Origin of the sequence: Novosphingopyxis iocasae (assembly GCF_014334095.1) — a bacterium.
GTDB classification, from domain to species: Bacteria; Pseudomonadota; Alphaproteobacteria; order Sphingomonadales; family Sphingomonadaceae; genus Novosphingopyxis; species Novosphingopyxis iocasae.
In genome coordinates this window covers 1,957,895-2,408,218 of the sequence record NZ_CP060495.1, presented here as the reverse complement: position 1 = coordinate 2,408,218, position 450,324 = coordinate 1,957,895, and the positions used below count along the sequence as shown (strand labels likewise).

The window sequence follows — 450,324 nt, the reverse complement described above, 5'->3', positions numbered from 1 at the left end:
TTGCTATGCCAGAATAACCCTTGGGCCAGCGCGAAGTTTCCACCGACTTTGCCGCTCAGAGCGATCCAGCGCTTCGATCAACGCTGGGACCTATGCCTGTGGGTTCAGATCAAGCCCAAAGCGGCGAGGGACAGGATGACGCCGAGAACAGTGAACAGGCCGCCGCCCACGCGGCGTACCCAGACCAGCGGCACGGCGCGCGCCAGCTGATTGCGAAAGATCACTGCAGGAATGCAGGCAATGGCCAGTCCCAGGAAGCCGCCGATACCGGCCCAAAGCGGCATATCGGTTCGCGCCGCTGTTGCGCCGATCAGAAACTGGCTCTTGTCCCCCAGCATTGAGAGAAACAGGGCGACGAATGTACCGAAGAACGCGCCAAGGCCTTGCTCCGGTTCCTCCACGCGGCGGTGAGGTGCGAGCATCATCAGGCCCGCGAACATGCAGGCCAGCGCGTAGAAAAACATCAGCGCATCCTCGCTGATGGCCGCATGGATGAACGAGCCGAGCCAGGCGGAAATCGCGACATTCAGGAGGATCGCGCAGAGCAGCCCCGCGATCACGCGCCCTTCCCGATCGAACCGGATGGCGCACAGGGCAGCAAGCAATTGCGTGCGTCCGCCGGTTTCGGCGAGTAGCACGGCAAGCATTCCGGTCAGCAGTGCATCCACGTCTCAGCCGGTCATGCGATAGGCGACCGAAGCGAGCAGCGCCTCCGACTGCGCGGGCGTCGCCTCCCCGCATTCCACCGCTTCGCGCATCAACAGCGCATAATCGCGTTCGAAATGGCGGACATTGTCGGCTTGCATGGCGCGTGTGAGCGCGAGCTCGCATTTCTCGGTAACGAAGACGAGCGCCGAAAGCCGGCAGCGGCGCGCTTCGACGCGCAGCTGTTCGAGCTTGAAAAGAAAGTAGGCCGGATCGCGGTCAACTCGGATGGCTTCGAGTTCATCGATAAGCGCGCGGAATTCGGTATAAACCGCCCAGTTGCGCTGGTTGCCAAGCTGAAAACCCTTAGCGTCGTGATACATGCCCCTGCCCTTTTCGTGTGAACGCGTTCCCTGCGAATATTAGCCTTCACGAACATCCTGCACCGAACATGGTTAAAGCCCGGTAAATGGCTGAATTGCCGGGAAAAAGGCCCTTATGACCCCAAGGGGTAATTTCGCATTGCCACGCGTCCGGCCATAAGTGCGTTGTCGCCGGGACGTCACCCGGACCGGCACTGAGGTTGGGAGACCTGTTATGATCCGTTTGAAAACCATCCTGTTCGCAGCTGCCACGCTGGGCACCCTGACATTTTCCGTTCCGGCTGCCGCTGCATCGGCTCCCGCCTCGACCGCATCGTCGGCTCCGACATCCGAAATTGTGAGCGAGCTTATCACCCGCACGCAGAGCGCATGCGCCCGCAATGTACGCGGCGAGGAATGCGGCGCCTATCAGCGCACATTGCTCGCCGCGGTTGCCGCCCTGAACGGCGATGACGGCAAGCATGATCGGGGCCGCGACGTCACCCGGTTGCAGATGGATGCGCTGTTTTCCGCTGTCGACACATCCGCCGCCTCCCCCCTGAAATCCGCCATCGCACGCAGATAATCCGCGAGGCAAACCACTGTCCGACAGAAGCAGTCTCAACTGCTTCTTAACCATCTTCCGCTAGCGCTTGCCCTTCCTCCCCCACATCCGGTGGGCGCTAGCGGGAGCACGGCCATGGCCAGAAGGGCCATCATCGTAGACGATCATCCAATGTGTCGCCGGGCCACGGCGATGGCATTTCAAGCGGTGGATCCCGCCGTGACGCTCGTCGAGTCCGACACATTGGAAGATGCGCGGCGCCTTGCCGCCACTGCCGACATGGTGGCGATGGATATCGCCATGCCCGGCAGCCGCGGCATGATCGGCCTTGCCGAATTTCGCGAAGAATTTCCCGATGTTCCGCTGCTCATCATCAGCGGCAACAGCAATCCCGATATCGAGCGGGAGGTTTCCGGTATCGGTGCCAACGGCTTCCTGTCCAAGGAAGCATCGATGCCCGATATGGTGGAGGCGATCCGAACGGTGCTGGACAACGGCACCTGGTTTTCCGGCGCGCAGGATGGCGGCGACGAGCCGACCGAGCTGGAGCGCATCCAAACGCTCACCCCGGCGCAGATGCGCGTGCTCGTGGCGATGCAGGACGGCGCGCTGAACAAACAGATCGCCTATGATCTGGGCCTGTCCGAAGTTACGGTGAAGGCGCATGTGAAGGCGATTCTCAAAAAGCTCTCGGTGCCCAACCGCACGCAGGCGATCCTCATGCTGGCGCGGATCGAACAATGAGCTTTCTGGACAAGGGCGAGCCGGCATTGGCCGTCCCGCTGCTCGACGCAGAGCAGACCGAGCAACTGCTGCAAACCACCGGCTTCGAGGCTTTCTCCGGTTTCATGGCGGGTTTTGTCGGTGAACTGGAGAACCGTCCGGCAATCATCGCGGAGCAATGGAAGCTCGGAGACCATTCCGCAGCCCGTGCGAGCGCGCATTATCTGAAAGGGCCTGCCCTGACGATCGGCGCGGCGCGAATCGCGGCGTTGTGCGAATCGATCGAGCGCGGCGACGAAGCCCGATCCAAGCGGCTGATCGGGCTGTTGCAGGAGGCTGCGGAAGAGACCGGCCGCGCCGTGCGCGCGCTGATCGCGCTCTGAAACCCGGCCGACGATCGCCAAATCCGGCTTCAACCCCCGCGCACCCTTGACTTTACAGGCACAAACCGTCATCGCCGCCGCCTTATTGCAGACGGCAACCGAATCGATGCCGCCCGCCTTCATTCTCTAAGCTTAGGAAAAGTGCCATGGCGAAGCCCGCCACCGTGAAGATCAAGCTCGTCAGCACCGCCGACACGGGCTTTTTCTACGTCACCAAGAAAAATCCGCGCAACATCACCGAGAAGATGACCTTCCGGAAATATGATCCGGTTGCGCGCAAGCATGTCGAATTCAAGGAAGCCAAGATCAAGTGATCTGGCGGGAGGCGCTCCCGCGCTTCCCCTTCCTCGATAAATCGACGTCATCGTAGGTCGATATCAAAGCAATCCAGGGCCCTTGCACTTTTGCAGAGGCCCTGGATTGCTTTGTCGTATCATAATTTCTGACGGTGATGACCGAGGGCTGATTCAGGCTGGTGTCAGCGCATCGCTTCCTGCACCGCCTCGACGAACTTCATGACCGACACGGGCTTGGACACATAGCCCTCCGCACCTGCTTCACGGATACGCTCTTCATCACCCTTGCCCGCATAAGCGGTGACGGCGAGGATCGGGATCGGCTTCAAGCTTGCGTCCCTCTTCATCTGTCCGATCAGATCCAGGCCGCTGACATGCGGCATCTGGATATCCATGATGACGAGATCGGGCTTGAACTCACGTGCCTTTTCCAGCGCCTCCCGCCCATCGGTCAGCGGCTCGACGACGAAGCCGTGGGCGCGCAGAAGATCGGTGAAAAGCTTCAGATTGAGCTCATTGTCCTCCACGATGAGGATGCGTTTGGCCATTTCGCTACTCCAACCCCGCTTGGCGCTCGGCCCCCTATGCCCTAGAGCCGCGGCATGCGCCAGCCCGCCGCCCCCGCCGATCCCGAAGCCCTCGCGCTCGACGCGCTCACTTGGATCATGGAGGATGACAAGCGGGCGGTGCGCTTTCTCGATCTGACCGGCCTCACCCCGGACGGGCTGCGCGCCGGGTTGGCGGACCGGGCCACCCACCGTGCCGTGCTCGGTTTCCTGGAAAGCTACGAACCCGACCTTGTAAGCTATGCCGAGGAACGCCAGATCGACCCCTCGCTGATCCCTGAAGCCGCCCGAAAGCTGGACGCTTGACTCAAGACACCGCCCGCCGCCCGTTAATCATTACCGATTGCGACGAGGTGCTCCTCCACATGGTCGTGCCCTTCGCCGAATGGCTGGACGAGGCGCACGGCATCCATTTCGATCTGGACCGCGGCGGTTTTGCCGAAGCGCTTCGCCACAAGCATGACGGAACCGTGGTGGCGCAGGAAGATGTCTGGCCGCTCCTGAACGAATTTTTCGACGGCCAGATGAGCCGCCAACAACCGATCGACGGCGCAGTCACGGCGATCCGCACGCTGGCCGAAAAGGCCGATGTGGTGGTGCTCACCAATCTGCTCGATCACCGACAGGAAGCACGGGCCGAGCAGCTAAGGACTGTCGGGATCGATCACGAAGTGCGTTGCAACCAGGGTGGCAAGGGCGCTCCGCTGGCCGAGATCGTGGAGCGGTTCGACCCCACGGTGACCATATTTATCGACGACCTCGCGGTTCATCACGAATCAGTGGAGAAGCATCGTCCGGATGTGTGGCGCCTTCACATGGTGGGCGAGCCGCGCCTGGCGGGCAGCATCGAACCGGCGGCGCACGCCCATGCCCGGATCGATCACTGGGGCGAGGCATTGGAATGGATCGAGGCGCGCCTGGCCGATGGCAATCCGGCCCACGCAATCAAAAAGGAAGAAGGACAAACCGCATGAGCATCGACCAGAAGCTGAAAGACCTCGGCATCACCCTGCCCGAACCGGCCGCGCCGGTGGCGTCCTATCGCCCGGCGGTGGAAGCCAACGGCATGCTCTATGTTTCCGGCCAGCTTCCTTTTATCGACGGCGAAATCGTGACCGGCAAGCTGGGCGCGGACGTCTCGCTGGAGCGCGGTGTCGAAGCCGCGCGCGCCTGCGGAATCATGCTGATCGCACAGATCAAGGCCGCGCTGGGCGGTGATCTGGACCGCGTGGGGCAGATCGTGAAGCTGGGCGGGTTCGTCGCCTCGGTGTCCGATTTCACCGATCAGCCCAAGGTGGTGAACGGCGCGTCGGACCTGATGGAGCAGGTGTTCGGAGAGGCTGGCCGCCACGCCCGCAGCGCCGTTGCCACGCCGGTGCTGCCGCTCGATGCGGCGGTCGAAGTCGACGCGATCGTCGCGCTGAAGGCATAAGGGAGCCGCTCTTCTTTTGACGCTTCGCTACGCAGCCCGTGCCTGACGCCGATATCATCGCCAAGATCGGTCGCGGCGTTGCCGCTCTTCCGGCGGAAGAGTGGGACGCCTGCAACGGCGCGGGCAATCCCTTCCTAAGCCATGCCTTTCTCTCCGCCATGGAGGATTCGGGCAGCGTTGGGCGCGGCAGCGGGTGGACGCCCGCGCCGATCGTCATCGAAGATGATGCGGACGCGATCGCCGCCGCGCTGCCCGCTTATCTGAAATCGCACAGCCAGGGCGAATATGTGTTCGACCAGAGTTGGGCTCACGCCTTCGAAAGCGCGGGCGGGCGCTATTATCCCAAACTTCAGATCGCCGCGCCTTTCTCGCCTGTCCCCGGCCCGCGCCTGCTGCTGCGCGATAAGGCGCTGGCCCAGCCGCTGCTGAACGCAGCCGAAGCGCTGGTGCTGCAGAACGGGCTGTCTTCCGCGCATGCGAGCTTCGTCGCACCGGACCAGATCGCGCATTTCGAGGAAGCGGGCTGGCTGATTCGCACCGACAGCCAGTTCCACTGGAAGAACCGGGATTATCGCAGCTTCGACGACTTTCTGGGCGCGCTATCGAGCCGCAAGCGCAAGAATATCCGCAAGGAACGCGCCGCGGCGCAAGGCGCGGTGCATATCGAACGGCTGACCGGCGAAGCCATCCGGCCTGAACATTGGGACGCCTTCTGGCTATTCTACCAAGACACCGGCGCGCGCAAATGGGGCCACCCCTATCTAACGCGCGAAGCGTTCGACCTGTTGGGACAGCGCATGGGCGACAGGATCGTGCTCGTCCTCGCCTATGACGGCGACATGCCTATTGCGGGTGCGCTGAACCTGCTGGGTCCGGACACGATCTACGGCCGCTATTGGGGTGCATTGGCCGAGGTGCCGTTCCTGCATTTCGAGCTATGCTATTATCAGGCGATCGACATCGCCATCGAACGCGGCCTCGCCACGGTAGAGGCCGGCGCGCAGGGGCAGCACAAGCTGGCCCGCGGTTATGAACCGACGCCGACCTATTCGGCGCACTTCATCGCCGATGAGGGGTTCCGCGATGCGGTGGACGATTTCCTGACGCGCGAGCGCGAGGCAGTGGCGCAGGAGATCGAGTTTTTGAACGAGATGGGCCCGTTCAAAAAGAGTGATTGATTAGGCGGCGCGCACTTCGGTGGCGCGCAGCCAGGCACGGGCTTCGCGCTGTGCCTCGGCGATTTCGCGCGCCGTCATGTCGTAGGAAATTTCGGCGCGGCACATCATGCCTTCTTCGCTGCCGTTGAGCGCTGCGAGGTTGAACCATTTATGCGCCTCGATCAGATCGAGCTCAACGCCATTGGTGCCTGTCGAATAAGCGATTCCGAGATCGTAAAGCGCGTCCGCATTGCCTGCGGCCGCATCAGCCATCCGGCTCTCGATTAAAAAGCGGGCGGTTTTCTCACTGTAACCCATATCCCCTGTCCCATTTGCCTCCAATGGGCACAGAACAACAGAAGATGGTCAACGAATGGTTAACGCACGCGTCGCTATTTTCCGTCGACCGGATGATTATCGATCAAACGTGTGTTTTCTATCCGCGCTGCCACGAACAGCCGCGCGCCCGACTTGAAGCTTTTCAGCGGTTGCAAATTATCGCCGTCGCGCATTTCAAGATAATCGATCGAGACGAAGCCGGCATCCAGCATCCGGCGCCGTGCCGCGTCCAGCGCATGCCCCGGATCCTCGCCATCGCGAATCGCTTCGGCCGCGCTCTTCAGCGCATCGGGCAGAGCCACCGCCGCCGCCCGCGCCTCCACCGAAAGATAGGCATTGCGCGAAGAGAGCGCGAGGCCGTCCGCATCGCGCACCGTCGGCACGCCGACAATCTCCACTGGAAAATCGAGATCGCGCACCATGCGGCGGATGACGGCCAGCTGCTGATAATCCTTCTGCCCGAACAGCGCGATGTCCGGCTGCACCTGGTTGAACAGTTTTGCAACGACCAGAGCGACGCCGTCGAAATGCCCCGGCCGCGCCGCGCCGCACAACCCCTCGCTGGGGCCAGCGACGCTCACCGTCGTCGCAAAGCCATCGGCATAGATTTCATCTACCGTCGGCACCCATAGCAGGTCCGCGCCTGCCGCCTCCAGCTTGGCGCGATCGGCCTCCAATGTGCGCGGATAGGCATCCAGATCCTCGCCCTCCCCGAACTGCTTCGGATTGACGAAGATGGACACGGCCACATGATCGACCCGCGCCCGCGCTTCCTCCACCAGCTTCAGATGACCCGCGTGCAGCGCGCCCATGGTGGGAACCAGCGCAAGCTTTCCACGGCCTTTCATATTGGAAACCGCCATGCGGAGATCGTCCAGCCGATTGATCAATTGCACGCCATCCATCCCTTCGATACACCTTGGCCAACGCCCCGCGCGACGCGATGCGTGGGGCCGTAATCACATGTCAGCCGGGCACATTCGTCACAAGCCATATGGCCGGTCCAAGGGGGATTTCCATGGCCGCAACGGCCCCGCATCATATCGTTTTCGCCAATGAAAAGGGCGGCACCGGCAAATCGACCACCGCAGTCCATGTCGCCGTGGGCCTTGCCATGCAGGGCGCGCAAGTGGCCTGTATCGATCTCGACAGCCGCCAGCGCACGCTGTTCCGTTATCTGGAAAACCGCCGCGATACCGCGCAGCGCCGCGGCGTCGATCTGCCCACGCCAACGTTCGAGGCGCTGGAAAACCCGGATCAGGCCGAGCTCAACAAACAGATCGAGCGGATGGGCGAAGGCATGGACTTCCTGCTGTTCGACACGCCTGGCCGCGACGATCCGTTCGCGCGCTTCGTCGCCACCCGGTCCGACACGCTGGTAACGCCGATCAATGACAGCTTTGTCGATTTCGATCTGATCGGAAAGGTGGACGCGGAGAGCTTCAAGGTGACCAAGATCAGCTTTTACGCCGAGCTGATCTGGGAAGCGCGCACCACGCGCGCGCGCAAGGAAGGTAAATCGATCGACTGGGTCGTACTACGCAATCGTCTGCACAATATGGAAGCGCGCAACCAGCAGCGCGTCGGCAGCGCGCTCGATGCGCTGGCCAAGCGCGTGGGCTTTCGCGTGACGCCGGGCCTCAGCGAGCGCGTGGTCTACCGCGAACTGTTCCCGAGCGGTCTCACCCTCCTCGACAAGGGGCATCTGGGGCAGCTTGGCACCAGCCATATCGCCGCGCGGCAGGAGCTGCGCCAACTGATCGGCGCGCTCAACCTCAAGGTGCCGGTGGCCGCCTGATGGGCAAGCTGCTGCTCTTCGCCGTCGTCGCCGCGATCATTTGGTTCTGGTGGCGGGGCAAGAGCGAACGGGTGAAGCACGCGCAGTCCGAAAGACTGGACCACGATGATCGCGCCGTGGAGGACGCAGCGCGCCTGCTTGGCGTCGATCCTCATGCCGATGCCGCCACCATCCGCGCCGCCTGGCGCCGCGAAGTCGCCGCCGCCCGTCCCGATCAGACCAACGACGCCGCCAGCCTCGCCGCCTTGACGGAAGCGCGCGACCTCCTTGTGGCTCGTGCAACCGGGCGGTCAGGACGTTAGTTTACCTATTCATGTAAAGCTGCCCACCAACCCCGTGAGTGCTGAGCCTGTCGAAGCACGGTTCTCGAATGAGAGACGCCCTTCGACAAGTTCAGGGCTTCCGGTAAAGTGGGCCGGAATTTCGCCAGTTTTCGAAGGACCAATCCATGCCCCATCGTTTCGACCCCAGTTCCTTGCGCGAATATGACATCCGCGGAATCCTCGGCAAGACGCTGGGCGAAGCGGATGCGGACGCAATCGGCCGCGGCTTTGGCACGCTGATCAAGCGCGCGGGCGGCAGCACCGTTGCGGTTGGCTATGACGGGCGCGAAAGCTCGCCGATGCTGGAAGCGGCGCTGGTCGCGGGCCTCAACGGCGCAGGCGTCGATGTCGTGCGCGTCGGCCTTGGTCCCACGCCGATGCTCTATTATGCCGAAGCAAGCATGGACGATGTCGACGGCGGCATCATGATCACCGGCAGCCACAATCCACCCGATTATAATGGCTTCAAAATGGTGTTTCAGGGCCGCCCCTTCTTCGGGGAGGACATCCAGACGCTCGGCAAGATGGCCGAAGCCGGCGATTGGGACAGTCCCGAAGGCGGCGAAGGTTCTTCGCGCGAGCAGCCGATGCTCGATGCCTATATCGATCGTATCACGCGCGGCGCGGATGCGTTCACGGGCTTCCGCGTGGGCTGGGATGCGGGCAATGGCGCTGCCGGCCCCGCGCTGGAAAAGCTGATCACCAAGCTGCCGGGCGAACATCACTGCCTTTATACCAAAGTGGACGGCACCTTTCCCAACCACCATCCCGATCCGACCGAACCGGAAAATCTCGAAGACCTGCAGAAGCTGGTCGCCGACAACGATCTCGATTTCGGAATTGCCTTCGACGGCGACGGAGACCGGATCGGCGCCATCGACGGCGAGGGCCGCATCATTTGGGGCGATCAGCTGATGCAGATCTTTGCCGCAGACGTGCTGAAAGAAGAGCCGGGCAGCACCATCATCGCCGACGTGAAGGCCAGCCAGGCGCTCTACGACCGAATCGCCGAGCTTGGCGGGCAGCCGCTGATGTGGAAGACCGGCCACAGCCTCATCAAGTCCAAGATGAAGGAGACCGGCAGCCCGCTGGCCGGCGAAATGAGCGGGCATATCTTCTTCAAACATGATTATTACGGGTTCGACGACGCGCTCTACGCCGCCGTGAGGCTGATTAAGGCGGCCAGTTCCCTCGGCAAATCGGTGACCGAGCTGCGGTCCGAAATGCCGGACATGATCAACACGCCCGAAATGCGCTTCCAAGTCGATGAAAGTCGCAAATTCGCCGCGGTGGACGAGATCGTCGAGCGAATGCGCGCGAGCGGCGCGGACATGAGCGATATCGACGGCGCGCGCGTCAACACCGAAGACGGCTGGTGGCTGCTGCGGGCCTCCAACACGCAGGACGTGCTCGTGGCCCGCGCGGAAGCGCATAGCGAAGCCGGACTGGAACGTCTGATGGCGCAGGTGGACGAGCAGCTGAAGCTATCGGGCATCGAACGCGGCGAGACGGTAGGCCACTGATGCGCCGTCCGGCCCCATGACATAGCGGCAGGGAAAGTTTGCGCCGCCCATCCGTTACGCATCCGACGAATTGATAAAGGAGCATGACTATGGGCTGGGGAATCCTCACGATATTGGGGCCGATCGTTCTGGTGGGCGCGATCGCCTGGGCGATTTTGCGCAACAAGAAGGAAGTCACTCCGCGCGACGAGGCCCGCACTGAACGCGCCACGCATGAACTTTATGACAAGGCGGACCAGCAGGACGCCAAGGATGCCCGCCGCGACCCGCTTTCGGATGAAGGCGATCGCTAAGGCGGCATCCGCGTGACGCACGCCGCATGACGCACGCCGCATGACCACGCCCGCCACGGGTGCTCCCCTCCCCGCCGCCATTGCCGACTGGTTCGCCGGGCGTGGCTGGCGGGTGCGCGACCATCAAGCGGCAATGTTTACGGCGGACCGGGCGGGTGACCACGCATTGCTGGTCGCCTCGACCGGCGCGGGCAAGACGCTCGCGGGCTTTTTGCCGACGCTGGCCGATGCCGCCGAAGGGCCAATCGAGGGGCTCCATACCCTTTATATCTCGCCGCTGAAGGCGCTCGCCGTCGATATCCAGCGCAATTTGAAGGCCCCGATCGACGAGATCGGTTTGTCGCTCACGGTGGAAACGCGGACAGGCGATACGCCGTCCGACCGCAAGGCCCGCCAGCGGGTGCGCCCGCCCAACATCCTGCTGACCACACCTGAATCGCTCAGCCTGATGCTCTCGCACGAAGACAGCTTCACGCTGTTTGCGGGACTGAAACGCGTGGTGATCGACGAAGTGCATGCCTTCGCCACCCAAAAACGCGGCGATCTTCTGGCGCTGTCGCTGGCGCGGTTGCAGCGGATCGCGCCCGATATGCGCCGCGCCGCCCTGTCCGCCACCGTGGCCGATGCCGACGGTTACCGCGCCTGGATTGCCCCCTATGGCGATATCGACAGCGTGGCGCTGGTGCTTGGCGAGAAGGGCGCGGATCCGGACATCGACATCTTGCTGCCGCTCGGCCGGGTCCCTTGGGGCGGGCATTCGGGCCGCTACGCCGCGCCGCAGGTGATGGAGCTTATCGCGGACAACCGCACCACACTCGTCTTCTGCAACACTCGCAGCCTGGCCGAACTGATCTTTCAGGATTTGTGGAAGGCAAACGATCAGGGCCTGCCCATCGGAATCCACCATGGCAGTCTGGCCGTCGAGGCGCGGCGCAAGGTGGAGGCGGCAATGGCCCGCGGAGAGCTGCGCGCGCTGGTGGCCACCGCCAGCCTCGATCTCGGCGTTGATTGGGGCGATATCGACTGCGTGGTGCAAATGGGCGCGCCCAAGGGCTCCTCGCGCCTGCTGCAGCGCATCGGCCGCGCCAACCACCGGCTGGACGAGCCGAGCAAGGCGATCCTCGTACCCGGCAACCGCTTCGAATATCTGGAGGCGCAGGCCGCCCTCGACGCGGTAGAAGCGGACGAGCGCGATCCGGACATCTTCCGCCCGGGCGGGCTCGACGTGCTCGCCCAGCATATCATGGCCATGGCCTGCGCCGCGCCGTTTAGCGAGGCCGATTTGCTGGAGGAAGTGCAGGCCGCGCTTCCCTACAGCGCGCTGACCCCGGCAGCTTTCGGGCGCATCGTCGATTTTATTCGCGACGGCGGCTATGCGCTGAAAAGCTATGATCGGTTTAAGCGCCTGACGCAGGAAGGCACGGACGAAGACGGCAGCCGCCGCTGGCGCGTCAGCCATCCGCGCTTCGTGACGCAGCACCGCATGAATGCCGGTATCATCGTCGATGCCGCAACGCTGGACGTGCGCTTCAAGAACGGCCGGAAGCTTGGCACGGTCGAGGAGTATTTCGCCGCCTCGCTTTCTCCGGGCGACACCTTCTTCTTCTCCGGGCTCAGTCTGGAGGTCGAGCGGATCAAGGATACAGATCTGATCGTCCGCGCCACCAGCCGCCCCGCGCGCATTCCCACCTATGTCGGTGCGCGCATGCCGCTCAGCACCAATCTTGCCGCCCGGGTGCGCGAATTCCTGTTCGATCGCAGCCAGTGGCGGCGGTTTCCGGGTGACGTGCAGGAATGGCTCTCCGTCCAGTCCGACCGCTCCGTCCTGCCCGAACCCGGCCAGCTTCTGGTCGAGACCTTCCCGCGGGAGGGGCGGCATTATATGGTCGCCTACAGCTTCGAGGGCTGGAATGCGCACCAGTCGCTCGGCATGTTGATCACCAAGCGGATGGAAAAGCGCGGGCTGAAACCTCTCGGCTTCGTCTCCAACGATTATGCCCTCGCCTGCTACGGCTTGGAACCCGTGACCGATCCCGCCGCGCTGTTTTCCAAGGACATCCTGCGTGACGAGTTTACGGACTGGGTGCAGCAGTCCGCGCTGCTGAAGCGCGCCTTCCGCGAGGTGTCCGTGATCGGCGGTCTGGTCGAGCGCCAGCATCCCGGACGCCGCAAAACCGGCAAGCAGGTGACCTTCTCCACCGACCTGATCTACGACGTGCTGCGCAAATATGAGCCCGACCATGTGCTGCTCGAAGCCGCCTGGGCCGATGCGCGCGCGCGGCTGACCGATGTGGGCCGTCTGGGCGATCTGCTCGACCGCGCCGCCGCCACCATGCTGCATATCGATCTGGACCGTGTAAGTCCGCTCGCGGTGCCGGTTCTCGTCTTGATCGGGCGCGAGACGGTGGCGACGGGCACTGCCGACGACGCGCTGATCGCTGAGGCCGAGGCACTGGTGGCCGAAGCAATGGGCGACTGAGGCCCAGCCGCCGGAGCGTTCGGATCGGCCAGACGTGTCAAAGCCCTTGGCTATCCTACTGACCCTGCTTCTGTTACGGTCGGGACCATGTCCCGCGTGACCGCCCTTGCTGCGATCCGGGCGCGTATCGCCTCGCGCCTTCGGGAAAATTCGGGTCCGGGGAAGAATGCCTCCCCCGTATCGCGACCAATGCGACTTTCCGTAGCCATGTCCCTTGCCGTTCTGGCCGCTGGACAAGGCGCGCGGGCTCAAAATGCTGCGCCCTTGCCGCTGCCCGCGCCGGTCACCGACATGCCGCTTCCCCCGATCTTCCAGCCTTTCAAGGTCGATCGATCGAATCGCGTCGCTGTCGAGGTGCGTATCAATGGCAGCGGGCCTTATCATTTTATCGTCGATACCGGAGCCGAACGGTCGGTGATCTCGAACGAGCTGGCACAGGGTCTGTCTCTGGAAGCTGGTCCTGCCCTCGGCCTTGCCACCATCGCGGGCAGACATGTCGCGCCGAGTTTTCACGTGGAACATCTGGCCACCGACAGCTTTGCCATTCAAAATCTGCAAGCACCCGCGCTGAAACGCGGCGATCTTGGTGCAAACGGCCTGATCGGGCTGGACGGGCTGGACGGCCACCGCGTTGTCATGGATTTCGGTAACGATCGCATGAGCGTGGAGAAAACGGGCCGGCGGCTGCGGCCCGGCGTGGCGGCGGACGGCACCATCGTGGTGCAGGCAGAGCGCATGCGCGGGCGGATGGTGATCCATCAGGCCAGGATCAACGGGATCATAGTCGATCTGATTATTGATACCGGCGCGTCCACCAGCATCGGCAACATACCGCTGCGTGCCGCGCTGCAGGCACGCAAATCGACCAAGCAGGCGGAGACTTATCTGCTGAGCGTAACGGGCGAGCGGATACGCGCCACCGTGGCGATCGCCGACAGGATTAAAATCGGCGGCGCCACGATCGAGAACCTGCCGATAAGCTTTGCCGATGCCTATGCGTTCAAGGTGTTGAACCTGGATGAGCGGCCTGCGCTGCTGCTGGGCATGGACGTGATCGGCCTGTTCGAAAAGGTTACGATCGATTTCGACAAGCGCCAGGTGCAGTTCGGCATTCGCGAAGGCGCTGCGTCCGGTCCGCGCGGACTGTTCATGGCGGCGGCCGATCCATCCGGCCTCACCACCCCCTTGCCTGCCCGGCGCAGCGCGGCCATAGAACGATGATGGTTCCTCTTTCGTTCGCCGGTCACCGCCTGTTCGTGGCGGGGGACGCCGCCTTGTGGTGGCCCGAACGGCGCGCCCTACTGGTGGCCGATCTGCATCTGGAAAAGGGCAGCTTCTACGCAGCGACCGGCCAGATGCTGCCCCCCTATGACAGCCGCGCAACGATGGAGGCAATCGATGCGCTGGTGGAGCGCATCCGGCCCGAGACTATCTACTGCCTCGGTGACAATTTTCATGACGATGAGGGCGAGGAGCGATTGTCCCCCTGTGCCGCCGCCATCCTGCAACGCCTCACCGGGGCGCTCGACTGGATATGGATCCGCGGCAATCATGACCGCGAAGTGAGCGGGCGCTGGGGCGGCCGCGCGCTGGCAGAGTTGGAAGTGAGCGGGCTGCTGCTGCGCCATGAGGCAGAGCCGGGCGAACCGCGGCCGGAGCTTTCGGGCCACTTCCACCCGAAACTGCGTATGAGCGTGCGCGGCCGCCGTATAGCGCGGCGCTGCTTTGTGCGTACCGAAACCAAGCTGATCCTGCCCGCCTTCGGATCGCTCACCGGCGGGCTTGATGCCACCCATTCTGAGATCGCACGTGCCTGTGGAGCCCCTGCCGAAGCGCTGGTGGCGTTGGCGGACCGGCTGGCCCGTTTTCCGCTGAGCCACCGCACGAAAGCCGAACGGCAGCGGGCCTAGTGTATTGAGCACACGCCTTTTCTCTAGCTTATTTCAGCAATTTTAGCCTAGGCCCGGGTTCATGGTTCTACTCGACTCCCTGATGGTAAAAATAGCGATGATCGGTGTCCTCGGCATCGGCGCGCAATGGGTGGCCTGGCGCACCAATCTTCCGGCGATCGCACTGATGCTGGTCGCTGGCCTGGTTGCCGGCCCTGCCCTCGGCCTCATCGAACCGGAACGCGATTTCGGCACCTTGCTGGAGCCGATCGTGAAGCTCGCCGTGGCGGTGATCCTGTTCGAGGGCGGCCTCAGCCTCAATTTCCGGGAGCTGCGCTATGCCGGATGGGGCGTGGCGCGGCTGGTCATCATCGGCGTGCCGATCGGCTGGGCGCTCGGAACGGCCGCGGTGCATTATGTCGCCGGTCTGCCGATCTCGGTCTCTGCGCTATTCGGCGGTATCCTCGTTGTTACCGGCCCCACCGTTATCGGCCCGATGCTGCGCACGCTGCGCGTTCCCAACCGGGTGCGCGACATCCTGAAATGGGAAGGCATCGTCAACGATCCAATCGGCGCCCTGCTTGCCGTGGCGATCTACGCCTTCATCAGCTATCGGGGCGACAGCGTCGATTATGCGGGCATCGGTTTCGAGGTTCTGGGCGCTACCTTCCTTGCTGGCCTGATCGGCGCGGCGCTCGGCTATGCGCTCACCTGGGCCTTTCCGCGCGGTCTGGTGCCCGAATATCTGAAGGCCCCGCTACTCCTCATCACCGTGATATTCGGCTTCGTCGTCGCCGACATCATCATGCACGAAACCGGCCTCGTTACCGTCACCGTGATGGGCGTGGTGATGGCCAACAAGCCGATCCATTCCAGCCGGGCACTGCATCGCTTCAAGGAAGACCTTGCCGTCCTTCTGATCAGCGGCGTGTTCATCATCCTGTCGGCCACGCTGGACTGGGAAACGATCCAGAACTTCCAGGCGCGCTTCGTCCTGTTCCTCGTGGTGCTATTGTTCCTGGTGCGGCCGATTACCGTGCTGGCCAGCCTGTTGTTTTCTGGCATCCCCTATCGCGAGCAATTGTTCATCGCCTGGATTGCGCCGCGCGGGATCGTCGCCATCGCGGTGACCGGTCTGTTCGCGCTGCGGCTTGTCGATCTGGGCTATGACGGTGCGGACGCACTGGTGCCGCTCGTCTTCGGCGTGGTCATCGCCACCATTGTTGCGCACGGATTCTCTGCCGGATGGGTGGCCCGGCGCTTGGGCATCGACATGGGCAAGGGTGAGGGAATCCTGTTCGTAGGGGCCAATCGCTGGACGATCGATCTCGGCAAATTCCTGAAAGGCCTCGGCTACCGCGTGGTCGTATCGGACACGAGCAAGTTCGCGCTACGCTCCGCCCGGCGGCAGGAGCTTGAGATCCATCAGGGCGAAATTCTGGACGAAGCGCATGGCCATGCCATGGACATGAACCAATTCCAGCATCTCATCATCGCGACCGAGAATGACAGCTACAACCAGCTTGTCGGCACCGATCTCGGCCCTGAAGTGGGCTATGACCAGATCACGCTTGTAAGCGCAGATGAGGCGAGCCAGCGAACCAGCGCGCGCGGCCGGGTGCTGATGGAAAGCAGCCCGACCTTCGAGACGCTGCAGGACAAGCAGCGTGACGGCTGGATTTTCTCGAAAACGCAGATCACCGAGAAATTCAATTACGAGAAGTATCTCGCCAATCTGGATGCAGGCGAGGAGCCGGTGGCGGTGATGAAGCCGGACAAGCGCCTCCTGTTCTTCTCATCGACCGCACGTCCGACTATCGACGAGGACGATGTCATCATCAGTTTCGTGGCGCCCGAATCGCCCGAAGAATTGAAGGCGCAGAAGATGGAAGAGCGCGCGCGCAAGGAAGAAGCGCGCGAAAAATCGGCGGAGCGCGAAGCGGCAAAGGGACGTGAGAGCGGCGGCCCCCTGCCCGACCCGGCCTGACCGTTCAGTCGCGCGGGCCGAATAAGGCGGTGCCCACGCGCACTTCGGTCGCGCCGAGCATGACCGCGGTCTCATAATCGGCGGACATGCCCATGCTGAGCCGTTTCAGCCCATGCTCCCCTGCTATCTTGGCCAACAGAGCGAAATAGGGCGCAGGTTCCACGTCCTGCGGCGGAATGCACATCAACCCCAAAATATCGAGGCTAGCGGAGCGCGCGCGTTCCAGAAGATCGCCGATATCGGCAATCGCGCAGCCACCCTTCTGCTCTTCCTCGCCGATATTCACCTGCAGGAAACAGGGCGGCACGGCCTTTCCATCGGCCACCAGCTTGCCCAGCGCCTTGATGAGCGAAGGCCGGTCCACGGTATGGATTACATCGAAAAGACCGGCAGCGTCCTCGGCCTTGTTCGATTGCAGCTGACCGATCATGTGCAGCGTCACGTCCGGATAATCCGCGCGCAAGGCCGGCCATTTGTCGGCAGCTTCGCCAACACGATTCTCACCGAAATGGCGATGCCCTTCCTCCAGCAGCGGCCGGATTTCATCGGCCGCACGCGTCTTGGAGACTGCGATCAGATTGACGGCATCATCGCTGCGGCCCGTGCGCGTTGCGGTGGCGGCGATATCCTGCTCGATGGCGGCGAGGGGGGTCGTATCGTTCATGGGCCGGGCCTATAGCCGCCGCCATGGCGAAGGGCAAAGCATCGCGCGCGCCGCGCGTCTGGCTGATGACCGATCCGCGGATCGATGCGGTGCTGCTTGCCAGCGCCCGCGCGTTGCCGTTCGGCAGCGCCATCATCCTGAGACATTATGATTTGCCGCAAGTGGCGCGGCGCGCGTTGTTCGCCCGGCTTCGCCGGATTGCGCGACAGCGGGGCCATTCGCTCTTTCTCGCAGGCGATGAGCGGATTGCACGCCGCTGGGGTGCTGATGGATTTCACGGCAGAACAAAAGGTCGCACGAATTTGCGGCATAGTACTGCCGTCCACGATCGCCGCGAATTGGCGCTGGCGCACCGCTTGGGTGCTGACACCGTCCTGATCTCTCCAGTTTACCGCACCGCCTCTCACTCCGCCGCACGGCCACTGGGGCCGATGGCGTTTCGCGATCTCGCGATGCTGGCAACGCAGGGTGCTGACGTCGTGGCGCTGGGGGGCATGAACCGCGCCCGCGTCCAGATGATGCGCGCGCTTCCGGTGATGGGCTGGGCCGCGATCGGGGCTTTGGCAAAAAGCTGAAGTCAGCCGAAGCCGATCAGGATCAGAAGCGGATCAGCGTTCCGAGATAAACGGCCTGGCTGTCGCGCTGCTCGCTCACGATGGGCGCTTCCTGCTCGCTCTCGACGCGCAGGCCCGCCGTCACGTCCACACCTTTGCTGATGGAATAGCTGCCACCGACATCGAGCGCATATTCGTTCGCCCCGCCCACGCGGCGTTGCAGGCCCTTGGCATTGGGCGATTCGAGCGTAACGCGCGTGTTGAACTTGCTGCGCTTGCCCTGCGGTTCATCGTCCAGCGTAAATCCGGCGCCCGAGCTGATCTGGCCGATGGCCGGGGCATCGCTCTTACGGCTTTCGGTCGGCACGGCAAAGCTGGTCCAGCCAGTCGCGGACCCAAGCTCATATTTCGTCGGCTTGACCGATTCGAGCGACTTGATGCTCGACGCGGTACGCGTGCCCGCTTCGCTCGCGGCGATAACGTTGCGAACCGAAACGGCACGCGGTGCCTCATCATTGCCGGCGCGAACCGCGACGGTCACCGTGCGGTTGCGGGCCTGGCTGACACCGGCCGGCGTAAACAGATATTTGCCGCGACTCGCCACAGCAGCCTGCTTGAAGCGCTCAGCGGATTTGGCATCGAGCCCGGCAGGCGTGAAAACACCCACCGACGGATCGAGCAGAATTTCGGAGAACTTGTCCGCAGAACCGCTGGAAACCGCGGGATAGGCAGATACCATCCCGGTTCCACACAGCGCAGCGGCGGCTGCCAAGGCACCCCCCATCATCCATAGCTGTTTGCGTCCCGAGGACATTTTCCGTGACCCACCTGTTGGTGTTGATGGGAATGGACTTAAGCCGGAATTGTTTCAGCTTAAAGCGCGATAGGGGAAATACAGGCCGTTTTAGAGCGGGCTGTGGCCTTTATCTCACAGAATCGGTTTAGCAATCTGAGGTTAACCATGGCTGACGCAGCATCCTTGCCCTTGAGGCGATTGCATCTATAGATGCAGGCCCCGATCCCGTTCTCTCTAGGCCTGAGGTTTCCCATGCGCATCACGCGCCTTTCCGCTTCCGCCCTTATCATCGCCTCCACGCTGGCGCTCGGCGCCTGCGGCGGCAAGGAGCGGCCGCGCGCCGATCTGGCCGCCAGCCAGGTGACTACGATCGGCGTAAACAGCTATCTGTGGCGCGCCTCCCTCGAGACGCTGAGCTTCATGCCGCTGTTGCAGACCGATAGCGCGGGCGGCGTGATCGTGACCGACTGGTACACCAATCCGCAATCCCCGAATGAGCGGATAAAGCTGACCGTCACCATCCTCGATCAAGATCTGCGCGCCGATGCGCTGCGCGTCGCCGCATCGCGCCAGGTGAACCAGAACGGCAACTGGGTCGATGCCCCGGTGCGCGCCGCCACGGTGCAAAAGATGGAGCAGATCATCCTCGGCAAGGCGCGCGACCTGAGGCGCTCCTCGATCGTCGGTTGATCGTTTAGAGATGGCAGACCGCTTCAACCCGCACATCGCCGATGCGCGGTGGCAAAAGGAATGGGAAGCGCAGCAAAGCTTCCGCGCCGATCGCCATCCGGATCGGCCGAAGTCCTATGTGCTGGAGATGTTCCCTTATCCGTCCGGGCGCATCCACATCGGCCATGTGCGCAACTATACGATGGGCGATGTGCTGGCGCGCTACAAGGCGATGACCGGCCATGCTGTTCTGCACCCGATGGGCTGGGACGCGTTCGGCATGCCGGCCGAAAATGCCGCGATGGAGAAGAAGGTCCATCCCGGAACATGGACCCGCGCCAATATCGAGCACATGAAGGCGCAGTTGAAGCGCATCGGTTTCGCGTTCGACTGGAGCCGGGAACTCGCCACCTGCGAGCCTGATTATTACGGGCACGAACAGGCGCTGTTCCTCGATCTCTACGACGCGGGCCTGGTCTATCGTAAGGAAAGCGCGGTCAATTGGGACCCGGTCGACATGACCGTGCTTGCCAATGAACAGGTGATCGACGGCAAGGGATGGCGCAGCGGCGCGCCCGTCGAACGGCGCAAGCTGTCCCAATGGTTCCTCAAGATCACTGACTTCGCCGAGGAACTGCTGGACGGCCTGGGCGACCTCAAGGACTGGCCGGACAAGGTGCGGCTGATGCAGTCCAACTGGATCGGCAAGAGCCAGGGCCTGCGTTTCAGCTTCGAACTGGCAAGCGGTGCGGATGCGCCCGCCTCCTCGATCGAAGTCTTCTCCACCCGCCCGGACACGATTTTCGGCGCGAGCTTCGTCGCCGTGGCGGCGGACCATCCGATCGCGCTGGCGCTGGCCGAAAAGGACGCCGATCTCGCCGCCTTCGCCGACGACTGCCGCCGCTCCGGCACCAGCGCGGCCGAGCTCGAGACTGCCGAGAAGAAGGGTTACGACACCGGCTTGAAAGCGGTGCACCCTCTCGATCCCGAGTGGGAGCTGCCGGTCTACGTCGCCAATTTCGTGTTGATGGACTATGGCACCGGCGCCGTTTTCGGCGTGCCCGCGCATGACCAGCGCGATTTCGAATTCGCCAGCAAATACGGCCTGCCGATCAACCGCGTGGTTTCCGCAACCGGCCATGCGGACGAGCCCGTGGGCGACGAAGCCTTCACCGGCGAAGGCACGATCGTCAATTCGCGCTTCCTCGACGGGATGGAGATCGAGGCCGCCAAAACCGCGGTGATCGAACGCGCCGAGGCCGAGGGCTGGGGCGAGGCGACGACGACCTGGCGCCTGCGCGACTGGGGCGTCAGCCGCCAGCGTTACTGGGGCACGCCCATCCCGATCATCCATTGCGACGATTGCAGTGTGGTGCCGGTGCCCAAGGACCAGTTGCCCGTGGTGCTGCCCGAGGACGTCGATTTCGAGACGCCGGGCAATCCGCTCGATCGCCATGCGACCTGGAGCAAGGTAGTCTGCCCGAAATGCGGGAAATTGGCGCGGCGCGAGACCGACACGCTCGACACCTTCGTCGATTCCAGCTGGTATTTCATCCGCTTCGCCAGCCAGCCCGGCGATCAGCCTTTCGACAAGGCGGAAGCCGAAAGCTGGCTGCCCGTCGGCCAGTATATCGGCGGGGTCGAGCATGCGATCCTGCATCTGCTCTATGCCCGCTTCTGGACACGCGCGCTGAAATCGATCGGCAAGATCGACGTAGCCGAGCCGTTCGAGAGCCTCTTCACGCAGGGCATGGTGACGCACCAGACCTGGTCTGCCGGTGACGGAAGCTGGCTTTCGCCCGATGAAGTGAAGAAGGACGGCGCGGACTGGGTGCGCATTTCCGACGGCAGCCCCGCGATCGCGGGCCGCGTCGAAAAGATGTCCAAGTCCAAGAAAAACGTAGTCGATCCCGATGCGATCGTCGATCAATATGGCGCGGACGCCGTGCGCTGGTTCATGCTGTCCGACAGCCCGCCGGAGCGCGATTTGCTGTGGAGCGATGCCGGCATCGAGGGCGCTTGGCGCTTCGCCCAGCGTGTCTGGCGTCTGGTTGGCTCTTCCGATGACAGCCAGGGTGAGGACAAGGCCCTGCTGCGTAAGCTGCACCAGACCATCGCTGGCGTGGGAGAAGATATCGAGGCGCTAAGCTTCAACAAGGCGGTCGCCAAAATCTACGAACTGACCAATGCAGTCGAAAAGGCGGACGCTTCCGCCACGCGCGCTGAAGCGATTCGCACGCTGGTGCTGCTGGTGTCGCCAATGGCGCCGCATTTGGCCGAAACCTGTTGGGAACGCCTGGGCGGCGAAGGCCTGATTGCCGATGCGCCATGGCCTGAGCATGACGCCGCGCTGCTGGTGGAGGACGAAGTCACCGTCGCCATCCAGGTGAAGGGCAAGCTGCGCGATACGCTGACCGTGCCGAAGGGCATGGACAAGGCTGCGCTGGAGGAAGCCGCGCTCGCATCCGACAAGATCCGGCGCACGATCGGTGACGCGGACATCCGCAAGGTGATCGTGGTGCCCGACAGGCTGGTTAACATCGTGATATGATACGCCTCCTGCTCCTAGCTGCTGCGGTGCTGATGCTGCCAAGCTGCGGGCTCCGGCCGCTTTATGCCGGCGGGAGCAACGGCCCCGTCGCCAATGCGCTGGGAAGTGTCGCGGTGGATCCCATTCCGGGCCGGGACGGCTGGCTGGTGCGCAATGCGTTGCAAGAGCGGCTCCAACCGCTCGGCAGCGGCGCACCGCGCTACAAGCTGACGGTGAAGCTGGATGACGACATCACCGGCTTCGGCGTGCGAAGCGATGATGCCGTAACGCGCGAACGGCGCACGCTGCGCGCCCGCTTCCAGCTCACTGAGCTGTCGAGCGGCAACATTATTCTCGACGCGACCGAGGGTACCGATGCGGGCATCGATGTCGTCTCCTCCGAATATGCGGTGATCGCGGCGGAGAACACCGCGCTGGAAAACCTTGCCGACCGGCTGGCGAGCCAGATCGTGACGCGCCTGTCCGTGCAGGCGCGCCCGGCGTCTTGAGCCGGCGATGGCGCGCGCCCCGAGAATTTCCGAACGCGATCTGATCGGAGCGATAGGACGGCGCGACGATATCCGCCTGTTCCTGCTGTTCGGCACCGATCCGTCGACCATCGAGGATATTGCGCGCAAGCTTTCGGCCGAAATGAAGGATGCCGAGCGGATCGATATCGACGGGGCGCAGCTACGGTCGGACAGCGCTCTGCTGGCGGACGAGGCCGCGTCGATCTCGCTATTCGGTGACAAGCGTTATATCCGCCTGCGCCTGCAACGCGACGAGGGGCTGGCGGCGATCGAGAACCTGCTGGAAGCGGAGCAGGCCGGCACCCCGGTAATCGCCACCACCGGCAACCTCACCCCCACCAATAAGCTGCGCAAGCTGGCGCAGGGCCACCCAGCGGTGATGGCGATGGCCTGCTACCCGCCGAGCGAGGCCGATGCGGTGGCGCATGTCCAGCGCTTGGCCGGAGCCGCGGGCCTCCGGATGGAGCGCGTTCTTGCGCAGCGGCTCGCCGAAAGCACAGGGCATGATCGCACGCTGGCTGCCAATGAGATCGACAAGCTGGCCCTCTATTGCGATGCCGCGCCCGACCGGCCTGCGACGGTGGAGCCGGATATGCTCGCCAAACTGGGCGCCGAAACGCTGGAGGAGGACATCTCGGCACTGCTCGGCGCGGTGATGGCCGGCCAGATCGCCGTTGCCAGCCAAGAAATTGCCAGCGCGCGCGAACTGGGCGTGAATGAGGTGCGGATTGTGAAAGCCCTGCAGCGCCGCGTGGTACAACTCGCCGCGCTGCGCGCCGAAGTCGATCAAGGTGCGCAGATCGGTCCGCTGGTGGACCGCACGCGCAGCATCTTTTTCAAGGAACAAGGCGCTTACAAGAGTGCGCTTGCCGCATGGTCCTCGGCCAAGCTCGCGCGGTTGAACGCCCGCCTGTTCGAGCTAGAGCGGCGGCTGATGACCGGCGGATCGGATCTGGCCGGCCCGGTGCTTTCGAACGAATTGCTGCTGATCGCCCGCGCCGCGCAGCCACGCAGAGGCTGAGGGAACGGCGCGCCGCTCTCGCGCGTTCCCGCAGCATTCCAAATTCCCAAGGTCAAACCCCTCCAGCGATCGAGGACGCGTTATGAGTGAAGTGAAAACCATGAGCGAAGCCGAATGGCGCGAAAAACTGGGGGCCGAGCGCTACCAAATTCTTCGCGAAGGCGGCACCGAGCGCGCATTCACGGGCAAGCTCAACTCCGAAAAACGGGACGGCACCTATTTCTGCGCCGCCTGCGGCAATGAACTGTTCGATAGCGCCGACAAATATGACAGCGGCTCGGGCTGGCCTAGCTTCACCCAGCCTGCAACCGAAAATGCCGTGGAGGAAGTGCGCGACACCAGCCACGGCATGATCCGTACCGAAGCGCGCTGCGCCAATTGCGAGAGCCATCTGGGCCACATCTTTCCGGACGGGCCGCCGCCCACGGGCCTGCGCTATTGCATGAACAGCGCATCGCTGGATTTCGAACCCGAAGAAGAGGACGCCTGACAGGCCGATAATCGGCATCATTCAGCGCCGGTAAACCCCCACCCCGCTTGTGAGAGCGCGAGCTAGGGAGTATCGGTTCGCTGAATGGCGAGGGGTAAATCAACGCAGAAAAGACGCGGTCCCGTCATGCGCACCTTTGTGCGCTTGGCGCAGATCGGCATTGCTCTTGGACTGATCGGCCTGATCGCGCTTGTCGTCATGGTGGCGGTCGCGCGCTCGGAACTGCCCAGCTACACCGACCTTAAGAATATCGAGCAGGGCCAGATGATCCGCGTGCGCGCGGTGGACGGCACGATCATCCAGGAAATCGGCCCCAGCTACGGGCGCTGGCTGCCCAGCAGCGAAATTCCGCAAGTGATGAAGGACGCGATGATCTCCATCGAGGATCGCCGCTACCGCTCGCATCTTGGTATCGATCCCAAGGGCTTGGCCCGCGCGATCTACTTTGCATGGCAGAACCGCAACACCGACCGCCGCCTTCAGGGCGCGTCCACCATCACGCAGCAGCTGGCGCGGACGATCTTCCTCAACAACAGCTATTCCACGGGCCGTAAGATTCGCGAGGCGATCCTGGCGATGGCGATGGAGAGCAAATTCTCCAAGGACCAGATCCTCGAGCTCTACCTGAACAAGGTCTATTTCGGCGGCGGCGCCTACGGCATCGACGCCGCCAGCCGCAAATTCTTCGATCATGGCGCAACCCAGCTCAGCTTGGGCGAAGCGGCGATTATCGCAGGCCTCGTGAAGGCGCCGTCCAACTATTCGCCCACCGCCGATGCGCAGGCCGCGATCGGTCGCGCCTCGGTGGTGCTGAAGGCGATGGAACAGACCGGCGTGATCACGCCCGGCCAGTCGGCCTCGATCGAACCCGCTGACGTCGCGCTAGCGCCCGAGCCGCCGCAGAACAGTGTGCGCTATTTTACCGACTGGGCGCTGCCCCAGCTAGATACGCTGATCGACGAAACGGTGAAGCCGATCGACGTCTGGACCACGGTGGATCTTTCGATGCAGCGCCTCGCCACGGCCGCGATCCAAGCGAATGTGCCTTCAGGAGCGCAGGGCGCGCTGGTCTCGATGGAAAATGACGGCGCGGTCCGCGCGATGGTTGGCGGATCGGACTATGTCAGCTCGAACTACAACCGCGCGGTGACCGCGGTGCGACAGCCGGGATCGAGCTGGAAGCTGTTCGTCTATCTCGCGGCGCTCGAATCGGGCTACAGCCCCGACGATGTTGTGACCGACGAGCCGGTACAGATCGACGGCTGGACACCGCGTAACAGCGGCGGCAGCTATGCCGGCGCGATGTCCGTGCGCAACGCCTTTGCCTATTCCAAGAACACGGTGGCCGCACAGATCGGCAATGAAGTGGGTTTCAACACCGTCGCCGGTATGGCCCGGCGCTTCGGCATCAGCACACCCATCAACACGCACCCGGCCATGGTGCTCGGCACGTCCGAGGTCCGCCTGATCGACATGACCCGCGCCTTTGCTGAGATTTCCGACGGTGGCCGCGCGATCAATCCTTATGGCATCATCAAAGTGACGACGATCGACAATGAAGTGCTTTATGAGCGCCGCGACCGGCCCGGCGCGGCGCTGGTCGACGATTATGTCGCTGCAACGATGACCGATCTTCTGCAGACCGCGGTGCAGGCAGGCACCGGCCGCGCGGCACAGATCGGACGCCCGGCGGCGGGCAAGACCGGCACCACGACGAGCAACAAGGACGGCACCTTTTTCGGCTTTTCCAGCGGGCTCACCACCGGCGTCTGGATGGGACGGGATGACGCCAAGGCGGTACGCGGCCTGCAGGGCGGCACCGCGCCCGCCCGCGCCTGGGCCGCCTTCATGAAGGGGGCAACCGCCGATCGCCCGGTGCAGAAATTCGATACCGAGGTGACGCTGCCGGACTGGCAGCTGGAGGACGACGAGGGCGCGTTCTATGGCGCCCCGGAGGACGGTGCGTTCAGCGATGAATATGGCATGCCGATCGAGGGCAATCCGCCCACCGGCGACGGTCGTTTACCGGCGCAGGATGAGCCGGTGCTCAACCAGAGCTGGATCGATCGCGCTCTGGGCCGTGGGCAGCAGCGGCAGGATCAACAGCCCGCGCGGCGCCCGGACCAGGGGCAGATACCCGCCCCCGGCACCCCGCGCCGTCCAGATGCCACGCAGGTTCCGCCGCAGCCCAGAAACGATGAACGCCCTAGCGAACAGGGCGAGGATGAACTGATCTACTGATCGTCCGGCGATCGGCCCGCCGCGGCACCGATCATGTGAAGGCCGGTGCCATGGGCTTTCAACCATGCGTCACAGGCTTTCCGATCGCCTTCGAAGATCTCGTCCAGGAGCGCGTAAAAGCGCGCACTGTGATCCATATGGACGAGGTGCGCGACTTCATGCGCAACCACGGATCGGCGCACAATCGCCGGTGCCATCACGAGGCGCCAACCGAGCCGGATGTGCCCGCGGCTGGAGCAGCTGCCCCAGCGCGACCGTGCATCCCCGATCGACAGCTTCGGCTCTTCCTGGCCCGCGCGCGTGCAGTAGAAAGCAAGGTCTGCCGCCATGAGGGTGCGCGCCTGCCCGCGCAGCCAGCGCTCGACGCGCGCTGCCGCATGGTCCGCCGGGCCGCCGACCAGCAGCCGGTCATTCTCCATGCGCACGCCGCGCGCCAAGCCGGCGTCATGAACGATCTCGACAGGCTCGCCGCAAAAGCCAATGCTCTGGCCCGGCATCAGCCGAACCGGCTCGGCCGCCGCGGCGAAACGCTCCGCCAGCCAGCGTTGGCGCGATCGGGCAAAGGCCAGCGCTTCGGCGGTGCGTAGGCGCGTGGGGCCCGTCACCTTCACCTCGCCGCGCACCGGATCGGCCCGCAAGCTCATGCGCCGTGCCTGGGGAAGCCGCTTGATCCTGAGGGGGTAGATGCGCCCGGCCACCTCGACCTGCGGATCGCGCGGTTCAGTCTTCCAGAACATGGTTTTCCAGCGGGCCTGCTTCAATTTCCGAAATCGCGCGGCCACGCACTGAAATACCCGCCTCGTGCACGCTCTCCCGATCGCCGCTGATCAGATAGTGCCAGTCTTGAAGGGGCTTGCCCTCTGCTCGCAGGCGGTAGGCGCAGGTTTTCGGCAGCCAGGGGAACTGATCGATCTTGGCCCGCGAGAGGCGGATGCAGTCCGGCACCAGAAAGCGGCGGCGGCGATAATCGGAACATTGCGCGGTCTGCGTGTCGAGCAGGCGGCAGGACACATTCGTATCATAGATGCGCCCGGTATCCTCATCCTCGATCTTGTGCATGCAGCATTTGCCGCAGCCGTCGCACAAAGCCTCCCATTCGCCGCGGTCCAGCGCCTCGATCGGCTTCTCCCAGAAGGGCGTGCTCATTGGACCCAGCGTTCCAGCTCGGCGGCGATCGCCTGTGCGCTGCCCTCGTCCGTGTCTGGGGTGGAGGGCTCGTCCACCGGCAAGATCGCAAGCGGCTGCCCTTCCCGCCCTAGCAGATAGGGCGTTTGGGAATGAGACATCAGATAATCGTCCGGGCCGGAGCCCTCTTCCCTGGCGTAATAGACCGCAAACTGATCCGCCACTTTCTTGATCTCGTCCGGCGTACCCGTGAGGCCGACCCAGCGGTTGCCAAAGTTGTTCACATAATCGCCCACCACTTTAGGCGTATCCCGCTCCGGATCGACGCTGATGAAGATCGGCTGGATGTCCTTACCAAGCTGCGGGTGCGCCTTCGTGAAGCGCTGCAATCCCGCGCTGATCTTCTGCATGTCGATGGGGCAGACGTCGGGGCAATAGGTGTAGCCGAAATACACGATCCGATATTTGCCGTCGAAATCCGAGAAAGAGACAGGCTTTCCGTCGCTTCCGGTCAATGTGAACGGCCCGCCGATGCTGGCACCTTCCAGCGGCGGGCGTTCGGGCACGGTCGGCTCGCTATTACCGCCACCACAGGACGCGAGCAGCAGCGCGGCGAAAATAGGGAGGAATCCGGCTTTGTTCATGACAGGCTTTCTTTTGGTCTGCTAAATAGGCGCGATCAACCATCAACCGGGCCTTTAATCATCATGCGCCTTATCATCCCTGCCGCCCTGGTCGCAGCCGCTTTCGCGCCGCTACCCACGCCGTTCGCATCGGCGGAAGCCCAACAGGTCTCCCCTGCCTATACCTTTTTGAAGGCAGTTGAGGACCGGGACGGCACCAAGGCGACGTCGATGTTGCAGACGCCGTCCAACAAGGTGGTGAACGCGCAGCGCTCAAGCGATGGCAAGACCGCCATGCATATGGTGGTCGAACGGCGCGATTCCACCTGGATCACCTTCCTGCTCGCCAACAAGGCGGATCCCAATATCGGCGATCGCAATGGTGATACGCCGCTGATGCTGGCGACGCAGCTGGGTTATCTCGACGGGATGGAGCTGCTGCTGAAATATGGCGGCAAGGTGGACGAAGCGAATCGCGCCGGGGAAACTCCGCTTATCCGTGCCGTCCAGCTGCGCGACAGCGAGGCAATCCGTCTGCTGATGAAGAACGGTGCCAATCCGAACATTACGGATCATGCCAGCGGTCGCTCGGCACTCGATTACGCCAAGCTGGACCGGCGTTCGAGCGATCTGGTCGATCTTTTGCAGAACAAGCCCGCCGCCAAGGCGGAAAGCGAAGGCGAACTGGACTTCTCCGGCATTAAATAACTCTACGGCAGTCTTGGTTATACTGGCTGGACAGCTGTCTCAATCGGATGGCTCCGGCCCCCAGCCCACTTCCGGATCGCACAACATGGTGTGCCGCCGCATCGCTATACGCGCCAACCGCTGGCATTCGGTCTTGCGCCGCGCCGCCGCCAGCGGCGTGCTAACCGCCGGACGCACAATCGCCGCATCATAGGCATCGGCGACGATCAGGCCGGTGCGCTCTGGCTCCAGAACCTCACGCTCCAGCAACTTGTCGTCCATCTCCGGCGGCACCGCCCAGTAGAACCGGTCACAAAATTCCAGATAGTCGCGCCACTTCTGATCTCCGAGCAGATCGGCGCGCGAGCATTTGATCTCCACGATGATCAGCTGCCCCTTGGCATCGATGCCCATCAGGTCCGCACGTCGGCCGTTGCGCAAGGAAACCTCGGGAAGCAGAAAAATCTGATGCCTCGCGAACATGCGGCGAAGGCCACGGGTGACGGCGGCGGCACCGCAGAGATCGGGTTGGGTAGCGATATCGAGCATGGTCGGAGACTAGAACAGGACGGGAACATAATAAAGGCCCCAAAAGCGGGGCCCTTATCATCCGTCTGTCATGCGCTCGTTCAGCGGTAGAAGATGTGCCGGTCCACCGCTCCGATGCGCGTCAGGCGCCAACCGGGCTTCACATAATTGGCGTGAAAGAACAGGGCATCGTCCACATCGGTCTGCCAGCTATCGTCTAGCGCGATCCTGGCGATGGCCTTTGCGCGCTTCCAGGCCCGGCTGGATTTTGCGATACGGGGCATCTTACCGCCGCGCACGAAGCTGAACTGGCTTTTCTGATAAACAACACCGCAGATCGAATTCGGCCAGCGCGAAGAAGCAGTGCGATTGAGCACCACCTTGGCAACGGCCAGCTGGCCTTCCAGCGATTCGCCCTTCGATTCGAAATAGATGGTTCCGGCCAGGCAGCGCTGCTCGGCATCGAGATCGGCGCTGCTGTCCTGCATATCGACAAGCTGGGCGAGCGAGGTTGCTTCGCTGAAATCGGGAGCCTTCGGAGCAGAGCGCTCGGGCAACGGCATGATCACCGGATTGCTCACGAAGACGATGTTTTCATCATTGGGCTGGGCGGTATTGTCTTCCGCCGCAACGGCGGCATCGACAGCCGCTTCATTGGCCTTCAGTTCGGCCAGTACCGCCGGATCGATCCGGATTTCACCGGCGTCCAGAATGTTTTGTTGCTGCTCTTCAGCAGCGAAAGCAGAGCTGACATCGGTCAGCGTGATGGCAGTGAGAGCCAAAACAAAAAGAGCCGCGGCAGCCGCAGCTTTCAGATAATGGAACATTGCATTCGCTTGTTAAGCGGCAGATGCCCGCTGAGCAGAAACCTAAAAAACGCTAACCCAATCTGCTCGGGACGATCTTCCGTCTCGCGTGTTTGCCGATTCTCGTCCCCCCAGACGGAACCATTGGCCACTTGCGCTCGTTATGGGGGGCGCATTTAGCGTGGTTGTTTCCGGAGTCAAACGAAGTCGTGCAGAAGCGCGATGAACCGTTCCGAGTCCGGGATATCCAGATCTATTAACCAAAGATCCCGATCAACTGCTCGCTTCTGGTCGAGAAATACCGTCAATTTCTCTTCATTTTCAAACAGTTGCGTTTCGGTGTCCCGCCAGCTTGGCGGTCCGTCCCATCGCAGCGCGCGCCGGATGAGCGCAGGCGATCCGCCTCGTATACGAGAGATGATGAGGATGTCTCCGGCGACAGGATCGCCGCGCGATAGCACCATCGCGAATCCGCCCTCGCGCTCGCAAAGCCGTCGAATCGCGTCGACCTGAACCTTGGCGGCGACGCGCGGTTCGCTCATGCGCTCTTGTAACCGGGCAATCCCGCGAGCGGAATGTGCGATCGCATGAAGGTGCCGGTGCCACGCCCCGCTTCTTCGCCGTCGCCATCGATCAGCGTCGCTTCGGCAACATAGACGCGCTTGCGACCGCTCAGCCAGCGACCGCTCGCGCGCAGGCGCCCCGGTTTGATCGGCTTCGTAAAGAGCAGGTTGAAGGCGGTGGTGAGCACGAAACGATCGGTCACCAGGCTGTTCACCGCATAAAAGGCGGCATCGTCGAGCATCTTGAAATAGGACGATCCATGCACCGCGCCCGCGGCATGGAAATAGCGTTCGTCGACGTCGAAAACGATATCGCACTGGCCGGGGCCGGTAATCGCAATATCCGATTCGAACAGGCGGTTGATCGGTGCCGCCCGATAGAGCGACTCAAGCGCGCGGAAATGCGCTTCCTCTCCACTTCCGGTGGGGGTCGGCTCAGGCGGCGTCAAACTCATAAAGCCCCGATAGCAGCGAAAAGATCGCTGCGGCATCGGCCGCGCCGCGCAACCGTTGCTGATTGGACTCGCTCCGCATGGTGCGAGATACTTCGGCGAGCACGCGCAGATGCCGCGCTCCGTCCCCCGCCGGCGAGACGAGGCAGAAAATCAGATCGACCGGCCGATCGTCGATGCTGGCATAATCCAGCGCCTTATCCAGCCGCACGAAAAGACCCAGTGGCTCGTCCAGTCCCGCGAGGCGCGCATGCGGGATGGCAACGCCCGATCCAAATCCGGTCGACCCGAGGCTCTCGCGCTGTTCGAGCGCGGCGCGCAACTGTTCCGCATCCAGCCCGTAGGCCGCCTCTGCTTGCTGCGACAGCAAATCGAACAACGCGTGCTTGCTAGCGATCGAGGCTCGAGACATCACCGCGTCTTCGCGCAAGCCGCAACTGAGTTGAATATTCATGGATCAGGCTCCGCACCCCAACGCGGTGCGTCGAATTGTTCTGGTCGTTCCCGCCCACGGACGCGTTGTCGGCCGTGGGCGGTGACGGAAATTCAGGATGCGGCCTGAGGCTCTACCCATCCGATCGTGCCGTCGTTGCGGCGATAGACCATATTATGACGCCCTGTTCCAGAATTTTTGAACAATAGAGCAGGCGTATCGCGCATGTTGAGCACCATGACCGCGTCGGATACCGAAACTTCGGGAATATTGGCACGCAACTCTGCAATAATCGGCGGTGCGTCGGCCACTTCGTCCGCCTCAGCTTCGGAATCGAACACCGTATAGCCGGCCTCTTCTTCCTTCAGCGCCTGTGCGGCCTGGCTATGACGATCATTCAGGCGGCGCTTGTAGCGGCGCAGCTGCTTTTCGATCTTGTTGAGCGAGGCGTCGAACGCCTGGTGCGCGTCCTGCGCATTGGCCGATGCATTGAGCCAGAGGCCCTGCATCACATGGGTCACGATATCGCAGCTGAAGCCGTCATGCGGGCCGCGGCCGAAGGTGGCCTGACCCGAAATGGTTTCGGGAAAATATTTTTCGGAAAGCGCCGTCATCTTGGTCTCGACATGCTCGCGCAGAGCCTCACCCGTATCGACCTGATGGCCCGAAACCTGAATCTTCATGGGATTTTTCTCCTTCTGGTTGTCGCTCAACGGCCCGGAAGCCGAAGGGTTCAGACGCGCGCGCGGCCACTGCTCCAAAGCGAGCCTTCGATGCCCGCGACGAAAGCCTGATGGCGCGCAAGCTCGGCCTCCGTCGGCGCATGGTGGCGCGGCGGGCGCATCGGCCCGGTGGGCAGCAGGCTGGGCGCAGTGCGCGATGTGGCAGCCGCATCGTCCGCATCCGCCGCCAGGCCCAGACCGATCTGCCGCCCGCCGGTCAGCTCTATATAAAGCTGTGCCAGCAGTTCGGCATCCAGCAGCGCCCCATGCTTGACGCGGTGGGACCGATCGATCCCGTAGCGGCTGCAAAGGGCATCGAGCGAAGCCTTCGCCCCGGGATGCTTTTTGCGCGCAATCGCCAGCGTATCGACCATCCGCGCATAATCGACGGTGGGCTGACCACACCGATCGAGTTCCATATTGAGGAAGCCGAAATCGAACATGGCGTTGTGCGCGACAAGCTTGTCGTCACCGATGAAATCCAAAAGCTCCCGCACCTTTTCGTTGAAGCGCGGCTTGTCTTTCAGAAACGCATCGCCAAGACCGTGAACACGTTCGGCGCCCGGATCCATCGCCCGTTCGGGATTGAAATAGCAGTGATAGGTGCGGCCGGTCATCACCCGGTCGATCATCTCGATACAGCCGATCTCGACCATCCGGTCCCCATTTTCATGGTCGGTGCCGGTGGTTTCGGTATCGAAGACGATTTCGCGCATGCTTATCATATCGGCCTTTTCGCCGGGTCAGGCAAGGGAGGCGCGCATGGTCGCGACCAGCTCGCTGACCTGCGCGCGTGTTTCCTCCAGCGTCGTTCCGGTGTCGATCACATGGTCCGCACGGGCGCGCTTGGCAGCATCGTCCAGTTGGACGCCGAGAATATGTTCGAACTTCTCTTTCGTCATGCCCGGCCGCGCCATAACGCGTTCTCGCTGCACCTTGGCGGGCGCGCTGACCACAACAACAACATCGACGCCTTCGGTCCCGCCCTTTTCGAACAGGAGCGGAATATCGAACAGGATCAACGGTGCATCGCGATGCTCCTCCGAAAAGGCGAGCCGGCGGTTCGCGACGACAGGGTGAACGATCGATTCTAGCCGCGCCAGTTCATCGGGCTTGCCGAAAACCATTGCGCCAAGATCATCCCGCTTTACGCCGCCTTCGCCAGTGCTGCCGGGGAAGGCCGCCTCGATGAGCGGAACGAGCGCGCCGCCCGGTCCCTGCAATTCGCGCACGACGGCGTCAGCATCGAACACGGGAACACCGGCTTCGGTAAACATCGCGGCAACGGTGGATTTGCCCATGCCGATCGACCCGGTGAGGCCGATCACCAGCGGCTGTACCTTTTGCGCTGCGCTCACGCGCCCAGCTTTTCGAACAGGGCGTCTTGACCCTCCTCCGGCGCAGGCTGCCCGAAGAACAGTTCAAAGGCAAAGGCGGCCTGCGCCACCAGCATGGACAGGCCGTCCACCGTTTCCAGATCGCGGTCCGCGGCCTGGCGCAGCAGCGCGGTTTCAACAGGCTTGTAGACCAGATCATAGACCAATGCGCCGCGCTTCAGCGGATCGAGATCCAGCTCCAACGCTTCCTGCCCGGCCATGCCGAGCGGACTGGCGTTCACCAGCAAATGTGCGGGCGGCAGCTTGGCGTCGAAATCCTGCACGCCGCCTTTCAGGCCGAAATGCGCGAGCAGGCCCATGGCCTTCAGGCCGCTGCGGGCGACCATGGTCACCTCGCCGATGCCACCCTTGGCGAGCGCGAACAGCACCGCGCGCGCCGCGCCGCCCGATCCGACGACGACGGCATGGCGCCCGCTCCAATTCCGCTCGGAAATCGGTGCCCAGAAGCCTGCCGCGTCGGTGTTGGTGCCGGTGAGTTCACTTTCCTCGCCGCGAAACACGGTGTTGATCGCGCCGATGCTCTCCCGCACGTCGCCCGGATCGGCGACATGATCGAGCGCGGCGATCTTGTGCGGGATCGTGACGTTGCAGCCCATCCAGTCCGGATCGGCGGCGCGATCGGCGAAATAATCCGCCAGTTCGTCCGGCGTCACATGTGCTGTGCGATAGTCCCCATCGATGCCGAGCTTCTTCTGCCAGAAGCGGTGAATCATTGGCGATTTGCTGTGGGCCACCGGATCGCCGATCACCTCGGCATAAGGCTGGCCGGTAATGGCTTTCATGACGGCATGACTTTCCGATCGCGAAGAAACTGGAGGAGCGGGAGGAACGGCAGGCCAAGGATCGCGAAATGGCTGCCCTCGACGCGGGAGAAGAGCTGTGCGCCCTTCCCTTCATATTCGAAGCAGCCACTGGTGTGGCGGATCGATTCCCATTCGGCGTCGACATAGGAGTGGATGAAGTCGGGCGAGAGCGCACGCACATGCAGCTTCGCGGTTTCAACGTGCCGCCAAACGGACGCGCCGCCCTCCACCATCACCGCGGCGCTGTGCAGACGGTGCGTCCCTCCGGACATAGCGGCAAGCTGCTCGCGCGCAGCCTGCGGGCTCTCCGGCTTGTCCAGCCGGACGCCGCTTGCCAGCTCCAGCATCGAATCCGCGCCCAGCACCAGTTGATCCGGTGAAGCTTGCGATCCGCGGAGCGCCTTGGCTTCGGCCAGCGCATCAGCCTGGTCGCGCGGCTTCAAATCGGCGAGCGCCTCTTTCAAAAAGTCTTCATCGACTCGCGCAGGCTTCACCTCGAACGGAACGCCCGCCGCCTCCAGCATCTGCCGCCGGATTGCGCTGCCCGAGGCCAGGACGATGCCGCTCATATGATAGTCCACGTCATATGATGTTTCCTTGGCGCTTGCGGCCGGACAGCTCGCGGTCGTTCGCGAGATTGATGATGGCTGCGGCGGTTTCCTCAATCGAGCGGCGCGTCACGTCGATCACCGGCCAGCCGCGATCGGCGAAGATGCGCCGCGCAAACTTCACCTCGGCCTGCACCTTGTCCCCTTCCACATAATCGGTTTCTGGCGCCTGATTGAGCGACAACAGCCGGTTGCGACGGATCTGCACCAGGCGGTCCGCGCTGGTGGTGAGTCCCACGATCAATGGATTGCGCAGTTGATAGAGTGTTTCGGGCGGCGGCGATTCCACCACGATCGGGATGTTCGCCGTCTTGAACCCGCGATTGGCGAGATAGATGCTGGTCGGCGTTTTCGAGGTCCGCGACACGCCGGCAAGGATGATGTCCGCTTCCTCCCAGCCTTCCTGCAGCAGCCCGTCATCATGCGCGATGGTGAACTGGATGGCCTCGACCCGCGCGAAATAGGCGGCATCCAGGCTGTGCTGGCGGCCGGGCCGTGCCTTGGCCTCCTGCCCGAACATATCAGACAATGCATCGGTGACCGCATCGAGCGCGGGCACCGCCGGAAGGCCCAGCGCACGGCAGCGGTTTTCCAGCTTGCGCCGCGTTTCGGAATTGACGAGCGTGAACAGCACCATGCCGGGATTTTCGGCAACATCGTCCAGAATGCGTTCCAGATGCACATCGGACCGCACCATCGGCCAGAAATGCTTCACGACGTCGACTTCATCGAACTGGGCCAGAGCGGCCTTCACGATATTGTCGAGCGTCTCGCCGGTGGAGTCGGAAAGCAGATGCAGGTGGAAGCGGTCCATGCGGCACAGCTTTGTTGGGAGCCAGTGGATAAATCAAGGGATAGCGCCGGGGAGTATCTGGCCTGCGGACAAAGCCGCACGCCTCAATCGATTCGCCCAGCAATCATCCACAGCTCGGCTTTTGTTTCCGCAGCCTGTTGATAAGGCGCACAGGGCTTCGCGAATCCATTGCAGTGTCGCGCGGCGGTGGGAGTCAATCTGTTGGCAAAGGCGGTGGATAGACCTAGTACGGCGCTTGTCCACGGCCCAACTCCCATCAACAATCTCTCTTTTAAATATATAAGGATTTAGGAAGCGCATGACCGGTGGACCTTCAGAGCCGAAAACCGACAAGCCTCTGCTCGCCGTGCTGCGCGGGGAACGCCGCGATCCACCGCCCGTCTGGCTCATGCGTCAGGCCGGGCGCTATCTCTCGGAATATCGCGCGCTGCGGGCCGAAAAGGGCGGATTTCTCGATCTGGTCTACGATAGCGAAGCGGCCGCCGAGGTAACCTTGCAGCCGATCCGCCGCTTCGGGTTCAACGGGGCGATCCTGTTTTCCGATATTCTGATCATTCCCCACGCGCTGGGGCAGGACCTGCAGTTCGTGAAGGGAGAGGGCCCGCGTCTTTCGCCTATCCTGGCGGAGCATGAGCTCGCCGAACTGACGCCCGATTTCACGCGCTTCGATCCGATCTATGAGACCGTGCGCCGGGTGAAGGCGGAACTGCCCGCTGACGTCACCATGCTGGGCTTCGCAGGCAGCCCCTGGACGGTCGCGACCTATATGGTGGCAGGCGAGGGGAGCCGCGATCAAGCGACCGCGCGACGCATGGCCTATGGCGAGCCGGAGCGCTTCGGTGCGCTGATCGATCGGCTGGTCGAAGTCAGCATCGAATATCTGAGCGGCCAGATCGAGGCGGGCGCGGATGCGGTGCAGCTGTTCGATAGCTGGGCCGGATCGCTCAGCCCCGCGCAGTTCGATCGCTGGGTGATCGCGCCGAACCGTGCGATCGTCGAAGGGGTGCGCGCACGCCATCCCGATACGCCGATCATCGGTTTTCCCAAGGGCGCCGGTGGAAAGCTTACCGCTTATGCGGAAGGGACGGGCGTCGATGCGCTGGGCCTGGACGAAACTGTCGATCCGGTCTGGGCAAATGATGTCCTGCCCAAGGGCCTGCCAGTGCAGGGCAATCTCGATCCGCTGGCGCTGATCGCCGGTGGAACGGAGCTGGAGCAGGCGGTGTCCGCGATCCGCGATGCTTTCCCCGATCGCCCGCATATCTTCAATCTGGGCCACGGCATCCTGCCCGATACGCCGGTCGATCATGTCCGGAAATTGCTTGGGATGCTTGGCCGAAACGCCTAAACGGACGAAATGGAAACGCTCTCGGTGCTCTATCTCTGGCTGAAGGCAGCCCACATCATTTTCGTGATTTTCTGGATGGCCGGGCTGTTCATGCTGCCGCGGCTGTACGTTTATCATCAGGAGGCCGCACCGGGCTCTGAAGAGGCCGAGAAATTCGCCGATCGCGAACGCAAGCTGATCAAGATCATCCTCAACCCGTCAATGATCCTGGTCTGGATTCTGGGGATCACCCTGGCGGTCACGATCCAGGCCTGGTCGATGGGCTGGTTCGGTGCGAAAGTTCTGCTCGTGCTCGGCCTGTCTGGCTATCACGGCTATCTCATCGCTTACGGTAAGAAGCTGGCGCGGGGCGAACGCCCGTTGACCGGCAAGGCGCTGCGCCTTCTGAACGAAGTGCCTGCGATTGCCATTGCAATCATCGTTGTTCTGGTGGTGGTGAAACCTTTCTAGCAGCGTGGCGGGCAGTCGGCTGCCTTGCAGGCTATTCACCACAGCTGCGATTGACAGCTCTCGCGGCGCGCCGTAAATCGGTCGCGAACGGCCCGTCCGGGCCTCCTCATTCGTGCGCACGGCCTTCCTGCCGATCCCAGCGCCCGCAATTTTCCAGCATCAACAACGCCCCGCATCGTGCCGGGAATGGATTTTTATATGCATCTTCAGGAACTCAAGGACACTGCGCCCGCCGAACTGGTTTCGATGGCCGAGGAAATGGGCGTCGAAGGCGCCAGCACGCTGCGCAAGCAGGACCTGATGTTCGCCATCCTCAAGGAATGCGCGGACGATGGTGAGGAAATCTTGGGGCTAGGCACGATCGAAGTTCTTCCCGACGGGTTCGGCTTCCTGCGCAGTCCGGAGGCGAACTATCTTGCCGGACCGGACGACATCTACGTCTCGCCCAATATGGTGCGCCAGTTCGGTCTGCGCACCGGCGACACCGTGGAGGGTGAAATCCGCGCGCCCCGCGATGGGGAACGCTATTTCGCGCTTACCAAGGTGATGAAGGTCAATTTTGACGACCCCGATGCGGTGCGTCACCGGGTGAACTTCGACAACCTCACGCCGCTCTATCCCGACAGCAAGCTTACGCTCGACAATGTCGATCCGACGGTGAAGGACAAGAGCGCGCGGGTGATCGACATCATCTCGCCGCAGGGCAAGGGCCAGCGCGCGCTGATCGTGGCGCCGCCGCGCACCGGTAAAACCGTTTTGCTGCAGAACATCGCAAAGGCGATCACGGACAACCATCCTGAAGTTTACCTGCTCGTGCTGCTCATCGACGAACGGCCCGAGGAAGTCACCGACATGCAGCGTTCGGTGAACGGCGAGGTCATCTCTTCCACCTTCGACGAGCCGGCCAACCGCCACGTACAGGTCGCCGAGATGGTGATCGAGAAGGCCAAGCGCCTGGTCGAGCACAAGAAGGATGTGGTGATCCTGCTAGACTCCATCACCCGCCTCGGCCGCGCGTACAATACGGTGGTGCCGAGCTCGGGCAAGGTGCTGACGGGCGGTGTCGATGCGAACGCCCTGCAGCGGCCGAAGCGCTTCTTCGGCGCGGCGCGCAATATCGAGGAGGGCGGCTCGCTCTCCATCATCGCCACCGCGCTGATCGACACCGGCAGCCGCATGGACGAGGTGATCTTCGAAGAGTTCAAGGGCACCGGCAATAGCGAAATCGTTCTCGACCGCAAGGTTGCCGACAAGCGCATCTTCCCGGCGCTGGACGTGGGCAAGTCCGGCACCCGGAAGGAAGAGCTGCTGGTGGAGAAGGACGTCCTGTCCAAGATGTGGGTGCTGCGCCGCATCCTCATGCAGATGGGCACGATCGATGCGATGGAGTTCCTGCTCGACAAGATGAAGGATTCCAAGTCGAACGAGGATTTCTTCGACTCGATGAATCAGTAGGGCGGTCCGGGCAACCCGCCCGGATCGGCCCCGGAAAAGCACATTCATCGGCGGATTCGGTCTTCACCGGGTCCGCCGAAACTCTATGGTGAGCATATGATCGACTTGCTTCTCTTCGCCCAGGCTGCCGCATCCGCAGGGATGGGTTCGCCGTCCGAAATCTGGCAACATATCGTCAGCGATTTTTCGAACATTACCGAGCCCTCGCAGCTCGCTGCGTTCGGGCAGGTACTGGCGATCGATCTGTTGCTTGCCGGCGACAACGCCATCGTGGTTGGTGCACTGGCCGCCGGCCTACCCGCCGCGGATCGCAAGAAGGTGATCCTGATCGGTATCGGCGCAGCGCTGGTCCTGCGCATAATTTTCGCGCTAATCGTCACCTGGCTGCTCGGTATTGTGGGCCTCGTCTTCGCGGGCGGCCTGCTGCTCCTCTGGGTGGCGTGGAAATTCTATCGTGAACTTCGCGAAGGCGGCAGTGCTGCCGGCGAAGAAGTGGGCGTCAAACCCGTCAAGAGCTTCGCCGCGGCTGCATGGGCGGTGGCCGTTGCCGACGTGTCCATGAGCCTCGATAATGTGCTTGCGGTGGCAGGTGCCGCGCGCGAGCATCCGGGCATTCTGGTAGTCGGCCTGATCCTTTCCGTGATCCTGATGGGCCTGGCGGCCAACATCATTGCCAAATATATCGAGCGACACCGCTGGCTGGGCTATCTGGGCCTTCTCGTGATCGTCTACGTGGCCGGCAAGATGATTTACGAAGGCCTGGTGGGCGGCGGCGAAACGATTGGATTGCTCTCTCTCTTCACCTGAGATTGCCGTTTAAAGCTATTTGCAGGACAAAAAATATGGCCGACAGCGCACTGCACTGTCGGCCATTTATTTTTGCCCATTGCGGGTTAAACTGGGACTGACTGGTCAGCCAAGATGTTCGGCGAAAAAGTCCATCGTGCGCTTGTCGGCCAGATCTGCGTTTTCCTCATCGCGGCGTTTGCCGAATTCGGTCGCAAAACCGTGGTCCATGCCCGGATAGTCGTACAGCGTGACCTTCGGATGATCGTCCAGGCCCTCATGCATTTTGGCCTGCGTCTCCTTGTCGACGAAGCCGTCTTCCTCCGGGATATGCAGGATCAGCGGGTTGGAGATAGCCTCCTTCTCCCTCAGAAGTTCATCGACTCCGACGGCATAATAGCCAACGGTGGCGTCGCTATCCGTGCGTGCCGCGGTCATGTAGGCAAGGCGTCCCCCCAGGCAGTATCCCACCGCGCCGACCTTGTTGGCACCAAATTCGCTGCGAGCGAACTTGATCGCTGCTTCGATATCGCGAACGCCTTCATCCTGATCGAACTTGCCCATCAGATCGAGCGCTTCCTGCATCTCACCTTCGATATCCGGATCGAGCTCGATCCCGCGTTCTAATTGCCAGAACAGATCCGGTGCGAGCGCGAGGTAGCCTGCTTCCGCGAGCTTGTCCGCTTTGCGACGAATCCCGGCGTTTACGCCGAAAATCTCCTGGATGACCACGATCGCTGCCTTCACCTCGCCCTCCGGCTCGGCGACATAGCAATTGAAGCTGTTTTCACCGTCGAGCGTATCGATGCTGCGCAGTGCGGTCATAAGGGATTCTCCTGAACATTGCGGACGGCCCACCCGTCGCTATCTTGACTCCATCAGCAACGAGCGGCGTCCAGCGCCGTTCCGATCAAAGCCGAAGGAGGCCGAGCGCCATGAAGATGAACATCGAGATCGATTGCACGCCCGAAGAGGCTCGGCGATTCATGGGACTGCCTGATGTGACCAAGGCCAATGAAATCTACGTCGATAACGTCGCTCAGGCGATGAAGGGCGCGACGAATCTGGAACAGCTGGAAACATTCGCGAAACAGATGGCCCCGATGGGTCAAATGGGTCTGAAACTGTTTCAGAACTTTATGGAAGGCGCGGCCACGTCTGCGGCGACTGGTGGCAAGAGTTCAAGCAAGCCTAAGGAAAGCTGACGCCCGCTCAGCCAGTGATGGATACAATCTTTGCACTATCTAGCGGAGCGCCGCCGGCTGGCATTGCCGTCATTCGGATAAGCGGACCGCAGGCATCGCACGCGCTCAGCCTGCTGGCGGGGGATGAGATCAAGGCGAGGCAGCTGACCTACCGGCAGTTGGCGGGGCCGGATGGCGCTATTCTGGATCAGGCGCTGGTCACGATTTTTCCCGGCCCAAGGTCAGCGACGGGCGAGGACCTGGCGGAGTTGCATCTGCACGGGGGCCGCGCTGTGGTGAATGCGGTGCTAGAGGCGTTGGGCTCGATCGAGGGATTGCGACCTGCGGAGGCTGGTGAGTTCACACGGCGCGCTTTTGCGAACGGGCGAATCGATCTCGGCCAGGCAGAAGCCTTGTCCGATCTCCTGTCGGCGGAAACCGAATGGCAGCGCCGGGCGGCTATCGACATGGCCAGCAGTCGCTTCGGGCGGCTTGTCGATGCCTGGCGAGAACGCTTGCTATTGCTATCGGCTATGGTCGAAGCGGATCTGGATTTTTCGGACGAAGATGATGTGAGCGGCTCATCGGCCGAGTTGGTAGATGCCGGTCGGCTGGCAGCCGAAATAAGGGATACGTTAGACGCTCCGCCTGCGGAACGCCTGCGTGACGGTATCCGCGTCGTCCTCGCCGGTCCGCCCAATAGCGGGAAATCCAGTTTGCTCAACGCGCTCGTATCGCGCGAGGCGGCGATCGTGTCGGAGGAGGCGGGAACGACTCGCGATGTCATCGAAGTGCCGGTGGCGTTTGGTGGCCTCGCGTTTTTGCTGAGTGATACCGCAGGTCTTCGTGAGTCGACGTCCGATCGTGTCGAGTTGATAGGAATTGATCGCGCCCGGACGGCGTTTGATCGGGCCGATATTCTGCTGTGGTTGGGCGAGGAAGGGGAGGGACCCGTTCACGCAGCGCTGATCGAAATTGCCGCGAAGTCCGATATCGAGGTGGTGAAGTCGATCGATGTCTTACGCGTGTCTGCGCACACGCGACAGGGTGTTGATCAACTCATCACGCTATTGGTTCATCGCGGGCGCTTACTGGTGCCGCGTGAAGATCAGTTTGCCTTGAATGCACGGCAGCGTGCGGCGTTGCAGGACGCCGCTATTGCCTTCGAAACGGCTACGCAGCTCGCTGATCCTCTGATGCAAGCCGAAGAGCTGCGGCGCGCGCGTCTGGCATTTGACCGGCTTACGGGCCGAACGAACACTGAAGACATGCTGGATCGTATTTTCAGCGGCTTCTGCATCGGAAAGTAATGTTCCACGTGGAACAACCGCTTTTTGACCGAGCCAGCAGGTTTGTTTAAGCAGGTTCCATGACCAAGAAATTCGACGTGATTGTGGTTGGCGGCGGCCATGCCGGTTGTGAAGCCGCTGCGGTTGCTGCGCGGATGGGCTGTACCGTCGGCTTGGTAACGCTGGACGCTACGAAAATAGGGGCAATGTCCTGCAACCCGGCCATCGGCGGTTTAGGAAAAGGTCATCTGGTGCGGGAGGTCGACGCGCTGGACGGGCTGATCGCAAGAGCTGCCGACACCGCTGCGATCCATTATCGGATGTTGAACCGGAGCAAAGGAGCAGCTGTGCGCGGTCCGCGGGTGCAGGCCGACCGTCGATTGTTTGGAAAGGCAATCCGCTCTGCATTGGCGAGTTTACCGCGTCTGTCTATTATAGGGAGCGAGGCGGCTGCCCTGCGGCTTGATGCCGGATCGGTTCGAGGTCTCGCACTAGCAGACGGTACCGAGCTTCATAGCGGCGCGGTTGTGCTGGCCACCGGCACCTTTCTTGGCGGAAGGTTGTTTCGTGGCGAAGAGCGATTTGAGGGCGGCCGGATTGGGGAGGGGGCAGCGCACCGCCTCGCCGAGCAAATGCGCGACGCCGCGCTTCCGCTTGCCCGTCTAAAGACAGGCACGCCTCCACGGCTCGATGGGCGAACCATTAACTGGGCAGCGTTGGAGCGTCAGGAGAGCGACGACGAGCTATGGATGATGTCGCCATTGAGCCCGAAGCAACGCCTGCCTCAGTCGTTTTGCGCGATAACAAGAACAAACCCGCTCACGCACGATATCATCCGGACTGGGCTTGATCGCTCTCCCCTATTTGGTGGCGATATCGCCGGCGCCGGTCCGCGATACTGTCCATCGATCGAAGACAAAATTCATCGCTTCGGAGACCGCGACGGCCATCAGATCTTCCTGGAGCCGGAAGGGCTGAATGATCACATGATTTATCCGAACGGCATCAGCACGTCGCTGCCGGTCGATATCCAGTCGCGGATGATCCGAAGCATAGAGGGATTGGAACAGGCCGAGATCGCCGTGCCCGGCTACGCGGTTGAGTACGATCACATCGATCCGCGCGCGCTAAACCATGGCCTGCAGGTTCGGACGATCCCCGGTTTATATTGCGCGGGTCAGATCAACGGGACCACTGGATATGAGGAGGCAGCGGCGCAGGGTCTGGTAGCTGGTATTGCGGCTGCAAGCCGCGCGGGAGGGAAGGACGCTCCAGAGTTCACGCGATCAGATAGCTATATCGGGGTGATGGTCGATGATCTCATCCTGCAGGGTGTGACGGAACCTTATCGGATGCTGACAGCGCGCGCAGAGTATCGTCTTCGGCTGCGTGCTGATAATGCATGGGAACGGCTGACCGAACTTGGTCTTTCTGTCGGCTGTATCAGTGCCAACCGCAGGCTCTGGGTGGAACAGGCCTGTGCACGAAAAGCACAATTGAATGTCGCGCTGGATTTGCTTCCGAACCCCAACTCGGAGCTTGGAAATCGGGTTTCCGTCCGAGAGCTATTGAGACGGCCGGGAATGCACGCGAGGGACTTCCTGCCAAATGAGGATGAATCGCTGCTCGACTCAATTACTGAAGATATCCGGTATGAACCATATCTTGCACGACAAGAGGCGGAGCTTCGGGATTTGCGCGCCAGCCAAGATATGGCCATTCCCGGTACGCTCACCTTCAGCGAGATAGCTGGTCTCTCCAATGAGATGGTCGAGCGTTTAGAGGCATCGCGGCCAGCAACGTTGGCAGCGGCATCGCGTATACGGGGCGTAACGCCGGCTGCGCTGTCCGCCATCTTGGTCGCCAGTCGCCGTGCCGAGCTTGCGTCGTGACGCAGGAGACGAGTGATGCTGCGATTGAGGTTCCACGTGAAACACATGCGAAACTTGGGGATTATGTCGAGCTGCTATTGCAGGAAAATGAGCGGCAGAATCTCATTTCGCGTTCATCGGTCGATGACGTCTGGAACCGCCATATTGAAGACAGTCTTCAACTAATCTCCCATCTGCCCCGAGATGAAAGTGCTGACATTGTGGACCTTGGCTCAGGACCGGGGTTGCCCGGCTTGGTTCTCGCCATCGCGCGGCCGGGATGGACGCTTCACTTGGTGGAGTCGCGACGCAAACGGTGTGACTTTCTTCTCCAAACCAGTGCGGCCTTGAACTTGGAAAACGTGCGCGTTCATTGCTCTAATGTTCGCTCGCTATCCGCTTTCACGGTCGATGCTATTACAGCCCGCGCGTTTGCGCCGCTTCCATCTTTAATCGCAATGGCCACGCCATTCGCCGCGCGTAGCACGCGTTGGGTACTGCCCCGTGGCGCCAAAGGTGCTATCGAACTATCAGAGCTTCCGAAACGCCATCGTTCGATGTTCCACGTGGAACCCAGCGTGACCGATGAAAGGGCTGTCATTTTGGTAGGGAAAGGCACCCCATGATTACGATCGCGATCGCGAATCAGAAAGGCGGCGTGGGCAAAACCACTACCGCGATCAACCTTGCCACCGCGCTTGCCGCAACAGGCTCGCGCGTGCTGCTGGTCGATCTGGATCCACAGGGAAATGCGTCCACTGGATTGGGCTTGCAGAGTTCTCAGCGAGACTGGACCAGCTATGATCTGCTACTAGGTGAGGGGACTCTGCATGACTGTATCGTCGACAGCGATGTGCCCGGTCTCTCCCTCATTCCGGCAACTGTCGACCTGTCAGGAGCTGAGGTAGAACTCGTCGGCCGTGACGACCGCTCGCATGCGCTGAGAAATGCTCTGGCCGGTTCGGCTCAGTATGATGTTTGCCTGATCGATTGCCCACCATCGCTAGGCCTGCTGACAGTCAATGCGCTCGTCGCAGCCGACTCCGTGCTGGTGCCCTTGCAGTGCGAATTTTTTGCGCTGGAAGGACTAAGCCAGCTGCTCCAGACCGTGGAGCGAGTTCGCACGCGTTTCAACGATGCGCTCTCGGTCATCGGTGTCGCGCTTACCATGTATGACCGTCGCAATCGTCTGACCGAGCAGGTGTCGGATGACGTTCGTTCGGTGCTCGGGCCCATCGTTTTCGACACCGTGATTCCCCGAAATGTCCGACTCTCCGAGGCACCTAGCCATGGTGTGCCTGCACTGATTTACGACCATCGCTGCGCTGGATCAGCCGCCTATATCGACCTGGCCCGCGAGTTGATCGACCGCCTGCCGAAAGAGGAAATTGCCGCATGAGTGCCACGCGTGACCGGAAACGTGGTTTGGGCCGCGGGCTTGACAGTCTTCTGGGCGATGCGGTGCGCGGGCGCCCAAGTGAGGAGAGCGAGGACGCGAGCCCGGGCGCGATTCGTACCTTGCCGACGGCCTCTCTCACGCCACATCCGGATCAGCCCCGCCGCCACTTCGCGCAGGCCGCGCTGGACGAGCTCGCAGCGAGCATAAGACAGCGCGGGATCATTCAACCGATTGTCGTGCGGCCGGCTCCGCGCGGAAGCGGCTACCAGATTATCGCTGGCGAGCGGCGTTGGCGCGCGGCGCAGCGTGCCGCTCTTCACGAGGTCCCGGTCATCGTCCGCGATTTCGAGGACAGCGAAGCGCTAGAGATTGCGCTGATCGAAAATGTTCAGCGCGAGGATTTGAACCCGGTGGAAGAGGCGGAAGCCTATCAACGGCTGACGGAAGAGTTCGGTCACAGCCAGAAAGCCGTCGCTGCGCTCGTCGATAAATCACGCAGCCATGTCGCTAACCTGATGCGTCTCCTCGATCTGCCGCAGTCCGTACGGGAGATGATTCTGGAGGAGCGGCTGCAGATGGGCCACGCGCGCGCCCTGATCGGGCACGATGCGGCCGAGGAGCTGGCATTGCGGACGGAGAAGGAAGGCCTGACTGTTCGTGATGTCGAGCGCTTGGTCCGCAACAGCCGCGACGGCGGATCGACTCAACCCCGCCGTAAATCAGGTCAGGCCAAACGCTCGAACGATCCGGATATCTTGGCCTTGGAAACGCAATTAAGCGACCTGCTCGGTCTGGATATTGCTATTCACAGCGAGGGCGAGACCGGCCGGATGACAATTCCCTATGCCAGCCTCGATCAGCTAGACATGCTCTGCCAGCGTCTGAGCGGCGGCGATCTCTGACACTGTGGAATAGGTAAAACCGGTCCAGGCCGTTTCCGGAAACGACCAGTTTTCTGCTTGGATTTTTAAAAATGGTGCGGTCGAGAAGACTCGAACTTCCACGGCCTTTCGGCCACAACGACCTCAACGTTGCGCGTCTACCAATTCCGCCACGACCGCACGCCGTTTGCAGGTAGGCCGGTGCCATTAGCAAAGGGGTATGGCCGGCGCAACGCAATAACTCGCATTTGTAGCGCAATAATCTGATTGGCGCCGACGATCCGTCGCTGCGCTCAGCTCGCTTCGCTGGCCCAGCCGATTTCCAGTTCGGTCGCCGCGCGCGGTACATCGAGTTTTGCCTCGTTGAACTCTGCCTTCCCGCCCGGTGCCAAGGACCGGACCGGCGGCTTCATCGTCCAGCTATAGACCGCGCGCCCCTGCGAATCCTTCAGCACCACCAGCAGGGGCGGGACCCTCTGTTCGATCGCGCTGCTGTTCACGATGGTGCCGCTGGCTGCGAAATACTCGGTCCCGTCGGTCAGCGTCTGCCGATCCTGCTGCTGGTCCAGCACGATCTCCAGCGCAGGCTGCTCTGCGGCGAAAGACACCCCGCCTTCCAAGATCCCCGATTGCCATATCCCAAGAGCCCCGATCACGAGCATCAGGGCAAAGAGGGCTGCGGCAATGGTCCACATCGTCGCCGGATTACGCCGCGGGCGAAACGGGGGCTCGTGCGCGAAGCTGCTGCGACGGGGCGCGTCCTGCCGCTCATAGCGCGGCGGCGTGATCGGCGGCGGTGATGGCTCCTCGATTGGAGCGCGCGAAGACGGCGCGCTGGGTGCTTCGACCGGGGCAGGGTTGCCTTCGGAAGCCATATTCTTTTCGGTTGGCTCCGGCTCCGGTGCCTGCTGGAACCAGCTATGCTTGCAGGAGGCGCAGCGAACCTGCCGCCCCGTCGGACCGACAGCGGCATCAGGCACAACGTAACGCGTGCGGCAATTGGGACAGGTCAGGAGCATCGAAAGCCCATAAACATCAGCGGCGAATCAAGCGCAAGCGGCGAAGCACTGCACCTTCCTCCATGACGCCGTCCTAACGTCCTGCTTTACGTTCGCGCAAGCATTTGCCATCGCGGAAGCTGCGATGGAGCATGTGGTGGAATTTCAGAATGTCGGCCTGCGCTACGGCACCGGTGCCGAGACGCTGTCCGATATCAGCTTCACGCTTTTCCCCGGTAGCTTCTATTTTCTCACCGGAGCATCGGGTGCCGGCAAGACGTCACTTTTGAAGTTGCTATACTTGTCGCAGCGGCCGAGCCGGGGGATCATCAGATTGTTCGGCGAGGACGCGGTGACGATGCCGCGTGCCCGACTGCCAGGATTTCGCCGCCGCATCGGCGTGGTATTCCAGGATTTTCGGCTGGTGCCGCACCTTTCCGCATTCGACAATATCGCGTTGCCGCTGCGCGTCGCGGGCGTGCCGGAACGGGAGCTGGCGGGGCCGGTCAAGGAAATGTTGGACTGGATCGGCCTGACCGATCGATCAAGCGCGCGGCCTGCCACGCTCTCGGGCGGCGAACAGCAACGGGTTGCCATCGCGCGCGCGGTGATCGGTCGTCCGGAAATTCTGGTCGCGGACGAGCCGACGGGCAATGTCGATCCCGACCTTGCCGTGCGCCTGCTGAAATTGTTCAGCGCGCTCAACAAGCTCGGCACGACGGTGGTGGTGGCAACGCACGATCTTCACCTGATCGGAAAGGTGAGCGGCGCGCAGATGATGAAGCTTGATCGTGGGCGGCTTTCCGATCCGACGGGCAGTCTGCGCCATCCCCCCCAGCCGCTCGTCCTGGGCGCCTGACCGGGTACCATGGCCATCCGCTCCGCCTTGCCCGCGCAGGATCGCAATCTGATGCCCGAAGGGCGTCTCAGCGGCCCGATGCCGTGGGTGATCGCAATCATGGTATTCCTGACCGTTCTTGCCGCCGCTGCCGGCCTGCTTCTCGCATCGGCGAGCGCGGATATGGGCCAGGAGATAGCGCGTCAGGCCACGGTGCAGGTTCTCGCCGCGGAGCCGCGAGAGCGCGACGCGGAGCAGGCCCGTGCGCTTTCCGCGTTGCGCGCGCTTCCCCAGGTCACCGATGCAGCCTCCGTTCCGCCGGCCAAGGTTGAGCAGCTTCTGGCACCATGGTTCGGCGGGGCATCGATTGCGTCCGATTTGCCGATTCCGGCCCTAATCGATGTGACCCTCACCGGCCCTGCTGATGCTGGGGCGCTGCAGCGGCTAAGAGTCGCACTCGAACGGGCTGCGCCTAGTGCAAGGGTGGATGCGGACGGTGCCTGGCTCGCCCCGGTCCGCGGCGCACTGCAATCGCTGCAATGGCTGGCCGCGGCACTGATCGTTCTGCTGGGCATCGCCACCGCGGCGACGGTCGTGCTAGCGGCGCGCAGTTCCCTCGGCAATCATCGTGAGACCATCGCGATCGTGCATCTGCTCGGCGGAACCGATCACCAGATTTCAAGGCTCTTCCAACGCCGCATGGCGCTGGATGCTGCTTTCGGTGCCATTCTGGGCTTCGTTGCCAGCGCCGCCTTGCTGTACGCCCTTTCCCGCCAGTTTCTGGAACTCGACACTCCGCTAGTTCCGGTAGCCGGAGCTTCTCCGCTACTTTTTGCCGTTCTCCTCGTGATCCCCGTCGTCACCGTGCTATTGGCCGTGTTGATGGCGCGCCTGACCATTTTGGGCGCGCTGAGGAAGATGCTGTGATCCTGCGTATTCTATCGGTGCCGCTGCTTGCTTGGATCCTGGGCTTCGCCTGGTTCGCGCTCTTGCTGCCTGAGCCGGCGGGCGACCAGCAGACCGACGCCGTCGTGATCCTGACGGGCGGTGCCAACCGGATCGACCGCGCGCTCGATGTCCTGCGCAACGGCGAGGCGAAATATATGCTCATCAGCGGCGTCGATCCCGATGTGCGCATTGCCGATCTGGAAGCCGAATATGATTGGCCCAAGAAGCTGGAAAAGTGCTGCATCGATCTGGGTTTCCGTTCGGTCGATACACGTTCCAACGCTACCGAGACGGCGCGCTGGGCGGAGCGCCGCGACGTGCATTCGATCCGGCTGGTGACGAGCGACTGGCACATGCGCCGGGCCGAGCTGGAGCTTGCCAAAACGCTGCCGACGGACATCACGCTGATCCCCGATGCGGTGCCGACCCACCCCAGCTTCGGCCAGCTGTTCCGCGAGTATAACAAATACTGGCTACGCGTGGCCGCTTCCTGGCTGGGGATCTGATCATGACGATCCGGCGCATTCTTTATGCCTTAGTGTTTTACGGCGGCAGCATCGTTTATGTGCTGTTCGGTACGCTGATGGCATTCGTGAACCGCGAACTGCTGGGCCGGATCACCGAGAATTGGAGCCAATTCCAGTATCGCTGCATGGCGGTGATCGGCGGCGTGCAGGTGCGGATCGAAGGCGATCTCCCGCGCGGGCCGTTTCTCTATGCGATCAAACATGAGAGCTATTTCGAGACGATCGATATGCCGCGGCTGTTCGATCGGCCAGCGGTGATCGCTAAGGCAGAGCTGCTGCGTATACCGCTATGGGGTTTGGTGGCGCATCGTTATGGCGTGATCGGTATAGACCGAGCGGGCGGGGCGAAAGAGCTGCGCATTATGCTGAAGCGGGCACGGCAAATGGTGGACGCCGGGCGGCCGATCGTGATTTTTCCGGAAGGAACGCGGGTGCCGCCGGGCGAAGCCCCGCCACTGCGATCGGGTTTTGCCGGGCTCTACAAACTGCTCTCGCTACCAGTCGTGCCGATTGCGGCGGACAGCTCGGTTCGGGTCGACCGGAACGGCCTGCCGACCCGCAAGGGGGCGATCGTCTATAAGGTGGGAGAGACCATTCCCCCGGGGCTGCCACGCGAAGAGGCCGAGGCGCGGGTGCACGCGGCAATCAACGCGCTGAACTTACCGGGTGCCTAAGCGCTGAGATAGGCTCGCATCGCGCGCACGACGGCGCGGTTATCCTCCTCGGTACCGATCGTGATCCGCAGCGCGTGGGGCAGGCCCTGCCCGGGCAGGTGCCGCACGGCATAGCCAGAATCGGCAAGCGCCTGCTGCGCACCCGCGGCATCGCGTTCGCCCTCGAACAATACGAGCACGAAATTGGCGTGACTCGGTACGACACGCAGGCCGTGATTGGAAAGCGCGGCCAGTTCTTCGGAAAGCCAAGCCCGCCATTTGCGGTTGTGCGCGCGCGCTTCTTCGACAAATTGCGCGTCGCGCATGGCTGCGGCGGCCATTGCCTGCGCAGCGCTGGTGGTGTTGAACGGGCCCCGGATGCGGTTGAGCGCGGATATGATGTCCGGATGCCCTGTCGCCCAGCCGACGCGCTCCCCGGCTAGGCCGAAGATCTTCGAGAAGGTGCGCGTCACCAGCACATTAGTTGCGCGGCGCGACAGTTCGAGGCCGCCATCTTCCTCGTCCCCGCCCAGATATTCGGCATAGGCGTGGTCGAGCACGAGCAGCACCGATGGCGGCAACGCTTCATGCAGCCGGGAGACCTCCGCCTTCGTCGAAAGCGTGCCGGTGGGATTGTTGGGATTGGCGAGGAAGACAACCCGCGTGCGCTCCGTCACCGCAGCCAGGAGCGCATCGATATCGGTTGCGTAATCACGGTCGGGCGCTTCGACCGGCTCCGCTCCGCAGCGCCTAGCCACGATTTCGTAGAGCGAGAAGCCGTAGCGCACATAGAGCACCTCATCCCCCGGCCCGGCATAGGCCTGCGCGGCGAGGCCCAGCAGCTCGCCCGAACCAGTGCCGCAGACGATGCGATCGACATCGAGGGTTTCCACCGCAGCAATCGCTTCCCGCAACGCGCGCGAATCCGGATCGGGGTAAAGATTGCGCGCCGCGCCAAGATGCTCGAGCGCATCGATTGCAGCTTGGGACGTGCCCAGCGGGTTTTCGTTGGCCGATAGTTTGATGAGCGGCTTGCCGCCCTCGGCCTTGCTCTTGCCGGGAACATAAGCGTGGATCGCGTCGATCCAGGGTTTGGGCGTGGGAGCGTGCGTGCGTTGGGACATGGGCCCCCGTGTAGTGCTGCCGCGCGGCGCCGCCAAGCGCCCGCTTGTGTGACGGCGCGCGCTTGCTAAGGCGGCGACATGGATGAACGGTTCGGACCCGATCGCAAAGTGCGCCTGCTCGGCCCTGTCGCGCTCGACAGCGGCAGGACCTTCGCGCCGGTCGAAATCGCCTATGAGACTTATGGCGCGCTGAACGCGGATGCGAGCAACGCCGTCCTGGTCTGCCATGCGCTGACCGGCGACCAATATTGCGCCTCCGACCATCCGCTGACCGGAAAGCCGGGATGGTGGGCGCGTATGGTGGGGCCGGGCAAGCCCATCGATACGGACCGTTTTTGCGTGATCTGCGCCAATGTGCTGGGCAGCTGCATGGGAAGTTCCGGCCCGTCGAGCGAGGATCCGGCGACTGGCCAGCCCTATGGCATGGAATTTCCGGTCATTACTATCGGCGACATGGTGCGCGCGCAGGAGCTGCTCGTCACCCATCTGGGCATCGACCGGCTCCATGCCGTCGTCGGCGGGTCGATGGGCGGAATGCAGACGCTAGCCTGGGCCGCGCTGTTCCCCCAGCGGGTGGCGCGTGCCGTGGTGATTGCCAGCGCGGCGCGGCATTCCGCGCAGAACATCGCGTTTCACGAAGTCGGCCGGCAGGCGATTATGGCTGACCCCAAATGGCGTGGCGGCGCTTATTATGCAGAGAACGATCCCCCGACCGCGGGTCTTTCGGTGGCGCGCATGGCCGCGCACATCACCTATCTTTCGGAAGCGGGCCTTACCGAAAAGTTCGGACGACGGCTGCAAGACCGCGCCGACAAAAGCTTCGGCTTCGACGCGGATTTCCAGGTGGAAAGCTATCTGCGCTATCAGGGCCTCAGTTTCACCGGCCGCTTCGATGCCAACAGCTATCTCTACATCACGCGCGCGATGGATTATTTCGACCTCGCCGATCCGCACGAGGGGCGTCTTGCACGCGCCTTTGCGGACACGGCCACGCGGTTCTGCCTGGTCAGCTTCGATAGCGACTGGCTTTATCCCACTGCCGAATCACGGCGCATCGTTCATGCGCTGAACGGCGCGGGCGCGGATGTGAGCTTTGTCGAGCTGAGCAGCCCCTTCGGCCATGACGCCTTCCTGCTCGACAATCCGGAGCTTGACCGGGTGGTAAGCGGCTTTCTGGGCGCTGGCGCATGAGCGCGCTTCGGCCCGACCTGGCGATTATCGCCCGGCATATCGAGCCGGGCGCAAGGGTGCTCGATATCGGCTGCGGCAGCGGTGATCTGATGGCGACGTTGCGCGCCGAGAAGCAGGTGGATGCGCGCGGGCTAGAGATCGATGCCGCCATGGTATCGGCTGCCGTCGGGCGCGGGCTACCGGTGGTGCAGGGGGATGCCGGGCACGATCTGGCGAATTACCCATCGGGAAGTTTTGGCTATGCGGTGCTCAGTCAGGCGCTTCAGACGATGGACCGGCCTGCCGACGTGCTGGAGCAGCTGCTGCGGATCGGCGGCAAGGCGTTTGTGTCGTTCCCCAATTTTGCCCATTGGCGTGTGCGGGCCAATCTGGCGCTCCGCGGCCGCATGCCGGTCAATCGTGCCTTACCGGAAAGCTGGCATGAAACGCCCAACATCCACCATCTGACCATCGCGGATTTCCGATCCCTGGCGGGTGAGCGCAAGATGCGCATCGAACGATCATGGTATCTGACAGGTGGCGAGCAACGCGCGGATTGGCTGGCCAATCTGCTGGCCGAGCAGGCGGTATTCCTACTGTCGCGCTAATCTTTGGCGGCAATGCCGCGCGCAATCATGCGATTGGCCTCCGCAGCCAGCGACGCGGCATCGCCTTCATCCCCCCAGACCACATAGCGAAGGCCCAGAAACACGTTCATCCCCATGATCGCCCAAGCCTGTAGTTCGCCGACATCATGGCGCAGTTCGCCCGACTCGGCACCGGCGCGCAGACGGCCCTCGATGCGGCTCGCGATAGTTTCGTAATGGCGGCGATAGCTTTCCGGATCGACGAACTCGGCTTCGTCGATGATGCGATAGATTTCCTTATGTTCGCGCGCAAAGGCAAGAAAGCTCTGTAGCGCCAGCCGCTCGATGGCGAGCGCGCCCGTCTCCTCTCCGATCGCAGCGACCGCGTGGCGGCCGACCTGACGCGACATGTCGCGCACCAGCGCGCGGAAGATTGCATCCTTCGATTCGAAATAAGTGTAGAAGCTGCCGAGCGCCGTACCGGCGGCGCGCGTGATCGAGGCGATCGATGCCTCGTGAAATCCCTTTTCGGCAAATTCCTCCGCCGCCGCATCGAGAAGCTTGCGCTGCGTGCGCCGTCCGCGTTCCGTGCGTGGTTGCTTGGCGTCATCCGCATCACTTTGCCGCGTCGTATCGGTTGGCTCCGTCATTCTTATCCCCTCACCTCGCGCATGGCAGAATTGGTCGCAGCATGACCGTATGCCAGTACGCGCCTGTTGGCCGTTCTGTCGCGGCGCGTATATCGCATGCATATCTCTAGTTGAAAGGTGGTTCAACTTTCATTATTGCGAACGGTAGAGAGACGGCTCCGTCCGTCCGATCGACATCTGTGAGGGGATTTCCGATGGCACTTTCGACAGCTTCCATGCGCGCAGCGTTGTTTTCCGGTGTGGCTCTTGCGGGCTTTGTCGCCACTCCGGTGACGGCGCAGACCGCCGATTCGGCGCCAGACCAGAACGTTCTGGACGCTGAAAGCGCCTCGTCATCTCCCGAAGCCGAGCAGGCCGGAAACAATAATGAGATCGTCGTGACCGCCCGCCGCCGCGAGGAGCGGTTGCAGGACGTGCCGATCGCCATCACGGCCTATTCCGGCGAGCAGCTGCAGCAATCGGGCGCGATCGATATTATCGATATTGCGCAGACCACGCCCAGCGTGACGCTGGAGGCCTCGCGCGGCACCAATTCCACGCTCACCGCCTTCATCCGCGGCGTCGGCCAGCAGGATCCGGTCGCCGGGTTTGAAGCGGGCGTCGGCATCTATCTGGACGATGTCTATCTCAACCGCCCGCAGGCGGCGGTGCTGGAAATCTACGATGTCGAGCGGATCGAGATTCTGCGAGGTCCTCAAGGGACGCTCTACGGCCGCAACACCATCGGCGGTGCGATCAAATATGTGACGCGCCGTCTGGGCGATACGCCCCGGCTCAACCTGCGGGCCACCTATGGCACCTATAATCAGGCGGATCTGGTGGGGAGCTTCGCGATGCCGCTGGGCGATAGCGGGTTTGCCATTGGCGGCGGGGGCGCGGTGCTCTCGCGCTCCGGCTTCGGCACCAACCTCACCACGGGGCAGGAGAATTACAACAAGCAGATCCGCGCCGTTCGTGGCACCATAGAATATGATCGCGGCCCGCTGTTCGTGCGCCTCTCTGGCGACTACACGGACGACAACAGCAATGCGCGCGGTGGGCACCGTCTGATCCCAGGCCTGGTCAGCGGAATCCAGCCGATCGATAATGTCTATGACACGCGCGGCGCCCTGAACGATCCGAAGCAGGATGTGGAGGCCTATGGCGGCTCGCTATTTGCCGAGCTCGAGGCGACGGATTGGCTGACGCTGCGCTCCATCACCGGCTGGCGAAAGGACGACAGCGGCACCCCGATCGATTTCGACGCGCTGCCTGCGGTCGATGTCGATGTGCCCGCTTTCTACAACAACAAGCAGTTCAGTGAGGAAGCGCAGGCGCTGTTCGACTTCGGCCGCCTCAATGCCCTGCTCGGCTTCTATTATCTCGATGCCAGCGCGCGCACGGTGTTCGACGTTCGCCTGCCGGGCGGCGTCACCGCGCTCACCTTTGGCGATGTGAACACGGAAACCTACGCCGTCTTTGCCGACGCGACCTATGACATTACCGATCAGCTCAGCATCTCTGTAGGTGGTCGCTACACCTGGGATGAGCGTGATTCGACGATCAACCGCGCCGTCTATCTAGGCGGGGGATCCCCCTTCTTCGGGGGAACCGGGACGCGGTTCCTACAGCAGACCGATTTCGAAGGCGTGCGGGATTTCAAGCGCTTCACCCCGCGCGCCTCGATCAGCTTCCAGCCGAACCGCGACAATCTGTTCTACGCCAGCTACTCGAACGGCTTCAAAGGCGGCGGCTTCGATCCGCGCGGCGTGGGCACCGCGGCGCCCGATACGAACGGCGACGGCGTGCGCAGCTATGAGGAAATCTACAACTTCTTCACCTTCGAGCCGGAAACCGTCGATGCCTATGAAATCGGCTACAAGGGATCGCTGTTCGATCAGCGCCTGAACGTGGCCGTTGCCGCATTCCGCTCCGACTATAATGATGTGCAGATCCCGGGCTCCGTCGGCGCGACCGTAAACGGACAGCAGACCTTCATCGGCATCACTACCAATGCGGGCCGTGCGCGCATCCAGGGCGTGGAGTTCGAAGGCAACGCCGTGATCGCACGCAATTTCGCAGGCCCCACCAGCCGGTTCAGCCTGGCCGCTACGGCGGGCTATCTCGATGCGAAATATCTGCAGTTCATCGATGCGCGCGGCATCGACGTGGCGGATAATCGCGCCTTCCAGAACACGCCGGAATGGACCGCGAGCGGCACTGCCAGCCTCTCGCTGCCGATCGGCGCGGGCTATGTCGATGCCAGCGCTACCGCGTCCTATCGCAGCAAGACGCAGCAGTTCGAGCTGCGCAATCCGTTGCTCGATCAGCCGGGCTTCACGCTGTTCGATGCGAACATCGTCTGGCACGCACCGGGGGACCAGTTCACCCTCGGCCTTCACGGCCGCAACCTGTTCGACAAGCGCTACATCGTGTCGGGCTACAATTTCTTGCGGCAGAATCCGGACACGGGCCAGTTCATCCTCGCTAACGGTCAGCCCGGCTACAGCTCCACGCTGGGCAATGAAGGCATCGCGACCGCCTATTACGGCAATCCGCGTCAGGTCTTTCTGACCGCCGGCATCAAATTCTGATCGTCACGCGGCGCGCTGCAGGGGGCAGCGCGCCGCAACCCATTCTACCGGAAACATATGATGACCAGCCAAGCTCTTCCTTCGCCCGGCCGGCGCGCGGGCGTGCTCGCCATGCTGCTGCTGGTCTACACCTTCAATTTTCTGGATCGGCAAATCCTCTCGATCCTGGCCGTACCGATCAAGGCAGACCTCGATCTTTCCGATACGCAGCTCGGCGCGCTCGGCGGTATCGCCTTCGCGCTGCTCTATTCCACGCTGGCCATTCCGCTCTCGCTGCTGGCCGACCGGACCAGCCGTAGCTGGGTCATCACCATCTCGCTCGCCGTCTGGAGTGGCTTTACCGCCTTATGCGGGATCGCTGCGAATTTCTGGCAGATGTTCCTGTTCCGCCTCGGCGTTGGCGTGGGGGAGGCCGGCGGTGTCGCGCCGAGTTACGCCGTGATCGCGGACTATTTCCCGCAGGAACAGCGCGCGCGGGCGCTGTCGATCTACTCGCTCGGCATTCCGCTGGGTTCGGCGGCGGGCGTGTTGTTCGGCGGCTATATCGCCAGCGCGATCGAGTGGCGCACCGCCTTCATTGCGGTTGGCCTTGCCGGCGTCGTCATCGCCGTGCCGTTTAAGCTGTTCGTGAAGGAGCCGCCGCGCGGCGGGTTCGACGATCATGCCGGCGATGCCCAGCGCCCCGCCTTCGGAACGGTGTTCGGTATCGTCTCGAAAAAGCCCAGCTTCTGGCTTCTCGCCTTTGGTGCGAGCTGCAGCTCGATGTGCGGCTATGGCCTGGCCTTCTGGTTGCCCAGCCTGATGCAGCGCAGTTTCGGGCTCGATCTGATCGAAACCTCGCAGTTCATCGGCGCGGTGCTGCTGATCGGCGGAAGCGCAGGGGTGCTGGGCGGCGGCTGGCTGGGGGACCGGCTGGGCGCGCGGGACAAGGGCGCTTATGCGCGCGTGCCGGCCATCGCCTTCGTGATCGCCGTGCCATTGTTCGCCGCGGGCATGCTGACGGGATCGGTGCCCTTGGCCTTTGCGCTGTTCTTGGTGCCGCAGGCGCTGGCTTATGTCTGGCTCGGCCCGGTCATCTCCGCCGTGCAGCATCTCGTGCCCGCGAATATGCGCGCCACCGCCTCGGCGAGCTTCCTGTTTATCAACAATCTGATCGGCCTGGGGCTGGGATCGCTGGTGCTGGGCGCCGCCTCCGACGCGATCACCGCGCAATATGGCGCCGAGGCTTTGCGCTACGCCATGGTCGGCGCGCTGGGCTTCTACCTGATCGCCGCGCTGCTGATGGCGCTCGCGGCGAAGCATCTGGAGAAGGATTGGGTGAGGTAAAGGCCGGGACCCGCTAGCGGGGATCGGAAAATCAGCGCTCCTTGGTCGCGCTGAATTTCAGCTCCGGGTTCTTCTCTTCCTGATAGCCTACATCCCAAGCCGATTTCGCCAGGAACACGGCATTGCCGTCGCGGTCGCTCGCCAGGCTCGACTGGTTGATGCGCTTGAACGCTTCGATCGCCTCTTCCGGACCGATCAGCCAGCGCGCGGTGTCGAACGGGGCGGGCTCCAGCGCAGCCTCCACCTTATATTCGGCCTCCAGCCGCGCGATAAGCACCTCGAGCTGCAGTTGGCCGACTACGCCAATGATGTGGTTCGCGCCGATCTCCGGATAGAACACCTGGATCACGCCCTCTTCCGACAGATCGTCGAGCGCCTTGCGCAGCTGCTTGGTCTTGGTGGGATCCTTCAGCTGCACGCGGCGCAGGATCTCGGGCGCGAAATTGGGCAGGCCGGTGAAGCGGATGTCGTTCTTTTCGGATAGCGTGTCGCCCACACGGAGCGTGCCGTGGTTGGGGATACCGATGATATCGCCGGGCTCCGCCGTATCCGCGATCTCGCGGTCCTGCGCGAGAAACATGATCGGCGAATGCACCGCGATGGGTTTGCCCAGCCCCGAGGGCGTCAGCTTCATGCCGCGCTTGAACGTGCCCGAACACAGCCGCATGAACGCGATCCGATCCCGGTGCTGTGGGTCCATATTGGCCTGCACCTTGAAGATGAAGCCGCTGACTTCCTTTTCGTCCGGACCGACGGTGCCTTCTTCAGTGGGTTGTGGGCGCGGCGACGGAGCATAGCGGGAGATGGCCTCGATCAGCTCAGTCACGCCAAAATTCTTCAGCGCGCTACCGAAATAGACGGGCGTCAGATCGCCGTTGCGATAGGCCTCCAAGTCGAACGGCGCATAACCGGCGGCGGCCAGTTCGGCGCCCTCGCGCAGTTCGTCGGCGCGCTGGATGGTGCCGTCCAGCTTTGCATCGTCCAGGCCGGAAAACTCCGCGGCCTTCCCCTCATATTCCTTCGATCCGCCGCTGGGCATCGCCAAGCGATCGCGCTCCAGATCGTAGACGCCTTCGAACAGCCCGCCCATGCCCGCCGGCCAGCTCATCGGACAAACGTCCAGCGCCAGCATGTCCGCCACTTCGTCGAGCAGCTCGAACGCGTCCCGGCCCTCGCGGTCCACCTTGTTCACGAAGGTGATGATCGGCACGGAGCGCAGTCGGCAAACCTCGAACAGCTTGCGCGTCTGCGGTTCGATACCCTTGGCCGCGTCGATCACCATGATGGCGGAATCGACGGCTGTCAGCGTGCGGTACGTATCTTCCGAAAAGTCTTCATGGCCCGGCGTATCGAGCAGGTTGAAGGTAATGATATTGCCGTCCGCGTCCGGCCGCTCGAACGTCATGACCGAGCTGGTGACCGAGATGCCACGTTGCTGCTCGATCTTCATCCAGTCGGATCGGGCCCGCCGCGCCTGCCCGCGGGCCTTCACCTCGCCCGCCAGATGGATTGCGCCGCCCTGCAGCAGCAGCTTTTCGGTCAGCGTCGTTTTACCGGCATCGGGATGCGAGATGATCGCAAAGGTGCGGCGGGAGGAGGTCATGCTTTTTCCAACTGTTCAACAATCGTTCGCGCACAGCAAACGAGCTAAGGTTTGATGCCCCATAACCGTAAGTCCTGAGCCTGTCGAAGGACGGCCTTCGAGCGAAGGACGCCGTTTGAAAAGCTCAGGGCTAAGGGCAGTCGCGGCTATCCGCGCAATTCACCGCCCTGCTTGGCCGCAGCCTTGACGATGCGGTCCGAGATCGCGCTCAGTTCTTCCTCGGTAAAGCTCTGCTCACCCGGTTGCAGCGTCACCTCGATGGCAAGGCTCACCTTGCCGTCCGGCACGCCCTGGCCGGCGAAGCGATCGAACAGCCGCGCGGCGGCGACGTGCTTTTTCTCGGCACCGCGGATCGCGCGGACCAAATCGGCGGCCGGCTTGTCCGCGTCGATCAGGAAGGCGAAATCGCGGGTCACCGCCTGTTGTGCGGGCGGGGCATAAGCATCGCGCCGATGGCCGGTCTTGGCCTTCACCGGAATGGCATCGAGGAAGATTTCCGCACCAACGACCACGCCTTTCAGCCCGAAAGCGCGCGCGACCGATGGGTGAAGCGTGCCGAACGCGGCAAGCACGTTTTTAGGCCCCAGCCGCAGCGTACCGGACTGGCCGGGATGATAATGATCGCCCGCTTCGCCCATCGGCATCAGCCGCTCGACATCGACACCCGCCGCAGCGAGCAGCGCCTCGACTTCGGCCTTGGCGTCGAACGGGCCGAAGCTTTGCGCCTTGCCGTCCTGCCAGTCGCGGGGTGAGCGTTCGCCGGCGAGTAGTAGCGCCAACGTCTGGCACTCATCGGTGGCACCATCCTCCTTACGGAAGTAGCGCCGCCCAACTTCGAACAGGCGCACGCTGGTGGCGGACCGGTCCAGATTGCGCTTCGCCGCGGACAGTAGCCCAGGCAGAAGCGACGGCCGCATGATCTTCAGATCTTCGCTGATCGGGTTCGCCACCGTCCAGGCGCCGCCGCCGAAGGGCGCGGCTTCCTTTTCGCTGATGAAGGACCAGTTCACCGCCTCGTTCAGCCCACGCGCGGCGGCGAGGCGCTTGAGGCGGCGCTCCAGGATCTGTTCGGGCGATGCGGTCGGTGCGGCAACACCGGGCACGCGCGGCAGCGGCGTGGAAGGCACCGCGTCCAGCCCCACGATCCGCACGACTTCCTCAACAATATCTGCAGAGCCTTCGACGTCACGACGCCAGGACGGGGTCGTGATTGTCCAGCTTTCGCCAGTCTCGACGGTGAAGCCGAGGCTTTCGAGGATGGCTTTCTGCCGTTCGCCCTCGACCGCGACGCCGCCGAGCGTTTCCGCCCGCGACGGATCGTAAGCAATCTTCCGCTTGCCCTCGGGCGGCGATCCGGCGCGGGTGGCCGCGCTTGGACTGCCGCCGCAATGTTCGGTCACCAGCCAGGTGGCGATGTCGATCCCTTCGTCCAGAAAAGCAGGGTCCACGCCGCGTTCGAAACGCTGGCGCGCGTCGCTGGTCAGCGTCAGCTTCTGCCCGGTGCGCGCGATCCGTTCGGGCGTGAAATAGGCGCATTCGATCAGCACGTCGGTGGTGTTCGCCTCGGCGCCCGAATCCTCGCCGCCCATGATGCCGCCGATATCGTGAACGCCTTGGTCGTCCGCGATCACCGTCATGCTGTCATCGAGCGTGTAGGTCTTGCCATTGAGCGCTAGGAGCTGCTCGCCGTCCTTCGCCTTGCGCGCGACGAGCGGGCCGGTCAGCTTGGCGCGATCATAGACGTGCAGCGGACGGCCAAGGTCCAGCATCACGTAATTGGTGATATCGACCAGCGCGGAAATCGGCTTCTGTCCGACCGCGGTCAGCCGCTGTGTCATCCAGCCGGGCGCCGCACCGTTGGTCACGCCGCTGACGCTGCGCGCATAGAAAGCGGGGCAGCCCTCGGCATCGTCGGTGCGCACGTCGGGGCCTTCGCCCGCGCCCGCGATGCCGCCTTCGGGCAGCGGATAGACGTCGCCCAGCGGCTTCAGCGTGCCGAGACCGGACGCGGCGAGATCGCGTGCGATGCCGCGCACGCCCATGCAGTCCTGCCGGTTCGGTGTGATCGCCACGTCGATCACCGGATCGTCTAGCCCGGCGTAATCGGGATAGGCGGTGCCGGTGGCCGCATCGGCGGGCAGCTCGATAATGCCGTCATGCGCGTCGGAGATTTCCAGCTCGGCTTCCGAACACATCATGCCGAAGCTTTCGACGCCGCGGATGGTGGCCGCCTTCAGCTCGAAGCCCGCGCCGGGCACATAGGCGCCGGGGGGTGCGAACACGCCCTTCATGCCCGCACGTGCATTGGGCGCGCCGCAGACGACCTGCCAGTTCTCGCCCGTGCCCGCATCGACGGTGAGCACCTGCAACTTGTCGGCATTGGGATGGGGGTTGGCCTCCACCACCTCGGCCACGCGGAAGTCGCGCAGCGCCTCGGCGGGGTTTTCGACGCCCTCCAGCTCATGGCCGATGGCGGTCAGCTTCTCGGTGATCTCGGCAAGGCTCGCATCGGTATCGAGATGCGCCTTCAGCCAGCTCAGTGTGAACTTCATGCGCCCACTCCCATGCTCAATGTGGGGACGTCGAGCGAGGCGAACCCGTAATGCTTCAGCCAGCGCAGATCGCCGTCGAAGAAGGCACGCAGATCGTCCATGCCATATTTCAGCATCGCCAGCCGATCGATGCCGCAGCCGAAGGCGAAGCCGGAATATTCCTCCGGATCGAGCCCGCAGGCCGTGATCACCTTGGGGTGCACCATGCCGGAGCCGAGAATTTCCAGCCAGCCGCCATTGGGGCCGTTCGGATCGCCGCCGATGACGCGCTTGCCCTTTTCCCAGGAGAAGCCGACATCGACTTCGGCCGAGGGTTCGGTGAATGGGAAGTAGCTGGGGCGCAGGCGCAGGACGACGTCGTCCCGCTCGAAGAACGCTTTCACGAACGTTTCCAGTGTCCATTTGAGGTGCCCCATATGCACCCCCTTGTCGATCATTAGCCCTTCGACCTGGTGGAACATCGGCGTGTGCGTTGCATCGCTGTCCGATCGATAGGTGCGGCCGGGCGCGATGATGCGGATCGGCGGTTTCTGCCCCATCATCGTGCGGATCTGTACCGGGCTGGTGTGCGTGCGCAGTACCATCGGCGCGCCGTCCGGCCCGTTTTCGGCGGTGTAGAAGGTATCGTGCTCGGCCCGTGCGGGATGTGTTTCGGGAATGTTGAGCGCGGTGAAATTATACCAGTCGGTCTCGATCTCCGGCCCGGTGGCGACGGCGAAACCCAAGTCCGCGAAAATTTCCGCCAGCTCGTCCATCACCTGGCTGACCGGATGGACGCTGCCCGCGGCCTGCACCGGGGCGGGCAGGCTCATGTCGATCCGCTCACCGGCGAGCTGCGCGTCGAGCGCGGCGCGCTCTAGCGCTTCCTTGCGAGCGCGCACCGCGTCGTCCACCGCCGCGCGAGCGCCCTGGATGATGGGCGCCTGCTCCTGCCGCTCCTCCGGGCTCATCTTGCCCAAAGTCTTCATCCGCTCGCTGATGGCGCCCTTCTTGCCGAGCGCGGCCACGCGCACCGCGTCGAGCGCCTCCAGATCGGTGGCGGCAGCCACATCGGTGAGGAAGCGTTGCTTGAGATCGTCGATATCGCTCATGGGCGTCTCGCTAGAGGAAATGGGGACGTAAAAAAAGCGCCGAACCCGGTGGGCTGGCGCTTCTTTTATAAAGGTCGATCCGGGATCGATCAGTCGGCGGGCAGCGCCTGCTTCGCCTGGCTGACGATCACGCCGAATGCTTCGCTCTCGTTCATCGCGAGATCGGCCAGCACCTTGCGGTCCAGATCCAGGCCGGACAGCTTCAGGCCGTGCATGAACTGCGAATAGGTGAGGCCTTCGGAGCGAACGGCAGCGTTGATGCGCTGGATCCAGAGCGCGCGGAAGGTGCGCTTCTTAACCTTGCGGTCGCGATAGGCATACTGGCCGGCCTTTTCGACGGCCTGCTTGGCAACGCGGATGGTGTTCTTGCGACGGCCGTAATAGCCCTTCGCCTGATTCAAAATCCGCTTATGCTTCGCCTTGGTGGTAGTGCCGCGTTTCACACGTGCCATGCTAAAATCCTTTCAGAAACTTTGGGAGAAATCGGTCGCCGGGCTCAGTTGAGACCGTAGGGCGCCCATTTCTTGACCGTCTTGGTGTCGGCGTCCGAGAGGACGGTCGTACCGCGGTTCTGGCGGATATACTTGGCGTTGTGGCTCATCAGGCGGTGGCGCTTGCCGGCTACGCCGTGCTTGACCTTACCAGTGGCAGTGAGCTTGAAGCGTTTCTTGACGCCGCTCTTCGTCTTCAGCTTGGGCATTTCGGTCTCCTTGTGTGAAGGTGGAACGAGGCTCGCGGCCCGGTTCCAACCGTTGCGGACGAACATGGCAGCCCTACCGGCCAGCCCGTCCCATAGTCGAAGCGGCGGCAATTAGCGGCTCTGGGTACGAATTGCAAGCCATGGCGACCGGCGTTGATGGGCGAACCTTCCCCTTCCCTTTGCGTTAGCTGTCACAAAGCAAGGAGCTCTCCCATGAACCGATTCGAAAACCAGCACATCCTCGTCACCGGCGGCACGTCGGGCATCGGCCTCGCTACCGCGAAGCGCCTTTCGGATGAAGGAGCGCGGCTGCTGATTACCGGGCATAGCGAGGAGCATATCGAGGAGACGCGCAAGGCGCTGCCGGAGGCGAAGGTGATCGCCAACGACGCGTCCGATCCCGATGCGGTGACCGCGCTGGCGGGCGCGGCGGGAGATTTCGCGCCGGACGGCCTGGACGCGGTGTTCCTGAACGCGGGCTATGGATCGTTCGAAAAGCTGGACGCGATCGATGCCGATCATTTCGACAAGCATTTCGATCTCAATGTGCGCGGGCCGCTATTGCAGGCCAAATCGCTGGCGAGCCGGATCAAGGATGGCGGCGCCATGCTGCTCGTCGGCTCGGCCACCGTCGGCGGCAATCGGCCCGATACGCTCGTCTACAGCGCGTCCAAGGCCGCGGTGCGTCAGGCGGTTCGCTCGCTCGCCAGCGAATTCGCGCCGCGCGGTATCCGCGTGAACACGGTGACGCCGGGACTGACCGAAACGGAGTTCCATTCGCGCGGCGGCATGCCGGAGGACGAGCAGAAGGAATATAAGGAGAAGGTCGCCAACATGATCCCGCTCGGCCGCATCGGCGCGCCGGAGGACGTTGCAAAGGTGGCCGCGTTCCTGCTGTCGGAAGAGGCGGGTTATGTGACTGGCGCGGAACTGCGCGTGGACGGCGGGCTCACGATGGCGTGAGCGGCAAAGCAGGGTAGTTTAGTGATCGTGCTCGTGACCGGGCACGATGCTCTCCATCGCCTCCAGCACGTCTTCCAGCCGCGCCGGATCGCCCAGCGCGATGACCTCGCCGTCGCTGGCGGCGTGGAGCGGATCGCCCGCCCAGTCGCACATCAGCCCGCCCGCACCGTCGACGATCGGCACCAAAGCGGCGAAGTCGTGCAGTTTCAGGCCGCTCTCGACCACCAGATCGATCTGGCCGCTGGCGAGCAGGCCGTAATTGTAACAGTCCCCGCCCCAGACCATGCGGCTATGCGCGGTCTTGGCCGCTAACGACATAAACCGATGGCCGGTCTCATCGGTGAAATGGTTTGGGCTGGTGCTGGCCAGCACCGCCTGAGACAGTTCCGGGCAGGTGCGGACATGGACGGGCGCACCGTTGAAGGTCGTCTCCTTGCCCGCCGCGCCGATCCAGCGTTCGCGCCCGATCGGCTGATCGATCAGGCCGAGCACCGGCCAGCCGTCTTCCAGAAGGGCGATCAGCGTTCCAAAGATCGGGCGGCCCGCCATGAAACTGACGGTGCCGTCAATGGGGTCCAGCACCCAGGTCCGGCCGCTATTGCCTTCTTTCACGCCATATTCTTCGCCGTGGATGCCATCGCGCGGGGCTTCGGCATCGAGCAGACGGCGCATGGCGGCTTCAGCGGCGCGATCCGCCTCCGTGACCGGGGAGGCATCGGCCTTCGCTTCGCTGTCGAAGGCGGCGCGGTAGAAGGGGCGAATGGCCTCGCCCGCCGCATCGGCGAGTCGCTGGGCGAGCGCGAGATCGGCTGGCGTCATGCGATCAGTCGAACAGGCTGGAGACCGAGCTTTCGTCGGCGATGCGGCGGATCGCCTCGCCCAGCAGCGGCGCGATGGTGAGGTGGCGGATGCGGCTGGCGTCCTTCACCGCCTCGGTTGCGGCAATCGAATCGGTGATGACCAGTTCCTTCAGCTGCGATCCATCGATGCGCGGGGCCGCGCCGCCGGACAGTACGCCGTGGGTGCAGTAGGCGGCGACATCGCTGGCGCCCTGTGCCTTCAACGCGGCAGCGGCGTTGCACAAGGTGCCGCCCGAATCGACGATATCGTCGATGATGATGCAGAAATGGTCCTGCACATTGCCGATGATGTTCATCACTTCCGATTCGCCGGGCTTCTCGCGGCGCTTGTCGACGATGGCGAGCGGCGCGTTGTTGAGGCGTTTGGCGAGCGCACGGGCGCGCACCACGCCGCCGACGTCCGGGGAGACGACCATCAACTGTTCATTGCCGAAGCGCGCCAGAATGTCCGCGCTCATCACCGGGGCGGCGAACAGATTGTCGGTCGGGATGTCGAAGAAGCCCTGGATCTGACCCGCGTGCAGGTCGATCGAGAGCACGCGGTCCGCCCCTGCCTGGGTGATCAGGTTGGCCACCAGCTTGGCCGAGATCGGCGTGCGGGGCCCCGGCTTCCGGTCCTGCCGGGCATAGCCGAAATAGGGAAGGACGGCGGTGATGCGCTTGGCCGACGCGCGCCGCAGCGCGTCGATCATGATCAGCAGCTCCATCAGATTGTCGTTCGCCGGATAGCTGGTCGACTGGACCACGAACACATCCTCGCCGCGCACATTCTCGTGGATTTCGACGAAGATTTCCTCGTCCGCGAAGCGGCGCACGCTGGCATCCACGACGGGCAGTTCGAGATAGCCCGCAATGGCGCGGGTGAGGGGCAGGTTGCTGTTACCGGAGATGATTTTCATGGCGCGCGCGGTGGTCCTCTGGGCTCAAGGATGACGATCGCGTGACGCCCTAACGCCTGGGCGCTCGCCTGCCTAGTGCGCGCGGCGCACAGGCCAGCTTGCCCGACCTTGGTGTTATGCTATAACATTATCCGGGTTGAGGAGCCCGTGTATAGGAGAGGAGAAGGACATGAGTTTTGTCGATCAACGCGAACCGGCGCGCGATGCCAGGAGCATGGTGGCCGCCATCGCCATCAACGGAGCGGTTCTCGCCGCGGTTTTGCTGGCGCCTGCGGCCGTCAGGGAGGTGAGTAAGTTCAAGCCGATCGAGGCGATCGACGTCAAACCGCTCGACCCGCCGCCGCCGCCGCCGCCCGAACCGAAACCGGAAATCGCGGCAACCGATCCCGCGCCGCCTGCCCCGCCGCTGTTCGTGCCTAAGCCTCTCGTGGAGACACCGCTTCCGTCGCTTGATGGCCCGAAGACCAGTAGCGATCCGCAGCCATCCCCTCTGCCCGTTCCCGGCGTCACGCCCGGCGGCACCGGCACCATCATCGCGCCGCGCATCGAGCCGACACCGACGCCTACACCCGCCCCGCCGGTGTTGCGCGATGCGGTGCGCGACCCGCGCTATGCCGCGAACTTCCAGCCGCCTTATCCCAGCAGGCTGTTGAGGCTGGATGTTGAAGGCACGGCAACGGTGCGCGTCCTGATCGGCCCGGACGGCCATGTTTCGAAAGTCGAGGTCGTCAGCGCCACCGATCCCGAATTCGGCCGAGCCACCGAGCGGCAGGCGCTGTCAAAATGGCGGTTCAAGCCCGCCACCCGAGACGGCACGCCCGTGCCCAGCTGGCAAACGCTGACGGTGCGCTTCACCATCGACGATTGAGCGGTCGCGCCCGTCCGGCCACTGGCGGGGCGGGCGCGAACCTCCTATATCGGCCGGTATGGCGACGATGAACTTCCTGTCCCAGGCCAATCCGAAAAAGGCCTATGCCGATCTGCGCTTTTTTCTGTCGCAGGAGCGTCCGTTCAAGCTGCTGTTCTTCACGATGGCGCTGGTGCCTGCCATCGGGCTGGTAGTGGCGCTGATCATCGATGCGCATGAGAAGTCCGCGCCCCCGCCGCCGGAGATCATCTATGTCGAAAGCTGGCCGATAGACCGCAGCATGGCGGTGATCATGAAGGAGCGCGAGGAGCGCCGCATTCGCGAAGAGGCGCACGCCGCTAAGGTGCGCGAGAATTACAAGTCGCTCGGCCGAATGGTCGGCATGGATGTCGAGAAGATCGAGGCGGAAGCTTCCTCGGAGCAGGGCGGCGCAGCCAATGCGCCTCCCGAATCCCCGCAGCAGCCCGAACGCTGATGCCCGGCGATCGCGACGTCATGGCCACCGCGCTGGCACTGGGGGAGCGCGGGCGGGGCCGAACCGGCGCAAATCCCCATGTCGGCTGCATTATCATGCGCGATGGGCGCGTGCTCTCGCGCGGTTGGACCCAGCCCGGCGGCCGCCCGCATGCCGAAGCGCACGCGCTTACCCGGATCGAAGGTCCGCTGGATGGCGCCACCGTTTACGTGACGCTGGAGCCCTGCGCGCATGAGAGCGAGCGCGGCCCAGCCTGCGCCGATCTGCTTGCCGAAGCGCGCCCGGAACGCGTGGTGATCGCTGCGCATGACGCGGACCCGCGGACGGAGGGCAAAGGCATCGCCTGGCTGCAGGATGCCGGCATCGCGGTGACGCATGGAGTCATGGCGGCAGAGGCGCATCGGTCGATGGCGGGGTTCTTCACCCGGCAAGCGCATGGCCGCCCGCATGTGACGCTGAAGCTCGCCACCTCGCTCGACGGGCGCATCGCGATGGCGGACGGATCGAGCCGATGGATCACGAGCGATCGCGCCCGCGCGCATGCCCACGGCCTTCGTGCACAGAGCGACCATATCCTTATCGGCGCCGGCACTTTGCGGGCCGACGATCCGAAGCTCGACGTGCGCCTTGCCGGACTGGAGAAGCGCTCGCCGAAGCGCGTGGTTCTGACGCGTGGATCGGTGCCCGAAGGCTGGAACGGCATCGCCGCTCCCGAGAAAATCGCCGATCTCGCGGGCAATTATCTCCTCGTCGAAGGCGGCGCGCAGACCGCAGCCGCATTTCTCGCGGCGGGGCTGGTCGATCGCCTCGTCCTCTACCGCGCGCCGATCCTGATCGGCGACGGCTACCCCGCGCTCGGCGACATAGGCCTCGCCGCGCTCGCCGACGCGCATGGCCAATGGCAGCTCGCCGACACGCGCATGCTTGGCAGCGACCGGCTGGAAGTCTACGAGCGCTGCTAATGTTTACAGGCATCATCACCGACATCGGCACCATCCGCTCGATCGAGCAGCGCGGCGATATGCGCGTCGTCATCGGTTGTTCCTTCGAGCCCGGCGATATCGCCATGGGCGCATCGATCGCTTGCTCGGGCGTCTGCCTGACGGTGGTCGACAAGGGCACGGACGATCGCGGGCATTGGTTCGCGGTCGATGTGTCGGGCGAAACCGTCTCGCGCACCGCGCAGGGGCAGTGGAGCGAGGCGCGGCGCCTGAATCTGGAGCGCGCGCTCAAGGTGGGGGACGAGCTGGGCGGCCATATCGTCACCGGCCATATCGATGGTGTCGGCGAAGTGGTCGGCGTGGAGCCGCAGGGCGATTCGTGGAAGGTTAGCATCCGTGTGCCGTCCGATCTGGCGGCGCATGTGGCGGGCAAGGGTTCGATCGCGGTCGACGGCGTGTCGCTCACCGTCAACACGGTGGAGGACGGCCCGGACGGCACCGTCTTAACACTCAACATCATCCCGCATACCGCGGAAATGACCACGCTGGCGGGCATCGAGCCGGGCCGCGCGGTCAATCTCGAAATCGATATCCTGTCGCGCTATTTGGCGCGGTTCGATCAGGTCAAGAACGCGGCCTAAGCCGCCTTTCCGGAGATACCCCCATGGCCAAGTTCCTCATCGTGGAAGCGCGCTTCTACGGCCAGCTCAACGACATGCTGATCGACGGTGCCCGCGCGGCGCTGGAAGAGGCGGGCCATCAGGTCGATGTCATCACCGTGCCCGGCGCGCTCGAAATCCCCGGCGCCATCGCGCTGGCCGCCGAGAGCGGGCGCTATGAAGGGTTCGTGGCGATCGGCGTGGTCATCCGTGGCGAGACCTATCATTTCGAAATCGTGGCAGGCGAAAGCGCCCGGGGCCTGATGGCGCTCACCATGGACGGTCTTGCCGTGGGCAATGGCATCATCACCGTGGAAAATGAGGCGCAGGCAGTTGCGCGCGCCGATCCCGCGCAGAAGAACAAGGGCGGCGAGGCGGCCAAGGCGGCAATCGCGTTGCTCGATCTGCAGGCGCAGTTCGCCGGGTAACGAAACCGGCCGCGAGGGCGACCGGTCCTCGTCTGCTCAGACGTCTTCGGCCTGTAGACGCCGTGCCTGATAGGCGAAGCGCGCGGCTTTCGAGACATCGCGCTGGAAGGAAGCGTTAATCGCGCCGCCCACCGCTGCGCCCACAAAAGGCACCACCATGCCCGCGCGGCGGCGGAAGGAAGCGAGTGCCAGCGCGCGCGAGACGCGTTCCACCACCTGATCGACCACAGGCGTACTGGCCTTTGCGCCGGGCGCCAGCAGACCGCCATCGGGCGCGATGCCCGCTTCCAGCGCTGCGATGCGCGCGCGGCGCTGCTCTTCATTATCGAGCGTTGCCAGCTCCAGGATCTGCAGCCGGAAAATCTGCTCGGCCTCGCCTTCGCCAGTGAAGCCGTAAGCCCGGCCGGTGTCGCGGATGTTGCGCATGGCTAGACCGACCGTCGCGGGAACATCGAGCCCCATGGTGAACAGGCCGCCGAAGCCCGATGCCGCCCCGGTCGATGCGTTGATCGACATGGCTACCTTTTCCACATTCCCGGCAGCTTTTCGGCAGGCGGCAAGATTGGAACGATTATGTTCGAAATTGTACAATTGGGCCGCCCCGCTCGCATCATCGAGGCGTTTGAGCACCATTCGCACGAGCGATGAGGGAACGAGCTTAGCCAGCTTCTTGCCGACGGGGCTGGTCAGCCGTTCGATCCCGCGACCGAGGGCGGAGGGTCGGCTTTCGCGATAGGCGCGCTGTTCGGTTTTGATATCCATAAAGTCTTAACAGGCCCGGACATTTTATGTTCCGGTTCGAACGACGGCCCCGCGGCTCTTAAAAGTGGTGCGCTGGGCTCATTCCTCCTTTTGTGCACCCGGTATCGTTTCGGGCCGCAGATGACCCATCATGTGCGCGACATAGTCCGCCTTGCCTAGCGCGACGCCCTGTTGGCGCAGGATCGCATAGGCGGTCATGATGTGGAAATAGAACTGCCCCAGCGCCCAATCGCGCGCATATTGTTCGGTGCCGAGATCGAAGACCATCCCGTTGGGCAGCTCATGTGCCATTGGCGCTCCGGCGTCGGGCTCGGTCATGTCGGTGGCGAGCGATTGTACGGAGGAGACCGTTTCGGCGATCCTGGCCTTGGCCTGCGCCAACGAACCCGGATGCTCGCCGCCATTCTGGCCTTCCTTCAGCAGATCGCCCATTTCTGGCGGAAAGGCCTCGCCCCGCAAGCGGTACATTCCTTCCAGCGCTTGCACACAGGCGAACCGCACCTGCGTGGAAAGCGGGAACATGTCCGGCGCCAAGCGGGCGGCCAGCAGCTTTTCGCCCTCGTCCGCGCCGACCTGCCCCGCAGCCTTGTCGAGCCAGGCGGACAGGGCATTCAGCATCTGAATATAGGTCGGGGTGAGCAGATCGGTCAGCTTCATCAGGTTTTCCTTCCGGTTGGCGCTTTCTAACCCGCACGCGCAACCGCGTCACGCGCGGTAGCAGCTTCAGCGCCCGCGATCCGGAACGGCGCTGTCCTACAGAGACGCCGCAATGTTACTGAAATCACATGGACGCCTGCGTTTCCATTCACCCGAACGCGCGGGGCGATCGTGCGCATCACAGGTCCGGTTCGCGCGGGAGGCAAAAGGCCTCCCCCGTATGCGGACCTATGCGACTTTCCAGCCGATCAGGCGATCGAGCGCAGTGCTTCCACGAAGTGCGGGATGTTGCGTTCGTTGAGGCCGGCCACATTGATTCGGCCCGATGCCGCCATGTAGATGCCGTGGCTGCCGCGCATCGCCATCACCTGATCCTTGGACAGGTTCAGCGTGGAGAACAGACCGTTCTGGCGCCCGACGGCGGCCAGATCGACATTGCCGACATTTTGATATTCGGCCAGCGCATTGCGCATCCGGTTGAGCCGTGCGCGCATGTCGCGCACTTCGGCATCCCATTCGGCGCGGAAATCGTCGTCGGACAGGATCACGCGCACCGTCGCCGCGCCATGATCTGGCGGCATCGACCAGTTGGCCCGCGCGTTGGACAGCAGATGGCTGTAGAGCGTCGCCGCCTGCGCTTCCGTTTTCGACAGCGCATAGAGCGCGCCGACGCGTTCGCGGTACAGCCCGAAATTCTTGTCGCAGCTATAGGCCAGCATCGATTCAGGCGCCGCGGCGATCACCTTGCGGAGGCCCTCGGCGTCTTCCTCAAACCCATGTCCAAGGCCCTGATAAGCCAGGTCGATCAGCGGGAAGAGGCCGCGGTCCGCCACGATCTGCGCGATCTCGCCCCATTGATCGGCACTGTAATCGATGCCGGTGGGATTATGGCAGCAGCCGTGCAGCAGCACGATGTCGCCCTTGTCCGCCGCCTTCATGGCATCGATAAGTGCGCCGAAATCCAGCGTCTGCGTCTTGATATCGGCGTGGTCGAACAGCACCGGCTCCATGCCGGTCGCCTGAATGATCGGGCCGTGGTTCGGCCAGCTCGGCGTCCCCAGCAGCACCTTCTTCGCACCCGCCGATGCCAGCGTTTCGCAGGCGAGCCGCACCGCGCCGGTGCCGCCCGGCGTCTGAACGCCGTTCAACCGCGCGCCGTAGCCATCGCTTTTGCCGAAGATATAGGGGCGCAGCGCAGCGACGAATTCATGGTCGCCCTCCGGCCCCAGATAGCTTTTGCTGTCCTGCACCTCGTGCAAGCGATGTTCGGCCTTCTTCACCGCGCGGAAAACTGGGGTGCCGCCATCGGCATCGCGATAAACGCCCACGCCCAGATCGATCTTCTGCGGGTTGGAATCGTCGCGGTAGAGCTTGATCAGCTGAAGCAGACCATCGGGCGGCAGGTCTTTGAGATCTTCGAACATGGCAAGCTCCGGCTGTTGGGTCCGGCGCGTGCCATGCCGTTTATGCCGCGCCGCCGCAAGAGCGCGCGGGGGATTGGCGCGTCAGAAAGGCAGCCAGCGCTGCTTCTTGGAAAACTTCATATAGCCGACATTCGCCCCCAGCCGCAGCCCGGCACCCACGCGAATCGGGATCAACACTTTGTCGCCGCGCCGCAAATAGCTGACGTTGAAGCCACCCAGAAGATAGGCCGCACCCTCGCCCGCGACATAGCGTTTGTAGAGGTCTTCGGTGTCGTAGAGATTATAGACCAGGATGAAGGTGCTGCCGGCATTGGCGCCGGCATCGAACCCCACCGACGGGCCGGTCCAGTAGACCGGGCGTTCGCCCTCGATCTTGTGGAACAGCGTGCCGGAGCCGTAGCGCAGGCCCACGACGAACGCGGCGCTACCCTCGCGCCCGACGATATAGCCATTGGGCTCGCCCTGCTTGGCAAGAACGTCCTCGATCACCTTGGCCAGGCCCTCTGCGCCCTTGCCGAACACGCCCTCGGCCGCGCCGATCAGATCGTCCTGCTGATAGGTATCGTCGCCGGATACGGGAACGCTGCCGATCGGCGGGGCCTGCGGAGTGGCCGTGCCCTGTACCGGCGGGGGCGGGGGCGGCGGGACGGAGGGCTGATAATCGCCGTTCGGGTCGCTCTGCCCGTTCATCAGGACATTGTCCTCGGGCGGCACGTCATAGGGGTTGTAGGTTGGCGTTGCGGGATTGTCCGGGGTTCGCTGCTCGGCAGGGGGTGGTCCAAGATCGGCGTCGATCGCCTGGTTGGGATCGATCTCGCGAATCTGGGCGGCGGCCGGCGCGCCGACCATCATCATAGCCGCGGCGATCGGCAGCAGATACCGCGTCAGAAAGGATGTCATCGCTTGTTTCCCCTTTTGTGCCCGGTGCGGAACCGCCATGCGTGCCGGGTGAATAGTCCCTCAAATCCTCCGCGTCGACCAGAGTCCTTTTCGCGGCAGGATCATGGCGCTGACGGCACCGCGATGAATCCGCGCTGAAGCAGGGGAAAAGCGAAGCTTCATCGCAAGCCTCACAAGCCCGTTGCGGGCAAGCGTCCGGCTCGTTATAGAGCGCGCCTTGCCAGCCGGCACAGGACACGTGGGTGAGTGGCTGAAACCAGCGGTTTGCTAAACCGCCGTGCGGGTTAATTCCGTACCGAGGGTTCGAATCCCTCCGTGTCCGCCAGCTGCCTTTCCAGCCTGATCCATAGTTGTCCGTAAACCCCCGCAAGGCTTGACGTTTGCGCGGTTTTCGATTCGATTGTCGTCCGCCCGTTTCCGCTACAATCCATGTCGATTGGGGGTAGATCGGGGGTATAGCCAAAACCGGATTGGGGGTAGCGGATGCTTACGGACAGACAGGTACGGACGGCAAAGCCGCGCGAGAAGGCGTACAAGCTGGCAGACCGGAACAGCCTGTTCCTTCATGTGAGCCCGAAGGGACACAAGAGCTTTCGCTACAAATACCGCTTCGACGGCAAGGAGCAGCTGCTGGTGATCGGCGCCTATCCGGACATTGGTCTCGGCGATGCGCGCGAGGCGATGGAAAACGCGCGCAAGCTCCTGAAGGACGGGCGCAATCCGAAGCACGATGTCGCGAGGCGGCGGCTGCTGGGGAATATGGGCTCCGATCGAAGTTTCGAGGTGATAGCGCGCCGCTGGTATGCGCAGCAGGTCGACAGGTGGAAGCCGGTACATGCCCAGGACGTCATGCGGAGCATGGAACAAGATCTGTTCCCGGACATCGGACAGCTGCCGCTCGAGGACATCGATACCGAGCTTCTGCTCGCGGTGCTGTCAAAAGTACAAGACCGTGGTGCGATCGAAAGCGCGCACAGGCTGAAGCAGCGCGTGCGGTCCGTTTACCAGTTCGCCAAGGGCATGGGCATCAAATGCGAGAACCCCGCCTTCGATGTCGGCGAAGCGATGAAGAGGGTGCCCAAGGCCAGGCGCTATCCGGCTCTCATCAAGATCGACGAGATCCGGCAGTTCCTCTCCGTCATCGATACTGCAGGGGCCTCTCCTGTTACCAGACTGGCTTCCCGCTTCCTGGCACTGGTGGCGCAGCGCCCGGGCATGGTTCGCCGCGCCGAATGGAGCGACATCCGTGGTATCGATTTTGCATCGCCGGGCAGTGACAGCAGCGACGCTCTATGGGTGGTCCCAGCCGAAAAGATGAAACTGGATGCCGATCAGCGTCAGGACGACGACTACGATCACCACGTGCCGCTCAGTGCGGCGGCTGTCGACACGTTGCGGGCAGCGCATCGTTTGAGTGGGAACTGCCCCTACATATTCCCGGCGATCACCTCTGGTCTGAAGCCCATCAGCGAGAACGCCATCGGCTATCTCTACAATCGGGAGGGCTACAAGGGCCGCCATGTGCCACACGGTTGGCGCTCCAGCTTCTCCACCATCATGAACGAGGCGATCGGCGTGGAGCTAGGTCAGGACATTCGCATGTTCGGCGATCGCCTGATTATCGATCTGATGCTGGCTCATGTGCCTGCTGGAATGTCCGAAAGCGAATTCCGGTACAACCGTGCTAGATATATGCCGCGCCGAAGAGAGCTGTCCGAAGAGTGGGCAGCGCTCATCATGGAAGGTGCAATCGAGCCGGATGCCATCATCCATAGTCCGCGGCGCAAACGAAGGACTTAGGAACGGTCGGTCTTACGCTGCTCGACCCAGTGGTCGACCTCGCGTTCCGACCACAGCGACCGACCGCCGACGCTGGCTTGCTTCGGGAACTGGTCGCCTTTGATTAAATCGTAAAGCTTGCTCTTCTTGATACCGCACCGTTCGAGCACACTGTTTAAATTGATGAGCCGGTCCTGTGGACTGGGTGCTGGTGAAGGCCCGACCCTGCTATCTGAAGCTGGAGATGGCTCAAGCGCAGACTGGTCGTTCTGCTGACGCTGCATGAGCGCGAAACGCGGATCCGCGATGCACTGCAGTTGATATTCCGACAGATAATCATCGGTAGGAAGGCTCATCAGCAGCTTTTCGAACTGCTCATTATCGACGAAGATGTGATGCGTCGGCGCTGCGTCGGAATCGGTCCAGTGCTCCAGATTGAGCGTACCGGTTGCAAAGCGCGGCAGGCAGTCGTCCAACTCCCACATGGTGGGTGTCATGCGAACAGCTTCTCCGCCCCCGATCGGACGAGCAAACGACGTTATCGAGCCGGACAGGAAGCCGTCGACAAAATATCGGCTCTGGAGCCCGACCAGGTCTTTCATGCAATCATTATCCGCATCGTCGCTCGGCGCTGCGAAAATAGAAGAAAGCTCGTGCGGCTCGATCCCAAGCCTAAACCGCACCACCGCTGTGAACGCGTTGATTAGGGAAAGCCGACCAGCCGAGGTGAGGTCTGATCTCCCATCATATGGCGACCACGGATCAATCGTTCTGGAAGCTGCGGTCGTCACCGGTGAAGCAGTATCAGTACATCGTTCCGGTCGGGTTAACGGGCGAGCGACAGCTTTGCGCCCCAATTTCGGTCATTCGAGCGGTCGCAATATAATCCTAAAAGCAGCCGTTCGTTCAGATAGCTGACGGCCGGAACTTCGCGCCTTCAAGTTGGCGACTCAGTGTGCGAGGAGAACTCCTCAGAGTCGGCCATTCCAATCGCGTGTGCCCGTCTCAGATGGTTTCACGCGAGACCCAACAGCCGGATCAGCGCAAAGCTGATGGAGCCGAGCACGAGTAGCGACAGAACGACTGCCGCGGTCACCCGCCCGCCTGCTTTGGCCACCGTGCGCACGTCCACGCCAAGGCCGAGAGCCGCCATCGATATTACTGTTAGCAGCGTAGCCGCGGTCGCGGCCGGTGCCAGCGCCATCTCCGGGATTGCGCCCAGCGAGCGAGCGCCTACCATGCCAAGAAAGCCGACGATGAACCAAGGAACAAGGTGGTGGATCGGCGGTCTGCCTGCCTTGGGCCGGTCCCCCGCCGTCACATGCGGAGCAGGCTCGTCAGTTTCTTCGCGCATATGCGGGGCCAGCAGCGACAATATCAGGCACACCGGGCCGAGCATCAGCACCCGCACCAGTTTGACCAGCGTGCCATATTGCACCGCCGACGTTCCCAGCGGCGCGGCGGCGGCGATTACCTGCGGCACCGCATAGACGGTCAGCCCAGCCAGCGCGCCATATTGCAGCCCGCTCATTTCAAGGCCGAAGCCGATCAGCGGCAGCCCGAGCACCACCACCACACCGAGCACTGCGGTAAATGCGATCGATGCGGCGATATCGTCGCTGTCAGCGCCGATCACAGGTGCCACCGCCGCGATTGCCGAATTGCCACAGATCGAATTGCCGCACGCGATCAATGTAGCCATGCGCTTGGGCAAACCCAGCAGCCGCCCGATCGCAAAGCTCGCGCCGATCGCCAGCACGACGACGCCGGCGATCCCGATCAGAAGTGCCGGCCCCGCCGCCAATATGGTCGCCGCACTCACCGATGCGCCCAGCAGCACCACCGCGATCTCGAGCAGCAGCTTGGCGCTGAAATCGATCCCCGGAAACCAGCGCGCGGACGGCGTCCAGGCGGTGCGGATCGCGGTGCCGATGATGATTGCCAGCACCAGCGGCTCCAGCCAGGCAGTGCCGAACAACCTTTCTTCCAGCTGAGCAAAGGCGAATGCAATTGCGGTGACTGCAATACAGAGGAGCAGCCCGGGCAGAATGCCTGGCATGGAAGGTTTGTCAGGAAGGCGGTCCAGAACGGACTGGGTCATGGCGGAATGGCTCATATTGATGAACTTTCGGTTCGTGCGAGTGAGGTAGTTGTTCAAGCGAGCAAGAGATTGGCGATAAGGCCGATTGCGGCGGCCATTACCGCCAGCACTGCAGGCGGCCCGGCAATCATCAGCAGCGCTTCGCGTCCTTCAACCAAACCGGTCAGCGTATCGACTTGACCCCGCAAAAAGGCTGGAAAGCTACGCTGTGATCCTGGTGTCGGAGCATCAGCAAGAAGGATGCCGCCGAACAACAGGGTGAAATAGACCAGCATGAGGCCTGTGATTGCGCAGAGCACAAGAATGGCGGACAAATCGCGGGCGAACATAGCCCAAAAACTTGCAAGCATGGCGACATAGCCGCCCGCCGTCATGACCAGCACAGCGGGATGAAGGCCTGTCGCGCCAACATTGGTTTCGTGGCGTTCGAGCGGTGCATAGGGATCAGTTTGCTGCATAATCCGCAGCGGCGGCACTAACGAAACCTTTACAATTGGGCGTTCGACATCGAGTTTGAATGCAGTTGCCATGACGGCCTCCCATTGGCTTTGGAACAAGTGGGACCTCGTTCCTGATGCAGCCATTATCGCGATACCAATCAATCAACTCCAACGCATGTTTATGGTTATTTCAATCTGATATGCTTGTTAATATGCTAACGAGGATCGTAGATTTGAAACCCATCACCACTGCTTATTGAAATGATATCCAAAATCGGTTGGACCGATCAAAGTCAGGCGCGCAGTCTGTGCGGCAAAAGGAGACCTATTATGAAAGATCCGCTTAGTGCATCCACCAGTCGTCGCCGGGTCCTGCAGGCGTCGGCGCTCGGCGGGATCACCGCCTTTGCCACCCCGGCGCTTGCGCAGGCGCTTGCCAATCTGGGCTTGCCGGGCAGCCCTTCGATGCGCGAAATGACTACGGTCTTTCCGCAGAAGGGCCCGATGATCCTGCAGCGCAATCGTCCGCCGTTGCTCGAAACGCCGATGGAAGTGTTCGATGGCAGCGTGTTCACGCCCAATGATCGCTTCTTCGTGCGATGGCACTGGGCGGTGATCCCACCGAGCGTCGATGTTGATCAGTTCAGGCTTAAGGTTCATGGCGCGGTCGAGCGCCCCCTATCCATATCTCTTGCCGCGCTACTCAACGATTTGCCTCGCGTGGAAATTGCGGCAGTGAACCAGTGCTCCGGTAATTCACGCGGCTTCTTCCAGCCGCCGGTTCCGGGCGGCGAGTGGGGCCATGGCGCGATGGGCAACGCCAAATGGATGGGCGTTCGACTGCGCGACGTGTTGGACAAGGCAGGCGTAAAGGCAGGCGCCCGGCAAGTGCGCTTTTCCGGCATGGACGAACCGGTTGTGCCGACAGGCCCGGATTTCAAGAAATCGCTGGCGATCGATCATGCGCGCGACGGTGAGGTGATGTTGGCGTTCGCAATGAACGGCGAGGCACTGCCGCTGCTCAATGGCTTTCCTTTGCGCCTGATCGTTCCAGGCTGGTTTTCCACCTATTGGGTGAAGATGCTCAGCGATATCGAAGTGCTCGACCATGCGGACGAGAATTTCTGGATGGCGAAGGCTTACAAGCTCCCCGACAACCGCTGGGCTGACGTGTCGCCGGGTCAGACCGGCTATTCTACGGTCCCGATCAGCACGATGGTGCCGCGGGCTTGGATCACCAATCTTTCCGAAGGGGCGAGCGTGCGTCTGGCCGATGTTGTTCCCATTCGCGGAATTGCGATGGGGGGCACCAGGGGCGTGGCAAAGGTCGATATTTCGCCGGATGGCGGACGCCACTGGTATCCGACTGAGTTGAGTCCGGACGAAGGGCGTTATAGTTTTCGTAGGTGGCAAATTTCAGCCAAGCTGCCGCATGGCGGTAAAGTGCCGCTGACGGTGCGCTGCACTAATAGCGCTGGCGAAACTCAACCGATGGCGCAAAACTGGAACCCGGGCGGCTATCGCCGGGCAGGCGCTGAAACCATTACAATCAACGCGGCCTGAGGGAGTAAATGAAATGAAAGCCCCCACTCCTGCACAACTGTTCGTCAGCATATTCGCGCTTCTGATTTTTGCGCTGGTTGCGATCGGCGCGCCAGGCAGTCACAAGCCGCCCGCGCCAGCGGATGTGCAAAGCACGCCCGACGAACCGAGCATGGTCTCAGGACCTGGCCTAATTCTTGCCTCGGTCAGTGTCGATCTGCCGGACGATGCGGCGACCTACCCGGATGGTCCCAATGTCGATGCGATGAACGCAAATTGCACGGCCTGTCACTCGGCATCGATGGCTCTATACCAGCCGCCACTGTCATCGGACGAATGGCACAAGGAGGTCGAGAAAATGAGGAACACCTTTGGTGCACCGGTTGCAGAAGCCGACGTGCCTGCGATCGTCGCATATCTGACCGCACTGAGCGCCAGAACCAAGGCTGGCGAAAACATGTCTGTTTCGGATTCGGCTGCCCCAGCGGACACTATCCAGGCCGCTGTCCCTTGACGCTCGATCAGTTGCGCATCTTTGTCGGCGTTGCGGAGCGCGAGCATATGACCCGCGCGGCCGAGGCGCTGAATATCACCCAGTCCGCGGTCAGCGCGGCGATCAAGACGCTGGAGGAACGCCATGGCGTGGCGCTGTTCCATCGGGTCGGTCGCCGCATCGAACTGACCGAAGCCGGACTGCTGTTGCTGAGCGAGGCGCGCGCGGTGCTGGGCCGGGCGGCAAGCGCCGAGCGGGCGCTGGCAGAATATGGCGGGCTGGAACGCGGCAGCCTGTCGCTGGTCGCCAGCCAGACGATCGCGGGCTATTGGCTCGCACCCTTGCTCGCACGGTATCGCCAACTTCATCCCGGTATCACCGTGCAGATGGCGATCGGCAACAGCGATCAGGCCGCCGAGCAGGTGCATGACGGCAGCGCCGAGCTGGGATTTATCGAGGGGCTTATCGACGATCCCGCGCTGGCGCGCTGGACAGTGGGGCATGACGAACTGGCGCTGGTTGGCGCTGCGCCCACCGACGAGACCATCAATTCAAAGTGGCTGCGCGCTGCGGCGTGGGTGCTGCGGGAAGAGGGTTCGGGAACAAGATCGACCTTCGAAGCTGCGTTGAACGCGCGCGGCATAATGATCGCCGATCTCAATGTAGCGCTGACTTTACCATCTAATGAGGCGGTGCGCTCGGCAACTGCGGCGGGTTCAGGCTATACCGTCATCTCGACGCTCGTCGCCGGGCCGTTGCTGGCCTCCGGAAAGCTGCACCGTCTGCCGTTCAAGCTCGATCCGCGTCCCTTTTACGGGCTGCGCCATAAAGAGCGCTACCGTAGCAAGGCGGGCGATGCGCTGCTGGATCTGCTCAATATCGACAAAACATAGAATTGTCGTTCCATCAGTCGTCAATCCTTATTTATGACCGCACCGCACGGATAGGACGTCAGGCTTAATAATCTAGCATCGAAGGAACGGCAGCTAATCGCGTTTCATGACCCGAACGAGCCCTTCTCCTTCCGGCCCAAATTCAGCTGTGACGAAGTGGTCCCGTATGTAAATCGATTTACCGCTGGGCTTCCGCTGCGAAGACATGGTCGAGATATGCTGCGAGCCGGACACCGCCCTGCATCAATCGCTGCTCGACGAAAGGCAGCTGCTGATATTGGTAATCGTAGCTGAGCGAAGATGTGCCACCGTCAGCCGGTATGGCCGGATAAGCCTGCTTCCGCACCGCGATACTCTCCGTGATCCAGACGAGCGGATCGGCCGTCCACCATTCGATGATGTTTTGCGGCGTCATGGCGCGCTCCAGCCGGGCGGTGTATTCGGTGTAGCTAAGGTTCTGCCTTTCGATCAGCGAGGTATCCCAGACGCTGTGCAGGTTCGTTCGGTCACCGAAGAAGGTGACGCGCACATTGTTTCCGCCCCGGTCGGTGCCGTCGCCGACATGCATCGGCTGGTGAAGATCACCGACCAGGTGCACCACGAAGGCCAGCGCAATGCGCTTTTCGGCTTGTGAGGCTGCAGAATCGCGCAGGACCACGGTGAAACGCTCCAACGCGCTATAGGCGTTACCCTCGGGCGGTGCGCCGCCGTCAGCGTAGCTTTCGCCGTCGGGGATGGTGACGTAGTGCCACGGCGTTGCTTCCTTCTGCCAGAAGGGCGCCGGGTTGGAGCGCTCTTCGTCCGCGAAGGTTGACAGCGTAGCTAGATCCTCGTCTCCGATAATCTGCTCGATCGCAGCCCGGGATCGGCCATCGATATTGTCCTGCGCAATCTGACCGATGATTCGATGGCCGTTCTGACCCCATGCAAGGGCAGCAGATGGCGTGGACATGACGAGGGCGGCGACAACGAGGGGAAGTTTCATTCGCCCTCAATATAGCCGCTCCCATCTCGTGTCATGTGCCAGAAGGTTACAAAGCCCCCGCAGGTACAACCGCGATGGTGCTTTCAGTCACCTCGGCAACCTCCATCGGAGTTGCCGCTGCCGGTGCCTCCCCCCAAGGCGAGTATCGCCAAAAGTGAAGGCTAGCATGTAAGCGGAGTCTCTTCAGTACGTTGTCGGCCTAAAGTAATTTGCGTTGAGCGATCGTTCGCATCGGAGCATAATTGAGAGCGAGGGGGAGCAAATTAAATGGGCAAGCCGATCCTTTTATCGAAGCGGCAGATACGCGATCGTGCGGTCGGCCATTTAGCCGACCGACGCTTGCGCAACGACGCCTTCCCGGACGTCACATTCGGCGATCACTCCTGGGATATCCTGCTCATTCTCATTCTTTTCATCGCCGAACTCGATGAGCGCGCAATGATCATCGCCGATCTATATCGGGAGAGCTCCGCGCTTGAAACCACGCTTCTGCGGCACATCTCCGCACTGGAAGCGAAGGGCATGGTCGGCAAGCGACGCGACAAGGCCGATGCGCGGTTTAGGTACATCCGTCTCACCGACAAAGGCAGCGCGGCAATGGACCGCTGGGTGCATGCTGAGTTCGACGACTAGTGTCGATGATCGGCGGATGCTCTCCGCCGTCACGCACGACTACCTTCCTTTCGTATCAGCTGAGGATCTTCCGGCCGCCATCGGCAAGTTCCAGCTCGGGAAAGTGGTCGACGAACCGCTGCGCCGTAACCGGATCGCGAAAATAGAACGCCGTGGCATCCGATCCGATCGCAGTGGTACTGTGGACCGCGCAGTCGTTCTCTCCGACCTCATTTCGCAGCCAGATCAGGATCTGATCGAACGCCTGTCCGAAGCCACGCGCGGGCGTCCTGATCTTCACCCGCACCGGAAAAAGGGCGTCGTCTCGCTTCGCTGTTGGCATGGTGCGCCGGGCCACGTTCGCGTCTCCTTGATTCGTAGCGGCATATAGAACGAAGCAGGAACATGATCGAGGGTGTTGGCAAGCTGATCGATAGCGATCATGCTGCGCGGCATGTGCAACCTGTACCGAATGACCGCCACCGTCGCCGAGATTGCGAAGCTGTTCGGCCCCTTCGACGGCGATCGTACGAATCTGCCGAGCTTCGAGACGATCTATCCCAATCGTGACGCGCCAATCTTGCGCAACGTCGACGGGAAGCTGACGCTCGAGACGATGACGTGGGGTGTCCCACCCCCGACGAAGGGCAGCCGACCGGTGACGAACGTGCGCAATCTCAAAAGCCCATTCTGGCGCTCGATGCTGAACACCCCTGGGAGGCGATGCCTCGTCCCGGTTACGTCATTTTGCGAATGGGAAGGCGAGAAGGGCTCCAAGCGGAAGGTGTGGTTCGGTAGGACTGACACGCCGCTGTTCTCGTTCGCGGGAATCTGGCGCCCTACCGACGAAGGGCCGCGGATGGCGTTCCTTACGACCGAAGCGAACGAGACGGTCGGAGCAGTGCATCCGAAAGCAATGCCCGTGCTGCTGAAGCAGGAGGATCACGAGACCTGGCTGATCGCCGACTATGAAGAGGCGACCGCACTGGCTCGGCCGTTTGACGACGCTCTGGTGGAGGTAGTTCAGGGGGAGGACGTCGCTTAATCTTTGCTCTAGCCGAACTTATCACGCGTGGTCATTGTTCAACAAAGCTTGAGCTACCTGAGCCAGATGCAAAATGTTCTGCCTATGCTGAACCTGTCAAAAGAGATTGTAGCTAACGCGTTCCAAGGCATTTACTAGGTACTCTAGCCACCTTGAGGCATCTAAGTAACTTTCGTCAAGAGAAGGGGAATTGAAGGGCGCTTTACTAGTTTTCCTCGCGACAATAATACTTATGAGTGACTGTCAGTTCGGTATAGTGCTGTGTTAGAGATTTAAAAATTTCTTGTTGCCAAACTTCGAGCGATAGAAAACCATAATTCTGGACCGCACGTTCTGGACCGCACGTTCTGGACCGCACGTTCTGGACCGCACGTTCTGGACCGCACGTTCTGGACCGCACGTTCTGGACCGCACGTTCTGGACCGCACGTTCTGGACCGCACGTTCTGGACCGCACGTTCTGGACCGCACGTTCTGGACCGCACGTTCTGGACCGCACGTTCTGGACCGCACGTTCTGGACCGCACGTTCTGGACCGCACGTTCTGGACCGCACGTTCTGGACCGCACGTTCTGGACCGCACGTTCTGGACCGCACGTTCTGGACCGCACGTTCTGGACCGCACGTTCTGGACCGCACGTTCTGGACCGCACGTTCTGGACCGCACGTTCTGGACCGCACGTTCTGGACCGCACGTTCTGGACCGCACGTTCTGGACCGCACGTTCTGGACCGCACGTTCTGGACCGCACGTTCTGGACCGCACGTTCTGGACCGCACGTTCTGGACTGCAAGATTATTTGTCCCTCGCCAGGACACTATTTCGTTATACTTGGCAAAGCGGTGCTGATAACCTATTTACTGCGCGTATGGCACTTAGCACTAAATCTTTCGACGACGCAGCTAACTATGTGATGGATCTATTCCACCGCTACGGCTACGACCGCTGCACGATCAGTCTAATTGTGACGGAAACGCCTTTGTGCCGGTCATCCTTTTATTCTCACTTCAAGGATAAGTCCGACGCTTTCAGAACGGCTGGAATTCGATTTGCTATCAAGCTGATGTCCAACACAGTTCGTCAATTTCCGAATTAAATCTCAGAATTTGCGCAGATAGAGAAAGTATATGAAGGGGCTATCGATCTCTTTCTTCAGAATGACCCTCCTGGCTGTTTGATATTTAGCCGGGTGGGGCCTTCGTCAGATTCGGTAGCGATTAATCATCTGAAAGACTTGAAGGCGCTCGTTTCATTTTTTTTGAAAGAGGGCCTAGAAGAGGTCGCGCCAGCCCCTCTCTGTGAATCTGCGGCCAAGCTCATGATTCTGCACTTCGGCGCGCTGGCGTGTTGGGCAGAAGACGGGCAAGACCGATCGTTCTTGTTGCAACAAGCCGCGAGATTCGCTGATGATGTCGGTGCAATCATTGGCTTGTCGCGCGGAAAGCCCGTGCTTGATTCCCGCAAACTTGCCGAAAAACTGATCTATCAGCCAAAACCTTACATTCGTACTAGAGATCTGAGTTAGAGGCCGATTTATACGGTATATGGCTATCAATATATCGTGATCCCGCCCGAGGAATCAGGCGGTCAGCCCCGCACCGAGTTTCGGCCTCCGAGTATCATCTAATTCACGACCAAGCCGCGGGAAGAAGCAGCGCGTCGTTTCCCGCGGCTTGATCCATCATCATATGGCGCCGTCTCGATCCGCAAACGCCAGCTGCATCAGGTGTTCGCTGAGTGCCCGCCCGCCGTCGGTTGCGGCCATCTCGCCCCACGCGTCCCAGCGGTCGACCCGCTCGTGCAGCCACAGGTAGAACCGGTCGCGTGCGTGATCGTAGGGGAATGTCATCGACCAGATCGTACGGCGCAGCGGGATGGCTGGACCAAAGCCCTCGCCGACCAGCACGATGGCTGGCAGATCGGCGATGGTCTTGCGTGCGAACCGGCAGACGAGCTGGTCGGCGAACGCCTCCTGCTCGGCAAGCAGCTCTTTCAGGCGGGTACGGGTGTTGCCGCGGTCCAGACCACGCCGTGCGTACACCCAGCGCAGACCGATCGGGATCGGGGCATGCTCCGGTGACCGGGTGGAGGCCAGCATGAGCAGCACCGCCTGGCCTTCGGCGGTCAGCGGCCCGTGCGGGCGGCCCCGCCTCTCATAGACGATCAGCCGCTGCGTGATCAGCCATTGGCCATAATGCCGGCCGACGTTCCAATCGTTGTCGAACAGGTCGTGGACATATTCCTCGATCCCCAAGGTCCGGCGGTCAATGACCGCCAGCATGGTGAGGAGGAACTCCAGCGCCTCTTCCTGCTCCGGTGCGCTCAGCGGCGCCATACCGAGGCGATAGAGCCAGAAGTAATCGCGCACCGAGCGCCAACGCTCGCCTGCCTCGTCCACGATGCGCTCATCGCCCTGGTTGTCGTGCATCAGCCAGTAGCCCCAGGGCAGGTTGGGGTTGCGGACCCGTTCGTAATCCGGTGCTTCGTCGAACATGCTCATCACTCGGTCCCTCCGATCGGAGGAATGCTCTGCTGAAGGTGAGCCGGGATCGGCACCTCCACGCCGGTCTCGATGCGATGCAGCTGCGCGGCCAGCTTGATGCATTCGCGGTACACATAGGCCTGGTCGCGATAGACCTTGCCGTCGTGGATCCGCTGCCCCTCGGGGACGCGCTCGTTCGGCACGAAGTCGTAAGCCTGGTTCGTATCGAACCCGAACCACCATAGGTCGCCGTCATGTGCGAACCGGTCCGGCATGTCGGTATGGGGCCGCTTCAGCGGCTCTACATGGCATACTGAGATCGCTTCGGGCATCGTCTGGTTGCAGGCTTCTGCGTAGTTCAGACCGCCATGCGAGACCACACGCAGCTCGGATGGAATGGCATCATGATTATAGCCATAAAGCGGATGACCGGGCTCTACGGCAGCATAGCCGCTCAGCGTTCCATTCATCTGGCGCAGGATGATGCAGGGTGTTCCGGTGCGCTCGTCGATCCAGGCGATCTTGTCGGCCTCGTCTTCCCATGGTCCCTCACCATGCGGATGCCGGGCGGGGATCTTGAACAGCTGCGTTGCCGCAATGGCAGTGTTCGCGATGGCGTAGCTGTCAAGGCCGACGCTCGTGGCGAGCGCATGGGATGGTGTTTTGTTCTTCGGCATTGGGTATATCCTTTAGGCATAAAAATAGCCGCATCCGTCTGCATGACGGGCGGCTGGTGGTTGCTCGGTCTGGCGAGCGATTGGGTGTGCGCGTGATGGTTTACCGGACGCGCTCCGGCATGCTGTGGTGGCTACATCGGCATTTCCTCCTTCTTGTTGTAGTTGATCGTCAGCGCAGCGATCAGTTGAGCGCGGCTTCAGCCAGCGATACCGTTTGGCCTCGCACCTTCGTCGCCTGTCCGGAAGCCCAGGGCACGAGATCGCGGTTCACGAACTTGCTGTACGGGATCGTCTCGGATGCAGCTTCAGCCACGGCCGTCACGCTTCTGGTGCGGTCGCAGCTGATCAGTTCGCGAGCAGCAAGGTGCCGCATCGCGATGATCGTGGTGGTCAGCACGTCGGCTGACACCTGTTCGCGTACCTTGCCCCATTCGCCTTGCTCCGCCAGCAGGCCGATCTGCTTCGACGGGATCGGCTTGCAAGGGATCGAGCTGGCTGCGGCATATTCTGACAGATGAACCGGTGTCGCCTGAACGCAGACATCCCGGCACAGATCGAGCCGCTGGGGTGCGTGCGGAGAGCTGGGCCTAAGCTGCATGGGCAGAACCAGGTCAAGAACCGCAGCCCGGTGCCGCAGGACCGCCAGATCGCGCGCTTCTCCGCCCCAGGTGACAAGGATCGATGCCGGGCTTCGATGCAGCGCCTCGAACAGGTTTTCGAGCAGATCCCGTTCGCTCACGGTCTCCAGCGATAGAACCGTGGGGCCAGTGATCTCCGGTACGTCGCTCGTGGCCGAGAACCGGGCCGTCAGCCAGCACGCCGCGGCCACCTGGTGGAACGGCCAGCGGATGTCATCGCAGGCCGTGGTGCCTTCACAGATCTTGTAGCCCGCATGGGCATCGCGGTCCCAGAGAAACTCCAGGTCGAGCACGAAGATCGAGCTGGTCTTGGGCTCGGCCTTTTCGCCATTCTGGCCTTCGAACTGGCGGGCTTCCTTCTCCAACATTTGCTCGAGCATATTGAGGGCGTTGGTCATGTAAAATCTCCTAGAAAGCACAAAGCCCGCTCGGGGCGGGCCATGTGCTGCATTTGTTGATGGGTTTTCGGGCAATCAGCGATGGCGTTCGCTGGCTGTTACGGTGCGTGTTGCAAGAGCTGGCAGGCCGTTGCGGAAAGCCCAGGCTTCTTCGAACGGCACATCGGCTTCGGGCAGCTCTTTTTGCCAGAACCTCCTGGCGGGGTTCCAGCTGTAGCCGCGCGCTTTCAGCACATCTTTCTTGTCATACGGAGCGCCTCGCGCTTCGATCATGACGCTCAGCCTGTCGGACGCTTCGATCAGCCGCGCGAGATGCGTTCGCACGCGATCGCCGTTCGGATCGGTCTGGCGCTGCTGCAGAAGCCAGAACAGCGACCATACATCGTCGCCTGCCCGATGCGCTTTGCTGAACGATCCCGCCTGCATCAGCAGGTGCTGCTGCGCACGCCCATCGAAGCCCAAGGCCAGCCAGTCGATCTCGCTGCCGGAGCAGGCCCAGGGCTTGCCCGCAATCTGCGGATAGCGGCGTTCGATAAACACAGCATCGAACGGCGCGTTGTGCGCCACGATGAGGTCGGCCCGTGCGAGCATTTTCCATGCAAACTCGTCGTCGATCATTTGGCCCAGAAGATCCTCGTCCTCCAGCCCCGTGATCATGCTGATCCGATGGTTAAGAACGGCCTTCGGATCCTGCAGCCAGCTGATCGGTCCGAGATGCCCCAGCACGCTCCCATTATCGCCGACGAACAGCAGCATAATCGCGAGCTCGATGATGCTGTCCTCGTCAGCATCGAGACCCGTCGTCTCGGTATCAACGATCGCGATACAGCGGCCGTCCGGAGGCGCGCCGTCCTCCGGCATATTGGTAAAGCGATCAGGGACCGCGCGCAGCACGCGGTAGCGCTCATTGCGCTCCAGCTGCCTGGCCAGCTGCTCGCTGGCCTCGTTTGAATAATCTTCGTTCATGGATTGCCTTTCGGTTCGTGTTCGAACCGGCGAGGCAGGAGCCGAGCATCCAAGCTCTTTTCCTTTCACCTTGCCGGTTCGCTTCCGGCAATTTCTTCACTCCTGAATCTACTGATAAAGCGGCCGCTGGGCGGCTCGCTTTTCCTTCTCGAGAAGAAGGTTTGGCGAACTAGCGAGCGCTCCCAGGTTGGTTGCCGGGGCACATTAGATCTCCAATCCGCCTATGCTTAATCCAGGTCGGCCTCTCAGCACCAACGAGCGCACTTGTAGCGGTTCTGCCGGCATTCTCGGCGGAGTCCATGGAACTCGAGAATCGACATCAATGCCCCGTTTCCTGAGCTGCTCGATCCTTGTTGGCAGTCGCTTGTCATTCCTGATCTGCCAGTCGACCCGGTGAATCAATTCCAGAAGCTTGTTGGTTCCAGCGTAGCGTTCGGCGACCTCCTTGGTTTTTTCGCTGACATTAACCTCTTTCAGAAGGTCGCTATCGAACTCTTCAAGCGCCCATGTCCTCGCGTGAATGCGCGCGTCGGACTCGTACAAGTCCCATGCTTTTTCAAAATGGATATACTGCGCACGGAGAGGTTGCTGACAGCTCGAAGATTTGACGTCGTCATAGGTTAATCCCCAACGCTCGATATTCTGGGTCACTGGCAAAACGACGTTCCGATCATCCATTTCGAGTTCGCAGCGATATTCGCCCATACGCCAAACGAAGCGTTCGATGCGGTAACTAAGAGGGAAACTCGTTGGACGCTTTTGCTCAGCGGTAGCCGTCGCCTTCGATGTCGCGACTTTTCGTTTTGGTACTGGAGCGCGCGTCCTCATCGGAGGGGCGGCTGAAGCGGCACGATTTGCAGTTTTGGCTTGTTTGACCGTAGAGCGTTGCGGACTTTCTACGCTATCGATTTTGACGAAACCGGGCGCATTGTGTCCGCTGAGCGGCTTATCCTCAGATATAGCGAGAGGAGATTGATCAGGGAGCGCCTCGACCGCTGACCTTTGTCTATCCTTCCTGTTTGCGTTTTCGATTCTCGAGGAAAAATTCGCGCGCGAGACTGGCCTGTCATGAGACTTCGGCGCGTCTTCGCCGAAGCGTTTGATATTTTCTGGCTGCAGTCTGGGCGCAACAAGGTTTTCGGGCGGAGATTGCTTGCCCAGTGACTGCTCAATAGCCCTTGAATTGGCCTCGCATTGATCTGCCTCTGCTCGCCATTGCAAAAGCAGTGCTTTTTCTTCGGATAGGTAATTGTCGAGGCGCTGAAGATACGCCGACGCTTCTTCAACCAGTGCTTCTGCCTGATTATGCGCCCTCAGATTGGCCGTTTCTTCCTTCGCCTCGTATGCTCGCTGCAGCTTTTCATTACGTTGACGAACCATGAAAGCTCGGGAAGCAGCTCGATAGATTTCTTGTTCAAGGAGAAATATTTGCTTCCTGAGGAGAGCAGACTGAGCGAGTTCGCTGCGGAGGGTCTCAACGCTAACGCTATCTTTGCTGGGTGCGTTCTTCATGCGCGCAGCGCATCCATCGATCCGACCCTCAGCCTGATACATCAGCTGCAGGTGAAGCGCCTCGGCTTCGGCCTGCACGGCCTGCCATTGCTTCTCTTCATTTGCGACGCCGGTCTTGGTTGCCTGTCCTTGCGTTTCTGCGGCGTTCGTTCGAGTGCCGAGATGTTCCTGCGGAACCGCCACGATACCCATGTCCGCAAAAGTACCGGCGTCGACGCTACGCTGAATTCCCGCGCGATCGAGGTGGCCATTAGTGATCTCTGCCAGGCGCACGCGCAGTTTCTTCGGCCAGGTCTGCGTTCGGCTGACTTCGGCGACTTTTTTCTGTCGCAGCGGAGATACGTTACGGTTGCTACGGCCAGGTACAGGCAGCGTAACGGCAAAATCCCACATGCCAGGGCTTAACTGCGCGGTGTCGTAGCCTTTTTCTGCCAAGCCTTCGATGTCGCTACGTTCTATCTTTCGGCACGGTCGATCATAATAGGCAATGTGTGCATGCCAGTTTGCATCATGGTTATGATGGTCCGGCGCATGCATCACCGCCACGAATGGAATTTTGCGGCTTTCCATTTCGCCACAGAATTCGCGGAGAAGCTCGAAGTTTTGCTGCGGCGACAGTTCCTCTGGAAGTTCGAACTCAATGCGATACTGAACCCGGCCGCCCCGGCCATCGGCAAATGTTGCTAAGGGCGGTGATTTTTCATCGGTCCTCGCCCCATGTCTAGGTTCGGACCAGCCTTCTTGTTTGCGCAAGAAGGCACGCACGGTCTTGCCGTTTCCGATCTTGAAAGCCTTCCCGTCATTGGCGGTAGGCCCGTCGAGCTTGGTGCGTAGCTCTGTAGGGCAGGCTGGACTGATAGCAACTTTCTGCCAGAACTCTGGATTTTGACAGGGATGTACCGTCATCATATCCGGGCCTGGCCTGCGTTCGTGAGCTTCGACCAGAGACCAGAAATGTGCTCGCTCATCGTCATCCGGATCGATGTTGGTAATGAGTGCTCGCTGACCGTCAGGTTGCATTGCCAAGGCAGAGGGGCGGGCGAGATATTCGTCTTGAGCCGCGGTTACGCATCGCGCCTTATCATCTTCGCTATCAAGGAGATTAACGTCCTTCGAACGATCCTTGCTCTCGAGATCGGCCACAGCGCATTCACGTTCTATATATCGACTGTGTCCCCTCGCTGCCCCTGGCAGGTTGCGCACATTATCGCGCCGGACCTCAAACAGGACCTTGGCAATGCCTTTGTGAGCGAAATGAAATGATGTGGCTCCCGACGATGACATCAGGCGTCGACGCCGCGTCGCCGGAATATTGAACTGAGGCGTCCGTGCCGGCTTCTTTCCAAGGGTATCGAAAAGCAACGGGCGAGACTTTCTCCCATGTGAAATGGACGAGCCATCGACCTCGGTCAAAATACCTTCGCGGATCAAATTGAACTTGATACGGGCCGCTTCATATTCGGCCTGGATTTCCATCTGGCGATTGGTAGGCATCTTCATCTCCTACCGCGAATATAGCGCCGATTGCTATGGCCCTCAAAGTAGAAAGTTAAAGGAATTGGGTTAGGTCAAAGTCCATCCTAAATATACTGCTGGCGAACAAGGAGCTATCAGTGCGTGAACTATGCGTGAGCATTGTTCGTACGATGTCGATCTTCTGATACCAAAAATTAATCTAATTCAAAAGCAAGCTAATGTGGCCACGCCACATTAGCGGTATTGCGCCTAAAAACATTGTTAGAACAGTTAAATAGGTAAATGCATACATTAGACTGGATTGTGTCTACCCATTGTCAAAGCTACCGGATGAATATTTATGGGACACTCTTCGGTAACGTAAGCGCTAGTAGGTGAACACGATGCGCCCAGTGGTTGAACACCGGGCGCATGGTGACATCTCCTGTTTGCAGACTGTTCATGCTTTGTCGGAGCGCTGCGCCAACGCTGCTGCAGCTTTCAGGAGACCGGCCTCATCCCAGCCAAATCGATCGATATGATCTAGGATAACGCTCTTGGATTGAATTTTGCGAAGGGCTTTGTCGGTGCAGCGCTCGAGCGTGTTTACTCCGAAGCGCAGTTTCGGTTGAGCTGGGATTTTGGCGAGCATGGGAACTGCATCAGCAAACAGGTTGTACTTACTGGCAGCGTCGGCGAAGTCGTGCATCCACTGACCGATATAATTGCTAGCAAGGACGCGGTTCGGATGAGGATTGCTGACAAGGTCGAAGAACGACCTGCGACCATTTTCATTCAGATGCTGAATAAAACCAGGCTGGAGGTATCCGAGATCGATAACCGACTTGCTTGGATCGAGCGGATCGAACGCACCCGATCCGTCGCTATTCGATCGGATGTAGATCTTTTCCGTTCCTGGAAGATGGGGCTCCAGATCCTGCAGCGTCGCCGCGGCCCGTGGCTTGTTCGGCGTATAGGGCAGAAGCACAACGGTCCTGTAACCTACCGCTTCGAGCATAGAAGCGAGCTCGGGAAGGAGCTCCGTTATCTCGCGCTCTGATGCCCACATATTCGCGCCGCAATCGAGAACAATTTGCTTACCCTCATAAGCGGAAGCGATCGTGGACGCGATGCTCCTTCTGCTCCCCCACGTTATCCCGTCAGTGCGACTATCGAGATGTATCGCTGTGCTGTTGCCTGGATCTGCATCCATCGTAGCCACGTCGTAGCCCATCATCAGAAACAGGCTTTTGCACAGGTCTGCGATCAGGGATTTGGCCTGCCCGCCGGCGTTGGTGGTCACGATGATGAAAATCAGCGATTTGATAAAGCTGTCCATCTCTAGTTCCACCGTGACGAATGTTCGTTGTCGGTAAATTTGGACGGGCCAGAGGAATGCTCGGTAGCATTGCCAGCGTCTGTAGCGCGCTTGGAGTCCCTGATCGCTTCGATCTCGCTTTCCAGTGCCTTCAGGGCGTAGCGGAAGCTGCTCAGCCCCGCGCCAACTTCGACTCCGTCCGAACGGAGGGTGCGATAAATCGCCGAGATGGATGCCCCTTCATCGATAGCGTCCACGATATCTGCAAGCTGCGCTTGAACTGCTTTACGTACGTGCTTGCGGGGGCCTGTGTCGTCAGTAGCTCTTTTCGAAAAACTCATCGTCTTCGTCCTTGTCCTTGTGCCGCACTTGGAAGTGCGAATGAGGCGAGATTGCCTGCAGAAGTGTTTTAGGACGGAAAAAGAAGAGGCCCAAATGAACCGGCGAGAAAAAATGGTATAAAAACCGGGAAGTGCCGTTCCGTGGCGCTGAACACAGCGCAAATCCTCGACATTTCCCAACTGGGAAATGTACAAAAAAACTTCCATTTCCAAAATAAACTAGAGGCTGAGGCAGCCAAACGTTGGTATTATGACCAAGCAAAGAGTGAGCATAGTGTAGGCACTAAACGCACAGGCTTAACCTTCGGACCTGACTTCGCTAGGCGATGGTCTCAGTTATCCACCGTTAGGCCCCTAGCATGCCTCACAGTGTCAGCAGTTGAAACAGTTGCGTCACAGATGTCTTATGGTGGCTTTTCACTTAGCGGGGTACGAACGTTGGGCTCGAGAGTTCGACACTCAGTTCAGGGATGCCAGACTTCGGTGGGACGACCTTTTTGATGATTTGGTTGATCGCAAAGCTTTTTCGAGATTTGTTCCAATATCCTTTTGTTAGCGGCTTTTGAACGACGGGGGAGCGGGTCCCTACCGGAGGACCGATATCTCTTTTGCGAAGCCCTTCCCAAAGGAATGCTGGTGATTATGCGGCGATGGTCTATTTTACCCTGCGGAGTATGCCAAATATGAAAATGCTTGGCATATGTCGGATCGATACCCTTGACCAAGTAAGCTGCGACACCCGCGGGGCTATCAACCTTCAATAGATGAATATTCGAAGGGCTAAAGCTCCCAAAACTCTTCCTGAACTGAGACCGGAGGTGAAATGCGAACTTCTCCTGATGCTCGGTTGGCCACCGAATAAACCAATGTACGTGGTAAGGTCCCCAAGATCGTGTGAAGCGCTGCGATTTGATCATTGGATTCTCAAAAACCGCAATCGAATCGAACGGTCCCTTCGCCTTGCCGTTCTTCACTAACGTGTTCCAGCGAGCACGAGCGTTTCCCCAAAAATGCTTACGGAATATCTCGTATGGCGTTTTACCAGAAACTGGTTGCTTCTGTAGGTCGACCGTAACCATTAGATTCAGGAAGCGTCGTTGCGCTCTAGCGTATCGCTCTGCATGCAGAACAGCCCGTGCGCTTTCTGGACGAATGTGGTTGCCTTTTGGCTGTCTTCCGACGAACGGTTGCTGAGCGCCTGCGTGCATAGAGGGGCGTATAGCCGTTGCGCTTGAATATAACGTTAATTCAATCGCTTGCGCAATAACCCGCACCACTGCGCCCCCGTTATACATTTCCCTTCGGGAAGGTTGATGGAGTTTCTGTCGACCTCAACGCTTTAACGCCTGGAATGTTTGGACGTAGGTGCGCAAATGCGCACCTGGTTGCGCAAATGCGCACTTACGTCTGTTGTAAGAACATTCGGGACATCTCGCGGCGTAGATTAACTGCTCGCCGCCAGTTCGGCTGTAGCCGTCTGAGCTATTTAATGGCGTGGAAAGGCACGACGCTCGACCACAAAAAACTGCTTTGCCGGCAAGCAGAGTATGGGTCGATAGGAGACCGTCCGCTTAAGTCCACCTGAGCGCGAAGACCTGTCATTCCGGCAATCAATTTGTCGGATCAGGAATGTTCTTCGAATGATGTCGTGAGCCGGCGGCGGCGGCCTCCCAATTCACTTCGCCGCGACTGCTGTCTGCGCACTGCAGCAGCCTTTGGCGGCCTGGCAAACTTGGTCTCGGTATTTTGTAGTTCGGGATCACAACCTAGAGTGGCGAGATCTTTGAAATCTGATTTGATCAGCGCCACTTCTGACGCAACCAAACCATAAAGTCCGAAAACAACCTTATCTATCTCGTCGATGATGGATTGCCTTTCGCAGGTGTCGACGACGGCTGGTGCGTCATGGCCGCAGGCATCCTTCAACCACCTTGCGAAGCTCAGGTGACCATCATCTATCTTTACAAGCGAAGCGGCGAGGCGAATGAGCCGCTTCGCTTCGGGCACGCTGGGGTCGAGCCTTGGAAACGGAATGGCATAGAGGTGAAAGAAATTGAGCGTTGTAGAAATCCGTCGCCGAACCAGCCAATTCACGGTGAGGCTATTGGCAATTGCCACCCAAAGGAGATGAAAGCGCGGATCGTTCACGGGCTCGAACCGACAAGTGGGAACCTTGTTGCCGCTCGCAACCCCGCCCGGAAGGACAGCAGCCAGCACAGTGCGCCGGTTCGCGTGGCCGGTTATATCGCAGAAGGCCGCTCTCGGGCTAAGGAACTGTTCGAGCTTGGGGTCGGTGGATCTGACCGGAAGAAGATAATGAGGGCGGATCCGCTTGGCTCCCATCAGAAGACGGCGCCATTGTGCCCTTCGTCCAGCGCCGCCGATATATTCCTTGGCTGCGTAATCGAACTGGTCAACCATCCGGCCTTCAAACAACGGTAGATACAAAAAACCTGAGCTTTGTGTTTGCGGCTTCTGTTCAATGAATTGAGCGCTGGCGTTCGTCATGTCCACCTCGCGATTAAAGCGGATATTCCACTGACCCGGGGACCCGAGCGGCTCAAAGACGCCGTATAGGCGTTTCAGCAGGTCGAATTCCCGCTGATCGCGGACCTCCGGTATTAGCAGATCATCGCCCGCTACGGCGCGCAACTCATCCAATCCAATGTGCACTGGCTCGCCGCGTTTTTGACCGTCGACGAATAGCATGTTGTCGATGCCGCCCACCCCATCCTTCCGGAACACGAAGGAAACGAAGCGGAACATGGAGTGTATTGGGAAGTGTCGCCGGCGATTGGTTCTCTCCGTAAAAAAGGTAAAGTGACCGCAACCGAAATACTTTCTCCGAAGAGATGCCGTGCCCTCCGTATTCCTAAACGAAGCCGGGATAATGAGCGCGACCGTGCCGCCTTCGCGGGTTAGCTGCAGACTCCTGGCCATGAAATATTTGTATAGGTCCGCGTCGCCGCGCCCGGAAATTTCATCGTTGCCAGCGAAGCGGCATTTTAGCCTCTCCGCATAGGCCTTTACCGCCGACGAGTGATCCTCCCATTCGGTCGTGGCGTGCCGGCGTAAATTTCCTTCAGGAAGGGTCTGAACATACCGGCGCAGCTGCGCACCTTGCAACTGACTGGCTGCGCCTACGGAGGCCGTAAGAAAGCGCTTATACTCGGCCTTGATCTTACCCCAAGGCGGATTGCCAATCACTAGGTCAAAGCCCGGTCGATCTCGGCCAAGGATCCCCGGGAAAGTCCTCGCCCAATCGAGTTCTTCTTGGTGAGTTCCGTCAAAATTCGTCCCCGAATCCGAAGAGCTTCCGGCGGGACCGGCGATGGAGTCGCCATGGATAAAATGTCGGCGAAGCATGCCGACCACATCCGCTTCCGCACCGCCAGCGAGCCAGAGGGAAAGCCTGGCAACGTCGACGGCCAAGGCGTCGCGGTCGACCCCGTAAAGGGAGGTGAGGGCGATCTTTCTCCCGTTCGCCTGGTCACCGGGCTCTAGCAACTCAGCCCTAGCGGCGATTCTCTGTGCAGCCTCGATCAGAAATCGTCCACCGCCCATCGCGGGATCCAGCACCGCGAGACCGGAGAGGGACTCAATCGAATGAAAGCCATCGAGCGCGGGCGTCAGAGCCTGGTCGCATAACTCCTCGACGAGGGCCGCCGGAGTATAGAAAACACCCCGGGTATTGCGATCGCGCGTTGCGCGCGAGCCGCTTTGCACGTCCGCATTAGGGATATCGCCGTATAGGCTCTCGAAAGCGTCACCGAACGAGGCCGGCTCTAAGACAGACTCTGCCAGCAATGCGCCGACCTTGGCGCTGAGCTCCTCCTCAAGCAGTTTCCCGGAGGCAATCGCCGCCGCCTCCGGGATGAGTCGACAAAGCGCCGCGCCATCTATCGCCACGACTTGGCTCAAGCCGCGGCTGATGGTTATTCTTGCGGATTTATCGCACATTGCCTTCGCCAGCGCGTAGAACGAGCGAGTGACGCAAAGCCGGAAAAGCTCTGACATTTCTCCGGGTGCGCCGGGCTTTTCTCCAACGGCGAGCCTGAAGTGCTCGACAGCCAGCCAGCGCCAGATCGATCCAAGATCGCAGACCTCACGCGACATTCACGGGGGCTCCATCATATTCGTTTACGAGCGTAAGGAGATGCAGACACTGTTGCGCCAGCGCCAGATCCACAGAATTCAGGTCCGCACTAGTCCGAAGATCGGAAATGGGAATTCCGGCCGCCACGACGAAAGCATCCTCCTTGCCAACTTTCATTCGCCAGGTGGGCGGGGGACCGGCAAGGTCGACGGACGAAGGGTATATGAGGAGAGCCACTCGGCACCCCTGGGCCGCCATAGACGCGAACATCTGATACACGTCGGCGTTGGATGGCCGTCTGGCATCGCCCGTTTCGGCATCGGCGAAACGCTTATATTTGGCATCTACGATGATGGTCGGACGGCCTCCTACATCCACCACATTGTCCGGTGTTGTGAAATAGGCCTTGCGCCCCGGCGTCTCCGGCTGCGCGAATAAAGTCCTTGCCTGACTTCGTGCGGAGGCTTCCAATGATAAGGGCAACAATTTGACCGCCTGCCGCAAGCTACTCTCCACAAATTTCTCGAACAGCTTCTCCATCCCGACGACATAGCCGAAAGCGGTGCTCGCCGCTGGACCGATTCCCCAGTCTCGCCCTTGAAGAACCGCCGAAGCTATCTCCAGCGCTTCTGCGTAGCCAACGAACTGCAGCGGAGGCCGGTCCGGCCAGCGGACCGGCGGTGGGAGCCCCTGCGGCAAGGGGGGGAGCTCGTCCCTTGATCGCTGAAGCGCGGCGCGGACATCCCGGTTTGTTACGAGCCTCAATAGGATGTCCGCCGCGGCGTGGAGTACGCGGTTGTAGGGATTGTCCGCATCCAGCTCGCTTGTCCAAGAGACGATCGTGCCGGGAGAGCAAAGGGCCGCCGTCACCGTCCGGGAAATGTCGATTCGTCCCTTCGCGACGGGTGCCCGATACATAATGTCCCGGTATGTCTCGATGGGTCCGTCGAGCAGGCCCGCGTCCAGCGCTGTCGAGAAGGCTTGGGCGACGTGATCGACGAAGCTTAGCCGGTCGCGATCGGTTCCTCGAAGCTCCTGCAGGTCGAACTTGGCGCCATGAGCGCGAGCCAGCAACATCATGACGTTGTCGTGCCAGCTCCTGTCGTCTCCGAACTTTGGAAGGATCTCGACCCGCACTCCGAAAAGGCGGAGCGAACCGACAATTCCAGTGATTTGAAGGACCAGCGTGCTGCCCTCGTAGACCAGGCTGAGCGGCCCGGCGCGCAGATTGAGAGCATTCTTCAGTTTCTGACTCTTGCTGGCAGCCTCCGCCATTGCAGTCGACTGCGAAACTCCGGCAGGCAGGATGTCGAACAGCCTGACCCGCTGCCCCTCGCGAAGGATTACGTCAGTCAATTTGCGATCACGGAGCTGAATTCGAGGCCGGCGCGCCGGTCGGCGCATTCGGCGCCGCCGAGGTCAGCCGCTCCAAAAAGGCCAACGTCTGCTCCGGTGAGAGCAGCTTGCGGTTGACGAATGGCCGAGCGCCTGCGCTTTCGTAGTTGGACGGGGGGTCCGAAAGGCGGATCGGTCCGTCTTCCCCGATCAGGGCCGCGAGCTGCTCGACGCGTCCGTGGAAGACGTCTTCTAGATGCGGCTGAAGCTTCTCTTCCCAGATTCCGACCAAGACCGAGCGAGCGTCAGCTTGGTTGGTCGCCTTGAGCAAGTCGGCGAGATACCACTGCCCAAGCCGATAGTCCGGCCCACGAAAGGCCGAGATGCCCTCGTTGAGATGAGAAAGCAGGTCTGTGGCGAGGGTCCGGAGCCTAACTACCTCCGCTACGTCCTCTGCGCTGCCCGTCGGAGGCCGCCGTGCGAATTCTGCCTGGAGCGCCTCCAAGTCAGGATCGAGGTTCACGATCCGGAACCGACGTCGAAGGGCCGCATCGAGGGGGGCGACGGAACGGTCCACCGAGTTCATGCTGGCCAACAGGTAAATGTTAGCGGGCAGAACAAATCGCTTTAGGACGGGCAGGTCTTGTCCATCGACACTGACCACGGTGTCGGCATCGACATAGGGAAGACTGATTGGAACAGTCGTCTCTGTCTCATTTCCATCGCCGCCCAGGCGCTTGTCCGGTTCCAGCAGCGTAATGAACTCGCCGAAGATGCGCGACACGTTGCCGCGATTGATCTCGTCGATCAGAAGGACGGCGGGCCGGCCGGTCGCGCGCGCCACTTCGGCAAGCTCGAGCAAAATCCCCGGAAATGCCTTGAGACTCAGCGCCTGCACCGAGGACGGATCGGGTCTCAGGCCGATGATGAAGTCCTCGTAACCGTAGGTCTGATGGAAAGTTACCCAGCGCACGATAGGGTCCAGCGCCGCACCACCTCCTTTGAGCGGTTGGGCTTCATCGGCGGTGTCTATCTGCACCGGATCACGCCCGAACGCCTTTGCGGTTTCCCACATCAAGTGACTCTTGCCCGTCCCCGGCGGCCCGTAAAGGAGGACGTTGTGACTGGCGAGAAGCTTGTCCGAGATGCGGACAGCCTCTTCCGCGTGCTGAGTGACAGCCATGAACTCAACCCCCATATTCTTCTGAGAACGTAATGCCTTCCGGATTTGCTCTGGTAGGGCAGCCACAGCCGCCGCATCCAACCACCGCGCGTGAAAACGTCCGAGCACATCCCGAGCAATAATCACAAAGTTTTCGGTCGACCGGTTTGGACTGCTGCGGCTTAGGCGCCAGAGCGGATAGGCCGTGTCAGGCCGCTGCGATGGGATGTTCCAGTCTTTTCGCTGTGATCGCGGCCCCATAAAACGTACGCGAAGCTCCGCCTGGGGAACCGGACTTGCCCCATCGAAGGCCGCAATAGGTACTTTTAAATCGTACCCGCCCAAATTGGTTGGGTTGAGCTGGGGGACCCCATCGAAAAAAGTCGCCACATCATCGTCGCGTCCGAGGCGAATATCATATTGCCCCGCCGACACCCCGTCTAAACTATCATAGTTAGCCTGTTGAAGACGTCGCCAAAGAATAGCATCGATAGCTACAAGGGCCATTGTTACGCGCTCGCTTTAACGTGGTAGAGGCGCTCCGCAACTTGGCGGCCTTTATGCGGCAGGTTACTGCTCTTGTAGCGGCGCAATGCGAATTCGTTCACAGTAACTTTGCCGCGCTCGCTAAGGATTTTGACGATCTCGTCGTGATGTATCTGTCCGTCTTCATTGTAGCTTAGGAAGAAGTCCGAGCCCTCTTTCAAGTTGAGGACCAGGTCGCGAAGCGCACCAGGCGCTTTGCGCCGATAACAGAAATCCGAAGCCGCGTGCTCCCATGGCCTGAGTCCCGTGGAACCGGTCACCTTCGGCTCATCTCCGGCAACCAGGGTCTCAAGAAGATGGTAGTAGGCCGCGTATTGACGCTTAGTATATGGCGGATCAGCGTAAATGACCTCGGCTTCGACCTTTTGCACAAGGTCAAGCGCATCCTGACGAAAGACTTCGCCCCTCGGGCCGCTGAACGAGAGTCTGCTCTCTGTCACCACGACGGACTGCAGGGCTCGGGTTTTCCAGTCCTTAAGATAACAGCCGTAAGTCCCGGCAATATTGCTAACTCGGTTCGCGGCCTTGACGAGATCGACAAGAAGAAGTGCGTGCTCTGCCGTCGTGATATCGGGACGCCACTGCGCAATCTGATGGCGCATCGCATCCAGCCTACCGCTATTTTCCTCGGTAAAGTACATTCTCGCTTCGTTGGCCCCATGGCGAAGGGAGGCTGGCGAATAGGTTCTAAACATGAATCCTTCGACCGGAGAAAGGCCATTGAGAATCCTAAGCAGTTCCGCGTAGCGGCATTTCGGAGGAGCTACCAGCACACCCGCCTGAGCAAGCCCGACAAAGCTCGGCGGAATTTCTGTCAGCAAGGCCGCTTCTGCGAACGTCGAGCAGAGCAGCAAGCTATCGTTGGCGGTCACCCGGAAGCCGCGAGCGCGCATGAACTGGCTAACGGACGCAGTGCCGCAAAATAAGTCTGCAAACCCCTTTGGCTTTTCACGAAGGTGTCCGCGCATGCACTCCCACATACGATCTACAAGCTGCGCTTTGTTGCCGATATACTCGATCGCCATGATGCCCCATCAATCTGTGCCGACCGGGTTAGCCGACGGGGAGTTCGAATCCAAATAGCATGCTGATTTTTCTGCAGGTAGCGCAAGCTCCCGATTGCCAATTAATCCAAACAGCCCCATCTAAGCCGGCGATACGAAGACTGCTCTCGGGAAGGCTTTGATGGGTTTGGAATGACCGAAATTGGGGTGCAAAGCTACCTTCTCATGGTACTCAACTGTCGCACGTAAATCACTCGCTCAGGACATTGAGTTCGATTTTAACAAAAACGGGGTATCCCTGGGGGTATCTGACGACGAGTGGATAGCAGAAAAGCAATATTCCGAACGACCTGGGGGCTTGGAGCGAATCCCTCCGTGTCCGCCATTTGGCTTTGATCGTATTGATTTCTCCCTAGTTCGCGCACCGGTTCCCCTAACCGTTCCTCAAAAGGCGCGGCGCTTTATGCGAACTCCAGCGGCGAGAGGTGACTACTTGCGTGCACCTCAACAATTCTCAACAGTGGCCGGGCAATCGGTCGTTAAGTCACTGGAGCAATCAGGCCGGTGCAAGCTGAAGACTGAAGCACACTTCGCGCAACAGATCGCGGAATAATGCTGGTTTCCGGAGGTTGCAGCCTTTCGATCAAAAGAATATCTAGCTATTCAAATTGGATTAAGCGTGCTGTTTCTTGGGGGTTTTCAGATAACAGCCGCCATGCTTGCCGGCATTCTGGTGGCCTTAGAAGCGCAAGGATTCGTCGCGCTGTGCATCGGACACCGCTTCCGCCTTTCCATGGCTGGAGATAAGCAAACAGACACCCACATGGTCGCTCGCCATGAAATGAAAGCTGCGTTGCCATTCCGGTTTGCTGGAAAAACCTGGGGAAATTGTTATTTGCGCTTGCGGGGGCGGACCCACGGCCGCGCCGCCGCATCTGCGCGATCGAAGTCCGCCTTCGCTTCCGCGTAACCTTGCAGTAAACCGATCTCGTCTATCCCGCCCAGGAGCATGCGCTTCGATAGGGGGTCGATTTCGAACTGGGCGACATGCCCGTCCAGCTCGATCCGCTGTTCGGGCAGCCTCACGACGATCCGCGAAAGCTCGTCCGCCGAGTCCATGATCCGCTCGACCTCCCGGCTGCTGAGCGCGATGGCGAGCACGCCGTTCTTCAGGCAGTTCGAGTAGAAGATATCGCCGAAGCTGGGCGCGATGACGCAGCGAAAGCCCATGCCCCTGATCGCCTGCGCCGCCGTCTCGCGGCTGCTGCCGCAACCGAAATTGCGCCCGGCGATCAGGATCTGCGCATTTTGCCGATCGGGGTCGGCGAAGGGATCGTCGGCGCGCCTGGTGCCGTCATCGGCAAAGCGCAGCGGTTCGAACGCATAGTCGACGATCGCCTGCGGCCCTTCCAGCACGCGACCGATGGGCGTGATGACGTCGGTGTCGACATTCTCGAGCCGGAGAACCACCGCCAGCGAATCCAGCACAGGTGGGTATGCCTCGTTCATGCCAGCTCTCCCGGCGTGCCGATGCGTCCCAATATCGCGCTGGCTGCCGCGACCGCGGGACCGGTGACGTGCGTTCGGGCGCCCGGCCCCTGCCGCCCGACGAAGTTGCGGTTCGAGGTGGATACGCAGCGCTCTCCTCTGGCGACCTGATCGCCGTTCATCGCCAAGCACATCGAACAGCCCGGCTCGCGCCACTCGAAGCCCGCCTCGCGAAATACGGCATCGAGACCGCGCTCCTGAGCAGCGCGATTTACGGACCGCGATCCCGGAACAACCCACGCCTCGACCCCGTCTGCGACACGCCGCCCGGCGACGACCTGCGCTGCCCGCTCGAGATCGGACAGCCTTCCATTCGCGCAAGAACCGATGAAGACGCGGTCGATCGGGGTCGATGCGATCCTGCTGCCCGCTTCCAGTCCCATATAATCCAGCGCTTGGCGGTGGGCCTTGGCGCCCGCTGCATCGCTTGGCTCCTCGGGAATTGCTCCGGTGACAGGCGCAACCTGATCGAGCGATACGCCCCAGGTGATGTGCGGCACGACGTCGTTTGCATCGAGATGCAGTTCCGCATCGAAGCGAGCGTCGGGATCAGAGGGCAGCGTGCGCCAGTGCGAAAGCGCGGTATCCCAAGCATCGCCTCGCGGCGCGAAAGGACGGCCACGCAGGTAATCGAAGGTCGTCTCGTCGGGCGCGATCAATCCGAAGCGCGCGCCGAATTCGACCGCCAGATTGCACAGCGTCATCCGCGCTTCCATGCCGAGCGCCCGCACCGCCGACCCGGCGAATTCGATCACGTGACCCGCCCCGCCTTCCGCGCTCCAGCGACCGATGATCGCAAGGATCAGATCCTTCGCATCGACATCGTCCGCCAGCGTGCCGTCGATCGTCACGCGCATCGATTTCGGCTTTTCGAGGATCAGCATCTGCGTGGCGAGCACCTGGAGTATCTCGGTCGATCCGATTCCCCATGCGAGCGCACCGAAGGCACCTTGCGTGCAGGTATGGCTGTCGCCGCACACAATCGAGAGCCCGGGCAGCGTCAGCCCCTGTTCCGGGCCGATCACATGCACGATCCCCTGTTCTTCGGAGTCGAGGTCGAACAGCGTGACGCCCATGTCCGCGCACAGGCGCCGCAGCGGTTGCAGCGTCTTGCGGCTCGCCTCGCTGCTGTCGTCCCCGCGCCCGGGCATGGTCCCGACACCATGATCGGGAACGGCAAAGGTCTGTCCGGGCGCGGCGACGGCCATGCCACGCTTCTTCAGCGCATTGAGCGCGCCGGGGCCACTCAAGTCGTGGAGCAGATGCAGGTCGATAGCGATCAGATCGCGGGCGCCTTCGAGTACCTCGACCCGGTGGAGCGCCCAGAGTTTCTCGAACAGGCTCTGGTCCATCGTCATATCTGCATATGCTCCAATACGGCATCGCAGACCTGCGCGGTCGAGGCGATGCCGCCGACATCGGGCGTCAGGACGCGGCCGTCTTCATGCAGACGGTCGATCGCTTTGCGCAGCGAGGCTGCAATCAGCGCACGGTCGCAATAGTCGAGCAGCATCGCAGCGGACAGCAGTGTGGCGACGGGGTTCACGATGCCCTTGCCCGCAATATCGGGGGCGGTGCCGTGCGCGGACTCGAAATAGGCGTAATCCGCGCCGTAACAGCCGCTTGCCGCCAGCCCGAGACCGCCGGTCAATCCCGCCGCCGCGTCGGACAGGATATCGCCGTAGAGATTGGGCAATAACAGCACGTCGAAGCGCTGCGGATCGCGCACGATCCGGTGGGCGCAATCGTCCACGATCAGAACGTCGAAGTCGATATCGGGAAAGTCGTTCGCGACCTCGTTAGCACACTCGATGAACAGGCCATCGGTGCGCGGCTGCATGTTGTATTTCGCACTCGCCGTCACCCGCCCCGCGCCGCCTGCGGCCTTGCGCTGGCGCGCAAGTTCGAAGGCAAAGCGCGCGACGCGGAGCGAGCCTTCGCGGGTGATCGCCTTTACCGAAAATGCCCCCTCGCCCATCGCTTCCGGGCCGATCCCGGCGGTGCGGCTCCTGAGCTTCAGCGGGGCGAGCTGCGGCAGATCGCCTTCGATCAGGACATAGGCATCTTCGAGGTTTTCCCGCACGATCGCGAGATCGATGCCCTCGGGCTTGGCCAGCGGGCTCGGCATGCCCTCGCTCCACCGCGTGGGGCGAACATTGGCAAAGGTCTGCTTGCCCCAGCGTAGATAAAACAGCGCGGCGGAATTGGGCCCACCGGTGGCCCCGAACAGCGTTGCCCGGCTGCTGTCGATCGCCGCTTTCGCTTCGGCAGCCAGCTGCGGCCGGCCGTCCTCTCCGATAGTGGACGTGTTCTCGCACACATGCCAGTCGAGACCGGTATCGAGTGCCTTCAACACGGCAAGAACGTGCATAACCGCTTCGGCAGCGGCGTCTTCCCCCGGGATCACGCAGATCCGATCGCGCGTCATGCCGGAGGGTGTCACTCGGCTTTACCAGCGCCGGAATTACCGACGCGTTTGCGAATCCAGTCGGCGACCACGTCAGGCTGCGTTACCGGTATCATATGCCCCCCATCGATCACCGTAAGATCGGCACCGGGGACGGCTGCCGCGAAGGCTTCCCCCTGCGTTTCCGGGTTGAGCACCGGATCGTCGTGGCCGAACAGGATCGATACTGGCATCGCGAGCGAGGGATAGCGTGATACCATGCCGGGCAAATCTGTCGGCGCGGCATTGAGGTCGGCGCTTGCCGCCTGGAAATTGCCCGGGCGGGCCAGCAAGGCCCCGCCGCCCCGCGTCGCGAAATCGCCGGGCAGCGGTTCGGGGGCGAACGCTGCCTGCGCCCCTTTCTCACCGCGCATCATCATCATCGGGGCTGCCAGGGTCCATGCCACGGCAAAGCGCGCGGCGGGCGAGGCAATGGCCAGCCCGTCGAATGCTGGCGAAACATCGGTCAAGGGGTGGGTGAGCGGTGACACGAGAGCGAGACCACCAACCGCGTCCGGCCGATCGAGCGCGAGAGCGAGCGCAACGGCGCCGCCCAGCGAGTGGCCGACCACCAGTGGCCGGTCGAGACCCAGCGCCTGCAGAGCATCGCCAATATGCGCCGCCTGGCTGCGGATCGTGGCGCTGTCGATCGGGTCGGAATAGCCAGACCCCGGACGGTCGATCAGGATCACGCGGTGATCGCTCGCCAGCTTGTCGAGCAGCGCGTAGGAGAAATTACGCATCTGTCCGGCAAGGCCATGGATCATCACGACCACAGGGCCGGATCCTTCGTCCCGGTAATGCACGCGCTTGCCGTTTACGCGGACGAACTGGCCATCGGCAGGCACCGCCGCTTCCGCCCGCGAACGGGCCAAGGCGGCAAAACCGGCAAGAGCGGCACCTCCCACAAGCCCGGCCAGCAGAGCGCCGCCGCCGATCCGCTTCGCTGAGGTCAACGCCGTTTCCCTATTCTCGGTTGATTCGTCATGCATGCTTTGACTCCGTGTGAGCAGCGCGGTGCCGACCGCAGCGGTCCCGACGGCTGCGGCCAAAGCCATCGGCTTGCGCTTCGACTTGGGCGCAACCGCGTCGTCCAGCGCCTGCCCTGCTTCGATGAAACGCATCGTGCCGTCGGCGACGGGCGACAGCTTGTGCGAAGCGAGATCGAGCGCATAATTCTGGTGCAGTTTCCACGGTGCTTCCGATCCCTGCTTCGGCAGCACATTTGCCGCACGCTGAACGTAGCCGGAGCTGAAGTCCAGCATCGGCTCGGGCTCGATCCCCGAATGCGCGCGGCGCGGCAGGCAGGCCACCTTGTCGTGCGCGTCGAGATAATTGATCAACCGGCAGGCATGGCGCGCTGACAGGTCGCATTTCAGCGTCCAGCTGGCATTCGTATATCCGAAGGCGAGCGCCATATTCGGCACGCCTTCCAGCATCATGCCCTTATAAACCAGCCGGTCGGCAGGATCGACGCGGTCGTCGTCCACGTACAGCTCCACCCCTCCCACCATGGTGAGCGTGAGCCCGGTAGCGGTGACGATGATGTCAGCGGGCAATTCCTTGCCCGAAGTCAATGCGATGCCCTCGGGCGTGAAACGCTCGATCGTATCGGTGACGATTTCGGCATCGCCACTGCGGATGGTGTCGAACAGATCGGCATCGGGCACCAGGCAGATGCGCTGGTCCCACGGATTGTAGGACGGTTCGAAATCGCGTTCCACGGGGTAGCCGTCGGGAAGCTGTGCGCGCACGCCATCGAGGATGGCGGCCTTGACCTTCGCCGGCTTGCGCCGCGCATAGCCATAGGTCGCGATGCCGAGCCCGACGCTCTTCCACTTGGTAATGCCGTCGGCGAGCGGCTTCGGCAGATGTTCGTGCGTCCAGCGGGAGACGGCATCCTGCGACGGGCGTGCGACGATATAGGTCGGCGAGCGCTGCAGCATGGTGACCTTTTCTGCGGTCTGCGCCATCGCGGGCACCAGCGTCACCGCCGTCGCGCCGCTGCCGATCACGACGACGCGCTTGCCCGCATAATTCAGATTTTCGGGCCATTTCTGCGGATGGACGATTTGCCCCCGGAAAGTCGCCGCGTCCTCGAAATGCGGCGTATGGCCGCCCGCATAATCATAATAGCCGCTGCCCATGTAGAGAAATGAGCAGGCGACATGACGCTTCTCGCCATTCTCATCGATCTCCAGCGTCCACTCGGCGTCTTCGGTGGACCAGCGCGCCGCCACCACCTTGCAACCGAAGCGAATATGCCGGTCGATCCCGAATTTTTGCGCGGTGTCGACGATATAGTCGCGGATCGCCTCGCCATCGGCGATGGCCTGATTGCTCGGCCAGGGGTGGAAGGGAAAGCCCAGCGTGTACATGTCCGAATCCGATCGGATGCCTGGATAACGGAAGAGATCCCACGTCCCGCCGATCGCATCGCGCGCTTCGAGGATCGCATAGCTCTTGTTCGGGCATTCGGTGGAAACGCGGTAGCCCGCATCGATGCCCGAAAGCCCCGCGCCGACGATCAGGACATCGAACCGTTCGATTGCGCTGCCGCTATCGGTGGAAGCGGGGGAAGGGGATGTTTCGGTAGCACTGGCCATTTTCGGGTTCCATCGGCAAGAGGAGGCGAGATCGATTCCCATCTGGAAATGGACGTTATCACTTGGCGAAAGCGACGACAAGCGGAACCGGACAGGGCCGGACCTATGGCGGGCAGTCGTCGGGCGAACGACAGGCGGAGCGGCAGGAGCGGCTTATCTGGGCGGCCGTCGATACCTATGGCGAACAGGGTTTTCGCCACACCACGGTGGCGGACGTATGCCGGACGGCCGGCCTGACCCCGCGTTATTTCTACGAATCTTTCGCGAACAGCGAGGCGCTTTTGATCGCGGCCTATGAAGCGGTCACCCAGATCGCTCTCGAGACCGTGCAGGCCGCGGCATCCGAACTGGACGACGCGGAACCCGAAACGCGTCTGGAGGCCATGCTCAGCGCATATTACGCCTTGCTGCGCGAAAAACCCGCAGCCGCTCGCGTGTTCGTGACGGAGATGTCGGGGATCAGCGCCGCCGTCGATACGGCATTCGAACAGGGCCTTGCGAAATTCGCCCGATTGCTTGCGCAAACCCTCGATCCCGAATGGCGCGATACAGAGGCGCGCTCCCTTCGCGAAACAGGCACCATGCACGGACTTCTGGCGATTGCGAGAAGCTGGATCGCCCGTGGATGCAAAGAACCCATTACTGATCTGGTGGCAATCGCGATGCCGTTTTGCCGGCTCCTGATAGCCGAAGACGCCCGATAGGTTGTTCCTGCAGCCCGAAGGACTCCGCTCCCCATCCTAATTCGGTTGTGGCGCGCGCTGAAGCGGCATAGGCAAGTTTGTGGGTGCGGTCTTCGATCCTGAAGCTCGCATGGGGCAGCGGAAGGAACAGCGAGGTGGCAGCACCGCTCAGTCCCGCCGGAGTATGGCAGGCGCTGCGCTGGCCGACCAAATCCGATGCCATCTTCTCCGCCAAGGCGCTGATCGCAACCACGCTGGCGCTGTTCATTGGCTTCAGCCAGAACCTCGCCAATCCCTATTGGTCCGCGCTCACCGTCTATATCGTGATGCTGCAGCCGCAATCGGGTGCGATCCGGACCAAGGCGATCTATCGTGTGGTGGGCACCGTGCTGGGCGGCGCCGCGGTGCTGGCGGCGGTGGCGCTGTTCGCCGATCATGAGGCGATGCTGGTGTTCGTCGCGATTCTGATCGTACTGGCGTCCGTCTATGGCCGGATGATCGACCGGACGCCGCGCGCCTATACCTGGTTCACGATCGGCCTGACCGCCGGCTTCATCGCCTTCAACAATTTGATGCAGCCAAACCAGATTTTCGATCTCACCGCGGCGCGGGTGGCGGAAATCACGCTCGCCGTGCTCGCCGTTGCGGCAGTCGACAGCGTGATTTCCCCCACCCGCATCATGCCGCAGTTCGAAAGCGATATGGAGGACTGGCGCCAGAAGGCGCGCGGCTGGGTGACCGACATTCTGAACCGCGTCGATGGCGGTTCGGACCCCGGGCAAGAGCGGGTCCACGTGCGGGAGCGGCTGCGGGGTCTCGTGGGCGCGGTACAGAATCTCGATCAGCTCGCCATCCAGCTGCCCTATGACATCGTGGACCGGCCGCCGCGCCGCCGCGACGTCAACATTCTGCGCCGCACGATCATGTATCTGATCTCGGACATGGCCTCTCTGGAGGACTGGACCGTGGAATTGCGCGAGGGCGGGGGCCCCGATCCGGCGTTGGCGGTCACCATCGGCGCGGTGGCGCGCTGGTTGAACGAGGAGGATGAGCGGACGCAGGCGGACTGCCTGACCATGATCGACCGGACGGCGGAGCGCTTCGCGCAGCGCACCGACTGGAACGGCCTGGTCCAGATCGGCTATTGCGACCGCCTCGCCCAGTTCGTGCGGCATTGGGGCGATTTTCGAAAGCTCATCGCGGTGATCCGGCAGGATGAGGCGCTTCCCCGGCATCTGCTGGAGGATGCAAAGGCCGCCCGGCCCGTGCGCGCCTATGATTATCTGCTCACGCTGCGGGACATCGCGCCGATGGCGCTCGCTTTGTTCGGGGTCGCGGGCCTTTGGTACTGGACGGCCTTTGCGAGCGGGGGCGGCGCGCTGCTGTTCGCCTTCCTGTCCTGCGTGTTCATCCTGGGCAAACCGCAGCAGATGCGCTCGGTGATCGGGCTGGTGATGTGGTTTTCCTGCGCATTTGCGCTGGTTTTTGCCTATAATTTCGCGGTGCTTCCCACGGTGAGCAGTTTCGTGCCGCTGATGGCGGTGCTGGCGCTTGCCCTCTTCCCGCTCGGCATGGTCTATTCGATGACGATCGCGGGCCTGCTCATCTGCGTGCTGGGGTTTGCATTTCTTGGCCTGCAGAACGCCTATTCTGCAGATTTCGAGCGTTCGCTGCTCAGCCTCGGCGCAGCCGGGGCGGGCGTATCCTTCGCCGCCGCCTCGCTGCATCTCCTCAGCTACAACCGGTCGCGCTTTCTGGCGCGAAGGCAGGTCCGGGCGATCTGGACCGACATCGCCGATCTCGCCACCGCGCGCCGCGTGCCCGACCGCAACCGCTTTCTGCTGCTCACGATCGATCGCCTGGCGCTGGCGCTGCCGGAGATCGACATGCTGGAAGACGGCGAGCCGCTGAAGCATGTCGATGCGATCGACGATCTGCGCGTGGGGCTGAACCTCCTGACGCTACGCAATCAGGATCAGGCGTTCGCGCCCGATTTCGCGGACCGTTTCGGGCGGCTGCGTCAAAGCATCGCCGAGGAATTCCGCCAGCTCAGGATCGGCGACCGGCTGGCTCGCGAACCGCTGGAGCTGTCCCGGCAGCTGGTTCGCGACGTGGTGCACTCGCACGGCACGAAGGAGCCTGAGAGGCTGCGCGCGCTGGTGGGGCTCACCATCGCGCTGGCGCCCAGCGTTACGCCCTTTGCCGAAGAAGGAGCGGGGGGCGCATGACGACCCAATGGCTCATCGGCGATACGGTCAGCATTTCCACCATCGTCCCGGCGGTTCTTGGCGGGTTGTTGCTTGCGGGCTTACTGTCCTGGTTGCTCGCACGGCTGCGGCTTTATCGTTTCATCTGGAACCGCCCGCTCTTCGAACTGGCGCTGTTCCTGATCCTGACGGGCGCCATCGTTGCGCTATTTCCTAACCCCGTTGCTTCGGGCTAAGGCGCGGTTCGGATGACCCGCCTGGTTCCCCATATCGGCCGCATTTTGCTGACCCTGCTGATGGTGGCGCTCGCCATCGCGGCGGTCGTCTGGATCTGGCGCTATTACGAGACCGATCCCTGGACGCGCGACGGCAAGGTGCGCGTTGATGTGGTGGAAGTCAGCGCCGATGTATCCGGAATCGTGACCGACGTGCTGGTGCGCGACAACCAACCGGTGAAGGCCGGAGACCCGCTGTTCGTGATCGACCGTGCGCGTTTCCAGACCAAACTGGCGCAGGTCGATGCGGGAATCGAGAATGCGCGCGCCTCGCTTGCCAATGCGCGGCGCGATTCGGCCCGTTATCAGTCGCTTGGCGATCTGGTGTCCGCCGAAGTGCGCGATCAGCGCGCGACGGCGGTGCAACTGGCGCGCGCGGACCTGCGGCAGAAGATTGCCGATCGGGAGATGGCCGAGCTGGATCTGGACCGCGCGACCGTGCGCGCCCGGGTCAACGGGCTCGTCACCAATCTCGGCCTCAGGCCGGGGGATTATGTGCAGACCGGCAAACCGGTGTTCGCTCTGGTGGATACCGACAGCTATTATGTGGTGGGCTATTTCGAGGAAACGAAGCTCGATGAGTTCCGGATCGGGGACAAGGCGCGCGTCACGCTGCTGGGCAATGACGATCGCGCGATCCTGGGCCATGTCGACAGCATCAGCGGCGGGATCGACGACCGCGAGAGCCAGCCTTCGAACAACGAACTGCCGAATATCCAGCCCACCTTCAGCTGGATCCGCCTGGCCCAGCGCGTGCCGGTGCGCATCGTAATCGACCGGATTCCGGGCGATATGCGGCTGATCGCGGGGCGCACGGCGTCGGTCACCATCGTGCCGACCGCCGTGCCGCGTCGCACGGTGGGCCGTCCCGTGACGCCCGCCCGCCCCAAAACGACGCTGCGCCAAGGCCAGCCGCCTTTGGCTGACTGAGCGCGGCAATGAAGAAGATTCTCTCCGCGATGGTGGCCGCTTCGGCGCTGCTCTCGCTGGCCGCATGCAAGACGGCGGGGCCGGACTATCGCACGCCGCCGGTGCTGACCGGCGAGGCTCCGGCACCCGAGCTGTCCGACAATGGACCGGCCTTCACCAGCCAGCCGCTGCCCGACCACTGGTGGCAGCTCTATCGCGATCCGGCGCTGGATGCGCTCGTCGAAAAAGCACTGGTCCACAACACCGATCTGCGTTCGGCGGCGGCGAACCTGGCCCGTGCGCTGGCACTGCTGGGGGCGGCGGATGCGCGGCGGCTTCCGGAGACATCGCTCAGCGTCAACCCAACCTATGGCCAGCAGTCCGCTGATGCCGTGGGCGCTCCGCAAGCGCTCGATCCGGGGCCCGTCTATAAAGCGGGCGAAATGATCTCCTACGATTTCGACCTGTTCGGGCGGCTGAAGCGCGGAGTCGAGGCACAGGACGCCAATGCCGGAGCTGCGCTGGCGGCGCTCGATCTTGCCCGCGTCAATGTCGCTGCGCAGACGACGCTCGCTTATGTCGACAGCTGCTCGGCCAATCTGCGCATCGCGGTGCAGAAGGAGGCGATCGGCCGGGCGCAGCAGAATCTGGACGTGACGCAGCGGCGCTTCGCTGCGGGGATTACGGGCCGCAACGATGTGGTGCGCGCGCGCACGCTGCTGCGCCAGACCGAGGCATCGCTGCCGCCGCTGCTGACCGACCGCCGCAGCACGCTGCTGCGGCTCGCAACGCTGACGGGCGATCTGCCCGAGAACGAGCCGAGCGCGGCGGCGGCTTGCACCGAGCCTCCGATTCTCGCCGATCCGATCCCCACCGGGGACGGACGCGCGCTGCTGCGCCGCCGCCCGGACGTGCGGGAAGCAGAGCGGCGGCTGGCCCAGTCGATCGCGCAGATCGGCGTTCAAGCGGCCGATCTCTATCCCTCGATCAGCCTTGGCGCATCGATCGGCACCACCGCGACGAAGATCGAGGATATCGTGCGCGATCGCGCCTTTCGCTGGAGCATCGGTCCGCTACTTACCTGGACCTTCCCCAATCGCAGCGTCGCACGGGCGCAGCTCGCTGCGGCAAATTCGCAGGCAGAAGCGCGGCTTGCCGATTTCGACGGCACCGTGCTGACCGCGCTGCGCGAGACGGAAACCAGCATGGCCCGCCTGGCGCAGGATCTGGACCGGGCGGAAGATCTGCGGCTGGCGGAGGAGGATGCGGCGCTGGCTGCGCGCAACGTCCGGCGGCTCTACAAGGGCGGGGTCGCCGGCTTCCTAGATGTGCTGGATGCCGAGCGCACGCTGATCCAGTCCAAGACCGAACTCGCCAGCGCGCGCGCGCAGGTCGCCACCGATCAGGTGCGCGTGTTCGAGGCGCTGGGCGGCGGATGGCGCGATGCGCCCGCGATCATCCGCAAACCCCTGACACCGGTGATCCAGCAGCCATAAGAACGGCGATTCTCGTGCAGTCGCCAAATGGGCGAAATTGCGCTATGCCTGTTCTATGGCCGAGCGACATCGGGACTATGTGGAGAGGGTCTTGAGCTCAACGACGCGCGCCGCGCAGTCGTTGGTTGCGGCCAGCTGGTGCCGGTCCGGGCTCAAGCACGGTCTCGACGCCGGGGCCGCGCAAAAGCCGGAACTCGTGTCTCAAAGCGATCTGATGCAGCGGCAGCGGCGCCACGAACTCATGCTGGAAGTAGCCCGTCCGCTGCTCGACCAGCTGTTCCAGACCGTGGCGGCTACCGGATGCGCCGTGATGCTGTCCGACAATGACGGCGTGATCCTGGAGGCGCGGAGTCAGGAGGGGGACCGCGATATGTTCGATCAGGTGGGCCTCACCCCCGGCGGCATCTGGAGCGAAAGCCGGGAGGGCACGAACGGGATCGGCACCTGCCTGGTGGAAGGCCGCCCGGTGACCATCCACCGCGATCAGCATTTCGCCTGCCGCAATATCGGCATCAGCTGCATGGACGCGCCCGTGCGCGACGCAGGCGGGCGGCTGGTGGGCGCGCTCGATATTTCGAGTTGCCGGGACGACCACAGTCTGGCCACGGCTGCGCTGGTTCAAAACATCGTGCAGGATGCGGCGCGCCGGATCGAAAGCGGAGTCTTCCGCCGATATTTCGAGGGCCACCGGATCATCGATGCGAACCTGCCCGGCGGCGATGCGGCCCTGTTGGCGGTGGACCGCGACGATCTGGTGATCGGTGCCACGCACGCCGCGCGCCGCCGCTTCAGCCTGTCCGACGACTGCCTGACCGCCTGCCGCAGCGCGTCCGACATTCTGGGCGGAGCGGCGCCTGACAGCTTCCGCGACTCGGACAGGGCGGTGCTGCGGCGCGCTTTGGCGTCGGCCGACGGCAACGCCACACGCGCCGCCAAGGCGCTCGGCATCGGCCGTGCCACGCTCTATCGGCGCATGGAAAAGGCCGGCCTTTCGCGCGGCTGACGGGTCGATAGTCCGATCTGTCTCGATAGCGAGACAGATGTGGGCATGCATCGGCCCGGCTCTCTGGCCAAGCACACCATTTCGCGGAACCATCATGCTCATGACCGGGAGGGCCCGGCGAACATGAGAGGATGATGTGATGGACATGCAGACCAACCCCGCCGCTGCGATGACGGCGCCGTTCGCGGAACGCTACGACAACTTCATCGGCGGCAAATGGACCGCGCCGAAAGACGGGCGCTATTTCGACAATATCTCGTCGGTCACCGGCAAAGCCGTCGGCCAGATCGCGCGCAGCCAGGCGGCGGATGTGGAAGCCGCGCTGGATGCCGCCCATGCCGCAAAGGACGCCTGGGGCCGCACCAGCGTGGGCGAGCGGGCGTTGATCCTGAACCGGATCGCGGACCGGATGGAGGAGAACCTTCAGAAGCTCGCCATCGCGGAGACATGGGACAATGGCAAACCGCTGCGTGAGACCACGGCCGCGGACATTCCGCTGGCGATCGACCATTTCCGCTATTTCGCCGGCTGCATCCGCGCACAGGAAGGCGGCATTTCGGAAATCGATCAAGACACGGTCGCCTATCACTTCCATGAACCGCTGGGCGTGGTCGGCCAGATCATCCCGTGGAACTTCCCCATCCTGATGGCGGTGTGGAAGCTCGCCCCCGCGCTGGCGGCTGGCAACTGCGTGGTGCTCAAACCCGCCGAGCAGACCCCGGCCTCCATCATGGTGCTGATGGAGCTGATCGGCGACCTGCTGCCCGCAGGCGTGATCAATGTGGTGAACGGCTTCGGCGTGGAAGCGGGCAAGCCGCTCGCCAGCAGCAACCGCATCGCCAAGATCGCCTTTACCGGCGAGACGACGACCGGCCGCCTCATCGTGCAATATGCCACCGAAAACCTGATCCCGGTGACGCTGGAGCTGGGCGGCAAGAGCCCGAACATCTTCTTCGAGGACGTGTGCCGGGAGGATGACGATTATCTCGACAAGGCGATCGAGGGCTTCGTGATGTTCGCGCTCAATCAGGGCGAGGTCTGCACCTGCCCCAGCCGCGCGCTGGTGCACGAGAACATCTACGACTGCTTCATGGAACGCGCGATCCAGCGCGTCGAGGCGATCAAGGCGGGCAACCCGCTGGACATGGAAACGATGATCGGGGCGCAGGCCTCGTCTGAGCAGCAGCAGAAGATCCTCTCCTATATCGACATCGGCAAGCAGGAAGGCGCCGAACTTCTGACCGGCGGCGAGGCGGCGCGGTTCGAGGGTGACATCGCGGGCGGCTACTATGTGAAGCCCACCGTGTTCCGCGGCCACAACCGGATGCGGATTTTCCAGGAAGAGATCTTCGGCCCGGTCCTCGCGGTCACGACCTTCAAGGATCAGGACGAGGCGCTGCAGATCGCCAACGACACGCTTTATGGCCTGGGTGCAGGGGTGTGGAGCCGCGATGCCAACACCTGCTACCGCTTCGGCCGCGCGATTCAGGCGGGCCGGGTTTGGACCAATTGCTACCACGCCTATCCCGCGCATGCGGCCTTCGGCGGCTACAAGCAGTCCGGCATCGGGCGCGAAAACCATCGCATGATGCTCGACCACTATCAGCAGACCAAGAACATGCTGGTCAGCTACAGCCCGAAAAAGCTCGGCTTCTTCTAAGCGCTGCACCGCCCGGCGATCGCATCTGCCGTCGCCGGGTTCACCGCAACCGGTAGCGCCCGGAAGCCCGCCGCCTGGACTGGAGCGCCTTCCCGACGAGAGCGGACGAAAGCAGTTTCAACAAAGCCGACTTCGGCATTGGGTGGTTCGCGGACGGGGAGCTGAACGTCTCGGTCAATTGTCTCGATCGCCATCTGGAAAGCCGCGGCGACCAGCCCGCCATCGTCTTCGAAGGGGATGAGCCGGGCGAGGGACGTACGCTCAGCTTTCGCAAACTGCATGGCGAGGTTTGCCGCTTCGCCAATGCGCTGAAGGCGCGAAGCGTCGCGAAGGGCGACCGCGTCGTCCTCTACATGCCGATGATGCCCGAAGCGGCGGTCGCCATGCTCGCTTGTGCGCGGCTGGGCGTCACCGTGTTCTACACCGCGCCCACCGCGATCCGCGCGCTGATGCGCGAAGGCGAGGAGCCGGTGAAGCGCTACGATCTGTCCCGCCTGCGGCTGCTCGGCACGGTGGGTGAGCCGATCAATCCGGAGGCCTGGAACTGGTATCACCGCGTCGTCGGCGGTGGGCGTTGCGATATCGTCGATAGCTGGTGGCAGACCGAAACCGGGGCGGCGCTGATCGCGCCCGTCCCCGGCGTGGCGGAGGCGAAGCCGGTCTCGGCGACGAAGCCGCTGCCGGGCGTGTTTTTGCAGCTGGTCGATACAGAAGGGCGGAAGTTGGAGGGCGATCTGGTGCTCACACGGAGCTGGCCGGGGCAAATGCGCAAGGTGTACGGCGAAGTGGAAAGCGCGCTGGCGGCGCATGAAAAGGTGGCCGAAGCGGCGGTGGTGGGCATGCCGCACGACATCAAGGGGCAGGGCATCTACGCCTTCGTCACGCTCAATGCGGATCAGCAGGGCGACGAAGCGCTGCGCGACGCGCTGTGCAGATGGGTGCGCGGCGAGATCGGCCCGATCGCCATGCCCGATGCGATCCAGTTCGCGCCCTGCCTGCCCAAAACGCGCAGCGGCAAGATCATGCGCCGCGTCCTCCGGAAGATCGCGGAAGGGCAGCCCGATCAGATCGGGAAGGTTTCGACCCTCGCCGATCCGGCTGTGGTTGAGCAATTATGCGAAGGGATGGTTGGCGACCGCTGACGCCGGCGATCCTTGGTGGCCGACCGGGCCATGCGCAGCGCGCGCTAGGATTTGACGGGAAGGCGCACTTCAAAAGTGCTGCCTTCACCGGGGAGGCTTTTGCGCAGCCCGATAGTGCCGCCGTGAAGCTCCACAAGCTGTTTGACGAGGGCCAGGCCAATTCCCAGCCCATCGCCCACCGTGCCAAGACCGCTGTTCGACTGTTCGAACATATCGAAAATCCGCGCCTGTTTCTCCGGCGCGATGCCGATGCCATTGTCGGATATGATGATGACGGCGAAGCTGTCTTCGCGCGACACATCGACCCGGATTTCGCCGCCGCGGGTCGTGTAGCGCGCGGCATTTCCGACGATATTGCTGATGATCTGGATCAGACGGGCAGGGTCGGCTTCCAGCAGGATCGGCGCGTCGGGCACATCGACGATCAGCTGATGATTGCCCTCGGCGATGCCGAGCCGGTTGAGGTCCAGCGCGGTGGGTAACAGCTGCTGTAGCTCGACGGTCTGGCTTTGCAGCGAAATCTTGCCATGCTCGATCCGGTTGATGTCGAGCAGATCGTCGACGAGGCGCGAGACGTGGAGCATGTTCTGGCGCATCGATTGCCGTACGCGGTCCGCGCTGCTGCCTTCGGACGCGCGCTCCAGAATGTTGAGACCGGAGGAAAGCACCGCCAGCGGATTGCGCAATTCGTGGGCGAGTACCGCCAGAAAACGGTTCTTCTGCTGGTCGGCATCCTGCAGGGCGGCGGTCAGCACGGCCAGCTCGTCGCGCTGCGCGGTGATTTGACGGCGCTGCGCGTAAAGATCCAGGAACACGTTCGACTTGGAGCGCAGGATGTCCGCTTCGATCGGCTTCTGGATGAAATCGACCGCGCCTGCTTCATAGCCCCGGAAGCGGCGCGAGGCGTCTGCCGTGCCGGCCGTCACGAAAATGATCGGGATGTGCCGCGATCGTTCATTGGCGCGCATGAATTCGGCGAGTTCGAAACCGTCCATACCCGGCATCTGCACATCCAGGAGGGCGAGCGCATAATCATTATCCAGCATCAGCTCGAGCGCTTCTTCACCGCTTCGGGCGGTGTGCAGAAGCAACCCGTCCCGCGCGAGCAAGGCTTGCAGCGCGATCAGGTTCTCCTCCAGATCGTCCACAAGCAGGAATTTGACGGGATCGGTCATCGTTCGACCATCGCCTCCAGTAATTGTTCGATTTCGTGCAGTTCCATTGCGCGGGCGTTGGGACATGCGGCAAGCGCGGCCTCCGGCATGGTGGCAATTTCCGCGCTTGCCGGATCCTGAACGATGCAAAGAGAGCCTGCATCGGACATGGCCCTCATACCGCGCGCGCCGTCATGATTTGCCCCTGTCAGCAGGATGCCCGTCAGCGCCGGGCCAAAGGCGTCGGCAGCGGTTTCGAACAATACATCGATCGCGGGGCGCGAGTGATTGACGGTTTCGTCGGAAGACAGCGCGAGCGTACCATCGGCTTCCACCAGCAGATGATAATCGGGCGGCGCGAAATAGATCGTGCCCGCGGCCAGCGGTTCCTTGTCCTCCGCTTCCTTAACCGCCATCCGGCACTTGCGATCGAACAGCTCGACGAGCGCATTGTCCCGGCGCGCCGGAATGTGGACGACAATCATCACCGGCACCGGAAAGTCCGGCGGCAGGTCTGGTAGCAGCTGCGAAAGCGCCTGAACCCCGCCGGCCGACGCGCCGATGACCACCGCACGCTTCTTCACAAGATCTTCCTGCGATAAATCTTCTGCTCGCGCACGAAAGGGGCAAAGGCGGCGGCCTGGTTGGAAAAGCGGAGGCTTTCCTTCGATCCGATGCCGAGAAAGCCCCCGCGCGCAAGCGATTCGCCGAACAGGCCGACGGCGCGGTCCTGCAACGCCCGATCGAAATAGATCAGGACATTCCTGCACGATATCAGGTGCATTTCGCCAAAGGCCGCGTCGGTCACCAGGCTATGATCGGAGAAAACGGTCCGCTCGCGCAAGGATTTGTCGAAAATCGCCCGGTCATAATTGGCGGTATAATAGTCCGATAGCGAAGACCGGCCACCGGATAGTTGGTGATTTTCGGTGAACAGGCGAATGCGGTCCATAGGATAGATGCCTGCCTGGGCCGCTTTCAGCGCCGCCGGATTGATATCGGTAGCGTAGAAGATGGTCCGCTGCGCCAGCCCTTCCTCGGCGAACAGAATGGCGAGCGAATAGAGCTCCTCGCCATTGCTGCAGCCAGCAACCCAGACTTTCAGCGACGGATAGGTGCGAAGATGCGGCACGACCTGTTCGCGCAACGCCCGGAAATAACCCGGATCGCGGAACATCTCGCTCACTTGAACCGTCAGGAAATCGAGCAGCTGCGGCAGCATGGTTTCGTCGTGCAGGACGGCGGACTGGATCGCCGAGATGCTGTCAAAGCCCCATTTGTCGCGCGCCTGCAGCAGGCGCCGCTTGATAGAGGCGCGGGCATAATGCCGGAAATCGTAGTGATAGTGGCGATAGAGCGCATCCAGCAGCAGCTGGATCTCGATATCCTCGATATGCTCGCTCATCAGCGCGGCATCCAGACCCGCACCAAGGACAGCAATTTGTCCACATCGATCGGCTTGGCCATATAGTCATTGGCCCCCGCATCGATGCATTTCTGCTGATCATCGGGCATCGCCTTGGCCGTCAGCATCACGATCGGAAGCTTGCGCCATTGCTGATCGGCGCGGATGGCCCGCACGGCGGTAAGCCCGTCCATCACCGGCATCATCACGTCCATCAGCACCAGATCGATGGTCTTTTCATCATCGCCTGCCGCATCTTGCAGCGCATCGATCGCCTCCTGCCCGTTACGCGCAATCCGCGTCAGCGCGCCGCGCGGCTCCAGCACGCTGGTGAGCGAATAGACGTTGCGCACGTCATCCTCGACGATGAGGATGCGCTTGCCTTCCAGAACGGCATCGCGGTGGCGCGCCTTTTCGATCATCTGGCGCTGTTCCGGCGGCAGTTCCGATACCACCCGGTGCAGGAAGAGCGACACCTCGTCCAGCAGTCGTTCGGGCGACTTGGCGCCCTTGATGATGATGGAGCTGGAATAGCGCCGCAGCCGCTGCTCCTCCTGTGCCGACAGATCGCGCCCGGTGTAGACAATTACCGGCGGGGGCGCGGCTTCGCCTTCCTCGCTCAGCGTTTCCAGCAGCGAGAAGCCCGATGCGTCGGGAAGCGACAGATCAAGAACGATGCAGTCATAGGACGCGCCGCGCAGCTCTTCCAGGCAGTCGGCGGCAGTGCCGACGCCGACGGTCTCCACGTCCTGCGACCGAAGAAGCGCGCCCACCGCCTCGCGCTGGACCTGATCGTCTTCCACGATGAGCACGCGGCGCATGCGCGAAGTGAGTTTCTCCTGCAAACCGGCCAGCACCTCGGCCAGCTGCTCGCGCGGTGCGGGTTTTTCCAGAAAACCGATCGCGCCGAGCGCCAGTGCGGTCTGGCTCTGGTCCGATCCGGAGATGACGTGGACCGGGATATGCCGCGTTTCCTCGTCATGCTTCAGCCGGTCCAGCACGGTGAGGCCGGACTGATCGGGCAGGCCGATGTCCAGAAGGATGGCGTTCGGCCGATACTCCTTTGCGTGGTTGATCGCGTCCTGCGCGGTTCCCGCCACGATGCACTGGAAGCCCAGTTCGCGCGACAGATCGCACAGGATCGCGGCGAACGACGGATCATCCTCGATCACCAGCAGCAGGCGCTCGTCTTCGCTAAGCTTGTCGCGATCATCGGCCAGCGCGGCGGGGGCTGCACGGGCGGGCTTCGATGTCGGAGGCGGCGGGGGGACTGCCGGCAGTTCCGCCGCGGCGAGGGGCGGCTGGCGCGCGGCCACCTTGCCAGGATCATAGGCGGCGGGAATGGTCACAATGAAGGTGCTGCCCTTGCCCACTTCGCTTTCCAGCCGGATCGTGCCGCCTAACAAACGGGTCAGCTCGCGCGAGATCGATAGACCGAGGCCGGTGCCGCCGAACTTGCGGCTGATCGTGCCGTCGGCCTGCTGGAACGCCTCGAAGATCGCCTCCCGCTGCGCCTGCGCGATACCGATGCCGGTGTCGGCGACCGTGAACAGGACCTGGTTGTCCTCCCCGGATGCGATCGAGAGCGAAACGCTGCCCTCCTCGGTAAATTTGAGGGCGTTGGACAGCAAGTTTTTCAGCACCTGCTCCAGCCGCATTCGGTCGGTCTCCAAGGACCGCGGCGCGTCGGTGTCGACGGAGATGTCCAGCGTCAGCCCGCGCTGCTGCGCAATCGGTTCGAAGGTTTTGCGAAGATCGGCGGCGAGCCGCTCGGTCGCAACCGGTGCTGCCTCGATCTCGACATGGCCCGCCTCGATCTTCGAGAGATCCAGAATATCGTTGATCAAAACCAGCAGATCGTTGCCCGAAGACTCGATCGTGCGCGCAAACTTGATCTGATCGGCCGAAAGATTGCCGTCGGCATTGTCGGCGAGCAGCTTGGAGAGGATCAGCAGGGAATTGAGCGGCGTGCGCAGCTCATGGCTCATATTGGCGAGGAAATCCGATTTATACTGGCTCGCCTGCTCCAGCTCGCGCGCTTTCAGCTGAAGCGTCGCGGCCGCGCGGCCCAGTTCGTCGCGCTGGGCCTCCAGCGTCTGCGCCTGCTCCTCCAGCTGCGTATTGGTCTGTTCCAGCTCTACCTGCTGCAGTTCCAGGCGCGCCTGCGATTCCTTCAGTGCGTTGCCCTGTTCTTCCAATTCCTCGTTGGAGACGCGCAGTTCTTCGCTCTGCGCTTGCAATTCGCCGGCCTGCCGCTGCGTCTCTTCCAGGGCCTCCTGCAATTGCTCGCGGAAACGCGCCGAACGCAGCGCGATGCCCACCGAGCCGGAGACGGTTTCGAGAAGATCAAGGACGCGCTCATCGACCTCGCCGAAAAAGCCCAGTTCGATCACGGCATTCACATGGCCGTCCGTAAAGGCAGGGGCGATCACCAAATGACGCGGTGCATCATTGCCCAGCGCCGAACCGATCTTGAGATAACCGGGCGGGATATCGGACAGCTTCACCGCGCGCGCGTCCGCCGCAACTTTGCCGAGCAGCCCTTCGCCCTGGCCAAAGCTGCTGGGTACCGCGGTTTCGTCGGCTACCCCCAGCATGGCGACGCGCCGGAATTTCCCGCCCTCGCCCTTGAACAGCGCACCCGCGCTCGCGCTGCTTCGCTCCGCCAGCACGGACAGCACCGCTGCCGCCAGTTCGCGCACCGTTTTCTCACCACGCATCGCTTCGGACAGGGTCACCTGCGCGGTCTGTAGCCATTGCTGACGCTCACGGCTGCGGTTGGTGCGGATCAGCAGGATGAAAATCGCGATCGTGAGAGCAATACCGATCAGGCTGGTGCCGATGGCGCTTAGCAGGGCGGTACGGGTCGCTGTCTTAAGCTCGCTCATGTGCTCTTCGCGCAGGCGCAGTTCTTCCTGCTCCATCTGCGCCAGCTGATCACGGATCGCGTCCATCGCGATTTTTCCGCCATTGGTTTCGGTCAGATCGACAGCCGGCGCCAGTCCCTCATCGCGCCGCGTGCGGATTGCCCGCTCGGTGAAGCGGAACTTGTTCTCTATCCGTGATCGCAGCGTATCGACATGGGCGCGCTGTGCGGCGCTATCCTGCGTTAGTTGCTCAAGGAGGAGGAGATTTCTACGTGCGTCGCCGACGCCCTCATGAAAAGGCTCCAGATAGGATTCATTGCCCGTCACCAGGAATCCGCGCTCGCCTGTTTCCGCATTCAACGCGGATATCAGCAGATCGTCGAGTGTGTTCAGCACGACATGGGTGTTCCGGATGCGCGCATCATATTCGCGCATGTCGAGCACGTTTGAATAGGCGGCGAGCGCGCTGAAGATGAAGAACGCAACCCCAACGACCAGGCCCGCCAGCGCCCATCCGTTCGCGGAAACCCGGAATGTCCGCGCGTCTGTTTTCATGTTCAAGAAATCTGGACCTTCAGCAAATTGGAATTTGCTTTACCGGCGCATTACGGTCGCAATCAATCGATATTGCTGGAGAGGGCGCTGATATTTCGGCACCGGTTTTTCCCGCTGCGATAAAGGCTTGCCGCTTTATCGCATAGTTTACGGCATTCGATCCGCCCCTGTCTGGTCCCCGGTTGATTTATGTCGGTTTGACCACCCCCTCGGCCACTGATACCGGACTGCGATGCCAAGGAGACCTATGTGCTGACGGAGCTTTTTCTTCGCGGGCGGCTGCGACACGATCTTTCGCACGATGAACGGGCCGCGCTCGAAGCGACCGCCGGCAGCACTATCCGTCTGGGACCGCGCGAAACGCTGGTCCGGCGGGGCGATCGGCTCGAATACAGCTATTTTATCGTCGAGGGCACAATGCTGCGGCATCTCGACGATAAGAAGGGCGAACGGCAACTTCTCGGCGTCAATGTTCAGGGCGATTTCGTGGATTTGCACGGCTACGCCATGAAGCGGCTCGATCACCATGTCGGTACGCTGACGGAGACAGTGGTCGCCCAGTTTGCTCACAGCGATCTTACCCGCCTGATCGCCGATTGGCCCCATCTGGGCCGGGCGATGTGGTTTTCTACACTGCTCGACGCGGCTCAGCACCGCGAATGGATATTCCGCCTCGGACGGTTGCACGCCGAGGGCCGGATAGCGCACCTGATCTGCGAATTGATCGAGCGGCTGCGGTTGATCGGCCAATATGACGGCCAATCCCTGCCTATCCCGCTGCTGCAGCGCGATTATGCGGAAGCTTGCGGGATCACGCCGGTCCATGCCAATCGCAGCTTCCGAAACTTGCGCGAGCGCGGCCTGCTGAAGCCCCATGGCGACGGCCAGATCGAAATTCTGGACGAGCAAGGCCTGCGCGTCATCGGGGAGTTCGATCCCAGCTATCTTTATGGCGAAGGAGAACTGGCGCTGGACGGCCTGAAAGATGACAGCGCCTGAACGTCGATCGCCGGGCTAAGACGCACAATATCTCCAGCGCACAAACTTCGCGCCCGTTGGAGCGCGAAGTTGCTTTTTATCGGATGGGAACCGGTCGGTGACCAGCCCCTGAAGAGGTATCGTCTCTACTCGCCCGACTTGCCGGGCTTATCCTCGTCGGTGCTTTCATGGCCGAACTGGTTGTGCCGATCGAGCGCATCCTGCGCCACATCCTGAGCCTGCCCGGCCTCCTGCTGTTCGGTATTTACTGCCTCGGGAGCTTCAACATCGTCGCGCGATTTTTTCATTCTTCATGTCCTTGATATCTGCTTGCCGGGTCAACCGGCGGGGGCGGGCGGGGTTCCTCCCGCCACGCAGGTAAACCGTCGCCACGCCGTCCGCTGACGCTGCGCAAGGGTTTCATTTTGAAATCAAATCGCACATGATCCAGGTACGGACGTCATTCGATGCGTGCTGATCAGGAGCGGATTATGGCAAGGGCGCTGGCGCACGAAGAGGCGGCCAATCCTCATTGGACCAGACGAGCGGACAGCGCGGCGCTCGCCGCTATTCCGGGCGCGGACGGCCTGCCGATTCTGGGATCGACACTGGAGGTGCTGCGCGATCCGGCGGCATTTTCGCGCAGGATGTATGGCGCGCACGGGCCTGTCTACCGTGTGAAAAGCTTTGGTTTTGACACCGTGGCGCTGGCGGGCGCGGACGCCAACGAGCTTGTCCTGTTCGATCGCGATAAACTGTTCAGCAGCGAGCAGGGATGGGGACCGATCCTGAACCTGCTCTTCCCGCGTGGACTGATGCTGCTCGATTTCGAAAAGCACCGGGTGGACCGGCGCGCGCTGCAGGCAGCCTTCAAGCCGGAGCCAATGCGCGCATATGCCGAGGTGCTGCGCGATGGCGCGCGCGATCGGATCGCCGGCTGGGCGGGACGCGACATCCGTTTCTATCCAGAGATCAAGCAGCTTACGCTGGAACTGGCCGCCACGGCCTTTCTCGGTATCCCGTTCGGGCCCGATGCGCAGAAGGTGAACCAGGCCTTCGTCGATATGGTGCAGGCCTCTGTGGGCGTGGTGCGGCGCCCGCTGCCGTTCACGCAGATGGGCCGCGGGGTGAAGGGGCGCGCCTTTCTGGTCGACTATTTCGGACCGATGGTGGAGCAGCGCCGTGCCGATGGAAGCGGCGAGGACATGTTTAGCCAGTTCTGCCGTGCGCAGCGCGAGGACGGCTCCCTCCTGACCGCGGCCGAAATCGTCGATCATATGAACTTCCTGATGATGGCTGCGCACGACACGATCACCAGTTCGGTGACGTCGATGGCCTGGTATCTGGCGCAGCATTCCGATTGGCAGGAGCGGCTGCGCGCCGAAAGCCTGTCCGCCGCGCCCGCGGGCGAAGGCCTGGCCTATGACGATCTCGGCAAGCTGGAAGAGACCGAGATGTTCTTCAAGGAAGCGCTGCGCATGATCGCGCCGGTGCCCTCCATCCCGCGCCGGGCGCTGCGCGATTTTTCCTTCGGCGGCTATGACATTCCGGCGGGAACGGCGGTGAGCGTCAGCCCCAGCTTCACCCATATGATGGCAGAATATTGGCCGGATCCGGAGCGGTTCGATCCCACACGCTTCACGCCCGATCAGGTGAAGGCGCGGCATCGCTTCGCCTGGGTGCCGTTCGGCGGGGGCGCGCATATGTGCCTGGGGCTGCACTTCGCCTATATGCAGATGAAGATCATCGTGCATCACATGCTCACGCGCATGCGGCTTGAGATCGAGCCGGGCTATGCGCCCGAATGGCAAGCCTGGCCAATCCCGAAGCCGAAGGACGGGCTGAGGCTGCGCATGGCGCCGCTGGACCGCTGAACCGGGCAAGAAAAAAGCCGGCACCCCATGGGGCACCGGCCAGTCGTTCGTTCGCAGGAGGAACGCCGGTTTGGCGACGCGGACGGAGAGGGTGATCCGCGTCGCCAATCTTGTCAGTAATTATAAGCGCGCTCGCCATGTTCGCCGAGGTCGAGCCCTTCGCGCTCCACCTCTTCGGAAACGCGCAGGCCGGTGAGCAGCTTGGCGATGGTAAAGGCGATGGCCGCCGCGACGCCGGACCAGACGATGGCAATCAGCACCGCTTCGATCTGGATGATAAGCTGGCCGATGACATTGTAATCCGCCGCGCCCGGGCCACCCAGCGCGGGCAGCATGGTGAAGGCTGTGCCGATCGAGCCGATGATGCCGCCGATGCCGTGGATACCGAAGGCATCCAGCGAATCGTCGAGCTTCAGCTTCGGCTTCACCCCGACGACGAACCAGGCGCACAGGATCGCGGCGATCGCGCCCAGCAGGATCGCGCCGAACGGGCCGCTGTTTCCTGCGGCGGGCGTCACCGCGACAAGGCCCGCGATCGCACCCGAACAGGCCCCGAGCAGCGAACCCTTGTGGCCCATCATCCGCTCGGTCAGCATCCAGAACAGGACGCCCGCCGCGGTGGCGACGAAGGTGTTGATGAGCGCCAGGCCCGCCGAACCGTTTGCTTCCAGCGCGGAACCCGCGTTGAAGCCGAACCAGCCGACCCAAAGCAGACCGGTGCCGATCAGCGTCATGGTGAGCGAGTGCGGCGCCATGATATCCTTCTTGTAGCCGAGCCGCGGCCCCAGGATCATCGCGCCCACCAGCGCCGCGATACCGGCATTGATGTGGACCACGGTACCGCCCGCGAAGTCCAGCGCGCCCATATCGAAGATGAGGCCGCCGGTTGCCCAGACCATATGCGCGATCGGGAAATAAGCGATGGTCAGCCAGATCAGCGCGAAGATCATCAGTGCAGAGAATTTCATGCGCTCCACCAGACCGCCGACGACCAGGCTCACCGTGATTGCGGCGAAGGTCATCTGGAAAGCGATGAACACATATTCTGGAATCTTGAACCCATCCGAGAACGTCGCCGCGGTGGATTCCGCATTGGTGTTCGCCAGGAACAGATTGCCCCAGCTGATGAAGGCATTGCCTTCCGGCCCGAAGGCGGTGGAATAGCCATAGATTACCCAGATAATCATGCCGAAGCTGGCCACCGCGATGATTTGCGTCAGCACCGAGAGCATGTTCTTGGTGCGCACCAGGCCGCCGTAGAACAGCGCCAGGCCGGGCACGATCATCGCCATCACGAGTACGGTGGCGGTCATCATCCAGGCGGTATCGCCCTTATCGACCACGGCGGTGACCGCTTCGGCCGGAACCGGTGTCTGCAAAGCGGCCGCAGGAGCGGCAATGGCTGCGGCAACTAGGCCGCCTGCCAGTTTGGGAAGGAGTTTGAGCATCGGGGCCCCCTTGTTCATCTGAAATCCGGTCACAGCGCGGCGTCCGCGGTTTCGCCGGTGCGAATGCGCACGGCGCTCTCCAGCGGCACGGTGAAGATCTTGCCATCGCCGATCGATCCGCTGCCCGCGCTTTCCTGAAGCGTTTCGACGACGCGCGCTGCCAGATCGTCCGAACAGGCGATCTCGATCTTTACCTTGGGTACGAAGCTGATCGAATATTCTGCGCCACGATAGGTCTCGGTATGGCCTTTCTGGCGCCCGAAGCCCTTCACCTCGGTGATGGTCATGCCGGAAATACCGATCTCGGTCAGCGCTTCGCGGACCGCATCAAGTTTGTGCGGCTTGATGATGGCGATACATAATTTCACGTCGATGCCCCCTTTTGCTGCATCGCACGCCAGCCGAGTGGTTTTTCACTTCGATTCTGACGCGCCGGAGCACGGAGGCTATCAACTCATGTTGCAGCGCACAAGACGCTTTTGCAATTTTGTTACGGGATGAAGCTGTAGATCAGTCGTTTTTGATCCTATGCTCAGTGGTCATGCAATTTCAGGTCCGCCCATACCGGCAGATGGTCCGATCCTGCTTGCAGTGCAGCATTTTCCAGCGTTCCCGTGGCCTCGCAGCGCCATTCGTGGCTGGTGATGATCCGGTCCAGCCGGCTCACCGGCTTGCGGCTGTGGAAGCTCTTCGGGGTATCGAGCAGCCGGTAATGCGGGTGGCCGGTAAATTCGCTGAGGCAGCCGCGGCTGGACCATTGGTTGAGATCGCCCATCAGCACGGTGGGCATGGCTTCGCCGCAGGCATCCAGATGCGCGATCACACTGCGCACCTGCCGCCGCCGCCATAGGCCGGACAGGTCGAGATGCATGCCGATCACGCGCATGGTGCGCCCGTCGATATCGACCTCCGCCAACACCGCGCCGCGCGGCTCCAGAGTCGGCAGGTCCAGCGCGCGCGCCGTGCGCACCCGGTGGCCGTGCTTCACCAGCACTGCATTGCCGTGCCAACCGATGCCGCCGGGGCGGATATGGAACGGTACGATGTCGTAACCCGCCTCGCGCACCTGTGCCTCGGGCAACACGCTTTGGCGCGATCCGAAGCGCATATCGGCTTCCTGCAGCGTCACCACATCGGCCTTCAGCGCACCCAGCGCGCGGCAGACGCGGCCGGGATCGCGTTTGCGATCGGTGCCGACGGCCTTGTGGATATTGTAGCTGGCGACGCGGATCATGCGCCCTCGTCCGTTTCGGCGCTCCCCAGAAGATCGCGCGCGTGATCCGCGTCCTCTTCGGCCACCATCAGCCGCGCGGGCGTCATCATGCCCAGGCCAAGGCTCGCCATCCCGCCATCGAACACCACGCTCTCGATGCCCTCGGCGGCGAGCTGCAACCGTGCCAGATCGGCGGCCATGCGATCGGGAAATTGTGCGATCCGGACAAGGCCCATCAGCCCGCCCCCCTCACCGTTGCCGAACCCGTCACGAATGCCAGTCCTCGATAGCCTGAAGCTCTTCCGGACTGCTTTCGCGGCCCAGCACCGGATTGCGATGCGGAAAGCGACCGAAGCGACGGATCAGATCGCGGTGGCCGATCGCATATTGCAGATTCTCCTCCAGCCCCGCACGGCTGAACAGCGCCACTGCGCGGTCCTGATCCTCAAGGCTTTCGCTGTGCATGAAGGGCATGAACAGGAACGCCTTTTCGGACCCTTCCAGCGCTTCCTCGTAGCCCATGTCGATGGCTTGGGTGGCGATGGATTTGGCCAGCGGATCGGTGGCGAAGCTATCCGGCTCCTCACGGAACATGTTGCGGGGAAACTGATCGAACAGGATTACCGCAGCCAGTGCGTCGCGGGCCGAACCCAGGAAGAACATCGCCTCTTCCCCGCGCATCTCTTCCCAGAGCGGGCGGTAGCGTTCGCGAATTTCGCGGTCGAGCTCGGGGCGGGAATTGAACCAATGGTCCGGCCCGACATGCTCGAACCAGAAATCTAGGATGTCGTCAGTCCAGGTCTTCATGAACGGGGAAACGCTGGAAAGCAGCAAAGGTCCCCGATCAATTCGCGTCAGGCCGCGGCAGTACCGCCCACCGTCAGGCCGCCCACCAGCAGCGTCGGCTGACCCACGCCTGCGGGCACGGTCTGACCGCCCTTGCCGCAAATGCCCACGCCTTCGTCCAGCGCCATGTCGTTGCCGATGCCGGTCAGCTTGGTGAGCACCGTCGGTCCATCGCCGATCAGCGTGGCGCCCTTGATCGGATCGCCCAGCTTGCCGTTCTTCACCCGGTACGCCTCGGTGCAGGAGAACACGAACTTGCCGGACACGATATCCACCTGTCCGCCGCCGAAGCTCTTGGCGAAAATGCCGTCCTTGACGCGGCTGAGCAGTTCCTCCGGATCGTCTTCGCCGCTCTTCATGAAGGTGTTGGTCATGCGCGGCATGGGATGATGGGCATAGTCCTGGCGGCGGCCGTTGCCGGTGGCGGGCACGCCCATCAGCCGGGCGTTCATCCGGTCCTGCATATAGCCTTTGAGGATACCGTCCTCGATTAGCACGGTTTCCTGCGTCGGGGTGCCTTCGTCATCGATCGAGAGCGAGCCGCGGCGTTCGCCGATCGACCCGTCGTCGACAATGGTGACGCCGGGCACGGCGACGCGGTCTCCGATGCGGCCGGAAAAGGCGCTCGTGCCCTTGCGGTTGAAATCGCCTTCCAGCCCGTGGCCGATGGCTTCGTGCAGCAGCACGCCAGGCCAGCCGGGGCCGAGCAGCACCGTCATCTCGCCCGCGGGCGCAGCGACCGAGCGCAGATTGACCAGCGCCTGTTCCAGCGCGGTGTCGATCGCGCGTTCCCACTCCGCCTTTTCGAACAGGCGGCCATAGAGATAGCGCCCGCCCAAGCCGAAACTGCCGGTCTCGCGCCGGCCATTCTCTTCGGCGACGATCGAGACGTTGAGGCGCACCAGCGGGCGGATATCGGTGGCGACGAAGCCGTCCGGCCGCACGATCTCGACGACCGACCAACTGCCCGACAGACCGACCGAAACCTGCGCCACGCGCGGATCGCGCGCGCGGGCGGCGGCGTCGATCTCCGCGCACAGAGCGGCCTTTTTCTCGAACGGCACGGCGTCCAGTGGATTGTCGCCCGTATAGAGGTGGCGGTTGTTGTGGCGCGGGGGCGCGGCCATGGGCGATTTGGTGGGTTCGATCAGCTTCAGCGTCTCGGACGCGCGGCGGATGGCTGCCTCACTGATTTCATTGGCGTGGGCGAAACCCGTCATCTCGCCCGAGATCCCGCGCAGGCCGAAGCCCGAATCCATATTGTAATCGGCCACCTTCAGACGGCCGTCGTCGAACACGAAGCTCTCGCTGGCGCTATATTGAAGGTAAAGCTCGCCATCGTCGCACTGGCCGAGCACCTCGCCGGTGACGCGGCTGGCGGTCTCCGGATCGAGCTGGCCGGGACGGTAGAGAAAGCTGCGCGGGTCCTGAATATCCATGGAAGCGGATATAGGGGCGCGGGCGCGGCGGGGGAAGGTGGAGAAGCGGCGGATGCCGCTCAGACTTCCTTGCGACCGTGCTCGCTCTGATGCTCTTCGGCGATCCGCTCTTCGGCCAGCGGGCCGTCGGCGGGGCCGCCGATCAGCACGAAATGGCGATCGCAATAGCCGCAATCCACCCAGCCGATGTCATCGGCAATTTCCAGCCACACGCGCGGATGGCCGAGCGCGGGGGAAATCTCTCCTGCGCCGTCGCAGGCGACGCGGCGATGCTGGGTGCGGATGGTTTCGGGCGGTTGGTTCATAACGAGGATGGCGATTAGCAACGCCCGCCCGCCCGCGCAACGATTTGCGGCGCGCGCCCTTGCGAAAGCCTTGCCGCGCTGCGGGTAAGGGTTCAGATGTGGCGCCATGTCAAATGCCGCGATCTCCATCCAGAACCTGTCCAAAACCTATGCCGGGGGCAAGCAGGCGCTCAGCGACGTCAGCTTCGATGTCGAGCGCGGCTCGATCTTCGGGCTGCTCGGGCCCAATGGCGCGGGTAAATCCACGCTGATCAATATCCTGGCGGGGCTGGTCAACAAGACCGGCGGCCATGCCAGCATCTGGGGTTTCGATATCAACGAGAACCCCCGGAACGCCAAGGCGTCGATCGGCATCGTGCCGCAGGAGATCATGTTCGATCCCTTCTTCTCCCCGCGCCAGACGCTGGATTTGCAGGCCGGGCTTTACGGCGTGCCCAAGGCCAAGCGGCAGACCGATGCGCTGCTGCGCGCGGTGCATCTGGAGGACAAGGCGGACGCCTATTCGCGCACGCTGTCGGGCGGCATGAAGCGGCGGCTGCTCATCGCCAAGGCCATGGTCCATTCGCCGCCCGTCATCATCCTCGACGAGCCGACGGCGGGCGTGGATATCGAGCTTCGCCAGCAGCTGTGGGAATATGTGACGGAGCTGAACAACAACGGCGTCACCGTGGTGCTCACCACCCATTATCTGGAAGAGGCCGAGCAGCTGTGCGACCGAATCGCGATCATCAACCACGGCAAGCTGATCGCCAATGAACCGACGCGTGATCTCGTCGGCATGGCGCAGGAAAAGGTGGTGGTGGTGACAGTGGAACGCCCGATCGCGACGATGCCCGATTCGCGCTGTTTCGAGAAGGTGGAGAAGCTGGACGAAAACCGGCTGGAAATCAGCTATCGCAAGGACCGCGCCAATGCAGGCGAGGTGCTGGCCGCCGTCAGCGGTGCGGGCCACAACATCGTCGACGTCTCGACGCGGGAAGCCGATCTGGAAGACGTCTTCCTCAATCTGACGCGGTCCGCAGCGTGAGCGCGCCTTACGATATCGTCATCGTCGGATCGGGCGCTGCCGGGCTTACCGCCGCGATTTCGCTTGCCGAAAAGCACCGCGTGCTCGTGCTTGCCAAGGGCAATCTTTCGCAAGGCTCCACCGCCTGGGCGCAGGGCGGCATCGCCGCGGTGCTGGACGAGGGCGATACGTTCGAGAACCATATCCGCGATACCATGATCGCGGGCGCGGGGCTGAACCGGCGCGATACGGTGGAGCGCGTGATCGCCGGCGCGCCGGGCGCCATCCAGCGGCTGATCGATATGGGCGTGCCCTTCAACAAGGATAAGGACGCGCTGCATCTGACGCGTGAGGGCGGGCATTCGCATCGGCGCATCGTGCATGTGGACGATGCCACCGGCTGGGCGGTGCAGGAGGCGCTGCTGAAGACCGCGCGCGCCAATCCCAACATCACGCTGCTGCCGCATCAGGTGGCGATCGATCTTATCACCGGCCACCATGAAGAGAAATTCTCCGGCTCGGGCCGGGTCTGGGGCGTCTATGCGCTCGATCAGGAAAGCGGCAAGGTGCAGGCGCATACCGGCCGCGCCACCATCATTGCCAGCGGCGGCGCTGGACGCGTCTACCAGTTCTCCACCGCCCCGCGCGGCGCGACCGGGGACGGCATCGCCATGGCCTGGCGTGCGGGCGCGCGCGTCTCCAACATGGAGATGATGCAGTTCCACCCCACCTGCCTCTACAATCTGGAGGTTAAGAATTTTCTCATCACCGAGGCCGTACGCGGCGAAGGTGGCCGGCTGATCAACCCGCGTACGGGCAAGCGTTTCATGGAGTTCTACGATCCGACGCGCATGGAGCTGGCACCGCGCGATGTCGTCGCCCGCGCGATCGATGCGGAGATCAAGCGCTTCGGCCTCGATTACGTTCATCTCGATATCAGCCATCAGCCGCCGGAATTCGTGGCCGGCCATTTCCCGAACATTCATGAGAAGCTGCTGGGCCTCGGCATCGACATGACGAAGGAGCCGATCCCGGTGGTGCCGGCGCAGCATTATACCTGCGGCGGCATACTGATCGATCTGCAGGGGCGCACCGATCTTCCGGGCCTTTACGCGGCAGGCGAGGCGACCGAGAGCGGCCTGCACGGCGCGAACCGACTGGCGTCCAACAGCTTGCTCGAATGCTTCGTCTTCGGCGAGGCGGCGGCACGCGACATCATGGCGCGCTGGGAGGAGTTCGAGGAAGTGCCTCCGATTCGCCCCTGGGATGAAAGCCGCGTCACCGATTCGGACGAAGAGGTCGTGATCAAGCAGAACTGGACCGAGATCCGGCGTTTCATGTGGAACTATGTCGGCATTGTGCGCACCACCAAGCGGCTGGAACGTGCGCAGCACCGCATCCAGTTGCTGAACGGAGAAGTGGCGGACTATTACGGCAATTTCCGCGTAACCAGCGATCTGGTCGAGCTGCGCAACCTGCTGCAGACGGCGGAACTGATCGTGCGCAGCGCGCTGAAGCGCAAGGAAAGTCGGGGGCTTCATTATACCACCGACTATCCGGAGCTGTTGCCGGTGGCCGAAGACACGGTGATCGTTCCCTAAGGCCGCTACTCCATTCATCGCACACAGAAAAAGATTCGCCGCAGCCATCTGGCCGCGCCGTGCCCCTGCATGCCTTTAAGTCCGGGTTCACGCACGACGGTTATACCCGTGCGTTCCGGGAGGATTAGATTTCGATGCGTTTTCATTTGACCGGGCGGATCCGTTCCGCCGCGTTTCTTGGGTCTGTTGCCATGCTGGCGGCTTGCGTGCCGAGCGCCCGCGCGCCGCAGCCGGTGCCGCCCGTCGCCAATGGGCCGGTTCAGCGCGTGCCCGCGCCAACGCCGCCGCCCGCGCCCTATCGCAATCCGGCGGCAGAGCGTCCGGCGCCTGGCTTGGTCGCCGAGATCGATGAGCTGTGGCGCAATTTCCCCGGCACCACCGGCATCGCGGTGCGCCGGATTGATGGCGACTGGTCCTTCGGCAAGCGTCAGGACGAGTTGTTTCCGCAGCAGAGCGTGTCCAAGACCTGGGTGTCGCTCACCATATTGGATGAGGTCGACAAGGGCCGCATCAAGCTGAGCGATCCCGTCACCATCGGCGTGAACGATCTGGCCGTGTTTCACCAGCCGATCCGCGACCGAGTGATCGCAAACGGTTCGGTCACCGAAACGGTTTATAGTCTGATTCAGCAAGCCATCACCCGAAGCGACAATACCGCCAATGATGCGCTATTGTGGAAGGCAGGCGGGCCGGATGCGGTCAATGCCTTCATCCGCGATAAGGGGCTTGGTGCCATCCGGTTCGGGCCGGGTGAGCGGCTGCTGCAATCCAAGATCGCTGGGCTTACCTGGAACCAGGATTATGCGATCGGCCGCCGCTTCTACGCCGCTCGGGCGGAGCTGCCGGTCGAGACGCGCCGCGCCGCGCTTTACGATTATCTGCGCGATCCGATGGACGGGGCCAGCCCGCAGGCGATCGTGGATGCGCTTGGCAAACTGGCGCGCGGCGAACTGCTCAGTCCCGAATCGACCCGTTTGATGCTGGAGACGATGGAGCGCACGCATAGCGGCCCCAATCGGCTGAAGGCGGGCGTGCCGGACGGCTGGGATTTCCTCCACAAGACGGGGACGGGGCAGGAACTGGGCGGGATTGCCACCGGCTATAACGATATCGGCATCATGACCGCGCCGGACGGCACGCGCTATGCCGTGGCCGTGATGCTGGGCGATACCACCGCGAGCATCCCCGCGCGCATGCGGCTGATGCAGTCGGTAACGCGCGCGGTGGCCCGCTACCACGGGATGTAAGGCGGCTCAGTTCGCCGCGATATCTCCGCTAGCCTGTTCTCCGCTCGGTTGCGGCGTCGGGCTAGCCGCGGGCAATGGCGGCGGCTCGGTGCGGCTGTCGAGCATTTCCGCCGCCTCGTCGAGCGCGCGCGCCTCGCCCACCGTGACGCCGCCGGGGCCGGGATCGGTTTCCTTCGGCCCGCAGGCGGCCAGCACCAGGACGAGCGCCGGAAGCAGCAGGTTCGGCCCGGCGCGCATCCCGTAAAAGCGCTTATTCTGCCGCAGGCGTGGTTGTCGCCATCGGCGTTGCCGTGCCGGATTCGCCTTCGCTCATCGCATCAGCGTTCATTTCGCCCATCGCATCGGCATCCGATTCGGCACCGGCGACCGCATCGCTCGCCATGTCGACCGGGGCGGCATCGGTGGCTTCCACTGCAACCTCTTCGGTTGGAGCGGTCTCTTCCTTCTTGTCCGAGCATGCAGCCAGACCGATCGAACCGGTGACGAGCGCGGCGAGGATGAGTTTCTTCATGGGAACTGAACCTTTTTATAGCATCTGGCGCGCTGCGCCCTTCATCACGATGCGGTCTAAGACACCCGGCCCCGTGCAGGCAAGCGGAAGGCGCCGCACGCTGCGCGATTGACCGCATATAAAGAAAACTTTATATCCGAATTTCAAATGATCTCATCCGCCACCCCCGCGCCCGCAGAGTTCAGCGATGGCCACCGCGATTTGCCCGCGATCATGCGCGCGCTCGCCGACGATAGCCGCATTCGCATCATGCTGCTGATCCTAGAGACCGAGCTGGCGGTGGGCGAGATCGCGCAGATCCTGGAACAGAGCCAGCCGCGCGCCAGCCGCCATATCCGCATCCTGTGCGATGCCGGACTGGCCGAGCGGCGGCGTGAGGGCAGCTGGACCTTCCTGCGGCCCGGCCAATCGGCCGCGCTGCCCGGTATTCGCAGATTGGTGGAGGATTGCGGCACTCGCGAGGATGCCATGGCGGTAGAAGATCGGCGGCGCTTGGCCGAAGTCCGCGCCGAACGCACCCGTAATGCCGAGGCCTATTTCGCTGCGCAGGCGGACAAATGGGACGAGATCCGCTCGCTCCACGTTCCCGAGCGGGAAGTGGAGGCGACGATGCTGGCGATGGTCGGCTCCGGCGCGGTTGGCCGCTTGATCGATATCGGCACCGGCACTGGTCGGATGATCGAACTGTTCGGCCCGCGCGCTTCCAGCAGCTGCGGCATCGATCGCAGCCCGGATATGCTCCGCCTCGCACGCGCCAAGCTGGACGATGCGCTGCAGGCCGAACTTTTGCAGGGCGATATCGCCGCGCTGCCCGTTGCCGATGCCAGTGCGGACATGGTCGTTTGCCACCTGGTGCTCCATTATGCGCAGGCGCCCGAGCGCGTGATTGCGGAAGCGGCGCGTGTGCTGGCACCCGGTGGACGCCTGATGATCGTCGATTTCGCACCGCATGACCGCGAGGAATTACGCGGCGCACATGCCCATGCCCGCCTGGGCTTTTCGGACGGCGCCATGGCGCAATGGTTCGATGCCGAGGGGCTGACCACCGAGCGGCGCGAAACGCTGGAGGGCGGAACGCTCGACGTGAAGATCTGGCTCGGCCGCAAGGCTGGCCCGGCAGAGGCGCATCCGCGCGCCTCGAACGACAGACCCGGCAGCGAAAATCGCGCCAATCCAAAGCAGAGGAAGAGAGCGGCATGACGCTATCGGTTGCGCAGTTGAACGAGGCGCAGTTCGCCACCGGGGAGCCGCTGTTCGCGGGCCTTCCGGGCGATGCGGAAATCAGCTTCGAATTCTTCCCGCCCAAAAGCGAGAAGATGGAGGAGAAGCTCTGGGATTCGATCCTGACGCTGGCGCCTCTGGAGCCGCGCTTCGTCTCGGTCACCTACGGTGCGGGCGGATCGACGCGGGAGCGCACGCACAAGACGGTGGCGCGCATCATCCGCGAAACCGGCTTGCCGGCCGCCGCGCATCTGACCTGCGTGGAGGCGAGCAAGGCGGAAATCCGCGAAGTCGCGGAGCAATATTGGGAAGCCGGGGTGCGCCATATCGTCGCGCTGCGCGGCGATCCGCCAAGCGAGGGCGCGAAATTCGTGCCCCATCCGGAAGGCTATGCCAGCGCCGCCGAATTGGTGAAGGGCCTGAAGGAGATCGCCGATTTCGAAATCTCCGTCGCCGCCTATCCGGAAACGCATCCGGAAGCCGACTGTCCGGATTCCGATCTCGACAATTTGAAGCGTAAGCTGGACGCGGGCGCCAGCCGCGCGATCACGCAGTTCTTCTTCCAGTCGGACAGCTTCTTCCGCTTCCGCGATGCCTGCGCCGCGCACGGGATCGATCAGGAAATCGTGCCCGGCATCCTACCCGTCTCCAACGTCGCGCAGACCCGCAAATTCGCCGGTATGTGCGGCGCGGAAATTCCGGACTGGATGAACCGCCTGTTCGACGGGCTCGACGATATGCCCGACGCCCGCCAGCTGGTCGCCGCCACCGTCGCCGCCGAAATGTGCCGCCGCCTTTATGCAGGCGGGGTGCGCCAGTTCCACTTCTACACACTGAACCGCGCCGAGCTGGCTTACGCCATCTGCCACCTGCTCGGCAAACGCCCGGCAGGCACCGCCTCCAAGGAGAAAGCCGCATGAGCGCCCCGACCAAGTCGACCGCCGCCGAAGAATTTCGCGATCGCGCCGCGAAGCAGATCCTCATGTTCGACGGCGGCTACGGCACCGCGATCCAGAACCGCAAACTGACCGAAGCCGATTATCGCGGGGATCTGGAGCTTTCGGCGGATCAGAAGGGCAACAACGATCTGCTCAGCCTGACCCGGCCCGACGTGATCCGCGATATTCACACCGACTATCTCGATGCCGGCGCGGACATGATCGAAACCAACAGCTTCAGCTCCACCGCCATCGCGTTGGCCGATTATGCCTGCGAGCATCTGGTGCGCGAGGTGAACCTCGCCTCCGCCAAGGTGGCGCGCGAGGCCTGCGATGCTGCCGAGGCGAAGGACGGCAAGCGCCGCTTCGTCGCAGGCGCGATCGGGCCGACCAACAAGACGCTTTCGCTGTCTCCGGACGTGAACGATCCCGGTTTCCGCGAAGTCGATTTCGACCAGATGAAGGCGGTCTACCGCGAGCAGTGCGACGCCCTGATCGAGGGCGGTGTGGACTTCCTGCTGATCGAGACGATCTTCGACACGCTGAACGCCAAGGTGGCCGCGATGGCAGCCGCCGAGGCGGCGCAGGCGGCGGGGCGCGAGGTGCCGATCATGCTGAGCTTTACGGTGACCGACATGTCCGGGCGCAACCTGTCCGGCCATACGGTCGAGGCCTTCTGGCATGCGGTGCGCCATGTGAAGCCGATCGCAGTGGGGCTCAACTGCTCGTTCGGTCCCGAAACGCTACGGCCGTACCTTACCGCGCTGTCCAAGGCGGCAGATACGCTCATTCTCGCTTACCCCAATGCCGGTCTGCCGAATGATCTGGGCGAATATGATCAGCAGCCGCATGAGACGGCGGAGCGGATCGGCCCGTGGCTCGACGAGAAGCTCGTCAACATCGTGGGCGGATGCTGCGGCACAACGCCCGGCCATATCGCCGCGATGGCGAAGGTGGTGGCAGGACGCGAACCGCGCACCATTCCGACGCCGGAAGTGCGCACGCGCCTCGCCGGTCTCGAACCCTTTACGATGGCTGCCTGATTTTCTTTTGAAACCGTCAGGGCCGAGCCTGTCGAAGCCCGTTTCTCGCATGCGCTGGACGCCCTTCGACAGGCTCAGGGCTAACGGATTTATATCATGACCCAGACCTCCTCCTCCGCCAATTTCGTCAATATCGGCGAGCGTACCAACGTCACCGGTTCGGCGCGCTTCAAGAAGCTGATCCTGGCCGGCGACTATGAAGCCGCGGTCGAGGTCGCGCGCGATCAGGTCGAAAACGGCGCGCAGATCGTCGATGTGAACATGGACGAAGGCCTGCTCGATGCGGTGGAGGCGATGACGCGCTTCCTGAAGCGGATCGCGGCGGAGCCGGACATCGCGCGCGTGCCGATCATGATCGACAGCTCGAAATGGGAGGTGATCGAGGCGGGCCTGAAATGCGTGTCGGGCAAGCCGATCGTGAACTCTATCTCGATGAAGGAGGGCGAAGAACTCTTCCTGGAAGCCGCCGCCAAGTGCCGCTCCTACGGCGCCGCCGCCGTCGTCATGGCGTTCGACGAGACCGGCCAGGCGGACACGAAGGAGCGCAAGATCGAGATTTGCGAGCGCGCCTACAAGCTGCTGACCGCGAACGGTTTTCCGCCCGAGGACATCATCTTCGATCCCAACGTCTTTGCCGTGGCCACCGGCATCGACGAACATCGCCGCTATGCGATCGACTTCATCGAGGCGGTGCGGCACCTCTCGGTCAGCTGCCCGCACGCGCACTTCTCCGGCGGCCTGTCGAACCTCAGCTTTTCCTTCCGCGGTAACGAGATCGTGCGCCGTGCGATGCACAGCGTGTTCCTCTATCACGCCATCCCCGCCGGGCTGGACATGGCGATCGTCAACGCCGGGCAGCTCGATATCTACGACCAGATCGAACCGACCTTACGCGAAGCATGCGAGGATGTGATCTTCGACCGCCGTGACGACGCCACCGAGCGGCTGATCGAGCTGGCCGAAAGCTATCGCGGCAAGGATGCGGCAGCGGAAAAGGCGGCCGAAGAATGGCGCGGCTATCCGGTCGCCAAGCGCCTGGAACATGCGCTCGTCAAAGGCATCGATGCGCATATCGTGGACGATACCGAGGAGATGCGCGTCGCGGTGAAGGAAGCCGGCGGGCGCCCGATCGAGGTGATCGAAGGTCCGCTGATGGACGGCATGAACGTGGTCGGAGACCTCTTCGGATCGGGCCAGATGTTCCTGCCGCAGGTGGTGAAATCCGCCCGCGTGATGAAGAAGGCCGTCGCCCACCTGTTCCCCTATATCGAGGCGGAAAAGGACGAGAAGTCCAAGGGCAAGGGCAAGATCGTGATGGCGACCGTGAAGGGAGACGTCCACGATATCGGGAAGAACATCGTCGGCGTGGTGCTGCAGTGCAACGGGTTCGAGGTGATCGACCTCGGCGTGATGGTGCCCTGGCCCACGATCCTGCAGGCCGCGAACGAGAATGATGCGGACATGATCGGTCTCTCCGGCCTCATCACCCCCTCTCTCGACGAGATGGTGACAGTGGCCGAAGAGATGGAAAAGGCGGGGCTGAAGCTGCCCCTCCTGATCGGCGGGGCGACGACCAGCAAGGCGCACACCGCGCTGCGGATCGAGCCCGCCTATTCGGGCGCGACCGTGCATGTGATCGACGCCAGCCGTGCCGTCGGCGTCGCCACCAATCTGGTGAGCGATACCGGCCTAGACGATTATCTCTCCGGTATTCGCGCCGATTATGAGGCGGTGCGCGTCGCGCGCGGCGGCAAGGTGGCGAAGAAGCTCGCCAGCCTGGAAGAAGCGCGCGCCAACGCCTTCCCGACGGATTTCGCGTTGAAGCCCGATGCGCCGATAAAGCCCGGCATCCACCGGTTCGACGAGTGGCCGATCGCGGACCTGCGCGATTATATCGACTGGACGCCTTTCTTCCGCGCCTGGGAACTGGCGGGCACCTATCCCGCCATTCTCGACGACGAAATCGTCGGCGAAAGCGCGCGCAACCTGAAGCGCGATGCCGATGCGATGCTCGAGCGGATCATCGAGGAGAAATGGCTGCGCGTGAAGGCGGTGGTCGGCCTGTGGCCCTGCACGCGCGATGGCGACGATGTGATCGTACAATCCTCTCCGAAAGGCGGGCAGGACGTGGCGCTGCCCATGCTGCGCCAGCAGGTGCCCAAACGCGAAGGTCGCGCGAATATGTGCCTGGCCGATTTCATCGATCCTACGGGCGACTGGTTCGGTGGGTTCGCGGTGTGCGCGGGCCACGGCATCGAGGCGAAGTCGAAGGAATTCCAGGCCGCGCATGACGATTATTCGGACATCCTGCTGAAGGCGCTGGCCGACCGGTTGGCTGAGGCGATGGCCGAGCGGATGCATGCGCTCGTCCGTGCCGATCTGTGGGGCTATGCGCCCGGTGAGCAGCTCACCAACGAAGCGCTGATCAAGGAAGAATATCGGGGCATCCGTCCGGCGCCCGGCTATCCCGCTTGCCCGGACCACAGCCTGAAACCCATCCTGTTCGATATGCTGGGCGACGATGCGGGCGATGTCGCGGGCATCACGCTGACCGAGAGCTTCGCCATGTATCCCACCGCGGCAGTGTCGGGCATGTATTTCGGCCATCCTGACGCGGACTATTTCGGTGTGGCGCGGATCGGGGACGATCAATTGGAGGATTATGCGGCGCGGCGCGGCGTTTCGATCGACCAGGCGCGCCAGTGGCTGCGGCCGAATTTGAACGAGTAAGAAAGCCGTGTCATCGCGTCCCCTCCGGTTCGCAATGACGCAGCTTTTGCCGCCTCCTTCGTCCCGTCTTGGAACGCGGCGTTTCAGTCATGGTTAAGCTGTTCGTCGCCATCGCCCCCTCCATGCTATCGGCCCGTCCCATGAACCGCACCATGCCCCGCCTCGCCCTTTGCGCTCTCGCCTTGATGACTGCGGCGCCTGCCGCTGCGCAAACTACTGCGCCCTACAGCGTCGCCGAGAGCGGGCGCGGCTACGGATCATTGCAAGCCGCGGTCGATGCGATCGGCAATGGCACGGGCACGATCCTGGTCTCCCCCGGCGTGCATCGTGATTGCGCGGTTCAGGAAGGCGGCGCGGTGACGTATCGCGCGGCGGTGCCCGGCAAGGCGATTTTCGACGGCGGGATCTGCGAGGATAAGGCCGCGCTCATCCTGCGCGGACGGGCCGCTACGGTGAACGGCATCATCTTCCAGAATATGGCGGTTGCCGACGGCAACGGCGCGGGAATCCGGCTGGAGCAGGGCAATCTCAACGTCTCCAACAGCTATTTCCGCAATAGCGAGCAGGGCATCCTCACCGCCGACGACCCTTCGTCTGCCATCCGCATCGACCGCTCCACCTTTTCCGGCCTTGGCCGGTGCGACCGGGGGCTGTCCTGCGCGCACAGCATTTACATCGGCGATTACGGATCGCTCAGCGTCACGCGCAGCCGTTTTCAGCAGGGCAATGGCGGCCATTATGTGAAAAGTCGCGCACGCCGCACGACGGTGACCGATTCGAGCTTTGACGATACGCGCGGGCGCGCCACCAATTACATGATCGATCTGCCCAACGGCTCCACCGGGGTGATCGAGGGCAATGTCTTTGTGCAAGGACGCGACAAGGAGAATTACTCCGCCTTCATCGCCGTCGCCGCAGAGGGCAAGGAGCATTCGAGCAACGGGCTGATCGTGCGCAACAACGATGCGCGCGTCGGCCCCGGCATCGACCGCACCACGACCTTCCTGGCCGATTGGTCGGGAGACCGGGTGCAGCTTGGCGCAAACCGGCTGGGGCCGAAGCTGAAGCCGTTCGAGCGGCGCTGAGGCGGCGCTGTCCTACGCGGCGGGCAGCCTGTATAGGGGGCGCATCATGACCGCCCGACCGACCGCCGCTCTGTTCCGTTCATCGATGGCAGGACACGGGCCGACCGAATTTTCCGGGGGTGTCCCGTTACATTTGCGACCTTTCGTTCGCATCGGCGCGGCCCTTGCGGCGTTGCTGCTGATCGCGCTCGCGGCCACCTTCTGCGTGGCGGCCCCGGTCCATGCGCAGGGCAGCAACGCCACGCACATCCAGGGGGCGTTGCTGGCCGAGAACGGCAAGGTCGCGCCCGGCGGTGGTGATACGCTGGCGCTCTCGTTTAAGCCGGATGCCGGCTGGCATGGCTACTGGTCGAATCCCGGCGATGCGGGCTTCGGGATCGATCTGAAATGGACGCTGCCCAAGGGCGTGACGCTGGGCGAAGCGCAGTTTCCGGTGCCGCAGACGCTGACGATCGCGGGGTTGATGAACCATGTTTATGAAGGGCCGCATGCGCTGCTGTTCGATCTGATGCTGGACAAGAGCGTCGCACCGGGCACGCGGCTGCCGATTGGTCTGGATGCGCAATGGCTCGCCTGTACCGACGAGATTTGCGTGCCGGAAACCGGCCATTTCGAAACGACGTTGGTTGCGGGTCCGGGCGGAAAGGCGGCCACCGCAAGCTTTGACCGCTTCCGATCGGCCCTGCCGACGCCGCTCGATCGGCCCGCAACGTTCGAGGTGGCGAACGGCATGCTGCGGCTCGCCATCCCCTTTCCAGCCGCTGCCGCCGCGCCGGCACCTCATTTCTTTGCGAGCGCCGACGGCATGGTCGATTACGCCGCGCCCCAGCGGTTTTCGCGCGTAGGTGACCGGCTGGTGATGGAGACCAGGGCGGCGGGCGCATCGCCCCAGGACGTTTCTGGACTGCTGGCGCTGGGAGACGGCACCGGCCTTTCCATCTCCGCCGCGCCGGGGGCCGTGCCGACCGGGGGAGTGCCACTGGCCGGCAGTGCCGATCCCGCCGCCGCCGATGCGCCTACGCTGCTTTTAAGCTTTGGCGCGGCGCTGCTTGGCGGCCTGCTCCTCAATATCCTGCCTTGTGTATTCCCGATCCTGGGCCTGAAGGCGATCAGCCTGAGCCGCGCGGCCATCGGCGAGGCCGAGGCGCGCCGCGATGCGCTGGCTTATGGCGCAGGGGCGATCCTAGCCTGCCTGGCGCTGGGCGGTTTGCTGCTCGCTTTGCGCGCGCGCGGTGAGGCGGTGGGCTGGGCGTTTCAGTTGCAGGAGCCGGCCGTGGTGGTGGCGCTGTTCCTGCTCACCGTGGGGATCGTCGCCAACCTGCTGGGTATGTTCACCGTGCCCGGCCTCGCAGTCGGTGATCGTTTGACGCGATCGGGCGGGATGAGCGGCAGCTTCTGGACCGGCGCGCTCGCTGCGTTCGTCGCCACGCCCTGCACCGGGCCGTTCATGGCCGCCGCATTGGGCGCGGCCCTCCTGCTGCCCGTTCCGGCCGCGCTGCTGCTGTTCGCGGGGCTGGGCATCGGACTGGCGCTGCCTTTCCTTGCCATCGGCTTCGTGCCCACGCTGCGCCGCTGGCTGCCCAAGCCGGGGGCATGGATGGAGACCTTCCGCAAATGGATGGCGCTGCCGATGGCGCTGACCGCATTGGCGCTGGGCTGGCTGCTATGGCGTCTGGGCGGCCCGAACCTGATAATCGCGGGCGTCGTCGCGGCGGTGGCGATGCTCGTCATTCTGCTGCTGCTGGGTCGCGGTCAGCGCGGCGGCGCGGGCGCGGTGCCGCTGCTGGCGGCAGGCGCTTTGGCGGTTCTGCTGCTGCCCCCTGCGCTGGTCGCGGCGGCTCCGGAGAGAAGTTTTGCTGCGCACAATGGCCGCAGCAATTCGCTGCCGTTCGATGAGGCGCGACTGGCGCAACTGCAGGCCGAGGGGCGCCCAATCTTCCTTTATTTCACTGCTGATTGGTGCGTCACCTGCAAGGCGAACGAGGCTGCCGCGATCGAGCGGGAGGGCGTGGCCCGCGCGTTCGAACGGGGCAATGTTGCGGTGATGAGCGGGGACTTCACCCGCCGCGATCCGGCCATCGCACGATTCCTGGCCGCGCATGGCCGGGCGGGCGTGCCCTTTTATCTGTTCTACCCGAAAGGCGGCGGAGAGCCGAAAGAGCTACCGCAGCTGCTGAGCCAGGATATGCTGATCGATCTGGCGGCGCGTTAGCTTTCGAACTGCACTTCGTGGGTGTGTCCGCGCACGATAATTCCCTTCGTGCCGGTAACCCCGTCAATCGGAATAGATACTTCGAAAGCGCGCTCGGTCACGTCACGCGATATCGGCGCGGCCACTTCGATCACCCAGTAATCAGGCTTTGTCGCGTAGATGCGGGGCGCAAGCTTCACGCCCAGGCCATCTTCGGGAAGGGTGCCGCGCACGCGAAGGAAGCGCGTGCTTCCCATGGGACCGGTTTTGATCACCGCTTCGTCGAAATCGATAAGCCGGGCATTGGGCGCGCCCGTATGGGAACGCGGGGGATTGGATACCATTAAAAAATTCAAACTCCAGGTCGTCAGACGCGACCGAACTATCGCCCCCCTCTCCCCATCTGCCGACCACGGCCGACCCCATCAACCCCGGATTGGTGGTCATGCCCGGAAGTCACTGCAAACGCGTGCAATAAAATTACGCTATCGTAACGCAGTAATAATCGGGCGGCCCTCAGCTCATTTTCCGCTGGGTCTTGCCGTATCGCATCTTGCGCGTGCCCGGCCGTCCCTCGGTGGCGCGGCCGCGCGGTGCGGCGACCTGTTCGTCGCCTGGCAGGCCGAGTTCGTCGGCCTCCAGCTTGCGGATCTCGTCGCGCAGGCGCCCGGCCTCCTCGAACTCCAGATCGGCGGCGGCGGTGCGCATCTTCTTCTCCAGATCCTCGATATAGGCGCGCAGATTGTGGCCCACGAGGCTTTCGGGCTCGTCCTTGGACGCCTTTGCGCGATCGTCCTTGCTGGCATAGGCCACGATGTCGGAGATATTCTTGCGGATCGTCTTCGGCGTGATGCCGTGCTCTTCATTATAGGCGAGTTGCTTTTCGCGCCGCCGGTCGGTCTCGGCCAGCGCGCGCTCCATCGATCCGGTGATGCGATCGGCGTAGAGGATCACGCGCCCGTCGACATTACGGGCGGCCCGGCCGATGGTCTGGATCAGCGAGGTTTCGGAGCGCAGGAAGCCTTCCTTGTCCGCGTCCAGGATCGCGACCAGCCCGCATTCGGGGATGTCGAGCCCCTCGCGCAGCAAGTTGATGCCGACGAGCACGTCGTACACGCCCATGCGCAGATCCCGGATCAGCTCGATACGCTCCAGCGTCTCGACGTCGGAGTGCATGTAGCGCACCTTGATCCCGGCCTCGTGCATGAACTCGGTGAGGTCTTCGGCCATGCGCTTCGTGAGCGTGGTGACGAGGGTGCGATAGCCCTTTTGAGCGGTGATGCGCGCCTCGTTGATCAGGTCGTCGACCTGTTCCTCGACCGGTTTGATCTCTACCGGCGGATCGATCAGCCCGGTGGGGCGGATCACCTGCTCGGCAAAGACGCCGCTGGTCTCCTCCATCTCCCACTTCCCGGGCGTGGCGGACACCGCAAAAGTCTGCGGGCGCATCGCGTCCCATTCGTTGAAGCGTAACGGACGGTTGTCGATGCAGCTCGGCAGGCGGAAGCCATATTCGGCCAGCGTCAGCTTGCGGCGATGGTCCCCGCGCGCCATCGCGCCGATCTGCGGCACCGTCTGATGGCTTTCGTCGACGAACAGCAGCGCGTTATCGGGCAGATATTCGAAAAGGGTCGGCGGCGGCTCGCCGGGCAGGCGGCCGGTGAGGAAGCGACTGTAATTTTCGATGCCGTTGCAGCTGCCGGTGGCGTGGATCATTTCCAGATCGAAATTGGTGCGCTGCTCCAGCCGCTGCGCTTCCAGCAGTTTGCCCTCCGCTTCCAGCTCCTTCAGCCGCTCGGAAAGCTCGAACTTGATGGCCTCGGCGGCCTGCTTCATCGTCGGGCCGGGCGTGACATAGTGCGAGTTCGCATAGACGCGCACCTTGTCCAGCTGCGCGCCCTTCTTGCCGGTCAGCGGATCGAACTCGCTGATCGACTCCACCTCGTCGCCGAAAAATTCGATGCGCCAGGCCATGTCTTCATAGTGCGACGGGAACAGCTCCAGCGTATCGCCGCGCACACGGAAATTGCCGCGCGCGAAGGCGGTGTCGTTGCGCTTATATTGCAGGGCGACGAGCTTGCGGATCAGCTCGCGCTGGTCGACCGTGTCTTCCCTTTTGATGTCGAACACCATCGCCGAATAGGTCTCGACCGATCCGATGCCGTAAAGGCAGGAAACGGAAGCCACGATCAGCACGTCGTCGCGTTCCAGCAGCGCGCGCGTAGCCGAATGACGCATCCGGTCGATCGCCTCGTTGATCGAGCTTTCCTTCTCGATGTAGGTGTCGGAACGCGGCACATAGGCTTCGGGCTGATAATAGTCGTAATAGCTGACGAAATATTCGACCGCGTTCTCGGGAAAGAAGCTCTTGAACTCGCCGTAAAGCTGCGCGGCGAGGATCTTGTTGGGAGCCAGCACCAGCGCCGGGCGCTGCAGTTCTTCGATCACCTTCGCCATGGTGAAGGTCTTGCCCGAGCCAGTGACGCCCAGGAGCACCTGCGTCGCCTCGCCATCGCGGGCGCTTTCCGTCAGTTCGGCGATGGCGGTGGGCTGATCCCCAGACGGCTCATATTCGCTGACGAGCTTGAACTTCTGCCCGCCTTCCGCCTTTTCGGGGCGAACCGGCTTGTGCGGCTTGAAATTCTCGTCGGTCTCGGGCTCTTCCAGCCCGCGTCGGATCACCAGTTCTGCCATCGCGCCTATATGTGGGTGGCGGGGCCCGCTGCCAAGGCGGCTAGGCACGGCGGAAGCACGCGCCTATCTAAAGCGGCCCGATCCCGACCGGAGTTGCACAATGAAATCCCATGCCGTCTTCCTTGCCGCCGCGGCCGCTCTGGCCACCCTCGCCGGTTGTTCGGGCAAGGAGGAAAGCACGGATGCAGCGTCGGCGGCGGACAGCAGCGCCGCGGCGCCCGAGGTCGCCGCACCTGAGCGGGCGAGCCCGGAAGAAAGCGCCGCCAATCAGGAGGCGATGGTCCAGACCCTATCCGACAAGCTGAAGCCGGGCCTGTGGAAGCTGCGTTTCACCGTCACCAGCATCGATGCGCCCGACGCGCCGGAACCGCTGCGCGCGCCGCTCCAATCGCTGAAGGGCACCACCCAGGAATATGCGCATTGCCTGCCTGCCGATCAGGCCGGGCGGCCCGATCCGGAGTTTTTCGGCAACGATACCAATAGCGATTGCAGCTATGACACATTCAGCCAGAGCGGCGATTTCACCACCATCAGCATGACCTGCGGCGGTGAGGGTGGACGCCGGATGCGCACCGACATGCAGGGGGAACTGAAGCCGGAAAACTTCGAACTCGCTATGGCGAACCAGGTACTGAACAGCCCGAACGGCAAGATCAAGCTGGCGGGCAAATTGACCGGCACGCGCACCGGATCGTGCGAAGGTTGATGGACGAGGCGGCGATGGAGGCGGTCGCGCTGCGGTCGCTCGCGAATCTTCCGGAAGAATTCCGCCGCTATCTGGGCGATGTGGTCGTGCGGGTGCAGGATCTGGCAACGCAGGAAATGCTCGAATCAGTGGGGCTGACCCATCCGATGCAGCTATCGGGCCTCTATACCGGCCGGCCGATCGACAACAAAAGCGTCTGGGACGTGTCGGACGGCACGCCCGATCGAATCTACCTCTTCCGCCTGCCGATCCTGGCGGAGGCACGCGAGCGGGACATTCCGGTGGAGCGGCTGGTCCACCATGTTATGATCCACGAAATGGGCCATCATTTCGGCCTGTCCGACGATGACATGCACGCGCTGGAGGACGAGGCCTGAGCCCCGCCCCGCAGCAGCGCGTTTAGCGCGTCGGCTTGGGCGTATCGCCGCTATAGTCGTAGAAGCCGCGGCCCGATTTGCGGCCGTACCAGCCCGCCTCGACATATTTCACCAGCAGCGGCGCGGGGCGGTATTTGGGATCGCCCGTCGTCTCGTGCAGCACGCGAGTAATTTCCAGACAGGTATCGAGCCCGATGAAATCGGCCAGCGTCAGCGGCCCCATCGGATGGTTGAGGCCCAGGCGGCAGGCGGTATCGATATCCTCGATGCTCGCGACGCCTTCGCCCAGCGCGAAGCAGGCCTCGTTCAGCATCGGCAGCAGGATGCGGTTCACGATGAAGCCCGGCGCGTCGTTGGCGAACACCATCTGCTTGCCCAGCGCCTTGCCGTAGCCGCGCACGGTCTCAACCGTTTCGGTGGACGTCGCGAGGCCCTTGATCACCTCGATCAGGTCCATCACCGGCACGGGATTGAAAAAGTGCACGCCGATGAAGCGCTCCGGATCGGGCGAGGCCTGGGCGAGCCGCGTGATCGGGATGGAGGAGGTGTTGGACGCCAGCACCGCCTTGTGGCCCAGCACCTTGCCGACTTCGGCGAATATGGTGCGCTTCACCTCTTCGCGCTCGGTCGCCGCCTCGATGATCAGCCCTGCGCTTGCCATCGGTTCGAAGGAGCCGACCGGCTCGATCCGGCCGAGCGCGGTTTCGGCGGCCTTCGCCTCCATCTTCTCCTTTTCGACCAGGCGGGATAGGCGCTTGCCGATATCCGCCTTGGCCTTTTCGGCGACCTCCAGGCTCACATCGGCCAGGAACACGCGGTAGCCCGCTGCGGCGGACACCTGCGCGATGCCTGCGCCCATCTGCCCTGCGCCGATAATGCCTACGCTGTTCATGCCTATGTCTCCTTCGCCCGTGGCCGCGATCCCGGCCCGATCTCTTGCCGACCGCCTATAAGATAGGCGATGTCGGGACAAGCGCGCCGGAGGAAAGCGGGGGCGGGACGGTGGCTAGCGCGCGGCCTGTTCCAGCCGCCGGGCGCGTTCGAACGCTTCGCGCCGCTCCTCGACCATCGCGGCGGTATCCTTCGCCGCCGCCGCCTTGGCCGCCTGATCGGCGGGCGCACGGCGCGCCTCGTCCGCCGCGGGCACGGTGCACCAGGCGGTCAACAGTACGCCGAGCGACCAGAACAAGGCATTCCAGCGGCTGGCGAACACGGTTTTGAGGCGCGGTCCGAAGAGCATGCCGCGGTGTATCGCATGCGCGCGGTTAATGGTGCGTTCGCGACAAGGCGAAAAGGCGGGGCAGGCGCGCCCCGCCGCTTCGTCAGGCGATCGCCGGTAGCTGATCGAGATATTTGTCCAGCGTCAGCGGATATTCGCGCACGCGGATGCCGGTGGCGTTGTAGATCGCATTGGCGATCGCCGCGCCGGGTCCGCAAATGCCCAGCTCGCCCACGCCCTTGGCCTTCATCGGCGAGATGACGGGGTCGAGCGTGTCGAGGAAGATGCAGTCCTGATGCGGGATGTCCGCGTGTACGGGCACTTCGTAACCCGCCAGATCATGGTTCACGAAGAAGCCGAAGCGTTCGTCCACATGCAGATCTTCCATCAATGCGGAGCCCGCGGCCATGGTCATCGCGCCGATCACCTGGCTGCGCGCGGATAGCGGGTTGAGGATGCGTCCGGCATCGCACACCGCAAGCATCCGCTGGACGCGGGTTTCGCCGGTATAGGCGTCGACCGCGACTTCCACGAAGTGCCCCGCATAGGTGCCGATGTCGTAATCCTCTTGGAACTTGCCGAAGTCCATCTCACCGTCCGCGGACACAGCGCCCGCTTCGGTCAGCTTTGCGGATCGCTCACCCAATGTGATCGAGCCGTCCGCGAAGGTGGCCTGATCGCCGTCGATCCCGAGCGCTTCGCCGATCTTGCGGCGCAGGTTGACGCAGGCGGCATAGACGCCCGCGGTGGAGGAGGCCGCACCCCATTGGCCGCCCGATCCGGCGGCAACGGGATAGTTCGAATCGCCCAGTTCTACCTGCACGCGGTCCAGCGGCAGGCCGAGGCTTTCCGCCGCGGTCTGCGCGATAATGGTGTAGCTGCCGGTCCCGATGTCGGTCATGTCCGTGAACACGGTGAGGCGGCCGTCCTCGGACAGCTGCACCCGCGCCGCCGATTTCTGCGTCGGCGCACCGCGATAGCCCGCGGCCACGCCCATGCCCTTCAGCCAGCGCCCCTCACGCGTTGCGCCGGGCTCGGCCTTGCGGGAAGACCAGCCGAAGCGCTCCGCCCCTTCGCGCAGGCAGCGGACGAGATGCCGTTCCGAAAACGGGATCGACGGATCGCCCGGCAGCGTCTTGGGCTCGTTGACGATGCGGAATTCGACTGGGTCCATGCCCAGCTTCTCCGCCATTTCGTCCATCGCCACTTCCAGCGCGAGATGGCCGACCGCTTCGCCCGGCGCGCGCATGGCATTGCCTTCGGGCAGATCGATCTGCCCGACATAGGATGCGACCAATCGGTTGTCCCCGGCGTAGAGTTTGGGAGTCTGCGCGGTGCCATGTTCGCCGCCCTGGCCGGTGATATTGGCGGACCAGCATTCATGGGCGATCGCGCTGATCGTCCCGTCCTCGCCCGCGCCGATGCGCAGCCGCTGGATGGTAGCGGGGCGATGCGTGCAATTATTGGCGATCAGCGGGCGTTGCAGCGCCACTTTCACCGGGCGCTTGGCTGCTTTGGCACCCAAGGCGGCCATCACCGCATCGGCGCGGATGAACAGCTTTCCGCCGAAACCGCCGCCGATATAGGGCGAATCCACCCGGATGTTTTCCGCCGGCATCTTCAGGATGCTGCCCATGGCCTGCTTGGACCAGTTGATCATCTGGTTCGACGTCCAGAGCGTCAGCTTGTCGCCGTCCCAGGCGGCGATGGTCGCCATCGGTTCCATCATCGCATGGCTTTCGTCCGGCGTCGTATATTGGCTGTCGATGGTGACGGGGGCGGACGCGTAGGCCGTGTCGAAATCGCCGCGCGTCTCACGCATGTCCTCGCCGCCATAGCCCTTGCCGACCTTGGCCGAAGCCTTCACCTTTTCCAGCGAATGGACGCCCTTCGCGCGCTCGTAATCGGTGCGGATCAGGGCGGCGGCGGCACGGGCCTGCTCGAATGTTTCGGCCACCACCACGGCAATCGCCTGATGATAATGCGCGACATCGCGTCCGCCGAACAGCGGCGCCATGTTGAAATTGCTGCTGCCGACCGGCTCATGCTCGGTCGCCGCGACGACGGCGATCACGCCGGGCGCGGCGCGCGCATCGTCCAGGGTCATCGATTTGATGCGCCCCTTCGAAATGGCGGAGCCGACCACCCAGCCATAGGCCTGGTTGGCCGCGACATCGTGGCGTTCATAGGCGTAAGGGGCCAGGCCGCTGGTCTTCAGCGGGCCGTCGATCCGGCGAGTGGACTTGCCGACGATCTTGGCATTGTCGAACAGGTTGTCGCCTGCGGGTGCGTTGAATTCCATGGGATTCGCTCCTCTCAGGCCTTCGCGTCCGCGAGCACGCCGGCCAGCGTGCGCTCGGCGAGCGGGATCTTGAACTTGTTGTCCTCGGTGGGCCGGGCACCGGCAAAGGCGCGGGCGACCACCGCTTTGGCGCCCTGCGGCATCAGCGCATCGGCTTCCTCCACGCGCCAGGGCTTGGGCGCGACGCCGCCAAAGGCGACGCGGCCGGTGCCGTCCGGCATGACGATGGCGGCCACGGAGACCAGCGCAAAGGCATAGGACCGGCGGTCGCGCACCTTGTGGTAGAAATGCTGCCCGCCCAGCGGCTTCGGCAGGCGCACATGGGTGATGATTTCGCCCGGCTCCAGCGCGGTTTCGATCTGCGGCGTATCGCCCCACAGGCGGTGGAAATCCGCGATCGGAATGGCGCGCCGGGCACCGTCCGGCTTCACCGTCTCCACCACCGCATCGAGCAGGCGCATGGCCACCGCCATATCGCCCGGATAGGTCGCGATGCAGGTGTCCGACGTGCCGATAACGCCGAGTTGGCGGGAAGAGCCGCCGATGGCGGAGCATCCACTGCCCGGCCGCCGCTTGTTGCAGGACATGTTGGTGTCGTAGAAATAGGAACAGCGCGTGCGTTGGAGGAGATTGCCCCCGGTCGTTGCCTTGTTGCGCAACTGGCCGGACGCGCCCGCCTGGATCGCGCGGGTGAGCACGGCATAATCCTCGCGCACCCGCTTGTCGGCGGACAGCGCGGTGTTGCTGACCAGCGTGCCGATGCGAAGCCCGCCATCGTCGGTCTTTTCGATCCGATCCAGTCCCAGATCCTGCACATCGACGAGATGCGCGGGCGTCTCGATCTCCAGCTTCATGAGATCGAGGAGATTGGTGCCCCCGGCGATGAACTTGGCATTTGGATGGGTGGCAACGGCCTTGGCCGCGGCTGCGGGATCGCCCGCGCGTTCATAGGTAAAGCTTTTCATGTTCTCAGCCCTCCGCCACTTCAGACATGGCGTCGGCAATGTTGGAATAGGCGCCGCAGCGGCAGATATTGCCGCTCATCCGCTCACGCATTTCCATATTGGTGGGGGCGATGGCGCCGGTCAGATCGCCGGTGACATGGCTCGGGATGCCCTTGCGGATTTCCTCCAGCGTGGCGACGGCGGAGCAGATCTGCCCCGGCGTGCAATAGCCGCATTGATAGCCGTCATGCTTCACGAACGCTTCCTGCATCGGGTGCAGATCGTCCGGCGTGCCGAGCCCTTCGATCGTGGTCACCTCGTCGCCTTCGTGCATCACCGCGAGGCTGAGGCAGCTGTTCACGCGGGTGCCGTTCACCATCACCGTGCAAGCGCCGCATTGGCCGTGATCGCAGCCCTTCTTTGTACCGGTGAGCTGCAGATGTTCGCGCAGCGTGTCGAGCAGCGTGGTGCGGGTGTCGAGCTCCACCTCATGCGGCTTGCCGTTCACCTTCATCTTCACCTTCATCTGCGGCGGCGGTGCGGCCTCGTTCCGGCTGCGCTGTGCCAGCGCGGCATGCGGGGCGTTCACCACCGCAGCGGACGCGGCGCTCGCCGCCAGCATGTGCCGGCGCGTGAGGGGGAGGAATTTGCTGTTCGTCAATGTCCGGGCTCCGAAGCGTTCGGGAGTTTGGCGTGCGGGAGGGGCACGTCTTGGCAGGGACGGTAGGGGCGGGCGTAGACAAAGTCTAATCGGCTGCTTCGATTAGGGCCATGGACGGGCGAGTCGTGCACGTGGCCGCCGTGATTGACGAGCGGTGACATGCGGTTCAGACCTGCATGATCGAAGCGGCCAGCAACCTGGAAGGAGCGCGTACGAGACTTATGAGAAGCCCCCTGATCCTGGCCGGTGTCGGCCTGTTCGCCCTTACTGCCCAACCGCTATTCGCGCAGGAAGAGCAGAGCCCACCCGAAGGTGCGCCCGCGCAGACCGAGGCCGCGCCGGCCGCGACGCCCCCGCCGATGGCAGGGTCCGCCACCGGCAGCGCTCAGGCCGGGCCGAACCGGCGCTTTACCGGCGAAGATCTTTTCAACCTGGCCGTCGCCGCCGACCCGGAGATCAGCCCGGACGGCCGCCGCATCGCCTATGTGCGCCAGTCGAACGACATCATGCAGGACCGCGCGGTCAGCAGCATCTGGATGATCGACACCGCCACGGGCAGGCAGACGCCGCTCGCCGGGCAGGACGGCGACGCCTTTTCGCCGCGCTGGTCGCCCGATGGCACGCGGCTTGCCTATGTCTCCACCGCCGGCGGCAGCCCGCAGCTCTGGGTGCGCTGGATGGACGGCGGAGAGGCGGTGCGCCTCACCGGCCTTCCCACCAGCCCGAGCAGCCTCGCCTGGTCGCCCGACGGGCAGTCGATTGCCTACACCATGCTGGTGAAGGATGAGGGGCTGAAGCTAGGTAGTCAGCCCAAGGACAAGCCCGAGGGCGCGAAATGGGCCGAGCCGCTCGAGATTTACGACCTGCTCACCTACCGCGCCGACGGGCAGGGCTATATCCAGCCCGGCTTCGACAAGATCTTCATGATCCCGGCCAGCGGCGGCGCGCCGCGTCAGCTCACCTTCGGGCCCTATCATGACGGCGGCCCGCTCAGCTGGTCGAAGGACGGAAGCACGCTCTATTTCGGCGCGAACCGCAAGCCCGACTGGCAGACCGATCCGGTGGAAGGCGAAGTCTATGCGCTCGATATCGCCAGCGGCGCGATCCGCCAGCTGACCGACCGTGATGGACCGGACGGCCACCCGGTCGTCTCGCCGGATGGCAGCAAAATCGCCTATCTCGGCTTCGACGATGCGCGCCGCGCTTATGAGAATGACGATCTCTATGTGATGAACACGGACGGATCGAACCGGCGCATCCTCACCGAAAACTGGGACTTCAGCCCGGCCAATATCGTCTGGGATCATGACGGCGGCGGCATCTACGCCCAATATGACGATGCGGGCGAAACCAAGGTGGCGCGCATCGGCCTCGACGGATCGGTGCGCGATGTGGTGAGCGGCGTGGACGGCGGCGGGCTGGACCGGCCCTATACCGGCGGCAGCTTCTCGGTGGCCGATAACGATGCGATCGCCTTCACCGGCGGCACAGCGACGCGGCCTGCCGAGGTGCAGCTGGAGGCGAACGGGCGCACCCGCATCCTGACCGATCTCAACGCCTCGATGCGCGCTACCAAGGCGCTGGGGCAGGTGCGCAAGATTACCGCCACGTCCAGCGTAGGCGGCCTCTTGATCGACGGCTGGCTGACGCTGCCGCCGGGCTATGTGGAGGGCAGCCGCGTTCCGTTGATCCTGGAAATCCATGGCGGTCCCTTCGCCGCCTATGGTCCGCATTTCTCCACCGACAACCAGCTTTATGCCGCCGCGGGCTATGCTGTCCTTTCCGCCAATCCGCGCGGCTCTACGAGCTATGGCGAGGATTTCGCCGATGCGATCGACAAGGCCTATCCGGGCAACGACTATTTCGATCTGATGAGTATCGTCGACCAAGCGGTGGAGATGGGCGTGGCCGATCCGAACGCGCTCTACGTCACCGGCGGTTCGGGCGGCGGGGTGCTGACCAGCTGGATCGTCGGCAAGACGGACCGGTTCAAGGCCGCCGCCGCGCAGAAGCCGGTGATCAACTGGACCACGCAGGCGCTCACCGCCGACGGCCCGGCCTTTTTCGGCCCCTATTGGATCGGCGGCCAACCCTGGGAGAATCAGGAAGCCTATTGGAAGCTTTCGCCGCTCTCGCTGGTCGGCAATGTGGAAACGCCCACGCTGGTCGTCGTCGGCAGCGAGGATTATCGCACGCCGGTGAGCGAGGCGGAGCAATATTATACCGCGCTGCGCCTGCGCGGCGTGCCCACCGCACTGGTCAAGGTGCCCGGCGCCAGCCATGGCAGCATCGCCGCGAGGCCGTCGCAGGCTGCGGCCAAGGCGGCGGCGATCCTGGCATGGTTCGAAAAGTACAAGGCCGGCTGGTCACCTCCCGCGGAGGCCTCGGCACCCTGAGCGCTCACGTCATTGCGAGGAGCCGGAGGCGACGAAGCAATCCAGGGCGACTGCAGCGCTGTAACGGCTCTGGATTGTCGCGTCGCCCTGCGGGCTCCTCGCAATGACGGGCCTTTTTCTGTCCGTTAGGAAACAGCAGCCCATAGCCCTGAGCTTGTCGAAGGGCGTTTCTCCCTATCGCACTGCATCTGATAAACGCCCTTCGACAGGCTCAGGGCTACGGATTGGAGGCTGTGGACCGCCCCCTCAGCTCTTGCCCCAATATTCGTCGCGCAGCAGGCGCTTGTAGAGCTTGCCCGTCTCCGCGCGTGGCAGTTCGTCTCGGAAATCGTAGCGGCGCGGGGCTTTGACGTGGCTGAGATGCTCGCGCGCGAAAGCGCCCAGCCGCGCGGCCAGTTCGTCGCGGTCCGCTTCCGGATCGGCGGGCTGGATCACGGCGACCACCTCCTCGCCCATTTCCTCATGCGGCGCGCCGATCACGGCGGCGTCCGCCACATCGGGATGCGTCACCAGCAGGTTCTCGATCTCCTGCGGGTAGATGTTCACGCCGCCCGATATGATCATGAAGCTCTTGCGGTCGGTAAGGTAGAGATAGCCCTCCTCGTCCAGCCAGCCGACATCGCCCAGCGTGTTCCAGCCCTGTTCGTTATGAACCTCGGCGGTCTTGTCGGGGTCGTTATGATATTCGAACGAGGCGCCGCCCGCGAAGTAGATGGTGCCTTCCTTGCGCGGACCCAGCACGGTGCCGTCCTCGCCCACGATCTTGGTGGTGGAGACGAGATTGCGACCGACCGAGCCTTCATGGGCAAGCCATTCCGCACTGGAAATGGCGCACAGGCCGCTGCCTTCGGTACCCGCATAATATTCGCCGACAATCGGCCCCCACCAGTCGATCATCGCGCGTGTCACCGGCACGGGGCAGGGCGCGGCGGCGTGCCAGACGGCTTTCAGGCTGGAATGATCATAGGCCTGCCGCACCTCCTCCGGCAGTTTCAGCATGCGGATGAAATGCGTCGGCACCCACTGCGCATGGGTGACCTTGTACCGCTCGATCAGCCGTAGCGCTTCTTCCGGATCGAACCGGTCCATCACCAGCACGGTGCCGCCCACCTGTTGCACGGCCATCGACCAGCGCAGGGGCGCGGCATGATAGAGCGGGGCGGGCGAGAGATAGATCATGTCCGCGGAGAAACCGTAGAGCCCCTTGCCGAGCATCGCGAGCGGCGAGACATTGGTGCCGAACGGTTCTTCGCTCAGCGGATGCTTGATCCCCTTCGGATGGCCGGTGGTGCCGGAGGAATAGAGCATGATGCCGCCCGGTCGCGGACCGTCCAGCGCCTGCGCGGACTGCTCGTCGCGCGCGTCTTCATAGGAACGAAAGCCGGGAATCGTGCCGTCCGCCATCAACAGCGCGCAGTCGTCCAGGCGCGGCGCCAGCTCGGCGGCGAGGGTGGCGACACCCTTGCTCGCGATCAGCACCCGGCAATCGCCGTCGCGGACGATATATTCGGCTTCGGCGGCGTTCAGTTTGGACGAGATGCAGGTACAGTAGATGCCGCTGCGCTCCGCCGCCCACAGGATTTCGAAATAGCGCGGCGAATTGTCCATCAGCAGCGCCATGCCCTGCCCGCGTGTCAGCCCCAGCGAGCGGATCAGCCGCGCGCCCCGATTGGCACGCGCGTCCAGTTCGGCATAACTCACGCACTCCCCGGTCGCGGCCATGATATAGGCCGGGTGGTCCGGGCGGTTCACCGCATGGTCAACCGGGTGCAGGCGCATGGCCTCGCTCATCGTTCCTCTCCTTCAAGCGATAACGCCCGCTTTGCGCAGGTCTGCGATCTTTTCCTCGTCATAACCGCATCGGCCGAGCAGATCATCGCTGTGCACGCCCGCTTTCGGGGGCGGGGTCGGTGCATCGGTCGGCGTGCCGCCGTAGCGCGGCGCGGGCGCGGGTTGGGTAACTCCGGCGACCTCGATAAAGGTGCCGCGCACGGCATTGTGTGGGTGCTCGGGCGCTTCGGCCATGGAGAGCACCGGCGCGAAGCAGATGTTCGTATGCTCCATCTTCTCGCACCAATGATCGCGCGGTTTGGAGGCAAAGATAGCGGCCAGCTTGTCCTTCAGCGCGGGCCAGCGGCCTGCGTCCATCTGCGCATCGAAATCGGGATCGTCGGTGAGCCCCAGCGCTTCGCGGAGTTGCGCATAGAATTGCGGTTCGATCGATCCGATCGAGATGAACCTGCCGTCGGCGCACTCGTAGGTGTCGTAAAAATGTGCTGCACCGTCGAGCAGGTTGGTGCCCGCTTCGTCCTTCCACATGCCGGCGGCGCGGAAGCCCCAGGTCATGGCGGTGAGCAGCGCCGATCCGTCCGTCATCGCGCAGTCGATCACCTGGCCGTCCGCGCCGTTCTTCACGGCGAGCAGCGCGCTCACCATGCCGAAGGCCAGCATCATGCCGCCGCCGCCGAAATCGCCCAGATAATTGACCGGCGGCACCGGCTTTTCGCCCTTGCGGCCGATGCCGTGCAGCGCGCCGGACAGCGCGATATAATTGATGTCGTGCCCCGCGGCCTGCGCATAGGGCCCGGTCTGTCCCCAACCGGTCATGCGGCCATAGACAAGCTTGGGATTGTCGCCGAGTAGGATGTCGGGACCCAGGCCCAGCCGCTCGGTGACGCCGGGACGGAAACCCTCGATCAGCCCGTCGGCATCCTTGGCCAGATCGCGGATCAGCGCGACGCCCTCGGGCGATTTCATGTCGACCGCGATCGAGCGGCGGGAGCGCAGCAGCGGATCGGTGGCCTGTATACGCCCACCGATGCGCTCCACACGGATCACCTCCGCGCCGTGATCGGCCAGCATCATGCCGCAAAAAGGAGCAGGGCCGATGCCTGCCAGTTCGATGATGCGGATACCGGCCAGCGGTCCTGCCATGAAAGGCTCCTCTCTCAAAAGCGAGGGGCCGATCTTGGCGCCGGCCCTCCCGTGGGGGTCGACGCTCAGCGCGCGGGGTAGCGCAGCCGTCCTATGAAGCGCGACAGGCTCAGGCGATCGCGGTCTCCGCCGCCGGTCCACTGCGCCTTGGCCTTTTCGAACTGCATCACATTCTCGATCCGCCGGGCCAGGAAGGCGCGGGTTTCCGCATAATCCTCGCTATCGTCGTTGACGAACACGGTCAGCGTGGAGCCGTAGACGCCGGTCAGGATCATGCGCTTGGTATAATGGTTGTAATCGGTCGCGGTGTCGCCCGCCATCCGCCACATCCGGTCCGACGTGCGCCAGGCGATCTTGGCGGTGCGCGGCAGGTTCTGCGGCATGGCCTGGATTGCCATCGCGCGGCGCAAGGCCTCCTTGTCCGGCTCCGCTATTTCCAATCGGGTTTCGATCATGGAGCGGATCTTGTCGCGGATCTTCATCGCATCGAGCGTCTCCGGCGGAAGCCGCCGGGCCATCTCGGCATCGGTCGATTCGATCCAGGCGTCGATCATGTCCATCGCCCCGCCCTTGAAGGCGAGCCGGGCGATGTCCGGATCCACGTCTGCACCCTCGGCCGTCATCGTGACCGCTTCGGGCGTCCACCCATCGAAAGCCGCATTCTGCGCGAGCAGCGGCGCGAGTTTCACGCGCACTTCGTCCAATGTCAGGTCTGCGGGATCGCTCATTGTTTCCTGGTCCATGGGGGATGAGCCTATAGTCTTGCTGCGCGCATGCAAAGAACTCCTTCGATTGCAGCGGGAACGCGCCGCACCTAGCTGGGTTTCAGACCGAAACTGAATTCATGATAAGGAGTGACCCATGGCCGCAAGCCTGTTCGATCCCATCCGCCTCGGCGCCATCGAGGCGAAGAACCGCATCCTGATGGCCCCGCTCACCCGCGGCCGCGCGACACGCGAGCATGTGCCGGTGGAGATGATGGCGACCTATTATGCGCAGCGCGCCGGCGCCGGGCTGATCATCAGCGAAGCGACGGGGATGAGCGCGGAAGGGCTCGGCTGGCCCTATGCGCCCGGTCTCTGGAACGCGCAGCAGACCGAGGCGTGGAAGCCGGTGACCGATGCCGTGCACGAAAAGGGCGGCAAGATCATCGCGCAGCTCTGGCATATGGGCCGCATCCACCATTCCAGCCTGAACGAGGGCAAGCAGCCCGTATCCGCCAGCGCCACCACCGCGCCCGGCCAGGCCCACACCTATGACGGCAAGCAGGATTTCGAGGAGGCCCGCCCGCTCGAGCTGTCCGAAATTCCGCGTTTGCTGGACGATTATGCGAACGCTGCGGAGAATGCGAAAAAGGCGGGCTTCGACGGGGTGCAGCTGCACGCGGCGAACGGCTATCTGATCGATCAGTTTCTGCGAGACAACAGCAATCTGCGCGAAGACGAATATGGCGGCTCGATCGAAAACCGCACCCGGCTGCTGCGCGAAGTGACCGATCGGCTGATCGACATCTGGGGCGCGGACCGCACTGCCGTGCGCCTGTCGCCCAATGGCGCGACGCAGGGCGTCGACGATAGTAATCCGGAAGCGCTGTTCACCCATGCCGCCGCTTTGCTGAACGAGCGCAAGATCGCCTTTCTGGAACTGCGCGAGCCCGGCCCGGACGGCACCTTCGGGCGCACCGAAGTACCCAAGCAGAGCCCGGCGATTCGCAAGGCCTTCGGCGGCCCGCTGGTGCTCAACAGCGATTACGGGGTCGAGGACGGTCAGGCCGATCTCGATGCGGGCCGCGCCGACGCCATCAGCTATGGCCGCCCCTTCCTCGCCAACCCGGATCTCGTGGAGCGTTTCCGCGAGGGCGCGCCGCTGAACGAGGGTGAGATGAAGACGTGGTACAGCCAGGGGCCGGAAGGCTATATCGACTACCCCACGCTGGAAGAGCAGCGCGCGGAGGCCTGAGCCTCGCGGGATAGACCAAACCCGTTCGGGCCGAGCCGGCCGAAACCCGGCTCGGCCCGAACGGAATAATGATACTTTGCTACATCGGTGCTAGCCAAGCCCCGGCTTTATTGATAATCGGTCGCAGTTTCATGAAACTGTCCGATTTGCCAAGACGTGTCCCGGCCCGCATTGCCGCGATCGACTGGGATTCGCTCCCCCCCGCCGAAGGCAGCCGCCTGCGCGCGCTCGGCTTCGAGGCTGGCGCTTTCGTCGAGACGCTGCACAAGGGCATGCTATTCTGGCGCGATCCGATCGCGGTGCGGATCGGCCGCATGACGGTGGCGATGCGCACGCATCATGCTGCTGCGATCGAATGCGAGGAACGGCGCTAGGCCGGGACGGACGGGACGCGAGCTATGACGACGCATCAACCCCTTATCGCGCTGGCGGGTAACCCGAATGCGGGCAAGAGCGCGCTGTTCAACGCGCTCACCGGCGCGCGGCAGAAGATCGCCAATTATCCGGGCGTGACGGTGGAGCGCAAATCGGGCCGCCTGTTCCTGTCGGACGGCCGCCCGGTCGAGGTGGTCGATCTGCCCGGCAGCTACAGCCTCAAACCCCATAGCCTCGATGAAAAGGTGACGCGCGACGTCGTAACCGGACAGCTGGACGGCCAGCGCCGCCCGGACGCCATCGTCGTTGTCGTCGATGCCTCCAATCTCGACAACCATCTGCGCTTCGCGCTGGAGCTGATCGACCTCGGCCTGCCGGTCGTCGTCGCGCTCAACATGGTCGATCTGGCCAAGCGCGACGGGCTGGAGCTCGATCCGCAGAACCTGTCCGCGCAGCTCGGCGTGCCGGTGATCGAGACCGTCGCGGTACGCCGCCGCGGGATCGCCGAGCTGAACGATGCCATCGAAAACGCGCTGGCGGGTGGCCGTTCGGACGTGCCGCTGCCGGCCGATCTCGACAATGAAGACCGGCTCGCCATCTATTCGGTGCGCGCCCGCAAGCTCGCCCGATCGGCGATCAAGAGCGAGACGGCGACGCGGCAATGGACGCGCATGATCGATTCGGTGCTGCTGCACCCGCTGGCCGGCATGGTCGTGCTTATCGGCCTCATGTTCCTGATGTTCCAGGCGGTGTTCGCCTGGTCCGAGGCGCCGATCGGCTGGATCGAGGGCGGCATGGACTGGCTGGCGGGCCTTGCCGGCGGCGCGCTGCCCGACGGCATCGTGCGATCCTTTGTGGTCGACGGCGTGATCGCGGGTGTCGGATCCGTTATCGTGTTCCTTCCGCAAATTCTGATCCTGTTCCTCTTCATCCTGGTGCTGGAAGCGACGGGTTACATGACCCGCGCGGCCTTCGTGATGGACCGGATGATGGCGAGTGTCGGGCTGTCGGGGCACAGCTTCATCCCGCTGCTCTCCAGCTTCGCCTGCGCCATTCCCGGCATCATGGCCACCCGCTCGATCCGCGACGAGAAGGACCGGCTCACCACCATCCTCGTCGCGCCGCTGATGACCTGCTCGGCGCGCCTGCCGGTCTACACCATCATCATCGCCTCCTTCATTCCCGCGCGCAGCGTGGGACCGGGCATCGGGCTGCAGGGCCTGGTGCTGCTGGGCCTCTATCTCTTCGGCATCGTCGGCGCGATGATCGTCTCGCTGGTCCTGCGGCGCAGCGTGACGAAGGGCGCGGGTTCGGGCTTCCTGATCGAGATGCCGAAATATCAGATGCCGCATATCCGCGACGTGGCGATCGGCCTGTTCCAGCGCGCCTGGATCTTCATGCGCCGCGCGGGCACGATCATCTTCTTCGCCACCATCCTGCTCTGGGCGCTGCTCAGCTTCCCCAAGGCGCCTGCGGACAGCGGCATCAGCCAGGTCGATTATTCGGTGGCGGGCCGCATCGCCAACACGATCACCCCGGCGGTGGAGCCGATCGGCTTCAATCGCGACATTGCGCTGGCGCTGATCCCGGCCATGGCCGCGCGTGAAGTGGCCGTCTCCGCGCTCGGCACCGTCTATGCGATCGATGCCGAGGATGACGAAGGCGCCACAGTGCTGGGCGACCGGCTGGCCGCGGACTGGACGCTGCCCACCGCGCTAGCCTTCCTGATGTGGTTTGTGTTCGCGCCGCAGTGCATCTCCACAATCGCGGTGACGCGGCGCGAGACGGCAGGCTGGAAATGGCCCACCTTCATGGTCGTGTACCTGTTCGGCCTCGCTTATGTGATGAGCGGGCTGACCTATTGGGCCGCACGCGCGGCGGGTCTGTAGCGCTCCGTTCAAAAAGTCCGTCCGCCGGTCGGGCTTGGCTTGTCCTGACGGACCCCTTTATCTAAGCCTTCCGGCAAGACGGTGCTTCGACAAGCTCGGCACGAACGGACATGGGTGCGGCAGACGCACCGAACACGGAGACAATCATGGCAGGCTCGGTCAACAAGGTCATTCTCGTCGGCAATTTGGGTGCCGATCCGGAGGTGAAGACCTTCCAGAATGGCGGGCGCATCTGCAATCTGCGCATCGCGACGTCGGAAAACTGGAAGGACCGCCAGACCGGCGAACGGCGCGAGCGGACCGAGTGGCACACGGTGACGATCAAGTCCGACGGCCTGGTCGGCGTGGCCGAGCGCTTCCTGCGCAAGGGCTCCAAGATCTACGTTGAAGGCCAGCTGCAGACCCGCAAATGGCAGGACCAGTCGGGCAATGACCGCTACTCGACCGAAGTGGTGCTGAGCGGCCCCGGCGCAGTGATGACCATGCTCGACGGCGCATCGGGCGGTTCCGGCGGCGGTGGCGGCGGCGGAAACTATGGCGGCGGTGGCGGCAATTATGGCGGCGGCGGGTCCGGTGGCGGATCGGGCGGCGGCTGGAACCAGGGCGGCGGCGGAAGCGGCGGCTCGGGTGGCGGATCCGGCGGCGGTGGCGGCTGGAACCAGGGCGGCGATTTCGCCGACGATCTGGACGACGAAGTGCCGTTCTGAGACGCGTTCATCATAGCGAACGAGACCGGAAGCCCCGCCCGAAAAGCGGGGCTTTTGCTTTGCATAGCTATTCAGGGTCGAAAGCCGGGAGCCTTCAGCCCATTTCGCGCGCTGTAACGCCAGCGGGTGCGGACGGACCGGGAGAGCCGCCGCATGGGCCCGCTTAGCCAAGGATTTAGTATATGACCGCCAGCGATCCCGGCGCCGGTAAGCGCGCTCTCGTTCTTTTTGCCCTCGCTCTGGGCGGGTTTGCGATCGGCTCCACCGAATTTTCGGCGATGAGCCTCTTGCCCTTCTATGCGCGCGAACTGGGTCTGAGCGAGCCCGTCGCAGCCCATGCGATCAGCGCCTATGCGCTGGGCGTGGTGGCGGGCGCGCCGCTGCTCGCCTTTCTCGGCGCGGGGCTGCCGCGCCGACGGCTGCTCGTGGGGCTGATGATCGCCATTGCGGCGGGCAACGCGCTTACCGTCTGGGCGCCCACTTATGGCTGGCTGCTCGCCTCCCGCTTCGTCAGCGGCCTGCCGCACGGCGCCTATTTCGGCGTCGCCGCGCTGATGGCGGCTTCCGTCATGCCGGACAAGCGCGCGCAATCGGTGGCGCTGGTGATGCTCGGCCTGACGCTTGCCACCATCATCGGCTCCCCGGCGGCGAACTTCATAGGCCTCACCGTCGGCTGGCGCTGGGGATTTGCCATCGTGGTTGTCCTCGCGCTGCTGACCGCGCTGTCGGTGCAACTGTTCGCCCCGCTCCAGCGTCCGGAAAACGGCCGCGATCCGAAGAGCGAGCTGTCCGCGCTCGGCAACACGCAGGTTTGGCTGACGCTGGGTGCCGGGGCGATCGGTTTCGGCGGCATGTTCGCGGTCTACAGCTTCATCGCGCCGTTGATGACCGAAGGCATGGGCGTTTCGCCCGACATGGTCCCCGCCATTCTCGTCGTGTTCGGCATCGGCATGACGGTCGGCAATCTGGGTGCGGGCTGGCTGGCGGATAGGGCGATGAAGCGCACTGCGATCGGCCTGCTCGTCTGGAGCGCGATCGTGCTGGCCGCGCTGCCGCTGATGACCGGCAATCTGCTGCTGCTCGGCATCGGCTGCTTCGCCATCGCGCTGGGCGGCGGCCTCGGCCCGGTACTGCAGACGCGGCTGATGGATGTGGCGGGGGAGGCACAGACGCTCGCGGCCTCCTTGCACCACGCCGCGTTCAACGCCGCCAATGCGCTGGGGCCGTTCCTGGCGGGCGCGGCGATCAGCGCGGGTTACGGCTGGACCGCACCGGGCTGGGTGGGCAGCCTGCTCGCGATCGGCGGCCTTGCGATCCTGCTCGTCTCTTTCTGGCTCGAGCGGCGGCGTGCGACGCCCGATATCCCCGCAGAGCTATGTCCGGCGGAGTAGGCGCGCCGATGCGCCCGTGATAACGCATCCGGCATGACCGCTCTTGCATCCATCGCCGCCGTCGTCCTGATCCTGCTGGCCATCGTCCTCGTCGGGGGCTCCGCCATCCGCAGGCCGAGCGCGGGCGGGGTTGGAGCCCCAAAAACCTTCGATCGCAACACCATCGTGATCGGCGCGGGATCGGCAGGTCTCACCGCCGCCTATCTTGCGGCGAAGGCCGGCGCAAAAGTCTCGCTGGTCGAAGCGCGGGAGATGGGCGGTGATTGCCTCAACACCGGCTGCGTGCCTAGCAAGGCGCTGATCCGCAGCGCGCGCGCCGCCGCTGCGATGCGCGAGGCGGCGGAATACGGGCTGACCGCGGCCGATCCGCAGCCCGATTTCACTCGTGTGATGAGCAGGGTTCGTCAGGTGATCCGGGACATCGCGCCACATGACAGCGTGGAAACGTTCACCGGCTACGGCGTCGACGTGATCCCCGGCTATGCGCGCTTCGTGGACCCATGGACGGTGGAGATCGCGCTGAATGCTGGCGGCACGCAGCGCCTTACCGCCCGGCATTTCGTGGTCGCGACCGGCTCCGAGCCCGTGGTGCCGAGCATCGAGGGAATTGAGGCGAGCGGTTATCTGACCAGCGAGACGCTGTGGGACGCGATGGGCGAGCGGGCGCTGGTGCCCGAACGGTTCGTCATCATCGGCGGCGGGCCGATCGGCTGCGAACTGGCGCAGAGCTTCCAGCGGCTGGGATCGCAGGTGACGCTGGTGGAGCAGTCGGACCGGCTGATGGGGCAGGAGGATGCCGATGCCGCGGCGCTGCTGCGCGAGGCGCTGGAAGCGGACGGCGTTCGCGTGCTGACGGGGCATGAGGCGAAGCGGTTCGCGCTGGACGGCGAGGGGCGCCACCTCATCGCTAAGGAACCGGACGGAGAGAAGCGGCTGGATTACGACGCGCTGCTGATCGGCATCGGCCGCAAGGCCCGGCTGTCGGGCTATGGTCTGGAAGACATCGGTGTCGATACGGATCGCACCATCGTCACCGACGGGCGGCTGTCCAGTTCGCTCCCCCACATCTTCGCCGCGGGCGATGTGGCCGGGCCGTTCCAGTTCACCCATGCCGCGGGCTATCAGGGGCTGAAAGCGGGTTATAGCGCGCTATTCGCCCCGCTCTACAGTCCGAAAGCCGCCGATCCGGTGATGCCGCGCGCCACCTACACCTCGCCCGAAGTCGCGAGTGTCGGCCTGAATGAGGCGAGCGCTGACGAGCAAGGCGTGGCCTATGAAGTCACGCGTTTCGCAATGGCGGAGCTGGAACGCGCGGTGGCCGAAGGCGAGACCACGGGTTTCGTCAAAGTGCTGACGAAGCCGGGCAAGGACGAAATTCTGGGTGCGGTGGTCGTCGGCTCGCACGCTGCGGAAATCCTGACGAGCTTCACGCTGGCGATGACCCACGGCCTGACGCTGACGAAGCTGATGGAGACGATCTACCCCTATCCGAGCTGGGCTGAAGCGGCGAAGCTGGCGGCGCAGGAGCATGGGCTGGCTCATGTCTCGGACAGGCTGATCGCGGTGGCGAGCCGCTATCTGCGCTGGCAGCGGGGGTAGCGCGGCCCGCCTCGAATTCGCATCGCCGTCATTGCGAGCGGAGCGAAGCAATCCAGGGCCCCGCAGCACCACGTCTTGCGCCAATGGGCCCTGGATTGCCGCGTCGCTTCGCTCCTCGCAATGACGAAATTGGAGCCTCAGCCCTTCCCCTTGCCCTCGAGCATCGCCTTCAGGCCGGACAAAGCGCCTTTCGGCTCCACCTCATCCTCGCCTATCACACCGGCTTCGGCCAGCGCCTCGGCCGCGCCTTCGCTGCGCGGATAGGGATCGAGCGCCAGGCCGAAGCTTTGCGCCGCGGCCTCGCCCAGATCGACGGTGCGGCCGTCGTGGAACAGCGAATCGAGTTCGTCCTCGGCCAGCTCCACCTCTTCTTCCGGATCGCCGCCCTTGGGCACCGGCACGAACAGCAGTTCGATCGGCTCGTCGATGGCGAACGGCACGGGATCGCCCGTGGCGATGCAGGCCTGTGTGCCTTTGGCGGCGAGCCCGCCGGTCACGCGCACCACATCGCCTTCGCGCACCGCCTCGAGATCGGCGGTAAGCGTATCGAGCGACAGGCAATCGAACCGCGCGGCCAGCGCCGTACGCTCCGCCTCATCGGCTTCGAGAGCGGCTTCATAGGGCCGTGAACCCAGTTCGCCGAATTTGACGGGATGGCTGAATTCAGGCGGCGTTTCGGGGCCTACCATGGCGCCCTCCCGCTCAGCAGCGCCTGGGTTTTCAGTTCGGCAAGGCTCGCAGCATGCGCGCGCATCTCCTTTTCGACATGGGCGACGCCCGCGTCCGGCGCGGCCTTTTCGCGGAAAATGTTGCGTCGGATGGCCGCGTCCAGCGTGATTTCTCCGTTGAACGCGCGGCGATAGGCGCCCAGCCGCCCGCCCAGCGCGCTCATCATCTTGCCCATATGCTTGCCCACGCTGACATCCCCGATGCCCAGCTGGCGCAGCTGCCCGTCCATGTCCTGCACGAACAATTCGGTCAGCCACACGCTCTCCTGCCGCGCCTCCTCTTCCGGCTCCAGCTGGAGGAGCACGAGCGAAAGCAGCGCGGCGATCATGTCGAAGCGGCCGTCCATCGTATCGGGCACCGCGCCCGCCTCATACCAATGCGGTTCGCGCGCGCGGGCGACAACCTGATCGTAGAGCGGCTGCATGGCGGTGGCGGGATCGGCTTTCCGCCCGAACATCCGCTGGATCAGTCCCATCTGACGTTGCGTCCCCATATCGTGTCGGCTCAGGTTCAAAGGATGGCGCGGCCCGGTTCATCGCGCGCTCATTCGCCCGTCCATATTGCTATCGGCCGCGCGAGATGCAATGGCGGCGAACGCTGCCATGTCTCATGACGCCCGCCACTCGGGCCGGACCATATCGGAGTATCCATGTCCGCCAATATCCAATCCCTGCTGAAGCTAAGTGCTCTTGGCGCGCTCGTTCTGGGGGTGTCTGCCTGCGGTCAGTTGCAGGCGCATCGCGGCTATATCTTCGATCCGGTGCTGTCGAGCTCGGTCGCCGCCGGGGTCGATAACAAGGCGAGCGTGCAGGGCACGCTGGGCGATCCAACCTTCAAGAGCCAGTTCGGCGATGAAGAATGGTATTATGTCTCGCGCAATACCCGCCAGCTCGCCTTTGCCGAGCCGCGCCCGACTGAGCAGACCATCCTCCACATCACCTTCGATTCCGCGGGTAATGTCAGCGAGGTCGATCGCATCGGGCTGGAGCAGGTTGCCGACATCAACCCGGTGGGCGACAAGACGCCGACCCGCGGGCGCGAGCGCAGTTTCTTCCAGGAGCTGTTCGGCAATATCGGCGCAGTGGGCGCACCGGGCGTTCCCGGCGGCGCAGGGCCGAGCAACGATCCCACCAATCCGGGCGGTTGAGGCCGGCGCTGCCGTCGCACGCAGCGTCTAGCGGGCGGATCGCGGTTTAACGCGCGCCGTTTTCACGAAAGAACGATATCGCTCCTGCTTGCGCGGCGGCGACGCGGTTGGATTTCCTTGGCTTTGCTGTCGATCGAACGGAGCGGCGCAAGGCCAGGAAGCCCCGCGCCACCCCCCTCAAACGCTTATTCCACCGTACCGGCAGCCGCGAGCACGGCCAGCGTCACCAGTTCGGACGCGGTCGAGCTCATCGTGGCGATCTGCACCGGCTTCTCGATGCCGAGCAGCATCGGGCCGATGGTGCGGTCTCCGCCCAGTTCGCGCAGGATCTTGGCGCTTAAGTTTGCCGATTGCAGACCGGGCATGATGAGCACATTGGCCGGCTCCGACAGGCGCATGAAGGGATAGTTCTTCATGAGCTCCGGGTTCAGCGCCACGTCCGGCGGCATCTCGCCTTCATATTCGAAGCCGGCGCCGCGCTGGTCCAGCAGCGTGATCGCGCCGCGGATATTGTCCAGCCACTTGCCCTCCGGATTGCCGAAGGTGGAATAGCTGAGGAAGGCGACGCGCGGTTCCTGGCCCATGCGCTTGGCCACCTTGGCGGTCTGCTCGGCAATGTGCGCCAGCATCTCCGGGGTCGGCCGTTCGTTCACCGTGGTGTCGGCAATGAACACGGTGTGGCTTTTGCCGACCATCACGTGGATGCCGAAGGGATGCGCGCCCGGCGTGGGATCGAGCACGCGGCGCACCTCGCGCAGCGACTGGCTATAGGTGCGCGTGGTGCCGGTGATCATCGCATCGGCCTGGCCCAGCTTCAGAAGCGCCGAGCCGAAGATGTTGCGATCCCGGTTCACCATGCGCTGCACGTCGCGCCGCAGATAGCCGCGCCGCTGGAGCCGCTCGTACAGCATCTCCACCATCGCGCCGACATGGGGGGAGGAGACGCTGTTGTGGATCTCGAAACTGCCCGGATTGTCGACGCCCATCTTGTGCAGCATGTCGACCACCGCCTTGTCGCGGCCCACCAGCACCGGCACGCCGTAGCCGCCGTCGCGGAACTGGATGGCGGCCCGCAGCACCACCTCTTCCTCCGCTTCGGCAAAGATCACGCGCTTGGGCTCCTCGCGCGCATTTTCGTACACCTGCGTCAGCACCGAAATGGTGGGGTTGAGGCGCGCACGCAGCGAGCGGCGATAGGCGTCCATATCCTCGATCGGTTTCTGCGCGACGCCCGAATCCATCGCCGCCTGCGCGACGGCGGAGGCGACCACTTCCATCAGGCGCGGATCGAACGGGGCGGGGATGATATAGTCGCGCCCGAATTTGTGGGCATGGCCGCCATAGGCATCGGCCACTTCCTCCGGCACCCGCTCACGCGCCAGTTCGGCGATGGCGTGGGCGGCGGCGATCTTCATATCCTCGTTGATCGTCGTGGCGCGCACATCCAGCGCGCCGCGGAAGATGAACGGGAAGCCCAGCACATTGTTGACCTGGTTGGGGTAATCGGACCGGCCCGTGGCGATGATCGCCTGCGGGCGCACTTCGCGCGCCAGTTCGGGCAGGATTTCGGGATCGGGATTGGCCATGGCGAAGATGATCGGGTCTTCGGCCATCCGGTCGACCATCTCGGGCTTCAGCGCGCCGCCGGCGGACAGGCCCAGGAACACGTCCGCGCCTTCCAGCGCTTCGGCCAAAGTGCGCGCATCGGTTTTCACCGCATGGGCCGATTTCCACTGGTCCATCTTCGCGGTGCGGCCCTGATAGATCGGCCCGTCGCGATCGCACATGATGACATGGTCGTGCGGCACGCCCATCGCCTTGATCAGCTCGGTGCAGGCGATGGCCGCCGCGCCCGCGCCGTTGCAGACCATCTTGATATCCTTGAGCTTGCGCCCCGTCAGCATGCAGGCGTTGATGAGGCCCGCCGCCGCGATGATCGCGGTGCCGTGCTGATCGTCGTGAAAGACGGGGATGTTCATCCGCTCGCGCAGGGTCTGCTCGATGATGAAGCATTCGGGCGCGGCGATATCTTCCAGATTGATGCCGCCGAAGCTGGGTTCCATCAGCTCCACCGCCTCGATGAAGCGGTCCGCATCCTCGGTCTTGATCTCGATATCGATCGAATCGACGTCGGCGAAGCGCTTGAACAGCACCGCCTTGCCTTCCATCACCGGCTTCGACGCCAGCGCGCCCAGATTGCCGAGGCCGAGGATCGCGGTGCCGTTGGAAATGACGGCGACCAGATTGCCTTTCGCGGTCAGCTCGTAAGCCTTGCCCGGGTCTTCGGCGATGGCCTTCACCGGCACCGCGACGCCGGGCGAGTAAGCGAGGCTGAGGTCGCGCTGCGTGGCGACGGGCTTGGACGCGATGATCTCGATCTTGCCGGGGCGCCCCTGGCTGTGGAAGTTCAGCGCCTCGCGGTCTGAAAACTGGATCACGCTGTCGCTCATGTCGGGCCCTTTCTGATTGCAGCAACGGCCTAGACGCTAGGGCGAGGCGGTACAACGGGGGTAAGCCGCTAATTTCGCCTGCCGCGCGGTGTCTCTGCATGGATCGCTGGCGATGCCGCCGCGCCTTCGCTATCGAGCGCGCCATGGCCGGACCCACCCCGATGATGGAGCAATATCACGCGCTGAAGGCGCGCGCGGGCGATTGCCTGCTGTTCTATCGCATGGGCGATTTCTTCGAGTTGTTCTTCGAGGATGCGAAGGCCGCCGCCGAGACGCTGGACATCGCGCTCACCTCGCGCGGGAGCAGCGAGGGCGAACCGATCCCGATGTGCGGCGTGCCGGTGCACAGCGCGGACGCCTATCTGGCGCGGCTGATCAAGGCCGGCCACCGCGTCGCCATTGCCGAACAGACCGAGACGCCGGAACAAGCCAAGAAGCGCGCGAAAGAAGAAGGCCGCGGCTCCAAGGCGCTGGTGGCGCGCGAGATCGTGCGCTTCGTTACCGCGGGCACGCTGACCGAGGACAGCCTGCTCGATGCGCGGTCCGACAATATGCTCGTGGCCCTCGCAGAGGCGAACGGCCAGATCGGCATTGCCGCGGCGGACATATCGAGCGGCCGGTTCGAGCTGATGGCGTGCGAGCGCGCTTCGCTGGAGACGGAGCTGGCGCGGCTGCGGCCCAGCGAGATCGTCTGTTCGGGCCGCCTCGACGGCGCGCCGGCAGGCAGCATCGCCCACAACCCCGGCGCGTTCGACAGCGAAAGCGGGGCGAAGCGACTGCGCGAGTTGTACGGTGTCGCAACGCTCGATGGCCTGGGCGATTTCGGGCGGGCGGAGCTGGCCGCCGCCGGGGGCCTCGTCGCCTATCTGACGCACAGCGCGCAAGGGGCTGCGCTGCCTTATCTCGCACCGCCGCAGGCGCAGCGCGATAGCGATCATCTGGGGCTCGACCAGGCGACGCGCGAGAGTCTTGAGATCGTCGCGGCGCAGGGCGGTGGGCGGCGCGGCAGTCTGCTGCACGACGTCGACCGCACCGTGACGGGGGCGGGCGCGCGGCTGCTCGCGCGTGATCTCGCCGCGCCGCTGACCGACCGTGCGCAGATCGAGGACCGGCTGGCGCTGGTCGCCTGGGCGCATGATACCGTCTCGGTCCGCACCGCGCTGCGCGAGGCGTTGCGCGCGCTGCCCGATATCGCCCGCGCGCTCGGCCGCGTGACGGCGGGGCGGGGGAGCCCGCGCGATCTGGGGCAGATTCGCGACGGGCTGCATGGCGCGCACCTGCTCAAATCCCGCCTGGAAAAGACCGAGGGCCGCCCGCCGCTGCTGGACGCTCTGATCCCCGCGCTGGGCGGGCACGGCGATCTAGCAGACCTGCTGGCGCGTGCGCTCGTGCCCTCGCCGCCGACCGAGACCGCGCAAGGCGGCTACATCGCCGCCGGGTTCGATGCGGGGCTGGACGATCTGCGCGAAACCGCGAGCGGGGGGCGCCGCGCCATCGCCGCGCTGGAAGCCGATTATCGCGAGACGACGGGCATTCCGGCGCTGAAGATCAAGCACAACAATGTGCTCGGCTATTTCGTCGAGGTGCCGGCCAAGCATGGCGACAAGCTCATGGCCGAGGATAGCGGCTTCACCCATCGCCAGACGCTGGCGGGCGCGGTGCGGTTCAATTCCAGCGCGCTGCACGAACAGGCCGCGCGCATCGTCGAGGCGGGGGCCCGCGCGCAGGCGGCAGAGGCCGCGCATCTGGAAACGCTGATCGAGGAAACGGCGGCGCGGCGTGAGCGGATCGCTGCGGCGGCGGATGCGCTCGCCCGGCTCGATGTCGCCGCCGCGCTGGCCGAACGCGCCGCCGCCAGCGGCTGGTGTCGCCCGGCTTTTGCCGACCATGCCTGTTTCGAGGTTGTCGGCGGACGCCACCCGGTGGTGGAAAGCGCGCTGGCCGCATCGGGCGAGCGGTTCGTCGCCAATGATTGCGGGCTCGGCCCGGACGAACGGCTGTGGCTCGTTTCCGGCCCCAATATGGGCGGCAAGTCCACCTTCCTTCGCCAGAACGCGCTCATCGTGTTGCTGGCTCAGGCGGGCAGCTTCGTGCCCGCATCCTCGGCGCGCCTCGGCATCGTTGACCGGCTGTTCAGCCGCGTCGGCGCATCGGACAATCTGGCGCGCGGCCGCTCCACCTTCATGGTCGAGATGGTCGAGACCGCCGCGATCCTGAGCCAGGCTACCGAAAACAGCTTCGTCATCCTGGACGAGGTCGGGCGCGGCACGTCCACCTATGACGGCCTCGCGCTCGCCTGGTCGGTGGTGGAGGCGATCCACGAGACCAACCGCAGCCGCTGCCTGTTCGCCACCCATTATCACGAGCTGACGCGCCTTGCCGATACGCTGGACGCGCTCAGCCTACGCCATGTCCGCGCGCGCGAATGGAAGGGCGAGCTGGTGCTGCTCCACGAACTCGCTGCCGGTCCCGCCGATCGCAGCTACGGCCTTGCCGTCGCCAAACTCGCCGGGCTTCCGCCGCCGGTGCTGGCGCGGGCGAAGGCGGTGCTGGACAAGCTGGAAAAGGGCCGCGCGGAAACCGGCGGCCTCGCCGCGGGGCTCGGCGATCTGCCGCTCTTCGCCGCGGCGGTGGAGGCGGAGGAGGAACAGTGCGATACCCTGCGTGAAGGCTTGCGCGCGCTGGACGTCGACGCGCTCTCCCCGCGCGAGGCGCTGGAGAAGCTCTATGAACTGAAGCGCGAGGCGGGCGAGTAGGGCGAGGCTTGGCGTCGGGAGCCGACCGCCTAACCGTGGAAGTGCACCAGATCGCCCAGCGGCGCGCGGTCGGTGATCGCCTTGGTGCTCGGATGGTCCTCGTCGGGATAACCGAAGCTCAGGCCGAAGGTGCAGGCTAGCCCTTCGTCCACGCCCAGTTCGCGCTTCACCACATTGGAATAATGGCCGAGCGCCCCTTGCGCGCAGCTGCCCATGCCGTTCGCCGCAAGCGCCAGCATCAGCGTCTGCGCATACATGCCGATATCCGCCGCGCCGTGCAGTCCGAAGGCCGGCGGCATGAAGAACCAGGCGGCGTGCGGCGCATCGAAGAAGCGATAATTGCGCAGGAAGCTTTCCTCGCGCGCTTCCTTGTCGTGACGGCCGACGCCCGTCGCCTCGAACAGCGCCACCGCCGCGCCGATCCGCCTTTCCTTGTAGATGCCGACATAGGGGTCCTCGCGGTGCCCGGCGTCCGGATCGGCATCGCCCGCGCGCACGGCGGCGATCAGCTTTTCCTCGATCTGGCGGAGCCGATCGCCGGAGACGACATGGGTGATCCAGGGCTGCGCGTTGCAATTGCTGGGCGCGGTGCCGGCAATGCGGAAGATGTGTTCCAGCAGTTCCTGCGGGATCGGGTCGGGCTTGAACGCACGCACCGAGCGACGGGATTTGGCGATGGTTTCGAAGGCGGCGGGAAGATCGGTCATGGCTTCGGTATGCGGATCGGCGGGCGTGCTCGCAAGGGTGGAAGAAGGACGGCCCTTCGACAGGCTCAGGGCGAAGGGTGGTTTGCCGCACTGCTTCCCTACCTCCGTTCGTGCTGAGCTTGTCGAAGCACCGTGTCACTTGGGTTCGGGTCGGGCGCCTATCGCCTGCGCGCATCATCCGCCCGAACAGCCCCTACCCAGGCATCCCGCTGCTCCACGAACGGCAGCGCCAGCGAATCGCGAAAGCCCAGCTCGTCCGGGTCGCGGTAGGCTGGAACGCCGATCGCGATTGCCTCCTGCGGCACATCCAGCCGAAAGGTGCCGTGCAGATGGTCCCAGAAGGCAAATCCGCTGGACCAGTTGCTGTCGGTCTCCGCCTTCACCGCGGAATGATGGATGCCGTGCATGCGCGGCGTGGTGACGAAGCGCGCCAGTACGCGCTCGATCCGCTCCGGCAGGCGCAAATTGCTGTGGTGGAACAGCACGGAGAAGAAGAACCAGCCTTGCCAGATCTGCAGCGCGCGGGGCGAGGTGCCGATCAGCGCTACCTGGGCCCCGCGATAGGGCGCGCTGATCGCCATATCGACGGCGTGGAAACGGATCGCGGTGCTCGCGTCGAGATCCAGATCGTCATGATGGACGAGGTGGAAGCGCCACAGGAACGGCACGCGATGCGTCGCGACGTGCCAGAGATACACCGTGTAATCCATCAACAGCACCGCCGCCGCGTCGCGCAGCCAGGCGGGGCCGGGCAGAAGCTGGACGAGGCCGCGGCGCTTGCGCTCCGCTGCGCGCGCCAGCGGCTGCGTCATCGGCGCTTCGATCCGGTTCACTGCCGCCATGCTCATCGCGCCGAGCGCCAGATTGACGATCGTGCGGCGCGTGCGCGGACGGGTGGGCTGGCGCAGCGGCTGGGCGCGTTCGGCCCACAGGATGCCGATCGCCGCCGCGCCGATCAGCACGCCGCCCGCGATCGCCGCGATGCCGGGGCGTGCGGTGCTTTGCTTGGGCGGTGCGTCCATGCAGCGGGGACGCGCGAACGGGCGCGGCGGTTCCTTCTCGGACCGCACCATCGCTTCGCGAAACTTTCCTACAGCGCCCCGTCGGTGGTAGAGACCGGATCATGATGATTGCCCGCTCGACCCGCCCGCATGCGCCCCGGACCCGTGCTCCGCGGCCCTCGCTTTTCCCCCTCCTGGACAGTGTGAACTGTGTGAAGCTGGGGGGCGCGGCATGAGCGCGGCCGGATCGGCAGAGGTGCAGTTCACCGAGCGTCCCGGCGGCGAGCGGCTGGCGTTCCGGCAGGTCGAGGGCGCGGGGCCGACGCTGGTCTTCCTCCCCGGCTACAAGTCCGACATGGCCGGGTCCAAGGCGACCATGCTGTTCGATCGCGCCGCCGATGCGGGCCGCGCGGCGCTGCTGTTCGACTATGCGGGCTGCGGAGCGAGCGGCGGCGCGTTCGAGGATCAGACGCTGGAGAGCTTCCTGGCCGACACGCTGCATGTGATCGGCGAGCGGACGCAAGGGGCCCTGATCCTCGTCGGATCGAGCATGGGCGGCTGGCTGATGCTGCTCGCCGCGTTGGCGCTGGGGCCGCGCATGGCGGGCATCGTCGGCATCGCCGCCGCGCCCGACTTCACCCGCTGGGGCTTCACGCCCGAACAGGTGGCGCAGTTCGAACGCGGCGAGACGGTGTTTGAGGCGAACGAGTACGGGCCCGAGCCCACGCCGACCACCGCCGCCTTCTGGCGATCAGGCGAGGCGAACCTGCTGCTGGACGGTCCGATCGCGATCGACTGTCCGGTGCGTCTTCTGCACGGGCAGTGCGATGCCGACGTGCCGCACCCCATCTCGCTGAAGCTCGCCGCGGCCCTGCGTTCAGACGATGTGCAGACCGTTCTGGTCAAGAATGGCGACCACCGCCTGTCGCGCGAGTCCGATCTCCGGCTGCTCGCCGCGACGGTGGACCGTCTCTACGAGGATATCGCCGCTTCATGACACCGCTTCTGCTCGCTCTCGCGCTGCAAGTCGGCCCCGCGCCCGCTGCTTCTGTGCCTGCTGCCCCCGTTCCTGCTGCCACGCCGCAAACGCAAGTGGCCGCCACCGTCGATCCTCGATTGGGCGAGTGCCTAGAGCTGGCGGCGACCGATCCGGTGACGGCGGTGGTGCGCGCGAACGAGTGGATTGCGGGCAATGGCGGCGTGCCCGCGCAGCAATGCCTGGGGTTGGCCGAAGCGGGCAGCGAACGCTGGGACCGGGCCGAGGCCGCCTTCGCCAAGGCCGCGATGCTGGCGGGTGAACTGGACCGTCCGGATACGGGCAATCTCTGGATGCAGGCGGGCAATGCCGCGCTGGCGGACGGGCAGGGCGGGGCGGCGCTCTCCCATTTCGACCGCGCGATCGCGACGGGCCAGCTTGCCGGCAAGGCGCTGGGAGAGGTGCAGCTGGACCGCGCGCGGGCGCTGGTGGCTGCCGGACGCGCAGACGAGGCGGCAACGGCGTTGGCGCGTGCTACCGAACTGGTGCCGCAGGACCCGCTCGCCTGGCTGCTCACCGCCACGCTGGCGCGGCGCATGGACGATCTGATGAAGGCGGCGTCCGCGATAGAAACCGCCGAGGCGCTGGCGCCCGAAGAGCCCGCCGTCCTGCTGGAAAGCGGCAACATCGCCGCGCTCAAGGGAGATATGGCGATGGCCAAGGCGAAGTGGCAGAAGGTCGCCGCGGCGGCACCGGGAACCGCGCAAGCTGAGGCCGCGATCGCGCAGCTGGCAACGCTCGCCGCTGCGGACGAGCCTGCGCAAGCGCCCGTGACGCCGCCCGTCGGATCGTGATAGGGAGGGCCCCATGCACTATCTCCACACCATGATCCGCGTCACCGACATCGACGCAACGCTCCGCTTCTTCGATCTGCTCGGCCTCAAGGAGGTCCGCCGCAAGGAGGTGGAGGCCGGGCGCTTCACGCTCGTCTTCCTGGCCGCGCCGGGCGACGACGGCGCCGAAGTCGAACTGACCTGGAATTGGCCGCCCGAGGACGGCAGCGCGCCCGAAGAGTATAGCGGCGGGCGCAACTTCGGGCACCTCGCTTATGCGGTCGACGACATCTATGAGAGCTGCCGGCGGCTGCAGGACGGCGGCGTGACCATCAACCGCCCGCCGCGCGACGGGCGCATGGCATTCGTGCGCTCGCCCGATGGCATCTCGATCGAGCTGCTGCAGAAGGACGGCGCGAAGGAGCCTGCCGAACCCTGGGCCTCGATGGAGAATGTGGGGAGCTGGTGATGGAGATCGTCCGCATTCCCGTCCTTAACGACAACTATGTCTGGCTGGTCCACGAACCCGCGAGCGGCGAGACGATGGTGGTCGATCCTGCGGTGGCCGATCCGGTGCTGAACGCGGCGAAGGAGCGCGGCTGGACGGTTACGCAGATTTGGAACACGCACTGGCATCCCGATCACACCGGCGGCAACGAAGCGATCAAGGCTGCGACCGGCTGCACGGTGACGGGCCCGAAAGCGGAGGCCGAGCGCATTCCCACACTCGACCGGCTGGTGGGCGAAGGCGATGTGGTGACGCTCGGCGCGGTCGAGGCAAAGGTGCTCGACGTGCCCGCCCACACCGCCGGGCATATCGCCTATCACCTGCCCGGTGAAGACGTCGCTTTCGTCGGCGATACGCTGTTCGCCATGGGTTGCGGGCGATTGTTCGAAGGCGATGCGGCGCAGATGTACGCCGCGATGCGCAAGTTCGAAGCCATGCCGGACGAGACCGTCATCTACTGCGCGCATGAGTATACCGAGGCGAACGGCGACTTCGCGCTGGCGGTGGAGCCGCAGAACGAGGCGCTGGTGGAGCGGATGGACGAGGTGCGTGCCAAACGTGCGCGGGGCGAGGCGACGGTTCCGACCGATATCGCCGCGGAGAAGGCCACCAATCCGTTCATGCGTGCAGGCTCGGTGGAGGAACTGGCCAAGCGCCGCGCGGCGAAAGACGCCGCCTGATCGGCGGCTGCCGCGCGCGCAACCTTTGCGCCACGCGCTGCGTTAAGAAAGTACAGGGGTCTTTGTCATTAATGGAGAGATCGTCATGCCGCGCGCTGCCCTAGCCTTTACCCTCGCCGCTGCAGGAGCGTTGACGCTCGGTGGCTGTGCCAATGCGCCGCGTGACACCGCGGCCGCTCCGCTCACCGCCCAGCAGAGCGAGAAGCTTGCCAAGCTGATCGGTGACCGCGTGGCGCGCGAGCCGGTCAATTGCCTGCCTGTCGGCACGCGCAGCGCCAGCAGCACCGGCGTCAGCCCGAATGTGCTGGTCTATCAGCAGGGCGGCGGCCCGGTCTATGTGAACAATCTGCGCGGATCCTGCCCGGGGATCGAGAGCAACTGGGACATCATCGTGACCGACCAGTTCCAGTCGCAGTCCTGTAACGGTGACATCATCCGCTTGGTCGACCGCAATACCGGCATGTTCGGCGGTTCCTGCGCGCTGGGTCAGTTCACGCCCTATGTAAGCCCCGATAAGGGTTGAGCGATTTAGGGGGCACTAAGCCGAGCCGGACCGATCAGCTGCGGTAAAGCGCGTCCAGCCGCTCGGCATAGCGTTCGCGGATTTTGTGGCGGCGGATCTTCATGGACGGCGTCATCTCCTCATTCTCGATGGAGAATGGTTCGTCGGCGAAGATGAAGCGGCGCACCCGTTCGGTGACCGACAGATCGGCATTCACGCGGTCCACCGCCTCACCGATCACCTTGCGGAATTCCGGGCGATTCTGGATTTTGTGGAAATCGAACCCGCAGCCATGTGAACGGCAAAACTCCACGGCCCATTCGGCGTCCGGCACGATCAGTCCGACCATATAGGGCCGCTTGTCCCCTACGATCATCGCCTGCGCGATTTCGGGTTGGAGCGTCAGCATGCCCTCCACCTTCTGCGGCGCGACATTATCGCCCTTGTCGTTGACGATAATATCCTTCTTGCGGTCGGTAATGACGATCCGCCCGGCTTCATCGAGATGCCCGATATCGCCGGTATGCAGCCAGCCGTCCTTCAGGACGCGCGCCGTTTCGCTCTCATTGTGCCAATACCCGTGCATCACGAGCTCGCCCTTCACCAGCAGCTCGCCATCCTCGGCAATCTTCACTTCGGTGTTCATCAGGGGCGGGCCGACCGTTTCCATACGAACGCCTGCGCTCGGCCGGTTACAGCTGATGATCGGTGCCGATTCGGTCTGGCCATAACCCTGTAGCAGACAGAGACCGATGGAATCGAAAAAGGTGCCGATTTCCGGGTTGAGCGGCGCGCCGCCCGATACCATCGCCTTCAAGCGCCCACCGAACTTAGCCTGGATCTTGGGGCGGAACAGGCGGTCAAGCAGCAGGTCCACCGCCTTGTCGCCAAGCCGCGGGCTGCCCTGTGCGCGCCGCGCGCCGATTTCCTGTGCACGCTGAAGGAAGAAATGGGGCACCTTTCCCTGCTTTTCGATACCCTTGATGATCCGCGTGCGCAGCACCTCGAACAGGCGCGGCACCACTACCATGATCGTGGGTTTTGTCTCTTCGATATTGCTGGCGAGCTTTTCCAGGCCCTCCGCATAATAGATCTGCGCGCCTAATCCGATTGGGAAGAACTGCCCCCCGGTATGTTCATAAGCGTGGCTGAGCGGCAGGAAGGAGAGGAACACCTCGTCATCCCAACCGAAATCTTCGGCGATGATCTGCGAGGCACCGGCGACATTGTGCAGGATCGCGCCGTGGTGCTGTCGCACGCCGCGCGGCGCGCCGCCGGTGCCGCTGGTGTAGATGATGCAGGCAAGTTCGTCGCGCCCGATGGTGCTGACACGCCGGCGCGCATCGACAACGTCTTGATCGGTGCCCAGGGCAATGTCCGAGAATTTGCAGATGCTCAGCTGGCCGGCTTGTTGGCGCGGCAACTCTTCCATCGCAATGACATGTTCCGCCCCGCTGGATCGGGTCAGCGCCGGGAGCAGCACCTGTGCCAGCTTCGCAGTGGAGACCACAACGGCGCGCGCACCGCTATCGTCCAAAATATGCTGATGATCGCGTTCCGTGTTGGAGGTGTAGGTTGGAACGGTGATGCAGCCGGCCGCCATGATTCCCAGATCGGCGATGCACCATTCCGGGCGATTTTCGGACACCAGCATCACCCGGTCGCCCGCTTTCATGCCAAGTTCGTGCAGGCATTTGGCAAAGCCCGCGACCTGACGTGCCGCCTCGCGCCAGCTCAGCGATACCCAGCCACGCTTTTCCTTGCGCCACAGGAACGGCTCGTCGCCCTTTTCCTCAGCTCTGTCGAAAAACATGGTGACGAGGTTGGGAAACCCGTCGAACGCGTCGAATGCCAAAGGTCGCTCTCCACTGCGGCCATCGAAACCGCGGCCGCTCCTCATCAAGAGCTAGCGCGCAGGAAGCGAGCGGGCAACGGTCAAAGCTCGAGGTACCGGAAGCCAGTCTCGCCGTAGTGGGCGGCGAGACCGGCCTTTGCCGAAGGTCACTCGGCCTGGGCGGTTCCTTCGCTGCGCGGGTCCGCGGCGCCTTCCCAGCCTTCTTCGGTCCAGCGGGCAGCGTTGACCTTGGACAGCAGGTCGCCAACCACGACGGGCTGGCCGAATGCCTCGATCTCCGGGGCCAAGGCTGCGAGCGGCGTGCCCTGCTCCACGATCAGTCCGTCACCGCCGAAGAAAATATTGGGCAGCGCGATCGCCTCTTCCAGCGGATAGCCCCAATCGAGATAGCCGATCAGCGTTTTGGCCACATGCATGATGATGCGCTTGCCGCCCGCCGATCCGAGCGCCAGCACGGGCCGGCCCTGGCTGTCGAACACGATCGTCGGTGACATGGAGGATACCGGGCGCTTTCCGCCCTTCACCGCATTGGCCACGGGCTTACCGTCCTTCATGGGGGCAAAGGTGAAATCGGTCAGCTCATTATTCAGGAAGAAGCCTGCGGCCATCAGCTGGCTGCCGAACGGCCCCTCGATCGTGGATGTCATGGTGACGACATTGCCGTCCTTGTCGACCGCCACGAAATTGGTGGTGCCGGGCACCTCGCTCGAAGGAGCTTCGGTCCGCGGCTCCGCCTCGGGCGGTGTACCGGCTTCATAGGTGCCGAGCGCGCTGTCCGGCTTGATGAGCGCGGCGCGGTTTTTCAGATAATCCTTGTTCAACAGGCCATCGACAGGGACATAGACGAAGCCGGGATCGCCCAGATAGGCTGCGCGGTCCGCATAAGCGAGCTGCATGGCTTCACCGATCAGGTGCCAGCTTTCCGGGCTGCCCGAGCCAAGCTGGGGCAGATCGAAATTCTCCAGCATGCCCAGGATCTGCAGCACCGTGGTCGCACCCGAAGAGGGCGGCCCCATGCCGCAGATGCGGTAGGTGCGATAGGGCATGCAGACGGCATCACGCTCGATCGCTTGGTAGGCGTTCAGATCATCCTGCGTCATGTCGCTGGGATTCACCGCCGTGGTGCGCACGGCGTTGATGATCTCCTGCGCGGTCTGGCCCGAATAGAAAGCGTCGGGGCCAAGCTCAGCCATCCGTTCGAAGGTGGCGGCGAGGTTGGGATTGGTGATCGTATCGCCGACTTTCGCAGGCGCGCCGTTCTTCCAGTAGATATCCTTCGCCTCCGGGAAACGATCCCAAAGCGGCGCGATATCCTTCAGGCGGCCTTCCAGCGTCTCGTTGACGTCGAACCCGCCCTCGGCGAGCTGGATCGCGGGCATGAACAGATCGGCCCAAGGCAGCTTGCCCCATTTTTCATGGACCAGCGACATCAGGCGGATGTTACCCGGAACGCCGACCGATTTGCCGCCTTGAAAAGCCTGAACGAACGGCAGAGGCTGGCCGTCCGGCCCCAGGAACCGGTCCGACTGCGCGGCCACCGGCGCGGTCTCGCGGCCGTCGATGGTGGTAATTGCACCGTCCGTGCCGGACGCATGGACCAGAAAACCTCCGCCACCGATACCACTCGATTGCGGTTCCACGACGGTCAGCGCCAGCATCATAGCCATCGCCGCGTCGCTGGCAGAGCCGCCCTCGCGCAGAATCTGCATGCCCACCTCGGTCGCGCGCGGATCGGCACTGGAGGCCAGGCCGACGGAAAGACCGGAAGGCTGGATCAGCTTGCCGCCGGCGAACAAACTGGCGCTCGCGGCCGCATCTTCTTGCGATGACGGAGCGGTTTCTCCGCTTTCCGCACGCTCGGCCTCGCGCGCCTGCGTTTCCTCAGCATTCAGCGGCTGCGGTGCCTGCTCACGCTCGGGAACCGAGGGGACGTAGCTGCCCGGCAGATCGGCGGGATTGCCGAAGCTGTCCTGCGGTGCTTCGGCAGCGGCAGGTGCGGTGAGAGCAAGTGCTGCGGCTAGGGAAAGAAGCGGGCGGAGAATCGGTCGGGTCATGGCGGTCCTTTCGGGCGCGTCGTGCGGCCTCGATGCTTAACGCCCCGCGAACGACGGGGGTTTCACCGCATGATCGATCAACCCACGTCGATACCTACCGCGTCGCGCACATTTTCGAAACCGTCACGCTTCAGCAGCGCGGCAAGATCATTTGCGATCCGCCTGCCCAAGCCCGGACCTTCATAGATCAGCGCGGTATAGAGCTGCACCAGCGATGCGCCTGCGCGGATGCGGGCATAGGCATCCGCTCCCGACGCGATCCCGCCGACCGCGATCAGGGGAAGGCGGTTTCCGCATATCCGGCGAAAATCGGTAAGCCGCGCCGCCGATAGCTCGGCCAGCGGTGCGCCGGAAAGGCCTCCGCTCTCGCTCGCCTTCGTTGAATGCAGAAGAGGCCGGGTGATGGTGGTGTTGGAGATGATGAGCGCCGCCACGCCCTGATCGATCGCCACTTCTGCGATATCCTCGATATCGGCAGGCTCCAGATCGGGCGCGACCTTCAGGAAGACGGGGCAGGCGTGATGATTGTTCTCGATGACCGCCGCAAGCAGCGCGGACAGCATCGCCTTGTCTTGCAGAGCGCGCAGGCCCGGCGTGTTGGGCGAGGAAACATTGACCGTGAGATAGTCCGCATAGGGGCACATCGCCGCGGCCCCGCGCGCATAATCGGCAATCCGGTCCGGACTATCCTTGTTCGCCCCGATGTTGACGCCGATCGGGCCCGGTCGGCGCGCATAGAGCTTCAGCCGCTTGGCCGCAGCAGCCTGGCCGCCATTGTTGAAGCCGAGGCGGTTCACGATCGCGCGGTCCTCTTCCAACCGGAAGATGCGCGGGCGCGGATTGCCTTCCTGCGGCAACGGCGTGATCGTGCCGACTTCCGCGAACCCGAAACCGAGATCGAGGAAGGACAAAGGGGCTTCGGCGTCCTTGTCGACGCCTGCGGCCAGCCCGACCGGATTGGGAAAGATCAGTCCCGCCACCTCGCATGCGAGGACCGCGTCCTCCACTGGTCCAGCGGTTCGCGGTTTGCGCTTCAGCATCTCGATCGTCAGCCGGTGCGCGCGCTCCGGCTCTATCTGGAACAGGACGGGGCGGGCGAAACTCTTGAACCACATGCGCTGGCGCTATGGTGAGGGCGGATGCATCATGCAAGGTCCGCTGTTGGACGGTTATTCCTTTGCATGGGCGGGCGGCGGTTGATTTCAGGCGCGGCGTGGCCCACATGGCAATCGGAACGAATCACTCCGATTAAGGTGGCCCGCTTTTCATGCGCCTCAGCAGCATGGCAGATTATGCGATTGTCCTGATGTCCGCAGCCGCAAGGCACTGCGGCTCGGCATCGCTGGTGGGTAGCGATTGCAAGGGCCGCACGCGTATTTCCGCCACGCAGCTGGCCGAGGAAACGCAACTGCCGCTGCCGACCGCGCAGAAGCTTGTCAGTCTGCTTTCCAAGGGCGGCCTGCTCAGTTCCACGCGCGGTACCGGCGGGGGCATTCGCCTTGCCCGGCCCGCGTCCGCGATCAGCCTTGCCGATATTGTCGAGGCGGTCGAAGGGCCCATCGCGCTCACCGCCTGCCTCTCAGAAAATGCGCAGGATTGCGCGATCCAGGCGGATTGTCATATCCGCCCGCACAGCGCCGCGGTGAACGGTGCGGTGCGCGGCGCGCTCAAGAATATCAGCCTCTCCAGTCTGTCGGCACCTGAGCCGGCCCAAAAGGTATCCGCATGACCGAAGAACAGACCCTGAAGACCCGTCAGAGCGAGCGCGACGAGATGAATCGCGAGGCGCATGAGGCGGTCGATCGCGCTTCGACCTATGAACATGGCTGGTCCTCGAACATCGAACAGGACTTCGCGCCCAAGGGTTTGAGCGAAGATACGGTTCGCTTCATCAGCGCCAAGAAGGAAGAACCGCAGTGGATGCTCGACTGGCGCCTCAAGGCCTTCCGCATGTGGCAGGAGATGACGGAGCCGGATTGGGCCAAGCTCAACATTCCGATGATCGATTATCAGGACGCGTACTATTACGCGGAGCCCAAGAAGAAGCCGACCATCGGTTCGCTCGATGAGCTCGATCCGGAAATCCTCGAGACCTACAAGAAGCTCGGCATCCCGATCGAGGAGCAGAAGGTGCTCGCCAATGTCGAGGGCGCGCGGAAAGTCGCCGTCGACGCGGTGTTCGACAGCGTTTCGGTCGCCACCACCTTCCGCGAGGAGCTGAGCAAAGCCGGCGTTATCTTCCTGTCGATTTCGGAAGCGATCCGGGAGCATCCCGAGCTGGTGAAGAAGTGGCTTGGCAAGGTGGTGCCGCAGAAGGACAATTATTTCGCCACGCTCAACAGCGCGGTCTTTTCGGACGGCACTTTCGTCTACATTCCGAAGGGGGTGCGCTGCCCGATGGAGCTCAGCACCTATTTCCGAATCAATGCCGAAAATACCGGCCAGTTCGAACGCACGCTGATCGTCGCGGATGAGGGCGCCTACGTCTCTTATCTTGAAGGCTGCACCGCGCCGATGCGCGATGAAAACCAGCTCCACGCTGCAGTGGTCGAGCTGGTCGCGCTCGACGATGCCGAGATCAAGTACAGCACTGTCCAGAACTGGTATCCCGGCGATGCCGAGGGCAAGGGCGGCATCTACAATTTCGTGACGAAGCGCGGCCTGTGTCAGGGGAAGAACAGCAAGATCAGCTGGACCCAGGTGGAGACCGGCAGCGCGATCACCTGGAAATATCCCAGCTGCGTACTGAACGGCGAAAACAGCGTGGGCGAGTTCTATTCGGTTGCGCTCACCAACAATTACCAGCAGGCCGATACCGGTACGAAGATGATCCACAACGGCAAAGGCAGCCGCTCGACGATCATCTCCAAGGGCATCAGCGCGGGCCATAGCGACAACAGCTATCGCGGCCTGGTGCGCGTGGGTCCGAATGCAGAGAATGTCCGCAACTTCACGCAGTGCGACAGCCTGTTGCTTGGTGACAAATGCGGCGCGCACACTGTGCCCTATATCGAGGTGAAGAACCCCACCGCGACGATCGAGCACGAGGCGACGACGAGCAAGATCAGCGACGATCAGATGTTCTACGCCATGCAGCGCGGCCTCGACGAAGAACAGGCGGTCGCGCTGATCGTCAACGGTTTCGCCAAGGACGTGATGAAGCAGCTGCCGATGGAATTTGCCGTCGAAGCGCAGAAGCTGCTGGCAATCTCGCTGGAAGGCAGCGTGGGATGACCCATCGCTTGGTTTCTCCCGACAGCGCTTCAGAACAAAACAACGCTCTCCCGAAAGTATCCCATGCTTAAAATCGACAATCTTCACGCCTCCGTTGGCGACACCGAAATCCTTCGCGGGCTCAGCCTCGAAATCAATCCGGGCGAGGTCCATGCGATCATGGGGCCGAACGGCGCGGGCAAGTCGACGCTGGGCTATGTGCTCGGCGGGCGTCCCGGCTATGAAGCCACCCAGGGCAGCGTCACGTTCGACGGGCAGGACCTGCTCGACTTGGACCCGCATGAGCGGGCCGCGGCGGGGCTGTTTCTTGGCTTTCAATATCCGGTCGAGATTCCCGGCGTGTCCAACGTGCAGTTCCTGCGCGAGGCGGTGAATGCGCAGCGTGCGGTGCGTGGGCAGGATCCGCTGTCGGGCGGCGAATTCCTGAAGGTGGCGCGCGAAAAGGCGGCGCTGCTGAAGATGGACATGGATATGATGAAGCGCGCGGTGAACGTCGGCTTTTCGGGCGGCGAAAAGAAGCGCAACGAGATGGTGCAGATGGGCGTGATCGACCCCAAGCTCGCCATCCTGGACGAGACCGACAGCGGCCTGGATATCGATGCGCTGCGCACCGTGGGCGAGGGCATCAACAGCATCATGCGTAAGCCCGATAAGGGCGTGCTTTTAATCACGCACTATCAGCGCCTTCTGGAAATCGTGAAGCCGGACTTCGTGCACGTGCTCGCCAAGGGCCAGATCGTGAAGACCGGCGGACCGGAACTGGCCCTGCGGCTCGAAGACGAAGGCTATGAAGTGGTGGCGGCGTGAACGCACAAACCCTCCCCACCAAGCGCGACGAAGCCTGGCGCTATTCCGATCTCGATGCGGTCTCCCGCGTCTGGGCCGATCTGGAGCCTGCCGAAACGCTGCATGTGCCCGAGAACGGGCATGAGCGGCTGCGCATCGATGAGCTGCCCGCATCCGGCATTCTGCGCTATGACGTGACGATCGCGGACGGCGCGCGGTTCGATCTGCACTGCGTGCTCGCGGGCCGAGATTATGGCCGGGTCGAGATTGCTGCGAAGCTGGGCAAGGGCGCACATTTCGAGCTGGGCGGCGCGATGCTGGCGAAGGGCACCCAGGTGCTCGAAATCGTCACCGACGTCGAACATGTCGAACCCGAAGGTACGTCCAACCAGACGGTGCGCAGCGTGCTGGCGGACAAGGCCACCGGCAGCTTCCTCGGCAAGATCGGCGTGGCGCGCGATGCGCAGCGGACCGATGCCGAACAGTCGGTGAAGTCCATGCTGCTCGATCGCGGCGCAACCGCCAATGCGGTGCCGCAACTGGAGATTTTTGCCGACGACGTGAAGTGCGCGCATGGCGCGACGGTTGGCGAGCTCGACAAACAGGCGTTGTTCTACATGAGCACGCGCGGTCTGCCGCCGGAAACCGCACGCCGCCTGATGCTGCAGGCGTTCATTTCCGATGCGTTCGTTTCCATCGATGATGATGAAGCGCGCGAGGCGCTGGAGGCCAAGGCGCAGGCCGCGCTGGAGAATTTGCGTTGAACGTCCGCGCCGACTTTCCCGGCCTGCCGCAGGACTGGCACTATCTCGACACCGCGGCCACGGCGCAGAAGCCGCAAGCGGTGATCGACGCGATCGCGCGCAATTATGGCGAGGATTACGCCACCGTGCACCGCGGCGTTTACCGGCGCTCGTCGGACATGACGCTGCGCTATGAAGCGGCGCGCAAGGCGGCTGCCGATTTCATCGGTGCGGCTAGCCCCGACGAATGCGTGTTCGTACGCGGGGCGACCGAGGCGGTGAACCTCGTGGCCGACAGCTGGGGGCAGGCAAACCTTGGTGATGGCGACCGCATCATGCTGTCCGTGCTCGAGCATCATTCGAACATCGTGCCCTGGCAGATGCTGGCCGAGCGCGTGGGCGCGACGATCGACGTCGCGCCGCTCACCGAAGACGGCCATATCGATCTCGATTGGGTGGAAGCCAACCTTACCGAGCGGCACAAGCTGGTCGCGCTCTGCCACCTTTCCAATTCGCTCGGCAGCGTGCTCGACGCGCGCCGTGCCGCCGATCTGGCGCACAAGGTGGGCGCGAAGCTGCTGCTCGACGGCTGCCAGTCCGCGCCTCGCCTTGCTATCGATGTGCAGGCGATGGACTGCGACTTCTACGTCTTCTCCGGCCACAAGCTTTACGGTCCCACCGGCATCGGCGTGCTTTGGGCCAAGGGTGACATCCTGAATGCGATGCCCCCCTGGCAGGGCGGCGGATCGATGATCGACAAGGTCAGCTTTGAAGGCACCACCTACGCCCCCGCGCCGGGCCGGTTCGAAGCGGGCACGCCGCATATCGTAGGCGCCGCTGGGCTGCACGCGGCGATCGATTATGTGAACGCCATCGGCGTCGATGCGATCGAGCGGCACGAACGTCGCTTGGCGGCCAAGGCGCGCGAGGCGCTGGGCCAGGTGAACAGCGTTTCCCTGTTCGGCCCCAACGATGGCGTCGGGATCGTCAGCTTCGCGGTGGAGGGGGTGCATCCGCACGATGTCGCCACCATATTGGACGAAGAAGGCGTGGCGATCCGTGCCGGCCATCATTGCTGCCAGCCGCTGATGGAGGCGCTGAATGTCCCTGCGACAGCGCGCGCCAGCTTCGGGGTGTATTCGGATGAAAGCGACGTGGAGGCGCTGGTGCGCGGCGTCGAGCGCGTGAGAAAGATTTTCGGGTGAGCATATGAACGAGCAGAGCAAATTTCGCACCGAAGAGGTGGAGCGCGCCGCAGAGCCGCCCAAGGCCCGTGTGGACGACGCGCCCGCTTCGGACGTGGAAGACGATGGCAAGGTTGCCGCCCCTTCTCCCTTCGATGGTGAAAGCGATGCCGCCAAACTCGGCCGCAAGCGCGATTACCTCGAAGGCTTCCTGGCGCAGAAACCCGCCGAGCAGCCGAAGGGTGAGCCTGGCAGCGATCTCTACGAGGCGATCATCGAGACGCTGAAGAGCATCTACGATCCGGAAATTCCGGTGAATATCTATGACCTCGGCCTGATCTATAATGTCGAGGTGACCGACGATGGCCATGCGGTCGTGACGATGACGCTCACCACGCCGCATTGCCCCGTCGCGGAATCGATGCCCGGCGAAATCGAGTTGCAGGTCGGCTCTGTTCCCGGTGTCGGCCATGCCGAAGTGAACCTGGTCTGGGATCCGCCATGGGACCCGCAGAAGATGACCGACGACGCCAAGCTGGAACTGGGAATGCTGTAAGCGTCCGTCCGAAACGAGACTTCGGACTGGCTAGACAAATTGAAAGCTCAGCCCCCACGGATTTGAGGTGAATATCATGACCACCGAAACGAAAACCCGCCAGCGCCCCGCGGCGCTCACGCTGACGCCGGCCGCCGAAACACGCATTGCCGAGCTGATGGCGAACGCGCCGGACGATGCCATCGGCGTGAAGCTGTCCACTCCGCGCCGCGGCTGTTCGGGCCTCGCTTATTCGGTCGATTATGTGAACGAGGAATCGAAGTTCGACGAGAAGATCGAAACGCCTGGAGGCACCTTCTATGTCGATGGCGCATCGGTGCTGTACCTCGTCGGATCGACGATGGACTGGACCGAGGACGATTTTCAGGCAGGCTTCACCTTCCAGAACCCCAACGCCAAGGGCGCGTGCGGCTGCGGCGAAAGCTTCATGGTCTGAGCCGCCGACTGCGCGTTAGAATTTCAGCGAGTAACGCACCGCAGCGCCCAGATCGTCGGGCGCTGCTTCATAATGGCCGGGCTGCTGCCGCCAGAACAGATTGGCGCTGACGATCCCGTCCCATAGGCCTGCGCGATAGCTCATTTCACTTACCAGCTCTCGCCCCTGCGGCGCGAGATTGAGGCGCTGGACGGCGTAGCTGGTCCCGCCGGTGGCATAGTCATAGGCGCTCGGCAGATTGAGATCGATGCCTCCAGCGCTTACCCGCAGCGGCTGCGCGAAGCGAAAGGCGATCTGATCGTCGCCGGTGAACAGGCGTGATTTCGAAAGATCGAGGTTGAAGGCGCTCGATTGCAAGATGCCGGTGCCAGTCACCGTCTGCGTGGCGAGCGCCCGGGTCCAGCCTTGCCGCCAGTTTGCAGCCAGCTGCCAATCATCGCCCGGCTCCCATGCGAGTCCTGCGTCGAGGAAAAGGCTGGATGCGCCGCCGCGCCCGATCGCGTCGGAAAAACGTGCGCCAAGCACCGTCTCGCTTTCACCGAGCCAATCTGCGCCGAGTGTGGCGGTGAGGTTTCCAAAACGCCGGTCCAGCGCCGCGCCGAAGCGATTATAGCCATAGTCGCGATAGCGCCCGACCAGACTGCCGGGGACGCCGTCTTCCCACAAGGATTGCTCGCCGCTCTCTCCGCTCAGCGTCAGGCCGAACCGGCCGATTTGCCGCCGCACCGCCACCGAGGCGTCGGGTCGTGCGATAAAGCCTGTGGAGCTCGCCGCATCTTCGCCGACCAGAAAGGCCGGGCGCTCCGCCCCCTGCAGTGCGGCGACCTGCCCGCTGGCCTGCTGCGATATGCCGAAGCTGACCGACAGGTCCGGCGAGAGTTTGGCTGCGATGCGCCCGGCAAGAAGTCTTGCCTGCTCGCCTTCAGCCCCGCGCAACTGCAGCGGATCGATCCGCGCGGTGCCGTCCGCCTGCGGTGCCACCGCAAAGGCGATCGCCACCGGGCCGGCCGCCATCGAGACGGAGCGGCCGCGATCGGTCAGTGCGCCGGTGAGTTTGTAAGAGGGTGCGCTGCCAGACAGACCATGGCCGATATCGGCATTGTAAGCGCGCTTGTATCCGTCCAGCACGACCGTCTCCAGCCGCGCGCCCGCGGTGCCTGCATCGCCCATCGCGCCGGATGTCGTGCCGGCGCTCGCGCCGAGTGCTACGACGGTGCCCGTGCCGGCAAGCGAGGTGGTGCCCTGCGGCTGGAAGGCGGCGGCGATGTCTAAGATGCCGCGGCCATAGACATCGTCCGTGCCGCTTACACCGGCATCGCGCGCGCTGCGCAGCAGGATATCGACGATCTGTGCGCCGGTTAGGTTCGGAAAGGCCTGCGCGAGCAGCGCCGCCGCGCCGCTGATCTGCGGGGCGGCGAAGCTGGTGCCGTTGAACACGGTGATGAAGGTCTGGCCATTGCGAACCGTGGTCTTGATGGAATCGTCTTCATAGGCGCAGCAAATCCCGCTGCCGAGCGCGGATAACACCGAAGCCTGCGAAACGCCGGCGCGGTTGCTGAAGCTGGAGATGCGGCTGGAATCATCGACGGACGTCGCGATGATCACATTGGATCCGCCCGCAGACAGGATTGACTGGGCGAAGGGACTGGGATTGTTCGGATCATAATCCGGCTGATCCTTGCCGAATTCATTCCCCGCCGAAACGATGAGAACGATGCCTGCCTCGCTCGCCAGGCGGATGGCGTTGGCGAGTGAGCCGCCAATGCGGCCCTCCCCGCCGAGCGAAAGGTTGATGACTCGCGCACCGGTCTGCCGGGCCACATTAATGCCGTTCGCGATAGCTGAGTCGGTGAAAAGACATCCCGCCTCGTCAGCATTGCCGGATGTGGCGGTGCAGCTGCCAGGCGTGTCCGCACGCAAGGCGAGAATGCTGGCGTTGAAGGCAATGCCCATGATGTCGCGGTTGTCCTTCGCGGCGGCGGCCACGCGCGTCACCGCGCTGCCATGGCCATCGTCGTCCCCGAGACCGCGATTGCCCGCAACATCGCGTGAGGCGGAAACGATCCGCCCGGCAAATTCATGGCTGTTCGGATCGATACCGGTATCGATCACGCCGATGGTGACACCCTGGCCGGTCGCGCCCTTCTGATAGGCGGTCACCGCATTGTGATAAGCCGGGCCGTCCGAGCGGCGGAATTCGGCCGTGTCGAAATCAAGATTGCCGGTTGGCGGCGGTGGGGGAGGCGGCGGAGGAGGAGGCGGTGCAGGGGCCGGGCTGGGCGGCGGCGGAGCCGGCAGTTGCGCGGACGGACCGCCCGATCCACTGCCTCCGCAAGCGGCCAGAGCAAGCGAAACGGTCAGGACGGAAACGCCGCCGGCAAAGCTGCGAAAAGCCGATTTCCTCATACCAACTCCCTTATCGACGGGTCGCAGCTAAGCGGGAAGGCGTGAACACATGGTGAACTTTTCCAACCCCGGCTTGCCGCCGCCCGGTTGGCCCGGTATCGGCGGGCCGCCATAAAGGAGACGCCCATGAACGCCGAACAGTTGCAGCCCATCATCGAACAGGCCTGGGACGATCGCGATTCGCTGTCGGCTTCAACCGGGGGTGAGGTGCGCGAGGCGGTGAACGCGGCGCTCTCCGGGCTGGACGACGGCAGCATGCGTGTGGCCGAGCGGGACGGTGACGGTTGGACGGTCAATCAGTGGCTGAAGAAAGCGGTGCTGCTGTCCTTCCGTCTTAACGACATGGAGATTATCGACGGCGGGCCGGGCGGTGCGGTCTGGTGGGACAAGGTGCCCAGCAAGTTCGCCGGCTGGACGGCGGACGATTTCAAGACGGCGGGCATCCGCGCGGTGCCCGGCAGCTTCGTGCGCCGCGGTGCCTTTATCGGCAAGGGCGCGGTTCTGATGCCGAGCTTCGTGAACCTGGGCGCGCATGTCGGCGAGGGCACGATGGTCGATACCTGGGCCTCGGTCGGCTCCTGCGCGCAGGTGGGCAAGAACTGCCACATCTCGGCGGGTGCGGGCATCGGCGGCGTGCTCGAGCCGCTACAGGCGAACCCCACGATCATCGGCGACAACTGTTTCGTCGGTGCGCGGTCCGAGGTGGTCGAAGGCGTTATCGTCGGCGAAGGTTCGGTAATCTCGATGGGCGTGTTCATCACCCAGTCGACCAAGATCGTGGTGCGTGAGACGGGCGACGTCATCCGCGGGCATATTCCGCCTTATTCGGTGGTCGTACCCGGCAGCCTGCCCGGCAAGCCGATGGCGGACGGCACGCCCGGCCCAGGCCTTGCCTGCGCGGTGATCGTCAAGACGGTGGACGCAAAGACCCGCGCATCGACCGGGATCAACGAATTGCTACGCGACTGAGGCCGCCCGGCGCCGAGACGCTCAGTCTTCGGCGGCCTCATCCAGTCCGTTCAACAGCCCCATGCGCTTGCGCACGCGGCCGGGGAAAAAGCGCGCTGCAAACATAAGCTGCCGCGCCATCTTGTTTACCGGCGTATGTACGGCATTGCCATGAACAGCGTCCCATGCCGCAGGCCCGATCATGGAAACGGGGCTGACCTCGATCCCCGCGGCTTGCAGCCGTTCCTTGCCGGTCTGATTGCTGTCTTCGCCGACCGCGGACAGAATGCCGGTATCGATGAAGCCGGGCATCAGCGAGCGAACCCGGATATTGTGCGACGCAAATTCGATGTCCCAGGCCTCGGTCAGGCCGCGCACCGCGAATTTGGTGGCGCTGTAAACGCTGAGCCCGGCCGATCCGTAGATGCCGGACGCGGACGAGGTGTTGAGGATGCAAGCGCCCGGTGATGCCTTCAGAAGATCGAACGCAGCCTGGGTGCCGTTCATCACGCCGGTGAAATTGATCGCGACCAGCTTGTCGATATCGGCCGGGTCCATCTCCTCGAACCGGCCGCCCTGCCCGATGCCGGCATTGTTGAAGAGAAGATGCATGCGCCCCTCGGTGCGCTGCGAGAAAGCCTCGATCACGCGGGTCCAAGCGTCGCGATCGGTAACGTCGAGCGGATGCGTCCAGCAATTCTCTTCGCCGATCATGGCGGCGGTTTCGGCCAGGCCCGCCTCGTTCACATCGGTCAATCCGGCAAACCAGCCGCGCTCGCAAAAATAGCGCGCTACTTCGCGCCCAATGCCCGAAGCGGCACCGGTGACGAACAGGATTTTGCGATCTCTCATGGCGGCTCACTCCTAAGGCGATGGGTTCTTTTTCCGAACCTATACGCGATTCCCCTCGATGTCGAAGCATCAACTTCGCCTTTGCTCGTTCCGGGTCATTCCCCATTGCCAGCCCGTGTGCGCATCTCCACTATGCGCCGCTATGCGCGAAGGCAGGACCACCGGTCCGTCGGTAAGGTTCGACGGCGTCACGAAAAACTATGGTGCCGTCTCGGCGGTGGACGATGTCTCGCTCACCATCGAGGCGGGCAGCTTCGTCGCGCTCGTCGGGCAATCGGGTTCCGGCAAATCGACGCTGCTGAAGACGGTGAACCGGCTCGTCGATCCCACCGACGGTCAGGTGCTGGTCGGAGAAGAACCGGTGGCGGGGCGCGAGCCCTATGCGCTGCGCCGCACGATCGGCTATGTTTTTCAGAATATCGGACTGTTCCCGCACATGACGGTGCGTGAGAATATCCTGATCGGGCAGCGGATCGAAGGCGCGCGCGGCAGCGATGTCGGCGAACTGCTCGATCTCGTGGAACTGCCGCGCGATTTTGCCGGTCGCCGCCCCGCCGCGCTTTCGGGCGGACAGGCGCAGCGCGTCGGCGTCGCCCGCGCTCTCGCCGGAGAGCCCGGCCTCATGCTGATGGACGAACCCTTCGGCGCGCTCGATCCGGTCACGCGCGACAATCTGGGCGAGGCCTATCGCGCGCTGCACGATCGGCTCGGCCTTACCACCATCATGGTGACGCACGATATGGCCGAAGCGCTGCTGCTGGCGGACCGCATCCTGGTGATGTCCGGCGGCCGCATCGTCGCTGACGCGCCGCCCGCCGCCATGCTGAATGAGCGTCAGGCCGATGAGGCGGAGGCGCTGATTGCGGTGCCGCGTGCCCAGGCCGAACGGCTGGTGGAGCTGGAACAGCGCCGGAAAAACGGGGCGGCATCATGAGCGGGCGTTGGGCCGATGCCTTTGCGCGCGTGCCGACGCTGCTGGCCGCGCATGTCGAACTGTGTCTCGCCGCATTGGTCCTTGCGATCCTGGTCAGCGTGCCGCTGTCGATCTGGGCGTCGCGCAGCGAACGGGTGGCAGGGGTGGTGCTCACCATCGCCTCGATCGTGCAGACCATTCCCACGCTGGCGCTGCTGGCGCTGTTCTATCCGCTGCTGCTCGCGCTGCGTTCGGTCACCGGAGACTGGCTGACGCCGCTCGGGTTCCTGCCGGCGTTGATGGCGCTGACCCTCTATGCGCTTCTCCCCATCATTCGCAATTCGGTGACCGGGATAACAGGCGTTGCGCCCGCCATGACGGAGGCTGCGGACGGGGTGGGCATGACGCCGTGGCAGAAGCTGCGCTGGGTGGAGGCCCCGCTTGCTGCGCCCACGATCATGGCCGGCATTCGCACCGCGGCGGTTTGGACCATCGGCATCGCGACGCTGGCGACCACGGTGGGACAGACCAGCCTGGGCGATCTTATCTTCGCAGGCTTGCAGACGCAGAATTTCACGCTGGTGCTCGCCGGGTGCATCGCCTCCGCAGGGCTCGCGCTAGTGACCGACCAGTTGCTCGGCCTAATCCAGCGCGGCATCGCGCAGCGCAGCCGATGGAAGATATGGCTCGCACTCGGCCTCATCGCCGCAGGCCTGCTCGCCGCGCTGGCGCCGCGGTTGATCCCCTCTGGCGACGATCGCCCCATCGTCACGGTCGGTGCCAAGGCGTTTACCGAGCAATATATCCTGGCCCGCGTGGTCGGCATTCAGCTCGAACGCGCCGGCTACCGCGTTGAATATAAGGAAGGGCTGGGTTCGGGCGTGGTGTTCAAGGCGCTCACCACCGGTTCGGTCGATGCCTATGTCGATTATGCCGGCACCATCTGGGCCAATGAGATGAACCGCGAAAAGCCCATCCCGCGCGATGCGATGCGTGACGCGATCGCGAAATGGGTGGCCGAAACCTACGGCATCAAGCTGGTCGGTGCGCTCGGGTTCGAGAACGCCTATGCCATCGCTGTGCGGCAGAAGGAGGCGGATGGCGGCCTGCGCACATTGGACGATCTCGCGCGCCGGTCGCCGGGGCTGAACTTCGGTGCGGACCTCGATTTTCTGGAACGGCCCGAATGGGCGCAGCTGAAGGCGGCCTATCCGATCCGCTTCGCTTCGCTGCGGTCTTATGATCCCACCTTCATGTATGCAGCGCTGGCGAGCGGGCAGGTCGATGCGATCAGCGCGTTCACCTCCGACGGGCGCATCGCGAAGGAGAATTTCGTGACGCTGGAGGACCCCAAGGGTGTCCTTCCCAATTACGATGCGATCCTGATGGTGGCGCCTGAATATGCCGATGATGCCCGTTTCATTGCGGCGTTGCAGCCGCTGATAGGCGCGATAAACGTCGACCTGATGCGCCGCGCCAATTACATGGTCGATCGCGACGAGGATAAGGCGACGCCCGAAGAAGCGGCGCGATGGCTCCTCGCACAAACCGGTATCGAGGAGTAATCTCGTGATGTTTCGCAAATGGTTCGCCGCGTTCGGGCTGGCCCTTTCACTTGCTTTCGGCCTTCCCGCCGCTGCCCAGGCGGAAGTGGTCGCCACCTTCTACAGCCAGGATTTCGGCGGCAGCTTCCCGCACGCCTTCGTGAAGCTGGACGGCACCGACCCCGCAGGCCAGACGGTGCATGATAATTTCGGCTTCACCGCCAAGTCGATCAGCCCGGCGATTTTGCTCGGGCGCGTGAAAGGGCGGCTGGATGTCGCCAAGCAGAGCTATATCGACGATAGCGACGCGCAATTTTCGGTGCGGCTGAGCGATGCGCAATATCGCGCGCTGATCATGGAGGTCCGCCGCTGGGCCGCCGCCAAGCAGCCGAGCTACGATCTGAACGATGCCAATTGCGTCCACTTCATTGCCGCCATGGCGAAATCGGCAGGACTGCGGATCAACGAGAAGACGAAGTTCTGGAAGAAGCCCAAAAGCTTCCTTCAGGAAGTGAAGCGCCTGAACCCCGGCGTGCTCCCGCCGATCGAATAGACGGAGCCCCGGCAAAGCCGTCGTCGTCACGGGACTTACAGGGCCGGATTGTTGTAAACGTGCCAGGTCAGCAGCGCTGCGGCGCCGCGGTGGGGCGACCAGTCTTCGGCGAGGGCGCGGGCCTGTTTTTCGCTGGGGCGCGCTTCCAGCCCCATAATCTTGTGCAGCCCCGCCTGCACCGCGAGGTCGCCGGCGGGCCATATGTCCAGGCGGCCTTCGGCGAAAAGCAGGTAAATTTCGGCAGACCAGCGCCCGATGCCTTTGACGCGGGTAAGATAGGCGATCGCTTCCTCGTCATCCGCCGGCAACGCATCAAGCGGAAGGTCTTCCGACAGGATCAGCTCGGCCAGCGATCGGGCATAGCCTTGTTTCTGCCGGGAGAGGCCGCAGGCGCGCAATGTATCGTTATCTTGCGCGATCAGCGCATTCGGCGGGCAGCCGGGGCCGAGCGCGGCCTCCAGCTTGTTCCAGACCGAGGCCGCGGCGGCGACGCTCACCTGCTGGCCGACGATGGTGCGCAGGAGCGTTGCATAGCCGCGCTCGCGAATGCGCGGGGTCGGATAGCCGGCCGCTTCCACCGCCGCAGCCACTTTCGGTTCGCGCGCGCCCAGCGCATCGAGCGAGGCGGCGATCTGCTGCGCGGTGAGGCCCATCGGCCTTAGCGCTGCGCCGCGGCGTAGAGCGCGATCGCGGCGGCGTTCGAGACGTTCAGGCTCTCCATCCGCTCGGAAATCGGCAGCTTCGCCAGCGTATCGCAATGCTCGCCCACATTGTGGCGCAGGCCTTCGCCCTCCGCGCCGAGGACGAGCGCGTTGCGCCCCGGCGTGAGCGCGTCCGCCAGCAGCGCGTCCGACTCGCCTGCCAGACCGATGCGCCAATATCCTGCCTCCGCCGCTTCTTCGAGCGCGCGCGACAGGTTCACGACCCGGATCCACGGCACCAGCTCCAGCGCGCCGGACGCTGCCTTGGCGACCACGCCGCTTTCGGGCGGGGCATGCCGGTCCTGCGTCACCACCGCCACCGCATCGAACGCGGCAGCCGAGCGGAAGATCGCGCCGACATTGTGCGGATCGGTCACCTGATCGAGAAAGAGGAGCGTCGCCCGCTCGCCCGCATCCAGCACATCACCCAGCAGCAGGTCTTCCAACGGCGCGACTTCGGCCACCATGCCCTGATGCGGCGCGTCTTTGGGCACATGGCGGGCGAGATCGGTCACCTCGCAAAACTGGACAGGGATGCCGTCCGGTATCTCCAGCGTCGCCGCCGCCTCGCGCGTCAGGAACAGCTTGCGCACGTCGCGATCGGGATTATCGAGCGCCGCTTCGACCGCGTGGCGGCCATAGAAATGCGGCAGGCCCCGCCGGGCTTCCTTGCGGGCGCGTCCGCGCTTGGCCATGAAATTACTCCATCGTCATTATGGGCGACTGCATGTTCTGCCCAGGGGTGCTGCCGCAATGACGTATCGCGGCCGGTTTGGGAAGCGCGCGCTTTTGCGCAGGTTCGCTGGCCGAACTGCACAAAGAGCGCGTCTATTGCCGTTGTTCCAGGAACGAACGTCCCGCAATTGCGTCCTATAAAGCGGCATTCCGGATCGGCATGTCCCGCCATGTCAACGGCGGTTTACTAAGGTGCGCGAATGCTTTCTAAACAAAAGTCAGTTCGTCCATTTCCTAGAAAAGTTTGAGGATATCCTGCATGGTGCTTCGCGGTCTGGTTGCTGACGGCGGCCTGGAGAGAAATCTCGGCTTCTGGTTGCCTCTTCTGCTGGTGGCCGCGACGGTGGCGCTGGGAGTTTGGGTTTCGCCAGGCTTCTTCTGGGCGCTCATTCTGTTCGCGCCGCTGCTGTTGGTCGCGATCTGGGATCTGGCGCAGTCCAAGCATTCGCTGCGCCGCAATTATCCGCTGTCCGCCCGTTTCCGCTGGCTGTTCGAAGATCTTCGCCCGTTCCTGCGCAGCTATATCGTGGAAGGCCCGCTGGAAGGCCGCCCGTTCGACCGCGTGTCCCGCTCGCTCGTCTACGCGCGCGCGAAAAAGCAGGAGGACGCGCATCCTTTCGGCACCGAACTGGACGTCTATTCCGAAGAATATGAGGCGCTGTGCCATTCGATCAATCCGAACCCCAATGCGCCGAAGCGCACGCGCGTGCATGTGGGAACGGACCAGTGCAGCAAGCCTTATGACGCGGCCCGGCTGAACATCAGCGCCATGAGCTTCGGCGCGCTCGGCAGCCATGCGATCGAGGCGCTGAACCTCGGCGCCAAGATCGGCGATTTCTACCATGATACGGGCGAGGGTGGTCTCTCGCCCTATCACTTGAAACATGGCGGCGACATCGTGTGGGAGCTTGGCTCGGGCTATTTCGGCGCGCGCCAGAAAGACGGCTCGTTCGATCCGGACGCCTTTCAGGACAAGGCGCAGCACGATCAGGTCAAGATGACCGAAATCAAGCTGAGCCAGGGCGCAAAGCCGGGCCATGGCGGCCTGCTGCCGGCGCCCAAGGTCACGCAGGAAATCGCCGATACGCGCCAGGTGCCGGCCCATGAGGATTGCCTTTCACCGCCGGGCCATTCGGCCTTCTCTACGCCGCGCGAAATGCTGGAGTTCGCCGCCAAGATGCGCGATCTTTCGGGCGGAAAGCCGGTCGGCATCAAGCTGTGCGTCGGTATGCCGCATGAGGTTTTTGCGATCTGCAAGGCGATGCTCGACAGCGGTATCTATCTCGATTTCATCGTGGTCGACGGCGGGGGCGGCGGAACCGGCGCTGCGCCGCTCGAGCTGTCCGATCATGTCGGCCTGCCGCTGCGCATCGGCCTTTATTACGTCAACAACGCGCTGATCGGCACCGGGCTGAAGGGCAAGATCAAGCTGGCGGCTTCGGAAAAGGTGTTCTCCGGCTCCTCCATCGCCATGAACGCCGCGCTGGGTGCCAATTGGTGCAATGCGGCGCGCGCCTTCATGTTCTCGCTGGGCTGCGTGCAATCGCTGCGCTGCCACACCGGCACCTGCCCGACAGGCGTGGCGACCAGTTCGCCCGCGCGCCAACGCGGCCTCGTCATTCCGGACAAGGCGCAGCGGGTGGCCAATTTCCAGTCAAAGACGCTCGACAGCCTGCACGACATCGTCGTCGCCTGCGGCCTGGAATCGCCGGACGAGTTCACCCCGCATCATCTGCGCCAGTGGAAGAACAATGCGGAAATGGTGCCCTGGTCGCGGATCGTGAACGAGGTGGAGGAAGGACGGCTGCTGAGCGAGCCGGACGCGACGCCCTTTGCCGAATATTGGCGGGCGGCCAATCCGGATTCGTTCAAACCCTCCTTATGCTAGCATCGGTTCTGAACACCAAGGGCAACGCCACGCCCGCGGCGAAAGCATCGCCTGAAGTGGCCAGCGCGCCCAAGGCGCTGACCGATCTGACGCATTATGTGAACCCCCATCATTTCTGGGGTGCGGTGGTGCTCGGCGTCCTGTTCCTGATTTTCGGGCTGGTTTTGAGCAGGCTGCTGCGCCGCGCGCTCAAGACGCTGATCGATCATGATCCGAACGAGCATATCGATCGGATGACGCTGAGCTTCATCTCGAATCTCGTGACGTTCATCATGTGGATCGTACTGGCGCTGCTTTTCTCCCACGCGGTGCCCGCGCTCAACAAGCTGACGACCTCCCTGCTGGCGGGCGTCAGCATCGTCTCCGTGGTGATCGGCTTTGCCGCGCAATCGACGCTCGGCAATCTCGTGTCCGGTATCAGCCTGGTGATCTACAAGCCGTTCCGGCGGGGGGACCGCCTGCAACTGACCACGCCGACGGGGCTGGAAACCGGGATCGTGGAGAATCTTTCGCTGGGTTACACGGTGCTGCGGACGTTCGACAATCGGCGCATCGTTCTGTCGAACGGGACCATCGCCAACCAGATCATGATCAACCTTTCCTCGATCGACCCCAGGGTGATGATGTCGCCCACCATCTCCATCGGCTACAATTCCGACATAGAGCAGGCGCGCGCTATCATCCTTGAGCTGGCGCAGGCGCATCAGGACGTGCTGGAGGTGGTCGGTTGCCCGGTCGTCTCGCTCGGCGCGTCTAGCGTCGATCTGTCGCTGCGCGCATGGTGCCGCGATTCCGCCATCGCCAAAGGCGTGGAGCACGACCTGCTGGAGAATGTCAAAAAGCGGTTCGATGCCGCCGGCATCGAGATTCCCTACGCCTATCAGAACCTGATCCTGAGCGGTCAGCTGAGCGTACCGGCCCCCGAAAAGGCTGCTGTGCCACCCGGCGCGGCTCCTTCAGACCAAGTGGCGGACAAGCCGGCAAGGCCTGAAGGCTAGGCCGCCGAACCCTCGGATAGCGGTTCGAGGATAGCGTCCAGCAGGCGCGGGCTATCTTCAGCCGCCTTCAGCCACGGATAGCGCTGGCCGACCGGGCAGTGGATCGCCAGCGTCTTCACCCGGCCCAGCCGCTCCACCACCAGTTCGATCGTCCCGCCGCCATCGGCGCAGCGGTCGATCGCGTCCTGCATGGCGGCATGCGAATAGGTTGTGCCGTCCACCGAAAGCACGCGCATGCCTTTGACGACGCCGGCCGCGAAGGCCGGGCCGTCCCACAGGACGTCGATAACCTTGGCATTGAGACCCATTTTCAGGCCCAGCGAATAGGAGAAATCGAAATAGGAATGATGGGACTGGTCGTCGGCAAGCCAGCCGGAGGGCCGGTCTGACCAGACCATCCGGTACCCGCCCTTTTCGATCCCCACATAGGGCGCATGAGGCGTAACCTTGTCGACGCGCTCGGCAAAGAACGCTTCCCAATCATGGTCCTGCACATCGCGCAGCGCGGTGATCAAATCGGCCCGGTCATAGGGGCGCGGGGGTAGGCGTCGGCACTGGTCATCGCCGTGCGGCGGCGCAAAGAAACGGCGCATCAGATCGTCCAGCGAGCGCGTGCCGCCCGAAGCCTGACGGATCGTCACATCCACTTCCATCCACATCAGAAGCCCTTCGGAATAATAATCTTCCGAGCGCTGCCAGCTTTGCCAGGGCTGGCTCTCCCGCGCGGTGAAGATCGGATCATTGTCCGTGTCGCCGAGCGGACGCCAGCTGCGCCCGGGCCGCTCGTCATAGGTCGCGAAGATCAGGGCAAAGGCCTGAAGCGTCAGCTCGGCGGAAATCAGGCCGCAGCGCGCGGCGAGCACATGGCCATAATATTGGGTCAGCCCCTCATAGACCCACATCAGCTCATTGGTCATACGGCTGAAGTCGGGCTGGAAATTGCCCGCCGGAACGCGGTATTTGCCGACCCAGGCGTGGACGAATTCGTGCGGCAGCAGGTCCCGTTCCGTGGTCGAGCTTGCCCAGTTGCTGAAATAGGTTGCGCGCACGCCTTCCTCGCTACAGCATTCATGCTCCAGCCCCATGCGCCCGATCTGATCGGAACAGGCCATCAGGAAATGATATTTGCCGAACGGACGACGGCCGAACAGCGCGTCCGCTTCGGCCACCAGCCGCCGGTGGCACTCCAGCTCGTCGCGCCCTTGCGGCAGCAGGTCCGCGCGATCGGCCACGATCAGCAGCTCGATATCCTGATCCAGCGTTTCGCGATGGGCATGGACTCCCGCCAGCACGGGGGAATCGATCAGCGTGCGGACATCGACGGCGCCGAAATGCAGCAGTGATGCGTCCGAGCCATTCGTCTCCTCGCGCGCCGCTTCCAGCGCGCAGGCCCATTCCCATCCTTCGGGAAGGCGCAGCACCGGCTCCACCATGATCGTGTCGATCGGCGCATCCGCCGGATAGAGCAGGCATTCTTCCCAATGAAAGCGCAGGATCTCATCGCTCACCATGATCCGCCCCTGATTGCTCTCGGTGGGCGAAAGCGACTGGAGCGCGATGTCGAGCTGTTCGGCCCCTGCGGGCAGCTCGACGATCAGGTGGAAGGGGTTATCCGGATCGCGGTGCCAGCGGCAATCCGTCCCGCCGGCCTGAAACCGCAGCCCGGCGAGCCGATCGATCGCGCCGCGCGGCGCATGGTAGGCGGGCAGCCATTTGGCCAGTGTAAGAACGATCCGATCTTTATAGCCGCGAACCGAGAGCGACTGCTCGGTCCAGAAGATGGCCCGCGCGATGTCGGTGGCATCGACGCGCAGCTGGATGGGCTGTCTGTCTGCAGATTGCTGGTTTGACACAGGCATCTTTCCGGCTGGCCGGGGCGGCTGTGCGGGCCCGGCGCGTAATATTTTGGAGGCAAGAAGAGCAGCCCCAAATTTTCACCTATTTCGGCCCTTCAGGCCCGGCAAGATTTATATCGAAACCGGCTCGCGAGCCTATTGTGACGCAGTGCGGGGAACGGCAAGATCAACTAAACTATCGTGCGTCCGCGCGTTCCGGATCAGGCCAGAGGAACTTCGAACTCTATGTGTGAGCTTTTTGCGATGAGCGCGTCGGTGCCGCAGCGGGTTTGCTATGAACTCGATCTGTTTGCGGCCGAAGGCGGGGAGCGGCATCGTAACCGCGACGGCTGGGGAATTCTGTTCGCGCTGGACCGCGACGCCTATCTGTTTCGCGAACCCGATCCCGCCGCCACCAGTGAGCTGACCAAGATGGTCGTCCGCAACGAACGCCCTTGCAAGCAGCTGATGGCGCATGTCCGCCGGGCGACGGCGGGCAAGCCGGAGCTGGCCAATACCCATCCGTTTGACCGCGTGGAGCACGGGCGGCGCCACGCCTTTGCCCATAATGGCGGGCTGCCGGGGCTTGAGGACCGGGATGATACGCAGGTCCTGATCGCGGAAAAGATCGGCGATACGGATTCGGAGCTGGCTTTCCTGCTGCTGCTGGACCGGCTGCGCCGAGCGGAAGCCGTGGAGCCTGCGGCCCGTTTCGACATCTTCACCCGCTTCGCCGCCGAGATGCGTGAGCTGGGCAGCGCGAACTTCCTGTTCTTCGACGGCGAGTATCTGTTCGTCCATGCCGACCGGCGGCGCTTCGAGACCGAAGACGGGCTGACCGAGCCGCGCGAGCCGGGGCTGAGCATCCGCAGTTTCGATGAGCGCCATCACGGGTATGAATGGAAAACGCGCGGTGCCAGTATCGACGCGATTTCCGGGCCGCTGCATCTGTTCGCCTCGGTCCCGCTCGATCCGGAGGGCTGGGAACCGCTTGCCCGCGGAACCTCCATGATGCTGAAGGACGGCGCAATTCTCTCGCGCAGCTAAAGCGCGACTTGTCCGTTTCTTGTAACGGCACCGAAACGCTGCCCATTGATAGGATCGAAAGGAAAATAATGGCCAAGACCGTCGCGGATATCGTCGTCGACTCCCTTCAGAAGGCGGGTGCGAAGCGCATTTATGGCATCCCCGGCGATACCATCAACCACTTCACCGATGCGGTGTCCAAATCCGATTTGCGCTGGATCACCGTGCGGCATGAGGAAGTGGGTGCCTTCGCGGCGGGTGGCGAGGCCTATATGACAGGGGAACTTGCGGTTTGTGCGGGCACCTGCGGCCCAGGCTCGCTTCACTTCGTCAACGGCATTCATGAAAGCCACCGCAACGGGGCACCCGTCCTGCTGATCGCATCGGACGTCGCGCGCACGGAGAGCGGTTTCAACTTCCCGCAGGAAGTCGATCAGAAGAAGATCTACGAGCAGCATTCCCACTTTTGCGAATATATCTCCCACCCATCACAGGCGCGGCGCATCATGACCAAGGCCGCGCAGGCCGCGCTGACCAAGCGGGGCGTGGCGGTGGTGATCGTCAATGGCGACATGTTCACCGAAAAGGACGAGGATGCGATGGACTGGGAAGTCTATCGGCCTCAGCCGGTCTGCCGTCCCAACGACATGGAAATGGCGGAGCTGGCCGCGCTGGTCGACGGCGCGGGCAAGGTGTCGGTTTATGCCGGCATCGGCGCGCGCGATGCGCGGGATAAATGGCGGAGCTGGCCGCGCTGGTCGACGGCGCGGGCAAGGTGTCGGTTTATGCCGGCATCGGCGCGCGCGATGCGCGGGATGAGATCATCGCCTTTTGCCAGAAGGTGAAGGCGCCCATGGTCCACACCACCCGCGCCAAGGAATTTCTGGAGCCGGACAATCCCTATAATGTCGGCGTCAACGGCATCCTGGGGAACCGGGCCGGGGTGGAGGCGCTGGAAAGCGCGGACCTCGTTATCTCGCTGGGCTGCGATTTTGCCTATACGCAGTTCTATCCGGAAGCGAAAAAGATCGTGCAGATCGATATCGATCCCACCCATCTGGGCCGTCGTTCGGCGATCCATATGGGTCTTGTGGGTGATGCGAAAACCACCTTCGCCGCGCTGACGCCGATGGTCGCCGCGAAGTCGGACGGCGCGCATCTGGAAGAGCATCAGAAGCAGTGGAAGGAAGATCAGGAAGGCTATCTGGAAGAGGGCAAGGAAAGCGATCCTTCGCTGATCCACCCGCAATTCGTGGCCAACATGCTCGACAAGAAGGCCGACGATGACGCGATCTTCGTTTCCGATGTGGGCACGGCGATGGTCTGGATGCTTCGCCATCTGAAGGCAAACGGCAAGCGCCGCTTCCTCAACAGCCTGCTCCACGGCACGATGGCGAGCGGCATGCCGCAGGCGATCGGCGCCAAACTCGCTTATCCGGACCGGCAGGTCATCGCGATGTGCGGCGATGGCGGCCTCACCATGCTAATGGGCGATCTGCTGACGCTGGTGCAGGAAAAGGTGCCGCTGAAGCTGGTGGTGTTTCACAACAACACGCTGGGCTTTGTCGAGATGGAGCAGCGTGTCGAGGGACTGGTCGATCACTTCACCGGGCTCGTCAATCCGGACTTCGCGAAGCTGGCCGAAGCCTGCGGCATTCAGGGCTGGCATGTCGAGGAAAGCGGCGATCTGGAAACGGCGATGGACGCCTGGCTGGCGGCGGACGGCCCGGCGCTACTCGACGTGCATGTGAACCAGATGGAGCTGGTGATGCCGCCCAAGATCGAGGTGTCCCAGGTGGCTGCGACGGCAATGTTCGGGGTGAAGGCCGTGCTGGACGGCAAATCGCGCGAAGTCGTGGAGCTGCTGCGCAACAACTTCCTGCGCTGATCGAGATTTATCGCCCCGGCCGGATAATGGCCGGGGCGGTTAATCCTCAGTCATCATTAGCGTAGCGGATCCGGTCCTGGCGAAACATGAAATAGAGCATCACGCTGAGAACCGCGGCGTAGAAGCACCAAACGGACGAAAAGGCATATTCCTTAACCGCCGCAACGATCGACAGGCCGATCAGGTTCAGGACACCGAACCAGCGCACAACCTTGTTGCCGGACAGCACGAGCGAGCCGCAGGTGACGAGAATATAAATGGCGCCCGTCCACAGCGATTCCGCGCGGGGGTTGCGATAGACGATCGAATTCTGTTCGACATAGGTGCAATTCTCGAACCCTACGACGCTGTACGTCATGTAGCATGAGAAGCCGAGCGCGAGCAGCGTCAGCGCACCGATCACCCAGCGGCGCCATGTCTGCCGTTCCAACAGCCAGACGCTCAGCGGCATCAGAAACGGCAATAGCGCCTGCGCGTAGAGCACGAAGAGAAAGGCCGTGTTGTCGCGCGCCATGGCGTTGATCCGGCCCGTCAGCCCCAGCCATACGAACCCTTCGGTGAACTGATGCAGCGCGAACAACAGCGGCATCGCTGCCAGCAGCACCTCGCGCGGATGCTTCACATGACGCATTGTGGCGAGACCGACGGCACCGATGCCCGCCGCCGCCACGAAATTCATTTCAGCCGAAAAGCACATCGGAAATTCTTGCCCCCTTGCCCCAATGTAAGCCCCATCCGGTCGCCGTCTCTTCCACTTCTTCCCCACTCTGACAATCGGGAATGCACCGGAAATACGCTTGATTGCTGATGCTTATCTCGCGGGCAATCGTCTCCCAGGCTAGGTAATCGAGCGGCGGCGAGGGGTCGCCAAAACTATCGGCGGGTGAGCGGCGCTGCCGGCGGGACCGCGTCCGATGACGGGTGCGTCATGGCACCTTCTTCCATCGGTCCGTGCATCCGGCTGCGAAGGTCCGACAGGATCCAGACCGTGCCGCCCGCCATGATGGCAAGCAGGCTGGCGGAAAACAGCACGAGCAGCAGATCCTCGCGCGACTGGCGGCCGTGGATGCTCAGATGCAGAAACTTGGCTAAGTGGGTGCTCACCTGCAGAAGCGCGGCCACGCAGACGATGATGATCTTCATCGTCGTGGACAGGTCCGAAAGCACCGCGGCGAAGGCCGCGATCGTCAGCGCCGCGCTGACGACGAAGCCCACCGCATAGCTACGCAGTTCGTGCGATGCGGTTTCACCAGGATCCAGATTTCCAGTGTTCGGCTTGGTCATGCGAGCGGCACCAGGAAAACGAAGGAGAAAATACCCACCCAGATCAGGTCCAGAAAATGCCAGAACACGCCCAGCATGGAGAGGCGGACCTTCACCACATCGTCTAGCCCGCGCCTCAGAATTTGCGCAATGGTGCTGCAGATCCATAGAATGCCGATGCTGACATGCAGGCCGTGCAGGCCCACCAGCGACCAGTAGGAACTGAGCCAGCCGCTCGCCTGTGGCACGCCGCCCTTATGCGCCTGATCGATGAAGTCCCTGACTTCGAAAAAAACGAAGCCTGCACCCAGCAGGGCGCTGATCGCCAGCCACAGGATCACCCTGCCGCGGCCTCCCTCATATTTCAGCGCCAGCGAAACCCCGCCATAGGCCACCCCGCCAAATAGCAGCAGTGCTGTCTGGATCGCGACGCTGCGCATGTCGAACAGCTGCTCCGGTCCCGGCGCGCCGGCGACACCGATCGGGTTGAGATAGGAAGCATAGGTGGCGAACAGGATGCCGAAGAGGATGAGGTCACTCATCAGGAAAACCCAGAAGCCGAAGACATTGGTCTCCGCCTCCTCATTGGCCTCGCCATGCGCCGCGCCCAGGTTCAGCCCCGGATATTCGCCATTCGGGGACGTGCTCATCCGGCGAACTCCGTCAGATCGGGAACGCCGCGGTTGCGTTCGGTCTCCTCATCGATGCGCGCGACAGGCGTAAGCGCGGCCACCTGTTCGCGAAAGCGCCGGTCTTCCCGCTCGACCTGCGCCGCGGGCACCACATGTGGTTCGATCACCCGCATACCGCGCCAGAAAATCGAGCCGACAATCGTCAGCAGCCCGGCGATCGAAAGCCACCAGATGTGCCAGATCATCGCAAAACCCAGCATGAAGGCCGCCGCCGCCAGGATCACACCGAAATAGGTGTTGGCCGGCATTTCGATATCGACATAGGACGACGGCGCTTTCCACGGATCTCCGGCGCGCTTGGTGGCGCCCCAGTCATCGCGGGCGCGCACCTTCGGGATACGCGGGAAATTCCATTCCGGCACGGGCGCCGGGCTGGACCATTCCAGCGAAGAGCCGTTCCACGGATCGCCGCCCGGTACTGCCAGCTGGATGCGGTTGCGCCAGCTGGTCCAGAAGGTGAAGAACAGGCTGGTTAGCGCGCACAGCATCAGGCACCCACCGAACGCCGCGATATACATCAGCGGCATGAAATCGGGGTTCTGGAAGGTGGGCGAACGGCGCGGCAGACCCATCAGGCCAAGCACATAAAGCGGCATGAAAGTGAAGAGGAATCCGCCCACGAACAGATAGGCGGTGCGCCGTCCCCACGTCTCGCTCAGCCGGAAGCCGAACGCCTTGGGGAACCAGTAATGGATGCCGGCCAGCATACCGTAGAGCACGCCGGGGATGATCACATTGTGGAAATGCGCGACCAGGAAGGTGGAATTGTGCACCTGATAATCGATCGATGGATTGGCCAGGATGATCCCGGACAGCCCGCCGATGACGAACAGGATGAAGAAGCCCACCAGATAGACGATCGGCGCCGTCACGCGAATGCGGCCGCGCCACATCGTGGCCATCCAATCGTAAATCTTCACGCCCGTGGGCACGCCGATGATCATGGTGGCGATGCCGAAGGCGATGTTGACGCTGGAGCTTTGCCCCATGGTGAAGAAGTGGTGCAGCCAGACGGTGAAGCTGATCACCGCGATGCTCATGCTGGCGATCACCAGCGAGGTGTAACCGTACAGTTTCTTGCCGGAAAAGGTGGAGCTGATTTCGGAAAACACGCCGAATGCCGGTAGGATCAGAATGTAGACCTCCGGGTGGCCGAACATCCAGAAGATGTTCGCATAATTCATCATGTTGCCGCCGGCGGCGTTGGTGAAGAAGTGAAACCCGGCATACCGATCGAGCAGCAGCATCGCGCTCGATACCGTCAGAGCGGGCATGGCGTAGATCAACATGATCGCGACGCACAGGCTGGTCCAACAGAACAGCGGCATGCGCATGAAGTGCATGCCCGGCGCGCGTTTCTTGAAGATCGTAACGGCGAAGTTCATGCCCGTCAGCGTCGATCCGACGCCCGATATGGCGATTGCCCAGAGCCAGTAATCCACCCCCTCTCCGAGGCTGTAGTCGATCCCGGTATAGGGCGGGTACATCGTCCAGCCGCCGGTACCGAACTTGCCGATCAACAGAGAGATCATCACCAGCGCCGCGCCCGCCGCGGTCATCCCCAGGCTGACCTGATTGAGCACGGGAAAAGCCATGTCGCGCGCGCCAAGCTGCTGCGGCAGGACGAAGTTTATGAGGCCGATCAGCAGCGGCATCGCCACGAAGAAGATCATGATGGTGCCGTGCGTGCTGAACAGCTGTGCGAAATGGTCCGGCGCGATCAGGCCGTTTTCCTCGCTGGCCAGCGTACCCAGAGCGGTCGCCTGATGCGCGCGCATCACAAAGCCTTCGATGACGCCGCGCGCCAGCATGATGAGCGCCAGCACGATATACATGATACCGATTTTCTTGGCGTCCGCAGAACTCAGCCAGATGCGAAACAGCGGCCCCCACCAGCGTTTCCAGCTAAGCAGCGCAACCGCGCCGATCGCACCCAGCACAAGGATGGTCGCTGCGCCCGCGCCGATGATCGTGCTGCTGTTCGGGTTCAACAACAGGTCTGTGTAAGGCGTCACATTCCAGTCGAGATTGCCGAAAATAAGGCTGGTCTGCTCCGTCATCGGCTGCTCACTCCGCCCTTCGGGGGAAGGCCCGTGCCGCCCAGGGCGGGCACCGCTGAGCTATCGCCGGACAGCTGGTATTTCGCCACGATCCGGTCGAACAGGCTGCGGTCGGGCGCGCTGAAATAGATGGGGATCGCTTGCTTGCTGAGGCCCAGATCGGTCCGCGCGCCCGCCAGCACGGAGCGTCGGCGCAGCACGCGATAGGTCGCATCGTCGAGCACCGGAGCGTCCCGGACGGCGGAGAGCCACGCGGCATATTGTCCGGGCTGCAACGCTTTGACCATGAACTTTTGCCTGCCGAAGGAATCGCCGTTGAACTGCGTGTTCTCGCCCTCCGCGGTGCCGGTGCGCGTGGCGGCGAAGTTCAGCTTCGTGGTCATGCCTGGCATCGCGTAGATCTGCCCGGTCAACGGCGCGATCAGCATGCTCTGCATCACCGTGTCCGTCGTCAGCGTCAGCTCGACCGGCCGGCCCACCGGAAGCGCCAGTTCATCGACTGTCGCGATGCCTTCTTCGGGATAGATGAACACCCATTTCCAATCGAGCCCGATCGCCTGAACCTGCAAGGGCTCCTGCCCCACCGGTTCATAAGGGTCGAGCCTGGATGTGAAAGACCAGAGCCAGGCTGCCAGCACGATGATGACCAGCACCGGCACGCCCCACAACACCCATTCCAGCTTGCCCGAATAGTCCCATTCCGGCGTATATTTCGCCTTCGCGCCGCGCAGGCGATAGCGCCACAGGATCAGCGGCACCCCGATCAGCACCGGCAGGATCACGATCATCGTGACCGCAATCACCCGCATCAAATGGGCCGACTGCTCCTGCGCTGTCGCGCTCATCGGCTGCAGGAAGGATTGCGTGGGCGCCGCCGCCATCGCCGCCGCAGGCAGGAACAGGAGCGCCACCATGGCTGCGAATGCGCACTGAAGGGAGGGGGGTATGAGCGTTTTCATCAATGACAGACTGAAAAGCACCAAAAACTTAAGGCGCGTCGTTTCGGAGCATTTCTTGGAAAGAAGACGACCGATCTTGTCCAGCCCCAAGGTGGCTTTTTCCAAAGAAACTGCGGGGGCGTAGCCGATCGTATCACAGGAGATAAGGCGTTTGGCTTCAGCGTCGAATGTGCGCGCCCTATGCGCTGTCTGCGCCGGTATCTTTATGGGATTGGTTAGGGATCGTCGCCGGCGAACACTATCCCTGAAAGTCTAGGCTGCACAGCCGCCTCGTCTTGAACCGAGATAGCCTTTCCGTCGGAACGAAAGCCATTGCCGTTGCTTGATGGAACGACATTTCCATTCAACCATCGGGACGGCACGATGCTGCATCTGGCAGACGGCTTCTGGAATATCCGTGGGGATTTCCGGATTGCCAAACTATTGAACGTCGGCACGCAGATGTCGCTTGTACGCCGTCCGAACGGGCGCTTTCTGCTTCTGGATTCTTATGCCGCCGATAATGACACGCTGCGTGCGATCCGCGCGCTGACGGATGATGGAAAACGCATTGATGCGGTGCTGAATGTACATCCTTTCCACACCGTGCATTGCGAATTCGCGCAGGATTTCGTGCCCCATGCCCGGTTGATCGGAACGCGGCGGCACCATCTTCGGTCGCCAGAGCTGAACTGGGATCCCGCGCTGATCGAGGACGCCGCCACGCAGGACGAATTTTGTGATACGCTTGAGTTTTCCATTCCCGCAGGCATCGAACTGATCCCCGATGACGAGTCCGTCCATGTGGGTTCGGTCATCGCACGGCACCGCGCCAGCGGGATCGTGCATGTCGATGATACGTTGAACGCATTCGACCTGCCGTCGCTGGTCGAAAAGATCATGTCCGGCCCTGATCTGCGTTTCCATCCCAAGCTGGCGGACGGTCTGGAGAAGCGTGCCGGGGCTGCAGATGATTATATCGCCTGGGCCAAAGCGCTGGGTGCCGCCTGGCGCGAAACGCCCATTGTCTGCGCCGCCCATAACAGCGTCCTACATCTCAACAATCAGGATTTCGCCGCCGCAATCGATGCGGCGCTGGCCGACTCCCAAAAGACGCTGGACAAACATCGCCAGCAATTCGGCTGACCCGGCTTTGCCAACTCGCATCTCTCCCCATTCGAAAAGGACATCATGATGACCGACAAGACCATCCAGACGATCAACCCTCTCACCGAAGAGGTCCTTAAAACCTACCCCATCATGTCCGATGACGAGGCGATGGACGTAGTACAGAAAAGCCATGACGCCTTCTTGGAATGGCGCCTGAAGAGCCGTGAGGAACGCGCATCGGTCATCGCGGCGATCGCAAAGGAACTGCGCGCCTCGAAAGATGAATATGCGCAGCTGATGACCGACGAGATGGGCAAGCTGCTCAGCGATGGTAAGAACGAGATCGAGCTTTGCGCGGGCATCTGTGACTGGACGGCGAAACACGGCCCGGATCTGTTGGCCGATGAAGAGCGCGATCTGCAGCAGGGCCGGGGGATTGTGACCTATTCGCCCATGGGTGTAATCTATGGCATCCAGCCCTGGAACTTCCCCTGCTATCAGGCGGTGCGTTATTCGATCTCCAGCCTGATGGTCGGTAACGGCGTGCTGCTGAAGCATTCTGAGGATTGCACGGGCAGCGGGCTGATGCTGCGCGATATTTACGAGCGTGCGGGACTGCCCAAGGGCCTGTTCGGCGTACTGCTGATCACGCACGACCAGTCGGACAAGATCATCGAGCATGATCTGGTTCGCGGCGTGACGCTTACTGGCAGCGACAAGGCCGGGCGCACGGTGGCGCAGAAGGCTGCATCCGTCTCCAAGAAGACCGTGCTCGAGCTGGGTTCCAACGACGCCTATCTGGTGTTCGACGATGCCGATCTGGATCTGGCAATCAAGACCTGCGTGCAGGGCCGCCTGTTCAACAACGGCCAGACCTGTGTGAATGCGAAGCGCTTCATCGTGACCGAGGCGAATTACGACGCGTTTGTGAAGGGTTATGCCGAGAAGTTCAACGCCATCGAGATGGGCGATCCCAACGAAGACAGCACGAAGCTTGGACCGATGGTGTCCAAGCGGCAGCGCGATCAGGTGCACAAGCAGGTTCAGGACAGCGTCGAGGGCGGTGCCCGCATTGTAGCCGGAGGCACTGTGCCGGACCGCAAGGGCTGGTTCTATCCCGCCACCGCACTGGTTGACGTCGCACCGGGACAGCCTGCTTATGATGATGAGATTTTCGGCCCGGTCGCCTCGATCATCAAGGCGAAGGACGATGAAGATGCCATGCGCATCGCCAATGACAGCCGCTATGGCCTCGGCGGCGGTATATTCAGTAAGAATGTGGACCGCGCCATCGAAATGGCCTCCAAATATTTTGATACCGGCATGGTCAACATCAACACCTTTGCCATCGCACAGCCGAACATGCCCTTTGGCGGCGTCAAGGATTCCGGTTACGGCCGGGAGCATGGCGAGGTGGGCCTGAAGGAATTCGTGAACGTAAAGGCGATTTCGGTTGCCAGCTGATCCAGAGCAGAAGTTGCAATGTGATGTAGCGATAATCGGTGCAGGCACCGCCGGGCTGGCCGCGCAAAGCGCGGCCCACTCGGCGGGGGCCAGCACCTTGCTGATCGATCCCTATTTTGCGGGAACGACCTGCGCCACCGTTGGCTGCATGCCGTCCAAGCTGCTGATCGCCGCGTCGCACGCCGCGCATGCGGCCCAGACTACCGATCAGTTCGGCATTCATGTGCCGACCGTCCAGATAGACGGACAGGCTGTCCTTCAGCGGGTACGCGATGAGCGGGATCGCTTTGCCCGCCTTACACGGGAAAGCATCGCAAAGCTGCCGGACAAGGTCCGGGTAAAAGCGCGTGCGGCATTCACGGGTGCGAACACGCTGAAGCTTGACGATGGCCGCACGGTCGAGGCCCGCAGCATCGTGATCGCCACCGGCTCTGCGCCCTTCGTCCCTCCGCCGTTCGAGGCATTGGGCGATCGGATGCTGACCAATGAAAGCATTTTCGATCTGAAGGATTTGCCAAAGAGCCTCGCGGTCATCGGTTCAGGGCCGATCGGGCTGGAATTGGCGCAGGCGATGGCCCGTCTGGGCGTCGCAGTCACTCTGTTCGACAGAAAAGACACGCTCGGGAACGTGCGCTGCGCAAAGGTTCACGACGCCTTGCAAGCCATTATCGCGAAGGATGTGGAGCTGAAACTAGGCGTCGACATAGAACCCCGCCGGACGGATGATGGCGTATCGCTGTCCTGGAGCGGCGAATCCACTGGCGAGGACGTGTTCGACTATGTGCTGGTGGCCACCGGACGCCGCCCCAATCTGGACAGCCTCGATCTCACCAATGCCGGGATTGCGCTGGATGATGATGGCGTGCCCGAGCATGACCGCGGCACCATGCAGTGCGGAGAAAGCAGCATCTTCCTTGCCGGCGATGTAGCCGACAATTTGCCGATCCTGCACGAAGCGTCACAGGACGGTGCCATTGCCGGGCGCAACGCCGTTGCCTTTCCCGCGGTCAACAGCGCCGATCGCTTCGTTCCGTTCAGCCTTATCTTCACCAGCCCGCCGACCGCGCAGATCGGCCAATCTGAGGAAGACGGCGTGATCACCGGTACGGCGGACTTCGACGATCAGGGCCGGGCCCGTGTCGAAGGCGTCAACCAGGGTTCGCTGACGCTTTACGCGGCGGCACCGGATGGCCGGCTGATCGGCGCTGATCTCTGCTGCCCGGCTGGAGAGCATCTTGCGCACATGCTGGCCTGGGCGGTGCAACAGGGACAAACGGCCACGCAGCTACTGGAGATGCCATTCTATCACCCCACGATAGAAGAAGGCCTGAAAACCGCGCTGCGCACCATCTGCGGTGCCACGCCGCTGGAATTGCCAAAGGATCAGGACCAGGGCTCCCCGCCCGGCGCGTGACTTTCTCCTTAGCGGAGACAGCTTCTCTTTTCGAATATGGTGCTAGAACAGGCCGTATTGCGGAGGGAGAGGTCCTGCGCGCCTATACGATGGAGATGTCACGATGATTGCAGCGAGGAGTTCAGGTGTCAGGTTCCTCACTCTTTCGATGCTGGCAATCAGCGCAGCCGTGACGGCTCTGCCTGCCTCTGCACAGGATATGGTGCGCGAGGACGACAAGCCCGATCTGCAGTTTTTCGTGGGCCTCGGCCTCCAGGTCCGGCCGTCTTTTCCGGGCGCGGACAGCTACAATCTGGGGCCACTGCCCGTCATTCGGGTGCGCCGGGAAGGCGAACCGCTACCAATCCGCTCGCCCGATCAGAACACGGCCTTTCGCCTGCTGGGCAAACGCGACGGCGTGAGCGTTGGCGGCACCTTCAATTTCCAGTCGGCGCGAAAGGAAAAGGACGTCGGCGCACCGGTCGGCAATGTCGGCTTTACTTTTGAGCCAGGCGTTTTCGCGCAAGGCTTCTTGAGCGATAATTTACGCCTCCGTGCCGAGGTCCGCCGGGGGATCGGCGGGCACAACGCCTTTGTCGGTGACGTCGCCGCCGATTACGTGCTGCGCGGCGCGGATGACCGCTTCGTCGCCACTATCGGGCCCCGCGTGCGGCTGGCCGATGCGCGGTACAATCGCCGCTATTTCGGTGTCTCGCTCGACCGCGCGGTTGCCACCGGGCTCCCCGCCTTTGATACCAGCGCCGGAACTTACGCCGTGGGTGCGACAGTCGGTCTGCTGTACCGTTTCTCGCCGCGATGGGCGGGCTACGGCTATGCCGGCTATGATCGCCTGACCGGCGACGCCGCCCGCTCCCCCATCACGCGCGCTTATGGCAGCCGCGACCAATATTCAGCCGGCATCGCCCTCACTTACAATTTTATCGTAACGCGCTGATATTTTCTCGCTTGCGAGGAATGCCCGGGATCGCGAGCGCGTCTTCCAGTGTATCGATAGGTAATCCATCGAAAATGATGTCAGACAGCTGACAGGCTATGGCGTACTTCCGCTTGAAATCTGGTGGACAGGGCTGGATTCGAACCAGCGTACGGAAAACCGGGCAGATTTACAGTCTGCTGCCTTTAACCACTCGGCCACCTGTCCCCAGGTTCGGTGCGCTCCCGATCGGGAGAACCGGTTCACGGCGGGCCGCCGCCGCGAACAAGGCCGCGTCAATGGCGAGCGCGCACGGCGATGTCAAGGCCAGCAATCCTTGCCCGAGCGAGGAAGATTTCAGGCGTCCGCTTCGACCACGACCAGCGCGGCGTCTTTCTGGACCTGAGCGCCCATGCTGGCCTTCAATTCGCTCACCGTACCGTCGAAGGGTGCGGTGAGGCTGTGTTCCATTTTCATGGCCTCCAGCGTCACCAGCTTGTCGCCGGCCTTCACCGCATCGCCTTCGGCCACGTTCACGGCGATGATCTTGCCGGGCATGGGCGCGAGGATCGCGCCATCGCCCGCCGCCGCCGCGCCGCTGCCGTCGGCGCGGAAGGGCTTGAGCGCAAACACCTGTCCCTCGCTGGCCACCAACAGCTCTTCGGCGGGCTCCGCCACACCCGTGCCGATCGGCAGCTCCTTCGCCCCGCCATCGAGCAGGAACCAGGCGCTGTCCTTGCGCGGTGCGTTGAGGCGGAAACCGGCCATCGGCCCGCTTTGCACCAGCGCATCCGCTTCCTCGCCGAGCTGTGCGTCCTCCGGTGGCCCGCCCGCCAGCAGATCGTCCCCGGCGCGGCCGATCAGGCCAGTGTCGAGGTTCGCGGCGGCGAAGTCGGGATGGTCGAGCGCGTTCACCAGGAACGCCGCGTTGCTCTTAACCGGCCAGACCGCGCTGTTCGCGATCATCTCCCGCAGCCCCTCGCGCGCCTCGTCGCGGGTGTCGGCGTGGACGATCATCTTGGCGATCATCGGATCGTAAAAGGGCGAGATGTCGGCGCCGGTCTCCACGCCCGTCTCGATGCGGCCATGCGGGTCCAGATCGAACAGTTCGAGCCGCCCCGTGCTCGGCAGGAAGCCGCTCGACGGGTCCTCGGCATAGAGCCGCGCCTCGATCGCGTGGCCGTCGATCGAAAGCTGGTCCTGTTGCATCGGGATCGGCTCTCCGCTCGCCACGCGCAGCTGCCATTCGACGAGGTCCACGCCGGTGATCTCTTCGGTCACCGGATGTTCCACCTGCAGGCGGGTGTTCATTTCCATGAAGTAGATGCGGTCGGCGCGCAGGCCCTCGCTGCCGTCGGCGATGAACTCCACCGTGCCCGCGCCCTCATAATCCACCGCCTGGGCCGCACGCACCGCGGCGCCGCAAACGGCCTCGCGGGTTTCTGCGTCCATGCCGGGGGCGGGGGCTTCCTCGATCACCTTCTGGTGGCGGCGCTGGAGCGAGCAGTCGCGTTCGAACAGGTGGACGACGTTGCCGTGGGAATCGCCGAAGATCTGCACCTCGATATGGCGCGGGCTCTCGACCCATTTTTCCAGAAGCACGACGTCGTTGCCGAACGCGGCCTTCGCCTCGCGCTGCGCGGACTGCAGGCCGTCCGCGAAGTCCTCTGCGCGCTCCACCTTGCGCATGCCCTTGCCGCCGCCGCCTGCGACGGCCTTGATGAGCACCGGATAGCCGATCTCGGCGGCGCGTTCGGCGAGGAAGTCCGGTTCCTGATTGTCGCCGATATAGCCCGGCGTGGTCGGCACCCCGGCCTCGTCCATCAGCGTCTTGGCGGCGTCCTTCAGGCCCATGGCGCGGATGCTCGCTGGCTTCGGCCCCACCCAGATCAGCCCGGCGTCCAGCACCGCCTGCGCGAAATCCGCGTTCTCGCTGAGGAAGCCGTAGCCCGGATGGATCGCTTCTGCCCCGGTGTCCTTCGCCGCGGCGATGATTTTTTCCCCGACCAGATAGGACTCCGCAGCCGCCGAGGGGCCGATATGGACCGCCTCGTCCGCCATGCGCACGTGGAGCGCGCCCGCGTCCGCGTCCGAATAAACCGCGACCGTGCGGATACCGAGCTCACGCGCGGTACGGATGACACGACAGGCAATCTCGCCGCGATTGGCGATGAGGAGGGATTGGATCATAAGGTTACCTCAAATCCTCCCCGGGACGGGGAGGGGGTCCGCCGCGAAGCGGTGGTGGAGGGGAGTTGGCGATGCTTTCTCGGCCACGAAGAACAATCGCGAACGCGCGGAAACTCCGCCGAGCGATAAGTTTGCCGGAAGTGCTGCTGTGGCGCCAATTGAGAAAACGACGGGGCGGCTCCAAGACCGAAGCCCAGGCGCGCATTCCCCTCCACCATCCGCCGATGTTGGATGGCCCTCCTCCCTGTTCCGGGGAGGATTGAGGAGAAGCGCATTTCTTGCATCACATCCGGAACACGCCGAATTGCGGCTTCTCAGGCACCGGCGCGTTCAGGCACGCTGCGAACGCCAGACCGAGTACGTCGCGCGTCTGGGCGGGGTCGATGATGCCGTCGTCCCAGCCGCGGGCGGTGGCGTAATAAGGGTGGCCCTCTTCTTCGTATTTCTCGCGGATGGGCGCCTTGAAGGCTTCGGCCTCTTCCTCGCTCCAGGAGTCCGCGTCGCGGTGCACTGTGGCGAGCACGGAGGCGGCCTGTTCGCCGCCCATCACCGAGATGCGAGAGTTCGGCCAGCTGAACAGGAAGCGGGGGGAGTAAGCCCGGCCGCTCATGCCGTAATTGCCCGCGCCGAAGCTGCCGCCGATCAGGATGGTGACCTTCGGAACGCTGGCGGTGGCGACGGCGGTGACGAGTTTTGCACCATGTTTGGCGATGCCCTCCGCCTCATATTTCCCGCCGACCATGAAGCCGGAGATGTTCTGCAGGAACAGGAGCGGAATGCGCCGCTGGCAGGCCAGTTCGATGAAATGCGCGCCCTTTACCGCGCTTTCGGAGAACAGGATGCCGTTATTGGCGAGGATCGCGACCGGCATTCCGTGGATATGCGCGAAGCCGCAGACGAGCGTTTCGCCGTAGAGCGCCTTGAACTCCTGAAACTCGCTGCCGTCGACCAGACGCGCGATGATTTCATGGACGTCATAGGGCTGGCGCACGTCCTGCGGCACGATGCCGTACAGCTCTTCGGCGTCGAACTTGGGCGGACGCGGATCGCGCAGGTTGAGCGATCCCGATCCCATCAGATCGGGCTGTGGGGGCAGGGTGCTGACGATATCGCGCACGATGGTGAGCGCATGTTCGTCGTTTTCCGCGACATGATCGACCACGCCGGATTTGCGCCCGTGCAGGTCTCCGCCGCCCAGATCTTCGGCGCTGATTTCCTCGCCCGTGGCGGCCTTTACCAGCGGCGGGCCGCCGAGGAAGATGGTGCCCTGATTCCGAACGATCACGCTCTCGTCCGCCATGGCGGGCACATAGGCGCCGCCGGCGGTGCAGCTGCCCATCACGCAGGCGATCTGGGCGATGCCCTGGCTGCTCATCTGCGCTTGGTTGTAGAAGATGCGGCCGAAATGGTCACGGTCCGGAAACACCTCCGCCTGATGCGGCAGGTTCGCGCCGCCGCTGTCGACAAGGTAGATGCACGGCAGACGGTTGGCCTCCGCAATCTCCTGCGCGCGCAGATGCTTCTTCACCGTCATCGGATAATAGGTGCCGCCCTTTACCGTGGCGTCGTTGCACACGATCATACACTGGCGGCCCGAGACATGGCCGATGCCCGCGATCACCCCGGCGCCTGGAATATCATCCTTGCCGTAAAGCCCGTTGGCGGCAAGCTGGCCGATTTCCAGGAAGGGCGAGCCGGGATCGAGCAGCCGCTCCACGCGGTCGCGCGGAAGCAGCTTGCCGCGGTCCACATGGCGCTGACGGCTTCCTTCCGATCCGCCCTTCGCCGCCTTGGCGACATCGGCGCGCAGCTGCTCCACGAGCGCGCGGTTATGCGCGGCATTGGCCTTGAACGCCTCTCCATCGCGGTCGACCATGCTGGTCAGCACCGGCGCGCTCATCGTTCAGGCTCCATGCAAATGTGCGGCTTAGAAGCGTGCGGCATCGTCTCTCCTCTTATCGCCCAACGGGGTTAGCGGGCAGGCGCTCCCATGAAAAGCCGCGCGCAACAAAATTTCGCCGGGTTCTCGCTTCCGCCTTCCCCAACGTAAACCTATATCGTCCCCATCACCCAGCCACGAAAGATCGCCCCTTCATGAACCGCCGCCTGATCGCCGCGCTGCTTCTGTCCGCCACCACTTTTGCAGGCTTGCCCGCCTGCTCGATGCAGCCCGACAAGCAAGGGCCGAAGGCGGAAGCGACGACACCGGCGGGCACCGAAATCGGTATCGATCTGGCCGGCACGAACACCAAAGTGAACCCGGGCGACAATTTCTACGAATATGCCAACGGCACCTGGCAGAAGACCGCGAAAATCCCGGCCGACCGCTCCAGCACCGGCGTGTTTCTGGAAGTGTTCAATGAGGCGGAGAAGCGCAACAAGGCGCTGATCGAGGAAATCGTGCAGTCCAAGCCGATGGCCGGCTCCGACGCCAGCCGGATCGCGAAATTCTACCACGCTTATATGGACGTGAACGCGATCAACAGCGCGGGGATGCGCCCGATCCAGCCCGATCTGCAGCGTTATGCCGCGATCGAGGATAAGCAGCAATTATCCGAAACGCTGGGCGGAAACTTGCGCGCCGATGTCGATCCGCTCAACGCCACCGATTTCCAGACCGAAAATCTGTTCGGCCTGTTCGTGACGCAGGGGCTATCGACGCCGGGCGAAGTGCTGCCCTATCTGCTGCAGGGCGGGCTGGGCCTGCCGGAACGCGAATATTATCTGTCGACCGATCCCGACAAGGTGGCGATCCGGGATGCGTACAAGGCCTATATCCAGAAACTGCTGAGCGATGCCGGAATTTCCGATGCCGCGGCGCGGGCGGACCGCATCTTCGCGCTGGAGACCAAGATCGCACGGGCGCATGAAACGCGCGCGCAGAGCGAGGATTTCGCTGGTAGCGCGACGATCTGGAGCCGCGGCGATTTTGAAAAGCAGGCACCGGGAATCGACTGGAACGCGTTCTTCAGCGCGGCGCAGCTTTCCAACCAGTTGAAATTCGCCGCCTATCACGCGCCCGCCATTTCTCGGCTGTCGAAACTTGTCGCCAGCGAGCCGCTGCAGAGCTGGAAGGACTGGCTGGTTTTCCACCAGATCAATGCGCATGCGGACGTGCTGCCCAGCACGATCGATCAGGATCACTTCGCCTTCTACGGCACGCAGCTGAACGGCACGCCCGAACAGCAGCCGCGCGACAAGCGCGCGCTGGCCGCAGTGAACAGCTATCTCGGCGATGCGGTGGGCAAGCTCTATGTCGAGAAATATTTCCCCGCCTCGGCAAAGCGGCAGGTGAATGGGATGGTAAGCAATATCATCGCCGCCTTCCGCAGCCGGGTGCAGAAAATCGACTGGATGGCGCCCGAAACAAAGGCGGAAGCGCTCGCGAAGATCGAATCGCTAAAGGTGGGCGTGGGCTATCCCGACAGCTGGCGCGATTATGCGGGGTTCGAGCTTTCGAACACCAACGCCTATGCCGACGAGATCGGCGGAGAAATGGCGGAATACCGCCACCGACTGTCCAAGATCGGCCAGCCGTTCGACAAGAACGAATGGTGGATGACGCCGCAGACGGTCAACGCGGTGAACCTGCCGGTGCAGAATGCGCTGAACTTTCCGGCGGCGATCCTGGAGCCGCCTTTTTTCGATCCGAAGGCGGATGCGGCGTCCAATTACGGCTCGATCGGCGCGGTGATCGGGCATGAGATCAGCCACAGTTTCGATAATAATGGCGCCGCTTTCGATGCGGAGGGCAAGCTGCGCGACTGGTGGACCGAGGCAGATCTGAAACGCTTCCAGCAGCAGGGCGCGGCGCTCGCCAACCAATATGATGCCTATTCGCCGTTTCCGGGGGTGAATGTGAACGGCAAGCTGACGTTGGGTGAGAATATCGCCGACGTTGCCGGGCTGCAGGCGGCCTATGATGCCTATCGTGCTTCGCTCAACGGTAAGGAAGCGCCCGTGATCGACGGCTTCACGGGTGATCAGCGCTTCTTCATCGCTTATGCGCAAAGCTGGCGCACCAAGATGCGCGAGGAGGCGCTGCGCCAGCGCATCGCGACCGATGGGCACGCGCCCGGGCAATATCGCGCGCTCACCGTGCGAAACCTTGATGCCTGGTACAAGGCGTTCGACGTGAAGCCCGGCGACAAGCTGTATCTTGCGCCCGATCAACGCGTACGGATCTGGTAGCTCGCTGCACGAAATCGAGCGTTCTGCGGCCCCTGCCGGACGGTCATATATCGGTCTTTTTCCTATCACGGCTTTGCAATGGTGAAGCCCAGCCCTATTCCCGGCGGCGGAGTCGGGTTCAGGGAATATGGGAATGCGCAAATTTCTGGGGGCGGGTGTTGTCGGCTTCGGTCTGCTGATGGCAGTTCCGGCTGCGGCGCAGACGCCGCAAGGCGAAACCGAAGCGCTGCGGGCTGAGGTTGCCGAACTCAAGGCGCGGTTGGCAGCGCTGGAGGCGCGCTTGAATGCGGCCGAGCCGGACGGTGCGGATGGCGCTGTGCCTGTCGCCGCTCCGCCCGAAACGCGTGCCGTTGCCGCGGCCCCGGTGGTCGCCGCCGCGCCTTCGCCTGCCACTCCCGCCGTGCCTGCCGGGACCAAGATAAGCTGGAAAGGCGCGCCGCAGATCAGCGGTGCCGATGGCTGGAGCTTCAAACCGCGCGGGCGCATCATGTACGATGCCGCCTATGTCGGCTCGCCGGACGGCATCAGCGATCCGGGGCTGGGCTTCTCCAACGAACTGCGCCGCGCGCGCCTTGGCGTCGAGGGCACGATGCCCGGCGGTTTCGGCTACAAGATGGAGGTGGACTTCGCGAACGGTGAGATCGTCGTCACCGACGCTTTCATGGAATATGAAGCGGGCAAGGCGGTCTTTACCGTGGGTCAGCATAACGGCTTCCAGGGCCTGGAGGAGCTGACCAGTTCCAACGATACCAGCTTCATCGAGCGCGCAGCCTTTACCGATGCCTTCGACTTCGTTCGCCGCGTCGGGGCGTCCGTGCAATATCTCGACGGCCCGCTGATCGCGCAGGCCGGTGTCTTCACCGCCAATGTCGAAGATCTGTTCGACGATGCGAATGATGCGATCGGCGGCGACGGGCGGCTGGTCTATGCGCCGAAGATCGGCCGCACCCAGCTGCATTTCGGCGGATCGCTGCATTATCACGATCCCGGCTCCCTGCCGCAGCGCGTGATCTATCGCCAGCGACCGCTGGTCCATACCACCGATGTGCGCTTCATCGGCACGCCGCTGCTGCTGGCCGACAACACCTTCGGCTACGGTCTGGAGCTGGCGGCGGTCCGCGGTCGCTTCTGGGCCGAGGCGGAAGGCTTCTGGCAGCATGTGAACGCCGATACCGGTTTCGATCCCACCTTCTTCGGCAGCTCGGTCGAGTTGGGCATGTTCCTCACGAATGACACCCGGCCGTACAAGAACGGCATCTTCAAGGGCGTGAAGGTGAGCGATCCGGTGAGCGAGGGCGGCATCGGCGCGATCCAGGCTGCGGTGCGCTATGACGGGCTGCGGCTCAATGACGGGCCGATCCTGGGCGGCACACAGGACGGGTATGAAGCCTCGCTGATCTGGACGCCGATCGATTATGTGCGCTTCATGATGACTTACGGCCATCTGGTGTACCGCGATGCCATCATCCCGACGGCGAGCGGCAACAGGGACTATGCGGTGGACGAAATCGGGGCACGCGCGCAGATCGTGTTCTGACGCTGCCCGCACGAACGGCGCAAGCGCGGCGCGGCCAGCCGCAATTGCGATTGTCGCGGAGGCAAGCGCGCGGCATGATCGCGCGCATGAAGCGTCCGCTCCTTTTGCTGCTGATTGCAGCCTTCGCCTTTCACGGCTGCGCCCTTGCCGAACCCGATGCCCGTGGCACTGCGTCCACCCAAGCCGCGGAGACCACCGAGGCTGCCGCGCCGGTGCAGGCCCCGCCCGTCGTCGCCCCGACGATTGTGGCGCGCTTCCCGCATGATCCGGGCGCTTTCACGCAGGGGCTGCTGTGGCACGACGGCACCTTGTACGAGAGCACCGGGCAGCTGGAGCAATCCACCATTCGCAAGGTGCGGCTGGAGGACGGCAAGGTGCTGCAGAGCGTCGCCATTCCGCCACAGGAGTTCGGCGAGGGGCTGACGCTGTGGAAGGATGAGCTTGTCAGCCTCACCTGGCAGGCGGGCGTCGCGCACCGCTGGGCGCTGAAGGACTTCCGGCCCAAGGGCAATTTTCGTTATGATGGCGAGGGGTGGGGCCTGACCACGGGTGACGATGCACTGATCATGAGCGATGGATCGCCGATCCTGCGCTTCATGGATCCGTCCAGCTTTACCGAGCGCGGCACGTTGTTGGTTCACATGCCGGACGGCCGCGCCATCCCGCAGCTCAATGAGCTGGAATATGTGAACGGATCCATTCTGGCGAATGTCTGGCAGACGCCGTTCATCCTCAAGATCGATGCGAAAACAGGGCTGATCACGCAGGTGATCGATTGCCGAGCGTTGGTGGCCGAAGTGGCGGAGACGGACCGCGACGCGGTGCTGAACGGTATCGCCTGGGATGCTAAGGGCAAGCGGCTGTTCGTCACGGGCAAGCTATGGCCCACACTGTTCGAGATCAGCGTGCCCGGACTGTAAGCGTCGTCGGCGCGATCGTAAGCGGTGCGATCTCGGGCTGGTCGCCCGCACCACTGTCCCACGCGGTCAGCGTGCTGGTGATGTTGCGGGAAAGATCGCCCAGTGGGCAATCCTCCACCGCCTGGACCATATCCGGAGCCTCGCAGATCGCCGCGAGGCAGCGCAGCCGCTGCGTGAGCAGGTCGAAAAGCTGGATATCGGCGGGATGGTGCACCACCATGTGCCGGTCGACCGCAAGGCGCATCCCGAGTTCTTCGATATCGTCGGCGGACCGGCGCATCTCGTTTGCGATCAACGGGGCGGCGCGTTTACGCATGGACGGCCCCATCGGCGGCGCCACCCTCCGCTCCGCTGGTGGCGTCGCAACCCAGATGGCGGTGGATCAGCTCAGACAGGCTGCCGTAGGGAAAGGGCTTGGTAATCCAAGCAATCGCATCGTCGGCGACCGCCTCTTCGGCGAGCCCGCGCCGCTCTTCGGTGGAGATCACTAGAAAAGGCGGGGAAGTCGGTTCGCACCGGCGCTTCATCTGTTCAAGGAAGGTGAAGCCGTCCATCTCGGGCATGTTGATATCGCTGGTGACGATGTCGGCGCGGTTGGATTCCAGCCATTCGAGGGCGGCTGGACCGCTGACGGCGGGCACCACGGTCAGCTCGTCCGAAGACAGTTCTGCCTCCAGGATTTCCAGCATGATCCTGCTGTCATCGACGATAAGTGCCGTTTTCACCTGCCGCTCCCCGAATTTGCAATGCGCGAACGGCAGGGTTTTTCCCGGACGGGCATCCGGAAAGTCACCTCCCGATTCACGGTTAGGCTGTCGTCCCCGGACTGCGGGGCCGTGGCTTTCGACATATTCTGTGCTGGTGACCGGATCGTTAATGCGGACACAAATATGCCTGTTTTTCAGGCTGGAGGCACCGTTTGGCCTTTGGGATCGGCCCCCGGGAATTGCGGTTTTGCGCGGCCTAGCAATGCTGCCGCGCCCAAGGGCTGCCCGATCGCAAAACCGGGTCCGTCCTGGATGCAACGGGCCCGGGGCGCGTGTGGTCAGGCGGCGTCCTGATCCAGCGAATAACCCGCCGAGCGGACGGTGCGGATCAGGTCCGGCCGGCCCCCTGCGTTCAGTGCCTTGCGCAGCCGCCGGATATGGACGTCCACGGTGCGCGGTTCGATATCGCTGTCATGTCCCCACACGCTGTCGAGCAGCCGCTCCCGGCTGAACACCCAGCCAGGATGCTCCAGAAAGTGCTTGAACAGGCGGTATTCGGTCGGGCCGAGCGGCACGGTCTCGCCGCCGCGGCGGACCTTGTGGGCCACCGTGTCCATCTCGACATCGGCAAACTTCAGCGTCTCGCCCGCCAGCGCCGGACGCACGCGGCGCAGCACGGCGTTCACCCGCGCCACCAGTTCGCGCGGGGAGAAGGGCTTGGTCACATAATCGTCGGCGCCGATTTCGAAGCCGCGAATGCGATCATCTTCTTCGCCGCGCGCCGTCAGCATGATGATCGGCACATTGGCCGTGGTTTCGATCTTGCGGAGCTGGCGGCAGACTTCGATCCCCGAGAGGTTTTCGATCATCCAGTCCAAGAGCACGATATCAGGCGTCTGTTCGCGCGCCAGCAGCAGTGCCTCCTCGCCATCGGGCGTGTGGCGCACCTCGAACTCCTCGCGCTCGAAATGCCAGCGCACCAGTTCGGCGAGCGATTCATCGTCCTCGACCAGCAACATGCGCGGCTTGTTCATGTCTTGCGTCCCTTATCCGCCGATTTCGTCGCCGAGATTGCGCCCGGTCTGCGAGAAATACACCATCTCCGCGCAGGTTGTGGCGTGATCGCCGATCCGTTCGAGATTCTTGGAGATGGACAGAAGATGCGCGATCTCGGTCGCGTCGGTCGGGTGCTTGGCGACATGCGCGATGAAATCCACGAACAGGTCCTTGTGGATCTGGTCCACCTCATCATCGCGGATGCAGACAGCGCGGGCCATGTCGACATCGCGCTTGGCAAAGGCCTCCATCGCCATACGCACCATCTCGGTGCCGATATCGGCCATGCGGAACAGCTGTTCGTTCGCGTCCAGAAAGCCGTGGCCTTCCAGCGCGCCGACGCGCTTGGCGATGTTCTTGGCATAATCGCCGATCCGCTCGATCACACCGCTCATCTTCAGGGCGGCGACCAGATCGCGCAGATCGTCCGCCATCGGGGCGCGCAGCGCAATGGTCTGGACCACGCGGCGCTCCACCGCGGTCTCAAGCTCGTCGATCGCCTTGTCGCCTGCAACAACGGCGCGCGCGCTTTCGGTGTCGTTCGCGCGCAAAGCCTTCATCGCCGCCTCGACCGCGGCTTCGGACCGCGCGCCCATATCGGAAATCATACCGCGGATGTCCGACATTTCCTGGTCGAACGCCTTGACGGTGTGGCCGGCTTGCAAGTTCATATCTCTGGTCCTCCCGGCCCGGTTTTATCCATAACGGCCCGTAATGTAATCCTTGGTGCGCTCCTCGCGCGGGTTGGTGAAGATTTCGGACGTTTCGCCGAACTCCACCAGCGACCCCAGATGGAAGAAGGCGGTGCGCTGCGAAACGCGCGCGGCCTGCTGCATATTATGGGTCACGATCACGATAGCATATTGGCCGCGCAGCCCGTGGATCAACTCCTCGATCTTGGCGGTGGCGATGGGATCGAGCGCGGAACAGGGCTCATCCATCAGGATCACCTCCGGATCGACGGCGATGGCGCGGGCGATGCACAGGCGCTGCTGCTGCCCGCCGGAAAGCGCGGTGCCGCTGTCGCTGAGCCGGTCCTTCACCTCGTTCCACAGGCCTGCGCGCTGCAGCGAGCGCTCGACGATCTCGTCCAGCTCGCTCTTGCCCGCGGCAAGGCCATGAATACGCGGGCCGTAAGCCACATTGTCGTAGATCGATTTGGGGAAGGGGTTGGGCTTCTGGAACACCATGCCGACGCGCGCGCGCAGCTGCACCACGTCCATCTTGGGCGCGTAGATGTCTTCGCCGTCCAGCCGGATGTCGCCTTCCACCCGCGCGATCGGGATGGTGTCGTTCATCCGGTTGAGCGTGCGCAGGAAGGTGGATTTGCCGCAGCCCGACGGGCCGATGAAAGCGACGACATTGTCCATGCCGACGTCGATCGACACATCGCTGATCGCCTGCTTCGCGCCGTAAAAGACGTTCACGCCGCGCGCTCGAATCTTTGGATCGGCCAGGCCGGTGGCGTTGGACGATGGGGACGCGCCCGTGGCCGGACCGGACGTGTCCGTGGCTTCGGCGAAGGCTTCAGTGCGGCGGTTGTCGTCGGTCATGATCGGGTCACCAGCGGGTTTCGAACTTGTTGCGCAGATAGATGGCCAGCGCGTTCATGGACAGGAGGAAGGCGAGCAGGACGATGATGGCCGCGCTGGTCTTCTCGACGAAGCCGCGGTTGATCTCGTCCGACCAGAGATAGATCTGAACCGGCAGCACGGTGGCAGGATCGGTGAAGCCGTCCGGGGGGGTCGGAATGAACGCGCGCATGCCGATGAGGAGCAGCGGCGCGGTTTCGCCCAGCGCGCGGGCCATGCCGATGATCGTGCCGGTCAGGATACCGGGCAGCGCCAGCGGCAGAACATGGTGAAACACCACCTGTACGGGCGACGCCCCGATGCCCAGCGCCGCCTCGCGGATCGAGGGGGGCACGGACTTGATGGCGTTGCGTCCGGCGATGACGATGATCGGCATGGTCATCAGCGCCAGAGTAAGGCCGCCCACGATCGCGGCGGAGCGCGGCATGGAAAACCAGTTCAGGAATACGACGAGGCCGAGCAGGCCGAAGATGATCGAGGGCACCGCCGCCAGATTGTTGATCGAGACTTCGATCAGGTCCGTCCAGCGGTTCTTGGGCGCATATTCCTCCAGGTAGAGCGCGGCCAGCACGCCCACCGGAAAGGCCAGGATGATGGTGATGAACATCGTCATCAGCGATCCCTTGAACGCGGCCCAGATGCCCGCCTGCGCGGGGTCCGTCGCGTCCGATCCGGTCAGGAAGGTGGTGTTGAAGCTGGTCTGCACGGCGTCCTTCTGCTGCAGCATGGCGAGCAGGCGCTCGGCCGCAGGCGGGCCATCTTCCTTGGCCGCAATGTCGATTTCCGAGCTGGTGGGAAGCCACAGCGTCTGCTCGCTCTCGATCAGCTGCGGATCGGCAAGCAGCTTCTGCTGCACCACCTGCCAGGCACCGCTTGAGAAGATCTGGTTGCCGGCATCGCCATATTGGCTTTCCATCGCCACGCCGACGACGCCGGGCAGATCGAGCGATCCGACTACGGTCTCGGCATTCTCACCGGAGATCGCTGCGGCGCTGGTGCCGCCGGTCAACGCCGGAAAATCGATGGTGAGCTCCGCCTCGGTCTGCTGGAAACCGCCCAGGCCGTTACCGACCATGACGTAGAGCAGAAAGGCGAGGAACGCGGCGGACAATATCACGGCAGCAAGGCCGAGATATTTGAAGCGGCGCTCTGCGGCGTAACGCTTGGCGATGCGCCTTTGCATGGCATCGCTCGACCAGTCGGTCGGCGTAGTGCGTCTGGCGGGGGCGGGAGCGTCAGTCATTCATAGGCCTCCCGGTAGCGCTTCACGACACGCAGCGCGACGAGGTTGAGCAGCAGCGTCACGATGAAAAGGACAAGGCCCAGCGCGAACGCGGCGAGCGTCTTGGGGCTGTCGAATTCCTGATCGCCGGTAAGCAGCTGCACGATCTGCACGGTTACCGTGGTCACGCTGGCAAATGGGTTGGCGGTCATGTTGGCGGTAAGCCCGGCGGCCATCACCACAATCATCGTCTCGCCGATCGCACGGCTGACGGCCAGCAGTACGCCGCCGACCACGCCGGGCAATGCGGCAGGGACCAGCACCTTCTTGATCGTCTCCGATTTGGTGGAGCCCATGGCGAGCGACCCGTCGCGCATCGAATTGGGCACGGCGGCAATGCTGTCATCCGCCATCGAGGAGACGAAGGGAATGATCATCACGCCCATCACCACGCCCGCGGCCAGCGCGCTTTCGGACGATGCGCCCGGAATGTTCAGCATGGCCGCGAAATCGCGCAGCGCCGGGGCCACGGTCAGCGCCGCGAAATAGCCGTAGACCACGGTCGGCACGCCCGCGAGAATTTCCAGGATGGGCTTCATCCATTTGCGGAAGCCGGGGCGGGCATATTGGGTCAGGTAGACCGCGCTCATCAGGCCGAGCGGGATTGCGACGATCATGGCGATGATCGCGCCGATGAACACCGTGCCCCAGAACAGCGGGATGGCGCCGAAGCCATTGTCTCCGCCGGGCGTGACGGTCGATTGCGGGTTCCAGTTCGCGCCGAACAGGAATTCGATCGGCGAAACCACCGAGAAAAAACGCACCGTCTCGAAGATCAGCGAGGCGACGATGCCGATGGTGGTGATGATCGCGATCAGCGATGCGACGAGCAAGCCCGCCATCACCACGCGCTCCACCTTGGTACGGGCGCGGAAATCGGGCTTCAGGCGGGTGAAGGCATAGGCGCCGCCCGCGAACAGCAGCAGCAGCGTCGCCGCCACCGCGATCCAGTTGTAATGCGCGATCGCCGCCTCGTAGAGCGGCACGAACTTGTTCGCCATCGGCTGGAAGGCCGTGGTCTGTGTGCCTTCGGCAATGGCGCGCGCTTCGGACAGGATCGAGGCGCGGGTGAAGCCGTCCATCGGCAGCGAAGCCGCCTCGGGAGCGGACAGCACCATATCGGTTTGCAGGGCCGGGACGATCGCGGTCCATACCGCCAGGAACAGCAGCGGCGGAACGATCGCGAACAGCGCGACGTACCAGCCGTGATAGCTCGGCAGGCTATTGAGATTCGTGCGGTCGCCATGGACGAAGGCCGCCGCGCGCGCACGTCCGGTAATCCAGGCGATCAGGCCCAGCCCCAGAACCAGAAAAAGCAGCCCCGCCCCAGCCATCATCTCAACCCCTTGCCCGCTCGGCTTCGTGGAAGCAACCGGCGCGGCGGGCGGGCCAATCGCTCCCGCCGCCGCGCCGGATCGTTGCTGCTGCGGATCAGCCCGCCAGGCTGGCGGCGTCGATCGACTTCATCGTACCGGCTTCGCCCGCCGATGCCGCGCGCTCGCTGTCGGGCAGCGAGATCAGGCCCAGCTTGGAGAGATAGCCGTTGGCGCCGCCGGCGGAGACGAATTCCTTCACGAACTCCTGCAGGCCCGGAATCTTCCCGATATGCGCCTTCTTCACATAGATGAAGAGCGGCCGCGCGCCCGGATACTGGCCGTCCGCGATCGTCTCATAGGTCGGCGTGACGCCCTGAATCGGGATACCGCGCACCTTGTCGGCATTTTCGGCCATGTAGCTGTAGCCGAAGATGCCCATCATGTCCGGATTGCTGACCAGTTTCTGGACGATCAGATTATCGTTCTCGCCCTGCTCCTTATACGCGCCGTCGGTGCGGATGTCGGTGCAGATCGCCTTGTGCTGATCCTTGTTGCTGTCCTTCAGCGCCTTCATCTCGGCGTTGCTGTCGCAGCCCTTCTCCATGATCAGCTCTTCGAACGCGTCGCGCGTGCCGGACGTGCTGGGCGGGCCGTAGACGGCAATCGGAATGTTGGGGAGCGAGGGATCGACATCGGCCCAGCTCTTGGCGGTCTGTTCCATGCCGAACGGCTTGGCGGCCAGCGCCTTGTAGATCTGCTCTTCGGTCAGCTGAATCTTGGGGCCGTTGACGGACTGCGCCATGGCGATGCCGTCGATGCCGATCTTGACTTCGGCGATGTCGGTCACGCCGTTCTTCTGGCAGGTCTCGAACTCGCTCGGCTTCATGCGGCGCGATGCGTTGGCGATGTCCGGAGTGTTCGGGCCAACGCCGGCGCAGAACTGCTCGATACCGCCGCCGGTACCGGTCGATTCGAGCACGGGCGCGGTGCGCCCGGCGCCGCCCGATGCGTAACGCTCCGACACGGCCTTGGCGAAGGGGAAGACCGTCGAGGAGCCGACAATCGCGATGTGATCACGCGTGCCGCCACCCGACGAGCTCGCCTGATCCTGGCAACCGGCAAGCAGCGCGACTCCGGCCAGAAGGCCAGCGAATCTCTTCAACATATTCAACCCCTTGGAAAATCGGTATTTATGAGTGGGCGGGCCAAAGCAGCCATCGCGCGGCGGGAACCCGGTATGAGCGCCCTTTAGGGGCGGCAGGTGGCTTCCGGGTGACTGTCATATGACAGTGATGTTACGGTTTGGGTCGATCGATTTTACAGCATGCCCGATGTGTCGCCCGATAAAAGGGGCGGGGAAGAGGGCGGATCGTCCGCCAACCGCGCGATTTGCAGCATGACGTTGATGGTCGTGCCGCGTCCCGGCTCGCTGGAAATTTCCAGATGGCCGCGATGGCGGTCCACGATATGTTTGACGAGCGACAGGCCAAGGCCGGTGCCGCCCAGTTGCCGGCTGCGGCCCGAATCGACACGGTAGAAACGCTCGGTCAGCCGCGGAATATGTTCGGGCGCGATCCCCTCGCCTTCGTCGGCGACCCGCAGCCGCGCCATCGAGCCGGAGCGCGTCAGGCCGATCGACAGCGTGATCGGCGTGTCCTTGCGGCCATATTTCATGGCGTTGGACAGGATGTTGTAGAGCAGCTGGCGCAACTGCGAAGTGTCACCCATCACCATGCGCGGCTCATCGGTGCCGTGCAGCACGATGTCCCCACCGCGCGGGTTCGATCCGGCGGCCAGCTCGCCCGCTACGCTGCGCGCGATATCGCTGAGATCGACCGTGGTCTCAACCGGCTGATATTTCTCCGCCTCGATCCGGCTCAGCGACATCAGATCGCGCACCAGCGCCTGCATCCGCTCCGTCTCGGCGGCCATGATGCCCAGGAAACGCGTGCGCGTGGGCGCGTATTCGCCCGCATCGGGCTCGCTGAGCGTCTCGATGAAACCTTTGACCGAAGAGAGCGGCGTCATCAGTTCGTGGCTGGCATTGGCGACGAAGTCGACGCGCATCTTTTCCGCGGCCTGGCTCGACGTTCGATCGGTCAGCCGCACCAGCTTCTGGCCGGAACTGATGCGCTGGATGTGCATGTCCCATGCCTGATCGCGCAGGCCGATCCCGGTCAGCCGCAGCGGTCGCCCCTCATGCTTCGCATCTTCATCGGCAAGCCGTTCGGCAGCGCCTGCATGGCGCACGGCGGTGCGGACATTCTCGCCCACCACATTCTCGCCGAACAGCCGCCGCGCGGCCCGGTTGGCGTTGGTGACGCGCGCCGCCTCCACCACCATCACCGGGTCGGTCGAGGCGTCGATGAAGCCCTGAAAATCGGGATGATGGGTGATCCGGCCGGGCGATGGCGCTGTGTTGCGCGCCGGGCGGGCGCGGGCACGCCCGCCGCCCTGATCCGCTGCCACGAAAATCGCGATCATGCCGGTTACCGCCATAATGAACGCCCGCTCTGCCGGCACGCTGCTGTAACCTGCGATGATCGCGCCCGCGATGAACAGCAGCGCGGCGAGCAACAGACGGAGGATCGAAAAACGGGTCATCGCGGCCGTCCCATAGCAAAGCAGGGCGCTGCAATATATTGGCAAGTTTTCGCTGGCATCCTGTCCCGCGATCGGACGGCAACCCGGCCCCGCCGCCCGCGCTATCGCTTTCGCAGGCGCGCGCGGCTATGTCGGCCGTCTCGAATGAGGGAGAATGGACGTGGCGGACGAAGGCGGCGAGCAAACCGAAGGCGGCAACGCACCGCGCGGCGTGGTCGATCGCCGCCGCGCGCTGATGCTCGGCGCTTTTGCCGCATCCACCGTCGTCAGCATCAAGCCGGCCATCGCCCAGACCGCGGGATCGGTGCTCAATTGCGAGATTCCGGTGCCCGATCGCAGCCAGACCGGCCAGTATATCGCCGCCGATGGCAGCCTGGTGCCGCCCGATACGCCCGGCTCCTTTGCCCCTCCGGGCCGCAATTTCACCGGAGAGGAAGTGAAGAACGCGCTGAAAGGCCGTCCGCTTCCCGGCGCGAGTTATGAGCAGAACGAGGCCTATCTGAACTATATCCGCCGGTTGCAGGCGGGGCAGAGCGGGTTCACCTGCTATGCCTCGCTCCAGATGCCGCGCTAGCCGCGGGCTTTCGCTCCCACTGCATTCGCTCTTGCGTAGCGGGCTTTCCCTGCGGACAAGGGGAGCCGCATGGACGATGAACCGCTCTACATCCGCGCCGCCGCCGCCGATCTCGTCTGGCATCCGCTCGAGGCGCTGACGCTCGTTTATGATCGCCGCTCGGGCATCACGCATATCGTGGTGGAGCCGGTGCCGGAAATCATGGAGGCGATGGGCGATGCGCCGGCAAGCGCTGCCGACCTGGCGGAGCGGCTGGGCGAGCGGTTCGATCTGGAAGGGGACGCGGCTGCGCTGATCGGGGCGCGGTTGACCGAGTTGGCCGCGCTCGGCCTTATCGAACGGAAGCAAGCCCATGCATGAGCTGCGCCTCAAGGTAGGGCCTGCCGCATTTCGCATCGGTTCGGCCTGGCGCGCGCCGATCGAGCAGCTGGAGGGGATCTACGCGGCCTATCCCAAGCCCCGCCATGTCGATTTCACGGTCCGGCTCGATCCGGCGAAGCCCTGGCGGAAATATCTGCGCCCCTCGGCCATGATCGCGGGCGATTTCATGCTGCCGGACGCCGCGCCCTTGCCGCTGGCACAGGGGCTGCTGGCGGCAGAGATGGGCATGAACCTGCAGATGGCGCTCGGCTGGCGGCGGCATTTGCTGCTGCATGCGGGTGCCGCCGAAAAGGACGGACGCGCGATCGTGATGACGGGCCTGTCGGGTTCGGGCAAATCGACCATGGCCGCGCTTCTGGGCGAGACGGGCTGGCGCTTCATGAGCGACGAGTTTGCGCTGCTGGGGCTGGAAGATGGCGCGATCCATCCCTTTCCCCGTCTGGTGAGCCTGAAGAACAGCGGCATCGAGGCGCTGGAGCAGCGCGTCGGGCATAGGCGCCTCGGCCCGCGGCTGCGCGGCACGCCCAAGGGCGACATCCGCCATCTCGTCCCGCCCGTCGATGCGATCGAGCGGATGGCCGAACCAGCCTTGCCGAAGCTGATCCTCTTTCCCCGCTTCGGAGAGCGCCGCGCGGTGCGCACGGTGCCGCCGGGCGAACTGTTCATGCGGCTGACGCAGGCATCCACCAATTACGTGGCGCTGGGCGAGGCGGGCTTCGCCGCGCTTACGCGCCTGTGCGAGACCGTTCCCGCGCGCGCGATCGACTACGGCCGGGGCGAGGAGGGGGCCGAGCTGATCGAGGAATTGTGGGAGACGCTGGCATGACCGCCGCCGCCCGCCGCCTCACCGCCTGTCTGGTCGATCCGCGCATTGCCGGTCAGTTCGGCGCACGCCAGTGGAACGAGCTGATCGCGACGGCGCGCGCCGAACGCCTGATCGGTGCGCTCGCCGATCGGCTGGACGGGCGCAGCGTGCCCGAAGAGGTCGCGGTGGTGCTGTCCGATGCGCGTGTCATGGCCGCGCAGGAACGCCGCGCCGCGCTGTGGGAAGCGGACTGCGCTCGGCGTGCTCTGGCTGGCTATGAGGGCAAGGCGGTGCTGCTGAAGGGCACGGCTTATGTCGCGGCGAATCTCGATGCAGGGCGCGGGCGATCGATCGGCGATCTCGATCTGCTGGTCGCGGAAAAGGATCTGGAGGAGGTGGAGCGCGCGCTGCTCGCCGCGGGCTGGGAGTGGGTGAAGGAAGACGCCTATGACGATGCCTATTATCGCCGCTGGATGCACGAGCTGCCCCCGCTGATCCACCGCGATCGGGATCGGATGATCGACGTTCATCACACCATCCTTCCCAAGACAGCGCGGCCCACGCCCGATGCCAAGGCGATGATCGGATCGGCCATCGCGTTGCAGCCGGATGAGAAGGCGAAAGGCGTGCGTCTTGCCAAATTTTCCAGCTGGCACGGGCTCCACATCCTCTCGCCCGCAGACATGGTGTGCCATTCGATCGCGCACCTACTGGCGGATGGAGAGATGGACGGGGGCCTTCGCAACCTCTGGGATATCGACCGGATGCTGCGCGAGTTCGCAGGCTCCGCCAATTTCTGGGACGCCCTGGCGGTGCGGGCGCGGCGGCATGAGATCCTGCCCTATGTCCGCCGCGCCCTGCGACTTGCCGAACGGATCTATGATACACCGGTGGACGAGAAATTGCGTGGCCGCACGCTTGCCAGCGACAAATGGTTCGAAAAACGCATGATGGCCCGCGATGGTTGGGGCCGCCAGACGAACCGGGCGCTGCGCTTCTTTTTCTATATTCGCGGCCACTGGCTGCGCATGCCGCCCAAAATGCTGGCGCGCCATCTGTGGATCAAATGGCGCAAGGGACAGCGGGGCTGATGGAATTTCGCGGGCCGCGCATGGCCACGCCTGCTTCAACGGGGGGATAAAACATATGCACTGGATGAAATATGGCGCGGCGGCGGCCGTCTGTGTGGCGGTGGCCGGATGCTCGATGACGGAGAACGTCAACGGGTCTGAGCAGGCGGTGTCCGATTTCCGTGCCTTCTACGACGCCGGTGACTATGACGCGATCTACAATGCGGCGAGCGGCGAGTTTCGCAAGAGCTCGGACCGGGCCATGTTCAACAAATATCTCGCGGGTGTGCAGCGCCAGCTCGGCAAGTTCCGCAGCGCGCGGCGGACCGGCTTCAACAGCTCCATGAATGGATCGGGCCAATATGTGACGCTGGGTTACGACAGCGATTACGCCAAGGGCAAGGCGGCCGAACAGTTCGTCTACCGCATCACCGCCGACGGGCCCGAACTGTTCGCCTACACCATCAACAGCGACGTCTTCGTCACGGGCTGAACGCTCCGGCGCGGCGCGTTCTCTTTTTTACGACAGGCCTATGCGCTTCACGCCTTACGCGTCAGGAATTGGGCGATGCGTTCGGCAAAGCCGGGCTGGACATAGCTGTCCTCGAACAAGCTGCGGCTCTCTTCGTCGTCGTCCACGGTGCCGCTCGCAATGGCGCGCAGATGCTGCTTTGTCGCTGCGATACTGTGGCCGGAATTGGCGATCAGCGTCCGGGCCAGATCGCGGGCGCGGCGTAGGGCGTTGTCCGTGATCTCGTGGATCAAACCGATGCGGCAGGCCTCTTCCGTGTCGATCAGCGCGGCGGTGAGAAGCAGGCGGCGGGCCTCCGCCACGCCGACGGTAGCCGCAAGCAGGTGGGTGTCGAAGCGGCTATAGGCGATGCCGAGCTTGGCCGGCGTGACGCCGAACCGGCTTTGCGGCGTTGCAATGCGCAGATCGCATGCGAGCGCGAGCCCGCACCCGCCGCCAATACAATCGCCATCGATAGCGGCGATGACCGCAATATCCGCTTCCCATAAACCCCGGTTGCAGGCGCGCACCGCAGCAAATTTGCGTGCGCGCCAGCCCGCATCCTCGCGGTTCGCGGCGATGTCGTGGATATCCGCGCCGGCGCAGAATTGTCCGGGTTTGCCGCCGGTCAGGATGATCGCGCGCACCGCAAGGCTGGCCTTCGCTTCCTCGATTTGCGCGGCCAGCGCCTCCCAGTCTTCCAGCCGGAGCGCATTCTTGCGCAAGGGCCGGTCGATCGTGATCGTGGCGATGCCGCCTTCGACCTGCATGCCGATGCTCATGCTGTTGCCAATCGTTCGAGCGTCGGGATCAGCTCGTCATAATGGTCGATGATCGCATCGGCGCCCAGTTCCTCGACCGGTTGATGCAGGAAGCCGAAGCTGACCGCGATGGCGGGCAGCCCGGCATTGTGCGCGGCCATGATGTCGTAGATCGAATCGCCGATGAAGGCGGCGCGGGTCTCGCCGGGCTTATGCCCGCAGCGCCGGATCATCTCGTCGATCGGCGCACGGTGCGGCTTGGACTTGCCCTTGCCCATCGTATCCCCGCCGATCACGCAGGCGAACCGATCGCGTAAGGACACGGCGCTCAGCAGCGTTTCGGCAAAACTTTCATATTTGTTGGTGACGACGGCCAGCGTCACGCCGCGTTCGGTCAGCGCGTCCATCGCATCCAGCAGGCCCGGATAGGGATGCGATCCGCTGCCCAGATGCGCGCCGTAATGATCGAGCAGGCGCGGCAGATATTGCTTCAGCAGCATCTCCGCCTCCTCGCCCTTTGCCCCGGTCTGCTCGATCCCGACTTTCAGCATATGCTTTGCGCCCAGGCCGATCATGGGCTTCACCTGCTCGCGCGTCAGCGGCGGATGGCCCATCAGGCCGAGCGTGTGATTGACCGATGCGGTCAGCTCGTCACTCGTGTCCAGAAGCGTGCCGTCGAGGTCGAAGCCCACAATGTCATACGGAAAATCGGTCATGGCACCCGGCATGCCCGCAAGCGGCTGGATTATGCAAGGACGCCATGCGAAAGGCTGGCGATCAAAGGAGACCGCAAGCCGATGACCGAACCTACTTCTCCCGACCGCCCGCTCGCCGCGATCGTGCTCGCCGCCGGATCGGGCACGCGGATGAAATCGGACACGCACAAGGTGCTGCACGCAATCGCGGGAAAACCGATGCTGCTGCACCTCATCGATACGCTGGAGGAACTGGGCGTCGAACGCCAGGTGGTCGTGGTCGGCGCGCGCAAGGAGCAGGTGGAGGCGGCCGTCGAGGGACGCGGCGTGGCGATTGCGGAGCAGACCGAGCAGTTGGGCACCGGCCATGCGGTGGCGCAGGCGCATGATGCGCTGAAAGGTTTCTCGGGCGATATCCTGATCCTCTACGGAGATGTCCCGCTGGTGAGCGCGGAGACGATGCGCCGGATGGTCGAGCGGCTGCGGCGCGGCGACGATCCGCGCTGCGTGGTGCTGGGCTTCCGCCCGGACGACCCCGCCGCTTATGGCCGCATCATCGCGGATGGCACCGGCATCATCGAAACGATGGTGGAGTATAAGGACGCGAGCGAGGCGCAGCGCGCCGTGACGCTGTGCAACAGCGGGCTGATGGCTGCGCGGGCGACCGATTTGTTCGTGCTGCTCGATCAGATCGGCAACGATAATGCGGCGGGCGAATATTATCTTCCCGATATCGTGATGCTGCCCGGCCAGCCCAGCGCGGTGATCGAAACGGATGCAGACGAGGTGGCGGGCGTCAACAGTCGCATCGAACTCGCCCGTGTGGAGGGCGACTGGCAGCGCCGCCGCCGGGAACGCGCGATGGCCGACGGTGCCACGCTGATCGCGCCGGAAACCGTGTTCTTCGCTTATGACACGCAGATCGGCCGCGACGTTAGAATCGAACCGAACGTCGTCTTCGGCCCCGGCGTCACGGTGGAGGACGGTGCGGTGATCCATGCCTTCAGCCATCTGGAGGGCGCGCATGTGAAATCGAACTGCTCCGTCGGCCCCTATGCGCGGCTGCGGCCCGGATCGGTGATGGAAGAGGGCGCGAAGGTCGGCAATTTCGTCGAGATGAAGAAGACGGTGCTGGGTAAGGGCGCGAAAGCCAATCATCTCACCTATCTGGGCGATGCCGATGTGGGCGCGGGCGCGAATATCGGCGCGGGCACCATCACCTGCAATTATGACGGCTGGTTCAAGCACAAGACCGTCATCGGTGAAGGCGCGTTCATCGGATCGAACAGCGCGCTGATCGCCCCCGTCACCATCGGCCGCGGCGCGATCGTCGCGGCAGGCAGCGCGGTCAGCCGCGATGTCGGCGACGGAGACCTGCGCTTGGTGCGCGGCGAGCAGCTGGTAAAGCCCGGCTGGGCGGACCGCTTCAACAGCACCATGCGCAAGAAGAAGGAGGGTTGATGCACGGGGCCCAGGGGGCGCTAATCGGCGTCGCAGGAGCAGCGCTTCTGCTGACGGCTTGCGGGCAGGAGGGGCCGCAGGAACGCTCGGCGGGCGGGAAGACCGTTGCGGCCAAAGCGTCTTCTGCGTCCAAAGCAACCACGACCACGACCACGACCACGACCACGACCACGACCGCCGCAGCCGCGCTTGATACGCGGCCGACATCGATGGTCCCGCCCTTGCCCGGCAAGGCCGATCTGTGTGCGCCGGGAGAGAAGCGCCTCTTTTCCTGCCGCCTGCAAAACGGCAAGACCGCTTCCGTCTGCGCTGCGGCGGAGGCCGGCGGCGGGCGCTTCCCGCAATATCGCTACGGCAATCTAAAGGAAGAGAGCGAACTCGTCTTCCCAGAGCATCGCGGCGGCGGGGCGATCCGCTTCGTTTCCGTACCCTATTCGGGCGGCGGAGAGGCGCAGCTGAGCTTTACGCGCGGGGCCTATCGCTATGTCGTCTACAGCCGCGTGGTCCGCACCAATTTCACGGCTGGCGAGCCCAATGATCCGCAGTTCGACGATGGCGTTCTGGTGATGAAAGACGGCAAAATCATCCAGGACCATGGCTGTAGCGGTGAGGCGCTGTATTCCGTCGATTACGCCTTTTCGAAGAAATATGCCGAGCTGGCCGATCAGGACGCACTGGTCGATCATCCATCTTGACATGATATCACTGCATGATATCGCGATATCATGACGCGCATCCTGGCCGATCTACCCGATGAAGACATCAAATGGCTCGACGCTCTGGCGGCCGAGCAGGGCAAGTCGCGCGCGTCCATTCTGCGCGAGGCAGTGAGCGCCTACCGCGCCGAAGCCCCGAAGGACTGGCTCGACATCGGCTTCGGGGCCTGGGCGGACCGTAACGACATTGGCGACGCCGTGGAATGGCAGCGCCGCGAGCGCGCTTCCTGGACGCGGCCTTGGGACGACGATTACGAGGATGTGAAGGCGGAATTTCCCGATCTTTTCGATGAAGAGGACGACCGCCAGCGTCGCATCTACTTGGAGATGTCTGCCAAGAAGGACCAAGCCGAACGGTCCTCTTCATGAGCGGCTATTCCCTCGACACGAACATCCTGATTGATGCGCTGCGCGGGATCGAGCAAGCGCGCAATGAAATCCGGCGCGCGAGCGAAGCCAATGGGCGCGCCTGGATCAGCAGGATGGTCTGGATCGAGGTGCTTTCCAAGGGAGAAGGCGAGCAACTTCGCCGGGCTGAAATTCTCCTCTCCGGTTTCGGGATGGACGAGATCGATGCCGAAATCGCTGCGCGTGCCGCAGGGCTCCGCCGCGAGCGTGGTCGGCTGGCGTCTCCCGATGCCATTATCCTCGCCACCGCAATGCTGCGTGGCCGCGTCCTCATTACCCGCAATACAAAGGATTTTCCGGCGAACATGCCGGGCATCCGTGTTCCCTACACTCTTTGACGCCAACTCCCTTTACGAAAGCATCTTCTCATGTGCGGTATTATCGGAATCCTCGGACGCGGCGATGTGGCCGATCGGCTGGTCGACGGGCTGAAACGGCTGGAATATCGCGGCTACGATTCGGCCGGCATCTGCACGGTTCATGACGAGCAGTTCGAACGCCGCCGGTCCGAGGGCAAGCTGCGCAATCTGACGGCCAAGCTGGCGGACGAGCCCGCGGTAGGCTCCGCCGGGATCGCGCACACGCGCTGGGCCACGCATGGCGCGCCGACCGTCGACAACGCGCACCCGCATGCCAGCGGCGCGGTTGCGGTGGTCCACAATGGCATCATCGAGAATTTCAAGCCGCTGCGCCGCGAGCTGCAGGAGCGCGGACGCACCTTCGAAAGCCAGACCGATACCGAGGTGGTGGTTCATCTGATCGCCGAGCAGGTGGAACAAGGGCAATCGCCCGAAGACGCGGTGAAAGCCGTGCTGCCCCGGCTGGAAGGCGCGTTCGCGCTCGCCATTCTGTTCCGCGATCATGACGATCTGATGATCGGTGCGCGCCTCGGTTCCCCGCTGGTGGTGGGTCGCGGCGAAGACGAGGATGAGGGTGAGGCCTATCTGGGTTCCGACGCGCTGGCGCTGGCCCCGCTCACCCGCCGTATCGCCTATCTGAAGGAAGGGGACCGGGTGATCGTGAAGCGGGGGGACATCCGCATCCTCGACGAGAACGACCAGCCGGTGGAGCGCGAATTCGTGGACAGCGGCGTCACTGCGGGCGCGATCGAGAAGGGCAATTACCGCCACTTCATGCAGAAGGAGATCTTCGAGCAGCCGACCGTGGTCGCGCAGACACTCGGCTCCTATCTGCGCCCGCTGGAGAACGTGGTCGCGCTGCCCGACATCCAGTTCGATGTGTCCGAAATCCGCCGCGTCACCATCGTCGCCTGCGGCACCAGCTATTATGCCGGCATGGTCGCCAAATACTGGTTCGAACAGTTCGCGCGCGTGCCGGTCGACATCGATGTGGCATCCGAATTCCGCTACCGCGAACCGATCATGGAAGAAGGGGGTCTGGCGCTCTTCATCAGCCAGTCGGGCGAAACGGCCGATACGCTCGCCGCGCTGCGGCATGCGCGCGAGGAGGGACAGAAGATCGCCGTCGTCGTCAACGTGCCCACCAGCACCATGGCACGCGAGGCGGACCTGCTCTTGCCCACCCATGCCGGCCCCGAAATCGGCGTGGCTTCCACCAAGGCGTTCACCTGCCAGCTCGCCGTACTCGCCGCACTCGCCGCGCATCTGGCGCGCGTGAAGGGGCGCATGACGGCAGAGGAAGAGCAGGAGATCGTCAAGCATCTCACCGAAGCGCCTGCAGCGATGAACGATGCATTGAGCCGCGACGGCGCGATCGAGGCGATTGCCCCGCTGATCGCCCCGGCGCGCGACGTGCTCTATCTCGGCCGCGGCCCGGACTTCCCGATGGCGATGGAAGGCGCGCTAAAGCTGAAGGAGATCAGCTATATTCATGCGGAGGGCTATGCCGCGGGCGAGATGAAGCACGGGCCGATCGCGCTGATCGACGAGGCGGTGCCGGTCATCGTCATCGCCCCGTCCGGCCCGCTGTTCGACAAGACTGTGTCCAATATGCAGGAAGTGGCCGCGCGTGGCGGCAAGATCGTGCTGATCTCGGACGCCAAGGGCATTGAGGAAGCGGGCGAGGGCACGCTGGCGACGATCGAGATGCCGACGGTGCATCCGCTGATCGCGCCGCTGATCTATGCGGTGCCGGTGCAGCTGCTCGCTTATCATGTCGCGGTGGCCAAGGGCACCGACGTCGATCAGCCGCGCAACCTCGCCAAATCGGTAACGGTGGAATAGGCGGCGAACATGACAAAGGGCGCGCCGCCGGGCGCGCCCTTTCTGATTGCGGAAGGGTCAGAAGCCTGCGCTGACCGAGAACACAACCGTGCCGTTATCGATCCGGCCGCCGTCCAACGCCGAGAAATTGGGCAGGAGATACGCCGATTCGGCACGGGAAATGTCGGTATCGACATAAGCGACGCCGAAAGTGAGCGCTTTGTAGGCAACGTCCGCGCCCAGCGACCAGTCCCAATATTCGCCGGTCGGCGCGATGCTGGTGCCGTTGGGGCCAAGGCCGGGATTGCCGTTGGAATAACCGATATGCGCCTTCAGCGTCACCGGCGTAGTGGGGATGCCGGCCGATGCATCGCCGGAGAGATAGAGGTTATCCTCCTTATCGCCCGGATCGTTCGGAATGCCGGCAGCCGCCGCGGCGCCGGTAAAGAACACATTGCCCAGCGCTTCCTGGGGCGGCGCATAGGCGACGCCGGCGGTCAGCGAGAGCGGGCCGACGGTACCGCTCAGCTTCGCATACAGTTCGGCAAAGTCGGTGGTGTCCGCGCCGCCGGGATACATGTACCAGACGACGCCTGCGTCCAGTTCGCCCCCGCCGACGGGAACAATCACACCGCCGAACAGATCGAGCTCAGTATTGGAGCCGCCGAAGGTGCCCCAGCCAGCCAGGTTGGACGCCCAGAAACCGCCGTACAGGCCACTTTGCGGGTTGGACAGCGTGGCCCCGCCCTGAATGGCGATTTCCTTGTCGGTCTGCGAGATGCCGCGGAAGCGATAGTCGCTCACCAGCGCCACATTGGCGGATACGGCGATGTCTTCCGGCGGGGCGGTGTCGTAGCTCTGCGCCATGGCAGGCGCGGCTAAGGCGAGGAGAGGGGCGGCGAGCAGAGAAGCTGTGAGAAGGGGGCGGGATTGGCGCATGTTGATCCTTTCGTGCGAGTGTAGCTTGATCCTGCTGCATTGCGGAACCGACGTCTCTAGCCGAAGGGCGCGCATCCTGTCCGCAATGTAAGTTTATTGCGGGGAAGAGATTGAGTGGGCAATGATAAAACGGATAGAAGACCGTTTTAGCAGCCTAATGTTGCATTGCAGCAACAAGCGCTCTGGCCTCGCTGCACTGCAGCAGGACCAGCGCTATCTTTATCGATTGCCTCGTTCGCCGATGGCGTCAGCTATTGGCCCAGGCGACGATCGCGAACTGGTTATTCCAGGTCATGTTGACCGCGGCGGACAGCTTGCCTGTGCCGAAGCTGCCATCGTTCCGACGCGCCCAGATGTCGCATTCCTTACGGTTGATATCGGCGTAAATTTGCTGGAAGCGAGCTTGGTTCGCCTGCATGCACACCATCGCGATCGCCGGGAAGGTACGGTTCCAGTCCGGGCCGAGTCCGACGATCTTGTCGATATCGTCGATGAAGTCCTGTACATGCTTTGCATAGGTGGCGTAACGCTGCGTCTTCAACTCGATGAAAATCTGAATGCCGCGCGCGGGCAGCATCATGAGATCGCATTTCTGTGCGCCCATCACGCCGCCGCCGGGGGCCAAATACATCGCCTCGCGCGCGAAGGTTGCGGCGTTTCCGTCGGCGATAATCTGCGCTGCCGCCTCCACTTGCAGCCAACCCTCCCATCCGCCGATGATGTTGTTCGCGAACAGGGTGTGGATGCGCGACTGGGGACCGGCGAGATCGTTCGTGATCGCCTTGATGATGCTGTCGATGAAGGCTTGGGACCGTGCCATGACGGAACTCCTTTCTCAGATGAAGGGTAAGGGCGAGGCCGGTAGCGCCCGGCCTTTGTCGGTATGCAGCCTAAAAGCCGCCGCCGCCGCTCTCTCCGCCGCCACTTTCCGGGGACGGCGCGGGCGAAGGGGAGGGTGCCGGCGAAGGCGTCGGCGTCGATCCACCGGTGCCGCTGTCGTCTCCGGCGATCGCGAGATATTTATTGGGGAAATATTTCGCGACCCACATCTCGGCGAGCTGTTTGCGGGTGATTTCCTTGAGATAATAGTTAATCGGCACACCGATATTGCCGGCCAGCGCCTTTTCGACATAATCGTCCATTGCGGTCATCATCGAATTGATGTCTAGCATCTTGTTCTGCCCGTCGTCGATATCGGCCAAGCCGCTCAGCACGTTCTTCGTCTGCGCGCCCTGCAGCGCCACCATTTGCCCGCCGGTGCGCGCGGCCGCGGCGGACTGCGCCACGCTTTGCTTGTCGGCATCATTGGCGTTCGCGAGCGTCGCCAGCTTCTCCATCATCTTGGCCGGATCGAAATCGGCGAACTGCTGCACCCCGATCTTGACCATGTTGGATTTAAGTGACGGGATCGATCCCATCGCCACTAGGGAGACGTGCGACTGAATGTTCTGCGTGCTCAACAGGTTCTTGATGTCCTGCGACATGCTGCCGTCGACGCCGAAACCGCCCTGCTCGTTGGCGAACCAGCCGCCCACCTCGAACTGCGCCTGCATGCTGGCCGCCGTCGCCAGCATAGCTTGGGAGGATTGCGTGCGATTCGATTTCAGCACATGGACCATGCCAATGAAGCTGGAGCCGTAGGTCGCGCCCGAAATGATCTGCAGACGATTGCCGTCGGTGCCCTCGTTCTGATTGCCGATCGCCACCATGTCGCCCGGCTTGGTCGGATCAAACGCTTCGCCCGGAAACAGCACGTTCCACGTACGGATCGCCTTGTCCACGTCGACGATCAGCGGCGCAAGCAGCACCGCGTCCTTGTGCGTACAGCCAATCGAGATCACCAGCGTGCCCGCGATATTATGGTTCTGCATCTGGCTGTTGGTCTGCATCGATGCCTGCGCACTCGCCTGGATCGAATAGCTTTCGCCCAGAAAGCTCGTGGTGTCGGACACGAACGCGCCGACCTTGGACGCATGAGTCAGCGAATCCTGCTCGTTCTCGTCGAGCGAGAAATACTGCACGTTCAGCTTCATGCTGTCGGCGGACAGCGGCATTTTCTTGATTTGTGTGCGGTTGTAATCGAGCGGGCTTTCGGCATCGACATTGATTGCGCGCAAATCGGCGCGCGCCTTCTGCAGCGCGTCCTCTGCCGTCAGCGTGGCCTGCGCATACCCCGTGGCGGCTGCGCTGATGCGCTTGTTCACCTCGCCGATCTCGTCGATTACCTGGCCCGGATCGACGCCAAGATTGACGAGCTCCTGCACTGTCATGTCGAGCGACCGGCGGATCGTCAGTAGATCGTTGAGGTTCTGCTCGGCCGCATCGACCGGGGCCTGCGCCTGGCTGATCTGGCCGAGGCCGGTCATAAATTCCTGCCGGACGTGGTTTCCTAGAACCAACCGGTGATCATAGGGTATCGAAGTAGGCATCGTATTCGACTTTCTCTCTCGGTCGGCCGCCTGCACCCCTTGCCGATGGCAGGTGCACGGGACCGGGCACCGGAACACGGCACCTGGCACATGAAGATAGGGCAGTAAATACTGCCGCCCTGCTTTAAATCGAGAGACCCCATCCTGGGAGACTCGCGACAATTCCGGAAGAATATTAGGTCGCTTCTTGGTGATCAAATGGATTGGCGGCGCTTGCGCCAATCCGGACCATTTTGTTTTTTAAATTATATTTAGGAAGTGGCCGTGCGGCTCATCGGTAATCAACGATATCTAGTAGATCGAACGAAAATGATCGGCAAAGATAAAATATGAGTCATTTTGGTGAGTTGACCTAAATATAAGATCATAGTCCAATGGTCTATCTTTAATAGCGAAGTTAGGGCGCGCCAGTTCATCTACACATAAAGGAGAGGGGGGCGCCTTTTGACTTCGTAACATTGTTGCGCATTCGTTAGTCTTGGGCCGCCCGAGCAGCTAGGTCTCTGCACGATCGCGAGGACTAACCGCGCGCACCGGTTGACAAGGGCGCGCCTCTCGCCGCACTCCACACCGGCAGCAACAGCATGGCGAGTTGTCTTGCGCTGCAACAAGAAGGCCGTTCTCCTTGCGTCCGTTGACAGTTCGCTGTGATCTGTCGCACGCCCGCCCGGTCAATAGCGAGGAGAGACGACATGGCCGGTCTTTGGTTCGAACAGCTCGAGGTGGGGCAGGTTTTCCGCCACGACATGCGCCGCACGGTGACCGAGACCGACAATCTGCTCTTCACCACGCTCACCCATAATCCCGCGGCGCTGCATCTTGACGCCGAATATATGGCGAAGAGCGATTTCGGGAAAATCATCGTCAACTCCACCTTCACGCTCGGCCTGATGGTCGGCATTTCGGTGGGCGATACCACGCTCGGCACCGCCGTCGCGAACCTGGGGTGGGACGAGGTGCGCTTTCCCGCACCGGTCTATGTCGGCGATACGCTACGGATCGAGACGGAGGTGGTGGACCTGCGCGAAAGCAAATCGCGCCCCACCGCAGGCATCGTCACCTTCGTGCACCGCGCCTATAATCAGGACGATGTGCTGGTCGCGAGCTGCAAGCGCACCGGCCTGCAGCACAAGGGGCCGACTGAATGAGACCGCTGCGCAGTTTTCTCTTCATCCCCGGCGATAGCGAGAAAAAGCTGGGCAAGGTCGACGGCTGCGGTGCCGACGCGGTGATCCTCGATCTGGAGGATGCCGTCGCGCCCGCGAATAAGGAGGGTGCGCGGCGCTTGGTCGCAGACTTTCTGAAGGACCGGCCGGCCGGGCAGCGCAGCCCGCAGATCTGGGTGCGCGTCAATCCGCTGGACGGTGATCTGACGCTGGGGGATCTGGTTTCGGTGATCGGCGGCGCGCCCGACGGCATTGTGCATCCCAAGGCCGATGGCCCGGCGGATGTGCGGCGGCTCTCTTATTATCTGGATGCGCTGGAGGCGCAGGCCGGGCTCGAACAGGGCTCCACCAAGATCCTGCCCGTCGCCACGGAGACGGCCCGCGCGCCCTTCGCGCTGGGCGATTACGCCGATGCCGGGCTGAACCGGCTTTACGGGCTCACTTGGGGCGCCGAAGATCTGTCGGCGGCGCTCGGCGCCAGCGGCAATCGCGGCGCGGACGGGGAATGGGCGTTCACCTACAAGATGGTCCGCTCGCTCACGCTGATGGCGGCGCATGCCGCGGGCGTCGCCGCGGTCGAGACGCTGCATGCCGATTTCCGCGATGAAGAAGGCCTGCGCGCCAGCTCCCGTGCCGCGCGGGCCGAGGGCTTTTCCGGCCGCCTCGCCATCCATCCGGCGCAGGTCGGCCCCATCAACGAAAGCTTCCTGCCCGGCGCCGATGAGGTGGATTTCGCGCGCCGCGTGGTGGCCGCGTTCGAGGCCGATCCCGGTGTCGGCACGGTCGGCATCGACGGCAAGATGCTCGATATCCCGCATCTGAAGGCCGCGCGCCAGACTCTGGCGCTGCACGACGCCTATAGCGATTGAGGTAAGCTTCCCCTGCACATGAACCATGACAGCGACGCGCCGCCTGCCCCGGACATCGCGTTCGACGACTTCCTGAAGGTCGATGTCCGCGTCGGCACCATCGTCGAGGCGGAGGAATTTCCCGAGGCGCGCAAGCCAGCTTTCAAGCTGCGCATCGATTTCGGGGGCGCGATCGGCATCAAGCGCTCCAGCGCGCAGATCACCGAGCGGCACCGGCTGGAAGACCTCGTCGGCACGCAGGTGCTCGCCGTCGTCAACTTTCCGCCGCGCCAGATCGGCCCGGTGAGGAGCGAAGTGCTGACCCTCGGCGTGCCGGACGAAGAGGGCCATGTCGTCCTGTTGCGCCCGGACCAGCCGGTGCCCGATGGCGGACGGCTGTTTTAAGGCCGATCCGCGCACATTGATTCCCGCCGCGCCCGGGCCTATCCTCCTGCGCAACAGGCGGCCCGCGATGGCCGCCGCTCTTGTTTTGCGATGAAGCGAAAGGCCGCCCGATATGTCCATCTCCCCGCTCATGCCTGTCTATCCGCGTTGCGACGTGCGTCCGGTGGAGGGCGATGGCTGCCATCTGATCACCGAGGACGGGCGGCGCCTCTTGGATTTCGCCAGCGGCATCGCGGTGAATGCGCTCGGCCACAGCCATCCTGCGCTGATCGGCGCGATTCAGGAGCAGGCTGCCAAGCTGATGCACGTGTCCAATCTCTATGGCAGCCCGCAGGGCGAGCGGCTGGCGCAGATGATCGTCGACACCACCTTCGCCGACACCGTGTTCTTCACCAACAGCGGCGCGGAAGCGGTGGAATGCGCAATCAAGACGGCGCGTGCCTATCACCAGCATGAAGCGGGCGATTCCGGGCGGACCGAGATCATCACCTTCTCCATGGCCTTCCACGGCCGCACGATGGCGACGATCAGCGCTTCCAATCAGGAGAAGATGCACAAGGGCTTCATGCCGCTGCTGCCGGGCTTCAAATATGTCGAGTTCAACGATCTAGAGGCGGCGCGCGCCGCCGTGGGTCCGCAGACCGCAGGCTTCCTGGTCGAACCGATCCAGGGCGAGGGCGGCATCCGTCCGGCGAGCGAAGAATTCCTGAAGGGCCTGCGCCAGATCTGCGACGAGCAGGATCTGATGCTGGTGCTGGATGAGGTACAATGCGGCGTCGGGCGCACCGGCAAGCTCTATGCCCACGAACTGTACGGGATCGAGCCGGACGTGCTCGCCACCGCCAAGGGCATTGCCGGCGGCTTCCCGCTCGGCGCGTGCCTTGCCACCGAAAAGGCGGCGCGCGGCATGGGCTTCGGCAGCCACGGCTCTACCTATGGCGGCAATCCGCTCGCCATGGCTGCGGGCGAGGCGGTGTGGAAGGTGATTTCCGATGAGGATTTCCTCGCCGATGTGCGCGCCAAGGGCGAGCGTCTGCGCTCCATGCTCGAACAGTTCATCGGCAACCATTCGGACCTGTTCGAACTGGTGCGCGGGCACGGCCTGATGCTCGGCCTGAAGATGAAGGTGGAGAGCCGCCCCTTCTATGCGCATCTGCGCGACAATCACGATTTGATGACCGTGGCCGCGGGCGAGAACACGATCCGCGTCCTGCCGCCGCTGGTGATCGAGGATGAGCATATCCAAGAGTTCATGGAAAAGCTCAGCGCCGGTGCGGCGGACTATGTCGTGCCGGAGGCCGCAGCGGCCTGATACCGGGCCTTCGCAGGGCACTCAGAGAGGGAGCAATCGCATGACCCGCCATTTCCTGAACCTTTCGGACGCAGGCGGCGATGCTATTGCCGCGATGCTGGACGATGCATTGAGCCGGAAAGCGGCGCGCAAGGGCTGGCCGAATGGCAAGGCGGACGCGGACGCGCCGCTGGCCGGGCACATGCTCGCGATGATCTTCGAGAAAAACTCCACGCGCACGCGCTTCAGCTTCGAAATGGCGATGGAACAGCTCGGCGGTAGCGCCATCGTCGCCGATTCCGGCTCGATGCAGCTGGGGCGGGGCGAAACGGTGGCGGACACGGCGCGCGTCCTCTCGCGCTATGTCGATGCCATCATGATCCGCACCGACGATCATGCCAAGGTGGAGGAGATGGCCGCCTGCGCCAGCGTGCCAGTGATCAACGCGCTCACCGATCTCTCGCATCCCTGCCAGATCGTTGCCGACCTGCTGACCATCGTGGAGCATGGCAAGGCGCTGCCCGGCCTGCAGGTCGCCTGGCTGGGCGACGGCAACAACGTCCTGCACTCGATCGTCGAGGCGGCGGGCCTCATGAAGTTCGACGTGCGCATCGGCTGCCCGGAAGGCTATGATCCGGACGAGCGCTTCAACGAAGCCGCGCGCAAGGCGGGCAGCAGCATCACGATCCACCGCAACGCCGCCGAAGCGGTCGACGGAGCCGACGTGATCGTTACCGACACCTGGATTTCGATGGGCCAGAAGGGCGGCGAGGCGAAGCTGGCCGCCATGGGCCCGTTCCAGGTGGACGAGGCGCTGATGGCGCGCGCGAAGCCGGACGCGCTGTTCCTCCACTGCCTGCCCGCGCACCGCGGCGAGGAAGTGACGGACGGCGTAATCGACGGCCCGCAATCGGTGATTTTCGACGAGGCGGAAAACCGCCTGCACTCGCAAAAATCGGTTCTGCGCTGGGTTTTCGGGCAGCTCTAACTATCTAGGGGCGATGACTGAACAGATCCCTACCCAGACCGAGACCTTTTCCGACCTTCCCTTGCGCTTTTCCATCCCGGCCCGCCATGCGCGCGGCCGCGCGGTGCGGATCGAGACGGCGCTGGCCGATATCCTGTCCGCCCATGCCTATCCGCCGGTGATCGAGGCGCTGCTCACCGAAGCGGTGACGCTCACCGCGCTGCTCGGCTCGCTCCTTAAGGATGCGGGCGGCGAGCTGACCATGCAGGCGCAGACCGGCGAGGGCGCGGTGACGCTGCTGGTTTGCGATTATCGCGACGGCCAGCTGCGCGGCTATGCGCAATATGACGAGGCCAAGGTGGCCGAACTGACGCCCGAGCCGACGCTCTTCGGTCTGTTCGGCCAGGGCTATCTGGCGATCACCTTCGATCGCAAGAAGCGCAGCGAGAACGAGCCGGGGGCGCGCTATCAGGGCATCGTGCCGCTGGAAGGCGCCTCGCTGGCCGAGGCCTGCGAATATTATTTCGCGCAGTCCGAGCAGATCCCGACGCTGATCCGCACCGCGCGTTCCTCCGGCGAGGATCGCACCGTGGCAGGCGGTTTCCTGGTCCAGCATCTGGCCGAGGGCGAGGAAGGGCGCGAGCGGCTGCATGTGCGGCTTGACCATCCCGAATGGGAGCATGTCCGCGCGCTTGCCGAGACGGTGAAGCCTGAAGAGCTGGCAGACGGCGCGCTGCCGCTGGAAGAGCTGGTCTGGCGCCTCTTTCATGAAGAGGACGAGGTACGGATCGAACAGGGCACCGGCCTGTCCAAGGGCTGCCGCTGCGATCCGGACCATATCCGGTCGGTCATCGGACGCTTTCCCGTCGAGGAGCGGCGCGAGATGGCGGACGAGGACGGCGACATCAAGGTGGACTGCGAGTTTTGCAATCGCCAGTTCCCGATCTCGCTCTCCAGCATGGAGAACTGACGGCGCCGGTGCGCCGCCGCCGCAATTCCGACACGCCTGCGTCGTTATTCTCCCACGTTAAATCTGTATCCACCTGCATTGGGGCGCTGCCCCCATGTGGACCGAAATCGATGAAGACAGCTAAGACAATTGCCATTGCCCTTGCGGCGACCTTCAGCGTTGCTGCTTCCGCTTACGCCGCGCAGGCGAGCTTTTCGCTGCGCACGCTGGAGCGGGGCGAGTGGACGCTGCGTGACAAGGCCGATGATTTCCGGCCGGTGCGCAAGCTGTGCGTCCGCGATCCGCGCGTGCTGGTGAAGCTGCACCATCCCGGCCAGCGTTGTGAAATTCACCGGCTCAGCGGCGACGCGCGCGAGGTGGTGTTTGGCTATTCCTGTCAGAGTAGCAGCGGTAGCACCGCGATTCGCCGCGAGACGGATCGGCTGGTGCAGATCCGCAGCCAGGGGTTGGACCGCGGCGCGCCCTATGCGTTCGATTACGAAGCTCGCAAAACCGGAAGCTGCTGAGCGCGAAGGAAGCGCCGCAGTGCAGTAGCGTTTCTTCGCCGCTCCCAAGCACAATATTGCACCAAACCCGCTTTCGTTAAGCACCGGTTTAGCAATCCTTGCTATGCCTGTGGGAGTACCCCACTTTGGTACGCTTTCCTCCCTAGCGGGCTCGCACGAGCCGTCACTGGGCCGCTCTTTTCAGGGTGGCCCGTTTTTTGTGGGCATGCTTGCGATACGGCGATCATGCGCTTAGCTCCCCGGCCATGACAGAAACCGGAAAACAGGCGGTGCTGCTGCTCTCGGGCGGCCTCGATTCGATGGTGGCGGGCGGGATCGCGCGCGAACAGGGCTTCGACATTCTGGCGCTGACGGTGGATTATAACCAGCGCCACCGTGTCGAGCTGGAAAGCGCCGCGCGGATCGCCGAAACGCTGGGGGCGAAACGTCATGTGGTACTGCCGCTCGATCTGACGCAATTCGGCGGCTCCGCACTCACCGCGGATATCGATGTGCCCAAGGACGGCGCGGGTACACGCGACGAAGGCGGCATTCCGATCACCTATGTTCCGGCGCGCAACACCATCTTCCTCTCGCTCTGCCTCGGCTGGGCGGAGGCGGCGGGCGCGCGCGACATGGTGATCGGCGTCAACGCGCTCGACTATTCCGGCTACCCCGATTGCCGTCCCGAGTTCATCGATGCCTTTCAGCGGCTGGCCATGCTCGGCACCAAGGCGGGCGATGCGAAGGAAAGCTTCGAGGTGCGCGCCCCGCTGCAATATATGAGCAAGGCCGACATCGCGGCCGAAGCGATGCGGCTGGGGCTCGATCCCGCGATGAGCTGGTCCTGCTACGATCCTACCCCGGACGGCAAGCATTGCGGCGAATGCGACAGCTGCCGCCTGCGCCATGGCGGCTTCGTGGAAGCCGGGATCGAAGACCCGACCGTCTATGCCGTCACGCCGGTGGTCGGGTGAGCTACGCCGTAAAGGAGATTTTCCCGACCCTTCAGGGTGAGGGCGCGCATGCCGGACGCCGCGCAGTGTTCCTGCGCTTTGCCGGTTGCAATCTCTGGACCGGGCGGGAGCAGGATCGGGAAAAGGCCATCTGCCGTTTCTGCGACACCGATTTCGTCGGGATGGATGGTGAGAATGGCGCGCGTTACGCCGATGCCGAAAGCCTTGGCGATAAGGTCGCCGAGCTATGGGGCGCGGGACGCACGCGGCGCTATGTCGTGATGACCGGCGGCGAGCCGATGTTGCAGGTGGACGATGCGCTGATCGACGCCCTGCACGCGCGCGGGTTCGAGATCGCGATCGAAAGCAACGGCACGCTGCCGGTGCCGCGCACGATCGACTGGATCTGCATCAGCCCCAAGGCGGGGTCCGAAACCGTCCAGCGTTCGGGCGACGAATTGAAACTGGTCTGGCCGCAGCCCGGATCGGATTGGCAGGCCATGGAAAGCTGGGACTTTTCCCATCATCTGATCCAGCCGATGGACAGCGCGTCGGCGGACGAAAACCGGGCCGAGGCGATTGCCTTTGTGGAAGCGCACCCGGCGTGGCGGCTGTCCTTGCAGACGCACAAGTTGTTGGGGCTGCCCTGATTGGGCAGACCAGGTCGCCATTTGACTTCCGTTCGGGCTGAGCTTGTCGAAGCCCCGTCCTGTTCCCGGCACTATGCGAGCGTCACGATACAGCCCTTCGATAAGCTCAGGGCAAACGGACATTCAGAATGATTTGGCGGTCCGGACGCGCCTTCAGAGGCACGCGAGATGTTTTAAACCTCTAGGCGGCGATGGCGCTCAGATTGTCGGCGATCTTGCCGATCCCTGCGGGCTTTTCATAGAGCTTCACGCCCGCAAGTTCGGGCGGCAGGGTGTCGGCGGTACAGTGCCCGCTATGGAACACGAACGGAATACCGCGCTTCTTCAGCTTGAGCGCTGCGGGGAACACGTCCTGGCCCGCCAGGTCGACATCCAGAATGGCTGCGTCGATGCGATGCGGGCCGTCGATGCAATTCAAGCAATCGTCCAGCGACATGCACGGGCCAACCACGTTGATGCCCCGCTCGCGCAAGCAATCGACCATGTCGAGCGCGATCAGCGCTTCGTCCTCGGCCAGCATGACGGTGAATGTGCTCATACAGCGGAAATGGGCTAATCTTTGTCAGGTTCCCGCTGCACTGCAAAAAAGAGTCTCGCTTCGAAACCCTTTTCGGGCCAAATGCTCTCGAACCGGCCGCCGATCTGGCGCAAGCTCGACAGCACCAGCTGGCTGCCGAAGCCCTTGCCATCCTCACTCGGCGCGGTGACTGGCGGGCCGCCGCTTTCCTGCCAGACGAGCGCAACCTTCTGCAGGTTCTCATCCTCTTCGACCGTCCAGCGGACCGAGATGACGCCGCCACTTTCCTGGCACCAGGCTCCATATTTCACCGCGTTGGTCGCCATTTCGTGCAGCGCGAGGCCGATCGGGGTGGCATAGCGCGGGATCAGCTGCACCTCCGGCCCGTCGGTTTCATAGCGCAGCCGATCGGAAAGATAGGGCGCGAGCACATTGTCCACCAGCGAGCCAAGACTGACCGCGCGTCCACCATCCTGATCCAGCGTCAGCTGATGCGCGCGGGCCAGCGCGTTGACCCGCTCGCGCATTTTCTCGCCCGCCACCTTCGCGTCGCTCTCTCGCCGCGCGGTCATGCTGATGATGGCCATGACCACCGCGAACAGGTTTTTTACGCGGTGATTGAGTTCGCGGCTGATGAGTTCGACCTGTTCCTTTGCCTCGGTGATCTCACTGAGTTCGGTCTCGGTCTGCAGCAGCCGGGAATTGCGCCAAAGCAGATAGGCGATGAGCAGCAGCAGCAGAATCAGGACGGTGACGACCACCAGCACCTGCCGGCCGCCGATCTGCGCATATTGCCGCGCCTCGGCCAGCCCGGCAGCCTGCCGCTGATATTCGTAATTCTCATATTGGTCGATCAGCACGCGAAGGCGGTCCATCCGGCGCATGTCGCTGCCCATCTTCAGCGTCTCGATCGCTTCGTTGCGATTGCCGCGCCGGGCCATCCGCACGCTGGCTTGTGTCTCTGCAAGATGCTCGCTCGTCAGCCGGTCGATCTGCATCAACCAGTTCTCCTGCGGGCCTTCCATATTGCCATAGGCGTAGGTCTTCAGCTCATCGAGCAACAGCGCCTCGCGTTCCATGGCTTCCTTCAGCGGCTTGAGATAGCGCCGCTGGCCGGTCAGCAGATAGCCGCGCTGGCCGGTTTCCGCGTCCACCGCCAGCGCGCGGACCTTCTCCAACCGGGCGATCACACCGGTGGTGTACTGGCTTGCCTCACGCGCTTCCCGCTCGCTGTCGATCGCGCCCATGGTGGCGATGCCTCCGGACAGCAGGATGAGAATGCTGAGCGCCACCGCCGCGGGCAGCAAGGTGGTGCCATAGCCATGCTGGCGCTCGGGGCTGAGCAGTTCCCGCCAAATTCGTTTGAGGCGCTCGATCATGGTGCATCGCGCCGTATCGCTCCGGATAGGTCCAGACAAGTTGTGACGTGGCGCGAGCAGGTGAACTGCGCCGGTCGCGCGATTGACCGACCCTCGCGGGGCACCTACATCGCCTGGTCTATGCTGGATGAAAAACAGGCGCTGGAACGCGCAGAACTGCTGGTCTCCGCCGCAATCGACGCAGGCGCGGACGCTGCCGACGCGCTCTATTCGGGCGGCGCGTCGACGGAAATCTCGGTGCGCCTCGGCAAGCTGGAAGATGCCGGGCGGTCGGAGGGCGAGGAGATCGGCCTGCGCCTGTTCGTCGGCAAGCGTTCCGCCAGCGTATCGAGCAGCGCGCTGGCCCCGGAGCTGCTGCGCGATCTTGCCGAGCGCGCGGTGGCGATGGCCAAGGCGGCGCCGGAAGATCCCTATGCCGGCCTCGCGCCCGAAGAGCGGCTGATGAAAGAGCCTCTGCCCGATCTCGATCTGGACGACGGCGCGGCCGCCGATCCCGATGCTCTACGTGAGGCGGCGCTGGCCGCAGAAGACGCCGCGCGCGCCGTTTCCGGTGTGACGGGCAGCGAGGGCGGCGGGGCGAGCGTGGGCCGATCGGTCGTGGCGCTTGCCACCAGCACCGGTTTCGGAGCTGCTTATGCTCGCTCCAGCCACAGCCTGTCGGCCAGCGTCCTTGCCGGGGAAAGCGGCGCGCGGGAGCGGGATTACGCCTATCGCACGGCCCGCCACGCTGCCGATCTGCCCGATCCCGCCGAAATCGGCCGCAAGGCGGGCGAGCGGGCGGCGGCGCGGCTGAACCCGGTGGACATGACCGGCGGCGCAATGCCCGTGATCTTCGATCCGCGCGTCGGCGGCAGCCTGATCGGCCATCTGCTCGGCGCGATGTCCGGCCCCGCCGCGGCCCGGCGCGCGACCTTTCTGCTCGATCTCATGGGCGAGCGGCTCTTCGACAGCGGCATCGACATTCTGGACGATCCGCACCGCCCGCGCGGTCTTGCCTCCAAAAGCGTGGACGGCGAGGGCCTGCCGACCGCGCCGTCCAAACTGGTCGATGCGGGGCGGCCCACCGGCTGGCTGCTCAACGTCGCTTCCGCGCGCCAGCTGGGGCTGGAGCCGAACGGCCACGCCACGCGCGGTGTCGGCGGATCGCCGGGCGTGGGCGCAAGCAACGTGCATATGGTGCCCGGTAAGGACAGCCCCGCCGCGCTGATGGCGGGCATCGAACGCGGCGTCTATCTGACCGAGCTGATCGGCCAGGGCGTCAACGCCATCACCGGCGATTACAGCCGCGGCGCAGGCGGCTTTCTGATCGAAAACGGCGAGATTACGCGGCCCGTGCGCGAGATTACCGTGGCGGGCAATTTGAAGGATATGTTCGCGGCCATGACGCCCGCGGACGATCTGGACTTCACCCGCTCGCTCAACGTGCCCACGCTGCGCGTCGACGGCATGACCGTGGCCGCGTGAGCGTCTTCGACCCTTCCGATATCGTGGCCGCGGCGCGCGAGGCGGGGGACTATGCGCTGGCCCGCTGGCGCCGGGGCGAGAAGCCCGATGCGAAGACCTGGGAAAAGTCGCCCGGCCATCCGGTCTGCGATATCGACATCGCGGTCGACGAGCTGCTGAAGGAGCGGCTCGGCGCGATCCTGCCGGAAGCGGGCTGGCTGTCCGAGGAGACCGAGGACGACAGCGACCGGACGCGGCGCGACTGGACCTGGCTGGTCGATCCCGTCGACGGCACGCGCGATTATATCCGCGGGCGCGCCGGCTGGGCGATCTCCATCGCGCTGATGAAAGGCGGGCGGCCCGTCTTCTCCGTCATCCACGCGCCGGTGGGGGACCGCTGCTTCACTGCACGGCGGGGCGAGGGCGCGCTCCTGAACGGCGAGCCGATCGAGGCGAGTGAACGGCAGGACTTGCCCGGTGCGCGCGTGCCCTGCGACGGCCTGGCCCGCGTCGACCGCGATCTCACCATGGTCGCCAAACCCAACAGCATCGCGCTTCGCATCTGCATGGTGGCGAGCGGCGAGGCCGACATGGTGGCGACGCTGCGCTGGGGGAATGAGTGGGACGTCGCCGCCGCGAACCTGATCGCCGCGGAAGCGGGCGCGACCGTCAGCGACGCGCTGGGCGATCCGATCCGCTACAACAAGGCAAGCCCGCGCGATTTCGGCTTGATCGTCAGCGCGCCGGGCATCCATGCGGCGGTGGTGGAACGGCTGGCGGACCGGGCGGCGGAGATATTGGGCGGGGCGTAAATCCCCGTTTGAACAAAGATCTGTTCGCCCTGAGCTTGTCGAAGGGCCGTCTTTCTTCGGTGATAGAGCGATGGCGCCAAGAAAAGTACGGGGCTTCGACAAGCTCAGCCCGAACGGAATAATGGGTTTAGCTGAAGGCGAACGGATGAGAGGGTTGTCTTACTTCTCTAAATCCGCCCGGCTCCACAATCCCTCGCGTCCCGCCGGCTCCGGCGTGCCCGCCGCCTGGGCCCTTGCCCGCGCCACCCAGAGCAGTTTTTCGCGCTTGGACGTGTGTACCCGGTGGTCCCAGGCGTGCACGCCGAGATCGCGGACCTTGCGAGCGATGTCTCCATAGATTCCCGCCGCCGCCAGCACCGCCCAGCGGCTGCGCTTGGGCAGCGCCTGCGCGCCGACGCGCGCGCTCGCCTCATAGCGCTCGGAGGCATCGCATAGCCGCTTCGCCATCGCTTTGAGCGCGGGGCGGAAGGGCGGGGCCATGTGGCGGCCGGGCGGCACGTCGAATTCGGCGAGCCATTCCATCGGCAGATAGCAGCGGTCGGCGGCCGCATCCTCGGCAATGTCGCGCGCGATATTGGCAAGCTGGAATGCAAGGCCGAGGTCGGTCGCGCGGTCCAGCACGGCCTCGTCCTCCGGGCCCACGCCCATCAGGATCGCCATCATGCAGCCGACCGCGCCCGCGACATGATAGCAATAGCGGTACAGGTCCGCCTCGCTGCGCGGCCGCCATTCCTCGGCATCCAGCGCGAAGCCTGCGATCAGATCGTCGGCATAACGGCGCGGGATGCGGCATTCGCGCGCCACCAGCCCGAAGCCGTCGAAGGCAGGCTCCCCGGTTTCGGTACCGTTCCAGGCGGCCTCGGTCATGCCGGTGAGATAGCTGAGGCGATCGGCTGCATCGTCGATCACGCTCATGCCATGGCCATGGTCCTGCCCGTCGGCCAGATCGTCGCATTTGCGGCACCAGGCGTAGAGCAGCCAGGCCCGCTCGCGCGCTTCCCGGTCGAACAGGCGGGAGGCGAGGGCGAAGCTGCGCGATCCCTTCGCGATGCTGTCCTTCGCATGTGCGACGAGGGCGGGGCGATCGAGGCTAGTCACGAAATGCCGTCACAGATCGTCCGCCTTCATCTGGAAGATCGTGCGGTGCGGCTGATAGTCCGCCAGCTTGTCGACCAGCGCGCCGATTTCCTCGGCCTGCACCATGATGCCGGCATGCTGCGCGCGGATGAAACCGACGTCGATCATGTGGCGGTTGAAGGCGATCAGATGATCGTAGAAGCCGCCGACATTGAGGAGGCCCACCGGCTTGTCATGATAGCCGAGCTGCGCCCAGCTGATCGCCTCCCACAATTCGTCCATCGTGCCGACGCCGCCGGGCAGCGTGACGAACCCGTCGCTGAGGTCCGTGAACGCCTGCTTGCGCTCATGCATCCCGCCGACGACGCGCAGCTCCGTACAGCCGCGATGCGCGACTTCGCTGCCGACGAGCGCCTCGGGAATTACCCCGATCACCTCGCCCCCCGCTGCCAGCGCGGCATCGGCTACGGCGCCCATCAGGCCCAGCCTGCCGCCGCCATAAACCACGCGAATGCCCCGCTCGGCCAAAGTGCGACCAACGGTTTTCGCGGTTTCGATATAGACGGGATCGGCCGGGGTGGCGGAGCCGCAATAGACGGCGAGGGCTTTGAGAGTGCGTGACATGACAGCGCGTTAGCCGGTCTGCGATCAGACTGTCGAGGGGGGATGGGACGAGAGCAGTCTTTGCCTCAAAACCGTAAGTCCTGAGCCTGTCGAAGGACGTTTATCGATCTAGCTCCGCGCTTGAAGGCTAAGCGCCGTAGGCGCTGCGCGCCGTCTTCGACTCCGACAGGCTCAGGGCTACGGAAATTCAAAACCCGAACGAGCCTTACCGAACCCCCAGATCCTCCAGCATCAGCCCCGCCGTCGCCTTGGCGCTGCCGACCACGCCGGGGATGCCGGCGCCGGGATGGGTGCCGGCGCCCACGAAATAGAGATTGCCGATCACATCGTCGCGGTTGTGCGCGCGGAAGAAGGCGCTTTGCGTCAGGATCGGCTCCAGGCTGAACGCGCTGCCCATATGCGCGGAGAGATCGCGCGCGAAGTCCGGCGGGGCGTAGTGGAATTTGGTGACGATCCGGTCATGGATGTCGGGGATCAGCCGCCGCCCGACCTCGTCCAGCACGCGGCGCTCCAGCTTCGGGCCCGCCTCGTCCCAATCGATCGGCAGCTTGCCCATATGGGCGACCGGTACGAGCGCGTAGAAAGTGGAGCAGCCCTCCGGCGCCATCGACGGATCGGTGACGGTGGGGTGGTGGAGGTAGATCGAGAAATCGCGCGGCAGGACGCCGTGATCGTAAATGTCCTTCAGAAGGCCGTCATAGCGCGGGCCGAACAGGATCATATGGTGCGGAATGCCGGGCCAGCGGCCCTCGATCCCGAAATGCACGACGAAGAGGGAAGGCGAATATTTCTTCTTCGACAGGCGCTTGGCCATCTGCTTGCCGCGCGTCGTCTGGCCCAGCAGGTCCTTGTAGCTGTGCACGATATCGCCGTTGCTGGCGACGACATCGGCGTCCGCATGCCAGCCGCTCTCAGTCGTCACGCCCGTCGCGCGGTCGCCCAGCATGTCGATATGCGCGACGGGGTCACCCAGCCGCATGCGCCCGCCCAGCCGCTCGAAATGCGCGGCCATGCCGGCAACCAGCCGGTTGGTGCCGCCCTTGGCGAACCACACGCCGCCGTCTTTTTCCAGCTTGTGGATGAGGGCGTAGATGGCGCTCGTCGTCATCGGATTGCCGCCGACGAGGAGGGTGTGGAAGCTCAGCGCCTCGCGCAGCTTCTCGTTCTTCACGAATTTCGAGACGATCGAATAGACCGAGCGCCATGCCTGATATTTGGCGAGCGCGGGGGCGGCCTTGATCATGCTGGGGAAGTCCAGGAACGCCTTGTGGCCCAGCTTCAGATAGCCTTCCTCGAACACGCCCTCGCTATATTCCAGGAAGCGGGCATAGCCTTCGACGTCGTCCGGATTGAGCTTGCGGATTTCCTCGTTCAGCTTGGCTTCGTCATTGGTGTAGTCGAAATTGGTGCCGTCCACCCAGTTCAGGCGATAGAAGGGCGTGACGGGCTGGAGTTCGACGTCGCGGCTCATGTCCGCGCCGGTGAGCGACCAGAGTTCGCGCAGGCAATCGGGATCGGTGATTACGGTGGGGCCGGCATCGAACACGAAGCCGTCCTTTTCCCAATAATAGCCGCGGCCGCCGGGCTTGTCGCGCGCCTCGATCAGCGTCGTGGCAACGCCGGCGGACTGCAGGCGGATGGCCAGCGCCAGACCGCCGAAGCCCGCGCCGATGACGATGGCCCTGCGACCGGTGGCGGCGGGGCGGGGCGCATCGCCGAACAGATCGGGCTCGCGGCTGCCCGGGCCGGTGCCGAAGTCGGTGCCATGGTCGGTAACGGTCGCCATTATTTTCCCCAGATCGCGCGCAAGGCGTTGGATATGGGGATGGGGGGCTTACCGGACAATATGCGCAGCTTGTCCGCCGCCGTGGTGCGCCCGGCATAGAAGCGGGCGATGAGATCGGCATTGAGGGTATAGAAACGCTCGAACACCTTGTTCCGCTCGCCCGGCTTGGCACCGATGAACAGCAGTTTGCCGAGCATCCGGTAGAAGGCGGCATCGCGCCAATGGGCGCGCGCCAGCTTGTAGGTGAAGCGGTGCAGCGCATCGCCCGAAAGATCGTCCTGTTCGGCAATCGCCATGGCGGTGCGCACTGCATCGGGCAGCGAATAGCTCGTCATCGGGTGGAACAGCCCGGCGCGGCTGCCGGCCTTGGCGGTGCGCTCTCCGCCCGACTTCCAATAGGCGTCCAGATCGCCGCCATGCACCACGGGAAGCACGCCCGATTCCTCGCGCAAGGTGCGCATCACCTGCCACCCTTGCACATCGGCATAGGCGCCGATGCGCTGCGACAGCGTGCGCCGATCCAGATCGGGCTTGTCGCTATAATAGGTGTCCTCAACGAAGACCTTGGTCGGCGTGAAGGGCAGGCAGTAGACGAAGCGATAGCCGTCCTTTTGCTCCACCGTGGCGTCCATGATGACTGGCTTACTGAGGCCATGCGGCTCCTCCAGCTCCAGCAGCTGGCCGACGAATTTCTGCCATCCGCAATCGAGTGCGGCGGTATCGGCAGGCCCGCGGCAATCGATCACGCCGCCTGCGCGGATGCGGCCATGGCCCTTCAGCGCCACCGCGGTGGGGGTCACGGAGGCGACGGTCACGCCGGTCACGCGCATGCGTTCGGGCAGTTGCTCGCGGATCACCTCGTCCAGCCGCTCGCTCTCGATCGAATAATAGATGCCGTCGAGCTGGCGGCTATGGCCGGGGAAGCGCACCTCGTTCCCGCTCCAGCCATGGGTGACGAGCGGCGCGGTAAGCCAGCGATGTTCGGGCGCGACGTCGCTGGAGAAATAGCTCCACAGATGATTGCCGCCGAAATAATCGCCGCTTTCGATGAGCAGGATTTCCAGTTCCGGCCGCAGCCGCCGCAGCGCGAGCGCGATCAGTCCCCCGGCCAGGCCGCCGCCGACAATAGCGAGATCGCAGGTGCGTTTTTCGAGCATGCGCCGGGCCTAGACGAGCGCGCGGCACTTGGGAATCCTGCCACGGTAAATTCAGTGCCTTATCCACCAGAAATGGGGCAGGGTTTGCCCTTCTACCATTATCGACGCGTTCATCCCGGCCCGCTATAGCACCGAGCGATGACCGCGCTTCTGATCTCCCTGGCCGCCTCGACGCTGGCGATGACGCTGATCGTGGCGGTGCGCTATTGGGCGACGAGCGGGGCGTTCGCCTGGGTGACCAGCCGCGTTCGGCCCGGCCTGTATGACAAGCTGCGCCCCCAGATCGGGCGAGAGATTCGCTGGTCGCTCTATAGCGCGGTGATCTACGGCGTACCCGCCGGGGTGGTGATGTGGGGCTGGCAGGAGCGCGGCTGGACCGCGATCTATGCCGACGTCACGGCCTATCCCTTATGGTATCTGCCGGTCTCGCTGTTCATCTATCTGTTCGCGCACGACACCTGGTTCTACTGGACCCACCGCTGGATGCATCGGCCCAAATGGTTCAAGATCGCCCATGCCGTGCACCATGACAGCCGCCCGCCCACCGCCTGGGCGGCGATGAGCTTTCACCCCATCGAAGCGCTGACGGGCGCGGTCGTGATCCCGGTGCTGGTCTTCCTGGTGCCGATCCATGTGGCGGTGCTGGGCACGGTGCTCGCCATCATGACGCTGATGGGGGTCACCAACCATATGGGGTGGGAGATGTTTCCGCGCTGGTGGACCGAAGGGCCGCTCGGTCGCTGGACCATCACGGCAAGCCATCACCAGCGCCATCATGAGCGCTATAACTGCAATTACGGGCTCTATTTCCGCTTCTGGGACCGCGTTTGCGGCACGGACAAGGGACTGGGCGCCTTCGAGGAGAAACGGATATGATCGCGCGTTTCGCGATGTCCGCCGCGTTGCTGGCCGCTGCCACCGCCGCGGCCCCTGCCCCCACAGGCAAGCTTGATCTGTCCTTTACCAACCTGCGATCCGCCAAGGGCAATCTTCTGGTCTGCATCACCGCGGACCCGCGCTACTTCCCCGATTGCACGGACGATCCGGACAAGCGTTTTCTGACGGTTCCCGCAGCAAGGCCGGTGCTGCAGCTTAGCGGCCTTCCCGCCAAGCGCTTTGCGGTGACCGTCCACCATGATGAAAACGCGAACGACAAGCTGGATACCTTTGTCGGCGTGCCGAAGGAGGGGATCGGATTTTCGCGCAACCCGCGGATCAGCTTTGGCCCGCCGAAGTTCGACAAGGTGGCCCTGCCGATTGCGCCGGGCACCAACCGGGAAGCGGTGAAACTGCAATATTTTCTGTGACGGCGCGCCGGAGGGCGCATCAAGTTCGTTTGACGATTGTAGCAACGGCGCGGTACCCGTTGCCCAAAAGCCCCACTTTTGTGGCAATTCGGTAGCGCTGCTTATCGGTAGCGCAACTTTTGCGCGGATAGACTATTGAGCGCTCCAGAACATAAGCCGGGATCTCGACACATGCGCCTATCCATTATCGCCGCCGGCCTTTCGGCCGCTCTTATCGCCGTGCCTGCTCTCGCACAGCAAGCGCCCGCGAACATCCCGCCGTTGAAGGATACGGTCTATGCCGGGGACTGGGTGACGATCGGCGGTGGCGTCGGTGTTAGCCCCAGCTATGAAGGCTCGGACGATTATGTTTTCTTCCCCGTGCCTGGCGCCGCGGGCAGCGTGGGCGGCGTGAATTTCCAGCCCAAGGGCACCGGTATCGGTGCGGACATCATCAATGATCCCGATGATGCCAAGGTGGGTTTCGTATTCGGCCCCGTCGCGCGCGTCCGGCTGGATCGCACGCGGCAGATCAAGGACGATGTGGTCAAGCGTCTCGGCAAGCTCGATACGGCGGTGGAGCTGGGCGCGCAGGCGGGCATCCAATATTCCGGCATCATCACGCCCTATGACACGCTCTCGGCCACGGTCGACGTCGTTTGGGACGTCGCCGGGGCGCACAAGGGCCGCGTGATCACCCCATCTGTCAGCTTCCTCACCCCCGTCAGCCGCGGCGCTGCCGTCGTGCTTTCGGTAAGCGCGGATCATGTCGACGATAATTTCGCCGAATATTATTATTCGATCAGCCCCTCGGGTTCACTGGCGAGCGGCCTACCGACCTATAATGCCAAGGGCGGCTTCCAGAGCGTGGGGGCCAACCTGCTGGGCACCTATGATCTGGACGGAGACCTGACGAACGGCGGCTTCGCGATCTTCGGTTTGGCCGGCTATTCCCGGATCCTCGGCAACTTCGCCGACAGCCCGATCGTCGCCGACCGTGGCAGCGCCGACCAGTTCATCGGCGGCATCGGCATCGGTTATACGTTCTGAGCTTGAACATTATCGCAGCGCGGATGGCCTGAACACCTCCGCGGGTGCGATCTAAAGTTCGGTTCGCACGCGGTAGCCGAGCGATTAATCGCCTTTGTCAGATTCGTCACCGCCGAGTTCCCGCTGCATCTTTGCTGCCATCTCGTTGCGTTGCCGTCGGCCGGAGACCGCCGCACGCGAGGAATACAGCGCTTTCAGCATGGAAAGGTCGTAGGCCGATAGCTGCTTCTGGGCAGTGCGCTCGGCGGCAAGATCGGCCAGCAAAGTTCGGATCGTCTGACGACCGGTGGTTTCGGTCGCCTCTTCGCGGATATCGGCGAGGGTTCGTATCGTGATGAAATCCGCCAGTTGCCCCAATGTCGCTCCATCGACCGCGGTCGAGTCTATTATGACGAAAGCTACCGCGAAATTCTTGGTGGTTCTCGCCGACAATCGGGGGCTTGCGGCCTGCGGCTTGAAGCTATCTTCGCTCAGAACCAACTGCCAAGCCCAGCTCGGTCCGCTGGTTTGGATAAGGCGATCAAGGTCCGGCTTGCTGTAGGATCGGAACAAACCCGGAAGCTCGCTGCGCAAGTCCTTGATCGTTTCGACCGGTTTTGCGCTGAAAATTGCGACTGCGTTGGCGCGGCACGGCTCTTTTCTGGTATTTAGACCGACGCGGCGGATATTCTTGCGGATCCGGTCGGTAATCACGGCCGCATATTCTTTGGGCAGACCAAGAACGGCCGGACAAATGTGATTTTTGAAACGGGCAAGCTGCCTTTCATCACTGTCCGCCAGCGTTTCCTCTAGAAACGTCCGCAATGACGAGCGCGTTTCACCCTGAACCAGGATGTCGCTTTCCTTCTCCTTATCGAATCCGCTTTGAGCAGCTTCCCCGTCATTCGTCTGCTGCGCCATCCCTCCTGTAGCACAGCCCATCAAAAGCAATGCGGCCATGCCGCGCAGGAGCGTTTGTCGCGATTTCATCGGTGGCCTCCCCGCCATGTTGCGCATCTGCCGGTCAGAAGCTTCGATGACCCGTATATGGTCGACAACAGCCGTCCTGACGAACGTTCGCGTTGGTCAGACTATTGCGTATCCTAATGTTGTTGTCACCCCATGTCTTGAAGGCCTGAAGTTCGGTAGGACAGCACATCATTGCTTTTAGGTTACGCAATGGGTGCTAATTGCTTAAACTTCCGGCGAAGTTTTCAAACAGCAACTTCGCCATCGGGATTAGCGATCTTTCCCAGTAGCAACCCTGCGCGAGTGCTGGCACTTTCCGCTGTTTCAGGCCGTGCGTTTCTAGCTCCAAAGCGCGCCTGTTTACGCAGGAGCGCTTTGCGCAGCCCTAGACTCGACCTCTCGCACGCCCTAATGTCACGCTTCATCCCCGGGGAGCCGCGCTTGGAATAGGCGGTTGAGAGCGGAATAGGCCGCGACCCGTCGAACCTGATCCCGGTAATACGGGCGGAGGGAGGGAGCGGTGTCCGGCCAAGACAGGCCTTTTCCGCCCCGCCTTCCGATCGAAGAAGGAGGCGCATGGCACCGTCGGAACCGCTCAGTGCATGGATCGCGATCCTGATCGGCCTGTTCGTGCTCGCCGCGGGTGCCGGAGAGCTGCGCCAGGCGGGCGGCTGGGAGCGGATGCTCGACGAGATCGAGGGCAGCCGCGCGCTGCAATATATCGCCGCCGCCATGTGCTTCGTCATCGGTTCACTCATCTACCTTGCCAATCCGCTCTCCGGCGACTGGCTGAATTTCCTCCTCGGTATCATTGGCGGCCTGCAGATGGTGGAAGGGCTGGTGCTCCTCGCCATGCCGGACCGTTTCCTGCCCTTCGCCTGGCGCTTCCTGGAAAAGGGCGGCCGCGCGCTGCCCGGCGCCGCCATTGCGATCGGCCTCCTCTTCTTTCTCCTCGGCGCGGTGCGCCTCTAGTTTTCCCTCCGAAAGGTTTCATCCCATGGCAGATATCCCCGCAAAGACAGAGATCGGCGTCACCACCGGCCCGATCCGCGGTTCGAAGAAAATCCACGTCGCCGCCAAGTCCGGCAGCGGCGTGCGTGTCGCGATGCGCGAGATCCAGCTGGAGGGCGGCGAGGCGCCGGTACGTGTGTACGACACCAGCGGCCCCTATACCGATCCCGATGCCGCGATCGACATTCATGGCGGCTTGCCGCAGCTGCGCCGCAGCTGGATCGAGGCGCGGGGCGATGTCGAATCCTATGACGCGCGCGAGGTGAAGCCGGAGGATAACGGCCAGCTCGGCCCCGATCGCTCCGGCGGCGTGCCGCGTTTCCCCAAGGTGGTGAAGCGCCCCTTGCGCGCCAAGGCGGGGCAGAATGTCAGCCAGATGCACTATGCGCGCCGCGGCATCATCACTCCGGAAATGGAATATGTCGCCGAGCGCGAGAATCTGGGGCGTGAGCGCCTGAAGGAGTATAAGCGCGACGGCGAGAGCTTCGGCGCCTCCATCCCCGATTATGTGACGCCCGAATTCGTGCGCGATGAGGTGGCGCGAGGCCGCGCGATCATCCCGTCCAACATCAACCACCCGGAAAGCGAGCCGATGGCGATCGGCCGCAATTTCCTGGTGAAGATCAACGCCAATATCGGCAATTCCGCCGTGGCCAGCGACGTGGCGAACGAAGTCGACAAGATGGTCTGGTCGATCCGCTGGGGAGCGGACACGGTGATGGACCTTTCCACGGGCCGCAACATCCATGACACGCGCGAATGGATCATCCGCAACAGCCCCGTGCCGATCGGCACCGTGCCGATCTACCAGGCGCTGGAAAAGGTCGGCGGCGTGGCCGAGGATCTCAACTGGGAAGTGTTCCGCGACACGCTGATCGAGCAGGCGGAGCAGGGCGTCGATTATTTCACCATCCATGCCGGCGTGCGCCTGCCTTATGTGCCGATGGCCGCCAAGCGCGTCACCGGCATCGTATCGCGTGGCGGATCGATCATGGCGAAATGGTGCCTCGCCCATCATCAGGAGAGCTTCCTGTATGAGCGGTTCGACGAGATCACCGAGATCATGAAGGCCTATGACATCGCCTATTCGCTGGGCGACGGCCTGCGCCCCGGCTCCATCGCCGACGCAAACGACGAGGCGCAGTTCGCCGAGCTCTACACGCTGGGCGAACTCACCAAGCGCGCCTGGGAGCAGGATGTGCAGGTGATGATCGAGGGGCCGGGCCATGTGCCCATGCACAAGATCAAGGAAAATATGGAAAAGCAGCTGGAGGCGTGCGGCGAGGCGCCGTTCTACACGCTCGGGCCGCTCACCACCGATATCGCGCCGGGATATGACCATATCACCAGCGGCATCGGCGCCGCGCAGATCGGCTGGTATGGCACGGCGATGCTCTGCTACGTCACGCCCAAGGAGCATCTCGGCCTGCCGGACCGAGACGATGTGAAGGTGGGCGTCGTCACCTACAAGCTGGCGGCCCACGCCGCCGATCTTGCCAAGGGCCACCCCGCCGCGCAGGTGCGCGACGACGCGCTGTCGAAGGCGCGGTTCGAGTTCCGCTGGCGCGACCAGTTCAACCTCTCGCTGGACCCGGACACCGCCGAGCAGTTCCACGATCAGACGCTGCCCGCCGAAGGCGCCAAGACGGCGCATTTCTGCTCCATGTGCGGGCCGAAATTCTGCTCGATGAAGATCAGCCAGGAAGTGCGCGAATTCGCCGCCCGCCAGAATAGCGACAGCTATCTGGCGAGCGAGGATCTGAAGGGCGAAAACAGCCCCGAAGAGCGCGAGGAAAACCGCGAAGGCATGGAGCGCATGAGCGCCAAGTTCCGCGAAAAGGGCGATCGCTTGTATCTGCCCGAAGACGAGGTGGAAGCGGCGGAGGATTGATCGCGCGCGATGGTCTCACGCGAAGACGCAAAGGCGCGAAGAGTGGGGGCTATTTCAAGATACCCCCTCCATTTCACGTCACCCCGGACTTGATCCGGGGTCCAGCTTCCTTCCCTGAGGGAAAACAGCTGGGCCCCGGCCCGGGGTCCGGGGTGACGATGATGGAAAAACAAAGGGGGCGGTGCCAACCGGCGCCGCCCCCTTTCTACGTCTTCACATCCGTGCGCGCGGGCCCGAAACTCTTACCCCGCCGGTTCGGATCGTTCCGCGGTGCCGTGGCGGTGGAGCAGGGTGTCGAGGATCGCGGGGCGTTTGCCGGTTTCCCAGGCGCGTTCGTGGAAGAAGAATACCACCGCGTTCACCAGCGGCTCGACCAGCGCGATCCCGCCGGCCAGCGCGAAGGAGCCGGTAAAGGCATAGGCCACGCTGAACCCCACGATCAGGTGGAGCGCGAGGAAGCTGAACGTCTTGGAGAGATTGCGCTGCATGGCCGCCGTCATAGCTCCGCGTGAGCATCGGCGGAAACGATCAAACATGCTTTTACTGATTGACCGGGGCGATCAACAGCCCCGATCAAGCACGTCGCGTCAGGCGCAGCCATCGTCCTTCATCGGATCATGGCCCCAATTTTTGAGGCTGTACGCCCAGTCCGATCCCTCCGGATCGTCCGGCACCTGCGCGCAGTGGCGGTTGATATAGCCCACCACCTTGTCCATCCATTCCCACTGATCGTCCGTCAGATCGTCCTTGTTGGTGCGCTTGATATCGACGATCTTGCGGCCGGACTTGTGCCCGGTCGATTCCCCGCCATCGCTATCGCCGACCGACTTCGACTCGTCCGTATCGAGCCAGTCCTCCAGCTCCTTCGGCGCCATGTTCACCTTGTCGTTGAAGGTCTTGAATAGCTCGTCGCGGTCCTGATCGTCGGCCATGGGGTCTCCTTTGTAGTAGAAGATAAAGGCATGGGAGTTTGGGCGGTTCCGGTGGAGAAACCTGTAACTTAGCCAGTCCGAAAATCATCGTTGTCAGAATTTTTCGCTCGGCTCGTTAGATCGCAACGAGAGTTTGGTAAACGCAATTACGCCTCTCGGAGCATCCAAAAAAGTTTTGCTCAATTATGCAAGGCACATTTGCTTTGTCGTAGCCATTGTGCTTTTCATGAGCAAAGTCCGGGGGAGGAAAGACTTATGGAAACTATCCGAGCTAGCGAAAAGGCAATCAAGGACGTCTTTTGCGATGATTATGTTTTTGAAATTCCACCTTATCAGAGGCCTTATAGCTGGGGAAAGGAACAAGTCGACGAGCTCGTCGATGATTTGCTGTGGGCCGCTGGTGACAGCAAGCCAACCGGTAGGGCACCCTATTTTTTGGGAAGCATAGTTCTTATCAAAGATCCTAACTATACTGAAGCTCATGTTGTCGATGGCCAGCAGCGACTAACGACCCTAACCATATTGATAAGTGTTTTGAAAGAGATCGCACCTAAAGACTCGAAAGCTGATGTGGATATTTTTCTTAAGCAAAGAGGTAATGAAAACCTAGGTACTAAAGACATCCCACGTCTAACAGTGCGCCCTCGCGATGCCGAATTTTTCGGAGTGTATCCCCTTGCCATACGTAAAACGGTCTGCTATATAATGGGGTATGACGAAGCCTCTCACCACCGCCGCCTTCTTTCGCATGTTCCCCGATGATGAAACGTGCCTCCAGCATCTGTTCGATGTTCGCTTTGGTGACGGCTTCGAGTGCCCCAAGTGCGAGCGCGCTTCGAAGTGGTTCCGTATCAAAGCCGAGCGCGCCTATTCCTGCCAGTGGTGCGGGCACCACCTGCACCCCACGGTAGGCACCCCGTTCGAAAAGACGCGCACCCCGCTGCAGCTTTGGTTCTATGCGATCCACCTGTTCACCACCACGCGCCACGGCGTTTCGGGCAAGGAATTGGAGCGCCAGCTAGGCGTCACCTACAAGACGGCTTGGCGCATGGCGAAGCTGATCCGCGAGCACATGGCGGACGTAGATGGTGAAGCTCCGATCGGCGGTCCCGGCACCAATGTCGAAATCGACGAAACCCTCATGGGCGGCGTGAAGAAAGGCACTCACAACCGTGGCAGCGTCGCTAAGACGGTTCTGGTGGGCGCGCTGGAGCGCGGCGGCGACCTTATCACCGCCGTGGTGCCTAACCAGCGCCGTGCAACGCTGGAGCCCTTCGTAACGACGAATGTGCGGATCGGTGGCAACGTGCATACCGACGAGCTGCGCAGCTATGCGAACCTCGGCACGGTCGGCTATCGCCATGCCCGCGTGAACCACGGTGCGCAGGAATATGCCTATTACGATTATCGCCTTGGCGACACGGTATCGGTGAATGCTATCGAGAATTTCTGGCGGCATCTGAAATGCTCGATCAACGGGACGCATACCAGCGTCAGCCCGAAATACGTTGGCCTCTACGCCAAGGAGTTCGAGTATCGCTTTAATCGTCGCAATCGTCCGGAGACGATGCTTCCGGAGCTTCTTTCGACCTTCCGGCCATTGAACGGATAGTCTGCTCTAGGGCGTCCGGATCGCCAGTTTCGCCTTCATGATCAGCGATAAATTGAGCGAGGTTTCCGGTCGCCAAGGCTTGCTTTAGGGTAGTCATCATGCGATTCTATCACAATGTCGCCAGTCCGCGAAACCGATATGAATGAGCCCCGACCGCCAAAAATGACTTCTGGCGATGCGCTCATTTTGGGCTGCGCCGTAGTGGGGATTCTCATGGGTCTAAGTCTTCTTAGCTACCAAGCGGCGGTCGGAGTGGGGGTCCTAGCCCTGCTGTTTGTCGTGTGGAAGCTACTCACCACCAAGCCCTAGACTTCCTTGGTGGCGAGCCACTCGCGGTTCTACGACGCGCAGAACTCTACGCTTTTTGATTTTCCAAATGCCTTCAGTTTTCACCCGATCAATCGCTATTGTCATGACCATGGTCTGTCCTACGGCTAATGGTATCCCAGTGCTTTCATGGTTTAGTGCATAAATGAAGCCATCATCTTCTATGTCAGCACTCCATTTTTCGTCACCCTCTCTAAACCGCCAAAGGGGTTTTGTGTCGCCCGGCTCTAGGTTAGCCCTAACGATAGTGGCGTGAACGTTTGACCGGATTTCCACATCCTTTAGCGGCGGCGGTTCGTGCGCTTTCGGAAGCTCGGAGTAAGCCGGAAATTCGGCCCGATCTATCCGACAGATTGGGCCGCTGATTTTCGGGCGCAAGCCCACGCCCAATCCGCGTATGGTCTCGTCTTTCTCAGCTTCACCTATCACGTTTCGCCGCCGGTTTTCGGCATCGGTCGTGTGAAGTGCTTTGACTACCCGCTCCGCAATATCCTTCTTGTCATCGTCGGTTAGTTCTACCTTGTGTTCGTGGCCGAGCATTTCCCAAAACTTATCTCCAGCGTCTGACTGCAGATGCAAAGCGGGACCGGCTGCGAAAAAGGCTAAAACACCGTAGGCGATCGCGGCCAGCGCTTTTCGATCACCCTCCTTCGCAGCTTTTAGAAAATTGCTGAGCCAAAGGCTGCCGTCTTGGGTTTGAACCAGCTCAACCTGGACCTCGACACCTGGCGCAATGACCGAGGCTAAGTCCCTTATGAGCTCAACCCATTCAACCGCGGTTTTTGCGACAACCTCTAAGTCCGCATATTCGTTCTTAGGTATGTCAAAATACAAACTTATTGGCGCAGTGCTCATGGCTTCCCCCGGTTGGAAAGAAGCTATGCCGCGCCGGTCAGGGAGTCAAAGGCCTACGCGGCCCTACGTATGCTAAGGGGATACACCCCAATTTTTCCGAAAGGTTATTCAGGGCGGAGCAGAGCCGGATGCTCATGACGATGATGATACCGATGCGCGGAAGCGGATGGTGAGTAACCGCAACATCTTGCGTCAAACGTTGTCAAGTTTAGATAATAACGTTAGAGCGGGGCTGCTTCCATTTATAGCTCAGCGTTGTTATTTGGTTGTTGTAGAGGCTTCAGATCAAGCATCTGCTTACCGTATATTTTCGGTAATGAACGACCGCGGGTTGGACCTGTCAGCTACAGACATCCTTAAGGCGGATGTAGTTGGTGCGATAGAATCCGAAGAAGAACAAGCGCGATACAATGACGTATGGGAGTCCTTGGAAGATGGATTGGGTCGCGAGGCATTCGGCGATCTTTTTGCGCATTTGCGAATGATACATCGCAGGCAAAAAATGCGTGGTACTCTCGAAAAGGAATTTAAAAACTACGTTCAACCCGTTGAACGCCCAATTGAATTTATCGGACAAGAGCTGAAATCTAGCGCAGAGGCGTTTAAAAAAATCCTGGAGCCCGATTCTTCCAAAAATAGCAAAAGATATCGCCTCCTTAAGGGGTTGCATCAAATTGACAATCAAGATTGGCAGCCCGCCCTTATCAAGTTTATGGTTGATAGGTTTGGTCAAGAAGACGAAATAGACAAGTTTTTAGAGCGTCTTGATAGGCTTGCCTATTTCCTTTTTATAACGAGAGCAAACATCAATCAGCGATTGCAGCGGTATGGGTTGCTGATTGAAGAAATCGCCGAGGAGGCTTCAGTAGAAGACATAACCGCTTTAAATTTGTCGGAATTTGAAGTGGAGTCCTTATTCGATTGGCTCGACGATGACATATACCTAAATCAACGCACTAGACGAGCTATATTGCTTAGACTTGATGAGATGCTTTCGGACGGAACGGCTCATTACGACCATCGAATTTTGACAATCGAACATGTATTACCACAAAACCCAGGCGCAAACAGCGACTGGATAAGAAAGTTTCCTAGTAAATCGTACCGAGATCATTGGGTTCACACGCTCGCAAATCTTGTTTTGCTTTCAAAGTACAAAAACCCAGCTGCAAGCAATTATGACTTCGAAAAGAAAAAAGGAGCGTATTTTTCAAACGATGGCGATTCCGCTTTTGTCCTTACCAACCAGGTTCGAGAACTTGATGATTGGACACCTGAGATCCTAGAGGAAAGGCGCGAGCGGTTGCTAAGAAAAATCTCGGAAAAGTGGAGTTTAGACTTCCCGGACGAGTGGTATTAAAGACTGCCGACTTGAACTTCCCACGGCCCCATCCTGACCGGCCGCCCCCCGCATCGCGTACACCGGAAGCGATCATGGGCGCGTTCCAGGGTGGGGGACCAGCCTTTTTTGCGGAAAATCTGCCAGACGGCTCGGCTGCTGAGGACGTTGCGGTGACCGCAGGCGCAGGTCAGCTCGATATCGAAGCGGTGCCGGACGAAATCGGACATGGTTCTGATGCGCTTGCCACCCATGCGGCTCGTCATGAACGAAGCGGGAACATGTAGGAAAGCGGTTTTGTCGGCTTCGGCGGTTGATGCGTTGGGGCGAGCGTGGCGCGTTTTTTGTCTCACGCAAAGACGCCAAGATGCGAAGAATCTGAACCTTCTTCGTCACCCCGGAGTTGATCCGGGGTCCAGCTAATTACGCCAGCCCAAGGGTAGCTGGGCCCCGGCTCTGGGGCCGGGGCGACGGAAGTGCAGGACAGCCCAGTTAAAGCCGGGGCAACAACATCGATAAGCCCGATCAACGCGCAAGGCCGCCCCGAAACCCAACGTCTTCGCGCCTTCGCGTCTTTGCGTGAGTCCTTCTCAAACCCTTCCTTCACAACCCAAGGACCATGTAGGGAAAGTCCAACAGCGCCAATAACTTACCCCTGTCCTACAGGCGTCCAAATCAGTTATGACTGGTCATGACGCACCAATCCAACAGCTCCGCCTTTCCGCCGCGTGATCGCGCGGAAACCCATTCGCTCACCGACGGGCTCGATCCCGTGCCGGTTCGCCCGCGCCATGACGGGTGGACGCGGGCGCGGCAGATGGGGTTCATCGATGCGCTGGCCGCGTGCGGCTGCGTGGCGGAGGCGGCGGGGCGCGTGGGGATCAGCGCGCGATCGGCCTATCGCCTGCGCGCCCGGCCCGAGGCGGCGAGCTTTCGCGCGGCCTGGGACGCGGCGCTCGATCATGCGGTGGAGCGCATTGCCGATGCCGCCTTCGGCCGCGCGATGAACGGCGTGGAGCGGCCGATCTTCTTTCAGGGGCAGCAGGTGGGCAGCTGGCGCCAATATGACGAGCGGCTGGCGATGTTCATTCTGACGCGGCGCGCGCCCGAACGCTTCGGCTGCTGGATCGACCGGCGCGAGGTGCGGCGCGAGCGCGGCGATACCGGCGCGGCGCTGGCCGAGGCGCTGGCGCGGGTAAGCGAGGATGCGGAGGCCATAGCAGCGGCGGATGCGCGCGCGGCGGACGCGGTGCCGCAGCCGGTGGAGCCGCACGATCCGCTGCCCGGCCCGGCCTACTACACCGAGCGGCAGGCCGATGCCCGCGCCGAGGAGCACGAGCATATTCCGACGGCGGAAGAGACCGACGCGCTGATCATGGAAAAGCTGGATGCGTTGAAGCGGGGCCAGACACTGGCGGCGGCGCGCATTGCCGAGGGGCGCACCGGTCCGGAATGGGGGGATGCGTATGCGGACCTTCGCGACTTTCCGGACGACGAGGATTGGGGGGAGGAGGACGATTTCGCCGACGATCCGCCCGAATAAATGCGCGCGCGGCGGCGAAAGGCGCGCCGCGCGGCTCCTCCGGCACTATCGAATCGATCGACGGACCCGATTTCAGGGGCCGGCGGGGAAGCCGCGTGCGGTGGTTGTAGTTGAGGCCGCGCGTGGTCAGGCGGCGTCGGATTCCGGTTCGTCCGCGCTGGACCAGTCGGCAAGCGGGTACAGCTCCTCATTCTCATGCGCGATCCGCGCGGCGAGGGTGGCGAAGATCGCGGCGCTCTCTTCTGCAAAGGCGTGCGGCTGCGCGGCAATGGCACCTGGAACGATCCAGCGGGCCGAGAAGGCGTGGAAGGTGGGGGCGAGGCCGCCCATTTCGTCGAAGAACGCCTTGGCGGTGCCCGCCGTCGTAGGGTCCGGCGAGGCCATGAGGCGGGGGTAGAGCAGCCGATCTTCCTGCGCGAAATGCTGAAATGCTGGCGCAAGACGGCATCGAGCTGCGCGAAATCGGCCTCGATGGCCTGCGCGGCGGCGGCATCTTCGGTCTCCAGCAGATGCTGGGTGGCGCTCATGATCTTCGTGGCCAACGCGACCGCTTCGTCATGTTGGCGGCGGAACCTGTGGGTAAGCGGCATGGCTGCACTCCTGACGATAGATCGTCGGAGATAGCGCAGAGAAATTAACCGATTGTTTGTACGGGAAAATACGCAGTCAGCGCCGGGCGATGCGCACCAGCTCCCGGTCCAGCGCCTGGAGGAAGTTCGATCTGTCCGCCTTGGTGAAGGGGGGCGGGCCGCCGCCGATACCATCCGCCCCCGCGCGCAGATCCGCCATGATCGCCCGCGTCGCAATCGCCGGGCCGATCGACGCGGCGGTGAAGGGCTTTCCGGTGGGGGCAAGCACGGCCGCGCCCGCCTTCAGCGCCCGGTCCGCCAGCAGAATGTCGGATGTGACGACGATGCTGTGCGGGCCGGCCGCCTCGGCGATCCAGTCGTCCGCGGCATCGAAGGCGTTGGACACCGTGACGCGCTCGATCAGCGGGTGGTCGGGAACGCGCAGGAAGCTGTTGGAGACGATTTTGACGGGCACCTCATGGCGCCAGGCGACGCGGTAGATCTCGTCCTTCACCGGGCAGGCATCGGCATCGACCAGGATGGTGACGCTCATGCCGCCCGGCCCTTGCGGAAGGGCCAGTCGATTACTCCGCTCACCCAGAGGGCGAGCCAGACCAGCACCGGCTGCAGCAGCATGCGCGGCCCATGATAGGCCCAGCCGAGTTTCGGATCGGGCGAGGACATGTCGAGGATCATATGGTTGATATTGGCCGGAAACACGCAGACCGCATAGAGCGCCAGCCCAATGCCCGCGGCCCGGCGCAGCGGGCGGGAGAAGGGCTGCAGAAGCCCCACCGCGCCCAAAAGCTCGGCCACGCCGGTCAGCGCGATCACCAGCTCCGGTGCGGGCACCCAGCCCGGTGTGATGCCAACGAACGGCGCGGGCGAGGCCAGATGCAGCACGCCCGCCGCCAGATAGGCGAGCGCCAGCAGCCAACGCCAGACGGCGCGCGCGCGGCTTTCGGCCTGTGCAGGAGGCGTGCGGCTCATAAGGGAAGGGAGATCATGATCGTCATGGGCGGTGTCATGCGGCCGTCGGTTTCGCTCGACAAGGGCGAAGATGCGATCTTAAGCAACCGCGATGACGCAATCCTCGCCTCAGCCGATGGTCCGGATCCGATGGCTCCTGATCGGCATCGCGCTGCTGATCGCCGGGTTCGCGATCCTGGCGGCGGTCGGCAGCTGGATCGATGGCGGAGCGCAGTTCGCGTTCGACCGGGCGGTGCTGCTGATGATGCGCGAGCCGGGGATGCCGGGCGTGCCGGAGGGGCCGGCGTTTTTGAAGCAGGCGATGCTCGATATTACTGCGCTGGGCGGGGGCACGGTGTTGACACTGGTGGTGGTGCTCAGCGCTGGATTCCTGTTGATTCAGCGTCATGTGCTGACGGCGCTTCTGGTGGTGGCGGGCGGCGCGGGCGGGCCGCTGGCGGTCGCCATCCTGAAGCCAGTGTTTGGGCGGCAGCGGCCGGAAGTGATCGATCATCTGATCGACATCGGCTCGGCCAGCTTTCCCAGCGGCCATTCTGCCAACAGCGCCGCGGTCTATCTCACCTTGGCGCTCGTGCTGGTGCAGATCGTGCGGGCGCGGCGCGAGCAGGTGTTCATCCTGGGCGCGGCCATTTTGCTGGTGCTGGCCATCGGGTCGAGCCGCATCTATCTGGGCGTGCATTGGCCCAGCGACGTGCTGGCAGGTTGGACCTTCGGTGCACTCTGGGCGCTGGGCTGGTGGGCGATCGGCCACTGGCTGCGCGATCGTTTCGCTTCCTCACGCACAATCGCGGTAACGCCCGATCGGTCCGCCTGAACGGTCGGCAGACCGCCAGCGCCCTTGATTTTCGGGCCAAAGCTGGCAACGCTCCCCCTCACCTCCGCCCGGCGGAGGGGGATAGCCCGCCATCCGGCGCGGTGCCCCGCAAACAGTTGAAAGAAGGAAAGCGCAGCATGGCTGACAGTAAACCCGGAAAATCCAATGCGCTCCAGCGCGAGGTGACGGTAACGCCCGAGCTTGCGGCTATCACCGGAGCAGGCCCGCTGACGCGCGCCTCGGTCACCAGCCGCGTGTGGGAATATATCAAAAAGCATGATCTGCAGGCGAAAGACGACAAGCGCCAGATCGAGCCTGATGCAATGCTCGGCAAGGTGATCGGCAATGAGCGGATTTCGATGTTCAAGATGACCTCGGCCATCTCCAAGCACATCAAGTAAGAACTTTCGGGCGGCGGGCTGCAATGCCTGCCGTCTTCAAAGACCGAGCAGGGTGAGCGTTCGCTCGTCCCGTTCGCCATCGTAGAACGCATCGAGTGCCGTAGCGAAGCGGCGGGTGGCGTCGCCTTTGGCAGCACGTTCGAATAGCGTCATCGAGCTGCGGAATTTCAGCGCGTCGATGCCGCCCAGAATCGCCTCGGCGCTGAGATTGCCGGCATGGGCCAACATCGCCTCGGTCGCCGCTTCGAGCCGCGGACCCAGCACTGGGTGGTCCAGATAGGCCGCGGCCTCCGCGATACCGGACAGGGCGAATGCCTTTGCGGTTTCGCTGCTGCCGAGACCGGCGATCTGGGGGAACAGGAACCACATCCAGTGGCTCCGTTTCGACCCGGCCTGAAGCTCGGCGAGGGCCTGTTCGAAGATGCCGCGTTGCGCTGCAACGAAACGGCTGAGATTGTAGCGATCGTCCAAAAGCCTTTCCTACAGTGCCCTTGCCAGCCTAATGGTCTGCTGTGAGCAACGATCCCGACAGCACCGTCTACCCAGCCTCCTGCCTGTGCGGGGGCGTGCGCTATGACGTCTCCGGCCCGCTCGATGAGGCTGCACTGTGCCACTGTTCGATGTGCCGCCGCGCAACCGGCAGCGCGTTCAATGTCGCCGTTCCGGTGGCGGAGGCACAGCTGCGCTGGATTGCGCGCGGGACTTTGCGCGAGTTCGAAAGCTCACCGGGAAAGATGCGCGCTTTCTGCAGCGGCTGCGGCGCGGCGGTCTACAGCCGCCGGACCGCGAAACCGGGGCAGCTGCGCCTGCGGATCGGTCTGATCGAAGGTCTCAGCGACCTATCCGATGTCTATCATATCTATTGGGCGGACCGGCTTAGCTGGATGGACCGGTTCGGCGATCTGCCCAAAAATGCGGGTGAGGAGCCGGGGCGCTCCTGAGCGCCCCGGTTGTCTTAGCCTACTGCGTCGCCCCAGGCTTCAGGCGGCATGGCGACGCGGTCGCTTGTCTGGAACGGCGCGCTGTAGCCCTGTGTTTGGCCGATGTCCGGAACGTTTAGCGTGATCGCGTCCGTTCCCAGCTCGATCTTCAGCGGTTGCTCGGCGCCCGGCACGCTGAAATTCTGGCGGGTGTCGCTGCCACCGGCGGCTGCGGTGGTGGTCGTGCCGTCGATAGGCCCGGCGCTGCCGTCCTCATTGCGCTGGCCCAGCTTTGCAGTCAGCCCAGAATCGCCATCGGACAGGGTGATCGTGCGCGATCGATCCCACACTTCTTCCTCACGGCTCACCTGGAGCGGGCCGACATTGACGTGCACGGCCATTTTGACCTCCCCGCCCGGTTCGCAGGGCGCGATGGCAAGGATAAGCTCCTTGCCCTGCATCTGTTCGTTGCCGCCGGCCGCTTCTGTGCCCCGGAAAGCCCGTCCGCATTTATCGCGCAGCCCCGCCATGAAGGCAGACGCCGGCGTTGCTGCAGCGGTCTCTTCCGAAGGATTTCCTTCGGAGCAGGCTGCCAATGGCAACAAAGCGGCAGTTGCGATCATCAATATCGAATAGCGCATGTTTTTTATTCCCCTCCTGTTCGGTGCAAGAGCATGGCAGAACGCGCACCGCTTCCCAAGCGCTGCTTTCGTTGCTACATTACACCCAGCTATCGTCGCCTATCGACGGAACTTGGTGTCTTGGCCAGCCGCTGCGGTGGCGGCCTTTCTCTGCTTTCCCTCCAGAATCGACTTCCGGCGAACCACGCGTCGCGGCGTTCGCGGCGCGCGTCACACTTTGTTTCTGTGAGAAAGGAAACGCTTATGCCTATCGGCACCGTAAAATTCTTCAACGAAGACAAGGGCTATGGCTTCATCGCCCCCGAAGATGGCGGCGAAGACAGCTTCGTCCACATCACCGCCGTGCAGGCCGCCGGCATGCACACCCTGCAGAAGGAACAGCGTCTCAGCTATGAAATCGAGCAGGGCCGCAATGGCAAGAAGTCTGCCGTGAACCTTCAGGAGGCCTGATCGCAAGATCTACCCTGAAATCTTGAACCTCGGCCCGATCGGAAAGCAGACTATGCAAAAAGAAGCGAAATTCTTCCTCGAACGGGCCGAGGCTGACGCGGCCATTGCCGCACAGACCGCCTTGGACAATGTCCGCTCGCGCGCCTTGCGTAGCGAAAAGGCCTGGCGGCAGATGGCTGCGCGCGCTGAACGCACTGCTACCGAGCGTAAACAGCGCGAGGCGGAAGCAGAAGAGCGGCGGAATATCGCGCCATCGTAGATGCTGACACGTCGCCCATTGGCTGCTCCGGTTTCACTGCGGCAGGCCTGATGCAACGGCTTGGCTTGCTACGATGAAATGACAGGAATGTTACAACAGCGTTGCAGCCTTCTCGCATTTATGTCACTTTAGTGTCATAAATGTTTCGGGAGACTCGCAATGCTGCTTTCCTTTCTGCTTGCCGCGGCAACCGCACCGCAGGCCACAGCGTCGGTCGAGGCGCCGCAAGAAATCAATTATGATCAAGGTCAGCTGGGGTTCGCAGCCATGCAAACCGGCCGAAACGAAGAAGCCATCCGGCAACTGGAAAGCTCTTCGGCCGAGCTTCCGAATGATCCTGCGCGGCTCATCAACCTGGGCAATGCTTATGCCCGAATGGGCCGGATGGAAGAGGCACGCGCCACATTGCGCCGCGCCGTGGAGTTGCAGGAGCATTTCGATCTGGTGCTTGCGGACGGACGTGTCGTCGATAGCCGCCGCGCGGCCATCTATGCGTTGGACCGCCTGAACGGTCGGCAGACCATGCAGGTCGCCGGTAACTGACGGAAGTCATGGGGGAGGCCGATACGCCAGCCTCCCCGCTTTGATCGGACTTCAAATCCGGTCGGGATAGACCGGTTCGATATCGACAGGGATGTCGCGCATGCTGGCAATCACCCGCTCGGCATGGTCATCCAGTTTTGCCCATTTGGCGAAGAAGGCCTTGGTGCCGTCATAATCGCCGCGCGCCTGCAACATCAGCTCATCATGCAGAAGATCGCGCAGGCCGCTTTCCATCTTTGCATCGTCGATGACGTAGCGGTCGGCCGCAGCATCCCATCGAAACGCGCCTTTATTCAGAAGATACCCATATTGCAGCGCGGCGCCCTTGCCGTGGGCCTCCTGCGTTCCGAACCGCATCGAGCGGAAGATGCCGGTGAGATAGCTGGCGAATAGCTGCGGTTTCTCCGCGATCGGCAGTTCACCCTTTTGCATCATCAACAGGATGTTCCAGATTCCCATCACATCGGCCTTGGACTCCTCCAGTGCGGAATATTGATCGCGTAACTGTTCGCTGACGGTGGTTTGCTGACCGTTCAGCGTGATCGTGCCCGGCCCCAGGCTGTGCGACAATTCGTGAAACAGCGTATGCAGCTGCATATATTTCTTGGCGACGAGCGCTGCCTGATCCGGCTCCAGCACCAGAGGTGCCATGGGCTTCAGGATGCGATCATATTTCGCGCCAAGGACGTTCGACAGGATCACCTTCTTTGCGCCCTTCGCCTCGCGAACCCGCTCGTCATTGGGTAGGTTGAACGCGATGGTCTGCACGCCCGGAACATTATCGCCGCCGCCATGCACCTGTTCGGCCACCGCAATGGGGCTCTCGAACCCACGCTGGAAATTCTTGTCGCTGTCCGGGATCGGCAGAATGGCTTCCATGTCGCGCAGATAATGTTTGTATTTATCCAGCGCGGCGGATTCTTCCGGGTTTTTCAACGTGACGAAGCTCTCGAACGCGGTCTTCGTACCGTATAATCCATCGGTGTAGACTTCGTACGGCCCAATCGCGACCTCGATCGGCGTGCCTGTCAGGTCCATCCAGGCCAGCTCGCTCTCATAATAGTCGTCGTCGAGAAAGGCCTTGGCGCGCAGCGAGAGGAACTTCTTCAGTCTGGGATTGCTGGTGCGCGCGGCTGCCTGCTGCAACAGGCGCGCGGCCGGTTGCAGCCACTGCGCATATTCAACCGAATAGGGGACGGCCTTCAACGCATCGCCATCACGCCGCACCACCGTATAAGGGCTGGTGAGGGCAGCCTTCTGATCGGGATGCGCCGCGATATAGGCGTCGAACTCGGCGCGCGTCATATCCGAGGGATAGAAGCCCGCGCCCTCCGGCATGGCCGCACCGCCGAAGAAGGGATGCAATTCCTCGATCGAGTCCCAGGGGCCGAAATTGCGGTCGAACATTTTCAGCAGCAGATCACGATCCGGCCTATCGCTTGCGGCGATGGCGGCCCGAATGTCCGGATTGGCGGGACTGCGCTGGCGAAGGTATATTTCGCTCATCAGATCCGATGCCTGGATCAACAGGTTCACGACATCGCGCTGCTCCTGATTCAGAAAGGCCGTGTCCGGGGCCATGTCGATCCGCGCGAGCTTGGCATATTGGCCGGCAAGATCGTAACCACTTCCGGCAGGGGCCTGCGCTAAAGATTCAGACGCCAAAGACTCTGGAGCCGGCGTGGTCTGCACGCAGGCGGTGGTTGCAAGCAGCAGGGAAAGAAAGGCGAGGCGCATCGGGCGACATCCTCCGAAAATTGGGAACCTTCCAGTCACGTAACGCCGACGGCTTGCCCTGTCACCTTTCACCACCCCCGCGGTGGAGCGCTGATATTGCGCAGGCTCCCGACGATCCTGCTCAATCATTCTTATCGACAGCGCCCTAAATGAAAATGATCCCTTGCGTCATTCGATCGATCGAACTAATTCGCGCGCATGATCACAAACCGTCTGCTAGATGTCGCCATAAGCGTCTTCGGCCACCATGGTCTGCAAGGCGCAAGTACGCGGCAAATTGCCCGTGAGGCGGACAGCGCTATGTCGGCTATCACCTATCATTATGGCGGCAAGGAAGGTTTATATCTCGCTGCCGCGGATCGCATTGCCGAGCAACTGCGTGAGGGAATGGAGCGTCATCTCAGTGCCGCCGCAGCGGTTGAGGATGACGATCGGGACGGTGCGCGCGACGCCTTGCAGGATATATTCCGCTCGCTTTCCCAGAAGATGACGGCTGAGGATACGGCCGACCATACGCGTTTCATCCTGCGCGAACAGATGAACCCCACGGCAGCCTTCGATCATATCTACGATGGTTTCATGCAGGGCATGTTCGCCTGCATGATGCGGCTCGTCTGCATTGCCACTGGTGTCGATGAGCGCGTGGCGGCGATCGTCGTTTCCGCTCTTTCGGGTCAGGCTATGAGCCCCCGATCTTCGCGCGCACTGCTGCTGCGCAAGCTGCGCCTGGGAAGTTATGACGAAGCGACACGCCTGGAAATCCAGCATGTGCTCGCCGACCAAGTGGACGCCATGCTGAACAACCTTGCAAACAAGGCTCGGCCTCTCCCGAAGGAAATGCAATGAACGACGGCGAAGACTCGCGCTCGGAAGACGCGGATGATGCGAAGCCGGCCCATGAAGCGGGCGAACAGGATGGCGCCACAGGGACGGAAGGTGCCGGTACCGAAGAAGCCACCGGAAAGCAGAAAAAGTCTCTTTTCAAAAAGCCAGTTTTCTGGATCATTCTGGTAATCGTCGTCGCCGCAATCGCGATCGGCGGTACGCTCTATTATCTTCATGCGCGCCAGTATGAATCCACCGATGACGCCTTCGTCGATGCGCATATCGTGCGGTTGGCCGCGCAGGAAGCTGGCACCCTTACCAAGGTGGCCAATCTCGATAACCAGCATGTGAAGGCGGGAACGCTGCTGGCGGTGATCGAACCATCCGGACAGGTCGACAAGCTGGACGAGGCGGAAGCCAATATCCAGCAGGCGCGCGAGCAATATCGCCAACAACTTGCCCAGATTTCCTCCGCTCAGGCGCAGCGGCAACAGGCCGCTTCCGAAGCGCGCGTCCCGCTGGCCGCCGCGCTGAAGGCGAAGCAGGATCTACAGCGTTATCTGACCCTCGCGAAGCTCGACCCCAATGCCGTTTCGGGCCAGCAGCTGGACGAGGCGCGCAAAGAAGTGCGCAGCACGCAGGCGCAGGCTGCGGCCGCGCGCAGCCAGATCGAAAGCGCGGACGCCGCCGTCACCGTAGCGCGCAAACAAGCCGATGTTGCCGAGGCCGCGATCGCCGCCCGGCAGGCATCGGCCAAGGCTTCCCAGACGAATATCGCGAACCTGCAGATCAAGGCCCCTATTGCCGGGCAGGTGGTGAACCGGCAGGTGAATGTCGGCTCCTATGTCGCACCCGGATCGCAGCTGATGGCGCTGGTGCCCGAAGACATGTGGATCACCGCCAATTTCAAGGAAACCCAGCTGGAAACCATGCGCGTGGGCCAGCCGGTCAGCATCAAGATCGACGCCTTTCCGAATGTCGAATTCAAAGGCTATGTCGCCAGCTTCCAGCAGGGCGCGGGCCAAGCTTTTGCTATTCTGCCTCCGCAGAACGCGACGGGAAATTTCGTGAAGGTGGTACAACGCGTGCCCGTGCGCATCGTGTTCGATGTCAAAAACGGCCCCGATCCACGCAAATATCCGATTGGCCCCGGCATGTCGGCCGTCCCCACCGTCAAGGTGCGCTGATCCCGTGGCAAGTGCCGCTGCATCCGGCAACCAATGGACGCCATCGCGCTCCGCGGCGGGGCCTTACAGCCCGTGGCTGATCGTCGCGATTATCTCGATTCCGACATTTATGGAGGTGCTGGACACCGCCATCGCCAATGTCGCGCTCGATCATATCGGCGGCAGCCTTTCGGTCACCACCGATCAGGTGACCTGGGTTCTGACAAGCTATCTGGTCGCCAACGCCATCATCATCCCGCTGTCCGGCTGGCTGAGCGATGCGATCGGGCGAAAGCGTTATTTCACGCTCTCGATCATTCTGTTTACGGCGGCGAGCCTGCTTTGCGGGCTTGCCCCGAACCTGACGACATTGATCATCGCGCGCGTGCTGCAGGGAATAGGCGGCGGCGGGCTGGCACCAGTGGAACAGTCAATTCTTGCGGATACCTTTCCGCCGGAAAAGCGCGGGATGGCCTTTGCCGCCTTTGCCATCGTGGTCGTGGTCGGACCGGTGCTGGGGCCGACACTGGGCGGCTACATCGTTGAATATGCCAGCTGGCACTGGGTGTTCCTGATCAACGTGCCAGTCGGAATCCTGGCGGTGTTTCTGGTACAGGCCTTTGTCGCCGAACCTGAACAGGTGGAGAAAGACCGCAAGGCGCGCTTCAAGGACGGCCTTCGCATCGATTATATCGGCGTGGCGCTGGTCGTGCTTGGCCTGGGGTTCCTAGAATACACGCTGGATTCCGGGCTGCGGGAGGACTGGTTTTCCAGCAACCTCATCATCGTCACGGCCTCGATTGCGGCAGTATCGCTGATCGCACTAGTTCTCTGGGAGCTCAATCATGACGATCCGGTCGTGAACCTGCGGCTCATGAAGAACCGGAACTTCTCGATGACGCTACTGATCATGACGGTAACGGGCGTCATCCTGTTCGGCACCACCCAGCTGATCCCGCAGATGTTGCAGCAGGTGATGGGTTACAGTTCGCTCGATGCTGGCTTGGCGCTCACCTTCGGTGGCTTCGCAACCCTGATCGCGGTGCCGTTTGCCGGAAAGTTGAGCGACAAGGTGGACGTCCGCTGGCTGCTGTTTCCCGCGCTGTTGGTCCAAGGGGCCGCGCTGTGGAATATGGGGCAGCTGAACACGGACATGAGCTTCACCGATGCGGCCATCGCGCGCCTCTATCAGTCGATAGCGCTGCCCTTCCTGTTCGTGCCGATCAACGCGGTCGCCTATGTCGGGCTGAAACAGACCCAGACCGCACAGGCATCCAGCCTGCTCAATGTCTGCCGGAATCTCGGCGGTTCGATCGGCATTTCGCTCGCCCAGACCAAGCTCGCCAATTCGATGCAGGTCCACCAGGCGGAGATGGTGCAGCACCTCAACCCGCTCGATCCCAACTACAACCAGTGGATGGCGCAGGCCCAAGGCTTGACGGGAGGGCAGGACCTGGCGGCGCTCGCCATCCTCTATCAGCAGGTGCAGCGGCAGGCGGCGATGCTGGGTTTCATCGACGTCTTCCACTTCCTGATGGTGATCGTCTTCGTGGTTTCTCCGCTCGTCTTCCTCATGCGCAAGTCTGATGGCGAATCCGCACCGGCAGGAGCAGGACATTGAAATATTTTGGTAAATCAGTTCTCCTTGCCAGTGTGATGCTGTCGGCCTGCACCGTCGGGCCGAATTACAATGCGCCGGAGACGCAGCTGCCGCCCGCTTTCACCGGCCCCGCGCCAAGCGGTGATGCGATCGATCCGGCGCGCTGGTGGACCTATTACAAGGACCCGGAACTGACGTCGCTGATCGCCCGGGCGGTTGAGGGCAATCCGGACATCGCCATCGCCGCTGCGCGGGTGCGGCAGGCGCGGTTGCAGGAGATTGCGGCGCGGGCCAAGGGCCTTCCCTCGCTCGATGCGCAGGCCAGCGTGAGCCAGCTGGAGCTCAGCAAGAACGCAGGCTTTGCCAATCTGGCGCGGGCCTTCGGTGGCGGCGGGTCGACCGGTTCGGGCGGAGCCGGCGGCGGTGCGACCAACGGTGTGGCCCTGCCGGGCGGCGGCATCACCACCTATGCGGCTGGCTTCGATGCCAATTGGGAGCTCGATCTGTTCGGCGGCGCCAAGCGCGGTACCGAAGCGGCCATCGCGCGCACCGAAGCGGCGATCTGGAATGCGCGCGATGCCGAAGTCATGCTGGCCGGCGAGATAGCGCAGGCCTATTTCGCCCTACGGTTCGATCAGCAGCAGATGGACGTCATCCAGACCGAAATCGCCGCGCAGCAGCGCGTCGTCGATATTGCCGCGCACAACGCAGAGGTCGGCCTGATCCCGGCGATCGAGGCCATCAATGCGCGCCAGCAACTGACGGCGGATCAGGCGCGGATCGAGCCGATCCGGGCGGACATGGCGGTGCGCCGCCACGCGATAGCCCTGTTACTGGGCGATCAACCCGGTGCGCTCGATGGCGAACTGGCGCAATTCGATGCGCCCTTGGTGACCGCGCCGATCGTGCCGCCGGGCCTGCCATCCGATCTGCTGCGCCGCCGCCCGGACATCCGCGCTGCCGAGCGCAATCTGGCGGCAAGCACTGCGGATATTGGCGTGGCGGTGGCAGACCTTTATCCCAAATTCAGCCTCACCGGCATGGTCCAGCTGATCTCCACGGCGCTGTCATCGCTGATCAGCACGGACAGCCTGCAGCTGACGGGCAGCGCGCTCGGCCAGTTTCCGATCTTCGATTTCGGCCAGCGAAAGGCTGCGGTCGCAGGGCGGGAGGCGGCGCGCGACGAGGCCTATTTGCAATATCGGAAGACCGTGCTTGGTGCGCTGCGCGATGTGGAGGATCCGCTGGCGCAGATCGATACCGAGCGTCGCCGCAATGGTGTGCTGGCACAGGGCGTGGCGGATGCGCAGGCCAATGCCAAGGCGGTGGAAGCGCGGTACGCCGCAGGCTTCGTTTCGGAAGACGCGGCGCTGAAGGCCCGCGCCCAGTGGTTGTCCGCGCGTGAGCAGCTCGCACAGAGCGACGCGCAGCTTCGTCAATATAGCATCGCCTTGTTCAAGGCGCTGGGTGGCGGCTGGGAAGGCGTGGAGGCGGAACGGCAGGCCGGCTTCGATGCGGCTGGCTTTACCGATCCAACTGAGTGAACCGGGACAGCCAGCAAACGGCCTCATCGTCGGTATAGTTGTCCGCCGCCGCGCCGATCACGATCTCGCCGACCGAGCGGCCAGCCAGCGACGCTTCGGTGAAGGCATTGAACAGCCACACGCCATGACTGCGCGCGAAGGCCATATTGCGTTCGGTAAGCTCGGCCGGGGTGCCTTCGATCAAAAGCTGGAACGCGTTGCCGTGAGGAGGTTTCGGATGAACGATCGCGTCGATTGACCCGTCCAGAGCCGCGGCCAAGCTGCGCGCGCGCGCAGTATAATGGCCCATCCGGCCGACATGATCGTCAAGCCCGGTTAGTGCGGAAATTGCCTGGGGGTAGCTGGTGAAGTGGTCGCCGCCATAGCGGGTCTTCCAGGGCAACGCCGCAGCGATATGGTCATTCTCGCCCAGCAGCATAGCCCCGCCAAGGCCGCCCAGTCCCTTGTAAAAAGAAACATAGACGCTGTCGGACAGCGCGGCGAGGTCTTCCAACGTCACGCCATAGGCTGCTGCGGCTTCCCACAAACGCGCACCGTCGAAATGCAGCGCGATCTGCCGCGCCCGGCAATAGTCGGAAATCGCCTGCAACGCTTCCATCTTCGGCAGAAGATAGCCCGACCGACGCAGAGGAAGCTCGATTACTACTGCGGCCAGCCGCTCGCCCACCGCCTGAAGATCGGCCAGGGAAAAAGGCTGGTAACGGCCCAGCCGAACCACCTCGGCACCGCCGACACGGTGGATCGCACCGGCCTCGTCCACATCGAGATGGCTTTGCGGGTGCAGCGCCACACGGCTTATCCCGGCCGCCTCCATATGGACGCGCAGGCTACAAAGCTGCGCCGTCACGCCCTTAGTGAAAAACAGCGCGGCCGGCTTACCCAGCATATCCGCCACGCGCCGTTCCAGCAGCGCCGTCGCACCGCCCTTGCCATATAGGTCCGGCTCCTCTGCGGCGTAGGGCGAGGCGGCAAGCTGACATAACCTCTGCGAAACCGGAACGGATGGGTGCTGCGACAGGAAATGGGTGCAGGCGGCCTTCACCAGAGCCTTATCGCTCCTGTCCTGGTCCCGGTTTTCAGGCATCCGAAATCCAGGGGTCGCGCTTCACCATGATCGCCGCGAACAGATCCGAAGCCAGCAGGCGGGCAAGCCAGAGCTGCAACTGCGGCAAAGGCTGCGCATCGAACCAGTCGCGATCGGCCCCGGCAAACTGCCGGACGAAAGGAAAGATGGCGATATCCGTCAGCGTGCGGCGATTGCCGCATAGATATTCGCCATCTTCAAGACGGCGCTCCAGGTGGGTCAGGATTGCCACTGCTTCGCTGCGGTGGTGCGCCCCATCGCTGTCATAGCGCGTGTCATATTTGTAGCGGTCGAGATGATGTTTGAACGGCCCGTCATTGTCCGCAATCAGATCGTCATCGACCCCGCTCAGCCAACCTTCGGGATCGTTCTGGCCCAGCGCCCATCGCATGATGTCTAGGCTCTCGTCGATCACTTCGCCGTCCCCGGTCACCAGTACCGGCACGGTGCCCTTCGGTGAGGCTTCCAGCAGCTCTGCCGGCTTGTCGCGCAGGCGTACCTCGCGATGCTCGGCCGCCATCCCGCTCACATGAAGCGCCATCCGCGCGCGCATGGCGTAGGGGCATCGCCGGAAGCTGTAGAGGATAGGGTCAGCCACGGCCGCTTCCGGGCTGTTTTGCACCGACATGGGCTACGCCGCGCTTCTTCGCCAGTTCGCTCTGGCGGTGGCGCTCGGCATAGCTGCGCCGTTGCTCCTCGGTCCGCGCGTCATGGCAGGCGGGGCAGGCGACACCCTCCACGAACAGCGGCGAAGCCCTGTCTTGCGCGCCAAGCGGCATGCGGCAGGCGCGGCACAGCGTGTGACTGCCGACTTCCAGCCCATGGCCGACGCTGACGCGTTCGTCGAACACGAAGCACTCGCCGTCCCAGCGGCTCTGCCCGGCCTCCATTTGCTCAAGATAGGCGAGGATGCCGCCCTCCAGATGGTAAACTTCCTCCAGGCCCTGCTGCTTCACAAAAGCGGTCGCCTTTTCGCAGCGGATGCCACCGGTGCAAAACATCGCGATCTTTGGATGCCTGCCATCCGCTTCCCATTCCGCGCGATGCGCCTCGAACCAATCGGGAAATTCGCGAAAGCTCTTCGTGCGCGGATCGATGGCACCGCGGAAGCTGCCGATCGCCACTTCATAGTCATTTCGGGTGTCGATCAGGATTGTATCGGGATCGTCCACCAGCGCGTTCCATTCGCGTGGCGGCACATAGGTGCCGACGGACCGGGCGGGATCGATATCGGGCTGCCCCATGGTCACGATTTCGCGCTTTATCCGCACCTTCAGGCGGTGGAAGGGCATTTCTTCGGCACGTGAGAACTTCACCGAAAGCGTTTGGCAGTCGGGCAGCGCGCGGATCGCCTTCAGCACCGCAGCGATGCCGGTGTCGCTTCCGGCGATGGTGCCGTTGATGCCCTCGTTCGCCAGAAGGAGCGTGCCCTTCACGCGCTCCCGTTCGCACAGCGCGTGAAGCGGGTCGCGTGCCTTGTACGGGTCGATCGCTGCGAAGCGGTAAAGCGCGGCGATCAGGATCGGCGGTTGCGGTGGGGAAGTATCAGGCATGAATCTCGGATAGCACTGCGCCGGCGAAAGATCGGCTGGCGCACAGGTTCAATATTGCGGTTCGCCCACAGGAGCGGGGGCGGGGGCGGGGGCAGGATCGGTCTGCGGCTCCGCGCCTGGCTGGGGCATGGCCTGGATATCGCCTGCCGGACCGCTGGTGCCCATCACGATATTCGCGCGCGGCTGCAGGATGGCTGCGTTCTCGATCCGGTCCAGAGCGTCGCGTGCCCGCGCATAGCGGCGGGCCTGGTCGAGCCAGTTTGCGGCTTCTTCCTGATTGGGAAGCTTTTCCACCTCGGCAATGGCTGCCGCGATGTTGCCCGCTTCGGTGAAGCGCCGCGCACGCCGCAGCCTTTGCGATGGGGCGGGCGAGGGCGTGCCTTCCCGGCGCAGCACGAACAATTCGCTGATTTCCCGTTTCAGCGATGGCCAGAACGCCTGATCCCTGCCGCCCACGGTCAAGCGTTCGCCGATATCATCCAGTTCGCTCTGCAACTGCTCAAGGGTGACGGGGTCTTCCCCGGCAGCGATCACGGTCTTGACGGCATTGGGCAGCGAATCGCCGAAACGCATGCGCAACTGGTCACGGATGTAACCGAGCGGCGATCCGGTATCGAGCGCGCGCCGCGCCGCAAAGGCGATCAGCAGACCCTCCGCGCGGGTGGCATTGCCGGATGCGGCCTGCGCCTGCACGTTGATGCGCGAAAGCCGGTCCTCAAGATCGCCGACGCGGCGGGACAGTGCGGCGTCCAGACTGGTGCCGCCGGCGGGCACCGCCATTTCACCGCTTGCGATCGCCTCGCTCGGCGCGGCAACCCTGCCTTGGGCATCGATTCGCTGCGCCAGCCGGTCTGCCCCGGTGCTGGCGGCGGGCGCTGCTTCAGCCTGCTTGGGCTCTTCGCCCGTAAAATCGAAGCCAGAACGCGTAAGCAGCCAGCCGGCCGCAATGGCGCCGCCCACAAAGGCGATGAGTACCGCAATCAGCACGTTCCGAAGGCCCGAATTGCCGTTGGAATTTCGCTTGATCGGCTCGTAATCGCTCATGGTAATTCCCGAAAAACGGCCATCTGCCGATAAAAAGTAACGGTTCGCCTCATGGTTTAGCCAAGGCTGCCGCTGCCGACAACAGATGCGCATCGTCCGGCGCTTCGGCAATATGCACCGCTTGCCAACCCTGGCCGGCCGCCTCTGCGACATTGCCCGATAGCGCCGCGAGCGCGATGGCGCCACGATCGAGTTCCAGCCGCTCGCATTCATTGGCGAAGTGGCGTGCCGCCCGGGGCGAATGTAGAGCGACGGTGACGTCGCCCTTGGCCAGTCGCTGTTTCAACGGCGCGGGCATCGGGACGGGGTCCACGGCATAGACCAGCATGGTGTCGATCAGCATGCCCGGCTCGACAAGCTCGATATGATTGCGGCCCGCCAGGCGCAGGAAGCGCTGCGGATAATCGGTGGAGATAGTGCGGGCCAGTGCCTCTATGCCGTTCTCGCCGACCACGCCCACGGTGAAACCCAGCGCGCGGGCGGCGGACGCGGTTGCTTCGCCCACGGCATGGACGGGCAGGTCCTGCAGCGCCGCGAGCGCCGGCCCGCCAAGGCGCAGCGCATTGGCGCTCGATGCGATGATGGCATCGTAAAGCGATGGAGCGGGCGGCTCCCAGCGCAGCGGTTTGGCCTCGAACATGGAATGGACGATGGGCGTGAAACCTTCACGCTTCGCAGCGCGCGCGGACTTTCCGGCGCCGGGTGCGGGGCGGATGATGACGAGATCGGTGCTCATGACGCGCCGCCGCCATCGGGGCCGCTGAACAATGCGGCCAGCTTTTCGCTCGCTTCGCCCAGCAGATCGCGCGCCAGGCTGGCGGGTGCCGGGCCGTCGGCATTGGCGAACAGCGCGTCGGCATGGGCCTGCTCGCTGCCGTCGGTGGTGAGGATCTGCGCACGCATGTGGATCCGCTCGTCCTTCATCACTGCATGCGCCGCGACGGGCGAGTGGCAGTCGGCACCCAGTGCATAAAGAAATGCGCGTTCGGCTCGGACACAGGCGTGGCAGGACTGGTCGTCGATGGCGGACAGCGCCGCGCGCACCGCCTCGTTTTCGGCAAGCGTCTCCACGCCGATGGCGCCCTGTGCGGGGGCGGGCAGCATCACGCTTTCCGGGATCGGCGTACCGATGTCGGCCATGCCCAGCCGGTCCAGCCCGGCGGCGGCGAGCATTGTGGCGTCCGCCTCGCCCGCCTCGATCTTGGCGAGCCGCGTGCCGACATTGCCGCGAATGAGCTGTATGTTGAGATCCGGCCTGAGGCTGAGAAGCTGCGCTGCGCGGCGCGGACTTGCCGTGCCCACCCGCGCCTGACCGGGTAGTGCCTCGATCGAGGGCGCGCCGATCAGGCGGTCCCGCGCGTCGGCGCGCGGCAGAATGGCGGCGATCACCAGGTTTGCCGGGCGGATCGTCTCCACATCCTTCATGGAATGGACCGCGGCGTCGATTTTGCCGTCTTTGAGGCAGCTGTCGAGTTCCTTGGTCCATAGCGCCTTGCCGCCGATTTCGGCGAGCGCGCGATCCTGCACCTTGTCGCCGCTCGCCTGCAATTTGACGAGCTCGACCGCGTCGGCCTCCCAGCCATGCGCGGCGATCAGCGCTGCCTTCACCATTTCTGCCTGGGCCAGCGCCAGCGGCGAACGTCGTGTGCCGAGCCGCATCGGTCGATCGGGGGAAAATGTCTGTGCCATATCGCGGCTTGTGCTAGCCTCCTCTCCGGTTAAGGAAAAGGGCGATGGCAGTGATTTTGGGCCTGGAGTCGAGCTGCGACGAGACCGCCGCGGCGCTGGTGACGGGCGACCGCCGCATTCTGGCGCACAAATTGGCGGGGCAGGAGGAGCGGCATCGACCCTATGGCGGGGTTGTGCCGGAAATCGCTGCGCGCGCCCATGCGGAAAAGATGACGCCGCTGGTCGAAGCCGTTTTCGCCGAAGCGGGCTGTTCGCTGAGCGATGTCGATGCCATTGCGGCAACCGCTGGGCCGGGGCTGATCGGCGGCGTGATGGTCGGGCTGGTGACGGGGAAGGCGCTATCCCTTGCCAGCGGCAAGCCGCTGATCGCGGTCAACCATCTGGAAGGGCACGCGCTTTCCCCGCGGCTGGTCGATGAAAATCTCGACTTTCCCTATCTGCTGCTGCTCGTTTCGGGCGGGCATTGTCAGATTCTGCGCGTCAACGGCGTGGGCCGCTATGAACGGCTGGCCACCACGATCGACGATGCCGCGGGCGAGGCGTTCGACAAGACGGCGAAACTGCTTGGTCTCGGCTTTCCCGGCGGCCCGGCGGTCGAGAAGGCGGCCCGCGACGGCGATTCCGCGGCCGTTCCGCTGCCCCGGCCACTGGCAGGATCGAAAGAACCGCATTTCAGCTTCGCAGGCCTCAAGAGCGCGGTGCTGCGCGCCTCCGACAGCGGAAATTATAGCGCGCAGGATATCGCCGCCTCCTTCCAGCAGGCGGTGGTCGACTGCCTGCGCGATCGGTTGGAGTTCGCCCTGAAAAACACCGAGCGGCTGCCTGCCTTGGTCGTCGCGGGCGGTGTCGCTGCAAACGGCGCGGTCCGCGCGATGCTGGAGGAGGTGGCGGCAGCGCGCGATATGCGCTTCGTGGCGCCGCCGCTCTGGCTGTGCACGGACAATGCCGCGATGATCGGCTGGGCCGGGGCGGAGCGGTTCGCGCTCGGCATGACCGATCCGCTCGATATCGCCGCCCGCCCGCGCTGGCCGCTGGATGAGACCGCCGCACCCGCACGCGGCGCTGGGGTGAAGGCGTGAGCGCCCGGCCCATTGCCGGTGTGATCGGTGCGGGCGCGTGGGGCACCGCGCTGGCGCAGGTGCTGGCGAGCGACCACGCGCCCGTCCGCCTGTGGGCGCGCGAGGAAGAGGTGGTCCGCTCGATCCGCGACACCCGCGTCAATACGGCCTTCCTTCCGGACATTCCCCTCGCCGATACCGTGCTGCCGACGAACGATCTTGCCGATCTGGCCGATTGCCCCGCGCTTCTGGTGGTTGCGCCCGCGCAGCACCTGCGCGGCGTGCTCGGTGCGCTGCCGGACGGAAACGCGCCGCTCGTTCTGTGCGCGAAGGGGATCGAGGCGGAAACGGGCCAGCTGATGTGCGAGGTTGCACGCGAGGCGGCGCCCGGCCGTGCCATCGCGATCCTTTCCGGCCCCACCTTCGCGCATGAAGTCGCCCGCGGGCTACCTGCAGCGGTGACGCTCGCCTGCGAGAGTGAGGCTTTGTGGGACGACCTTGCCCCACGGATCGCCCGGCCCGCCTTCCGGCCCTATTATTCCGACGATCTCGTCGGTGCGGAGATCGGCGGGGCGGTGAAGAATGTGCTCGCCATCGGTTGCGGCGTGGTCGCGGGGGCCGGACTTGGCCTGAACGCGCGCGCCGCGCTGATCGGGCGCGGTTTTGCGGAGATGACGCGCTTCGGCCTTGCGCGCGGCGCACGTGCCGATACGCTCTCGGGTCTTTCGGGCCTTGGCGATCTGGTGCTGACCTGCAGTTCCGAAAATTCGCGCAACTTCTCGCTCGGCAAGGGTCTCGGCGAAGGCATTCCGGCCAGCGAGCTGTTGTCCAACCGGCGCACGGTGGCCGAGGGGGCTGCGACCGCGCCGGTGCTTGCGCGGGAGGCTGCCAAGCATGGCATCGACATGCCGATCGTCGAGGCGGTGGGGCATCTTCTTGACGGCAGTTTCGGGGTGGACGAGGTAATCGCCGGTCTTCTGGCCCGCCCCCTTCGTGCGGAGCGTCCGCAGGAGGCACCGGCCGGGCCATCTGAAAGGCAAAGCTAGCGCGTCCCCCTGTGGACGGCTAGACGGGCAGGTCAGGAGGGCATCGGTGGACGGCCATAGCGCGCGCGACGAGCGTGACATCGCAGCGCTTGCCAAGGGCGGGCGGACCAATATCACGGGTTTCGTGCTGCGCCTTGCCGCGCGTCTGCCGTTCCTGTTCATCGCCGGGCGCATGTACGGGCCGGAGCTGCTCGGGCGTTTCGCCTATGCCATCCTGATCGTCGAATTTGCCGCGCAGCTCGCCACCATGGGGCTGCGGCGCGGGTTGGCCGAACAATTGTCGGAAATCGAGGATGGGCACAGTGCGCTCGTCTATGACGGTATTCTGCTTGCGGTCCTCGTGTCGCTGGTAGCCGGCGCGGCCCTCATCGCCGTGCCGCAGATCATGTATCCCAATAGCGAGATTCGCGGGCTGGACCGAATGCTGCCGCTCGTCATCCCGGCGATTGCGGTGACGGAGATCACGCTGGCGGCGCTCGCCTATCGCTATGATATCAAGGCGACCGTTCGGGCGCGCGCGATCGTGGAGCCGTGGACGGTCTCGATCGCGGCTTTCCCGCTTTACTACATCTTCCCGCGTGACGGGCTTGTCATCTCCTACGTCATCTCGATGGTCGCGGCGCTGATTACGGCGCTGATCCCTTTCTTCCGCAGCTACGGCTTGCCGAAGAACTGGAAGCCACAATTTTCCGGACTGCTGGAGATGAGCCGCCGCAATTTTCCGCTCGCCGCGGCGGACGGTGTGGAGTGGGGCAGCCGAAGGCTCGATCTGGCAATCCTCGGCCTGTTTGCGTCGCCTGCCGTGGTCGGCATTTATTATGTGGCGCAGCAGGTCGCCAGCCTGCCGCAGAAGCTGAAGACCAGTTTTGATCCGATCCTGGGGCCCGTCATCACGCGCAATCTGAAGGACGATCGCAAGGGAGCGATCGCCGCGCAGGTAAGCCAGGTGGGGTTCTGGATCATTGCTGCACAGATGGCGGTCAGCCTGGCGCTGGGGCTTCCAGGCGAGGCGGTGATGGGCGTCATCGGCCCGGAATTCGTGGGCGGCACCGGCGCGCTTGCGTTTCTTCTGATGGCAGAGGTTGCCGCCGCGCCCGCCGTGGTGAGCGAGGCGACGCTCGTCTACATCGCGCGCCACCGCAATCTTGTGATTTCCTTGAGCGTCCTGGCGTTTCAGGCGGCACTCAGTGTGGGGCTTCTGCTGCTTGCGCGGCATCTGGAATTTCCGCCGCTCTATGTCGGCGCGATGCCGGCTCTTGCGCTGATGATATCGCTCGGCCTGATGTCGGCGCTGAAGTCGCGCTTGCTTGCGCGGCTGCTGGCCGCGCCGGTTGGCGTATGGCGCTGGGCGCTGGTATGGGCGGCGGCGGCCACCGTGCCGACCTTCTATATCTTTTCCCTATTACCCGAATGGACCGAGCTGGTGCTCGGCATTCCCGCGATCATGGCGGTTTATGGCGTGATCATCTGGAAGCTCGGCTTCGGCGATGACGACCGCGCGCTGTTCCGCAAGGCGGGCGGGCGGGATGCGCGTGAGAGCGAAGAGGAAAAGGCGCTCCGCAAGAGCCAAAATTAGGCGCCTCGTCGCTCCGGCTGCTGCCGGAGCGACGTTGCCTCATCGGAGCGGCGGGCAGTTCAGCCCAGTTTTTCGGCCATCAGCTTGGTAAGGTCCTGCTCCGGACGCGCACCGAAATGCGAAACCACCTCGGCCGCCGCGACCGCGCCCATCTCCAGGCAGCGGGTCACGCTTTCGCCCTTCAGGTGCCCGGACAGGAAGCCAGCAGCAAACAGATCGCCCGCGCCGGTGGTGTCGATCACGGTGGTCGGCAGCGCCTTGGTTTCGAACCGTTCGCCGTCCTTCACCGCGATCGCGCCGTTCGGTCCGCGCGTCACCACGAGCAGCGGCACGTCCTTGCCCAGGCTTTCGATCGCTGCCTCGGGATCGCTGTCCTCCAGGATGCCGGCTTCCTCTTCATTGGCGAACAGGATGTCGATCAGCCCGTCATCGATCAGCTTGCGGAAATCCTTGCGGTGCGTGTGGACGCAGAAATCGGCGCAGGTGCTGAAGGCGATCTGCGTGTCCGATTCGCGTGCGATCTCGAGCGCCCGGCGCATTGCGGCACGCGGCTCCGGCGGATCCCACATATAGCCTTCCAGAAACACGATCTTTGCGCCGGCGATCGCCTTTTCGTCGATCGCGCTGCCTGGCAGATAGTGCGATGCGCCGAGGAACGTATTCATCGTGCGCTCGCCATCGGGCGAAACCAGGATCAGGCAGCGGCCCGTGGGCACGTCGCCATCGCGCGGCGGATGGGTGAAATCCACGCCTACCGCACCCAGATCATGCGCATAGACCTCGCCCAGCTGATCCTTTGCGACCTGGCCGATGAACCGGCACTTCGCGCCTAGCATGGCAAGGCCCGCCAGCGTATTGGCCGCCGCGCCGCCGCTGATTTCCTGGCCCTGGCCCATTTTCTCGTAAAGGCTGACGGCACGGTCCGCGTCGATCAGGGACATGCCGCCTTTGGTAAGGCCCTCATCGGCGATGAGCTGGTCGTCGGTCTGGGCGAGCACGTCGACGATGGCATTGCCGATCGCGAGCACGTCGTAAGTGGTGTCGGTCATGAAAGCTCCGGAGGAGAAGGAATGTTGCCGGGCGGCCTAAGGCGCACGGGCGCGGCCTGCAAGCGCGATCGCGGTCGGAGATTGACCGGGGGCAGGGCATTGGGTCATGGATCGGCGTGATGCTCCGCGCCCTTGCCCTCGCCATTCGCCAGCTTGGTGACCGCGCCATCTTGGCGGTGCTTGTCAAAAGCGTGGCGCTGACGCTGCTGATCTTCGCCGCGCTGGGCACGGCGGTGTATTTCGGGTTTTCGGCATTGCTGGAGCGGATCGGATGGAACGAGGCATCGACCGGACTGGTCGCCGCCTTCGGCGCCTTGCTGCTGGTCGTCTTCGGCGGGCTCGTCCTGTTCCGCGCGGTCGCCCTCGCGGTGATCGGTTTCTTCGCCGAAGATGTGGTGGAGGCGGTCGAACGCCGATATTACCCTGCGCGTGCGGCGAGCGCGGTGCCGCCATCGGCCTGGCGCGGCCTCAAGATCGGCCTCCGGTCGGCGCTTCGCGCGATCCTCTGGAACCTCATCGCGCTGCCGCTTTATTTCGCGCTGCTGATCACCGCGGTTGGCGCGCCGATGGTGTTCCTGATCGTGAACGCCTTCCTGATCGGCAAGGATCTTCAGGAGATGGTGATCGCGCGGCATGACGCTTCCCCGGACAGCACGCCGGAGCGGATTGCGCCGGTGCCGCGCTTCGTTCTGGGATTGATTGCGGCCGTCGGCCTCGGCATCCCCTTCCTCAATCTGGTCGTCCCGGTTATTGCGGCGGCGATGGCGGCGCACATGATCCATGGCCCGCGCTCGGGCAGGACGGTGACGGCATGAGAAATATCGCAGCTCTGACGGCGCTTACGCTGATTTGCGCGGGGTGTGCCGCCGTGCCTTCCGGGCAGCCCTCTGCCGGCGTCGGCGTTCCGGGCACTGCCAGCGACATGACGGACACGCGCGGGCTGGAGGGCGTTCTGGGATCGAATGAGGCGACATTGATCCGGCTGTTCGGCAAGCCGCGGCTGGATGTGGTGGAGCCGGTCGGCCGCAAGCTGCAATTCATTGGCGCGCCCTGCATCCTCGATGCCTATCTTTATCCGGACCGGCAGGGCCGGGAGGTCGTGACCCATGTCGATGCGCGTCGGCGCGACGGTGCCGCGGTGGACCGCGCGGCCTGCGTGGCGGCGCTGCAGGCGAAATAGGGCGACCGTACCCTCTTCCGTTTATCCTGAGCCTGTCGAAGGGCCGCACCGGGTTGCGATAAAGTACGAGGCTTCGATACGCTCAGCCCGAACGGCCTGAGAGATTACATCTTCTGATCGCGCACCGGCTCGGCCTCAATGGGACAGCGCCCGTTCCATTCGAAGCGGACGCTTGCGTCTCGCTCTCCGGCCAGCCGTAAAACGCGTTCCTCCGCGAATCGCTGCGGATCAAGCTGTTCCAGCGCCCAGATCGCCGCCCCGCGGACCGTGGGCGCTTCGTCGTCCAGCAGCGGCAGCAGCGGCGTCACCAGATCGGGATCGGCGCTATTGCCCGCCGCTATTGCCGCGTTGCGCACCATCCGGTCGCGGCCCGAACGCTTGATCGGCGAGCCGGAGAACACCGCGCGAAACGCCGCATCGTCGAGTGCCAGCAGATCGGCGAGCGGCGGGGCGACCAGTTCGGCGCGTGGCAGGAAGGCCTTGTTGGCCGCCCCGGCCTTCGCGAATTTGTTCCATGGGCAGGCGGCCAGGCAATCGTCGCAGCCATAGATGTGGTTGCCGATGCCGGGGCGCAGCGCGCGCGGGATCGGCCCCTTGTTCTCGATGGTGAGGAAGGAGATGCAGCGCCGCGCGTCGAGCCGGAAGGGCGCAGGGAAGGCATCGGTGGGGCAGGCGCGCTGGCATGCATCGCAGCTGCCGCAGCGCTCGCGCCCCGGTTCGTCGGCGGCCAGATCGGCGGTGGTATAGATCGCGCCGAGGAAGAACCAGTTGCCCAGATCGCGGCTGAGAAGATTGGTGTGCTTGCCCTGCCAGCCGATGCCCGCCGCCTCGGCCAGCGGCTTCTCCATCACCGGTGCGGTATCGACGAACACCTTCACCTGCTCGCCCGTTTCCTCGACGAACCAGCGTGCGAGCCGCTTCAGCGCCTTCTTGACGATGTCGTGATAATCCTTCCCGCGCGCATAGACCGATATGCGGCCATGGCTAGCGGCTTGCCGATTAGCGGCGGGATCATAGGCGGTCAGATCGTCGCCGGGCGCATAGCTCATCGCCAGCATAATCACCGATCGCACCTCGGGCCACAGGGTCTGCGGCTGTGCGCGCTGATCGGCGCGGCCTTCCATCCAGATCATATCGCCATGCGCGCCCGCGGCGAGCCAGGCCTTCAGCCGCTCGCCGGTTTCGGGGGCAAGCCGGGCGGGCGCAATGCCGCAGGCGGCAAAGCCTTCCTGCGCGGCCTGCGCTTTCAGCCTGTCCTCCATCGAAGCCTTGCGCCCGTTCATCGGACCCAGCTACCAGCATTCCGAGGAATGGCTAGGGGTGGGTGCATGGGGAACAATGCAATCGAAGCCCGCGGGCTGGTCAAACGGTTCGGCAACACCACGGCGGTGGGCGGGGTGGACCTGAACGTGCCGGAGGGCAGCATCACCGGCATGCTGGGGCCCAATGGCGCGGGCAAGACGACGCTTTTGCGCATGCTTCTGGGCATTATCGATCCCGATGAGGGCACGCGCACGCTGCTCGGCAGCAACAAGCCGCTGAAGCGCGCGCACGAAGTCGGCTATCTTCCCGAGGAGCGCGGGCTTTATCAGTCAATGAAGGCGGTCGATACCATCGCGTTCATGGGCGCGCTGCGCCATCAGCCGCTGGACGAAGGGCGCAAGCGCGGCCGCGTGTTGCTGGAGGAAGCGGGCCTCGGCCATGCCGCCGAGAAGAAGATCAAGGAACTCAGCAAGGGCATGGCGCAGACGGTGCAGCTGCTCGGCACCATTGTCCATCGGCCCCGGCTGATCGTGCTGGATGAGCCCTTCTCGGGGCTCGACGCCATCAATCAGGGTAAGCTGGAGCGCCTGATCCGCGAACAGGCGGAAGCGGGCGTCACCGTCATTTTCTCCACCCATGTCATCGCCCATGCCGAACGGCTTTGCGAGAATGTCGCGATCGTCGCCGGCGGCAAGGTGCGCTTCGACGGCAGCGTGGAGGCGGCGCGCGATCGCCTGCGCCCGCAAGTGCATCTGGAAACGCGCGAAACCGACGGCCCATGGCGCAGCGCGCTGCCTGCCGGGACAGAGCGCGAGGGTCATTGGTGGCACTTCACCCTGCCCGATGGCGGACCCGAGCCGCTGCTCGGCGCGCTGATCGAAGGAAATGCCGGCATCCGATCACTGTCGATCGAGCGGCCGGGGCTTCACGACGCTTTTGTTGCCATCGCCGGGGAAGCGGCGGCGGCCGAACTGCAACAGAGCCAGGCCGAGGGAGCTGCCCGATGAACGAGACACTGCGCGCAGCCTGGGTGATCGGCCGGCGGGATTTCACCGCGGTCGTCCTATCCAAGGCGTTCCTCATGTTCCTGTTGGGGCCGCTGTTTCCGGTGGCTGCGGGCGTACTGTTCGGCTCGCTCGGCAGTTCGGTGGCCGAGGATATCGGCGCGGACGTGGTCGGCATCAGCATGCCCGCAGGCGAGGCGCAGGCCCTTGCGGCCACGCGCGCCAGCCTCTCCCAAGCAATGGGCGAAAGACGCTATCCGGAACTTCGTATCCTGCCGGACGATGGCCGCCCTGCTGCCGACTGGCTGAAGGAATCCGATCAGGCGGAGGCCGGCGGAGAAGGCGCTGATAAGGGCAAGCTCGCTGCGGTGCTGAGCGGCAGCTTCGCGGCCCCCATACTCACCGCGACAGCGGATCAGGCGCAAAATCTGGGCCCGGAACTGGCGCTTCTTATCAGCCAGACCCAGAATGGCGGCGGGCAATTGAAGTCGCTGCGGGTGGATACCGTGCAGTCGAGCGCGGGCGGCATGCAGCGTGCGCAGCTGCTGACCGGACAGGCCGGACAATTCCTGCTGTTCCTTCTCGTCATGCTGCTGGCGGGCATGGTGCTTTCCAACCTCGTCGAGGAAAAATCGAACAAGATCATCGAGATTCTGGCTGCCGCCGTGCCGATCGACGCGGTGTTCATCGGCAAGCTGTTTGCCATGCTGGCGATGGCGTTGGTGGGCATCGCGGTATGGGGCGCGGCGGGTATCGCGGCGTTGCAGATCTGGGGGCCGGGCTTGCCCAATCTGCCGGTCCCTGCAGTGGGCTGGCCGGCGTTCATTGTTCTGGGCATTGTCTATTTCGCGATGGCCTACCTCATCCTGGGCTCGCTGTTCCTCGGCATCGGCGCGATGGCCAGCACGGTACGCGAGGTGCAGACGCTTTCCATGCCGGTGACGATGCTGCAAATGTTCGTCTTCGGTTTCGCCTTCTACACCGTCAGCAAGATCGGCCAGCCGGTCGAAATCATTGCCTGCGTTGTGCCGTTCACCTCCCCCTTCGCGATGATCGCGCGGGCCGCGCAGGTGCAGGAGCTGTGGCCGCATCTCGTGGCGCTGATCGGACAGGCAGCGTTCGCGCTGCTCGTGGTGCGGATGAGCGCAATGCTGTTCCGGCGCAATGTGATGAAGTCGGGTGCAAGCGGCGGCGCTTGGGCCGCTCTGTTTGGCAAGCGCAAGGCCGCCTGATCCCGGGACCACCTCTCTACCGTGCTGATTAAGTTGCCGATCGCAACTCTATTGACATTTTGGTCAGTAATGTGAGGCTATGGTGTCTTATCAGAGCGGGCGCGTCCGATCGCCTGCCGGATCAGGAGAGAGGCCATGGCCACCGCTTTCAAGACCACCGCCGCCGAAGAGGCGCCCAAGGATACGGTGGTGAACACCGCCCCGCATGACTGGGACGTCAGCCGACCGGAAATCTACGCCGAGGACCGCTGGCAGCCGATTTTTGCAGAGATGCGGAGGGAAGCCCCCATCAACAAGATCGTCGATTCGGGCTATGGCGATTACTGGAACATCACCACGGCCAAGCCGATCCAGCATATCGAGGCGCTGCCAGACCTGTTCTCGTCCGAGGCAACCGGCATCACGCTGGTCGGCAAGGAAGCGCAGGACCTGCCGGAAGATCAGGTGGTCGAAATGCCGATGTTCATCGCGATGGACCGGCCCAAACATACCGAACAGCGCCGCGTGGTCGCGCCTGCCTTTACGCCGAGCGAGATGACCCGGCTGACCGATGATGTGCGTGGACGGACCGCGGAAATCCTCGACAATCTGCCGCTTGGCCAAAGCTTCGACTGGGTCGATCAGGTCTCGATCGAGCTGACCACGCAGATGCTCGCACTGCTGTTCGATTTTCCGTGGGAGGACCGGCGCAAGCTCACTTTCTGGTCCGACTGGGCGGGCAATGTGGAGGCGATGCGCACCGAGGAACTGCGCCAGGAACGGCTCGGCCACATGTATGAGATGGGGGCCTATTTCCAGAAGCTCTGGAACGAGCGGCTGGAGGCGGGAGAGGCGCCCGATCTGCTTTCCCGCATGATCCATTCGGAGATGCGCGACATGGATCCGATGACCTTCATGGGCAATCTGATCCTGCTGATCGTGGGCGGCAACGACACCACCCGCAACACCATGTCGGCCTATGCTTATGGGCTCGACCAGTTTCCGGATGAGCGCGCGAAGCTGGAGCAGAACCCGGACCTGATCCCCAATGCGGTGCAGGAGCTAATCCGCTGGCAGACGCCGCTGGCGCATATGAAGCGCACCGCCACGCAGGATACCGAATTGTTCGGCCATCAAATCAAGGAAGGGGATCGGCTCGCGCTCTGGTACATCTCCGCCAATCGCGATGAGAGCGTCTTCGAAGATCCGGACCGGCTTATCGTCGACCGGGAGAATGCGCGCCGCCACCTTGCCTTCGGGTACGGCATCCACCGCTGCGTCGGCGCGCGGCTCGCTGAATTGCAGGTACGCATTCTCCTGGAGGAAATGGCCAAGCGCCGCCTGCGCGCCAATGTGATCGGTGAGCCGGACCGGGTGCCGGCCTGCTTCGTCCACGGCTACCGCGCGATGGATGTGGAGCTCAGCCGCTACTGAGACGCCATGTTCAGGCTGGCGTCAAGCGACGCGTGATAGGGTCTGGGACCAAGAAAGGACGGGAATTGAGGAATTTTCCTCGCCCGAAGCGTATTGTTTCCATGACCCACTTTATTCCCACCCGCCGCGATCTCCTCACTAAAGGAGGTCTTGCCTTTGCCGGCACCGCTTTGATCGGCTTCGCCGGATGCGGCACCGCGCCTGCCGAAGCACGAAGCTTCCCGGTCACCAAGACCGATGCTCAATGGAAGAAGCAGCTCACTCCGGCCGAATATAATGTCTTGCGCAAGGACGGCACCGAGCGGCCTTATTCCAGCCCGCTGAACAAGGAAAAGCGCGCGGGCATCTTCATCTGCGCCGGCTGCGACAACAAGCTGTTCAGCAGCAAGACCAAGTTCGAAAGCGGCACCGGCTGGCCGAGCTTTTATGCGCCGCTGAAGGGTGCGGTGGTGACCTCCACAGACCGCAGCCTGGGCATGGCGCGCACCGAAGTCAGCTGCGCGCGCTGCGGCGGCCATCTGGGCCATGTCTTCAACGACGGCCCGCCGCCCACCGGCAAGCGCTATTGCATGAACGGTGTGGCGATGGATTTCGTCCCCGCCTGATCCGGTATCAGCGCCGGACGATGCGATAGACCTGATAGGGTTTCAGCACATCCGGCTGCACCGGCACCAGCCACGCGGGCGTTTGCCCGCGCGCAAGCTGCGCGGCGAGGCCATTGGGGGCCGCTTCGATATAAATGTCCATCTCCTGCGTGCCCTGACAGATCATCAGGAAATCGGCGTGACTGCCGGTAACCAGCCGCCGCGCTTTCTCTCCGTTGGCAAGATAAGTGCCAATCACTTCGGCCATTGCCGCCTGATTGCGGTGGTGCCCAGTCGCGATCACGCTGTGGGGTGTATCGGTGAGGATCGAGGGACCGATGTCGATAGGCGCCAGGAATGTGGCGGGCGCCAGCCGGTTCAGCTTGGCAATGTTGTCCTGCTGGAAACATGAGGCGATTTTCAGCGAACCTTCCTGTTCGCTGTCATTCGTCACCAGCTCGTCGACATAGGAAACCACTGCCAGCGGCACGAGCGGCACCACCGCCACCGATGCGGCGGAGGCCAGGATGCGCAGCGCCGTGTTGTCGATTCCCCGCGCCCATCGCCAGACGGCAAGGATCAGGACGGCGCAGCCGGGGATGGCGAAGGCGTGCGCGACATACATGGCGCGCAACACCCCGATCGAGACGGCGAAGGCGCCCACCATCAGGATCAGCATGGTGCGCCAACGGTCCCGCATCGGCGGCTCCGCCCGTCGCAGGGCCAGCAGCGCGCCGGCTAGCCCCATCAGCGAGGGGAGGACGCTGTAAACCGCCGTCAGCGGCTCCTGCTTCCACAGCGGAAGGCCCTCCAAGACGTTCAGATACCAATATTGCCGCACCAGCGGATCGAGCGCGCCGAACGGGCCGGTGCGGCACTGGGGTGCGACCAGGAAGAACAGCGCCAACGCGGCTACGCCCGCCAGTGCGAGTACGGCAAAGCGGCGGGCAGCACTGGAATGGCCGAGGCTGCGGGCAGCCAGCACCAGCGCGACGGAGCCGCCCGCAAGAGCGCCCCAATAGGGTGCGGACAGCCCGTCGCAATGAACGGCCGTCAGGGCGCTCCATCCGCGCGAGGCAGGCAGCGACAGCATGACGCCTGCGGTGCAGCTGAGCAGGAACGCGGCCAGCATCGGCCAGCCTTCGGCGTTTCGCCAATAGGCAAAGGCGTAAAGGCCGCCGAACAGCAGAAAATAGGGAAGCGCCTCGAGCGAGATCGAGAGGTAGAACGCCATCGCGAGGCCTGCGAGTAGACCGCGAAGGCCGGTGCGCTTGCCGAGCGACAGGCCGAGCAAGGCCGTGGCGGCGACCACCTGCCAGCCATGATGGTCGATCCGCAGCGGCGAGAATTGGCGCGCCAAGAACACCATCGACAGCGGCAGGAAAAGGCCGGTCAAGACAAACGCCCGATCGCCCAGGCGCTTCAGGGCGCTCCGAAGCATCAGCAGAAAGAGGCCGTAAAGCAGCAGAGGCCAGACGATCAGCGCCACATGTTCCGCCCGCGCCGGGCCGAGGAACAGGCGGAAGAAGGCAATCGATGTCGCGATGGGCACATCGAGCAACCGCCACCAGTGCATCTCCCCCCCGAAGGGGGGATTGATGCGGTGCTGGCTGACGTCGAACCAGCTCTGTCCCGCCATCCAATCGCGCACTTCCACCAGGCGCAGTGCATCATCCGGATCGATGAAGTCGAGCGCGCGGAAGCCACCGTTCTGGAACAGCGCGAAGAAGCCGGTCAGCGCCAGCATGGACAGCAGGATCGCCGCGACGTCCCACCGCCGACGGTTCGGCAACGGTTCGCTCACCGGGCGAAGACGATGTGCCGCCGCAGCAGCCAGACCGCCTGGAAGCTGACGATGATGGCCAGCAGCTTGGCGAGGCGCGGATCCAGGCCGAGCCAACCCCCCGCCGCGACGATCAGCGCCGTCAAAGCCAGGCCGAGCAGGGCAGAGAGTAGGAACAGCATAGGCTGGCGGTGCTGGCCGCCTTGGGTGTTCGCCCGCGCTTCAGTAAAGACGGCGCGGCTGGAGAGCAGCCAGTGGACCAGAATGCCCGCGCTGTAGCCGATCACCGAAGCCGCGGTCGGCGGAGTGTTCGCGCCGATCAGTAGCAGAAACAGCGCCACGTCCGTGCCCAACGCAATCACGCTCGCGACTACATAACGCAGATAGACCACGCGGGTGCCGAGGCGAATGCCGGCATGGGCAAGGCGCAGAAGGGCCATAAGCGGGCTTCCTTCGGATCGGGCGTCAGGCGGCCCGGTCGATCCGCTCTTCCTCATCGTCCGCAATGCGGCGCGGCACATCGCGTTCGGATGCCAGCGCGGCCTTGCGGTCCTCGGCGATGCGGGCCTGTTGGCCTTCATTTCCGGCTTCGTGATATTCCGCGTCTTCGTTGACCTGCCAGATGTCGTAGATGCGAGCGCCCGCCTCGATATTCTCGACCGTCAACATGGCGGTCATCATCGCATGGTCCTGATTGTTGTAGCGGTGCATGCCGTTGCGGCCGACCATGTGCAGCGTGGGGAAGCGCTCTTCCAGCTCCTCCCGCATCGCGGCGACATTCTCGGCATAGCTGTCGTCATAGACCGGATAGGCCTTTTCCTGGCGCACCACCGCGCCGCCGACCACGTCTTCCGGTTTGCAGAGGCCAAGGATCGCCATCTCCTTCTTGGCGAGCTCGATCAGATCGGCGTCGCCAGACGACCACAAGCCGTCATTCTCGAAGCAGAAATATTCCAGGCCCACGCAGGCGATATTCTCGTCCGGCACCATTTCAGGCGACCAGCTGCGGAAATTCTGCACGCGGCCCACCTGCACCTTGCTGTCATGGATGTAGATCCAGTTGTCCGGAAACAGATCCTCCGACTTGATCATCAGCGCGACGGTCAGGAAGTCGCGATATTTGAGCTCCGCCGCGTTGAGGCTGGTGGCGGGCAGCGGGTGGAGCCGCGCGGCCAGTTCGCGCATCGGCGCGGAGCTGATGACGTGGCGTGCCTCGATCACCGCTTCGCCGCCGTCCGCCTTCCTCGCGGTGACGCGCCAATCGCCGTTCGCATCCTGCGCGAGCTGCTTCAGCGCATGGCCCATGCGGACCTCATTGCCCTTGGACTGCACGAAATCGCGCGCCGCATCCCACATCATCCCCGGGCCGAGGCGCGGATAGCGGAAGGTTTCCAGCAGCGTCTTGGCCTGCGCCCCGCTGCCGTCGTTCAGCTTGTTGAGACCGAGCGATCGCTTGAGGCCGTCGAGCACCGCGGCGCCCAGGCTGAGGCCTTTGATGCGCTGCGCCGCCCAGTCCGCCGACATTTCGTCGCAGGGCATGCCCCACACCTTCTCGGTATAGGTTTTGAAGAAGATCGAATAGAGCTTGTGGCCGAACTGGTTGACCACCCAGTCCTCGAAACTACGCACGCGCTTGTTGGGCAGCAGCTTCCAGCGCGCATAGCTTGCCATGCACAGAGTGGAGCGCCAGATGCCGAGGTTCCACAGCGCCTCGAACGCGCGCAGCGGATAGCTGTAGAATTTGCCCTCATAATAGATGCGGCTCATGCGCGGGCGCTGGATGAAATCGTCGGGCAGAATCTCGTTCCAGAGATCGACCACCTCCTGCGATTTGGAGAAAAAGCGGTGCCCGCCGATATCGAAGCGATAGCCGTCGACCTCCACCGTCCGGCTGATGCCGCCGACATAGGTCTCGTCCTTCTCGATAACCGAGACGCGGTAGCCCTTTTTGGACAGGAGATAGGCGGCCGTCAGCCCAGCCGGCCCCGCACCGATGATCGCGACATCGATCGGTCCTTCGCCTTCGACCTCGTTCTGGAGCGACATAATTCCCTTCCCCTGCCTTTGGCCAAAGCAATTGGCGGCTGGCGAAGGCAGTGAAGGAAATCTTCTAACGGATGGTTAATTCCGGGTTACGGCGTAAGCGAACCTTGCCGTCAGAACCGTAGCCTTGAGCTTGTCGAAAGGCGTTTCTCGAACGAGAGACGTGCTTCGACAAGCTCAGCACTTACGGCTTTTTGGGCAGGTGTTCTCGCTCAGTGCCGGAAGTGGCGCATGCCGGTGAAGACCATCGCCAGGCCCGCCTCGTCGGCGGCGGCGATCACTTCGTCGTCGCGGATCGAGCCGCCCGGCTGGATCACGGCGGTGGCCCCTGCTTCCACCGCGGCGAAGAGGCCGTCGGCGAAGGGGAAGAACGCGTCCGATGCCACCGCGGATCCCTCGGTACGCGGGGCCGACCAACCATAGGTTTCCGCCGCCTCGCGCGCCTTCACGGCGGCGATGCGCGCGCTGTCGCGGCGGTTCATCTGGCCCGCGCCGATCCCCGCCGTCGCGCCGTCCTTGGCGTAGACAATGGCGTTCGATTTCACATGCTTGGCCACCGTCCAGGCGAACAGGCAGTCTTTCAGCTCCTGTTCGCTGGGTTCGCGCTTGGTCACCGTCTTCAGGTCCGCCTCGGCGATCCGGCCATTGTCGCGCGACTGGACGAGAATGCCGCCGGTGATGCTTTTCATCATCAGGCCGCCGCGTGCGGGATCGGGCAAATCGCCGGTGAGCAGCAGGCGCAGGTTCTTCTTTTTGGCGAACACCGCTTTGGCCGCATCATCGGCATCGGGCGCGGCAACGACTTCGGTAAAGATCTCGGTGATCGCTTCCGCCGTAGGTCCGTCTAGCGGACGGTTGACCGCGACGATGCCGCCGAAGGCCGAGACGCTGTCGCATTCCAGCGCCGCGCGATAGGCATCGATCAGGCTGTCCGCACTTGCGACGCCGCAGGGGTTGGCGTGCTTCACGATCACCACCGTCGGCGGGCCGTCGCGAAACTCGCTCACCAGCTCCAGCGCGGCATCGGCGTCGTTCAGATTGTTGTAGCTCAGCGCCTTGCCTTGCAGCTGTTCGGCCTGCGCCACGCCGCGTGCGGAAGGATTGGCGGGCAGATAAAGCGCGGCATGCTGATGCGGGTTTTCGCCATAGCGCAGCTCATCCGCCTTGCGCCCGCCGGTGAGCAAGCTGGAGGGGAGTGTCTCGCCCTGATCGGAAAAGGCGAACCAGCCCGCGATGGTCGCGTCATAAGCGGCGGTGGCGGCGAAAGTCTTGGCCGCCTGCGCCTTGCGGAAGGCGGGGCTCACCGCGCCGTCGTGCTCCTCCAGCTCGGCCAGCAGCGAATCGTAATCGGCTGGGTCGGTGACCACCGTGACATAAGCATGGTTCTTGGCCGAGCTGCGCAGCATGCTGGGGCCGCCGATGTCGATATTCTCGATGATCTCGTCCCGGTCCGCACCCTTGGCCAGCGTTTCGGCAAAGGGGTAGAGATTGACGACGACAAGGTCGATCGGCCCGATGTCGTGCGCCTTCAGCGCGGCCTGATGCTGGGGATCGTCGCGCACGGCCAGCAGCGCGCCGTGAACCTTGGGGTGCAGCGTCTTCACCCGCCCATCCATCATCTCCGGAAAATCGGTGAGATCGGAGATGTCGCGGACCTCGAGCCCCTGTTCGCGCAGCGCCTTCGCCGTGCCGCCGGTCGACACCAGCTCCACACCGCGCTGACTGAGCGCGCGGCCCAGTTCGGCAAGCCCGGTCTTGTCGGACACCGAGAGGAGGGCCCGCTTGATCGTGACGTTCTTCATCGTCTCATCCCATATGTTTGAGCAGCCAGCCGAGCGAACTGCCGCCCGCCTCCGCCGCTCCGCTGATCGCCAATTGTGTGGTGGGGTGGGGCCGCCCGTCGGCATCCACCCAGAGGCTGTCTTCGATGGCCAGCGTGCCGCCGGTCAGCCGGAATTGCCACAGGCCGCCGCTCGGCAAACGCAGCACTGCGCCGTTTTCGGTCGCCTGCGCTTCGATCCCGTCGCCCAGGTGAAAGCGCAGCACGAAGGGCGTCGCCTCGGTCTTCTTGCGCTTCGATCCGGCGGGCAGCAGCATATCCTCGCCGCGAAGTTCCATGCCGTCGTCGCGCAGCATCAGAAGGCGGCGGTGGACGAAGCCGAAGGTACGGCTGTAGCCGTCATGGCTCGCCTCGATGCGCGTCGCGTTTTCGCCCTCGCGTCGGTCCAGTTCCACCTCCTCGACGCCGCGGCCCAGCTTGCCGCCCGGCAGGATCGAGGTGCTGTTCGAATCGGCAAGGCAGAGCGTGGAATGCGCCGCAGTGGAGCGCAGGCCGGTGGCAAGGCCTTGCGAAACATGCTTGCCGACCAGCGCCGCGCCGCCGCAATTTACGATGATGCGATCGGGCCCGTGGCTGAATTCCAGCGCCAGTGTGGAGGCGCAGCCGACCGCGCTCTCGCGCGCCAACGGCGGCGGCGCGGCGTCCAGTTGCAGGACGGAGCGACCGGCGGTGACGCGCTGATAGCCCCAATCGCGCGCCTGCCGGGCAGGGCGGGCCCGCACGCCGCTGGCCCCGATCAGCGCGTTCAGTTCGTCCGGGGGGAACACGCCCGAGCCTTGCCAAGCCCCCAGGCCGCCATCGGCATGGGTCAGGCCGGTAAGAGCCGGCACCGCGCGTTCCAGCGCCTGATCGATGAAGGCAGGGATCATTTCCTTGCGCTTGCCATAGGCATCGCGCAGCAGCGACAGCATATGGATCGCCTCGACCAGCGCGAGCGGCGAGCGGGAGACGATGCCGCCGTCCGGAAAGATCGCGCTCGCGATCGCCTTTTCCAGGCCCGCTTCGCCCACGATCTTGCGCGCCTTGCCGTCCGGAATCAGCAGCGCCGCGGCGACGAGCCCGGCCCAGGCGACGAGGCGGTGGCGCCCCTCCGGCGCGCGCTGGGCGGCGCGGTCCAGATGGCGGGCATTGCGGGCGATCGCATTCAGCACGCGGCTGCGGTAGATAAGATCGCTGCTCGACAGGATATAGGGCGCATGCGCGGCCCAGTTGACGAAGCGCCAGGCGCAATTGTCCGCGCGCCAGGCGGGTTCGGCCACCTTCATACCATGATGATCGAGCCAGGCGTCCATCAACCGCTCGGCCGTTTCGGTGCCCTGCGCGCGGCTGGCCACCGCGGCAAGATCGCGAAGCCAGGCGAAACGGTGGATGTAGTTCTGGAAATCAGACGGCAGTTTCTCGAGCCGATCCTCCACCTTATCGAAGGGAAGCTGGATGCCGCGGAAAAGGAAGCGGCCTGCACGCAGCGCATCGCCGCGCACCGGATCGCCTGGTAGCGGATCGTCCGGCACGGCGTAGAGGCGCGGCGGCAGCTTGCCGGTAAGCCGCATATTGTGCAGCGGGGTTCGCCAGGTGAGCTTGTAGAAAAGGCCCGCAAGCTGTTCGGAAAGGGACGCCGCCGGGCCGGACTCCCGCACCATGAGCGCGCGGCCTTCCTCTGCAGGAGACTCGCGGCGCTGGCCGGTCATTCGCCCCTCAGGCCTGCGATATTCTCGGCATATTTGTCGGGGCCGCCGCGGAAGGTGGCGGTGCCGGCCACCAGCACGTCCGCGCCCGCCGCAATGGCGCGCGGGGCAGTACCAGCATCGATACCGCCGTCGACTTCCAGGCGAATGTCGCGGCCGCTTTCATTGATGCGGCGGCGGATCTCCGCGATCTTGTCCAACTGGCTTTCGATGAAGCTCTGCCCGCCGAAGCCGGGATTGACGCTCATCACCAGCACCAGATCGATATCGTTCAACAGATAATCGAGCGACGATAGCGGCGTAGCCGGATTGAGAACGATGCCCGCTTTCTTGCCCAGCGCCTTGATCGACTGCACGGTGCGATGCGGATGGGCACCCGCTTCCGGGTGGAAGGAGATGATGTCCGCGCCGGCCTCGGCAAAGGCTTCCAGATACTGGTCGACCGGAGAGATCATCAAATGCACGTCGAACGGCTTGTCGCTATGCGGCCTCAGTGCCTTTACCACGGCGGGGCCGATCGTGATATTCGGCACGAAATGGCCGTCCATCACATCGACATGGATCCAGTCGGCCCCAGCCTGATCGATGGCGCGTACTTCCTCGCCGAGTTTCGCGAAATCGGCGGAAAGAATCGAGGGGGCGATGCGGACGGCAGGATGAGCCATCGGGGCGAACTAGCGATGCGGGGCCGTCATCGCAACGGGCGCAGACCCTGCGCCTGTGGAAAATTCGTGCAAAGTCTGTGGATCAGGCCGCTTTTTCGAACCGCGCGATGAAAAATCCGTCGAGCCGACCAGCCTCGAGCAGCATCGTGGGCAGCGTCCGGACATATCCGTCTTCGCTCGGCGCGACGAAGTCGGGCAGCTCGTCCGATCCGACGGCGGCGCGGGCGAAATCGCTATGGCGATCGAGGAATGCCGCAGCCTGCGCTTCGCCTTCCTCGGGCTCCAGCGAACAGACCGCATAGACGAGGCGGCCTCCCGGCGCGACGGCGGCGGCGGCGCGGTCCAGCAAGCTGGATTGCAGCTCGGCGCGCTCCGCAATGTCGCGCGCGCCGATGCGGTGAATTACGTCGGGATGCCGGCGGAAGATGCCGGTGGCCGAACAGGGCGCATCGAGCAGAACTGCATCGTAAAGCTGCGGCGGCTGCCAGTCGGCGGCGTCGGCAGCGATGGTTTCGGCCGAAAGCTTCGTGCGCTTCAGATTGTCGCGCAGCCGCTCGAGACGCCGCTTGGACTGGTCGAGCGCCGAGACGGTCCAGCCGCCGCTCGCCAATTGCATGGTCTTGCCCCCCGGCGCGGCGCACAAGTCGAGCGCGGTGCGGCCCCGGCCTTCACCCAGCAGGCGGACCGGAAGCGACGCGGCAATGTCCTGCACCCACCAGGCGCCGTCGTCGAAGCCGGGCAGGGCGGTGAGATCGGTGCCGCGGGGCAGGCGAACATGATGATCGGCGAGCGATACGCCGCCGAGCTTTTCCGCCCAGACGGCGGCGTCTTCGCGCGATTGCAAGGTAAGATCGAGCGGGGGCGGGGCGGCGATGGCCTGCGCTGCCGCTTCGACCATGTCCGCGCCCCAATGGCCGGTCCAGCGCTCTTGCACATCGCCCGGCAGACGCGGGGTTTCGGGCAGTTTTGCGCCCTTGCGCATTAGCGTGCCGAACACGCCGTGGACCAGCCGCCGCGGCCCACCATCGACCAGAGGCAGCGCGGTGGCGATCGCCGCATGTTGCGGCGTGCCGAGGACCAGCGCCTGCACCAGCGCGATACGCAGAACGCTGCGCGCCTTGGCATCATCCGGCAGCGCGCGTTTGGTGGCGCTGTCGATCAGCGCATCGAGATCGGGCAGGCGGCGCAGCGCTTCTGACGCGATGGCGAGCGCCAGCGCGCGGTCGTCGGGTCGTTTCAGCCCCTGCGTCGCGCCGCCCATCGCCTGGTCGAGCGATTCGCCTCGGCGCAGCACGGCGTCGAGCAGGCGCAAGGCTGCGCGGCGGGCACCGAGACCCTCGACCGGTGCGGAAGAAGTCAGCGGCCGCGGCCCAGCGGATCGAGCGCGCTGCGGGCGGGTTTGCGCGCTCCGCTGCTGGGTACGGTGGGTTCGGGCACGCGCTTGCCGTACATATCGCTGCGGAGCCGATCGACGGCGGGCGTACGCGGCGATCCCGCCATAGCGCGCAGCTTCGCGATCCGGTCTTCGGTGGCAGGATGGGTGGAGAACATCTGCTTGATACCCACAGGAACGATGTAGAGCTGCGCCGCGGCAGGATTGCGCTCGGCAGCATGGTTCGGGATCGCCTGCGCGCCGCGAGAGATTTTTTCAAGCGCGCTGGCGAGGGCGTTAGGATCGCCGCTGATCTCCGCGCCCGCCTTGTCCGCACCATATTCGCGCGTGCGGCTGATCGTCATCTGCACGATCATCGCGGCGAAGGGGGCCATGATGACGGCGGCAAGACCGGCCATGCCCGCGCTGCGATCGCGAAAGAACAGGCCGAAATTGGCGACCATCGAGACCGCGCCCGCGATGGTGGCGACCATCGTCATGATCAGCGTGTCGCGGTTCTTCACATGGCCCAGCTCGTGCGCCATCACGCCGGCCACTTCCTCGCGGCTCAGCATGTTCAACAGGCCGCTGGTGGCGGCTACGGCGGCATGTTCGGGATCGCGGCCCGTGGCGAAGGCATTGGGGTGCGGATCGTCGACGATATAAACCTTGGGCATCGGGAGGCCTGCACGCTGCGCCAGCCCTGCGACCAGGCCGTAGAACTCGGGGTGGCTCTGCCGGTCAACCTCCTGCGCATGGTGCATCTTCAGCACCATCTTGTCGGCATTCCAGTAGGTGAACAGGTTCATGCCCGCCTCGAGCAACAGCGCAAAGATCGCACCCTTCGGCCCGCCAATGGCAAAGCCGAGCGCCATGAACAGTGCGGTCAGCGCCGCCAGCAGCATCATGGTTTTAAACTGGTTCATAAGTCCTCTCGTCGTCCCCCGCTTGCGATGGGAGCCCCTGCGAACGATATGGGAAGCAATGGCCGCCCCTTCAATCGGCGCCGCGCAGAGCGAAAGGTAAGCAGGATGGATCGTCCCGTCGCGAAGAAACGCCCGCCTCATCTCGATCCGGTCGAGCCGTTGCCGCCGAGCCCGCCGGTGCCGGAGCCAGAGCCGATCAGCGAGGAGCGAAAAGAAGAGCTGGAGAAAAGCCCGGTGCGTTACGGCGACTGGGAACGCGAAGGTATCTGCTGGGATTTCTGACGCGTCCTCGGCCGGGCGGCGCGGACGTGCCGCTCAGTCCTCGGCCACCATATCCGCAGCGGTCCAGCCGTCGAGGAAATCGATCAGCCCGCGTTCGTGCCGCGTCAGATATTTCGTTTTGCGCGGCAGCTCCAGTTTCTCGCGCCATTCCTTCTGCCCGTCCTTGATCAGCGCCACGACCGCGGGGTGCACATAGCTGTTGCGCGCAATGGTGGGCGTGTTGCCGAGGTCCGCCGCGACTTCGTCCATCACCGATTTCAGCGTCATGTCGCCCTCGCCGTCGGCCAGCAATTCGAAAGCGTGGGCCGAGGCGGACCAGGTGCGGAAATGCTTGGCCGAAAAACTTTCGCCCATGCTTTCGCGAATATAGTCGTTCACATGGCAACTCTGCACCGCATGCGGTTCCCCGTCATCGTCGATATATTGGAACAGATGCTGGCCGGGCAGGTCCTCCATCTTCTTTACGATCGACAGCAGCTTGCGATCGGTGATCGCAACTTCGCGATGCTTGTTCGATTTCGCCTTGAAACTCAGCGTCAGCTTGCGGCCCGTGCGCTTGGCGTGACGGCGGCGCAGCGTGGTGGCACCGTAGCTCTTGTTTCGTTCCGCATATTGCTCGTTGCCAACGCGGATAGAAGTGAGATCGAGCAAGCGCACCATCGCGGCGACCACCCGGTCCTTGTCCAGCTTCCGGCCCGAAAGATCTTCGTCCAGCCGCGCGCGAAGCAGCGGCAGTTTGTGGCCGAAGGTTCGGCACGCTTCGAACTTCTCACCCTCCCGCTGCGCGCGGAAATCGGGGTGATAGCGATACTGCTTGCGGCCCTTTTCGTCATAGCCGGTCGCTAAAATATGGCCGTTGGAGGCGGGACTGAACCAGGCATCTTCATAAGCTGGGGGGAAGGCGATGGCGTTCAGCCGTTCGATCTGGTTCGTGTCGGTGATCCGCTTCCCATCGGGATCGAAATAGCACCAGCCCTTGCCTTTTTTCTGCCGGGTGATGCCGGGTAGGTCGTCATCGACATAAATCAGCGCTTCACCCAAGGTCCGTTCCTCACACGCGCGCCGCCAGCCTGCGGTGCGAGCATGGAAACCGCCGCCATGATGATGCGTTCCACCTTTGGACCCGCAAGTTCGCCGGACGGTTATCCCGTTTTAAAGTGATACTCTGTCAGATGGATGGCTGGCAGGTCTGGAAACTTTGTAACCGAAACTGGTTTGTGCCAATCGGAACTTGATTTTGTTGATGCCATATCGGAGCAGGCGAGGCTCATGAGCCAAAGCGATCCAGACAGAAATGCCCAATCTTCGGCCACGCCGGAGGATGTGCAGGACGATCTGGCGGCACTGCGCGCCGAGCGCGATGCGCTTCGCCAGGAGCTTAAGCGGTGCCGCGCCGAATTCAGCGCGCTCCGCGAACACGCACCCATCGGGATCGCTACGTTCGATCGCGAAGGAAATTATCTTCGCGTCAACAAGTGGCTGGCGGATTTGAATGGCCTTCCTGCCGAGGAACATCTCGGTCGCAGCGTTGCCGAAATCGTGCCCAAAATGAGCCAGGTGGCCAAATCCTCCATCGGGGAGGTGATTGCGACAGGTGAGCCGATCCGGGGCGAGCGTGTGATGGGCTTTGTCAACGAGCGGAGCGAGCGGTCGCGCGTACTGGAAGTCGAATGGTATCCGACGTTCCAGGGCGACGAGGTGGAGACCATCACGGTCCTGGTATCGGATGCGACCGAGGCCGAGCGGCATGAGCTTTTTGCCAAGCACATGATCCGGGAACTCCAGCACCGAGTAAAGAACTCGCTGGCGAACGTGATGGCTCTCGTCGAACAGGCCCTGCGCTCCAACCGTTCCAAGGAAGATGTGCTGCACGTGCTGCGGGAGCGGATTACCGCGCTTGCGAAAATTCATGGCAAGCTGTCGGAGCGCAATTGGGAATCGATCGATCTGACGGTGCTGGTCAATCAGGAATTTGGTCACAAAGATCGGCAGGGACAGCTCGATATTGAAGGGCCTTCGCTGGAGTTCGGCCCGCAATCCTCGCTCGCCATGTCGATGGCGCTGCATGAGCTTGCCGCCAATGCGCGGCGTTTTGGGGCGCTTTCCTGCCCCGCTGGTCGCTTATCGATCCACTGGAATATCAGCGGCACGGGCGATGATGCCTATCTTTTCCTGCGTTGGCGGGAGACGGGATGTAGCGTGCTGGAAGATCGGGGATCGCCCGGCTTCGGGTCACGCCTGATCGCAACCAGCGTGCGTAACGCCTTGCGCGGCGAACTTACCGAACATTGGCTCGACGATGGCCTTTGCGTGGAAATGCAGCTGCCCGTGTCCTTCATCGGACCGCCGAAGCGGGAATTTCCCGCCGCCGGCGTATCGTCGGTCAGTCGAGCTTCTTGATCAGATCGAGAAAATCATCCGGGACTCCCTCGTCCACAGTGGACTGATAGGCGTTGCGAAGCGCCTGGGCGATCGGGTCAGAATCCTTTTGGATCGAATCGACATTTTTTGGCTTGGACGCGGAGTCATCGCCCTTCCGGTTGTTCTCCGCTTTGCCCACCGACCGATCCTTTTTCACATTGTCCGTCATTCAGGCGGTCGCGTCTAGCATGGGGTGGTGGCCAGTCAAATCTTTCCCTCCGCGGAATTTTCATGCGTTTGCCAATTACCGGCATCATCGCTAGATTGTTGCTGCGTGCCGAAACCAATTGGCTTCAAAAAGGTTTCATCGCGGGGCAGGGCGGCCGATATCGGCTTGTTGGCCTTGCCGGCGGAAACGATCAACACGGATTTCAGGGAACTCATGAGCGAAAAAACCTTGGGCGAAAAACTGGCGCCCCATCTCCCCTATGTGCGCCGCTATGCACGTGCCTTGACCGGCAGCCAGCAGTCGGGCGACGCAATCGTTCGCGCTACCTTGCAGTCGATTGTGGAAGCTCCGGAGGAATTCCCCCGCGATCTTGAGCCGCGCATTGCACTGTACAAGACGTTCGAAGCCTTCTGGCGGGCGAGCGAAGAGGCCGGCCCTCAAGGGTCCGATCCGGATGCCGGCAGCGACTTCATCGTGCAGAAGCGCCTGGCCGATCTCACGCCCAAGTCGCGCCGCGCGCTGCTGCTGACCACCATGGAAGGCTTCAGCGAGAGCGAAGCCGCCACGCTTCTGGGTGAGGATGTCGATACGGTCCGCTCGCTAGTGCGCGAAGCGACCGACGAGATCGATCGCCAGACGCATGCCCGCGTACTGATCATCGAGGACGAGCCGATCATCGCGATGGATATCGAGACGATCGTTACCGAATCGGGCCATGACGTGGCTGCCATCGCGGTAACCCGCGACGAAGCGGTGGCCGCGGCCAAGGAGCATAATCCGACGCTGGTTCTGGCGGACATTCAGCTCGCCGACAACAGCTCGGGGATCGATGCGGTGAAGGACATCCTGTCCGATCACAAGGTGCCGGTGATCTTCATCACCGCCTTCCCGGAGCGGCTGCTGACGGGCGAAAAGCCGGAACCGGCCTTCCTCATCACCAAGCCTTTCCAGCGTGATACGGTGAAAACCGCTATCGCTCAGGCGCTGTTCTTCGACGGCATGAACGTCGCGGCCTGAGGCCGCGCGCGTATCACATCTTGTGGACAGGACCGTCCCGCTTATCTAGGCGGGGCGGAGAAGAGGGGTTTGCCATGAATGATGAGAACCGGAACGAAGACATCGATCTCGACAAGGATCGCGCCCGCGCCGGCTCCACGCCGCATATCGGCCGCTATGTCCTGGCGATCGGTACGCTAATCGCGATCGTTGCTCTCAGCATCATCTGGATCTCGGGTTCGAAATAATGGTTGGACCGGTCCGACAGGGCCGGTTTTTGGGTTGAAAGCGAGTTAATGGCTGAAAAAGAGCCGCACGAAGTTCTGACAGACGAGCAGTTCCGTCAGCATCTTACCGAGGTGCTGCCGCAGCTGCGCGCCTTCTCGCGCTCGCTTACCGGCAGCCAGCCGGAATTTGCCGACGATCTGGTGCAGGATGCCCTCCTGCGCGCCTGGAGCGCGCGGGCCAGCTTCAAGGCCGGCACCAATTTCCGCGCCTGGATTTTCGTGATCCTGCGCAACCTGTTCCTTTCGGAAATGCGCCGCTCCAAGTTCAAGGGCGAATGGAACGAGATCGCGGCGGAAAAGCTGCTCGTCAGCCCCGTCCATCAGGAACGCCATATCGAACTGGCCGACATGCAGCGCGCGCTGGCGAAGCTGCCGGTGGGGCAGCGCGAATCGCTGATTCTGGTCGGCGCGGGCGGCTTCTCCTACAAGGACGCGGCAGAGATTACCGGCGTTGCGGTGGGTACGGTGAAGAGCCGCGTGGCGCGCGCCCGCACGGCGCTGGAAGAGATCATGGCCGGCGACGATCCGCTGCCCGATGCCAGGGCAGGCGAGAGTCAGCCTTTCGAGGAGCTGATGGACCGCCTCGATACCATTGCCGAAGGCCGCGGCGACGCTTGACCCCGGCTTCGGGCTTTTCCACCGAAATCAGTGAAAGTCGCGCGACTTCGGCAGCACGCTGACGTTGCGCGGATGACGGCGTATGCCCACGCTTGCGGGCAGCGGCGCCTTCACATGATCGGCGCGCGCGACGCGGGGGCTGAGGAGGTCTTCGGATAGCGACAGGAGCCGGTCGGTGCCGTCGGTCAGCTTGTCCACCACAACGTGCAGCACATCGGGAGCGTCATTGCGCTTGTCCTGCTTTTCGTCGCGCTGGATGCGCCCTTCCACCTCCATCAGCCGCGCGCCCATGATGATCCTGCGATACTCTTCCATCACGCTGGGCCAGATGACGAGGTTGGACACGCCGGTCTCATCCTCCAGCGTGATGAAGCACACACCCTTGGCGCTGCCGGGGCGCTGGCGGATCAGCACCACGCCCGCCACCTTCACCCGGCGGCCGCTGCGCACTGTCTTCAGCGCATCGTTCCGGGTGAACCCGCGCGCGGCGTAATCGGCCCGAAGGAAGCTGAGGGGATGCGCCTTCAGCGACAGCCGCGTGGTTTGATAGTCGGCCACGACATGTTCGGGCAGCGGCATGGCGGGCAGCGCGGCGGCGCTTCGCTCCTGCCCCTCGTCGCGCGCCGCGGCGGCGGCGAACAGCGGCAGATCGGGCACATTTTTGAGCGCGCGCACCTCCCACAAGGCCTGGCGTCGATCGAGTCCGATCGAACGGAAGGCGTCCGCTTCGGCTAGGCGCTGCAACACCGGCACGCCGAGCCCGGTGCGCTCACGCAGGTCCGCCACCGAAGCAAAAGGCGCGCACTGCCGCTCCTCGACGAGGCGCTCCATATCCGGCTGCTTCAGCCCGTCGATCTGGCGGAAGCCGAGGCGCATCGGGTGGAGATGGGTAGGGGGAGACCAGGTCGTGTCTCTCTTCCCGCGTGCAGGAGACTTTGGCTCCGCTTCCAGCGCGTTGTCCCAGCCGCTTTCGTTCACGTCCGCGGCGCGCACCTCCACGCCATGTTCGCGCGCATCGCGCACGATCTGCGCGGGCGCGTAGAAGCCCATGGGCTGCGCGTTCAGCAAGGCCGCGCAGAACACGTCGGGATAGTGGCATTTGATCCAGCTGGAGATGTAGACGAGGTGCGCGAAACTGGCCGCATGGCTTTCCGGAAAGCCATACTCACCGAAGCCCTTGATCTGATCGAAGCAGCGATGGGCGAATTCGGGATCGTAGCCGCGCGCGATCATGCGGCCGACCATCTTGTCCTGATGCGCATCGACCATGCCGCGCGATCGGAAGGTGGCCATCGCCTTGCGGAGCTGGTTCGCCTCCTCCGCCGTGAAGCGTGCGGCGTCGAGCGCGATCTTCATCGCCTGTTCCTGAAAGATCGGCACGCCCAGTGTGCGCTTCAGGATATTCTTCAGCTCGTCCGGCTCGCCATGCTCGGGCGAGGGGGAGGGGAATTCGACCACTTCCTTGCCCGATCGGCGCTTCAGATAAGGGTGCACCATGTCGCCCTGGATGGGGCCCGGCCGCACGATCGCCACCTCGATCACCAGATCGTAGAATTCGCGCGGGCGAAGGCGCGGCAGCATGTTCATCTGCGCGCGGCTTTCCACCTGGAACACGCCGATGGAATCGGCGCGACAGAGCATGTCGTACACCGCATCGTCCTCGCGCGGCACGTCGGCCAACGTGAAGCGATGCCCATGATGCGCATCGATCAGATCGAACGCCTTGCGGATGCAACTGAGCATGCCGAGCGCCAGCACATCGACCTTCAGGATGCCGAGCGCGTCGATATCGTCCTTGTCCCACTCGATGAAACTGCGCTCGGGCATCGCGCCATTGCCGATCGGCACGGTCTCGCTCAGCGGCCCTTCGGTCAAAATGAAGCCGCCGACATGCTGGGAGAGGTGGCGCGGCATGCCGATCAACAGGTCGGCCAGTTTCAGCACGCGCCGCAGCTGCGGATCGCCAAGGTCCAGCCCGGCTTCGCCTACGCGCTTTTCCTCCACCTCGCTGCCCCAGCTGCCCCAGATCGTCCCGGCCAGTGAGGCGGTGACGTCTTCGGACAGGCCCATCACCTTGCCCACCTCGCGGATCGCCGAGCGGGGGCGGTAGTGGATCACGGTGGCGCACAGGCCTGCGCGGTGGCGGCCGTAGCGGCGGTAGAGATACTGGATCACCTCCTCGCGCCGCTCATGCTCGAAATCGACATCGATATCGGGCGGCTCGCTGCGCTCTTCGGAGATGAATCGCTCGATCAGCAGCTCATGCTCGGCCGGGTTCACCCCGGTAATGCCAAGGCAGAAGCACACCGCGCTGTTGGCGGCCGATCCGCGGCCCTGGCACAGGATCGGCGGCTCCCGGCTGCGCGCGAAATCGACGATGTCCTTGATGGTGAGGAAATAGCGCGCGATCTTCATCTTGCCGATCAGCACCAGTTCCTTGTCGATCAGCGCGGCGACCTTTGCCGGCACCCCGCCGGGATAATGCGCCTGCGCCCCCGCCCAGGCCAGATCGGCCAGATGTTCGTCCGCATCGCGCCCGTGCGGCACGGGGTCTTCGGGATATTCATAGTGCAGTTCGGTCAGCGCGAAGGTGCAGACATCGGCCAGCTCGCGCGCGGCGGTGATGGCATGCGGCCAGAGCGCGAACAGGCGCACCATTTCCTGCGGAGACTTCAGATGCCGCTCGGCATTGGCGTGGAGCAGATAGCCCGCATCCTTCAGCAGCACCTTCTCGCGGATGCAGGTCATCACGTCCTGCAGCGGGCGGCGGTCCGGCGCGGAATAGTGCACGTCGTTGGTGGCGAGGATCGCCAGCCCATGCGCCCTGGCCAGCGCGTCGAGCCGGTTGATCCGCGCAATATCGTCGCCGCGATAGAGCCAGGCTGCGGCGATGTGGCGCATGCTCGGCAGGCGCGCGGCCAGATGCGGCAGCAACGCCTCGATGGTGCCGGTGAGCGGGGCGGAGTGGACGAGGCGGAGCGTCGATCCCTCTTCTCCGTCGTCCGGCTGGGGTAGCGTTTCGATGGCGAACCTCTCCTCCCAATCCGCAGGCGGAAGCAGGATCAGGTGCACGCCTTCTGCATGCCGCTCCAGCATGGCGAGGCTGATCTGGCACACATCCTTGTCCTGCCAGTCGCCCTCCGGCGTCGCCATGCGGCCCGCGGAGATCAGCGCGCACAGGCGGCCATAAGCGGCGCGGGTTTCGGGGTAGGCAAGGAAGGCGAGACCTTCGACGGTCTCGATGCGGCAACCGATCACGGGGCGCACTTTTGCGGTCGACAGCTCGACATGATGGCGCACCACCCCGGCCATCGTGTTGATATCGGCAATGCCCAGCGCATCATAACCCAGCTCCAGCGCACGCACCGCCATGTCCACCGCATCGGATGCGCCGCGCAGAAAGCTGAACGGGCTCAGTAGCCCCAGCTCCACGAAGGGCGCGCGGGGATTGGGCTGAAACGCATCGCCCATCGCCTTCAGCGTGCGTTTTTCGGGGCCTTCACGATCCGGCATGGTTCAGACAGCCATGGCTCAGGCAAAAAGCCCGTGCAGATACCAGTCGGGCGCGCCGCCCCGCCCATCGCCGACCAGGCCGTTGCGATAGATCCAGTAGCGCCCGCCCGCCTCGTCCTCCACGCGGTAATAATCGCGCAGCCGTGCGGTGGATTTCTCGCGCCACCATTCGGGCGCGATCCGCTCGGGGCCCTCCACGCGCACCACCTCATGCTGCGCGCGCCGCCAGGTGAAGCGGCGCGGCACGCCTTCGGGCGTGATGTAGAGCACCGAAATCGGCTCCGGACTGTCGAGCAGCCGCAAGGGGCGCTGGTGAAAGGGCAAGGGAAGCTGGCGGGGCGTGCGGTTCGGCCCGGCCCGCGGCGGAGATGCCAGATCGGCATCCACCGCGCTCAGCCAGCGCACCGAGCGTTCGGGCATATGGCTTTCGCGCGGCTCGGGCACGCGGACATTGCGGCGGCCGAGGCGCACCACCAGCCGGTCGATCATGCCGGCGAGCAGCGCGTCGTCCGCCACCTCGCCCGACAGATCGGGCTGCGCGGCGTCCAGCGCCTCGTGCCACAGGGCGGTCAGCGCAAAGGCATCGAAGCCGAAACCCGCCTCCAGCCCTTCCAGCCGTTCGGTGAACAGCTTCGTCATATGCGCCGGATCGCGCGTGGGGCGGGCCAGCTCCGCCTCCAGCCGCGCGACATGGCCGTCCACGCGAAACGCCTCGAACCCCAGCCGCCGCGCGCCGCGATGGCGCTTGCGCAACGAGGCCGACAAGCGCTCGCTCAGCCCCTCCAGCACCGGCAACAGGATGGAAACATGCAGGATCGGCTCGGCCACGCGGGCGAAGGCGCGCTGCGGCGGCTCGGTCTCCAGCGCGGGGATCGCCTCTTGCGCGCGGCCCAGCGCCTGATCGATCCGGATCAGCGGATTGGCCGCGGGATCGCGCCGGTTGCGGAAGCGCCGCACCAACCCCTCGCGCGGCACGGCGGCGAGATCGCCGATCGTCTTGAGGCCGAGGCGTTTCAGCAGCAGCACCGTGGCACCGTCGAGCCGGAGCGCGGCGACGGGCAGGGGCGCCAGAGTGGCGGCTACATCCTCTAGATGGACGCCGGGATTATCGGCATAGCGCGCCAGCGCCCAGGCAGCGGCGGCGGTGGGGGCCATGGCGGCGCGCGCGCTGTAGCCTGCCGCCCCGATCCGCGCGGTCATATCGGCCAGCGCCGCAGCTTCGCCGCCGAACAGATGCGCCGCGCCGCTGGTGTCGATCAACAGGCCGTCCGCACCGTCGAGCGCGCTCCACGGCCCCCAGCGGCGGCACCACAGGGTCAGTCGTTCGAGCAGCGCGGCGTCGCCTTCCGCATCATGCGGCTGCGCAGCGAGTTCCGGGCAGATCGCGCGGGCATCGGCAAAGCGGCCCCCCGCCTTCACACCGGCCCCTTGCGCGGCGGCGTTCACCGCTTCGATGACGAGCCCGTGCGTCCCTTCGCTCACCAGGGCGATGGGCGCAGCGGCGCTATCCGGCCTGGCTTTCTCCCAGCGCTCGATCGCCAGCTTCGGGAGCCAGATCGAGACGATTTGCCGCGCCGTCATGATGCAGCGTCCAGCTGGCGGGCGCGCGGGTGCGCGATCGGAACAGCTCTGCGGAAAAGGCGGCGGTGCCCGGCGCAGCGGGGTTCCAGCGATGCGGCGGGGAGGGCGCGGGGCCGATCCGCCACCGCTGCCGCGCGCCCGAAAGATTGGGCGCGCCGCCGATGCGCAGCAGAAAGGCCGGCACGCCATGCTTTTCGCTCGCCACCGCCAGCCGCCGCGTGGCCGTAAAGTCCAGCGCCGCGGGCTCGCCCCATAATTCGCCGATCACCGCGCTCAGGGCCTTGCATCGCAGGCCCTCCTCCATCGCCCAGAGCGCGTTTTTCGCGTTGGACGCGGCGACATGAATGATGTCGCAGCCGAAGGCGCTGCCATGCGGAAAAGGCCGCCCCCCCTCGCGAATCGCCGTGCGCTCCTGCACCCAGAGCAGCGGCCGATCGCACGCGCCCAGCTGCGCAAGCGCGAAGCCGGTGCCGCTCGCCGGATGGGGACCGGGGAAGATTTCCTGCAGACACGGCGCGAAAGCCCCGTCGAGCGAGGGGTCCGGGGCCGTTTCGGCGCGGGGGTCGAGGCGTGACACATGGAACATAAGGCGAATCGGGAATGGATTTGTTCGCATTATGTTCCGGTGGGAAGCGGAGTCAATTGGGGTGGGCTTTGCGTCAACGTCACCCTGTAAACCGCCCTCAAGAACCGCAGTCCTGAGCCTTTCGAAGGACGCCTATCAGTCAAGGGCGCCGACCATCCGCCCTCAAACGAAGTTCGCCGCCACCTCTTTCGGCACGCGGATCAGGCGGCCGCTGGCGCGGTCCAAGATGGCCCAAGTGGTCTTGGCCGAGACGACGACCTTGCCCGCGCCGTCCAGGAAATCCACGCGCCGATCGAAGCGCGCACCGCGCGGCGTGCCGTCGACCCAGGTGCGGCCCGTCACCGGTTCGCCCGCTTTCACATTGCCGCGATAGTCGATCTCATGCCGGGTCACGACCCACACATAGGCCGCGACATGCGCCGGATCGGCCACCGCCTGCCAGTGGCTGGTCGCCATGTCCTGAATCCAGGTGACCCAGACCGCGTTGTTGACATGGCCTAGCTCGTCGATGTCTTCCGGCGCGGCGGTCCAGCGGCGTTCGAACGGTTCGCTCACGCCGCCTCTACCATGCCCATCTGCCACAGGATGAAGGCATATTCTTCCGCCGTTTCCTTCAGGCTCTCCCACCGGCCGGACTTGCCGCCATGGCCTGCGCCCATATTGGTCTTGAGCAGCAGGACATTGTCGTCCGTCTTGCGGGCCCGCAGGCGCGCGACCCATTTGGCGGGCTCCCAATAGGTGACACGCGGATCGTTGAGGCCGGCGGTCACCAGCATCGGCGGATAATCCTGCGCGCGCACATTATCGTACGGGCTATAGCTGCGGATCAGTTCGAACGCAGCCTTGTCGGTCAAGGGATTGCCCCATTCGGGCCATTCGCCCGGCGTCAGCGGCAGCGAAGCGTCGAGCATGGTGGCAAGCACGTCCACGAAGGGCACATGCGCGACGACGGCACCGAACAGATCGGGCTCCATATTGATCACCGCGCCCATCAGCTTGCCGCCGGCCGAACCACCGCTGATCGAGATGCGGCCCTTCTGCGTATAGCCCCGATCGACCAGTCCTTTGGCGCAGTCGATGAAGTCGGTGAAGGCGTTCATCCGGTGCTCGCGCTTGCCGGTGAGATACCAGTTGCGGCCCAGATCGTCGCCGCCGCGGATATGCGCGATGGCGAAGGCGAAGCCGCGATCGACCAGGCTGAGCCGCGTCGTCGAAAAGCCCGGCGGAATGGCGATGCCATAGGCGCCGTAGCCGTAGAGATGCAGCGGCCCACCTTGGGGCCGATCCTTGCGGTAGAGGATCGAGACCGGGACCTCGGTGCCATCGCGCGCGGTGATCGACAGCCGCTCGGTGGTGTAACGCGAGGCGTCGTACCCGCTCGGGATTTCCTGCACTTTCAGCGTCTCGAGCGAGCGCTTGGCGGTGTCGTAGTCAAAGACGGTGCTCGGCGTGACCATCGAGTTGTAGCCGATGCGCAGCACGGTCTGGTCGAACTCGGGATTGTTGCCGAGGCCAGCAACATAAGCCTCTTCGGGAAACGCCACCGGCTCGATCCGCGCGGGATCGTCATAATAGCGGATTTCGATCTGATCGAGCCCGGCGCGGCGGCCCTCGACCACGTAGAAATCGCGGAAGGCTTCGATCCCGGTGAGGTAGAATTCGTCCGATCCGGCAATCAGCTCAGTCCAGGTGGACGGATCGTCCAGCGGCGCGGTGACGAGACGGAAGTTCACATGCGCGTCGTTGGTGAGGATGTAGAGCAGCCCTTCGCGCTCCTCGACATCATATTCGACGCCGGTTTCGCGCGGACGCACCAGGATCGGCTCTGCCATCACATCGTCTGCCGGGATTAGCCGAACCTCGCTCGTTTCATGATCGCCGCTGGCGATGACGAGGAAGCGCCGCGAGCTGCTTTCGCCCACCGACACGCGGAAGCCTTCGTCCGATTCGTGGAAGAGCTCGATATCCTTCGCCGGATCGTCGCCCAGCCGGTGGAACCGGGCATTGTCGGTGCGCCACTGTTCGTTGGCGAGGCAATAGAGGAAGCCCGATCCGTCGGCAGTCCAGACGAGATCGGACAAGGTGCCGGGAATGGCGTCGGGCAGGTCCTTGCCCGTTTCCAGATCGCGCACGCGCGCGGTGTAGCGTTCGGACCCGTTGTCATCGACTGCATAGGCCAGCAGCCGTCCGTCGGGGCTCACCGACATCGCGCCCAGGCTGAAATACTCCTTGCCCTCGGCCATTGCCGGCTCGTCGAAGATCAGCTCAGCCTCGCCCGAACCGTCGGCGGCCTTGCGCCAGTGCTTGCGATATTCCGCGCCTTCTTCGAAACTGACCCAATAGAGCCAGTCGCCGTCCTTTTGCGGCACGCTCTCATCGGCTTCCTTGATGCGGCCGCGCATCTCCTGGAACAGCGTGTCGATCAGCGGCTGCTGCGGCGCCATATGCGCCTCGAACCAGGCGTTTTCCTGATTCAGATACTCCAGGATTTCGGGGTCATCGACCTTCGGATAGCCCTTGTCGCGCAGCCAGGAATATTCATCCTCGCTGACGATGCCGTGATGTTCGCTGGAGGCGGGGCGGGGTTCGGCGCGCGGCGGAATGTTGTGCGTTTTCATGAGCGCCGATGTGCGCGGGCGCGGGGGCGGATGCAAGGGCGTGCCCTTTCGAAAACCGCCGGGAGGCCCTATATTCGCGCGCAACCAAGATGATCACGGAACAAAGGCCCGCCGCTATGCTGATGCAGACCCACGAAAACCGCCTCGCCGCCCTTCGCGAAGAACTGGGGCGACGCGGGCTGACCGGGTTCGTGGTGCCGATCGCGGACGAGCATCTGTCCGAATATGTCGGCGAATATGCGCAGCGCCTGCAGTGGCTTACCGGCTTTGCAGGCTCGGCCGGCAGCGCCATCGTCCTGAAGAACAAGGCCGCGATTTTCGTGGACGGGCGCTACACCGTGCAGGTGCGCGATCAGGTGGACGAAAAGCTCTTTTCCTACGTCCCGCTGGCCGACATGAGCATGACCGACTGGATCCGCGCCAATGCGAGCGAAGAGGATGTCATCGGCTATGACGCCTGGCTCCACACCCGCAGCTGGGCGAAGGAGGCCGGGCAGGCTGCCGCCCGCCGCGGCGCCAAGATGGTGGCCGTGGACGGCAATCCGATCGATTCGGTCTGGTCCGATCAGCCCGAAAAACCCGGCGCGAAGCTGGACGTCCAGCCGCTCGAATATGCCGGCAAGTCGCATGGCGAAAAGCGGGCCGAGATCGCCACATGGCTGAAGGACGAAGGCTATGACGCTACCGTCCTTACTGCGCTCGACTCCATCGCCTGGACGTTCAACATCCGCGGCGGAGACATCGCCAACACGCCCGTCGCCATTGCGCACGCGTTGGTGCAGGCGGACGGCACCGCGACTTTGTTTGTGGACGAGACGAAGCTGACGGACGAGGTCCGCACGCATCTGGGCAATGAAGTGTCGGTGCGCGGCTATGACGATTATGCCGCCTCGCTCGCCAATCTGGCCGGCAAGGCGGTGGCGGTCGATCCCGAACGCGCGCCGGCTGCGATTTTCGAGGCGCTGGACAGCGCGGGCGCGAAGATTGCCGAAAAGCGCGATCCGTCGGTGCTCATGAAGGCGATCAAGAACCAGGCGGAGATCGACGGGCACCGCGCGGCGCAGGCGCGCGATGGCGCGGCGCTGGCGCGCTTCCTCAAATGGATCGGCGAGACCGCGCCGAAGGGCGGGCTCGACGAGCTGACCGCCGCCGCCAAGCTGCGCGAACTCCGCGCAGAGGGCGGCGAACTGCGCGACATCAGCTTCCGCACCATCTCTGCCAGCGGTCCGCACGGCGCGCTGCCGCATTACAGCGTGAACGAAGAAACCAACCGCGAGATGCAGGTGGGCGAACTCTATCTGGTCGATTCGGGCGGCCAGTATCGCGACGGCACCACCGACGTCACCCGCGTCGCCGCGATCGGCGAGCCGACGGCCGAAATGATCAAGCGCTACACGCAGGTTCTTAAAGGGCATATCGCGCTGGACGTCGCCGTTTTCCCGAAGGGCACCACGGGCGGTGCGCTCGATACGCTGGCGCGTCAGTTCCTGTGGAAGGACGGCGTCGATTACGGCCACGGCACCGGCCACGGTGTGGGTGCCTATCTGGCCGTCCACGAGGGGCCGCAACGAATCGCCGCATTCGGCGGGTTCGCCGAGCCGCTGAAGGCCGGAATGATCTGTTCGAACGAGCCGGGCTATTACAAGGAAGGCGATTTCGGCATCCGGATCGAAAACCTGGTGCTGGTCGAAGAGCGCGCGATCGACGGCGCCGAAAAGGACATGCTGGGCTTCGAAACGCTCACCTTCGCGCCGCTGGAGCGCGAGTTGATCGATCCGTCGCTGCTGACCGACGAAGAGCGCCGCTGGGTGGACGATTACCACGCCCGCACGCTGGAAGTGGTCGGCCCGCAACTGGACGGCGAGGATCGCGAATGGCTGGAAACCCGCTGCGCGCCGCTGGGGTGAATCCCTCGTCCTCTAAGAGACCGCAGCCCTGAGCTTGTCGGAGTCGCAGACGGCCCCGCGGCGCCAACGGCGTTTCCCGCCGTGGCGCTGCCACCGATAAACGTGCTTCGGAGTCGAAGACGGCGCACGGCACCACCAGCTCAGCACTTACGGAATCGGGACGGAGCTAGTCCTCTGGCGCGGATTGTGTGGAGTCTCCGTCCGCGTCCCCTGCCTTCATCTCGCGGCTTTGCGTCTTGCGGCGTCTCAGATTCGCGCGAAGCTGTTCGGCCAGGCGGGCGGCCTTCTCGTCCTTGGCCCGGTCATTCGCGTCGTTTCGGTCGGTCATCGCGGGCGGGATTAGCAATATCGCCTGCCCCCGCCAAGCTGCCCCTTGACTTTCCCGCCCCTCCGCTCCCATAGGGCCGCCTTCTAGCGCGGCCCCTTGGCCGGCATGGATCTGGTACGCTGCTGTAGCTCAGTGGTAGAGCACACCCTTGGTAAGGGTGAGGCCGAGAGTTCAATCCTCTCCAGCAGCACCATTTCCGCCTGCTGAAAACCATCCGGGGGATGGTTTTCGCGGCGGAAATCCCGAGCAAAGCGAAGGGGCGCCCTTCGGGCTTCGGCTGGCGGGCCAGCTTGAAGCGCGATGTAGGGTGAAGGCTGTCCGCCGAAGCGGATGGATTCAGGTCCAATATCACTGTCCGAAGTCAAAGACCGTAAGTCCTGAGCTTGTCGAAGGACGTCTCTCGGTCACGAGCCGCTCTCGAACGATAAGCGCCCTTCGACAAGCTCAGGGCTACGGGCTTGATTGAAAAGGCTACCGGCGCGGTTCGAAGAACTACCGGCTTGGTTCGAGGGTTAAGGCAGCGTCGCATCGGCATTGGATCGGTATGCGATTTGCGCGCATTCCCTCCTTCCCCAGATCGGCGCGAACTCCTACAGCGCCGCCCATGCGCTTCTTTTCCGACAATGCCGCCCCTGTGCACCCCAAAATCTGGGAGGCGCTGGGTGATGCGGACAGCCTCGATACCGCTTATGACGGGGACCGCTGGTCCGCGCGGCTGGACGAGGCGTTCAGCGAGCTATTCGGGCGCGAATGCCGGGCGATGGCAGTCACCACTGGCACTGCCGCCAATGCGCTGGCCTGCGCCGCGATGGCCGCGCCGCATCAGGGCATTCTCTGTCATGAGGAAGCGCATATCGAGGTGGACGAGGCCGGTGCGCCGGGCTTCTACACCGCGGGCGCCAAGCTGATGCTGCTGCCTGGAGAGGGCGCGAAGATCACCGCTCAGGCGCTCGAAACGCGGCTCGATGCGATTCGGCCCGATGTGCATCAGGTGCAGGCGGCGGGCATTTCGATCACGCAGGCCACGGAATATGGGCTGGTCTATTCGCCCGAGGAAGTGGCCGCGATCGCGCAGCTCGCCAAGGCGCGCGGGCTGAAGCTGCATATGGACGGCGCGCGCTTCGCCAATGCGGTGGCGCGGTTGGACGGGGACGGGCGCACGATCACCGAGGGCGTGGACCTGCTCAGCTTCGGCTGCGTCAAGAATGGCGGGATGAGCGCGGAGGCGCTCGTCTTCTTCGATACCGATCTCTACGCCGCGTCCGAATATCGCCGCAAGCGCGCAGGCCATCTGTTGTCCAAGGGCCGCTATCTCGCCGCGCAGCTGCTGGCGATGCTGGACGGCGATCTCTGGCTGGAGAATGCACGCACCGCCAATGCCGCCGCCGCGCTGATCGCCGAGGCTGCGGGTGAGCGGCTGCTCTATCCGGTGGAGGCGAACGAGGTGTTCCTGCGTCTCACTGCGGACGAGGCTGCGGGGCTGCGAGACAAGGGCTTCGATTTCTACGATTGGGGAACGGGTGCGGCCCGGCTGGTGACGAGCTGGCAGCATGAAGAGGCCGATGTACGTCCGCTGGCCGATGCGATCGGGGCTTTGTGACATCGTTTGACGGTCAAAATAAAGCCGTAAGTGCTGAGCCTGTCAAAGCACGGCTCTCAAGCGAGAAACGCCCTTCGACAAGCTCAGGGCTAACGGATCAGGGGCGAGTTTCGGTTTCGGGAGGAGAGGCGGACCTCTCCCTCCTCACCCCGCGCATCCTGTTTCCGTTCATTCTGGTGGCTCTGATCTGGGGCGGGACGTGGATCGTGATCCGCGATCAGCTAAGCTCCGTGCCGCCGACCTGGTCGGTTTGCTATCGCTTCATCGTCGCCGCGATCGGCATGGCGGTGCTGGCGCGGGTGCGCGGTCAGCCGCTGCGGCTGCCCGCCCGCGCCCACGCCATCGCGCTGATGCTGGGGGCGAGCCAGTTCGTCCTGAATTTCAACTTCGTGTACAATGCCGAGCGGTTCGTGACCTCCGGCCTGGTTGCAAGCACCTTTGCGCTCTTGATGCTGCCCAACGCGCTGTTCGGGCGGATATTTTTGGGGCGGCGGCTGGAGCCGAGCTTCTTCGTCGGCACGGGGATCGCGATCCTGGGCGTGGCGCTGTTGTTCGTGCAGGAATATCGCGCCATGCCGGCGAGCGGGCGGGACGTGGCGTTCGGCATTCTGCTCACCGTCGGCGGCATTCTTTCCGCCTCCTTCGCCAATGTGCTGCAGGCGGCCAAGCGGGTGCAGGCGCTGCCGCTGCTGACTTTGCTCACCTGGGCGATGGGCTATGGCGTGCTGTTCAACGCCGCCGTCGCCTTTGTCAGCTTCGGCCCGCCGGTGATCGATCCGCGTCCGGCCTATCTCTTCGGCATCCTGTATCTCGGGCTGCTGGGTTCAGTCGTCACCTTCCCGCTCTATTTCGGGATCGTGCGCGCCATCGGCCCGGGCAAGGCGGCGTATAACAGCGTGCTCGTGCCGGTGGTGGCGATGGCGCTGTCCACCCTGTTCGAGGGCTATCGTTGGTCTCCTCTGGCCGCGGCGGGCGGCGGGATCGCGATGCTGGGCCTGCTGGTGGCGATGCGCGCGCGGCGCTAGAGCAGGCTTTTCAGCCCCGCCTTGTAGTCCGGATAGAGCGGCTTCCACCCCAGAACGCGTTTGGCCTTGCCGTTCGCGACGCGGCGGTTTTCGGCGTAGAATCCGCGCGCCATCGGACTGAGGCCCGCCTCATCCATCGTCTGCAGCGGCGGCGGTTCGATGCCCAGCAGGCGGCATGCATGCTCGGTCACCGCATTATGGCTGGCGGGCCGATCGTCGCCGATATTGTAAAGGCCCGGCGGCGCATCGAAGCTCGCCTCCACCGCGCGGCAGATGTCAGTCACATGGATGCGGCTGAACACCTGGCCGGGCAGATCGATGCGGTGCGCGCTGCCGTCCCGCACCTTGTCTAGCGCGCTGCGGCCGGGGCCGTAAATGCCGGGCAGGCGGAAGATGCGCACCCGGTCGTCCAGCGTCTGCCAGGCCGCGTCGGCCTCCGCCCGCGCGCTGCGCCGTCCGCCGCCGATAGGGGCGCTTTCGTCCACCCAGGCGCCGCCCGCATCGCCATACACGCCGGTGGAGCTGAGATAGCCGATCCAGCGCGCCGGGGCGGCGGCCACCGCGTCGCCATAGCGGGTGAGCACATCGTCCTCCCCGGTCTCCCGGCTCGGCGGCACGGAGGACAGGATGTGGCTCGCATGGCCGATGGCGGCGCGCACGCTCTGCACGTCGGTGAAATCGAGATTGCCCGCGCTGCCGGTCGCGTCGATCCGCCAGCCTTGTTCGCGAAGACGCTCTGCAAGGCGCGATGCCGTATAGCCGAGGCCGAAGATGAGCATATGCATGGGCTTCTGCCTAACCCACGGGACCCTGCGGCGCATCCGATTTATATCGCTTGGGAACCGAAGCGCCTGCTCCTACATCTTGCCTCTATGGCAGACGTACAGAAAACCTTCGCCGACGCGCCCACCATCATCCGGCGGGAGGACTACACGCCGCCCGCCTGGCTGGTGCCGGAAGTGGCGCTCGATTTCGATCTCGGGCTGGAAGAAACGCGGGTCTATTCCACGCTGAAGGTCGCACGGAATCCCGACGCCGCCGCGCGCGAGCCGCTGCGCCTGAAGGGCGACGGGATTGAGCCGGAAGAAGTCACCGTCGATGGCGAGCGGATCAACGACTGGCGGATGGAGGAGGGCGATCTCGTCCTGCCGCTGCCCGCGGACGCGCACCATATCGGCATCACCACCGCGCTGAAGCCATCGGACAATACGCAGCTGATGGGCCTCTACGCCTCGAACGGCATGCTGTGCACCCAGTGCGAGGCGGAGGGCTTCCGCCGCATCACCTTCCACCCGGACCGGCCCGATGTGCTGTCGCGCTACACCGTGCGGATGGAGGGCGATGCCAAGACCTTCCCCGTTCTGCTGTCCAATGGCGATCTGGTGGGGGAAGGCGAGGGCGAGAACGGCCGCCATTACGCCGTCTGGAACGATCCGCATCTGAAACCCAGCTATCTGTTCGCGCTTGTGGCGGGCGATCTGGTGGTCAACCGCGATACGTTCACCACCATGAGCGGACGCAAGGTGGAACTGGGCATCTTCGTGCGCGAAGGCGATCTCGATCGCACCGGCCACGCCATGACCGCGCTGAAAAATTCGATGAAGTGGGACGAGGAGACCTACGGGCGCGAATATGATCTCGATATCTTCAACATCGTCGCCGTCAGCGATTTCAACATGGGCGCGATGGAGAACAAGGGCCTCAACATTTTCAACACCCGCTACATCCTGGCCGATCCCGATACGGCGACGGACAATGATTATGACGGGATCGAAGGCGTCGTCGCCCATGAATATTTCCACAACTGGTCGGGCAACCGCGTCACCTGCCGGGACTGGTTCCAGCTTTCGCTGAAGGAAGGCTTCACCGTTCTGCGCGATCAGCAGTTCAGCGCCCATATGGGCTCCGAACCGGTCAAGCGGATCGAGGATGTGCGTATCTTGCGCGCCGCGCAGTTCCCGGAAGACGGCGGCCCGTTGGCCCATCCGATCCGGCCTGATTCCTATATGGAAATCTCGAACTTCTACACCGCGACCGTCTACAACAAGGGCGCCGAGGTGATCCGCATGATGCTGACCATGATCGGCAAGGATCGCTTCCGGAAGGGCACCGATCTCTATTTCGATCGCCATGACGGCGAAGCCGCGACCTGCGAGGATTTCGTCTCCGCGATCGAAGACGGCGGCGATGTGGACCTGACACAGTTCCGCCGTTGGTACAGCGAGGCGGGCACGCCGCATGTGGCCGCAACGCTGCGCCATGAAGGCGATACCGCGGTGCTGGAGCTGAAGCAGACCAAGGGCGCGGGCACCGAGGAGCCTGCCCCCAGCGAAATGGTGATCCCGCTGCGCATCGCGCTGTTCGACCGGGAGACCGGCCGCAATCTGCGCGAGGAACTTGTCATTCTGGACGCGCCGGAGAAAACGGTGCGGTTCGAGGGTTTCGAGGCAGCGCCCGTCCTCTCGATCAATCGCGGTTTCTCCGCGCCCATCATTCTCGACAACCGGCGCGATCCCGCCGATCTCGCCTTCCTGTCCGCGCATGAGGACGATCCGTTCGCGCGGTTCGAGGCGATGCAGCAGCTGATGATCGATCATCTGGTCGGCGTGATTGGCGGCGAGGCGGGTGACGAGAAGCTGATCGTCGATTCGATCGCCGCCGCGCTGGACGAGGACGGCATCGACCGCGCCTTCCTGGCCGAAATGGTGCAGCCGCCCGCCGAGAGTTTCCTGGGCGAACAGATGCTGGTGATCGATCCGGCGGCGATCCACGAAGCGCGCGCCGCGCTGCGCAAAACCATCGCCACGCAGCTGAAGGATCGCTGGCAGGCGCATTACGATGCCTGCTCATCGGTGCCTTTCTCGCTGGATGCGGACGCCAAGGCGGCGCGCAAGCTGCAGGGCGTGGCGCTGTCCTATCTGGCCGCTGCGGACGAGGATGCGGCGGCGGATCTGGCCTTTGTCCAGTTCGAACGCGCCGACAATATGACGCAGCGCCTCTCCGCGCTCGCCACGCTGTCGCACGGGGCTTCGGACAAGCGCGAAGCGGCGTTCGATATCTTCTACAACCGCTACCGCGACGATGCGCTCGTGCTCGACAAATGGTTCGGGCTGCAGGCACTGTCCCTGCGCGACGACACGCTGGAGGCGGTGAAGGCGCTGGCGGACCATGCCGATTTCACCCTGAAAAACCCCAACCGCGTGCGCGCGCTCTACGGCAGCTTCACCGCCAATCAGGCGCGCTTCCATGACGAAAGCGGGGAAGGCTATCGCATGCTGGCCGATCTCATCATGACGCTGGACGACAAGAACGCCCAGCTCGCCGCCCGCTTCGTGCCGACGCTCGGCCGTTGGCGCCGGTTCGAGGAGAAACGGTCTGTCCTGATGCGCGCCGAACTGGAGCGGATCGCGGACAAGCAGGGCTTGAGCAAGGACACGAGCGAACAGGTGCTGAAGAGCCTGGGGCGGTAATCCCAGCGCACTGCTATGAAAAATTCCGTTCGCCCTGAGCTTGTCGAAGGGCCGTTCTTCTTCCGCAACAACGGATCAAAAAAGGGCGGTGCTTCGACAGGCTCAGCACGAACGGATTCTATGATATGGTTCCGCTCATGATCGACGTACAAACCGCCCCCACGCTCACCGTTCCACACGGCTTCCTTGGTCGGAAGGGCGGGGTATCGAACGGCCTCTATGGCGATCTCAATGTCGGCATCGGTTCGCAGGACGATGCCCTGGCCGTTGCCGAAAACCGGCGGCTCGCGGGCCGCGCGGTGATGGCCGATGCGCCGCTGCAGACGGTGTATCAGGTGCACGGACGCGATGTCGTGACGCTCAGCGGGCCGCTGCCCGCGGACGAACGCCCGAAAGCCGATGGGATGGTGACGGCGACGCCCGGCCTGCTGCTCGGCATCCTGACGGCGGACTGCGCGCCGGTGCTGCTGGCGGATGAGGAAGCGGGCGTGGTCGGCGCGGCGCATGCCGGTTGGAAGGGCGCGCTGGCCGGGGTCACCGACGCCGCGATCGAGGCGATGGAAGCGCTGGGCGCAGACCGGGCCCACATCGTCGCCGCCGTCGGCCCGTGCATCGCGCAGGCGAGCTATGAGGTAGATGCGGGCTTCCTGCAGCGCTTCTGCGAGGACGCGCCCGAGAACGAACGCTTTTTCGCGGACGGCGCCGATGGGCACCATCAGTTCGATCTGGAAGGCTATGTCGCCGCGCGGCTGGCGGCGGCGGGTGTGACGCGGGTCGCCTGCCTCGGCCTCGATACCTATCGGCTGGAGGACCGCTATTTCAGTTACCGCCGCGCAACCCACCGGGAAGAGCCGGACTACGGGCGGCAGATATCGCTGATCGGCTTGGCGGCGCGCTGAGGATACCTCTCTTCTCTTCCGTAAGTCCTGAGCTTGTCGGAGTCGCAGACGGTGCGCAGCACCAACGACGTCTCTCGACTACGCGCTACGGACGATAAGCGCCCTTCGACAAGCTCAGGGCTACGGCGTTTGGGCGGCCATGATTGACACTCGCTCAGGCAGGGCCTCTGCAGCGCTGCATCCGCCCGGCATTGCCGCGTCGCCTTCGGCTCCTCGCAATGACGTAGGTCTCTATGAAAACGCTGGAAAAGTAGGACTTCCACTGATCTGATCGCCTCATGCTTCCGCTTTCGCCCCGCTCCTATCACCTGTCGCCGCGTCCATCCGACGCGCGCGATTTTCCCGCTCTGGACAGTGTGAAGCAGTGTGAAGCATCCGCGCCGTTGCCCCTGGCGTTCGCAGTGCCTAGATGGGGCCTATCACCGGCCCCGCGGCCGGACCGAGACGACGTCGGCGGCGGAGATGCCCTTCTGCGGAGGTTAGAAGGCGCCGTGCCCCGCCCGGCAGCAGAACAGCTCCCGCCTTCCTGGGAGCGTGACGACAGGAAGGACATTCCATGAGCACATCCGAAGAGAACCCACCGCTCGGCACCATGACGCCGCGCCGCCGCCCCAAGCCCGATGTGAAGGAGATTGGCGGCCGCAAGCTGAAGCCCTCCACGCTGATGATGGGCCACGGCTTCGATCCCAAGCTGTCCGAAGGCTCGCTGAAGGCGCCGATCTTCCTCACCTCCACCTTCGCGTTCGAAAGCGCGGCGGCGGGCAAGCGCCATTTCGAAGGCATTACCGGCAAGCGCCCCGGCGGCGCCGAGGGCCTGGTCTATTCGCGCTTCAACAACCCCAATCAGGAGATCGTCGAAGATCGCCTGAGCGTTTGGGAAGAGTCGGAGGATGCGCTGGTCTTCTCCAGCGGCATGAGCGCGATCGCCACCACCATGCTGGCGCTCGCCAGCCAAAACGACGTGATCGTCCATTCCGGCCCGCTCTACGCGGCGACCGAGACGATGGTGGCGAAAATCCTCGCCAAGTTCGGCATCACCTTCCTCGATTTCCCGGCCACCGCATCGAACGAGGAGGTCAAGGAACTGCTGGGCCGCGCGAAGAAAATCGCCGATGACAAGGGCTCGAAAGTGGCCGTGGTCTACCTCGAAAGCCCGGCCAACCCGACCAACGCGCTGGTCGACATCGAAGGCGTGTCCAAGGCACGCGACGAGGTGTTCGGCACGGGTGATGATATGCCGCCGGTGGCGATCGACAACACCTTCCTTGGCCCCCTTTGGCAGCGTCCGCTCGATCATGGCGCGGACATCGTGATCTACTCGCTGACCAAATATGTCGGTGGGCACAGCGATCTGGTGGCAGGTGCGGCGCTTGGCGAGAAGCGCTGGCTCGACCCGATCCGGGCGATGCGCAACACGATCGGCACGATCAGTGACCCCAACACCGCCTGGATGCTGCTGCGCAGCCTGGAGACGGTGGAACTTCGGATGGCGCGCGCGGGCGAGAATGCCGAAAAGGTCTGCACCTTCCTGAAAGGCCATCCGAAGGTGGAGCGCGTCGGCTATCTCGGCTTTATCGAGGATCCTTCGCAGAAGGACATCTATGACCGGCATTGCCTTGGCGCCGGATCGACCTTCTCGCTGTTCGTGAAGGGCGGTGAGGAAGAGAGCTTCCGCTTCCTGGACAATCTGAAGCTCGCCAAGCTGGCGGTCAGCCTCGGCGGCACCGAAACGCTGGCCAGTCATCCCGCGGCGATGACGCATATTTCGGTCTCCGACGAGCGCAAGAAAGCACTCGGCATCACCGACAATCTGGTGCGCATCTCGATCGGTGTGGAAGACCCGGACGATCTGATTGCCGATTTCGAGCAGGCGCTCGACGCGGTATAACCACGGTTTGGCGCTTGTAAGGGCGCTGTGAATGGTCCATCTGCGCGGGTAATGAGTTTGCGCGCGGATTTCGACGAACAGAACGGAGAGGGCGGGCGCACGCTTGTCTTCTCCGGCAGTCTGTCGATCTCGCAGATCGGCAATCTATCGCGCCGCCTGCGTGATACGGACGATATCGCCGCCCTCGATATTTCGAACATCGAACATCTCGATACCGTCGGCGCCTGGCTGCTCGTGCGGACCGCGCGTGACAGCGATGCAGAGATCATCGGCTGCGACGATGATCAGCGTCAGCTGATCGAAGAAGTCCGCCGCTCGGACGAGCCGGTGGAACTGGAGCGCGATCACGGCCCGCCTTTCCGCGCCATGCTGGCCGAGGTGGGCGAGGCAACGATCGCGGGCTTTTCCAGCTTCATTGGACTGATCGCCTTTTTCGGGTCGACCGTGCTGGCCACCGGCCGCGTCTTGATGCACCCGCGCCGCATTCGCTGGAACGCCATCATTCAGCGTTTCGACGTCGTGGGCGTGCGTGCGCTTGCCATCGTCGGATTGATGAGCTTCCTGATCGGCGTGGTCATCGCGCAGCAGGGCGCGGTTCAGCTGCGTGCGTTCGGCGCGGAAATCTTCACCATCAATCTCGTCGGTCGCCTCACCTTGCGTGAACTCGGCGTGCTGATGACGGCGATCATGGTCGCAGGCCGGTCCGGCAGCGCCTTTGCCGCGCAGATCGGCACGATGAAGCTGACCGAGGAAATCGACGCGATGCGCACAATCGGCGTGTCGCCGATGGAAGCGCTCGTCCTCCCCCGCGTTCTCGCCACCGTCCTGATGATGCCGCTCCTTACCGTCTATGCCTCGATCATCGCGATCGTCGGCGGCGGTCTGTTGTGCTGGATCGGGCTTGATATCCCGCCTGCGACATTCGTCTCGCGGCTGCGCGAGGTGACCCCGATCACCGATCTGTGGATCGCGCTGATCAAGGCGCCGGTCTTTGGTGCCATCGTCGCCATTGCGGGCTGCTATCAGGGCCTGCAGGTGGAAAATGATGCCGAACAGGTCGGTCTCAAGACCACCGCCGCAGTGGTGCAGGCGATCTTCATGGTGATCGTGCTCGACGCGTTTTTCGCCGTATTCTTCAGCGCATTGGGTTGGGTATGACGCGCAAGCAATCCCGCATTCCCGATACGGTGATCAAGGTCCGTGGACTGAAGAACAGCTTCGGCGATCAGGTCATCCACGAAAATCTCGATCTCGACGTGTGCCGCGGCGAAGTCCTCGGCGTTGTGGGCGGGTCTGGCACCGGCAAGTCTGTGCTGATGCGTTCCATCATCGGGCTGCAGCAGCCTGATGCGGGCAAGATTCGCGTCTTCAACCACAATATGCTCGGCGAGATGGAGGAAGAAGAGGCGCTGGAGGAGGGCAGCGAGGCGCAGGACGTGCGCAAGCGCTGGGGCGTTTTGTTTCAGGGCGGTGCCTTGTTTTCCACCCTCACGGTCGCAGAAAATGTCCAGGTTCCCCTGCGCGAATTCTATCCGGACTTCACGCCCCGGCTGCTGGACGAACTGGCCCGGTACAAGATCAATCTTGTCGGTCTGCCCCCCGAATCCGGGAGTAAATACCCGTCGGAACTTTCGGGCGGTATGAAGAAGCGAGCAGGCCTTGCGCGGGCGCTGGCGATGGATCCGGACTTGCTGTTCCTGGACGAGCCGACCGCAGGACTCGATCCGATCGGCGCGGCCAAGTTCGATGAACTGACGCGCAGCCTGCAGGAAACGCTGGGCTTCACGGTCTTTCTCATCACGCACGATCTCGACACCCTGCACGCAATTTGCGACCGGGTGGCGGTGCTTGCGGACAAACATGTGATTGCAACCGGCACGATCGATGAACTGATCCAGCTGGATCACGAGTGGATCACCGAATATTTCACCGGCCCACGCGGCCGCGCCGCTCTCGGGGCGAAAGATCGCGTATCGGGTCAGGCAGCGCAGAATGATAGCGCGGCAAAGGCAATGGACAGCGCGCCCGACGGCGAGGCATAAGGCACAGACAATGGAAACCAAATCCAATCATGTACTTGTCGGCGCGGTCACGCTGATGCTCGTCACCGCTGCGGTGGTGCTCATCATCTGGCTCGCCCGGTTCGGCGAAGGCGACCGCAAGGAATATGATATTTTCTTCAAGAGCTCGGTAAGCGGCCTCGCCCAAGGTTCCGGCGTGTCCTATTCGGGCGTGCCGATCGGTCAGGTGAAGGCGATCAAGCTCTGGGAGAACGACCCCGAGTTCGTCCGCGTGCGCATCGCGGTGGACGATAGCGTGCCGATTCTGCAGGGCACGATGGCAACGGTGAGCGGCATCGGTTTTACCGGCGTATCGGAAATCCAGCTGAGCGGAGCGGTGAAGGGGTCGCCGCCGATCGTGGAGGACGGGCCGGAGGGCGTGCCGGTGATCCCGACCAAGCCCGGTGCTCTGGGCGAGCTTCTGAACAGTGCGCCGCTGCTGGTGGAACGCCTGTCGACGCTGACCGAGCGTCTGAGCGAGCTATTGTCCGAGGACAATCAGGAAAGCTTCTCGCAACTGCTGAACAATGTCGAATCGATTTCGGCAAGTTTTGCCGAGCAGGCGCCTGAACTGACCGCCGCGCTGCGTGATGCGCGCGTCGCTGTGCGCCAGGCCGGCGATGCGGCGCAGAAGATCGGCAATCTTGCCGACAGCACGGACAAGCTGGTGAACAGCGATGGCCAGCAACTGGCGGCCGAGCTGCGTGAGACCATGGCTTCGGCGCGGACCAGCATGAAAGCGCTTGAAAACACGGTGCAGGCCGCCCAGCCGGGCGTCACCAGCTTCTCCGAACAGACCGTGCCGGAAGTGAACCAGCTGGTGCGCGATTTGCAAGCCACCACGAAGTCGCTGAAAAGCATTACCGAGAAGGTCAATCGGGGCGGCGCCGGTTCGCTGATCTCGTCGCAGCCGCTGCCGGATTACAAAGGGAAATGAGACTGCCCATGAAAGCCCTGAGCTTGCTCGTTCTGGCACCGGCGGCGATGCTGTCGGCCTGCATCAGTTTCGGCCCCGATGCGCCGCCCTTCCTCCTTACGCTGACGCCGGACCAGACGGTTCAGGCCGGTACCGTAATGGCCGGCAGCCAGGCGAGCGCGTTGGTGGTCACGGAGCCATCCACGCCGCAGAAGCTCAGCGTCACCCGGATTCCGGTGACCAGCGCATCGGGCACCATCAGCTATCTGAAGGACGGCAGCTGGGCGGATACGCCTGCAAGCCTGTTCACCAGCCTGTTGTCGGAAACTATCGCGGCGCGCGGACGGCTTGTCCTTGATGAGGCGGAATCGGGCGGAAAATCGCAGGATTATCTGACCGGAGAGCTCGTCGATTTCGGCGTGTACGAAGCGCCCAGCCGCGCCGTGGTGACCTTTGATGCCGTGCGACGGCTGCCGCAGGGCCGGGTGGAAACGCGCCGGTTCACCGCGACCCGCCCGCTCACCAGCATCGATCCGGCAAATGCCGGTGCCTCGCTCAACAGCGCGGCGAATGAGGTGGCACAGGCGGTCGCCGCCTGGGTGGCCGGTTAAGCGAAGCCTTCCGGCGTCGGCCAGCCCGGCGCCGTAAAGCCGAGCACCTTGAACAGCTCGCCCATTTCATCAGGAGCGGTCAGCCGTTTCAGTGCAGCGGCGATCGCGCTGCGCTGATCGGGCGCAGCACTAGCCAGCGTTCGCGCCCGCGTCACGATGCCGAGCATCGCAAGCCACCGGCCCTGACCCACTGGGCCGTGAACGCCCATTTCCGCCACCCGGCCGATATTGGCGAGCTCCTGAAAATTGACATGGGCCGTCAGATCCACCGCTCCGGGATCGGCAAAGGGTTCTGCGCGGGCATGATCCTTCACCGCCTGCAGTGTCTCACCGATGCCGGATCGATCATATCCGTAATCGATAGCGAGAAGCGCTCCGCCCTGCGCAGCGATCCGGCGCAGCAGATCGAACAGGATGGTGGCGGCATCGGGGCAATGTTCATAGATGCTGCCAACCGGAGCGCCGCGCACCGCGTCCGGCACGAGCGCGTCGACCGCGCGCGTACCGGTTTCGGCGGCAAAGCCATCATCGCCGTCCAGCGCCACCATCCGCTCGCGCCAGCCGTCTTCGGTCGCGATCATCTGGCGCACGGGCAAGGCGTCGAAAAATTCGTTGGCGACGATCAGCAGAGGGCCGTCACGCGGCAGACTTTCGATGCTGTCATGCCATTCGGCCAGGGGCAGCCGTTCACGCTGCGCCGATCGTAGCGCCGCACTGGTCTCCACCAGCTGGACCGAAGGCGACAGGCCAAATCCTGTGGCGGAACGCAGCGCATCATGCGCCAGCGTGCCGCGGCCCGGACCCAGTTCCACATAATGGACCGGCTCGGGGCGGCCTGCGCGGATCCAGAGATCGGCCAGCCATAGGCCCACCATTTCGCCGAACATCTGGCTAATCTCGGGCGCGGTGACGAAATCACCACCTGCGCCGAACGGATCGCCCGCCGCATAATAAGCGGCGTTGGCCTCTCGCATATATTCGGCAACGCTGATCGGGCCGGAGGCCGCGATCCGGCGCCGCAACTGGTCGGTAAGCGTAGCGTCTTCAGGCAATGCTGTCCTGGCCCGCAACCGGTTCGATCCGCTGGCGCCGGCCTTTGGCGGTCAGCACGAGGAAGAGGCCGAGCAGGATCATCGGAATGGTGAGCCACTGGCCCATGCTGAGGCCGGTCTGATCGGCCAGCCACTGCAATTGGCGGTCCGGCTGGCGGAAATATTCCAAGAAAAAGCGTGAGGCACCGTAGATGATCGCGGTCACACCCATCAGGAAGCCGGGCTTGTAGCGCGCCTGTGTCTTCCAGAAGAAGTACCACAGGATCGCGAACAGCAGCACGCCTTCCAGACCTGCTTCGTAAAGCTGGCTGGGATGACGTGGCAGGCCGTCCCCAGTGGGGAAGATGACGGCCCAAGGCACATCCGTCGTGCGGCCCCAAAGCTCTCCGTTCACGAAATTGGCGAGCCGTCCGAAGAACAGGCCGAAGGGGATGCAGCAGGCCACATAGTCGCAAATCCGCAGGAATTGCAGCTTGTGGACGCGCGAGAAGATGAAGATGGCAAGGATAGTACCGAGCGCGCCGCCATGCAGCGACATGCCGCCCTCCCACACCTTCAGGACATTCACCGGATTATCGAGCAGGCTCGGCTGGTAGAACAATACATAACCGATCCGCCCGCCCAGGATGATGCCCAGCGTGGCGTAGAAAATCATATCGTCGGCATGGCGCCGCGCCATCGGCGCGCCCGGCGCATCCACCAGCTTGGTGAGATACCAATAGCCGATGAGGATCCCGGCCAGATAGGCGAGTGAATACCAACGCAGCTGAAAAAAGCCGAGATCGAGTGCAACCGGATCCAGTCCGAGATTGCTGTAGTTGATAAAGCTGCCGGCCTCGGCGAGCATGGATAGCATCGGCTCTTTCCCCCCGCGGAGTTGGGCCTCATATAGAGATAAAGCCAGTAAGGCCAACAGGAGAGATTACTTCATGCCCTCGGAACTTGACCGCCAGATCCAAGCCGCCGTCGCCGCACTGTCGAAGCCAGGCGAGCTTCTGGAAACGCAAAGCTTTGAAAAGGACGGTGTGGCGCTACCCGCGCTGGTGAAGGCTCCGCCGTCGCTCGCCCATTATATCGGGCATTTCTGCATGCAGCATAAGGACACGGAATTCCTGATCGACGGGGATTTGCGCCTAACCTTTGGCGAGGCCTATGAGGCCGCGCGCGTGCTGGCCGGCGGGTTGATCGCCAACAAGGGGATCGAGAAGGGAGACCGCGTCGGCATCGGTGCGCGCAATTCGGCCAACTGGGTCGTTGCCTATATGGCGGTGCTGATGGCCGGCGGTGTGGCGACCTTGCTCAACGGCTGGTGGCACGGCAGCGAATTCGCAGAGGCGATCAAGATGGTCGGCTGCAAGCTGGTGCTGGCCGATCCCAAGCGCGCCGCAAGGCTGGAAGGACAGGATCTCGGCGGCGCGGAGGTCTTCGTTTATGACAATTTCGTGGGCCCCCGCGAATCCTTTGCGCAGATCATGGAGGGCGCTGCGGCAGAAACCCCGCTCCCGGTTCTGAGCGGCGACGACAAGGCGACGATCCTGTTCACCTCCGGCTCGACCGGCCGGTCCAAGGGGGCCTGGTCCACCCACCGTGCGGTGGTGCAGGGCACGATGAACTATGTCGGCGGCACGATGGTGCTGTTGCAGCTGGCCACTGCGCGCGGCGAGGCACCGAAATTCCCGCCCGCGACGCTGATGAACGTGCCGCTGTTTCATGTGACCGGCGAAGTGCCGATGCTGCTGCAGGGCTTTGCCATGGGCCGCAAACTCGTGATGATGCGCAAATGGGATGCGGAGGAGGCAATGCGCCTCATCGAAAAGGAAAAGATCACCTATTTTACCGGCGTACCGCTGATGAGCTATGAGATCGCAGTGCATCCCAAGCGCGGCGATTACGATCTTTCAAGCTGCACCATCATGGCCTCGGGCGGGGCACCGCGCCCTGCCGAACATGTCACCAAGATCAAGCAGGGCATGAAAGAGGGCGGCCCCGGTATCGGCTATGGCCTCACCGAAACGAACGCGGTGGGCTGCACCAACTTTTCGGACAATTATATCGACAAGCCGGACAGCACCGGTACGCCATCGCCGCCGCTGGTCGATCTTGGCATCCTGGATGATTTCGGCGCGCCGGTGCCGCAGGGAGAACGGGGCGAAGTCTGTATCCGTTCGATCGCCAATTTCGAGGGCTATTGGAACGACCCCGAGGCAACGCGCGCGGCGATTACAGATGATTTGTACTTCCGCACCGGCGACATCGGTTATGTCGATGAGGACGGCTATCTCTACATCGTGGACCGCAAGAAGGACATCATCATCCGAGGGGGCGAGAATATCGCCTGCACGGAGGTGGAAGCCGCGGCCTATGAGCATGAAGACATGGCCGAGCTTTGTGCCTTTGGCGTGGCCGATGATCATTACGGAGAAGTGGTCGGCATGGTCTATCTTCCGCGCGAGGGTGTCGATCTGGGCGCAGACGAACTGCGCTCTTTTCTCGAAAATCGCCTCGCCAAGTTCAAGGTGCCGCAATATCTCTGGAAGGCGGAAGAGATGCTGCCGCGGCTGGGTACGCAGAAGATCGACCGCAAAACCCTGCGCGCGGAATATAATGCGAAGGTAGCAGGCGACGCGGCCTAGAGCGTTTGAGTTTGGGCAGCCTCGTCTCCATATCGGACCCATGAAGGCATTGCGCGACAAATTCGAAGGGCAGCGCGGCATCATCGATCGCCGCGCGCTCGCCGGCACCATCGATGGCCTGATCGCCGAACATGGCGGCAAGGGAGCGCGGCCCGCGATTCGCAATCTGCTGCAGGAGGCGCTTGCCGCTGGCCGTGCGGAGATCGCGCACCGTCTGGAGGCGGAACCGACCGAGGGGCATGCCCGCGCGGCAGAGCAGGCGCATCTGATCGATCAGATCATCCGTCTGATCTACGATTATGTCACCGGGCAGCTCTACCCTTCAAGCAATCCATCCAGTTCGGAGCGCCTCTCGCTCCACGCGGTGGGCGGCTATGGTCGCGGTGAGATGGCACCGCATAGCGATGTCGATCTGGCCTTCCTCACGCCCTATAAACGCACCGGCTGGACCGAGCAGGTGGTGGAGGCCGTGCTATATTTTCTGTGGGATCTCGGCCTGAAAGTCGGCCATTCGAGCCGCTCGCTTGATGAGATGGTGAAGCTGGCGCGCGAGGATGTGACTATCCGTACCTCGCTTCTGGAAGCACGCTTCATTTGGGGCGATCGCGGCATTTATGACGAGGCCGCCGAACGCTTCTGGAACGAAGTGGTGGCAGGCAGCGTGCCGCGCTTCATTCAGCAGAAGATCGAGGAGCGCGATGCGCGCCACCGGCGGATGGGCGATAGCCGTTATGTCGTCGAGCCTAACGTGAAGGAGGGCAAGGGCGGCCTTCGTGATCTGCAGACGCTCTACTGGATCGGCAAATATATGTACCGCGTGCCGCAGGCCGCCGAACTGGTGGCCGAAGGGCTGTTCACTCGCGCCGAATATCGCAAGTTCCGCCGCGCGGAGAACTTCCTCTGGGCGGTGCGCTGCCATTTGCACACGATTACCGGCCGCGCTGAGGACCGGCTGACCTTCGATCTGCAGCGTGAGGTGGCAGAGCGGATGGGCTATGCTGATCGGCCCGGCAGCTCATCGGTCGAGCGGTTCATGAAATTCTATTTCACCAATGCCAAGACCGTCGGCGATCTGACCGGCCTGTTCCTCAGCCATCTGGAAGAGGCGCAGGCCAAGCGCATGCACCACCGGTTTACGCGCCGGCCAAAATCGCTGAAAAAACTGAACGGTTTTCAGCTGGATCAGGGACGCATCGCGATTCCGGACGATGATTTCTTCCGTGAGGATCCGGTGCGGCTGATCGAGATGTTCTGGCTGGCCGATCGCTATGGCTATGAAATTCACCCGCTCGCCATGCGCGCCGCGCGGCGCGATTCAAAAAGCATCGACGGTCCAGTGCGCCGTGATGCGCGTGCCAACCAGCTGTTTCTCGATGTGCTGAGCTCGCCGCGCGATCCGGCGATGGTGCTGCGCTGGATGAACGAGGCGACGGTCTTCGGCCGCTTCGTGCCGGAGTTTGGGCGCGTCGTCGCGCAGATGCAGTTCGACATGTATCACCATTATACCGTGGACGAGCACACGATTCGCGCGATCGGGCTGCTTAGTGATATCGAAAGCGGCAAGCTTGCCGAAGACCATCCGATCGCCACCGATATGCTGCCCAAGCTGAAGCATCGGCGCGTGCTTTATGTCGCGACCTTGCTGCATGACATCGCCAAGGGCCGTGGCGGCGATCACAGCGTGCTGGGTGCGCAGGTAGCGCTCAAGCTTTGCCCGCGGCTGGGGCTGGATGCGTCGGAAACCGAGCTCGTCAGCTGGCTCGTGCGCTATCATCTCCTGATGAGCGCCACCGCTTTCAAGCGCGATCTGGCCGATTACAAGACCATCGCCGATTTCACCGATCAGGTTCAGTCGATCGAGCGGCTGAAGCTTCTGTTGCTGCTGACGGTCGTCGATATCCGCGCGGTGGGGCCGGGTGTGTGGAACAGCTGGAAGCGCCAGCTTCTGGGCGATCTTTATTCCGCGGCGGAGGAGGTGCTGCGCCTCGGCCATAAGGAACATGGCCGCGCAGAACGGATCGAACAGAGCAAGGAGGCGCTTAAGGCCGCGCTTGATCTGCCCGAGAAGGAATTCGCGCGGCTCGCCAAACGCTTTCCCGATGCCTACTGGATCGCGGAACCGGACGATATCGTGCTGCGCAATGCGCGCGATTTGCTCGCGGCAGGCGACGATGCGCTGTCGATCGACGCCTGTTATTATGCGGAGCGCGGCGCCACCCTGGTCTCGGTCTATGCGGCCGATCATCCGGGGCTGTTCTATCGTATCGTCGGTGCGATTCACCTAGCCGGTGCGTCGGTGATCGACGCGCGCGTCCACACGACGACCGACGGCATGGCGATGGACAATTTCCTGGTACAGGACCCGCAAAACCGCCCGTTTTGCGACGAAGATCAATTGAAACGGCTGGAAGATTCGATTGTCGAGGCGCTCACCAGCCGCTCGCGCATGGTCGACCGGCTGGAACAGCGCCCGCTGCCGTTGCCACGTGCCGATGCGTTCGAGGTGGCCCCCTTCGTGGTGAGCGATAACGACGCGTCCAACCGCTTCACGGTGATCGAGGTGAATGCGCGCGACCGGCCGGCTTTGCTCAACAGCCTTGCCCAAGCGCTGTTCCGATCCAAGGCGATGATCCGCAGCGCGCACATCATGACTTATGGGGAGCGTGCGGTCGATACGTTCTACGTGACCGATCTGCTGGGTGCCAAGATCGAGGGTTCGCAGCGGCTCAAGACGCTGGAAGCGCGGCTGATGGAAGCGGCCAAGGGAGAGTTCGACGAGGAACGGCAGGTGGCCTGAACGCCCGTGGATCCGATTTCGGCGCGCGGACCGTTAGAGCTGGTGCCCTGATCGATCGCGCTTGGTGTCCAGATAGGCATGGTTGTGCGGATTGGGCGCAATCTGGATCGGAACACGTTCTTTCACCGCGATACCCGCTTTCTCCAGTCCCGCTACCTTGGCGGGATTGTTGGTCAGCAGCCGCACCGCATCGATACCGAGCAGACCAAGCATGCGTGCGGCGACCGCAAAGTCGCGCGCGTCGTCGGCAAAGCCCAGCCGCCGGTTGGCGTCCACGGTGTCGAAGCCCTGATCCTGCAGATCATAAGCGCGCAGCTTGTTGACGAGGCCGATGCCGCGCCCTTCTTGGCGCAGGTAGAGCAGCACGCCCCAGCCGTGATCGTCCATGCGGCGCACCGCCTCTGCCAGCTGCGGCCCGCAATCGCATTTGAGCGACCCGAAAACATCGCCGGTCAGGCATTCGCTATGCAGGCGCACCAGAGGCGGCCCATCGCGGCGCGATCCCACCATGAGCGCGACATGTTCGCGCGCGTCCGATTCGGCGCGGAACACGGTGATATGGCTATCCTCGGCCCCCAGCACGGGCAGGCGAGCCCGCGCCGCGATGCGCAGCTGCGCCGGATCGCGGTAGGCGGCAATATCGGCCGTGCTCGCGCGGTCGACGGCATCGTCTTGGCTGAGCACCAGCAGCGCCGGAAGGAGCCCGGCATGGCGCGCGAGCTCCAGCCCGCCGCGTGCTGCGTCTCCGGCATTCAGCGCCAGCGCCGTAAACGGCCCCTTGAAAGGTGTCGCAAGGTCGCGCGACGGGTCGGCGATCGCAATGATGGCAGGCCCCGTCAGCGGTTCGGGCGTTTTAATGAGAACCGGCGCTGCCCCGTGAGCAGCCTCACGCTGGTTGACGATTTTCAGCGTGGCCGCGCGCTCGGCTGAAATCAGCAGGGTCGCATCTGCCGGAATCGCATCCTCGAACAGCGTTTCAACCGAACGGACGATCATCGCGCCGTCTTGTCCTTCGATCCGCACCGGCCAGCCGCGGCGCAGCGCATCGATCGCGCGGGCGGCGCGGCGCGCATCGTTTGGCTGGCTCAAAGACGGAATTCCGTGACGATGGGGATGTGATCGGAAGGGCGCAGCCAGCTGCGGCAGTCCTCATGCACCACATGGGAAACGGCATGGTCGGTGAGATCGGGCGTCACCCACATATGGTCCAGCCGCCGTCCGCGATCCGATTTGGTGTGGTCGCGCGCCCGGTAGCTCCACCAGGTGTAGAGTCGCTTGGGTGCCGCGTGGAAATGGCGGCCGAGGTCCACCCAGTCGCCCGCCGCTTTCAGCCGGTCGAGCGTTTCAACTTCGATCGGTGTGTGGCTCACCACCTTGAGGAGTTGCTTGTGGCTCCACACGTCGCTTTCCAGCGGAGCGACGTTGAAATCACCGGTCAGGATGGTGGGGTGTTCCAGCGTGCCGGACCAAGCGATCATACGCTCCAGAAAGTCCAGTTTCTGGCCGAATTTGGGGTTTTCTTCCCGATCCGGCACGTCGCCGCCTGCGGGCACATAGACATTTTCCAGCCGCCAGCCATTGGGCAGGCGCACGCCGAGATGCCGCGCCTCGCCATTGTTCTGCCAATCCAGCCGATCATCCTGCGACAGCGGGATCTTGCTGAGGATGCACACGCCGTGGTGCATCGGCTGGCCGTGGAGCATCTGGTGATTGTAGCCCAGCATGCGGAAGGGGCCTTCCGGGAACTGCTGGTCGACCACCTTGGTCTCCTGCAGGCAAAGAATATCGGGTGATTCTTCCTTCAGAAAACGCTCAACGCTTTCCATGCGCGCGCGGACCGAGTTGATGTTCCAGGAGGCGATGCGGATCGTATTGGACATGCCGCAGGACTTAGGCGCGCATGGCCCAAAACCCAAGAGTGCAGTGCCGTTTGCAGGAGGCGCGGGGCCTTACGGTCACGCTTGCACCTGACAAAGCAAAACCCCCATCCCGGGGGCAAAAAGGGATGGGGGCCAAGCTTGCGTTCGTCACGCTTTGTCAGAAACGGCCGACAATAAGAGCGAGCAACAGGGGGGAACTCGCTCGATCGACCGTTCCTGTGATCTCCAATTACGCTTTCCCACCTGTCCACATCATGAACATAGCAGTCAGATTCCTGCCATGTTCGCAGTCCGTAGCTTGCCGGAACGCCCTATCGACGGCCGCGCGGACGCGGATCGGTCCAGCGGAAACTATTGTCCGAAACGCTTGCGTTGAACTTCTGGTTTTTCAGCCGAACCGTGGTGCGGTTGTTCTGCGAATCCAGCGCGACCCAGCTATCGAGCATCAGCCCGCCCGGTGCATTCGGATTGCGCACGAAGATCATGCTGAGCACGCCATATTCCGGATGCTTCGGGTCCTTCACATCGACCCGGACGACATTGTTGTTTCCGGTGCTGACGACCCGTCCATATTTGGCGAGGTTGTGATCGGGATCGAGCAGTGCCGACAGCGGGCTGTTCGCGATCGGCCAGCGTTGTACCTGCTTCACTTCATAATCGATCATGGTCAGCGCCTTGCCATCGGCGACGATCAGCAACGGCACATCCTTCTGATACTGGAAGCGAATGCGGCCCGGCCGCTTCAGGATCAGTTTGCCAGTCAGTGTCTGGCCGGAGCGATCGCTCTGAGTGAAATCCGCGGTCATGGTGTTCGCGGCCTTCAAATGCGCAGCAACGCGGGCAAGATCGGGCGAGGCGGCGGGTGCCGCGATGGCGGCGGGGGCCAGGCTCACGGCCATCGGCGCCGCTGCCAGGGCGGCAGCCGCAAGGGCTATGGATTTGCGAACCATGAAATAACTCCTGATATTTTCGGAGGATAGGATTGGCCGAAAGGCGTTGAATAAGAACTGAACCCCGGCAGCGGTTCCCGTTCAGACGCCAAGCGGCCGCTTATTCCCCGAAGGCATCGCGCAGCACATCGCGCCGGCCGACATGGTTCGGCGGAGAGACCAGCCCTTCCTCTTCCATCCGCTCGATCAAGCGGGCGGCGCTGTTGTAGCCGATGCGCAGCTGGCGCTGCAGCCAACTGGTCGATGCCTTCTGGCTTTCGAACACGAGCTGGCAGGCCTTGCGATACTGCGCATCCTCGGCGCTGTCCGCGGGACCGATGCCCTCCAGTGCGAACCCGCCGTCTTCCGGCTCCTCGGTGACCGACTGGACATAGTCCGGCTGGCCCTGCTGGCGCCAATGGTCCGCGACGCGCCGCACCTCGTCGTCGCTGACAAAGGGCCCGTGGATACGCGTCAACTGCTTGCCGCCGGCCATATAGAGCATGTCGCCCTTGCCGAGCAGCTGTTCGGCGCCCTGTTCGCCCAGGATCGTGCGGCTGTCGATTTTCGAGGTGACGTGGAAGCTGATGCGTGTGGGGAGGTTCGCCTTGATAACGCCGGTGATGACGTCGACCGAGGGACGCTGCGTCGCCATGATGAGGTGGATGCCCGCCGCACGCGCCTTCTGCGCCAGCCGCTGGATCAGGAATTCCACTTCCTTGCCCGCGGTCATCATAAGGTCGGCCAGCTCATCGACGATCACGACGATCTGGGGCATTTCCTCATATTCCAGCTGTTCTTCCTCATATTCCGGCTGGCCGGTTGCGGGATCGTAACCGATCTGCACCTTGCGGCCTAGCGGCGCGCCCTTCGCCTTGGCCGCGCGCACCTTTTCGTTGAAATTGGCGAGGTTGCGTACCGAGAGGCTCGCCATCATCCGGTAGCGATCCTCCATCTGCTCGACCGCCCATTTCAGCGCCCGAATCGCCTTCGCCGGTTCGGTGACGACGGGCGCGAGGAGGTGCGGAATATCGTCATAGGTGCTGAGTTCCAGCATCTTGGGATCGATCATGATCATGCGGCACTGGTCCGGCGTCAGTCGGTAGAGCAGCGACAGGATCATGCAATTGAGGCCCACCGACTTGCCCGAGCCGGTGGTGCCGGCAACCAGAAGATGCGGCATCGGTGAAAGATCGGCCACCACCGGATCGCCGGAGATATTTTTGCCCAGGATGATCGGCAGATTGCCATTCTGTTCGGCAAAAGCGCTGGACTGTATCATCTCCTGCAGCACCACCGCCTCGCGGGTCTTGTTGGGCAGCTCAATGCCCAGGATCGCGCGGCCCGGCACGGTGGAGACGCGGGCGGACAGCGCGGACATGTTGCGGGCAATGTCCTCGGCCAGTGAAACGACGCGGGCCGCCTTGGTGCCGGGCGCGGGCTCCAGCTCGTACATCGTGACGACGGGGCCGGGGCGTACTGCCTTGATTTCCCCCTGCACGCGAAAATCCTCGAGCACCGACTCCAGCAGCCGGGCGTTTCTCTCCAGCGCCGCCTTGTCGAGCTTGGGTGCTTCATTGGGCGGCGGCGGATCGAGCAGATCGGCGGACGGCAGCGAATAGGGGCCGAAAAAGTCCCCCTGCCGCGCATTGGTGAGCGTTGCCTTTGCGGGCGAAACCTTGCGGTCCGCAATTTCTGGCGGCGGGCGATCATCGGGCTTGACCTGCGGACGCGGCGCGGCGGGCGGGGGCGGGGCTTCGGTTTCTTCCTCGTCCCGATCGGGCCTGGCAAAGACGCGCTCGCTTGCCTCACCGCCCTTCCGGACGCGCAGGGCGGGCAGCTTGACCGCCGGGATGCGCAGAAGCGGCCGGTTCAGTTCCAGCGAAACCACCACCAGCGCCAGCCCGCCGATCAGCGTCGCCGCGATCAGCAGGAAGCGCAGGAAACCGCGCCAGCCTTCGCCGGCGATGCCGACCAGCGCCTCCGCACCGTTGTTCAGGAGGAGGGAGGGGATGCCGCCCCAGCCAGCCGGCAGCCCAACCTCTGCATCGCGGCCTGCATAGCCAATCGCAAAGGCGACGAGCAGCGCGCCCAGAAGGCATAGCGCAATCTGCCGCAGCCAATTGGGTTGTGGTACGTCCCGCCAGAGCCGCCACGTAAAGACCGCGCCGAGCGGTGCAAACAGGATCGCCGCGATTCCAAAAGTGCTGAGCGCAGCGTCTGCCAGATAGGCACCGGTCTGGCCGAACCAGTTATGCGGCGCGGTGGCTGCGTCGGTGTTGAAAGCGTTGTCGGCGGGCGAATAGCTCAGCAGCGCAATCGTATAGATCGCGGTCAAAGCAGCGAGCAGCGCAGCTCCGATAAGGCCCGCCGAGCGCGCGATGCTGGCGCGCATCAGCGCCTGCCATTCCGCTTCCTTCGGCTTGTCCGCGCGGCTTGCCATTTACCATGTTCCCCTTTTGACGCCTGCCTTTTGCGCCAGGCCAAGACTCCGCGTCAAGCGCCGGGGCGATTGCGCCCGCGCGCCAAGGCTTTACATGGAAGGAAGCGAACGCAAGCGGAGACGGACGATGGAGCAGGCGGCGATCATTCTGGGCGGTGGGCTTATCGGCTTGACGCAGGCGCTCGCGCTCGCCTCGCAAGGCGTGGCATGTCATGTGGTCGAACGCTTCGATCCGGACGCGATGGCCACGCGCGGGTTCGATGGGCGCACGTCCGCGGTCTCGAGCTCGAGCATGGCGATGCTCGATACGATCGGCCTCGCTGAAATGTTGGAAGGCAAAGGCTGCGCGATCAAGACGATCGAGGTGATCGACAATTTGCGTCCCGGTGGACTGGATTTCCGCTCTGAACGGCCGGGCGACGCGCTCGGTACCATGTACGAAAACCATTTTCTGCGCCGCACCCTTTTCGAGGCCGCCAAGGCGAATGAGCGCATCACGCTGCATCTGGGACAGGATGTTGTCGAGCGGCGGATCGAACCGGGGGCTGCGCATGTGGTTCTGGCGGACGGCACCGATCTTGCCGCGCCGCTGCTGATCGCCGCGGAAGGGCGCGGCAGCGAAACGCGCAAGCAGATGGGTATCGCTCCGGCGCGCTGGCAATATGATCACAGCGCTATTGTCGGCGCGGTCTATCATGAGCGCCCGCATAAAAATGTGGCCTATGAGATATTCTTTTCGACCGGGCCGTTCGCCCTGCTGCCGATGCTGGATAGCGAGGATGGTCGGCATCGCTCGGCCATCGTCTGGTCGATCCCCCGGTCCGAGGCCCCGGCTTATTTGAAGCTATCCGATCGCGGTTTTGCGGCGGAACTGGAAAAGGCGAGCGGCGGCGTGCTGGGCAAGATCGAAATGGCGGCGCCGCGCAGCAGCTATCCATTGGGCTTCCATCACAGCGCGCGGGTGACGGGCGCGCGCACGGTGCTGATTGGTGATGCCGGCCATGGCATCCACCCGATTGCCGGGCAGGGGCTGAACCTGGGTTTCCGCGATGTCGCAGCGCTCACCGAAGTGTTGGTGGACGGCATGCGGCTGGGTCTGGAACCGGGCGATGCGCAGCTCTTGGAACGCTATGAGCGCTGGCGCGGGCTGGACACCTTGATGGTGGCGATGGCGACGGACGGGCTCAACCGCCTGTTCGGTATTCCGGGCAAGTCGGCCTCTGCCGTCCGCCGGTTTGGCATGGGCCTCGTCTCACGCGCCAAGCCGCTGCAAGGCTTTTTCATGGATGAGGCGCGCGGTACGAGTGGCGCCATGCCCAAGCTGTTGCAGGGCATCCCGATCTAGTCAGCCCACGCAAACGAAAAACGCCGCCCGGAGAACCCGGACGGCGCTTTTTGTTACCGGCTTGAGCCGTGCAGATCAGCGGACGGCCTGAACGTCCTGCTGCGTTACCGGCGTGATGCGAATTTCCACGCGGCGGTTGGCCGCGCGGCCTTCTTCGGTCGCGTTGCTCGCCTTGGGTTGGCTTTCACCATAGCCGAGCGTCGCCATGCGGGCGCGGTTGACGCCCTGCGAAGCGAGATAATCGGCCACCGCATTGGCGCGGCGTTCGGACAGTGCCTGGTTGTACTGCTCGCTGCCCGTCGAATCCGTGTGGCCCAGCACGTCTATATAGGTGTTGGGATATTCGTTCAGCGTGGTCGCGACCTGGTTCAGCGTGTTGCGGAACTGCGCGTCGATATTGGAGCTATCGACCGCAAAAGTGATCGAACTGGGCAGATCGAGCACCAGATTGTCACCATCACGAATGACGTCGACGCCGGTGCCGGCGGTCTGTTCCTTCAGCTTCTGTTCCTGACGGTCCATATAGTAACCGACGCCGCCGCCTGCGACGGCACCGATGCCAGCGCCCACGATCTTGGCGGTGCGATCGTTACGGCCGCCGACGAGATCTCCCAGCAGATAGCCGCCCAACGCACCGACGCCCGCGCCAATCGCAGAGCGGTAAGCAAACTCTTTCTCGCCCGTATTAGGGTTGGTAACGCAGGCGGAAACGGTTAGCGCAGCGGCCGATGCGGTTGCGATCAGTGCTGCGGAACGGGGAAATTTCATTTTCGATCTCCTAAATTGCTTCGACAAACATTTTGCCGGGGCCATTGCGTCGGTCGAGACGAACGGCTTGAGTTCGGTCAGCACGGCTTTGTTAGCAAATGTTGCCGCCGGGAAACGGAAACTCGGAATAATGGTTCCAGATACGCAATGACCTCTCTTACACCTTTTCCGTGGTACGATCTGGCGATCATTCTGGCGCTCGTCGTGCTGAACGGCGTCTTCGCGATGTCCGAACTGGCGATCGTTTCCGCGCGCACCGCGCGGCTCAGCGCCATGGCCGATCGCGGCAATCTTGGCGCAACGGCGGCGCTGCGGCTGGCGAAGGATCCGGGCAAGTTCCTCTCCACCGTGCAGATCGGCATCACCCTCATCGGCATCATCGCCGGTGCCTATTCGGGCGCGAGCCTGGGCGGCCCCGTGGCCGAGCGTATCGCGCTACTGGGGGTGGAAGCCTCGCTGGCGCAAACGCTGGGCTTCGGCGTCGTCATCGGCCTGACCACCTATCTTTCGCTGGTGGTGGGCGAACTGGTGCCCAAGCAGATCGCGCTGGTGGCACCGGAACGGTTCGCGGCGATCATCGCGCTGCCGATGGAATGGCTCGCGCGCTTCACCGCGCCGATCGTCTGGCTACTCGACAATTCGAGTGCGCTGATCTTTCGCCTGATCGGTCTGCGGCGCGATAGCCGCAAGGCGCTGTCTGCCGAGGAACTGCAGATGATCTTTGCCGAGGCGCACCAGTCCGGCGTGATCGAGGAGCATGAGCGCGCCGTCATCAGCGGAGTGGTGCGCCTGGCCGATCGGCCGGTGCGCGAGGTGATGACGCCGCGCACCGATATCGACTGGTTGCCGGTCAATGCCACGGCCGAAGACGTACGCACCAAGCTCCTGGAATCCTCCCACACCCGCCTGCCGGTGGCCGAAGAGTCGATCGACAACATTCTGGGCGTCGTGCAGGCGCGCGATATCGTGTCGGCACAGTTTCGCGGTATGCCGATGGACCTGCGCGATCTGATGCGTCGTGCCGAGATCGTGCCTGATCAGCTCGACGCGATGGATGCGCTGGAAATTCTGCGCAAGGCCGAGGTGCCGATGGTGCTGGTGCACGACGAATATGGGCATTTCGAAGGGATCGTGACACCGAACGATCTACTGAGCTCGATCGCGGGCGAGTTCGAAAGCGACAAGGAAGCAGGCGACACGCCCTCGATCATCGAGCGCAAGGATGGCAGCCTGCTCGTCTCCGGCGCGCTATCGGCGGACAGTTTGGCCGAGCGCCTCGATATCGATCTGCCGGAGGACCGCGATTACGCCACCGCGGCGGGCCATGCGCTCTACATCCTGCGCCATCTGCCCGAAGAGGGAGAGACGTTCGAGGATCAGGGCTGGCGCTTCGAGGTGGTCGATATGGACGGGCGCAAGATCGACAAGCTGCTCGTCACGATGATTGGCTGAAGGAAATGTGCAGGCGGGGACATTTCAAAGCCCCGCCTGCAAGATACTCATTGAGACGCCGGCTTATTTGCCGAGCGAACCGTATTTCGCTTCGAACCCGGCAGTGTCCCCCGCGGCGAGCAGCTGGGCCTGATCGATCCAGTTGTCGCGGCGGATGCGACCCTTGAAATTGCCGAGCTCGCCGTCGACGCGCTCAACGTCTTCATCGGACCAGCCCGCAATCTGATCGAAGCGGGTGATGCCGAGTTCGTGCAGCTTGGCGACGAGCTTGGGACCAACGCCCTTCATCATCAGCAGATCGTCCGACCCGCCGCTCTTGGCAGGCGCAGCTTCGGCCGCGGCGGCATGGGCCACTTCAGGCTCTGGCTTCGGTTTTACCGATTCCGGTTCCACGGCTTCCGGTTCTACTGCGGGCGTGGCGGCGGGGGTCGGTTCCGGCTCGGGCGCTGCGGGAGGTACGGGGGCAGGAGTAGCCTCGGCCTCGGCCTCGGCTTGGGTAACCGGTGCCGGATCCGCTGCGGGCGTCGGTTCGACCACGTCTTGCGGGTCGTCGCCGATCGCGTCGCTATGCTCATAGTCGTGCACGAGCACTTCGCCCCCTTCATGCGGCGCGCGGCGCGACAGCACGAACAGCAGAATGGTCGCGAGAACCGCGAAGACGATGACGAAGAAGACGGCATATTCCAGGAAGAAGTGCATGAGGTGCCCCGTTCGAGTTCCAATCGGACCGGTCTTTAGTCCAGCCCCACGCCGAATATCAATCGTGCTGAGTCGCTGCGCTCAGCTTTGCTGCGCTTCGCGTTCCACTTCGCGCCAGCCGATGTCGCGGCGGCAGAAGCCCGAGGGGAAGTCGATCGCAGCCACGGCGCGATAGGCCTTGGCCTGCGCTTCGGTCACCGAGCTGCCCAGCGCGGTGACATTGAGGACGCGGCCGCCATTGGCCACAAGACGGTTCGCATCCCCGGCGGTGCCGGCGTGGAAAACAGTGGCGCCCTCTGCCTCCGCGCCGTCCAGCCCGGCGATCACGCCACCTTTTTCGGGCGTTCCGGGATAGCCATTGGCCGCCATCACGACGGTAAGTGCGGCAGCATCCTCGAACTGCGGCGCTTGCGCCTGCTCCAGTTCGCCGCGCGCCGTGGCAAGCATCAGCTGCGCCAGATCGCCGCGATAGCGCGCCATCAGCACCTGACATTCCGGATCGCCGAACCGGCAGTTATACTCGATCAGCTTTGGGCCATCGTTTGTCAGCATCAGGCCTGCATAAAGCACACCGGAATAGGGCATGCCCTCCGCCGCCATAGTCTCTACCGTAGGCCGTACGATGTCCGTCATCGCGCGTTCGGTCAGCTGCTCGGTCAGCACCGGGGCCGGGCTGTAGGCTCCCATGCCGCCCGTATTGGGGCCGGTATCGCCTTCGCCGACGCGCTTATGGTCCTGCGCGCTGCCGAAGGGGACGACCGTTTTACCGTCTGTGATGGCGAAGAAGCTCGCTTCCTCGCCCTCCAGAAATTCTTCCAGGACGATTTCCTGTCCAGCTTCACCAAAGCCGCCTGCGAACATGTTGGCCACCGCCTGGTGCGCCTCGTCGCGTGTCTGGGCGATGACGACGCCTTTACCAGCGGCCAGGCCGTCCGCCTTGATCACCACCGGCAGGCCGAAGCGGCCGATCGCGTCCAGCGCCTCCGCTTCGCTGGTACAGCGGGCATAAGCGGCGGTGGGAATGCCGGCGCTATCGCACAGCGCCTTGGTGAATGCCTTCGATCCCTCCAGCTGCGCAGCGGCCTTCGACGGGCCGAACACGGCAATCCCGCCCGCGCGCAAACTGTCGGCCAGTCCGTCCACCAGCGGCGCTTCCGGTCCTACGACGACAAGATCGATATCCTTGGCTTCGCAGAAGGCGGCGACTGCGCTGTGATCGCCTGCATCCAGGCTCACCAGTTCTGCGCATTGCGCGATTCCAGGATTGCCCGGCGCGGCGAAGAGTTTGCGTGAGGACGGGCTTTGTGCCAATTTCCAGGCCAGCGCATGTTCGCGCCCGCCTCCGCCCAGCAGCAGGATATTCATGGCGATCAGCCCCCAAATGGATGAAACCGGACGTCTGCTAGCCGATGTACCGGCGGGCGACAACGCCCCGCCTTTCTCGGTAAGCGAACTCGCTGCTTCCTTGAAGCGCACGGTTGAGGATCGCTTCGGCCATGTGCGCGTGCGCGGCGAAATCTCCGGGTTCAAGCGCGCCGCGTCCGGCCACTGCTATCTGACGCTGAAGGACGACAAGGCCACGCTCGATGCCGTGCTGTGGAAGGGCAGCGCGGGCAAACTCGCCTTCCAGCCGCAGGACGGGGTGGAGGTGATCGCCACCGGCAAGCTCACCACCTATCCCGGGCGCTCCAAATATCAGCTGGTCGCTGAAACGCTGGAGCTGGCGGGGGAGGGCGCGCTGATGCAGCTGTTCGAGCGGCTGAAAGCATCGCTTGCCGCCGAAGGGTTGTTCGCCGGCGAGCGCAAGAAGCCGCTGCCGTTCATCCCGCGCCGCATCGGGGTCATCACCTCACCCACCGGCGCGGTGATCCGCGATATCATGCACCGCCTGTCCGATCGCTTCCCGAGCGAGGTGTTGCTGTGGCCGGTGCAGGTGCAAGGCGATGCGGCAGCCGGCCTGGTCGCGAATGCTTTGGCGCAGTTCAACGCGATGCCGGAGCGTGAACGGCCCGATCTGCTCATCGTTGCGCGCGGTGGCGGGTCGATCGAGGATCTGTGGGCGTTCAACGAGGAGGTGGTGGTGCGGGCCATTGCCGCCTCGCAAATCCCAGTGATTTCCGCCGTGGGGCACGAAACCGACACTACGCTGGCCGATTATGCCGCCGACCGGCGCGCGCCGACGCCGACTGCGGCAGCGGAAATCGCAGTGCCGGTGCGCAACGAACTGGCCGGATTCGTCGACCAGCAGCGCGCCCGTATGCGCGGCGCAATCGACCGACGCTTGCAGCATGCAGGCGAGCGTCTGGAGGCGCAGCGCCGCCTGCTTTCCGATCCGCGCGCGATGATCGATCAGCGCAGCCAGCGGATCGACGATCTGGGTGAGCGGCTGGGTGCAGCGCTCGGCGCGCGGGCGCACCGGGCCGAAAGCCGACTGGCAGAACATGCAGGGGCCCTGCGCCCAGCGCTGCTCGAACAGAGGCTTACGGCGGCGGGGGAGCGGCTGGCCCGGGCGACGCCCGACATGGCGTTGATCGAGCGCGTTCACATGCGTTCTGACGAGCGGCTGCAGGGAATTGCTCGCCTGCTCGGCCAGCTCGACCCGGACCGTCCGCTGGAGCGCGGCTTCGCACGATTGACGAGCGCCGATGGCGACGTGCTGATGAGCGCGGCCGCCGCGCGGGCCGCCGGACAGTTCACGGTAAAATTCGCCGATGATGCCTTCGGAGCGATCGCCACCGACGCGCCGCCGCCGAAGAAACCGAGATCTCGCACGCCTAAACCGGCTGCGGACTTGAAACAGGAATCGCTGTTCTGATGTTCAGCGCAGCCTCACACATTCCAGACCAGAGATACGAACCATGTTGATGTCCGCCACCAGCCGTCCCGCCCGCCTTCACTATATGGCCAATGGCTTCCGTCTGCTTTCGCCCGGCGATCATGTGCTCTGCGCCGTCACCGGCACGCCGATATCGCTCGAAGAGCTGCGCTATTGGAGCGTGGAGCGGCAGGAGCCCTATGCCACCGCGGAAATCTCGGTCGGAGCGCTTTCGCCGAAATGATCCGCTCCGCCACTGTTTTCCTCGCCTCGGCCCTGCTGCTGTCGTCCTGCGTTCCCGAAGGGCGGCCCGAGATGGAGAGCGCTCGCGCGAATGCGGGGCCGCCGGTTGTCGTCCCCACCCCGCGTCCGTCTCCAAGTCCGACGCCGGCACCGCCCCCTGCCGAGCCGGTGCGGACCGGTTTCTGGTTCGAAGGGCCGATGCAACAGGGCGCGCTGCTGACAGGCCGCGTCCCCAGCGGCACCCGCATGCTGACCTTTGAGGGTGAAGCTGTCGATATTGGCGAGGACGGTTTTTTCATCATCGGTCTGGACCGCGACTCCAAGGCCGAGGTGCGGCTTGTTGCCACACTGAACGACGGCAGGACGGTCGAGCGAACGCTGAATGTCGCGCCGGGCGACTGGAAGCTGGAATATATTAACGCGCCCTATCGTGCAGGTGTCAGCAGCGAGGCGTTCAAGGCGCGGCGCGGGCCGGAGCTTGCCCGCATCGTCGCAGCGCGCGACGTGGATGTGGTGAGCGACGGCTGGCGACAGGATTTCATCTGGCCGGTCACCGGGCGCCAATCCGGCTTTTTCGGATCGCAGCGCGTCTATCAGGGAAAACCCGGCAGCTACCATGGCGGCGCCGACATCGCCGTGCCCACCGGCACCATCTTCGTCGCGCCCGCCGACGGCGTAGTGACGCTGGCCGCGAAGGATGATTTCACGCTGGAAGGCAAGCTGATCATCATCGATCACGGCATGGGCCTCAACAGTGCTTTCCTCCACGCCTCCGAGATTTTGGTGAACGAGGGTGACCGCGTGAAGCAGGGCCAGCCGATCGGCAAAGTGGGCCAATCCGGACGCGCCACCGGCCCCCATCTCCACTGGGGGCTCAAATGGAAAGACGCCCGCATCGACCCGCTACTGGTGGCGGGGCCTCCGAGCGGATGAGCCTTCTGGCAGGTCTGATGTCCTCTGATAAAAGCGCGTAAGAGCTTGCAAGGGTTGTTGCAAAAAGGAGACAATAAATTGGAAACTGGCGCGTTCCAGCCATTTTTCTTTGCCAGACATGGGCATTTCGAACACACCTCGGGATAGTGTGCGGAGTAGAGGCTCCTCGCCTTAGACAATAAGCACCCGCACCACTCTTTGTTATCGAGGGGAATTTAACCGTGAAAACTCAAACTCTCAGTCGGCTGAAGCTCAGCGCTGCACCCTTTGCGATGGGTCTTGCGCTTGTTTCGGTACCGGCCATGGCTCAGATCGGGCCGGAAGAAACCGCCGATACCGATGTCTCCGCCAATGGCCCCGCTATCGGTGAGCCCATCGTCGTTACGGGTACGCGCATTCGCTCTCCCAATCTTGAATCGGCCAGCCCGGTAACGGTTGTGAGCGCTCAGGAGTTCAAGGACTCTGGTAGCGTTCGCGTTGAGGATCTCCTCAACTCTCTGCCGCAGGTGCTTGGTGGCCAGAACGCCTTCATCGCCAATGGCGCATCGGGTACCGCGACGGTCGACGTGCGTGGCCTTGGGCCGGCACGTACGCTCGTACTCGTCAACGGTCGCCGACTGCAGCCGGGCGATCCGGGTCTTCCCGTGGCGGACATCAACCAGATCCCCGCGTCGCTGATCGAGCGCGTTGAAGTTCTCACCGGTGGTGCTTCGGCAACCTACGGTGCCGACGCCGTCGCAGGCGTTGTGAACTTTGTTATGAACACCGACTTCGAAGGCGTTCAGCTCAACAGCCAGTACGGCCTTTACCAGCACGATAACGGTACTGATCAGGTAATCCGTCCGGACGGACAGACCATCCTGGACCGTAACGCAGCGCGCGGCTTCAATCCGCCCAGCGGCAACACCGCTAGCGGCTCGCAGTTCAGCGTCGAACTGACTCTCGGTGCGGGTTTTGACGACGGTCGTGGCCATGTTACGGCCTATGCTGGCTACCGTGAAGTCAATGCGCTGTTCCTTGGGGATCGCGACTACTCCTTCTGCGCACTTACCGGTTCGCGTAACGGCGTAAGCTGCGGCGGTTCCTCCACAGCTCCCTATGCCACGGTGACCGATCCGAACTTCGATCTCTTCGGCGCGCTGGTCGCCGACGGCTCCGATAATTTCGGTCGTCCTTACGCGGCATATAACTACAACCCGATTAACTACTTCCAGCGCCCTGACGAGCGTTATACGGCCGGCTTCTTTGCCGATTATGAAATCACGCCCGGCGTTACGGCTTACTCCGAGTTCATGTTCATGGACGATCGGTCACAGGCCCAGATCGCGCAGTCGGGTACCTTCTTTGCCGACACCTATAATATCGCTTGCGATAGCCCCATCCTTACTCCGGGGCAGGGTGCAACGCTTTGCGGTCTGATCGACGGCAATCCTGATCGTGGCGATTTTGCCAATGGTGTGGATCCGACTGGCGCGGGCGTGGTTCCGATCTTGCTCGGTAAGCGTAACATCGAAGGCGGTCCGCGTTTCGATGACCTTCGCCACACAGCCTACCGTGCGGTAGCAGGTGTTCGCGGAGACCTTACCGAAAATATTCGTTACGACCTGTCCGGCCAGTATGGCACCACTATCTTCAGCCAAGTTTACAACAACGACTTCTCGCGTTCGCGTCTGCGCAACGCGCTGCAGGCTCGTATTGATGCTGACGGTAATGTCGTTTGTCAGTCCGTGATCGACGGAAGCGACCCGAATTGCGCGGTCTACAATCCGTTCCAAGGCCCCGGCATCGTCGGCGGAACCGATCCGCGTGCTGGCATCACGCAGGCTGCGATCGATTACGTCAACATTCCGCTACTGTCGAAAGGCGAAGTGGAAGAGACGATCGTCAACGGCTTCATTAGCGGCGATCTTTTCTCGATCGGTTCGGCTAGTCCCGTCGGCTTCGCTGCCGGTGCCGAATATCGTAAGGAGAAGCTCTCCACCCGCAACGACCTTGCCTTCCAAACGCAAGATGGTGCTGGTCAGGGCAGCCCGCAGCTCGACGTGGACGGTCAGTTCGACGTGACGGAAGTGTTCGCCGAAGCGAATATCCCGGTCATCGAGAATGGCTTCATCGACGAACTGTCGTTCGAACTCGGCTATCGCTATTCGAACTACAGCACGGGCGTCACCACCGACACGTACAAGGCTTTGGTGAACTTTGCGCCGATCCCCGCTGTCCGTTTCCGGGGTGGTTATAACCGCGCGGTTCGTGCTCCGAACATCCTCAACTTGTTCTCGCCGAACCGGGTCGCCTTGTTCAGCGGCAGCGATCCGTGCGCGGGCGCTACGCCGGACTATACCCAGGCTCAGTGCGTCAATCTTGGCGTGCCGGCCTCGCGCTATGGTACGGTGGCCGCAAGCCCTGCGGGCCAGTACAACCAGTTCATCGGCGGTAACCCCAATGTTGAACCTGAAAAGGCTGATACCTACACCGCCGGTGTGGTCATTCAGCCTCAGTCGATCCTGCCTGGCTTCGTTGCGTCGGTTGATTACTTCAACATCAACGTGGACAACGCGATCAGCTCGATCGGTGCCCAGACCGCTCTCAACCAGTGCGGCCTGACAGGTGATCCGCTGTTCTGTAACCTGGTCAATCGTGCTCCGGGCAGCCTGACGCTCTGGACGCCCGGAAGCTTCGTCACGAACACCACGCAGAATATCGGTGGCGTGAAGACGTCCGGTGTGGACGTGTCGGCTTCTTACTCGCGTGCGATCGGACCGGGCGGTCTCAGCCTGTCGTTCAATGGTTCCTATCTTGCCGAGTTCGTCATCGACACCGGCATTCCGGGAACCGACACCGACGGCAAGTATGACTGCACGGGCTATCATGGCCTGGTTTGCGGAACCCCGCGTCCCGAGTGGCGTCACCAGCTTCGTGCGGGTTACACCCTCGATAGCGGTATCGGTATTTCCGGTCGCTGGCGTTACTACGGTCCCGTGCAGTGGGATCAGCGTAGCGACGATCTGGACCTGGGTACGGGCGCCGAAGCTACGCCTGGTGATATCGGGGCGCAGAGCTACTTCGATCTCACCCTGTCCTTCGCTGTCGATCCGATGGTTCTGCGTCTTGGCGTGAACAACATCCTCGATCGCGAACCGCCGATCATCGCTTCGGGTTACGGCGGCACGAACGGAAATACTTACACCGAGACTTACGATCCGGTAGGTCGCTTCCTCTTCGCTAACGTCACCTTCGACTTCTAAGCGAACGAAACTAATCCAAAAGAAAGGCGGGCCTCGGCCCGCCTTTTTTGTTGCAACATTTAAACCTGTTTTCAGCACGACCAGATTTGAGTTCCTAACTTCTCAACTGAACATCAAAAGCGACCGTTAGTCGCTCTCCCGTCGCGAAGGGCCTAGTCCCGTGCCATGAGTATGAGGGAAATAAAGCCAGTTGACCCGGACGCGGTCTGATTGATCTGAGCGGTTTCCAAGCGAGGCCGAACTCCGGCGGCGGCTCACCAATTACCAAGGTGCCGGCATCGCTATGCCCATCTACATCGTCCGGTAAACCGAGGTAGAATGCCGAACTGATATGACCCTCGTGGTGGAAATGCGGAACGTGAAAACCCTTGCCAGTAAGCCGAACCGACCACGCGCCGGAAAATCGAAAGCTGTCTCTATTAAACCGCAAAAGAGGATGCTCGCGATCCACCGGCGGCAGACTGCCTAGATAATCCGAAACTGCATCATTAAGAGAATCGACGATAAGTCGGATCTCTGGCGCTCTTCGGGCGAACAACATGCCGTCCGTTTGCGTCCCGCCGCGAAGAGACTGCTCCATCGGCTCCCGTTTTGCCAAATGGATTGCGCGAAGATGCTCCGCGATTTTTGGAATATCGGTCGATATCCCAGTCAAATCCATCTCGGAAACGAGCTCCCCGTCGCGCTCAAGCCAATGCCAGCGCGGATCGGATAAGGCCCGCCATGCCAATCCTCTATAGGGCCAAGCGTGGCCGCCCAATCCGTGTTCGATCAGTCTTGCGGCGCGCTTGTCCAATGCACTGAAGCGGTGCATTCGCGCCTCCCACCGGCACAGCACCATATCTGATTGCGCCGATCGAAAACGATCCACCTTCTCCATGAGCTGAGCAAACTCGGCGAAACGATCGCTTTCAGCAGCTATCTTGGCTTCTTCGAGCGCCAGTTCGTTGGCATCTCCATATTCTCTGCGGGCAGCTGCCAGCACAGGGGCTGCCTCAATCAAGTCGCCCATCTTTGCTGCGAGCGATATGTAGCGTTTCCAGAAATCGAGCCCGAGCTTCGAATGACGGGTTGCAGCGGCCTCGAGGCTGGCGAGCGGCGGCGTGGATGATGCCGTTTCCCAGCGAATTTGGGCCAACGCCTCGTGGCCATCAATCCAGTGCGGATTGCGATCCAGAATATTGGAGAGGAGAGCTTCGGCCTGCTCCGGCTCGCCCTCGGCCAACAAGGCTGCGGCGTGTTTGACTATCAGCTCGGGATTGGACGGGTCGGCCCTGCGCGCCTTCTCAAACCTCTCCCCGGCTGGTTCTCCAGCATCCAGGGTCGCAAGGGCAAGAATATAGAGCGATTTCTGATCGCTTCCAGACTGCGCAAGAACATGGCTGGCAGCCTCAATCGCATTCGCCGCATTCCAACGCTTGCGTTCGATCGTGGCCAGATTTCGCCAGGCCCTGAGATGCGTTGGGTGAACTCGGCAAATTGCGCGGAGCTGTTCAAGACCGCTCAGCTCGCCCAGCCTTTCATAAAGGAGCACCGCCCGGTCGATGGCGGCATCGACCAAATCCGGCTTGATCCTAAGTGCTTGGTCGTATGCGGTAAGCGCGTCGCGATGCTGGCCTAAGTCGTCCAGCAAACTTGCCCACTCCGCCCGCAGGCCTGCATCACCGGGAGCGACGGAGACCGCTTGCTCGAAAAAGGTTCGGGCAGCCGGCAAATCCCCCTTAGCCTTCACCGTTCGGGCGAGCATGGTCAGAACGGCAGGTTGCCTGGGTGCGAGGCTGTTCAGCTGCATCAAAACCTGTTCGGCACCAACGGCGTTTCCCCGCCTGAGCAGCAAATCCGCCTGTTGTAGCAGGGCGTTCAGTTGCGGCATCGTAGCCATGGGCTTGAAACTAGACGAAATGCCTGTGGGTGCAACTCTTGAGCGGTTGCTGCCAGCGTGCGTCTCGCGGTATTGGTCAACCAATTGAAGGGCGATCGCACGGAAGGGTTGTTTCAGGATGACGACGTTTTGGAGTAATAGGCGGGGCGCAGGAGCTCTGGCGCTCGGCTTCGGTGTTGTTCTTTCATTGAATTCCGCTGAGGTTCTCGCACAGTCTGTGGACGGCGCTTCTTCGACCTATTTGGCCGACCTGAATAGCTGTCGTTCGATCTCCGAAGATGCGGCGCGGCTAGCATGTTACGACGCGATATCGACCACGATCGTGCAAGCAGAGGCTAAGGGCGACCTCAAAATAGTGGATCGCCAACAGGCCAAGCAAGCGCGGCGATCTCTGTTTGGATTTCGCCTGCCATCAATATCGCTGTTCCGTGGTAAAGATGGCGACGAGGAGGACGTGAGCGAGATCGATTCGGTGATCACCGCCGTCCGTCCTTTAGGGGGCGGCAAGTATACTATCCGGATCAAACAGGATGACGCTACCTGGCAGACTACGGAGGCATCTCCCTTTTTCCGGCAACCTGACACGGGTGCTGACGTTCATATCGAACGCGGTTCGCTCGGAACCTATTTCCTGAAAGTGAATGGCGGAAAAAGGGTTCGCGCGCAGCGTGTCGAATAGATCCCGCTCGCAAATTTCAAACGTCGCCTAGGTAACGGTGAACCGCAGCTCTCCATCCCCCTCATCCACGTGCACCGTCGAGCCATCGGGCACTTCGCCGCGCAGGAGCATGTCGGCCAGCGGGTCTTGGACATAGCGTTGGACGGCGCGGCGCAGCGGGCGGGCGCCGTACACCGGGTCGTACCCCACGCGGCCCAGCCAGGCTTTTGCCGCCTCCGAAAGCTCGATCGTCACCTTGCGGTCCGCCAGCAGCCGCTGGACGCGGGCAATCTGGATTTCAACGATCGGCGCCATATGTTCCTGGCGCAAACGCTGAAACAGGATGATCTCGTCCAGCCGGTTCAGGAATTCGGGCCGGAAGTGATCGCGCACCACCTCCATCACCTGCGGCTCGACATCGTCCACCGCCTGCTCGTCGGTCATGTTGGACAGATATTGGCTGCCCAGGTTCGACGTCAGAATGATGAGTGTGTTCGAGAAATCGACGGTGCGGCCCTGTCCGTCTGTCAGGCGCCCGTCGTCGAGCACCTGCAATAGCACGTTGAAGACGTCGTTATGCGCTTTCTCCACCTCGTCGAACAGGATCACCTGATAGGGGCGGCGGCGCACGGCTTCGGTCAAAGCGCCGCCCTCTTCATAGCCGACATAGCCCGGAGGCGCGCCGATCAGCCGGGCGACCGCGTGCTTTTCCATATATTCGCTCATGTCGATGCGAACCATGGCGCTGGAATCGTCGAATAGGAATTCGGCGAGCGACTTGGTCAGCTCCGTCTTGCCGACGCCGGTAGGGCCTAGGAACAGGAAGCTGCCGAGGGGACGGTTGGGGTCCTGCAATCCGGCGCGCGAACGGCGGACCGCTTTGGACACGGCGTCGATCGCATTGTCCTGACCGATCACCTTGGCACCCAGCGCCTTCTCCATCTCGAGGAGCTTTTCGCGCTCGCCCTCCAGCATGCGGTCGACGGGAATGCCGGTCCACTTTTCGACGACAGCGGCAATATCCTCGCTGGTAACCTCCTCGCGCAGCATGGCGCCTTCGGTGGCTTCACCGGCCTGGGCGAGCTTCTTTTCGAGATCGGGGATCGTGCCGTAGCTGAGCTCGCCCGCGCGGGCGAGGTCGCCGCCGCGCTGCGCCTGCTCCAGCTCGATGCGTGCCTGATCGAGCTGTTCCTTCAGCTTCGCCTCGGCGCCGATCTTGTCCTTCTCCGCCTGCCAGCGCAGCGTGAGGGCGTCGTTTTCCTCTTCCAGTCGCGCCAATTCGCCTTCTAGATTCTCGAGGCGATCGCGCGAGGCCTGGTCGTTCTCACGTGAAAGCGCCTCACGTTCGATTTTCAGCTGGATGATGCGACGGTCGAGCGCCTCGATCTCCTCAGGCTTGCTCTCCACTTCCATGCGAATGCGGCTCGCCGCCTCGTCCATCAGGTCGATGGCTTTGTCCGGCAAGAAACGGTCGGTGATGTAGCGGTTGGAGAGGGTGGCGGCGGAGACTAGCGCGCCGTCGGTGATCCGCACGCCATGGTGAAGCTCGTACTTCTCCTTGATCCCGCGCAGGATCGATACGGTATCTTCCACGCTCGGCTCGCCCACGAACACGGGCTGGAACCGCCGCTGCAGGGCCGGGTCTTTCTCGATATATTTGCGATATTCGTCGAGCGTCGTCGCGCCGATGCAGTGGAGTTCGCCGCGCGCGAGCGCTGGTTTCAACAGGTTGCCGGCGTCCATCGCGCCTTCGGATTTGCCCGCGCCGATCAGCGTGTGCATCTCGTCGATGAACAGGATGATCTCGCCTTCGGCCTGCTTCACCTCGTCGAGCACGCCCTTCAGACGCTCCTCGAATTCGCCGCGATATTTCGCGCCCGCGATCAGCGACCCCATGTCGAGCGCGAGGAGGCGGCGGTCCTTCAGCGTATCGGGCACGTCGCCATTGGCGATGCGCAGCGCCATGCCTTCGGCAATCGCGGTTTTGCCGACCCCGGGTTCGCCGATCAGGGCGGGGTTGTTCTTGGTGCGGCGCGAGAGAATCTGGATCGTGCGGCGGATTTCCTCGTCACGGCCGATCACAGGATCGAGCTTGCCGGCGCGCGCCGCCTCGGTCAGATCGCGCGCGAATTTCTTCAGCGCATCGTAGCGATCTTCCGCGCTGGCGGTATCGGCGGTGCGGCCGCCGCGCAGTTCGTCGATCGCGCCATTTAGCGCCTGCGGCGTGAGGTCCGCAGCGTCGAGCGCCTTGCCCGCCGCCGTGTCCTTGGCCAGCGCCAGGGCGAGCAGCAGCCGTTCGACCGTCACATAGGAGTCGCCCGCCTTCTTCGCGACCTGCTCGGCCTGATCCAGCACGCGCACCGCATCATTATCGAGGCCAGGCGTCTGCTGCGCACCGCCGCCGGAGACCTGTGGATTTTTGACAAGCGCCTTGTCGACTTCGGCCACCGCGCGCTTGGCATCACCGCCCGCGCGGGCAATCAGCCCGGCGGCCATGCCTTCGCTGTCTTCGAGAAGCGCCTTCAGAAGATGCTCGGTGCCGATCCGCTGATGGCTTTCGCGGATGGCGACGGTTTGCGCGGACTGCAGGAAGCCCTTGGCGCGATCGGTGAATTTTTCGAGGTTCATGCTTTGCAAGCCCTTTGCACATGGCGACCGATGGCCGCTTAGATATGAGATTTCCCGCCCGATATAATGTTGCATATTTGCAACACAAGGCGTGATGTCACCCCAACTCTTCGGCGAAGTCTATGCGCGATCGGAAAGCAACTCACGGTAGAAAACCGCCGTTTCCGCGGCAATTGCGTCCCAGCCCAGCGGGCCCTCCACGCGCGCGGCGACGGCGCGTTCGAGCTGTTGGCGTAGCCCCTCGTTTTCGACGATCGCCCGTCCGGCTTCGGCCAGCGCTTCCGGGTCCTGCGGCGGAACGATCAATCCGGCATCGCCCACCGCCTCGGCGAGCGCGCCGACATCGGTGGCAATGACCGGGCGGCCCGCACCGAAGGCAGAGGCAATGACGCCGCTCTGCGTGGCATCATGATAGGGCAATATGGCCGCCAGGCTTCCGCCGACCAGACCGGCGAGCGCATCCTGCGGGATACGACTCTGCATCAGCGTGATATTGGGCATTCGCATTGCATCGCGGTGCCGGTCCAGATCCGGTCCGGTACCGGCAATCAAAAGCTTGATCGGCACACCCTCACGCCGCCAGATGACGTTGGCGGCGAGAAGCGTATCGAGGCCCTTATAGGCTTCGACGCGCCCGAAGAAGATCAGCCGATGCGCGTGGATCGAGGAAGCTGCCGCCGCATTCGCTTGTTGGTGGCCGAAGCGCAGCACGCCGTGCATGATCGATCGGATTTTAGACCGCGGAACACCGGTCTGCGCCAGCATGCCGATTAGCGCCTGTCCATGCACGATCAGGCCGTCACTGCGCCCCCGCAGTTCCTCATAAAAGTGCGCAAAGGCGTCGGCTGCCTCGCTGTCTCCGCCGCTATGGGGCTTGGGATCGTGGACCGTCGTCACCAGCGGCAGCTTGGAGCCCAAGTGCCGGGCGAGCAGGCCCATTGAGCGGGTCGGATGCTCCTGCACATGCACGATGTCGGGCCGGAACCGCGCGATATGCCATTGGCACAGCCGTGCGACGAGCGGTTGAAGCGGTGCATAATGATGCGGCACGATCTCGACACGGACACTGCGCCGCAACAGGGACAGCGCCTCCGGTTCAATCTGCCGTGCGGCGCTGCGCCGGCTGAGCACCAGCATGACCTCGTGGTCCATCGCCAGTGCGCGCGCCAGATTGGCGGCATAGTCGCTATGATGGGTGGCGATAAGAGCGATGCGCATGGCACCTTCGCTTAACCCAGTGGGGCCGCATTGACAGCCCCCAGGGTGCCGCTTAGGCGAAGCCATGATTTGCCCTGCCGGCCCTCATTTGTCGCAATGACCGGGGACGGAGACACGCAGGAGGCTGCGGAGGTCGATCCGCTCGGCCCCCGCGAAGAGGCCAGACCGGCCGGCTGGAAGCTTTGGCTGCGGCGGGCCTTCACGATCGGTATCTTGAGTTTCATCATCTGGCGATTGACGCTGATCGGCTGGGGCGAGCTGTGGCGCAACCTGCCGACCGAACCGCTTTTCTACGTCCTGCATTTCACCGCTTATTCGGTGCTGCCTCTGTCCGAGATCGCTATTTTCTCGTTGATATGGGGCGTGTCGATGTCCGGCACCTTCGGCGTGATGCTGCGCAAGCGGGCGCTCAACAACTCGGTGATCGGTTATTCAGGGGAGGTCTATCTCTACCTATGGGCAAAGGCCCGCTTCGGCCTGACGGGGCGGCGGCTGGCGAGTGGCCTTAAGGATAATGTGCTGATGTCCGGCATCGCCACCGCATTGTGCGCGATTGTCGCCGCCCTGATGCTGCTCTGGATCAACCCCGATCTGGTTCGCGACCGGCTGGTAGAACGGGCAGGGCCGCTTTCCATCGGGCTGTTTGCCGTGCTGATCGTGGCGGTGCTGATTCTCTTCTACGTCTTTCGCGCCAAGATTTTCGGCATCGGCGGACGCATCTTCGCCATCGTCATGGCGCTTCATTTCGCGCGCATCGGCCTCACCTACATTTTGCAGGCGTGGCAGTGGGATGTCGGCGTGCCCGCGGGAACGGCCGAATTGTGGTTCACGCTGATCACCGTGCAGCTCGTCATCTCGCAGTTGCCGCTGCTGCCGAACCGGGATCTGATTTATCTCGCCTTCGTAATCGAATATGCCGGGTCGACCGGCGTCAATCCGCAGGACCTGCAGGCGATGTTCGTGACGATCTTCGTGCTGTATCAGCTACTGAATTATACCGCGCTGGCGGTCACCAGCCTTCTGCCGTCCACCAGGGTCGCCGTGAAGGGCGCATAGCCCGCGCGCCGGACCGTCCGCATTGGCCGCCGTTGTTCGTCGAAAAACATACGGAGCCGGTCTATTTCACGTCTGCCCGACTGGCAGACCGCGGCGAAGCGCGATAGCGTTCGCGGCGATAGGCCCGCCCGGCGCCGTTATCGAGTCGGGCCGGGTTGCCAGCCCGGCGTTCGCCGCGCTGTTCAAGGGGAAGGAAACAATCCATGCGTCTGATCACGAAACTCGCGCTCGCGAGCTGCACCGCCGCACTGGCAGCCGGAAGCGCCGCTGCGCAAACCGCGAAACCGGAAAACTACGCTGCACAGGCCGCGCCGGTGCAGGAGCTGGTCGATCAGGTCGACATTCCCTACACCAAGTTCACCCTCGACAACGGCCTTACCGTGATCGTGAACGAGGATCACAAGGCGCCGATCGTTGCCGTTTCGGTGTGGTACGATGTCGGTTCGGCCAATGAGCCCAAGGGTAAGACGGGCTATGCCCATCTGTTCGAACACATCATGTTCAACGGATCGGAAAACGCGCCGGGCGATTATTTCAGCTACACCAAGAAGATCGGCGCCACCGATCTCAACGGCACCACCTGGCTTGATCGCACCAATTATTTTGAAACAGTGCCCAAGTCCGCGCTGGAATCCGCGCTGTTCCTGGAAAGCGACCGGATGGGCCATCTGCTCGGCGCGGTGACCAAGGAAAATCTCGACAACCAGATCGGTGTGGTCTCGAACGAGAAGCGTCAGGGCGACAACCAGCCTTACGGCCTCGTCTCCTACAAGCAGACCGAGCTGCTTTATCCGGAGGACCATCCTTATGGTCACTCCACTATCGGATCGCTGGAGGATCTTTCCAACGCATCGATGGAAGACATCCAGAACTGGTTCAAGGATCACTACGCACCCAATAACTCCGTGCTGGTGCTTTCGGGCGACGTGACGACGACGGAAGCCAAGCAACTCGTCCAGAAATGGTTCGGTAACATTCCGCGCGGGCCTGCGGTGAAGCCGCTCAACGCTCCGGTTCCGACGCTCGATTCGATCAAGCGGGTTGTCCTTAAAGACAAGGTGCCGACCACGCGGATCTATCGCGACTGGGCCATGCCTGGTCTCAACGATCCCGATTTCACCGCGCTTGATGTCGCGGCCTCGGTTCTTGGCGGTCTCGCTAGCTCGCGGCTCGACAACCAGATGGTGCGCGGGGAGCAGAGCGCGGTTGCGGCCTCTGCCTATCTGCTGCCCTTCACCCACGGCTCGATGATGAATGTACAGGTGGATGTGAAGCCGGGCGAGGATCCGGCAGCCGTGAACGCGCAGCTCGATGCCATCATCGCGGACTTCATCAAGAACGGGCCGACCGCCGAAGAGGTGAAGCGCGTTGCCACCAGCGAGGCTGCGAACCGCATCGCCGGGCTGGAACAGGTCGGCGGCTTCGGCGGAAAGGCCGCTGCGCTGGCACAGGGGCAGCTCTATTCCGACGATCCGGAATATTATAAGAAGCAGCTGGAGCAGCTTGCCAACATGACGCCTGCCAAGGTGCAGGCTGCGGCCCGCAAATGGATGACGCGGCCCTATGCCGAGATCGTCGTGGAGCCGGGCGAGCGCGAGGCTTATGATGAGGTCGCTGCCGGTGCCGGTGGCAAGGTGGTCGACGGTTCGACGCCAGCGCCGAACTATTACCGGGCACCCGAAGGCGATTGGATGGACGCGCCGGCGAGCGATCTTCCGCTGAGCTTCCAGGATCGCAGCCAGTTCCCCGAGCCTGGCCCCGTTCCGGATCTCGATTACCCCAAGGTTGAAACCACCAAGCTTTCCAACGGTATTCCGGTCTATTTCGCACGCCGCGGCTCCCTGCCGGTGGTGCGCGTGTCGGTGAGCTTCGATGCGGGCTATGCCAGCGATCCCAAGGATGCGCTCGGTACCGTTGGTCTGATGACGGCGATGCTGGACGAGGGCACCACCTCGCTCGATGCGAACGCCCTTGCGGAGGCACAGGAAGCGCTGGGTGCCAATATCGGCGTCGGTTCCAGCCTCGATCGCACCGAGGTGAACGCGCGGGCGATGAAGGCGAACCTCGCCCCCACGCTCGATCTGATGGCGGACGTCATCAAGAACCCGGCGTTCAACCCGGACGAGCTGGAGCGCGTGCGCGTGCAGCAGGTCACCCGGATCGAGGCGGAGAGCACCCAGCCGCAGAGCCTGGCTTTCCGCGTTCTGCCGCCGATGCTGTACGGCGCGCAGCATCCTTATGGCGTGCCCTTCACCGGCACCGGTGACATCGATGTCGTGAAGCGGCTCACCAGCCAGGATCTCGCCAACTTCCACCAGCGCTGGATGCGCCCGGACAAGGCGGAAATCTTCGTGGTCGGCGATACCACGCTCGCCGAGATCAAGCCGATGCTTGAAGAGCGGTTCGGTGACTGGAAGGCTACAGGTGCCGCCGCTCCGGCCAAGGTCTTCGGTGCGCCGATGGCGTCCGATCAGGGCAAGATCATCGTCATCAACCGTCCCAATTCGCCGCAGTCGCTGATCCTGGCGGGCGAGGTTCTGGACGCGAAGGGCACCGATGATCTGCTGCCGCTGACCGCCGCGAACGAAGTGCTGGGCGGGGACTTCCTCAGCCGCATCAACATGGACCTGCGCGAGGACAAGGGCTGGGCCTATGGCGCGTTCACCTTCCTCCAGCGGCCCGAAGAGCAGGTGCCGATGATGGTCTATGCTCCGGTGCAGACCAACCAGACCGGCCCGTCGGTCAAGCAACTGATCATGCAGATGAACGCGTTCAACGGCGCAAACGGCGTAACGCCGGAAGAACTGGAGCGCACCATCACCGGAAACACGCTGGAACTGGCGGGCAATTTCGAACAGTCCAACGCGGTGCTCAACCAGATGCAGTCCGACGTGCTATACGATCGCCCGCTCGACTACGCGGACACCTTGGCGCAGCGTTATCAGGCGCTGACCGCACCGGAGCTGGACGCTGCGATGCGCAAGGCGTTGAATGTGCCCAAGCTCACCTGGCTGATCGTCGGCGATGCAGCGAAAATTCAGCCGCAGCTGGCTGACATCGGATTGCCGGTGGAGTATCGCGGATTCGATCCGGAAGCCGTGGAAGAAGCTGGCGCGCCGATGGAAACCTCTGGCGAGTAATTCGTTCTATCAACGCAACGAACTTAATATCAGGAGACTTTTTAATGGCGAATGTGGACGGCACCTGGGCGATCACCGTGAAGACCCCGATGGGCGATCAGAAATCCGATCTGGTTGTGAACAGCAGCGGCGATACCTTCACCGGTGCAATGTCCGGCACGCTCGGCTCGGACGATGTCAGCGGCAAGGTGGAAGGCGATACGCTGATCTGGTCGATGGACATCACCAGCCCCATGCCGATGACGCTCGACAACAAGGCAACCGTCGATGGCGACAGCATGACTGGTATGGTCAAGGCCGGCGCATTCGGTGAAATGCCGCTGACGGGTGAGCGCAAGGCCTGAGGCCTTTTCGCCTTCGAACAAAGAAAAAGGGCCGTCCCGATGGGGCGGCCCTTTTTTGTTGCGGTTCTTAAGAAATCCGGAGCCCTGAGCCTGTCGAAGGGCGTTTAGCCCCGGCGAGAGACGTCCTTCGACAAGTTCAGGACTTACGGTTTTGAGGTGCGGGTTGCTCTACTTCAGCGCACCGTTACCGTCACGGCGCGGCGGTTCTGCGCCCAGGCCTGCGGGTTGGAGCCGAGTTCCTGCGGGCGCTCCTTGCCGTAGCTGATCGTGCGAATGCGATTACGGGCGACACCCAGAGAGGCGAGGTAGTTCGCTGCCGCGGTCGCGCGGCGCTCGCCGAGAGCAAGGTTGTAATCGCGCGTGCCGCGCTCGTCGGCATGGCCTTCGACGACCACCGTGACATTGGGGTACTGCTGTAGCCATTCGGCCTGGCTGCGCAGCGTTGCCGCATCCTGCGCATCGATATTATATTCGTCGGTGTCGAAGAACACGCGGTCCCCGGCCACGGAGCGGACAAAGTCTTCCTGGCTGCCGGGTCCGCCCGGCGTGTAAGCGCCTGCATTGCCGTTGTTCGCATTGGGATCGTAAGCGCCGGCGTTCTGATCATAGCCATTGCCTTCGTTGAGCGGGGCCGGCGGCAGCTCCGGCGGTGCCTTCTTCGCGCACGCGCCAAGCGCCAGGGTCCCCGCCGCGGCGAGCAGGATTATCCGGTTACGGTTGGTCATCATCCCTCTGTTCTCCTGTGGCTGATGCTGAGCCTCCGCGCCGCCACTGGCAACGGGGCGTTGTAGGAACAAGTCGGTGGTCAAGGGCGGATCGGACCCCATGCCGGGTCGGAACCGCTGCCGGGGGTGGGCAGCTTGCGCTCATTGGCACCGGCGACGTCCACCTGCCAGATCGATGCATCGCCCGAACCTTGCGCAGTGCGGAAGAACTGGATCACGCGGCCGTTGGGCGCCCAGGTGGGGGCCTCGTCCTGCCAGCTGTCGGTCAGCAGTCGCTCGCCGCTGCCGTCCGGGCGAATTACGCCGATGCGAAGGTTTCCGGCGATCTTGGTGAAGGCGATCAGATCTCCGCGCGGGCTCCACTCAGGCGTGGCGTAGCGGCCGCTGCCGAAGCTGATGCGGCGCTGGTTCGATCCGTCCGCGTTCATCACATAGATCTGCTGACTGCCCGAACGATCGCTTTCGAACACGATCTGTCTGCCATCGGGCGAAAAGCTGCCGCCGACATCGATGCCGGGTGCCGTGGTCAACCGCACCGGCGTGCCGCCATCCGCGGAGATCTTGTAGACGTCCGTATTGCCGTTCACCGCCATCGAGTAGAGGATGGTGCGCCCATCGGGGGACCAGCGGGGCGCGAAGGTGGCGTTTGAGCTTTGCGTCACCAGCCGCTGCTTTCCGCTGCCGATATCATAGATATAGATGCGCGGATTGCCGTCGACATAGCTGAGATAGAGGATCGACTGATAATTGGGTGAAAAGCGCGGCGTCAGCGCCGTTGCGCCGCCACTGGTCAGAATACGGTGGTTCGCACCGTCCGAATCCATCACGGCCAGCTGCTTGCGCCGGTTATTCTTCGGCCCGCTCTCCGCGATATAAGCGATGCGGCTGTCGAAGAAGGGCTGCTCGCCGGTCAGCCGCGAATAGATAATGTCCGAGCATTTGTGCGCCGCGCGCCGCCAGTCGCGTGCCGGGACGACATAGCCCTGACGCGAAAGTTCGCTACCCAAGCCGACGTCGTAGAGATAGCAGCCGACGGTGATCTCGTTGGGATTGGCGGCGCGTACGAAGCCCTGCACCAACACTTCGGCGTTGATGTTCCGCCAGCCGGGGAATTGCGGTGCGGTGACCTCATTATAACCGATCGAGCGCACCTGATCGGGCCCGCGCGGCGTGAACAGGCCATTATTGCGCAGGTCCGCCGTGATGACCGCAGCAATCCTGCGGCCAAGATCGGCGGTTGAATAAGCATCGGTCGGCCGATCCGCATCGGTGGCGAAGGCGGGAATCGCGATGATCGTGTCGTTCTGCTGCGCGTCGGCGACAATGTCCTCGCTCTGCTGCGCCATGGCGGCGGCGGGGACGAGCGCGGCGGCTGAGAGCAACGCGGCGCGGATGATGTGGCGGGCTAGGTTCTTCATATATCCGTTCTGAACGTCAGGTCCCATGATTTCCAGTTATCATAATATTCTGCCGGAAGCTTGAACGGTGCGGCCTGCCGCACCGATTTGATGGCCCGTTCAATATGCAGCTTCTGCTGCGGCTCGTTGCTCGCGGTCTTGCCGGTCTGGCTGATCACTTTGGGCGTGCCTGCAAGGCTACCGTCCTTGTTGAGCGTGATCCGCAGGACCGTGCGCAGCTGATCGATATCGACGCCCGTCGGTACATTCCGTTTCCAATAGGGCGCGATCTCGCCCTTGATGCTGACGTCGATCTGGCGGCGGGTGGTCTCGCTATAGGCGGCGGCGACCGGCTTGTCGGACTTGCCGTCGGTGCCGATCGACCCGCGCAGGCTGTCGGCAAAGCTGCGCGAACGGCTCGCGGTCGCCCGGCTGCCGCTGCTCGCTTTTTCGGGCGCGGGCTTGGTCTCTTTCTTCGGGGCCGCCTTCGCCGCAGGCTTGGCTTCCGCTTTCTTCGGCTCGGCCTTTTTGGTTTCGGCCTTCTTAGGCTCGGGCTTCGGCTTTTCCTTCGCCTTGGGCGCGGATTTCGGCTTCGGGGCAGGCTTGGGGTCTGGTTTCGGCACCGGCTTGGGCTCGGCACGCGGCGGTGCGGGTTCGGTCTGCGTCACCGGCGCGGGCGCGTCCATCTGCGGCAAAGGCTCTGCCGCCGCCTCCAGCGGATCGCCGATGTCGTCGGCAGGAGCGGGGGCAGGGGCCTCGCTGTTGATCTCGGGCGCGGCGGCGAGGGGCGCCACTTCGCCGATCAGCGAGACCTGGACGGGATCGGGCTTCGGGACGGGGGGCTCATCGGCGGAAAACAGGCCAAGCGACAGGGCAGCGAACAGGGCGACATGCCCTGCAACCGCGATTCCCAGCCCGATTTTTTCTGCCCTCTGCATCCCGCTGATCGGGCTATGGCTGCGCGCCTGAACCCGTGGTGACCAGACTGATCGAATTCAGCCCGGCGCGGTTCAGTTCGCCCATCACGCTCATCATCGCGCCATAATCGATATTCTTGTCACCGCGCAGGATGACGGCACGCTCGTCCGCACCTGGCGCCGCGGCCAGGGCTTCGAGCCGTCCGGGCAGCTCGGTGGTGCTGACCGCATCCTCGCCGATATAGACAATGCCGGAGGAATCGATCGAAATCTCGATCGGTTCTTCGGGCTGTTCGATCGCATTCGCGCGGCTTTCGGGCAGTTCGACCGGCACTCCCGTTACCAGAAGCGGTGCCGTCACCATGAAGATGATCAGCAGCACCAGCATGACGTCGACCAGCGGGGTGACGTTGATCTCGGCCAGCGGCGCGCGCTGTCCGCCGCGGCCCCGCCGCCGCGATCCGCCCCGCCCATTGCCCAGCTGCATCGCCATCAGGCGTCTTTCTCCAGCTCACGGCTGAGTGTTGCGTGGAACCCGTCGGCAAAACGCCCGAGCCGCGCCTCATGCTGGTTCAGCCGGTGCGCGAAGCGATTATAGGCAATGACGGCGGGGATCGCGGCGAACAGGCCGATGGCGGTGGCGAACAGGGCCTCCGCAATGCCCGGCGCGACGACGGCAAGCGTGCTGTTCTGCTCGGCCGCAATGGCGGTGAAGCTGCGCATGATGCCCCAGACTGTGCCGAACAGCCCGACAAAAGGGGCGACAGACCCGGTGGTGGCAAGGAAGTTCAGACGCTCGGACAGCTTGTCGATTTCATGCGCGATGGTGGTGTTCATGACGGCGCCCAAGCGCTCGCGCGTGCCCTCCCGGTCGATCCGCTTGCCGCTGGTCGAATGGCGCCATTCCGTCACCGCGCTCGCCAGAACCTGCGCGATCGGCAACTTGTTCTTGGTGCGCGTCTTGACGAAGCCGTCAATGTCCTCGGTCTTCCAGAACTCGCGTTCGAATTCCTTCGTTTTGCGGCGGATGCTGCTTATGCGCACGACGAAGGAGATGATGATCGCCCAGGTCCATATGCTGGCCAGGATGAGGCCGATAATCACGGCTTTGACGACGATATCGGCCTGCAGAAACAGTCCGATCGGCGAAAAACCGGCGGTGGCCGTCGCGGCGGCGGTGAGGAGAGAAAGGGAGGTCAAATCAGCGCTCTTCCAAAGGATCGGTGTCGGCCATTAGCGCCTCATATATGGCAAGCCAATCCTTCGGTTGCCGGGTGGGACGGCCCGAGGGCGAAACGAATGCGGCGGTCACGTTCGCCTCGCACAGCAACAGATCGTCCCTGAACAGACGCTGTGCGATCACGCAGCTTGCCCCGCGCACAGCGGTGACATGGCTGCGGATCAATAGCGCATCGTCGAAATGGGCGGGCGCGCGGAATTTCAGGTCCATCGCCGCAACGGCATAAACGCCGGTGCCGGCCTCGTGCGCGGCGGCCTGATCAATGCCCGCGACGCGCAGCATGTCGGATCGTGCCCGCTCGAAGAATCGCAGATAATTTGCGTGATAGACAACGCCGGAAAAGTCCGTGTCTTCGAAATAGACGCGGATGGCGAAGCGATGTTCGGGGCCTATGAAATGGCCGTGATAGGGTGCATCCTGCATGGGACCGACCTTAGTCGAACAGCCCGTCCTGCGTCGCACTGCCCTGCGGCGGGGCGAGTCCCAGATGCGTCCAGCCGCGCCCGTTGAGGCAGCGGCCCCGCGCGGTGCGTGCGATCAGGCCGAGCTGGATGAGATAGGGCTCGATCACGTCCTCAATCGTGTCGCGCGGCTCGGATAGGCCGGCGGCCAGCGTCTCCACGCCCACCGGCCCGCCGCGATAGATGTCTGCGATCATGTGGAGATAGCGCCTGTCCATTGCATCGAGACCGAGCGAGTCCACCTCCAACCGGGTCAAAGCCTCGTCAGCCACCTTGGCGGTAACTTCATGCTCGCCCAGCACATTCGCGAAATCGCGCACGCGGCGCAGCAACCGTCCGGCAACGCGCGGCGTGCCGCGGGCGCGCTTGGCGATTTCGGCCGCACCATCCGGGGCAATCGGCAGGGTCAGAAGCGTAGCGGCGCGCGTAACCACGCGTTGCAACTCTTCCACCGTGTAGAAATTGAGCCGCACCGGAATGCCGAAGCGATCGCGCAGCGGCGTGGTCAGAAGCCCCTGCCGGGTTGTTGCGCCGATCAGCGTGAAGGCGGGCAGATCGATCCGGACGCTGCGCGCGGATGGGCCTTCGCCGATAATGAGATCGAGGCAGCGGTCCTCCATCGCGGGGTAGAGCACTTCCTCCACTACGGGATTGAGGCGATGGATTTCGTCGATGAAGAGAACATCGCCCTCTTCCAGATTGGTCAGCAGCGCGGCAAGATCGCCGGATTTCGCGATCACCGGTCCGCTGGTGGCGCGGAACCCCACGCCCAGTTCGCGCGCCACGATCTGCGCCAGCGTGGTCTTGCCAAGGCCGGGCGGGCCGAAGAACAGGACATGGTCCATCGCCTCGGACCGCGATTTTGCCGCCTCGATGAACACCCGTAAATTCTCGCGCGCCTGCCGTTGCCCGACGAAATCGTCGAGCGATTTGGGCCGCAGCGCCGCATCCGGATCATCCGGTTGACGCTCGGCGGAGAGGAGGGGGGCGGGTTCGGACATGTTATTCGCCGGAATTTTCGAGAAGTGTGCGGGATGGTCTGCGTGCGCTGTGAATCACGCGCAACACCACTAACGTGTCGTCATTAATCTCGTAGAGAATTCGGTGGCGGCGATGGATCAGGCAGCGGACGCCGTTGCCAAGTTCGGGCGTCAGAGAACCCAACTTGGGGTATTCGCGAAGCCGATCGAACGCCTTTTTGAATCCGCGAAGGTAGTCGTCTGCAACGGTGCCGCCAAATTCGTTGAGGCTGTACAGACGGATTTCGATAAGATCTTCGCCGGCGGCCGAACTCAGTCGGAGATCAGTCACGGTTTGCGGGATGGTCCGAGATGATCTTCTCGATGACGTCTTCGGACTCCATTTCGATGATGCCCGAGGCTCTCCCCTCGTCGGCGAGCTGCTTCAGCCAGGCATTTTCGTCCTCGGTCCGCTCCCGGTCACGCCGCATGAGATCGCGCACATAGTCGCCCGCGTCGAGATAGCGTCCTTCGGCAAGGCGTGTTTCCACCCAGTCTTCCAAGGCAGGGGGGATCGAGATGTTCATGTCTCCCATGGCGCGATCCTACTCCGCTTTGCCGATGCCGCCAAGATCGCTCACCCCGCTACCTCATCATAGGCACCAATATAGTTTTCGCGCGTGGAAAGCCCGTCCAGCTGGCGATCCAACTCCTCATAGCGTTCGGCAAAGGCGCGCTTGAAGCTGTCATAAGCGGCGCGGCTGGCCCAGCGGTCGTGGCTGAGATAGCGGCCCTGCTGTTCTTTGTCGCGCAGCAGCCAGGTGCCCAGAAAGCCCTCCGCCTCCTCGAACAGATCGACCCATGGGCCGGTGCCGCCATAGGCTGCCTCGAAGTCCGCGCGCCGATCTTCCGGCACGAAATATTCCCAGATCACCGAATAGCTCATCGCACGTCCGTCCATTTCATTCACTTTGCAGCCTTCTTTAGGGCGAGGCGCACCAGCGCGTCGAGGCTTGCGTCGTCGCCCAAATCGTCCGCAGCCGCAGCGACGGTGCGAGATGCTTCGGCTGGTTTGAAACCCAGATTCTGCAGCGCGCTGACCGCATCGGCGCTGTGTGATCCAGCGGGGATGGGGGCGCTGCCGGCTGGCCCGCCCGGAATGGCACCGGCCTTGTCGCGCAACTCGTTGACGATGCGCTTGGCAAGCTTTGGCCCCACGCCGTTGGCGCGCGCCACCATCGCGGCATCGTCCGAACCGATGGCGCGCTTCAGTTCGTCCAGCTCCAGCGCGGAGAGGATGGCGAGCGCCACCTTGGAGCCCACGCCCTGTACTCCCACGAGCAGGCGAAACCAGTCCCGCTCCGCCGCGCTTGTAAAGCCGATGAGGCGCATGTCGTTCTCGCTCACCTGCATTTCGGTGTGGACGGAGGCGGCCTCTCCCACCGCTCCGATGGCGGTGATGGTGCGCGCGGAGGCGTGGACGAGATAGCCGACGCCGCCCACGTCGATCACCAGATGGTCGGCCCCCGCCGCGTCGATCCGTCCACTGAGTTTCGCGATCATGCTTTGTTCCCTAACGGCGCGCGGGCGGGCATGCCAGCGTTGATCTTATACTTCGGAGGTGTTGCCGCGATAGGCGGGGAGCGACCATCCGAAATGGATCGCTGCGCCGCGCAGCATGAAGCCGGCCAGCGCCGCTACGATCGCGGCGATCGGCGTGTCCACGCCGAGCAGTTTGAGTATGACAAACAGGCTGGACGCAAGCGCGGCGGCTGTGACGTAGATTTCCGGGCGAAGGATGATCGAGGGTTCGCCCGCCAGAACGTCGCGGATAACGCCGCCCACGCAGGCCGTGATGATGCCCATCAACGCGGCGGGGATGGGATTGATGCCATATTCGATCGCCTTGGCGGCGCCGTAGACGGAATAGACGGCCAGGCCGATCGCATCGAACCAGTCTAGCGTACTCGCCCGCCACCATGTCTGCGGCGTAATCCAGATCAGCGCGACCACCAAGGCGATGGCATAGAGGACATTATTGTCGACGATCCAGAACACCGGCGCGCCGATCAGAAGATCGCGCACGGTGCCGCCGCCAACGCCGGTGACGAGCGCGAAGAAGCTGAAGGTGACGAGCGTCTGGCCCTTCTGCGCTGCGGCCAACGCACCGGACGCCGCGAACACCGCGATGCCGAGCAGGTCCAGCGCCGACAGCATCGGGCCGATCTCGAAATTGGGTAATATGCTGCCTGCGTTCATCCGCGCCGCCTAGGCGGCAGCGCGGCCGTGCTCAACCGTCAATTTCTTCGTCTGGCCGAAGATCGCCGGGGAGAATGCGCTCAGATGTGGATCGGCTTCTCTCGCACGGCCATGGCGGCTTCCTTCATCGCCTCCGAATGCGTCGGATGGGCGTGACAGGTGAGCGCGATATCTTCGCTGGTCGCACCGAATTCCATCGCCTGTGCAGCCTGCGCGATCATCGTGCCGGCAACCGAGGCGATGCACCATATGCCGAGCACGCGGTCCGTCTCGGCATCGGCGATCACCTTTACCGAACCGTCCGGCTCGTGATTGGTCTTGGCGCGCGAATTGGCCATCATCGGGAACTTGCCGACCTTCACTTCGTGGCCGGCTTCCTTGGCCGCTTCTTCGGTCAGGCCGACGCCGGCGATTTCCGGCCAGGTATAGACGACCGACGGGATGATCGCGTGGTTCACGATGCCGGTGTCCCCTGCGATATTATCGGCGCAGGCGATGCCCTCATCCTCGGCCTTGTGGGCGAGCATCAGGCCCGGCACACAGTCGCCGATGGCCCAGACGCCGTCGACGGCGGTCTGGAACTCTTCGTTCACTTCGATCTGGCCACGCTCGTTGGACTTGAGGCCAATGGCATCGAGGTTCAGGCCGTCGGTGTTGGGTCGGCGTCCAATCGATACGAGCACCGCATCGGCCTCGATCGTTTCCGAATCGCCGCCCTTGGCCGGTTCTACGGTGACGGTGGCCTTGTCGCCATTGACCTCGACCCCGGTCACCTTGGTGGAAAGCTTGTATTCGAAGCCCTGCTTCTTGAAAATCTTGTTGGCTTCCTTGCGGATGTCGCCGTCGAAACCGGGCAGGATCTGGTCCAGATATTCGACGACCGTCACCTTCGCGCCAAGCCGACGCCACACGCTGCCGAGCTCCAGACCGATCACGCCGCCGCCGATGACGACCATGTGCTCGGGCACCTTGGGCAATTCCAGCGCTCCAGTGGAATCCACTACGATGGCGCCCTCATTATCGACTTCGACGCCGGGCAGCGGCGTTACGGACGAACCGGTGGCGATGATGACGTTCTTTGCCGTCACGGTTTCTTCGCCCACCTTCACCGTGTGCGCATCTTGGAAGCTGGCGCGGCCTTTCTTCCAGTCCACCTTGTTCTTCTTGAACAGATATTCGATGCCGCCGGTCAGCTGCTTCACCGCATCGCGGCGCTGGCCGTGCATGGTGTCGAGGTCCAGCTCCGGCTTCACCTTGATGCCGAGCTTTGCGAACGTGCCGTTGGCCGCGGCGTCAAAATATTCGGAAGCGTGCAGCATCGCCTTGGAAGGGATGCAGCCGACATTGAGGCAAGTGCCGCCCAGCGTCTCGCGGCTCTCCGCACAGGCGGTTTTCAGGCCCAGCTGCGCCGCGCGGATGGCCGCGACATAACCCCCTGGGCCCGCGCCGATCACGAGGACATCATAGTCGTAATTGGAATCGCTCATTTCAGCACTCCGTTCGCCCCGAGCCTGTCGAAGGGCTGCATTTACACAATATCATCCGCTCTATGTCCGGGCGCCGACAAGCTCGCCCCGGACGGGAATATGTTCTTACAGGTCGATGAGCATCCGGGCCGGATCCTCGATCGCTTCCTTGATCCGCACCAGATAGGTCACTGCCTCGCGGCCGTCGATGAGGCGGTGATCATAGGTGAGTGCCAGATACATCATCGGCCGAGCGACGATCTCGCCGTTGATCACGACCGGGCGTTCCTCGATCCGGTGCAGGCCAAGCACGGCGGCCTGCGGGGGATTTACGATCGGGGTGGACATCAGCGAACCGAAGACGCCGCCGTTCGAGATGGTGAAGGTTCCGCCCTGCATCTCGTCCATGGTCAGCTTGCCCGCCTTGGCGCGCTGGCCGAAATCGCCGATGGTCTTTTCGATCTCGGCAAAGCTCAGGCTTTCCGCATTGCGGATTACCGGCACGACGAGACCGTTGGGCGCGGAAACCGCGACCGAGACGTCGACATAATCGTGATAGACGATCTCATCGCCGTCGATCCGGGCGTTGACCGAGGGAACGTCGCGCGCGGCAAGGCAGGCGGCCTTGATGAAGAAGCCCATGAAACCAAGGCGCACGTCGTGCTTCTTGGCGAACAGGTCCTTGTACTTCGCGCGCGTTTCCATGACCGCGGTCATGTCCACATCGTTGAACGTGGTGAGCAGCGCGTTCTCGTTCTGCGCGGACTTCAGACGCTTGGCGATGGTCTGGCGCAGGCGCGTCATGCGCTGGCGCTCTTCCTTGCGCGACGGTCCGCCGCTGCCGGAGGGGGCGGGCGTCTCGCTTGCAGCCGCATCGTCGGCCTTTTTAGCCTTGCCCGACTTGGCGGCTTCCAACACGTCTTCGCGCGTCAAGCGACCGTCCTTGCCGCTGCCCTTAATCTTGGTGGGATCGACACCGTGTTCCAGCACCAGCTTGCGCACGGAGGGAGATAGCGGCGGCGAATCGCCATTGCCTGCGCCCTCTTCCTTCGCGGCAAAATCGGGATCGGGTTCTTCGGACTTTTCGACAGCCTCATCATCGGCCTTCTTGGCCTTGGGCGCGCTGTCCTTCTGCGGGGCGGGCGAGGTGGCCGGCGCGTCGCCGTCCTCAATTCGCGCGATCACCGCATCGACTTCTACCGTGTCACCCACCTCGGCCAGCAATTCGCCGATCGTGCCAGCCACGGGCGAGGGCACTTCCACGGCAACCTTGTCGGTTTCCAGGCTGGCGATAGGCTCGTCCATCTCCACGCGGTCGCCAGGCTGCTTCAGCCATTCGCCAATGGTGGCTTCGGTGATCGATTCGCCGAGGGTGGGTACTTTGACGTCTTGGGACATGGTCTCTCTTCGTCCTTGCGCTGGCCGAGCGCGAAGCCGGCCGTATAGTGGGAGGATCGGCTGCGGCTCAGTTGCGCAGCTTGTCCTTGGGGTTCAGTTCCAGATCTTCCTTGCCGTCATGGCCCAGCGCTGCGGCAATCAGCCGCTGCTGCTGTTCCTTGTGGCGGGAGGCGAGGCCGGTGGCGGGGGACGCAGAGGCATCGCGGCCGGCATAGATCGCACGCTGCGGCGCGCCGCCACTATCGTGCAGGCATTGCTCCAGATAGGGCTCCACGAACTTCCAGTAGCCCTGGTTCTTCGGCTCTTCCTGAGCCCAGACCACCGTTTCCAGATTGGTCATGCGCTTGAGACGAACCGTCAGCGGCTCGCCGGGGAAGGGATAAAGCTGCTCGATCCGCACGATGGAGGTGGTATCATCACCCGCCGCGTCGCGCGCCTCGATGAGATCAAAGGCCACCTTGCCGGTGCACAGCACGAGGCGCTTGATCTTCTCATCGGCAGGCGGGCTGGTGTCGGACTTGATCCGCATGAAGTGCTGATCGCCCAGGAACTCCTCGCGATTGGACACCGCCATCTTGTGCCGCAGCAGCGACTTCGGCGTCATGATAATGAGCGGCTTGCGGAAATTGCGCAGCATCTGGCGGCGCAGCACATGGAAGTAATTGGCCGGCGTGGTGATATTGCACACCTGCATATTGTCTTCCGCGCACAGCTGCAGGAAGCGTTCGGGCCGTGCCGAGCTGTGCTCGGGGCCCTGCCCCTCATATCCATGCGGCAGCAGCATCACGAGGCCATTGGCACGCAGCCATTTGGCCTCTCCGCTGGCGATGAACTGATCGATCGTGATCTGCGCGCCATTGGCGAAATCGCCGAACTGCGCTTCCCACATCACCAGCGCCTTGGGGTCCGCCAGCGCATAGCCATATTCGAAACCGAGCACGCCATATTCGGACAGCGGGCTGTCGAGCACGTCGAACCGTCCATGCGGAACCTGGCTGAGCGGCGTGTACTTGCTCTCATTTTCCTGGTCGATCCAAACGGCATGGCGTTGGCTGAAGGTGCCGCGACCGGAGTCCTGACCGGACAGACGCACGCCATAGCCTTCCGAAAGCAGCGAACCGAAGGCCAGCGCTTCACCGGTCGCCCAATCGAAATTCTCGCCGCTCTCAAACATCGCCTTTTTGGCATCGAGGATGCGGCCGAGCGTCTTGTGGATATTCAGATCGCCGGGAACCTCGGTCAGTTTTCGGCCGAGCGAATCGAACAGCTTGCGCTCGATCCCGCTCTCGACACCGCGGCGGGCGGTCTCGTTATCCGGCGGCACATGAAGACCGGACCAGCGCCCACCGAACCAGTCCGCCCGATTGGGTTTGTAGCTCTCGGCGGCGTCGAACTCGGCCTGCAGATGATCGGTATAGGAACGCGTGGTCTCATCCACCCAATTGGAGTCGATCACGCCTTCCTCAGACAGGCGTTCGGCGTAGATCTTGCTCACCTTGGGGTGGGACTTGATCGCCTTGTACATCAGCGGCTGGGTAAAGCTCGGCTCATCGCCTTCATTGTGGCCGAAGCGGCGATAGCACCACATGTCGATCACGATATCGCGGCCGAAATGCTGGCGAAACTCGATCGCCATCTTGCAGGCATAGGTCACGGCTTCGGGATCGTCGCCGTTCACATGGAAGATCGGCGCCTGCACGCCCTTGGCAACATCGCTGGGATAGGGCGAGGAGCGCGCAAATTGCGGGCTGGTGGTGAAGCCGATCTGGTTGTTGATCACGAAATGGATGCAACCGCCGGTATTGTAACCGCGAATGCCGGAGAAGCTGAGCGTCTCCCAGACAATGCCCTGACCGGCAAAGGCTGCGTCGCCGTGAATGAGCACGGGCAGCACCTGCTCATGCTTCGCATCGTCCTGCCGCATCACCTGCTGTGCGCGCACTTTGCCGAGAACGACAGGGTCCACGGCCTCCAGGTGCGACGGATTGGGAACCAGCGACATGTGCACGGTAATGCCGTCAAATTCACGGTCCGTGCTGGTGCCGAGGTGATATTTCACATCGCCCGAGCCGCCCACATCCTGCGGGTTGGCCGTGCCGCCATGGAATTCGTGGAAGATGACCCGGTAGGGCTTGGCCATCACATTGGCGAGGATGTTGAGACGGCCGCGATGGGCCATTCCGTACACAATTTCGCGGATGCCGTACTGGCCGCCATATTTGATGACCGCTTCCAGCGCCGGCAACATCGCCTCGCCGCCGTCCAGGCCGAAGCGCTTGGTACCAACATATTTCTTGCCGAGAAAACTTTCGAACTGCTCGCCCTGAATCACCTTGTTCAGGATTGCGCGCTTGCCCTCGGCGGTGAAGCTGATCGCGTTCTCCTTGCCTTCGAGACGCTCCTGCAGAAAGCGGCGCTCCTCGATGTCGGAGATGTGCATATATTCAAGGCCCACCGGCCCGCAGTAATTGGCGCGAAGGACCTCTACGAGCTCACGGATCGTGCCATATTCGAAGCCTAGATTGCCGCCGAGATAGATCTCGCGGTCCAGATCGTCCTTTGAAAAGCCGTGATATTCGGGATCGAGATCGCCCGGCAGATCGCGGTGCGACAGGCCCAGCGGATCGAGATTGGAGGCGAGGTGACCGCGCACACGGTATGTGCGGATCAGCATCATCGCGCGGATCGAATCGCCGGCTGCCTTCTCAATCTCGGCGCCGGACAGGGTCTCGCCCTTGGCTTCGGCAGCAGCCTTGACCTCCACCGCCATACGGGTGGGGTCAAGCGCCGCGTTCAGATCATCGGCAACATCGAGCGGCCAGTTCGACCGCTGCCAGCTCGGCCCCTCGCGCGGTTCCTGTCCGGTTTCGAACGTCTGGCCTTCTACGCCCATGATCACTCTTTCTTCGTTCCCGGATAAAATCGCATCCGGATTAGAGACGGTTGCCCCCGCTCTTATAGCCGCGCCCGGTTTCAGGCGTCGGCAAGCAGTCCTGCCAGCGTGGTGCCAAGCTCGCTGGGCGAAGGGGAGACGGTGATGCCTGCTTCCTGCATCGCGGCGATCTTGTCCTCGGCGCCGCCCTGCCCGCCGGAGACGATCGCACCGGCATGGCCCATGCGGCGGCCCGGAGGCGCCGTGCGCCCGGCGATGAAGCCGACGGTCGGCTTCCACCGGCCCTTCTTCTTCTCGTCGGCGAGGAACTGCGCGGCTTCTTCTTCCGCGCTGCCGCCGATTTCGCCGATCATGATGATCGACTTCGTTTCGTCGTCGGCCAGGAACATCTCGAGCATGTCGATAAAGTTGGTGCCGTTCACCGGATCGCCGCCAATGCCGACCGCGGTCGACTGGCCGAGGCCTGCCGCAGTGGTCTGCGCCACCGCTTCATAGGTGAGCGTGCCCGAACGCGAAACGACGCCGACCGAACCCTTTTTGAAGATGGAGCCAGGCATGATGCCGATCTTGCATTCGTTCGGCGTCAGAACGCCGGGGCAGTTCGGGCCGATGAGGCGCGATTTGGAGCCTTCCAGCTTGCCCTTCACCTTCACCATATCGAGCACCGGAATGCCTTCGGTAATCGCCACGATCAGCGGGATTTCCGCTTCGATCGCCTCGATGATCGAGGCGGCGGCGAACTTCGGCGGCACGTAGATAACGCTGGCGTCCGCACCGGTCTTGTCGCGCGCTTCGGCAACGCTGTCGAAAACGGGCAGGCCGATATGCTCGGTGCCGCCCTTACCGGGCGTGACACCGGCAACCATCTGCGTGCCGTAAGCCAGCGCCTGTTCGGTGTGAAAGGTGCCGGTCGATCCGGTCATGCCCTGCGTAAGGACCTTGGTATTCTTGTCTACGAGGATGGACATTAATTAGCTCCCGAAACTGCCATAGTGGCGATGCGGACGGACGGCTTCTCGCGCGACCCGGTTGCATCCATTTGAATTATTTTGCCGTCAGCGGACCAGATCCGTTTACCGCCCTCGACCTTGAGCGGCTTGCCGTATCGAGCGGACATGGCCGAGGCCAGGGCATCGTATTCTTTCAGCTTGCCCATGCGCGCCATGACGATGCAGACCTTATTGGCAGCTTCGCCTTTGGGGCCCGTCATGATCATCGCGTCATTTCCGCTTGCGCCGTAAATGCCCAGCGGCATCGCGATAGCCTTGCCATCTTTGCTGGCAGTTGCGGCTTCCCAGCCAGCACCCTCGATAATATCTGTATCGATGCCCTCCGCCGTGGTCGCCGCGAGACACTGCGCGGTCGCAGCGGCAATATGTGCCTCGCTGGCCGGCTTTAGCTGTGCAGAAGCTGGCACTGCGAGTGCAGCCGCCGCTGCCACCGCGGGGAGGGCGAAACGTTTAAGCAAGAGCGCTATCCATGCCCTTGCAGACGTCCTTCAGCTCCTTGACCGCGTCGACGCTGACCTGGAAACCCTTCTTGGCTTCCTCGTCCAGCTCGATCTCGACGATGCGCTCGACGCCGTTCGCGCCGATCACCACCGGAACGCCGACATAAAGATCGTCGACGCCATATTGGCCGGTCAGGTGCGCGGCGGCGGGCAGGACGCGCTTCTTATCTTTCAGATAGCTCTCGGCCATCATGATCGCGCTGGTGGCGGGCGCATAGAATGCGCTGCCATTGCCAAGCAGCTTGACGATCTCGCCGCCACCCGAACGGGTGCGGGCGATGATCGCGTCGATCTTTTCCTGCGTGGACCAGCCCATCTTGATAAGGTCGGGCACCGGAATGCCAGCGACGGTGCTGTACTGCGCTACCGGCACCATGGTGTCGCCGTGGCCGCCGAGCACGAAGGCGGTGACGTCTTCCACGCTCACGTCGAATTCCTCAGCGAGGAAATGGCGGAAGCGTGCCGAGTCGAGCACGCCGGCCATGCCGACGACTTTCTTCTGGTCCAGCCCGGAAAATTCGCGCAGCGCCCAGACCATCGCGTCGAGCGGGTTGGTGATGCAGATCACGAAAGCGTCGGGTGCATGCTTCTTGATGCCCTCGCCGACGGCCTTCATCACCTTGAGATTGGTTTCCAGCAGATCGTCGCGGCTCATCCCCGGCTTGCGCGGGATGCCGGCGGTGACGATGCAGACATCGGCGCCCGCGATATCGGCATAATCGCTGGTGCCCTTCAGCTTCGAATCATAGCCTTCGACCGGCGCCGCCTGAGCGAGATCGAGCGCCTTGCCCGACGGCATACCCTCGGCGATGTCGAACAGGACGACGTCGCCCAGCTCCTTCATTGCGGCGAGATGGGCGAGCGTACCGCCGATCATGCCGGAACCGATCATCGCGATTTTCTTGCGGGCCATGGGTGTCTCCTTTGAGGATGTCATGCGCCCGGACGGGCGGTGGGGAGAAAAGGTTGTCGGGCGGCTTACGCCTGTGGACAATCCGGATCAACCACCGAAATGCCGGGGCTGAAAAGTAAATAAGATACTGCGAACCAATTGCAATAATGCGGTGATCCAAGCGGTTACGGTAGCTTAACGGTGCTTTGCTATGCCCGTTCCATGCCGACCCAAGTCTTGCTTACGACGGATACCGAACTGTCGTCTTCGCTGCATGCGGAGGGACTGAGCGCGCGGCAGAATTATCTGCGCTCGATCGAGGGGCGCTGTTGGCGCGGGCGGCGCTGGGGCATCGGCTATCAACTGGACGAGCTCGACCGGTGGGGGCTGAAGACGGTGTTCTTCGTCGATCCGATGCCCGCTCTGGTTTACGGCCCGCAGATTGTGGCGGACATGGTCGGCCCGATCCTGGAACGCGGGCACGAGGTGCAGCTTCACATCCATACCGAATGGCTGGACCATGTTACGGATAGCCCGGTTGGCGGGCGTACCGGACGTAATATCGGCGATTTCTCCTTGTCGGATCAGATCATTCTGCTGGGTCTGGCGCGCGATCTGCTGGTTGCGGCAGGCGCGCCGCCTCCAACCGCGTTTCGCGCGGGCAATTACGGTGCGAACGACGATACGCTGCGCGCGCTCGCCGCCATCGGGATTGACTGGGACAGCAGCTTCAATGCCGCGCATCTGGACGGCGATTGCAACATCGGGCTCGATCCGCACGTCCACCATGTCACACAATATGAGGGCGTGCAGCTGCTCCCCATCAGCGTGATCGAGGACCGGCCAGGCATCCTGCGGCATGCGCAGCTATGCGCCTTGTCTTCTCTGGAGATGAAACGGGCGCTGCTGCATGCGGCTGACCGCGGCGCGCATTTTTACACGGTGGTGAACCACAGCTTCGAAATGTTCGTCCGCGGCGCATCACGCGGTCATCCGCTCGTCGCACGTCGCTATCGTTCGCTCTGCCGTACCATTGCCCGGGACGATCGCCTGGTGTCCGGTGGGTTCGAACGGCTCGCGCGGCGCGGCCGCCATCGGGGCGCGCCGCCGCTGCCGGCAAGCCCTCCGCGCCGCGCGCTGCGGCTGGCCGAGCAGGTGGGTGCGCGCTTGCTGATCGAAGAGCGCATTGATTATCCGCCGCTCGGCTAAATCGTCAGCGGCGCAAAAGGCCCTTCAGTTTAGCCTTGATGCCCCATCGATCGGCAAGATGGCCTGCGCGGTCCACCGCCGCATCGATCGCGTCGCCCGCCGCCAGCGTCAGGCGGTTGCGCCATTCGCCGCGCAGCATCACCAGCGTGCTGCAGTCTACCGATCCGGTCGCAAACAACCGCTTATGTGCGCCGTCTCCACTGGTGAAATCGAACCAGCGGAAGCGCTCTTCCGCCATTATTTCCTCCAGCGCATGCATCTGCAAGACGGTGCCAGGGGAAAGCGAAGCACAGGCGGGGTCATAGCCAAGAAAATCGTAGCGCACCGTCTCACCAATGACGGGCAGATAGAGATAAGCGGCGGGGCGGCCCGCCAGATAGAGCACCCAGGCGCGCAAAGCGTCCTGCCCCGCCAGACGTTTGGCCTCGGCGCGGAACAGCGCGTCTCCGGGCAAGCCGGCGTCCAGCAATCGATCCTGATAGGTGCGCGCCGAGAGCGGAAGGGCATCGGAAAAGAAGGCTTTGCTTTCTTCGGCGCGGTGAAAGCTTCGCACCTCCAGCGTGCCGCCATTTTGTGAGACCAGTTTGCGGGTTTTGCGCCGCAAGGTGGAACGCGTCTTGCCGGAGAAGCGCGCCAGATAAGCGTCAAAGCCCGTCGTCATGTCGATATAATGGCGCGGAAAATCCTGCCGCCGCCCGGCCGCCATTCCGGGCAAGCGCTGCGACAGGCTGTCGATGAAGGCGCGCGGACAGGATTGGAAACGATAGCCCGCTGCGTCATCCGGCAAGGGATCAATCGTCGGTTGACGCCCCTCGATCAGCGCCGTGAGCGTCGGCTCAATCTGCTGCAGCGGAAGGCGCCTGCGCCAAAGGCGGCGACTGGCGATCACCGGGCCGAGATCGACCGGCTGGAGGGGCAAAGCGGCGCTGGCCATGGCCCCCGCCTTAACGGGCAGCCGTTAAATTTCCCCCAAGCCGCGGGCCATGGATGCTGCTAGCAAGCCGCCATGGCCTCCGCACCGCAGCCGAGTACCGATCTTCCCGCGCGCCCGACGGACACTCTGCGGCCGCGCGGCGCGCTCTATGCGATCGATCTCTTGCGCTTTGCCGCCGCGATGCTGGTGCTGCTTTTCCATTTCTTTGCGGGCTATTCCAGCCCGGGGCACCGGCTTGCCAGCCGTTTGATCGACCAGAGCCTGCTGCCGGATGTCGGCAGGCTCTACGCTGGCTATGGTTGGATCGGCGTGGAGATATTCTTCGTCATCTCCGGCTATGTTATCGCCATTTCCGCGCATGGATCACGGGCGTTGCCGTTTGCGCGGCGGCGGTTGCTGCGGCTCTGGCCTGCCGCACTCATCTGCGCGAGCCTAACGCTGGCATGTTTGTGGCCGTTCGATCCAAGACTGTCCCATTTCGAGGAATATGCCCGCTCCGCTATGCTGTGGCCGTGGGGCGAATATATCGACGGTAGTTACTGGACCTTGGGTGTCGAGAGTGTGTTCTACGCCCTGGTGGCGCTGCTACTCTGGATCAGCCCATGGCGAGACCGGATCGAGGCGCTGGCTCTTATATTGGGAACGGCAAGTCTCTTCTATTGGAATGGTCTGGGTGCGGAATTGGCGCTCGATCTGCGCGACGCGCAGCTGCTCCTGCTTCCCCATGGCTGCTTTTTCGCGCTCGGCATCTTTCTGCATCGCTGGCACGCAGGGCATAGGGGTTGGTGGCGCGCGGCAGCCATGCTGTTGATGATCGGCACAGGCGTTCAGGAGATCCTGTTCATCAGCCGCGCGACTGGGATCGGCATGCAAATCGCCTATCCGCGCTGGATCGGTCCGCTCATCTTTTTCGGTGGCCTCGCGATCATCGGGTTCTCCCCCCGCTTGCAACCGATGCTCGAGCGGCATCTGCCGCGGGCACCCGTGCTGCTGCTTGGTTTGGCGACCTATCCGCTGTACCTTATTCACCAGACCATCGGGCTGGTCCTGATCTCGGCCTTGCTGAAGGCGGGATTGGCTTATGTGCCCGCCGCGCTGATCACCTTGGTGGCGATCACCGGCACGGCTTTGCTGATCGCGTCCACCGCCGAACCCTGGCTGCGCGCCCTGATGTCGCGGCTATTGCCGTTCAGCCCTCCGAGCCGTGGCCCAGTGCCAGATAGGCGTCAGAGCGCATCTCGGAGAGGCGGCTGATCGTTCGTTCGAATTCGAAGCTGCCCGGGCCTTCCGGATAAAGCGCTTCCGGCGCTGCATCGGCGCTCGCCAGCAGCTTGACGCGATATTCGTATAGCGCATCGATCAGCTTCACAAACCGCGCCGCCTGGTCCTGATTCTCCCGACCCAGCACCGGAATGCCGACGATGATGACGGTGTGGTAGCGCCGCGCAATGGCGAGATAATCGGCCGCTCCGCGCGGTTCCCCGCAAAGCCGCTTGAACGAAAAGACCGCCACGCCCTTCAGCGCCTTGGGCGCATGCATGGAGCGCCCGCCGCCAAGATCAATATCCTCCGACGGCACGTTTTGCGCGTCGCTGGGCGGATAGTCGGTCAGACGGAAGAACGCCTCGCTCAGTTCTTCGGTTGCTACGTCGCCATTGGGGCAATGCCAGAGGGTCGCGTCACCGAGCCGAGCGCGCCGGTAGTCGGTCGGCCCGTCAAGCGGCAGTATATCGAGCCGCTCCTGCACCAAAGCGATGAACCCGGTGACGAGCGTGCGGTTGAGCCCGTCCTTGAACAGGTCCTCCGGCGGCCGGTTGCTGGTGGTGACGACGGTGACGCCCGCCTCGATCAGACCGCCGAACAGTCGGCCCATGATCGCGGCATCGGCGGTGTTGGTGATGTGCATCTCATCGAAGCAGAACAGCCGCGCCTCGTCTGCCAGCTGCGCGACCACCGGGGCAACCGGATCACCCACATCCTTGGCCCGTTCGGCCGCAAGGCGGCGATCGACGTCGATCATGAATTCATGGAAATGCGCGCGCGCCTTGTGCGGCGTGTCCACGCACTCATAGAACAGGTCCATCAGCATGGATTTGCCGCGCCCGACGCCGCCCCAGAGATACAGGCCGCGAACCGGCTCGCGCCGTTTGCCCATCAGCTTGGCGAAGAAGCCCGGCGCTTCTCGCCGCGCCTCGATTTCCTCCTGTACGCGCTGCAGCGCATCGACGGCGCGCTGCTGATCGGCATCAACCTTCAGCTCGCCGACGTCGACCAGCGCGCGATACCTTTCAGCGACTTTCACGTGCGGGGCAGGCCCTTGCGCAGGATAGCGGTGAAGCTGGCGACATTGGTGTAGGCCGCGTCTTCGGTCGGACGCTGCATCAGCATGCCGCGCAGGAAGAGCAGACGCCCTGTCTCGCGGACGCTTTCCAGGCGGCAGTCCAGCGCTACGCCAACCTTCGCGGCGCCGACGAATTGGGTCGACAATTCCACCGTCACCGCACGGCCGCCCAGATCGATGTCGAGCGCATAGCTGCCGGCAAACAGGCACACATCGATGAAGCCCAGGATCGTGCCGCCATGCACATTATCGCCGAAATTGCTGTGCTTGTGCTCGGGCGTCATGCGCACCCAGCCCGCATCCTCAGCGTCATCGCCGCGGATGGACACCGGCCCGAGAAAGCCGTTGAAGCGCGAATTGTCCTTCGCGTTCCAGGTCATCCAGCCGGGATTGTCCGGGTCCGGCCGATGGTCAAACCAAGGATTATCCGCGATGGTGCGCGTCATGGAGCAGCTGTAAGCCGGTGGCCCGTCACGATGCTGGGATTGCCGACGATCAAATCGCGCGTTCGGCGATCATCTTCTTGGTCTCAGCAATCGCTTTGGCGGGCGAAAGACCCTTGGGGCACACATTCGCGCAGTTCATGATCGTGTGGCAGCGATAGAGGCGATAGGGGTCCTCCAGCTCGTCCAGACGCTCACCGGTCATTTCATCGCGGCTGTCGGCAAGCCAGCGATAGGCTTGCAGAAGGATGGCCGGCCCCAGAAACTTGTCCTGATTCCACCAGTAGCTGGGGCAGGCGGTGGAGCAGCAAGCGCACAGAATGCACTCATACAGCCCGTCGAGCTTATGGCGCTCCTCGGGCGATTGCAGGCGTTCCTTGCCAGACGGCTCAGGCGTTACGGTCTTCAGCCAGGGCTGGATCGAGGCATATTGGGCGTAGAAATGCTTGAAGTCGGGCACCAGGTCCTTGATCACGTCCATATGCGGCAGCGGGGTGATGCGGATATCGCCCTTCACATCCTCGATCGCGGTGGTGCAGGCGAGGCCGTTCTTGCCGTCCATGTTCATCGCGCAAGAGCCGCAGATACCCTCGCGGCAGGAGCGGCGGAAAGTGAGCGAGCTGTCCTGTTCGCTCTTCATCTTGATCAGCGCATCGAGCACCATCGGCCCGCATTCGTCGAGATTTACCTCGAACGTATCATAGCGCGGGTTCTCGCCCGAATCGGGATCATAGCGATAGATCTTGAAGGTCTTGGTGCGCGCCGCGCCCTCGACTTTGTGAACCTTGCCCTTCTTCCGGATCTTGCTGTTCTTGGGCAGAGTGAAGGTGGCCATGGTCGCTCCGATGCTGAAATTCAGTTTCGAGGTAGAACCGATAGCCCTCAGGATCAACGGGCAATCCGCGCTTTTCCGTGCAACCTTGTTCGCTTCGGCACTGAAATCGAGGTGGGGCGTTGCGATAGGTATGAGCAGGATATGGATGGCCGCTAATATCAATAGCGGCAGTTATGATGAGGGCCTTTGCAAAGAGGTAAGCCAGGCGCTTTCTGCCGAGGGGCATGAAATGGCGCGGCTGATCGAATGCCCGCATGAAGACTTGCCCGATGCGGCCACGCTTCGGCAGGCCGGTGTCGATGCGCTCGCTGTTTTCGGCGGCGATGGCACGGTGAACGGCGCGATGCGCCAGGCGAAGGGTTGGGACGGCCACATGCTCGTGCTGCCCGGCGGCACGATGAACCTCCTCTCCCGCTCGCTCCACGGCGATGTCGATAGTGAGACGATCGCGCAGCGCTATGCGCAGGGCCGTATCAAGCTGGCGCGCATGCCGGTGGCCGAGGGCGAAGGGGAGATCGCGCTGGTCGGCGTGATTGCCGGCCCCACCACCGCGTGGGGCGAGGTGCGCGAAGATATGCGGCACTTCAATCTGGCCGAAATGCCGGGCTCGATCGCGGATGCGTGGACCAAGACGTTCGGGGGTGCGCAGGTGCAGCTGGACGGGACGGGAGAGCCTTATCCTGCGCTATTCATCGAGCCCAAGATGGATGCGCTTCACGTCACTGGGTTTACCGCGGAAGGGGCAGGGCAGATGTTCGCCCACGGGCTATCCTGGCTGAAGGGCGACTTTCGCGAAGGGCCCCATGAGGATCTCGGCATGCGAGAGGCGCTGGAGGTCAGCGCAGCAGACGGCAAGCCGGTGGGCCTGCTGATCGACGGCGAAGAGGCGGAGGGATCGGCTCGTTGCCGTTTCCGCCACGGACTGTCGCCGATTGACTTCGTCTATACCGCCGAGGAATGCCTCGCTAACCCAGACCTATGACCACCCTTTTTCATTGCAGCGACATCCATTTCGGCGCGGAAGACAGAGCTGCGCTTGATTGGTTTGCGGAGGAAGTCCGCGCGAACAAGCCCGACGCGGTGATTATTACCGGCGATCTGACGATGCGCGCGCGGCACAGGGAATTCGCGGCGGCCGGCGAATGGATTCACAATTTGAAGGCGCCCGTGACGGTTGAGGTCGGCAACCATGATCTGCCCTATTTCAATCTCTACGAACGGTTCCGCCATCCTTATCGGCGCTATTCCAGGATCGAAGACAAGGTGGAGGCGGAGATCAATCTGCCTGGCGTATCGGTGGTGCCGCTGAAGACCACTGCGCGCGCGCAGCTGCGTCTCAACTGGTCGAAAGGTAAGGTAAGCGGGGATGCGCTGCGCGAATCGCTGCGCACGCTGCGAAGCTTGCCGGCGGACACAGTCAAGCTGATCGCGGCGCATCATCCGCTGGTCGATGCGGATACACGCAGCAGCGGATCGACCCGGGGCGGGCTTAAAGCGCTCATGGCATTGCAGGAGGCAGGGGCCGCGGCGGTGCTTACGGGACACGTCCACGATCCGTTTGATATTGAGCGGCCGACCGGGAGCGGTTCGGTTCGTCTGATCGGCGCAGGCACATTATCGGAACGGGTGCGCGAGAATCCGCCGAGCTATAATCGGGTCGCCATCGACGGCCGCGCGATCGACGTCGAAGCGCAATATATGATCTGAGCGGCGCGTGCTGCCGCAGTAGGTCTCATTACGCCTGCGTTTAGACAGATCAGGAGGCGCGCAACTCCTTCAGGAAGCCCGCGGTGCCGTCGCGCAAGTCCGCGGAGCGCTGATTCAACTGCTCTGCAATTTCGCGTACACCGTCGCTGTGCGCGCGCGCCTGTGCGGCGGCGGCGGCGACACGGCCTACGCTCGCCTGTACCTGCTCGCTTTCGTCGGCGGCGCGGCTGCTGTGGCGGCGAATCTCCTGGCTGGCGGCGCGTTGTTCTTCCGTTGCGGTAGCGATCATAGTGCCGCGATTTTCCAGGTGGCTAAGCTCAAGCCCGGCCTTGTCGAGCGCCTGTGCGGCATCCTTCACGAATCGGTCGATGTCGCCAAGCCGCTCGGCGATGTCTTCGGTCATGCGTGCGGTCTGGCCGGCAAGCGCTTTCACTTCTTGCGCGACGATCGCGAACCCACGGCCTGCTTCCCCGGCGCGCGCAGCTTCGATCGTCGCATTCAAGGCAAGCAAATTTGTCTGGCGCGCAACGTCCGAGATGGTGGTCACGATCTCACCGATCCCGCCGGAGCGTTTGACAAGCTCGGTCATCAAGACCTCGCTCTCGCGCGTAGCGTCACCCACTTCCAGAATATGGCCGAGATTCGCCTGAATTTGGGAGGCGACTTCGCCGACGGCCTGATCGAGCTGTTCGGCGGCAATCGCGACCTGCTGGGCTGCTTCTGCGGAGGCTTTCGACCGCGTCTGCATGTCGCCAGCTTCATGGCTGGTCGATCCGGCAATCTCGGCAAGAGCGCCGGCGGAGGATGTCAGATTATCAACTGCGGCGCTGACGCGGTCCCCCGTTTCCATCACCGTGGCTTCGAACTGGTTGCCGAGCGTCAGCAGATGGGCGCGTCGTTCGGTCTCAGCAGCTTCGCGCGCGGCGGCGCGTGCGTTGACCTCGTCCAGCTCGCGTGCGGTTTCCCGGTCGCGCAACAGGGCTTCGGCAACCTGTGCCGCACGCAGCTCCTCACTTTTCTTTTTCAGCTCAACGCTCTGCATCTGCAACTGAACGATACGCTGTGATTGGTCCACAACGGTTTTGATCAGAATGGAGGCCAGCACCACAAGCATTAGCGGCGTGATGATGGGGATGTTCGGCCGCGCGAACGTCTCAGTGATGAATAACAGGTAGAGGGGGGCCGAAAAGGAGCAGAACAGAATCGGGAAGCTGATAAAAACCAAGGCTCCGACGAAAATCATCGCCGCATGGACGGAGGTGACAAAGAGGATCAGCTCCTCGTTGCCGGAATCCAGAACGCTGATGAAAACCATCGTCCAAGACATGCCCAGCAGGACTGTATTGGCGATCAGGGCGAGCATGAACCGCCGATGCGGTATCCGCGCGCGGATTGTTTGATTAGTGAGGAAATAGGCAATGATCGCGCCAACCAGCAAACCGCTGCAACCGGCGATCAGCCAACCGAACAGGGCATATTCGGTCAGAAACAGAGGGAGGCCAAGCGCCAGGAAGGTGAGAAACGGCAAAAAACTGCGTAGCGATTTAAGCGACGCGGATATCTGCTCGTCCAGGGCTGCGGCGCGGGTGGTGCCCGGCATCGCATCGAAGCGCAGCAATTCTCGCCCATAAAAGCTGAGCTGCTTCTTCCAAGCGAAGTTTGTCAGTGCGTAGCGCATGCCGCTTTCCTTCCAGCGGCCCAGGTAACCGCGAAAGGTAAACAGCGGCTAAACCTTGCCTGGAAGCGACTGGCGCAAAAGCAGAAAAGGCGGCCTTCCCAGGAAGGCCGCCCTTTCGTGATTGCGTTTGGAAAAGCGATCAGCGCTTGGAGAACTGGAAGCTCCGGCGTGCCTTCGCCCGGCCGTACTTCTTACGCTCGACCACGCGGCTGTCGCGGGTGAGGAAGCCGGCGCTCTTCACGGTGCTGCGCAGCGCAGGCTCGTAACGGGTCAGCGCCTGGCTGATGCCGTGCTTCACCGCACCGGCCTGGCCGGAGAGACCGCCGCCCTTCACGGTGACCATGACATCATACTGGCCGCGACGTTCCGTAACGTCGAACGGCTGATTGATGACGAGGCGCAGCGAGGGGCGTGCGAAGTAAGTGCTCTGATCGCGACCGTTGACCACGATCTGGCCGGTGCCGGGCTTCAGCCAGACGCGGGCAACCGCGTCCTTGCGGCGGCCGGTGGCGTAGGCGCGGCCATGCTTGTCGAGCTCCTGCTCGCGCAGCGGCATGGTGGGCCGGGTGTCGACACCGTTTTCGGCGCCGGCGGCATTGGCTTCGGCGGCGTCGCCGGCGATGTCCTTGATGTCGGAAAGCGACTGACGATTATCGGCCATTAGGCACCTACCTTGTTCTTGCGATTGCGCGCAGCGATGTCGAGCGTCTCGGGCTGCTGGCCCTCATGCGGATGCTCGGTGCCGGCATAAAGGTGCAGCGCCTTCATCTGCTGACGACCCAGCGGGCCGCGCGGGACCATGCGCTCAACGGCCTTCTCCAGAACGCGCTCGGGGAAACGACCCTCGAGCACCTTCTCGGCGGTCACGCCCTTGATGCCGCCCGGATAACCGGTGTGCTTGTAATAGACCTTCTGCTTGGTCTTGTTGCCGGTGAAGCGCACCTTGTCCGCGTTGATAACGACGACATGGTCGCCGCAATCGACATGCGGGGTGAAGCTGGGCTTGTGCTTGCCGCGCAGGATATTGGCGATGATGGTGGCAACGCGGCCGACGACGAGACCCTCGGCGTCGATGAGGTGCCACTTCTTCTCGACATCCTGCGGACGCACCGACTGGGTGGTCTTGGTAAGGGACTTCATGTGGAGCCGTCCTTGGAGGATTGAAAAAGCAAAAGCCGCGGGTTTCCCCACGGCGGTGAAGGCGGGCTAATGACCCGAAAGGGGCTTCAAGTCAAGGCTGAGCGGGCGTTTTGGAGCGGGTATAATGATACCGTATGGAAATTTGGCGGCTCAGCGACGCAGCTGCTCTGCCACCCATCGCTCGAACGGCGGAAACACCGTGTCGACCGGCAGCAGAAGGATCGGCGGGACGTCGTAATCGTGCAGTTCGGCCAGGCGATTGGCAGCGCCGGGCGCGCGGGCATCATCGGTTTTCAGGATGACGGGCCACTCGCGCTCTTCGCGTAGCTCGCCCTGCCAGCGGAACTGGCTTGTCGCCGGGGAAAGGCGATTGGCACAAGCGATCAGGCCTTCCTCCAGCAGCGTCCCGCAAGCGCTGCGCGCGGCCTCTTCGCTGCCGAAGAGAGTGTAGATGATGCGAACGCCGCTCATGCCGGTACGCCTTCGATCAGGTTGCGCCGTCCCGCAGCATGGGCAGCCCACACCGCGCTCGCCACCAATATTGCACCGACGGCCTGGTGCGCTGCAGCCAATGCGAGGTCGACTCCGCTCATCGCCGTCGCGATGCCGAGCAGGATCTGCAGGCCGATGGCGGCGGATAGGATGATCGAGGCCGGCCGAACGCCCGCGCGCCGCGCACCGCGCGCCAGCAAGATGACCGCAGCCAATGCGACGAAGGCCCACCAACGATGGAGGAAATAGACCAGGAACGGATCGTTGGACGCGGCGTAAAGCAGCCCATGGCTCCAGTCGACGCCAGCAGGGAAGAAACGGCCGTTCATGAGCGGCCAGTCGCTGGCGATATAGCCTGCGTCCATCCCGGCCACCCAGGCGCCGAGCAGGAGCTGGACCGCGATGATGGCGAGCAGTGCGATGTTCCTGCCGGTGAGTTTTGCGGGCCGCGCGTTGCCCTTTGCCAGCTGGCGAAGATCCAGCGCGGTCCAGACGAGGCCGGAGAGGATGAACAGCGCTGTCAGAAGATGCACGGCAAGCCGGTAATGGCTGACATCGGTGCGCAGCGTGAGGCCGGAGACGACCATCCACCAGCCGATCGCGCCCTGCAGTCCGCCGAGCGCCAGCAGCGCGACAAGACGCAGCTTGTATTCCCGCGGAATAGCGCCGCGCAGCCAGAAATAGGCCAGCGGCAGGGCGAAGGCGATGCCGATCAGGCGGCCCAGCAGCCGGTGCAGCCACTCCCAGAAAAAGATGAACTGGAACTGCGCCAGCGTCATGCCCGCCGGACCGTTGATTACCTGATATTCCGGCGTCGCCTTATATTTTGCGAATTCCGCTTCCCAACCGCTCAGCGACAGCGGCGGGATCGCGCCTGTAATCGGTTTCCACTCAGTGATCGACAGGCCCGATTCGGTCAGCCGCGTGATCCCGCCGACCACGACCATGCAGAAAACCAGAAAGCCGACGGCAAGCAGCCAGTTGGCGATCGCAATAGGACGGGTGCGCGCAGGGGTTGGCGCGGCATGGGCGGCAAGCGAAGTCATGGCCCGCGATATGGCGCGCCGCCGCGATGCCCGCAAGCGTGCTCGCGCGGCTGCAGCGCGGAGAACGGTCCTGCGCAAAATAATGCAATGTGATATTGTATCTTGGTGAAGGCGCTTCTATACCTTCGAATATGACGACGCTTCTGCAACGTGAAGGCTTCTGGGATAGGGCCGCAATGGGCCTCTCGGGGCTATGCGTCGTGCATTGCATCGCCACCGCTGCACTCGTTGCAGCAGCTGCGTCGATTGGCGGGATTCTCGGTGCCGAATGGATTCATCAGGCCGGGCTGGTCATTGCCATGGTTCTCGGCGCGATCGGCCTAGGTCGCGGCGTCTTGCAGCATGGCTATATTCTCCCGCTCGCGATCGGTTCGTTTGGCCTTGGCGTGATGGCGGGCGCGCTCAGCATGCCGCATGGGGGCGGTGAAGTGATCTCGACCATCCTCGGCGTTTCGATCCTGGCGCTCGGCCATGATCTGAATTTCCGCGCCACGCACTGATCCGTTTAGGGATTAGTATGGGAGCCGGGGAAGGATTGCCCTTGGCATCGCCCGCGCCTACATTCACGCGATGACAGGCCATGCCCATCACGAACATCACGGATCCGATCTGAAGCGCGAGGCGCAGGCTACGCTGGAAGGCGCAGGCGAGCAGTGGACCGATATGCGCGCGCTGATCTTCGACGTGCTCGCAACCTTCAGAAAGCCGGCCTCGGCCTATGACATTGCCGAAAAGGTGTCGGAGCGTCGCGGCAAGCGTGTTGCGCCCAACAGCGTCTACCGTATTCTGGATCTTTTCGTTGAGACCAATCTCGCGCAGCGCGTGGAAAGCGCCAACGCCTATGTGGCGAACAGCCATCCCGGCTGCGTGCATGATTGCATCTTCATGATCTGCGACAGCTGCGGCGAAGTGACGCATGTCGATAATGACAAGCTGGCCGATGGCGTGCGCGACACGGCTACCGCCAGCGGCTTCACGCCGGAGCGTCCGGTAATTGAAGTGCATGGCAAATGTGCTGCCTGCGACTGAGCTGTTGGCGGCAATCGACTTGGCTCCGCAACGCGTATAAGGTTCGGTTATGACGGAACAAACCCATTCACCGCGGCCCGAGACGCCGCTTCTCGACACGGTCGATACACCGAAGGATCTGCGCAAGCTGAAGCCGGACCAGCTTCGTCAGTTGTGCGATGAGTTGCGGGCCGAAATGATCGATGCAGTCTCGGTCACCGGAGGCCATCTCGGTGCAGGCCTTGGCGTGGTCGAGCTGACCGCCGCGATCCATTATGTGTTCAACACGCCCCATGATCGGCTGATCTTCGACGTCGGGCATCAATGCTATCCGCACAAGATCCTGACCGGCCGGCGCGACCGCATTCGCACGCTGCGTCAGGGCGGTGGGCTCAGCGGTTTCACGAAGCGCTCCGAAAGCGAATATGATCCCTTCGGCGCGGCGCACAGCTCCACGTCCATCTCCGCCGCGCTCGGTTTCGCGGTGGCCAACAAGCTGGGCGAGCGGCCGGAGAAAGCGATTGCGGTAATCGGCGACGGCGCGATGAGTGCAGGCATGGCCTATGAGGCGATGAACAACGCCGCGCAGGCCGGTAACCGGCTGATCGTGATCCTGAACGATAACGACATGTCGATCGCTCCCCCGGTGGGCGGCCTCAGCGCCTATCTGGCGCGGCTGATCTCCTCATCCGAATATCTCGGCCTGCGCAGCCTCGCCAAGAAGATGACATCCAAGCTTTCGCGCCGGGTCCACAAGGGCCTCGCCCGGGCGGAGGAATATACCCGCGGCATGGTGACCGGCGGTACGCTGTTCGAGGAGCTGGGCTTCTATTATGTCGGCCCGATCGACGGGCACAATCTCGATCATCTGATCCCCGTGCTGGAAAATGTGCGCGATGCCGAAGAAGGCCCGATCCTGATTCATGTCGTGACGCAGAAGGGCAAGGGCTACGGCCCGGCCGAAGCGTCTGCGGACAAATATCATGGCGTCTCGAAATTCGACGTCGTCACAGGCAAGCAGGACAAAGGCAAGGGCGGCGGCCCGCCGACCTACACCAATGTGTTCGCTCAGGCGCTGATCGCCGAGGCGGAAAAGGACAATCGCATCTGCGCGATCACCGGCGCGATGCCCGGCGGCACCGGCGTGGACAAGTTCGCCGCCGCCTTCCCGGATCGCAGCTTCGACGTCGGTATCGCCGAACAGCACGCCGTTACCTTTGCCGCCGGTCTTGCCGCGCAAGGGATGAAGCCGTTCGCCGCGATCTACTCCACTTTCCTGCAACGCGCCTATGATCAGGTGGTGCACGATGTGGCGATCCAAAACCTGCCGGTGCGTTTCGCGATCGACCGTGCCGGGTTGGTAGGGGACGACGGACAGACCCATGCGGGTAGCTTCGACATCGCCTATCTCGCCACGCTGCCAAACATGGTGGTGATGGCCGCCGCGGATGAGGCGGAGCTGGTCCACATGGTCCACACCGCCGCCGCCTATGACGATGGGCCCATCGCCTTCCGCTATCCGCGCGGTGCGGGTACGGGTGTAAAGCTGCCGGAAACCCCGGAGAAGCTGGAGATCGGAAAAGGCCGCCTCGTGCGCGAGGGCAAGAAGGTCGCGATCCTATCGCTGGGCACTCGCCTCGCCGAAGCGCTGAAGGCTGCCGATACGCTGGACGCCAAGGGCCTCAGCACTACGGTGGCGGACATGCGGTTCGCCAAACCGCTCGACAACGAACTGATCCGCAAGCTGATGGCGAGCCATGAGGTCTGCATCACGATCGAGGAAGGTGCCGTCGGCGGCCTCGGCGCACATGTGCTTACGATGGCGAGCGACGAGGGGCTAACCGACACCGGCCTCAAGGTGCGCACGATGCGCCTGCCCGATATCTTCCAGGATCAGGACAAGCCCGATCGGCAATATGCCGAGGCGGGCCTGATGGCGCCGGACATCGTGGAAACGGTGCTGAAAGCGCTGCGCCACAACAGCGCCAATATGGAAGAGGCGGGCGCGCGCGCCTGACGGTAGACACGCCGTGGCGGAGATGCTGGTCACCTTCGCCGCGGCCATGCTGTTCTTTGCGGGCAGCCTTGGTTTCCTGTGGCAGAAGCAGCGCCGTCTCTCGCGGCGACGACCCAATCTGGAGGCTGAGCCGTTCGTACGATCGCTGGGTTCCGGCTGCGATCCGTTAATCGGCGGCTGGGTTTATCGCCAGCTCGATGTGCATTTGCCGGATTATCTGAAGCCGCATCCCACCGACCGAATTTTCGCCGATCTCGCGATCGATCCGGACGATTATTGCGCGATCGGCCGAGAGCATTTCGACCGCTGGTCACTTCCGCAGCCCACCACCGATGATCCGGAGGTTTTGCCGGAGGATCCCACGGTGGCGCAGTTCGTCCGCTATCTGACCGTGAAAACGCCGCGCCGCGCCGCCTGAATCGTGCGGTGTTCCCCGGCTGCGCGAGGCGCCGGGGTTTCTTCAAGCGCGCGGGCGTTAGCTCAATTGGGTGAGGGGGCCGGTTCGTAACCTTCGGGTACCGACGGATCGCTGGCATCGTTCGTTTCCGCCGCGGTCGCAGGAACCGTGGTGGCGTTGATGCCGGACTGCGCATATTGGCCGTCGCCTTCCGGCGCGGCAATGATGTCCTGCGTGACCGAACCCTTCTTCACCACATTGGTCTGCGGATCGCCCACTTCGCTGCGAATGCCCAGCTCGGCATCGCCTGCCTGCTGATTCACCGCCCGCTCGACCGGCGAGCGCGGCGCGGGGCCGCCGAACAGCGCATCGAGAACCTGCTCCTGATCCGTGCTGCCCTGGACCGGCGCGGCGCCGGGCTGCGGCGGCTCGAGCGCGTAATCCGGCGGGATCACCAGCGGGGCGTTGCGCGAAACGGCAAACTCGTCCGGCCGGTCGCGGTCGAACAGGCCGCCGCCGCCGCAGGCCGAAAGGCCGCTGGCCAGAAGCGCGCCGCCAAGGATCGCGAGCGATTTACGCATGGACATTCTCCGAATTTGTCTGGGCTGGCTTCTCGCGCATGAGCAGCGCGCGGGCAAGCAGTATCAGGACGCCGATGGTGATGCACGCATCGGCCAGGTTGAAGATGAAGAAGGGACGGATGCCGCCGATATGAAAATCGGCATAATCGACGACGAATCCGAAGCGGGCCCGATCGATAATATTGCCGACCGCGCCGCCGAGGACGAGGCCGAGTGCCAGGATGTCCCCCGTGCGGCGCTCGCGCCACATCCAGATCAGAACCGCAAGCGCAAGAATTCCGGTCAGCGCGACGAGCCCCCAGCGCTGCGCATCGGTGCCCGCCTGGAACATGCCCATCGAAACGCCGCGATTCTCCGCCCAGGTGAGATTGAACACCGGCAACAGATAGATGGTGCCCTTGCTCTGCAAGGAGAGCGGCACGATCATCGCATATTTCACCGCCTGATCGAGCAGCACGACGAACGCGGCCAGTACCAGCCCGTAAATCTTGGTTCGCGTCATACGGCTCTAAGGCTCCGTCCCTTGTAATGAAGGGGCCCCGATTGCACGAAAGCGCCCCAGCGTCCACTGCCCTGCATGGTTCGCCATGAACGCATGCCTAACCGGCCGGTGCATCCGCCAGCCGCGTGCGCGCTTCGTCGCAATCCGCTGCCATCTGGCGTTTCAGGGCCTCCAGATCGTCGAACTTTTGTTCGGAGCGCAGGAAGTCGTGCAGCTCGACCGCGATGGTTTGGCCGTAGAGGTCGCCGGAGAACTGAAAGAAATAGGGCTCCAGTAGCTCCACCGGCGGTTCGTAGCTCGGGCGAATGCCGACATTGGCTGCGCCGTCCAGCACGCGCCCGTCGGCAAGGCGCCCGCGGACCGCGTAAATCCCGTAAGCGGGGCGCAGATAATTGCCGAGGTCAAGATTGGCGGTGGGAAAGCCGAGCTTGCGGCCTTCCTTCGCCCCGTGCTGCACCACGCCCTCGATCGTGAATGGGCGCGTCAGCAGTTTGGCGGCGATTTGCGGATTGCCGGATTTCAGCGCCTCGCGAATGCGGCTGGAAGATACCACCGCATCACCGCTTTGCACCGGACGCACAATGCGGCCGCGCAGGCCCAGATCACTGGCGAGGGTGCCCAGCATCGGCGCTTTACCCTCACGGCCCTTGCCGAAGGTAAAGTCCTCACCCGTCACGATGCCCGATGCGCCAAGGTGGTTCGCCAGAAGGGCGCGCGCAAAATCCTCCGCACTGGTCGCGGCCAGCGTCTTGTCGAAGGCGAATACCAGCATGCCGTCCGCGCCTGCCGCTCCGAAGAGACGCTGGCGCTGGTCGAGCGTGGTTAGGCGAAAGGGCGGCGTGTCCGGTTTGAAGAGGCGCACCGGATGCGGATCGAACGTGGCGATGATCGCAGGGCGGCCTTCTGCGCGCGCCCAGCGAATCGCCTCTCCGGCAACTGCCTGATGGCCTTGATGAAACCCATCGAAATTGCCGAGCGCGATGATGGCACCGCGCATATGCTCGGGCAACGGCGCATCGGCGTAAAAGCGCGGGATCGCCATGCTATTTCCGAACGAGCGTGACGAAATCAAATGCCGGGCGGCCCCCTTCGGCCGGGTGCGGTTCGCGCGCGGTCTCGGTCCATTCGTCTGCTGTGAAGGCAGGGACGAAGGTGTCGCCCTCCGGCTCGGCATGAATTTCGGTCAGTTCGATCTTGTCGGCGCGGTCGCGGAAGATCGCGAAAATTTCCGCGCCGCCAATAACGGCCACATGCGGCGCATTGGCGGCGGCAAGCGCCGCTTCCGGGGAGTGCACCACCTCCGCGTCCTCATCCGACCAGTCCTCGTTGCGGGTCATCACGATGTGACGGCGGCCGGGCAGGGCGACGGGCAGGCTGTCGAACGTCTTGCGGCCCATGATCATGGGCTTTTCGCCGGTCACCTGTTTGAAGTGACGCAGATCCGCGGGCAGATGCCAAGGCATGTCGCCATCGGCACCGATCACGCCATTGTCGGCTCTGGCGAGGACGAAGATGATTTCGGGATGGTTCATGTCGCTAGATTCGCCGCTTAACCCAGCGATATTCAAAAATATAGCTTGGTGACATGGCCCATCTTCCGGCCGGGCCGCGCTTCGACCTTGCCGTAATGGTGCAGATGCGCTGCCGGATCGGAGAGGATGGCATTGCCGTCTTCAATTTCATCGCCGATCAGGTTCGCCATTTCGATGCGGGTGCCGACCACGCCGCAGTCGCCGAGCGGCAGGCCGGTGATCGCGCGGATATGATTTTCGAACTGGCTCGTCACCGCGCCCTCTATCGTCCAATGGCCGCTATTGTGGACGCGCGGCGCGCATTCGTTGACGACCGGTCCATCCTTCGTGGCGAAGAATTCGAAGGTGAGCACGCCCACTGCGTCCATCGCCTCGATCGCCTTGCGCGCGATGTCGCGGGCGGCGTCGATTTGCGTTGTCACGGCATCGCCCGCCGGCCAGAGCGAGCGGCGCAGGATGCCGTCTTCATGTTCGTTGCGGGTGGAGTCCCAGAAGCGCACTTCGCCGTCCGCGCTGCGCACCGTGACCACCGAAAATTCCGCCTGGAAATCGACGAAGCCCTCCAGAACCGCGGGCCGCTCGCCAATCGATTTCCAAGCATGGCCTGCTTCGCCGGGCGCCATGATCCGCGCCTGACCCTTGCCGTCATAACCGAAACGGTCCGTCTTCAAGATCGCAGGGGCGCCGATGTCCGCGATCGCGGCTTGGAGGGACTCAGCGCTGTCGACAAAAGCGAAAGGCGCAGTGCGCGCCCCAAGATCGCGGAAGAAAGTTTTCTCCGCGATGCGGCTCTGTGCGATGTCGAGTGCCTTGATGCCGGGACGCACCTTGTCGCCAAGGTTCAGCGCGGCGAGCGGCGCGGTCGGTACATTCTCGAACTCATAGGTAACGATGTCGCACACATCCGTAAAACGAGATAGCGCATCCTGGTCCTCGAAAGAGGCGGTGGTGCGCTGCGCCGCGACATCGGCGGCCACGGCGCGACCTTCCGGCGCATAGACATGGCAGCGATAGCCGAGCTGCGCCGCAGCTACCGCAAGCATCCGGCCAAGCTGACCGCCACCCAGAATTCCGATCGTCGCGCCCGGCGCCAATGGTGTGTTCACTTGGGTACCTCGGTTACGCTCTGGGTCTGCTTCTCGCGGAAATCGTCAAGCCGTGCGGCCAGCGCCTCGTCCGTGGTGGCGAGCATGGCGGCGGCAAACAACGCCGCGTTCTTCGCGCCTGCCTCACCGATCGCGAAGGTGGCGACGGGCACGCCGCCGGGCATCTGCACGATCGACAAAAGGCTATCCATGCCGTCCAGGGCGCGCGATTGTACCGGAACGCCCAACACCGGCACCCGCGTCATCGCTGCAGCCATGCCAGGCAGATGCGCCGCGCCGCCCGCGCCCGCGATGATCGCCCTGAGACCGCGCCCCTCGGCGGACTTTGCATAGTCATAGAGCCGGTCCGGCGTGCGATGGGCCGAAACGATGCGCGCTTCGTAGGGAATACCGAGCTCATCCAGAATGCGGGAGGCTGCCTGCATGGTCGGCCAGTCAGACTGGCTGCCCATGATGATTCCGATCGCCGGTTCCTGGCTCATTTTCCGCCCCGTGCTGCCCTTCCTGAAGCGCCTTGCGATAGGGAAGGGCGCGCGCAAGGGCAATGGGTTAGCGCGCCGTCCCGTTGGAGATGGCTGGGCTTACCGGTCTTTCAGATAATAGCGCTCCACCTCGGCCAGTTGGTCGTCGAGTTCGTAGACGATCGGTTGACCGGTCGGGATTTCGAGGCTCGTGATCTCATCGTCCGGGATGTTGGAGAGATGCTTCACCAGCGCGCGCAGCGAATTGCCGTGGGCGCTGATCAGCACGATGCGGCCGGCCTTGAGTTCCGGTACGATGGTCTCGTTCCAGTAAGGCAGCACGCGCTCGATGGTCAGCTTCAGGCTTTCCGTCGTCGGCACCGTGATGTCCGCATAGCGCGGATCGGCGGACAGATCATATTCGCTGCCCGCCTCCAGCTCGGGCGGCGGCGTATCGAAGCTGCGGCGCCAGATATGCACCTGCTCTTCGCCATGGCGTTCGCGCATCTCGTCCTTGTCGAGGCCGGTCAGGCCGCCATAATGCCGCTCGTTCAGGCGCCAGTCCTTGATTTCCGGCAGCCACAGGCGGTCCATCTCTTCCAGCGCCAGATGCAGTGTTTTGATCGCGCGGGTCTGGAGCGAGGTGAAGCAGATGTCCGGATCGATGCCCTTGTCGCGCATCAACCGTCCGGCCGCGCGCGCTTCCTCGACGCCCTTGTCGGTCACATCCACGTCCCACCATCCGGTGAAGCGGTTCTGCAAATTCCATTCGGACTGGCCGTGGCGCAGCAGGATGAGTTTGGGCATGAAGAGCTCCTTTTCCGTGGCGATTGCGACCGCTTAACCGCTTGGACCGGCCTTGTCGAAGGACCTGCGGGCGTCAGTCGCGTATTTCCATCAGCTTGCCTGACGCTCGGCTATCCGATCGCTCGCATTGTCGCGCAGCGCCATGTCCTTACCGACTTGATAGCCGACAATGGCAATCAGGCAGAACGCGATGGCAAAGCCTTTTCCCCGTCATTGCCGACTTCATACGCGTCATCAAATCTCGTCGATCATTTCCGCCAGCACGGCGAGACAATCGTCGGCCAGGCGGATGCAGCGTTCCGGGCTCCAGCCGCGCTGCTTGTCGGGCAGGAACTGGTTGTCCTTGAACGGCATTTCCAGCGTCATCGACACCGCGCCGAAGCGCTGGGCGATCTGGTTGGTGCTGATCGTCAGATTGGCGGTGCCGGGCTTCGATTTGGGGTAGCCGAGTTCCTTCTGGAAATCGGGCGTGCGCTGGCTAAGCAGATCCTGATAGCGATAGAATTTGTCGCCAAGCTCGTCGGTCCAGTTTTCGATGCCTTCGAACCCGGCCAGAAATACGGCGGCAATCGCTTCGTCGCCGTGAACGTCCATCGCGAAATCGACGCCGCTTTCGTCCATCGCGTTCCGGACGCACAGAATTTCCGGGCTCCGCTCCTCGCTCGGCTCATGCCATTCGCGGTTCAGGTTCACGCCCTTACCGTTGGTGCGCAAATGGCCGCGCACGCTGCCGTCCGGGTTCATGTTCGGTACGACATGGATGCGGCACTTCTGGCGCAGCAGCCGCGCGTGAGGATCTGCGGGGTCGGTCAATTTAGCAAGCGCGCCTTCCATCCACCATTCCGCCATCGATTCGCCCGGGTGCTGGCGCGCATAAAGCCAGACCTGCTTTTCCCCTTCGCCCATTTCCAGGCAATCGACCGGGCGACCGTCGCCGGTGGTGCCGAGCTGGCGATAGGTCACGCCTTCGCAGGAGGCCGCGTCGGCGACGAGATTCTGGTGCCGCTCATAGCTATAGGGCGCAAAATAGGCGAACCAGGCGCTGCCGCTTTCGCATTCCCACTGGATGGTGAGCGTGCCGGCGTCCTTGTCCCAGCTGCTGGGCGCACGCAGCCACTCCATGCGGTCTTCGGTCACCGCCGCGTCGTAATTCTGCCACCCGCCCGGATAGGCGCTGTCGGCCAGATCGGTGATCGCGAGTTTCAGTGTGGTGCCCGGCTCGCAGGTCACGCGGAAATGAAACCACTGGTAGAAATCGGACTGATGGTCCTTGGCGATGCGAAGGCTCGCGCTGTCGCCATTGATGGATTCGACGATGATGTTGCCGCTGTCGAACGCGGACGTGATCTGTAAGGTCATTTCACTCTGATAGTCTCACCACTGTTTCCGGGAAACCCCTGGAACAAAGCGGCGGCCAATTTGGCTGAGATAACGTCGAGCTGCGAGGCTTCCGTCCGGGCAAAGGTTTCCTGCTGCGCGCGTCCTTCCCAAATCACCAGATCGTCGGAATTGCGCAGGATACGCGCGTCGAGCTCGGTCACGATGCGCGGCCCCGGATCGCCGCCGAGCAGGCGGGTGAGGTCGAGGCCGACGCCGAGCCCTACGCCGCTGCCGAAACTGCCCGTCGATCCGCCAGCCCCCACCGATACGCCCGATCCGCGGCGGGCGAACTGTGCGGCGGTGCCGCGCTGCGCATCCACCTGTGCGCGGTAGTCCCCGCCCGATTCGACCACGGTATAGCCAAGCCGGTTCAATTCGGCGCCCACCGCCTGATAATAAGTGCGCGCCTCGATGCTCTGCGGGTCGATCTGGCTGGCGGGCAGGGCGCCCACGGAAATGGTGCCGCGTGCTATGGGCGTCGCCTCGGCGCGGTGGAAACGAGTAACCTCTACCGGGCCGGCCTGCGTGGAGGCGCAGGCGGAAAGGGTTACGGTTGCGGCGGCGGCGAGGAGGACGGGGGCCAGGATACGCGGCATGGAATAGTCTCCTTGAAAAATGATACAGTCAGCCGCATCAACGCGCGGGCGCTCTTTGCGGTTGCCGCGCTTGACTTTGCGCTGACCGCCTCTTAGGTGCGCGCCTTCGAATTTCGACATTTCCACCCCAACAAAGAAGCTCCAGCCATGAAGATCCGCAATTCGCTGAAGTCGCTCAAGGGCCGTCATCGCGACAATCGCGTGATCCGTCGCCGTGGGCGCGTGTACGTCATCAACAAGACCAACCGTCGCTTCAAGGCCCGCCAGGGCTGATTCGGCCGACAGGTCACGCCAGCCTTCAGGCTGGTGCCAATCGATTGAGCACGGCGCGAAGTTGCACAGGCGACTTCGCGCCGTAGCTTTTTCGGCCTGCAGCCCGCGCGCTTTCGAAACCATTGAGAGGGCACCGGCCCGCGTCGGTGCGACCGACCCCATGCCGCCCATCACCACCGCCATCTTCGACATCGGCCATGTGCTGTTCCAGTGGGACCCGCGGTTCCTTTTCGAAAAGCTGATCGACGATCCCGAGGAGCTGGACTGGTTTCTCGATAATGTCGTCACGAAAGACTGGCATTTCCAGGCGGATGCCGGCCGCCCGCTGGCGCAGATGCTGAAAGAGCGGATCGCCGAATTTCCCGACCATGAGAAACTGATTCGCGCTTATGCGGAACGCTGGAACGAAACGGTGCCCGGCCCCATTTCCGGCAGCCATGAAATCGTCCGCGAACTGTCAGGGCGAGGCGTCCCGCTCTATGCGATCACCAATTTCGGGCATGAATTCTGGGCGGGCTTCCGGCCGGAACAACCGATCTTCGATCTGTTCGCGGACATCCTGGTTTCGGGCACCGAGAAGCTGATGAAGCCGGACGCCGCAATCTACGCGCTGGCGATCGAACGATTCGGGGTCGATCCTGCGGCGAGCCTGTTCATCGATGATCGCATCGAAAACGTCCGCGCGGCCGAGGCGGCGGGCATGCACGGCCATGTCTTCCAGGACGCCGAAACGCTGCGCGCGGAACTGGAGCGGGTGGAGCTGCTCTGAAGCCTGCCTTGAATAGGGCTTCAGATGTGCCCCCCCCTTCACCGCCCCTTCAGCTCATCGCCCTTCAGCGTCACAACGTGCAGCAGGTTCGTGCTGCCCGGCGTGCCGAAGGGAACGCCGGCAATCACGATCAACCGCTCGCCCGCCCCGCCGAAGCCATGGCGCAGAGCCATGCGCTTGGATTTCGCGATCATCTCCTCGAAGCTGGAAACGTCACGGGTGACGACGGCATAGGCGCCCCAGAGCAGGCCGACGCGCCGCGCGGTTTCGCGCTGCGGGGTCAGCACCATCAGCGGGGCGGACGGGCGCTCGCGCGAGATGCGCCGCGCGCTGGAGCCGGAATTGGTGAAGCAGGCGATGCAGGAAACCGAAATGGTGTCCGCGATCGAGCTGGATGAGGCGGCAATGGCGTCCGACGTCGTCGAATCGGGCCGCGTTTCAGTGAAGTGCACGCGATCGGCATAGCCCGGATCGCTCTCCACGCTGGTGGCGATGCGGTCCATGATCGAAACCGCCTCGATGGCAAAATCGCCCACCGCGGTTTCGGCCGAAAGCATGATCGCGTCCGCGCCGTCATAGACCGCGGTGGCGACGTCCGAGACTTCGGCCCGCGTCGGGGTAGGCGCCTGGATCATCGATTCGAGCATCTGCGTGGCGACCACCACCGGCTTGCCCATGGCGCGCGCGGTGGCGACGATGCGCTTCTGCAGCGTAGGCACGGCTTCGGGCGGCAGTTCCACACCCAGATCGCCGCGCGCCACCATCACACCGTCGGACAGCTCCAGGATTTCCTCCAGCCGTCCGATGGCCGAAGGCTTTTCGATCTTGGCCAGCAGTGCGGCGCGCTTGCCGATCAGGCGGCGCGCCTCGGCCACGTCCTCGGGCCGCTGCACGAAGCTGAGCGCGATCCAGTCCGCGCCCTGATCCAGCGCATAAGCCAGGTCCGAACGATCCTTGTCGGTCAGCGCGCTCATCGGGATCGCCACATCGGGCACGTTCACGCCCTTGCGGTTGGACAGCGGCCCGCCGACTTCCACCGTCGTATCGATCCGGTCCGGCCCGGCCTCGGTGATCCGCAGCGCGATCTTGCCGTCGTCCAGCAGCAGCCGGTCGCCTTTGGCCAGCGCTTCGAAGATTTCCTTGTGCGGCAGCTTCACCCGCGTCTGCGTGCCCGCTTCATCCAGCCGGTCCAGCGTGAAGGGCTCGCCTTCTTTCAGCACGATCTTGCCGTCCGCAAAGGTGCCGATGCGCAACTTCGGGCCCTGCAGATCGGCGAGGATAGTGGTCGGCCGCCCGGTCTTTTCCTCCAGCGCGCGGATGTGATCGAACAGCTTTTTCTTATCTTCCTGCGCGCCGTGGCTCATATTGATCCGGAAGGCATCGGCGCCCGCGCGGTGGAGCGCTTCGATCGCCTCGGCACTTTCGCTGGCCGGGCCGAGCGTGGCGAGGATGCGGATCTTGCGGGTGCGGGGCTGGGTATGATCGGACATGCGGGCTCCTCGGGCGCTGTGCTTGCGGGGCAAGGCTTAGCGGCATAGTTTGAAGGACCCAAGACTATTGCGGGGGCAAGATGCTTCCGCGCCTTCCCCAAAGCCGATGAATAGGTATGAAATGACCGAGAGCACCGAACAATCCGCCCGTCCGCAGCCCAGTGACGCCGCCATCGCCGCCACTTTCGAACGGCTGCTCGCGCATTTGCGCCACCGCACCGACGTGCAGAATGTCGATGTGATGGGCACCGCCGGCTTCTGCCGCAATTGCCTGGCCGACTGGCTGATGGAAGCGGACGGGTCGCTCAGTAAGGAAGAGGCGCGCGAATATGTCTACGGCATGCCCTATGGCGACTATAAGGACCGCCATCAGACGCCCGCGAGCGAGGAGCAGCTCCAGCGCATGAAGGAAAGCGTGGCGAAGAACGCTTAGGCTGGCTAGTCACGGCCCGTTCGCGATTCGGGCCGAATTGAACGGCCGGGTCCATTCCACAATCCATCAGGGCCGAGCGTGTCGAAGCCCTTCTGTCCGTGACGAAAGACGCCCTTCGACAAGCTCAGGGCTCACGGCATTTATCAGGAGATGAGTCATGGCCGAAGAAGAAGCCACCACCACCGATCAGCAGCTGCGCCTGTTCATCGAGCGCGTCGAGCGCCTCGAAGAAGAAAAGAAGGGCATCAGCGACGATATCCGCGACGTCTATTCCGAAGCGAAGAGCCAGGGTTACGACGTCAAGATCATGCGCCAGATCGTGCGTCTGCGGAAGCTGAAGCCGGAAGAGCGCAAGGAAATGGAACTGCTGATCGAAACCTACAAAGCCGCCTTAGGCATCGGCTAAATAGTACCCATCCTCCCCCTTACCGGGGGAGGATGGCGAGCTTCCGATCGCAGTGCTATCTTCTCGGCATAATTCAACGAGGAGAGCGCTTCATGATCGTCACCACCACCCCCACCGTCGAAGGCAGGCCGGTCGCCGAATATTATGGCGTCGTCACCGGAGAGGTGATTATCGGCGCTAATATCTTCCGCGATCTGTTCGCCAATATCAGCGATATCGTCGGCGGGCGCTCGGGCAGCTATGAGCGGGCGCTGGGGAAGGCGCGCGAAGAGGCCTTTTCGGAGATGGAAGAGAAGGCGGCCAAGCGCGGCGGCAACGCCGTTGTCGGCGTGGACATCGATTATGAAGTGATCGGCCAGAACGGATCCATGCTGATGGTCAGCGTCAGCGGCACGGCAGTGCGGATCTGACAGCGCTTGACGGCGGCGTATCGGCGGGCCTCGCTCCCGCTTGCACGCCGCGCGCGCCCTGTCCTAAAGGGACAGCACAACCTTAGATCGAAGGAATAAGGCCATGGCAGGCCATAGCAAATTCAAGAACATCATGCATCGCAAGGGCGCGCAGGACAAGAAGCGCTCCGCCCAGTTTTCGAAGCTCAGCCGAGAGATCACCGTGGCGGCCAAGTCCGGCATGCCCGATCCGGACATGAACCCGCGTCTGCGCCTGGCGGTGAATAACGCCAAGGCGCAGTCGATGCCGAAGGACAATATCCAGCGTGCCATCGACAAGGCGTCCGCCAATGAAGGCGATGATTATGAAGAAATCCGCTACGAAGGCTATGGCCCCGGCGGCGTTGCGCTGATCGTCGAGGCGCTGACCGACAACCGTAACCGCACCGCCACCAATGTGCGCACCGCGTTTTCGAAAAACGGCGGCAATCTGGGCGCGTCCGGCTCCGTCTCGCACGGGTTCGAGCGGCTGGGCCTGATCGTCTATCCGGCCTCGGTCGGCGGGGAGGAAAAGGTGCTGGAAGCCGCGCTCGAGGCGGGCGCCGAAGACATTCAGTCTGGCGAGGACGAGCACGAGATCTGGACCGCTGGCGATGATCTGCACGAAGTTGCAAGCGCGCTCGAAAAGTCGCTGGGTGAGGCGGAGACGGTGAAGCTTGCCTGGAAGCCCAATTTGACGGTCGATGTCGCCGAAGGCGATGCCGATACGTTGTTCCGTCTGATCGACGCGCTGGACGACGATGACGATGTGCAGACCGTCTGGGGCAATTACGAAGTTTCCGACGCCATTATGGAGAAGCTCGGCCAGGACGCCTGAGCGCGTCCCGGTGCTGATTCTCGGTCTCGATCCCTCGCTCTCCTGCACCGGCTGGGGTGTGATCCGGGCCGAGGGCAACCGGCTGACGCATATTGCGAATGGCCAGGTGAAGACCGACGCCAAGGCCTCGCTTGCAGAACGGCTGGTGCAGATCGATGCCGCGCTGGCGGAGGTGATTGCCGCACACCGTCCGCAGGCGGCGGCGGTGGAGGATGTGTTCGTCAACGCCAACCCGCAATCGACGCTGAAGCTGGGGCAAGCACGCGGCGTCGTGCTGCTTGCCGCGGCCAAGGCGGGGTTGCCGGTGCACGAATATGCCGCCCGTCTTGTCAAGAAATCGGTCGTTGGGACGGGCGGCGCGGACAAGTCTCAGGTGCAGGCGATGCTCAAGATCCTGCTGCCGGGCGCGAAGCCGGCGGGGGCGGACGCCGCCGACGCGCTGGCCGTGGCGATCACCCACGCGCACCATCGCTGATGGAAGCCGGATCGTGAGGAAGGGGCGCACGCCGCGCATGATGGCCTTGCGCAAATGGCATGTGCGGCTTGGCTGGTTGATCGGCGTGCCGCTGATCCTGTGGACCGGAAGCGGTCTCTTCATGGCCGCAGCGCCGATCGAGCGAGTGCGCGGCGCGCATCTCCGCGCAGAAGCGCCCGCGCTTCCCCCGATCACGCCGATCGCGCCGATGCTGGAAGGGCGCGCGGCAGACCAATTGCAGCTGCTCACCATCGGCGGCAAGGCGGTCTGGGTGGTGGCCTATAAGGACGGCGGACGGCGCCGGGCCGATCCGGCGGATGGCGCACTGCTACCGGCGGTCGGCGCGTCCGAAGCCTCGGCCATTGCCCGCGCCGCGCGAAAGGGCGATGGAGCGATCGTCTCGGTCACCCGTAGCGATGCCCAGCATCCGCCGCTGGACCTGCGCCGCGAACGCCCCGCCTGGGCGGTGCAGTTCGCCGATGGCGCGCGTTTCTACATTGATGCCGATACCGGTGAATTGATGGCGGTGCGCACACGGCTTTGGCGCTGGTTCGATTTTCTCTGGGGCCTGCATATCATGGACCTGCAGACCCGCGAGGATGTCAACAATCCCTTGCTCGTCGTCTTCGCCGCGCTGGCTTTTGGCGGCATGCTGATCGGATCGATCCTCATGTTTCGCCGGCGAAAGGCCAGGCCCCGCACCGAAGGGACGCCGCGGGCAGAGGCCTAGACGGCGGCTACAGCCATTTCGCCAGAAGCGCCGCCCAGCCGCTGCGCGCCGCGGAGACGTTGCCGCCCGGCACCATCAACTCGCACTCGATGCAGCGAGCCTGCACACCGGTGGTGCCGACAAGTTCCTGAGCGGTCGCCGCGGCTTGCCACATCATCTGCTGCTGGCGCAGCGATGCATGGCCGAACAGATCCAGCCGAACCGTTTTCGGGTCGTCGCTCCGCGTCGCGTCCATCAGGAACTTGGCAAAGGCGTCCGGCTCTTCCTCGATCGTCTTCACATGATAACCGCCCGTCTTCAGCTTGGCGCGCTGCGCGGCATCGGCAAGGGCTTCGTCAAGGCCGCCCAACCGGTCGACCAAGCCCAGCTGACGCGCCGTGCCGCCCGCCCAGACGCGGCCCTGGCCGATAGCATCGACCTGTTGCAGCGTCATGTTGCGAGATTTGGCAACGCGGGTCAGGAAGTCGCGATAGCCATTTTCGATCGACGACTGGGCGACGCGGTTGAACGCCGCATTCGGTCCGGCAAAGATATCCGGCTGACCGGACAGCGGCGTGGTGGTTACGCCGTCGGTGGTGACGCCGATCTTGTTCAGCGCTTCATTGAAGCTCGGGATGATCCCGAAGATGCCGATCGATCCGGTGATCGTGTCCGGCTCGGCGAAGATCGCGTCGGCCGGGGTGGAAATCCAGTAGCCGCCGCTGGCCGCCAGATTGGCCATCGAGACGACGACCGGCAGCCCCTTGTCCTTGGCGGCCTGGATGGCGAGGCGGATCTGTTCGGATGCCAGCACAGAGCCACCCGGCGAATCGACCCGCACCACCAGCGCCTTCAGATCGTCCTCCGCCAGCGCGTCGTAGATCAGTTTGGAGACGGTTTCTCCGCCCGCGGTGCCGGGTCCGGCTTCGCCATCGGTAATCGTGCCGGCAATGGTGATCAGGCCGATCGCGTCGCCCTCATCCTCCGGCTCGTTCTCGCCCAGCCAATCGTCATAATCGATCTGCGCGAAGCTGCCGGGGGTCTCGTCCAGACCTTTGCCCGCCTTCTTGGCTACATAATCGCCAAAGGCCTGCCGCGAGCCGAGCTTGTCCACCATCCCGGCATTCAGCGCGAGCTGCGCCAGATTGCCATTGGCCGCTTCCACCATCTCGGCGGGCTGCATGATGATCGGCTGAAGGTTCGCCTTTGGCCGGACGCTCTTTACGCCGGCCAGCCAGTCGCCCCAGATTTCCTCTAGCAGCGCGGAAAGGGCCTCTTTGGCCGGTTCAGACGCCTTGCTGCCGGTGAAGGGTTCCACTGCGCTCTTATAGGTGCCGACGCGGTAGACATTTGCCTTCACGCCAAACTTGTCGAGCGCGTTGCCGAAATAGAGGCTCGATCCGCCCGGCCCGGCAACCATGGCGCCGCCCATCGGGTCCACCCAGATCTCGCTGGCGTGGGACGCTAGCTGATAACCGTCATTCGCATAAGCGGTGGCATAAGCGTAAACCGGCTTACCTGCCTTTTTCGCATTGTCGAGCGCGCGCCCGACCGCGGAGATTGACACCTGGCCGCCGCCTGCAAATCCGTCGAGATCGAGCACGATGGCCTTTACGCGCGCATCGTCCTTGGCCGTCTCGATCGCCCGGATAAGATCGCGCACCGCATATTCCCGCACCACCGGCCCGTCGCCCAGCAGCGCCCCGAACGGATCCGGCGTGGCCGGCTGTTCGACGATCGTGCCCTGCAGCTTCAGCATCAGTGCGCCGTCCTTGATATCGGCTGCATTGGGACGCGCGCTCAGGATCGCGAACAGAAGCGCGAAGAACATCAGCAGCAGGAGAAGGGCCAGCGCATCCTTGATGCCGACAAGGATTTTCCAGGCGCCTTTGACGAAGCTCATGAGGGGGAGACCTTGGTAGTTATGATGATAGAAAATTGCGCAGGCTGGGCTTTAACGCGATGGTCCGGCGGGTCCATGCCGCTTTCGATCAGCGGCCGATCAGCGACGACGGACAAAAGCGTTTCCCGGCAAGCGCTAAGCGCGGGGCGGAGCAGGCAAAGGCGAAATGCGGATGCCGGACATGAAAAGGGGCCACCTCGCGCCTCATCGGCAACGGGGCGGCCCCAGAACATGGTCAGCGGTCGGAAGTGTCCGCTGCCGGAAGATAGGCCTTATCGGCTAACGCTTTATTGTTCTTGGCGTGAACGCCGGCGCGTCAGCGGGCAGTCTCCCGAACGGAATTATCCGACCCCTTAGCTGAACCATGAGACATCGGATCACCTCCTTTCGCTTGTTGAAACTCAAATATGGTGTGCATCATTTTGCCCTCCACATCGGCAAGGTGAGTCAGATGCACTTTCGATGCAAGTCTTGAATTTTCTTTTTTTGGCGTCAGAACACGCAGTCTGTGTCGCGTCGGGTAACTCCGGCGCTTTTTCATTGCGTGTCTGTTACGTCAGGCCGCATTCCAGCGCTTCAGGCGCGGCAATCCTCCACGACGCGCGCGATTTCCGGCCAGCTCGGCACCACCAGTGGTGCGCCGCCGCCATCCACCAGGAAGCGCCCGCGGCTGTAGATCATCCGGTCCAGAATCATGTCCGTCGGCGCCAGCGCAATGCCGAGATAGGGCAGCTCTCCCCCCGTCGGCTGGGCGGTGAAGCTTTGCGCGCCAGACGTGGTGCGGATAGTGAGCGGCACCGGCGTGTTCGCCGCGCCCGCGCGCGTCAGGAAGATCCGGCGCGCATTCCGGTCGCATCGCAGCGTCAGCTCAGCGTCTTCGTTGGCCATGCCGAACAGCGCAATGCTGCCGCGCCCATCCTGACGATAGATCCATTCACCCGCACTAGCGGGCCATTCGGTCCACTCGCCCGATAGCTCCACCGTCGGGGTGGGCGTGGGGGTGGGCTGAGGCGTGGGCGCGGCACGCACCGCCACGGGGGTGGTTTCCGGTGCCTGTTCGCGCTCCGGCGCGACGCAGCAGGATAGGGTCAGCGTGGCGGCCAGAAGAGGGGCCAGCAGGAAAGCGGAGCGGGTAACGGAACGCGTCATCGTTACAGCTTATGGCATCGCGGCCCGAGGGCGGCTAGGCGTATCGCCGCAATGGCCGGAAAAAAGACACGCCTCGACCAGCTTCTCGTCGACCGCGGCGAGGTGGAGAGCCGCACGCGGGCGCAGGCGCTCATCATGGCGGGCCTCGTTTATATCGGGGAGACCAAAGCGGCCAAGCCCGGTCAGCAGGTGGCCGAGGACGCCGTCGTCGATGTGCGCGGGCGCGATCATCCCTGGGTTTCGCGCGGCGGCATCAAGTTGGCGCACGGGCTCGATGCGTTCGGGATCGATGCGGCAGACGCGGTGGCGATCGATGTCGGCAGCTCCACTGGCGGCTTTACCGATGTGATGCTCAGCCGCGGCGCGGCCCGTGTCTACGCGGTAGACAGCGGCACCAACCAGCTCGCCTGGAAAATCCGGCAGGACGAGCGCGTGATCGTGCACGAACAGACCAGCGCCCGCATTCTGACGGCCGAGCATATTCCCGAACCGGTCAGCCTGATCGTATGCGATGCCAGCTTCATCGCGCTGGCCAAGGTGCTGGAAGTGCCGCTTACATTCGCCGAACATGGCGCAGCGCTGGTGGCGCTGATCAAGCCGCAGTTCGAGGCCGCGCGCGGCGAAGTGGGCAAAGGCGGCGTGGTGCGCGACGCTGCGGTGCATGCCAGGGTGTGCGAAGAGGTGCGACACTGGCTTGAAACAAAGGGCTGGCATGTCCTCGGCATCGATCGCAGCCCGATCACCGGGCCGAGCGGCAATGTCGAGTTTCTTATCGGGGCGCAACTGGGCGGCCCTATACGGGACAATGGGGAACCAACGTCCTGTGGAAAATCTTGAAACCCCCGGTTAAGGCGCGTTCCGCCCCCTTGTTCGACCTGGAAAGAGGCGACGGAAAATGAGCGAACTGGCATCCCGATCGCAGCTGCGCATGTCCTTTATACGCTGGGCGCTGTTTACCGTGCCCTTGCTGATGGTGCTGGGATGGCTTTCGGGGCAGATCGCGGGATCGAGCGATACCAATGCCTGGTATCAGGCGCTCAGGCAGCCGGCTGCGCAGCCGCCCGGCTATGTTTTCGGAATCGTCTGGCCGACCCTTTATTTCCTGCAGGGCCTGGCGCTCGCCATGGTGCTGAACGCGCGCAGCGCGCGTCTGCGCTGGACGGCGGTTGGCATGTTCGCGCTCCAATTTCTGGCCAATATGGTCTGGAGCCCGCTGTTCTTCGGCATGCATCAGGTGTCGAGCGCGTTTTTCCTGATCCTTCTGATCCTGCTTCTGGCAATCGGCGCGACGCTTCTTTTCGGGCGCATTCGCCCGCTCGCCGCTTGGCTGATGGTGCCCTATCTGGCGTGGCTGTGCTTCGCCGCGATCCTGAATTTTCAGATCGACCGGCTGAACCCGGACGCGGAAACCCTTTACGCGCCCGCCGCCAGAACCCAGATATAAGCGAACGGCAGCAAAAGGACCCGTCATGCAGAGCGAAAACCGCATCGTCGACGATATCGTTAAATTCGTGAACGGCATGGCCGGCACCGTCGCCGGCATGGGCCGCGAGGCGGAGGCTGGCTTCAAGGAGCGCACCCGCCAGTTTGTAGGCGGCATGGATTTCGTGAGCCGCGAGGAGTTCGATGCGGTGAAGGCAATGGCCGCCAAGGCCCGAGAAGAGGTGGAGACGCTGAAGGCCCGGCTCGATGCGCTGGAAGGCAAGGATCCGAGCCCGAAGCAGAGCGCTCCGGTCCAGGGCGGCCCCGCCGCGCCGGACGGTCCGCACAAGGCGCCGCCGAAAAAGGAAGGTCCCGGCGCTCTCTGAGCTCGCTTTCCGGGCCGCGCTTTTCCACAACAGCTCCCCAGAGCAATCGGGCCAAGCCCCGAAAAACCTTGCCCAAAGGCCGGTCGCCGATCAGATTCGGACGCGCTGAACGATCGATCGGGGACGGACCGTGCAAGGGCATGACGAGGACATGAGCGAACTGGACGAGGGCGATGCCCCCGCCGTCGACATGTTCGCCGCCCTCTTCGAGGCGCGCGGCTGGCCTTGCGAGCTGGCTGGCGAGGACGAGCTTGCCGCCGAAGTGAAGGGCAGCTGGACCAGCTATCAGCTGCGCGTGATTGCGCGTGAAGACGACAATGTCGTCCAGATTCTGGTGCTGCCGGACATCACCGTGCCGGAAGATTTGCGCGCGCGCATGTATGAGGCGGTCGGTCTTATCAACGAACAGCTCTGGCTCGGCCATTTCGATCTGTGGTCTGCGAACGGCATCCTGTTGATGCGCCACGGCGCGCTGCTGGGGCCGGGCGGCATGCTCGGCCTGGATCAGGCACAGGTGCTCGTCGACGCCGCGATCGATGAGTGCGAGCGCTTTTATCCGGTGTTCCAATTCATCATCTGGGGCGGCAAGACTCCGCGCGAGGCGATCGATGCCGCGTTGATCGATACGGCGGGAGAGGCTTAGGGCATATGTGCCACCCCCGTTCGCCCGAACGGATTGCCATAGGTCGTTGGCACCGCGCTTGAACCTGCCCCCGGCACATGTCACATCGTGACGCATGAACGAACAGACTGATTTTCCGACGAACCTGCTCGCTTATGGCTGCGGCAACATGGCGGGCTCCATTCTCAAAGGCTGGATTCGCGCAGGCGCCGATCCCGCGAACTTCACCGCGTTCGATCCGCATCCGGGCGGCGTTCCCGACGGTGTGAAGCATGTCAGCGAACCGCCCACCGAACCCTATGACATGGTTCTTCTGGGCGTGAAGCCGCAGATGCTGGGCGATCTGGCAGATCAGATCGGCAAGACGATCAAGCCCGGCACCGTGGTCATCTCCATTCTCGCCGGTATCGAGATCGCGACTTTGGACCGGTTGTTTCCGGATGCCAAGAACGTCCGCCTGATGCCCAATCTCGGCGTAGCGCTCGGCAAATCACCACTGGGCCTGTATTCCGATGCGCTCACCGACGGTGAAAAGGCCGCTATCACCCGCTGGATGGATGCCACCGGCACCGCCGAATGGATCGACGAGGAAGGCAAGATGGACCTCGTCGCTGCGCTCGCAGGCTCCGGTCCGGCCTATGTCTACCGCTTCACCGATGCGCTGGCGACGGCTGCACACAAGCTGGGGCTGCCGGAAGACCAGGCTGCACGCATGGCGCTGGCGACAGTCGAAGGTGCCGCGGCGCTGGCGGTGCAGGCGGATGATGATCCCGGCGCGCTCGCTGACAAGGTGGCGAGCCCCGGTGGCTCGACGCGCGAGGGCATGAATGTACTCGATGCGGACGACCGCTTGGTGAAACTGCTCACCGAGGTGCTCGAGGCCGCGCGTGATCGCAATGGCGAGCTTGCCAAGATGGTCGACGCCTGATGCGCGCGGTCCGGCTGCTCGCCCCGCTCGCGCTTCTGGCGGCCCCGCTGGCCGCACAGGACGCGCCCCCGAACGGCGATTATCCGGTCGAGGAAAAGTCGATTTCCGAGCTGGAAGCGGCCATGCAGTCGGGCGAGACGACCAGTGCCGCCATCACGCAGGGCTATATCGATCGCATCGCGGCGATGAACCATGCGGGGCCTGAGCTGAACGCCGTGATTGCTGTTCTCCCCGGCGCGCTGGAAGAGGCGCGCCGCCGCGATACGGAGCGGGCGGCAGGACGCAGCGGTCCGATGCTGGGCATTCCCGTTATCGTGAAGGATAATATCGAGACGAAGGGCCCGGTGCCGACCACGGCGGGCTCTTACGCGCTCGAAAGCAACGTCACGGACCGCGATGCCCCGCTGGTCGCGAAACTGCGTGAGGCCGGGGCAGTGATCCTCGGCAAGGCCAATCTCAGCGAATGGGCCAATTTCCGCTCCAATGATTCCACCAGCGGCTGGAGCGCAGTGGGCGGTCTGACCCGAAACCCCTATGCGCTGGACCGCAACACTTGCGGCTCGTCGAGCGGTAGCGCGGTGGCTGCGGCCGCCAGCCTGGCTGCGGGCACCGTCGGCACCGAGACTGACGGCTCGATCACTTGCCCGGCCAGTTCCAACGGGATCGTCGGACTGAAGCCGACGCTGGGCCTTGTTTCGCGGCGCTTCATCGTGCCGATCAGCCATAGTCAGGATACCGCAGGGCCGATGACGCGCACGGTGCGCGATGCCGCGATTATGCTAGGCGCGATGGCGGGCGTGGATTCGGGCGATCCGGCTACCGCCGCCGCGGTGGGCCGGGTGTCCGATTATGCGGGACTGCTCGGCCGTGATGTTCTGAAGGGCCTTCAGATCGGCGTGCCGCGCGACCGCGTGGGTGATGACGCCGCGCTGACCGCCAAGTTCGAGGAAGCGCTCGATGTGCTGCGCGCGCAGGGCGCGACGATCGTGGACATCGACGAGAGCCGCGAGGCCACCGAGGGCGTGGGCGAGGCCGAGTTTCAGGTCCTGCTGAGCGAATTCAAGGCCGACATGGCGGACTATCTGCAGGGCCTGCCCGATAATGACGTGACGGCAAAGACGCTGGCGGACCTCATTGCCTTCAACGAGGCGGACAAGGCGCGTGAGCTGCGATATTTCGACCAATCGCTGTTTCTGGAAGCGCAAAAGCAGGGCGATCTGAGCGATCCCAAATATCTGAAGGCGCGTGAGACGGCCACGCGCCTGGCCGGTCAGATGGGCATCGACAAGATGCTCGCCGATGCCAAAGTCACCGTGCTCGCGCTGCCGACGCGCAGTCCCGTGTGGCTCAGTACGCTGGGAGAAGGCGACAACTTTTCCGGCCCCAGCGCCAGCGGGCTTCCCGCCCAGGCCGGTTATCCGCACCTCACCGTGCCGATGGGTCTGATCGACGGTCTGCCCGTCGGCATCAGCTTCATCGGCACCGCCTGGACCGACGACTTCCTGTTACAAGTCGGCGATGCCTATGAGCGCGCAAGCAAAGCCCGCGTCCCGCCCCGTTATCTGCCGACGGTGGGGCAGTAGCGCCTTAGAGGGAGGGAATTCGCGCGCCCTCCCGCACGTAGCGCGGGCGCAGGAAGGCGCTCAGGACCGGGAGCGCCCCTCCTCATATTCCAGATATTCCGCGCGCACATGCAGGACGCGCGTGGACAGCTGCACCTCGAACATGAAATGGGCGAGCGCGGTGGCCATCAGCGTCAGGGCTAAAAGGAAGGTCGCGACGATCGCGACGGAAAGCTCCGCATCGGCAAGGCCGATCAGGAACAACATCCCGATCATCACGCATACCACCACCGCGGCGGCGACGCCGAACCAGATTGCGCGGCCAGTCACCGTCATGCGCCGCTCCAGCATCCGCAATTCGTAGACCAGTCGCTCATGCTCGGGGCCTGTCGTCTGGTCATAGAGGGCCTCGCGGTCGCGCGCGCGATCTATGATGCGGGTCAGGCGGCCGGTGAACAGATTGAGCATGCTGCCCAGCGCCACCAGCAAAAAGGCCGGCGTCAGCGCGGTTTGAAGCACCTCAAGCACCGTGGCGGTGCCGGGGCCTTGGCTCAGTAAATCTTCCATTTCACCGGCGATGTAGCCACGGGGGCACCCCGCGCAAGTAGGCTTACGCGGTGCGACATTTGTGCGACCGCCAAAAACCGCTATGGGCGGGGGCATGAGCAAGGCACCGGCACAAATGAAGGATGGCGAGCGGTTCGATCCGGCGCAGATCATCGCGTTCATGGGAAAGCTTGGCCATGGCGGCATGCTGGGCATCGGCTATCACGATCACGGGCAGGACTGGGTCGAGCTGAAGCTCGATTGGCGCGAGGATCTGGTGGGGGACGAGGAGACGCAGATCCTGGCGTCGGGCCCGATCATCTCGTTGATGGACATGGCCACCAGCCTCGCCATCTGGACCAAACTCGGTAAGTTCCGCCCGCATGCCACGATGGATTTGCGCGTGGATTATATGCGTCCGTCCCCACCGGGGCAGGCGGTGATCGGGCGCGGCCAATGCTATCATGTCACCCGCTCGATCGGATTCGTGCATGGCACTGCGCATAATGGTGATCCGGACGATCCGGTGGCGCATGTCACCGGCACCTTCATCCGCACCAAAGGATTTGGGCGGTGAGCGGGCTCGATATCGCGCAGGCGGTGTCGCCTTATGCCCGCGCGCTGAAGCTGCGCGGCGCAGGCGAAGAGGACGGCGTTCCCGTGCTCGTCATGCCGTTCAGTGAAGACGTGGTCGGGCGCCCCGGTTTTCTGCACGGCGGCGCAATCTCAGGCTTGCTCGAGATCGCTTCGATCGCAGCTCTGCGCGCGGCTTTGGCGGAGAGCGAGACCAGAGTGCGCATCAAGCCGATCAATGTGACGGTGGATTTCATGCGCGGCGGCATCGATCAGGATACCTTCGCGATCGGCCGCATTACGCGGCTTGGTCGCACGTTGGCCAATGTCGAAGCGGTGGCCTGGCAGGACGACCGCAACCGGCTGATCGCATCGGCCCAAATGCACTATTTATTGCGCAGCGCAGAAAATTAATTAGCCATGAATGGAACCTTTTAACGGTTCGTCGCATTTTTATGACAATTTTGGGAACGCATGTTCCGGCGGTCCATTGGTGCGGTCCGGTCTCAGGGGCCGGTGAATACCAAGACCAAGGACAAGAACATGAACGCACGTCTCCTTTTGGGCGCAGCTGCCCTCTCCCTCGCTCCCGCGCCGCTGATGGCGCAGAACACCGACGCCGATGCGCCCGACGGCACGCCCGCTTTCGGCATCGAGCCCTATGTGGCAATCGGTGGGGGCTATGATATTTACGATACGCCGAACGAACCCGCAGAATTCGGCGTCAATTCGACCGAAGGTGCGGTGATCAACGGGATCATCGGTGCGAACGTGCCGCTCGGCCCCGTCTTCGTGGGTGCGGAAGGCTTCGGATCGAAGGGCTTCAACGACATCGATTGGGAATATGGTGCGGCCGGTCGTTTCGGTGTGCGCGTGGGCGACAGCGGCCTGTTCTACGGCCGCGTCGGTTACATGTGGGTCGAAGGCCGCGAATCGCACGATCCGCTGCTGCTCGACGCCAATGGCAACCCGCTGCAATATGAAGGCAGCATCCGCGATCGCGACGGCGTGATCTACGGCATCGGCGCCGAAGTCGGCCCCAAGGACATCGGCCTCGGCGGCATCACCGGCAATAGCGGCGTGCGCCTGCGCTTCGGCGTGGACACGTTCAAGGATTTCGAATCCTTCCGCCCGAGCGCGGCGGCGGTGTTCCACTTCTGATCGAGTAGCCGGGGCACGCTCCGGTTCGATGAACGGCGGCGTCGGTTCCAGTAGGAGCCGGCGCCGTTTTTCGTTGCGCCTATCGACGGCGGAGATGGAGGCTTAGGCCTTCCGGAAGGTCTTCGGGCGGTGCGCCGGCGATTCGTTCGGCGTCGGCGCGGGCGCGTTCCAGGATGACGGCTGGTACGGCAGCGTCATGATAGACGCGATCCGCCTGGCCCAGCAGGCGGGCGGCGCGCAGCGTAAGGTCGTCCGGATCGTCACTCATCAAATCGAAGATGTGAAGGCCGCTTTCGATGCGCGTTTCTTCGCCCGTGAGCCAGGCTGAGACATCGAACGCGCCGGTGCCGCCTGGATCGAGCGGGCCGCCTTCGGCCAGCGCGGCGTCTATCGCGCGGCGACGGTCTGCGGGCTGCGGCCAGCGGGCGCGGATCGCATTGCGCGCGGCGAACAGGTCGCTCGCCAACGTGCCCAGCTGCGGGGCCAGCAGCGCCTCGATCCGCTGGCGCAGCGCTTTTGCAAGCCCTGCGGAGGCGCCGGCGGTGCCGATCGCTACCGTCACCGGATCGCGGTCCACGATCGCAGGGGTGGTGAAATCGCACAGCTCGGGCCGGTCGACGACGTTGACCAGAAGACCGCGCCGCTTCAGCCGCGCGGCGTCCAGCGCCGCCAGTTCGTCATCCTCATGCGCGACGATGCCCAGCGCGGCGCCTTCGGCATTCGGATTGTCCGAGATGACGGCACCCGCGCGTTCGTACAGCCGCCGCTTCGCATCGGCCGCCTCGCCGCTTCCCAGCAGGATGACGGTGCGGCCCGCCAGGTTCGCGAACAGCGGAAACTGGCGCATGGCGGCCTCAGTCCAGCCAGTCGGGCACGCGCTCGGCAGCCATGATGGTGCCCGCGGCGATGCGATCCGCGACGACCGCGAACTTGTCTCCATCCACCAGCACTTCGGGCACCAGCGATCGGCTGTTATAAGTGCTCGCCATGGTCGCGCCATAAGCGCCCGCGGTGCGAAACACGGCTAGATCGCCTTCGCCCACCACGCCGATATCGCGCGACAAGGCAAAGGTGTCGCCGCTCTCGCAGACCGGGCCGACGATGGAGGCGGTCATGCGCTCGGCGGTCTCGCGCACCGGCTGAAAATCGTGCCAGGCGTCGTACATGGCGGGCCGGGCAAGATCGTTCATCGCGGCATCCACCACCACGAACGGCGCGGCGGCGCCCGGTTTTACCCAGAGCACTTCGGTCAGCAGCACGCCGGCGTTGCCCGCGATCACGCGGCCCGGCTCAAATGTCAGATGCACGTCCCAGTCCTTGGTCACGCGCGCAACCATCGCGCCGTAATCGGCCGGGCTGGGGGGCAGCGCCTCCCCCGCTTTGTAAGGGATGCCGAGCCCGCCGCCGAGATCGACATGGGTAACCGAAAGTCCCGATGCGCGCAGATCGCGCACCAGCGAGCCGACCCGCTCGAACGCAGCTTCCATGGGTTCCAGATCGAACAGCTGACTGCCGATGTGAACCGCGATACCGCGCAGGTCCAGGCCCGGCAGCGCGGCCAAGCGGGCGTAGATTTCCGGCGCGATATCGATGCCGACACCGAATTTGTTCTCCGCCTTGCCGGTCGAGATTTTGGCATGGGTGCGCGCATCCACATCCGGATTGACGCGCAGCGTGGCGGGGGCGCGCAGGCCCTTCTCATGCGCGATCTTGGCGAGCGCGGCACCTTCCGGCTCATGCTCGATATTGAACTGGCCGATGCCTTGGTCGAGGCCCATGGCAAGTTCTGTGCGCGTTTTGCCGACACCGGAAAAAACGATGCCGTCTGCCGGGACGCCCGCCGCCAGCGCGCGGGCCATTTCGCCGCCCGACACCACGTCGGCGCCATAGCCTTCGCGGGCCAGCACGTTGAGCACGGCGAGATTGGGGTTGGACTTGATCGCAAAAGCGATCCGCTTGTCCTTTATACCCGACAGCCCCTCGCGGAACACGCGGGCATGCCGTTCGAACGTGGCGCGCGAATAGATGTAGACGGGTGTGCCGACGGCCTCCGCAATGGCGGGCAGCGGGACGTCCTCGGCATGAAGAATGCCGTCGCGATAGGAAAAATGGTCCATAGGTCTCAGCTGGTCGGGGGCGGGGGCGCCACGTCGGCGTCGTTGGTGGACTGGCGGCCTGCGGGCGGCAGATCGAACGGATCGGGCTCGCGCACCTGAGAGCGCTGTAAGAGCTCATCGCTGCGCGCGGGCCGCGCCTGCGGGGAGGGTTCGATCAGCGCCTGCGGGTCCACCGCGCTCGTCTGGCCATAGGTTTTGGGCGGCATGCTGGCACCGGGTGCGGGTTCCAGCGGACCCACCTTGCCGCAAGCGCAAAGCGCGGCGGTGGCGACCAGCAGGGCGGCGGCGGTCTTCATTGGTCCAGTTCCTTGCGCGCGCGGGCGATGGCTTCCCTTACCCGCGCAGGTGCGGTGCCGCCATAGCTCATCCGGCTGGCGACCGAGCCCTCGACGCTGAGATCGGGCAGCTGCGCCTCGGCCAGTCGCGGATCGAGACCGCGCAGCGAGGCATCGTCCAGTTCGGATATATCGCAGCCCTTTTCCTCGGCCAGTTTCACGGCGGCGCCGGTCAGATGATGCGCCTCGCGGAAGGGCAGGCCGATGGCGCGCACCAGCCAGTCCGCGAAATCGGTCGCGGTGCTATGGCCGCCAGCGGCCAAATCGCGCATCCGCTCGCGCCGGAAATCGCTGGTTTCCACCATGCCCGTCATCGCCGCGATCGACAGCGCGAGCAGGTCATGCGCTTCGAACACCGGCGGTTTGTCGTCCTGAGTGTCCTTGGCATAAGCCAGCGGCAGGCCCTTCATCACCATGACGAGCGCCTGCATGCAGCCCGCGATGCGTCCTGCGTGGCCGCGCACCAGTTCGGCGGCATCGGGGTTGCGCTTCTGCGGCATGATCGAGCTGCCGGTACTGTAGGCGTCCGAAAGCTTCACGAAACCGAAGGGCTGGCTCGCCCAGATTACGAATTCTTCGGCCAAGCGCGAAAGGTGCAGCGAGGCGGTGGTCGCCGCCATCAGATAGTCGAGCGCGAAATCGCGGTCCGATACGGCGTCGAGCGAATTGGCGGTGGGGTGTGCGAAACCCAGCTCGCCCGCGGTCCGATCGCGGTCCAGATCGAAACTGGTGCCGGCCAAAGCGGCAGAGCCGAGCGGGCATTCGGCAGCGCGCGCGCGGGCATCGGCAAAGCGGCTCCGATCACGCTTCGCCATCTCATAATAGGCCATCATATGGTGGCCCAGCGTCACCGGCTGGGCGGCCTGCAAATGGGTGAAGCCCGGCATCACCGTATCGGTATGCTCTTCGGCACGGGCAAGCAGCGCACGCTGAAAAGCGGCAAGGCCGGCCTCCATCTCTTCGCACGCCTCGCGCACCCAGAGCCGAAAGTCCGTCGCGACCTGATCATTGCGTGAGCGCGCTGTGTGCAGGCGTCCGGCGACGGGGCCGATAAGCTCGGTCAGCCGCGCCTCGACGGTCATGTGAATATCCTCGAGGTCGAAATTCTCCGGGACCCCGTCCGCTTCATATTCCGCAGCGATGCGACCCAGACCCTCGCGGATCGTGGCGGCATCCTCTTCGCTCACGATGCCCTGAGCCGCCAGCATGGCGACATGGACCTTGCTCGCGCGGATGTCCTGTCGCCACAGGCGCTTGTCGAAGGGGATGGAGGCGTTTATCTCGCGCATCACCGCCGAAGGGCCGCCCGAAAAGCGCCCGCCCCACATGCTGTTGGAATCGCTCATGCGCGCACTCTTTCCCATCGCCCTTGCTCTTGCCGCCTTACCGGCGTTGGCCGCCTGCGATAGTGGTACGCCCGAACAGCCGCAAGGGGCGCAGGATCAGGCCGGCGACGAAAGCCAGGCCGCCAAGCGCGGCGAGGGCGCACAGATCGAAACCGCGGACGGCATGAAAGCGCAGCTTACCTACGATCATCAGGGCAGTCCCTATCTGGCGGGCACCTTCACCGATCCCGATGGCGAGACGATCGATCTGGCGAATTTCAAGGGGCGGCCGCTGCTCGTGAACCTGTGGGCAACCTGGTGCGCGCCATGCGTCAAGGAAATGCCGACGCTGGATGCGCTGGCCGCCGGCAATGATAAGCTTCAGGTGCTCACCGTCTCGCAGGATCTCGACGGAAGACAGGCGGTCGATCCGTTCTGGGTGATGAACGGGTTCACGACGATCCAGCCTTATACAGACACCAACAACAACCTGCTCACCGCGCTGGGCGGCAATGCGCAACTGCCCACTACCATCCTTTATAACGCTAAGGGGCAGGAGGTCTGGCGCCTGATCGGGCCGACCGAATGGACCGATCCCGCCGTTGCCGACATGTTGGCAGAGGCAGGTGAGCCCGAAGCCACTTGACCTGCCCGGCGGCTTGAGTAGAGCCGAGGGCGCGGGCGATTAGCTCAGTTGGTAGAGCATCTCGTTTACACCGAGAGGGTCGGCAGTTCGAGCCTGTCATCGCCCACCATTTCCGCGATCATTTACACCGGTCCCCTTAAACGGGTGGGGTTTGTCCGGCGAGCATCTGGCCGAGCAGGCGCTGCATGCGAACATAGGTCTCATCGCTCAAATCGATGAAGATACGCCGCGCGTCCGCCGAATCGGCGCGCCGTTCCAGCATGCCACGATCGGTCATCAACTTGATCCAGCGCAGCGCCGTCGTTGCCGGAACGGCGGAGGCGATGCACAGGCTGGAGACAGAGACGGGCTTGTCCTCGATCCGCGAGGCGGTGAGATCGAGCAGCATGTCCCAGGCGGGGTCTGCGAACAGATCACTGGCAAATTCATCTTCGCGCATCCGGCGCAGACGAATCATTTCGCGAATGCGTTCGGGCGCGATGGTGGGTGCCGCGCCAGCCGCGCCCAAAGCACCGTCGTGGCCGGGCGGCGCGCCGCGATAGCTTAGCGGATCGGCGCGCACGCCGCCGCCTTCGTCGTTGCGGGTGAGCGCGGCAACCCGCCGCGCCATCTCCACCAGTTCATCGCTGAGGCGCATCAGTTCACGACTTTCGCCGCGCTTTTCGCGCGCGCGGCTGCCCTGGCGGCTGCGTGCCCGCGTCAAGGCGTAGACCGCCTCGGCCGGCTCTGGATCGACGAGCAGCGCGGCATCGCTTCCATCGGCAAGCGCGTCCGCCTCATCGAGACGCCGCATATCGGTCCAGACAATGAAGGCGATGTCATGCCGCCCCGCATATTCCGCTGCCTTCGCGATTTCGCGTGGCTCTGTCTCCGATCCGGAGCGAATATCGGCAAGGATCGCGCGGGGCGGCGTGGCGGGCATGCTTGTCGATGCCTCATCGATGGCTGAGAGCCGCGGCGCCGCCCGCCACCCGGCTAGCGCCGCGATTTCGGCGACGGTGCTTTCCAGTGCGGCGTCCGCTGTGACAATCCACAGTAAGGGACTGCTATTGCTGTAATCTTCCACCCGAATGCCTCCCCCAAGACCGTAACCGCGTGTTCAGGCGGCATGGATTACACTAGCGTTCTGATTTGGTCCATTTCGGTTGAGACTTTTTGCGGGGGTGGGCCGCCGCCGCCAATCGATCGGACCTGCAACCCCGTCCGGCGTGCCCTTGCAGGCATCGGGACGCTGAGCCACAACAGCCCCATAGAACAGACGCCCGAAAGGTATTTTCTTGACCAAGACCCTCGCGACTCTCGCTCTTTCCGTTTCCACGCTCGCCCTTGGTGCGCCCGCATTCGCGCAGGCCGAAGGCTCCACCGGTCCGGCGGCCGGAACAGCAGCCGGCGAAGCGCCCGATGTCGGCGCCGATGATGAAAGCACTGCCATGCCCAATGCCAATCCGTTGCTGCGTGACTGGACCGGCCCCTATGGCGGCGTGCCGCAATGGGATGCCGTCAGCGTGTCCCATTTCCCCGGCGCGTTCGAGGCCGCGATGGCCGACACCAAGGCCGAATATGAGCAGATCCTCGCCAATCCGGCCGAGCCCACCTTCGAGAACACGATGGTGCCGCTAGAGCTGGCCGGCGAGGAGGTTGGCCGCCTGTTCAGCTATTGGGGCGTCTACACCTCCAACCTTTCCAGCCCCGAGGTCCGCGCGATTCAGGCCGAATGGAGCCCGAAGCTCAGCGCCTTCTTCAACGAGCTGCAGTTCGATCCGCGCCTGTTTGCCCGCGTGAAGTCGCTCTATGACCAGCGCGATTCGCTCGGCCTCGATGCCGAGCAGATGCGCCTTCTCACCCGCCAATATGAAGATCTGGTTCGCGGCGGCGCGTTGCTGACGCCCGAGCAGAAGCAGCAGGTCATCGGGATCGAGACCGAACTGGCCAGCCAGTTCTCCGATTTCTCGAACAAGGTGCTGGCGGATGAAGAAAGCTACATCCTCCTCACCGACGAGGCGGATCTGACCGGCCTGCCGGACAGCCTGATCGCGTCGATGAAGAGCGCGGCCGAGGAAAATGGCGAGCAGGGTTGGGCCGTGGTCAACACGCGCAGCTTCATGCAGCCCTTCCTGGAAAACTCCACGCGCCGGGACCTGCGCGAAAAGGTGTTCACTGCTTACGCCAATCGCGGTGACAATGGTGGGGAGAACGACACCAACCAGACCATCGCCAACATTCTGAAACTGCGCCAGCAGCGCGCCGAGCTGCTCGGTTTCGACACCCATGCCGATTATCGCATGGCCGATACCATGGCGAAGGAGCCGGAACGGGCGATGGACCTGATGATGAAGGTCTGGCCCGCCGCGGTCGCGCGCGTGAAGGAAGAAGTCGCCGATATGCAGGCGATCGCCGACAAGGAAGGGGCGGACATCACGATCCAGCCTTGGGACTATCGCTTCTACGCGGAGAAGGTGCGCAAGGATAAGTATGATCTCGATCAGAACGAGATCAAACCCTACTTCCAGCTCTCCAAGATGATCGACGGCATGATGGATGCCGCCGGGCGCCTCTATGATCTGAAGTTCACCGAGAATACCGGCGAGATTCCGGTGTTCCACCCGGATGTGCGCACCTGGGTCGTCACCGATGCGCGCGACGGCAGCAATGTCGGCGTGTTCTACATGGACCCCTATGCGCGCACCGGAAAGCGCTCGGGCGCTTGGGCGACCACCTATCGTTCGCAGCAGTCGCTGGGCGGGGAGCGCAATGTGCTGTCCTCCAACAACAACAATTTCGTGAAGCCCGCGGAGGGCGAGGCGGCGCTGATCAGCGTCGATGATGCCAGCACGCTGTTCCACGAATTCGGCCATGCGCTGCACGCGCTGATGACCGACGTCACCTATCCGGGCCTCCGCGGCACGCCGCGTGACTTCGTGGAGTATCCCAGCCAGGTGAACGAAAACTGGCTGCTGACGCCCTACATCCTGAACAACTATGCCGTGCATTATGAAACCGGCGAGCCGATCCCGCAGGAACTGGTCGACAAGATCGAAGCGTCTTCCAAGTTCAACGAAGGCTTCTCAACGGTGGAATATCTGTCGAGCGCGATCGTCGACATGAAGCTGCACGATCGCACCGAACCGGTGACGGACGTCGACGCGTTCGAGCGTGAGACGCTGGCCGAGATCGGCATGCCGAAGGAGATCGTGATGCGGCACCGTTTGCCGCAGTTCAACCACCTGTTCTCTTCGGACGCCTACTCGGCGGGCTATTACAGCTATCTGTGGTCCGAAACGATGGATGCAGATACCTGGGCCGCGTTCGAAGAGGCCGGCAGCCCGTGGGACAAGGAAACCGCGGATCGCTTCCGCGAGATCCTGCTGTCCACCGGCAACGAGACCGATCGGATCGACGCCTATCGCGCCTTCCGTGGCCGCGATCCGGACGTTCGCTTCATCCTGGAAAAGCGTGGTTTCCCGACCGATTCGGTCAGCGAATAAGAAAATATCAGTGGGAGGGCCCGAGGCAAGAGCCTCAAGCCCTCCCGCACGAAATCAGAAGACCGGAATTGAAAAGGACGGACCTTACGGCTCGCCCTTTTTCGTACTGCCTGTGATGCAAAGCAATGATCACGCCGGACACTGCGACACATCGCGCGCCCGCGTTCATAGATCAGCGGAAGGGAGCTTACCCTGCCGCAATGGTTCAGGCCGCCATCGCCGTCTTGCTGTTGCGAACGTAGAAAAGCGGACGCGCCGGAGTGGAAGACACCTCGGACAGCGGCATGGCCGTGCCGCAATGCGCGCATTCGGCAGTCGCGCGGCCGATATGCCAGTGGCTCTGTCCACATCCCGGGCAATGATTGGCCTCTCCATCATGATACATGAAGGAATAACGCTCCATCGCGCCATGGATGCCAAAACTCGTGGCCGTGGTCTGGATTGTCATAATACTGTCCTTTCGCACTGCACCAATCAACGCGGCGCGGCGAAAAGGTTTCCACGAGCGTTGAACCGATGGGTGTTTGTGACATATCGGTCACATCAAAGGGCAGGGGACGCGCGGGTTCTGACGGAAGTGGCAATTACGCACTGGTCATAGCCGCGCGCGCAGAAGCGGTCGTTTGGAGCAACCGCGCTCTCTCAAAATTTGCCGGTTACATGGTTTCTTGGATTACAGGGCTTTGTCGAGGATATCGGCCAGACGTAGCCCCGCCCGCTCGATCTGCAGCCGCAGCGTATCGGCGGAGGCGGCGACATCGGCCTCATCGATTACCACAGCTTCTCCCGGTTTCGGACCGCAAGGGTCTCCATCCAGAGCGCGGGCGTAGGCGATATCGCGGCTCGCCTCCCAAGCCTCGCGGCTCCAATCCTCGGGCGTGCCCTGATCGATCGCGGCCTTTTCCGCCGCGCTATAGCGCCGCACAAGCGCAGGGGGCGTGGAGATGGCGCGTTCCGCCAGCGGGCCGTCCCAGATCCAGTGCAGATTGAGGCCGGGGATGATGCCGTAATCGGCATCCACGTCGTTACCGCCGCGATCGTGCCGATCTCCCGCATGCATCGGCTGGTGTAGATCGCCCGTGAAATGGACGAGGAATGCCAGCGCCTCCAGCCGCACATTGTCGGGCAGGGACTTGTCGGAGAGGATTTTCATGTTCCGCTCCACCTGCGCATAGGCGCAGTTGCCGTTCGGGCAATTGGGTTCCAGCGCGAATGGCTCGCAGATATCGACATTCTGGTAATGCCAGGGGGAGGTATAGCCCCAGCGGTCCCGGTCGCGGCGGATGCAGTCCGGCCAGACGCTGGCATCGCCGATCGACTTCAGCGCGCAATCGGGTGTACCGAGCAGCGGCGCGGCCTTCAGCAGGCGGCGGATCACGGTGCGGCTGTGCGGGCTGATATTATCCATCGCGATGGCGGCGACGGTGCGGTGCCCATATTCGCCCCATGCGAAAGCGGGGGAGGGGAGCAGGAACGCGGCTGCTGCAGAAAGCGCCAGAAGAATACGGATCATGCCGCGCGCCCTAATCCCGATTTATGGCAAGGGAAAGACGGCGTCCTACTCCTCGTCGCCATAGATCGCGACCATCGGCTCGGCGTCCGCAGCCGCCTTGCCGCGGTACATGCCAGGCGTGTTGAAGCTCCAGCCCTGATTGCCCCAGGGGGTGACGTAAATCACACCGCCGGTGCCGCCCAGATCGCCCAACTCGTCGATCACGCCGGCGACGATGTCCTGCACCTCGCCGTCCGACAGCGAAACCTCGTCCGGCGTCACCACGCGCGGCGGCGCGCCGTCCGGCCCCAGCGGCAGCGCAGCCTGTTCCTCGGCAGCTTTGTCGATCGCAGCGAATCGCAACCGCGCGCAGATTTCATGCGCGACGCCCAGGCGGATGAAATATTCGCCCGCACCGGTGGCGGAAATCGCGCAGGAGCGATCGTCGGCATAGGTGCCAGCGCCGATCACCGGTGCATCGCCGATCCGGCCCCAGCGCTTGCCGGTCAGTCCGCCGGTCGAGGTGGCCGCGGCGACATGGCCGGCCTGATCCAGTGCGACGGCACCCACCGTGCCGTACTTATGATCGATATCGAGCTGCGACATGGTTCTACCCGCCGCCTCTGCCGCCTTCAGCTGATCGAGCTGCCGCCGCCGTTCGGGGGTGGCGAAATAGCCGGGGTCGACTTGCTCCAGCCCGTTCTCGCGCGAGAATTGGTCGGCGCCTTCGCGGCTCAGGAACACGAATTCACTATCCTCCAGCACCTTTCGCGCCAGCAGCACCGGGTTCTTGGTACGGGTGACGCCAGTCACGGCGCCGGCGTCCAGCGTCTGACCGTCCATGATCGCGGCGTCCATTTCGTTCGCGCCGTCCCAAGTGAAAACCGCGCCGCGGCCCGCATTGAAGTTCGGATCGTCCTCCAGCACCGTGATGGTCGCCGTGATCGCATCCATTGCGGCGCCGCCGTCGGCCAGTACCTTCGATCCAGCGGCGAGCGCCCGGTTCAGCGCCGCGCGGATTTCCGCGTCCTTTTCGGGCGAAAGCTTGTCGCGCTCGATCACCCCGGCTCCGCCATGGATGGTAAGCGCCCATTCCGGCGCCTGCTGCGCCCCCATGCCGCCGTCCTGCGCCTGCACCGCAGAGCCTAGGCCCAGTGCCAAAGCCGCCGCCCACATCATCGTCGATCGTTTCATTCGAACCCCCTTTGTCGGGCGTGCACCCTATGGCGGTGTCCGGTCGCGCGCAATCGCCCCGGCCATGACGGGATCGGGTGCGGCGAAGGCGAAATCTGATGCGCCGATGTCACAGCTGCACCGGAATCGGTTTTTCGCAGGAGCTTTGCGCGCAATCGGCGATTAGGGGGCAGGCCGCTACCCAAACCAACCAGGACCATCCAAACATGTCCCTTCGTTACAAAATGCTCGCTTTCACCTTGCTGCTCGGCAGCGCCGCCCCGGCCATGGCCGGCGGCTTTTATCTGCAGGAACAGTCTGCGCGCGAGTTGGGCCGCGCTTTCTCGGGCGAGGCCGCATCGGCCGACAACGCCTCCACCGTTTACTACAACCCGGCCGGCATGACCGAGCTGGAGGGCATCAACTTCCAGCTGGGCGGCGAGCTGCTTCTGGTGAACTCCCGCCAGGAAAATCGCGGCACCACCCGCACCGTTCCCGGCGTCCCGGTGTCGATCCCCGTGCCCGGCGGCGACGGCGGAAACCCCTTCTCCCAGCCGATCGTCGTGCCGCAGGCTTATGCCACCGCGCAGATCACCGATCGGCTGTGGGCGGGTCTGGGCGTTTCCAGTCCCTTCGGCGTGGTCGTGGACTATGATGACGATTTCTTCGGCCGCTACGACTCGCTGCGTTCCGACGTGTTCACGGTGAATGTGCAGCCCAGCCTTGCCTACAAGATCAACGACAACCTCTCGATCGGTGCAGGCGTCGATGTGCAATATATCGATGTGGAGCTGACCAACGCGCTGCCCAATCTCAACCCGGCAAGCGGCGACGGCTTCCTGCGGGTGCAGGGCGACGATGTGTCGGTCGGCTGGAATGTCGGCGCGCAGCTGGAAGTCGAAAAGGTACGGCTCGGCGCGCATTACCGTTCGCGCATGAAGCACAATCTGGAAGGCACGTTCGATCTGTCCGGTCTGGTCGGTCCGCTGGCGGGCCAGAACGGTTCGACCACCGCCACCGCGCCGCTAACCTTGCCGGATATCGCCACTGTCAGCGCGATGTTCGGTGTCGATAGCGCCACGCGGGTCTACGGCAGCTGGAACTGGTACAACTGGTCCACTTTCGATGCGATCACCGTCTTTCCCGAAGGCCGCCCGGCGCAGTCCAGCCCACAGAATTACGAGGACAGCTGGTCGATGGCTCTGGGTGCGGAGCATGACTTCACGGATCGCCTGACGCTGCGCGCGGGCACGATGTATGATGCAACGCCGGTTCCCGATGCGTTTCTCAGCACCCGCGTTCCCGATGGCGACCGCACCTGGGCAACGGTTGGCGCGACTTATCGTCTGAATGATCGGTTCGACATCGACTTCAGCTATGCCCATGTCTTCGTGGCATCGGCGACGCTGAACCGGTCGGACAATTTCTACGAGGGCACGCCTGCGCAGATCAACACCACGCTGCGGTCCACCAATCGCGGCGATGTGGATCAGTTCGGGTTGGCGCTGAACGCCCGCTTCTAATTGAACATGCGCCCGCCGCTCTCTTCATCATCAGAGAGCGGCGGGCGCAAACGACTTACCATTCGATCGTCGCGCCATCATAAGCGACGAAGCGGCCAGTGTTGGACAGATCGGTCTCCGCAATCCGATCGCGCAGACCGTCTACGCTGGTCTTCGTATCGATCTGTGCATTATCGCCGCCCATATCGGTTTTCACCCAGCCGGGGTGCAGCATGACGATGGCGATGCCGTCATCCTTCCAATCGATCGACAGGCTTTTCCAGGCCGCATTCACCGCTGCCTTGCTGCTGCGATAGGGGATCGATCCGCCACCGCCATTGTCGCCGATGGATCCCATGCGGCTGGTCACCACCGCCATGACCTTCTTCTCCGATGCGGCGACATTCGGCTTCAACTTCTCGGCGAGCAGGGTTGGCGCGACGACGACGTTGATTTCCAGCACATCCATCCAGCCGTCCCGCTCCGGCGTTCGGGGGCCGTAGACGCCGGCACTGTTCAGGAACACGTCGATGGGCCGGTCGCCAATCCCGTCGATAAAGGCGGCGACGCTATCAGGCTTGGCCACGTCCAGCTCCATCGCCGTCACATTGTCCATGCCGTCCAGTTCCTTGAGGTCGCTGTCCGAACGGGCGGTGGCGATCACGTCCCAGCCGTCTGCGGCATATTGCTGCACAAGTTCGGCGCCGATGCCGCGGCTGCCGCCGGTGATGAGGATGGTGGGCATGGGAGAGTTCCTTTGCGTAAGGGGAAGGGGCAAGGCACCACTCGCAACTGTAAGATCGAGCGGCTATATGGGGGAAACCACCGAGCATCGAGGCCCGTTCCCATGACCGCCGACAATCCTTCCCTTCGCCCCTGGCGCGACATCGAACGCCGCAAGAGCCGGCAGATCATGGTGGGCGATGTGCCCGTGGGCGGCGACGCGCCCATCACCGTGCAGACGATGACGAACACGCCGACCGAGGACGCGAAGGCGACGATCGACCAGATCCGCCGCTGCGAGGAAGCGGGCGTGGACATCATCCGCGTTTCCTGCCCGGACGAAGCGTCCACCGCCGCGCTGAAGCAGATCGTGCGCGCGGCGCGGGTGCCGATCGTCGCGGACATCCACTTTCACTACAAACGCGCGCTGGAAGCGGCCGATGCAGGCGCGGCCTGCCTGCGTATTAACCCCGGCAATATCGGGTCCGAAGCGCGCGTGAAGGAAGTGGTGGATGCGGCCAAGGCTAACAATTGCGCCATTCGCATCGGCGTGAACGCCGGTTCGCTGGAGCGCGATCTTCTGGAAAAATATGGCGAGCCCTGCCCGGAAGCGCTCGTGGAAAGCGCGCTCGATCATATCAAGTCGCTGCAGGATCAGGATTTCCACGAATATAAGGTTGCGGTCAAAGCCTCCGACGTGTTCCTGGCGGTCGCCGCCTATATGCAGCTGGCCGACGCCGTCGATTGCCCATTGCACCTCGGCATTACCGAGGCGGGCGGGCTTATCGGCGGCACGGTGAAATCCGCGCTCGGCATCGGCAATCTGCTCTGGGCCGGTATCGGCGATACGCTGCGCGTGTCGCTCTCTGCCGAGCCGGAGGAAGAGGTGCGCGTCGGCTATGAAATTCTGAAGACGCTGGGCCTGCGCACGCGCGGCGTTCGGATCGTTTCCTGCCCTAGCTGCGCGCGCCAAGGCTTCGACGTCATCCGCACGGTGCAGGCGCTGGAAGACCGGCTGCGGCACATCAACACGCCGCTCTCGCTCTCCGTTCTTGGCTGCGTCGTCAACGGGCCTGGCGAGGCGCGTGAGACCGACATCGGCCTGACGGGCGGCGGCAAGGGCAAACATATGGTATATCTGAGCGGTGTGACCGACCATCATGTGGCGGACGGCGACATGCTCGATCACATCGTCTCGCTGGTCGAGGCCAAGGCGGCCGAGATCGAGGCGGCGAACGCGGACGCCCAACCGGTGCCCGCGGAATGAGCCTTTCGATCCGCAGCGCCACTCGGAACGACGTTTCCACCATCCAGCGTTTCGTCGAGGAACTGGCCGCGTTCGAGAAAGCACCGGCGGGCGCGGTGAAGGCGACGTCGGAGCGGCTGCACGACGCGCTGTTCGGCGAGCATGCGGTCGCTGAGGCGCTGATCGCGGAGTGGGAGGGCGAGCCTGCGGCCTTCGCGCTGTTCTTCCACAATTTCTCGACCTGGGAGGGCCGCAAGGGCCTCTATCTGGAGGACCTCTATGTCGGCGAGGCGAAGCGTGGCCACGGCATCGGTAGCGCGCTGCTGAAGCGGCTGGCGGAAATCGCGGTCGAGCGCGATTGCGCGCGCTTTGAATGGGTGGTGCTCGATTGGAATGAGAGCGCGATCCGCGTCTACGAACATATCGGCGCGAAGATGCAGCCCGAATGGCGCGTCATGCGCATGGAAGGCGATGCGCTGACGGGGTTTGCGGGCACCGCCCGATAAAGGGTTCGGTTGCTCGCTTATACTCGGATCGGTTGATCCGTTGTCCCCAATCGCCACATTCTCCCGATGCTGCACGTGGTCCACCATCGCGATTACATGGCGCCGCCGCCGGAGCGCGGCACGTTCAAGTTCGACAAATATCAGCTCGTCATGATCTGCCTGCGCGAAAGCGGGGCAGCGATGACCGAGCATGCGCCGCCGCCCATGCCGCGCGATTGGCTCGCGGCGGTTCACGATCCCGATTATGTCGACAGCGTGCTGGCCGCCGATGTACCGCGCGAGAAGGAACGGCGCATCGGCTTTCCGGTGACGCCGCATATCGCGCAGCGCGTACAGCATACCAATGGCGGCACCTGGCGCGCCGCGCATCTTGCCATGGAGCACGGCTTTGCCGCGAACAGCGCGGGCGGCAGCCATCATTCGCTGCATGATACCGGCGCGGGCTACTGCGTGTTCAACGATCTCGCCGTGTCTGCCAACCGGCTGATCGCGCAGGGCGATGCGGCGCGTATCCTGATAGTCGATTGCGACGTGCATCAGGGCGACGGCACCGCCTCGCTCACCGCGGGGCGCGACGACATCGTCACCTTCTCGATGCATGCCGAGAAGAATTTCCCGACGCGTAAGGCGCGGTCCGATCTCGATATCGGCCTGCCCGACGGCACCGGGGACGAAGCCTATCTGGAAGCGCTGTCCACGCATCTGCCGCGCCTGCTGGACGAGGTGCGACCCGATCTGGTGCTTTATCAGGCGGGGGTAGATCCGCATGGGGAGGACAAGCTCGGGCGGCTGGCGCTCACCGATGCCGGGCTGGAACGGCGGGACCGGTTCGTAATCGGAGAGGTGCGCCGCCGCGGTCTGCCGATCGCGAGCGCCATGGGCGGCGGCTACGGGCAGGACCAGCGCGCCGTCGCGCAGCGTCACGCCAATGCGATGCTGGCGATGGCCGATGAAAATGCGAAGTTCGCGCCGCCGCCCGAGCAGCGGGCTGCGCTTCAGAAGTAGATATCGACATAGTCGGTCAGCCCGTCGCAGGCGACCATGTCCTGCAGCCGCCAATATTTGCGGTCCTGCGTCACGAGAAATTCCATCGGCCCGCTCCGCACGCAATCGCGGCCCGGATCCGGCGCGTCCGCGATGCGGATCGTACCGTCAAACGTGAAGCGGTCCTTCTTGATCGCGGTCACCTTCCCGTCGATGCTGAGCGTGCCGGGACGCTCATCGTTGCCCTGCTGGAGCCCTTTCAGCATCACCACATCATCCGGCTGCGTCACCTCCAGTTCTCCGCGCTTCTGCCAGCCGATCCATTGGAGCGTGATGCCGCTATTGTTCCGCAACCGGTCGAGCGCTTCCTCGCTCGCCACCACGGTGCCATTGGTCTGCTCCATATCGAGCGCGCCCGCGGGCGAATCCGCACGCACTTTCTGCTGCACCTCATAAGGCGATTTTGGCCCGGCAATGTCCTGCGAGGCGCAGGCGGCAAGCGGCAACAGGGCGAAAAGGGTGATGGTGCGCATCATGCGGCGGGTCTCCGAATCGGTAAGGCTCTGCCAAACCGACGCGCCGGGGGCGTGGGGAGTTCCGAATTGCTTCCTTCCCGACCCCTCCCGTTTGAGCTCAGGGCGAACGGATCGAGCAGCATTGCTGTAGACACACCCCGTCCGCCAACCGATAGCGCCCATCATGGCCGAGCGTCCGATCCTGCCCTTTCTCGCCGCCTGCCTTGGTATCGGCTGCTTCTCGCTGATGGACGCGCTGATGAAGCAGCTGGTGCTGACCATCGGAGTATACGACGCGATGCTATGGCGCTCGCTCGCCGCGCTGGCGATGCTGTTGCCGCTATACCTAATCCTGCGCCGCCGACAGCGGCCCACGCGCGCGGCGATGCGGCTGCATCTGCGCCGCTCGCTCGTCCTCCTGCCCATGGCACTCAGTTTCTTTTGGGCGCTGGGGCGCCTGCCTCTGGCGGAGGCGATCGCGCTCAGCTTCATCGCGCCGGTGATAGCGCTGTACCTAGCGGCGTTGCTGTTGGGCGAGACGATCGGGCGCAGCGCGATCATCGCATCCGCACTGGGCCTTCTGGGCGTGGCGGTGATCGTCGGCGGACGGCTGAGCGGAGATTATAACGCGGACGCGCTGCTGGGCGCGGGGGCGGTGCTCTTTTCGGCCTGCCTGTTCGCCTACAACCTCATCCTCGCCCGGCGGCAGGCGCAGATTGCGGGGCCGATGGAGATCGCGTTCGTGATGGGCGCGCTGATCGCGGGCTATTATGCACTCGCCGCGCCATGGCTCGCCTCCGTTCCGGATGCACCGGCTTGGCCCGCGATCCTGGGCGCGGCGGCGCTATCCTCGGTGTCCCTCCTGCTGCTCAGCTGGGCCTATGCGCGGGCCGAGGCGCAGGTACTGATCCCGGTGGAATATACCGCGTTTCTGTGGGCGAGCCTGTTCGGCTGGCTGTTCTTCGCCGAAGCGCCCGGCTGGCCCGTGCTGGCGGGCGCGGTGCTGATCGTTACCGGCAGCCTCATCGCTGCGCGGGCGAAGCCGAAGCTGGTGCAGACGGTGGAGATCGACGCGGTCTGAGGCGGCGCCTAGTTTTTGCGCGTGCGCCACTCCTCGCGGGTCTGACCCCAGCTCTGCACCTCTTTGTCGCCAAAGGGCGCGGGCATGCGCGTCGGGCCTTCGAGGCGCGATCCGAGCCTTTCGGCAAGCTTGATCGAAGCCGCGTTTTTCGGCGCGATGACATGGTGCACCGCGTCCCAGCCGAGCACGTCGAAGGCGTAATCGATCGCCGCCACCGCGGCCTCGCGCGCATAACCCTTGCCCGCGAAATCGCGCGCGACGCCCCAGCCCACCTCGTCGACCGGCCAGTCTGCGGGGCGCCAGGGGCCCGCGCGGCCGATCCAGCGGCCGGTGGCGCGCTCGATCAGGGAGAACATGCCAAAGCCATTGATATGCCAGCTGCCCGCCATACAGCACCAGGCGCGCCAGACCTCGGAACGCGGCTTCACGCCGCCCAGATGTTCCATCGTCTCGGGCTCGGAATAGAAGCCGACCACCGCCTCGAAATCCTCCGCTGCGGGCGGGCGCAGGATCAGCCGCTGGGTAACGAGCAGGGGACCGTTCAACATGGGCAGCGCCTTTCGTGGGAAAGGACCAGCCATAGACCGGATTGCAGGCGCGAAAAAGGGCGCCCCCAATATGGGAGCGCCCTCTCGCGTGACGTCAGGTTATTTGGTTTAGCGGCAGCGCAAGCCCCCGCGGTCGATCTGACGACCCAGAAGGCCGCCGCCCACTGCGCCGATAATCGCGCCTATGGTGCGGTTCTGCCTGCCCGCGACTTCGGAGCCGGCAATCGCGCCCAGCGCGCCGCCGATGACGAGACCTGCGGTGCCGTCCGCACGGCGGCAGCGATAACGGCCATCGTCGCCGCGCCAGATGCGATCGTTGCGGCTCAGCTGACGCTCATAGGCGCGGTCCTGCTGGGCGTAATAACGGCGCTGTTCGCGGGCGCGCTCGCGCTGCCACTTGCGATGCTTCTTGTAGTGGCCGAGATGGCGGCCCTGATCGGCATGCAGTGCGGCACCCTGGGTAACCGGGCCCAGATCGGGCGCGGGGACGGCCATGGTCAGCGCAGCGGCTGCGGCAAGAATTGCAGTTTTCATCCTCTATCTCCTTGCTGGGGCCGTCCGGGTGAGGC

At 63.4% G+C, this 450,324-nt stretch carries 442 protein-coding genes, 5 tRNA genes, 2 pseudogenes and 1 riboswitch; of the genes and pseudogenes, 226 read left to right on the top strand and 223 right to left on the bottom strand.

Annotated features, from left to right (window positions below):
- Nucleotides 1–104 precede the first annotated feature (104 nt).
- A complete protein-coding gene (locus tag H7X45_RS11560; protein ID WP_187335012.1) occupies nt 105–668 on the bottom strand; it encodes a TMEM165/GDT1 family protein in 564 nt (187 codons plus the stop codon).
- A 3-nt stretch (nt 669–671) separates the two neighbouring features.
- Complete coding sequence (locus H7X45_RS11555) at nt 672–1,028, bottom strand: hypothetical protein (protein WP_187335011.1); 357 nt, start codon at nt 1,026–1,028, stop codon at nt 672–674.
- A gap of 214 nt (nt 1,029–1,242) precedes the next feature.
- On the opposite strand from H7X45_RS11555, the gene H7X45_RS11550 reads away from it, so the two are divergent.
- From H7X45_RS11550 to rpmG, 4 genes are all read left to right on the top strand, one after another.
- Entirely contained in the window at nt 1,243–1,593 is a 351-nt protein-coding gene (locus H7X45_RS11550) for a hypothetical protein (protein WP_187335010.1), read from the top strand.
- Between the two features lie 114 nt (nt 1,594–1,707).
- The gene (locus tag H7X45_RS11545) at nt 1,708–2,316 is read left to right on the top strand and encodes a response regulator transcription factor (protein WP_187335009.1); all 609 of its coding nucleotides are present in this window, start codon (nt 1,708–1,710) and stop codon (nt 2,314–2,316) included.
- A complete protein-coding gene (locus H7X45_RS11540) occupies nt 2,313–2,678 on the top strand; it encodes an Hpt domain-containing protein (protein ID WP_187335008.1) in 366 nt (121 codons plus the stop codon). Before H7X45_RS11545 ends, H7X45_RS11540 begins: the two co-directional genes overlap by 4 nt.
- A 146-nt stretch (nt 2,679–2,824) precedes the next feature.
- A complete protein-coding gene (rpmG, locus tag H7X45_RS11535) occupies nt 2,825–2,992 on the top strand; it encodes a 50S ribosomal protein L33 (protein ID WP_022672986.1) in 168 nt (55 codons plus the stop codon).
- Nucleotides 2,993–3,156: 164 nt separating this feature from the next.
- On the opposite strand, the gene H7X45_RS11530 is transcribed toward rpmG, so the two are convergent.
- On the bottom strand, nt 3,157–3,522 hold the full coding sequence (locus H7X45_RS11530; RefSeq protein WP_187335007.1) for a response regulator: 366 nt from the start codon (nt 3,520–3,522) through the stop codon (nt 3,157–3,159).
- 54 nt (nt 3,523–3,576) lie between these two features.
- Between H7X45_RS11530 and H7X45_RS11525 the strand changes: the two genes are divergently transcribed.
- Genes H7X45_RS11525 through H7X45_RS11510 form a run of 4 tightly spaced genes read left to right on the top strand, consistent with a single transcriptional unit; the run spans nt 3,577 to nt 6,150 of the window.
- Nucleotides 3,577–3,846: a DUF3572 family protein gene (locus H7X45_RS11525; protein WP_187335006.1), complete on the top strand. Its 270-nt coding sequence runs from the start codon at nt 3,577–3,579 to the stop codon at nt 3,844–3,846.
- Between the two features lie 59 nt (nt 3,847–3,905).
- Entirely contained in the window at nt 3,906–4,514 is a 609-nt protein-coding gene (locus H7X45_RS11520) for an HAD family hydrolase (protein WP_187337134.1), read from the top strand.
- Nucleotides 4,511–4,972 carry a RidA family protein gene (locus H7X45_RS11515; RefSeq protein ID WP_187335005.1) on the top strand — a complete coding sequence of 154 codons (462 nt, stop codon included), beginning with the start codon at nt 4,511–4,513 and terminating at the stop codon, nt 4,970–4,972. The genes H7X45_RS11520 and H7X45_RS11515 overlap by 4 nt, the downstream gene beginning before the upstream one ends.
- Before the next feature lie 38 nt (nt 4,973–5,010).
- Entirely contained in the window at nt 5,011–6,150 is a 1,140-nt protein-coding gene (locus tag H7X45_RS11510) for a GNAT family N-acetyltransferase (protein WP_187335004.1), read from the top strand.
- Here H7X45_RS11510 and H7X45_RS11505 read toward each other — a convergent pair whose 3' ends face one another.
- Together H7X45_RS11505 and panC are read right to left on the bottom strand one after the other, a co-directional pair.
- Nucleotides 6,151–6,447, bottom strand: coding sequence for an SEL1-like repeat protein (locus H7X45_RS11505; RefSeq protein WP_187335003.1), 297 nt, complete (start codon nt 6,445–6,447; stop codon nt 6,151–6,153).
- Between the two features lie 74 nt (nt 6,448–6,521).
- Nucleotides 6,522–7,364: a pantoate--beta-alanine ligase gene (panC, locus tag H7X45_RS11500; RefSeq protein ID WP_187335002.1), complete on the bottom strand. Its 843-nt coding sequence runs from the start codon at nt 7,362–7,364 to the stop codon at nt 6,522–6,524.
- A 122-nt stretch (nt 7,365–7,486) separates the two neighbouring features.
- Here panC and H7X45_RS11495 point away from each other — a divergent pair, with 122 nt between their 5' ends.
- The 8 genes from H7X45_RS11495 to H7X45_RS11460 all read left to right on the top strand — a co-directional run bounded on the left by H7X45_RS11495 (nt 7,487) and on the right by H7X45_RS11460 (nt 16,760).
- Entirely contained in the window at nt 7,487–8,266 is a 780-nt protein-coding gene (locus tag H7X45_RS11495) for a division plane positioning ATPase MipZ (protein ID WP_187335001.1), read from the top strand.
- Entirely contained in the window at nt 8,266–8,568 is a 303-nt protein-coding gene (locus tag H7X45_RS11490) for a co-chaperone DjlA (RefSeq protein WP_187335000.1), read from the top strand. Before H7X45_RS11495 ends, H7X45_RS11490 begins: the two co-directional genes overlap by 1 nt.
- Before the next feature lie 146 nt (nt 8,569–8,714).
- On the top strand, nt 8,715–10,112 hold the full coding sequence (gene pgmG / locus H7X45_RS11485; protein ID WP_187334999.1) for a phosphoglucomutase/phosphomannomutase PgmG: 1,398 nt from the start codon (nt 8,715–8,717) through the stop codon (nt 10,110–10,112).
- 89 nt (nt 10,113–10,201) lie between these two features.
- Entirely contained in the window at nt 10,202–10,405 is a 204-nt protein-coding gene (locus tag H7X45_RS11480; RefSeq protein ID WP_187334998.1) for a hypothetical protein, read from the top strand.
- Nucleotides 10,406–10,445: 40 nt separating this feature from the next.
- Nucleotides 10,446–12,884, top strand: coding sequence for a ligase-associated DNA damage response DEXH box helicase (locus H7X45_RS11475; RefSeq protein ID WP_187334997.1), 2,439 nt, complete (start codon nt 10,446–10,448; stop codon nt 12,882–12,884).
- A 207-nt stretch (nt 12,885–13,091) separates the two neighbouring features.
- Nucleotides 13,092–14,105: a retropepsin-like aspartic protease gene (locus H7X45_RS11470; protein WP_187334996.1), complete on the top strand. Its 1,014-nt coding sequence runs from the start codon at nt 13,092–13,094 to the stop codon at nt 14,103–14,105.
- Entirely contained in the window at nt 14,105–14,794 is a 690-nt protein-coding gene (gene pdeM / locus H7X45_RS11465) for a ligase-associated DNA damage response endonuclease PdeM (RefSeq protein ID WP_187337133.1), read from the top strand. Before H7X45_RS11470 ends, pdeM begins: the two co-directional genes overlap by 1 nt.
- Before the next feature lie 61 nt (nt 14,795–14,855).
- Nucleotides 14,856–16,760 carry a cation:proton antiporter gene (locus H7X45_RS11460; protein ID WP_187334995.1) on the top strand — a complete coding sequence of 635 codons (1,905 nt, stop codon included), beginning with the start codon at nt 14,856–14,858 and terminating at the stop codon, nt 16,758–16,760.
- A 4-nt stretch (nt 16,761–16,764) separates the two neighbouring features.
- On the opposite strand, the gene H7X45_RS11455 is transcribed toward H7X45_RS11460, so the two are convergent.
- On the bottom strand, nt 16,765–17,424 hold the full coding sequence (locus H7X45_RS11455) for a YggS family pyridoxal phosphate-dependent enzyme (RefSeq protein ID WP_187334994.1): 660 nt from the start codon (nt 17,422–17,424) through the stop codon (nt 16,765–16,767).
- A gap of 23 nt (nt 17,425–17,447) precedes the next feature.
- Here H7X45_RS11455 and H7X45_RS11450 point away from each other — a divergent pair, with 23 nt between their 5' ends.
- Nucleotides 17,448–17,999: a thiamine phosphate synthase gene (locus H7X45_RS11450; protein WP_187334993.1), complete on the top strand. Its 552-nt coding sequence runs from the start codon at nt 17,448–17,450 to the stop codon at nt 17,997–17,999.
- A 22-nt stretch (nt 18,000–18,021) separates the two neighbouring features.
- Here the strand turns inward: H7X45_RS11450 and H7X45_RS11445 are convergent, their stop codons facing one another.
- On the bottom strand, nt 18,022–18,717 hold the full coding sequence (locus H7X45_RS11445) for a hypothetical protein (RefSeq protein ID WP_214645489.1): 696 nt from the start codon (nt 18,715–18,717) through the stop codon (nt 18,022–18,024).
- A gap of 309 nt (nt 18,718–19,026) precedes the next feature.
- On the opposite strand from H7X45_RS11445, the gene H7X45_RS11440 reads away from it, so the two are divergent.
- The 6 genes from H7X45_RS11440 to H7X45_RS11415 all read left to right on the top strand — a co-directional run bounded on the left by H7X45_RS11440 (nt 19,027) and on the right by H7X45_RS11415 (nt 26,255).
- The gene (locus H7X45_RS11440) at nt 19,027–19,464 is read left to right on the top strand and encodes a DUF3576 domain-containing protein (protein ID WP_187334991.1); all 438 of its coding nucleotides are present in this window, start codon (nt 19,027–19,029) and stop codon (nt 19,462–19,464) included.
- A 10-nt stretch (nt 19,465–19,474) separates the two neighbouring features.
- Nucleotides 19,475–21,994 (top strand): leucine--tRNA ligase, encoded by a 2,520-nt coding sequence (gene leuS, locus H7X45_RS11435; protein ID WP_187334990.1) that lies wholly within the window; start codon nt 19,475–19,477, stop codon nt 21,992–21,994.
- Nucleotides 21,991–22,482 (top strand): LPS assembly lipoprotein LptE, encoded by a 492-nt coding sequence (gene lptE / locus H7X45_RS11430; protein WP_187334989.1) that lies wholly within the window; start codon nt 21,991–21,993, stop codon nt 22,480–22,482. Before leuS ends, lptE begins: the two co-directional genes overlap by 4 nt.
- A gap of 7 nt (nt 22,483–22,489) precedes the next feature.
- Nucleotides 22,490–23,524 (top strand): DNA polymerase III subunit delta, encoded by a 1,035-nt coding sequence (gene holA / locus H7X45_RS11425; protein ID WP_187334988.1) that lies wholly within the window; start codon nt 22,490–22,492, stop codon nt 23,522–23,524.
- Nucleotides 23,525–23,606: 82 nt separating this feature from the next.
- The gene (gene msrB, locus H7X45_RS11420; RefSeq protein ID WP_187334987.1) at nt 23,607–24,014 is read left to right on the top strand and encodes a peptide-methionine (R)-S-oxide reductase MsrB; all 408 of its coding nucleotides are present in this window, start codon (nt 23,607–23,609) and stop codon (nt 24,012–24,014) included.
- A gap of 84 nt (nt 24,015–24,098) precedes the next feature.
- Nucleotides 24,099–26,255, top strand: coding sequence for a transglycosylase domain-containing protein (locus tag H7X45_RS11415; protein ID WP_187334986.1), 2,157 nt, complete (start codon nt 24,099–24,101; stop codon nt 26,253–26,255).
- Here H7X45_RS11415 and H7X45_RS11410 read toward each other — a convergent pair.
- The 3 genes from H7X45_RS11410 to H7X45_RS11400 are packed head-to-tail and all read right to left on the bottom strand — an operon-like array spanning nt 26,249 to nt 28,024.
- A complete protein-coding gene (locus H7X45_RS11410) occupies nt 26,249–26,992 on the bottom strand; it encodes a M48 family metallopeptidase (protein ID WP_187334985.1) in 744 nt (247 codons plus the stop codon). The two genes, H7X45_RS11415 and H7X45_RS11410, sit on opposite strands and share 7 nt — an antisense overlap.
- Nucleotides 26,976–27,401: a YcgN family cysteine cluster protein gene (locus H7X45_RS11405; RefSeq protein WP_187334984.1), complete on the bottom strand. Its 426-nt coding sequence runs from the start codon at nt 27,399–27,401 to the stop codon at nt 26,976–26,978. Before H7X45_RS11405 ends, H7X45_RS11410 begins: the two co-directional genes overlap by 17 nt.
- Nucleotides 27,398–28,024 carry an SCO family protein gene (locus tag H7X45_RS11400; protein WP_187334983.1) on the bottom strand — a complete coding sequence of 209 codons (627 nt, stop codon included), beginning with the start codon at nt 28,022–28,024 and terminating at the stop codon, nt 27,398–27,400. Before H7X45_RS11400 ends, H7X45_RS11405 begins: the two co-directional genes overlap by 4 nt.
- 63 nt (nt 28,025–28,087) lie before the next feature.
- On the opposite strand from H7X45_RS11400, the gene H7X45_RS11395 reads away from it, so the two are divergent.
- The gene (locus tag H7X45_RS11395; RefSeq protein WP_187334982.1) at nt 28,088–28,711 is read left to right on the top strand and encodes an ankyrin repeat domain-containing protein; all 624 of its coding nucleotides are present in this window, start codon (nt 28,088–28,090) and stop codon (nt 28,709–28,711) included.
- Between the two features lie 39 nt (nt 28,712–28,750).
- On the opposite strand, the gene H7X45_RS11390 is transcribed toward H7X45_RS11395, so the two are convergent.
- The 11 genes from H7X45_RS11390 to H7X45_RS11340 all read right to left on the bottom strand — a co-directional run bounded on the left by H7X45_RS11390 (nt 28,751) and on the right by H7X45_RS11340 (nt 35,816).
- On the bottom strand, nt 28,751–29,239 hold the full coding sequence (locus H7X45_RS11390) for an MmcB family DNA repair protein (protein WP_187334981.1): 489 nt from the start codon (nt 29,237–29,239) through the stop codon (nt 28,751–28,753).
- 80 nt (nt 29,240–29,319) lie between these two features.
- Complete coding sequence (locus H7X45_RS11385; protein ID WP_187334980.1) at nt 29,320–30,045, bottom strand: cell wall hydrolase; 726 nt, start codon at nt 30,043–30,045, stop codon at nt 29,320–29,322.
- A 176-nt stretch (nt 30,046–30,221) separates the two neighbouring features.
- Entirely contained in the window at nt 30,222–30,566 is a 345-nt protein-coding gene (locus H7X45_RS11380; protein ID WP_187334979.1) for a DUF1491 family protein, read from the bottom strand.
- A complete protein-coding gene (locus tag H7X45_RS11375) occupies nt 30,563–31,042 on the bottom strand; it encodes a PaaI family thioesterase (protein ID WP_187334978.1) in 480 nt (159 codons plus the stop codon). Before H7X45_RS11375 ends, H7X45_RS11380 begins: the two co-directional genes overlap by 4 nt.
- Nucleotides 31,023–31,493, bottom strand: coding sequence for a PTS sugar transporter subunit IIA (locus H7X45_RS11370; protein ID WP_214645488.1), 471 nt, complete (start codon nt 31,491–31,493; stop codon nt 31,023–31,025). The genes H7X45_RS11375 and H7X45_RS11370 overlap by 20 nt, the downstream gene beginning before the upstream one ends.
- A 92-nt stretch (nt 31,494–31,585) precedes the next feature.
- Nucleotides 31,586–32,155 carry a ribosome hibernation-promoting factor, HPF/YfiA family gene (hpf, locus tag H7X45_RS11365; protein WP_187334977.1) on the bottom strand — a complete coding sequence of 190 codons (570 nt, stop codon included), beginning with the start codon at nt 32,153–32,155 and terminating at the stop codon, nt 31,586–31,588.
- 50 nt (nt 32,156–32,205) lie between these two features.
- Nucleotides 32,206–32,910, bottom strand: coding sequence for a DNA polymerase III subunit epsilon (gene dnaQ / locus H7X45_RS11360; RefSeq protein ID WP_187334976.1), 705 nt, complete (start codon nt 32,908–32,910; stop codon nt 32,206–32,208).
- Between the two features lie 27 nt (nt 32,911–32,937).
- Complete coding sequence (gene coaE / locus H7X45_RS11355; RefSeq protein ID WP_246449889.1) at nt 32,938–33,495, bottom strand: dephospho-CoA kinase; 558 nt, start codon at nt 33,493–33,495, stop codon at nt 32,938–32,940.
- Nucleotides 33,496–33,548: 53 nt separating this feature from the next.
- Nucleotides 33,549–34,373 (bottom strand): shikimate dehydrogenase family protein, encoded by an 825-nt coding sequence (locus H7X45_RS11350; RefSeq protein WP_187334974.1) that lies wholly within the window; start codon nt 34,371–34,373, stop codon nt 33,549–33,551.
- The gene (locus H7X45_RS11345) at nt 34,370–34,963 is read right to left on the bottom strand and encodes a Maf family protein (protein WP_187337131.1); all 594 of its coding nucleotides are present in this window, start codon (nt 34,961–34,963) and stop codon (nt 34,370–34,372) included. Before H7X45_RS11345 ends, H7X45_RS11350 begins: the two co-directional genes overlap by 4 nt.
- A gap of 13 nt (nt 34,964–34,976) precedes the next feature.
- Complete coding sequence (locus H7X45_RS11340; RefSeq protein WP_187334973.1) at nt 34,977–35,816, bottom strand: pyruvate, water dikinase regulatory protein; 840 nt, start codon at nt 35,814–35,816, stop codon at nt 34,977–34,979.
- A 298-nt stretch (nt 35,817–36,114) separates the two neighbouring features.
- Between H7X45_RS11340 and hemE the strand changes: the two genes are divergently transcribed.
- From hemE to H7X45_RS11320, 4 genes are all read left to right on the top strand, one after another.
- Complete coding sequence (hemE, locus tag H7X45_RS11335) at nt 36,115–37,164, top strand: uroporphyrinogen decarboxylase (protein ID WP_187334972.1); 1,050 nt, start codon at nt 36,115–36,117, stop codon at nt 37,162–37,164.
- 9 nt (nt 37,165–37,173) lie between these two features.
- Nucleotides 37,174–37,614 carry a CopD family protein gene (locus H7X45_RS11330; RefSeq protein WP_187334971.1) on the top strand — a complete coding sequence of 147 codons (441 nt, stop codon included), beginning with the start codon at nt 37,174–37,176 and terminating at the stop codon, nt 37,612–37,614.
- 198 nt (nt 37,615–37,812) lie between these two features.
- The gene (gene rho / locus H7X45_RS11325; RefSeq protein ID WP_187334970.1) at nt 37,813–39,069 is read left to right on the top strand and encodes a transcription termination factor Rho; all 1,257 of its coding nucleotides are present in this window, start codon (nt 37,813–37,815) and stop codon (nt 39,067–39,069) included.
- 96 nt (nt 39,070–39,165) lie between these two features.
- Nucleotides 39,166–39,876 carry a YjbE family putative metal transport protein gene (locus H7X45_RS11320; RefSeq protein ID WP_187334969.1) on the top strand — a complete coding sequence of 237 codons (711 nt, stop codon included), beginning with the start codon at nt 39,166–39,168 and terminating at the stop codon, nt 39,874–39,876.
- Nucleotides 39,877–39,981: 105 nt separating this feature from the next.
- On the opposite strand, the gene H7X45_RS11315 is transcribed toward H7X45_RS11320, so the two are convergent.
- Complete coding sequence (locus tag H7X45_RS11315; RefSeq protein WP_187334968.1) at nt 39,982–40,680, bottom strand: dienelactone hydrolase family protein; 699 nt, start codon at nt 40,678–40,680, stop codon at nt 39,982–39,984.
- A 110-nt stretch (nt 40,681–40,790) separates the two neighbouring features.
- Between H7X45_RS11315 and H7X45_RS11310 the strand changes: the two genes are divergently transcribed.
- From H7X45_RS11310 to H7X45_RS11285, 6 genes are read left to right on the top strand one after another with little or no spacing between them, the layout of a single operon-like run.
- Nucleotides 40,791–41,060: a DUF6489 family protein gene (locus H7X45_RS11310; protein ID WP_187334967.1), complete on the top strand. Its 270-nt coding sequence runs from the start codon at nt 40,791–40,793 to the stop codon at nt 41,058–41,060.
- A gap of 14 nt (nt 41,061–41,074) precedes the next feature.
- Nucleotides 41,075–42,349: a tRNA uridine-5-carboxymethylaminomethyl(34) synthesis GTPase MnmE gene (gene mnmE, locus H7X45_RS11305; protein WP_187334966.1), complete on the top strand. Its 1,275-nt coding sequence runs from the start codon at nt 41,075–41,077 to the stop codon at nt 42,347–42,349.
- A gap of 59 nt (nt 42,350–42,408) precedes the next feature.
- Nucleotides 42,409–44,220, top strand: a complete 1,812-nt coding sequence (gene mnmG / locus H7X45_RS11300) for a tRNA uridine-5-carboxymethylaminomethyl(34) synthesis enzyme MnmG (protein ID WP_187334965.1) — start codon at nt 42,409–42,411, stop codon at nt 44,218–44,220.
- Nucleotides 44,217–44,825 (top strand): 16S rRNA (guanine(527)-N(7))-methyltransferase RsmG, encoded by a 609-nt coding sequence (rsmG, locus tag H7X45_RS11295; protein WP_187334964.1) that lies wholly within the window; start codon nt 44,217–44,219, stop codon nt 44,823–44,825. Before mnmG ends, rsmG begins: the two co-directional genes overlap by 4 nt.
- Nucleotides 44,822–45,598, top strand: coding sequence for a ParA family protein (locus tag H7X45_RS11290; RefSeq protein WP_187334963.1), 777 nt, complete (start codon nt 44,822–44,824; stop codon nt 45,596–45,598). The genes rsmG and H7X45_RS11290 overlap by 4 nt, the downstream gene beginning before the upstream one ends.
- Nucleotides 45,595–46,500, top strand: a complete 906-nt coding sequence (locus tag H7X45_RS11285) for a ParB/RepB/Spo0J family partition protein (protein WP_187334962.1) — start codon at nt 45,595–45,597, stop codon at nt 46,498–46,500. The genes H7X45_RS11290 and H7X45_RS11285 overlap by 4 nt, the downstream gene beginning before the upstream one ends.
- A 72-nt stretch (nt 46,501–46,572) precedes the next feature.
- Here H7X45_RS11285 and H7X45_RS11280 read toward each other — a convergent pair.
- Nucleotides 46,573–46,659, bottom strand: a tRNA-Leu gene (locus tag H7X45_RS11280).
- A 113-nt stretch (nt 46,660–46,772) separates the two neighbouring features.
- Nucleotides 46,773–47,498, bottom strand: coding sequence for a zinc-ribbon domain-containing protein (locus H7X45_RS11275; protein WP_187334961.1), 726 nt, complete (start codon nt 47,496–47,498; stop codon nt 46,773–46,775).
- Nucleotides 47,499–47,622: 124 nt separating this feature from the next.
- Between H7X45_RS11275 and ftsE the strand changes: the two genes are divergently transcribed.
- Genes ftsE through H7X45_RS11255 form a run of 4 tightly spaced genes read left to right on the top strand, consistent with a single transcriptional unit; the run spans nt 47,623 to nt 50,464 of the window.
- Nucleotides 47,623–48,336, top strand: coding sequence for a cell division ATP-binding protein FtsE (gene ftsE / locus H7X45_RS11270; RefSeq protein ID WP_187334960.1), 714 nt, complete (start codon nt 47,623–47,625; stop codon nt 48,334–48,336).
- A gap of 9 nt (nt 48,337–48,345) precedes the next feature.
- Nucleotides 48,346–49,242 (top strand): cell division protein FtsX, encoded by an 897-nt coding sequence (locus H7X45_RS11265; RefSeq protein WP_187334959.1) that lies wholly within the window; start codon nt 48,346–48,348, stop codon nt 49,240–49,242.
- On the top strand, nt 49,239–49,769 hold the full coding sequence (locus H7X45_RS11260; RefSeq protein ID WP_187334958.1) for a YdcF family protein: 531 nt from the start codon (nt 49,239–49,241) through the stop codon (nt 49,767–49,769). Before H7X45_RS11265 ends, H7X45_RS11260 begins: the two co-directional genes overlap by 4 nt.
- A gap of 2 nt (nt 49,770–49,771) precedes the next feature.
- A complete protein-coding gene (locus tag H7X45_RS11255) occupies nt 49,772–50,464 on the top strand; it encodes a lysophospholipid acyltransferase family protein (protein WP_332310924.1) in 693 nt (230 codons plus the stop codon).
- On the opposite strand, the gene hisC is transcribed toward H7X45_RS11255, so the two are convergent.
- Nucleotides 50,461–51,567: a histidinol-phosphate transaminase gene (gene hisC / locus H7X45_RS11250; RefSeq protein WP_187334957.1), complete on the bottom strand. Its 1,107-nt coding sequence runs from the start codon at nt 51,565–51,567 to the stop codon at nt 50,461–50,463. The genes H7X45_RS11255 and hisC overlap by 4 nt on opposite strands.
- 78 nt (nt 51,568–51,645) lie before the next feature.
- On the opposite strand from hisC, the gene metX reads away from it, so the two are divergent.
- Together metX and metW are read left to right on the top strand one after the other, a co-directional pair.
- Nucleotides 51,646–52,758 (top strand): homoserine O-acetyltransferase MetX, encoded by a 1,113-nt coding sequence (gene metX / locus H7X45_RS11245; protein WP_187334956.1) that lies wholly within the window; start codon nt 51,646–51,648, stop codon nt 52,756–52,758.
- Nucleotides 52,755–53,345 (top strand): methionine biosynthesis protein MetW, encoded by a 591-nt coding sequence (gene metW / locus H7X45_RS11240; protein WP_187334955.1) that lies wholly within the window; start codon nt 52,755–52,757, stop codon nt 53,343–53,345. Before metX ends, metW begins: the two co-directional genes overlap by 4 nt.
- Here metW and H7X45_RS11235 read toward each other — a convergent pair.
- Entirely contained in the window at nt 53,342–53,974 is a 633-nt protein-coding gene (locus H7X45_RS11235) for a TetR/AcrR family transcriptional regulator (RefSeq protein ID WP_187334954.1), read from the bottom strand. The genes metW and H7X45_RS11235 overlap by 4 nt on opposite strands.
- 194 nt (nt 53,975–54,168) lie before the next feature.
- Here H7X45_RS11235 and H7X45_RS11230 point away from each other — a divergent pair, with 194 nt between their 5' ends.
- Nucleotides 54,169–56,547, top strand: a complete 2,379-nt coding sequence (locus H7X45_RS11230) for a TonB-dependent receptor (protein WP_246449446.1) — start codon at nt 54,169–54,171, stop codon at nt 56,545–56,547.
- A gap of 60 nt (nt 56,548–56,607) precedes the next feature.
- Complete coding sequence (locus H7X45_RS11225; protein WP_187334953.1) at nt 56,608–57,873, top strand: spinster family MFS transporter; 1,266 nt, start codon at nt 56,608–56,610, stop codon at nt 57,871–57,873.
- A 31-nt stretch (nt 57,874–57,904) separates the two neighbouring features.
- On the opposite strand, the gene H7X45_RS11220 is transcribed toward H7X45_RS11225, so the two are convergent.
- From H7X45_RS11220 to rpmI, 5 genes are all read right to left on the bottom strand, one after another.
- Nucleotides 57,905–59,476, bottom strand: a complete 1,572-nt coding sequence (locus H7X45_RS11220; protein WP_187334952.1) for a peptide chain release factor 3 — start codon at nt 59,474–59,476, stop codon at nt 57,905–57,907.
- 146 nt (nt 59,477–59,622) lie between these two features.
- A complete protein-coding gene (gene pheT / locus H7X45_RS11215) occupies nt 59,623–62,028 on the bottom strand; it encodes a phenylalanine--tRNA ligase subunit beta (RefSeq protein WP_187334951.1) in 2,406 nt (801 codons plus the stop codon).
- Nucleotides 62,025–63,119 carry a phenylalanine--tRNA ligase subunit alpha gene (gene pheS / locus H7X45_RS11210; RefSeq protein ID WP_187334950.1) on the bottom strand — a complete coding sequence of 365 codons (1,095 nt, stop codon included), beginning with the start codon at nt 63,117–63,119 and terminating at the stop codon, nt 62,025–62,027. Before pheS ends, pheT begins: the two co-directional genes overlap by 4 nt.
- 89 nt (nt 63,120–63,208) lie before the next feature.
- Entirely contained in the window at nt 63,209–63,571 is a 363-nt protein-coding gene (rplT, locus tag H7X45_RS11205; RefSeq protein ID WP_187334949.1) for a 50S ribosomal protein L20, read from the bottom strand.
- Nucleotides 63,572–63,615: 44 nt separating this feature from the next.
- Nucleotides 63,616–63,819 (bottom strand): 50S ribosomal protein L35, encoded by a 204-nt coding sequence (gene rpmI / locus H7X45_RS11200; RefSeq protein ID WP_187334948.1) that lies wholly within the window; start codon nt 63,817–63,819, stop codon nt 63,616–63,618.
- Between the two features lie 213 nt (nt 63,820–64,032).
- On the opposite strand from rpmI, the gene H7X45_RS11195 reads away from it, so the two are divergent.
- Nucleotides 64,033–64,782 carry an SDR family NAD(P)-dependent oxidoreductase gene (locus H7X45_RS11195; RefSeq protein ID WP_187334947.1) on the top strand — a complete coding sequence of 250 codons (750 nt, stop codon included), beginning with the start codon at nt 64,033–64,035 and terminating at the stop codon, nt 64,780–64,782.
- An 18-nt stretch (nt 64,783–64,800) separates the two neighbouring features.
- Here H7X45_RS11195 and hisN read toward each other — a convergent pair whose 3' ends face one another.
- Nucleotides 64,801–65,601 (bottom strand): histidinol-phosphatase, encoded by an 801-nt coding sequence (gene hisN / locus H7X45_RS11190; RefSeq protein WP_187334946.1) that lies wholly within the window; start codon nt 65,599–65,601, stop codon nt 64,801–64,803.
- Nucleotides 65,602–65,605: 4 nt separating this feature from the next.
- Nucleotides 65,606–66,541, bottom strand: a complete 936-nt coding sequence (locus H7X45_RS11185) for a ribose-phosphate pyrophosphokinase (protein ID WP_187334945.1) — start codon at nt 66,539–66,541, stop codon at nt 65,606–65,608.
- Nucleotides 66,542–66,710: 169 nt separating this feature from the next.
- Between H7X45_RS11185 and H7X45_RS11180 the strand changes: the two genes are divergently transcribed.
- The 5 genes from H7X45_RS11180 (at nt 66,711) to ribH (ending at nt 69,912) form a co-directional block, all read left to right on the top strand.
- Nucleotides 66,711–67,409: an energy transducer TonB gene (locus H7X45_RS11180; RefSeq protein WP_246449444.1), complete on the top strand. Its 699-nt coding sequence runs from the start codon at nt 66,711–66,713 to the stop codon at nt 67,407–67,409.
- 67 nt (nt 67,410–67,476) lie between these two features.
- Nucleotides 67,477–67,884, top strand: a complete 408-nt coding sequence (locus H7X45_RS11175) for a hypothetical protein (protein ID WP_187334944.1) — start codon at nt 67,477–67,479, stop codon at nt 67,882–67,884.
- 20 nt (nt 67,885–67,904) lie between these two features.
- Complete coding sequence (gene ribD, locus H7X45_RS11170; protein ID WP_187337127.1) at nt 67,905–68,846, top strand: bifunctional diaminohydroxyphosphoribosylaminopyrimidine deaminase/5-amino-6-(5-phosphoribosylamino)uracil reductase RibD; 942 nt, start codon at nt 67,905–67,907, stop codon at nt 68,844–68,846.
- Nucleotides 68,846–69,466 carry a riboflavin synthase gene (locus H7X45_RS11165; RefSeq protein WP_187334943.1) on the top strand — a complete coding sequence of 207 codons (621 nt, stop codon included), beginning with the start codon at nt 68,846–68,848 and terminating at the stop codon, nt 69,464–69,466. The genes ribD and H7X45_RS11165 overlap by 1 nt, the downstream gene beginning before the upstream one ends.
- A 23-nt stretch (nt 69,467–69,489) precedes the next feature.
- Nucleotides 69,490–69,912 carry a 6,7-dimethyl-8-ribityllumazine synthase gene (ribH, locus tag H7X45_RS11160; protein ID WP_187334942.1) on the top strand — a complete coding sequence of 141 codons (423 nt, stop codon included), beginning with the start codon at nt 69,490–69,492 and terminating at the stop codon, nt 69,910–69,912.
- Nucleotides 69,913–69,948: 36 nt separating this feature from the next.
- Here the strand turns inward: ribH and H7X45_RS11155 are convergent, their stop codons facing one another.
- From H7X45_RS11155 to H7X45_RS11140, 4 genes are all read right to left on the bottom strand, one after another.
- Nucleotides 69,949–70,674: an EcsC family protein gene (locus H7X45_RS11155; protein ID WP_187334941.1), complete on the bottom strand. Its 726-nt coding sequence runs from the start codon at nt 70,672–70,674 to the stop codon at nt 69,949–69,951.
- Between the two features lie 78 nt (nt 70,675–70,752).
- Nucleotides 70,753–71,331, bottom strand: coding sequence for a DUF1993 domain-containing protein (locus H7X45_RS11150; RefSeq protein ID WP_187334940.1), 579 nt, complete (start codon nt 71,329–71,331; stop codon nt 70,753–70,755).
- Between the two features lie 248 nt (nt 71,332–71,579).
- Nucleotides 71,580–72,755, bottom strand: coding sequence for an amino acid aminotransferase (locus tag H7X45_RS11145; RefSeq protein WP_187334939.1), 1,176 nt, complete (start codon nt 72,753–72,755; stop codon nt 71,580–71,582).
- Nucleotides 72,756–72,836: 81 nt separating this feature from the next.
- On the bottom strand, nt 72,837–73,655 hold the full coding sequence (locus H7X45_RS11140; RefSeq protein WP_187334938.1) for a DUF1134 domain-containing protein: 819 nt from the start codon (nt 73,653–73,655) through the stop codon (nt 72,837–72,839).
- A 232-nt stretch (nt 73,656–73,887) separates the two neighbouring features.
- Here H7X45_RS11140 and H7X45_RS11135 point away from each other — a divergent pair.
- Both H7X45_RS11135 and H7X45_RS11130 read left to right on the top strand, forming a co-directional pair.
- Nucleotides 73,888–73,980 (top strand) — tRNA-Ser (locus H7X45_RS11135).
- Nucleotides 73,981–74,138: 158 nt separating this feature from the next.
- Nucleotides 74,139–75,455, top strand: coding sequence for a tyrosine-type recombinase/integrase (locus tag H7X45_RS11130; protein WP_187334937.1), 1,317 nt, complete (start codon nt 74,139–74,141; stop codon nt 75,453–75,455).
- Here H7X45_RS11130 and H7X45_RS11125 read toward each other — a convergent pair.
- From H7X45_RS11125 to H7X45_RS11115, 3 genes are all read right to left on the bottom strand, one after another.
- Nucleotides 75,452–76,036, bottom strand: coding sequence for a helix-turn-helix transcriptional regulator (locus tag H7X45_RS11125; protein WP_187334936.1), 585 nt, complete (start codon nt 76,034–76,036; stop codon nt 75,452–75,454). The two genes, H7X45_RS11130 and H7X45_RS11125, sit on opposite strands and share 4 nt — an antisense overlap.
- 413 nt (nt 76,037–76,449) lie before the next feature.
- On the bottom strand, nt 76,450–77,550 hold the full coding sequence (locus H7X45_RS11120; protein WP_246449443.1) for a YeiH family protein: 1,101 nt from the start codon (nt 77,548–77,550) through the stop codon (nt 76,450–76,452).
- Nucleotides 77,551–77,588: 38 nt separating this feature from the next.
- The gene (locus tag H7X45_RS11115; protein WP_187334935.1) at nt 77,589–78,065 is read right to left on the bottom strand and encodes a hypothetical protein; all 477 of its coding nucleotides are present in this window, start codon (nt 78,063–78,065) and stop codon (nt 77,589–77,591) included.
- Nucleotides 78,066–78,305: 240 nt separating this feature from the next.
- Here H7X45_RS11115 and H7X45_RS11110 point away from each other — a divergent pair, with 240 nt between their 5' ends.
- Genes H7X45_RS11110 through H7X45_RS11100 form a run of 3 tightly spaced genes read left to right on the top strand, consistent with a single transcriptional unit; the run spans nt 78,306 to nt 80,903 of the window.
- The gene (locus H7X45_RS11110; RefSeq protein WP_187334934.1) at nt 78,306–79,538 is read left to right on the top strand and encodes a molybdopterin-dependent oxidoreductase; all 1,233 of its coding nucleotides are present in this window, start codon (nt 78,306–78,308) and stop codon (nt 79,536–79,538) included.
- A gap of 13 nt (nt 79,539–79,551) precedes the next feature.
- Nucleotides 79,552–80,031 carry a hypothetical protein gene (locus tag H7X45_RS11105; RefSeq protein WP_187334933.1) on the top strand — a complete coding sequence of 160 codons (480 nt, stop codon included), beginning with the start codon at nt 79,552–79,554 and terminating at the stop codon, nt 80,029–80,031.
- Complete coding sequence (locus tag H7X45_RS11100) at nt 80,028–80,903, top strand: LysR substrate-binding domain-containing protein (protein ID WP_187334932.1); 876 nt, start codon at nt 80,028–80,030, stop codon at nt 80,901–80,903. Before H7X45_RS11105 ends, H7X45_RS11100 begins: the two co-directional genes overlap by 4 nt.
- 178 nt (nt 80,904–81,081) lie before the next feature.
- Here H7X45_RS11100 and H7X45_RS11095 read toward each other — a convergent pair whose 3' ends face one another.
- Nucleotides 81,082–81,888, bottom strand: a complete 807-nt coding sequence (locus H7X45_RS11095) for a S1/P1 nuclease (protein ID WP_187334931.1) — start codon at nt 81,886–81,888, stop codon at nt 81,082–81,084.
- A 267-nt stretch (nt 81,889–82,155) separates the two neighbouring features.
- Between H7X45_RS11095 and H7X45_RS11090 the strand changes: the two genes are divergently transcribed.
- Nucleotides 82,156–82,521 (top strand): MarR family winged helix-turn-helix transcriptional regulator, encoded by a 366-nt coding sequence (locus tag H7X45_RS11090; RefSeq protein ID WP_187334930.1) that lies wholly within the window; start codon nt 82,156–82,158, stop codon nt 82,519–82,521.
- 55 nt (nt 82,522–82,576) lie between these two features.
- Here H7X45_RS11090 and H7X45_RS11085 read toward each other — a convergent pair whose 3' ends face one another.
- On the bottom strand, nt 82,577–82,858 hold the full coding sequence (locus H7X45_RS11085; protein WP_187334929.1) for a hypothetical protein: 282 nt from the start codon (nt 82,856–82,858) through the stop codon (nt 82,577–82,579).
- Between the two features lie 84 nt (nt 82,859–82,942).
- Here H7X45_RS11085 and H7X45_RS11080 point away from each other — a divergent pair, with 84 nt between their 5' ends.
- Nucleotides 82,943–83,545: an SOS response-associated peptidase gene (locus H7X45_RS11080; RefSeq protein ID WP_246449442.1), complete on the top strand. Its 603-nt coding sequence runs from the start codon at nt 82,943–82,945 to the stop codon at nt 83,543–83,545.
- A 1,233-nt stretch (nt 83,546–84,778) separates the two neighbouring features.
- Nucleotides 84,779–85,069, top strand: a complete 291-nt coding sequence (locus tag H7X45_RS11070; protein WP_187334927.1) for a hypothetical protein — start codon at nt 84,779–84,781, stop codon at nt 85,067–85,069.
- Nucleotides 85,070–85,228: 159 nt separating this feature from the next.
- On the opposite strand, the gene H7X45_RS11065 is transcribed toward H7X45_RS11070, so the two are convergent.
- The 16 genes from H7X45_RS11065 to H7X45_RS10990 all read right to left on the bottom strand — a co-directional run bounded on the left by H7X45_RS11065 (nt 85,229) and on the right by H7X45_RS10990 (nt 108,074).
- The gene (locus H7X45_RS11065; RefSeq protein WP_187334926.1) at nt 85,229–86,044 is read right to left on the bottom strand and encodes a hypothetical protein; all 816 of its coding nucleotides are present in this window, start codon (nt 86,042–86,044) and stop codon (nt 85,229–85,231) included.
- On the bottom strand, nt 86,044–86,703 hold the full coding sequence (locus tag H7X45_RS11060) for a hypothetical protein (RefSeq protein WP_187334925.1): 660 nt from the start codon (nt 86,701–86,703) through the stop codon (nt 86,044–86,046). Before H7X45_RS11060 ends, H7X45_RS11065 begins: the two co-directional genes overlap by 1 nt.
- Nucleotides 86,704–86,884: 181 nt before the next feature.
- Nucleotides 86,885–87,739, bottom strand: a complete 855-nt coding sequence (locus H7X45_RS11055; RefSeq protein WP_187334924.1) for a hypothetical protein — start codon at nt 87,737–87,739, stop codon at nt 86,885–86,887.
- A 75-nt stretch (nt 87,740–87,814) separates the two neighbouring features.
- The gene (locus H7X45_RS11050) at nt 87,815–88,705 is read right to left on the bottom strand and encodes a 3'-5' exonuclease (RefSeq protein WP_187334923.1); all 891 of its coding nucleotides are present in this window, start codon (nt 88,703–88,705) and stop codon (nt 87,815–87,817) included.
- Nucleotides 88,706–88,909: 204 nt separating this feature from the next.
- A complete protein-coding gene (locus H7X45_RS11045; protein ID WP_187334922.1) occupies nt 88,910–91,711 on the bottom strand; it encodes a MobA/MobL family protein in 2,802 nt (933 codons plus the stop codon).
- Nucleotides 91,712–91,908: 197 nt separating this feature from the next.
- Complete coding sequence (locus H7X45_RS15350) at nt 91,909–91,977, bottom strand: hypothetical protein (RefSeq protein WP_425498193.1); 69 nt, start codon at nt 91,975–91,977, stop codon at nt 91,909–91,911.
- A 155-nt stretch (nt 91,978–92,132) separates the two neighbouring features.
- A complete protein-coding gene (locus H7X45_RS11035; RefSeq protein ID WP_187334921.1) occupies nt 92,133–93,011 on the bottom strand; it encodes a hypothetical protein in 879 nt (292 codons plus the stop codon).
- 2 nt (nt 93,012–93,013) lie between these two features.
- Entirely contained in the window at nt 93,014–93,331 is a 318-nt protein-coding gene (locus H7X45_RS11030; protein ID WP_187334920.1) for a hypothetical protein, read from the bottom strand.
- A 1,623-nt stretch (nt 93,332–94,954) separates the two neighbouring features.
- On the bottom strand, nt 94,955–97,447 hold the full coding sequence (locus H7X45_RS11025) for an Eco57I restriction-modification methylase domain-containing protein (protein WP_187334919.1): 2,493 nt from the start codon (nt 97,445–97,447) through the stop codon (nt 94,955–94,957).
- Entirely contained in the window at nt 97,437–98,783 is a 1,347-nt protein-coding gene (locus H7X45_RS11020) for an McrC family protein (RefSeq protein ID WP_187334918.1), read from the bottom strand. The genes H7X45_RS11025 and H7X45_RS11020 overlap by 11 nt, the downstream gene beginning before the upstream one ends.
- A 7-nt stretch (nt 98,784–98,790) precedes the next feature.
- Nucleotides 98,791–100,431: an McrB family protein gene (locus H7X45_RS11015; protein WP_187334917.1), complete on the bottom strand. Its 1,641-nt coding sequence runs from the start codon at nt 100,429–100,431 to the stop codon at nt 98,791–98,793.
- 2 nt (nt 100,432–100,433) lie between these two features.
- Nucleotides 100,434–101,495 carry a DNA adenine methylase gene (locus H7X45_RS11010; RefSeq protein WP_187334916.1) on the bottom strand — a complete coding sequence of 354 codons (1,062 nt, stop codon included), beginning with the start codon at nt 101,493–101,495 and terminating at the stop codon, nt 100,434–100,436.
- 870 nt (nt 101,496–102,365) lie between these two features.
- Nucleotides 102,366–102,983: a 3-isopropylmalate dehydratase small subunit gene (gene leuD, locus H7X45_RS11005; RefSeq protein WP_187334915.1), complete on the bottom strand. Its 618-nt coding sequence runs from the start codon at nt 102,981–102,983 to the stop codon at nt 102,366–102,368.
- Nucleotides 102,980–104,380 carry a 3-isopropylmalate dehydratase large subunit gene (gene leuC, locus H7X45_RS11000; protein WP_187334914.1) on the bottom strand — a complete coding sequence of 467 codons (1,401 nt, stop codon included), beginning with the start codon at nt 104,378–104,380 and terminating at the stop codon, nt 102,980–102,982. Before leuC ends, leuD begins: the two co-directional genes overlap by 4 nt.
- Nucleotides 104,377–105,450 carry an isocitrate/isopropylmalate dehydrogenase family protein gene (locus tag H7X45_RS10995; protein WP_187334913.1) on the bottom strand — a complete coding sequence of 358 codons (1,074 nt, stop codon included), beginning with the start codon at nt 105,448–105,450 and terminating at the stop codon, nt 104,377–104,379. Before H7X45_RS10995 ends, leuC begins: the two co-directional genes overlap by 4 nt.
- Nucleotides 105,451–105,461: 11 nt before the next feature.
- A complete protein-coding gene (locus H7X45_RS10990) occupies nt 105,462–108,074 on the bottom strand; it encodes an alpha/beta fold hydrolase (RefSeq protein WP_187334912.1) in 2,613 nt (870 codons plus the stop codon).
- A 62-nt stretch (nt 108,075–108,136) separates the two neighbouring features.
- Here H7X45_RS10990 and H7X45_RS10985 point away from each other — a divergent pair, with 62 nt between their 5' ends.
- The 8 genes and pseudogenes from H7X45_RS10985 to H7X45_RS10950 all read left to right on the top strand — a co-directional run.
- Nucleotides 108,137–108,778, top strand: a complete 642-nt coding sequence (locus H7X45_RS10985; RefSeq protein ID WP_187334911.1) for a TetR/AcrR family transcriptional regulator — start codon at nt 108,137–108,139, stop codon at nt 108,776–108,778.
- Between the two features lie 134 nt (nt 108,779–108,912).
- A complete protein-coding gene (locus tag H7X45_RS10980) occupies nt 108,913–110,985 on the top strand; it encodes an FUSC family protein (RefSeq protein ID WP_187334910.1) in 2,073 nt (690 codons plus the stop codon).
- Nucleotides 110,982–111,200 (top strand): DUF1656 domain-containing protein, encoded by a 219-nt coding sequence (locus H7X45_RS10975; RefSeq protein ID WP_187334909.1) that lies wholly within the window; start codon nt 110,982–110,984, stop codon nt 111,198–111,200. Before H7X45_RS10980 ends, H7X45_RS10975 begins: the two co-directional genes overlap by 4 nt.
- A 12-nt stretch (nt 111,201–111,212) precedes the next feature.
- Nucleotides 111,213–112,169: an efflux RND transporter periplasmic adaptor subunit gene (locus H7X45_RS10970; protein ID WP_187334908.1), complete on the top strand. Its 957-nt coding sequence runs from the start codon at nt 111,213–111,215 to the stop codon at nt 112,167–112,169.
- 8 nt (nt 112,170–112,177) lie between these two features.
- Nucleotides 112,178–113,644 (top strand): efflux transporter outer membrane subunit, encoded by a 1,467-nt coding sequence (locus H7X45_RS10965; protein WP_187334907.1) that lies wholly within the window; start codon nt 112,178–112,180, stop codon nt 113,642–113,644.
- A 91-nt stretch (nt 113,645–113,735) separates the two neighbouring features.
- The gene (locus H7X45_RS10960) at nt 113,736–114,647 is read left to right on the top strand and encodes a GAF domain-containing protein (RefSeq protein ID WP_246449441.1); all 912 of its coding nucleotides are present in this window, start codon (nt 113,736–113,738) and stop codon (nt 114,645–114,647) included.
- 139 nt (nt 114,648–114,786) lie between these two features.
- Nucleotides 114,787–116,307, top strand: coding sequence for an aldehyde dehydrogenase (adh, locus tag H7X45_RS10955; protein ID WP_187334905.1), 1,521 nt, complete (start codon nt 114,787–114,789; stop codon nt 116,305–116,307).
- Between the two features lie 62 nt (nt 116,308–116,369).
- Nucleotides 116,370–117,449: pseudogene (locus tag H7X45_RS10950) on the top strand (AMP-binding protein); the annotation flags it as partial.
- Between the two features lie 44 nt (nt 117,450–117,493).
- On the opposite strand, the gene H7X45_RS10945 reads toward H7X45_RS10950, so the two are convergent.
- Genes H7X45_RS10945 through H7X45_RS10930 form a run of 4 tightly spaced genes read right to left on the bottom strand, consistent with a single transcriptional unit; the run spans nt 117,494 to nt 123,430 of the window.
- Nucleotides 117,494–118,624: a hybrid sensor histidine kinase/response regulator gene (locus H7X45_RS10945; RefSeq protein ID WP_187334904.1), complete on the bottom strand. Its 1,131-nt coding sequence runs from the start codon at nt 118,622–118,624 to the stop codon at nt 117,494–117,496.
- Nucleotides 118,621–119,187: a chemotaxis protein CheB gene (locus H7X45_RS10940; protein WP_187334903.1), complete on the bottom strand. Its 567-nt coding sequence runs from the start codon at nt 119,185–119,187 to the stop codon at nt 118,621–118,623. The genes H7X45_RS10945 and H7X45_RS10940 overlap by 4 nt, the downstream gene beginning before the upstream one ends.
- Nucleotides 119,184–120,008, bottom strand: coding sequence for a CheR family methyltransferase (locus tag H7X45_RS10935; RefSeq protein WP_187334902.1), 825 nt, complete (start codon nt 120,006–120,008; stop codon nt 119,184–119,186). The genes H7X45_RS10940 and H7X45_RS10935 overlap by 4 nt, the downstream gene beginning before the upstream one ends.
- Complete coding sequence (locus H7X45_RS10930; RefSeq protein WP_187337122.1) at nt 120,008–123,430, bottom strand: response regulator; 3,423 nt, start codon at nt 123,428–123,430, stop codon at nt 120,008–120,010. Before H7X45_RS10930 ends, H7X45_RS10935 begins: the two co-directional genes overlap by 1 nt.
- A gap of 249 nt (nt 123,431–123,679) precedes the next feature.
- Between H7X45_RS10930 and H7X45_RS10925 the strand changes: the two genes are divergently transcribed.
- Nucleotides 123,680–124,429 (top strand): Crp/Fnr family transcriptional regulator, encoded by a 750-nt coding sequence (locus H7X45_RS10925; protein ID WP_187334901.1) that lies wholly within the window; start codon nt 123,680–123,682, stop codon nt 124,427–124,429.
- Nucleotides 124,430–124,554: 125 nt separating this feature from the next.
- Here H7X45_RS10925 and H7X45_RS10920 read toward each other — a convergent pair whose 3' ends face one another.
- Entirely contained in the window at nt 124,555–124,716 is a 162-nt protein-coding gene (locus tag H7X45_RS10920; protein WP_187334900.1) for a hypothetical protein, read from the bottom strand.
- A 159-nt stretch (nt 124,717–124,875) separates the two neighbouring features.
- Here H7X45_RS10920 and H7X45_RS10915 point away from each other — a divergent pair, with 159 nt between their 5' ends.
- Nucleotides 124,876–126,282: a cytochrome P450 gene (locus H7X45_RS10915; protein WP_246449440.1), complete on the top strand. Its 1,407-nt coding sequence runs from the start codon at nt 124,876–124,878 to the stop codon at nt 126,280–126,282.
- A 113-nt stretch (nt 126,283–126,395) separates the two neighbouring features.
- Here H7X45_RS10915 and H7X45_RS10910 read toward each other — a convergent pair whose 3' ends face one another.
- From H7X45_RS10910 to H7X45_RS10880, 7 genes are all read right to left on the bottom strand, one after another.
- Nucleotides 126,396–127,730, bottom strand: coding sequence for an ammonium transporter (locus H7X45_RS10910; RefSeq protein ID WP_187334899.1), 1,335 nt, complete (start codon nt 127,728–127,730; stop codon nt 126,396–126,398).
- Nucleotides 127,731–127,759: 29 nt separating this feature from the next.
- On the bottom strand, nt 127,760–128,098 hold the full coding sequence (locus tag H7X45_RS10905) for a P-II family nitrogen regulator (RefSeq protein ID WP_187334898.1): 339 nt from the start codon (nt 128,096–128,098) through the stop codon (nt 127,760–127,762).
- A gap of 164 nt (nt 128,099–128,262) precedes the next feature.
- The gene (locus H7X45_RS10900; RefSeq protein WP_187334897.1) at nt 128,263–128,964 is read right to left on the bottom strand and encodes an endonuclease/exonuclease/phosphatase family protein; all 702 of its coding nucleotides are present in this window, start codon (nt 128,962–128,964) and stop codon (nt 128,263–128,265) included.
- Complete coding sequence (locus tag H7X45_RS10895; protein ID WP_187334896.1) at nt 128,961–129,179, bottom strand: putative signal transducing protein; 219 nt, start codon at nt 129,177–129,179, stop codon at nt 128,961–128,963. Before H7X45_RS10895 ends, H7X45_RS10900 begins: the two co-directional genes overlap by 4 nt.
- Before the next feature lie 31 nt (nt 129,180–129,210).
- Complete coding sequence (locus H7X45_RS10890; RefSeq protein WP_187334895.1) at nt 129,211–129,750, bottom strand: DUF924 family protein; 540 nt, start codon at nt 129,748–129,750, stop codon at nt 129,211–129,213.
- 47 nt (nt 129,751–129,797) lie between these two features.
- Nucleotides 129,798–131,228, bottom strand: coding sequence for a metalloprotease TldD (gene tldD / locus H7X45_RS10885; RefSeq protein WP_187334894.1), 1,431 nt, complete (start codon nt 131,226–131,228; stop codon nt 129,798–129,800).
- A 59-nt stretch (nt 131,229–131,287) separates the two neighbouring features.
- On the bottom strand, nt 131,288–131,533 hold the full coding sequence (locus H7X45_RS10880) for a zinc-finger domain-containing protein (protein ID WP_187337120.1): 246 nt from the start codon (nt 131,531–131,533) through the stop codon (nt 131,288–131,290).
- Nucleotides 131,534–131,639: 106 nt separating this feature from the next.
- Between H7X45_RS10880 and H7X45_RS10875 the strand changes: the two genes are divergently transcribed.
- From H7X45_RS10875 to H7X45_RS10865, 3 genes are all read left to right on the top strand, one after another.
- The gene (locus tag H7X45_RS10875) at nt 131,640–132,560 is read left to right on the top strand and encodes an ABC transporter ATP-binding protein (protein ID WP_187334893.1); all 921 of its coding nucleotides are present in this window, start codon (nt 131,640–131,642) and stop codon (nt 132,558–132,560) included.
- The gene (nadB, locus tag H7X45_RS10870; RefSeq protein WP_187334892.1) at nt 132,557–134,140 is read left to right on the top strand and encodes an L-aspartate oxidase; all 1,584 of its coding nucleotides are present in this window, start codon (nt 132,557–132,559) and stop codon (nt 134,138–134,140) included. The genes H7X45_RS10875 and nadB overlap by 4 nt, the downstream gene beginning before the upstream one ends.
- A 134-nt stretch (nt 134,141–134,274) precedes the next feature.
- Nucleotides 134,275–135,387: a serine hydrolase gene (locus H7X45_RS10865; RefSeq protein ID WP_187334891.1), complete on the top strand. Its 1,113-nt coding sequence runs from the start codon at nt 134,275–134,277 to the stop codon at nt 135,385–135,387.
- Nucleotides 135,388–135,393: 6 nt separating this feature from the next.
- Here H7X45_RS10865 and H7X45_RS10860 read toward each other — a convergent pair whose 3' ends face one another.
- Nucleotides 135,394–135,624 carry a hypothetical protein gene (locus H7X45_RS10860; RefSeq protein WP_187334890.1) on the bottom strand — a complete coding sequence of 77 codons (231 nt, stop codon included), beginning with the start codon at nt 135,622–135,624 and terminating at the stop codon, nt 135,394–135,396.
- Nucleotides 135,625–135,637: 13 nt separating this feature from the next.
- The gene (locus tag H7X45_RS10855; protein ID WP_187334889.1) at nt 135,638–135,898 is read right to left on the bottom strand and encodes a hypothetical protein; all 261 of its coding nucleotides are present in this window, start codon (nt 135,896–135,898) and stop codon (nt 135,638–135,640) included.
- Between the two features lie 213 nt (nt 135,899–136,111).
- On the opposite strand from H7X45_RS10855, the gene H7X45_RS10850 reads away from it, so the two are divergent.
- From H7X45_RS10850 to H7X45_RS10825, 6 genes are all read left to right on the top strand, one after another.
- A complete protein-coding gene (locus tag H7X45_RS10850; protein ID WP_246449886.1) occupies nt 136,112–137,098 on the top strand; it encodes an ArsR/SmtB family transcription factor in 987 nt (328 codons plus the stop codon).
- On the top strand, nt 137,095–138,039 hold the full coding sequence (gene metF / locus H7X45_RS10845) for a methylenetetrahydrofolate reductase (protein WP_187334887.1): 945 nt from the start codon (nt 137,095–137,097) through the stop codon (nt 138,037–138,039). The genes H7X45_RS10850 and metF overlap by 4 nt, the downstream gene beginning before the upstream one ends.
- A complete protein-coding gene (locus H7X45_RS10840; protein WP_187334886.1) occupies nt 138,036–139,100 on the top strand; it encodes a homocysteine S-methyltransferase family protein in 1,065 nt (354 codons plus the stop codon). Before metF ends, H7X45_RS10840 begins: the two co-directional genes overlap by 4 nt.
- Nucleotides 139,101–139,196: 96 nt before the next feature.
- The gene (gene metH / locus H7X45_RS10835) at nt 139,197–141,830 is read left to right on the top strand and encodes a methionine synthase (RefSeq protein WP_187334885.1); all 2,634 of its coding nucleotides are present in this window, start codon (nt 139,197–139,199) and stop codon (nt 141,828–141,830) included.
- Nucleotides 141,831–141,970: 140 nt separating this feature from the next.
- Nucleotides 141,971–142,915, top strand: coding sequence for a right-handed parallel beta-helix repeat-containing protein (locus tag H7X45_RS10830; protein WP_187337119.1), 945 nt, complete (start codon nt 141,971–141,973; stop codon nt 142,913–142,915).
- 46 nt (nt 142,916–142,961) lie between these two features.
- Nucleotides 142,962–145,127, top strand: coding sequence for a protein-disulfide reductase DsbD family protein (locus H7X45_RS10825; protein WP_246449439.1), 2,166 nt, complete (start codon nt 142,962–142,964; stop codon nt 145,125–145,127).
- On the opposite strand, the gene H7X45_RS10820 is transcribed toward H7X45_RS10825, so the two are convergent.
- Nucleotides 145,124–145,450 carry a hypothetical protein gene (locus H7X45_RS10820; protein ID WP_187334884.1) on the bottom strand — a complete coding sequence of 109 codons (327 nt, stop codon included), beginning with the start codon at nt 145,448–145,450 and terminating at the stop codon, nt 145,124–145,126. The two genes, H7X45_RS10825 and H7X45_RS10820, sit on opposite strands and share 4 nt — an antisense overlap.
- Nucleotides 145,451–145,622: 172 nt before the next feature.
- The gene (gene uvrB, locus H7X45_RS10815; protein WP_187334883.1) at nt 145,623–147,800 is read right to left on the bottom strand and encodes an excinuclease ABC subunit UvrB; all 2,178 of its coding nucleotides are present in this window, start codon (nt 147,798–147,800) and stop codon (nt 145,623–145,625) included.
- A gap of 100 nt (nt 147,801–147,900) precedes the next feature.
- Between uvrB and H7X45_RS10810 the strand changes: the two genes are divergently transcribed.
- Both H7X45_RS10810 and H7X45_RS10805 read left to right on the top strand, forming a co-directional pair.
- Nucleotides 147,901–148,506: a DUF3617 domain-containing protein gene (locus H7X45_RS10810; RefSeq protein ID WP_187334882.1), complete on the top strand. Its 606-nt coding sequence runs from the start codon at nt 147,901–147,903 to the stop codon at nt 148,504–148,506.
- A complete protein-coding gene (locus H7X45_RS10805) occupies nt 148,494–148,883 on the top strand; it encodes a metallopeptidase family protein (protein ID WP_246449438.1) in 390 nt (129 codons plus the stop codon). The genes H7X45_RS10810 and H7X45_RS10805 overlap by 13 nt, the downstream gene beginning before the upstream one ends.
- A gap of 22 nt (nt 148,884–148,905) precedes the next feature.
- Here the strand turns inward: H7X45_RS10805 and H7X45_RS10800 are convergent, their stop codons facing one another.
- The 5 genes from H7X45_RS10800 to paoA form a co-directional block, all read right to left on the bottom strand.
- Nucleotides 148,906–149,775: a 3-hydroxyacyl-CoA dehydrogenase NAD-binding domain-containing protein gene (locus H7X45_RS10800; RefSeq protein WP_187334881.1), complete on the bottom strand. Its 870-nt coding sequence runs from the start codon at nt 149,773–149,775 to the stop codon at nt 148,906–148,908.
- 114 nt (nt 149,776–149,889) lie between these two features.
- Entirely contained in the window at nt 149,890–150,123 is a 234-nt protein-coding gene (locus H7X45_RS10795) for a hypothetical protein (RefSeq protein ID WP_187334880.1), read from the bottom strand.
- A gap of 82 nt (nt 150,124–150,205) precedes the next feature.
- Nucleotides 150,206–152,404 (bottom strand): aldehyde oxidoreductase molybdenum-binding subunit PaoC, encoded by a 2,199-nt coding sequence (gene paoC / locus H7X45_RS10790; RefSeq protein ID WP_187334879.1) that lies wholly within the window; start codon nt 152,402–152,404, stop codon nt 150,206–150,208.
- A 14-nt stretch (nt 152,405–152,418) separates the two neighbouring features.
- Nucleotides 152,419–153,369: an FAD binding domain-containing protein gene (locus H7X45_RS10785; protein WP_187334878.1), complete on the bottom strand. Its 951-nt coding sequence runs from the start codon at nt 153,367–153,369 to the stop codon at nt 152,419–152,421.
- 4 nt (nt 153,370–153,373) lie between these two features.
- Nucleotides 153,374–154,009 carry an aldehyde dehydrogenase iron-sulfur subunit PaoA gene (gene paoA / locus H7X45_RS10780; protein ID WP_214645487.1) on the bottom strand — a complete coding sequence of 212 codons (636 nt, stop codon included), beginning with the start codon at nt 154,007–154,009 and terminating at the stop codon, nt 153,374–153,376.
- 221 nt (nt 154,010–154,230) lie between these two features.
- Between paoA and H7X45_RS10775 the strand changes: the two genes are divergently transcribed.
- Complete coding sequence (locus H7X45_RS10775; RefSeq protein ID WP_187334877.1) at nt 154,231–156,405, top strand: alpha/beta hydrolase family protein; 2,175 nt, start codon at nt 154,231–154,233, stop codon at nt 156,403–156,405.
- A gap of 246 nt (nt 156,406–156,651) precedes the next feature.
- Here the strand turns inward: H7X45_RS10775 and H7X45_RS10770 are convergent, their stop codons facing one another.
- From H7X45_RS10770 to H7X45_RS10760, 3 genes are all read right to left on the bottom strand, one after another.
- Entirely contained in the window at nt 156,652–158,196 is a 1,545-nt protein-coding gene (locus H7X45_RS10770; protein ID WP_246449437.1) for an acyl-CoA synthetase, read from the bottom strand.
- Nucleotides 158,197–158,208: 12 nt separating this feature from the next.
- The gene (locus H7X45_RS10765) at nt 158,209–159,339 is read right to left on the bottom strand and encodes a CaiB/BaiF CoA transferase family protein (protein ID WP_187334876.1); all 1,131 of its coding nucleotides are present in this window, start codon (nt 159,337–159,339) and stop codon (nt 158,209–158,211) included.
- A 65-nt stretch (nt 159,340–159,404) separates the two neighbouring features.
- Nucleotides 159,405–160,082 carry a COQ9 family protein gene (locus H7X45_RS10760; protein ID WP_425498168.1) on the bottom strand — a complete coding sequence of 226 codons (678 nt, stop codon included), beginning with the start codon at nt 160,080–160,082 and terminating at the stop codon, nt 159,405–159,407.
- Between the two features lie 118 nt (nt 160,083–160,200).
- Here H7X45_RS10760 and H7X45_RS10755 point away from each other — a divergent pair, with 118 nt between their 5' ends.
- From H7X45_RS10755 to H7X45_RS10730, 6 genes are all read left to right on the top strand, one after another.
- On the top strand, nt 160,201–161,298 hold the full coding sequence (locus H7X45_RS10755; RefSeq protein ID WP_187334875.1) for an alkene reductase: 1,098 nt from the start codon (nt 160,201–160,203) through the stop codon (nt 161,296–161,298).
- 131 nt (nt 161,299–161,429) lie between these two features.
- Nucleotides 161,430–161,672 carry a FeoA family protein gene (locus H7X45_RS10750; RefSeq protein ID WP_187334874.1) on the top strand — a complete coding sequence of 81 codons (243 nt, stop codon included), beginning with the start codon at nt 161,430–161,432 and terminating at the stop codon, nt 161,670–161,672.
- Between the two features lie 24 nt (nt 161,673–161,696).
- Nucleotides 161,697–163,562 carry a ferrous iron transporter B gene (gene feoB, locus H7X45_RS10745; protein WP_187334873.1) on the top strand — a complete coding sequence of 622 codons (1,866 nt, stop codon included), beginning with the start codon at nt 161,697–161,699 and terminating at the stop codon, nt 163,560–163,562.
- A gap of 146 nt (nt 163,563–163,708) precedes the next feature.
- Nucleotides 163,709–164,269 carry a single-stranded DNA-binding protein gene (gene ssb / locus H7X45_RS10740; RefSeq protein WP_187334872.1) on the top strand — a complete coding sequence of 187 codons (561 nt, stop codon included), beginning with the start codon at nt 163,709–163,711 and terminating at the stop codon, nt 164,267–164,269.
- Nucleotides 164,270–164,451: 182 nt separating this feature from the next.
- On the top strand, nt 164,452–165,660 hold the full coding sequence (locus H7X45_RS10735; protein ID WP_187334871.1) for an MFS transporter: 1,209 nt from the start codon (nt 164,452–164,454) through the stop codon (nt 165,658–165,660).
- Nucleotides 165,661–165,693: 33 nt separating this feature from the next.
- Complete coding sequence (locus H7X45_RS10730; RefSeq protein ID WP_187334870.1) at nt 165,694–167,259, top strand: dihydrolipoyl dehydrogenase family protein; 1,566 nt, start codon at nt 165,694–165,696, stop codon at nt 167,257–167,259.
- Between the two features lie 137 nt (nt 167,260–167,396).
- On the opposite strand, the gene H7X45_RS10725 is transcribed toward H7X45_RS10730, so the two are convergent.
- Together H7X45_RS10725 and H7X45_RS10720 are read right to left on the bottom strand one after the other, a co-directional pair.
- Nucleotides 167,397–167,948, bottom strand: coding sequence for a YceD family protein (locus tag H7X45_RS10725; protein ID WP_187334869.1), 552 nt, complete (start codon nt 167,946–167,948; stop codon nt 167,397–167,399).
- Nucleotides 167,942–168,481 (bottom strand): ubiquinol-cytochrome C chaperone family protein, encoded by a 540-nt coding sequence (locus H7X45_RS10720; RefSeq protein WP_246449436.1) that lies wholly within the window; start codon nt 168,479–168,481, stop codon nt 167,942–167,944. The genes H7X45_RS10725 and H7X45_RS10720 overlap by 7 nt, the downstream gene beginning before the upstream one ends.
- Nucleotides 168,482–168,637: 156 nt before the next feature.
- Here H7X45_RS10720 and H7X45_RS10715 point away from each other — a divergent pair, with 156 nt between their 5' ends.
- Nucleotides 168,638–169,135, top strand: a complete 498-nt coding sequence (locus H7X45_RS10715) for an outer membrane protein assembly factor BamE (RefSeq protein WP_187334868.1) — start codon at nt 168,638–168,640, stop codon at nt 169,133–169,135.
- A gap of 185 nt (nt 169,136–169,320) precedes the next feature.
- Here H7X45_RS10715 and H7X45_RS10710 read toward each other — a convergent pair whose 3' ends face one another.
- The gene (locus tag H7X45_RS10710; protein WP_187334867.1) at nt 169,321–171,585 is read right to left on the bottom strand and encodes an NADP-dependent malic enzyme; all 2,265 of its coding nucleotides are present in this window, start codon (nt 171,583–171,585) and stop codon (nt 169,321–169,323) included.
- 143 nt (nt 171,586–171,728) lie between these two features.
- Between H7X45_RS10710 and mutS the strand changes: the two genes are divergently transcribed.
- Nucleotides 171,729–174,341 (top strand): DNA mismatch repair protein MutS, encoded by a 2,613-nt coding sequence (mutS, locus tag H7X45_RS10705; protein WP_246449435.1) that lies wholly within the window; start codon nt 171,729–171,731, stop codon nt 174,339–174,341.
- Between the two features lie 29 nt (nt 174,342–174,370).
- Here the strand turns inward: mutS and H7X45_RS10700 are convergent, their stop codons facing one another.
- Complete coding sequence (locus H7X45_RS10700; protein ID WP_187334866.1) at nt 174,371–175,048, bottom strand: nitroreductase; 678 nt, start codon at nt 175,046–175,048, stop codon at nt 174,371–174,373.
- Between the two features lie 158 nt (nt 175,049–175,206).
- The gene (locus tag H7X45_RS10695; protein ID WP_214645486.1) at nt 175,207–176,121 is read right to left on the bottom strand and encodes a sterol desaturase family protein; all 915 of its coding nucleotides are present in this window, start codon (nt 176,119–176,121) and stop codon (nt 175,207–175,209) included.
- Between the two features lie 160 nt (nt 176,122–176,281).
- Between H7X45_RS10695 and H7X45_RS10690 the strand changes: the two genes are divergently transcribed.
- The 5 genes from H7X45_RS10690 (at nt 176,282) to H7X45_RS10670 (ending at nt 179,569) form a co-directional block, all read left to right on the top strand.
- Nucleotides 176,282–177,046, top strand: coding sequence for an alpha/beta hydrolase (locus tag H7X45_RS10690; RefSeq protein ID WP_187334865.1), 765 nt, complete (start codon nt 176,282–176,284; stop codon nt 177,044–177,046).
- Nucleotides 177,043–177,879, top strand: a complete 837-nt coding sequence (locus H7X45_RS10685) for a tetratricopeptide repeat protein (RefSeq protein WP_187334864.1) — start codon at nt 177,043–177,045, stop codon at nt 177,877–177,879. Before H7X45_RS10690 ends, H7X45_RS10685 begins: the two co-directional genes overlap by 4 nt.
- 13 nt (nt 177,880–177,892) lie before the next feature.
- Nucleotides 177,893–178,327: a VOC family protein gene (locus tag H7X45_RS10680; protein ID WP_187334863.1), complete on the top strand. Its 435-nt coding sequence runs from the start codon at nt 177,893–177,895 to the stop codon at nt 178,325–178,327.
- A complete protein-coding gene (gene gloB / locus H7X45_RS10675) occupies nt 178,324–179,046 on the top strand; it encodes a hydroxyacylglutathione hydrolase (RefSeq protein WP_187334862.1) in 723 nt (240 codons plus the stop codon). Before H7X45_RS10680 ends, gloB begins: the two co-directional genes overlap by 4 nt.
- A gap of 85 nt (nt 179,047–179,131) precedes the next feature.
- Nucleotides 179,132–179,569 (top strand): DUF6491 family protein, encoded by a 438-nt coding sequence (locus H7X45_RS10670; RefSeq protein WP_187334861.1) that lies wholly within the window; start codon nt 179,132–179,134, stop codon nt 179,567–179,569.
- Between the two features lie 34 nt (nt 179,570–179,603).
- Here the strand turns inward: H7X45_RS10670 and H7X45_RS10665 are convergent, their stop codons facing one another.
- From H7X45_RS10665 to H7X45_RS10655, 3 genes are all read right to left on the bottom strand, one after another.
- A complete protein-coding gene (locus H7X45_RS10665; protein ID WP_246449881.1) occupies nt 179,604–181,361 on the bottom strand; it encodes an AMP-dependent synthetase/ligase in 1,758 nt (585 codons plus the stop codon).
- A gap of 188 nt (nt 181,362–181,549) precedes the next feature.
- Nucleotides 181,550–183,457, bottom strand: a complete 1,908-nt coding sequence (gene ggt / locus H7X45_RS10660) for a gamma-glutamyltransferase (RefSeq protein WP_187334859.1) — start codon at nt 183,455–183,457, stop codon at nt 181,550–181,552.
- Between the two features lie 77 nt (nt 183,458–183,534).
- Nucleotides 183,535–184,572, bottom strand: a complete 1,038-nt coding sequence (locus H7X45_RS10655; RefSeq protein ID WP_187334858.1) for a quinone-dependent dihydroorotate dehydrogenase — start codon at nt 184,570–184,572, stop codon at nt 183,535–183,537.
- A 152-nt stretch (nt 184,573–184,724) separates the two neighbouring features.
- Between H7X45_RS10655 and H7X45_RS10650 the strand changes: the two genes are divergently transcribed.
- The 7 genes and pseudogenes from H7X45_RS10650 (at nt 184,725) to H7X45_RS10620 (ending at nt 190,396) form a co-directional block, all read left to right on the top strand.
- Nucleotides 184,725–185,186 carry an RrF2 family transcriptional regulator gene (locus H7X45_RS10650; protein WP_187334857.1) on the top strand — a complete coding sequence of 154 codons (462 nt, stop codon included), beginning with the start codon at nt 184,725–184,727 and terminating at the stop codon, nt 185,184–185,186.
- Nucleotides 185,183–186,691, top strand: a complete 1,509-nt coding sequence (gene sufB, locus H7X45_RS10645; RefSeq protein ID WP_198093564.1) for a Fe-S cluster assembly protein SufB — start codon at nt 185,183–185,185, stop codon at nt 186,689–186,691. Before H7X45_RS10650 ends, sufB begins: the two co-directional genes overlap by 4 nt.
- Nucleotides 186,692–186,814: 123 nt before the next feature.
- Nucleotides 186,815–187,498 (top strand): annotated as a pseudogene (sufC, locus tag H7X45_RS10640) (Fe-S cluster assembly ATPase SufC); the annotation flags it as partial.
- Nucleotides 187,495–188,241 carry a SufD family Fe-S cluster assembly protein gene (locus H7X45_RS10635; protein WP_187334855.1) on the top strand — a complete coding sequence of 249 codons (747 nt, stop codon included), beginning with the start codon at nt 187,495–187,497 and terminating at the stop codon, nt 188,239–188,241. The pseudogene sufC and the gene H7X45_RS10635, both read left to right, overlap by 4 nt.
- Nucleotides 188,238–189,425: a cysteine desulfurase gene (locus H7X45_RS10630; protein WP_187334854.1), complete on the top strand. Its 1,188-nt coding sequence runs from the start codon at nt 188,238–188,240 to the stop codon at nt 189,423–189,425. The genes H7X45_RS10635 and H7X45_RS10630 overlap by 4 nt, the downstream gene beginning before the upstream one ends.
- A 4-nt stretch (nt 189,426–189,429) precedes the next feature.
- Nucleotides 189,430–189,960, top strand: coding sequence for an SUF system Fe-S cluster assembly protein (locus H7X45_RS10625; RefSeq protein WP_187334853.1), 531 nt, complete (start codon nt 189,430–189,432; stop codon nt 189,958–189,960).
- Between the two features lie 76 nt (nt 189,961–190,036).
- Nucleotides 190,037–190,396 carry a HesB/IscA family protein gene (locus tag H7X45_RS10620; RefSeq protein WP_187334852.1) on the top strand — a complete coding sequence of 120 codons (360 nt, stop codon included), beginning with the start codon at nt 190,037–190,039 and terminating at the stop codon, nt 190,394–190,396.
- A 15-nt stretch (nt 190,397–190,411) separates the two neighbouring features.
- Here H7X45_RS10620 and H7X45_RS10615 read toward each other — a convergent pair whose 3' ends face one another.
- Nucleotides 190,412–192,802 (bottom strand): S8 family peptidase, encoded by a 2,391-nt coding sequence (locus H7X45_RS10615; RefSeq protein ID WP_187334851.1) that lies wholly within the window; start codon nt 192,800–192,802, stop codon nt 190,412–190,414.
- 126 nt (nt 192,803–192,928) lie between these two features.
- Here H7X45_RS10615 and dapD point away from each other — a divergent pair, with 126 nt between their 5' ends.
- Nucleotides 192,929–193,771, top strand: coding sequence for a 2,3,4,5-tetrahydropyridine-2,6-dicarboxylate N-succinyltransferase (dapD, locus tag H7X45_RS10610; protein ID WP_187334850.1), 843 nt, complete (start codon nt 192,929–192,931; stop codon nt 193,769–193,771).
- 21 nt (nt 193,772–193,792) lie between these two features.
- Here the strand turns inward: dapD and H7X45_RS10605 are convergent, their stop codons facing one another.
- Nucleotides 193,793–194,602, bottom strand: a complete 810-nt coding sequence (locus tag H7X45_RS10605; RefSeq protein ID WP_187334849.1) for an SDR family oxidoreductase — start codon at nt 194,600–194,602, stop codon at nt 193,793–193,795.
- A 142-nt stretch (nt 194,603–194,744) separates the two neighbouring features.
- Here H7X45_RS10605 and H7X45_RS10600 point away from each other — a divergent pair, with 142 nt between their 5' ends.
- Genes H7X45_RS10600 through H7X45_RS10590 form a run of 3 tightly spaced genes read left to right on the top strand, consistent with a single transcriptional unit; the run spans nt 194,745 to nt 197,612 of the window.
- The gene (locus H7X45_RS10600; RefSeq protein ID WP_187334848.1) at nt 194,745–195,536 is read left to right on the top strand and encodes an ATP-binding cassette domain-containing protein; all 792 of its coding nucleotides are present in this window, start codon (nt 194,745–194,747) and stop codon (nt 195,534–195,536) included.
- Nucleotides 195,533–197,080, top strand: coding sequence for an ABC transporter permease/substrate-binding protein (locus H7X45_RS10595; protein WP_187334847.1), 1,548 nt, complete (start codon nt 195,533–195,535; stop codon nt 197,078–197,080). The genes H7X45_RS10600 and H7X45_RS10595 overlap by 4 nt, the downstream gene beginning before the upstream one ends.
- A 7-nt stretch (nt 197,081–197,087) precedes the next feature.
- Nucleotides 197,088–197,612: a hypothetical protein gene (locus H7X45_RS10590; RefSeq protein ID WP_232343498.1), complete on the top strand. Its 525-nt coding sequence runs from the start codon at nt 197,088–197,090 to the stop codon at nt 197,610–197,612.
- Nucleotides 197,613–197,647: 35 nt separating this feature from the next.
- Here H7X45_RS10590 and H7X45_RS10585 read toward each other — a convergent pair whose 3' ends face one another.
- Together H7X45_RS10585 and rlmB are read right to left on the bottom strand one after the other, a co-directional pair.
- On the bottom strand, nt 197,648–198,265 hold the full coding sequence (locus tag H7X45_RS10585) for a DNA-3-methyladenine glycosylase family protein (protein WP_187334846.1): 618 nt from the start codon (nt 198,263–198,265) through the stop codon (nt 197,648–197,650).
- A 5-nt stretch (nt 198,266–198,270) separates the two neighbouring features.
- Nucleotides 198,271–199,008, bottom strand: coding sequence for a 23S rRNA (guanosine(2251)-2'-O)-methyltransferase RlmB (gene rlmB / locus H7X45_RS10580; protein WP_187334845.1), 738 nt, complete (start codon nt 199,006–199,008; stop codon nt 198,271–198,273).
- 299 nt (nt 199,009–199,307) lie between these two features.
- Here rlmB and H7X45_RS10575 point away from each other — a divergent pair, with 299 nt between their 5' ends.
- Nucleotides 199,308–200,936 carry an FMN-binding glutamate synthase family protein gene (locus H7X45_RS10575; protein ID WP_187334844.1) on the top strand — a complete coding sequence of 543 codons (1,629 nt, stop codon included), beginning with the start codon at nt 199,308–199,310 and terminating at the stop codon, nt 200,934–200,936.
- Complete coding sequence (locus H7X45_RS10570; protein ID WP_187334843.1) at nt 200,930–201,934, top strand: mechanosensitive ion channel family protein; 1,005 nt, start codon at nt 200,930–200,932, stop codon at nt 201,932–201,934. Before H7X45_RS10575 ends, H7X45_RS10570 begins: the two co-directional genes overlap by 7 nt.
- On the opposite strand, the gene H7X45_RS10565 is transcribed toward H7X45_RS10570, so the two are convergent.
- Complete coding sequence (locus tag H7X45_RS10565) at nt 201,931–203,787, bottom strand: M61 family metallopeptidase (protein ID WP_187334842.1); 1,857 nt, start codon at nt 203,785–203,787, stop codon at nt 201,931–201,933. The genes H7X45_RS10570 and H7X45_RS10565 overlap by 4 nt on opposite strands.
- 228 nt (nt 203,788–204,015) lie before the next feature.
- Here H7X45_RS10565 and H7X45_RS10560 point away from each other — a divergent pair, with 228 nt between their 5' ends.
- The 3 genes from H7X45_RS10560 to H7X45_RS15310 all read left to right on the top strand — a co-directional run bounded on the left by H7X45_RS10560 (nt 204,016) and on the right by H7X45_RS15310 (nt 206,683).
- Nucleotides 204,016–204,816 carry a class II glutamine amidotransferase gene (locus H7X45_RS10560; protein WP_187334841.1) on the top strand — a complete coding sequence of 267 codons (801 nt, stop codon included), beginning with the start codon at nt 204,016–204,018 and terminating at the stop codon, nt 204,814–204,816.
- A 68-nt stretch (nt 204,817–204,884) separates the two neighbouring features.
- Entirely contained in the window at nt 204,885–205,640 is a 756-nt protein-coding gene (locus H7X45_RS15315; protein ID WP_343061054.1) for a thiamine pyrophosphate-binding protein, read from the top strand.
- On the top strand, nt 205,532–206,683 hold the full coding sequence (locus tag H7X45_RS15310) for a thiamine pyrophosphate-dependent enzyme (protein ID WP_343061053.1): 1,152 nt from the start codon (nt 205,532–205,534) through the stop codon (nt 206,681–206,683). The genes H7X45_RS15315 and H7X45_RS15310 overlap by 109 nt, the downstream gene beginning before the upstream one ends.
- Nucleotides 206,684–206,729: 46 nt before the next feature.
- Here the strand turns inward: H7X45_RS15310 and H7X45_RS10550 are convergent, their stop codons facing one another.
- The 5 genes from H7X45_RS10550 to H7X45_RS10530 form a co-directional block, all read right to left on the bottom strand.
- Nucleotides 206,730–207,380: a DUF6629 family protein gene (locus H7X45_RS10550; protein ID WP_187334840.1), complete on the bottom strand. Its 651-nt coding sequence runs from the start codon at nt 207,378–207,380 to the stop codon at nt 206,730–206,732.
- Between the two features lie 176 nt (nt 207,381–207,556).
- Nucleotides 207,557–207,967, bottom strand: a complete 411-nt coding sequence (locus H7X45_RS10545) for a cytochrome C oxidase subunit IV family protein (RefSeq protein ID WP_187334839.1) — start codon at nt 207,965–207,967, stop codon at nt 207,557–207,559.
- Complete coding sequence (locus H7X45_RS10540; RefSeq protein WP_187334838.1) at nt 207,964–208,596, bottom strand: cytochrome c oxidase subunit 3; 633 nt, start codon at nt 208,594–208,596, stop codon at nt 207,964–207,966. The genes H7X45_RS10545 and H7X45_RS10540 overlap by 4 nt, the downstream gene beginning before the upstream one ends.
- Nucleotides 208,593–210,698: a cbb3-type cytochrome c oxidase subunit I gene (locus tag H7X45_RS10535; RefSeq protein WP_187334837.1), complete on the bottom strand. Its 2,106-nt coding sequence runs from the start codon at nt 210,696–210,698 to the stop codon at nt 208,593–208,595. The genes H7X45_RS10540 and H7X45_RS10535 overlap by 4 nt, the downstream gene beginning before the upstream one ends.
- Entirely contained in the window at nt 210,695–211,612 is a 918-nt protein-coding gene (locus H7X45_RS10530; protein WP_187334836.1) for a cytochrome c oxidase subunit II, read from the bottom strand. Before H7X45_RS10530 ends, H7X45_RS10535 begins: the two co-directional genes overlap by 4 nt.
- Nucleotides 211,613–212,020: 408 nt before the next feature.
- Between H7X45_RS10530 and H7X45_RS10525 the strand changes: the two genes are divergently transcribed.
- The 4 genes from H7X45_RS10525 to H7X45_RS10510 all read left to right on the top strand — a co-directional run bounded on the left by H7X45_RS10525 (nt 212,021) and on the right by H7X45_RS10510 (nt 216,558).
- Entirely contained in the window at nt 212,021–212,782 is a 762-nt protein-coding gene (locus H7X45_RS10525; protein ID WP_187334835.1) for a hypothetical protein, read from the top strand.
- A 48-nt stretch (nt 212,783–212,830) separates the two neighbouring features.
- The gene (locus tag H7X45_RS10520; RefSeq protein ID WP_187334834.1) at nt 212,831–214,210 is read left to right on the top strand and encodes an NAD-dependent succinate-semialdehyde dehydrogenase; all 1,380 of its coding nucleotides are present in this window, start codon (nt 212,831–212,833) and stop codon (nt 214,208–214,210) included.
- On the top strand, nt 214,200–215,624 hold the full coding sequence (locus tag H7X45_RS10515) for a dihydrolipoyl dehydrogenase (protein ID WP_187334833.1): 1,425 nt from the start codon (nt 214,200–214,202) through the stop codon (nt 215,622–215,624). The genes H7X45_RS10520 and H7X45_RS10515 overlap by 11 nt, the downstream gene beginning before the upstream one ends.
- Before the next feature lie 169 nt (nt 215,625–215,793).
- Nucleotides 215,794–216,558 (top strand): MipA/OmpV family protein, encoded by a 765-nt coding sequence (locus tag H7X45_RS10510; protein WP_187334832.1) that lies wholly within the window; start codon nt 215,794–215,796, stop codon nt 216,556–216,558.
- Between the two features lie 121 nt (nt 216,559–216,679).
- Here the strand turns inward: H7X45_RS10510 and H7X45_RS10505 are convergent.
- From H7X45_RS10505 to H7X45_RS10495, 3 genes are all read right to left on the bottom strand, one after another.
- Nucleotides 216,680–216,765, bottom strand: a tRNA-Tyr gene (locus tag H7X45_RS10505).
- 129 nt (nt 216,766–216,894) lie between these two features.
- Entirely contained in the window at nt 216,895–218,727 is a 1,833-nt protein-coding gene (locus H7X45_RS10500) for an acetyl/propionyl/methylcrotonyl-CoA carboxylase subunit alpha (RefSeq protein WP_187334831.1), read from the bottom strand.
- A gap of 283 nt (nt 218,728–219,010) precedes the next feature.
- A complete protein-coding gene (locus H7X45_RS10495) occupies nt 219,011–220,627 on the bottom strand; it encodes a carboxyl transferase domain-containing protein (protein WP_187334830.1) in 1,617 nt (538 codons plus the stop codon).
- A gap of 194 nt (nt 220,628–220,821) precedes the next feature.
- On the opposite strand from H7X45_RS10495, the gene H7X45_RS10490 reads away from it, so the two are divergent.
- The 3 genes from H7X45_RS10490 (at nt 220,822) to H7X45_RS10480 (ending at nt 225,375) form a co-directional block, all read left to right on the top strand.
- The gene (locus H7X45_RS10490) at nt 220,822–222,918 is read left to right on the top strand and encodes a M13 family metallopeptidase (protein ID WP_187334829.1); all 2,097 of its coding nucleotides are present in this window, start codon (nt 220,822–220,824) and stop codon (nt 222,916–222,918) included.
- A gap of 133 nt (nt 222,919–223,051) precedes the next feature.
- Nucleotides 223,052–224,455 (top strand): porin, encoded by a 1,404-nt coding sequence (locus H7X45_RS10485; protein ID WP_187334828.1) that lies wholly within the window; start codon nt 223,052–223,054, stop codon nt 224,453–224,455.
- Between the two features lie 86 nt (nt 224,456–224,541).
- A complete protein-coding gene (locus H7X45_RS10480; protein WP_187334827.1) occupies nt 224,542–225,375 on the top strand; it encodes a glutaminyl-peptide cyclotransferase in 834 nt (277 codons plus the stop codon).
- Here the strand turns inward: H7X45_RS10480 and H7X45_RS10475 are convergent.
- From H7X45_RS10475 to H7X45_RS10435, 9 genes are all read right to left on the bottom strand, one after another.
- Entirely contained in the window at nt 225,356–225,691 is a 336-nt protein-coding gene (locus H7X45_RS10475; RefSeq protein ID WP_187334826.1) for a hypothetical protein, read from the bottom strand. The genes H7X45_RS10480 and H7X45_RS10475 overlap by 20 nt on opposite strands.
- A complete protein-coding gene (locus H7X45_RS10470; protein ID WP_187334825.1) occupies nt 225,684–226,100 on the bottom strand; it encodes a response regulator in 417 nt (138 codons plus the stop codon). Before H7X45_RS10470 ends, H7X45_RS10475 begins: the two co-directional genes overlap by 8 nt.
- A 320-nt stretch (nt 226,101–226,420) precedes the next feature.
- Complete coding sequence (gene phoB / locus H7X45_RS10465; protein WP_187334824.1) at nt 226,421–227,116, bottom strand: phosphate regulon transcriptional regulator PhoB; 696 nt, start codon at nt 227,114–227,116, stop codon at nt 226,421–226,423.
- Nucleotides 227,117–227,128: 12 nt separating this feature from the next.
- Entirely contained in the window at nt 227,129–227,809 is a 681-nt protein-coding gene (gene phoU / locus H7X45_RS10460; RefSeq protein WP_187334823.1) for a phosphate signaling complex protein PhoU, read from the bottom strand.
- 24 nt (nt 227,810–227,833) lie between these two features.
- Nucleotides 227,834–228,691: a phosphate ABC transporter ATP-binding protein PstB gene (pstB, locus tag H7X45_RS10455; RefSeq protein WP_187334822.1), complete on the bottom strand. Its 858-nt coding sequence runs from the start codon at nt 228,689–228,691 to the stop codon at nt 227,834–227,836.
- A gap of 7 nt (nt 228,692–228,698) precedes the next feature.
- The gene (gene pstA / locus H7X45_RS10450) at nt 228,699–229,973 is read right to left on the bottom strand and encodes a phosphate ABC transporter permease PstA (RefSeq protein WP_187334821.1); all 1,275 of its coding nucleotides are present in this window, start codon (nt 229,971–229,973) and stop codon (nt 228,699–228,701) included.
- Entirely contained in the window at nt 229,970–231,346 is a 1,377-nt protein-coding gene (gene pstC / locus H7X45_RS10445; protein WP_187337108.1) for a phosphate ABC transporter permease subunit PstC, read from the bottom strand. The genes pstA and pstC overlap by 4 nt, the downstream gene beginning before the upstream one ends.
- A 97-nt stretch (nt 231,347–231,443) precedes the next feature.
- Nucleotides 231,444–232,493 carry a substrate-binding domain-containing protein gene (locus H7X45_RS10440; protein ID WP_187334820.1) on the bottom strand — a complete coding sequence of 350 codons (1,050 nt, stop codon included), beginning with the start codon at nt 232,491–232,493 and terminating at the stop codon, nt 231,444–231,446.
- 152 nt (nt 232,494–232,645) lie between these two features.
- Nucleotides 232,646–233,932 (bottom strand): ATP-binding protein, encoded by a 1,287-nt coding sequence (locus tag H7X45_RS10435; RefSeq protein WP_187334819.1) that lies wholly within the window; start codon nt 233,930–233,932, stop codon nt 232,646–232,648.
- 154 nt (nt 233,933–234,086) lie between these two features.
- On the opposite strand from H7X45_RS10435, the gene H7X45_RS10430 reads away from it, so the two are divergent.
- The 5 genes from H7X45_RS10430 (at nt 234,087) to H7X45_RS10410 (ending at nt 237,255) form a co-directional block, all read left to right on the top strand.
- The gene (locus tag H7X45_RS10430; protein WP_425498167.1) at nt 234,087–234,506 is read left to right on the top strand and encodes a hypothetical protein; all 420 of its coding nucleotides are present in this window, start codon (nt 234,087–234,089) and stop codon (nt 234,504–234,506) included.
- A 69-nt stretch (nt 234,507–234,575) separates the two neighbouring features.
- The gene (locus tag H7X45_RS10425; RefSeq protein ID WP_187334818.1) at nt 234,576–234,866 is read left to right on the top strand and encodes an HPr-rel-A system PqqD family peptide chaperone; all 291 of its coding nucleotides are present in this window, start codon (nt 234,576–234,578) and stop codon (nt 234,864–234,866) included.
- On the top strand, nt 234,859–235,713 hold the full coding sequence (locus H7X45_RS10420; protein ID WP_187334817.1) for an HprK-related kinase A: 855 nt from the start codon (nt 234,859–234,861) through the stop codon (nt 235,711–235,713). Before H7X45_RS10425 ends, H7X45_RS10420 begins: the two co-directional genes overlap by 8 nt.
- On the top strand, nt 235,710–236,783 hold the full coding sequence (locus tag H7X45_RS10415) for a nucleotidyltransferase domain-containing protein (protein ID WP_187334816.1): 1,074 nt from the start codon (nt 235,710–235,712) through the stop codon (nt 236,781–236,783). The genes H7X45_RS10420 and H7X45_RS10415 overlap by 4 nt, the downstream gene beginning before the upstream one ends.
- 55 nt (nt 236,784–236,838) lie before the next feature.
- Complete coding sequence (locus tag H7X45_RS10410; RefSeq protein WP_187334815.1) at nt 236,839–237,255, top strand: DUF4019 domain-containing protein; 417 nt, start codon at nt 236,839–236,841, stop codon at nt 237,253–237,255.
- Between the two features lie 47 nt (nt 237,256–237,302).
- Here the strand turns inward: H7X45_RS10410 and H7X45_RS10405 are convergent, their stop codons facing one another.
- Nucleotides 237,303–238,055, bottom strand: coding sequence for an enoyl-CoA hydratase/isomerase family protein (locus H7X45_RS10405; protein ID WP_187334814.1), 753 nt, complete (start codon nt 238,053–238,055; stop codon nt 237,303–237,305).
- Nucleotides 238,052–238,750, bottom strand: coding sequence for an HAD hydrolase-like protein (locus tag H7X45_RS10400; protein WP_187334813.1), 699 nt, complete (start codon nt 238,748–238,750; stop codon nt 238,052–238,054). The genes H7X45_RS10405 and H7X45_RS10400 overlap by 4 nt, the downstream gene beginning before the upstream one ends.
- An 81-nt stretch (nt 238,751–238,831) precedes the next feature.
- Between H7X45_RS10400 and glmU the strand changes: the two genes are divergently transcribed.
- The 5 genes from glmU to glmS are packed head-to-tail and all read left to right on the top strand — an operon-like array spanning nt 238,832 to nt 243,518.
- The gene (gene glmU, locus H7X45_RS10395; RefSeq protein ID WP_187334812.1) at nt 238,832–240,190 is read left to right on the top strand and encodes a bifunctional UDP-N-acetylglucosamine diphosphorylase/glucosamine-1-phosphate N-acetyltransferase GlmU; all 1,359 of its coding nucleotides are present in this window, start codon (nt 238,832–238,834) and stop codon (nt 240,188–240,190) included.
- Entirely contained in the window at nt 240,190–240,885 is a 696-nt protein-coding gene (locus H7X45_RS10390) for a hypothetical protein (RefSeq protein ID WP_187334811.1), read from the top strand. Before glmU ends, H7X45_RS10390 begins: the two co-directional genes overlap by 1 nt.
- Before the next feature lie 30 nt (nt 240,886–240,915).
- Nucleotides 240,916–241,275: a ribbon-helix-helix protein, CopG family gene (locus tag H7X45_RS10385; RefSeq protein ID WP_187334810.1), complete on the top strand. Its 360-nt coding sequence runs from the start codon at nt 240,916–240,918 to the stop codon at nt 241,273–241,275.
- On the top strand, nt 241,272–241,652 hold the full coding sequence (locus H7X45_RS10380; protein WP_187334809.1) for a type II toxin-antitoxin system VapC family toxin: 381 nt from the start codon (nt 241,272–241,274) through the stop codon (nt 241,650–241,652). Before H7X45_RS10385 ends, H7X45_RS10380 begins: the two co-directional genes overlap by 4 nt.
- Nucleotides 241,653–241,682: 30 nt before the next feature.
- The gene (glmS, locus tag H7X45_RS10375) at nt 241,683–243,518 is read left to right on the top strand and encodes a glutamine--fructose-6-phosphate transaminase (isomerizing) (protein WP_187334808.1); all 1,836 of its coding nucleotides are present in this window, start codon (nt 241,683–241,685) and stop codon (nt 243,516–243,518) included.
- A gap of 57 nt (nt 243,519–243,575) precedes the next feature.
- Here glmS and H7X45_RS10370 read toward each other — a convergent pair whose 3' ends face one another.
- The 3 genes from H7X45_RS10370 to H7X45_RS10360 all read right to left on the bottom strand — a co-directional run bounded on the left by H7X45_RS10370 (nt 243,576) and on the right by H7X45_RS10360 (nt 246,802).
- The gene (locus H7X45_RS10370; RefSeq protein WP_187334807.1) at nt 243,576–244,436 is read right to left on the bottom strand and encodes a TorF family putative porin; all 861 of its coding nucleotides are present in this window, start codon (nt 244,434–244,436) and stop codon (nt 243,576–243,578) included.
- Nucleotides 244,437–244,683: 247 nt separating this feature from the next.
- Nucleotides 244,684–245,256: a hypothetical protein gene (locus H7X45_RS10365; protein ID WP_187334806.1), complete on the bottom strand. Its 573-nt coding sequence runs from the start codon at nt 245,254–245,256 to the stop codon at nt 244,684–244,686.
- 70 nt (nt 245,257–245,326) lie between these two features.
- Nucleotides 245,327–246,802 (bottom strand): hypothetical protein, encoded by a 1,476-nt coding sequence (locus H7X45_RS10360; RefSeq protein ID WP_187334805.1) that lies wholly within the window; start codon nt 246,800–246,802, stop codon nt 245,327–245,329.
- A 755-nt stretch (nt 246,803–247,557) separates the two neighbouring features.
- Between H7X45_RS10360 and H7X45_RS10355 the strand changes: the two genes are divergently transcribed.
- The 9 genes from H7X45_RS10355 (at nt 247,558) to queE (ending at nt 254,603) form a co-directional block, all read left to right on the top strand.
- Nucleotides 247,558–248,013 (top strand): MaoC family dehydratase, encoded by a 456-nt coding sequence (locus H7X45_RS10355; protein WP_187334804.1) that lies wholly within the window; start codon nt 247,558–247,560, stop codon nt 248,011–248,013.
- Nucleotides 248,010–248,900, top strand: coding sequence for an HpcH/HpaI aldolase/citrate lyase family protein (locus H7X45_RS10350; RefSeq protein ID WP_187334803.1), 891 nt, complete (start codon nt 248,010–248,012; stop codon nt 248,898–248,900). Before H7X45_RS10355 ends, H7X45_RS10350 begins: the two co-directional genes overlap by 4 nt.
- Nucleotides 248,901–248,912: 12 nt before the next feature.
- Nucleotides 248,913–249,284, top strand: coding sequence for a tRNA-binding protein (locus H7X45_RS10345; protein ID WP_187337106.1), 372 nt, complete (start codon nt 248,913–248,915; stop codon nt 249,282–249,284).
- Between the two features lie 112 nt (nt 249,285–249,396).
- On the top strand, nt 249,397–250,596 hold the full coding sequence (locus tag H7X45_RS10340) for an aspartate aminotransferase family protein (protein ID WP_187334802.1): 1,200 nt from the start codon (nt 249,397–249,399) through the stop codon (nt 250,594–250,596).
- 40 nt (nt 250,597–250,636) lie between these two features.
- Nucleotides 250,637–251,563, top strand: a complete 927-nt coding sequence (gene argF, locus H7X45_RS10335; protein ID WP_187334801.1) for an ornithine carbamoyltransferase — start codon at nt 250,637–250,639, stop codon at nt 251,561–251,563.
- A gap of 13 nt (nt 251,564–251,576) precedes the next feature.
- Entirely contained in the window at nt 251,577–252,512 is a 936-nt protein-coding gene (gene hslO, locus H7X45_RS10330; RefSeq protein WP_187334800.1) for an Hsp33 family molecular chaperone HslO, read from the top strand.
- Between the two features lie 110 nt (nt 252,513–252,622).
- Complete coding sequence (locus H7X45_RS10325) at nt 252,623–253,018, top strand: hypothetical protein (RefSeq protein WP_187334799.1); 396 nt, start codon at nt 252,623–252,625, stop codon at nt 253,016–253,018.
- Between the two features lie 245 nt (nt 253,019–253,263).
- Nucleotides 253,264–253,974, top strand: a complete 711-nt coding sequence (gene queC / locus H7X45_RS10320) for a 7-cyano-7-deazaguanine synthase QueC (RefSeq protein ID WP_187334798.1) — start codon at nt 253,264–253,266, stop codon at nt 253,972–253,974.
- Nucleotides 253,971–254,603, top strand: a complete 633-nt coding sequence (gene queE, locus H7X45_RS10315; protein ID WP_187334797.1) for a 7-carboxy-7-deazaguanine synthase — start codon at nt 253,971–253,973, stop codon at nt 254,601–254,603. Before queC ends, queE begins: the two co-directional genes overlap by 4 nt.
- A 181-nt stretch (nt 254,604–254,784) precedes the next feature.
- Here queE and H7X45_RS10310 read toward each other — a convergent pair whose 3' ends face one another.
- Both H7X45_RS10310 and H7X45_RS10305 read right to left on the bottom strand, forming a co-directional pair.
- Nucleotides 254,785–255,141, bottom strand: coding sequence for a response regulator (locus H7X45_RS10310; RefSeq protein WP_187334796.1), 357 nt, complete (start codon nt 255,139–255,141; stop codon nt 254,785–254,787).
- A gap of 14 nt (nt 255,142–255,155) precedes the next feature.
- A complete protein-coding gene (locus tag H7X45_RS10305) occupies nt 255,156–256,499 on the bottom strand; it encodes a sensor histidine kinase (RefSeq protein WP_187334795.1) in 1,344 nt (447 codons plus the stop codon).
- 120 nt (nt 256,500–256,619) lie between these two features.
- Between H7X45_RS10305 and H7X45_RS10300 the strand changes: the two genes are divergently transcribed.
- Together H7X45_RS10300 and H7X45_RS10295 are read left to right on the top strand one after the other, a co-directional pair.
- A complete protein-coding gene (locus tag H7X45_RS10300; RefSeq protein WP_187334794.1) occupies nt 256,620–257,963 on the top strand; it encodes a TldD/PmbA family protein in 1,344 nt (447 codons plus the stop codon).
- Nucleotides 257,960–258,754 carry a 3'(2'),5'-bisphosphate nucleotidase CysQ gene (locus H7X45_RS10295; RefSeq protein ID WP_246449434.1) on the top strand — a complete coding sequence of 265 codons (795 nt, stop codon included), beginning with the start codon at nt 257,960–257,962 and terminating at the stop codon, nt 258,752–258,754. Before H7X45_RS10300 ends, H7X45_RS10295 begins: the two co-directional genes overlap by 4 nt.
- A gap of 159 nt (nt 258,755–258,913) precedes the next feature.
- Here H7X45_RS10295 and H7X45_RS10290 read toward each other — a convergent pair whose 3' ends face one another.
- The 4 genes from H7X45_RS10290 to crtY form a co-directional block, all read right to left on the bottom strand.
- Nucleotides 258,914–259,852, bottom strand: a complete 939-nt coding sequence (locus tag H7X45_RS10290) for a phytoene/squalene synthase family protein (protein ID WP_187334793.1) — start codon at nt 259,850–259,852, stop codon at nt 258,914–258,916.
- A gap of 9 nt (nt 259,853–259,861) precedes the next feature.
- Nucleotides 259,862–260,455: an LOG family protein gene (locus H7X45_RS10285; protein ID WP_187334792.1), complete on the bottom strand. Its 594-nt coding sequence runs from the start codon at nt 260,453–260,455 to the stop codon at nt 259,862–259,864.
- A gap of 205 nt (nt 260,456–260,660) precedes the next feature.
- Nucleotides 260,661–262,241 carry a phytoene desaturase gene (locus H7X45_RS10280; RefSeq protein ID WP_187334791.1) on the bottom strand — a complete coding sequence of 527 codons (1,581 nt, stop codon included), beginning with the start codon at nt 262,239–262,241 and terminating at the stop codon, nt 260,661–260,663.
- Entirely contained in the window at nt 262,241–263,398 is a 1,158-nt protein-coding gene (crtY, locus tag H7X45_RS10275) for a lycopene beta-cyclase CrtY (RefSeq protein WP_187334790.1), read from the bottom strand. Before crtY ends, H7X45_RS10280 begins: the two co-directional genes overlap by 1 nt.
- A gap of 138 nt (nt 263,399–263,536) precedes the next feature.
- Here crtY and H7X45_RS10270 point away from each other — a divergent pair, with 138 nt between their 5' ends.
- The 3 genes from H7X45_RS10270 to H7X45_RS10260 all read left to right on the top strand — a co-directional run bounded on the left by H7X45_RS10270 (nt 263,537) and on the right by H7X45_RS10260 (nt 265,734).
- Complete coding sequence (locus H7X45_RS10270; RefSeq protein WP_187334789.1) at nt 263,537–264,274, top strand: sterol desaturase family protein; 738 nt, start codon at nt 263,537–263,539, stop codon at nt 264,272–264,274.
- Complete coding sequence (locus H7X45_RS10265) at nt 264,271–264,705, top strand: DUF2141 domain-containing protein (RefSeq protein ID WP_246449433.1); 435 nt, start codon at nt 264,271–264,273, stop codon at nt 264,703–264,705. The genes H7X45_RS10270 and H7X45_RS10265 overlap by 4 nt, the downstream gene beginning before the upstream one ends.
- Nucleotides 264,706–264,876: 171 nt before the next feature.
- A complete protein-coding gene (locus H7X45_RS10260; RefSeq protein WP_187334788.1) occupies nt 264,877–265,734 on the top strand; it encodes a MipA/OmpV family protein in 858 nt (285 codons plus the stop codon).
- A gap of 84 nt (nt 265,735–265,818) precedes the next feature.
- Here the strand turns inward: H7X45_RS10260 and H7X45_RS10255 are convergent, their stop codons facing one another.
- The gene (locus H7X45_RS10255; protein ID WP_187334787.1) at nt 265,819–266,703 is read right to left on the bottom strand and encodes a hypothetical protein; all 885 of its coding nucleotides are present in this window, start codon (nt 266,701–266,703) and stop codon (nt 265,819–265,821) included.
- A gap of 397 nt (nt 266,704–267,100) precedes the next feature.
- Nucleotides 267,101–267,212, top strand: a riboswitch (TPP riboswitch).
- Between the two features lie 46 nt (nt 267,213–267,258).
- On the opposite strand from H7X45_RS10255, the gene H7X45_RS10250 reads away from it, so the two are divergent.
- Both H7X45_RS10250 and thiC read left to right on the top strand, forming a co-directional pair.
- Nucleotides 267,259–267,654 carry a hypothetical protein gene (locus H7X45_RS10250; RefSeq protein ID WP_187334786.1) on the top strand — a complete coding sequence of 132 codons (396 nt, stop codon included), beginning with the start codon at nt 267,259–267,261 and terminating at the stop codon, nt 267,652–267,654.
- Nucleotides 267,655–267,679: 25 nt separating this feature from the next.
- Nucleotides 267,680–269,584, top strand: coding sequence for a phosphomethylpyrimidine synthase ThiC (gene thiC, locus H7X45_RS10245; protein WP_187334785.1), 1,905 nt, complete (start codon nt 267,680–267,682; stop codon nt 269,582–269,584).
- A 242-nt stretch (nt 269,585–269,826) separates the two neighbouring features.
- Here thiC and H7X45_RS10240 read toward each other — a convergent pair whose 3' ends face one another.
- The gene (locus H7X45_RS10240; RefSeq protein ID WP_187337103.1) at nt 269,827–270,072 is read right to left on the bottom strand and encodes a DUF2061 domain-containing protein; all 246 of its coding nucleotides are present in this window, start codon (nt 270,070–270,072) and stop codon (nt 269,827–269,829) included.
- A gap of 99 nt (nt 270,073–270,171) precedes the next feature.
- Nucleotides 270,172–270,516: a DUF3140 domain-containing protein gene (locus tag H7X45_RS10235; protein WP_187334784.1), complete on the bottom strand. Its 345-nt coding sequence runs from the start codon at nt 270,514–270,516 to the stop codon at nt 270,172–270,174.
- 255 nt (nt 270,517–270,771) lie between these two features.
- Here H7X45_RS10235 and H7X45_RS10230 point away from each other — a divergent pair, with 255 nt between their 5' ends.
- Both H7X45_RS10230 and H7X45_RS10225 read left to right on the top strand, forming a co-directional pair.
- Nucleotides 270,772–271,278, top strand: a complete 507-nt coding sequence (locus H7X45_RS10230; RefSeq protein ID WP_187334783.1) for a DUF262 domain-containing protein — start codon at nt 270,772–270,774, stop codon at nt 271,276–271,278.
- Nucleotides 271,229–272,128, top strand: a complete 900-nt coding sequence (locus H7X45_RS10225) for an IS1595 family transposase (protein ID WP_187334782.1) — start codon at nt 271,229–271,231, stop codon at nt 272,126–272,128. The genes H7X45_RS10230 and H7X45_RS10225 overlap by 50 nt, the downstream gene beginning before the upstream one ends.
- A 288-nt stretch (nt 272,129–272,416) precedes the next feature.
- On the opposite strand, the gene H7X45_RS10220 is transcribed toward H7X45_RS10225, so the two are convergent.
- Nucleotides 272,417–273,310: a hypothetical protein gene (locus H7X45_RS10220; protein ID WP_187334781.1), complete on the bottom strand. Its 894-nt coding sequence runs from the start codon at nt 273,308–273,310 to the stop codon at nt 272,417–272,419.
- A gap of 106 nt (nt 273,311–273,416) precedes the next feature.
- Between H7X45_RS10220 and H7X45_RS10215 the strand changes: the two genes are divergently transcribed.
- From H7X45_RS10215 to H7X45_RS10205, 3 genes are all read left to right on the top strand, one after another.
- Complete coding sequence (locus H7X45_RS10215) at nt 273,417–274,670, top strand: DUF262 domain-containing protein (protein WP_425498192.1); 1,254 nt, start codon at nt 273,417–273,419, stop codon at nt 274,668–274,670.
- Between the two features lie 74 nt (nt 274,671–274,744).
- Entirely contained in the window at nt 274,745–274,936 is a 192-nt protein-coding gene (locus tag H7X45_RS10210; RefSeq protein ID WP_187334779.1) for a hypothetical protein, read from the top strand.
- Nucleotides 274,937–275,340: 404 nt separating this feature from the next.
- Nucleotides 275,341–276,192 carry a hypothetical protein gene (locus H7X45_RS10205; protein WP_187334778.1) on the top strand — a complete coding sequence of 284 codons (852 nt, stop codon included), beginning with the start codon at nt 275,341–275,343 and terminating at the stop codon, nt 276,190–276,192.
- Nucleotides 276,193–276,318: 126 nt separating this feature from the next.
- Here H7X45_RS10205 and H7X45_RS10200 read toward each other — a convergent pair whose 3' ends face one another.
- The gene (locus H7X45_RS10200) at nt 276,319–276,576 is read right to left on the bottom strand and encodes a hypothetical protein (protein WP_343061052.1); all 258 of its coding nucleotides are present in this window, start codon (nt 276,574–276,576) and stop codon (nt 276,319–276,321) included.
- Between the two features lie 44 nt (nt 276,577–276,620).
- On the opposite strand from H7X45_RS10200, the gene H7X45_RS10195 reads away from it, so the two are divergent.
- Nucleotides 276,621–276,830: a hypothetical protein gene (locus H7X45_RS10195; protein WP_187334777.1), complete on the top strand. Its 210-nt coding sequence runs from the start codon at nt 276,621–276,623 to the stop codon at nt 276,828–276,830.
- A 28-nt stretch (nt 276,831–276,858) separates the two neighbouring features.
- Here H7X45_RS10195 and H7X45_RS10190 read toward each other — a convergent pair whose 3' ends face one another.
- Together H7X45_RS10190 and H7X45_RS10185 are read right to left on the bottom strand one after the other, a co-directional pair.
- The gene (locus tag H7X45_RS10190; RefSeq protein ID WP_187334776.1) at nt 276,859–277,314 is read right to left on the bottom strand and encodes a YaiI/YqxD family protein; all 456 of its coding nucleotides are present in this window, start codon (nt 277,312–277,314) and stop codon (nt 276,859–276,861) included.
- Entirely contained in the window at nt 277,311–277,751 is a 441-nt protein-coding gene (locus H7X45_RS10185; protein ID WP_187334775.1) for a DoxX family protein, read from the bottom strand. The genes H7X45_RS10190 and H7X45_RS10185 overlap by 4 nt, the downstream gene beginning before the upstream one ends.
- Nucleotides 277,752–277,842: 91 nt before the next feature.
- Between H7X45_RS10185 and H7X45_RS10180 the strand changes: the two genes are divergently transcribed.
- Together H7X45_RS10180 and H7X45_RS10175 are read left to right on the top strand one after the other, a co-directional pair.
- On the top strand, nt 277,843–278,565 hold the full coding sequence (locus tag H7X45_RS10180) for a phosphatase PAP2 family protein (protein ID WP_214645484.1): 723 nt from the start codon (nt 277,843–277,845) through the stop codon (nt 278,563–278,565).
- Between the two features lie 137 nt (nt 278,566–278,702).
- Nucleotides 278,703–278,966, top strand: a complete 264-nt coding sequence (locus tag H7X45_RS10175) for an SWIB/MDM2 domain-containing protein (protein WP_187334774.1) — start codon at nt 278,703–278,705, stop codon at nt 278,964–278,966.
- Nucleotides 278,967–279,002: 36 nt separating this feature from the next.
- Here the strand turns inward: H7X45_RS10175 and H7X45_RS10170 are convergent, their stop codons facing one another.
- Entirely contained in the window at nt 279,003–279,437 is a 435-nt protein-coding gene (locus tag H7X45_RS10170; protein WP_187334773.1) for a DUF1810 domain-containing protein, read from the bottom strand.
- 41 nt (nt 279,438–279,478) lie between these two features.
- Between H7X45_RS10170 and H7X45_RS10165 the strand changes: the two genes are divergently transcribed.
- Nucleotides 279,479–279,907: a GFA family protein gene (locus tag H7X45_RS10165; protein WP_187334772.1), complete on the top strand. Its 429-nt coding sequence runs from the start codon at nt 279,479–279,481 to the stop codon at nt 279,905–279,907.
- 14 nt (nt 279,908–279,921) lie between these two features.
- On the opposite strand, the gene H7X45_RS10160 is transcribed toward H7X45_RS10165, so the two are convergent.
- A complete protein-coding gene (locus H7X45_RS10160) occupies nt 279,922–280,527 on the bottom strand; it encodes a hypothetical protein (RefSeq protein ID WP_187334771.1) in 606 nt (201 codons plus the stop codon).
- Between the two features lie 243 nt (nt 280,528–280,770).
- Here H7X45_RS10160 and H7X45_RS10155 point away from each other — a divergent pair, with 243 nt between their 5' ends.
- The 3 genes from H7X45_RS10155 (at nt 280,771) to H7X45_RS10145 (ending at nt 281,779) form a co-directional block, all read left to right on the top strand.
- Nucleotides 280,771–280,977, top strand: coding sequence for a cold-shock protein (locus H7X45_RS10155; RefSeq protein WP_187334770.1), 207 nt, complete (start codon nt 280,771–280,773; stop codon nt 280,975–280,977).
- 52 nt (nt 280,978–281,029) lie between these two features.
- Nucleotides 281,030–281,236, top strand: a complete 207-nt coding sequence (locus tag H7X45_RS10150; RefSeq protein WP_187334769.1) for a hypothetical protein — start codon at nt 281,030–281,032, stop codon at nt 281,234–281,236.
- A 159-nt stretch (nt 281,237–281,395) separates the two neighbouring features.
- Nucleotides 281,396–281,779 (top strand): tetratricopeptide repeat protein, encoded by a 384-nt coding sequence (locus H7X45_RS10145; protein ID WP_187334768.1) that lies wholly within the window; start codon nt 281,396–281,398, stop codon nt 281,777–281,779.
- A 51-nt stretch (nt 281,780–281,830) separates the two neighbouring features.
- Here the strand turns inward: H7X45_RS10145 and H7X45_RS10140 are convergent, their stop codons facing one another.
- Nucleotides 281,831–283,516 carry a dipeptidyl-peptidase 3 family protein gene (locus H7X45_RS10140; protein ID WP_187334767.1) on the bottom strand — a complete coding sequence of 562 codons (1,686 nt, stop codon included), beginning with the start codon at nt 283,514–283,516 and terminating at the stop codon, nt 281,831–281,833.
- A 198-nt stretch (nt 283,517–283,714) separates the two neighbouring features.
- Here H7X45_RS10140 and H7X45_RS10135 point away from each other — a divergent pair, with 198 nt between their 5' ends.
- The 4 genes from H7X45_RS10135 to H7X45_RS10120 are packed head-to-tail and all read left to right on the top strand — an operon-like array spanning nt 283,715 to nt 288,651.
- Nucleotides 283,715–284,362, top strand: a complete 648-nt coding sequence (locus H7X45_RS10135; RefSeq protein WP_187334766.1) for a CerR family C-terminal domain-containing protein — start codon at nt 283,715–283,717, stop codon at nt 284,360–284,362.
- On the top strand, nt 284,359–285,528 hold the full coding sequence (locus H7X45_RS10130; RefSeq protein WP_187334765.1) for an HlyD family secretion protein: 1,170 nt from the start codon (nt 284,359–284,361) through the stop codon (nt 285,526–285,528). Before H7X45_RS10135 ends, H7X45_RS10130 begins: the two co-directional genes overlap by 4 nt.
- A 4-nt stretch (nt 285,529–285,532) precedes the next feature.
- On the top strand, nt 285,533–287,128 hold the full coding sequence (locus H7X45_RS10125; protein ID WP_187334764.1) for a DHA2 family efflux MFS transporter permease subunit: 1,596 nt from the start codon (nt 285,533–285,535) through the stop codon (nt 287,126–287,128).
- Complete coding sequence (locus tag H7X45_RS10120; RefSeq protein WP_246449431.1) at nt 287,125–288,651, top strand: efflux transporter outer membrane subunit; 1,527 nt, start codon at nt 287,125–287,127, stop codon at nt 288,649–288,651. The genes H7X45_RS10125 and H7X45_RS10120 overlap by 4 nt, the downstream gene beginning before the upstream one ends.
- Here the strand turns inward: H7X45_RS10120 and H7X45_RS10115 are convergent.
- From H7X45_RS10115 to hemC, 6 genes are read right to left on the bottom strand one after another with little or no spacing between them, the layout of a single operon-like run.
- Nucleotides 288,632–289,735 carry a threonine aldolase family protein gene (locus H7X45_RS10115; protein ID WP_187334763.1) on the bottom strand — a complete coding sequence of 368 codons (1,104 nt, stop codon included), beginning with the start codon at nt 289,733–289,735 and terminating at the stop codon, nt 288,632–288,634. The genes H7X45_RS10120 and H7X45_RS10115 overlap by 20 nt on opposite strands.
- Complete coding sequence (locus H7X45_RS10110; protein ID WP_246449430.1) at nt 289,728–290,333, bottom strand: glutathione S-transferase; 606 nt, start codon at nt 290,331–290,333, stop codon at nt 289,728–289,730. Before H7X45_RS10110 ends, H7X45_RS10115 begins: the two co-directional genes overlap by 8 nt.
- Nucleotides 290,326–291,288, bottom strand: a complete 963-nt coding sequence (gene trhO / locus H7X45_RS10105; protein WP_187334761.1) for an oxygen-dependent tRNA uridine(34) hydroxylase TrhO — start codon at nt 291,286–291,288, stop codon at nt 290,326–290,328. Before trhO ends, H7X45_RS10110 begins: the two co-directional genes overlap by 8 nt.
- A 48-nt stretch (nt 291,289–291,336) precedes the next feature.
- Nucleotides 291,337–292,332, bottom strand: a complete 996-nt coding sequence (locus H7X45_RS10100) for a hypothetical protein (RefSeq protein WP_187334760.1) — start codon at nt 292,330–292,332, stop codon at nt 291,337–291,339.
- A gap of 49 nt (nt 292,333–292,381) precedes the next feature.
- Nucleotides 292,382–293,068, bottom strand: coding sequence for a uroporphyrinogen-III synthase (locus H7X45_RS10095; protein ID WP_187334759.1), 687 nt, complete (start codon nt 293,066–293,068; stop codon nt 292,382–292,384).
- Nucleotides 293,065–294,021 (bottom strand): hydroxymethylbilane synthase, encoded by a 957-nt coding sequence (hemC, locus tag H7X45_RS10090; protein ID WP_246449429.1) that lies wholly within the window; start codon nt 294,019–294,021, stop codon nt 293,065–293,067. Before hemC ends, H7X45_RS10095 begins: the two co-directional genes overlap by 4 nt.
- Nucleotides 294,022–294,065: 44 nt before the next feature.
- Between hemC and tsaD the strand changes: the two genes are divergently transcribed.
- The 3 genes from tsaD to H7X45_RS10075 are packed head-to-tail and all read left to right on the top strand — an operon-like array spanning nt 294,066 to nt 297,701.
- A complete protein-coding gene (gene tsaD / locus H7X45_RS10085) occupies nt 294,066–295,100 on the top strand; it encodes a tRNA (adenosine(37)-N6)-threonylcarbamoyltransferase complex transferase subunit TsaD (protein WP_187334758.1) in 1,035 nt (344 codons plus the stop codon).
- Nucleotides 295,097–296,125: an NAD(P)H-dependent glycerol-3-phosphate dehydrogenase gene (locus tag H7X45_RS10080; RefSeq protein WP_187334757.1), complete on the top strand. Its 1,029-nt coding sequence runs from the start codon at nt 295,097–295,099 to the stop codon at nt 296,123–296,125. The genes tsaD and H7X45_RS10080 overlap by 4 nt, the downstream gene beginning before the upstream one ends.
- A gap of 46 nt (nt 296,126–296,171) precedes the next feature.
- Nucleotides 296,172–297,701 (top strand): oligosaccharide flippase family protein, encoded by a 1,530-nt coding sequence (locus H7X45_RS10075; protein WP_187334756.1) that lies wholly within the window; start codon nt 296,172–296,174, stop codon nt 297,699–297,701.
- 59 nt (nt 297,702–297,760) lie between these two features.
- Here H7X45_RS10075 and H7X45_RS10070 read toward each other — a convergent pair whose 3' ends face one another.
- Entirely contained in the window at nt 297,761–298,750 is a 990-nt protein-coding gene (locus H7X45_RS10070) for an adenosine kinase (RefSeq protein WP_187334755.1), read from the bottom strand.
- A gap of 119 nt (nt 298,751–298,869) precedes the next feature.
- Here H7X45_RS10070 and H7X45_RS10065 point away from each other — a divergent pair, with 119 nt between their 5' ends.
- Nucleotides 298,870–299,565: an EI24 domain-containing protein gene (locus tag H7X45_RS10065; RefSeq protein ID WP_187334754.1), complete on the top strand. Its 696-nt coding sequence runs from the start codon at nt 298,870–298,872 to the stop codon at nt 299,563–299,565.
- Entirely contained in the window at nt 299,562–299,930 is a 369-nt protein-coding gene (locus H7X45_RS10060; RefSeq protein ID WP_246449428.1) for a hypothetical protein, read from the top strand. The genes H7X45_RS10065 and H7X45_RS10060 overlap by 4 nt, the downstream gene beginning before the upstream one ends.
- Nucleotides 299,931–300,034: 104 nt before the next feature.
- Here H7X45_RS10060 and queG read toward each other — a convergent pair whose 3' ends face one another.
- Nucleotides 300,035–301,213, bottom strand: a complete 1,179-nt coding sequence (gene queG / locus H7X45_RS10055) for a tRNA epoxyqueuosine(34) reductase QueG (protein ID WP_246449427.1) — start codon at nt 301,211–301,213, stop codon at nt 300,035–300,037.
- A gap of 45 nt (nt 301,214–301,258) precedes the next feature.
- Between queG and H7X45_RS10050 the strand changes: the two genes are divergently transcribed.
- The 4 genes from H7X45_RS10050 (at nt 301,259) to msrB (H7X45_RS10035) (ending at nt 305,447) form a co-directional block, all read left to right on the top strand.
- Nucleotides 301,259–302,200 carry an ABC transporter ATP-binding protein gene (locus tag H7X45_RS10050; RefSeq protein ID WP_187334753.1) on the top strand — a complete coding sequence of 314 codons (942 nt, stop codon included), beginning with the start codon at nt 301,259–301,261 and terminating at the stop codon, nt 302,198–302,200.
- A complete protein-coding gene (locus tag H7X45_RS10045) occupies nt 302,197–303,429 on the top strand; it encodes an ABC transporter permease (RefSeq protein WP_187334752.1) in 1,233 nt (410 codons plus the stop codon). Before H7X45_RS10050 ends, H7X45_RS10045 begins: the two co-directional genes overlap by 4 nt.
- Nucleotides 303,430–303,564: 135 nt before the next feature.
- Nucleotides 303,565–304,842, top strand: a complete 1,278-nt coding sequence (locus tag H7X45_RS10040; RefSeq protein WP_187334751.1) for a cytochrome P450 — start codon at nt 303,565–303,567, stop codon at nt 304,840–304,842.
- A 101-nt stretch (nt 304,843–304,943) separates the two neighbouring features.
- Entirely contained in the window at nt 304,944–305,447 is a 504-nt protein-coding gene (msrB, locus tag H7X45_RS10035; protein WP_187334750.1) for a peptide-methionine (R)-S-oxide reductase MsrB, read from the top strand.
- A 7-nt stretch (nt 305,448–305,454) separates the two neighbouring features.
- On the opposite strand, the gene H7X45_RS10030 is transcribed toward msrB (H7X45_RS10035), so the two are convergent.
- The 8 genes from H7X45_RS10030 to htpX all read right to left on the bottom strand — a co-directional run bounded on the left by H7X45_RS10030 (nt 305,455) and on the right by htpX (nt 315,740).
- Entirely contained in the window at nt 305,455–307,230 is a 1,776-nt protein-coding gene (locus tag H7X45_RS10030) for a hypothetical protein (RefSeq protein WP_187334749.1), read from the bottom strand.
- Nucleotides 307,227–307,649 carry a GtrA family protein gene (locus H7X45_RS10025; RefSeq protein WP_187334748.1) on the bottom strand — a complete coding sequence of 141 codons (423 nt, stop codon included), beginning with the start codon at nt 307,647–307,649 and terminating at the stop codon, nt 307,227–307,229. The genes H7X45_RS10030 and H7X45_RS10025 overlap by 4 nt, the downstream gene beginning before the upstream one ends.
- Before the next feature lie 25 nt (nt 307,650–307,674).
- Entirely contained in the window at nt 307,675–309,255 is a 1,581-nt protein-coding gene (locus H7X45_RS10020) for an NAD(P)/FAD-dependent oxidoreductase (protein WP_187334747.1), read from the bottom strand.
- A gap of 209 nt (nt 309,256–309,464) precedes the next feature.
- Nucleotides 309,465–311,054, bottom strand: a complete 1,590-nt coding sequence (gene purH / locus H7X45_RS10015; protein WP_187334746.1) for a bifunctional phosphoribosylaminoimidazolecarboxamide formyltransferase/IMP cyclohydrolase — start codon at nt 311,052–311,054, stop codon at nt 309,465–309,467.
- Between the two features lie 4 nt (nt 311,055–311,058).
- Nucleotides 311,059–312,780: a heparinase II/III family protein gene (locus H7X45_RS10010; RefSeq protein ID WP_187334745.1), complete on the bottom strand. Its 1,722-nt coding sequence runs from the start codon at nt 312,778–312,780 to the stop codon at nt 311,059–311,061.
- Entirely contained in the window at nt 312,777–313,442 is a 666-nt protein-coding gene (rpe, locus tag H7X45_RS10005; RefSeq protein ID WP_187334744.1) for a ribulose-phosphate 3-epimerase, read from the bottom strand. The genes H7X45_RS10010 and rpe overlap by 4 nt, the downstream gene beginning before the upstream one ends.
- An 82-nt stretch (nt 313,443–313,524) precedes the next feature.
- The gene (locus tag H7X45_RS10000) at nt 313,525–314,802 is read right to left on the bottom strand and encodes an RsmB/NOP family class I SAM-dependent RNA methyltransferase (protein ID WP_187337097.1); all 1,278 of its coding nucleotides are present in this window, start codon (nt 314,800–314,802) and stop codon (nt 313,525–313,527) included.
- Complete coding sequence (htpX, locus tag H7X45_RS09995) at nt 314,799–315,740, bottom strand: zinc metalloprotease HtpX (RefSeq protein ID WP_187334743.1); 942 nt, start codon at nt 315,738–315,740, stop codon at nt 314,799–314,801. Before htpX ends, H7X45_RS10000 begins: the two co-directional genes overlap by 4 nt.
- A gap of 105 nt (nt 315,741–315,845) precedes the next feature.
- On the opposite strand from htpX, the gene H7X45_RS09990 reads away from it, so the two are divergent.
- Nucleotides 315,846–316,022, top strand: a complete 177-nt coding sequence (locus H7X45_RS09990) for a DUF1674 domain-containing protein (RefSeq protein ID WP_187334742.1) — start codon at nt 315,846–315,848, stop codon at nt 316,020–316,022.
- 33 nt (nt 316,023–316,055) lie between these two features.
- Here the strand turns inward: H7X45_RS09990 and H7X45_RS09985 are convergent, their stop codons facing one another.
- A complete protein-coding gene (locus tag H7X45_RS09985) occupies nt 316,056–317,063 on the bottom strand; it encodes a DNA topoisomerase IB (RefSeq protein WP_187334741.1) in 1,008 nt (335 codons plus the stop codon).
- A gap of 228 nt (nt 317,064–317,291) precedes the next feature.
- Between H7X45_RS09985 and H7X45_RS09980 the strand changes: the two genes are divergently transcribed.
- Nucleotides 317,292–318,422: a sensor histidine kinase gene (locus H7X45_RS09980; RefSeq protein WP_187334740.1), complete on the top strand. Its 1,131-nt coding sequence runs from the start codon at nt 317,292–317,294 to the stop codon at nt 318,420–318,422.
- Here H7X45_RS09980 and H7X45_RS09975 read toward each other — a convergent pair.
- Complete coding sequence (locus H7X45_RS09975) at nt 318,406–318,612, bottom strand: NepR family anti-sigma factor (RefSeq protein ID WP_187334739.1); 207 nt, start codon at nt 318,610–318,612, stop codon at nt 318,406–318,408. The two genes, H7X45_RS09980 and H7X45_RS09975, sit on opposite strands and share 17 nt — an antisense overlap.
- A gap of 35 nt (nt 318,613–318,647) precedes the next feature.
- Complete coding sequence (locus tag H7X45_RS09970) at nt 318,648–318,827, bottom strand: hypothetical protein (RefSeq protein ID WP_187334738.1); 180 nt, start codon at nt 318,825–318,827, stop codon at nt 318,648–318,650.
- Here H7X45_RS09970 and H7X45_RS09965 point away from each other — a divergent pair.
- The 3 genes from H7X45_RS09965 (at nt 318,826) to H7X45_RS09955 (ending at nt 320,513) form a co-directional block, all read left to right on the top strand.
- Nucleotides 318,826–319,629 carry a response regulator gene (locus H7X45_RS09965; protein WP_187334737.1) on the top strand — a complete coding sequence of 268 codons (804 nt, stop codon included), beginning with the start codon at nt 318,826–318,828 and terminating at the stop codon, nt 319,627–319,629. The two genes, H7X45_RS09970 and H7X45_RS09965, sit on opposite strands and share 2 nt — an antisense overlap.
- A gap of 74 nt (nt 319,630–319,703) precedes the next feature.
- Nucleotides 319,704–319,856, top strand: a complete 153-nt coding sequence (locus H7X45_RS09960; protein ID WP_187334736.1) for a hypothetical protein — start codon at nt 319,704–319,706, stop codon at nt 319,854–319,856.
- Nucleotides 319,857–319,904: 48 nt separating this feature from the next.
- Complete coding sequence (locus H7X45_RS09955) at nt 319,905–320,513, top strand: sigma-70 family RNA polymerase sigma factor (protein WP_187334735.1); 609 nt, start codon at nt 319,905–319,907, stop codon at nt 320,511–320,513.
- 27 nt (nt 320,514–320,540) lie between these two features.
- Here H7X45_RS09955 and H7X45_RS09950 read toward each other — a convergent pair whose 3' ends face one another.
- The 5 genes from H7X45_RS09950 to H7X45_RS09930 form a co-directional block, all read right to left on the bottom strand.
- On the bottom strand, nt 320,541–324,026 hold the full coding sequence (locus tag H7X45_RS09950) for an error-prone DNA polymerase (RefSeq protein ID WP_187334734.1): 3,486 nt from the start codon (nt 324,024–324,026) through the stop codon (nt 320,541–320,543).
- An 18-nt stretch (nt 324,027–324,044) separates the two neighbouring features.
- Nucleotides 324,045–325,607: a DUF6504 family protein gene (locus H7X45_RS09945; RefSeq protein WP_187334733.1), complete on the bottom strand. Its 1,563-nt coding sequence runs from the start codon at nt 325,605–325,607 to the stop codon at nt 324,045–324,047.
- Complete coding sequence (locus tag H7X45_RS09940; protein WP_187334732.1) at nt 325,531–326,193, bottom strand: ImuA family protein; 663 nt, start codon at nt 326,191–326,193, stop codon at nt 325,531–325,533. The genes H7X45_RS09945 and H7X45_RS09940 overlap by 77 nt, the downstream gene beginning before the upstream one ends.
- A 162-nt stretch (nt 326,194–326,355) precedes the next feature.
- Nucleotides 326,356–326,748 (bottom strand): acyl-CoA thioesterase, encoded by a 393-nt coding sequence (locus H7X45_RS09935; RefSeq protein ID WP_187334731.1) that lies wholly within the window; start codon nt 326,746–326,748, stop codon nt 326,356–326,358.
- Entirely contained in the window at nt 326,745–328,811 is a 2,067-nt protein-coding gene (locus H7X45_RS09930; RefSeq protein ID WP_187334730.1) for a S9 family peptidase, read from the bottom strand. The genes H7X45_RS09935 and H7X45_RS09930 overlap by 4 nt, the downstream gene beginning before the upstream one ends.
- Before the next feature lie 122 nt (nt 328,812–328,933).
- Between H7X45_RS09930 and H7X45_RS09925 the strand changes: the two genes are divergently transcribed.
- A complete protein-coding gene (locus H7X45_RS09925) occupies nt 328,934–330,718 on the top strand; it encodes an aminopeptidase P family protein (protein WP_187337096.1) in 1,785 nt (594 codons plus the stop codon).
- Between the two features lie 166 nt (nt 330,719–330,884).
- Here the strand turns inward: H7X45_RS09925 and H7X45_RS09920 are convergent, their stop codons facing one another.
- The gene (locus H7X45_RS09920; RefSeq protein WP_187334729.1) at nt 330,885–331,046 is read right to left on the bottom strand and encodes a hypothetical protein; all 162 of its coding nucleotides are present in this window, start codon (nt 331,044–331,046) and stop codon (nt 330,885–330,887) included.
- A 118-nt stretch (nt 331,047–331,164) separates the two neighbouring features.
- On the opposite strand from H7X45_RS09920, the gene H7X45_RS09915 reads away from it, so the two are divergent.
- The 3 genes from H7X45_RS09915 (at nt 331,165) to H7X45_RS09905 (ending at nt 333,671) form a co-directional block, all read left to right on the top strand.
- A tRNA-Thr gene (locus H7X45_RS09915) sits at nt 331,165–331,239 on the top strand.
- A gap of 411 nt (nt 331,240–331,650) precedes the next feature.
- Nucleotides 331,651–332,646, top strand: coding sequence for a threonine aldolase family protein (locus H7X45_RS09910; protein WP_187334728.1), 996 nt, complete (start codon nt 331,651–331,653; stop codon nt 332,644–332,646).
- A 176-nt stretch (nt 332,647–332,822) separates the two neighbouring features.
- A complete protein-coding gene (locus tag H7X45_RS09905) occupies nt 332,823–333,671 on the top strand; it encodes a DMT family transporter (protein ID WP_343061049.1) in 849 nt (282 codons plus the stop codon).
- Here the strand turns inward: H7X45_RS09905 and H7X45_RS09900 are convergent.
- Complete coding sequence (locus tag H7X45_RS09900; protein WP_187337095.1) at nt 333,668–334,450, bottom strand: Rossmann-fold NAD(P)-binding domain-containing protein; 783 nt, start codon at nt 334,448–334,450, stop codon at nt 333,668–333,670. The genes H7X45_RS09905 and H7X45_RS09900 overlap by 4 nt on opposite strands.
- Before the next feature lie 93 nt (nt 334,451–334,543).
- Between H7X45_RS09900 and pepN the strand changes: the two genes are divergently transcribed.
- From pepN to H7X45_RS09865, 7 genes are all read left to right on the top strand, one after another.
- The gene (gene pepN, locus H7X45_RS09895; protein WP_187334727.1) at nt 334,544–337,141 is read left to right on the top strand and encodes an aminopeptidase N; all 2,598 of its coding nucleotides are present in this window, start codon (nt 334,544–334,546) and stop codon (nt 337,139–337,141) included.
- Nucleotides 337,142–337,278: 137 nt separating this feature from the next.
- Entirely contained in the window at nt 337,279–338,040 is a 762-nt protein-coding gene (gene pgeF / locus H7X45_RS09890) for a peptidoglycan editing factor PgeF (RefSeq protein WP_187334726.1), read from the top strand.
- Between the two features lie 556 nt (nt 338,041–338,596).
- On the top strand, nt 338,597–339,928 hold the full coding sequence (locus H7X45_RS09885) for a cystathionine gamma-synthase family protein (RefSeq protein WP_246449425.1): 1,332 nt from the start codon (nt 338,597–338,599) through the stop codon (nt 339,926–339,928).
- Between the two features lie 51 nt (nt 339,929–339,979).
- Nucleotides 339,980–341,086, top strand: a complete 1,107-nt coding sequence (locus H7X45_RS09880) for an MlaE family ABC transporter permease (RefSeq protein WP_187334725.1) — start codon at nt 339,980–339,982, stop codon at nt 341,084–341,086.
- The gene (locus tag H7X45_RS09875) at nt 341,083–341,970 is read left to right on the top strand and encodes an ABC transporter ATP-binding protein (RefSeq protein ID WP_187334724.1); all 888 of its coding nucleotides are present in this window, start codon (nt 341,083–341,085) and stop codon (nt 341,968–341,970) included. Before H7X45_RS09880 ends, H7X45_RS09875 begins: the two co-directional genes overlap by 4 nt.
- A gap of 10 nt (nt 341,971–341,980) precedes the next feature.
- Entirely contained in the window at nt 341,981–342,925 is a 945-nt protein-coding gene (locus H7X45_RS09870; RefSeq protein ID WP_187334723.1) for an MlaD family protein, read from the top strand.
- An 8-nt stretch (nt 342,926–342,933) separates the two neighbouring features.
- A complete protein-coding gene (locus H7X45_RS09865) occupies nt 342,934–343,515 on the top strand; it encodes an ABC-type transport auxiliary lipoprotein family protein (protein ID WP_187334722.1) in 582 nt (193 codons plus the stop codon).
- Here the strand turns inward: H7X45_RS09865 and H7X45_RS09860 are convergent.
- Nucleotides 343,512–344,567 carry a class I SAM-dependent methyltransferase gene (locus tag H7X45_RS09860; RefSeq protein ID WP_246449424.1) on the bottom strand — a complete coding sequence of 352 codons (1,056 nt, stop codon included), beginning with the start codon at nt 344,565–344,567 and terminating at the stop codon, nt 343,512–343,514. The two genes, H7X45_RS09865 and H7X45_RS09860, sit on opposite strands and share 4 nt — an antisense overlap.
- The gene (lgt, locus tag H7X45_RS09855) at nt 344,560–345,423 is read right to left on the bottom strand and encodes a prolipoprotein diacylglyceryl transferase (protein WP_187334721.1); all 864 of its coding nucleotides are present in this window, start codon (nt 345,421–345,423) and stop codon (nt 344,560–344,562) included. The genes H7X45_RS09860 and lgt overlap by 8 nt, the downstream gene beginning before the upstream one ends.
- A gap of 73 nt (nt 345,424–345,496) precedes the next feature.
- Here lgt and H7X45_RS09850 point away from each other — a divergent pair, with 73 nt between their 5' ends.
- Both H7X45_RS09850 and H7X45_RS09845 read left to right on the top strand, forming a co-directional pair.
- The gene (locus H7X45_RS09850; RefSeq protein ID WP_187334720.1) at nt 345,497–347,200 is read left to right on the top strand and encodes a class I adenylate-forming enzyme family protein; all 1,704 of its coding nucleotides are present in this window, start codon (nt 345,497–345,499) and stop codon (nt 347,198–347,200) included.
- 40 nt (nt 347,201–347,240) lie between these two features.
- The gene (locus H7X45_RS09845; RefSeq protein ID WP_187334719.1) at nt 347,241–349,997 is read left to right on the top strand and encodes a [protein-PII] uridylyltransferase; all 2,757 of its coding nucleotides are present in this window, start codon (nt 347,241–347,243) and stop codon (nt 349,995–349,997) included.
- A 33-nt stretch (nt 349,998–350,030) separates the two neighbouring features.
- Here H7X45_RS09845 and ribA read toward each other — a convergent pair whose 3' ends face one another.
- The 4 genes from ribA to H7X45_RS09825 form a co-directional block, all read right to left on the bottom strand.
- Nucleotides 350,031–351,086, bottom strand: a complete 1,056-nt coding sequence (ribA, locus tag H7X45_RS09840; RefSeq protein WP_246449423.1) for a GTP cyclohydrolase II — start codon at nt 351,084–351,086, stop codon at nt 350,031–350,033.
- A complete protein-coding gene (xth, locus tag H7X45_RS09835) occupies nt 351,083–351,877 on the bottom strand; it encodes an exodeoxyribonuclease III (protein ID WP_187334718.1) in 795 nt (264 codons plus the stop codon). The genes ribA and xth overlap by 4 nt, the downstream gene beginning before the upstream one ends.
- Nucleotides 351,878–352,188: 311 nt before the next feature.
- Complete coding sequence (locus H7X45_RS09830) at nt 352,189–352,827, bottom strand: LolA family protein (protein ID WP_187334717.1); 639 nt, start codon at nt 352,825–352,827, stop codon at nt 352,189–352,191.
- Between the two features lie 100 nt (nt 352,828–352,927).
- Nucleotides 352,928–355,249, bottom strand: coding sequence for a DNA translocase FtsK (locus H7X45_RS09825; protein ID WP_187334716.1), 2,322 nt, complete (start codon nt 355,247–355,249; stop codon nt 352,928–352,930).
- Nucleotides 355,250–355,343: 94 nt separating this feature from the next.
- Between H7X45_RS09825 and H7X45_RS09820 the strand changes: the two genes are divergently transcribed.
- On the top strand, nt 355,344–356,594 hold the full coding sequence (locus H7X45_RS09820) for an FAD-dependent monooxygenase (protein ID WP_246449422.1): 1,251 nt from the start codon (nt 355,344–355,346) through the stop codon (nt 356,592–356,594).
- 75 nt (nt 356,595–356,669) lie between these two features.
- Here H7X45_RS09820 and H7X45_RS09815 read toward each other — a convergent pair whose 3' ends face one another.
- Entirely contained in the window at nt 356,670–357,362 is a 693-nt protein-coding gene (locus H7X45_RS09815) for a YiaD family glycine zipper/OmpA-like lipoprotein (RefSeq protein ID WP_187334715.1), read from the bottom strand.
- 147 nt (nt 357,363–357,509) lie between these two features.
- Between H7X45_RS09815 and H7X45_RS09810 the strand changes: the two genes are divergently transcribed.
- Nucleotides 357,510–358,814, top strand: coding sequence for a hemolysin family protein (locus H7X45_RS09810; protein ID WP_187334714.1), 1,305 nt, complete (start codon nt 357,510–357,512; stop codon nt 358,812–358,814).
- 63 nt (nt 358,815–358,877) lie between these two features.
- Here H7X45_RS09810 and H7X45_RS09805 read toward each other — a convergent pair whose 3' ends face one another.
- Together H7X45_RS09805 and purD are read right to left on the bottom strand one after the other, a co-directional pair.
- Nucleotides 358,878–359,513, bottom strand: coding sequence for a hypothetical protein (locus H7X45_RS09805; RefSeq protein WP_187334713.1), 636 nt, complete (start codon nt 359,511–359,513; stop codon nt 358,878–358,880).
- 81 nt (nt 359,514–359,594) lie between these two features.
- The gene (purD, locus tag H7X45_RS09800) at nt 359,595–360,878 is read right to left on the bottom strand and encodes a phosphoribosylamine--glycine ligase (protein ID WP_187334712.1); all 1,284 of its coding nucleotides are present in this window, start codon (nt 360,876–360,878) and stop codon (nt 359,595–359,597) included.
- Between purD and xseA the strand changes: the two genes are divergently transcribed.
- The 4 genes from xseA (at nt 360,877) to H7X45_RS09780 (ending at nt 366,749) form a co-directional block, all read left to right on the top strand.
- On the top strand, nt 360,877–362,328 hold the full coding sequence (gene xseA / locus H7X45_RS09795) for an exodeoxyribonuclease VII large subunit (protein WP_187334711.1): 1,452 nt from the start codon (nt 360,877–360,879) through the stop codon (nt 362,326–362,328). The genes purD and xseA overlap by 2 nt on opposite strands.
- A gap of 43 nt (nt 362,329–362,371) precedes the next feature.
- On the top strand, nt 362,372–362,572 hold the full coding sequence (locus H7X45_RS09790; protein WP_187334710.1) for a DUF2093 domain-containing protein: 201 nt from the start codon (nt 362,372–362,374) through the stop codon (nt 362,570–362,572).
- Complete coding sequence (locus H7X45_RS09785; RefSeq protein WP_187334709.1) at nt 362,569–363,504, top strand: M23 family metallopeptidase; 936 nt, start codon at nt 362,569–362,571, stop codon at nt 363,502–363,504. Before H7X45_RS09790 ends, H7X45_RS09785 begins: the two co-directional genes overlap by 4 nt.
- 221 nt (nt 363,505–363,725) lie before the next feature.
- A complete protein-coding gene (locus H7X45_RS09780) occupies nt 363,726–366,749 on the top strand; it encodes a TonB-dependent receptor domain-containing protein (RefSeq protein WP_187334708.1) in 3,024 nt (1,007 codons plus the stop codon).
- Between the two features lie 94 nt (nt 366,750–366,843).
- On the opposite strand, the gene H7X45_RS09775 is transcribed toward H7X45_RS09780, so the two are convergent.
- Nucleotides 366,844–368,622: a 2OG-Fe(II) oxygenase family protein gene (locus tag H7X45_RS09775; RefSeq protein ID WP_187334707.1), complete on the bottom strand. Its 1,779-nt coding sequence runs from the start codon at nt 368,620–368,622 to the stop codon at nt 366,844–366,846.
- A 127-nt stretch (nt 368,623–368,749) separates the two neighbouring features.
- Here H7X45_RS09775 and H7X45_RS09770 point away from each other — a divergent pair, with 127 nt between their 5' ends.
- Complete coding sequence (locus H7X45_RS09770) at nt 368,750–369,310, top strand: hypothetical protein (RefSeq protein WP_187334706.1); 561 nt, start codon at nt 368,750–368,752, stop codon at nt 369,308–369,310.
- Nucleotides 369,311–369,337: 27 nt separating this feature from the next.
- Here H7X45_RS09770 and clpB read toward each other — a convergent pair whose 3' ends face one another.
- Nucleotides 369,338–371,917 (bottom strand): ATP-dependent chaperone ClpB, encoded by a 2,580-nt coding sequence (gene clpB / locus H7X45_RS09765; RefSeq protein WP_187334705.1) that lies wholly within the window; start codon nt 371,915–371,917, stop codon nt 369,338–369,340.
- Between the two features lie 120 nt (nt 371,918–372,037).
- Nucleotides 372,038–373,135: a glycosyltransferase family 4 protein gene (locus H7X45_RS09760; protein ID WP_187334704.1), complete on the bottom strand. Its 1,098-nt coding sequence runs from the start codon at nt 373,133–373,135 to the stop codon at nt 372,038–372,040.
- Nucleotides 373,136–373,231: 96 nt separating this feature from the next.
- On the opposite strand from H7X45_RS09760, the gene H7X45_RS09755 reads away from it, so the two are divergent.
- The 3 genes from H7X45_RS09755 to H7X45_RS09745 all read left to right on the top strand — a co-directional run bounded on the left by H7X45_RS09755 (nt 373,232) and on the right by H7X45_RS09745 (nt 377,675).
- A complete protein-coding gene (locus H7X45_RS09755) occupies nt 373,232–374,191 on the top strand; it encodes a hypothetical protein (RefSeq protein ID WP_187334703.1) in 960 nt (319 codons plus the stop codon).
- Between the two features lie 203 nt (nt 374,192–374,394).
- Nucleotides 374,395–377,331 (top strand): M16 family metallopeptidase, encoded by a 2,937-nt coding sequence (locus tag H7X45_RS09750; protein WP_187334702.1) that lies wholly within the window; start codon nt 374,395–374,397, stop codon nt 377,329–377,331.
- Nucleotides 377,332–377,375: 44 nt separating this feature from the next.
- The gene (locus H7X45_RS09745; RefSeq protein WP_187334701.1) at nt 377,376–377,675 is read left to right on the top strand and encodes a hypothetical protein; all 300 of its coding nucleotides are present in this window, start codon (nt 377,376–377,378) and stop codon (nt 377,673–377,675) included.
- 173 nt (nt 377,676–377,848) lie between these two features.
- Here the strand turns inward: H7X45_RS09745 and pal are convergent, their stop codons facing one another.
- From pal to mdh, 18 genes are all read right to left on the bottom strand, one after another.
- Nucleotides 377,849–378,403 (bottom strand): peptidoglycan-associated lipoprotein Pal, encoded by a 555-nt coding sequence (gene pal, locus H7X45_RS09740; RefSeq protein WP_425498166.1) that lies wholly within the window; start codon nt 378,401–378,403, stop codon nt 377,849–377,851.
- Between the two features lie 77 nt (nt 378,404–378,480).
- Nucleotides 378,481–379,845 (bottom strand): Tol-Pal system beta propeller repeat protein TolB, encoded by a 1,365-nt coding sequence (tolB, locus tag H7X45_RS09735; protein ID WP_246449421.1) that lies wholly within the window; start codon nt 379,843–379,845, stop codon nt 378,481–378,483.
- Nucleotides 379,815–380,735 (bottom strand): cell envelope biogenesis protein TolA, encoded by a 921-nt coding sequence (locus H7X45_RS09730; protein WP_187334700.1) that lies wholly within the window; start codon nt 380,733–380,735, stop codon nt 379,815–379,817. Before H7X45_RS09730 ends, tolB begins: the two co-directional genes overlap by 31 nt.
- Nucleotides 380,736–380,748: 13 nt before the next feature.
- Nucleotides 380,749–381,207, bottom strand: coding sequence for an ExbD/TolR family protein (locus H7X45_RS09725; RefSeq protein ID WP_187334699.1), 459 nt, complete (start codon nt 381,205–381,207; stop codon nt 380,749–380,751).
- A complete protein-coding gene (gene tolQ, locus H7X45_RS09720) occupies nt 381,207–381,914 on the bottom strand; it encodes a protein TolQ (protein WP_187334698.1) in 708 nt (235 codons plus the stop codon). Before tolQ ends, H7X45_RS09725 begins: the two co-directional genes overlap by 1 nt.
- Before the next feature lies 1 nt (nt 381,915).
- Nucleotides 381,916–382,377 carry a tol-pal system-associated acyl-CoA thioesterase gene (gene ybgC / locus H7X45_RS09715; protein ID WP_187334697.1) on the bottom strand — a complete coding sequence of 154 codons (462 nt, stop codon included), beginning with the start codon at nt 382,375–382,377 and terminating at the stop codon, nt 381,916–381,918.
- A 10-nt stretch (nt 382,378–382,387) separates the two neighbouring features.
- Nucleotides 382,388–383,416, bottom strand: a complete 1,029-nt coding sequence (ruvB, locus tag H7X45_RS09710; protein ID WP_187334696.1) for a Holliday junction branch migration DNA helicase RuvB — start codon at nt 383,414–383,416, stop codon at nt 382,388–382,390.
- Between the two features lies 1 nt (nt 383,417).
- A complete protein-coding gene (locus H7X45_RS09705) occupies nt 383,418–383,726 on the bottom strand; it encodes a type II toxin-antitoxin system RelE/ParE family toxin (RefSeq protein WP_187334695.1) in 309 nt (102 codons plus the stop codon).
- The gene (locus H7X45_RS09700; RefSeq protein ID WP_187334694.1) at nt 383,719–383,970 is read right to left on the bottom strand and encodes a ribbon-helix-helix domain-containing protein; all 252 of its coding nucleotides are present in this window, start codon (nt 383,968–383,970) and stop codon (nt 383,719–383,721) included. Before H7X45_RS09700 ends, H7X45_RS09705 begins: the two co-directional genes overlap by 8 nt.
- Nucleotides 383,971–384,011: 41 nt before the next feature.
- On the bottom strand, nt 384,012–384,335 hold the full coding sequence (locus tag H7X45_RS09695; RefSeq protein ID WP_246449875.1) for an antibiotic biosynthesis monooxygenase family protein: 324 nt from the start codon (nt 384,333–384,335) through the stop codon (nt 384,012–384,014).
- Between the two features lie 5 nt (nt 384,336–384,340).
- A complete protein-coding gene (ruvA, locus tag H7X45_RS09690; protein ID WP_187334692.1) occupies nt 384,341–384,937 on the bottom strand; it encodes a Holliday junction branch migration protein RuvA in 597 nt (198 codons plus the stop codon).
- Nucleotides 384,938–384,982: 45 nt separating this feature from the next.
- Nucleotides 384,983–385,633, bottom strand: coding sequence for a trimeric intracellular cation channel family protein (locus H7X45_RS09685; RefSeq protein ID WP_187334691.1), 651 nt, complete (start codon nt 385,631–385,633; stop codon nt 384,983–384,985).
- Nucleotides 385,634–385,713: 80 nt separating this feature from the next.
- Nucleotides 385,714–387,120 (bottom strand): dihydrolipoyl dehydrogenase, encoded by a 1,407-nt coding sequence (gene lpdA, locus H7X45_RS09680; protein WP_187334690.1) that lies wholly within the window; start codon nt 387,118–387,120, stop codon nt 385,714–385,716.
- A 105-nt stretch (nt 387,121–387,225) separates the two neighbouring features.
- Nucleotides 387,226–388,497 carry a 2-oxoglutarate dehydrogenase complex dihydrolipoyllysine-residue succinyltransferase gene (gene odhB / locus H7X45_RS09675; RefSeq protein ID WP_187334689.1) on the bottom strand — a complete coding sequence of 424 codons (1,272 nt, stop codon included), beginning with the start codon at nt 388,495–388,497 and terminating at the stop codon, nt 387,226–387,228.
- A gap of 67 nt (nt 388,498–388,564) precedes the next feature.
- Entirely contained in the window at nt 388,565–391,390 is a 2,826-nt protein-coding gene (locus tag H7X45_RS09670; RefSeq protein ID WP_187334688.1) for a 2-oxoglutarate dehydrogenase E1 component, read from the bottom strand.
- Between the two features lie 80 nt (nt 391,391–391,470).
- Complete coding sequence (sucD, locus tag H7X45_RS09665; RefSeq protein ID WP_187334687.1) at nt 391,471–392,358, bottom strand: succinate--CoA ligase subunit alpha; 888 nt, start codon at nt 392,356–392,358, stop codon at nt 391,471–391,473.
- Nucleotides 392,358–392,858, bottom strand: coding sequence for a hypothetical protein (locus H7X45_RS09660; protein WP_187334686.1), 501 nt, complete (start codon nt 392,856–392,858; stop codon nt 392,358–392,360). The genes sucD and H7X45_RS09660 overlap by 1 nt, the downstream gene beginning before the upstream one ends.
- On the bottom strand, nt 392,851–393,813 hold the full coding sequence (gene mdh / locus H7X45_RS09655; protein ID WP_187334685.1) for a malate dehydrogenase: 963 nt from the start codon (nt 393,811–393,813) through the stop codon (nt 392,851–392,853). Before mdh ends, H7X45_RS09660 begins: the two co-directional genes overlap by 8 nt.
- Nucleotides 393,814–394,014: 201 nt before the next feature.
- On the opposite strand from mdh, the gene H7X45_RS09650 reads away from it, so the two are divergent.
- Nucleotides 394,015–395,001 carry a polysaccharide deacetylase family protein gene (locus tag H7X45_RS09650; protein WP_187334684.1) on the top strand — a complete coding sequence of 329 codons (987 nt, stop codon included), beginning with the start codon at nt 394,015–394,017 and terminating at the stop codon, nt 394,999–395,001.
- A 4-nt stretch (nt 395,002–395,005) separates the two neighbouring features.
- Here H7X45_RS09650 and H7X45_RS09645 read toward each other — a convergent pair whose 3' ends face one another.
- Nucleotides 395,006–395,935, bottom strand: coding sequence for a GNAT family N-acetyltransferase (locus tag H7X45_RS09645; protein ID WP_187334683.1), 930 nt, complete (start codon nt 395,933–395,935; stop codon nt 395,006–395,008).
- 72 nt (nt 395,936–396,007) lie between these two features.
- Here H7X45_RS09645 and H7X45_RS09640 point away from each other — a divergent pair, with 72 nt between their 5' ends.
- Nucleotides 396,008–397,189 carry an acyltransferase family protein gene (locus H7X45_RS09640; RefSeq protein WP_187334682.1) on the top strand — a complete coding sequence of 394 codons (1,182 nt, stop codon included), beginning with the start codon at nt 396,008–396,010 and terminating at the stop codon, nt 397,187–397,189.
- Here the strand turns inward: H7X45_RS09640 and zapE are convergent.
- From zapE to H7X45_RS09625, 3 genes are read right to left on the bottom strand one after another with little or no spacing between them, the layout of a single operon-like run.
- A complete protein-coding gene (gene zapE / locus H7X45_RS09635; RefSeq protein ID WP_187334681.1) occupies nt 397,125–398,237 on the bottom strand; it encodes a cell division protein ZapE in 1,113 nt (370 codons plus the stop codon). The two genes, H7X45_RS09640 and zapE, sit on opposite strands and share 65 nt — an antisense overlap.
- Nucleotides 398,234–398,722, bottom strand: coding sequence for a PaaI family thioesterase (locus H7X45_RS09630; RefSeq protein ID WP_187334680.1), 489 nt, complete (start codon nt 398,720–398,722; stop codon nt 398,234–398,236). Before H7X45_RS09630 ends, zapE begins: the two co-directional genes overlap by 4 nt.
- A 49-nt stretch (nt 398,723–398,771) precedes the next feature.
- Nucleotides 398,772–399,554: a succinate dehydrogenase iron-sulfur subunit gene (locus H7X45_RS09625; RefSeq protein ID WP_187334679.1), complete on the bottom strand. Its 783-nt coding sequence runs from the start codon at nt 399,552–399,554 to the stop codon at nt 398,772–398,774.
- Nucleotides 399,555–399,699: 145 nt separating this feature from the next.
- On the opposite strand from H7X45_RS09625, the gene H7X45_RS09620 reads away from it, so the two are divergent.
- On the top strand, nt 399,700–400,536 hold the full coding sequence (locus H7X45_RS09620) for a diacylglycerol/lipid kinase family protein (protein ID WP_187334678.1): 837 nt from the start codon (nt 399,700–399,702) through the stop codon (nt 400,534–400,536).
- Nucleotides 400,533–401,261, top strand: coding sequence for a metallophosphoesterase family protein (locus tag H7X45_RS09615; protein WP_187334677.1), 729 nt, complete (start codon nt 400,533–400,535; stop codon nt 401,259–401,261). The genes H7X45_RS09620 and H7X45_RS09615 overlap by 4 nt, the downstream gene beginning before the upstream one ends.
- A 49-nt stretch (nt 401,262–401,310) precedes the next feature.
- Here the strand turns inward: H7X45_RS09615 and H7X45_RS09610 are convergent, their stop codons facing one another.
- From H7X45_RS09610 to H7X45_RS09590, 5 genes are all read right to left on the bottom strand, one after another.
- A complete protein-coding gene (locus H7X45_RS09610) occupies nt 401,311–402,939 on the bottom strand; it encodes a methyl-accepting chemotaxis protein (RefSeq protein WP_187334676.1) in 1,629 nt (542 codons plus the stop codon).
- A gap of 139 nt (nt 402,940–403,078) precedes the next feature.
- Entirely contained in the window at nt 403,079–403,600 is a 522-nt protein-coding gene (gene rpsI / locus H7X45_RS09605; protein WP_187334675.1) for a 30S ribosomal protein S9, read from the bottom strand.
- Entirely contained in the window at nt 403,600–404,079 is a 480-nt protein-coding gene (gene rplM / locus H7X45_RS09600) for a 50S ribosomal protein L13 (protein ID WP_187334674.1), read from the bottom strand. The genes rpsI and rplM overlap by 1 nt, the downstream gene beginning before the upstream one ends.
- A gap of 150 nt (nt 404,080–404,229) precedes the next feature.
- Entirely contained in the window at nt 404,230–404,550 is a 321-nt protein-coding gene (gene cutA / locus H7X45_RS09595; protein WP_187334673.1) for a divalent-cation tolerance protein CutA, read from the bottom strand.
- A complete protein-coding gene (locus H7X45_RS09590) occupies nt 404,547–405,617 on the bottom strand; it encodes a COX15/CtaA family protein (RefSeq protein ID WP_187334672.1) in 1,071 nt (356 codons plus the stop codon). The genes cutA and H7X45_RS09590 overlap by 4 nt, the downstream gene beginning before the upstream one ends.
- Before the next feature lie 131 nt (nt 405,618–405,748).
- On the opposite strand from H7X45_RS09590, the gene H7X45_RS09585 reads away from it, so the two are divergent.
- From H7X45_RS09585 to H7X45_RS09570, 4 genes are all read left to right on the top strand, one after another.
- Nucleotides 405,749–406,117: a MerC domain-containing protein gene (locus tag H7X45_RS09585; protein WP_187334671.1), complete on the top strand. Its 369-nt coding sequence runs from the start codon at nt 405,749–405,751 to the stop codon at nt 406,115–406,117.
- 70 nt (nt 406,118–406,187) lie between these two features.
- Nucleotides 406,188–406,646, top strand: coding sequence for a Fur family transcriptional regulator (locus H7X45_RS09580; RefSeq protein WP_187334670.1), 459 nt, complete (start codon nt 406,188–406,190; stop codon nt 406,644–406,646).
- A gap of 49 nt (nt 406,647–406,695) precedes the next feature.
- Nucleotides 406,696–408,642 (top strand): 1-deoxy-D-xylulose-5-phosphate synthase, encoded by a 1,947-nt coding sequence (gene dxs, locus H7X45_RS09575; RefSeq protein ID WP_187334669.1) that lies wholly within the window; start codon nt 406,696–406,698, stop codon nt 408,640–408,642.
- A gap of 13 nt (nt 408,643–408,655) precedes the next feature.
- On the top strand, nt 408,656–409,060 hold the full coding sequence (locus H7X45_RS09570) for a hypothetical protein (protein WP_187334668.1): 405 nt from the start codon (nt 408,656–408,658) through the stop codon (nt 409,058–409,060).
- Nucleotides 409,061–409,122: 62 nt separating this feature from the next.
- Here the strand turns inward: H7X45_RS09570 and H7X45_RS09565 are convergent, their stop codons facing one another.
- From H7X45_RS09565 to H7X45_RS09525, 9 genes are all read right to left on the bottom strand, one after another.
- Nucleotides 409,123–409,620, bottom strand: a complete 498-nt coding sequence (locus H7X45_RS09565; protein WP_187334667.1) for a DUF3035 domain-containing protein — start codon at nt 409,618–409,620, stop codon at nt 409,123–409,125.
- Nucleotides 409,613–410,122 (bottom strand): signal peptidase II, encoded by a 510-nt coding sequence (lspA, locus tag H7X45_RS09560; RefSeq protein ID WP_187334666.1) that lies wholly within the window; start codon nt 410,120–410,122, stop codon nt 409,613–409,615. Before lspA ends, H7X45_RS09565 begins: the two co-directional genes overlap by 8 nt.
- Before the next feature lie 97 nt (nt 410,123–410,219).
- A complete protein-coding gene (locus H7X45_RS09555; RefSeq protein WP_187334665.1) occupies nt 410,220–411,164 on the bottom strand; it encodes a bifunctional riboflavin kinase/FAD synthetase in 945 nt (314 codons plus the stop codon).
- Nucleotide 411,165: 1 nt separating this feature from the next.
- A complete protein-coding gene (locus H7X45_RS09550) occupies nt 411,166–411,654 on the bottom strand; it encodes a dihydrofolate reductase (protein WP_187334664.1) in 489 nt (162 codons plus the stop codon).
- A gap of 32 nt (nt 411,655–411,686) precedes the next feature.
- On the bottom strand, nt 411,687–412,697 hold the full coding sequence (locus H7X45_RS09545) for a 5-(carboxyamino)imidazole ribonucleotide synthase (RefSeq protein ID WP_246449872.1): 1,011 nt from the start codon (nt 412,695–412,697) through the stop codon (nt 411,687–411,689).
- Nucleotides 412,698–412,756: 59 nt separating this feature from the next.
- Complete coding sequence (gene purE / locus H7X45_RS09540; RefSeq protein WP_187334662.1) at nt 412,757–413,242, bottom strand: 5-(carboxyamino)imidazole ribonucleotide mutase; 486 nt, start codon at nt 413,240–413,242, stop codon at nt 412,757–412,759.
- 99 nt (nt 413,243–413,341) lie between these two features.
- Nucleotides 413,342–414,028, bottom strand: coding sequence for a 2,3-diphosphoglycerate-dependent phosphoglycerate mutase (gene gpmA, locus H7X45_RS09535; RefSeq protein ID WP_187334661.1), 687 nt, complete (start codon nt 414,026–414,028; stop codon nt 413,342–413,344).
- A gap of 234 nt (nt 414,029–414,262) precedes the next feature.
- Nucleotides 414,263–415,387, bottom strand: a complete 1,125-nt coding sequence (locus tag H7X45_RS09530) for a M14 family metallopeptidase (protein WP_187334660.1) — start codon at nt 415,385–415,387, stop codon at nt 414,263–414,265.
- The gene (locus H7X45_RS09525; RefSeq protein ID WP_187334659.1) at nt 415,384–416,004 is read right to left on the bottom strand and encodes a hypothetical protein; all 621 of its coding nucleotides are present in this window, start codon (nt 416,002–416,004) and stop codon (nt 415,384–415,386) included. The genes H7X45_RS09530 and H7X45_RS09525 overlap by 4 nt, the downstream gene beginning before the upstream one ends.
- Nucleotides 416,005–416,151: 147 nt before the next feature.
- Between H7X45_RS09525 and ykgO the strand changes: the two genes are divergently transcribed.
- Both ykgO and H7X45_RS09515 read left to right on the top strand, forming a co-directional pair.
- Nucleotides 416,152–416,277: a type B 50S ribosomal protein L36 gene (ykgO, locus tag H7X45_RS09520; protein ID WP_022673177.1), complete on the top strand. Its 126-nt coding sequence runs from the start codon at nt 416,152–416,154 to the stop codon at nt 416,275–416,277.
- 160 nt (nt 416,278–416,437) lie between these two features.
- On the top strand, nt 416,438–417,046 hold the full coding sequence (locus H7X45_RS09515) for an HAD family hydrolase (RefSeq protein ID WP_187334658.1): 609 nt from the start codon (nt 416,438–416,440) through the stop codon (nt 417,044–417,046).
- Nucleotides 417,047–417,084: 38 nt separating this feature from the next.
- Here H7X45_RS09515 and pyk read toward each other — a convergent pair whose 3' ends face one another.
- Nucleotides 417,085–418,536, bottom strand: coding sequence for a pyruvate kinase (gene pyk / locus H7X45_RS09510; RefSeq protein WP_187334657.1), 1,452 nt, complete (start codon nt 418,534–418,536; stop codon nt 417,085–417,087).
- A 121-nt stretch (nt 418,537–418,657) separates the two neighbouring features.
- Here pyk and H7X45_RS09505 point away from each other — a divergent pair, with 121 nt between their 5' ends.
- The 6 genes from H7X45_RS09505 to H7X45_RS09480 all read left to right on the top strand — a co-directional run bounded on the left by H7X45_RS09505 (nt 418,658) and on the right by H7X45_RS09480 (nt 421,846).
- Complete coding sequence (locus H7X45_RS09505) at nt 418,658–418,969, top strand: DUF1244 domain-containing protein (protein ID WP_187334656.1); 312 nt, start codon at nt 418,658–418,660, stop codon at nt 418,967–418,969.
- A gap of 157 nt (nt 418,970–419,126) precedes the next feature.
- A complete protein-coding gene (locus H7X45_RS09500) occupies nt 419,127–419,375 on the top strand; it encodes a DUF2312 domain-containing protein (protein ID WP_187334655.1) in 249 nt (82 codons plus the stop codon).
- 92 nt (nt 419,376–419,467) lie between these two features.
- Nucleotides 419,468–419,785: a heavy metal-binding domain-containing protein gene (locus H7X45_RS09495; protein WP_187334654.1), complete on the top strand. Its 318-nt coding sequence runs from the start codon at nt 419,468–419,470 to the stop codon at nt 419,783–419,785.
- Between the two features lie 103 nt (nt 419,786–419,888).
- On the top strand, nt 419,889–420,641 hold the full coding sequence (locus H7X45_RS09490) for a YebC/PmpR family DNA-binding transcriptional regulator (RefSeq protein ID WP_187334653.1): 753 nt from the start codon (nt 419,889–419,891) through the stop codon (nt 420,639–420,641).
- Nucleotides 420,642–420,651: 10 nt separating this feature from the next.
- Nucleotides 420,652–421,116: a crossover junction endodeoxyribonuclease RuvC gene (gene ruvC, locus H7X45_RS09485; protein ID WP_187334652.1), complete on the top strand. Its 465-nt coding sequence runs from the start codon at nt 420,652–420,654 to the stop codon at nt 421,114–421,116.
- Nucleotides 421,117–421,129: 13 nt separating this feature from the next.
- Complete coding sequence (locus H7X45_RS09480; protein WP_246449420.1) at nt 421,130–421,846, top strand: PepSY domain-containing protein; 717 nt, start codon at nt 421,130–421,132, stop codon at nt 421,844–421,846.
- Between the two features lie 7 nt (nt 421,847–421,853).
- Here H7X45_RS09480 and sppA read toward each other — a convergent pair whose 3' ends face one another.
- Nucleotides 421,854–423,728: a signal peptide peptidase SppA gene (sppA, locus tag H7X45_RS09475; RefSeq protein ID WP_187334651.1), complete on the bottom strand. Its 1,875-nt coding sequence runs from the start codon at nt 423,726–423,728 to the stop codon at nt 421,854–421,856.
- A 576-nt stretch (nt 423,729–424,304) separates the two neighbouring features.
- Nucleotides 424,305–424,877 carry a hypothetical protein gene (locus tag H7X45_RS09470; RefSeq protein WP_187334650.1) on the bottom strand — a complete coding sequence of 191 codons (573 nt, stop codon included), beginning with the start codon at nt 424,875–424,877 and terminating at the stop codon, nt 424,305–424,307.
- A gap of 51 nt (nt 424,878–424,928) precedes the next feature.
- Between H7X45_RS09470 and H7X45_RS09465 the strand changes: the two genes are divergently transcribed.
- The 6 genes from H7X45_RS09465 (at nt 424,929) to H7X45_RS09440 (ending at nt 429,818) form a co-directional block, all read left to right on the top strand.
- Nucleotides 424,929–425,714, top strand: coding sequence for a TlyA family RNA methyltransferase (locus tag H7X45_RS09465; protein ID WP_187334649.1), 786 nt, complete (start codon nt 424,929–424,931; stop codon nt 425,712–425,714).
- Between the two features lie 58 nt (nt 425,715–425,772).
- Nucleotides 425,773–426,321, top strand: a complete 549-nt coding sequence (locus H7X45_RS09460) for a TspO/MBR family protein (RefSeq protein WP_187334648.1) — start codon at nt 425,773–425,775, stop codon at nt 426,319–426,321.
- 25 nt (nt 426,322–426,346) lie between these two features.
- Entirely contained in the window at nt 426,347–426,685 is a 339-nt protein-coding gene (locus H7X45_RS09455) for an accessory factor UbiK family protein (RefSeq protein ID WP_187334647.1), read from the top strand.
- Between the two features lie 151 nt (nt 426,686–426,836).
- On the top strand, nt 426,837–427,328 hold the full coding sequence (locus tag H7X45_RS09450) for a type III secretion system chaperone family protein (RefSeq protein ID WP_187334646.1): 492 nt from the start codon (nt 426,837–426,839) through the stop codon (nt 427,326–427,328).
- A 94-nt stretch (nt 427,329–427,422) separates the two neighbouring features.
- Nucleotides 427,423–428,235: a pyrroline-5-carboxylate reductase family protein gene (locus H7X45_RS09445; protein WP_187334645.1), complete on the top strand. Its 813-nt coding sequence runs from the start codon at nt 427,423–427,425 to the stop codon at nt 428,233–428,235.
- Nucleotides 428,235–429,818: an amidase gene (locus H7X45_RS09440; RefSeq protein WP_187334644.1), complete on the top strand. Its 1,584-nt coding sequence runs from the start codon at nt 428,235–428,237 to the stop codon at nt 429,816–429,818. Before H7X45_RS09445 ends, H7X45_RS09440 begins: the two co-directional genes overlap by 1 nt.
- Before the next feature lie 60 nt (nt 429,819–429,878).
- Here the strand turns inward: H7X45_RS09440 and H7X45_RS09435 are convergent, their stop codons facing one another.
- A complete protein-coding gene (locus H7X45_RS09435; protein WP_187334643.1) occupies nt 429,879–430,364 on the bottom strand; it encodes a DUF2721 domain-containing protein in 486 nt (161 codons plus the stop codon).
- A 94-nt stretch (nt 430,365–430,458) separates the two neighbouring features.
- Here H7X45_RS09435 and H7X45_RS09430 point away from each other — a divergent pair, with 94 nt between their 5' ends.
- From H7X45_RS09430 to H7X45_RS09420, 3 genes are all read left to right on the top strand, one after another.
- Nucleotides 430,459–430,920 (top strand): PaaI family thioesterase, encoded by a 462-nt coding sequence (locus tag H7X45_RS09430; protein ID WP_187334642.1) that lies wholly within the window; start codon nt 430,459–430,461, stop codon nt 430,918–430,920.
- Nucleotides 430,917–431,330: a PaaI family thioesterase gene (locus tag H7X45_RS09425; protein ID WP_425498165.1), complete on the top strand. Its 414-nt coding sequence runs from the start codon at nt 430,917–430,919 to the stop codon at nt 431,328–431,330. The genes H7X45_RS09430 and H7X45_RS09425 overlap by 4 nt, the downstream gene beginning before the upstream one ends.
- Before the next feature lie 129 nt (nt 431,331–431,459).
- Nucleotides 431,460–432,077: an opacity protein gene (locus H7X45_RS09420; protein WP_187334641.1), complete on the top strand. Its 618-nt coding sequence runs from the start codon at nt 431,460–431,462 to the stop codon at nt 432,075–432,077.
- A gap of 79 nt (nt 432,078–432,156) precedes the next feature.
- On the opposite strand, the gene H7X45_RS09415 is transcribed toward H7X45_RS09420, so the two are convergent.
- The 4 genes from H7X45_RS09415 to argH are packed head-to-tail and all read right to left on the bottom strand — an operon-like array spanning nt 432,157 to nt 435,857.
- On the bottom strand, nt 432,157–432,924 hold the full coding sequence (locus tag H7X45_RS09415; protein ID WP_187334640.1) for a precorrin-2 dehydrogenase/sirohydrochlorin ferrochelatase family protein: 768 nt from the start codon (nt 432,922–432,924) through the stop codon (nt 432,157–432,159).
- A 7-nt stretch (nt 432,925–432,931) separates the two neighbouring features.
- A complete protein-coding gene (gene lysA, locus H7X45_RS09410) occupies nt 432,932–434,194 on the bottom strand; it encodes a diaminopimelate decarboxylase (protein WP_187334639.1) in 1,263 nt (420 codons plus the stop codon).
- 5 nt (nt 434,195–434,199) lie between these two features.
- On the bottom strand, nt 434,200–434,490 hold the full coding sequence (locus tag H7X45_RS09405) for a hypothetical protein (RefSeq protein WP_246449419.1): 291 nt from the start codon (nt 434,488–434,490) through the stop codon (nt 434,200–434,202).
- Entirely contained in the window at nt 434,487–435,857 is a 1,371-nt protein-coding gene (argH, locus tag H7X45_RS09400; protein WP_187337084.1) for an argininosuccinate lyase, read from the bottom strand. The genes H7X45_RS09405 and argH overlap by 4 nt, the downstream gene beginning before the upstream one ends.
- A gap of 16 nt (nt 435,858–435,873) precedes the next feature.
- Between argH and H7X45_RS09395 the strand changes: the two genes are divergently transcribed.
- Nucleotides 435,874–436,500, top strand: coding sequence for a TlpA family protein disulfide reductase (locus H7X45_RS09395; protein WP_246449418.1), 627 nt, complete (start codon nt 435,874–435,876; stop codon nt 436,498–436,500).
- 33 nt (nt 436,501–436,533) lie between these two features.
- A tRNA-Val gene (locus H7X45_RS09390) sits at nt 436,534–436,609 on the top strand.
- 27 nt (nt 436,610–436,636) lie between these two features.
- Here the strand turns inward: H7X45_RS09390 and H7X45_RS09385 are convergent.
- Nucleotides 436,637–437,566 carry a hypothetical protein gene (locus H7X45_RS09385; protein ID WP_187334637.1) on the bottom strand — a complete coding sequence of 310 codons (930 nt, stop codon included), beginning with the start codon at nt 437,564–437,566 and terminating at the stop codon, nt 436,637–436,639.
- A gap of 211 nt (nt 437,567–437,777) precedes the next feature.
- Between H7X45_RS09385 and H7X45_RS09380 the strand changes: the two genes are divergently transcribed.
- Nucleotides 437,778–439,985, top strand: coding sequence for a M3 family metallopeptidase (locus H7X45_RS09380; RefSeq protein ID WP_246449417.1), 2,208 nt, complete (start codon nt 437,778–437,780; stop codon nt 439,983–439,985).
- Nucleotides 439,986–440,190: 205 nt separating this feature from the next.
- Here the strand turns inward: H7X45_RS09380 and H7X45_RS09375 are convergent, their stop codons facing one another.
- The 3 genes from H7X45_RS09375 to H7X45_RS09365 form a co-directional block, all read right to left on the bottom strand.
- Nucleotides 440,191–440,433, bottom strand: coding sequence for a hypothetical protein (locus tag H7X45_RS09375; protein ID WP_187337197.1), 243 nt, complete (start codon nt 440,431–440,433; stop codon nt 440,191–440,193).
- Nucleotides 440,434–440,658: 225 nt separating this feature from the next.
- Nucleotides 440,659–441,498: a S1/P1 nuclease gene (locus H7X45_RS09370; protein WP_187334636.1), complete on the bottom strand. Its 840-nt coding sequence runs from the start codon at nt 441,496–441,498 to the stop codon at nt 440,659–440,661.
- A gap of 45 nt (nt 441,499–441,543) precedes the next feature.
- A complete protein-coding gene (locus H7X45_RS09365; RefSeq protein WP_187334635.1) occupies nt 441,544–442,671 on the bottom strand; it encodes an isoaspartyl peptidase/L-asparaginase family protein in 1,128 nt (375 codons plus the stop codon).
- A gap of 206 nt (nt 442,672–442,877) precedes the next feature.
- Between H7X45_RS09365 and H7X45_RS09360 the strand changes: the two genes are divergently transcribed.
- Nucleotides 442,878–444,173 carry an OmpP1/FadL family transporter gene (locus H7X45_RS09360; protein WP_187334634.1) on the top strand — a complete coding sequence of 432 codons (1,296 nt, stop codon included), beginning with the start codon at nt 442,878–442,880 and terminating at the stop codon, nt 444,171–444,173.
- A gap of 55 nt (nt 444,174–444,228) precedes the next feature.
- Here the strand turns inward: H7X45_RS09360 and H7X45_RS09355 are convergent, their stop codons facing one another.
- Nucleotides 444,229–444,897 carry an SDR family oxidoreductase gene (locus H7X45_RS09355; protein ID WP_187334633.1) on the bottom strand — a complete coding sequence of 223 codons (669 nt, stop codon included), beginning with the start codon at nt 444,895–444,897 and terminating at the stop codon, nt 444,229–444,231.
- A 102-nt stretch (nt 444,898–444,999) separates the two neighbouring features.
- On the opposite strand from H7X45_RS09355, the gene ispG reads away from it, so the two are divergent.
- The 3 genes from ispG (at nt 445,000) to H7X45_RS09340 (ending at nt 447,632) form a co-directional block, all read left to right on the top strand.
- Nucleotides 445,000–446,142, top strand: a complete 1,143-nt coding sequence (gene ispG / locus H7X45_RS09350) for a flavodoxin-dependent (E)-4-hydroxy-3-methylbut-2-enyl-diphosphate synthase (RefSeq protein WP_187334632.1) — start codon at nt 445,000–445,002, stop codon at nt 446,140–446,142.
- Complete coding sequence (locus H7X45_RS09345) at nt 446,139–446,627, top strand: GNAT family N-acetyltransferase (RefSeq protein ID WP_187334631.1); 489 nt, start codon at nt 446,139–446,141, stop codon at nt 446,625–446,627. Before ispG ends, H7X45_RS09345 begins: the two co-directional genes overlap by 4 nt.
- Nucleotides 446,628–446,723: 96 nt before the next feature.
- Complete coding sequence (locus tag H7X45_RS09340; RefSeq protein ID WP_187334630.1) at nt 446,724–447,632, top strand: histone deacetylase family protein; 909 nt, start codon at nt 446,724–446,726, stop codon at nt 447,630–447,632.
- Here the strand turns inward: H7X45_RS09340 and H7X45_RS09335 are convergent.
- Entirely contained in the window at nt 447,623–448,147 is a 525-nt protein-coding gene (locus tag H7X45_RS09335) for a hypothetical protein (RefSeq protein ID WP_187334629.1), read from the bottom strand. The two genes, H7X45_RS09340 and H7X45_RS09335, sit on opposite strands and share 10 nt — an antisense overlap.
- A gap of 163 nt (nt 448,148–448,310) precedes the next feature.
- Here H7X45_RS09335 and H7X45_RS09330 point away from each other — a divergent pair, with 163 nt between their 5' ends.
- Nucleotides 448,311–449,207, top strand: coding sequence for a DMT family transporter (locus tag H7X45_RS09330; RefSeq protein ID WP_187334628.1), 897 nt, complete (start codon nt 448,311–448,313; stop codon nt 449,205–449,207).
- 8 nt (nt 449,208–449,215) lie between these two features.
- Here H7X45_RS09330 and H7X45_RS09325 read toward each other — a convergent pair whose 3' ends face one another.
- Entirely contained in the window at nt 449,216–449,755 is a 540-nt protein-coding gene (locus H7X45_RS09325) for a GNAT family N-acetyltransferase (RefSeq protein ID WP_187334627.1), read from the bottom strand.
- A gap of 108 nt (nt 449,756–449,863) precedes the next feature.
- On the bottom strand, nt 449,864–450,289 hold the full coding sequence (locus H7X45_RS09320) for a glycine zipper 2TM domain-containing protein (RefSeq protein WP_187334626.1): 426 nt from the start codon (nt 450,287–450,289) through the stop codon (nt 449,864–449,866).
- Nucleotides 450,290–450,324 lie beyond the last annotated feature (35 nt).

Coding starts and splice junctions, on each gene's coding strand:
- H7X45_RS10355 (WP_187334804.1), top strand. CDS start 247,558: ATGGCCGGTCTTTGGTTCGAACAGCTCGAGGTGGGGCAGGTTTTCCGC.
- H7X45_RS10430 (WP_425498167.1), top strand. CDS start 234,087: ATGGACGTGGCGGACGAAGGCGGCGAGCAAACCGAAGGCGGCAACGCA.
- rplM (WP_187334674.1), bottom strand. CDS start 404,079: ATGAAGTCCCTTACCAAGACCACCCAGTCGGTGCGTCCGCAGGATGTC.
- H7X45_RS10420 (WP_187334817.1), top strand. CDS start 234,859: ATGCATGAGCTGCGCCTCAAGGTAGGGCCTGCCGCATTTCGCATCGGT.
- H7X45_RS09550 (WP_187334664.1), bottom strand. CDS start 411,654: ATGAACCATCCCGAAATCATCTTCGTCCTCGCCAGAGCCGACAATGGC.
- H7X45_RS11520 (WP_187337134.1), top strand. CDS start 3,906: ATGGTCGTGCCCTTCGCCGAATGGCTGGACGAGGCGCACGGCATCCAT.
- H7X45_RS09455 (WP_187334647.1), top strand. CDS start 426,347: ATGCAGAGCGAAAACCGCATCGTCGACGATATCGTTAAATTCGTGAAC.
- H7X45_RS11140 (WP_187334938.1), bottom strand. CDS start 73,655: ATGACATCCTTTCTGACGCGGTATCTGCTGCCGATCGCCGCGGCTATG.
- H7X45_RS10695 (WP_214645486.1), bottom strand. CDS start 176,121: ATGGTGCGGTCCGAGAAGGAACCGCCGCGCCCGTTCGCGCGTCCCCGC.
- tsaD (WP_187334758.1), top strand. CDS start 294,066: ATGGCAGTGATTTTGGGCCTGGAGTCGAGCTGCGACGAGACCGCCGCG.
- H7X45_RS09335 (WP_187334629.1), bottom strand. CDS start 448,147: ATGATGCGCACCATCACCCTTTTCGCCCTGTTGCCGCTTGCCGCCTGC.
- H7X45_RS10390 (WP_187334811.1), top strand. CDS start 240,190: ATGCACGGGGCCCAGGGGGCGCTAATCGGCGTCGCAGGAGCAGCGCTT.
- pheT (WP_187334951.1), bottom strand. CDS start 62,028: ATGAAGTTCACACTGAGCTGGCTGAAGGCGCATCTCGATACCGATGCG.
- H7X45_RS10370 (WP_187334807.1), bottom strand. CDS start 244,436: ATGCGCCAATCCCGCCCCCTTCTCACAGCTTCTCTGCTCGCCGCCCCT.
- hemE (WP_187334972.1), top strand. CDS start 36,115: ATGACCGGTGGACCTTCAGAGCCGAAAACCGACAAGCCTCTGCTCGCC.
- H7X45_RS10260 (WP_187334788.1), top strand. CDS start 264,877: ATGCGCCTATCCATTATCGCCGCCGGCCTTTCGGCCGCTCTTATCGCC.
- H7X45_RS10900 (WP_187334897.1), bottom strand. CDS start 128,964: ATGATCCGCGTCGCCAGCTACAATATCCACAAGGCCGTCGGCACCGAT.
- H7X45_RS11415 (WP_187334986.1), top strand. CDS start 24,099: ATGGCGAGGGGTAAATCAACGCAGAAAAGACGCGGTCCCGTCATGCGC.
- leuD (WP_187334915.1), bottom strand. CDS start 102,983: ATGAACGAGGCATACCCACCTGTGCTGGATTCGCTGGCGGTGGTTCTC.
- H7X45_RS09355 (WP_187334633.1), bottom strand. CDS start 444,897: ATGCCCACCATCCTCATCACCGGCGGCAGCCGCGGCATCGGCGCCGAA.
- sppA (WP_187334651.1), bottom strand. CDS start 423,728: ATGAGCTTCGTCAAAGGCGCCTGGAAAATCCTTGTCGGCATCAAGGAT.
- H7X45_RS11515 (WP_187335005.1), top strand. CDS start 4,511: ATGAGCATCGACCAGAAGCTGAAAGACCTCGGCATCACCCTGCCCGAA.
- H7X45_RS10400 (WP_187334813.1), bottom strand. CDS start 238,750: ATGACCGATTTTCCGTATGACATTGTGGGCTTCGACCTCGACGGCACG.
- H7X45_RS09980 (WP_187334740.1), top strand. CDS start 317,292: ATGAGCCAAAGCGATCCAGACAGAAATGCCCAATCTTCGGCCACGCCG.
- H7X45_RS09495 (WP_187334654.1), top strand. CDS start 419,468: ATGATCGTCACCACCACCCCCACCGTCGAAGGCAGGCCGGTCGCCGAA.
- feoB (WP_187334873.1), top strand. CDS start 161,697: ATGACGACGCATCAACCCCTTATCGCGCTGGCGGGTAACCCGAATGCG.
- H7X45_RS09845 (WP_187334719.1), top strand. CDS start 347,241: ATGAAGGCATTGCGCGACAAATTCGAAGGGCAGCGCGGCATCATCGAT.
- H7X45_RS10785 (WP_187334878.1), bottom strand. CDS start 153,369: ATGAAAAGCTTTACCTATGAACGCGCGGGCGATCCCGCAGCCGCGGCC.
- H7X45_RS10265 (WP_246449433.1), top strand. CDS start 264,271: ATGATCGCGCGTTTCGCGATGTCCGCCGCGTTGCTGGCCGCTGCCACC.
- H7X45_RS11350 (WP_187334974.1), bottom strand. CDS start 34,373: ATGAAAGCCATTACCGGCCAGCCTTATGCCGAGGTGATCGGCGATCCG.
- H7X45_RS10360 (WP_187334805.1), bottom strand. CDS start 246,802: ATGACCGGCCTCGGCCAGATCAGCCAGGCGCAGGCCCCGGTCGATGCG.
- H7X45_RS09940 (WP_187334732.1), bottom strand. CDS start 326,193: ATGTTCCATGTGTCACGCCTCGACCCCCGCGCCGAAACGGCCCCGGAC.
- queC (WP_187334798.1), top strand. CDS start 253,264: ATGACAGAAACCGGAAAACAGGCGGTGCTGCTGCTCTCGGGCGGCCTC.
- H7X45_RS10880 (WP_187337120.1), bottom strand. CDS start 131,533: ATGAACCAACCGCCCGAAACCATCCGCACCCAGCATCGCCGCGTCGCC.
- rlmB (WP_187334845.1), bottom strand. CDS start 199,008: ATGGCCAAGCGCGGACGCGCCCGCAAGGAAGCCCGGCGGGGCCTGCCG.
- lptE (WP_187334989.1), top strand. CDS start 21,991: ATGATACGCCTCCTGCTCCTAGCTGCTGCGGTGCTGATGCTGCCAAGC.
- ykgO (WP_022673177.1), top strand. CDS start 416,152: ATGAAGATCCGCAATTCGCTGAAGTCGCTCAAGGGCCGTCATCGCGAC.
- H7X45_RS10770 (WP_246449437.1), bottom strand. CDS start 158,196: ATGAGCGAGGCCATGCGCCTGCACCCGGTTGACCATGCGGTGAACCGC.
- ybgC (WP_187334697.1), bottom strand. CDS start 382,377: ATGCAGGATGCACCCTATCACGGCCATTTCATAGGCCCCGAACATCGC.
- H7X45_RS11460 (WP_187334995.1), top strand. CDS start 14,856: ATGGTTCTACTCGACTCCCTGATGGTAAAAATAGCGATGATCGGTGTC.
- pal (WP_425498166.1), bottom strand. CDS start 378,403: ATGATGACCAACCGTAACCGGATAATCCTGCTCGCCGCGGCGGGGACC.
- H7X45_RS11025 (WP_187334919.1), bottom strand. CDS start 97,447: ATGTCGCGTGAGGTCTGCGATCTTGGATCGATCTGGCGCTGGCTGGCT.
- H7X45_RS10340 (WP_187334802.1), top strand. CDS start 249,397: ATGTCCATCTCCCCGCTCATGCCTGTCTATCCGCGTTGCGACGTGCGT.
- H7X45_RS09925 (WP_187337096.1), top strand. CDS start 328,934: ATGCAGACCCACGAAAACCGCCTCGCCGCCCTTCGCGAAGAACTGGGG.
- htpX (WP_187334743.1), bottom strand. CDS start 315,740: ATGAACCAGTTTAAAACCATGATGCTGCTGGCGGCGCTGACCGCACTG.
- H7X45_RS09320 (WP_187334626.1), bottom strand. CDS start 450,289: ATGAAAACTGCAATTCTTGCCGCAGCCGCTGCGCTGACCATGGCCGTC.
- ruvA (WP_187334692.1), bottom strand. CDS start 384,937: ATGATCGCGAAACTCAGTGGACGGATCGACGCGGCGGGGGCCGACCAT.
- H7X45_RS11440 (WP_187334991.1), top strand. CDS start 19,027: ATGCGCATCACGCGCCTTTCCGCTTCCGCCCTTATCATCGCCTCCACG.
- H7X45_RS10210 (WP_187334779.1), top strand. CDS start 274,745: ATGGGCGCGTTCCAGGGTGGGGGACCAGCCTTTTTTGCGGAAAATCTG.
- H7X45_RS10795 (WP_187334880.1), bottom strand. CDS start 150,123: ATGCTCTTCGGACCGCGCCTCAAAACCGTGTTCGCCAGCCGCTGGAAT.
- H7X45_RS09745 (WP_187334701.1), top strand. CDS start 377,376: ATGGCGAATGTGGACGGCACCTGGGCGATCACCGTGAAGACCCCGATG.
- H7X45_RS10530 (WP_187334836.1), bottom strand. CDS start 211,612: ATGGTGGCGCTCCTGTTCCTGCCTGCGGCGGCGATGGCGGCGGCGCCC.
- xseA (WP_187334711.1), top strand. CDS start 360,877: ATGGCGATCAGCCCCCAAATGGATGAAACCGGACGTCTGCTAGCCGAT.
- H7X45_RS09565 (WP_187334667.1), bottom strand. CDS start 409,620: ATGCGTAAATCGCTCGCGATCCTTGGCGGCGCGCTTCTGGCCAGCGGC.
- H7X45_RS09755 (WP_187334703.1), top strand. CDS start 373,232: ATGACCGGGGACGGAGACACGCAGGAGGCTGCGGAGGTCGATCCGCTC.
- H7X45_RS09785 (WP_187334709.1), top strand. CDS start 362,569: ATGATCCGCTCCGCCACTGTTTTCCTCGCCTCGGCCCTGCTGCTGTCG.
- H7X45_RS10495 (WP_187334830.1), bottom strand. CDS start 220,627: ATGAGCGCGCCGGTGCTGACCAGCATGGTCGACCGCGATGGAGAGGCG.
- H7X45_RS10040 (WP_187334751.1), top strand. CDS start 303,565: ATGGCCACCGCTTTCAAGACCACCGCCGCCGAAGAGGCGCCCAAGGAT.
- H7X45_RS09445 (WP_187334645.1), top strand. CDS start 427,423: ATGAACGAACAGACTGATTTTCCGACGAACCTGCTCGCTTATGGCTGC.
- H7X45_RS10250 (WP_187334786.1), top strand. CDS start 267,259: ATGGCACCGTCGGAACCGCTCAGTGCATGGATCGCGATCCTGATCGGC.
- H7X45_RS10545 (WP_187334839.1), bottom strand. CDS start 207,967: ATGACCAAGCCGAACACTGGAAATCTGGATCCTGGTGAAACCGCATCG.
- H7X45_RS09685 (WP_187334691.1), bottom strand. CDS start 385,633: ATGAACGCAGGCAGCATATTACCCAATTTCGAGATCGGCCCGATGCTG.
- H7X45_RS11065 (WP_187334926.1), bottom strand. CDS start 86,044: ATGAGCATGTTCGACGAAGCACCGGATTACGAACGGGTCCGCAACCCC.
- H7X45_RS11375 (WP_187334978.1), bottom strand. CDS start 31,042: ATGAGTTTGACGCCGCCTGAGCCGACCCCCACCGGAAGTGGAGAGGAA.
- pepN (WP_187334727.1), top strand. CDS start 334,544: ATGGCAGACGTACAGAAAACCTTCGCCGACGCGCCCACCATCATCCGG.
- H7X45_RS10010 (WP_187334745.1), bottom strand. CDS start 312,780: ATGACCGGCCAGCGCCGCGAGTCTCCTGCAGAGGAAGGCCGCGCGCTC.
- H7X45_RS09500 (WP_187334655.1), top strand. CDS start 419,127: ATGGCCGAAGAAGAAGCCACCACCACCGATCAGCAGCTGCGCCTGTTC.
- H7X45_RS11310 (WP_187334967.1), top strand. CDS start 40,791: ATGAAGATGAACATCGAGATCGATTGCACGCCCGAAGAGGCTCGGCGA.
- purH (WP_187334746.1), bottom strand. CDS start 311,054: ATGAAGAACGTCACGATCAAGCGGGCCCTCCTCTCGGTGTCCGACAAG.
- H7X45_RS10270 (WP_187334789.1), top strand. CDS start 263,537: ATGACCGCGCTTCTGATCTCCCTGGCCGCCTCGACGCTGGCGATGACG.
- H7X45_RS09775 (WP_187334707.1), bottom strand. CDS start 368,622: ATGCCGCAACTGAACGCCCTGCTACAACAGGCGGATTTGCTGCTCAGG.
- H7X45_RS11150 (WP_187334940.1), bottom strand. CDS start 71,331: ATGAAGCTGACCGATCTGCTCACCCCGACCTATATTCAGATGCTGAAT.
- H7X45_RS10325 (WP_187334799.1), top strand. CDS start 252,623: ATGAAGACAGCTAAGACAATTGCCATTGCCCTTGCGGCGACCTTCAGC.
- H7X45_RS10130 (WP_187334765.1), top strand. CDS start 284,359: ATGAACGACGGCGAAGACTCGCGCTCGGAAGACGCGGATGATGCGAAG.
- mutS (WP_246449435.1), top strand. CDS start 171,729: ATGGCCGGACCCACCCCGATGATGGAGCAATATCACGCGCTGAAGGCG.
- H7X45_RS10415 (WP_187334816.1), top strand. CDS start 235,710: ATGACCGCCGCCGCCCGCCGCCTCACCGCCTGTCTGGTCGATCCGCGC.
- H7X45_RS11315 (WP_187334968.1), bottom strand. CDS start 40,680: ATGACCGCACTGCGCAGCATCGATACGCTCGACGGTGAAAACAGCTTC.
- H7X45_RS11525 (WP_187335006.1), top strand. CDS start 3,577: ATGCGCCAGCCCGCCGCCCCCGCCGATCCCGAAGCCCTCGCGCTCGAC.
- H7X45_RS11540 (WP_187335008.1), top strand. CDS start 2,313: ATGAGCTTTCTGGACAAGGGCGAGCCGGCATTGGCCGTCCCGCTGCTC.
- H7X45_RS09345 (WP_187334631.1), top strand. CDS start 446,139: ATGAGCCTTTCGATCCGCAGCGCCACTCGGAACGACGTTTCCACCATC.
- H7X45_RS10850 (WP_246449886.1), top strand. CDS start 136,112: ATGCGCGCGCTCGCCGACGATAGCCGCATTCGCATCATGCTGCTGATC.
- H7X45_RS10180 (WP_214645484.1), top strand. CDS start 277,843: ATGACGCAATCCTCGCCTCAGCCGATGGTCCGGATCCGATGGCTCCTG.
- H7X45_RS09900 (WP_187337095.1), bottom strand. CDS start 334,450: ATGCTCATCTTCGGCCTCGGCTATACGGCATCGCGCCTTGCAGAGCGT.
- H7X45_RS11450 (WP_187334993.1), top strand. CDS start 17,448: ATGGCGAAGGGCAAAGCATCGCGCGCGCCGCGCGTCTGGCTGATGACC.
- H7X45_RS09670 (WP_187334688.1), bottom strand. CDS start 391,390: ATGGGCGTAGAAGGCCAGACGTTCGAAACCGGACAGGAACCGCGCGAG.
- H7X45_RS10150 (WP_187334769.1), top strand. CDS start 281,030: ATGCAAAAAGAAGCGAAATTCTTCCTCGAACGGGCCGAGGCTGACGCG.
- H7X45_RS10300 (WP_187334794.1), top strand. CDS start 256,620: ATGCTGGATGAAAAACAGGCGCTGGAACGCGCAGAACTGCTGGTCTCC.
- queG (WP_246449427.1), bottom strand. CDS start 301,213: ATGAACGGGCGCAAGGCTTCGATGGAGGACAGGCTGAAAGCGCAGGCC.
- H7X45_RS11550 (WP_187335010.1), top strand. CDS start 1,243: ATGATCCGTTTGAAAACCATCCTGTTCGCAGCTGCCACGCTGGGCACC.
- H7X45_RS10680 (WP_187334863.1), top strand. CDS start 177,893: ATGCACTATCTCCACACCATGATCCGCGTCACCGACATCGACGCAACG.
- hisN (WP_187334946.1), bottom strand. CDS start 65,601: ATGACGCCAGCCGATCTCGCGCTCGCCCAGCGACTCGCCGATGCGGCG.
- H7X45_RS09965 (WP_187334737.1), top strand. CDS start 318,826: ATGAGCGAAAAAACCTTGGGCGAAAAACTGGCGCCCCATCTCCCCTAT.
- H7X45_RS10380 (WP_187334809.1), top strand. CDS start 241,272: ATGAGCGGCTATTCCCTCGACACGAACATCCTGATTGATGCGCTGCGC.
- H7X45_RS11165 (WP_187334943.1), top strand. CDS start 68,846: ATGTTTACAGGCATCATCACCGACATCGGCACCATCCGCTCGATCGAG.
- glmS (WP_187334808.1), top strand. CDS start 241,683: ATGTGCGGTATTATCGGAATCCTCGGACGCGGCGATGTGGCCGATCGG.
- H7X45_RS09630 (WP_187334680.1), bottom strand. CDS start 398,722: ATGACGCGCACCATCGCGGATAATCCTTGGTTTGACCATCGGCCGGAC.
- cutA (WP_187334673.1), bottom strand. CDS start 404,550: ATGAGCGGCGTTCGCATCATCTACACTCTCTTCGGCAGCGAAGAGGCC.
- H7X45_RS11275 (WP_187334961.1), bottom strand. CDS start 47,498: ATGCTCCTGACCTGTCCCAATTGCCGCACGCGTTACGTTGTGCCTGAT.
- H7X45_RS11035 (WP_187334921.1), bottom strand. CDS start 93,011: ATGGACAGCTTTATCAAATCGCTGATTTTCATCATCGTGACCACCAAC.
- H7X45_RS10975 (WP_187334909.1), top strand. CDS start 110,982: ATGACGACCCAATGGCTCATCGGCGATACGGTCAGCATTTCCACCATC.
- metH (WP_187334885.1), top strand. CDS start 139,197: ATGACCCAGACCTCCTCCTCCGCCAATTTCGTCAATATCGGCGAGCGT.
- H7X45_RS09450 (WP_187334646.1), top strand. CDS start 426,837: ATGAGCGAACTGGACGAGGGCGATGCCCCCGCCGTCGACATGTTCGCC.
- H7X45_RS09470 (WP_187334650.1), bottom strand. CDS start 424,877: ATGACGCGTTCCGTTACCCGCTCCGCTTTCCTGCTGGCCCCTCTTCTG.
- clpB (WP_187334705.1), bottom strand. CDS start 371,917: ATGAACCTCGAAAAATTCACCGATCGCGCCAAGGGCTTCCTGCAGTCC.
- H7X45_RS11390 (WP_187334981.1), bottom strand. CDS start 29,239: ATGCTCGATATCGCTACCCAACCCGATCTCTGCGGTGCCGCCGCCGTC.
- H7X45_RS10625 (WP_187334853.1), top strand. CDS start 189,430: ATGAACGAGCAGAGCAAATTTCGCACCGAAGAGGTGGAGCGCGCCGCA.
- H7X45_RS10810 (WP_187334882.1), top strand. CDS start 147,901: ATGAAATCCCATGCCGTCTTCCTTGCCGCCGCGGCCGCTCTGGCCACC.
- H7X45_RS11095 (WP_187334931.1), bottom strand. CDS start 81,888: ATGAAACTTCCCCTCGTTGTCGCCGCCCTCGTCATGTCCACGCCATCT.
- pstB (WP_187334822.1), bottom strand. CDS start 228,691: ATGACCGACGACAACCGCCGCACTGAAGCCTTCGCCGAAGCCACGGAC.
- H7X45_RS10385 (WP_187334810.1), top strand. CDS start 240,916: ATGACGCGCATCCTGGCCGATCTACCCGATGAAGACATCAAATGGCTC.
- lpdA (WP_187334690.1), bottom strand. CDS start 387,120: ATGAGCGATTCCAATTACGACTATGATGTCCTCGTGATCGGCGCGGGC.
- leuS (WP_187334990.1), top strand. CDS start 19,475: ATGGCAGACCGCTTCAACCCGCACATCGCCGATGCGCGGTGGCAAAAG.
- H7X45_RS09365 (WP_187334635.1), bottom strand. CDS start 442,671: ATGAAACGATCGACGATGATGTGGGCGGCGGCTTTGGCACTGGGCCTA.
- hisC (WP_187334957.1), bottom strand. CDS start 51,567: ATGTCCCAACGCACGCACGCTCCCACGCCCAAACCCTGGATCGACGCG.
- pyk (WP_187334657.1), bottom strand. CDS start 418,536: ATGTCCGATCATACCCAGCCCCGCACCCGCAAGATCCGCATCCTCGCC.
- H7X45_RS10095 (WP_187334759.1), bottom strand. CDS start 293,068: ATGAGCACCGATCTCGTCATCATCCGCCCCGCACCCGGCGCCGGAAAG.
- H7X45_RS10550 (WP_187334840.1), bottom strand. CDS start 207,380: ATGTGCTTTTCGGCTGAAATGAATTTCGTGGCGGCGGCGGGCATCGGT.
- H7X45_RS11285 (WP_187334962.1), top strand. CDS start 45,595: ATGAGTGCCACGCGTGACCGGAAACGTGGTTTGGGCCGCGGGCTTGAC.
- H7X45_RS10665 (WP_246449881.1), bottom strand. CDS start 181,361: ATGTTTTTCGACAGAGCTGAGGAAAAGGGCGACGAGCCGTTCCTGTGG.
- metF (WP_187334887.1), top strand. CDS start 137,095: ATGACGCTATCGGTTGCGCAGTTGAACGAGGCGCAGTTCGCCACCGGG.
- H7X45_RS11110 (WP_187334934.1), top strand. CDS start 78,306: ATGAAAGATCCGCTTAGTGCATCCACCAGTCGTCGCCGGGTCCTGCAG.
- lysA (WP_187334639.1), bottom strand. CDS start 434,194: ATGGACCATTTTTCCTATCGCGACGGCATTCTTCATGCCGAGGACGTC.
- H7X45_RS10775 (WP_187334877.1), top strand. CDS start 154,231: ATGAGAAGCCCCCTGATCCTGGCCGGTGTCGGCCTGTTCGCCCTTACT.
- H7X45_RS10720 (WP_246449436.1), bottom strand. CDS start 168,481: ATGGGGACGCAACGTCAGATGGGACTGATCCAGCGGATGTTCGGGCGG.
- H7X45_RS11050 (WP_187334923.1), bottom strand. CDS start 88,705: ATGAACGAAGATTATTCAAACGAGGCCAGCGAGCAGCTGGCCAGGCAG.
- H7X45_RS11185 (WP_187334945.1), bottom strand. CDS start 66,541: ATGAAAATCATCTCCGGTAACAGCAACCTGCCCCTCACCCGCGCCATT.
- H7X45_RS09625 (WP_187334679.1), bottom strand. CDS start 399,554: ATGGCCACCTTCACTCTGCCCAAGAACAGCAAGATCCGGAAGAAGGGC.
- H7X45_RS10240 (WP_187337103.1), bottom strand. CDS start 270,072: ATGCAGCGCAATCTCTCCAAGACGTTCAGCTTCCTCGCGCTCCACCTG.
- H7X45_RS11345 (WP_187337131.1), bottom strand. CDS start 34,963: ATGAGCGGCATCGTCCTGGCCTCGGGCAGCGCAATCCGGCGGCAGATG.
- H7X45_RS09825 (WP_187334716.1), bottom strand. CDS start 355,249: ATGGCAAGCCGCGCGGACAAGCCGAAGGAAGCGGAATGGCAGGCGCTG.
- trhO (WP_187334761.1), bottom strand. CDS start 291,288: ATGCCTGATACTTCCCCACCGCAACCGCCGATCCTGATCGCCGCGCTT.
- adh (WP_187334905.1), top strand. CDS start 114,787: ATGGACATGCAGACCAACCCCGCCGCTGCGATGACGGCGCCGTTCGCG.
- H7X45_RS10490 (WP_187334829.1), top strand. CDS start 220,822: ATGAACCGCCGCCTGATCGCCGCGCTGCTTCTGTCCGCCACCACTTTT.
- H7X45_RS10155 (WP_187334770.1), top strand. CDS start 280,771: ATGCCTATCGGCACCGTAAAATTCTTCAACGAAGACAAGGGCTATGGC.
- H7X45_RS09395 (WP_246449418.1), top strand. CDS start 435,874: ATGCGCGCACTCTTTCCCATCGCCCTTGCTCTTGCCGCCTTACCGGCG.
- H7X45_RS11115 (WP_187334935.1), bottom strand. CDS start 78,065: ATGGCAACTGCATTCAAACTCGATGTCGAACGCCCAATTGTAAAGGTT.
- H7X45_RS10605 (WP_187334849.1), bottom strand. CDS start 194,602: ATGAGAGATCGCAAAATCCTGTTCGTCACCGGTGCCGCTTCGGGCATT.
- H7X45_RS09955 (WP_187334735.1), top strand. CDS start 319,905: ATGGCTGAAAAAGAGCCGCACGAAGTTCTGACAGACGAGCAGTTCCGT.
- H7X45_RS10915 (WP_246449440.1), top strand. CDS start 124,876: ATGCGTGCTGATCAGGAGCGGATTATGGCAAGGGCGCTGGCGCACGAA.
- H7X45_RS11230 (WP_246449446.1), top strand. CDS start 54,169: ATGGCACTTTCGACAGCTTCCATGCGCGCAGCGTTGTTTTCCGGTGTG.
- H7X45_RS11385 (WP_187334980.1), bottom strand. CDS start 30,045: ATGTTCCATTATCTGAAAGCTGCGGCTGCCGCGGCTCTTTTTGTTTTG.
- ribH (WP_187334942.1), top strand. CDS start 69,490: ATGGCCAAGTTCCTCATCGTGGAAGCGCGCTTCTACGGCCAGCTCAAC.
- H7X45_RS09960 (WP_187334736.1), top strand. CDS start 319,704: ATGAATGATGAGAACCGGAACGAAGACATCGATCTCGACAAGGATCGC.
- dnaQ (WP_187334976.1), bottom strand. CDS start 32,910: ATGCGCGAAATCGTCTTCGATACCGAAACCACCGGCACCGACCATGAA.
- H7X45_RS10280 (WP_187334791.1), bottom strand. CDS start 262,241: ATGGCGACCGTTACCGACCATGGCACCGACTTCGGCACCGGCCCGGGC.
- H7X45_RS10310 (WP_187334796.1), bottom strand. CDS start 255,141: ATGAGCACATTCACCGTCATGCTGGCCGAGGACGAAGCGCTGATCGCG.
- mnmG (WP_187334965.1), top strand. CDS start 42,409: ATGACCAAGAAATTCGACGTGATTGTGGTTGGCGGCGGCCATGCCGGT.
- H7X45_RS10185 (WP_187334775.1), bottom strand. CDS start 277,751: ATGAGCCGCACGCCTCCTGCACAGGCCGAAAGCCGCGCGCGCGCCGTC.
- H7X45_RS09585 (WP_187334671.1), top strand. CDS start 405,749: ATGACGACGCTTCTGCAACGTGAAGGCTTCTGGGATAGGGCCGCAATG.
- H7X45_RS11055 (WP_187334924.1), bottom strand. CDS start 87,739: ATGACCAACGCCCTCAATATGCTCGAGCAAATGTTGGAGAAGGAAGCC.
- holA (WP_187334988.1), top strand. CDS start 22,490: ATGGCGCGCGCCCCGAGAATTTCCGAACGCGATCTGATCGGAGCGATA.
- H7X45_RS09695 (WP_246449875.1), bottom strand. CDS start 384,335: ATGGACGGACGTGCGATGAGCTATTCGGTGATCTGGGAATATTTCGTG.
- crtY (WP_187334790.1), bottom strand. CDS start 263,398: ATGCTCGAAAAACGCACCTGCGATCTCGCTATTGTCGGCGGCGGCCTG.
- hpf (WP_187334977.1), bottom strand. CDS start 32,155: ATGAAGATTCAGGTTTCGGGCCATCAGGTCGATACGGGTGAGGCTCTG.
- H7X45_RS11255 (WP_332310924.1), top strand. CDS start 49,772: ATGACGATCCGGCGCATTCTTTATGCCTTAGTGTTTTACGGCGGCAGC.
- H7X45_RS09460 (WP_187334648.1), top strand. CDS start 425,773: ATGAGCGAACTGGCATCCCGATCGCAGCTGCGCATGTCCTTTATACGC.
- H7X45_RS11010 (WP_187334916.1), bottom strand. CDS start 101,495: ATGGCGATCGAGTATATCGGCAACAAAGCGCAGCTTGTAGATCGTATG.
- H7X45_RS11105 (WP_187334933.1), top strand. CDS start 79,552: ATGAAAGCCCCCACTCCTGCACAACTGTTCGTCAGCATATTCGCGCTT.
- H7X45_RS10840 (WP_187334886.1), top strand. CDS start 138,036: ATGAGCGCCCCGACCAAGTCGACCGCCGCCGAAGAATTTCGCGATCGC.
- pgmG (WP_187334999.1), top strand. CDS start 8,715: ATGCCCCATCGTTTCGACCCCAGTTCCTTGCGCGAATATGACATCCGC.
- H7X45_RS11470 (WP_187334996.1), top strand. CDS start 13,092: ATGTCCCTTGCCGTTCTGGCCGCTGGACAAGGCGCGCGGGCTCAAAAT.
- H7X45_RS11340 (WP_187334973.1), bottom strand. CDS start 35,816: ATGGACCGCTTCCACCTGCATCTGCTTTCCGACTCCACCGGCGAGACG.
- H7X45_RS11410 (WP_187334985.1), bottom strand. CDS start 26,992: ATGTTCTGGAAGACTGAACCGCGCGATCCGCAGGTCGAGGTGGCCGGG.
- H7X45_RS10930 (WP_187337122.1), bottom strand. CDS start 123,430: ATGAAAACAGACGCGCGGACATTCCGGGTTTCCGCGAACGGATGGGCG.
- paoC (WP_187334879.1), bottom strand. CDS start 152,404: ATGGAATTCAACGCACCCGCAGGCGACAACCTGTTCGACAATGCCAAG.
- H7X45_RS10920 (WP_187334900.1), bottom strand. CDS start 124,716: ATGAAAAAATCGCGCGACGATGTTGAAGCTCCCGAGGCAGTAAATACC.
- H7X45_RS10575 (WP_187334844.1), top strand. CDS start 199,308: ATGGTGCTTCGCGGTCTGGTTGCTGACGGCGGCCTGGAGAGAAATCTC.
- H7X45_RS11545 (WP_187335009.1), top strand. CDS start 1,708: ATGGCCAGAAGGGCCATCATCGTAGACGATCATCCAATGTGTCGCCGG.
- H7X45_RS10965 (WP_187334907.1), top strand. CDS start 112,178: ATGAAGAAGATTCTCTCCGCGATGGTGGCCGCTTCGGCGCTGCTCTCG.
- H7X45_RS09325 (WP_187334627.1), bottom strand. CDS start 449,755: ATGTTGAACGGTCCCCTGCTCGTTACCCAGCGGCTGATCCTGCGCCCG.
- H7X45_RS10485 (WP_187334828.1), top strand. CDS start 223,052: ATGCGCAAATTTCTGGGGGCGGGTGTTGTCGGCTTCGGTCTGCTGATG.
- H7X45_RS10065 (WP_187334754.1), top strand. CDS start 298,870: ATGCTCCGCGCCCTTGCCCTCGCCATTCGCCAGCTTGGTGACCGCGCC.
- msrB (WP_187334987.1), top strand. CDS start 23,607: ATGAGTGAAGTGAAAACCATGAGCGAAGCCGAATGGCGCGAAAAACTG.
- H7X45_RS10600 (WP_187334848.1), top strand. CDS start 194,745: ATGCGCGAAGGCAGGACCACCGGTCCGTCGGTAAGGTTCGACGGCGTC.
- ispG (WP_187334632.1), top strand. CDS start 445,000: ATGACCGCCGACAATCCTTCCCTTCGCCCCTGGCGCGACATCGAACGC.
- ftsE (WP_187334960.1), top strand. CDS start 47,623: ATGGAGCATGTGGTGGAATTTCAGAATGTCGGCCTGCGCTACGGCACC.
- H7X45_RS10875 (WP_187334893.1), top strand. CDS start 131,640: ATGTCAAATGCCGCGATCTCCATCCAGAACCTGTCCAAAACCTATGCC.
- H7X45_RS10570 (WP_187334843.1), top strand. CDS start 200,930: ATGCTAGCATCGGTTCTGAACACCAAGGGCAACGCCACGCCCGCGGCG.
- H7X45_RS11060 (WP_187334925.1), bottom strand. CDS start 86,703: ATGCCGAAGAACAAAACACCATCCCATGCGCTCGCCACGAGCGTCGGC.
- H7X45_RS10050 (WP_187334753.1), top strand. CDS start 301,259: ATGGGGAACAATGCAATCGAAGCCCGCGGGCTGGTCAAACGGTTCGGC.
- H7X45_RS10735 (WP_187334871.1), top strand. CDS start 164,452: ATGACCGCCAGCGATCCCGGCGCCGGTAAGCGCGCTCTCGTTCTTTTT.
- H7X45_RS10255 (WP_187334787.1), bottom strand. CDS start 266,703: ATGAAATCGCGACAAACGCTCCTGCGCGGCATGGCCGCATTGCTTTTG.
- rpsI (WP_187334675.1), bottom strand. CDS start 403,600: ATGGCCGATAATCGTCAGTCGCTTTCCGACATCAAGGACATCGCCGGC.
- H7X45_RS09725 (WP_187334699.1), bottom strand. CDS start 381,207: ATGGCGATGCAGCTGGGCAATGGGCGGGGCGGATCGCGGCGGCGGGGC.
- H7X45_RS09870 (WP_187334723.1), top strand. CDS start 341,981: ATGGAAACCAAATCCAATCATGTACTTGTCGGCGCGGTCACGCTGATG.
- H7X45_RS09440 (WP_187334644.1), top strand. CDS start 428,235: ATGCGCGCGGTCCGGCTGCTCGCCCCGCTCGCGCTTCTGGCGGCCCCG.
- H7X45_RS10305 (WP_187334795.1), bottom strand. CDS start 256,499: ATGATCGAGCGCCTCAAACGAATTTGGCGGGAACTGCTCAGCCCCGAG.
- H7X45_RS11455 (WP_187334994.1), bottom strand. CDS start 17,424: ATGAACGATACGACCCCCCTCGCCGCCATCGAGCAGGATATCGCCGCC.
- H7X45_RS10070 (WP_187334755.1), bottom strand. CDS start 298,750: ATGACCGACACCACTTACGACGTGCTCGCGATCGGCAATGCCATCGTC.
- H7X45_RS09645 (WP_187334683.1), bottom strand. CDS start 395,935: ATGGCCAGCGCCGCTTTGCCCCTCCAGCCGGTCGATCTCGGCCCGGTG.
- H7X45_RS10620 (WP_187334852.1), top strand. CDS start 190,037: ATGACCACCGAAACGAAAACCCGCCAGCGCCCCGCGGCGCTCACGCTG.
- H7X45_RS10655 (WP_187334858.1), bottom strand. CDS start 184,572: ATGTGGTTCAAGAGTTTCGCCCGCCCCGTCCTGTTCCAGATAGAGCCG.
- H7X45_RS10755 (WP_187334875.1), top strand. CDS start 160,201: ATGGCCGCAAGCCTGTTCGATCCCATCCGCCTCGGCGCCATCGAGGCG.
- H7X45_RS09580 (WP_187334670.1), top strand. CDS start 406,188: ATGACAGGCCATGCCCATCACGAACATCACGGATCCGATCTGAAGCGC.
- H7X45_RS09880 (WP_187334725.1), top strand. CDS start 339,980: ATGAGTTTGCGCGCGGATTTCGACGAACAGAACGGAGAGGGCGGGCGC.
- H7X45_RS10020 (WP_187334747.1), bottom strand. CDS start 309,255: ATGTCGCTCCAGAACGAGGTCGAAGGCGAAGGACCGATCGATGTCGCG.
- H7X45_RS09930 (WP_187334730.1), bottom strand. CDS start 328,811: ATGAAAACGCACAACATTCCGCCGCGCGCCGAACCCCGCCCCGCCTCC.
- H7X45_RS10140 (WP_187334767.1), bottom strand. CDS start 283,516: ATGCGCCTCGCCTTTCTTTCCCTGCTGCTTGCAACCACCGCCTGCGTG.
- H7X45_RS09405 (WP_246449419.1), bottom strand. CDS start 434,490: ATGAAGACCGCCGCCGCCCTGCTGGTCGCCACCGCCGCGCTTTGCGCT.
- H7X45_RS11445 (WP_214645489.1), bottom strand. CDS start 18,717: ATGGTATCTGCCTATCCCGCGGTTTCCAGCGGTTCTGCGGACAAGTTC.
- rpmI (WP_187334948.1), bottom strand. CDS start 63,819: ATGCCCAAGCTGAAGACGAAGAGCGGCGTCAAGAAACGCTTCAAGCTC.
- H7X45_RS09375 (WP_187337197.1), bottom strand. CDS start 440,433: ATGACAATCCAGACCACGGCCACGAGTTTTGGCATCCATGGCGCGATG.
- glmU (WP_187334812.1), top strand. CDS start 238,832: ATGACCGAACCTACTTCTCCCGACCGCCCGCTCGCCGCGATCGTGCTC.
- H7X45_RS11195 (WP_187334947.1), top strand. CDS start 64,033: ATGAACCGATTCGAAAACCAGCACATCCTCGTCACCGGCGGCACGTCG.
- H7X45_RS10525 (WP_187334835.1), top strand. CDS start 212,021: ATGCTGCATCTGGCAGACGGCTTCTGGAATATCCGTGGGGATTTCCGG.
- H7X45_RS11330 (WP_187334971.1), top strand. CDS start 37,174: ATGGAAACGCTCTCGGTGCTCTATCTCTGGCTGAAGGCAGCCCACATC.
- pdeM (WP_187337133.1), top strand. CDS start 14,105: ATGGTTCCTCTTTCGTTCGCCGGTCACCGCCTGTTCGTGGCGGGGGAC.
- H7X45_RS10540 (WP_187334838.1), bottom strand. CDS start 208,596: ATGAGCACGTCCCCGAATGGCGAATATCCGGGGCTGAACCTGGGCGCG.
- H7X45_RS10990 (WP_187334912.1), bottom strand. CDS start 108,074: ATGGCCAGTGCTACCGAAACATCCCCTTCCCCCGCTTCCACCGATAGC.
- H7X45_RS11235 (WP_187334954.1), bottom strand. CDS start 53,974: ATGACGGAGCCAACCGATACGACGCGGCAAAGTGATGCGGATGACGCC.
- H7X45_RS11225 (WP_187334953.1), top strand. CDS start 56,608: ATGACCAGCCAAGCTCTTCCTTCGCCCGGCCGGCGCGCGGGCGTGCTC.
- H7X45_RS11475 (WP_187334997.1), top strand. CDS start 10,446: ATGACCACGCCCGCCACGGGTGCTCCCCTCCCCGCCGCCATTGCCGAC.
- H7X45_RS09370 (WP_187334636.1), bottom strand. CDS start 441,498: ATGATCCGTATTCTTCTGGCGCTTTCTGCAGCAGCCGCGTTCCTGCTC.
- H7X45_RS09760 (WP_187334704.1), bottom strand. CDS start 373,135: ATGCGCATCGCTCTTATCGCCACCCATCATAGCGACTATGCCGCCAAT.
- H7X45_RS10560 (WP_187334841.1), top strand. CDS start 204,016: ATGTGTGAGCTTTTTGCGATGAGCGCGTCGGTGCCGCAGCGGGTTTGC.
- coaE (WP_246449889.1), bottom strand. CDS start 33,495: ATGGGCAAATCCACCGTTGCCGCGATGTTTACCGAAGCCGGTGTTCCC.
- H7X45_RS09975 (WP_187334739.1), bottom strand. CDS start 318,612: ATGACGGACAATGTGAAAAAGGATCGGTCGGTGGGCAAAGCGGAGAAC.
- H7X45_RS11265 (WP_187334959.1), top strand. CDS start 48,346: ATGGCCATCCGCTCCGCCTTGCCCGCGCAGGATCGCAATCTGATGCCC.
- purD (WP_187334712.1), bottom strand. CDS start 360,878: ATGAATATCCTGCTGCTGGGCGGAGGCGGGCGCGAACATGCGCTGGCC.
- H7X45_RS11490 (WP_187335000.1), top strand. CDS start 8,266: ATGGGCAAGCTGCTGCTCTTCGCCGTCGTCGCCGCGATCATTTGGTTC.
- pgeF (WP_187334726.1), top strand. CDS start 337,279: ATGATCGACGTACAAACCGCCCCCACGCTCACCGTTCCACACGGCTTC.
- ssb (WP_187334872.1), top strand. CDS start 163,709: ATGGCAGGCTCGGTCAACAAGGTCATTCTCGTCGGCAATTTGGGTGCC.
- H7X45_RS10715 (WP_187334868.1), top strand. CDS start 168,638: ATGTCCGCCAATATCCAATCCCTGCTGAAGCTAAGTGCTCTTGGCGCG.
- H7X45_RS11125 (WP_187334936.1), bottom strand. CDS start 76,036: ATGAAAGACCTGGTCGGGCTCCAGAGCCGATATTTTGTCGACGGCTTC.
- H7X45_RS09505 (WP_187334656.1), top strand. CDS start 418,658: ATGACCGAGAGCACCGAACAATCCGCCCGTCCGCAGCCCAGTGACGCC.
- H7X45_RS10750 (WP_187334874.1), top strand. CDS start 161,430: ATGAAACTGTCCGATTTGCCAAGACGTGTCCCGGCCCGCATTGCCGCG.
- H7X45_RS10475 (WP_187334826.1), bottom strand. CDS start 225,691: ATGCGTAAACGCGCCGCCCCGTTGATCGCAAACGAGATGCGCCGGTCC.
- H7X45_RS11395 (WP_187334982.1), top strand. CDS start 28,088: ATGCGCCTTATCATCCCTGCCGCCCTGGTCGCAGCCGCTTTCGCGCCG.
- H7X45_RS09555 (WP_187334665.1), bottom strand. CDS start 411,164: ATGGCGATCCCGCGCTTTTACGCCGATGCGCCGTTGCCCGAGCATATG.
- H7X45_RS09830 (WP_187334717.1), bottom strand. CDS start 352,827: ATGGTTCGCAAATCCATAGCCCTTGCGGCTGCCGCCCTGGCAGCGGCG.
- H7X45_RS10585 (WP_187334846.1), bottom strand. CDS start 198,265: ATGGGCCTCACCGCGCAGCAGATCGCCGCCTCGCTCGATGCGCTGGGC.
- H7X45_RS10405 (WP_187334814.1), bottom strand. CDS start 238,055: ATGAGCATCGGCATGCAGGTCGAAGGCGGCATCGCCACGATCACGATC.
- lgt (WP_187334721.1), bottom strand. CDS start 345,423: ATGCTATCCATGCTCGCCGAGGCCGGCAGCTTTATCAACTACAGCAAT.
- H7X45_RS10235 (WP_187334784.1), bottom strand. CDS start 270,516: ATGGCCGACGATCAGGACCGCGACGAGCTATTCAAGACCTTCAACGAC.
- H7X45_RS11030 (WP_187334920.1), bottom strand. CDS start 93,331: ATGAGTTTTTCGAAAAGAGCTACTGACGACACAGGCCCCCGCAAGCAC.
- H7X45_RS10890 (WP_187334895.1), bottom strand. CDS start 129,750: ATGAAGACCTGGACTGACGACATCCTAGATTTCTGGTTCGAGCATGTC.
- H7X45_RS09910 (WP_187334728.1), top strand. CDS start 331,651: ATGCGCTTCTTTTCCGACAATGCCGCCCCTGTGCACCCCAAAATCTGG.
- H7X45_RS10945 (WP_187334904.1), bottom strand. CDS start 118,624: ATGACCGATCCCGTCAAATTCCTGCTTGTGGACGATCTGGAGGAGAAC.
- argF (WP_187334801.1), top strand. CDS start 250,637: ATGACCCGCCATTTCCTGAACCTTTCGGACGCAGGCGGCGATGCTATT.
- H7X45_RS10115 (WP_187334763.1), bottom strand. CDS start 289,735: ATGCCTGAAAACCGGGACCAGGACAGGAGCGATAAGGCTCTGGTGAAG.
- H7X45_RS10060 (WP_246449428.1), top strand. CDS start 299,562: ATGAGAAATATCGCAGCTCTGACGGCGCTTACGCTGATTTGCGCGGGG.
- tldD (WP_187334894.1), bottom strand. CDS start 131,228: ATGGATATTCAGGACCCGCGCAGCTTTCTCTACCGTCCCGGCCAGCTC.
- H7X45_RS11120 (WP_246449443.1), bottom strand. CDS start 77,550: ATGAGCCATTCCGCCATGACCCAGTCCGTTCTGGACCGCCTTCCTGAC.
- H7X45_RS10205 (WP_187334778.1), top strand. CDS start 275,341: ATGACGCACCAATCCAACAGCTCCGCCTTTCCGCCGCGTGATCGCGCG.
- H7X45_RS10435 (WP_187334819.1), bottom strand. CDS start 233,932: ATGACCCGTTTTTCGATCCTCCGTCTGTTGCTCGCCGCGCTGCTGTTC.
- H7X45_RS09750 (WP_187334702.1), top strand. CDS start 374,395: ATGCGTCTGATCACGAAACTCGCGCTCGCGAGCTGCACCGCCGCACTG.
- gpmA (WP_187334661.1), bottom strand. CDS start 414,028: ATGCCCAAACTCATCCTGCTGCGCCACGGCCAGTCCGAATGGAATTTG.
- rpe (WP_187334744.1), bottom strand. CDS start 313,442: ATGGCTCATCCTGCCGTCCGCATCGCCCCCTCGATTCTTTCCGCCGAT.
- H7X45_RS09950 (WP_187334734.1), bottom strand. CDS start 324,026: ATGCCGGATCGTGAAGGCCCCGAAAAACGCACGCTGAAGGCGATGGGC.
- H7X45_RS10670 (WP_187334861.1), top strand. CDS start 179,132: ATGCCGCGCGCTGCCCTAGCCTTTACCCTCGCCGCTGCAGGAGCGTTG.
- H7X45_RS11400 (WP_187334983.1), bottom strand. CDS start 28,024: ATGAACAAAGCCGGATTCCTCCCTATTTTCGCCGCGCTGCTGCTCGCG.
- rpmG (WP_022672986.1), top strand. CDS start 2,825: ATGGCGAAGCCCGCCACCGTGAAGATCAAGCTCGTCAGCACCGCCGAC.
- H7X45_RS11505 (WP_187335003.1), bottom strand. CDS start 6,447: ATGGGTTACAGTGAGAAAACCGCCCGCTTTTTAATCGAGAGCCGGATG.
- H7X45_RS10535 (WP_187334837.1), bottom strand. CDS start 210,698: ATGACGGAGCAGACCAGCCTTATTTTCGGCAATCTCGACTGGAATGTG.
- H7X45_RS10590 (WP_232343498.1), top strand. CDS start 197,088: ATGTTTCGCAAATGGTTCGCCGCGTTCGGGCTGGCCCTTTCACTTGCT.
- H7X45_RS10690 (WP_187334865.1), top strand. CDS start 176,282: ATGAGCGCGGCCGGATCGGCAGAGGTGCAGTTCACCGAGCGTCCCGGC.
- H7X45_RS09620 (WP_187334678.1), top strand. CDS start 399,700: ATGGCCGCTAATATCAATAGCGGCAGTTATGATGAGGGCCTTTGCAAA.
- H7X45_RS09490 (WP_187334653.1), top strand. CDS start 419,889: ATGGCAGGCCATAGCAAATTCAAGAACATCATGCATCGCAAGGGCGCG.
- H7X45_RS09850 (WP_187334720.1), top strand. CDS start 345,497: ATGCCCTCGGAACTTGACCGCCAGATCCAAGCCGCCGTCGCCGCACTG.
- H7X45_RS09700 (WP_187334694.1), bottom strand. CDS start 383,970: ATGGGAGACATGAACATCTCGATCCCCCCTGCCTTGGAAGACTGGGTG.
- H7X45_RS10860 (WP_187334890.1), bottom strand. CDS start 135,624: ATGCGCGCCGGGCCGAACCTGCTGCTTCCGGCGCTCGTCCTGGTGCTG.
- H7X45_RS11090 (WP_187334930.1), top strand. CDS start 82,156: ATGGGCAAGCCGATCCTTTTATCGAAGCGGCAGATACGCGATCGTGCG.
- H7X45_RS10935 (WP_187334902.1), bottom strand. CDS start 120,008: ATGAGCGAGCATATCGAGGATATCGAGATCCAGCTGCTGCTGGATGCG.
- H7X45_RS09590 (WP_187334672.1), bottom strand. CDS start 405,617: ATGACTTCGCTTGCCGCCCATGCCGCGCCAACCCCTGCGCGCACCCGT.
- H7X45_RS10520 (WP_187334834.1), top strand. CDS start 212,831: ATGACCGACAAGACCATCCAGACGATCAACCCTCTCACCGAAGAGGTC.
- thiC (WP_187334785.1), top strand. CDS start 267,680: ATGGCAGATATCCCCGCAAAGACAGAGATCGGCGTCACCACCGGCCCG.
- H7X45_RS10730 (WP_187334870.1), top strand. CDS start 165,694: ATGACCGCTCTTGCATCCATCGCCGCCGTCGTCCTGATCCTGCTGGCC.
- H7X45_RS09865 (WP_187334722.1), top strand. CDS start 342,934: ATGAAAGCCCTGAGCTTGCTCGTTCTGGCACCGGCGGCGATGCTGTCG.
- H7X45_RS10700 (WP_187334866.1), bottom strand. CDS start 175,048: ATGACCGATCTTCCCGCCGCCTTCGAAACCATCGCCAAATCCCGTCGC.
- H7X45_RS09525 (WP_187334659.1), bottom strand. CDS start 416,004: ATGCCGCGTATCCTGGCCCCCGTCCTCCTCGCCGCCGCCGCAACCGTA.
- H7X45_RS10350 (WP_187334803.1), top strand. CDS start 248,010: ATGAGACCGCTGCGCAGTTTTCTCTTCATCCCCGGCGATAGCGAGAAA.
- H7X45_RS10190 (WP_187334776.1), bottom strand. CDS start 277,314: ATGAGCGTCACCATCCTGGTCGATGCCGATGCCTGCCCGGTGAAGGAC.
- phoB (WP_187334824.1), bottom strand. CDS start 227,116: ATGAACAAGCCGCGCATGTTGCTGGTCGAGGACGATGAATCGCTCGCC.
- H7X45_RS09465 (WP_187334649.1), top strand. CDS start 424,929: ATGGCCGGAAAAAAGACACGCCTCGACCAGCTTCTCGTCGACCGCGGC.
- H7X45_RS10410 (WP_187334815.1), top strand. CDS start 236,839: ATGCACTGGATGAAATATGGCGCGGCGGCGGCCGTCTGTGTGGCGGTG.
- H7X45_RS11380 (WP_187334979.1), bottom strand. CDS start 30,566: ATGAGCGAACCGCGCGTCGCCGCCAAGGTTCAGGTCGACGCGATTCGA.
- H7X45_RS09810 (WP_187334714.1), top strand. CDS start 357,510: ATGACCTCTCTTACACCTTTTCCGTGGTACGATCTGGCGATCATTCTG.
- metW (WP_187334955.1), top strand. CDS start 52,755: ATGAGCGCGCTTCGGCCCGACCTGGCGATTATCGCCCGGCATATCGAG.
- rho (WP_187334970.1), top strand. CDS start 37,813: ATGCATCTTCAGGAACTCAAGGACACTGCGCCCGCCGAACTGGTTTCG.
- tolB (WP_246449421.1), bottom strand. CDS start 379,845: ATGGGACCTGACGTTCAGAACGGATATATGAAGAACCTAGCCCGCCAC.
- H7X45_RS09610 (WP_187334676.1), bottom strand. CDS start 402,939: ATGCGCTACGCACTGACAAACTTCGCTTGGAAGAAGCAGCTCAGCTTT.
- H7X45_RS10225 (WP_187334782.1), top strand. CDS start 271,229: ATGACGAAGCCTCTCACCACCGCCGCCTTCTTTCGCATGTTCCCCGAT.
- leuC (WP_187334914.1), bottom strand. CDS start 104,380: ATGACGATGGACCAGAGCCTGTTCGAGAAACTCTGGGCGCTCCACCGG.
- H7X45_RS10160 (WP_187334771.1), bottom strand. CDS start 280,527: ATGCGCTATTCGATATTGATGATCGCAACTGCCGCTTTGTTGCCATTG.
- H7X45_RS10100 (WP_187334760.1), bottom strand. CDS start 292,332: ATGAGCGATTACGAGCCGATCAAGCGAAATTCCAACGGCAATTCGGGC.
- H7X45_RS11290 (WP_187334963.1), top strand. CDS start 44,822: ATGATTACGATCGCGATCGCGAATCAGAAAGGCGGCGTGGGCAAAACC.
- H7X45_RS10195 (WP_187334777.1), top strand. CDS start 276,621: ATGCTGGCGCAAGACGGCATCGAGCTGCGCGAAATCGGCCTCGATGGC.
- odhB (WP_187334689.1), bottom strand. CDS start 388,497: ATGTCCCAAGACGTCAAAGTACCCACCCTCGGCGAATCGATCACCGAA.
- H7X45_RS09790 (WP_187334710.1), top strand. CDS start 362,372: ATGTTGATGTCCGCCACCAGCCGTCCCGCCCGCCTTCACTATATGGCC.
- H7X45_RS10865 (WP_187334891.1), top strand. CDS start 134,275: ATGCGTTTTCATTTGACCGGGCGGATCCGTTCCGCCGCGTTTCTTGGG.
- H7X45_RS09990 (WP_187334742.1), top strand. CDS start 315,846: ATGGATCGTCCCGTCGCGAAGAAACGCCCGCCTCATCTCGATCCGGTC.
- H7X45_RS10230 (WP_187334783.1), top strand. CDS start 270,772: ATGGAAACTATCCGAGCTAGCGAAAAGGCAATCAAGGACGTCTTTTGC.
- H7X45_RS10765 (WP_187334876.1), bottom strand. CDS start 159,339: ATGGCAGGACCGCTGGCCGGTATCCGCATCATCGAACTGGCAGGCATC.
- H7X45_RS10200 (WP_343061052.1), bottom strand. CDS start 276,576: ATGGCCTCGCCGGACCCTACGACGGCGGGCACCGCCAAGGCGTTCTTC.
- H7X45_RS11145 (WP_187334939.1), bottom strand. CDS start 72,755: ATGTTCGAAGATCTCAAAGACCTGCCGCCCGATGGTCTGCTTCAGCTG.
- H7X45_RS09970 (WP_187334738.1), bottom strand. CDS start 318,827: ATGAGTTCCCTGAAATCCGTGTTGATCGTTTCCGCCGGCAAGGCCAAC.
- H7X45_RS10595 (WP_187334847.1), top strand. CDS start 195,533: ATGAGCGGGCGTTGGGCCGATGCCTTTGCGCGCGTGCCGACGCTGCTG.
- H7X45_RS10045 (WP_187334752.1), top strand. CDS start 302,197: ATGAACGAGACACTGCGCGCAGCCTGGGTGATCGGCCGGCGGGATTTC.
- H7X45_RS09430 (WP_187334642.1), top strand. CDS start 430,459: ATGAGCAAGGCACCGGCACAAATGAAGGATGGCGAGCGGTTCGATCCG.
- H7X45_RS10425 (WP_187334818.1), top strand. CDS start 234,576: ATGGACGATGAACCGCTCTACATCCGCGCCGCCGCCGCCGATCTCGTC.
- H7X45_RS11155 (WP_187334941.1), bottom strand. CDS start 70,674: ATGGATATCAAAACCGAACAGCGCGCCTATCGCGAAAGCCGACCCTCC.
- H7X45_RS11480 (WP_187334998.1), top strand. CDS start 10,202: ATGGGCTGGGGAATCCTCACGATATTGGGGCCGATCGTTCTGGTGGGC.
- sucD (WP_187334687.1), bottom strand. CDS start 392,358: ATGTCCATCCTCGTAGACAAGAATACCAAGGTCCTTACGCAGGGCATG.
- uvrB (WP_187334883.1), bottom strand. CDS start 147,800: ATGGCAGAACTGGTGATCCGACGCGGGCTGGAAGAGCCCGAGACCGAC.
- H7X45_RS10135 (WP_187334766.1), top strand. CDS start 283,715: ATGATCACAAACCGTCTGCTAGATGTCGCCATAAGCGTCTTCGGCCAC.
- H7X45_RS09820 (WP_246449422.1), top strand. CDS start 355,344: ATGGAAGGAAGCGAACGCAAGCGGAGACGGACGATGGAGCAGGCGGCG.
- H7X45_RS10710 (WP_187334867.1), bottom strand. CDS start 171,585: ATGAGCGACAGCGTGATCCAGTTTTCAGACCGCGAGGCGCTGAACTTC.
- H7X45_RS09815 (WP_187334715.1), bottom strand. CDS start 357,362: ATGAAATTTCCCCGTTCCGCAGCACTGATCGCAACCGCATCGGCCGCT.
- H7X45_RS09805 (WP_187334713.1), bottom strand. CDS start 359,513: ATGCACTTCTTCCTGGAATATGCCGTCTTCTTCGTCATCGTCTTCGCG.
- H7X45_RS10480 (WP_187334827.1), top strand. CDS start 224,542: ATGAAGCGTCCGCTCCTTTTGCTGCTGATTGCAGCCTTCGCCTTTCAC.
- H7X45_RS11530 (WP_187335007.1), bottom strand. CDS start 3,522: ATGGCCAAACGCATCCTCATCGTGGAGGACAATGAGCTCAATCTGAAG.
- H7X45_RS09770 (WP_187334706.1), top strand. CDS start 368,750: ATGACGACGTTTTGGAGTAATAGGCGGGGCGCAGGAGCTCTGGCGCTC.
- H7X45_RS11495 (WP_187335001.1), top strand. CDS start 7,487: ATGGCCGCAACGGCCCCGCATCATATCGTTTTCGCCAATGAAAAGGGC.
- H7X45_RS11180 (WP_246449444.1), top strand. CDS start 66,711: ATGAGTTTTGTCGATCAACGCGAACCGGCGCGCGATGCCAGGAGCATG.
- H7X45_RS10175 (WP_187334774.1), top strand. CDS start 278,703: ATGGCTGACAGTAAACCCGGAAAATCCAATGCGCTCCAGCGCGAGGTG.
- H7X45_RS10970 (WP_187334908.1), top strand. CDS start 111,213: ATGACCCGCCTGGTTCCCCATATCGGCCGCATTTTGCTGACCCTGCTG.
- xth (WP_187334718.1), bottom strand. CDS start 351,877: ATGTCCAATACGATCCGCATCGCCTCCTGGAACATCAACTCGGTCCGC.
- ggt (WP_187334859.1), bottom strand. CDS start 183,457: ATGACCCGACCGATTCTCCGCCCGCTTCTTTCCCTAGCCGCAGCACTT.
- H7X45_RS11045 (WP_187334922.1), bottom strand. CDS start 91,711: ATGCCTACCAATCGCCAGATGGAAATCCAGGCCGAATATGAAGCGGCC.
- H7X45_RS11555 (WP_187335011.1), bottom strand. CDS start 1,028: ATGTATCACGACGCTAAGGGTTTTCAGCTTGGCAACCAGCGCAACTGG.
- H7X45_RS09545 (WP_246449872.1), bottom strand. CDS start 412,697: ATGCTTGCGGTAGCTGCGGCGCAGCTCGGCTATCGCTGCCATGTCTAT.
- ruvB (WP_187334696.1), bottom strand. CDS start 383,416: ATGTCCGAACCCGCCCCCCTCCTCTCCGCCGAGCGTCAACCGGATGAT.
- H7X45_RS11320 (WP_187334969.1), top strand. CDS start 39,166: ATGATCGACTTGCTTCTCTTCGCCCAGGCTGCCGCATCCGCAGGGATG.
- H7X45_RS10615 (WP_187334851.1), bottom strand. CDS start 192,802: ATGAGGAAATCGGCTTTTCGCAGCTTTGCCGGCGGCGTTTCCGTCCTG.
- H7X45_RS15310 (WP_343061053.1), top strand. CDS start 205,532: ATGGCGGAGCTGGCCGCGCTGGTCGACGGCGCGGGCAAGGTGTCGGTT.
- H7X45_RS10025 (WP_187334748.1), bottom strand. CDS start 307,649: ATGGCCCTTCTGCGCCTTGCCCATGCCGGCATTCGCCTCGGCACCCGC.
- H7X45_RS11370 (WP_214645488.1), bottom strand. CDS start 31,493: ATGAATATTCAACTCAGTTGCGGCTTGCGCGAAGACGCGGTGATGTCT.
- H7X45_RS10760 (WP_425498168.1), bottom strand. CDS start 160,082: ATGGACCAGGAAACAATGAGCGATCCCGCAGACCTGACATTGGACGAA.
- pheS (WP_187334950.1), bottom strand. CDS start 63,119: ATGAGCGATATCGACGATCTCAAGCAACGCTTCCTCACCGATGTGGCT.
- H7X45_RS09435 (WP_187334643.1), bottom strand. CDS start 430,364: ATGGAAGATTTACTGAGCCAAGGCCCCGGCACCGCCACGGTGCTTGAG.
- H7X45_RS10285 (WP_187334792.1), bottom strand. CDS start 260,455: ATGTCACGCACTCTCAAAGCCCTCGCCGTCTATTGCGGCTCCGCCACC.
- H7X45_RS10500 (WP_187334831.1), bottom strand. CDS start 218,727: ATGATCCAATCCCTCCTCATCGCCAATCGCGGCGAGATTGCCTGTCGT.
- H7X45_RS11015 (WP_187334917.1), bottom strand. CDS start 100,431: ATGGCCCTTGTAGCTATCGATGCTATTCTTTGGCGACGTCTTCAACAG.
- H7X45_RS10220 (WP_187334781.1), bottom strand. CDS start 273,310: ATGAGCACTGCGCCAATAAGTTTGTATTTTGACATACCTAAGAACGAA.
- H7X45_RS09420 (WP_187334641.1), top strand. CDS start 431,460: ATGAACGCACGTCTCCTTTTGGGCGCAGCTGCCCTCTCCCTCGCTCCC.
- H7X45_RS10365 (WP_187334806.1), bottom strand. CDS start 245,256: ATGGCACGGTCCCAAGCCTTCATCGACAGCATCATCAAGGCGATCACG.
- pstA (WP_187334821.1), bottom strand. CDS start 229,973: ATGACTGACGCTCCCGCCCCCGCCAGACGCACTACGCCGACCGACTGG.
- mdh (WP_187334685.1), bottom strand. CDS start 393,813: ATGGCCCGCAAGAAAATCGCGATGATCGGTTCCGGCATGATCGGCGGT.
- phoU (WP_187334823.1), bottom strand. CDS start 227,809: ATGAACTTGCAAGCCGGCCACACCGTCAAGGCGTTCGACCAGGAAATG.
- H7X45_RS10895 (WP_187334896.1), bottom strand. CDS start 129,179: ATGGGCCTTGTCCGGATCGCACAATTTCCCGATCGCATGGCCGCCGAT.
- argH (WP_187337084.1), bottom strand. CDS start 435,857: ATGTGGGGCGGGCGCTTTTCGGGCGGCCCTTCGGCGGTGATGCGCGAG.
- H7X45_RS09415 (WP_187334640.1), bottom strand. CDS start 432,924: ATGCGCCAGTTTCCGCTGTTCGCGAACCTGGCGGGCCGCACCGTCATC.
- purE (WP_187334662.1), bottom strand. CDS start 413,242: ATGAGCCAGGAACCGGCGATCGGAATCATCATGGGCAGCCAGTCTGAC.
- H7X45_RS10820 (WP_187334884.1), bottom strand. CDS start 145,450: ATGGTATCCAATCCCCCGCGTTCCCATACGGGCGCGCCCAATGCCCGG.
- H7X45_RS10650 (WP_187334857.1), top strand. CDS start 184,725: ATGCGCCTCAGCAGCATGGCAGATTATGCGATTGTCCTGATGTCCGCA.
- H7X45_RS09330 (WP_187334628.1), top strand. CDS start 448,311: ATGGCCGAGCGTCCGATCCTGCCCTTTCTCGCCGCCTGCCTTGGTATC.
- dapD (WP_187334850.1), top strand. CDS start 192,929: ATGAACGCCGAACAGTTGCAGCCCATCATCGAACAGGCCTGGGACGAT.
- H7X45_RS09885 (WP_246449425.1), top strand. CDS start 338,597: ATGAGCACATCCGAAGAGAACCCACCGCTCGGCACCATGACGCCGCGC.
- H7X45_RS10440 (WP_187334820.1), bottom strand. CDS start 232,493: ATGTTGAAGAGATTCGCTGGCCTTCTGGCCGGAGTCGCGCTGCTTGCC.
- dxs (WP_187334669.1), top strand. CDS start 406,696: ATGACGGAACAAACCCATTCACCGCGGCCCGAGACGCCGCTTCTCGAC.
- rplT (WP_187334949.1), bottom strand. CDS start 63,571: ATGGCACGTGTGAAACGCGGCACTACCACCAAGGCGAAGCATAAGCGG.
- H7X45_RS09875 (WP_187334724.1), top strand. CDS start 341,083: ATGACGCGCAAGCAATCCCGCATTCCCGATACGGTGATCAAGGTCCGT.
- H7X45_RS09945 (WP_187334733.1), bottom strand. CDS start 325,607: ATGACGGCGCGGCAAATCGTCTCGATCTGGCTCCCGAAGCTGGCGATC.
- H7X45_RS11080 (WP_246449442.1), top strand. CDS start 82,943: ATGCTGCGCGGCATGTGCAACCTGTACCGAATGACCGCCACCGTCGCC.
- H7X45_RS10800 (WP_187334881.1), bottom strand. CDS start 149,775: ATGAACAGCGTAGGCATTATCGGCGCAGGGCAGATGGGCGCAGGCATC.
- H7X45_RS10685 (WP_187334864.1), top strand. CDS start 177,043: ATGACACCGCTTCTGCTCGCTCTCGCGCTGCAAGTCGGCCCCGCGCCC.
- H7X45_RS10995 (WP_187334913.1), bottom strand. CDS start 105,450: ATGACGCGCGATCGGATCTGCGTGATCCCGGGGGAAGACGCCGCTGCC.
- H7X45_RS09615 (WP_187334677.1), top strand. CDS start 400,533: ATGACCACCCTTTTTCATTGCAGCGACATCCATTTCGGCGCGGAAGAC.
- H7X45_RS10825 (WP_246449439.1), top strand. CDS start 142,962: ATGACCGCCCGACCGACCGCCGCTCTGTTCCGTTCATCGATGGCAGGA.
- H7X45_RS09515 (WP_187334658.1), top strand. CDS start 416,438: ATGCCGCCCATCACCACCGCCATCTTCGACATCGGCCATGTGCTGTTC.
- H7X45_RS11405 (WP_187334984.1), bottom strand. CDS start 27,401: ATGAGCACGCCCTTCTGGGAGAAGCCGATCGAGGCGCTGGACCGCGGC.
- metX (WP_187334956.1), top strand. CDS start 51,646: ATGGATGAACGGTTCGGACCCGATCGCAAAGTGCGCCTGCTCGGCCCT.
- H7X45_RS09340 (WP_187334630.1), top strand. CDS start 446,724: ATGGCGCCGCCGCCGGAGCGCGGCACGTTCAAGTTCGACAAATATCAG.
- H7X45_RS10145 (WP_187334768.1), top strand. CDS start 281,396: ATGCTGCTTTCCTTTCTGCTTGCCGCGGCAACCGCACCGCAGGCCACA.
- H7X45_RS10910 (WP_187334899.1), bottom strand. CDS start 127,730: ATGCTCAAACTCCTTCCCAAACTGGCAGGCGGCCTAGTTGCCGCAGCC.
- H7X45_RS09530 (WP_187334660.1), bottom strand. CDS start 415,387: ATGACCTTACAGATCACGTCCGCGTTCGACAGCGGCAACATCATCGTC.
- lspA (WP_187334666.1), bottom strand. CDS start 410,122: ATGACGCGAACCAAGATTTACGGGCTGGTACTGGCCGCGTTCGTCGTG.
- H7X45_RS09650 (WP_187334684.1), top strand. CDS start 394,015: ATGCCGACCCAAGTCTTGCTTACGACGGATACCGAACTGTCGTCTTCG.
- hslO (WP_187334800.1), top strand. CDS start 251,577: ATGACTGAACAGATCCCTACCCAGACCGAGACCTTTTCCGACCTTCCC.
- H7X45_RS11175 (WP_187334944.1), top strand. CDS start 67,477: ATGAACTTCCTGTCCCAGGCCAATCCGAAAAAGGCCTATGCCGATCTG.
- H7X45_RS09920 (WP_187334729.1), bottom strand. CDS start 331,046: ATGACCGACCGAAACGACGCGAATGACCGGGCCAAGGACGAGAAGGCC.
- H7X45_RS15315 (WP_343061054.1), top strand. CDS start 204,885: ATGGCCAAGACCGTCGCGGATATCGTCGTCGACTCCCTTCAGAAGGCG.
- msrB (WP_187334750.1), top strand. CDS start 304,944: ATGACCCACTTTATTCCCACCCGCCGCGATCTCCTCACTAAAGGAGGT.
- H7X45_RS09360 (WP_187334634.1), top strand. CDS start 442,878: ATGTCCCTTCGTTACAAAATGCTCGCTTTCACCTTGCTGCTCGGCAGC.
- H7X45_RS10725 (WP_187334869.1), bottom strand. CDS start 167,948: ATGGTAGGCCCCGAAACGCCGCCTGAATTCAGCCATCCCGTCAAATTC.
- ribD (WP_187337127.1), top strand. CDS start 67,905: ATGGCCACCGCGCTGGCACTGGGGGAGCGCGGGCGGGGCCGAACCGGC.
- H7X45_RS10855 (WP_187334889.1), bottom strand. CDS start 135,898: ATGAAGAAACTCATCCTCGCCGCGCTCGTCACCGGTTCGATCGGTCTG.
- sufB (WP_198093564.1), top strand. CDS start 185,183: ATGACCGAAGAACAGACCCTGAAGACCCGTCAGAGCGAGCGCGACGAG.
- H7X45_RS09640 (WP_187334682.1), top strand. CDS start 396,008: ATGGCCTCCGCACCGCAGCCGAGTACCGATCTTCCCGCGCGCCCGACG.
- H7X45_RS11130 (WP_187334937.1), top strand. CDS start 74,139: ATGCTTACGGACAGACAGGTACGGACGGCAAAGCCGCGCGAGAAGGCG.
- H7X45_RS09730 (WP_187334700.1), bottom strand. CDS start 380,735: ATGCAGAGGGCAGAAAAAATCGGGCTGGGAATCGCGGTTGCAGGGCAT.
- hemC (WP_246449429.1), bottom strand. CDS start 294,021: ATGGCACAGACATTTTCCCCCGATCGACCGATGCGGCTCGGCACACGA.
- H7X45_RS11220 (WP_187334952.1), bottom strand. CDS start 59,476: ATGACCTCCTCCCGCCGCACCTTTGCGATCATCTCGCATCCCGATGCC.
- H7X45_RS10830 (WP_187337119.1), top strand. CDS start 141,971: ATGAACCGCACCATGCCCCGCCTCGCCCTTTGCGCTCTCGCCTTGATG.
- pstC (WP_187337108.1), bottom strand. CDS start 231,346: ATGGCTGGGGCGGGGCTGCTTTTTCTGGTTCTGGGGCTGGGCCTGATC.